This is a genomic window from Aquabacter cavernae (assembly GCF_003993795.1).
Lineage (GTDB): Bacteria > Pseudomonadota > Alphaproteobacteria > Rhizobiales > Xanthobacteraceae > Aquabacter > Aquabacter cavernae.
The window spans coordinates 1-461373 of the sequence record NZ_RWKV01000015.1 but is presented as its reverse complement, the minus strand read 5'-3'; the positions used below and the strand labels follow the sequence as shown (position 1 = coordinate 461373).

377 protein-coding genes, 8 tRNA genes, 3 pseudogenes and 1 riboswitch (1 of these 389 only partly in view) are annotated in these 461373 nt (G+C 67.5%); of the genes and pseudogenes, 192 read left to right on the top strand and 196 right to left on the bottom strand.

Annotated elements, in window-relative coordinates; all coding sequences use genetic code 11:
* The 5 genes from EJJ38_RS15370 to EJJ38_RS15350 form a co-directional block, all read left to right on the top strand.
* Nucleotides 1-326 carry the 3' portion of a tetratricopeptide repeat-containing sulfotransferase family protein gene (locus tag EJJ38_RS15370; RefSeq protein WP_127090992.1) on the top strand. The gene continues 1747 nt to the left of window position 1, outside the view, so the window shows 326 of its 2073 coding nt (coding positions 1748-2073); its start codon lies off the left edge, out of view; its stop codon occupies nucleotides 324-326.
* Nucleotides 323-1480, top strand: a complete 1158-nt coding sequence (locus tag EJJ38_RS15365; protein WP_127090991.1) for a glycosyl transferase family 8 — start codon at nucleotides 323-325, stop codon at nucleotides 1478-1480. Before EJJ38_RS15370 ends, EJJ38_RS15365 begins: the two co-directional genes overlap by 4 nt.
* Nucleotides 1481-2451: 971 nt before the next feature.
* Nucleotides 2452-3459, top strand: a complete 1008-nt coding sequence (locus EJJ38_RS15360; protein WP_127090990.1) for a helix-turn-helix domain-containing protein — start codon at nucleotides 2452-2454, stop codon at nucleotides 3457-3459.
* Nucleotides 3460-4005: 546 nt separating this feature from the next.
* Entirely contained in the window at nucleotides 4006-11676 is a 7671-nt protein-coding gene (locus EJJ38_RS15355; protein WP_164738526.1) for an autotransporter domain-containing protein, read from the top strand.
* 271 nt (nucleotides 11677-11947) lie between these two features.
* Nucleotides 11948-12271 (top strand): Dabb family protein, encoded by a 324-nt coding sequence (locus EJJ38_RS15350; RefSeq protein ID WP_127090988.1) that lies wholly within the window; start codon nucleotides 11948-11950, stop codon nucleotides 12269-12271.
* 151 nt (nucleotides 12272-12422) lie between these two features.
* Here the strand turns inward: EJJ38_RS15350 and EJJ38_RS15345 are convergent, their stop codons facing one another.
* From EJJ38_RS15345 to EJJ38_RS15300, 10 genes are all read right to left on the bottom strand, one after another.
* Complete coding sequence (locus tag EJJ38_RS15345; RefSeq protein ID WP_127090987.1) at nucleotides 12423-25388, bottom strand: DUF4114 domain-containing protein; 12966 nt, start codon at nucleotides 25386-25388, stop codon at nucleotides 12423-12425.
* Between the two features lie 218 nt (nucleotides 25389-25606).
* Nucleotides 25607-27004: an MFS transporter gene (locus EJJ38_RS15340; protein ID WP_127090986.1), complete on the bottom strand. Its 1398-nt coding sequence runs from the start codon at nucleotides 27002-27004 to the stop codon at nucleotides 25607-25609.
* Between the two features lie 118 nt (nucleotides 27005-27122).
* On the bottom strand, nucleotides 27123-27716 hold the full coding sequence (locus EJJ38_RS15335) for a TetR/AcrR family transcriptional regulator (protein WP_164738525.1): 594 nt from the start codon (nucleotides 27714-27716) through the stop codon (nucleotides 27123-27125).
* Nucleotides 27717-28150: 434 nt separating this feature from the next.
* Nucleotides 28151-28227: transfer RNA gene (locus EJJ38_RS15330), tRNA-Arg, on the bottom strand.
* A 268-nt stretch (nucleotides 28228-28495) separates the two neighbouring features.
* Complete coding sequence (locus EJJ38_RS15325; RefSeq protein ID WP_245454264.1) at nucleotides 28496-29920, bottom strand: sensor histidine kinase; 1425 nt, start codon at nucleotides 29918-29920, stop codon at nucleotides 28496-28498.
* Between the two features lie 173 nt (nucleotides 29921-30093).
* Nucleotides 30094-30435, bottom strand: coding sequence for an HPr family phosphocarrier protein (locus tag EJJ38_RS15320; RefSeq protein WP_127090984.1), 342 nt, complete (start codon nucleotides 30433-30435; stop codon nucleotides 30094-30096).
* Nucleotides 30404-30805 carry a PTS sugar transporter subunit IIA gene (locus EJJ38_RS15315; RefSeq protein ID WP_127090983.1) on the bottom strand — a complete coding sequence of 134 codons (402 nt, stop codon included), beginning with the start codon at nucleotides 30803-30805 and terminating at the stop codon, nucleotides 30404-30406. The genes EJJ38_RS15320 and EJJ38_RS15315 overlap by 32 nt, the downstream gene beginning before the upstream one ends.
* Before the next feature lie 114 nt (nucleotides 30806-30919).
* Nucleotides 30920-31372, bottom strand: a complete 453-nt coding sequence (locus EJJ38_RS15310; protein ID WP_127090982.1) for an HPr kinase/phosphorylase — start codon at nucleotides 31370-31372, stop codon at nucleotides 30920-30922.
* Nucleotides 31369-33129 (bottom strand): sensor histidine kinase, encoded by a 1761-nt coding sequence (locus EJJ38_RS15305; protein ID WP_127090981.1) that lies wholly within the window; start codon nucleotides 33127-33129, stop codon nucleotides 31369-31371. The genes EJJ38_RS15310 and EJJ38_RS15305 overlap by 4 nt, the downstream gene beginning before the upstream one ends.
* Before the next feature lie 43 nt (nucleotides 33130-33172).
* Nucleotides 33173-33874: a response regulator transcription factor gene (locus tag EJJ38_RS15300; RefSeq protein ID WP_127090980.1), complete on the bottom strand. Its 702-nt coding sequence runs from the start codon at nucleotides 33872-33874 to the stop codon at nucleotides 33173-33175.
* A gap of 210 nt (nucleotides 33875-34084) precedes the next feature.
* Between EJJ38_RS15300 and EJJ38_RS15295 the strand changes: the two genes are divergently transcribed.
* From EJJ38_RS15295 to leuC, 4 genes are all read left to right on the top strand, one after another.
* A complete protein-coding gene (locus EJJ38_RS15295) occupies nucleotides 34085-34789 on the top strand; it encodes a HugZ family pyridoxamine 5'-phosphate oxidase (RefSeq protein WP_127090979.1) in 705 nt (234 codons plus the stop codon).
* 145 nt (nucleotides 34790-34934) lie between these two features.
* On the top strand, nucleotides 34935-36548 hold the full coding sequence (locus EJJ38_RS15290) for a phosphoenolpyruvate carboxykinase (RefSeq protein ID WP_245454263.1): 1614 nt from the start codon (nucleotides 34935-34937) through the stop codon (nucleotides 36546-36548).
* Between the two features lie 117 nt (nucleotides 36549-36665).
* Nucleotides 36666-36833: a hypothetical protein gene (locus tag EJJ38_RS20340; RefSeq protein WP_164738506.1), complete on the top strand. Its 168-nt coding sequence runs from the start codon at nucleotides 36666-36668 to the stop codon at nucleotides 36831-36833.
* A gap of 79 nt (nucleotides 36834-36912) precedes the next feature.
* Nucleotides 36913-38340, top strand: coding sequence for a 3-isopropylmalate dehydratase large subunit (leuC, locus tag EJJ38_RS15285; RefSeq protein ID WP_127090977.1), 1428 nt, complete (start codon nucleotides 36913-36915; stop codon nucleotides 38338-38340).
* A gap of 52 nt (nucleotides 38341-38392) precedes the next feature.
* On the opposite strand, the gene EJJ38_RS20810 is transcribed toward leuC, so the two are convergent.
* Nucleotides 38393-38524: a hypothetical protein gene (locus EJJ38_RS20810; RefSeq protein ID WP_274704737.1), complete on the bottom strand. Its 132-nt coding sequence runs from the start codon at nucleotides 38522-38524 to the stop codon at nucleotides 38393-38395.
* 80 nt (nucleotides 38525-38604) lie between these two features.
* Between EJJ38_RS20810 and EJJ38_RS15280 the strand changes: the two genes are divergently transcribed.
* The 8 genes from EJJ38_RS15280 to EJJ38_RS15245 all read left to right on the top strand — a co-directional run bounded on the left by EJJ38_RS15280 (nucleotide 38605) and on the right by EJJ38_RS15245 (nucleotide 46475).
* Entirely contained in the window at nucleotides 38605-39024 is a 420-nt protein-coding gene (locus EJJ38_RS15280) for a metallopeptidase family protein (RefSeq protein ID WP_127090976.1), read from the top strand.
* 50 nt (nucleotides 39025-39074) lie between these two features.
* Nucleotides 39075-39680 (top strand): 3-isopropylmalate dehydratase small subunit, encoded by a 606-nt coding sequence (gene leuD / locus EJJ38_RS15275; protein ID WP_127090975.1) that lies wholly within the window; start codon nucleotides 39075-39077, stop codon nucleotides 39678-39680.
* A 232-nt stretch (nucleotides 39681-39912) separates the two neighbouring features.
* Complete coding sequence (ybaL, locus tag EJJ38_RS15270) at nucleotides 39913-41817, top strand: YbaL family putative K(+) efflux transporter (RefSeq protein WP_127090974.1); 1905 nt, start codon at nucleotides 39913-39915, stop codon at nucleotides 41815-41817.
* 345 nt (nucleotides 41818-42162) lie between these two features.
* On the top strand, nucleotides 42163-42297 hold the full coding sequence (rpmH, locus tag EJJ38_RS15265) for a 50S ribosomal protein L34 (RefSeq protein WP_127090973.1): 135 nt from the start codon (nucleotides 42163-42165) through the stop codon (nucleotides 42295-42297).
* 27 nt (nucleotides 42298-42324) lie between these two features.
* Nucleotides 42325-42705 carry a ribonuclease P protein component gene (gene rnpA / locus EJJ38_RS15260; protein WP_127090972.1) on the top strand — a complete coding sequence of 127 codons (381 nt, stop codon included), beginning with the start codon at nucleotides 42325-42327 and terminating at the stop codon, nucleotides 42703-42705.
* Nucleotides 42702-44537 (top strand): membrane protein insertase YidC, encoded by a 1836-nt coding sequence (gene yidC / locus EJJ38_RS15255; RefSeq protein WP_127090971.1) that lies wholly within the window; start codon nucleotides 42702-42704, stop codon nucleotides 44535-44537. Before rnpA ends, yidC begins: the two co-directional genes overlap by 4 nt.
* 157 nt (nucleotides 44538-44694) lie before the next feature.
* On the top strand, nucleotides 44695-45375 hold the full coding sequence (yihA, locus tag EJJ38_RS15250) for a ribosome biogenesis GTP-binding protein YihA/YsxC (protein WP_127090970.1): 681 nt from the start codon (nucleotides 44695-44697) through the stop codon (nucleotides 45373-45375).
* A 74-nt stretch (nucleotides 45376-45449) separates the two neighbouring features.
* Nucleotides 45450-46475 carry an acyltransferase family protein gene (locus EJJ38_RS15245; RefSeq protein ID WP_127090969.1) on the top strand — a complete coding sequence of 342 codons (1026 nt, stop codon included), beginning with the start codon at nucleotides 45450-45452 and terminating at the stop codon, nucleotides 46473-46475.
* Between the two features lie 684 nt (nucleotides 46476-47159).
* Here the strand turns inward: EJJ38_RS15245 and EJJ38_RS15240 are convergent.
* Both EJJ38_RS15240 and EJJ38_RS20805 read right to left on the bottom strand, forming a co-directional pair.
* The gene (locus EJJ38_RS15240; RefSeq protein WP_127090968.1) at nucleotides 47160-47351 is read right to left on the bottom strand and encodes a hypothetical protein; all 192 of its coding nucleotides are present in this window, start codon (nucleotides 47349-47351) and stop codon (nucleotides 47160-47162) included.
* A gap of 233 nt (nucleotides 47352-47584) precedes the next feature.
* The gene (locus EJJ38_RS20805; protein ID WP_164738524.1) at nucleotides 47585-48271 is read right to left on the bottom strand and encodes a cold-shock protein; all 687 of its coding nucleotides are present in this window, start codon (nucleotides 48269-48271) and stop codon (nucleotides 47585-47587) included.
* A gap of 355 nt (nucleotides 48272-48626) precedes the next feature.
* On the opposite strand from EJJ38_RS20805, the gene EJJ38_RS15230 reads away from it, so the two are divergent.
* Nucleotides 48627-50312, top strand: a complete 1686-nt coding sequence (locus EJJ38_RS15230; RefSeq protein WP_245454262.1) for a SulP family inorganic anion transporter — start codon at nucleotides 48627-48629, stop codon at nucleotides 50310-50312.
* Nucleotides 50312-50962, top strand: a complete 651-nt coding sequence (locus tag EJJ38_RS15225) for a nitroreductase family protein (RefSeq protein ID WP_127090967.1) — start codon at nucleotides 50312-50314, stop codon at nucleotides 50960-50962. The genes EJJ38_RS15230 and EJJ38_RS15225 overlap by 1 nt, the downstream gene beginning before the upstream one ends.
* Nucleotides 50963-51010: 48 nt before the next feature.
* On the opposite strand, the gene EJJ38_RS15220 is transcribed toward EJJ38_RS15225, so the two are convergent.
* Nucleotides 51011-51247, bottom strand: a complete 237-nt coding sequence (locus EJJ38_RS15220; RefSeq protein WP_127090966.1) for a hypothetical protein — start codon at nucleotides 51245-51247, stop codon at nucleotides 51011-51013.
* Between the two features lie 392 nt (nucleotides 51248-51639).
* Between EJJ38_RS15220 and EJJ38_RS15215 the strand changes: the two genes are divergently transcribed.
* Together EJJ38_RS15215 and EJJ38_RS15210 are read left to right on the top strand one after the other, a co-directional pair.
* The gene (locus tag EJJ38_RS15215; RefSeq protein WP_127090965.1) at nucleotides 51640-53232 is read left to right on the top strand and encodes a gamma-glutamyltransferase family protein; all 1593 of its coding nucleotides are present in this window, start codon (nucleotides 51640-51642) and stop codon (nucleotides 53230-53232) included.
* A gap of 564 nt (nucleotides 53233-53796) precedes the next feature.
* Nucleotides 53797-54774 (top strand): Bug family tripartite tricarboxylate transporter substrate binding protein, encoded by a 978-nt coding sequence (locus tag EJJ38_RS15210; protein ID WP_127090964.1) that lies wholly within the window; start codon nucleotides 53797-53799, stop codon nucleotides 54772-54774.
* 206 nt (nucleotides 54775-54980) lie between these two features.
* Here the strand turns inward: EJJ38_RS15210 and EJJ38_RS15205 are convergent, their stop codons facing one another.
* The gene (locus EJJ38_RS15205) at nucleotides 54981-55496 is read right to left on the bottom strand and encodes a GcrA family cell cycle regulator (protein ID WP_127090963.1); all 516 of its coding nucleotides are present in this window, start codon (nucleotides 55494-55496) and stop codon (nucleotides 54981-54983) included.
* A 475-nt stretch (nucleotides 55497-55971) separates the two neighbouring features.
* Here EJJ38_RS15205 and EJJ38_RS15200 point away from each other — a divergent pair, with 475 nt between their 5' ends.
* The 3 genes from EJJ38_RS15200 (at nucleotide 55972) to EJJ38_RS15190 (ending at nucleotide 59266) form a co-directional block, all read left to right on the top strand.
* Nucleotides 55972-57177, top strand: a complete 1206-nt coding sequence (locus tag EJJ38_RS15200) for an aspartate aminotransferase family protein (RefSeq protein WP_127090962.1) — start codon at nucleotides 55972-55974, stop codon at nucleotides 57175-57177.
* The gene (gene argF / locus EJJ38_RS15195) at nucleotides 57174-58103 is read left to right on the top strand and encodes an ornithine carbamoyltransferase (protein WP_127090961.1); all 930 of its coding nucleotides are present in this window, start codon (nucleotides 57174-57176) and stop codon (nucleotides 58101-58103) included. The genes EJJ38_RS15200 and argF overlap by 4 nt, the downstream gene beginning before the upstream one ends.
* Before the next feature lie 167 nt (nucleotides 58104-58270).
* Nucleotides 58271-59266, top strand: a complete 996-nt coding sequence (locus EJJ38_RS15190; protein ID WP_127090960.1) for an Hsp33 family molecular chaperone — start codon at nucleotides 58271-58273, stop codon at nucleotides 59264-59266.
* Between the two features lie 94 nt (nucleotides 59267-59360).
* Here the strand turns inward: EJJ38_RS15190 and EJJ38_RS15185 are convergent, their stop codons facing one another.
* The 3 genes from EJJ38_RS15185 to EJJ38_RS15175 form a co-directional block, all read right to left on the bottom strand.
* Nucleotides 59361-60860 (bottom strand): TrkH family potassium uptake protein, encoded by a 1500-nt coding sequence (locus EJJ38_RS15185; RefSeq protein ID WP_127090959.1) that lies wholly within the window; start codon nucleotides 60858-60860, stop codon nucleotides 59361-59363.
* Nucleotides 60861-60866: 6 nt separating this feature from the next.
* Nucleotides 60867-61259, bottom strand: coding sequence for a Co2+/Mg2+ efflux protein ApaG (gene apaG / locus EJJ38_RS15180; protein ID WP_127090958.1), 393 nt, complete (start codon nucleotides 61257-61259; stop codon nucleotides 60867-60869).
* Between the two features lie 141 nt (nucleotides 61260-61400).
* Nucleotides 61401-62603, bottom strand: coding sequence for an O-succinylhomoserine sulfhydrylase (locus EJJ38_RS15175; RefSeq protein ID WP_205666182.1), 1203 nt, complete (start codon nucleotides 62601-62603; stop codon nucleotides 61401-61403).
* A 54-nt stretch (nucleotides 62604-62657) separates the two neighbouring features.
* Nucleotides 62658-62736: riboswitch (SAM riboswitch) on the bottom strand.
* A gap of 101 nt (nucleotides 62737-62837) precedes the next feature.
* On the opposite strand from EJJ38_RS15175, the gene EJJ38_RS15170 reads away from it, so the two are divergent.
* The gene (locus EJJ38_RS15170; protein ID WP_127090957.1) at nucleotides 62838-63941 is read left to right on the top strand and encodes a 2'-deoxycytidine 5'-triphosphate deaminase; all 1104 of its coding nucleotides are present in this window, start codon (nucleotides 62838-62840) and stop codon (nucleotides 63939-63941) included.
* Between the two features lie 146 nt (nucleotides 63942-64087).
* On the opposite strand, the gene phoB is transcribed toward EJJ38_RS15170, so the two are convergent.
* The 7 genes from phoB to EJJ38_RS15135 form a co-directional block, all read right to left on the bottom strand.
* Nucleotides 64088-64789, bottom strand: coding sequence for a phosphate regulon transcriptional regulator PhoB (gene phoB, locus EJJ38_RS15165; RefSeq protein ID WP_127090956.1), 702 nt, complete (start codon nucleotides 64787-64789; stop codon nucleotides 64088-64090).
* Between the two features lie 19 nt (nucleotides 64790-64808).
* Nucleotides 64809-65534: a phosphate signaling complex protein PhoU gene (gene phoU / locus EJJ38_RS15160; protein WP_127090955.1), complete on the bottom strand. Its 726-nt coding sequence runs from the start codon at nucleotides 65532-65534 to the stop codon at nucleotides 64809-64811.
* A 19-nt stretch (nucleotides 65535-65553) separates the two neighbouring features.
* Nucleotides 65554-66378, bottom strand: coding sequence for a phosphate ABC transporter ATP-binding protein PstB (gene pstB / locus EJJ38_RS15155; protein ID WP_127090954.1), 825 nt, complete (start codon nucleotides 66376-66378; stop codon nucleotides 65554-65556).
* A gap of 94 nt (nucleotides 66379-66472) precedes the next feature.
* On the bottom strand, nucleotides 66473-67306 hold the full coding sequence (pstA, locus tag EJJ38_RS15150) for a phosphate ABC transporter permease PstA (protein WP_127090953.1): 834 nt from the start codon (nucleotides 67304-67306) through the stop codon (nucleotides 66473-66475).
* Between the two features lie 19 nt (nucleotides 67307-67325).
* Nucleotides 67326-68303, bottom strand: coding sequence for a phosphate ABC transporter permease subunit PstC (gene pstC / locus EJJ38_RS15145; protein WP_127090952.1), 978 nt, complete (start codon nucleotides 68301-68303; stop codon nucleotides 67326-67328).
* 365 nt (nucleotides 68304-68668) lie between these two features.
* Nucleotides 68669-69712 (bottom strand): phosphate ABC transporter substrate-binding protein PstS, encoded by a 1044-nt coding sequence (gene pstS, locus EJJ38_RS15140; protein WP_127090951.1) that lies wholly within the window; start codon nucleotides 69710-69712, stop codon nucleotides 68669-68671.
* A 135-nt stretch (nucleotides 69713-69847) separates the two neighbouring features.
* Nucleotides 69848-71158 carry an ATP-binding protein gene (locus tag EJJ38_RS15135; protein ID WP_127090950.1) on the bottom strand — a complete coding sequence of 437 codons (1311 nt, stop codon included), beginning with the start codon at nucleotides 71156-71158 and terminating at the stop codon, nucleotides 69848-69850.
* 449 nt (nucleotides 71159-71607) lie between these two features.
* On the opposite strand from EJJ38_RS15135, the gene EJJ38_RS15130 reads away from it, so the two are divergent.
* Nucleotides 71608-72210: a hypothetical protein gene (locus EJJ38_RS15130; protein ID WP_127090949.1), complete on the top strand. Its 603-nt coding sequence runs from the start codon at nucleotides 71608-71610 to the stop codon at nucleotides 72208-72210.
* Between the two features lie 65 nt (nucleotides 72211-72275).
* Here EJJ38_RS15130 and EJJ38_RS15125 read toward each other — a convergent pair whose 3' ends face one another.
* From EJJ38_RS15125 to ahcY, 3 genes are all read right to left on the bottom strand, one after another.
* Nucleotides 72276-73316 carry a putative bifunctional lysylphosphatidylglycerol flippase/synthetase gene (locus tag EJJ38_RS15125; RefSeq protein ID WP_127090948.1) on the bottom strand — a complete coding sequence of 347 codons (1041 nt, stop codon included), beginning with the start codon at nucleotides 73314-73316 and terminating at the stop codon, nucleotides 72276-72278.
* 240 nt (nucleotides 73317-73556) lie between these two features.
* Complete coding sequence (locus EJJ38_RS15120; protein ID WP_205666181.1) at nucleotides 73557-75443, bottom strand: potassium transporter Kup; 1887 nt, start codon at nucleotides 75441-75443, stop codon at nucleotides 73557-73559.
* 290 nt (nucleotides 75444-75733) lie between these two features.
* Complete coding sequence (gene ahcY, locus EJJ38_RS15115) at nucleotides 75734-77128, bottom strand: adenosylhomocysteinase (RefSeq protein WP_127090947.1); 1395 nt, start codon at nucleotides 77126-77128, stop codon at nucleotides 75734-75736.
* 496 nt (nucleotides 77129-77624) lie between these two features.
* Here ahcY and EJJ38_RS15110 point away from each other — a divergent pair, with 496 nt between their 5' ends.
* Nucleotides 77625-78215, top strand: a complete 591-nt coding sequence (locus tag EJJ38_RS15110) for a CarD family transcriptional regulator (RefSeq protein WP_127090946.1) — start codon at nucleotides 77625-77627, stop codon at nucleotides 78213-78215.
* A 167-nt stretch (nucleotides 78216-78382) separates the two neighbouring features.
* Nucleotides 78383-78577, top strand: coding sequence for a hypothetical protein (locus EJJ38_RS15105; protein ID WP_127090945.1), 195 nt, complete (start codon nucleotides 78383-78385; stop codon nucleotides 78575-78577).
* Nucleotides 78578-78589: 12 nt separating this feature from the next.
* Here EJJ38_RS15105 and EJJ38_RS15100 read toward each other — a convergent pair whose 3' ends face one another.
* Together EJJ38_RS15100 and EJJ38_RS15095 are read right to left on the bottom strand one after the other, a co-directional pair.
* A complete protein-coding gene (locus EJJ38_RS15100) occupies nucleotides 78590-80791 on the bottom strand; it encodes an FUSC family protein (RefSeq protein WP_127090944.1) in 2202 nt (733 codons plus the stop codon).
* 135 nt (nucleotides 80792-80926) lie between these two features.
* Nucleotides 80927-81229 (bottom strand): hypothetical protein, encoded by a 303-nt coding sequence (locus EJJ38_RS15095; RefSeq protein WP_127090943.1) that lies wholly within the window; start codon nucleotides 81227-81229, stop codon nucleotides 80927-80929.
* Nucleotides 81230-81483: 254 nt separating this feature from the next.
* Between EJJ38_RS15095 and zapE the strand changes: the two genes are divergently transcribed.
* The 8 genes from zapE (at nucleotide 81484) to lpdA (ending at nucleotide 93189) form a co-directional block, all read left to right on the top strand.
* A complete protein-coding gene (gene zapE, locus EJJ38_RS15090) occupies nucleotides 81484-82671 on the top strand; it encodes a cell division protein ZapE (protein ID WP_127090942.1) in 1188 nt (395 codons plus the stop codon).
* A 294-nt stretch (nucleotides 82672-82965) separates the two neighbouring features.
* Nucleotides 82966-83931: a malate dehydrogenase gene (gene mdh, locus EJJ38_RS15085; RefSeq protein ID WP_127090941.1), complete on the top strand. Its 966-nt coding sequence runs from the start codon at nucleotides 82966-82968 to the stop codon at nucleotides 83929-83931.
* A gap of 122 nt (nucleotides 83932-84053) precedes the next feature.
* Nucleotides 84054-85253 carry an ADP-forming succinate--CoA ligase subunit beta gene (gene sucC, locus EJJ38_RS15080; protein ID WP_127090940.1) on the top strand — a complete coding sequence of 400 codons (1200 nt, stop codon included), beginning with the start codon at nucleotides 84054-84056 and terminating at the stop codon, nucleotides 85251-85253.
* A gap of 3 nt (nucleotides 85254-85256) precedes the next feature.
* The gene (sucD, locus tag EJJ38_RS15075) at nucleotides 85257-86141 is read left to right on the top strand and encodes a succinate--CoA ligase subunit alpha (RefSeq protein ID WP_127090939.1); all 885 of its coding nucleotides are present in this window, start codon (nucleotides 85257-85259) and stop codon (nucleotides 86139-86141) included.
* 398 nt (nucleotides 86142-86539) lie between these two features.
* Nucleotides 86540-89488 carry a 2-oxoglutarate dehydrogenase E1 component gene (locus tag EJJ38_RS15070; protein WP_127090938.1) on the top strand — a complete coding sequence of 983 codons (2949 nt, stop codon included), beginning with the start codon at nucleotides 86540-86542 and terminating at the stop codon, nucleotides 89486-89488.
* Between the two features lie 285 nt (nucleotides 89489-89773).
* Nucleotides 89774-90994, top strand: coding sequence for a 2-oxoglutarate dehydrogenase complex dihydrolipoyllysine-residue succinyltransferase (gene odhB / locus EJJ38_RS15065; RefSeq protein WP_127090937.1), 1221 nt, complete (start codon nucleotides 89774-89776; stop codon nucleotides 90992-90994).
* Between the two features lie 89 nt (nucleotides 90995-91083).
* Nucleotides 91084-91731, top strand: coding sequence for a LysE family translocator (locus EJJ38_RS15060; RefSeq protein ID WP_127090936.1), 648 nt, complete (start codon nucleotides 91084-91086; stop codon nucleotides 91729-91731).
* Between the two features lie 57 nt (nucleotides 91732-91788).
* Complete coding sequence (gene lpdA / locus EJJ38_RS15055; RefSeq protein ID WP_127090935.1) at nucleotides 91789-93189, top strand: dihydrolipoyl dehydrogenase; 1401 nt, start codon at nucleotides 91789-91791, stop codon at nucleotides 93187-93189.
* Nucleotides 93190-93284: 95 nt separating this feature from the next.
* On the opposite strand, the gene EJJ38_RS15050 is transcribed toward lpdA, so the two are convergent.
* Together EJJ38_RS15050 and moaA are read right to left on the bottom strand one after the other, a co-directional pair.
* On the bottom strand, nucleotides 93285-93632 hold the full coding sequence (locus EJJ38_RS15050; protein WP_127090934.1) for a tRNA-binding protein: 348 nt from the start codon (nucleotides 93630-93632) through the stop codon (nucleotides 93285-93287).
* An 81-nt stretch (nucleotides 93633-93713) separates the two neighbouring features.
* Nucleotides 93714-94730, bottom strand: a complete 1017-nt coding sequence (gene moaA / locus EJJ38_RS15045) for a GTP 3',8-cyclase MoaA (protein ID WP_127090933.1) — start codon at nucleotides 94728-94730, stop codon at nucleotides 93714-93716.
* A gap of 180 nt (nucleotides 94731-94910) precedes the next feature.
* On the opposite strand from moaA, the gene EJJ38_RS15040 reads away from it, so the two are divergent.
* Entirely contained in the window at nucleotides 94911-95318 is a 408-nt protein-coding gene (locus EJJ38_RS15040) for a gamma-butyrobetaine hydroxylase family protein (protein WP_127090932.1), read from the top strand.
* Nucleotides 95319-95330: 12 nt separating this feature from the next.
* On the opposite strand, the gene EJJ38_RS15035 is transcribed toward EJJ38_RS15040, so the two are convergent.
* The 9 genes from EJJ38_RS15035 to EJJ38_RS14995 all read right to left on the bottom strand — a co-directional run bounded on the left by EJJ38_RS15035 (nucleotide 95331) and on the right by EJJ38_RS14995 (nucleotide 107519).
* Nucleotides 95331-96404 (bottom strand): NAD(P)H-dependent flavin oxidoreductase, encoded by a 1074-nt coding sequence (locus EJJ38_RS15035; protein WP_127090931.1) that lies wholly within the window; start codon nucleotides 96402-96404, stop codon nucleotides 95331-95333.
* Between the two features lie 160 nt (nucleotides 96405-96564).
* Complete coding sequence (locus EJJ38_RS15030; RefSeq protein ID WP_127090930.1) at nucleotides 96565-99246, bottom strand: nitrate reductase; 2682 nt, start codon at nucleotides 99244-99246, stop codon at nucleotides 96565-96567.
* Nucleotides 99247-99337: 91 nt separating this feature from the next.
* Nucleotides 99338-100927 carry a sulfite reductase subunit alpha gene (locus tag EJJ38_RS15025; RefSeq protein WP_127090929.1) on the bottom strand — a complete coding sequence of 530 codons (1590 nt, stop codon included), beginning with the start codon at nucleotides 100925-100927 and terminating at the stop codon, nucleotides 99338-99340.
* Nucleotides 100924-102729, bottom strand: coding sequence for a NirA family protein (locus tag EJJ38_RS15020; protein ID WP_127090928.1), 1806 nt, complete (start codon nucleotides 102727-102729; stop codon nucleotides 100924-100926). Before EJJ38_RS15020 ends, EJJ38_RS15025 begins: the two co-directional genes overlap by 4 nt.
* A gap of 10 nt (nucleotides 102730-102739) precedes the next feature.
* Nucleotides 102740-103942 (bottom strand): NAD(P)/FAD-dependent oxidoreductase, encoded by a 1203-nt coding sequence (locus EJJ38_RS15015; RefSeq protein WP_127090927.1) that lies wholly within the window; start codon nucleotides 103940-103942, stop codon nucleotides 102740-102742.
* A gap of 4 nt (nucleotides 103943-103946) precedes the next feature.
* Entirely contained in the window at nucleotides 103947-104381 is a 435-nt protein-coding gene (locus EJJ38_RS15010) for a globin family protein (protein WP_127090926.1), read from the bottom strand.
* 36 nt (nucleotides 104382-104417) lie between these two features.
* The gene (locus EJJ38_RS15005; RefSeq protein WP_127090925.1) at nucleotides 104418-105218 is read right to left on the bottom strand and encodes an ABC transporter ATP-binding protein; all 801 of its coding nucleotides are present in this window, start codon (nucleotides 105216-105218) and stop codon (nucleotides 104418-104420) included.
* A gap of 10 nt (nucleotides 105219-105228) precedes the next feature.
* On the bottom strand, nucleotides 105229-106119 hold the full coding sequence (gene ntrB, locus EJJ38_RS15000; protein ID WP_127090924.1) for a nitrate ABC transporter permease: 891 nt from the start codon (nucleotides 106117-106119) through the stop codon (nucleotides 105229-105231).
* Between the two features lie 26 nt (nucleotides 106120-106145).
* Nucleotides 106146-107519 (bottom strand): CmpA/NrtA family ABC transporter substrate-binding protein, encoded by a 1374-nt coding sequence (locus EJJ38_RS14995; RefSeq protein ID WP_127090923.1) that lies wholly within the window; start codon nucleotides 107517-107519, stop codon nucleotides 106146-106148.
* Nucleotides 107520-107989: 470 nt separating this feature from the next.
* Here EJJ38_RS14995 and EJJ38_RS20800 point away from each other — a divergent pair, with 470 nt between their 5' ends.
* Together EJJ38_RS20800 and EJJ38_RS14990 are read left to right on the top strand one after the other, a co-directional pair.
* Entirely contained in the window at nucleotides 107990-108514 is a 525-nt protein-coding gene (locus EJJ38_RS20800) for an amidohydrolase family protein (protein ID WP_274704736.1), read from the top strand.
* On the top strand, nucleotides 108403-109719 hold the full coding sequence (locus tag EJJ38_RS14990; protein WP_338021887.1) for an amidohydrolase: 1317 nt from the start codon (nucleotides 108403-108405) through the stop codon (nucleotides 109717-109719). The genes EJJ38_RS20800 and EJJ38_RS14990 overlap by 112 nt, the downstream gene beginning before the upstream one ends.
* 3 nt (nucleotides 109720-109722) lie before the next feature.
* Here the strand turns inward: EJJ38_RS14990 and EJJ38_RS14985 are convergent, their stop codons facing one another.
* From EJJ38_RS14985 to EJJ38_RS20485, 3 genes are all read right to left on the bottom strand, one after another.
* Entirely contained in the window at nucleotides 109723-110859 is a 1137-nt protein-coding gene (locus EJJ38_RS14985; protein ID WP_127090922.1) for a CmpA/NrtA family ABC transporter substrate-binding protein, read from the bottom strand.
* Entirely contained in the window at nucleotides 110856-111446 is a 591-nt protein-coding gene (locus tag EJJ38_RS14980; protein WP_127090921.1) for an ANTAR domain-containing response regulator, read from the bottom strand. The genes EJJ38_RS14985 and EJJ38_RS14980 overlap by 4 nt, the downstream gene beginning before the upstream one ends.
* Before the next feature lie 79 nt (nucleotides 111447-111525).
* On the bottom strand, nucleotides 111526-114540 hold the full coding sequence (locus EJJ38_RS20485) for a hypothetical protein (protein ID WP_205666180.1): 3015 nt from the start codon (nucleotides 114538-114540) through the stop codon (nucleotides 111526-111528).
* Between the two features lie 338 nt (nucleotides 114541-114878).
* Between EJJ38_RS20485 and EJJ38_RS14970 the strand changes: the two genes are divergently transcribed.
* A complete protein-coding gene (locus tag EJJ38_RS14970) occupies nucleotides 114879-115805 on the top strand; it encodes a hypothetical protein (protein ID WP_127090920.1) in 927 nt (308 codons plus the stop codon).
* Between the two features lie 4 nt (nucleotides 115806-115809).
* Nucleotides 115810-116268, top strand: a complete 459-nt coding sequence (locus EJJ38_RS14965; protein WP_127090919.1) for a hypothetical protein — start codon at nucleotides 115810-115812, stop codon at nucleotides 116266-116268.
* Between the two features lie 95 nt (nucleotides 116269-116363).
* Here EJJ38_RS14965 and rplS read toward each other — a convergent pair whose 3' ends face one another.
* The 9 genes from rplS to EJJ38_RS14920 form a co-directional block, all read right to left on the bottom strand.
* Complete coding sequence (gene rplS, locus EJJ38_RS14960; protein WP_127090918.1) at nucleotides 116364-116777, bottom strand: 50S ribosomal protein L19; 414 nt, start codon at nucleotides 116775-116777, stop codon at nucleotides 116364-116366.
* Nucleotides 116778-116897: 120 nt separating this feature from the next.
* Nucleotides 116898-117611, bottom strand: coding sequence for a tRNA (guanosine(37)-N1)-methyltransferase TrmD (gene trmD / locus EJJ38_RS14955; protein ID WP_127090917.1), 714 nt, complete (start codon nucleotides 117609-117611; stop codon nucleotides 116898-116900).
* Nucleotides 117612-117678: 67 nt separating this feature from the next.
* Entirely contained in the window at nucleotides 117679-117981 is a 303-nt protein-coding gene (locus EJJ38_RS14950) for an STAS domain-containing protein (RefSeq protein ID WP_127090916.1), read from the bottom strand.
* Complete coding sequence (locus EJJ38_RS14945) at nucleotides 117965-119602, bottom strand: Na/Pi symporter (protein WP_127090915.1); 1638 nt, start codon at nucleotides 119600-119602, stop codon at nucleotides 117965-117967. Before EJJ38_RS14945 ends, EJJ38_RS14950 begins: the two co-directional genes overlap by 17 nt.
* A gap of 29 nt (nucleotides 119603-119631) precedes the next feature.
* On the bottom strand, nucleotides 119632-120081 hold the full coding sequence (locus EJJ38_RS14940; RefSeq protein WP_127090914.1) for an ATP-binding protein: 450 nt from the start codon (nucleotides 120079-120081) through the stop codon (nucleotides 119632-119634).
* Nucleotides 120082-120246: 165 nt separating this feature from the next.
* Nucleotides 120247-120924, bottom strand: coding sequence for a hypothetical protein (locus EJJ38_RS14935; RefSeq protein ID WP_127090913.1), 678 nt, complete (start codon nucleotides 120922-120924; stop codon nucleotides 120247-120249).
* Nucleotides 120924-121946 (bottom strand): ABC transporter substrate-binding protein, encoded by a 1023-nt coding sequence (locus tag EJJ38_RS14930; RefSeq protein WP_127090912.1) that lies wholly within the window; start codon nucleotides 121944-121946, stop codon nucleotides 120924-120926. Before EJJ38_RS14930 ends, EJJ38_RS14935 begins: the two co-directional genes overlap by 1 nt.
* Nucleotides 121943-123931: an MFS transporter gene (locus tag EJJ38_RS14925; protein ID WP_127090911.1), complete on the bottom strand. Its 1989-nt coding sequence runs from the start codon at nucleotides 123929-123931 to the stop codon at nucleotides 121943-121945. The genes EJJ38_RS14930 and EJJ38_RS14925 overlap by 4 nt, the downstream gene beginning before the upstream one ends.
* Nucleotides 123928-124575: a hypothetical protein gene (locus tag EJJ38_RS14920; RefSeq protein WP_127090910.1), complete on the bottom strand. Its 648-nt coding sequence runs from the start codon at nucleotides 124573-124575 to the stop codon at nucleotides 123928-123930. The genes EJJ38_RS14925 and EJJ38_RS14920 overlap by 4 nt, the downstream gene beginning before the upstream one ends.
* Before the next feature lie 292 nt (nucleotides 124576-124867).
* Between EJJ38_RS14920 and EJJ38_RS14915 the strand changes: the two genes are divergently transcribed.
* From EJJ38_RS14915 to EJJ38_RS14900, 4 genes are all read left to right on the top strand, one after another.
* The gene (locus tag EJJ38_RS14915; protein ID WP_127090909.1) at nucleotides 124868-125620 is read left to right on the top strand and encodes a hypothetical protein; all 753 of its coding nucleotides are present in this window, start codon (nucleotides 124868-124870) and stop codon (nucleotides 125618-125620) included.
* Nucleotides 125610-126419 (top strand): LapA family protein, encoded by an 810-nt coding sequence (locus EJJ38_RS14910; protein ID WP_127090908.1) that lies wholly within the window; start codon nucleotides 125610-125612, stop codon nucleotides 126417-126419. The genes EJJ38_RS14915 and EJJ38_RS14910 overlap by 11 nt, the downstream gene beginning before the upstream one ends.
* On the top strand, nucleotides 126419-128461 hold the full coding sequence (locus tag EJJ38_RS14905; protein WP_127090907.1) for a SpoIIE family protein phosphatase: 2043 nt from the start codon (nucleotides 126419-126421) through the stop codon (nucleotides 128459-128461). The genes EJJ38_RS14910 and EJJ38_RS14905 overlap by 1 nt, the downstream gene beginning before the upstream one ends.
* 163 nt (nucleotides 128462-128624) lie before the next feature.
* The gene (locus EJJ38_RS14900) at nucleotides 128625-129845 is read left to right on the top strand and encodes an MFS transporter (RefSeq protein WP_127090906.1); all 1221 of its coding nucleotides are present in this window, start codon (nucleotides 128625-128627) and stop codon (nucleotides 129843-129845) included.
* On the opposite strand, the gene EJJ38_RS14895 is transcribed toward EJJ38_RS14900, so the two are convergent.
* Nucleotides 129811-131265: an FAD-binding oxidoreductase gene (locus tag EJJ38_RS14895; RefSeq protein ID WP_127090905.1), complete on the bottom strand. Its 1455-nt coding sequence runs from the start codon at nucleotides 131263-131265 to the stop codon at nucleotides 129811-129813. The two genes, EJJ38_RS14900 and EJJ38_RS14895, sit on opposite strands and share 35 nt — an antisense overlap.
* A 206-nt stretch (nucleotides 131266-131471) precedes the next feature.
* On the opposite strand from EJJ38_RS14895, the gene EJJ38_RS14890 reads away from it, so the two are divergent.
* A complete protein-coding gene (locus tag EJJ38_RS14890) occupies nucleotides 131472-132431 on the top strand; it encodes an amidohydrolase family protein (protein ID WP_164738523.1) in 960 nt (319 codons plus the stop codon).
* A 9-nt stretch (nucleotides 132432-132440) separates the two neighbouring features.
* Here the strand turns inward: EJJ38_RS14890 and EJJ38_RS14885 are convergent, their stop codons facing one another.
* The 3 genes from EJJ38_RS14885 to EJJ38_RS14875 all read right to left on the bottom strand — a co-directional run bounded on the left by EJJ38_RS14885 (nucleotide 132441) and on the right by EJJ38_RS14875 (nucleotide 133381).
* Nucleotides 132441-132749, bottom strand: coding sequence for a DUF167 family protein (locus EJJ38_RS14885; protein WP_127090903.1), 309 nt, complete (start codon nucleotides 132747-132749; stop codon nucleotides 132441-132443).
* 3 nt (nucleotides 132750-132752) lie between these two features.
* On the bottom strand, nucleotides 132753-133043 hold the full coding sequence (locus EJJ38_RS14880) for a YggT family protein (protein WP_127090902.1): 291 nt from the start codon (nucleotides 133041-133043) through the stop codon (nucleotides 132753-132755).
* A gap of 122 nt (nucleotides 133044-133165) precedes the next feature.
* On the bottom strand, nucleotides 133166-133381 hold the full coding sequence (locus tag EJJ38_RS14875; RefSeq protein WP_127090901.1) for a hypothetical protein: 216 nt from the start codon (nucleotides 133379-133381) through the stop codon (nucleotides 133166-133168).
* Nucleotides 133382-133559: 178 nt separating this feature from the next.
* On the opposite strand from EJJ38_RS14875, the gene EJJ38_RS14870 reads away from it, so the two are divergent.
* Together EJJ38_RS14870 and EJJ38_RS14865 are read left to right on the top strand one after the other, a co-directional pair.
* Nucleotides 133560-134510, top strand: coding sequence for an acetyl-CoA carboxylase carboxyltransferase subunit alpha (locus tag EJJ38_RS14870; protein ID WP_127090900.1), 951 nt, complete (start codon nucleotides 133560-133562; stop codon nucleotides 134508-134510).
* Nucleotides 134511-134750: 240 nt separating this feature from the next.
* Complete coding sequence (locus EJJ38_RS14865) at nucleotides 134751-136010, top strand: L,D-transpeptidase family protein (protein ID WP_127090899.1); 1260 nt, start codon at nucleotides 134751-134753, stop codon at nucleotides 136008-136010.
* Nucleotides 136011-136337: 327 nt separating this feature from the next.
* On the opposite strand, the gene secA is transcribed toward EJJ38_RS14865, so the two are convergent.
* Entirely contained in the window at nucleotides 136338-139118 is a 2781-nt protein-coding gene (secA, locus tag EJJ38_RS14860; protein WP_127090898.1) for a preprotein translocase subunit SecA, read from the bottom strand.
* Between the two features lie 403 nt (nucleotides 139119-139521).
* Between secA and EJJ38_RS14855 the strand changes: the two genes are divergently transcribed.
* The 5 genes from EJJ38_RS14855 (at nucleotide 139522) to EJJ38_RS14835 (ending at nucleotide 151416) form a co-directional block, all read left to right on the top strand.
* Entirely contained in the window at nucleotides 139522-140793 is a 1272-nt protein-coding gene (locus tag EJJ38_RS14855) for an efflux RND transporter periplasmic adaptor subunit (protein WP_127090897.1), read from the top strand.
* Nucleotides 140794-140825: 32 nt separating this feature from the next.
* On the top strand, nucleotides 140826-144029 hold the full coding sequence (locus EJJ38_RS14850) for an efflux RND transporter permease subunit (protein WP_127090896.1): 3204 nt from the start codon (nucleotides 140826-140828) through the stop codon (nucleotides 144027-144029).
* A gap of 155 nt (nucleotides 144030-144184) precedes the next feature.
* Complete coding sequence (locus tag EJJ38_RS14845; RefSeq protein ID WP_127090895.1) at nucleotides 144185-147520, top strand: transglutaminase family protein; 3336 nt, start codon at nucleotides 144185-144187, stop codon at nucleotides 147518-147520.
* A 381-nt stretch (nucleotides 147521-147901) separates the two neighbouring features.
* Nucleotides 147902-150403 carry a circularly permuted type 2 ATP-grasp protein gene (locus EJJ38_RS14840; RefSeq protein ID WP_245454261.1) on the top strand — a complete coding sequence of 834 codons (2502 nt, stop codon included), beginning with the start codon at nucleotides 147902-147904 and terminating at the stop codon, nucleotides 150401-150403.
* A gap of 104 nt (nucleotides 150404-150507) precedes the next feature.
* On the top strand, nucleotides 150508-151416 hold the full coding sequence (locus tag EJJ38_RS14835) for a transglutaminase family protein (RefSeq protein ID WP_127090894.1): 909 nt from the start codon (nucleotides 150508-150510) through the stop codon (nucleotides 151414-151416).
* A 6-nt stretch (nucleotides 151417-151422) separates the two neighbouring features.
* On the opposite strand, the gene EJJ38_RS14830 is transcribed toward EJJ38_RS14835, so the two are convergent.
* Nucleotides 151423-152940, bottom strand: a complete 1518-nt coding sequence (locus EJJ38_RS14830; RefSeq protein WP_127090893.1) for a malonate--CoA ligase — start codon at nucleotides 152938-152940, stop codon at nucleotides 151423-151425.
* A complete protein-coding gene (locus EJJ38_RS14825; protein WP_127090892.1) occupies nucleotides 152937-154304 on the bottom strand; it encodes a malonyl-CoA decarboxylase in 1368 nt (455 codons plus the stop codon). The genes EJJ38_RS14830 and EJJ38_RS14825 overlap by 4 nt, the downstream gene beginning before the upstream one ends.
* A gap of 225 nt (nucleotides 154305-154529) precedes the next feature.
* Between EJJ38_RS14825 and EJJ38_RS14820 the strand changes: the two genes are divergently transcribed.
* From EJJ38_RS14820 to EJJ38_RS14810, 3 genes and pseudogenes are all read left to right on the top strand, one after another.
* Nucleotides 154530-155243: a GntR family transcriptional regulator gene (locus EJJ38_RS14820; protein WP_127090891.1), complete on the top strand. Its 714-nt coding sequence runs from the start codon at nucleotides 154530-154532 to the stop codon at nucleotides 155241-155243.
* Nucleotides 155244-155439: 196 nt separating this feature from the next.
* Nucleotides 155440-155648: pseudogene (locus EJJ38_RS20675) on the top strand (GMC oxidoreductase); the annotation flags it as partial.
* Nucleotides 155649-155900: 252 nt separating this feature from the next.
* On the top strand, nucleotides 155901-157916 hold the full coding sequence (locus tag EJJ38_RS14810) for a GAF domain-containing protein (protein WP_127090890.1): 2016 nt from the start codon (nucleotides 155901-155903) through the stop codon (nucleotides 157914-157916).
* 48 nt (nucleotides 157917-157964) lie between these two features.
* On the opposite strand, the gene EJJ38_RS14805 is transcribed toward EJJ38_RS14810, so the two are convergent.
* The 22 genes from EJJ38_RS14805 to EJJ38_RS14700 form a co-directional block, all read right to left on the bottom strand.
* Nucleotides 157965-158798 carry a CheR family methyltransferase gene (locus EJJ38_RS14805; protein WP_127090889.1) on the bottom strand — a complete coding sequence of 278 codons (834 nt, stop codon included), beginning with the start codon at nucleotides 158796-158798 and terminating at the stop codon, nucleotides 157965-157967.
* Nucleotides 158795-160003 (bottom strand): chemotaxis-specific protein-glutamate methyltransferase CheB, encoded by a 1209-nt coding sequence (gene cheB, locus EJJ38_RS14800; RefSeq protein ID WP_245454260.1) that lies wholly within the window; start codon nucleotides 160001-160003, stop codon nucleotides 158795-158797. Before cheB ends, EJJ38_RS14805 begins: the two co-directional genes overlap by 4 nt.
* Nucleotides 160000-160380, bottom strand: coding sequence for a response regulator (locus EJJ38_RS14795; protein WP_127090888.1), 381 nt, complete (start codon nucleotides 160378-160380; stop codon nucleotides 160000-160002). Before EJJ38_RS14795 ends, cheB begins: the two co-directional genes overlap by 4 nt.
* A gap of 27 nt (nucleotides 160381-160407) precedes the next feature.
* Complete coding sequence (locus tag EJJ38_RS14790) at nucleotides 160408-160881, bottom strand: chemotaxis protein CheW (protein ID WP_127090887.1); 474 nt, start codon at nucleotides 160879-160881, stop codon at nucleotides 160408-160410.
* On the bottom strand, nucleotides 160878-163649 hold the full coding sequence (locus EJJ38_RS14785; protein ID WP_127090886.1) for a hybrid sensor histidine kinase/response regulator: 2772 nt from the start codon (nucleotides 163647-163649) through the stop codon (nucleotides 160878-160880). Before EJJ38_RS14785 ends, EJJ38_RS14790 begins: the two co-directional genes overlap by 4 nt.
* A gap of 232 nt (nucleotides 163650-163881) precedes the next feature.
* Nucleotides 163882-165555 carry a methyl-accepting chemotaxis protein gene (locus EJJ38_RS14780; RefSeq protein WP_127090885.1) on the bottom strand — a complete coding sequence of 558 codons (1674 nt, stop codon included), beginning with the start codon at nucleotides 165553-165555 and terminating at the stop codon, nucleotides 163882-163884.
* A gap of 16 nt (nucleotides 165556-165571) precedes the next feature.
* The gene (locus EJJ38_RS14775) at nucleotides 165572-166096 is read right to left on the bottom strand and encodes a hypothetical protein (RefSeq protein WP_205666178.1); all 525 of its coding nucleotides are present in this window, start codon (nucleotides 166094-166096) and stop codon (nucleotides 165572-165574) included.
* Complete coding sequence (locus EJJ38_RS14770; RefSeq protein WP_127090884.1) at nucleotides 166093-166470, bottom strand: hypothetical protein; 378 nt, start codon at nucleotides 166468-166470, stop codon at nucleotides 166093-166095. Before EJJ38_RS14770 ends, EJJ38_RS14775 begins: the two co-directional genes overlap by 4 nt.
* Nucleotides 166471-166565: 95 nt before the next feature.
* On the bottom strand, nucleotides 166566-167081 hold the full coding sequence (locus EJJ38_RS14765) for a rod-binding protein (RefSeq protein ID WP_127090883.1): 516 nt from the start codon (nucleotides 167079-167081) through the stop codon (nucleotides 166566-166568).
* A 315-nt stretch (nucleotides 167082-167396) separates the two neighbouring features.
* Nucleotides 167397-167801, bottom strand: coding sequence for a hypothetical protein (locus EJJ38_RS14760; protein WP_127090882.1), 405 nt, complete (start codon nucleotides 167799-167801; stop codon nucleotides 167397-167399).
* A 21-nt stretch (nucleotides 167802-167822) separates the two neighbouring features.
* Nucleotides 167823-168578, bottom strand: coding sequence for a flagellar biosynthetic protein FliR (locus EJJ38_RS14755; protein ID WP_127090881.1), 756 nt, complete (start codon nucleotides 168576-168578; stop codon nucleotides 167823-167825).
* Nucleotides 168575-170683: a flagellar biosynthesis protein FlhA gene (gene flhA / locus EJJ38_RS14750; protein ID WP_164738522.1), complete on the bottom strand. Its 2109-nt coding sequence runs from the start codon at nucleotides 170681-170683 to the stop codon at nucleotides 168575-168577. The genes EJJ38_RS14755 and flhA overlap by 4 nt, the downstream gene beginning before the upstream one ends.
* A 24-nt stretch (nucleotides 170684-170707) precedes the next feature.
* On the bottom strand, nucleotides 170708-170974 hold the full coding sequence (fliQ, locus tag EJJ38_RS14745; RefSeq protein WP_127090880.1) for a flagellar biosynthesis protein FliQ: 267 nt from the start codon (nucleotides 170972-170974) through the stop codon (nucleotides 170708-170710).
* Nucleotides 170971-171369 carry a flagellar hook assembly protein FlgD gene (flgD, locus tag EJJ38_RS14740; RefSeq protein WP_127090879.1) on the bottom strand — a complete coding sequence of 133 codons (399 nt, stop codon included), beginning with the start codon at nucleotides 171367-171369 and terminating at the stop codon, nucleotides 170971-170973. Before flgD ends, fliQ begins: the two co-directional genes overlap by 4 nt.
* On the bottom strand, nucleotides 171366-171827 hold the full coding sequence (gene flbT, locus EJJ38_RS14735) for a flagellar biosynthesis repressor FlbT (RefSeq protein WP_164738521.1): 462 nt from the start codon (nucleotides 171825-171827) through the stop codon (nucleotides 171366-171368). Before flbT ends, flgD begins: the two co-directional genes overlap by 4 nt.
* A complete protein-coding gene (gene flaF, locus EJJ38_RS14730; RefSeq protein WP_127090878.1) occupies nucleotides 171824-172171 on the bottom strand; it encodes a flagellar biosynthesis regulator FlaF in 348 nt (115 codons plus the stop codon). The genes flbT and flaF overlap by 4 nt, the downstream gene beginning before the upstream one ends.
* Nucleotides 172172-172189: 18 nt before the next feature.
* Nucleotides 172190-173230 carry a flagellar hook-associated family protein gene (locus EJJ38_RS14725; protein WP_127090877.1) on the bottom strand — a complete coding sequence of 347 codons (1041 nt, stop codon included), beginning with the start codon at nucleotides 173228-173230 and terminating at the stop codon, nucleotides 172190-172192.
* Nucleotides 173231-173234: 4 nt separating this feature from the next.
* Nucleotides 173235-174674 (bottom strand): flagellar hook-associated protein FlgK, encoded by a 1440-nt coding sequence (gene flgK / locus EJJ38_RS14720; RefSeq protein WP_127090876.1) that lies wholly within the window; start codon nucleotides 174672-174674, stop codon nucleotides 173235-173237.
* Between the two features lie 43 nt (nucleotides 174675-174717).
* Nucleotides 174718-175971 (bottom strand): flagellar hook protein FlgE, encoded by a 1254-nt coding sequence (locus EJJ38_RS14715; RefSeq protein WP_127090875.1) that lies wholly within the window; start codon nucleotides 175969-175971, stop codon nucleotides 174718-174720.
* 80 nt (nucleotides 175972-176051) lie between these two features.
* The gene (fliI, locus tag EJJ38_RS14710; RefSeq protein ID WP_245454259.1) at nucleotides 176052-177386 is read right to left on the bottom strand and encodes a flagellar protein export ATPase FliI; all 1335 of its coding nucleotides are present in this window, start codon (nucleotides 177384-177386) and stop codon (nucleotides 176052-176054) included.
* Entirely contained in the window at nucleotides 177383-178108 is a 726-nt protein-coding gene (gene flgF, locus EJJ38_RS14705; RefSeq protein ID WP_127090874.1) for a flagellar basal-body rod protein FlgF, read from the bottom strand. The genes fliI and flgF overlap by 4 nt, the downstream gene beginning before the upstream one ends.
* Before the next feature lies 1 nt (nucleotide 178109).
* The gene (locus EJJ38_RS14700; protein WP_127090873.1) at nucleotides 178110-178883 is read right to left on the bottom strand and encodes a DUF1217 domain-containing protein; all 774 of its coding nucleotides are present in this window, start codon (nucleotides 178881-178883) and stop codon (nucleotides 178110-178112) included.
* Between the two features lie 197 nt (nucleotides 178884-179080).
* Here EJJ38_RS14700 and motA point away from each other — a divergent pair, with 197 nt between their 5' ends.
* The 24 genes and pseudogenes from motA to EJJ38_RS14570 form a co-directional block, all read left to right on the top strand.
* Entirely contained in the window at nucleotides 179081-179965 is an 885-nt protein-coding gene (gene motA / locus EJJ38_RS14695; RefSeq protein WP_127090872.1) for a flagellar motor stator protein MotA, read from the top strand.
* A 3-nt stretch (nucleotides 179966-179968) separates the two neighbouring features.
* On the top strand, nucleotides 179969-180898 hold the full coding sequence (locus EJJ38_RS14690; protein ID WP_127090871.1) for a flagellar motor switch protein FliM: 930 nt from the start codon (nucleotides 179969-179971) through the stop codon (nucleotides 180896-180898).
* On the top strand, nucleotides 180879-181202 hold the full coding sequence (locus EJJ38_RS14685) for a hypothetical protein (RefSeq protein ID WP_127090870.1): 324 nt from the start codon (nucleotides 180879-180881) through the stop codon (nucleotides 181200-181202). The genes EJJ38_RS14690 and EJJ38_RS14685 overlap by 20 nt, the downstream gene beginning before the upstream one ends.
* 50 nt (nucleotides 181203-181252) lie before the next feature.
* Nucleotides 181253-181615, top strand: a complete 363-nt coding sequence (gene fliN / locus EJJ38_RS14680; RefSeq protein ID WP_127090869.1) for a flagellar motor switch protein FliN — start codon at nucleotides 181253-181255, stop codon at nucleotides 181613-181615.
* 9 nt (nucleotides 181616-181624) lie between these two features.
* A complete protein-coding gene (locus EJJ38_RS14675) occupies nucleotides 181625-182650 on the top strand; it encodes a flagellar motor switch protein FliG (RefSeq protein WP_127090868.1) in 1026 nt (341 codons plus the stop codon).
* 5 nt (nucleotides 182651-182655) lie between these two features.
* The gene (gene flhB / locus EJJ38_RS14670; protein ID WP_127090867.1) at nucleotides 182656-183738 is read left to right on the top strand and encodes a flagellar biosynthesis protein FlhB; all 1083 of its coding nucleotides are present in this window, start codon (nucleotides 182656-182658) and stop codon (nucleotides 183736-183738) included.
* Nucleotides 183719-184177, top strand: a complete 459-nt coding sequence (locus EJJ38_RS14665; protein WP_127090866.1) for a hypothetical protein — start codon at nucleotides 183719-183721, stop codon at nucleotides 184175-184177. The genes flhB and EJJ38_RS14665 overlap by 20 nt, the downstream gene beginning before the upstream one ends.
* 81 nt (nucleotides 184178-184258) lie before the next feature.
* Nucleotides 184259-184645, top strand: coding sequence for a flagellar basal body rod protein FlgB (gene flgB / locus EJJ38_RS14660; protein WP_127090865.1), 387 nt, complete (start codon nucleotides 184259-184261; stop codon nucleotides 184643-184645).
* Nucleotides 184645-185061 (top strand): flagellar basal body rod protein FlgC, encoded by a 417-nt coding sequence (gene flgC / locus EJJ38_RS14655; RefSeq protein WP_205666187.1) that lies wholly within the window; start codon nucleotides 184645-184647, stop codon nucleotides 185059-185061. The genes flgB and flgC overlap by 1 nt, the downstream gene beginning before the upstream one ends.
* Nucleotides 185061-185390 (top strand): flagellar hook-basal body complex protein FliE, encoded by a 330-nt coding sequence (fliE, locus tag EJJ38_RS14650; protein ID WP_127090863.1) that lies wholly within the window; start codon nucleotides 185061-185063, stop codon nucleotides 185388-185390. Before flgC ends, fliE begins: the two co-directional genes overlap by 1 nt.
* Nucleotides 185391-185399: 9 nt before the next feature.
* Nucleotides 185400-186188 carry a flagellar basal-body rod protein FlgG gene (gene flgG, locus EJJ38_RS14645; protein ID WP_127090862.1) on the top strand — a complete coding sequence of 263 codons (789 nt, stop codon included), beginning with the start codon at nucleotides 185400-185402 and terminating at the stop codon, nucleotides 186186-186188.
* The gene (gene flgA, locus EJJ38_RS14640; protein ID WP_245454258.1) at nucleotides 186188-186757 is read left to right on the top strand and encodes a flagellar basal body P-ring formation chaperone FlgA; all 570 of its coding nucleotides are present in this window, start codon (nucleotides 186188-186190) and stop codon (nucleotides 186755-186757) included. The genes flgG and flgA overlap by 1 nt, the downstream gene beginning before the upstream one ends.
* A complete protein-coding gene (gene flgI / locus EJJ38_RS14635; RefSeq protein WP_127090861.1) occupies nucleotides 186754-187869 on the top strand; it encodes a flagellar basal body P-ring protein FlgI in 1116 nt (371 codons plus the stop codon). The genes flgA and flgI overlap by 4 nt, the downstream gene beginning before the upstream one ends.
* On the top strand, nucleotides 187866-188390 hold the full coding sequence (locus EJJ38_RS14630; RefSeq protein ID WP_127090860.1) for a MotE family protein: 525 nt from the start codon (nucleotides 187866-187868) through the stop codon (nucleotides 188388-188390). Before flgI ends, EJJ38_RS14630 begins: the two co-directional genes overlap by 4 nt.
* Nucleotides 188387-189100 carry a flagellar basal body L-ring protein FlgH gene (locus EJJ38_RS14625; RefSeq protein WP_127090859.1) on the top strand — a complete coding sequence of 238 codons (714 nt, stop codon included), beginning with the start codon at nucleotides 188387-188389 and terminating at the stop codon, nucleotides 189098-189100. The genes EJJ38_RS14630 and EJJ38_RS14625 overlap by 4 nt, the downstream gene beginning before the upstream one ends.
* A gap of 22 nt (nucleotides 189101-189122) precedes the next feature.
* The gene (locus EJJ38_RS14620; RefSeq protein ID WP_127090858.1) at nucleotides 189123-189644 is read left to right on the top strand and encodes a flagellar basal body-associated FliL family protein; all 522 of its coding nucleotides are present in this window, start codon (nucleotides 189123-189125) and stop codon (nucleotides 189642-189644) included.
* Between the two features lie 92 nt (nucleotides 189645-189736).
* The gene (gene fliP / locus EJJ38_RS14615) at nucleotides 189737-190480 is read left to right on the top strand and encodes a flagellar type III secretion system pore protein FliP (RefSeq protein ID WP_245454281.1); all 744 of its coding nucleotides are present in this window, start codon (nucleotides 189737-189739) and stop codon (nucleotides 190478-190480) included.
* A gap of 551 nt (nucleotides 190481-191031) precedes the next feature.
* Complete coding sequence (locus EJJ38_RS14610; RefSeq protein WP_127090856.1) at nucleotides 191032-192324, top strand: flagellin N-terminal helical domain-containing protein; 1293 nt, start codon at nucleotides 191032-191034, stop codon at nucleotides 192322-192324.
* Between the two features lie 223 nt (nucleotides 192325-192547).
* Nucleotides 192548-194209 carry a flagellar basal-body MS-ring/collar protein FliF gene (gene fliF / locus EJJ38_RS14605; protein ID WP_127090855.1) on the top strand — a complete coding sequence of 554 codons (1662 nt, stop codon included), beginning with the start codon at nucleotides 192548-192550 and terminating at the stop codon, nucleotides 194207-194209.
* A gap of 3 nt (nucleotides 194210-194212) precedes the next feature.
* Nucleotides 194213-194851 carry a hypothetical protein gene (locus EJJ38_RS14600; protein WP_127090854.1) on the top strand — a complete coding sequence of 213 codons (639 nt, stop codon included), beginning with the start codon at nucleotides 194213-194215 and terminating at the stop codon, nucleotides 194849-194851.
* Between the two features lie 7 nt (nucleotides 194852-194858).
* Nucleotides 194859-196166 carry a MotB family protein gene (locus tag EJJ38_RS14595; protein ID WP_127090853.1) on the top strand — a complete coding sequence of 436 codons (1308 nt, stop codon included), beginning with the start codon at nucleotides 194859-194861 and terminating at the stop codon, nucleotides 196164-196166.
* Nucleotides 196163-198664, top strand: a complete 2502-nt coding sequence (locus EJJ38_RS20335; RefSeq protein WP_164738520.1) for a hypothetical protein — start codon at nucleotides 196163-196165, stop codon at nucleotides 198662-198664. The genes EJJ38_RS14595 and EJJ38_RS20335 overlap by 4 nt, the downstream gene beginning before the upstream one ends.
* Nucleotides 198661-200226 carry a flagellar hook-length control protein FliK gene (locus EJJ38_RS14575; protein ID WP_127090849.1) on the top strand — a complete coding sequence of 522 codons (1566 nt, stop codon included), beginning with the start codon at nucleotides 198661-198663 and terminating at the stop codon, nucleotides 200224-200226. The genes EJJ38_RS20335 and EJJ38_RS14575 overlap by 4 nt, the downstream gene beginning before the upstream one ends.
* Nucleotides 200174-200740: pseudogene (locus EJJ38_RS14570) on the top strand (transglycosylase SLT domain-containing protein); the annotation flags it as partial. The gene EJJ38_RS14575 and the pseudogene EJJ38_RS14570, both read left to right, overlap by 53 nt.
* 256 nt (nucleotides 200741-200996) lie before the next feature.
* On the opposite strand, the gene EJJ38_RS20935 reads toward EJJ38_RS14570, so the two are convergent.
* The gene (locus tag EJJ38_RS20935; RefSeq protein ID WP_245454257.1) at nucleotides 200997-201353 is read right to left on the bottom strand and encodes a hypothetical protein; all 357 of its coding nucleotides are present in this window, start codon (nucleotides 201351-201353) and stop codon (nucleotides 200997-200999) included.
* A gap of 43 nt (nucleotides 201354-201396) precedes the next feature.
* Entirely contained in the window at nucleotides 201397-201618 is a 222-nt protein-coding gene (locus EJJ38_RS14555) for a hypothetical protein (RefSeq protein WP_127090847.1), read from the bottom strand.
* A gap of 537 nt (nucleotides 201619-202155) precedes the next feature.
* On the opposite strand from EJJ38_RS14555, the gene EJJ38_RS14550 reads away from it, so the two are divergent.
* The 5 genes from EJJ38_RS14550 (at nucleotide 202156) to EJJ38_RS14530 (ending at nucleotide 210554) form a co-directional block, all read left to right on the top strand.
* Complete coding sequence (locus tag EJJ38_RS14550; RefSeq protein WP_127090846.1) at nucleotides 202156-202677, top strand: RNA polymerase sigma factor; 522 nt, start codon at nucleotides 202156-202158, stop codon at nucleotides 202675-202677.
* A gap of 19 nt (nucleotides 202678-202696) precedes the next feature.
* Nucleotides 202697-203647 (top strand): FecR family protein, encoded by a 951-nt coding sequence (locus EJJ38_RS14545; protein ID WP_127090845.1) that lies wholly within the window; start codon nucleotides 202697-202699, stop codon nucleotides 203645-203647.
* Between the two features lie 174 nt (nucleotides 203648-203821).
* Nucleotides 203822-206245, top strand: coding sequence for a TonB-dependent siderophore receptor (locus EJJ38_RS14540; protein WP_164738519.1), 2424 nt, complete (start codon nucleotides 203822-203824; stop codon nucleotides 206243-206245).
* Nucleotides 206246-206337: 92 nt separating this feature from the next.
* On the top strand, nucleotides 206338-207501 hold the full coding sequence (locus EJJ38_RS14535) for a PepSY-associated TM helix domain-containing protein (RefSeq protein WP_127090843.1): 1164 nt from the start codon (nucleotides 206338-206340) through the stop codon (nucleotides 207499-207501).
* 125 nt (nucleotides 207502-207626) lie between these two features.
* Nucleotides 207627-210554, top strand: a complete 2928-nt coding sequence (locus EJJ38_RS14530) for an autotransporter family protein (RefSeq protein WP_127090842.1) — start codon at nucleotides 207627-207629, stop codon at nucleotides 210552-210554.
* A gap of 70 nt (nucleotides 210555-210624) precedes the next feature.
* Here the strand turns inward: EJJ38_RS14530 and EJJ38_RS14525 are convergent, their stop codons facing one another.
* Entirely contained in the window at nucleotides 210625-211587 is a 963-nt protein-coding gene (locus EJJ38_RS14525) for a hypothetical protein (protein WP_127090841.1), read from the bottom strand.
* A 202-nt stretch (nucleotides 211588-211789) separates the two neighbouring features.
* Here EJJ38_RS14525 and EJJ38_RS14520 point away from each other — a divergent pair, with 202 nt between their 5' ends.
* Entirely contained in the window at nucleotides 211790-212353 is a 564-nt protein-coding gene (locus tag EJJ38_RS14520) for a nitroreductase family protein (protein ID WP_127091088.1), read from the top strand.
* A gap of 7 nt (nucleotides 212354-212360) precedes the next feature.
* Nucleotides 212361-213377: a rhamnan synthesis F family protein gene (locus EJJ38_RS14515; protein ID WP_164738517.1), complete on the top strand. Its 1017-nt coding sequence runs from the start codon at nucleotides 212361-212363 to the stop codon at nucleotides 213375-213377.
* A gap of 46 nt (nucleotides 213378-213423) precedes the next feature.
* On the opposite strand, the gene EJJ38_RS14510 is transcribed toward EJJ38_RS14515, so the two are convergent.
* The 3 genes from EJJ38_RS14510 to EJJ38_RS14500 are packed head-to-tail and all read right to left on the bottom strand — an operon-like array spanning nucleotide 213424 to nucleotide 216761.
* Nucleotides 213424-214521: an alginate O-acetyltransferase AlgX-related protein gene (locus EJJ38_RS14510; protein ID WP_127090839.1), complete on the bottom strand. Its 1098-nt coding sequence runs from the start codon at nucleotides 214519-214521 to the stop codon at nucleotides 213424-213426.
* A gap of 5 nt (nucleotides 214522-214526) precedes the next feature.
* Nucleotides 214527-215942, bottom strand: a complete 1416-nt coding sequence (locus EJJ38_RS14505; protein ID WP_127090838.1) for an MBOAT family O-acyltransferase — start codon at nucleotides 215940-215942, stop codon at nucleotides 214527-214529.
* Between the two features lie 36 nt (nucleotides 215943-215978).
* A complete protein-coding gene (locus EJJ38_RS14500) occupies nucleotides 215979-216761 on the bottom strand; it encodes an NAD kinase (protein ID WP_127090837.1) in 783 nt (260 codons plus the stop codon).
* A 134-nt stretch (nucleotides 216762-216895) separates the two neighbouring features.
* Here EJJ38_RS14500 and cutA point away from each other — a divergent pair, with 134 nt between their 5' ends.
* Together cutA and EJJ38_RS14490 are read left to right on the top strand one after the other, a co-directional pair.
* On the top strand, nucleotides 216896-217228 hold the full coding sequence (cutA, locus tag EJJ38_RS14495) for a divalent-cation tolerance protein CutA (RefSeq protein ID WP_127090836.1): 333 nt from the start codon (nucleotides 216896-216898) through the stop codon (nucleotides 217226-217228).
* Between the two features lie 190 nt (nucleotides 217229-217418).
* Entirely contained in the window at nucleotides 217419-219383 is a 1965-nt protein-coding gene (locus tag EJJ38_RS14490; protein WP_127090835.1) for an autotransporter family protein, read from the top strand.
* A 65-nt stretch (nucleotides 219384-219448) separates the two neighbouring features.
* Here EJJ38_RS14490 and pucL read toward each other — a convergent pair whose 3' ends face one another.
* A complete protein-coding gene (gene pucL / locus EJJ38_RS14485) occupies nucleotides 219449-220285 on the bottom strand; it encodes a factor-independent urate hydroxylase (RefSeq protein WP_127090834.1) in 837 nt (278 codons plus the stop codon).
* A gap of 132 nt (nucleotides 220286-220417) precedes the next feature.
* A complete protein-coding gene (locus EJJ38_RS14480) occupies nucleotides 220418-221647 on the bottom strand; it encodes an ArgE/DapE family deacylase (RefSeq protein ID WP_127090833.1) in 1230 nt (409 codons plus the stop codon).
* Between the two features lie 146 nt (nucleotides 221648-221793).
* Between EJJ38_RS14480 and EJJ38_RS14475 the strand changes: the two genes are divergently transcribed.
* Nucleotides 221794-222720: a LysR family transcriptional regulator gene (locus EJJ38_RS14475; RefSeq protein WP_245454256.1), complete on the top strand. Its 927-nt coding sequence runs from the start codon at nucleotides 221794-221796 to the stop codon at nucleotides 222718-222720.
* Nucleotides 222721-222752: 32 nt separating this feature from the next.
* Here EJJ38_RS14475 and EJJ38_RS14470 read toward each other — a convergent pair whose 3' ends face one another.
* Nucleotides 222753-224156, bottom strand: coding sequence for a nucleobase:cation symporter-2 family protein (locus EJJ38_RS14470; RefSeq protein WP_127090832.1), 1404 nt, complete (start codon nucleotides 224154-224156; stop codon nucleotides 222753-222755).
* A 209-nt stretch (nucleotides 224157-224365) separates the two neighbouring features.
* Between EJJ38_RS14470 and uraH the strand changes: the two genes are divergently transcribed.
* From uraH to EJJ38_RS14375, 19 genes are all read left to right on the top strand, one after another.
* Nucleotides 224366-224719 (top strand): hydroxyisourate hydrolase, encoded by a 354-nt coding sequence (gene uraH / locus EJJ38_RS14465; protein WP_127090831.1) that lies wholly within the window; start codon nucleotides 224366-224368, stop codon nucleotides 224717-224719.
* A 4-nt stretch (nucleotides 224720-224723) separates the two neighbouring features.
* Entirely contained in the window at nucleotides 224724-226145 is a 1422-nt protein-coding gene (puuE, locus tag EJJ38_RS14460; RefSeq protein WP_127090830.1) for an allantoinase PuuE, read from the top strand.
* A 34-nt stretch (nucleotides 226146-226179) separates the two neighbouring features.
* Complete coding sequence (locus EJJ38_RS14455; protein ID WP_127090829.1) at nucleotides 226180-227436, top strand: M20 family metallo-hydrolase; 1257 nt, start codon at nucleotides 226180-226182, stop codon at nucleotides 227434-227436.
* Nucleotides 227437-227596: 160 nt separating this feature from the next.
* Nucleotides 227597-231103, top strand: coding sequence for a PAS domain-containing hybrid sensor histidine kinase/response regulator (locus EJJ38_RS14450; RefSeq protein WP_127090828.1), 3507 nt, complete (start codon nucleotides 227597-227599; stop codon nucleotides 231101-231103).
* Nucleotides 231104-231412: 309 nt separating this feature from the next.
* Nucleotides 231413-231616, top strand: coding sequence for a hypothetical protein (locus EJJ38_RS14445; RefSeq protein ID WP_127090827.1), 204 nt, complete (start codon nucleotides 231413-231415; stop codon nucleotides 231614-231616).
* Between the two features lie 119 nt (nucleotides 231617-231735).
* Complete coding sequence (ubiE, locus tag EJJ38_RS14440) at nucleotides 231736-232506, top strand: bifunctional demethylmenaquinone methyltransferase/2-methoxy-6-polyprenyl-1,4-benzoquinol methylase UbiE (RefSeq protein ID WP_127090826.1); 771 nt, start codon at nucleotides 231736-231738, stop codon at nucleotides 232504-232506.
* A 33-nt stretch (nucleotides 232507-232539) separates the two neighbouring features.
* Nucleotides 232540-234105, top strand: a complete 1566-nt coding sequence (gene ubiB, locus EJJ38_RS14435) for a 2-polyprenylphenol 6-hydroxylase (protein WP_127090825.1) — start codon at nucleotides 232540-232542, stop codon at nucleotides 234103-234105.
* 24 nt (nucleotides 234106-234129) lie between these two features.
* The gene (locus EJJ38_RS14430; RefSeq protein ID WP_127090824.1) at nucleotides 234130-234570 is read left to right on the top strand and encodes a GNAT family N-acetyltransferase; all 441 of its coding nucleotides are present in this window, start codon (nucleotides 234130-234132) and stop codon (nucleotides 234568-234570) included.
* 216 nt (nucleotides 234571-234786) lie between these two features.
* Entirely contained in the window at nucleotides 234787-236010 is a 1224-nt protein-coding gene (gene coaBC, locus EJJ38_RS14425) for a bifunctional phosphopantothenoylcysteine decarboxylase/phosphopantothenate--cysteine ligase CoaBC (RefSeq protein ID WP_127090823.1), read from the top strand.
* Nucleotides 236011-236012: 2 nt separating this feature from the next.
* Nucleotides 236013-236492: a dUTP diphosphatase gene (gene dut, locus EJJ38_RS14420; protein ID WP_127090822.1), complete on the top strand. Its 480-nt coding sequence runs from the start codon at nucleotides 236013-236015 to the stop codon at nucleotides 236490-236492.
* Between the two features lie 10 nt (nucleotides 236493-236502).
* Nucleotides 236503-236943 carry an RrF2 family transcriptional regulator gene (locus EJJ38_RS14415; protein WP_127090821.1) on the top strand — a complete coding sequence of 147 codons (441 nt, stop codon included), beginning with the start codon at nucleotides 236503-236505 and terminating at the stop codon, nucleotides 236941-236943.
* 47 nt (nucleotides 236944-236990) lie between these two features.
* Nucleotides 236991-237953 carry a cysteine synthase A gene (gene cysK / locus EJJ38_RS14410; protein WP_127090820.1) on the top strand — a complete coding sequence of 321 codons (963 nt, stop codon included), beginning with the start codon at nucleotides 236991-236993 and terminating at the stop codon, nucleotides 237951-237953.
* Nucleotides 237954-238083: 130 nt separating this feature from the next.
* Complete coding sequence (locus EJJ38_RS14405; RefSeq protein ID WP_127090819.1) at nucleotides 238084-240516, top strand: sensor histidine kinase; 2433 nt, start codon at nucleotides 238084-238086, stop codon at nucleotides 240514-240516.
* Nucleotides 240513-242066, top strand: a complete 1554-nt coding sequence (tsaE, locus tag EJJ38_RS14400) for a tRNA (adenosine(37)-N6)-threonylcarbamoyltransferase complex ATPase subunit type 1 TsaE (RefSeq protein WP_127090818.1) — start codon at nucleotides 240513-240515, stop codon at nucleotides 242064-242066. The genes EJJ38_RS14405 and tsaE overlap by 4 nt, the downstream gene beginning before the upstream one ends.
* A gap of 14 nt (nucleotides 242067-242080) precedes the next feature.
* Nucleotides 242081-242782: a nucleotidyltransferase family protein gene (locus tag EJJ38_RS14395; RefSeq protein WP_127091086.1), complete on the top strand. Its 702-nt coding sequence runs from the start codon at nucleotides 242081-242083 to the stop codon at nucleotides 242780-242782.
* A gap of 89 nt (nucleotides 242783-242871) precedes the next feature.
* Nucleotides 242872-245904, top strand: a complete 3033-nt coding sequence (addB, locus tag EJJ38_RS14390) for a double-strand break repair protein AddB (protein WP_127090817.1) — start codon at nucleotides 242872-242874, stop codon at nucleotides 245902-245904.
* Nucleotides 245901-249404, top strand: a complete 3504-nt coding sequence (addA, locus tag EJJ38_RS14385; RefSeq protein WP_164738516.1) for a double-strand break repair helicase AddA — start codon at nucleotides 245901-245903, stop codon at nucleotides 249402-249404. The genes addB and addA overlap by 4 nt, the downstream gene beginning before the upstream one ends.
* A 202-nt stretch (nucleotides 249405-249606) precedes the next feature.
* Complete coding sequence (trxA, locus tag EJJ38_RS14380; protein ID WP_127090815.1) at nucleotides 249607-249927, top strand: thioredoxin; 321 nt, start codon at nucleotides 249607-249609, stop codon at nucleotides 249925-249927.
* A gap of 234 nt (nucleotides 249928-250161) precedes the next feature.
* The gene (locus EJJ38_RS14375; RefSeq protein WP_164738515.1) at nucleotides 250162-251802 is read left to right on the top strand and encodes a sensor domain-containing diguanylate cyclase; all 1641 of its coding nucleotides are present in this window, start codon (nucleotides 250162-250164) and stop codon (nucleotides 251800-251802) included.
* Nucleotides 251803-251838: 36 nt separating this feature from the next.
* Here EJJ38_RS14375 and EJJ38_RS14370 read toward each other — a convergent pair whose 3' ends face one another.
* The 4 genes from EJJ38_RS14370 to EJJ38_RS14355 form a co-directional block, all read right to left on the bottom strand.
* Complete coding sequence (locus tag EJJ38_RS14370; RefSeq protein WP_127090813.1) at nucleotides 251839-252687, bottom strand: ABC transporter permease; 849 nt, start codon at nucleotides 252685-252687, stop codon at nucleotides 251839-251841.
* A complete protein-coding gene (locus EJJ38_RS14365; RefSeq protein WP_127090812.1) occupies nucleotides 252677-253540 on the bottom strand; it encodes an ABC transporter ATP-binding protein in 864 nt (287 codons plus the stop codon). Before EJJ38_RS14365 ends, EJJ38_RS14370 begins: the two co-directional genes overlap by 11 nt.
* An 80-nt stretch (nucleotides 253541-253620) precedes the next feature.
* Nucleotides 253621-254514: a fumarylacetoacetate hydrolase family protein gene (locus tag EJJ38_RS14360; RefSeq protein ID WP_127090811.1), complete on the bottom strand. Its 894-nt coding sequence runs from the start codon at nucleotides 254512-254514 to the stop codon at nucleotides 253621-253623.
* A gap of 3 nt (nucleotides 254515-254517) precedes the next feature.
* Complete coding sequence (locus tag EJJ38_RS14355) at nucleotides 254518-255240, bottom strand: cupin domain-containing protein (protein WP_127090810.1); 723 nt, start codon at nucleotides 255238-255240, stop codon at nucleotides 254518-254520.
* 108 nt (nucleotides 255241-255348) lie between these two features.
* Here EJJ38_RS14355 and EJJ38_RS14350 point away from each other — a divergent pair, with 108 nt between their 5' ends.
* The 3 genes from EJJ38_RS14350 to EJJ38_RS14340 all read left to right on the top strand — a co-directional run bounded on the left by EJJ38_RS14350 (nucleotide 255349) and on the right by EJJ38_RS14340 (nucleotide 259196).
* Entirely contained in the window at nucleotides 255349-256287 is a 939-nt protein-coding gene (locus tag EJJ38_RS14350; RefSeq protein ID WP_164738514.1) for a TetR/AcrR family transcriptional regulator, read from the top strand.
* Complete coding sequence (gene ggt / locus EJJ38_RS14345; RefSeq protein WP_205666176.1) at nucleotides 256284-257879, top strand: gamma-glutamyltransferase; 1596 nt, start codon at nucleotides 256284-256286, stop codon at nucleotides 257877-257879. The genes EJJ38_RS14350 and ggt overlap by 4 nt, the downstream gene beginning before the upstream one ends.
* A gap of 186 nt (nucleotides 257880-258065) precedes the next feature.
* Nucleotides 258066-259196 (top strand): ABC transporter substrate-binding protein, encoded by a 1131-nt coding sequence (locus EJJ38_RS14340; protein WP_127090808.1) that lies wholly within the window; start codon nucleotides 258066-258068, stop codon nucleotides 259194-259196.
* Nucleotides 259197-259241: 45 nt separating this feature from the next.
* Here EJJ38_RS14340 and EJJ38_RS14335 read toward each other — a convergent pair whose 3' ends face one another.
* A complete protein-coding gene (locus EJJ38_RS14335) occupies nucleotides 259242-260063 on the bottom strand; it encodes an IclR family transcriptional regulator (RefSeq protein ID WP_245454255.1) in 822 nt (273 codons plus the stop codon).
* Between the two features lie 196 nt (nucleotides 260064-260259).
* Between EJJ38_RS14335 and EJJ38_RS14330 the strand changes: the two genes are divergently transcribed.
* The 5 genes from EJJ38_RS14330 (at nucleotide 260260) to EJJ38_RS14310 (ending at nucleotide 265272) form a co-directional block, all read left to right on the top strand.
* Nucleotides 260260-261099 (top strand): ABC transporter permease, encoded by an 840-nt coding sequence (locus tag EJJ38_RS14330; protein ID WP_127090807.1) that lies wholly within the window; start codon nucleotides 260260-260262, stop codon nucleotides 261097-261099.
* A gap of 11 nt (nucleotides 261100-261110) precedes the next feature.
* Entirely contained in the window at nucleotides 261111-261932 is an 822-nt protein-coding gene (locus tag EJJ38_RS14325) for an ABC transporter ATP-binding protein (RefSeq protein WP_127090806.1), read from the top strand.
* A 153-nt stretch (nucleotides 261933-262085) separates the two neighbouring features.
* Nucleotides 262086-263216, top strand: a complete 1131-nt coding sequence (locus EJJ38_RS14320; RefSeq protein WP_245454280.1) for a C45 family autoproteolytic acyltransferase/hydrolase — start codon at nucleotides 262086-262088, stop codon at nucleotides 263214-263216.
* The gene (locus EJJ38_RS14315) at nucleotides 263213-264115 is read left to right on the top strand and encodes a polysaccharide deacetylase family protein (RefSeq protein WP_245454254.1); all 903 of its coding nucleotides are present in this window, start codon (nucleotides 263213-263215) and stop codon (nucleotides 264113-264115) included. Before EJJ38_RS14320 ends, EJJ38_RS14315 begins: the two co-directional genes overlap by 4 nt.
* Before the next feature lie 5 nt (nucleotides 264116-264120).
* Nucleotides 264121-265272, top strand: a complete 1152-nt coding sequence (locus EJJ38_RS14310; RefSeq protein ID WP_127090804.1) for a Gfo/Idh/MocA family protein — start codon at nucleotides 264121-264123, stop codon at nucleotides 265270-265272.
* A 70-nt stretch (nucleotides 265273-265342) separates the two neighbouring features.
* On the opposite strand, the gene EJJ38_RS14305 is transcribed toward EJJ38_RS14310, so the two are convergent.
* Nucleotides 265343-265702: a hypothetical protein gene (locus tag EJJ38_RS14305; RefSeq protein WP_127090803.1), complete on the bottom strand. Its 360-nt coding sequence runs from the start codon at nucleotides 265700-265702 to the stop codon at nucleotides 265343-265345.
* 144 nt (nucleotides 265703-265846) lie between these two features.
* Here EJJ38_RS14305 and gabT point away from each other — a divergent pair, with 144 nt between their 5' ends.
* A complete protein-coding gene (gene gabT / locus EJJ38_RS14300) occupies nucleotides 265847-267151 on the top strand; it encodes a 4-aminobutyrate--2-oxoglutarate transaminase (protein WP_127090802.1) in 1305 nt (434 codons plus the stop codon).
* Nucleotides 267152-267265: 114 nt separating this feature from the next.
* On the opposite strand, the gene EJJ38_RS14295 is transcribed toward gabT, so the two are convergent.
* The 6 genes from EJJ38_RS14295 to EJJ38_RS14270 all read right to left on the bottom strand — a co-directional run bounded on the left by EJJ38_RS14295 (nucleotide 267266) and on the right by EJJ38_RS14270 (nucleotide 274098).
* Nucleotides 267266-269020 (bottom strand): CocE/NonD family hydrolase, encoded by a 1755-nt coding sequence (locus EJJ38_RS14295; RefSeq protein ID WP_245454253.1) that lies wholly within the window; start codon nucleotides 269018-269020, stop codon nucleotides 267266-267268.
* Between the two features lie 106 nt (nucleotides 269021-269126).
* Nucleotides 269127-270149: an ABC transporter substrate-binding protein gene (locus EJJ38_RS14290; protein ID WP_164738513.1), complete on the bottom strand. Its 1023-nt coding sequence runs from the start codon at nucleotides 270147-270149 to the stop codon at nucleotides 269127-269129.
* 487 nt (nucleotides 270150-270636) lie between these two features.
* A tRNA-Leu gene (locus EJJ38_RS14285) sits at nucleotides 270637-270723 on the bottom strand.
* A gap of 136 nt (nucleotides 270724-270859) precedes the next feature.
* Entirely contained in the window at nucleotides 270860-271633 is a 774-nt protein-coding gene (locus EJJ38_RS14280; RefSeq protein WP_127090800.1) for an enoyl-CoA hydratase, read from the bottom strand.
* 199 nt (nucleotides 271634-271832) lie between these two features.
* Nucleotides 271833-272714: a bifunctional DNA-formamidopyrimidine glycosylase/DNA-(apurinic or apyrimidinic site) lyase gene (gene mutM, locus EJJ38_RS14275; protein WP_127090799.1), complete on the bottom strand. Its 882-nt coding sequence runs from the start codon at nucleotides 272712-272714 to the stop codon at nucleotides 271833-271835.
* Between the two features lie 181 nt (nucleotides 272715-272895).
* Nucleotides 272896-274098: a DNA recombination protein RmuC gene (locus EJJ38_RS14270; protein ID WP_127090798.1), complete on the bottom strand. Its 1203-nt coding sequence runs from the start codon at nucleotides 274096-274098 to the stop codon at nucleotides 272896-272898.
* An 81-nt stretch (nucleotides 274099-274179) separates the two neighbouring features.
* Here EJJ38_RS14270 and def point away from each other — a divergent pair, with 81 nt between their 5' ends.
* From def to EJJ38_RS14250, 4 genes are all read left to right on the top strand, one after another.
* Complete coding sequence (gene def, locus EJJ38_RS14265) at nucleotides 274180-274698, top strand: peptide deformylase (RefSeq protein ID WP_127090797.1); 519 nt, start codon at nucleotides 274180-274182, stop codon at nucleotides 274696-274698.
* An 18-nt stretch (nucleotides 274699-274716) separates the two neighbouring features.
* Nucleotides 274717-275637 carry a methionyl-tRNA formyltransferase gene (fmt, locus tag EJJ38_RS14260; RefSeq protein WP_127090796.1) on the top strand — a complete coding sequence of 307 codons (921 nt, stop codon included), beginning with the start codon at nucleotides 274717-274719 and terminating at the stop codon, nucleotides 275635-275637.
* Between the two features lie 9 nt (nucleotides 275638-275646).
* A complete protein-coding gene (gene truA, locus EJJ38_RS14255; protein WP_127090795.1) occupies nucleotides 275647-276429 on the top strand; it encodes a tRNA pseudouridine(38-40) synthase TruA in 783 nt (260 codons plus the stop codon).
* Between the two features lie 117 nt (nucleotides 276430-276546).
* Nucleotides 276547-276900: a hypothetical protein gene (locus EJJ38_RS14250; RefSeq protein ID WP_127090794.1), complete on the top strand. Its 354-nt coding sequence runs from the start codon at nucleotides 276547-276549 to the stop codon at nucleotides 276898-276900.
* Between the two features lie 189 nt (nucleotides 276901-277089).
* On the opposite strand, the gene EJJ38_RS14245 is transcribed toward EJJ38_RS14250, so the two are convergent.
* The 3 genes from EJJ38_RS14245 to EJJ38_RS14235 form a co-directional block, all read right to left on the bottom strand.
* Nucleotides 277090-277857: a glutamine amidotransferase gene (locus tag EJJ38_RS14245; RefSeq protein ID WP_338021879.1), complete on the bottom strand. Its 768-nt coding sequence runs from the start codon at nucleotides 277855-277857 to the stop codon at nucleotides 277090-277092.
* On the bottom strand, nucleotides 277838-278320 hold the full coding sequence (locus EJJ38_RS14240) for a tellurite resistance TerB family protein (protein WP_127090793.1): 483 nt from the start codon (nucleotides 278318-278320) through the stop codon (nucleotides 277838-277840). The genes EJJ38_RS14245 and EJJ38_RS14240 overlap by 20 nt, the downstream gene beginning before the upstream one ends.
* A 166-nt stretch (nucleotides 278321-278486) precedes the next feature.
* The gene (locus EJJ38_RS14235) at nucleotides 278487-278753 is read right to left on the bottom strand and encodes a hypothetical protein (protein ID WP_127090792.1); all 267 of its coding nucleotides are present in this window, start codon (nucleotides 278751-278753) and stop codon (nucleotides 278487-278489) included.
* Between the two features lie 277 nt (nucleotides 278754-279030).
* Here EJJ38_RS14235 and EJJ38_RS14230 point away from each other — a divergent pair, with 277 nt between their 5' ends.
* Both EJJ38_RS14230 and EJJ38_RS14225 read left to right on the top strand, forming a co-directional pair.
* On the top strand, nucleotides 279031-279576 hold the full coding sequence (locus tag EJJ38_RS14230) for a PRC-barrel domain-containing protein (RefSeq protein ID WP_127090791.1): 546 nt from the start codon (nucleotides 279031-279033) through the stop codon (nucleotides 279574-279576).
* Nucleotides 279577-279892: 316 nt separating this feature from the next.
* Nucleotides 279893-280291, top strand: coding sequence for a response regulator (locus EJJ38_RS14225; protein ID WP_127090790.1), 399 nt, complete (start codon nucleotides 279893-279895; stop codon nucleotides 280289-280291).
* A gap of 168 nt (nucleotides 280292-280459) precedes the next feature.
* Here the strand turns inward: EJJ38_RS14225 and EJJ38_RS14220 are convergent, their stop codons facing one another.
* From EJJ38_RS14220 to EJJ38_RS14210, 3 genes are all read right to left on the bottom strand, one after another.
* Entirely contained in the window at nucleotides 280460-280795 is a 336-nt protein-coding gene (locus tag EJJ38_RS14220; protein WP_127090789.1) for a hypothetical protein, read from the bottom strand.
* Nucleotides 280796-280807: 12 nt separating this feature from the next.
* Nucleotides 280808-281107 (bottom strand): ElaB/YgaM/YqjD family protein, encoded by a 300-nt coding sequence (locus EJJ38_RS14215; RefSeq protein ID WP_127090788.1) that lies wholly within the window; start codon nucleotides 281105-281107, stop codon nucleotides 280808-280810.
* A 103-nt stretch (nucleotides 281108-281210) separates the two neighbouring features.
* Nucleotides 281211-282002 carry a response regulator gene (locus tag EJJ38_RS14210; protein WP_127090787.1) on the bottom strand — a complete coding sequence of 264 codons (792 nt, stop codon included), beginning with the start codon at nucleotides 282000-282002 and terminating at the stop codon, nucleotides 281211-281213.
* A 271-nt stretch (nucleotides 282003-282273) separates the two neighbouring features.
* On the opposite strand from EJJ38_RS14210, the gene EJJ38_RS14205 reads away from it, so the two are divergent.
* From EJJ38_RS14205 to EJJ38_RS14195, 3 genes are all read left to right on the top strand, one after another.
* Nucleotides 282274-284001 carry a sensor histidine kinase gene (locus EJJ38_RS14205; protein ID WP_127090786.1) on the top strand — a complete coding sequence of 576 codons (1728 nt, stop codon included), beginning with the start codon at nucleotides 282274-282276 and terminating at the stop codon, nucleotides 283999-284001.
* A gap of 137 nt (nucleotides 284002-284138) precedes the next feature.
* Nucleotides 284139-284402: a con-10 family general stress protein gene (locus tag EJJ38_RS14200; protein WP_127090785.1), complete on the top strand. Its 264-nt coding sequence runs from the start codon at nucleotides 284139-284141 to the stop codon at nucleotides 284400-284402.
* A 274-nt stretch (nucleotides 284403-284676) separates the two neighbouring features.
* Complete coding sequence (locus EJJ38_RS14195; protein ID WP_127091080.1) at nucleotides 284677-285210, top strand: sigma-70 family RNA polymerase sigma factor; 534 nt, start codon at nucleotides 284677-284679, stop codon at nucleotides 285208-285210.
* Between the two features lie 109 nt (nucleotides 285211-285319).
* Here EJJ38_RS14195 and EJJ38_RS14190 read toward each other — a convergent pair whose 3' ends face one another.
* The 3 genes from EJJ38_RS14190 to EJJ38_RS14180 form a co-directional block, all read right to left on the bottom strand.
* Nucleotides 285320-286873 carry a TerC family protein gene (locus EJJ38_RS14190; RefSeq protein ID WP_127090784.1) on the bottom strand — a complete coding sequence of 518 codons (1554 nt, stop codon included), beginning with the start codon at nucleotides 286871-286873 and terminating at the stop codon, nucleotides 285320-285322.
* 421 nt (nucleotides 286874-287294) lie between these two features.
* The gene (locus EJJ38_RS14185) at nucleotides 287295-287570 is read right to left on the bottom strand and encodes a hypothetical protein (RefSeq protein ID WP_127090783.1); all 276 of its coding nucleotides are present in this window, start codon (nucleotides 287568-287570) and stop codon (nucleotides 287295-287297) included.
* Between the two features lie 120 nt (nucleotides 287571-287690).
* Nucleotides 287691-287966 carry a hypothetical protein gene (locus EJJ38_RS14180; RefSeq protein ID WP_127090782.1) on the bottom strand — a complete coding sequence of 92 codons (276 nt, stop codon included), beginning with the start codon at nucleotides 287964-287966 and terminating at the stop codon, nucleotides 287691-287693.
* A gap of 244 nt (nucleotides 287967-288210) precedes the next feature.
* Between EJJ38_RS14180 and EJJ38_RS14175 the strand changes: the two genes are divergently transcribed.
* Both EJJ38_RS14175 and EJJ38_RS14170 read left to right on the top strand, forming a co-directional pair.
* The gene (locus EJJ38_RS14175; protein ID WP_127090781.1) at nucleotides 288211-288384 is read left to right on the top strand and encodes a DUF1328 domain-containing protein; all 174 of its coding nucleotides are present in this window, start codon (nucleotides 288211-288213) and stop codon (nucleotides 288382-288384) included.
* Between the two features lie 160 nt (nucleotides 288385-288544).
* Nucleotides 288545-289624: a transglutaminase family protein gene (locus tag EJJ38_RS14170; protein WP_127090780.1), complete on the top strand. Its 1080-nt coding sequence runs from the start codon at nucleotides 288545-288547 to the stop codon at nucleotides 289622-289624.
* 188 nt (nucleotides 289625-289812) lie between these two features.
* On the opposite strand, the gene EJJ38_RS14165 is transcribed toward EJJ38_RS14170, so the two are convergent.
* Entirely contained in the window at nucleotides 289813-290082 is a 270-nt protein-coding gene (locus EJJ38_RS14165) for a bacteriocin (RefSeq protein ID WP_127090779.1), read from the bottom strand.
* A gap of 772 nt (nucleotides 290083-290854) precedes the next feature.
* Between EJJ38_RS14165 and otsB the strand changes: the two genes are divergently transcribed.
* Nucleotides 290855-291610, top strand: coding sequence for a trehalose-phosphatase (otsB, locus tag EJJ38_RS14160; protein WP_164738512.1), 756 nt, complete (start codon nucleotides 290855-290857; stop codon nucleotides 291608-291610).
* A gap of 1 nt (nucleotide 291611) precedes the next feature.
* A complete protein-coding gene (otsA, locus tag EJJ38_RS14155; RefSeq protein WP_127090777.1) occupies nucleotides 291612-293087 on the top strand; it encodes an alpha,alpha-trehalose-phosphate synthase (UDP-forming) in 1476 nt (491 codons plus the stop codon).
* Nucleotides 293088-293141: 54 nt separating this feature from the next.
* Here otsA and EJJ38_RS14150 read toward each other — a convergent pair whose 3' ends face one another.
* The 3 genes from EJJ38_RS14150 to EJJ38_RS14140 all read right to left on the bottom strand — a co-directional run bounded on the left by EJJ38_RS14150 (nucleotide 293142) and on the right by EJJ38_RS14140 (nucleotide 295387).
* Nucleotides 293142-293588, bottom strand: a complete 447-nt coding sequence (locus EJJ38_RS14150; protein ID WP_127090776.1) for an RrF2 family transcriptional regulator — start codon at nucleotides 293586-293588, stop codon at nucleotides 293142-293144.
* A gap of 127 nt (nucleotides 293589-293715) precedes the next feature.
* Entirely contained in the window at nucleotides 293716-294147 is a 432-nt protein-coding gene (locus EJJ38_RS14145) for a GAF domain-containing protein (protein WP_164738511.1), read from the bottom strand.
* A gap of 55 nt (nucleotides 294148-294202) precedes the next feature.
* The gene (locus tag EJJ38_RS14140; RefSeq protein ID WP_127090774.1) at nucleotides 294203-295387 is read right to left on the bottom strand and encodes an amidase; all 1185 of its coding nucleotides are present in this window, start codon (nucleotides 295385-295387) and stop codon (nucleotides 294203-294205) included.
* A gap of 925 nt (nucleotides 295388-296312) precedes the next feature.
* Here EJJ38_RS14140 and EJJ38_RS14135 point away from each other — a divergent pair.
* On the top strand, nucleotides 296313-296738 hold the full coding sequence (locus tag EJJ38_RS14135; protein ID WP_127090773.1) for a PACE efflux transporter: 426 nt from the start codon (nucleotides 296313-296315) through the stop codon (nucleotides 296736-296738).
* 52 nt (nucleotides 296739-296790) lie between these two features.
* On the opposite strand, the gene EJJ38_RS14130 is transcribed toward EJJ38_RS14135, so the two are convergent.
* The 4 genes from EJJ38_RS14130 to EJJ38_RS14115 form a co-directional block, all read right to left on the bottom strand.
* Nucleotides 296791-298023: an amidohydrolase family protein gene (locus tag EJJ38_RS14130; RefSeq protein WP_127090772.1), complete on the bottom strand. Its 1233-nt coding sequence runs from the start codon at nucleotides 298021-298023 to the stop codon at nucleotides 296791-296793.
* A gap of 66 nt (nucleotides 298024-298089) precedes the next feature.
* Nucleotides 298090-300540: a branched-chain amino acid ABC transporter ATP-binding protein/permease gene (locus EJJ38_RS14125; protein WP_127090771.1), complete on the bottom strand. Its 2451-nt coding sequence runs from the start codon at nucleotides 300538-300540 to the stop codon at nucleotides 298090-298092.
* A gap of 1 nt (nucleotide 300541) precedes the next feature.
* The gene (locus tag EJJ38_RS14120) at nucleotides 300542-301414 is read right to left on the bottom strand and encodes a branched-chain amino acid ABC transporter permease (RefSeq protein WP_420836889.1); all 873 of its coding nucleotides are present in this window, start codon (nucleotides 301412-301414) and stop codon (nucleotides 300542-300544) included.
* Nucleotides 301415-301629: 215 nt separating this feature from the next.
* The gene (locus EJJ38_RS14115; protein ID WP_205666175.1) at nucleotides 301630-302823 is read right to left on the bottom strand and encodes an ABC transporter substrate-binding protein; all 1194 of its coding nucleotides are present in this window, start codon (nucleotides 302821-302823) and stop codon (nucleotides 301630-301632) included.
* 463 nt (nucleotides 302824-303286) lie between these two features.
* On the opposite strand from EJJ38_RS14115, the gene EJJ38_RS14110 reads away from it, so the two are divergent.
* On the top strand, nucleotides 303287-303985 hold the full coding sequence (locus EJJ38_RS14110) for a GntR family transcriptional regulator (RefSeq protein WP_127090769.1): 699 nt from the start codon (nucleotides 303287-303289) through the stop codon (nucleotides 303983-303985).
* A 471-nt stretch (nucleotides 303986-304456) separates the two neighbouring features.
* Here EJJ38_RS14110 and EJJ38_RS20795 read toward each other — a convergent pair whose 3' ends face one another.
* The 4 genes from EJJ38_RS20795 to EJJ38_RS14090 form a co-directional block, all read right to left on the bottom strand.
* On the bottom strand, nucleotides 304457-306214 hold the full coding sequence (locus tag EJJ38_RS20795; protein ID WP_127090768.1) for a methyl-accepting chemotaxis protein: 1758 nt from the start codon (nucleotides 306212-306214) through the stop codon (nucleotides 304457-304459).
* A gap of 109 nt (nucleotides 306215-306323) precedes the next feature.
* The gene (locus EJJ38_RS14100; RefSeq protein WP_245454252.1) at nucleotides 306324-307796 is read right to left on the bottom strand and encodes a mannitol dehydrogenase family protein; all 1473 of its coding nucleotides are present in this window, start codon (nucleotides 307794-307796) and stop codon (nucleotides 306324-306326) included.
* Nucleotides 307797-307807: 11 nt separating this feature from the next.
* Nucleotides 307808-309244: a glucuronate isomerase gene (gene uxaC / locus EJJ38_RS14095; protein WP_245454251.1), complete on the bottom strand. Its 1437-nt coding sequence runs from the start codon at nucleotides 309242-309244 to the stop codon at nucleotides 307808-307810.
* Nucleotides 309245-309249: 5 nt separating this feature from the next.
* A complete protein-coding gene (locus tag EJJ38_RS14090) occupies nucleotides 309250-309978 on the bottom strand; it encodes a GntR family transcriptional regulator (protein WP_245454250.1) in 729 nt (242 codons plus the stop codon).
* 197 nt (nucleotides 309979-310175) lie between these two features.
* Between EJJ38_RS14090 and EJJ38_RS14085 the strand changes: the two genes are divergently transcribed.
* Complete coding sequence (locus tag EJJ38_RS14085; RefSeq protein WP_127090767.1) at nucleotides 310176-311708, top strand: UxaA family hydrolase; 1533 nt, start codon at nucleotides 310176-310178, stop codon at nucleotides 311706-311708.
* A 224-nt stretch (nucleotides 311709-311932) separates the two neighbouring features.
* Here EJJ38_RS14085 and EJJ38_RS14080 read toward each other — a convergent pair whose 3' ends face one another.
* Entirely contained in the window at nucleotides 311933-312619 is a 687-nt protein-coding gene (locus tag EJJ38_RS14080; protein WP_127090766.1) for a GntR family transcriptional regulator, read from the bottom strand.
* Between the two features lie 154 nt (nucleotides 312620-312773).
* On the opposite strand from EJJ38_RS14080, the gene EJJ38_RS14075 reads away from it, so the two are divergent.
* The 6 genes from EJJ38_RS14075 (at nucleotide 312774) to EJJ38_RS14050 (ending at nucleotide 317666) form a co-directional block, all read left to right on the top strand.
* Nucleotides 312774-313754 carry a TRAP transporter substrate-binding protein gene (locus EJJ38_RS14075; RefSeq protein WP_127090765.1) on the top strand — a complete coding sequence of 327 codons (981 nt, stop codon included), beginning with the start codon at nucleotides 312774-312776 and terminating at the stop codon, nucleotides 313752-313754.
* Nucleotides 313755-313845: 91 nt separating this feature from the next.
* Nucleotides 313846-314391: a TRAP transporter small permease gene (locus EJJ38_RS14070; RefSeq protein WP_127090764.1), complete on the top strand. Its 546-nt coding sequence runs from the start codon at nucleotides 313846-313848 to the stop codon at nucleotides 314389-314391.
* 17 nt (nucleotides 314392-314408) lie between these two features.
* Entirely contained in the window at nucleotides 314409-315689 is a 1281-nt protein-coding gene (locus tag EJJ38_RS14065; protein ID WP_127090763.1) for a TRAP transporter large permease, read from the top strand.
* 29 nt (nucleotides 315690-315718) lie between these two features.
* Nucleotides 315719-316558: a 5-dehydro-4-deoxy-D-glucuronate isomerase gene (gene kduI / locus EJJ38_RS14060; RefSeq protein WP_127090762.1), complete on the top strand. Its 840-nt coding sequence runs from the start codon at nucleotides 315719-315721 to the stop codon at nucleotides 316556-316558.
* Nucleotides 316555-317307 carry a 2-dehydro-3-deoxy-D-gluconate 5-dehydrogenase KduD gene (kduD, locus tag EJJ38_RS14055; protein ID WP_127090761.1) on the top strand — a complete coding sequence of 251 codons (753 nt, stop codon included), beginning with the start codon at nucleotides 316555-316557 and terminating at the stop codon, nucleotides 317305-317307. The genes kduI and kduD overlap by 4 nt, the downstream gene beginning before the upstream one ends.
* Before the next feature lie 11 nt (nucleotides 317308-317318).
* Entirely contained in the window at nucleotides 317319-317666 is a 348-nt protein-coding gene (locus EJJ38_RS14050; protein WP_127090760.1) for a cupin domain-containing protein, read from the top strand.
* Nucleotides 317667-317771: 105 nt separating this feature from the next.
* Here EJJ38_RS14050 and paaK read toward each other — a convergent pair whose 3' ends face one another.
* From paaK to paaG, 3 genes are read right to left on the bottom strand one after another with little or no spacing between them, the layout of a single operon-like run.
* A complete protein-coding gene (gene paaK / locus EJJ38_RS14045; protein WP_127091075.1) occupies nucleotides 317772-319100 on the bottom strand; it encodes a phenylacetate--CoA ligase PaaK in 1329 nt (442 codons plus the stop codon).
* 18 nt (nucleotides 319101-319118) lie between these two features.
* A complete protein-coding gene (paaI, locus tag EJJ38_RS14040) occupies nucleotides 319119-319595 on the bottom strand; it encodes a hydroxyphenylacetyl-CoA thioesterase PaaI (protein ID WP_127090759.1) in 477 nt (158 codons plus the stop codon).
* Nucleotides 319592-320380 carry a 2-(1,2-epoxy-1,2-dihydrophenyl)acetyl-CoA isomerase PaaG gene (paaG, locus tag EJJ38_RS14035; protein ID WP_127090758.1) on the bottom strand — a complete coding sequence of 263 codons (789 nt, stop codon included), beginning with the start codon at nucleotides 320378-320380 and terminating at the stop codon, nucleotides 319592-319594. The genes paaI and paaG overlap by 4 nt, the downstream gene beginning before the upstream one ends.
* Nucleotides 320381-320635: 255 nt before the next feature.
* Here paaG and pcaF point away from each other — a divergent pair, with 255 nt between their 5' ends.
* From pcaF to paaZ, 3 genes are read left to right on the top strand one after another with little or no spacing between them, the layout of a single operon-like run.
* A complete protein-coding gene (gene pcaF, locus EJJ38_RS14030) occupies nucleotides 320636-321844 on the top strand; it encodes a 3-oxoadipyl-CoA thiolase (protein ID WP_127090757.1) in 1209 nt (402 codons plus the stop codon).
* Nucleotide 321845: 1 nt separating this feature from the next.
* Nucleotides 321846-323930 carry an FAD-dependent oxidoreductase gene (locus EJJ38_RS14025; RefSeq protein WP_127090756.1) on the top strand — a complete coding sequence of 695 codons (2085 nt, stop codon included), beginning with the start codon at nucleotides 321846-321848 and terminating at the stop codon, nucleotides 323928-323930.
* Nucleotides 323931-323977: 47 nt separating this feature from the next.
* On the top strand, nucleotides 323978-326020 hold the full coding sequence (paaZ, locus tag EJJ38_RS14020; protein WP_127090755.1) for a phenylacetic acid degradation bifunctional protein PaaZ: 2043 nt from the start codon (nucleotides 323978-323980) through the stop codon (nucleotides 326018-326020).
* Between the two features lie 289 nt (nucleotides 326021-326309).
* On the opposite strand, the gene EJJ38_RS20655 is transcribed toward paaZ, so the two are convergent.
* The 6 genes from EJJ38_RS20655 to treS all read right to left on the bottom strand — a co-directional run bounded on the left by EJJ38_RS20655 (nucleotide 326310) and on the right by treS (nucleotide 339581).
* Entirely contained in the window at nucleotides 326310-326705 is a 396-nt protein-coding gene (locus EJJ38_RS20655; RefSeq protein WP_245454249.1) for a hypothetical protein, read from the bottom strand.
* Nucleotides 326702-329536 (bottom strand): malto-oligosyltrehalose synthase, encoded by a 2835-nt coding sequence (treY, locus tag EJJ38_RS14010; protein ID WP_127090754.1) that lies wholly within the window; start codon nucleotides 329534-329536, stop codon nucleotides 326702-326704. Before treY ends, EJJ38_RS20655 begins: the two co-directional genes overlap by 4 nt.
* Nucleotides 329533-331602 carry a 4-alpha-glucanotransferase gene (malQ, locus tag EJJ38_RS14005; RefSeq protein ID WP_127090753.1) on the bottom strand — a complete coding sequence of 690 codons (2070 nt, stop codon included), beginning with the start codon at nucleotides 331600-331602 and terminating at the stop codon, nucleotides 329533-329535. The genes treY and malQ overlap by 4 nt, the downstream gene beginning before the upstream one ends.
* 17 nt (nucleotides 331603-331619) lie before the next feature.
* A complete protein-coding gene (gene glgX, locus EJJ38_RS14000; protein WP_127090752.1) occupies nucleotides 331620-333734 on the bottom strand; it encodes a glycogen debranching protein GlgX in 2115 nt (704 codons plus the stop codon).
* Nucleotides 333731-335944 (bottom strand): 1,4-alpha-glucan branching protein GlgB, encoded by a 2214-nt coding sequence (glgB, locus tag EJJ38_RS13995; protein ID WP_205666173.1) that lies wholly within the window; start codon nucleotides 335942-335944, stop codon nucleotides 333731-333733. Before glgB ends, glgX begins: the two co-directional genes overlap by 4 nt.
* Nucleotides 335945-336287: 343 nt before the next feature.
* Nucleotides 336288-339581 (bottom strand): maltose alpha-D-glucosyltransferase, encoded by a 3294-nt coding sequence (gene treS / locus EJJ38_RS13990; RefSeq protein WP_127090751.1) that lies wholly within the window; start codon nucleotides 339579-339581, stop codon nucleotides 336288-336290.
* Between the two features lie 270 nt (nucleotides 339582-339851).
* Here treS and EJJ38_RS13985 point away from each other — a divergent pair, with 270 nt between their 5' ends.
* Nucleotides 339852-341462 (top strand): alpha-amylase family glycosyl hydrolase, encoded by a 1611-nt coding sequence (locus EJJ38_RS13985; protein ID WP_127090750.1) that lies wholly within the window; start codon nucleotides 339852-339854, stop codon nucleotides 341460-341462.
* A 21-nt stretch (nucleotides 341463-341483) separates the two neighbouring features.
* Here the strand turns inward: EJJ38_RS13985 and EJJ38_RS13980 are convergent, their stop codons facing one another.
* Nucleotides 341484-343337 carry an ABC-F family ATP-binding cassette domain-containing protein gene (locus EJJ38_RS13980; protein WP_127090749.1) on the bottom strand — a complete coding sequence of 618 codons (1854 nt, stop codon included), beginning with the start codon at nucleotides 343335-343337 and terminating at the stop codon, nucleotides 341484-341486.
* Nucleotides 343338-343520: 183 nt separating this feature from the next.
* On the opposite strand from EJJ38_RS13980, the gene treZ reads away from it, so the two are divergent.
* Nucleotides 343521-345290, top strand: coding sequence for a malto-oligosyltrehalose trehalohydrolase (treZ, locus tag EJJ38_RS13975; RefSeq protein ID WP_127091072.1), 1770 nt, complete (start codon nucleotides 343521-343523; stop codon nucleotides 345288-345290).
* Between the two features lie 214 nt (nucleotides 345291-345504).
* Here treZ and EJJ38_RS13970 read toward each other — a convergent pair whose 3' ends face one another.
* Together EJJ38_RS13970 and EJJ38_RS13965 are read right to left on the bottom strand one after the other, a co-directional pair.
* Complete coding sequence (locus EJJ38_RS13970) at nucleotides 345505-346674, bottom strand: FAD-dependent monooxygenase (RefSeq protein ID WP_205666172.1); 1170 nt, start codon at nucleotides 346672-346674, stop codon at nucleotides 345505-345507.
* Between the two features lie 3 nt (nucleotides 346675-346677).
* Complete coding sequence (locus EJJ38_RS13965) at nucleotides 346678-346929, bottom strand: zinc-finger domain-containing protein (RefSeq protein WP_127090748.1); 252 nt, start codon at nucleotides 346927-346929, stop codon at nucleotides 346678-346680.
* Between the two features lie 324 nt (nucleotides 346930-347253).
* Here EJJ38_RS13965 and EJJ38_RS13960 point away from each other — a divergent pair, with 324 nt between their 5' ends.
* The 9 genes from EJJ38_RS13960 to EJJ38_RS13920 all read left to right on the top strand — a co-directional run bounded on the left by EJJ38_RS13960 (nucleotide 347254) and on the right by EJJ38_RS13920 (nucleotide 355865).
* Nucleotides 347254-348348, top strand: coding sequence for a Tim44 domain-containing protein (locus EJJ38_RS13960; protein WP_127090747.1), 1095 nt, complete (start codon nucleotides 347254-347256; stop codon nucleotides 348346-348348).
* Nucleotides 348349-348658: 310 nt separating this feature from the next.
* The gene (locus tag EJJ38_RS13955; protein ID WP_245454248.1) at nucleotides 348659-349630 is read left to right on the top strand and encodes a lipid kinase; all 972 of its coding nucleotides are present in this window, start codon (nucleotides 348659-348661) and stop codon (nucleotides 349628-349630) included.
* A gap of 15 nt (nucleotides 349631-349645) precedes the next feature.
* On the top strand, nucleotides 349646-350398 hold the full coding sequence (locus tag EJJ38_RS13950) for a TerC family protein (protein WP_127090746.1): 753 nt from the start codon (nucleotides 349646-349648) through the stop codon (nucleotides 350396-350398).
* Nucleotides 350399-350524: 126 nt separating this feature from the next.
* Complete coding sequence (locus EJJ38_RS13945; RefSeq protein ID WP_127090745.1) at nucleotides 350525-351577, top strand: hypothetical protein; 1053 nt, start codon at nucleotides 350525-350527, stop codon at nucleotides 351575-351577.
* A 60-nt stretch (nucleotides 351578-351637) separates the two neighbouring features.
* Nucleotides 351638-352390: an alpha/beta fold hydrolase gene (locus EJJ38_RS13940; RefSeq protein WP_127090744.1), complete on the top strand. Its 753-nt coding sequence runs from the start codon at nucleotides 351638-351640 to the stop codon at nucleotides 352388-352390.
* A 71-nt stretch (nucleotides 352391-352461) separates the two neighbouring features.
* Nucleotides 352462-353331, top strand: coding sequence for a serine O-acetyltransferase (gene cysE / locus EJJ38_RS13935; RefSeq protein ID WP_127090743.1), 870 nt, complete (start codon nucleotides 352462-352464; stop codon nucleotides 353329-353331).
* Nucleotides 353332-353363: 32 nt separating this feature from the next.
* Nucleotides 353364-353573, top strand: coding sequence for a DUF3126 family protein (locus tag EJJ38_RS13930; RefSeq protein ID WP_127090742.1), 210 nt, complete (start codon nucleotides 353364-353366; stop codon nucleotides 353571-353573).
* A 210-nt stretch (nucleotides 353574-353783) separates the two neighbouring features.
* Nucleotides 353784-354560 carry a 3-oxoadipate enol-lactonase gene (gene pcaD / locus EJJ38_RS13925; protein WP_127090741.1) on the top strand — a complete coding sequence of 259 codons (777 nt, stop codon included), beginning with the start codon at nucleotides 353784-353786 and terminating at the stop codon, nucleotides 354558-354560.
* A 432-nt stretch (nucleotides 354561-354992) separates the two neighbouring features.
* A complete protein-coding gene (locus EJJ38_RS13920) occupies nucleotides 354993-355865 on the top strand; it encodes a cation diffusion facilitator family transporter (RefSeq protein WP_245454247.1) in 873 nt (290 codons plus the stop codon).
* Between the two features lie 205 nt (nucleotides 355866-356070).
* Here EJJ38_RS13920 and EJJ38_RS13915 read toward each other — a convergent pair whose 3' ends face one another.
* From EJJ38_RS13915 to EJJ38_RS13890, 6 genes are all read right to left on the bottom strand, one after another.
* Nucleotides 356071-356304 carry a formate dehydrogenase subunit delta gene (locus tag EJJ38_RS13915; RefSeq protein ID WP_127090739.1) on the bottom strand — a complete coding sequence of 78 codons (234 nt, stop codon included), beginning with the start codon at nucleotides 356302-356304 and terminating at the stop codon, nucleotides 356071-356073.
* Nucleotides 356294-357148, bottom strand: a complete 855-nt coding sequence (gene fdhD / locus EJJ38_RS13910; RefSeq protein ID WP_245454246.1) for a formate dehydrogenase accessory sulfurtransferase FdhD — start codon at nucleotides 357146-357148, stop codon at nucleotides 356294-356296. Before fdhD ends, EJJ38_RS13915 begins: the two co-directional genes overlap by 11 nt.
* Nucleotides 357149-357409: 261 nt before the next feature.
* A complete protein-coding gene (fdhF, locus tag EJJ38_RS13905) occupies nucleotides 357410-360247 on the bottom strand; it encodes a formate dehydrogenase subunit alpha (RefSeq protein ID WP_127090738.1) in 2838 nt (945 codons plus the stop codon).
* Nucleotides 360248-360431: 184 nt separating this feature from the next.
* Entirely contained in the window at nucleotides 360432-361994 is a 1563-nt protein-coding gene (locus tag EJJ38_RS13900) for a formate dehydrogenase beta subunit (RefSeq protein ID WP_127090737.1), read from the bottom strand.
* The gene (locus EJJ38_RS13895) at nucleotides 361991-362470 is read right to left on the bottom strand and encodes a formate dehydrogenase subunit gamma (RefSeq protein WP_127090736.1); all 480 of its coding nucleotides are present in this window, start codon (nucleotides 362468-362470) and stop codon (nucleotides 361991-361993) included. The genes EJJ38_RS13900 and EJJ38_RS13895 overlap by 4 nt, the downstream gene beginning before the upstream one ends.
* A gap of 243 nt (nucleotides 362471-362713) precedes the next feature.
* Nucleotides 362714-363640 carry a LysR family transcriptional regulator gene (locus EJJ38_RS13890; RefSeq protein ID WP_127090735.1) on the bottom strand — a complete coding sequence of 309 codons (927 nt, stop codon included), beginning with the start codon at nucleotides 363638-363640 and terminating at the stop codon, nucleotides 362714-362716.
* Nucleotides 363641-363964: 324 nt separating this feature from the next.
* On the opposite strand from EJJ38_RS13890, the gene EJJ38_RS13885 reads away from it, so the two are divergent.
* A complete protein-coding gene (locus EJJ38_RS13885) occupies nucleotides 363965-364147 on the top strand; it encodes a hypothetical protein (RefSeq protein WP_127090734.1) in 183 nt (60 codons plus the stop codon).
* Nucleotides 364148-364155: 8 nt separating this feature from the next.
* Nucleotides 364156-364815 carry a DUF2865 domain-containing protein gene (locus EJJ38_RS13880; RefSeq protein ID WP_127090733.1) on the top strand — a complete coding sequence of 220 codons (660 nt, stop codon included), beginning with the start codon at nucleotides 364156-364158 and terminating at the stop codon, nucleotides 364813-364815.
* On the opposite strand, the gene EJJ38_RS13875 is transcribed toward EJJ38_RS13880, so the two are convergent.
* From EJJ38_RS13875 to EJJ38_RS13840, 8 genes are all read right to left on the bottom strand, one after another.
* Nucleotides 364791-365837, bottom strand: a complete 1047-nt coding sequence (locus tag EJJ38_RS13875; protein WP_127090732.1) for a sulfate/molybdate ABC transporter ATP-binding protein — start codon at nucleotides 365835-365837, stop codon at nucleotides 364791-364793. The genes EJJ38_RS13880 and EJJ38_RS13875 overlap by 25 nt on opposite strands.
* Nucleotides 365834-366763 (bottom strand): sulfate ABC transporter permease subunit CysW, encoded by a 930-nt coding sequence (gene cysW / locus EJJ38_RS13870; protein WP_127090731.1) that lies wholly within the window; start codon nucleotides 366761-366763, stop codon nucleotides 365834-365836. Before cysW ends, EJJ38_RS13875 begins: the two co-directional genes overlap by 4 nt.
* Nucleotides 366760-367614 carry a sulfate ABC transporter permease subunit CysT gene (gene cysT, locus EJJ38_RS13865; protein ID WP_127090730.1) on the bottom strand — a complete coding sequence of 285 codons (855 nt, stop codon included), beginning with the start codon at nucleotides 367612-367614 and terminating at the stop codon, nucleotides 366760-366762. Before cysT ends, cysW begins: the two co-directional genes overlap by 4 nt.
* Nucleotides 367615-367741: 127 nt before the next feature.
* On the bottom strand, nucleotides 367742-368761 hold the full coding sequence (locus tag EJJ38_RS13860) for a sulfate ABC transporter substrate-binding protein (protein WP_127090729.1): 1020 nt from the start codon (nucleotides 368759-368761) through the stop codon (nucleotides 367742-367744).
* A gap of 123 nt (nucleotides 368762-368884) precedes the next feature.
* Entirely contained in the window at nucleotides 368885-369637 is a 753-nt protein-coding gene (locus tag EJJ38_RS13855; protein ID WP_245454245.1) for a phosphoadenylyl-sulfate reductase, read from the bottom strand.
* An 11-nt stretch (nucleotides 369638-369648) separates the two neighbouring features.
* Complete coding sequence (locus EJJ38_RS13850; RefSeq protein ID WP_127090728.1) at nucleotides 369649-370140, bottom strand: DUF934 domain-containing protein; 492 nt, start codon at nucleotides 370138-370140, stop codon at nucleotides 369649-369651.
* Entirely contained in the window at nucleotides 370127-371779 is a 1653-nt protein-coding gene (locus EJJ38_RS13845; protein ID WP_127090727.1) for a nitrite/sulfite reductase, read from the bottom strand. Before EJJ38_RS13845 ends, EJJ38_RS13850 begins: the two co-directional genes overlap by 14 nt.
* Nucleotides 371780-371799: 20 nt before the next feature.
* A complete protein-coding gene (locus EJJ38_RS13840; RefSeq protein WP_127090726.1) occupies nucleotides 371800-372111 on the bottom strand; it encodes a DUF2849 domain-containing protein in 312 nt (103 codons plus the stop codon).
* Between the two features lie 205 nt (nucleotides 372112-372316).
* Here EJJ38_RS13840 and EJJ38_RS13835 point away from each other — a divergent pair, with 205 nt between their 5' ends.
* Nucleotides 372317-373111, top strand: coding sequence for an enoyl-CoA hydratase/isomerase family protein (locus EJJ38_RS13835; RefSeq protein WP_127090725.1), 795 nt, complete (start codon nucleotides 372317-372319; stop codon nucleotides 373109-373111).
* Between the two features lie 78 nt (nucleotides 373112-373189).
* Nucleotides 373190-373390 carry a hypothetical protein gene (locus tag EJJ38_RS13830; protein WP_127090724.1) on the top strand — a complete coding sequence of 67 codons (201 nt, stop codon included), beginning with the start codon at nucleotides 373190-373192 and terminating at the stop codon, nucleotides 373388-373390.
* Between the two features lie 40 nt (nucleotides 373391-373430).
* Here EJJ38_RS13830 and EJJ38_RS13825 read toward each other — a convergent pair whose 3' ends face one another.
* Complete coding sequence (locus tag EJJ38_RS13825) at nucleotides 373431-374012, bottom strand: TetR/AcrR family transcriptional regulator (protein WP_127090723.1); 582 nt, start codon at nucleotides 374010-374012, stop codon at nucleotides 373431-373433.
* 142 nt (nucleotides 374013-374154) lie between these two features.
* Between EJJ38_RS13825 and EJJ38_RS13820 the strand changes: the two genes are divergently transcribed.
* Nucleotides 374155-374577: an Ohr family peroxiredoxin gene (locus EJJ38_RS13820; RefSeq protein WP_127090722.1), complete on the top strand. Its 423-nt coding sequence runs from the start codon at nucleotides 374155-374157 to the stop codon at nucleotides 374575-374577.
* 119 nt (nucleotides 374578-374696) lie between these two features.
* Here EJJ38_RS13820 and EJJ38_RS13815 read toward each other — a convergent pair whose 3' ends face one another.
* Nucleotides 374697-375299, bottom strand: coding sequence for a protease inhibitor Inh/omp19 family protein (locus EJJ38_RS13815; protein WP_127090721.1), 603 nt, complete (start codon nucleotides 375297-375299; stop codon nucleotides 374697-374699).
* Between the two features lie 357 nt (nucleotides 375300-375656).
* On the opposite strand from EJJ38_RS13815, the gene EJJ38_RS13810 reads away from it, so the two are divergent.
* The 7 genes from EJJ38_RS13810 (at nucleotide 375657) to EJJ38_RS13780 (ending at nucleotide 383667) form a co-directional block, all read left to right on the top strand.
* Nucleotides 375657-376427, top strand: a complete 771-nt coding sequence (locus EJJ38_RS13810) for an SDR family NAD(P)-dependent oxidoreductase (RefSeq protein WP_127090720.1) — start codon at nucleotides 375657-375659, stop codon at nucleotides 376425-376427.
* Nucleotides 376428-376437: 10 nt separating this feature from the next.
* Nucleotides 376438-376968 carry a CDP-alcohol phosphatidyltransferase family protein gene (locus EJJ38_RS13805; protein ID WP_127090719.1) on the top strand — a complete coding sequence of 177 codons (531 nt, stop codon included), beginning with the start codon at nucleotides 376438-376440 and terminating at the stop codon, nucleotides 376966-376968.
* A 50-nt stretch (nucleotides 376969-377018) separates the two neighbouring features.
* Nucleotides 377019-378119 (top strand): AI-2E family transporter, encoded by a 1101-nt coding sequence (locus tag EJJ38_RS13800; RefSeq protein WP_127090718.1) that lies wholly within the window; start codon nucleotides 377019-377021, stop codon nucleotides 378117-378119.
* Nucleotides 378120-378122: 3 nt separating this feature from the next.
* Nucleotides 378123-378824 carry a P-loop NTPase family protein gene (locus EJJ38_RS13795; protein ID WP_127090717.1) on the top strand — a complete coding sequence of 234 codons (702 nt, stop codon included), beginning with the start codon at nucleotides 378123-378125 and terminating at the stop codon, nucleotides 378822-378824.
* 162 nt (nucleotides 378825-378986) lie between these two features.
* Nucleotides 378987-381137, top strand: a complete 2151-nt coding sequence (locus EJJ38_RS13790) for an RNA degradosome polyphosphate kinase (protein ID WP_245454278.1) — start codon at nucleotides 378987-378989, stop codon at nucleotides 381135-381137.
* Nucleotides 381138-381171: 34 nt separating this feature from the next.
* Nucleotides 381172-382662: a Ppx/GppA family phosphatase gene (locus EJJ38_RS13785; RefSeq protein ID WP_127090715.1), complete on the top strand. Its 1491-nt coding sequence runs from the start codon at nucleotides 381172-381174 to the stop codon at nucleotides 382660-382662.
* Nucleotides 382663-382719: 57 nt separating this feature from the next.
* The gene (locus EJJ38_RS13780) at nucleotides 382720-383667 is read left to right on the top strand and encodes an MBL fold metallo-hydrolase (RefSeq protein WP_127090714.1); all 948 of its coding nucleotides are present in this window, start codon (nucleotides 382720-382722) and stop codon (nucleotides 383665-383667) included.
* A 91-nt stretch (nucleotides 383668-383758) separates the two neighbouring features.
* On the opposite strand, the gene EJJ38_RS20650 is transcribed toward EJJ38_RS13780, so the two are convergent.
* From EJJ38_RS20650 to EJJ38_RS13760, 4 genes are all read right to left on the bottom strand, one after another.
* A complete protein-coding gene (locus tag EJJ38_RS20650) occupies nucleotides 383759-387190 on the bottom strand; it encodes an autotransporter outer membrane beta-barrel domain-containing protein (RefSeq protein ID WP_164738510.1) in 3432 nt (1143 codons plus the stop codon).
* Nucleotides 387191-388385: 1195 nt separating this feature from the next.
* Nucleotides 388386-390389: an RNA polymerase sigma factor RpoD gene (gene rpoD, locus EJJ38_RS13770; RefSeq protein ID WP_127090712.1), complete on the bottom strand. Its 2004-nt coding sequence runs from the start codon at nucleotides 390387-390389 to the stop codon at nucleotides 388386-388388.
* A gap of 181 nt (nucleotides 390390-390570) precedes the next feature.
* The gene (gene dnaG / locus EJJ38_RS13765; RefSeq protein WP_127090711.1) at nucleotides 390571-392475 is read right to left on the bottom strand and encodes a DNA primase; all 1905 of its coding nucleotides are present in this window, start codon (nucleotides 392473-392475) and stop codon (nucleotides 390571-390573) included.
* Between the two features lie 135 nt (nucleotides 392476-392610).
* Nucleotides 392611-393069 carry a GatB/YqeY domain-containing protein gene (locus EJJ38_RS13760; protein WP_127090710.1) on the bottom strand — a complete coding sequence of 153 codons (459 nt, stop codon included), beginning with the start codon at nucleotides 393067-393069 and terminating at the stop codon, nucleotides 392611-392613.
* A 171-nt stretch (nucleotides 393070-393240) separates the two neighbouring features.
* Between EJJ38_RS13760 and carA the strand changes: the two genes are divergently transcribed.
* Together carA and EJJ38_RS13750 are read left to right on the top strand one after the other, a co-directional pair.
* On the top strand, nucleotides 393241-394449 hold the full coding sequence (carA, locus tag EJJ38_RS13755) for a glutamine-hydrolyzing carbamoyl-phosphate synthase small subunit (RefSeq protein WP_127090709.1): 1209 nt from the start codon (nucleotides 393241-393243) through the stop codon (nucleotides 394447-394449).
* A 54-nt stretch (nucleotides 394450-394503) separates the two neighbouring features.
* Nucleotides 394504-394794: a YciI family protein gene (locus EJJ38_RS13750; protein ID WP_127090708.1), complete on the top strand. Its 291-nt coding sequence runs from the start codon at nucleotides 394504-394506 to the stop codon at nucleotides 394792-394794.
* Between the two features lie 85 nt (nucleotides 394795-394879).
* On the opposite strand, the gene EJJ38_RS13745 is transcribed toward EJJ38_RS13750, so the two are convergent.
* On the bottom strand, nucleotides 394880-395569 hold the full coding sequence (locus EJJ38_RS13745) for a GntR family transcriptional regulator (RefSeq protein ID WP_127090707.1): 690 nt from the start codon (nucleotides 395567-395569) through the stop codon (nucleotides 394880-394882).
* A 266-nt stretch (nucleotides 395570-395835) separates the two neighbouring features.
* Here EJJ38_RS13745 and EJJ38_RS13740 point away from each other — a divergent pair, with 266 nt between their 5' ends.
* The 4 genes from EJJ38_RS13740 (at nucleotide 395836) to oxlT (EJJ38_RS13725) (ending at nucleotide 400870) form a co-directional block, all read left to right on the top strand.
* Complete coding sequence (locus tag EJJ38_RS13740; protein ID WP_205666184.1) at nucleotides 395836-396297, top strand: CBS domain-containing protein; 462 nt, start codon at nucleotides 395836-395838, stop codon at nucleotides 396295-396297.
* Between the two features lie 191 nt (nucleotides 396298-396488).
* Complete coding sequence (gene frc, locus EJJ38_RS13735) at nucleotides 396489-397718, top strand: formyl-CoA transferase (protein WP_127090705.1); 1230 nt, start codon at nucleotides 396489-396491, stop codon at nucleotides 397716-397718.
* Nucleotides 397719-397810: 92 nt separating this feature from the next.
* The gene (oxlT, locus tag EJJ38_RS13730; RefSeq protein WP_127090704.1) at nucleotides 397811-399115 is read left to right on the top strand and encodes an oxalate/formate MFS antiporter; all 1305 of its coding nucleotides are present in this window, start codon (nucleotides 397811-397813) and stop codon (nucleotides 399113-399115) included.
* A 447-nt stretch (nucleotides 399116-399562) separates the two neighbouring features.
* Entirely contained in the window at nucleotides 399563-400870 is a 1308-nt protein-coding gene (gene oxlT / locus EJJ38_RS13725; protein ID WP_127090703.1) for an oxalate/formate MFS antiporter, read from the top strand.
* Between the two features lie 87 nt (nucleotides 400871-400957).
* Here the strand turns inward: oxlT (EJJ38_RS13725) and EJJ38_RS13720 are convergent, their stop codons facing one another.
* From EJJ38_RS13720 to aroA, 7 genes are all read right to left on the bottom strand, one after another.
* Nucleotides 400958-401197 (bottom strand): hypothetical protein, encoded by a 240-nt coding sequence (locus tag EJJ38_RS13720; protein ID WP_127090702.1) that lies wholly within the window; start codon nucleotides 401195-401197, stop codon nucleotides 400958-400960.
* A gap of 208 nt (nucleotides 401198-401405) precedes the next feature.
* Complete coding sequence (pgi, locus tag EJJ38_RS13715) at nucleotides 401406-403037, bottom strand: glucose-6-phosphate isomerase (RefSeq protein WP_127090701.1); 1632 nt, start codon at nucleotides 403035-403037, stop codon at nucleotides 401406-401408.
* A 120-nt stretch (nucleotides 403038-403157) separates the two neighbouring features.
* Nucleotides 403158-403862, bottom strand: coding sequence for a 6-phosphogluconolactonase (gene pgl / locus EJJ38_RS13710; RefSeq protein ID WP_127090700.1), 705 nt, complete (start codon nucleotides 403860-403862; stop codon nucleotides 403158-403160).
* Nucleotides 403859-405331 carry a glucose-6-phosphate dehydrogenase gene (gene zwf / locus EJJ38_RS13705; protein ID WP_127090699.1) on the bottom strand — a complete coding sequence of 491 codons (1473 nt, stop codon included), beginning with the start codon at nucleotides 405329-405331 and terminating at the stop codon, nucleotides 403859-403861. The genes pgl and zwf overlap by 4 nt, the downstream gene beginning before the upstream one ends.
* Nucleotides 405332-405631: 300 nt before the next feature.
* Complete coding sequence (rpsU, locus tag EJJ38_RS13700) at nucleotides 405632-405859, bottom strand: 30S ribosomal protein S21 (RefSeq protein WP_127090698.1); 228 nt, start codon at nucleotides 405857-405859, stop codon at nucleotides 405632-405634.
* Between the two features lie 160 nt (nucleotides 405860-406019).
* A complete protein-coding gene (gene cmk, locus EJJ38_RS13695) occupies nucleotides 406020-406652 on the bottom strand; it encodes a (d)CMP kinase (RefSeq protein WP_127090697.1) in 633 nt (210 codons plus the stop codon).
* 8 nt (nucleotides 406653-406660) lie between these two features.
* A complete protein-coding gene (gene aroA, locus EJJ38_RS13690; protein ID WP_127090696.1) occupies nucleotides 406661-408022 on the bottom strand; it encodes a 3-phosphoshikimate 1-carboxyvinyltransferase in 1362 nt (453 codons plus the stop codon).
* A 153-nt stretch (nucleotides 408023-408175) separates the two neighbouring features.
* On the opposite strand from aroA, the gene EJJ38_RS13685 reads away from it, so the two are divergent.
* The 3 genes from EJJ38_RS13685 to EJJ38_RS13675 all read left to right on the top strand — a co-directional run bounded on the left by EJJ38_RS13685 (nucleotide 408176) and on the right by EJJ38_RS13675 (nucleotide 409922).
* Entirely contained in the window at nucleotides 408176-408574 is a 399-nt protein-coding gene (locus EJJ38_RS13685) for a TIGR02300 family protein (RefSeq protein WP_127090695.1), read from the top strand.
* Nucleotides 408575-408690: 116 nt separating this feature from the next.
* A tRNA-Ala gene (locus EJJ38_RS13680) sits at nucleotides 408691-408766 on the top strand.
* A gap of 421 nt (nucleotides 408767-409187) precedes the next feature.
* A complete protein-coding gene (locus EJJ38_RS13675) occupies nucleotides 409188-409922 on the top strand; it encodes an outer membrane protein (RefSeq protein WP_127090694.1) in 735 nt (244 codons plus the stop codon).
* Nucleotides 409923-410018: 96 nt separating this feature from the next.
* Here the strand turns inward: EJJ38_RS13675 and EJJ38_RS13670 are convergent, their stop codons facing one another.
* Nucleotides 410019-410279 (bottom strand): con-10 family general stress protein, encoded by a 261-nt coding sequence (locus EJJ38_RS13670; RefSeq protein ID WP_127091067.1) that lies wholly within the window; start codon nucleotides 410277-410279, stop codon nucleotides 410019-410021.
* A gap of 162 nt (nucleotides 410280-410441) precedes the next feature.
* Here EJJ38_RS13670 and EJJ38_RS13665 point away from each other — a divergent pair, with 162 nt between their 5' ends.
* Both EJJ38_RS13665 and EJJ38_RS13660 read left to right on the top strand, forming a co-directional pair.
* Nucleotides 410442-412106: a cache domain-containing protein gene (locus EJJ38_RS13665; protein WP_164738509.1), complete on the top strand. Its 1665-nt coding sequence runs from the start codon at nucleotides 410442-410444 to the stop codon at nucleotides 412104-412106.
* 38 nt (nucleotides 412107-412144) lie between these two features.
* Nucleotides 412145-412723 (top strand): hypothetical protein, encoded by a 579-nt coding sequence (locus tag EJJ38_RS13660; RefSeq protein ID WP_164738508.1) that lies wholly within the window; start codon nucleotides 412145-412147, stop codon nucleotides 412721-412723.
* Between the two features lie 60 nt (nucleotides 412724-412783).
* Here EJJ38_RS13660 and EJJ38_RS13655 read toward each other — a convergent pair whose 3' ends face one another.
* From EJJ38_RS13655 to EJJ38_RS13560, 20 genes are all read right to left on the bottom strand, one after another.
* On the bottom strand, nucleotides 412784-413407 hold the full coding sequence (locus EJJ38_RS13655; RefSeq protein WP_245454244.1) for a hypothetical protein: 624 nt from the start codon (nucleotides 413405-413407) through the stop codon (nucleotides 412784-412786).
* A 107-nt stretch (nucleotides 413408-413514) separates the two neighbouring features.
* Entirely contained in the window at nucleotides 413515-413748 is a 234-nt protein-coding gene (locus EJJ38_RS13650) for a hypothetical protein (RefSeq protein ID WP_127090691.1), read from the bottom strand.
* 85 nt (nucleotides 413749-413833) lie between these two features.
* Nucleotides 413834-414313, bottom strand: coding sequence for a MarR family winged helix-turn-helix transcriptional regulator (locus EJJ38_RS13645; RefSeq protein ID WP_127090690.1), 480 nt, complete (start codon nucleotides 414311-414313; stop codon nucleotides 413834-413836).
* Between the two features lie 15 nt (nucleotides 414314-414328).
* Nucleotides 414329-415033, bottom strand: a complete 705-nt coding sequence (locus tag EJJ38_RS13640; RefSeq protein ID WP_127090689.1) for an ABC transporter ATP-binding protein — start codon at nucleotides 415031-415033, stop codon at nucleotides 414329-414331.
* On the bottom strand, nucleotides 415030-415812 hold the full coding sequence (locus tag EJJ38_RS13635) for an ABC transporter ATP-binding protein (protein WP_127090688.1): 783 nt from the start codon (nucleotides 415810-415812) through the stop codon (nucleotides 415030-415032). The genes EJJ38_RS13640 and EJJ38_RS13635 overlap by 4 nt, the downstream gene beginning before the upstream one ends.
* Nucleotides 415809-417713, bottom strand: coding sequence for an ABC transporter permease (locus EJJ38_RS13630; RefSeq protein ID WP_127090687.1), 1905 nt, complete (start codon nucleotides 417711-417713; stop codon nucleotides 415809-415811). Before EJJ38_RS13630 ends, EJJ38_RS13635 begins: the two co-directional genes overlap by 4 nt.
* A gap of 104 nt (nucleotides 417714-417817) precedes the next feature.
* Nucleotides 417818-419014 carry an ABC transporter substrate-binding protein gene (locus EJJ38_RS13625; RefSeq protein WP_127090686.1) on the bottom strand — a complete coding sequence of 399 codons (1197 nt, stop codon included), beginning with the start codon at nucleotides 419012-419014 and terminating at the stop codon, nucleotides 417818-417820.
* 56 nt (nucleotides 419015-419070) lie between these two features.
* On the bottom strand, nucleotides 419071-419655 hold the full coding sequence (locus tag EJJ38_RS13620) for an amino acid synthesis family protein (protein WP_127090685.1): 585 nt from the start codon (nucleotides 419653-419655) through the stop codon (nucleotides 419071-419073).
* A complete protein-coding gene (locus EJJ38_RS13615; protein ID WP_127090684.1) occupies nucleotides 419652-420236 on the bottom strand; it encodes an amino acid synthesis family protein in 585 nt (194 codons plus the stop codon). The genes EJJ38_RS13620 and EJJ38_RS13615 overlap by 4 nt, the downstream gene beginning before the upstream one ends.
* Entirely contained in the window at nucleotides 420229-421191 is a 963-nt protein-coding gene (locus EJJ38_RS13610) for a UPF0280 family protein (protein WP_127090683.1), read from the bottom strand. Before EJJ38_RS13610 ends, EJJ38_RS13615 begins: the two co-directional genes overlap by 8 nt.
* A 4-nt stretch (nucleotides 421192-421195) precedes the next feature.
* Entirely contained in the window at nucleotides 421196-422689 is a 1494-nt protein-coding gene (locus EJJ38_RS13605) for a 6-hydroxynicotinate reductase (RefSeq protein WP_127090682.1), read from the bottom strand.
* A 346-nt stretch (nucleotides 422690-423035) separates the two neighbouring features.
* Nucleotides 423036-424235 carry an amidohydrolase family protein gene (locus EJJ38_RS13600; protein WP_127090681.1) on the bottom strand — a complete coding sequence of 400 codons (1200 nt, stop codon included), beginning with the start codon at nucleotides 424233-424235 and terminating at the stop codon, nucleotides 423036-423038.
* Between the two features lie 115 nt (nucleotides 424236-424350).
* Nucleotides 424351-425124, bottom strand: coding sequence for a ferredoxin--NADP reductase (locus EJJ38_RS13595; protein ID WP_127090680.1), 774 nt, complete (start codon nucleotides 425122-425124; stop codon nucleotides 424351-424353).
* Between the two features lie 27 nt (nucleotides 425125-425151).
* A complete protein-coding gene (gene fdxA / locus EJJ38_RS13590; RefSeq protein ID WP_127090679.1) occupies nucleotides 425152-425481 on the bottom strand; it encodes a ferredoxin FdxA in 330 nt (109 codons plus the stop codon).
* A 320-nt stretch (nucleotides 425482-425801) separates the two neighbouring features.
* Nucleotides 425802-429368: a molybdopterin cofactor-binding domain-containing protein gene (locus EJJ38_RS13585; protein WP_127090678.1), complete on the bottom strand. Its 3567-nt coding sequence runs from the start codon at nucleotides 429366-429368 to the stop codon at nucleotides 425802-425804.
* Nucleotides 429365-429838, bottom strand: coding sequence for a (2Fe-2S)-binding protein (locus EJJ38_RS13580; protein WP_127091065.1), 474 nt, complete (start codon nucleotides 429836-429838; stop codon nucleotides 429365-429367). The genes EJJ38_RS13585 and EJJ38_RS13580 overlap by 4 nt, the downstream gene beginning before the upstream one ends.
* Before the next feature lie 249 nt (nucleotides 429839-430087).
* Nucleotides 430088-430162 (bottom strand) — tRNA-Thr (locus tag EJJ38_RS13575).
* 161 nt (nucleotides 430163-430323) lie between these two features.
* Nucleotides 430324-430995, bottom strand: coding sequence for a VIT1/CCC1 transporter family protein (locus tag EJJ38_RS13570; RefSeq protein ID WP_127090677.1), 672 nt, complete (start codon nucleotides 430993-430995; stop codon nucleotides 430324-430326).
* Between the two features lie 227 nt (nucleotides 430996-431222).
* Entirely contained in the window at nucleotides 431223-432893 is a 1671-nt protein-coding gene (locus EJJ38_RS13565; protein WP_127090676.1) for an MFS transporter, read from the bottom strand.
* Between the two features lie 284 nt (nucleotides 432894-433177).
* Complete coding sequence (locus EJJ38_RS13560) at nucleotides 433178-434026, bottom strand: TrmH family RNA methyltransferase (RefSeq protein WP_164738507.1); 849 nt, start codon at nucleotides 434024-434026, stop codon at nucleotides 433178-433180.
* A gap of 319 nt (nucleotides 434027-434345) precedes the next feature.
* Between EJJ38_RS13560 and EJJ38_RS13555 the strand changes: the two genes are divergently transcribed.
* Nucleotides 434346-434430, top strand: a tRNA-Tyr gene (locus EJJ38_RS13555).
* 55 nt (nucleotides 434431-434485) lie between these two features.
* Here the strand turns inward: EJJ38_RS13555 and EJJ38_RS13550 are convergent.
* On the bottom strand, nucleotides 434486-435859 hold the full coding sequence (locus EJJ38_RS13550; protein WP_127090675.1) for a globin-coupled sensor protein: 1374 nt from the start codon (nucleotides 435857-435859) through the stop codon (nucleotides 434486-434488).
* A gap of 240 nt (nucleotides 435860-436099) precedes the next feature.
* Between EJJ38_RS13550 and EJJ38_RS13545 the strand changes: the two genes are divergently transcribed.
* Nucleotides 436100-436184: transfer RNA gene (locus EJJ38_RS13545), tRNA-Tyr, on the top strand.
* Between the two features lie 43 nt (nucleotides 436185-436227).
* A tRNA-Gly gene (locus EJJ38_RS13540) sits at nucleotides 436228-436301 on the top strand.
* A 93-nt stretch (nucleotides 436302-436394) separates the two neighbouring features.
* On the opposite strand, the gene EJJ38_RS13535 is transcribed toward EJJ38_RS13540, so the two are convergent.
* Complete coding sequence (locus EJJ38_RS13535; RefSeq protein WP_127090674.1) at nucleotides 436395-437009, bottom strand: hypothetical protein; 615 nt, start codon at nucleotides 437007-437009, stop codon at nucleotides 436395-436397.
* Nucleotides 437010-437298: 289 nt separating this feature from the next.
* Between EJJ38_RS13535 and tuf the strand changes: the two genes are divergently transcribed.
* From tuf to EJJ38_RS13480, 11 genes are all read left to right on the top strand, one after another.
* Nucleotides 437299-438492, top strand: coding sequence for an elongation factor Tu (tuf, locus tag EJJ38_RS13530; RefSeq protein ID WP_127089568.1), 1194 nt, complete (start codon nucleotides 437299-437301; stop codon nucleotides 438490-438492).
* Nucleotides 438493-438698: 206 nt separating this feature from the next.
* Nucleotides 438699-438775, top strand: a tRNA-Trp gene (locus tag EJJ38_RS13525).
* A 202-nt stretch (nucleotides 438776-438977) separates the two neighbouring features.
* Nucleotides 438978-439175: a preprotein translocase subunit SecE gene (gene secE, locus EJJ38_RS13520; protein WP_127090673.1), complete on the top strand. Its 198-nt coding sequence runs from the start codon at nucleotides 438978-438980 to the stop codon at nucleotides 439173-439175.
* Nucleotides 439176-439183: 8 nt separating this feature from the next.
* Nucleotides 439184-439714, top strand: a complete 531-nt coding sequence (nusG, locus tag EJJ38_RS13515) for a transcription termination/antitermination protein NusG (protein WP_127090672.1) — start codon at nucleotides 439184-439186, stop codon at nucleotides 439712-439714.
* 243 nt (nucleotides 439715-439957) lie between these two features.
* The gene (rplK, locus tag EJJ38_RS13510) at nucleotides 439958-440407 is read left to right on the top strand and encodes a 50S ribosomal protein L11 (RefSeq protein WP_127090671.1); all 450 of its coding nucleotides are present in this window, start codon (nucleotides 439958-439960) and stop codon (nucleotides 440405-440407) included.
* A gap of 5 nt (nucleotides 440408-440412) precedes the next feature.
* Entirely contained in the window at nucleotides 440413-441117 is a 705-nt protein-coding gene (gene rplA / locus EJJ38_RS13505; protein WP_127090670.1) for a 50S ribosomal protein L1, read from the top strand.
* A 594-nt stretch (nucleotides 441118-441711) separates the two neighbouring features.
* The gene (gene rplJ, locus EJJ38_RS13500; RefSeq protein ID WP_127090669.1) at nucleotides 441712-442230 is read left to right on the top strand and encodes a 50S ribosomal protein L10; all 519 of its coding nucleotides are present in this window, start codon (nucleotides 441712-441714) and stop codon (nucleotides 442228-442230) included.
* Between the two features lie 51 nt (nucleotides 442231-442281).
* The gene (gene rplL, locus EJJ38_RS13495) at nucleotides 442282-442659 is read left to right on the top strand and encodes a 50S ribosomal protein L7/L12 (RefSeq protein WP_127090668.1); all 378 of its coding nucleotides are present in this window, start codon (nucleotides 442282-442284) and stop codon (nucleotides 442657-442659) included.
* Between the two features lie 232 nt (nucleotides 442660-442891).
* Nucleotides 442892-447022: a DNA-directed RNA polymerase subunit beta gene (rpoB, locus tag EJJ38_RS13490; protein WP_127090667.1), complete on the top strand. Its 4131-nt coding sequence runs from the start codon at nucleotides 442892-442894 to the stop codon at nucleotides 447020-447022.
* Between the two features lie 118 nt (nucleotides 447023-447140).
* A complete protein-coding gene (gene rpoC / locus EJJ38_RS13485) occupies nucleotides 447141-451319 on the top strand; it encodes a DNA-directed RNA polymerase subunit beta' (protein WP_127090666.1) in 4179 nt (1392 codons plus the stop codon).
* A 251-nt stretch (nucleotides 451320-451570) separates the two neighbouring features.
* Nucleotides 451571-452767: an ABC transporter substrate-binding protein gene (locus EJJ38_RS13480; protein ID WP_127090665.1), complete on the top strand. Its 1197-nt coding sequence runs from the start codon at nucleotides 451571-451573 to the stop codon at nucleotides 452765-452767.
* A 155-nt stretch (nucleotides 452768-452922) separates the two neighbouring features.
* Here the strand turns inward: EJJ38_RS13480 and EJJ38_RS13475 are convergent, their stop codons facing one another.
* From EJJ38_RS13475 to EJJ38_RS13460, 4 genes are all read right to left on the bottom strand, one after another.
* Nucleotides 452923-455031: a M10 family metallopeptidase gene (locus tag EJJ38_RS13475; RefSeq protein WP_127090664.1), complete on the bottom strand. Its 2109-nt coding sequence runs from the start codon at nucleotides 455029-455031 to the stop codon at nucleotides 452923-452925.
* Nucleotides 455032-455257: 226 nt separating this feature from the next.
* On the bottom strand, nucleotides 455258-456655 hold the full coding sequence (locus EJJ38_RS13470; RefSeq protein ID WP_420836888.1) for an ATP-binding protein: 1398 nt from the start codon (nucleotides 456653-456655) through the stop codon (nucleotides 455258-455260).
* Nucleotides 456652-457371, bottom strand: a complete 720-nt coding sequence (locus EJJ38_RS13465) for a response regulator (RefSeq protein WP_127090663.1) — start codon at nucleotides 457369-457371, stop codon at nucleotides 456652-456654. Before EJJ38_RS13465 ends, EJJ38_RS13470 begins: the two co-directional genes overlap by 4 nt.
* A 5-nt stretch (nucleotides 457372-457376) precedes the next feature.
* The gene (locus tag EJJ38_RS13460; protein ID WP_127090662.1) at nucleotides 457377-457928 is read right to left on the bottom strand and encodes a MarR family winged helix-turn-helix transcriptional regulator; all 552 of its coding nucleotides are present in this window, start codon (nucleotides 457926-457928) and stop codon (nucleotides 457377-457379) included.
* 210 nt (nucleotides 457929-458138) lie between these two features.
* On the opposite strand from EJJ38_RS13460, the gene EJJ38_RS13455 reads away from it, so the two are divergent.
* The gene (locus EJJ38_RS13455) at nucleotides 458139-459026 is read left to right on the top strand and encodes a branched-chain amino acid aminotransferase (RefSeq protein ID WP_127090661.1); all 888 of its coding nucleotides are present in this window, start codon (nucleotides 458139-458141) and stop codon (nucleotides 459024-459026) included.
* A gap of 76 nt (nucleotides 459027-459102) precedes the next feature.
* Here EJJ38_RS13455 and EJJ38_RS13450 read toward each other — a convergent pair whose 3' ends face one another.
* The 4 genes and pseudogenes from EJJ38_RS13450 to EJJ38_RS13435 form a co-directional block, all read right to left on the bottom strand.
* The gene (locus EJJ38_RS13450) at nucleotides 459103-459606 is read right to left on the bottom strand and encodes a hypothetical protein (RefSeq protein ID WP_127090660.1); all 504 of its coding nucleotides are present in this window, start codon (nucleotides 459604-459606) and stop codon (nucleotides 459103-459105) included.
* Nucleotides 459607-459620: 14 nt separating this feature from the next.
* Nucleotides 459621-460121, bottom strand: a complete 501-nt coding sequence (locus tag EJJ38_RS13445; RefSeq protein WP_127090659.1) for an STY0301 family protein — start codon at nucleotides 460119-460121, stop codon at nucleotides 459621-459623.
* Nucleotides 460118-461092, bottom strand: a complete 975-nt coding sequence (locus tag EJJ38_RS13440; RefSeq protein WP_127090658.1) for an antibiotic biosynthesis monooxygenase — start codon at nucleotides 461090-461092, stop codon at nucleotides 460118-460120. Before EJJ38_RS13440 ends, EJJ38_RS13445 begins: the two co-directional genes overlap by 4 nt.
* 6 nt (nucleotides 461093-461098) lie before the next feature.
* Nucleotides 461099-461373: pseudogene (locus tag EJJ38_RS13435) on the bottom strand (amidohydrolase family protein); the annotation flags it as partial.

Here is a 461373-nt window from a genome sequence, read left to right as displayed (position 1 = left end):
ACCTCGCGGAACTGGGCGCCTTCCACCGCCACTATGAGCGGCTGATGGCGCACTGGCGGGCGGTGATGCCGCCGGAGCGCTTCATCGAGGTGGATTACGAGGCGGTGATCGCGGACCAGGAGGGCGAGACCCGCCGCCTGCTCGAAGCGCTGGGCCTGCCCTGGGACGACCGCTGCCTGGCCTTCCATGAGACCCAGCGGCCGGTGCGCACGGCGAGCCTCCTCCAGGTGCGCCAGCCGCTCTACAAGACCTCGGCGGGACGGGCAGCCCGCTATGCCGCGCATCTCGGCCCGCTGCTCAAGGCCCTCGAAGAGCCCGCCGCATGAACGCGCCCATGCCCGCCGCCCGCCTGGACCAGGCCGTTGTGGATCTCATGGGGCAAGGGAGTTTCGCGCAGGCCGAGCAGATGATCCGGGCGCATATGTCCGCCCATGGCGCGACCATTCCCCTTGCCAAGCTGCTGGCCCGCGCGGTGCGCGGCCAGGGCCGCATCGCGGAGGCCGCCGAGCTTCAGGGCCGGGTGGTGGAACTCATGCCCGGAGACCTGCCGGGGCGCTTCGACTTGGCCGAGAGCCTGCTGCTCATGGGCGAGTTCAAGCGGGGCTGGCGGGAATATCACTGGCGCTACGACATGCCCCACACGGCCCGCATCGCCCGCAAGGTGCAGCGCCCGCGCTGGGATGGCGCGCCCATTCCCGGCAAGACCTTGCTCATCCATGACGAGCAGGGCTTCGGCGACACCCTGCAATTCATGCGGCTGGTGCGGGATGCGAAGGCGCGCAGCGGGGCGCGGGTGGTGCTGGAGATCCATTCCGCCTTGCTCCCGCTGGCGCGGCGCATGGAGGGGCCGGACGAGATCGTGGAGCGCGGGCAATTGCCGCCCGCCTTCGACGTGCATTGCGAGATGATGTCCCTGCCCATGGTGCTGGGGCTGAAGCTCACGGACCTGCCCGGCCCCGTGCCGTATCTGCGCGCCGACCCGGCGCGCGTCGCCCGCTGGCGCACCCGCCTCGCGCACCTGCCGCGCCCCATTGTGGCGCTGGTCTGGGCCGGAACGCCCACCCACACGAACGACGCCAACCGCTCCATCCCACTTGAGCGTTTCGTGCCCCTGGGCGCGGCCGGGGCGAGCTTCATCGCCGTCCAGAAGGGGCCGCGCGCCGCCGAAGCGCTGACACCTCCCGCGGGGCTTCGCATGGAGGCCCTGGACAGCGAGATCGCGGATTTCGAGGACACGGCCGCCATTCTCGAGGTGGCGGACCTGCTCATTTCGGTCGATTCGTCGCCCATCCATCTTGCGGGCGCGCTGGGGCGGCCCGGCTGGGTGCTCCTGCCCTTCGTGCCGGACTGGCGCTGGCTGCTGGAGCGTGACGACACGCCTTGGTATCCAAGCGTGCGCCTGTTTCGACAGCCGAAAGTCGGCGACTGGGAGAGCGTGTTCGCCGCGCTGGCACGCGAGCTTCACAATCTCCGCTATTAGAGAAATATCCGCTTATGGGTATGGTAAGTCGCTCCATTCTTGTTGTCTGAGGCTTGAGATTTCACGCAAAAATATTCTATCTGAAACTATATGTTGGTAGAAATCTCGTAAACTTATTCGTTTTTTAGTCATAATAGAGTGCACTATAGTTTATCTGGGATTAGAATTTATTTTATACACATAATTTTCTCTTGTATCGGCAGGGTTATGGTCTTCAAGTATCGATTTATAGTTGAATGCGCATTGATATATTTCCGCAGGAAGGGCGCAAAATTAAGGATTGAGTTGGGGGGCTGTCCGCTGTGGCGGCGGGCGGGGGGATTGAATGAGCATCATGCGCAATGGCCGTGCCGGCAGGGTGCACTTGAGCATTTCCGAGCGAAGTGTGAAGCGGTTCGCGTGAAGGAAATGCGCAAAAACAAAGAGATAGACTGTTTCAGCGTTTCCGTGAAAAGCTGAAACACTTTGGCTGGCCGCAGTGTCCCTGATTGCAACCGTCGCGAGCCTGGCATCGCCCACCATAGTGCACGCGGCGTGTACGGTTGAGGGCCGTTCGCGCGAACCGTCCTGAGCTTCGGACCGAACTGCCGTGAGAGGGACGAGGGAAGTCATCCCATGCCTTTGAAATATATGATTTATTTCAAAGGCCTGTGCCGCGTGTATTTTGTCTTCCACACGTCTTTCCCGATAGACCGGGTGGTTGTTCGTCGCCTATGATCCATAGGGGCCGTATGGTGCCGCCAAGGTTAAAGGCGGCGATGTTTCCGTAAGGCATAGTTCAAGACGTTTTTTGTGATCCGGGCCTTCGGAAAAGCGCCCTCAGCGCTTCGTTGCACGCCCAGTGGGTACTGTACTTCCATCCCTCGCAGGCGGTTTCATCACGGCTGAAGATAATAATTCTTTGATTGGGGAGCAGAGATAGTGTTGGCCGAGAATTGCAGCCGCGTAAGAGCGGCGCGGGCGCTTTGAGCATGCGGAAAGGGGATCCGGCATTGCACGCGCTGGCGTTTGGCAACCGGAGCAAGGTCTATTCCAAATCCCTTGTCCGCATGCAGGAGCAGGTCCAGCAGATGCTCGGCTGGAGCGCCGAGTATGATGCGTTGGGGGATCCGTCCGCTTTCGCCATCCAGCGCTCCGCCGCGACCATCAACGGGCTGCGCCTGGGCTGCATCGCCCACACGCCCATCCGCACGCGGGTGGATGCCAATGAGCTATCCTTTTTCATGCCCATTGACGGGGCGCCCATCAAATCGACCGTGAATACGGAGCCCGTCCGATGCGATGTCATGGAGACGGCCCTCCTGGCTCCGGAAGGGGAGAGGATCGGCACGGGTGGTCACCGCTCCGTCCTCGTGGCCGGCCTCGACAAGCGCCGCCTGCTGGAGACGGCCAAGGTCATGCTGGCGCAGGATGAGGCGAGGCTTGATTTCAATCGTCCCGTTTCCCTGCAACTGGTCGCGGGCGGCGTGAATTTCGACCTCCTCCTGCGAGGCGCCTGCAAGGCCTTGGACGCCTGCAATCTTTCCGGCGAGGCGGCGGAAAAGCTGGCCATCGATGATGTCTTCTACCGCGCCATCTGCGGCATGCTGCTTGGTGAAAAGCTATTCGGAGAGAAGGAGGGCAAGCGCTCTTCCGTCATCGGCGACAAGCGCCTGGAGCGCGCCTGCGAATATGTCATGGCCAATCTGAGCCGGCGGATCACCCTGACGGATCTCGAAGTCGTCAGTGGCCAGTCGGCCCGTAGCCTTCAATACAGCTTTCAGAAGCAGTTCGGCTGCCCGCCTCTGGTCTGGATCCGCAATGAGCGGCTGAACGCGGCGCGCGATCTGCTCATGACGCGGGGGGCGGAGAGCAGCGTGACCGCTGTCGCCTTGATGTTCGGCTTCTCCAATCTCGGTGACTTTTCCAGGCTCTACCGGGAGAAGTTCGGCGAATACCCTTCCGAGACTTTGGCCGCCACCCGCGCCCGGCAGGGGTAAGCAATCATACGGGCTTTACGCCTGCGTGGCAGAAGCGCAACGGCGCGGAAATTATCCGGGTGCGTTTCGTAAATCGGATAGCCTTTGCGCAATTACGGTAGACCTTCCAGGGGTCCCATCCCACGCTCCGCCGGTTCGCCCAGATCACGGGCGACGAATCCTGGGCTTTGACTGAGCGGGGCAGGATGCGGAGCGGGTTAGGCGATGGTGGCCGGCTGGGTGGCTTGTTCCCGGCGTTTCTGCGCGCTCCGGCGTCCGTTTTTCCATCAATGCTTCGTCTTCGGCGCGCAGCAGTCGCGGGCCGTCTTCCACCATGGCGTCGGACGCGCATGTCCCGTGCCGGGCCAGCCGGTTCCGGTCGGCCGAATGTCCGATCCTGACGGATTGGATTCGAGAGTTTTTGAACGGAATTTAGTGGCAGGGAGGGGGCTCCCGCCACATCAGTGATAGGGGCGGGGAATGGGTGTGATGAAGAATTCCGGCGCGGGTCGGGCTCGCCGTTGGCAGTTGCTGGCCGGGGTTTCGTTCATCGCGACCGCTGCGAGCTTGAGCAGCCCGACCAAGGTCGAGGCCGCGTGCCTCAATACGACCGGAGCGACCATCAGCGCGGCCGTCACCTGCTTCAACTGGATCGGCAATTCAAACCTGCTCATCCAGAGCACGGGCACTCTCACCGGCGGCGTGACGGGCGCAAATGTGGTGGGCGTTCTGTCCAGCGCCAATCCCGGCGTGCTCACCAATGCCGGTACCATCCAAGCGGCTGGAACCATCACGTCCGGTACCAACGCCGCCATCGCGGGTGTCCTGATTTCCAGCGGTGCGATCACGTTCGAAAATACCGGCTTGGTTTCCGTGAACGGCACGCTGGATGCGGGCGACGTGTTCAACCTTGTCGCCGGCCTTGCGAATTTTGGAGGCTCGGTCGCGACCTTCACCAATACCGGCATCATCGAAGCGGTCGGCGACAAGATCAATGACGACGTCACCCCCCAGATAAACGGCATCTACAATGCCGGAGTGATCGGGACGTTGGAAAATTCCGGGAGCGGATTGATCCTGTCCAACTCGACCATGATGGGGTCGAGCAATACCGCCATTCTCAATGCCGTCGGCGGCACCATCACGACGCTGAACAACAGCGCTACCATTCAGGGCCGGACGGCCATCGGCAACTGGGGCACCATCGGCGGCCTGACCAATTCGGGGACGATCTCCGGCGGCTATGCCGGCATTTTCCTTGGCGCTGCGACCCCGAGCACCGGCGGCAGGATCGCTACGCTGGCCAATGCGGCGAGCAGCACCATCGAAGGGTCTGATGTCGGCATTCTCGTTGGGGCTGATGCAGCCATCGGCACGATCACCAACGAAGGCACCATCCGCGGTGATGTCGGTATCCTGACCCCCGGCGCCATCAGCGTATTGACCAATGACGGCCTGATCGAGACCGACGAGTATATGGCGATCTCTGCCATAGGCTCCATCGGTGTTCTGACCAACAACAGGACCATACTGGCGGAGAGCCATGCCGCCGGCGTGGTGGTGGCCGGAACCGGCGTGATCACCAGCTTTTTCAATGCCGTGGACGCGACCATCAATTCCACGGAAGGCACGGCCATCAACGTGGCCTCGGGTGGGTCGATCGGCACGCTGACCAACAATGGCGCAGTGCTCGGTTATGAAGTGGCCGTACAGAATGCGGGGTCCATCGGTTCCATATCCAATGGGGCGACCGGTACCATCGGCGGCACCTCCTCCTACGGCGTTCATATCGGCATCGACAATTCCGGCACGATCACCTCGCTCTACAATGCCGGCACGATTTTCGGCGACACCGGCATTCGCACGTCGGGCCTCATCGGCGCGTTGACCAATGAGGGGACCATCCGCACCGACGACACGACCAACGCCATTCTCGTGACGATAGGTGGCAGCATCACCACCCTGGTGAACGCTGCGGGTGCCCGGATCTATTCCGGTGAAGGCACGGCGATGGAGGTCTCTTCGGAGGCCAGCATCGGAACGCTCACCAATCACGGCTCCATCACAGGCGATAAGATCGGCATCCTCGTTGCCCGGAACACCTCCGCCACGGAGTTAGGCACCATCGGATCGCTGACGAATTCCGGCACCATCCAGGGCGATACACTCGGAATTCAGAACGCCGGTACCATCACCTCGCTGAACAATTCCGGAACCATCTTCGGTACCGATGGCGGCGTGTTCAATCTCGGCACGCAATCCACCATCACGGAACTGATCAATAGCGGCCACATCATCGGCCAACAGGATGATGGCATTGCCACGCAAGGCACTATCGGCACGCTCACCAACCTTGCGGGCGGAACGATCTCGGGTGGCCAGGGCGCGGGCGTGGTGGTTGGTTTCAACACGATCGTCCCCAATCCGACACCGCTCGCCACAGTCGGTCTGTTCACGAACAATGGTCTCGTAAACAGCACCGGAGAAGTGGGCGTTCTTATCTATGGCGTTGTCGGGACCCTGAATAATAGCGGGCAGATTTACGGCCCCTCGACAGGTCTTAGCGTAAGGACGGGTGGCAGCATTGGTCAGTTGACCAATAGCGGGACCATCAATGGCGCCAGCAGTTCCGGCTTATATGTCCAGGGCTCCATCGGAACGCTCACGAACAGCGGGACGATCATGAGCGAGGATGGGGACGGCATCGGCGTGCGCGGTGTCATCACCCAGCTGTCCAACACGGGAACGATCATCGGTGATGCCGATGGCATCGATCAGCGAGGGACAATCGGCTCGCTGAGCAATGAGGGGCTGATCACAGGCGGCAACTACGGAATTCAAAACAGCGGAACTCTGAGTGCCCTGACCAATAGCGGGACCATCCAGAGCGCCGTCGCCATCAATAATAGCGGCTCGTTCGGGCCGATCACCAATAGCGGGCTGATCGCGGGTAGCATCGTCAACGCCTCGGCAAATACCCTCACCATTAGCGGCGGAACGGGCAGCACGTTCGGCACCCTGACCGGGGTGAGCGGCGGCATCGGGGTTGCCGACAGGGGCTCCATCCAGAGCACCCAGTCCGGCCTTGTGTTCGCCGCGGGCAACATCCTGCTGAACGACAATATCGACGCCACGGGACAGACCGTCACCAATTCCGGCGCCACCGTCCGCCTCGCCAACAATGTGGGTCTGACCGGCGCCTATAGTCAGACCGGGGGGCTCCTCGATCTCAACGGAAAGACGCTGACGGGCACCGGGAACGGCACGATCTCGGGCGGCACGATCTCCGCCGGCCTGCTCTCGCTGACCGGCTCCCTCCTTCAGATCGATGGTGCCCTCAACACGTCGGCGAGTGTTGGAGCGTTTTCGCAGTTCGGCGGCTCGATCGGCGGCAGCGGCACCACCATCACCTCCACCGCGTTCACTCTCAACGCAGGCGGGACCATCGGCGCTGTCTTGGCCGGGACGGGTGACCTGAGCAAGGGCGGCGCGTCAACGCTGACCCTCGCCGGCAGCAATACCTATAGCGGCCGAACCTTCCTGAATGGCGGCGTGCTCGCCATCACCAATGCGTCCGCGCTGGGCACGACGGCGGGCGACACCAATGTGAATCCCGGGACCACGCTGCAGATCGGCGGCGGCATCGCGGTGGGCGCGGAGACGCTCAATATCGGCGCGCAAGGCGCCGCCGGCAGCGACGGTGCGCTCGTTGTCACGGGCGGCGACAATAGCTGGGCCGGCACGGTCATCTTCGGCGGCGGTGTCACCAAGATCGCCGTGAATGGCGGCAGCCTGACCTTCTCGAATTTGCTTCAGCAGGTTGTGGCTGCCCCCGGAACCTATTCCAACCTTCAGTTGGTCGGTAGCGGCCGGCTGATCCTGACCGGCGACGACAGCAGCTCGGCTGCCCCGATTGCGGGGGCGGGTTCCGTGACGGGTGCGACGCTGGTGGTGAATGGCCATTTCGGCGCGTCCGGGAGTTCGCTGGCCATCGGCGGCGGCGGCACTCTTGCCGGAACGGGAACCTTCGGGGGCAGCGTGACCGTCAGCGACGGCACCATCGCGCCGGGCAACAGCCCGGGCATGCTGACCATTCGGGGCGATCTGACGCTGCAGTCGAACGCGGTCCTGAGCTTCGAGCTGGGACAGGCGGGTACGCCCGGAGGTGCGTTGAACGACCTTCTTGTGGTGGGCGGCGATCTGGTTCTGGGCGGCACGTTGAATGTCACCCAGTCCACCGGGGGGACCTACGGTGTCGGCGTCTACCGCCTTATCGATTACACCGGGGATCTCACCAATAACGGTCTGGCGCTCGGCTCCATGCCGGCCGGCTCGGTCAACATCGTGCAGACCGCGGTGGCCAATCAGGTGAACCTGATCAATACCGGCGGCCTCACGGTGAACTACTGGGACGGCAACGGCCCGAAGAATAACGGCGTGGTGAACGGCGGCAGCGGCACCTGGATCGCGGCCATCACCGGCCCGGATTTCGACAATTGGACCACCGCCAACGGCCAGATCAATGGCCCCTGGAGCGCTGCGTCCTTCGCCATTTTCCAGGCCGTGCCTGGCACGGTGACCGTGGATACCGAAGTCGGTGCGGTCACGGCGGCCGGCATGCAGTTCGCGGTGAACGGCTATGTGGTGACCGGCGGCACGCTCACCCTCGCGCCCCCGTCAGGCCCCGCGACAATCCGCGTTGGCGACGGGACCAATGCCGGCTCCAGCTATATCGCCACCATCGCTTCGGTGCTCGCAGGCGCGGGCGGGATCGCCAAGACGGATCTGGGAACCCTCATCCTGTCCGGGAACAACACCTATTCGGGCCCGACCAATGTTGAGGGCGGCACGCTGCGCCTCGTCGGCGGGCAGTCCATTCCCGATGCCAGCGCCGTGACCCTGTCCGCAAACGCGGCCCTCGAACTGATGAGCGCCGAGACCATCGGCTCACTCGCCGGTGCCGGCGGCACCGTCAGTCTCGGCGGAACCCTCACCACCGGCGGCAACGGCGCCAACACCACGTTCGCGGGAAGCCTCGTGGGCGCGGGTGGCCTGACCAAGACGGGCTCGGGCGCGCAGACGCTGACCGGCACCAGCAATTATACCGGCCTCACCACCGTGGCGGCCGGAACGCTGGTGGTGGACGGCGCGCTCACAGGCAGCGCGGTCACCGTGCAGAACGGCGCCACCCTGTCAGGCGCCGGCAGCATCTCCCAGGCGGTGAGCGTGCTCAGCGGCGGCACGCTCTCGGGCGGCCAGAGCGGCGGGCTCACCATGGGCAGTCTCACCATGGGCGAGGGGGCGAACATGAACGTGTCGCTCGGCGCGCCCGGCGGCTCCGGCGTGTTCAACGTCAATGGCGACCTTACCCTGGCGGGCAGCCTGAACGTCTCGGCCACCGCGGGCTTCGGCATCGGCATCTACCGCGTCGCCAATTATAGCGGCACCCTGACGGACAACGGCTTCGCCTTGGGCAGCATTCCGACGGGTTATGAGGGCGGCATCCAGACCTCCATCGCCAACCAGGTCAACCTGTTCGTCGATGACCCCAACACCCCCATCTCGTTCTGGAACGGCACCACCACCAGCCCCACCTTCACGGTAGAGGGCGGGTCCGGCACCTGGCTCGCGACCAGCGAGACCAACTGGACCAATGCCTACGGCTTCGTCTCCCGGCCCTGGAACAGCGGGTTCGCCATCTTCCAGGGGCAGGCGGGCACGGTCACCGTGAGCAGCGCCAACGGCCAGGTCTCGGCCATGGGCATGCAGTTCGTGGAAACCGGCTACACGGTGACCGGCGCGAGCATTCTGCTCACCTCGTCCGGCTCCGGCCCGGCCATCATCCGCGTTGGCGACGGCACGGCGGCGGGGGCGGCCACCACGGCCACCATCGCGGCCTCCCTCGGCGGCAGCGTCGGCCTGGAAAAGGCGGATTTGGGTACCCTCGTTCTGACCGGCGCGAACACCTATACGGGCGGCACAACCATTTCCGGCGGCACGCTCCAACTGGGCGATGGCGGGACGATGGGAACCGTCCTCGGCGATGTGGTGAACAACGGGGTCCTGGCGTTCAACCTGTTTGGCGAGACCAGCTTCGGCGGGACGGTTTCCGGCTCCGGCTCCATCGTGCAGGCCGGCAGCGGCACGCTCAGCCTCACGGGGAACAACAGCTTCTCCGGCGGCACCACCATCTCGCGCGGCACCCTGCGCCTCACCGGGGTGCAGCCGCTGGGCACGGGCGGGATCACGCTCAACACGGCGGGCACGCTGCGGGCGAGCGACACCTTCGCCTATGGCGGCGGGATCTCCCTGGTGCGGACCGGGGATGCGCCGAGCGCCGCCATTGAGGTGGACCCGCAGGAGGTGCTCACCCTCTCGGGCGTCATCTCCGGCGCGTACGGCTTCTCCAAGACCGGCACGGGTACGCTGATCCTCACAGGGTCGAACACCTATACCGGCCTGACGACGATCTCGGCCGGCACGCTTCAGCTGGGTGACGGCGGCACGACGGGCTCCATTTCCGGCGACGTGCTGAACAACGCCAACCTCATCTTCAACCGCTCCGACACCTACGCCTTCACCGGTGCCATCACCGGCACGGGCTTCGTCACCTTCACCGGCGGCGGCACGGTGCTTTTCTCCTCGCCCTATCAGGGGCCGGTTGCGGTGGACAATGCCACGGTGCGCCTCCAGGCGGGCTCCACCACGGCCTCGCCCTTCACGGTCTATGCGGACGGCATCCTGGGCGGCACGGCGACCATCGGCGCGCTGACCGTCAATTCCGGGGGCATGGTGGCGCCGGGCTATTCGCCGGGCACGCTCACGGTCTCCGGACCCGTCACCTTCAATAGCGGGGCGGTCTACCAGGTGGACGTGACGCCGGACCTCCAGCACGATCTGATCCTGGCGAGCGGGGCGGTGACGCTCTCCTCCGGCGCCAATGTTCAGGTGGCGGCGGTGCCGGGACGTTATCCGGTGCAGACCACCATTCCGATCATCACCACCACGGACACGGTGACCGGGACCTTCGGCGGCGTGACCTCGGATTACGCCTTCCTCGATCCCTTCCTCACCTATGACGCGCAGAACGTCTATCTGACGCTGGTCTACACCAACACCGACTTCACGGCTTACGCGCAGACGGTGAACCAGCTGAACACCGCCGTGGGCGCCCAGGCGCTCGGCTTCGGAAACCCCGTGTTCGATGCTGTGGTGCAGCTCTCCCAGGGCGCGGTGCCGACGGCGCTGAACCAGCTCTCCGGCGAGATCTACCCGTCCGTGAACACGGTGATCCTCCAGGAGGCGGTGTATCTGCGGGAAGCGGTGACGGGTCGCCTGCGCCAGTCCGAAGGCGCGCCGGGCGCGGCCGGTGGTCCGGCCACGGCAGCCCTTGCCCAGGGCCTCACGCCCACCTTGTGGGCGCAGGGCTATGGCGGCTGGGGCAATGCCTTCGGCAACGGCAACGCCGCCTCCATCTCCAGCTCCGTGGGCGGCTTCTTCGCCGGTCTCGACGTGGGCGTCACGGAGAATGTGCGGGCCGGTATCGTCGCCGGCTTCAGCCAGACCCAGTTCGACGTGGATGCCCGCAACTCCTCGGGCTCCATGGATAATTACGACATCGGCCTCTATGCGGGCGGCCAGTTCGGGGCCTTCGCCCTGCGCGGCGGCGTCTCCTATACGTGGCACGACGTGTCGGTGGGCCGCTCGGTCCTGTTCCCCGGCTTCTCGGGAGCGACGGACGGCGGCTACACGGTGGGCACCACGCAGGTGTTCGGCGAAGCGGCCTATGACTTCAACATCGGGTCCTACGCCTTCGAGCCGTTCCTGGGCCTCGCCTATCTGAACGTGTCCGGCGGCTCGCTGTCGGAAGGGGGCTTCGCGGCCAATGGTGCGGCGCTGTCGGTGAATCTGGAGGCGCAGAACACGGTCTACACGACGCTGGGCATCCGGGCGGCCACCACCTTCACGGTGAACGGGCGCGCACTGACGCCCAGCGTAACGCTGGGCTGGCAGCATGCCTTCGGCGACACGACGCCGTCGGCGACCATGCTGTTCCTGGGCGGCAGCACGCCGTTCAACGTGCAGGGTGTTCCCATCGCGGAGGATACGGCGGTGGTGGGCGCGGGGCTGTCCTACGCCCTCTCCGACCTCGCGACGCTGCAGGTGAACTACACCGGCCAGATCGCCTCCGAAGCCAGCCAGAACGCCTTCACAGCACAGTTCTCGCTCAAGTTCTGAGGGGGGACCCTCAGCAACCGAAAGGCCGCCGGATATCCATCCGGCGGCCTTTGTCGTTCTGGAGCGTCTCCGGCACGGTGCGCCGCCAGCCACCGGCCTGGACGTGCAGAGACGCAGGGCTTTGGCCGGGTACCCATGAAGGATGCTCCGGACGTGGTCCACCGCTGGCCATGACGCGGCCATGATAGGCACGGCGAGCCCGTCCTTCCGCGAGCCCTGTCGGTCATGTGACGGAGCGCGCATGATGCACGCCTGACCGATCCTCTCAGCCATGGCCCCCAAGATGATCACGCATGTGGTTCTGCTTCGCTTTCCTGCCATCACCCCGCAGGCGCGCATCCGTGAATTGACGGAGCCCTTCCTCCGGCTCCCCGAACGCATTCCCGGTCTTGTCGCCGTGAGCGTCGGACCCAATACCAGCCCCGAAGGACTGGACGCCGGCTATCGCCACGGGCTGATCATGCGCTTCGTCACCGCCGCGGATCGGGACGTCTACCTCACCCATCCCGCGCATGTGGCTGTCGCCGCACCACTGGTTGCCGCGCTGGAGCGCGGGACAGACGATGTGGTGGTGTTCGATATGGAGACTGACTAGCGTCGTGTGTCGGCGGAGAGGCTGCATGTCACAGTGCTCAGCCAATTGATGGGCGATGTCGATGCGAGGGCTCCCCGCTCAGGACGACACGGGGAGCGCATATCTTATTGAAATAACCGTGTGATTTCTCGGCGGGGCCAGCTCGCCTCCCTCACACCGCCGTCAATTGTCCGGAAACGGGCGTCAGCCGCATGACCATGTCGTTATAGTCGAAGTCGGATCCCTGATCGTAAGCGAGGTCCTCGAAGCCGAAAGTGTTCTCGCCGAACATCCGGATATAGTCCAATCCCCCGGCATTCGCGGTGCCGACCACGAACGTATGGCCGGACGGGGTCATCAGGACCGGGGCGTAATAGCCCGTGGTGCCGGAAACGGTCCATGTGGTGGTGTCGCTGAAGGAGCCGCCATGGGCCGCGGCGAAGCCGCCGTCCAACTCAGCGATGACCGCGCGGTGGAAGGCATCGGTGTCGGCATAAGCCTCCCCACCCACGCTCCAGGCTCCGGTGGCCGCGTCCACATCGATCTGCACGAAGCCCAGTGTGTTGGTGTTGGCGGAACTGCCTACCAGTTCCACGTTCAGGGTATCGCCCTGTTGCAGGAACAGCAGCGGCTGGCCGCTATCCCGCTGGAATTCGGCGAGTTCCGCGCTGTCGGACAGCAGGTTGTTGGTGATCGCGTGGACGCGCAGTCCCGCCACATCCAGCTGCAAGGAGCCATCGGTGTGCGCAAGGATCTCCACATCCGGCGACCGATCCACCACGCCGCTGCCATTGAGAACCGCGAAGCGCAGTTGCTCGCCCGCGCTCAGGTAGACGGACTGGCGGCCAAGGAGGATGTGGTTGCCGTGATCGTCCGAGACGACACCGATCGTGGCGAGGGTGGCCATATCCAGGATGACATCGGCGCCGGCGGCGTGGCTGGCGCGGTTCACGAGGTTGCCGGCCGCATCCACGGCGTAGACCAGCAGGGTCGCGCCCGCCGGAAGCAGCGAGTCCAGGGCTTCGAACCTCACCCAGTGGCCGGGGACGGAGTAAGAGGGATCGAACAGGAGTTCGATGCCATCCCCGTCCAGGGTCGCCTGCAAGGAGATGCCGGCGTCCACATGGCCCGTGGGGTAGAGCGACCCGACCCTGGAAAGATTGTCGGTGACCAATTGGTCCAGGGCTGCGCCGGTATGGGCGGCCATGGCCGCATCGAGTGCGCCCGCATCCTCTCCCGCCGCCCTGATCGCCGCCGCCGCTGTGCCCTGGGTGTCGATGTTGATGGCGAACACGGTCCTGAGGAATGTGGCCGCATCCATCTGGGCGGACACGGCCTGGGCCGCCAGCGCGTTGGACGCTGCGGCGAGGGCCACCACGGCGGCGCTTGCGGCGGCTCCGATGCCCGCTTCGGCGGCGAGGTTGCGCAGCGTATCGGCGTTGGTGAGATCGAGACCGGCGCCGGCGGCGATCCGCCCCGCCATGAGGCCGGCCGGGTCGGCGGCGCCGGCGGCCTGCAACAGGGTCATGGTGTTGAGGACCATGGAATTGGCCGCCAGCACCGTCCTGGCGTCGGCATCGCCCGCGAGCGTTTCCGCGACCGGATCGAAGCGCATCAGGTCGATGTCGGAGGCAAGGCCGAGCGCAGTGGAGAGGGTCGTCTCGGCGGCGATGGGATTGGAATCTCCCGGCGTCGCGATCTCGGAAATGAGCGTGGTGAGAGGGGTGAGAACCGTGGAGCCCGCCGGCGCCGTCAGGATGCCGGTGAAGGCGAGGCCCGTGGCCGTGTCGATGCCGCCCGTCAGGGTGATCCGGCCGACCGGGTTGACGAGCGTGTAGCCTCCGCTCGCATTGGCTGTGGCGCTGACTTCTCCGGCATCCTGGACGCCATTGAGGTTCCTGTCGGCGAAGACTGTCGCGCCTTGGATATAGCCGTCGATGCCGAAGATGTTGCGCACGAAATCGAGGATGTCATCGCCGGTATCGGCGAGATAAGCGACGCCGGACACGACATCATCGAGCACCATTTCCAGGCCGGATCCGAGCTGGTGTAGAGCGGAATTGATCGTGTCGGAGTATTCGATCAGGTTTTCCGCGATGATTCCCACATAGACGTTTGATCGGAACAATTCGACGAAATGGTTTCCCAGTCGCGTGATGTCGTAGTGGAGGGCGTCCACGTCCCCGGTCGCGAGGTCGCCGAGGAAGAATCCGAGGCTCTCCACCAGATCCGCCGCGATATAGAGGTCGAAACCGGTGGTAATCTTGTAATAGTCGCGCACCAGCTCGCCGGAGGCGGACAGGATGCCCGCCATGTCGCCGTTTTTCACCGCATTGCCGAAATCCAGCAGGTTGGGCAGCGCCGCGCTGGCATTGTCCACCGCTGCCTGACCGCTATCGAACATGGTCGCGCTGATGAGGCCCGCGCTCGCGCCGGCGATCTGGAAGGCGCCTCGCAATGTATCGGTCATGCCCTCGCCCAGGGCGCCGGAGACGGCATTCTGGGACAGGCCCCAGAGGGCGAGTTTCGAGCCGATGGATGCGGCCGTGAGCGTCAGGCCGCTGATCCCCAGGAGATTCTCGGCGAGCGAGCCGGACACCGAGCCGGAATCCAGCGCTGCCGCCAGCCGGATATAGCCTTGGACGCTCCGGGGATCAGTGGCGATGTCGTCGTGGATGACGCCGAGGACATTCTGCATCCCCTGCGTCTTTGAATAGCCCGTCGATAGCAGCTGATAGAGCTTGTCCTGGGTCGTTTGATGCCCGGATGACTGCGGGTTGGAGAGATGGGCAATGTCGCTCAGGAGGTCGCTGGCATGGGCGGACAAGTATCCATGTGTGATGTAGTCCTGCACGGATACAAGAAGCTGCTGGCGGCCAAAGGAACTGCTGGGAAGCGATAGCAGTGCGCCGAACCCGGCGACCATGTCGTCCGCATACGTGGACGACAGCAATTGGGCCCGCAGGTTGGACGCCACAAGGGCCCCGTTGACGGGGTTCGTCCGTCCGACGCCCGCACTGTCGCTGATGAACAACCGGGCGAGGGTGATCTGGCGTTCCAGCTCGGGGTCTGAATCGCTGCTGGCCGTCCGTGCGAGATCGGCCTGCTCCTCCAGGAGGGCGAGCGCGGCCGGGAGATCAACGGTCCAGAAATTCGGATTGGAGCGATCGGTCAGGTAATCGACCACGCCGATCGCCGTCTGTCCGTAGAACACGCGCTGGCCCAGTGCCGCCTGGGCTTCCGCCTTGACGGCGGCGCTGGTGTCCGGCGCCTCGATCAGATGGCCAAGCGCGCGTTCGAGACCGAGCGAGACCCGGTCGAGGGGGCCAGGCACCTGATATTGCTCGCCCGGAGCGACCGTGAGGGTGGCGAAAGGCTTGAAGGCCGACACGTTCAACGGCAGGCCGGCATTGATCTGGGCCAGCAGATAGGCCTCGGCCACGAACTGGTCCGTATAGGTGTCCCGGTCATGGGCGTAGTCGGAAAGCGCGGAGGGGAAGAACCGGCTGAGGGCCGCGCTCATGGACAGCGCATTGCCGGCCGCCTGCATGTGCGCCGCGAGGTCGTGCACGAGATCGCCGCTTTCGATGCGGTCGATCAGATAGCCCCGCACCGCGTCCGCGGATGCCGTATCGCCCGGCCCGAACATGCGGCTGAGATTGAGGAGCGCCTCGTCGATGGACACGCCGCTCGCGGTCGCAAAGGCGATCAGGTCCTCTGCCGCTTCGGCGATGGTCATCAGCCCATGCGTGACCTTGAAATAGTCGAGGGCCACCTGGGCGTCGGATCCGGACAGCCATGTATCCGCCAGCAGGGGATCGCCCGGCAACCGGAACTGCGCCACGTAATCCGCCGTGAAGATGGCCTTGGTCGCCTCGTCCGGCGTGCCGGAGAGAATGGCGGCCCGAAGGGTTTCGTAATGGCCGCCGGCGGCAGCGAACGCGGCCATCTCGGCCGGGGTCAGGGCGCCGTCGTGAAGGATCTCCAGCGCTTCGGCGAGCGCCGCAGCGCTCGTCGCCACGCCGAACCGGGGGTCCCCGGCGATACTGAGGAGCACATCGATGGCGGGCGCGGCAAGGGCCGGGTCGGCAATGAGCGCATGGTGGATGGCGTCGATGCCGTCCGGCAGCGCGAGCAGGATGTCCAGGATCTGCCCATGCCCGGTCGGTCCTGACGTCGCGAGCGCGCTCAGGAAGATCGCCGCGCCCTCAGGTCCGGTCAGATGCGCATCCGAGTGGAAGGCGGCGAGATGGGACATGGCCCATGTGCCGAAGGTGCCGGCCGGATCGGAGGTCGCCGCCGCGAGCAATTGCGCCGTGACCTCCAGCGCGCCCAGCGATGTCAGCCACCCCGCCTGGATCGCGCCGGTGATCCCGTCACCCACCTCCGGCGCTCCGCCCGCCATATCGGCGACCAGCTGGGCGAGAGCGGCGCCCTGGACCGGACCACTGCCCTGGAGGGTGAGGCGCAGCAGGAATTGCGCGGCAGCTTCCGGTGCCAAAGCGAGGCCGGGAGCGATGCCTGACGGGGTCGTGCCGGACATTTCATGGACGGCGCCCACCGCAGCCGCAGCCGTGATGTGCTCGGCATTCACGAGCGCCGATATGGCGGCAACAGCGCTCCCCAGGCCCAGCTCGGACATATTCACGAGCAGGTGGATGAGCTTTCCGATGGGATCCTCGGTCTCATGGGCGAAGCGGGTCATGGCGGAGACGAAGTCCGTCGTGCTCAGGCTTGCGTTGCCCAGCAGCGCGCTCAGCTGGTCGGCGGCCGCCAGCACCGCATAGGGCCCCACCCCGTCCAGGGCGGCGAAACTCGCCAGGAGGAATGCGAACTGCGCCTCGTCGATCTGTCCGCCCGCCAGGGCCGCGTCCGCGACGGCGGCGAATTCGGCAATGGCCACGGCCGCGGCCGCCGGGTCGGTGAGGGCCGCGAGGGGAGACGCCAGGAACCGCCCCAGGTCGCGATAGGAGAATGTCGTGTCCGGCTCGAAGGCCATGCGGGTCGGCAGATTGGGCGCACCGGCGATACCGAGAATGATGGCTGCGATCTGCGCCGCGTTCCCGCCCGCCTCGCGCGCCGCCTGCAGGTCGGGCAGGATCGCATCGAGGCTGATCCGGCCCTGGTCCACGAGCGATATGACCTGACCGGCCGCGCCGTCCGACACCGAGCCCGCGGCCAGTTCGAAGATTAGCCGCCCGACCGCCTGGTCGTTGGCCTCAATGAGGAATTGCCCCAGCGTGGCGATGGCCTGATCGAGCGTGAGGGTTCCGGGCGAGAGGAGGTTCCGGGCCGCCGCCAGCGCGGCGCCATCGTGGTCGGGGTCCGCGATGACGATGGCGGCGAAGAGCCGGAGGGCGACATCGGGCGTGCCCGCCGATGCGATGGCGGCGAGCGCGGTCCCGATGGCGAGCCCGGGTCCCACGAGGGAGGCGAGTTGCGCGCCGAGCGAGAGGGTGAGCGAGAGCGCGGGAAGCTGGGGATCGTGATTGACGAGGACGGTGGCTGCGAATTGCGCGGCCTGCACGCCATCGATGACGCCGGCCGCCACCGCATTCGCGAGCGCCGATCCGTCATTTGTATAGGCTGCTGCGGCCGCTGCCGAGAGGGAGGGGTCCGCGCTGACGCCCAGCTTGATCAGGATCTGTGTTGTCTCGCCCTCCGGCAAGGACGCCCCCGAAGCGAGGACTTGCGCGACGGCCTGCCCGGCATCCACTTCGCCGGTCGCGACCAGGGCGCGGACGAGCGCGGCAATGGCGGTGGCCGCATCCGGGACCGCCGCGTCCCCGAGGTCCTTGATGGCATCGATGGCCTGCATGACCGTCGTGCCGGGCGGTTCGCTCGGGGCGAGAAGCGCCACCATGGCGGCGGCGGCGTCCTCCGTGGTGGCGCCGTTGAGCGCGGCGACGATGGCGTAGAGCCGCATGCCCTCGGCGGGGCCGACATGCTCGCTTGTTACGGCGTCGTTGATGGCGGCGAAGAGGTCCGCGCCGGCCAGGAGCGCGGACAGCTTGGTGGCGATGGCGATATCGGTGGAGGGAAGGACCGGCAGCGCGTTCAGCAGCAGGATAGCTGCCTGAGGCACGGAGAGGGTGCCTTGCGCGATGCCGGCGTCGATGCCGGTGAAGATCTGGGTGGGCGCGATCAGCCCGCGCGCGACCATGCCGGCAATGGCCTCCACTCCGGCCCCTTGCAGCCCGCTCTCATTGACGGCGACGCGGGCGATGAGGAAGGCGAGGTCCGCATAATCCCCGCTGCCGGCGGGCGACGTGGTGGACCCCGGGAGCGTGGCGTTGGCGAAGTCCACCAGGAAAGCGAGCGCGGCCGATTGGGTCACCGCGCCCTGCTGGAGCGCGGTGATGAGCGTGGCCGCGAGCGCGTGCGCCGGTGCCTGGAAGTCCAGCCGGACCGCGACTTCGGCGGCCAGCGCCGGCGCGCCGGAGGAGAGGCCGAGGACAAAGTGGATCTGCCGGGCGGTTGCGAGGTCGTCGATGACATCGCCCAGCGCCTGGGGGAGGAACGTGCCGGAGACGGTGGCCGTCGCATGCCCGGCGGCAATCTGGGCCTCGACGGTCCCGAGAGCCGCCACGGCGATCAGGATGTCCAGGGTATCGGTGACACTGGCGAGCGGCACCGCCGTGAGCGCGGCCAGGGCCTGGGCGAGGGTGAGGGAGGGCAACCCGGGGGCAAGGTCGAGCAGCCCCTGCGCGATGGCGGCGTCGGACACCACCGGGGCGGCGGGATCCCGCAGGTCCGGGTCCTGCGTCGCCGTCAGCAGGGCCAGAATGCGAACCGCATCCTCCCGCGAAACGCCGGTTCCGGCCGTCGCCACCATGGCCGCGACGATCCCGTCCGCGTCATGGCCGCGCGCGCCAAGAAAGGCGGCGATCAGCGCCCCGCCTCCCAGTTGTGCCTCAGTGGTCGCCGCCGCAAGGAGCACCTGCGCGGCGCCTGTCAGCGCATCGCTTTGCGTGATCTCGTTGGCGGAGACGAGGCCGGCCATGGCGACGGCGCCCGCATGGGTGACATCGGCCGACCCGACCTGCCCGAACATCGCCAAAGCGAGCACCGCCTGGGCGGCGGTGAGGGCAGGTCCATTGCCGACCGCGTCGGCGATATCGCCGGCGGTGGCAGCTGCCGTCGCGCCGGAGGTCAAGGTGTCGGACAGCAGGCGTGCGAGCGCCGCAGTCAGTTCGGCTGCCGGTGCCGCCGGATCGATCATTCCGGCCAGGCGGACGATCCCATTCTCAGCGGAGGCAAAGGCGTCGGCGACCTGGAGGGTCGTCGCGATCTCGCGGTCGAGCAGGGAGACAAGCGTCGCGATGATCGCCGCATCGAGGCTCGCGTCCCCGCGCGCGACGAGTTCGATCAGCATGCTCAAGCCGTGCGCGAGCGTCATCAGGCCGCCGGTCATGGCCGCCTCGACGCCCGCCACGATGCTGGCATCCGGCAAGGAAAGGAGCGTGGTGTAGAGGCTGTCCCGCAGGGCCTCCAGCCCCGCGCTCGGCGCCGATGCGAGCCGGGCATCGACCAGATCAAGGATTTCGGCCAGCAGCTTCGCGTCCGAAGGAGAGGCGAAGAAACTTGGGGCGAGCGCTCCGCTCTCCATCAAGGTTTCGAGGCTCGCCACGCTGGCGGCGACAAGGGGCGGCAGCTCCCCGGAGACCGGCGGGGTATTGGCGAACTGAGCCAGCAAGGTCGCGACCGTGGAGACCGGAAGGGTCTGGGGCGCCGCAAGCGTGGCGGCCACCAATTGTGCGGTTGCATCGCTTGCGGAAATCGCGCCGCCATTGACCAGTTGGAAGACGAGGGAGCCCGGACTGCCGGATTCCGGCGGCCCCTGCAGCGCCAGTGCTCCGAGGAACACCGCACGGGCGCTGTCCAGGGTTTCGGCCTCCACCGCCGTCAGAAGGGCCGATTGGAGCAGGAAGAAGCCGTTCCCGGGATTGCTCCCCAGATGGCCCTCGGACACCAGAGACACCAAAGCGGTGGCGATGGCGATGCTCGCGAGATCGCCGCGCCCGTCCGCAAGGGTAATCAATTGCTCGGCGGCCGCGCTGCCGGAGAGGGTGCCGGCCGCGAGGGATGCGTCGATCAACGCGATCGTCTGCATCACGTCGCCTGTCTCGCTCAGCACGGCGAACAATCGGCTGCCGATCTCCGGCACGCCGGCTGCGATGGCTGCCGGGCTCGTGTCGGACGCAACGCCCAGCAGGATGTTGAGTGCTTCGGCAAGGGTGATGACCGGGGCGGTGCCGGGGGGATCCCCGATGAAGCCCCGCAACAGCCCGTCCGAGAGCTGGCTTTCCGTCAGCGTGCCCGCCGCCAGCCATTCGCCGAGTTGAAGCCCTATGGCCGTGATGTTCGCGAGCGTTTCCCCGGCCGAGAGCGCCAGGGCCACTTGCAGGGCGACGTCGGCGGGAAAGAAACCGGGGCCGACCCACGGCCCGAGAGCGGCGACCGCTTCGGCCGGCGTCATCTCGCCATTGGCGAACAGAGCCTCCGCGATGGCGACCGTGGTCGCGACCTCGCCGGAGGAGACCGCCACGGCGGCGGCCGCGTCCATGGCCTGGACGGCGGTGATTGTGTCGGCGGCGACCGCGTCGGCGATCTCGCTCGCCAGGACAGGGAGCGTCAGCAGGACACGCAGATGGCTGATGATGGCGCCCACCGCCGCCGCGCCGCCGGCCGAGATCACGCCCAGGGTCAAGGCCAGATCCTGCTGGGGCGACACGATCCCGGTATAAGCGGGCTGATCGATCGCCATGGCCAGTTCAGCGGCCGAGAGGGACCCGCCCATATAAAGCGCGCCAATGGCGCGGCCGGCTTCCAGTTGCAGCGCTTCCCCGCCCGCGATGGCGGTGAACACCAGGATGGTGGCGGCCTGGACCTCCGTGATCCCGGTCGAACCGTCCATGGCGGACGCGATATCGGCCGCGATGGCGGCGGGCGTCAGCGTAGCCGAGGCGATCGCGACGATCTGCGCGCCGATGGCGATGAGCTGCGGCTGCGTGGCGCCCGCCGAGGCCAGGGCCAGGGCCGTGACGATGCCGTCCACGGTAAGCCCGTGGGACGACAGATAGGCGAGTTCGTCATTGACGGCCGTCGCCAGCGTTTCCGTCGCCTGGACAAAGGCGGGACCCGTGAGACCGAAAGCCTCCACCTGCGCGAGGCGTAGCAGCAGGGCCTTCTCCACCAGCGCGAACGCCTGCATGGGCGTCAGCACCTGTTGGGCCAAAGCCGCGTTCAGGCCCTCCAGGATATCGGCGGCAGTCAGGGTGCCGACGCTCGACATGGTGCCACCGGTGATGGCATCCGCGATCCCCAGGGCCGTTGCCGCGAGGATGTCCGGGGATCCCGAGCCATGGGCGATGCCCACCAGCGTTTCGATGGCGTCTTCCACCGGCCATTGCGCGGAAACGGCCAGATGGATGAGAGCGTCAGCCACATCCGCCGCGCTGAGCTTGCCGGCCTGGATCAGGCTGTCGAGAGCGGCGATGGCGGATGATCGGGACCCATCGGCATATGTGCCGAGCACGATTTCCACGGCGCCCTGCCGGCTCAGCTGGCCGAGCCCGTTGCCCATCACATCGCCGAGCGCGGCCAGGGAATACATGCGGGCCGCGATCTCGTCGCCATAGGCCAGCGTCATGCCCGTAAGCCCGCCGATCTCCGCGAGGAGGGCGGCCTTCTCGGCCCCGGACAGCAGAAGGGCTTGAGCGACGGCGTCGGCGAGGGCGGCCGGCGAGAGGGCGTTCAGGCTGGCGACCTCGATGATCGCGCCGGCGGCCGGGATGCTGTCCGATAGACGGCCGCTGAGGCCGTCGGCCAGGGCGATGATGACGTCCGTGTCCGTGACGCCACCCAGGCCGATATTGGCGATGTTCTTCAGATAGGCATGGATGAAGGGGGCATCCACATGTGAGAGCGCCACCAGCGTGTCCAGCGCCTGCTGCTGGCTGATGACCGGGCTGCCGGCCATGAGCTGCGCGCCGAGGATGGCGGTGGCCTCGCTGGCGGTGAGCCTTCCCTCGGCGAAGAGCGAGAGAAGGCCCGCCTTCGCGTCGGCAACCACAAGGGTGTTGCTGGCATTGAGGAGGGGCAGAAGCGCCTCGAACGCCGCCGCGCCCAGGCCCGGCATCTGCGCGAGCGCGTCGATGCCGGCATATCCCGCTTCGCGCCTCGCCGGATCGGCGCTGCCCGCGAGCGTCACGAAGATGGCCAGCCCGGCTTCGCTGAACCCGGCATCATCGGCGATAAGCGCGGTGAGTTCCTCAATGGCCGCCGCCCGCACCGCTTCGCTCGCGCGCGGAATGATGTCGCTGAGGATCTCGAACGCATCGGAGGCCGTGATCCTGCCTTGCGCGATCTCGGCATGGAGCTGCGCCACGCTCAGGCGTCCATCGACGATCAGGTCCGCGAACTGCCCGAGGATGACCACCGGCTGAACGGGAAGAAGCGCTTCCAACAGGGTCACGGCGGCGGCGGGCGAGAGTTCTCCCAGATCGATGGTCGCACCCAGCTGGCGCGTGAATATGGAGAGGTAGAACGGGGCGGTGCTTGCCAGTTCGACCATGGACGGGAGCGTCCCGGTCGCGGCGCTCCCACCTTCGCCATAGAGAAACAGCAGGAATTGCGAGGCGCGCTCGGCATGGATGTCGTTGCCCCCCGCGAACTGGTCCGGGAGCGCATCGAGCACGGCCTGCGCGGCTGTCGGGTCCGTGTCGAACAATGCCGCGACAAGGCTGGTGACCTGGAGCACCTGGGCGGTGGTGCCGAGCCCGGCCGTCTCGGCGAAATTCGCCGGCGTGGTCAGGAGGGTTTCGATCTCGCTCGCCAATGCGGCCAGAAGGGCCGCCGAGGCGCCGGGCACCTGAAGGGCCAACAGCCCCAGGACCATCTGCCGGGCTGAAATGACCGCGTCATCGATCAGCGCTTGAAGTGCATCTGCGATGAGGGCGCCGTCGAGACCGGCCGCCTGGAGATTGGCGAGCGCGGCGACGGCCCGGAGGGGGCTGAGCGTTCCGTTCCCGATCGCGCTCGCCACAGCCGCCACGGCGCCTTCCGGCGTGAGCGGGGTCTGCGCGACAAGGGCGGCGATCTGGTCGGCAGCGACCGCTGCGACGCTGGCCTGAGCGGCTTCCTTCTCGGCGCCGGAGAGATTTTGGCCGGCCGTCTCGACCGCCGCGAGAATGATCGCGACGGCACGATCCACCTGGGCCGGGCTCTGGAGCGCGATTGCGAAAATCTCGTCCACGAGCGCAGCGGCGACCTCGGCGGTCGCCACTGTCTGAAGGTTGATCAGAAGCGTGAAGGCCTCGTCATATCCGAGCGGAGCGCCGGGCCCACCGATCGCGGCGGCAAGCACCGCGAGGTCCGCCAGATCGTCGGAGAGAAGGGACGCGAGCCCGTTCCAGGCGGCGACCTGTCCGGTGGTGTTGGAGGCCGTCGCCAGCCCCGCCAGCAGCAGGGTCGCCTGCCCGCCGCTCAAGGCATGGGAGGCGACGGCCGCCAGGACCTCCGCCACGCTGTCCACGGCGGGCGTGTTGACCCCGAGGACGCGCACCAACTCGCGCCCGGCCAGGATTTCGCTCTTCGCGTCTGTCGTGGCGCCGGCGAACCCGATCAGGAGCGTGACGGCCTCGTCGCTTCCCCCGCTGGCATTCGCCACCACGCGGTCGCCGATGGCCGCCAGCGCGGTGGCGGCGGTCAGGGGCATGTTCTCGATGTCACGGCTGCCGGCTTCCGCCGCCAATCCCAGCGCCGCGCCGAGCGTGGCATGAACCGGCGCATCGCCCGCCGCGAGGGCGGCCTGGGCGAAAATCTTCAGCACGAGGGCGCTGGAATCGGACAGGAAGGCCCGCGCCAGATCCTCCGCAATGCTGGCGGCCGACAGGCCCGGGCTCGCATCGAGCAGGGTGGTCAGCGCCCCGGCGGCGGCGGCCATCAGCGCGTCGTTGCCCACATATTGGAACATGTTGTTCCGGAGCAGGTATTCGCCGTTCGCCCCGATGCCGAGCAGCACGGTGACGCCTGCATCGGGCGTGAGCCCGAAGCCGGTGATCGCGGCCTCGATGGCCGCGACGGCATGCGCCGCCGTCAGCGTCCCGTTCGCGACGAACCCGCGCACGCTATTTCCGACGATGTGGAGCGGATCGGTGGAGAAATGCCAGGGTATGCCGGGCGCGCTCGCGATCCCGGCCAACAGGGAGACAGCCTCCGATGCCGTGATCTGCCCGGCCAGCCGCGCCGCGTTGACCGCGGTGACGGCATCCTGCGCGCGAACCTGCGTGCCGGGGGTGGACGAGTCGAGGGAGACCAGAGGCGCCAGTTGCGCCCCGGCGACGTCGAACAGGTCCGGCTCCGCGCCGGCGATGGCGATGAGATATTGCAGGGCGCCCGGCCCGCCGCCCTGGGAGGCGAGGCTCGCAAGGGTCTGGGCCGAGGCCACCAGCGCAGCGATGGCGGCGGTGGCGTCGATCTCATCCTCAGCGACCAGGTCGATCACCTCGGCGGCGACGGCGCCCGCAGCGGCAGCGAAAGCGGCATTGCCGAGCGGGCCGCCATACAGAATTCCGACACGGCCGAGAATGTCGATGGCGTCCACGGCCGAGAGGCTGTCGCCCTGGACCTGGCCTTCAAGCACTGCGGCCACATCGGCAATGCCGAGCGGCACCGAACTCATCAGGTTGGCGATCTCGCGGGCGGGTTCTTCTCGATAGTCCCGATCGGCTGCGTCGAAAGCGGCGGCGAGTGCCTGGATGGCGAGATTGGCCTGGGCCGCATCCTGCCCGACGAGGTTCCCGAGCTTTGTCTCGACATCCCACCAGACGCTGGGGATGGGCGCCGCGAGAATGCCGGCCAGAACTCCGTAGGCATAGGCGGGTGGCGTGGCGCCGGCGGGAAATGTGCCGTTGAGGATCCCGACCAGGGTCACGCCCGCCTCGTAGGACCCGCCCTGCGAACGCGGATTATTCTCGACGAGATAGGCGATCCCCAGTGCGGCCTGGACCTGAAAGTCGAGATCGCCCGAAGCTGCCAGCGCCAGCAGTTGGTGGGTCGCATCGGCAAAGGTCAGGGGCTCCGCGAGGAACGCCTGCTTGACGGCTTCGATGGACGCATAGGGGCCGCTGGGCATCGTCTACTCCCGTGGGCGGCCCGGCGGATCATCGGCTTTTGAGTGTTCGCAACACTGTCTGAAACGGCACGGCGAACGGCATGCCCTTGCGCGCAAGGGTTGAGCAATCAACGCCACGGAATACCTGGGCAGCTAATGCCAAGGTTTCTCACATTTGCTGAATGTGTGCAATATGAAATGCGCTTCCCGGCCAGCGCCGCAGCGTCTCGGGGGATCCCTCATGCGAGCGCGCGGCGGGCGCGGCCCGTCGGTCCGAGCACGATGATGAGCCCGAGACTGAGCACCAGCGCGCCCGTGATCACGGCGAACATGGCGGCCGGTCCCGAGGCCGTGAGCAGGGGCAGAAGCACGAGGGGGACGCAGATCGATACGAGCCGGCCGACGGCCCAGGCACCCGCGGTGGCGGAGGCCCGTCGCGAGGTGGGAAACATCTCGGCTGCGTAGAGGCCTAGGATTACGTTGTAGACCGCGCTTGCGAGATTGAAGATCAATCCCAGCAGAACCAGCGGGATGAGGGCCGTGGTGGCCGCGAATGCGATGCCGGCGCAGACCATCACGCTGGCGGTGACCACGAGCGCGGCGCGGCGGTCCAGGAGGTCGATGGCGGGGGCTGCGGCCAGGATGCCCACAGCCGGCCCCAGCATGGAGAGGCCGGAGAAAAGGATGGAATCGCTGATGGAAAATCCCTTGTGCACCATCACGGCGGCGCTCAGCAGCGGGAAGCCCAGCGTCGCCCAGGGACCCAATCCGTAAAGCGAGGCGAGGAACATGAACCTGCGCCGGTTGCGCCCCGGCTCGGGCGCGTGCGTCTCCCCCGTCTCTTCCGAGGCGGCGAGGGTGGGCGCTGAAGGCTTGGCGCGGCCTGAGGCCGCCGCCTCGAAGCGCTTCAGGGCCAGAAGGGCCTCTTCATCGCGCCCCCGCGCCGCCAGCCAGCGGGGCGATTCCGGCATGCGCCCCAGCAGCACCGCCGGGATGGTCGCGACGAGGCCTCCGCCCGCCAGCACCCAGCGCCATCCTTCCAGGCCGAAGGTCATGGGCGAAAGCGCCTTCATGGCGAGGATCGCCGCCGGTGCGCCAAGAAAGGCCAATCCGGCGCACGCCAGCATGAGCGCGCCGCGCCGGGCCGGGGGGAGGATGTCGGACATGTAGGTGGCGGTGAGGGGCGGATATCCCCCGATGGCAAGGCCCGACACGAACCGCGCGATGGTCATCGAGGTGACGTCCTGGCTCGCCGCCGCGGCGATGGAGCTGACGGCGATGATCACCAGCGCGATCTGCAGCGCGAGCCGGCGGCCATGGTGGTCGGCCAGCCACCCGAACAGGGGCGCGCCCAGCGCGCCGCCCGCGAAGACCGAGGCGAGGAGGAGGGACAGATCGGAGCGGGCCAGATTGTAAGGAGGGGCCAGGAAGACCGCCACCAGCACATTGCTCAAGGCGACTTCGGCGATATCCGCCGAAAGGCCGATGGTGCAAAGCGCGAAGATGGCTCCGTGCAGCGGCGTGACGGGCAGCGCATCCATGCGCGCGCCGATGAGAGCCGCCCCTTGCGGGGCTGCCGGCTCGGACGCGAGGGAGGGAATGCCGGCAGCAGCCGGTTGTCCTGATACGGCGTCCACGACTCCGGCATCCTTCGTCGATCAACCTTGCCGATGGGGAAGGTAGCTGAAGAATGGTCTCGGGATATAGGCCGAAACAGCGCGGGAGCAGGAAGAGCACGCGCCGGTGTTACGAAAGTTATGCTTTCGAGCGGGTATCGCGCCCGGGCGCCGTTGCGCTGCCGAAAAGAATGGTCTGGCACATCAGGCGATACCGCTCCGAGAGATCCGCGAGCGGCGGCGGCGGCAGGGCCTGATTGACCCCTCGGGCACCATCGGCAAGCGCCTGGGCGATCTGTTTCGGCGACAGGGCGCCGGTCAGCCGCAGCAGGCCATCCTCAGCGAGCGATATGATGAGGCGCTCCAGGTCGTCCTGAAACGAGATGGCGAATTCGATCATGATGTCGCGGGACGTCATGAAGGCCACGGCATTCAGCTCGACCGTATGGGGTGAGGACTGCACGATCCGCCGGGTGGTGCCGTATCGGATGTTCATGATCTCGCTGATGATCTCAACAGCACTGCCGCCGTCCCGCCGGATCCTTTCTCCGGCCTCGAACCCCAGCTGAATGCCCTGTGCATTGCCATGGCGGACGGTCGCCCGATAGGCTTCTTCTTTGCTGTTGAAATAGTAATACAGGGCCCGCCGCGTGAAGCCGCACTCCTTGGCGAGTTCGACCATGGTCAGCTTGCCGTAGCCGTGGCGTAAGAATGCCTGCGACACTTGAAGCATCAGATCGTTGCTCGGAATCATTGTCTTCGACCGCGAGGAAAGCAATGCCCAGTCGATAATCTGATAAAATATAATAAATTATAATGCCGGTCTCATTGTGTATCTGTCAATCGGCCATTTCAATTTGTGCTCTGTATGCATCTGGAAATCAGAGTGTATTTCCCTATGGGAAGCTGCATCTTCTCCCGCCGATTCGTCTTCTTCGGAGAATAGATTCGCAGTGCACGTCGCCTACAGCAGGCTCGAGCGGTCTGATCTGGCGCTCCACTGCGAAAGCCGCCGGCAAAGGGGCCCGCTTGATTGCGTCGTCCGCCCTCTCGAGAGGGGGGCGACCAATCTGGGGTACGCCGCCTGCGTGCGCAAACCGTGGGACGCGCCGATGGTTCAGCGAACCGAGGATCGTTGCCGGAAGCTCGCTAAGGTTTTTAAGGGAATGGCGCGCCGGGGAAGATTCGAACTCCCGACCCCCAGATTCGTAGTCTGGTGCTCTATCCAGCTGAGCTACCGGCGCCGATGTCTCCGTCCGGGAAGCCGGATCGAAGAAGGCTCGCCTGCCAAGCGGCGGCGAGGCGCGTGAGATAGCCTGTCTTCCGGCCCAAGGCAACCCCGCGCGGCAGAGAAAACAGCATGGCTGTGGACAGGGGCCAGAGTGCGAGCGCCCCATTTGGAAACACTCCGGTGCTTCGAGATGGGGCGTGAATCGCTCTCCATCAATGAGGCAGAGGCTGATTCACCCGTCAGGCTGATTCAACCTGACGGGATCAGGCTCTCAGCGTCCTTCAGGCCCGTGCGCGCAGGGCCCGCGCCTGGCGCAGCTCGGCGGGGCGATCGGGGATGGACATGAGGAAGGTGGCGCCGATGGTGCCTTCCACCAGGCGGATATCGCCGCCATGGGCCCGCACCAGTTCGTCGGCGATGGGCAGGCCGAGGCCCGTGCCGCCGCGCCGGGCGGAGCCGCGGAAGGCCGAGAACAATTGCTCGCGCTGGCCGGCGGGGATGCCCGGCCCGGTATCGCTCACCTGGATCTCCACCACCGTGCCGCGCCGGCGCGCGATGACACGGATCTGGTCCCGGTCGGGATTGTTGGGCGCGCGTGCCTCCAAAGCCTGCTTGGCGTTGCGGGTGAGGTTCAGCAGCACGCGGAACATCTGGTCGGGGTCCGCATCCATGGTCAGCGGACGTTCCAGGGAGGCGATCCAGCGGATCGGGCCGTCCGCCGTCAGGCCCAGCGTGTCGCGCACCTCGTCGATGAGGGCGTCCACGTCCGTTTCGCGCCGCTCCGGCAGGGGCTCCTGGGCGCGGCCGTAGGAGAGCGTCTGTTCGCAATAGGTGATGGCGCGGTCCAGCGCCGCCATCAGCTTGGGCACCACGCGCTGGACGGTCGGATCCTCCACCACCATGAGGCGGTCGGAGATGAGCTGCACGGAGGCCAGCAGATTGCGCAGGTCATGGTTGATCTTGGAGACGGCGAGCCCGAGCGCAGCCAGATGGGTCTTCTGCAGCAGCGTCTGGGAGAGGCCCCGCTGAAGCTCCGCCAGGGCCTCTTCCGCCGTGCCCACCTCGTCGGTGCGGCCCGAGGGCACGATGATGCGGGAGGCATCCTCAGGCGCTTCCCGGAAGGCGGACATCCAGTCGGTGAGCCGCCGCATGGGCCGCACGAACAAAGCGTTGAGGCTCACATAGATGAGCAGGCCCGCGCCCGCCGAGATCACCAGCGAGACCACGAAGATGGTGGTCGCGAACTTCACCATGGCCTTCTTCAGGGGGCGCTCGTCGAGGACGATTTCCAGGAAGTCGCCGTCGCGCGGCGCCTCGGCCACCACGCGCAGCACCCGGTTGTGCTGGGAGAACAGGGTCTCGAACGCATCGATGACGGCGCGCCAGAAGGGCACGTCGCGCATGTCCACATGCTGGTCGATGGAGGGCGGCATGTCCGACACGGCCAGGAGGCGGCGGGCATCCTCGCGCTTCACGACCACCACCTGGGCGCCGATGCTGTCGAGGATCTGGCGGCCCAGTTCCGGCGGCACGGCGTCTTCCGGCGCGGCTTCCAGCACCAAGGCGGCGGTGCGCGCGGCGGCCACCCGGTCGGACAGCCAGGACAGGCGGAAATTGGCGAGGGAGGGCACGAAGATCGCCACTTCGGCCAGGGTCACGAACAGGACGGTGAGCAGCAGCAGCTTGCTCGAAAGGCCGAGCAGCACCTTCCGGCGCGGTGCAGCCGGCGGGAAAGGGAGAGAAGGAGTATCCTGCCTCGGCATGCCCGTCACGATGGCGTGTGTCTCGACCTTGATACGGATCGTCACGTCTCAGCGGAAAAAGATCACGGGATTGTGTCTTCCGGGGGGCACATGGGCGAAGCGTGGCGGTTGGGGCGCTATTCTTCTTCGCCGAAGCGGTTGGCCACCAGTGCTTCCAGGGCGGAGAGCACCGCGTCCGCCTCGGGGCCGGTGGCGCTCACGGTCACCGTGGTGCCGGGGGCCGCCGCCAGCATCATGAGGCCCATGATGGAATTGCCGTCCACGGCCTCGCCGTTGCGGCAGACTTTCACCGCGCTGTTGAAGCTCTCCACGGTCTGGACGAACTTCGCGGAGGCCCGGGCATGCAGGCCGCGCTTATTGATGATGGGCAGGACGCGCACCTGGGCGCCGTCCTTGGCGGGCTCGCCGCACGCGGCGAGGATCGCGTCATTTTCCGGCGAGTACGCGGCTTGCGACATTGATGTATTTCCGCCCGGCTTCCTGGGCGACGTTCACCGCCTCCGCGAGAGGCAGTTCGTTGCGCACCTTGGCGAGCTTCACCAGCATGGGCAGGTTGATGCCCGCCACCACTTCCACGTCCGGCGCGTTCATGACGGAGATGGCGAGATTGGAGGGGGTGCCGCCGAACATGTCGGTGAGGATCACCACGCCCTGTCCGGACTGAACCCGGGCCACCGCGCCGAGGATGTCGTTGCGGCGCTGTTCCATGTCGTCGTCGGGACCGATGGTGACTGCGGCGACCTGCGCCTGCGGTCCCATGACATGCTCCAGAGCGGAGCAGAACTCGGTTGCCAGACGGCCGTGGGTGACAAGTACGAGACCGATCATGTTGCCTCCGCCTCCGCTGTTGAGTGCAGAGGCAATCCGCCGTCGCGGGGTCGTCATATTCAGAGCGGCTCAAAAATTACGCAAGGGGTGCATCGCACAAAAGCACATGCGAGATTAAAAAATCTCAGTTCCAAACCACGCCGCGACCAGAAGCGCACCATCCGCGCCGGGTGGCACCGCAATGCGAAAGAGTGGAATTCCCTCAAGAATGACCTGTGCGTGCACCGGCTCCGGCAGGCGCTGGGCATCGGCGGCGGCAAGGTCCATCACAAGCCGGATCGGGCAGCTTTGAACCGGGGACAGCCGCCGGATGCCGAGATTGCGCGCCTCAATGAGGCCGGCGAGCGGCTCCGGTGCGCTCGCGTGAAGATGGCCGTCGCGGGCTTCCAGCAGCACCCGGTCGTCCGCCACCAGCATGGCGGGGGGGAGGCTGCGGGGCGCATCGAGGATGAGCCGCAAGGCGAGGGTGGACTTGCCGCTGCCCGAGGGGCCGCGGATCAGAACGCCTGCGCCGTCCAGCGCCACGCAGGAGGCGTGGATTGAAGGGGCGTGGCCGGCGGGGCTCATGTGCTCGGCAGGCGCACAGTGAGGCGCGCCCCCAGAATCCTCTCGCCGCCTTCGCCGTCCGGCTCCGTGCGGTTCTCGGCCCAGATCCGCCCGCCATGGGCTTCCACGATCTGGCGGGAGATGGAGAGGCCGAGGCCGGAATTCTGCCCGAAGCCCTGGTGGGGGCGGTCCGTGTAGAAGCGCTCGAAGATGCGGTCGATGGCGTCGGGCCGGATGCCGGGACCCTGGTCCTCCACCCGGATCTCGATGGCCGTCTTGAGGCGGCGGCAAGTGACGCGCACCGTGCTGCCTTCCGGCGAGAAGGAGCGGGCGTTGGAGACGAGATTGTCCACCACCTGGCCGAGGCGCGAGGCATGGCCAGGAATGGTGAAGCCCTGCGGCGCGCCGGGCGCGCGCTCGAAGTCCAGGGCGACGCTGACGCCGTCGTCACGGCGCACGTCCTGCGCCATGCCCACCACCATCTCCAGCAACTGCTTCAGGTCCACGCTGTCCGCTTCCTGGCGCTGAAGCTCGGCATCGAGGCGGCTCGCATCGGAAATATCCGAGATGAGGCGGTCGAGCCGCTTCACGTCGTGCTGGATCACTTCCAGCAGCCGCGCGCGGGAGGTGTCGCTCTTGGCGAGCGGCAGGGTTTCCACCGCCGAGCGCAGGGAGGTGAGCGGGTTCTTCAATTCGTGCGCCACGTCCGCCGCGAAGCTCTCGATGGCCTCGATGCGGTTATAGAGGGCGCTGGTCATGTCGCGCAGCGCGCCGGAGAGATGGCCGATCTCGTCGGAGCGAGAGGTGAAGTCGGGGATCTCCACGCGCGACTTGGTGCGCCGGCGCACCCGTTCCGCCGCCGCCGCCAGCTTGCGCACGGGGTCCGCGATGGTGCCCGCCAGGAGGATGGAGAGCAGCACCATCACCGCCGCCGCCACGAGGAAGACGCGCACGATGACGAAGCGCTCCGCCTCCACCGCCTGGTCGATCTCCCCGCCCTGGGTGGAGAGGAGCAGCACGCCGAGGATGGCCCGGAAGCGCTGGATGGGAACCGCCACGGAGACGACGATGCGCCCGCGCTCGTCCACGCGCACGGCGCTCGCCTTCTGGCCCAGCGCGGCTGAGGCCACCTCGGGATATTCCTTGCCGCTCTGGGGGCCGAACTCCTTGTAGAGCGGCAGCTCGCCCCGGCCGATCCAGCTGTGGGCCGCGCGCCAGGCGCGCTCCATCAGGCCGGGCGGGGTCTCGGTGGGCGAGGGCAGGTCGAAGCGCAGGATCTCGCCGCGCGAATAGAGCGAGCGGGAATCCAGCAGCATCATCCCGTCACGGTCATAGATGCGCGCGCGGGTGCCGGTGGGGCCCACAAGGCGGCGCAGGACCGGGGCGACGCGCTCGGGATTGATGGGGAATTCCAGGGGCGAGAAGCCCTCGTCCGGCCCGTAGCTGTCGCCCGCCTGCAGCTCCAGCAGCCGCTCGGGATCGATGGTGATGGCATTGGTCTCCACCTGCGCCGAGGCGGCGATGGCGGCGGCGATGATCTCGCCCTGGACCAAAAGGCTCTGGACGCGCGCGTCGATGAGGCCGGCGCGGAATTCCGACAGATAGAGAATGCCCGACACCAGCGCGCACAGGCCCGCCAGATTCAGCAGGACGATGCGCCGGGTGAGGCTGGAGAAGCCCTTGAACGCCACGAAGCGGGGCACGCGGCGCAGGGCCGCGAAAAGGCCCAGGGGGGCCTTGCGCTGTGGGTCGGGGATCTGGTCTGCGTCGGTCGTCATGGGGATGGGCGCCCGGAGCGCGGGCTCCTTCGGGCGCCCGCTCTCACGCTTCCTTGAAGCGGTAGCCGACCCCGTACAGGGTCTCGATCATATCGAAATTGTCGTCCGTGGACTTGAACTTCTTGCGCAGCCGCTTGATGTGGCTGTCGATGGTGCGGTCGTCCACATAGACCTGATCGTCATAGGCCGCATCCATCAGCGCGTTGCGGCTCTTCACCACGCCCGGGCGCTGGGCGAGCGCCTGGAGGATCAGGAACTCGGTGACCGTGAGGGTCACGGGCTCGCCCTTCCAGGTGCAGGTGTGGCGCTCGGGATCCATGCGCAGCAGGCCGCGCTCCAGCACCTTGGCGCTGTCCGTCTCGCGCGGGGCGGTGCCGTCCTTGCCGGCGAAGCGGCGCAGCACCGCCTTCACCCGCTCCACCAGCAGGCGCTGGGAGAAGGGCTTCTTGATGAAGTCGTCGGCGCCCATCTTGAGGCCGAACAATTCGTCGATCTCCTCGTCCTTGGAGGTGAGGAAGATCACCGGCATGTCGGTCTTCTGCCGCACGCGCCGCAGCAACTCCATGCCGTCCATGCGGGGCATCTTGATGTCGAAGATGGCGAGGTCGGGCGGATTGGACTTGAAACCGTCGAGGGCGGAGGCGCCATCGGTATAGGTGTCGATCCTGTAGCCCTCGGCCTCCAGCGCGATGGAGACGGAGGTCAGGATGTTACGGTCGTCATCGACGAGGGCGATCGTGGGCATGACACCTCTTTTCAAGCGTCGGGCGGCAACGCTGATCTAACAGGGGTGAACCCCGTTCGCGTGGCCGAAATGTGACACTGCGCGTGTCCGTCGCCTAAAAATAGCGCCAAAACCCTTTATCAACAACGCGGGAGCTTCCACAGGTGGCCAAGGCGCGCGCGCCATGCCTGCCTTGCACCCCAGATTTCCCGCCTTTTCCGGATTGCCGCCATGCCCAACGACCTCTCCGCCACCGTGGTTCGCCTGCTGCGCGAGGCGCGCTATGCGAGCCTTGCCACCCTGGAGGAGGGCGGCGCGCCTTATGTTTCGCTGGTGACCGTGGCGCCCGACGCGGACGGCGCGCCGCTGCTGCTCCTGTCGGATCTCGCCCGCCATACGGGGAACCTGAAACGGGACGACAAGGTTTCGCTTCTCGTGACCGATGTGCGGGCCGCGGACCCTATGAACGCGCCCCGCGCCAGCCTCATTGGCCGGATCGCGCGGGTGGAGGCGGACGCGGTGAAGGGGCGGTTCCTCACATGGCATGCGGACGCGGCAACCTATGTGGACTTCGCCGACTTCGCCTTCTATCGCGTGTCGTGTGAGGAGGTTCATCTGGTGGAAGGGTTCGGCCGCATCTCCACCTTGCCCGGTGCCACGATCACCATCGACTGGTCGGAGGCGGACGAGGTGCGCGAACGGGCGAAGGGGGTCCTCGACCATATGAATTCGGATCATGCGGACGCCATCGGCCTCTATGCCACGGCGCTCCTCGGCGCACAGGCCGGTGACTGGCGCATGATCGCCATCGACCCGTCCGGCTGCGATCTGCAACTGGAGTCCCAGGTGCGGCGCCTGCCTTTCCCGCGTCGCGCAACAAGTCTTGCTGCGGTGCGAGAAGTTCTTGTGGCACTTGCGAAAGAAGCGCGTAATTGAAGAAAAGCTGAGATTAAATCGTTTTTAAATGGGGGCGAAGTGGTTCACAGAACCCGTGCCGCCCTCTAAGTTCCGCGCTTCCGCCAAAGCTCAGCGAAAGCGGGCAGGCGTGCAACGTCATGTTGAAGGCCAGAGGAGACGAGCCGTGCTCGAGACCGGACAACGCAACAGCGCCTGCGGCGCGGACAGCTTCGGGCTGCGGCAGCTTGCGGGCGTACATTGGAACCTGACCGAGCCGGCGCTGTATGAGCATGCGCTCGCCAATCGCGAGGCCCGCCTGACCAGTGGCGGCGCGCTCGCCGCCGAGACCGGCGTGCATACCGGCCGCAGCCCCAAGGACAAGTTCGTCGTCAAGGATGCCGCCACCGAGGGTGAGGTATGGTGGGACAATAACGGCGCCATCACTGAAGCGCAGTTCGATGTCCTCTACGAAGACTTCCTGAAGGCCGCCGAGGGCAAGACGCTCTACGCCCAGGACCTCTATGGCGGCGCCGACCGCGACTACCAGATCAAGGCGCGCGTCTATACCGAATACGCTTGGCACTCGCTGTTCATCCGCACCATGCTGCGCCGGCCCGAGCGGTCCGAGCTTGACGGCTTCGTGCCCGAGATGACCATCATCGACCTGCCGAGCTTCAAGGCGGATCCTGCCCGCCACGGCGTGCGCTCGGACACCGTCATCGCGGTGAACTTCAAGCGCGGCATCGTGCTCATCGGCTCCTCGTCCTATGCGGGCGAGATGAAGAAGTCGGTCTTCACCTTCCTGAACTACCTGCTCCCCGCCAAGGGCGTGCTGCCCATGCACGGCTCGGCCAATGTGGGCCAGGACGGCGACGTGGCGGTGTTCTTCGGCCTGTCGGGCACCGGCAAGACCACCCTGTCGGCCGATCCCAACCGCACCCTGCTGGGCGATGACGAGCATGGCTGGGGCAAGGGCGGCGTCTTCAATTTCGAAGGCGGCTGCTATGCCAAGACCATCAACCTCTCCAAGGAAGCGGAGCCCGAGATCTTCGCGGCCTCCAACCGCTTCGGCACCATCCTGGAGAACGTCATCCTCGATCCCGTGACCCAGGTGCCGGACTTCGACGATGGCCGCCTGACCCAGAATACCCGCTCCTGCTATCCGCTGGACTTCATCCCCAATGCCAGCCCCAGCGGCAAGGCGGGGCAGCCCAAGAACATCATCATGCTGGTGGCGGATGCGTTCGGCGTCATGCCGCCCATCGCGCGCCTGACCCCCGACCAGGCCATGTACCACTTCCTGTCCGGCTACACCGCCAAGGTCGCCGGCACGGAAAAGGGCGTGAAGGATCCCGAGGCCACCTTCTCCACCTGCTTCGGCGCCCCCTTCCTGCCGCGCCACCCCAGCGTCTACGGCAACATGCTGCGCAGCCTCATCGCGGAGCATGGCGTGGATTGCTGGCTGGTGAATACCGGCTGGACCGGCGGCAAGTTCGGCGTCGGCCGACGCATGCCCATCAAGGTCACGCGCACCCTGCTCACGGCGGCCCTCAACGGCTCGCTGAAGGACGTGGCGTTCCGCACCGACCCCTATTTCGGTTTCGCGGTGCCCACCTCGCTGCCGGGCGTCGAGCCGCACATCCTCTATCCGTCCAAGACCTGGGCGGACAAGGCGGACTTCGACGTGACGGCGCGCCGCCTCGTGTCCATGTTCCAGGAGAATTTCGCGCGCTTCGAGAAGCATGTGGACGCCTCCGTGCGGGACGCCCAGCCTCAGGTCCGCATCGCCGCCGAGTGAGGCAGGCCGCGGCCTGACGACATTGTGAGGGCCGCCCCCGGTAACCGGCGGCGGCCCTTGTTCGATGGCGGTGCGCAATCCATTGTCGCGCGAGCCTGGAACTGCTAAAAATATGTCATGAGCCCTCGCCGCATCCATGGTCCGTGCCCGTCTCTGGCCGCGTTCTGCGCCGCCGGGACCCATGCGCGCACCACCATGGAATTCGCCGCGGTGCCGGATCATGTGCGCCTGCCGGGGCGCTTCTTCGGCCGGTTCACGACCGCGGCCCTCGCCGCGCTTCGCTGACCCTCGACCTTTCTCCGTCAGTCACCGGCACAGCCCGACGCTGCCTTCGCGCGTCGGCGATCCTTAGGACATATCACCCATGAGCACCTCGGCGAGCGCCCCGCGCACCCTGTACGACAAGATCTTCGACGACCATGTGGTCTCGCGCCAGGAGGACGGCACCTGCCTCCTCTATATCGACCGCCATCTCGTCCACGAAGTGACGAGCCCGCAGGCCTTCGAGGGGCTGCGCATGACCGGTCGCCAGGTGCGCGCGCCGCACAAGACCCTGGCCGTGGTGGACCACAATGTCCCCACCACCGACCGCTCCCTGCCGAACCCCGATCCCGAGAGCGCCGCGCAGATCGCCGCTTTGGCGGAGAATGTGAAGGAGTTCGGCATCGAATATTATGACGGCTTCGACCGTCGCCAGGGCGTCGTGCACGTGGTGGGCCCCGAGCAGGGCTTCACGCTGCCCGGCACCACCATCGTATGCGGCGACAGCCACACCTCCACCCATGGCGCCTTCGGCGCGCTCGCCCACGGCATCGGCACGTCTGAGGTGGAGCATGTGCTCGCCACCCAGACGCTGATCCAGAAGAAGGCGAAGAACATGCGCGTGACGGTGGACGGGCAATTGCCCGAAGGCGTCGGCGCGAAGGACGTGGTCCTCGCCATCATCGGCACCATCGGCACGGCCGGCGGCACCGGCTATGTGATCGAATATGCGGGCGACACCATCCGCGACCTCTCCATGGAAGGCCGCATGACGGTCTGCAACATGTCCATCGAGGGCGGCGCGCGCGCGGGCCTCGTGGCGCCCGACGAGAAGGCTTTCGCCTATCTCAAGGATCGTCCCAAGAGCCCCCGTGGCGCGGACTGGGATGCGGCCATCCGCTATTGGGAGACGCTGCGCACCGATCCCGGCGCCTTCTTCGACACCGAAATCCGCCTGGACGGCGCGAGCCTGCCTCCCATCGTCTCCTGGGGCACGAGCCCGGAGGATGTGATCTCCGTGGAAGGTCTGGTGCCCGATCCCGATTTGATCGAGGACGAGGTGAAGCGCGGGGCGAAGAAGCGCGCCCTGGCCTATATGGGCCTCACCGCCGGCACCAAGATCACCGACATTGCGCTGGACCGGGTGTTCATCGGCTCCTGCACCAATGGACGCATCGAGGATCTGCGGCAGGCGGCCCATATGATCGGCGGCCAGAAGGTGAATGCGCGGGTGAGCGCCATGGTGGTCCCCGGCTCCGGCCTCGTGAAGGCGCAGGCCGAGGCCGAGGGCCTTGACCTGATCTTCAAGGAAGCCGGGTTCGAGTGGCGAGAGCCGGGCTGCTCCATGTGCCTTGCCATGAATCCCGACCGGCTCTCGCCGGAAGAGCGCTGCGCCTCCACCTCGAACCGCAATTTCGAGGGACGCCAGGGCTTCAAGGGCCGCACGCATCTCGTGTCCCCCGCCATGGCGGCGGCGGCGGCGATTGCGGGCCGTTTCGTGGACGTGCGGAACTGGCCCCACGCCGCGTGATGCGGAAGAGGGCGGCGGTGTACCCGCCGCCCGAACAGTCAGGCCGTCAGAATTACGCCGCCAGAATCACGATGGGCGCGTGGGCTCCGGCCTGAGCGATAGGCCCGGTTTCCTGAGGGGCGAAATAGGCGGCGACGCCAAGAATGGTCACGACACTCGCCGTGACCGCCAGCTTGCGCAGCATGTCAGCCTCCGTGTGCAGTCTGTGCTCTCAACGGCGGCACATGGTTAAAGGTTCCTTACCCGCCTTGGGAGGCACGAGGAATGCCCGCACACGAGGATTGGAGCGAGCGCGTCGCGCCGTCCCTGGAGGACATGGAGGCGCTGGCGGACCGTGCGTTCGCGGGGCTTCCGGAGAGTTTCCGCCGCCTGGTGGCGGGCGTGGTCATCCGTGTGGAGGATTTCCCCACGGACGAGGTTCTGGACGAGATGGAGGCGGAAACGCCCTTCGACCTGCTGGGCCTGTTCCACGGCATCGGCATGGCGCAGGACGCGGCCGTGGGGGAGACCGGGCGTCTGCCCAACATGATCTTCCTCTATCGCCGCCCCATCCTCGACTATTGGGCGGAACACGAGGAAAGCCTGGGCGGCGTTGTCACCCATGTGCTGGTGCACGAGATCGGCCACCATTTCGGCCTCTCGGACGAGGACATGGAGCGGATCGAGGACGCCGCCGACATCTGATTTCAAATCAATACGAGACTGGCGGCACGGCCGCCCGAAGGATGGCGATCATGGAAAAGTTCACGGTTCTGGAGGGCGTCGCGGCGCCCATGAAGCTGGTCAATGTCGATACCGACATGATCATCCCCAAGCAGTATCTGAAGACCATCCAGCGCACCGGCCTCGGCAAGGGCCTGTTCTCCGAGATGCGCTACAACGAGGACGGGTCTGAGAATCTGGACTTCGTCCTGAACCAGCCGGCCTATCGCAACGCCAAGGTCCTGGTGGCGGGCGACAATTTCGGCTGCGGCTCCTCGCGCGAGCACGCACCCTGGGCGCTGCTGGACTTCGGCATCCGCTGCGTGATCTCCACGGGCTTCGCCGACATCTTCTACAATAACTGCTTCAAGAACGGCATCCTGCCCATCGTGGTCTCCCCCGAGGAACTGGAGAAGCTGTTCGAGGACGCCGAGCGCGGCGCCAATGCCACGCTCACCGTGGATCTCGGCGCGCAGGAGATCCGCGGGCCGGACGGCGGCGCCATCTCCTTCGAGATCGACCCGTTCCGCAAGCGCTGCCTCATGGAGGGCCTGGACGATATCGGCCTGACCCTGGAGAAGGAGACGAGCATCACCGGCTTCGAGGCGGGGATGAAGACGGATCGGCCTTGGCTCTGAGGGCGGTTTTTTCATGGGTGCGACGGCAAGGCGCTGCTTCGGCAGCGCCTTTTTTGTTTAACCTTCATTCCTTGGTCCCATTTCCCCTCCATATGAAGATGGTGCCGCTCACGCTCGGTCATGGCAGGGTGCCCCGGGGGCATGCCTGGAGGCCCTTCCTGCTGCGCGCGTTTCCGCTACGCTGAAGGTTCCCGCCAGAAAACCGACCGGATTTCAATCAGGAGGATTGTTCGTGCCCCACGATACGCCGTTGATCTCAACCATCGTGGGGGCATTGGTTCTCGCATTCATCCTTGGGGCGCTGGCGCAACGCATGCGGATCTCGCCGCTTGTGGGGTACCTGCTGGCGGGTGTCCTTGTGGGGCCGTTCACCCCGGGCTTCGTGGCCGATCAACATCTCGCCCTCCAACTCGCCGAGATTGGCGTCATCCTGCTGATGTTCGGCGTGGGGCTTCATTTCTCCCTTTCGGACCTCTTGTCGGTGCGCGCCATCGCCATTCCGGGCGCGGTGGCGCAGATCGGCGTCGCGACCCTCATGGGCATGGGGCTGGCCTGGGGCATGGGCTGGCCCATCGGCGGGGGCATCGTATTCGGCCTTGCCTTGTCGGTCGCTTCCACGGTGGTGCTGTTGCGCGCCCTGCAGGAACGGCGGCTGGTGGAGAGCGAGCAGGGGCGCATCGCGGTGGGCTGGCTGATCGTCGAGGACCTGGCCATGGTCCTCGCCCTGGTGCTGTTGCCGGCCGTGTCGGAAGCGCTGGGCGGAAACGCGGCCGGCGGCGGCGCGGCGCATCATTTCTTCGGCGATGCGAGCATCTGGATGACGCTCGCCATCACGCTCGGCAAGGTGGCGGCCTTCGTGGTGCTCATGCTGGTGGTGGGGCGCAAGGTCATTCCCTGGGCCATGCACTGGGTGGCCCATACCGGCTCGCGCGAACTGTTCCGCCTCGCCGTGCTGGCCATCGCGCTGGGCGTCGCCTACGGGTCGGCGGTGCTGTTCGGCGTGTCGTTCGCGCTGGGCGCCTTCTTCGCCGGCATGGTGCTGAGCGAGAGCCCGCTGTCGCACCGCGCCGCCGAGGAGACGCTGCCGCTGCGCGATGCGTTCGCGGTGATCTTCTTCGTATCCGTGGGCATGCTCGTGGACCCGCGCATCGTCATCGAGCATCCGCTCCCGCTGCTGGCCACGGTCGCGGTGGTGCTGGTGGGCAAGTCAGTGGCGGCCTATGCCCTGGTGCGCATGTTCGGCTATGATCGCTCCACCGGCCTCACGATTTCGGCGAGCCTTGCCCAGATCGGTGAATTCTCCTTCATCCTGGCCGCCCTCGGCATGGATTTGGGATTGCTGCCCAAGGAAGGGCGGGACCTGATTCTCGCCGCCGCGATCGTCTCCATCCTGGTGAACCCCTTCTGCTTCATCCTGCTGGACCGCTTCACGGCCCGCACCGCGCAGCCGGCTCCCGTGCCGGGGGATGCACCGGACGCGCCAGCGAAGCCGCCCAAGCCCGTCCGCCTGCTTCCTGTGACCGACAAGAGCGACCATACGGTGATCGTCGGCTACGGCCGGGTGGGTCGCCTCGTCTGTGAGGGGCTGCACAGCGCGGGCATGCCGATCCTGGTGATCGAGGATGCCAAGGACGCGGTGGAGGCCCTGCGCGGGGCCGGAATCGAGGTGATCGATGCCAATGCGGCCGCCCAGGACGCTCTGCTCGCCGCCAAGGTGCAGTATGCGCGGCGCCTGATCCTGGCCATTCCCGACGGTTTCGAGGCGGGCAGCGTGCTGAAGAAGGCGCGTGCGCTCAATCCGGATCTGGAGATCATCGCCCGCGCCCATTCCGAGGCGGAGGTGGACCACCTGCGCAGCAACGGGGCGGGTTTCATCATCATGGGCGAGCGGGAGGTGGCGCGCGGCATGTTGGCCCATGTGCTCACCGACGCGCCGGAGCCCTCCAGCGATCCGACGCCGGAAGGGATGGATTCCAGCCTGTTCGATTCCACCCCCGACGCCATCGAGACCACGGTGGCCGCTGCGGGCGAAACCGAGGCGGCGCCGGAGCCTGTGCCGGCCGTCGAGGCCAATGCGGAGCCTGCCGCCGAGGCTCCTGCACCCCCCCGCGCGCCGGAGACGGTCGCGCGGGACTGAGGCGAGGGTCCGTGGTGTTCCCACGGACCACCGCCCCGTCCGCCCGGCATCGGCCCCACGTCGGGGCCGTGGACGGGAGGCAGCCTGCCGTTGCGGCGCCCCTTTTTGGGTGCGGCGCATCCTCCACAGGGGGCCGGGCAGCGTGGTTTGACATTGACTGCGCGGCCATCCGCCCCTATAAGCCCGTCCCGAACTTGGGCGGCTCCGGCTCCTGAGGCTGGCTCCGTTTTCGAGGTGATCTCCCGTTTCGAGGCGATCTCGAAGGGAGCCCTGTTCGCGGCAAAGGCTGCGGGCAACGGTCTCACGGATGCTGACGCGGCCGCATAACTATCCGGAGAATTCACCGTGAAGCGCACCTATCAACCGAGCAAGCTCGTGCGCAAGCGTCGGCACGGCTTCCGTGCGCGCATGGCGACCATGAACGGCCGCAAGATCATCGCAGCCCGCCGCTCCCACGGCCGTAAGCGCCTGTCCGCGTGAGGCATGACGGCTGCGGAGCCGCGCGCCATGGACCGCCTCCGCAAGCGTCGTGATTTTTTGGCGGCGGCCCGGGCTGAGAAGGCCGGGGTCGCTTCTTTGCTCTTGCAGGGCCGCAATCGCCGCGACACGCCGGACGTGCGCATCGGCTTCACCGTCACCAAGAAGGTGGGGAATGCCGTGGTGCGCAACAGGATCCGGCGGCGCCTCAGGGAAGTGGCGCGGGCGGTGATGCCCGCTGCGTCCCGGCCCGGATACGATTACGTGATGGTGGCGCGGCTGCATGCCTTGCACGCGCCCTTTTCAGATCTGGTGCGCGACCTTGAGCGCGCCGTGAGCCGGCTGCATGGAAGCTCCGGCAAGACATCCGCAGATAGATCCGCCCGCGCCGACGGAGCCCGCTCGGAATGACCCAAAACAAGAATATGTTCATCGCCATCGGCCTGTCGCTGGCGATCATGATCGGTTGGCAATACTTCTACGGTATGCCGCTGGCCGAGAAGCAGCGCCAGCAAGCCGAGCAGCAGCGCGTTCTGCAGCAGGCCGAGCAGGCCCAGCAGCAGCAGGGCGCCGCGGAAACGCAGGCGGGCGGCGCGGCTGTTCCCGGCGGCGCGCAGCCGGGTGCGGCACAGGCCCTGGGCCGGGCGCTCACTCGCGACCAGGCCCTCGCGGCCACCCCGCGCGTCGCCATCGACACGCCGCGCCTGAAGGGCTCCATCTCGCTCAAGGGCGGCCGGGTCGATGACCTGTCCCTGCTGGACTATCACGAGACCGTCGATCCCAAGAGCCCGAACATCGTGCTCCTGGCGCCGGCCGGTTCGCCCCATCCCTTCTATGCGGAATTCGGCTGGACCATCGCGCCCGGTGCCACCGTGAAGGTGCCCGGTCCCGATACGCTCTGGACCGTGGCCTCCGGCCCCCTGACCGCGTCCAGCCCGCTTGTCCTCACCTATGACAATGGCGAAGGCCTGCTGTTCAAGCGGACCTACGCGGTGGACGAGCAGTACATGTTCACCGTGAAGGACGACGTGGAGAATCGCGGCGGCGCGCCCGTCACGCTCTATCCCTACGCGCTCGTGACCCGCCACGGCCTGCCGCAGACGCAGGGCTTCTACATTCTCCATGAAGGCATGATCGGCGTGCTCGGCGATGCCGGCCTTCAGGAGATCACCTATTCCAAGATCGAGGACGGCCAGCCCCACCTCTACAAGGCGACCGGCGGCTGGCTGGGCATCACCGACAAATATTGGGCGGCGACGGTCATTCCCGACCAGTCCTCCCAGATCGATGCCCGCTTCTCCTCCACCACCACCAGCAACAATGTCCGTAATTTCCAGGCGGACTTCCTCGGCGCGGGCAAGACCGTGCAGCCGGGCGCCAGCGCCTCCTCGGAAGGCCGCCTGTTCGCGGGCGCCAAGGTGGTGGCCGTGGTGGACGGCTATCAGCGCCAGTACAATATCGACCGGTTCGACCTGCTGATCGACTGGGGTTGGTTCTACTTCATCACCAAGCCGCTCTTCCTGGTCATCGACTGGATCTATCACCTCGTCGGCAATTTCGGCGTCGCCATCCTCATCGTGACCGTGCTGCTCAAGCTGGTCTTCTTCCCGCTGGCCAACAAGTCCTACGCCTCCATGGCGAAGATGAAGGCGCTCCAGCCGGAAATGATGGCCATCCGCGAGCGCTACAAGGATGACCGGACCAAGCAGCAGCAAGCCACCATGGAACTGTACAAGAAGGAGAAGGTGAACCCGGTTGCGGGCTGCCTTCCCATCCTGGTGCAGATCCCGGTCTTCTTCGCGCTGTACAAGGTGCTGTTCGTGACCATCGAGATGCGGCATGCGCCCTTCTTCGGCTGGATTCACGACCTCTCCGCGCCGGACCCGACCACCATCTTCAACCTGTTCGGCCTCATCCCGTGGAACCCCGGCTCCGTGCCGGTGATCGGGGCCTATCTGATGCTCGGCGCCTGGCCGCTCATCATGGGCGTCACCATGTGGGTGCAGATGAAGCTCAACCCTGCTCCGCCGGACCCGACGCAGCAGATGATCTTCAACTGGATGCCTGTGATCTTCACCTTCATGCTCGCGCACTTCGCGGCCGGACTGGTGATCTACTGGGCCTGGAACAACACCCTCTCGGTGCTCCAGCAGGCGGTCATCATGCGCCGCCACGGGGTCAAGATCGAGCTGTGGGACAATATGCGGTCCGTCTTCAAGAAGAAGGCGTCAACCAAAAGCTGAGGGTGCGCGCCGGGGAGCGGCGCGCATGCCAAGACACACGGAGGAGGGCGGGTAGACCCGCCTTCCGCCCTGGAGCGCGGCGGGGACAAGGTCTGGCGTCGTCCCCGCCGTATCCGTCCCGCTTGCGGCGGAGCGCATCTCGACCCATAAGCGCTCCATGACTGACGCACTCCCCCCAGACGGGCCTACCGAAGATCCCTTCCGCGAACCCGGGCGCCTCCTGTTCGCGGCGGAATGGAACTTCATCACCGCGGCCCCCACCATCGAGACCCTGCCGCCCATGACGGGCGTGGAGATCGCCCTGGCGGGGCGGTCCAACGTGGGCAAGTCGAGCCTCGTCAATGCGCTGACCGGCCGTAAGGCGCTGGCGCGCACCTCGGTGACGCCGGGCCGCACGCAGGAACTCATCTTCTTCCGCATGGGCCCGCAGCTCACCCTGGTAGACATGCCCGGCTACGGCTTCGCCAAGGCGCCCAAGGAGAAGGTGGATGCCTGGACGCAGACCATCCGCGGCTATCTGCGGGGGCGGGTCAATCTGGCGCGGGTGTTTGTGCTGATCGACAGCCGGCACGGCATCAAGCCGGTGGACGAGGAGATCCTGGACCTGCTGGACAAGGCTGCGGTGTCCTATGCCATCGTCCTGACCAAGGCGGACCAGATCAAGCCCACCGCATTGGTGGAGCGGATCGCGGAGACGCAGCAGCGCATCCGCAAGCGCCCGGCCGCCTATCCCGAGATCTTCCCCACCTCCAGCGAGACCGGAGAGGGCCTGCCGGACCTGAGAGCCGCCGTTGCTCGCCTGCTGGCGGAGCGATATGGAAACGAAGAGCCGGCCTGAGAGGCAAGCCGTTTCGGATATGGCCAGCCTTCCAGGGGGAGGGCTGTTCCAGAGATGGGTGGAAGGGGGACTGAATGTTCGAGCGTCATCCATTTTATCAGAATCATATTGCGATTGATGTTCTTCGCGGTGTCGCCGCACTCCTTGTGCTTTTTTCGCATGCGGATGCATACAATCTCGTTCAGCCTGGCATTTTGTCGCCATATCGCGGCTATGCCGGAGAGATTGGTGTCTATCTGTTCTTTATCATGTCAGGATACCTTATTTGGGTATCTGCCAATCGTACGTTGGAGCGACCCGGCGGACTGTACGAATACGCAGTACATCGTGCCACGCGCATCATGCCGCTCTATTATGCCGCTCTTGCCTTTGGCATTTTGGTGTTCCCATTCCTGAGTCCTTTTCAGCAAAATTTGAATTTTTATACAATATTCAGAAATATTACATTTACCCAAACGCTGAATCCGAGTGCTGCGCGGTCTATAAATCCAGTTCTTTGGACTATAACGCTTGAAGTTTTATTCTATATATTGGTTCCATTCCTGCATAAGTTGCGCGGGTATTTTTTTGTTGTGGTGGGAATAGCGATTTTTACAAGCTGGTATGCATCTCAATATCCTGGGGCAATGTTCTCCCCGTTCCTGCGGCTATTTTTCTTGTTTGTCATCGGCATGGCGTTCGCCAATTTCACGCTCATACCGAAGCCGCTGTTCTTCTGGAGCGCCGTGGCGGTGGCGGTGATCATGTCGATGGACCGATGGTCGTCGATGAGCGTCTCCATTGCGTGGTCCGTCGTTATTTTTTCCGGGGTGGCTGCCTATCGGAGATATGAGACGACGCTGCTCTGGCGTGTTCTCGCGTTCTTCGGCTTGATTTCCTATTCGCTCTATATCTGGCATTACATGCTGATCGAGATGGTGGGCCCGATCACCTCCGAGGCGTCCATAAGGAACCCGGCCTTGTCTGCGGTTCTCTTCACCGCCTTCTGTGCCCTGTTCAGTTGGATCAGCTATCAGCTTATCGAAAAGCCCGGCCAGACCACGCTGCGGCAATGGTGCTTGGACTGGCGGAAGAGGCGACAGGTGCAGTTACGGACGTGATGGGGGTGCTCCTCCCGGAAAGGGGCATCCACGAGCGCTTCCAATGCTCAGTGGGAAGCGATTCGCGTGACCCTGGAACTAGGCGGCAGGTGCCATCGTCGATCGACAGGTTGCGGCTGCTTTGAGGGCGCCAAACAGCCTAACAACCTGACCGTTACGTCATGGGCAATGGGCTGGGTCATTCGGTGCGCGGTGTCGCGAGAAATGGCCGGCCTTCCTTAATGCAAGAAAGAGGTCACCCAGAAGCTGCGGTACGCGAAGAGAGATAGTCGCAGCCAATCGTTATGGCTAAGGGGAGTTGAGTTCCGTCACGCCTGCGATCTCATCGACGTAGCATTGCCGTGTCACAGGGCGATCCGACCTTCGCCGTCTTCTGCGTTAATCCCGAAGCGCCGCGCGCGTTTCTGGCGACAGCTGGTATCGCCGTCGTTTCTCCGGGAAGGTGCGCTCTTGGGCCCCCTGAAAAGGCCAGCCCGCAATTTATCGCTTTGACGGCGATAGTGGCGCGCCACTCTCCGCCATGGGGCGGAGCACTTGGTTGCCCCGCCTTCCGTGGCGCGCTGTGCCGCGGTGTGGAGCGCGGACGGCCCCCAAGGGGCAGAGATATATTTGAGCGGAGGGAAGTCGCCAGGTGGCCGCTGGTTTGCCAGGCCTTGGGGGCAAGCGGAGGAGGCGTGCTTGCACTCAGCGCTTGTGGTGGATTTCCTCCAGCAGGGCTTCTGTGGCGGCGATGACGCCTTCGAGTTCGGAAATCTTGCGGATGGTCCCGTCGGAGGGAAGGGTCTGCGTGCCTGCGGCAGTGAGGAGCAACTCGCGCTGGGCGGTCTTCAAACGGGCGAGCAGAGCGGAAAGCTCGACCTCGGTGCTATGCGCCATCCTGAAAAGTCCTCATGAAGAAGTCGGGAGATGCCGCTCAAGGGGCCGCCTGCCGCTCGGCCCGTTCGGCGGGTTGCACCATGGCCGGACATGATGCGCCGATCAACCATTCAGCAATTGCGCCCGGCGCAAATCTGACGAGGCTGCGGTTGGACGCCCGGTGGAGGCGCCGAAATGGAAACGGGCGCAGCGATGCTGCGCCCGTTCCGGTTGACGAAAGCCAACCTGATGGATCAGTCAGCGACCTCGATGCCGCGAGCTTCCGGACCCTTCGGGCCCTGACCCACCTGCACCACGACGCGCTGGCCTTCAGCGAGATCGTTGAGGCCCGAACGGGACACGACGGTGACGTGCACGAACACGTCCTTGCCGCCGCCTTCCACCGCGATGAAGCCGAAGCCCTTCTCGGGGTTGTACCACTTCACGGTGCCCACACGCTCTTCGGTGGGGCCGGACGGGGCACGCGGGCCGCCGCCGAAGCCGCCAGCACCAGGGCCGCCGGCACGCGGGCCGGCGCCGAAGCCGCCCGGAGCGCGCTCACGACGCGGGGGAGCCGCTTCAGCGGTAGAGGTGTCCACTTCGAGCACTTCGGTGACCTGACGGCCCTTCTGGCCCTGGCCGACGCGCACGGACAGCTTGGAGCCGGGAGGAACGCTTTCCTGGCCGGCGGCCTCAAGGGCGCGGGCATGCAGGAACACGTCGCCGGAGCCATCCGCGAGCTCGACGAAGCCGAAACCCTTCTCGGGATTGAACCACTTCACCGTCGCGTCGATGGGCGGGCCCGAGGGAGCGGGAGCGCTGAAGCTGCTGGGCGAGGAGAACGCGCGCTCTCCTCCAAAACCACGGTCACGGGGGGGCGGCGTGAAGTCGTCATCAAATCCGCGACGGCGCGGCTCTCGGAAGTCTCGGTTACGGCTCATGTCTAATTCCGTTGAGGTCAGGTCGCCAATACTGGCTAGGGCCATCCACCATTGCTGAACTTGTCGGCGCTTATTGCTCACGTCTTCGGACGAACCAGTGGAGTCCTGACGACACGTTCAAATCAGCAACCAGCTTCTCGCCTCGCAGCCTAATGGACACTCCCGGCATCCGCGCGTTACGAAAACAAAATACGCTGGAAGCCGGCACTTTCGAGACTAACACACATCAGTGACGATTTGGTACATGAATGTTTACTGCCGTTCGCGCGCATCGAGGGCGTATGATGCTCGCCTGCGCCGTTCCCCCACTCCGCGGGTGGGCGACGTGCTTCTTGGACCTATTCTAGGATCGTCCATGACGTCTATGGCTGGCTCCCCCCAGGGCCGGCACGTTTCCGCCCGCCGCGACGGACTGGTGCCGAAACTCGTAACCGTATTGCGCCAAGGCTACCGGCTCGCCGACCTGCGCAGCGACGCCGTGGCGGGGTTGACCGTCGCCATCGTGGCCCTGCCGCTGGCCATGGCGCTGGCCATCGCCTCCGGGGCCGCGCCCGAGACCGGGCTCGTGACGGTGGTGGTGGCCGGGCTCCTCATTTCCGCGCTGGGCGGCAGCCGCACCCAGATCGGCGGGCCCACCGGCGCGTTCGTGGTGGTGGTGGCCAATGTGATCCACGTCCACGGCTTCGACGGGCTGGTGCTGGCAACCCTCATGGCGGGCGTCATCCTGACGGTCGCGGCGGTCACCCGGCTCGGCAATTTCATGCGCTATATCCCCGAGCCGGTGGTGACCGGCTTCACGGCGGGCATCGCGGTCATCATCTTTTCCAGCCAGGTGAAGGATTTTCTCGGCCTCACCATCGAGAACCTGCCCGCTGCGGTGGTCCCGCAATGGCAATCCCTCCTCGCCCATCTCTCGGGCCTTTCCTGGCCCACCACGCTCCTGTCGGTTGCGGCCCTGCTGCTGATCCTGGTCCTGCGACGCTATGCGCCGAAGGTGCCGGGCTTCCTGCTGGCGGTGGTGCTGGGCGCGGTGGCGGTGTCGGTGCTCCAGCTTCCCGTCGCCACCATCGGCTCGCGCTTCGGTGCGCTGGAGGCGAGCCTGCCCATGCCGCATCTGCCGGTCATCACCCTGGCGCGCCTCGCCGAGTTGTTGCCCAGCGCCCTCACCATCGCCTTCCTCGCGGGCATTGAGAGCCTGCTCTCCGCCGTGGTGGCCGATGGCATGACCGGTGGCCGGCACCGGCCCAATGCGGAGCTTCTGGCCCAGGGCGTGGCCAATGCGGCCTCCGCTCTGGTGGGCGGCCTGCCGGCCACCGGCGCCATTGCCCGCACGGCCACCAATATCCGGGCCGGCGCGCGCTCGCCCGTGGCCGGGGTGCTGCATGCGGTGTTCGTGCTGGCGGTGATGCTCCTTTTGGCGCCGCTCGCCGTCTACATCCCGCTCGCCAGCCTTGCTGCCATCCTCATGGTGGTGGCGTGGAACATGAGCGAGGTGGACAAGATGCGCCACCTCATGAGCGCCCCCTTGGGCGACCGGATGCTGCTGCTCCTCACCTTCGTGCTGACCGTGGCGGTGGACCTCACCGTCGCCATCGCCGCCGGCGTGGTGCTGGCCGCCGTCCTGTTCATGCACCGCATGGCCGAGAGCGCCAGCGTCGCCCCGCCCGCCGACACGGAGGAGGAGGACGCGCGGGCGCACCTGCCCGCCGGTGTGGAGGTGTTCGAGGTGCGCGGGCCGCTCTTCTTCGGTGCCGCTGCCCGCCTGTCCGAGGTGCTTGACCAGATCGGCCAGCCACCTCGCGTCTTCATCCTGCGCATGGAGGAGGTGCCGCTGGTGGATGCCACGGGCGTCGCCGCCCTCAAGGATTTCCTGCGCCGCTGCCAGGGGTCCGGAGCCAAGGTCATCCTGTCGGGCCTCAAGCCGTCCGCCGCCGAGATCATGCGGCGCATGGGCCTTGTGGCCGAGCCGGGGCACCTTGCCTTGGTGCCGGATTATGACGCGGCCCTGAGCCTTGCCGCGCGCCGGGTGGCAACGGCCTGATGGCGCACAGCCCGTCTCATGCCCATGCCGCGGGCACCGTCCATGACGGAACGCCCCTGGAGCGGCAGGCCCGCTTGGAGGCCCTGGACCTTCTCGTGCACCGGCGCTCCCTGCCGCTGCGCTCGCTGGTGGCGCCCGGCCCCAGCGCCGAGGAACTGGACCTGCTGCTGACACTGGCGGCCCGCGTGCCCGATCATGGCCGCCTCGTTCCCTGGCGCTTCATCGTGCTGGAGGGGGAGGCGCGCGGCGAAGCGGGCGCGCAGCTCGATGCGCTGTATGCCCGCCAGAATCCGGACCTGGCGCCCGCCAAGGCCAGCATGTGGCGGGACTATCTCATGCGCGCGCCGGTGACTGTGGTGCTGGTGAGCCGGCCCGATCCGGCCGCCAAAGTGCCGGTCTTCAACCAGGTGCTCTCGGCTGGGGCGGCGGGCATGGCCCTGGTGTCGGCGGCGGCGGCAATGGGCTATGGGGCGCAATGGCTGCTGAAATGGCCGGGGCGCGATCCGGATGCGGCGGCGCTGCTGGGCGTCAAGCCGGGCGAGCAGGTGGCGGGCTTCATCCATCTGGGCAGCCCCGCCGAAATCCCGGCAGACCGCCCGCGCCCGCAGCTTGCGGACATCGTCACCCGCTGGGCGCCCGGCGCGGCGTGACGCGAGGCCGGAGCGCGCTCAAAAAGGGGCCTGCCCGGCCCCTGCCGTTCAGGCGGCGAGGGCGGCTTCGGTCTTGGCGGCGGAGCGGCCGTAGCGGTAGGTGGCATAGAGGGCGGGCACCGCGAACAGGGCCATCAGCACATACTCGCCCGCATCCCCCAGATTGAAGAGGCCCGCGATCGCCCAGCCGGCCGCGATGCCGGTGGCGATGGCCTGGATGCCCACGAAAACGGTGGCGCTCACCACGGTGAACATGGGGGTGCCGCCCTTCTTGGACGTTGCCATTCTTTATCTCCTGTCCGGCGCCGATGGACGGCGCCACGGATCGGCTTGCACTTTGTCCCGCCATCGGGAACAAACCGATCAAGAAAGCCGGTTGAATTCGCCGGGACACTGCGATGCGGCGGCGTCTCGGTCAAGTGTCCCCCGGAGACGGTTGCGCTTCCACGCAATGGCCTTCGAGCGTTTCCCCGCGAAGTGTGAAGCGGTTCGCGGGAAGGAAACGCGCAATAGCAAAGAGATAGAGTGCTTCAGCGGTTCCATGAAAGGCTGAACCACTCTAGCCATCCCGTGGAGGTGGTGAACCCGCCTCTCATCGTTGAAGTCGAGGGCCTTTCCCCGTCCGGAGGAAGGCCATGGCGTCTCCGTCTCGGCGGGTCGCCCTCTCAGGAGGTCCCATGCACGAGAGCGTCAGGTGCGCACGCGCGGTCGTTGCCGCGCCCCATAGCCTCGCGGTGGAAGCGGGGCGCCGGATTCTTGCCGAGGGCGGCAATGCGGTGGAGGCCGCCCTTGCGGCGGCGGCGGCCATCGCGGTGGTCTATCCCCACATGAACCATCTGGGCGGCGACGGCTTCTGGCTGATCCGCGAGCCCTCCGGCCGGGTCCATTATATCGAGGCGTGCGGCTTCGCCGGCGCCCATGCGACCACCGCCTTCTACCGGGACAAGGGCTATGACACGATCCCGTTCCGGGGGCCGCTCGCGGCGCTCACCGTCCCCGGCGCGGTCGGCGGATGGGAACTGGCCCGCGCTGCCGGCGCTGCCGTGGGCGGGCGCCTGCCTCTCGCGGACCTGCTGGCCCCGGCCATTGCCCATGCGCGCGCCGGTGTCGCCGTCTCCCGCTCCCAGGCGGAGCTGACCGCCGCCAAGCGCGCGGAGCTGGAGGATGCGCCGGGCTTCGCGGCCACCTTCATGCCCGGCGGCAAGGTGCCGGAAGTGGGGCAGGTGATCGCCAATCCCAAGCTCGCCGACACGCTGGAGCATCTCGCCCGCGCCGGGCTCGACGATTTCTATCGCGGCGATGTGGGCCGCGAGATTGCGGGCGACCTGGAGGCCATCGGCAGCCCGGTCACCCGTGCCGATCTGCAGCGCTACCGGGCCGTTACCCGCGCGCCCCTCTCGGTGCGCAGCGCCCACGGCACGCTTTATAATGCGCCTCCGCCCACGCAGGGGCTCGCCTCGCTGCTGATCCTGGCGCTGTTCGAACGCCTGAAGGTGCCGCATGCGGAGGATTTCGCCTATGTCCACGGCCTCGTGGAGGCCACCAAGCGGGCCTTCCTGGTGCGCGACAAAGTGGTTTGCGATTTCGAGCACCTGCGCCACGATCTTGCGGCCATCCTGAGCCCCGCCGCGCTCGATGCGGATGCGGCGCGCATCGACATGCGCCGGGCGCTACCCTGGCCGCAGCCGGCGGCGCCCGGCGATACCATCTGGCTCGGCGCCACCGATGCCTCGGGCCTGTCCGTCTCTTATATCCAGTCCATCTTCTTCGAGTTCGGCTCCGGCTGCGTGCTGCCCTCCACCGGCGTGCTGATGCAGAACCGGGGCGCCAGCTTCTCGCTGGACCCGAAGTCCGTGAACCCGCTGGTTCCCGGCCGTCGCCCGTTCCACACCCTCAATCCGGCGCTGGCCGAGCTGAAGGATGGGCGCGTGATGGCCTATGGCACCATGGGCGGGGAGGGGCAGCCCCAGACCCAGGCCATGGTGTTCACGCGCCATGTCTTCTACGGCGAGCCGCTGGGCGCCGCCATCGCCGCGCCCCGCTGGCTGCTGGGCCGCACGTGGGGATCGGTGCAGACCAATCTGCGCCTGGAGAACCGCTTCGACGACAGCGTCGTCTCCGCGCTTCTGAAGGCCGGGCATGATGTGGAAGTGCTGCCCGAGGCCTATTCGGACACGATGGGCCATGCGGGTGCGGTGGTTCTGCACCCCAAGGGCGGCGTGGAAGGCGCCCACGACCCGCGCGCGGACGGCGGCGCGGCGGGCGTTTAGGCCCCGGGCGGTTCTGGGGGGCCATGAAACACGGAAGCGTCAGGCGCGGTTGGCAATCGGAAGGTGAGCGAAATCAGCGGTTTTCCGGCCGTCATACCCGGGCTTGTCCTGGGCATCCACGCCTCTACGCCGAGCGAGCCCCTGGCGGAACCATCGTGGATGGCCGGGACAAGCCCGGCCATGACGCTGTTTTCATACAGGGGCCGTTCAAACCGCTGAAATGTCGATCCGACTCCGGCCTGTGGCCCAAGCCAAACGGCGGCGTTCCGCCCACCCGGACCAATACGTTTCAGGCCATCCGCGCATTCCCTTCGGTCAGATGATCTTTTGACCGGGCACGCGGAGGTCGTATCCTCCAGGAGCCTGATCCAATCAGGTTGAACCGGCCTGATTTGTGAATCAGCCTCTAAGTCATTGATAGAGAGCGATTCACGACCCACCTTGAAGCACACGGGTGCTTCAAGGTGGGTCGATCGCACTCTAAGTCTAATGGACTGAGGGTGGGGCTCGGCGTCTTCATCGTCGCCGTGTACCCTACCGATAACAAAAGGGAGGACGCCAAGTATGAAACGCTTTTTCTCAGCGGCCGCGATTGCGTTGACCATGATGACGGGCGCCGCCCACGCCCAGTCCGCCGATGATTTTCCGAACCGCGCCATTCGTCTCGTCGTGCCGTTCGCCGCGGGCGGCTCCACCGACATCGTGGCGCGCATCATCGCTGCCAAGATGACGGACATCCTCAAGCAGCCCGTTATTGTGGAGAACCGTGGGGGCGCGGGCGGCAATACCGGCGCCGCCACCGTCGCCAAGTCGCCGCCGGATGGCTACACCGTGCTCATGGGCACGGTCGCGACCCATGCCATCAACCCCGCGCTCTACACCAAGATGCCCTATGACCCGGTGAAGGATTTCGCCCCCGTCTCGCTGCTGGTGAACGTGCCCAACGTGGTGGTGGTCCACCCTTCGCTGAACGTGAAGACCACCGCCGAACTCATCGCGCTGCTGAAGGCCAATCCGGACAAGTATGAATATGCGTCCTCGGGCATCGGCACGCCGCTGCATCTGTCCGGCGCCCTGTTCGAGAGCATGGCGGGCGTGAAGATGGTCCATGTGCCCTATAAGGGCGCCGGCCCGGCCCTGGTGGATGTCATGTCCGGCCAGGTGAAGATCATGTTCGACAACCTGCCCTCGTCCATCGGTCATATCCGCAAGGGCACGGTGATCGGCCTCGCCGTGACCACCAAGGACCGCTCGCCCGCCGCGCCGGACATGCCCACCGTGAATGAATCCGGCCTGCCGGGCTACGAGACCTATTCCTGGAACGCCATTTTCGCGCCGGCCGGAACGCCCACCGCCATCGTGGACAAGCTGGCCAAGGCCTGCATGGAGGCCATGGCCGATCCCGAGGTGAAGGCCAAGCTGGCGGACCTCAGCGCCGTGGCCGTCGGCTCCACCCCGGCTCAGCTGAGCGAGCATGTGAAGGCGGAACTGGCCAAGTGGGGCCCGGTGGTGAAGGCCTCCGGCGCGTCCATCAACGAGTAAGCGTGGTGCGCTCCCGGCTCGGCAGTTCCATGCCGGGCCGGGGAGCGTTTGCCATGAAAGCTGGGGCGGCAGGGGAAGGGGCGTTTCGGTTTTCCGTGACGCCATCTCCCCCCATCCGCTCAGCCAACAAGAAAAAAGGCCGATCCGCGCGGGCGGATCGGCCTTTGTCTCTCCGGAATGGGAACCGCCCCGTGGGGCGGCGCCGGTCAGCGCAGATTGGCGAGACGCCGATCGCGCCGCCGGTCCTGGACCGGCTGGTAGGCCATGCGCGCATGCTGGGTGCAGTAGGGCATCCCGGTCACGCTGCGCGAGCCGCAGAAATAGAAGCTGGCCGTACCGGGCTCGCCCACCGGCCAGCGGCAGGTGCTCTCGGTCAGGTTCATGATGGTGCAGCGCTGGGCCAGCGGCACCACATTGTCCGTCGCGGGCGCTGGCGCGGGGGCCGGGGCGGCCTCCACGAGCGCCTCGAAGGCGGGCGCCAGGGCGGTGTTGCCCAGGGTGGCGGGGCGCGGATTGGGGCGCGGGGCGGAGGCCTCGGGCCGGGTCTTGCGCGGGCGGGCCGGCGTGGCGCTCTTCACGCGACCGGACAGGCCGAGGCGATGTACTTTACCGATCACCGCATTTCGGGTGATGCCACCCAATTCGCCGGCGATCTGGCTGGCGGAGAGACCTTCGCCCCACAGCCGCTTCAAGAGTTCGACGCGCTCATCATTCCAGCTCATCGTTCTCCTCCTTGACGGGCGTCCCTCGCCCAGCGGGGCGTCAGACGCCGTGTCATTCAATAAGAAGCCGGATTCCCGAAGGCGGCCGGCTCAGCCCCCTTCGATCCGCTCCTGGCCGCATCTTGCCGGACTCCCTCCGCGTTCCCCGGAACGCGCTTACCGCGCGCGGGACGGAAGGTGACCGACACCTGTAGGAAACGCACCGCACGACATATCGTGGTCGGCGAGGGTGAAACTACAATATGCGCCGACTCCCGCACAGAGTCAGAATGGCGCGGGGCGCCGTTTTCCCCAGTTCGTTATGGAATTTTTAACCCTGAGCTTCGTATTGACCGCGCGCGCGCGATCATTAGAATCCGCGCCCGTCGGGCCGCCCCCGCAGATGGGGCGGCCTTTGGCGTTTTTGTAACCACGCGGATGTCGAGCCGGCAAAAATAACCGGCGCGTCCGTCAGGCCCTTGGGAGGGCTCGTTCCGTGATCACCCCCGTCCTGCCGACTTATGCACGCATCGATCTCGAATTCGAGCGGGGAGAGGGCTGCTGGCTCGTCACCACGGACGGGCGACGTTTTCTCGATTTCACGGCCGGCATCGCGGTGAACGTGCTCGGCCATGCCAATCCCTATCTGGTGGAGGCGCTCACCGCGCAGGCCCAGAAGCTGTGGCACATCTCCAACCTGTTCCGCATTCCCGAGGGCGAGCGTCTCGCCCGGCGCCTCACCGAGGCGACCTTCGCGGACACGGTGTTCTTCACCAATTCCGGCGCGGAGGCGCTGGAATGCGCCATCAAGACCGCGCGGCGCTATCACCATGCCTGCGGCCGTGAGCGGCCGCGCATGATCACCTTCGAGGGCGCCTTCCACGGCCGCACCATCGCCACCATCGCCGCGGGCGGCAACGCCAAGTATCTGGAAGGCTTCGGGCCGGCGCTCGACGGCTTCGATCAGGTACCGTTCGGCGATCTCGCGGCCGTGGAAGCGGCGCTGACCCCGGAGACCGGCGCCATTCTGGTGGAGCCTATCCAGGGCGAAGGCGGCGTGCGCGTTCCCTCCCTCGACTTCCTGCGCGGCCTGCGCGAGCTGTGCGACGCGAAGGGCATGCTGCTGGTGCTGGACGAGGTACAGAGCGGCGTCGGGCGCACCGGCCACCTGTTCTTCCATGAGGCGGCGGGCATCCGGCCGGACATCATGTCGGTGGCCAAGGGCATTGGCGGTGGCTTCCCCATGGGGGCGTGCCTCGCCACCGAGGAAGCGGCCAAGGGCATGACGCTCGGCACCCACGGCTCCACCTATGGCGGCAATCCGCTGGCCATGGCGGTGGGCAATGCGGTGTTGGACAAGGTCCTGGAGGAGGGCTTCCTCGATCGCGTCCGCTATGCCAGCACGCTGTTCCGGCAGCGTCTCGCGGCGCTCAAGGATCGCCACCCGGCGGTGATCGCCGACGTGCGCGGCGAGGGCCTGCTGCTGGGCCTGCGGGCCCATGTGCCGGCCGCCGATTTGGTGGTGGCGCTGCGTGCGGAAGGCATGCTGGTGCCGGGCGCGGGCGACAATGTGGTGCGCCTCCTGCCTCCGCTGACGGTGAGCGACGAGGACATCGCCATCGCCTGCGACAAGATCGATGCGGCCTGTCGCCGCCTGGAAGAGGACTTCCAGCTCCCCACCGTGAAGGGGGCTGCGGAATGAAGGACAACGGCGTGCGTCATTTTCTGGATCTGACGGACATTCCCGCGCAGGAACTCCGGCGCGTCATCGACATCTCCAAGGACCTGAAGGCCCGCCGCAAGGCGGGGAGCGATGCGCATCCCCTGGCGGGCAAGTCGCTCGCCATGGTGTTCGATAAGCCCTCCACCCGGACGCGGGTCTCCTTCGATCTGGCCATGCGCCAGCTCGGCGGCGACACCATCATGCTCACCGGGCAGGAGATGCAACTGGGCCGGGGCGAAAGCATCGCGGACACGGCGCGGGTTCTCTCGCGGTTCGTGGACGCCATCATGATCCGCATCCTGGACCATGATCAGCTCATGGAGCTGGCCAAGAACGCCACGGTTCCGGTCATCAACGGGCTCACCCGCATCTCCCATCCCTGCCAGGTGATGGCCGACGTGCTCACCTTCGAGGAGCACAAAGGCCCCATCACCGGGCGCACGGTGGCCTGGACGGGCGACGCCAACAACGTGCTGGCCTCCTGGGTCCATGCGGCCGAGCGCTTCGACTTCGCGCTGAAGGTGGCCACCCCGAAGGAATTGTCGCCGCGTCAGGCGCTCAAGGACTTCGTGAAGCGCACCAAGGCCAATGTCAGCTTCATGCGCGACCCGGAAAAGGCCGTGGACGGCGCGGACTGCGTCGTGACCGACACCTGGGTGTCCATGGGCGACAAGGAGACCGAGAAGCGGCACAACATGCTCATGCCCTATCAGGTCAACCGCAACCTCATGTCCCGGGCCGCGCCCGAGGCCATCTTCATGCATTGCCTGCCCGCCCATCGTGGCGAGGAGGTCTCCGACGAGGTCATGGACGGCCCGCAATCGGTGGTGTTCGACGAGGCCGAGAACCGCCTGCATGCGCAGAAGGGCATCCTGGCCTGGTGCTTCGAGGGCACCGGCACCTGACATGTTCGGCCCCGCGCGCCCGTTTGCGGCGCGCGGGTGCCCCTCCCGCTTGCGCTTGGCCGTGCCTATATTCGCCTCACGTCTGGTAATTCATTTGTCCCGGCGGTGCGCGCGAATGGCCGGAACACCCGGGCGGCGCGTCCGTGGCCGGGTGTTCGAGGTTCGACATGGCGAAGGACACGTCTTGGAGCGCGAAGCTGGAGGGCCTCGATGATGCCATCCTGCCTTTCCAGGTGGATGCGCTCGACATCAGGGGCCGTACCGTGCGGCTCGGCCCGGCTTTGGACGCGGTCCTGGCCCACCACAATTATCCCGCCCCCGTGAAGCGCGTGCTGGGCGAGGCGGTGGCGCTGACCGCGCTGCTGGGCAGTTCCTTGAAATTCGAGGGCCGTTTCATCCTCCAGACCCAGACCGATGGGCCGGTGGGCATGGTGGTGGTGGATTTCGTGAGCCCGGACAAGATCCGCGCCTATGCCCGCTTCGATGTCGATGCGCTCGCCAAGGCCCAGGAGACCAATCAGGCGACCCCCGCCGCGCTGCTCGGGCGCGGTCACCTCGCCATGACCATCGACCAGGGCCTGTCCGCCAATCGCTACCAGGGCATCGTGGCCCTGGACGGGGAGGGGCTGGAAGCTGCCGCGCACCAGTATTTCCAGCAGTCCGAGCAGATCCCCACCCAGGTGCGCCTCGCGGTGGGCGAGGAGATGCGCGCGGGCGGGGAAGCCTCGTCCTGGCGGGCGGGCGGGCTGCTGGCGCAATTCCTGCCCCAGGAATCCGGTCGCGCGGCGCCGGCAGACTTGCATCCCGGCGATGCCCCGGAAGGCGCGGCGCTCCCTGGGGCCGATGATGACGATGCCTGGACGGAGGCCCAGTCGCTGGTGGGCACGCTGGAAGACGTGGAACTCATCGACCGCGATCTGCCCAGCGAGCGCCTGCTCTATCGGCTTTTCCACGAGCGCGGCGTGCGGGTGTTCGAGCCCGTGGCCATGACGGCCCATTGCACCTGCAACCGGGACCGCGTGAAGGGCGTGCTCGCGAGCTTCGAGGAGAGCGAGCGGCGCGAGATGCTCCAGGAGGACGGGACGGTGGGCGTGACCTGCGAATTCTGCGGGCGCACCTATGGCTTCTCGGCGGAGGAAGTGCTCGGCCACTCCGACGCCTGAAGGCGGTAGGCGTTCGACAGTCATAAAGCGCATGAGCGCGAGGGGCCCCAGCCGCCCTGCCGGGCTTTATGCCCGGCAGGGCGGCGGATCTTTCTCAGCGCGACCAGAAGCTGGGCAGGAACAGGACGAACACCGTCAGGATCTCCAGCCGCCCCAGCAGCATGAGCAGCGTGAGCACCCAGATGGCGGGGTCGGGAAGGGAGCCGTAATTGCTCGCCGGCCCCACCACGGGGCCGAGGCCCGGCCCGGAATTGGACAGGCAGGAGATGGAGGCGGAGAAGGCCGTGCGCAGGTCCAGCCCCATCATGTTCAACAGCACGCCCGCCACCAGGAAGATGGCGAAGTACAAGAAGATGTAGCCGAGCACCGAGGCCACCACATCATCAGCCACCGGCGCCCCGCCATAGCGGATGGGAAACACGCCGTTGCGATAGAAGATGCGCTTGAGATGCTGGCGGACTGCCTTGGCGGCAATGGAGAGGCGCATGGCCTTGAGCCCGCCCGCCGTGGAGCCCGTGCACCCGCCCAGGAATAGCAGCACGAAGATCAGCGTGTCCGAGAGCGGCCCCCAATGGGTGTAGTCCACCGACATGAAGCCGGTGGAGGACAGGAGCGAGGTGACCGTGAACAAAGCGTTGCGGAACGCCGTCTCGCCCTCCGCAATGCCCTGGAACACCTGCTGGGCGAACAAAGCGAAGGTGAAGGCCGCCACGATGCACAGGAACAGCCGGACCTCCGCATTGGTGAACAGCCGCGTCACGTCTCCGGACAAGGCGCGCAGATAGAGCGGGAAAGGCAGGCTGGCCAGCAGCATGAAGAACACGGCCACATAATCCACCGCCGGGTTCGCGAACACGCCGAGGGAGGAGTCCGAATTGGCGAAGCCGCCGGAGGAGAGCGTGGACATGGCCAGCGTGACCGCGTCGAAAGCCTCCATGCCCGCCAGGAGATAGGCTGCGGTGCAGGCGGCGGTCAGCACCACATAAGCGAGGAGCAGGCCCTTCGCGATGGCGCCGACCCGCGGCAGGAATTTCTCGGACTTGTCGGAGGATTCCGTGCGGAACAGCTGCATGCCGCCGATGGAGAGCAACGGCAGAACCGCAATGGCCAGCACCACGATGCCGATGCCGCCGAACCAGTGCAGCAGCGCCCGCCACAAAAGCGTGCCGGGGGACATGGCATCGAGCCCCGACATGGTGCTCGCGCCCGTGGTGGTGAGGCCCGAAACGCTCTCGAACATGGCGTCGGTGAGGGAGAGGTTGGCGGGCCCCCAGATGAAAGGCAGGGCCGCGAACACCGACAGCAGCAGCCACATGGAGACCGTGAACAGGAACGCCTGCCGCAGGTCGATCTTGCGGATCGGTTCCGCGGACCGGCCCGACAGCCACATGAGGACGCCGACGAATATGGTGATCGCAGCCGTGCCGACGAACACGTCCGCGCCCTTGGCCTTCACGGAGAAATCGGCAAGTGCGGGCACGAGCATGCTGACGCCGAGGCCGGCCAGGATCAGGCCGAGGGGGCCGGCGATGGGGCGCAGGTCGAGGCCGATACCGGACTGCACCGGAAGGCGGGGCGCTTTGGCGGTGTCCATGAAGCCTCAGTTGAGGATGCGGCGCAGATGCGGGGAATCCAGCGAGAAGGCCGGAATCTCCACCGGGAACGTCTCCCCGGTGTCGGTCACCATGTCATAGCTTCCGCTCATGATTCCCGTGGCCGTCCCCAGAGGCACTCCGCTCGTATACTCGAACCGCCCGCCGGGGGGGAGGATCGGCTCCTCGCCCACCACGCCTGCCCCGTGGACTTCCTCCACATGGCCGCGCGCATCGGTGATGATCCAGTGGCGCCGCTTGAGCTGCACGGTACCGCGGCCGAGATTCACCACCTCGATCGTATAGGCCCAGAAGAAGCGGTTCTGTTCGGGGTCGGAACGCTCAGCCACGAAACGCGGCGTCGCGGTCACCTGGATCTGGCGGGTGGTCGCCCGGTACATGCCGCCGCTCCTCGTCTCGCCGCGCCGGGAGCGCGGTGTCTCGCGCGTCTCCCTTGAAGCGGGGCCGGAGCGAACCGGCGCCGCCGCGTGGCTAGTGAAGCCGCGAAGGCGGCCGGGCGCAACAGGGACCTTTCCCTGCCGTCAGACTTTCGCCAGCGCCTGTTCGATATCGGCGAGAAGGTCGCCGGCATCCTCCAGCCCCACCGAGAGCCGCACGAGGCCATCCGAAATGCCCATTTCGGCCCGCGCCTCGGGGGTGAAGCGCTGGTGCGTTGTGGTGGCGGGATGGGTGAGCAGGCTCTTGGCATCCCCAAGATTGTTGGAGATGCGGATGAGGCGCAGCGCATTGGCGAAGCGGAACGCGCCCGCCTTGCCGCCTTCCACCACGAAGGTGACCAGCGTTCCGCCGCCCTTCATCTGGCGGCGGGCCAGCTCCACCTGGGGATGGTCCGGCCGGAACGGATAGACCACCTTCTCCACCTTCGCGAAGTCCGCCAGGGTGTCGGCGAGGCGTGCGGCGCTCTGCTGCTGGCGCTCCACCCGCAGCGACAGCGTCTCCAGGCCCTTCAGCATCACCCAGGCGTTGAACGGGGAGATGGAGGGGCCGGTCTGGCGCAGATAGGTCTGGAGATGGTCGGTGACGAACTTCTCCGAGGCGAGCACCACGCCGCCCAGGCACCGGCCCTGGCCGTCAATATGCTTGGTGGCGGAATAGACCACGATGTCCGCGCCCAGCTGCATGGGCTTCTGCAGCAGGGGCGTGGCGAACACATTGTCCACCACGAGGCGCGCGCCCGCCGCATGGGCGATCTCGGCCACGGCGGCGATGTCCACCAGATCCAACGTGGGATTGGTGGGGCTTTCCAGGAAGAAGAGCTTGGTGTTGGGCTGCACCGCCGCCCGCCAGGCATCCAGGTCCGCGCCGTCCACCAGCGTGGTGGTCACGTTGAAGCGGGGCAGGAAGTCTTCGAGGATCCAGCGGCACGAGCCGAACAGCGCGCGGCCCGCGACGATATGGTCGCCCGCCCGCAACTGGCACAGCAGCGCCGATTGCACTGCCGCCATGCCGGAGGCCGTCGCGCGGGCCGCCTCGGCGCCTTCCAGAAGCGCCATGCGGGTCTCGAACATGGCGGTGGTGGGATTGCCGTAGCGGGAATAGACGAAGCCGGGATCCTCGCCCTTGAAGCGGGCCTCGCAGGCTTCCGCGCTGTCATAGACGAAGCCCTGCGTGAGATAGAGCGCTTCCGCCGTCTCGCCATAGGGCGAGCGGGTGGTACCGCCGTGAACCAGCAGGGAATCGGGATGCAGCGTGGCCGGATCGGCGGGAATGAAGGAGTGGGCCAAGGTCTTCGCGCCTCCAACAGAGGCCGAGGATACGCGGATTGCGCGCGAGCGCGCCCTTCTCGTTCCCCGGCCTTTTAGCGAGTTGTTTAACGTGGCTGCAAGCCGGCCGGCTCAAATGACCACGAAGGACTTAAGCTTAAAGCCCTCCTGGCCCTTGGCGTCAAGGGATGCGTCCGTTAAACCGAACGGAACGGGTGCGGACCCCGATCCACGTCCGGCGGGGAGCAGTGGCGCGTGGCGGAACATCACAAGGCGGGCATCCTGCCGGCCCAATCCATTTCGGCCCTGCATGCGGCGGGCGGCATCGTCTGCGCGCATCCCTTCGATTCCGATCAGGTCCAGCCCGCGAGCCTCGATCTGCGGCTTGGGCGCACCGCATGGCGCATCCGCGCCAGCTTCCTGCCGGGGGCGGACAAGAGCGTGGCGGAACGTCGCTCGGACCTTGGCCTGCATAAGCTGGATCTGGCGGATGGGGCGGTTCTGGAAACCGGCTGCGTCTATCTGGTGGAACTGGCCGAGCGGCTGAAGCTACCCGCCGATATTGCCGCCTCCACCAACCCCAAAAGCTCCACCGGCCGCCTCGACGTGTTCACCCGCGTCATCGCCGACAGCGCCCGCGCCTTCGATGTGATCCCGGCGGGCTATGAGGGGCCGCTGTATCTGGAAATCTCCCCGCGTACCTTTCCCATCCTGGTGCGGGCGGGCTCGCGGCTGTCGCAGATCCGCTTCCGGCGCGGCGCCTGCCGCCTGTCGGACACGGACCTCCTCGCGCTCCAGGCTGCGCAGGGCCTTGTGGATAGCGCCGCGCCGGACGTGTCCGGCGGGGGCATCGCGGTGGGCGTGGACCTGTCCGCCGCCTCCTGGAACGGCCTTCTGGGCTTCCGCGCCAAGCGGCATACGGGGGTCATCGACGTGGACCAGCGCGCGGCGCTGGACGTGGAGGATTTCTGGGAGCCCATCCATGCGCGCGGCCGCTCGGGGCTGATCCTGGAGCCCGACGCCTTCTACATCCTCGCCTCCCGCGAGGCGGTGCATGTGCCGCCGGACTATGCGGCGGAGATGGTGCCGTTCGACCCGCTGGTGGGCGAGTTCCGCGTGCATTATGCGGGCTTCTTCGATCCCGGCTTCGGCGATGCGGCGGTTGGCGGAACGGGTGCCCGCGCGGTGCTGGAGGTGCGCTCGCGCGAGGTGCCCTTCATCCTGGAGCACGGGCAGATCGTCGGCCGGCTGATCTATGAGCACATGGAGCAGCGGCCCAACGTGCTCTATGGCGAACTGGGCTCCAATTATCAGGGCCAGGGCCTGAAGCTGTCCAAGCACTTCCGCCCGGTGGGCTGAGGCCGAGGGCGCGTGCGTTTGCGGACCTGCGTTTTGCCACGGGCCTTCATTCGAGCCCGCGCAGCGCTTGAGCGAACCCATCCGGTACAGGTCAAAGGCCGGTACCGATGGTCGCAGGGCGCGCGAAGCGTCCCGACCCGCGCCGCTCAATGGGCGCGGGCGAACATCTCGTTGAAGGAATAGCCCGCGCCGCGCACGGTGCGGATGGGGTCCATCTGGCGGCCGCGATTGATGGCCTTGCGCAGGCGGCCCACATGCACGTCCACGGTGCGCTCGTCGATATAGACGTCCTGTCCCCACACGCCGTCCAGCAATTGCTCGCGGGAGAAGACGCGGCCGGGGCTCTGCATGAGGAATTCCAGCAGCCGGAACTCGGTGGGTCCGAGATGCACCTCGCGCCCGCCCCGGTGCACCCGGTGGGTCTCCCGGTCCAGCTCGATGTCCCCGGCACGCAGCAGGGTCGCCACATGCTCGGGCTTGGCCCGGCGCAGCAGCGCCCGCACCCGCGCCAGAAGCTCGGGCACGGAGAAGGGCTTCACCACATAATCGTCGGCACCGGTGGCAAGCCCGCGCACCCGCTCCGTCTCGTCCCCGCGGGCGGTCAGCATGATGACCGGCAGGCGCTCGGTCTCGGGCCGGGTCCGCAGCCTGCGGCACAGCTCGATGCCGGAGAGGCCGGGCAGCATCCAGTCCAGGATGACGAGATCCGGCACGCTTTCGCGCAGCCGGGTCTCGGCTTCGTCGCCCCGGATCACCGTATCGACGGCGTAGCCTTCCGATTCCAGATTGTACCGCAGGAGGAGGCTGAGGGCCTCCTCGTCTTCGATGATGAGAATGCGTGCGGGCACTTGAGCTTACCTCTGGAAACTACCCCTGCACGTGCCCGGGGAAGGCCACGTTGGTCTCGCTGGAGATGTCGGCCTTGGGCCGCTCCTCGGCGATCGTCTCACCGGACACCATGTAGTAGACGGTCTCGGCGATGTTGGTCGCGTGGTCGCCGATGCGCTCGATGTTCTTCGCGCAGAACAGCAGGTGCGTGCAGACCGAGATATTCCGCGGATCTTCCATCATGTACGTGAGAAGTTCGCGGAACAGCGAGGTGTACATGGTGTCAATGCCGCTGTCCCGGCGCCACACGGCGAGGGCCTTGGCCGGATCCTTGCCGGCATAGGCGTCCAGGACTTCCTTCAGCTGCTCCAGCACCAGGTCGGACATGTGCTCGACGCCGCGCACCAGCTTCTGCGGGTGATACTCGCCTTCGATGGCCAGAACGCGCTTGCCCACATTCTTGGCGAGGTCGCCGATCCGCTCCAGGTCGCTGGCGATGCGAATGGCTGCCACCAGCTCGCGCAGGTCCACGGCCATGGGCTGGCGCTTGGCGATGACGAGGATGGACTTCTCCTCGATCTCGCGCTGGATGGCATCGACGCTCGCATCCAGCAGGATGACGCGATGGGCGAGGGCCGTGTCGCGACGGATGAGGGCGTTGACCGCGTCGATCACGAGACGCTCGGCCTGGCCGCCCATCTCCACAACCTTGCGGCCGATTTCCTTCAGCTCGGCGTCGAACGCCGTGACGGTATGCTCGGTCATGTCCGCGTTTCCTTGACTGTCAGCCGAAGCGGCCGGTGATGTAGTCGCGGGTCTTGATCTGCTTGGGATTGGTGAAGATCACGTCGGAGGGCGCGACCTCGACCAGTTCGCCGAGATAGAAGAAGGCGGTGATGTCCGCGCAGCGGGCCGCCTGCTGCATGTTGTGGGTCACGATGACGATGGTGAAGTCCTGCTTCAGTTCGTCGATCAGGTCCTCGATCTTCGAGGTGGAGATGGGATCGAGCGCCGAGGTGGGCTCGTCCAGCAGGATCACCTCGGGCTGCACCGCGATGGTGCGCGCGATGCACAGGCGCTGCTGCTGGCCGCCGGACATGCCGAGCGCGGAGGTGTGCAGGCGGTCCTTGGTCTCTTCCCAGATGGCGGCCTTGCGCAGGCAGCTTTCCACGCGCTCGTCCATCTTCGACTTCGAGATGCTCTCGTGCAGGCGCACGCCGAACGCGATGTTGTCATAGATGGACATGGGGAAGGGGGTCGGCTTCTGGAACACCATGCCGATGCGCGTGCGCACGATGGTGGGATCCAACTCCTTGCCCACCACGTTCACGCCGTCGAACAGCACCTGCCCCTCGGCGCGCTGGCCGGGATAGAGGTCGTACATGCGGTTGAACACGCGCAGCAGCGTGGACTTGCCGCAGCCCGACGGGCCGATCATCGCGGTGACGCGCTTCTCGGGGATATCGAAGTTGATGTTCTTCAGGGCATGGTTCTGCCCGTAATAGAAGTTCAGGCCCTCAACCTTGATCTTGGTGGGGGCGGGCGGGGCGTCGGGCTTGGCGGCCACGGACGAAGCGATGTTGAAGGTCGGGTCCACAGCGGAAGTCATGGTCTGCCTCTTCGATCTCGGGTCTGGGGCCGCCTGGAGCGGCCGCGCTTGATCTAGGGTTCGGCGTTTCGGTTTCGGCGGCGGTGCCGCCGGGTCACTTCATCCGGGCCAGGACCAGCCGGGACGCGATGTTGAGGAGCAGGACGCCCACGGTGATCAGAAGCGCACCCGCCCAGGCGAGGGCCACCCAATCGTCGAACGGGCTACCGGCATACTGATAGATGGCGATGGGCAGGCTGGCCATGGGCTTGGACAGGTCCACCGACCAGGAGTTGTTGCCGAGCGAGGTGAACAGCAGGGGCGCGGTCTCGCCGGCGGCACGCGCCACCGCAAGCAGGATGCCGGTGACGATGCCTGCGCGCGCCGCGCGCCAGGTCACCATCATCACCACCTTCCATTGCGGCGCGCCAAGCGCGAAAGCCGCTTCGCGAAGGCCCACGGGCACGAGGTTCAGCATGTCCTCGGTGGTGCGCACGATCACCGGGATCACCAGGATGGCGAGGGCGATGCCGCCCGCCCAGCCCGAGAAGCCGCCGAACGGGATCACCAGGAACTGGTAGATGAACAGGCCCACCAGGATGGAGGGCGCCGAGAGCAGGATGTCGTTCACGAAGCGGGCGGCGGAACCGATCTTCGTGCCCTTACCGTTCTCCGCGAGGAAGGTGCCGCAGAGCAGCCCGATGGGGCCGCCGATCACCAGCGCCAGGGCGATCTGGATGAGCGAGCCCACAATGGCGTTGAGCAGGCCGCCATTATGGCCTGGAGGCATGGTGACGTTGGTGAAGACAGTGAGCTTCAGCGCGGGAGCCCCGCGCGCAACCAATGTCCAGAGGATCCACGCCAGGAGGAAGATGGCGAAGATGGCGAAGCCGGTGGAGATCACCTTGATGGTGGTGTCCTTGGCGCGGCGTGCGGCGAGGGAAGCCATGGTTCTCTATCCTTCCCGGTCAGTCGAGGCGCGAGCGCACGAGCGCGCGGGAGAGTGCAAGGACGATGAAGGAGATGACGAACAGGATGAAGCCGAGCTGCAGCAGCGAGGTCAGCTTCAGCGAGCCCAGGGCCGCCTCGGGGAATTCGTTCGCGATGGTGGACGCGATGGTGGCGCCCGGCGCGAACAGGGAGGCGGAGAGGCGGGTCGCGTTGCCGATCACGAAGGTGACGGCCATGGTCTCGCCCAGCGCGCGACCGAGGCCGAGCATAATGGCGCCGACCATGGCGGTCTTGCCGTAGGGGATGGAGACGTTCTTGTAGACCTCGTATGTGGTGGCCCCGACGCCGTACGCGCTCTCCTTGAGCATGGCGGGCACCGATTCCAGGGTCTCAACGAACATCGCCGTGATGAAGGGGATGATCATGACCGCCAGGATGAGGCCGGCGGTGAGCATGCCGGAGCCGAGCGGCGGGCCCATGAAGAGCGCGCCGATGACCGGGATCGGGCTCAGCCAGTCGATCAGCGGGGGCTGCACATAGGCCGCGATCAGCGGAACGATGACGAAGAAGCCCCACATGCCGTAGATGATGGAGGGCACGGCGGCGAGAAGCTGCACGGCGACGCCGATGGGCCGGCGCAGCGCCTGGGGCGCGATCTCGGTGAGGAAGAAGGCGATGCCGAAGGACAGGGGCAGCGCGAAGATCACCGCGATGACCGCGCTGAACAGCGTGCCGTAGATCATCACCAGGGCGCCGTAATTCTCGGTCACCGGATTCCAGGTGGCGGTCCACAGAAAGTCGAGGCCGAAATGGCGCAGCGCCGGAAGGCCGCCCTCGAAAAGCTGGGCGATGATCAGGCCCAGCAAAATCAATACGAAGATGCCGCTCGCCCAGAGCGCACCGACGAAAATCGGATCGGAGACAGCCCCGGTGGGCTTCGCCTTGTCGATGGGGGGCAGGGCCCCGGCCTTTGCGGTTGTGATCGTCGCGTCCATCGTTCCGCTCTTCCCCAATCGCGCGCCACGCCCTTCGCGTAGCCGAACTGCCCAACCCTCGGCCCGCGGCACCGCGTCCGTGGCCGGTTTCGCCCTTGCCCGTGTGCCTTCGTCCGCTGCGGGCAGGCGATGGCCTACCGGGCATTCGACGAAGGGCCGGGCCAAGGGCCCGTCATTTGGTTGATATGCCGGCCGCACGATCCCGAAGCGCTCCCCCTGGACGCTCCGGCCGCCGGCCGCTGGTCTTCAGTCTTTCGGACTTCGGTCCGTCATGGGGCCGAACCCGGCGAGGGAGGAAAATCCTCTCTCGCCGGGCTTGGCGACCCAGCCTCCTGTTCCCCGCAGAAGGGGGCCGGGTGCTTCAATCAGAACACCGGCTTGCCGTCCGGAGCCTTCACTTCAGACTTCCAGGCCGCCTTGATGCGCTCCACAACCGCCTCGGGAAGCGGGATGTAGTGCAGCTTCTCGGCCATCTCGGAGCCTTCCTTGCCGTAGGCCCAGTCGAAGAACTTCATCACCTCGCGAGAGGACTCCACATTGGTGGGGTTCTTCGGGAGCAGGATGTAGGTGGGGCTCACGATCGGCCACGCGCCTTCGCCGGCGGTGTTGATCATGGAGGCGGCGAAGTCCTTGGAACCGGCCCAGTCGGCGGCAGCGGCGGCTTCCACGAAGTTCTTCACTTCGGGGTTGACGAACTTACCGGCCTTGTTCTGGAGCTGGGTCACGACCAGCTTGTTGGAGGCCGCGTAGATGAACTCCACGTAGCCGATGCCACCCTTGGTGTTCTTCACGTTGCCGGTGACGCCCTCATTGCCCTTGGCGCCAGCGCCCGTGGGCCACTGGACCGAGGTGGCGGCGCCGACCTTGGACTTCCACTCGGGGCTCACTTCCGCGAGATAGGTGGTGAAGATGAAGGTGGTGCCGGAGGCATCCGACCGGTAGACCGGCACGATGGCCTGCGAGGGCAGCTTCACGCCGGGGTTCAGGTCGGCGATGACCTTGTCGTCCCACTTGGTGATCTTGCCGAGATAGATGTCGGCGATCACCGGGCCGGTCAGCTTGAGCTGGTTGGTCGAGATCCCGTCCAGGTTGACGGTGGCGACCACCGAGCCGATCACGGTCGGGAACTGGAGCAGGTTGTTGGAGGCGAGCTTGTCGGCCGCCATGGGGGCGTCGGAAGCGCCGAAGTCCACGGTGCGGTTGATGATCTGGTTCTGACCGCCGCCGGAGCCGATGGACTGGTAGTTCAGGGCGTTGCCGGTCTTCTCCTTATACTTCGCGCCCCAGGACTGATAAACAGGCGCGGGGAAGGATGCGCCGGCGCCGTTGATGTCAACCGCGGACGCGCTGCCAGCGACCAAGGATCCGGCGAGCGCGATCGCTGCGCCAAGAACGGTGAAATGCTTCACGGGGGTGTCTCCTAGCCAATCAGGTGTCGCCCGTCGGCCTGCGGGGCCGAGACGCAACAAGGGCCCGGAATGAATACCGGGCAGGCGCCACCGTTCTATGACTCTTGGATGACAGTCGGATGACGTGTTAAGCCTTTATAAAGGCTTGTTCTTTTCTGATTTATCGAGGGTCTCCAGTCGCGCCGTGAACGTGGCGCCTTGTCCGGGCTGGCTTTCAACCGTGAGTTTGCCCCGATGGCGGGCGACGATGTGCTTCACAATTGCGAGGCCGAGGCCCGTGCCGCCCTGGTCGCGGCTCGCCACAACGTCCACCCGGTAGAAGCGCTCCGTCAGGCGCGGCAGGTGCTCGGGCGAGATGCCGGGGCCGAAGTCCCGCACCGCTACCAGCGCATCACCGGACACGGCGTCATCCAGGGCGATGGTCACCTCGACGCGCTTGCCCGGCGCGCCATATTTCAGGGCGTTCTCCACCAGATTCTCGAACAGGCGGATCAACTCGTCCCGGTCACCAAGCACCGGCACCGGCCCGTCGGGCCGCGTCACGTTGATCTCCACGCCCCGCTCGCGGGCGAGTGGGGAGAGGGTCTCGCAGACATGGGAGACGATCATGCCCAGTTCCACCTGGGTGTCGGGGCGCACATGGGCGTTCAGCTCGATGCGGGAGAGCGACAGCAGGTCGTCGATGAGCCGCGACATGCGGCGGGCCTGGGCGCCCATGATGCCGAGGAAACGCTCGCGCGCCGCCGCGTCGTTCCGCGCAGGTCCCATGAGGGTTTCGATGAAGCCGGACAGCGAGGCGAGCGGTGTGCGCAGCTCATGGCTGGCATTGGCCACGAAATCGGCGCGCATCTGCTCCACCCGGCGCTGCTGGGTGAGGTCGCGGAAGGTGAGCAGAACGGTGTCCGGCCCACGCGCTTCGCCTCCGGCCGTCTCCAGCAGGCGCAGGGGCACGATATGCGCCTCCAGCCAGCGGTCGAGGGGGATTCGCTCGCCAAATTCCACCCGGCGGGGAATGCCGTCATTGGCGCTGGAGCGAACCGCTTCCAACACTTCCGGCACACGCACGAGGTAGGACAGGGGATCGCCTACCCGGGCCGGGCCGACGGAGAGCGCCACGCGGGCATTGGCCACCAGGATGTCGCCCTCGGGCGTCAGCAGCAGCGCGGGTTCGGGCAACGCGGCGACCAGCGCACCCACTGCGGTCTCAACCCGTGCGCGGGGCGGAACGGGCGCGGCGGCGGGGATGATCTCGGCCGGGGCAGCGGGTTCGTTGCCCAGCAGGAGGGCGGTCGCGAGCGCCGCGACGACGAGGACCAGCACATAGGCGGGATGGACCAGGTCCAGCACGGAACCGGCGAGGGCGAGGATGCCGACGATCCCGGCCAGGACCAGGAGACGGCCGCGGCGCGTGCGAAGCCGCGGGGCGCCGTGCGGAGCCAGGGTCATGATCCGCGCTCCGCGTGCGCGCCGATCTGGCCGCCCGCGTCACGAACAGGCGTGGCGCGCGTTCGGCTGCACTTCCTCCGCAAGATATCCTCCCGCGCCGAACCGGCGGTTCTGAGGGATGGCCGGACCACCATGGCGATCTCCGGCTCCGCTCTGATTTGGCATATGCTGCAACGGCTTCACGAACGCAATACGACACAACTCCCAGCCGCGCTGCCGCGCGTGCCTCGGAAAAGCCGTGGGCATCGGTGAGCCTGGACGTGCGGTTGCGCCGGAACGCCGATGCCCGCGCCGTGGCCGGCCCCCGCCCGCATGCTTCCAACCGGCTCGCTTTCCCGTTAGAGCCTGATCCCGCCCGGTTGGTTCAACTTGGCGGGTGAATCAGTCTCTAACTCATTGAAAGAGTGCGATCACACTCGAGAGCACCAGCCTCGCCGAAGGTTTTGCCCATGCTTCGCTCCATTGCTTCCGTTGCCGCCCTCTGCCTGTCCGCCACCGCAGCGTTCGCCGAGCAGCTTCCTGTTCCGCAGACGGATTTCGCCTTGAAGGCCAAGGTTCAGCAGGGCGTCGCCATGGAGCTGGCGCAGAGCGGTGGTCGCCTGCGCATCCATCTGTCGGGCGGCAAGATGCCCGCGCCCGTTCTCGGCATCATCGACCTCAAGCGCTACAAGATGCTGATGATGCTGCCGGATATCCCCAAGGCTGCGGTCGAGGCCGAGGTGCCTCCGGCCTACCGCACCGCGTTCCCCCGCGGGGAGGGGGAGAAGATCGGTGTCGGTCAGGCGGCGGGTGAGGCCTGCGATGTCTGGCGCGTGGAGAAGAGCGCGGACCTGGAGACGCCCGCCTTTGTCTGCATTACCGCCGACGGCATTCCGCTGCGCACCGAGGTGGAGAGCAAAGGCAAGAAGCAACTCGTCTACGAGGCGACGTTCGTGAGCCGCGCGCCGCAGAGCGCCGATCTGTTCGCACCGCCGCCGGGCACCCAGATCATGAAGGTGCCGCCGGGTGCCGCGAACCTGCTTCCCGGCCTCGGCAAGCTTCTAAAGAACTGACCCCATACGAAGCCGGGGCGGCCCCGGTCAGGGGCCAATATGTGAGGTGAGGCGCGCGCCGCGCCTCACTCCGCGGGCTTTGACGCGGCTTCCTTGCCCGGAGCGAGTGCGCTGGCCGAGATGCCTGCGGCCTCGGCGGCACGTGCCCTGCGCTTGCGGATGCTGAGCATGAGTTCGCGGCTGCCCAGGATCAACAGGGCGAAGGCGAAGGGCACGATGTAATAGAAGAGCCGGAACAGGAGGAGGGCGCCGACCATCTCCTCCTTGTCGAATTGCGGCAGCGCCACGAGCAGAGCCGCATCGAACACGCCAAGGCCGCCGGGGGCATGGCTGGCGAAGCCCAGGAGCGTGGCCGTCACGAAGATGACCGCCAGCGAAATGGGATCGATATAGGGGCTGGCCGGCATGAGCATGTACATGGCGGCGGCGCACAGCGTGAGGTCCAGGATGCCGATGCCCACCTGGACCAGGGTCAGCTTGCCGGCAGGCAGCGTCACGTACCAGGTGGAGCGCCCGATCTTCCGCGGGGCCATGCTGACCCAGACGATATAGCCCACGAGGCCCGCCAGCGCGGCGATGCCGATAATGCGGTTGATGACGGGCGGCAGGTGGTCCACCGCCGTCGCCGCCTCGGGATGGATCGCGATGCCGAGCCCCAGCACGGCGATGTTGCCGAGCCAGAAGGTGAGGCCCGCCACGAAGCAGATCTTCGCCACGTCGATGGCCGTCAGGCCCCAGGCCGAATAGATGCGGTAGCGCACCGAGCCGCCGGTCAGGACCGTGAAGCCCACATTGTGCCCCACCGAATAGGAGCAGAAGCCGGCCATGGCGGCGACACGGTAGGGGACATGATCCCGCCCGATGGTCCGAAGCGCGAAGAAGTCATAGAGGGTCAGTGTGAGATAGGCGCAGCACACCAGGAGGAAGGCCGCCAGCACATGGGCCGGCGATTTGTCCTTCAGCGCGTCCACCACCTCGGAAAACTCAAGCCCCTGGAGCATGTTCCAGAGCACGACCACCGCGAATGCGATGATGGCCAGGCTGAGGACCAATCCGATTCCATGAAGCCCGACGCGGTCGCGCAGGAAGATCCACACTCGTGACATGAACCACCATTCCCCCCGGCCTGACGCATCGGCGCCTTGGAGCCTGACCCGTTCAGCTTGACCCAGGCTGAACGGTGAATCGCCCTCTAGACAAACATTTTTGGGGGAGACTGAGTATCCCCTTTACGTAACGTCGCCTTGCGAGCGCCCCGACCGGGGAGGGGCCGGGCGCCGCGCCGTGCGCGCATCTGCCCTAGCTCCACTTCGCGGCCATCCCAAGGCGCTGTCCCCGACGGCGCCTCAGAGCTTCACCGGATAGCCGATCTCCATGGTGCGGTTGCGCGGCAGGCCGAAACGGTCCACCGAGCGCTCGGCATTGCGCGCCAGGAAGGCGAACACATGGCCCAGAAGATCGCGCGGACGCAGGATCTCGTCCGGCGGGATGATGCGCTCGTGCCCGATCACATAGATGGCCTCATCCGGATCAATGCCGCGGGCGCTGAGCGCCGGGCCGAGGACGGACGGCACGTCGATCTGCTGCATGTAGCCGAAGCGCAGGTCCACGCGCACGAAGCTGGAATCCATCACCGTCACGCGCACCCGCTGGTCCACGGAGACGCGGGGGCGCGATGCGATCCAGACCGAGACGATGACGGACTTTTGAAAGCGGACCTTCATCACATCCGCCATGCGCGAGAGCGCCACCGGCGTCATGGCGCCCGCGCGCGACAGGAAGATGGCCGTGCGGGGGCTTTCCCCATCCCCCGCCCGTTCCTTGCGATCGACGAAGCTGTCCAGCGGCTCGGTGAAGCGGACCTGCTGCGCCACCACCCCTTCCAGCCCGCGCCGCCAGGAGACCATGACCAGGATCACGAGGCCCGCGATGCTGAGCGGCAGCCAGCCGCCGTCATGGATCTTCGTGAGGTTGGCGGTGGCGAAGGCGCTGTCGAGGCTGAACAGGCAGACCCCCAGCAGGATCACCGCAGCCTTCGGCCAGTTCCAGGCCCGGTTCACCTGCGCCACGAACAGGATGGAGGTGGTCACCATGGCGAAAGCCACCGCGATGCCGTAGGCCGAGGCGAGCGCGTCGGAGGCCTCGAAGCCGATCACCACGGCGATGCAGGCCAGCATGAGCAGCCAGTTCAGGCGCCCCACATAGATGTGCTGCTCGTTATGCTCGCTGGTGTAGCGGATGCGCATGGGTGGCAGATAGCCAAGCTCGATGGCCTGCTTCGCCAGCGAGAATACGCCGGTGATGATGGATTGCGAAGCAATGACCGTGGCCGCCGTGGCAAGCAGCAGCAGGGGAATGTCCAGCAGGTCGGGGCACAGGTCGTAGAAGGGATTGCGCACCGCATTGGGGTCGCGCAGCAGGATGGCGCCCTGGCCGTAATAGTTCAGCAGCAGCGCCGGCATGGCCACGTAGAGCCACGCGCGGGCGATGACCTTGCGGCCGAAATGGCCGAGGTCCGCATAAAGCGCCTCGCCGCCGGTGATGGCGAGAAAGCAGGCGCCGATGATGACGCCGGCCAGCCCCGGATGGTCCACGAGCACCCGGAAGCCATGGCGGGGATCAAAGCCCTGCAGGACTTCCGGCGCATGGGAGATGCCGTAGATGCCGAGGATGGCGAGGGAGCCGAACCACAGCAGCATGATGGGGCCGTAAAAGCTCGCGATCCGCTCGGTGCCCAGGCGCTGGGACAGGAACACGCCGAGCAGCACGACGACCGTGATGGGCACCACCCAATGGTCCAGGGGCGCGGCCATCACCTTCAGGCCCTCAATGGCGGAGAGAACCGACATGGCGGGCGTCAGCACGCCGTCGCCGATGAGCATGGCGGCTCCCAGAAGACCGGCAGCCAGCAGGTACCAGCGCAGCCCGATGGCGCTGCGGTGCAGGTCCAGCAGGGTCACCAAAGCGAGGATGCCGCCTTCCCCGTCATTGTCCGCCCGCAGGACGAGCATGACATATTTCACGGTCACCGAGAGGATAATGCTCCAGGTGATGAGCGAGAGCAGGCCGAGCACGTCGCCCGGAAGGAAATTGGTGCCGCCCACCGCAAGCACGCCCTGCTTCAGGGCGTAGAGGGGGCTAGTGCCGATATCGCCGAACACGACGCCGAGCGCGCCGATCTCGGCGGCGAAGGGCAGCGCGAACTGCCGGCCACGCAGGAGGCTCAGCGACATGAGATGGCGATGCCCGAACAGGTGATAGCCGATGCGTCCCGAACAGGCGGGACCGTGCCCGGCTTCCGCGTGATGTCCGTCCGCCGATGGTTTCCGGCGAAGGAACGGACCTTCGCTGTGTCTACACCGTCCAAGTCAGCCCCCCGGCATGCCACCGCCGTGCGTAGAGACCACACACCTAGCTCTGATCGCGGCTGATGACAATGCGCGCGCTGACCTTATGGAATGGTCCAGATGCGCGGGCATGGGAACCGGCGCGGCGGACCGCCGCGCCGGTCGACCCGCAAGTCTCAGTAGCGGTAGGCTTCGGGCTTGAACGGGCCGTCCTGCGACACGCCGATATAGGCCGACTGTTTGTCGTTCAGCTTGGTGAGCTTCACGCCGATCTTGTCGAGGTGGAGGGCCGCCACCTTCTCGTCCAGCGTCTTGGGCAGGGTGTAGACCTGCTTCTCATACGCACCCGGCTTGGTCCACAGCTCGATCTGGGCCAGCGTCTGGTTGGTGAAGGACGCGGACATCACGAAGCTCGGGTGGCCGGTGGCATTGCCCAGGTTCACGAGGCGGCCTTCGGACAGCAGGATGATGCGGGTTCCGCTCGGGAACTCGATCTCGTCCACCTGCGGCTTCACGTTCGACCACTTGAAGTTCTTCAGGCCGGCGACCTGAATCTCGCTGTCGAAGTGGCCGATATTGCAGACGATGGCGCGGTCCTTCATGGCGCGCATGTGATCGACGGTGATCACGTCCACGTTGCCGGTGGTGGTCACGAAGATGTCCGCGCGCGGCGCGGCGTCTTCCATGGTGGTGACCTCATAGCCTTCCATGGCCGCCTGCAGGGCGCAGATGGGGTCGATCTCGGACACCATCACGCGGCAGCCGGCATTGCGGAGCGAAGCGGCCGAGCCCTTGCCCACGTCGCCGAAGCCCGCGACCATGGCCACCTTGCCGGCCATCATCACGTCGGTGCCACGGCGGATGCCGTCCACCAGGCTCTCGCGGCAGCCGTACAAATTGTCGAACTTCGACTTGGTGACGCTGTCATTGACGTTGATGGCGGGCCACAGGAGCGTGCCCTTCTTCTGCATTTCGTAGAGACGATGCACGCCCGTGGTGGTCTCTTCCGTCACGCCGCGCACCGACTTGGCGATCTGCGTGTACCAGCCGGGCTTGGTGGCGAGGCGCTGCTTGATGGCGGCGAAGAGGACCGACTCTTCCTCGTTGGTGGCGCCGTCGAGGAAGGCGGTGTCGCCATTCTCCGCGCGCAGGCCGAGATGGATGAGCAGGGTGGCGTCGCCGCCGTCATCCAGGATCATGTTCGGCACGCCGCCATCGGCCCACTCGAAGATGCGGTGGGTGTAGTCCCAGTATTCCTCCAGGGTCTCGCCCTTGATGGCGAAGACCGGGGTGCCGGCGGCGGCGATGGCCGCGGCTGCATGGTCCTGGGTGGAGTAGATGTTGCACGAGGCCCAGCGGACGTCGGCGCCCAGCGCCTTCAGCGTCTCGATGAGCACGCCGGTCTGGATGGTCATGTGCAGGGAGCCGGCGATGCGGGCGCCCCTCAGCGGCTGCGACGGGCCGTATTCGGCGCGCGTGGCCATGAGGCCGGGCATTTCGGTCTCGGCGATGTCCAGTTCCTTGCGGCCCCAGTCGGCGAGATTGATATCCTTGACTACATAGTCGGTCATGCGCGTTCACTCCGTCCATCCTGGACGCGCACGGCGGCCGTCCATCGCGGGCAGCCTGTAGCACGATGCGTGTGGGGCGGCAAATTGGATATAAGGAAATATTTATATCCTTGATTCAGGTCGGGAATCGCGCGTGCTGCGTATGGTGCATACGTCTCCTGCGCGCCGGCGGGCGAGGATTGGATGCACGCGCTTTGATTCAGGCCGTTTTTGTGTTATACAAGCTTTTACAGTCGATTGCTTCCTGCACCTTCCGCAACGTGCCTGACCAGTGGCGCTTTCTCGGCAAACCTGCTGCGAGACATAGGCATCCAGCCGATATGACGGCGTGGGCGCGGCGGAATGGGTTTTGGCTTCGATTGATGAGCAGACCGACGGTCTCATTCACCACGGTCTAGTCGCCAGCGCAAGTGCGTCGCCGCTCGGGCTTTGCCCGAAAGAAGCGGACGAACGCTAACGGTCCGGCCTCAGGGCCGGATCAGGAGTGGTCAAAAGCATGTCGACAAAGAAGAGCGCGCAAGCCCGCCTTGGTTTCAAGACGGGTGAACACATCGTGTACCCTTCGCATGGTGTCGGCCGTATCGTGTCCATTGAGGAGCAAGAAGTCGCTGGCTTTAAACTTGAGCTCTTCGTCATCTCGTTTGAAAAGGACAAGATGACCCTGCGGGTGCCCGTTCCCAAGGTTGCGTCCGTCGGCATGCGCAAGCTGTCCGAGGCGCCTGTTGTCGCCAAATCCCTGGAGACCCTCAAGGGTCGTGCCCGCGTCAAGCGCACCATGTGGAGCCGCCGCGCGCAGGAATATGAAGCCAAGATCAATTCCGGCGACCTGATCGCCATCTCCGAAGTGGTGCGTGACCTCTACCGGTCCGACGCCCAGCCCGAGCAGTCCTATTCCGAGCGGCAGCTTTACGAAGCCGCCCTGGACCGGATGGCCCGCGAACTCTCGGCGGTGCAGAACATCACCGAGACCGAGTCGGTGAAGCTGATCGAGTCCAATCTCCAGAAGGGTCCGCGCCGCGCCGGCGCCAAGGCCGAGGAAGTGGAGGCCGAGGCCGACAGCGAGATGGAAGCGGAAGAAGCCGCCTGAGACCAGGGCCGCCGAGGTCAGGTCAGCATCTTTTGAAAAGGCCCGGCAAATTTGCCGGGCCTTTTTCTTTTGCCCTTCGCAAACCGGGAACCGGATGACCTCCGGGCGTGTTACATTCGGCTGCGGGAAAACCTGCGGGGGCATAAGAAGCAAGAACGGAGGATGGCATGAACCATCTGAGTCACGTCCGCACCCAATCCGCGCCGTCTTCCGGCGCATCCCGGACCCCGGATCACAAGCGACAGATCCATTCCGATATGACGCCGGCGGTATCGGCCGCCCTGCGCCAGCAGCATCAGGTGCGGCGGGTGGATCCCTGCCGCGACCAGCAGCAGCGCGATCACCAGAAGGGCGAATGCTGAGGCCGCCCGGCCTCAGCCCTGCTGCGCGACGGCGGATGCCGGCCCTTTCTTCGGGGCCGGCGGCTGCTTGTCCGGCACCAGTATGGTTCCCACGTCGTGCAGGGGCCGCAGCACGGCGTCCGAGAAGCTGAGATAATCCGCCACCAGCGGCAAAATCCGGCGCGTGTCGGGATCTGGCGCGTTGGTGAGCGCCGTGGAGAGGGCTGCGTTGAGCTCCGACGCCTCTGTGGTGCGCGAGGCGGGCGGTGCATCGCCCAATGCCGCGTCGAAGGCGCGCAACGTGCGCGCCCGTGCAGCTTCCAGCGCCGTGACGATCTCGGCCTTGGGCGCCGACCGGGCGAGGCGGTGCGCCACGTCCTCCAGCAGGCCCAGATAGGTTGTGAGCACTTCCAGTGTGGAGACGAGGGAAACCACGTCTCCCGCTGACCTGTGCCCGAGTGCGGTTTCCGCGCCGATCTGCGGCAGCCGGTCGGCCAGCCCGCGCAATTCCAGCGTCATGCCCACCGTGATGTTGCGTGACGTTGTGGCATTGCCACGCGGCCAGGCTTCCGCGAAAGCGGAGCGCGACCGGCGCACCAGGTCGATGACCTGGCCGCGGATCTGGTCGGCGGCGAAGACCGGCAGGATCAGCCAGGAGGCGGCGAGGGCGACCGCCGCCCCGATCACCGTCTCATAGATGCGCGCCACCATGCCGTCCGTGCCGAGCCCGGTCACCAGATGCAGCGCGATGAGGATGGAAAGGCCGGTGGCCGCCGATGCCACGTCGTAGCGGTCGCGATTGGTGACGAGGCCGATCATCTGGCCGACGAGGCAGATCCCCGCCAGCAGCCAGATGTGGGTTTCCAGCGCCGCGATGAGGCCGAACCCGACGATGACGCCGATGACCGTCCCGACGCTACGGTAGCGGGCCCGCACATAGGTCTCGCCCAGGCTGTTCCCGAGCACGAACATGACCGTCATGGTCGCCCAATAGGCGTGGTTCAGGTCGAGCACGAAGTCGAGGGTGGTGGTGATGGTGGTCGCCACCATGCCCTGGATGGCGACCTTCGCGGCCTGGCTAAGGCCGCCTGCCGTCTTGGGGCTCGGCGGTACGGGCATGTCCTTCTGCCGAAGCACCTCGGGGCCCTCGCTCTGTAGGTTGGACAATTCACCCACCACCAGGGCGATCCGGTCGATGGCGGTGACGGAACGCAGCAGGGAAAGCTGGAGCGCCGGGTCCATGTCCGGCGACATGGCTTCCTTGCGGAAGCGGGCGATGGCCTCTTCCATGCGCGCCTTTTCGGGGAAGGGCTCGCTCAGGCCGTTCTGGAGGTGGCGGGCGATGAAGTCCGCCGCCGTGGCGAAGGGCAGGCGCCAGGGCGCCTTCGCATCGTCGGTGCGGGGCACGCTGTCGCCCAGCAACTGGGAGGCGATGCGCAGGCGATAGGCGCGGGCGCGGACCGCCTCGATATAGGGCCGCGCGGACGGGGCTTGGGCGCTGGCATTGACCAGTGCCGCGCGCACGCGCACGCGGGTCAGGTCGAGCAGATATTCGGACGGGGTGGGCAGCGGCTTCGTCTCGCGCACGCAATAGGCCAGGTCCACCAGAAAGGCGCCCATGGCGTTGCCCGCCGCCTCCACCGTGTCGTGATAGACCTTCATGGCGTCCGGCCGGGGAAGGATCAGGCGCACCAGCACCGTCACCACGGCGCCCTGGAGGCTTGCCGCCAGCAGATAGGTCATTTCCAGCCGCGTCGGATGCAGGACCGCCGCGACCGTGAGAATGATCACTATGGTGAAGCCCAGCCGCTGGCCTGCCATGCCGAACCGCCGCACATACAAAGCAAGGCCGGTGAAGGGCACCAGGAGGAGCTTCAGCAGCATGCCGTTAGAGGGCGATTCTCCTGGGCCGATGATGAAGACGACGATGAGCAGGCTGAAGGTGATGCCGAATGCGCGCGCAAAGTCCCGCGCCTCGGCGCGCCGGTTCGCGGCAGGGGTGGAGAGCACCAGAACCAGCGCCGTCATGGCGCCCGCCATGGGGAAGATCACGTCGAGGCCCAGCGCGAAAATGCGCGATGTGGCGTAGCCCAGGGCGATGACGAGGCTGTAGGAGACCGCCAGGTGAAGGGCGCGCGTCGTATCGATCCTGCCGGGGTCGTGCTGATCCAGCCACGCCCCGATGGTTTCCAGCAGCGGTCGCGCCGCCCTCGGCTCGACCTCGGGTTCCGACACCAATCCGTCCCCCTCGCTTTTGGGCCTTCCCCGCCCGCACACGCATGCGGGCGAGCCCGGAGGCCCGCCCGCATCTAAACCGCAGTGTCTTTCAAATTGGTGAGGCTGGAAAGGCCGGACAGCCCCGCGGGCGCCTTAGCGCACCATATAGGCGCCGCTCGGTGCCACCACGTAGCTGGCGGACGGCATGACCGGCACATAGACCCGTGGCGCCGGGCTCACGATGGTGGAATTGCGCCCACCCACGCCCGCGGAATACTGATCCTGCTGGATCACATAGCCGCCGTGGCGGGACAGATAGTCCATCTGCTGGGTCTGGATCACGCTGTCATTCACCTTGGTCACGGAATCGTCCGCCATGGCGCCGGTGGGGGCGCCGATGCTGGCGGCGAGGGCGAGGGCGAGAAGGCCGGAACCGGTCGCAACGAGAGTCTTCATGTCAGTCTCCATTCCTGCTGCCGACGGGAGCGGATCGCATGCCCGCCTCGCCGCGCGGCGCTGTCTGGGAGCGGCGCGGCGTGTCTGAGGAATGAACGCCGGCAAGCGGTTCTGGTTTCCTCGCTTGTGACAACTCCATGGAAGAGGCCGGCCCCCCAGGGCGGCAAGGATCCGCTTTCCAACCGGCCTCTCGCGCTCTAGACCGGAAGGCGAGTGCAGGTGCGAAGGTCGATCGAAGGCCCTTTGGAGGCAGCATGGGGAGCGCACAGTCGTCGCGGGTCCGGGACCGGTATCTGTCCAAGGTCGCGGGCGGTGAGATTTCGAGCGATTCCGCGCAGGCGCAGATCGTGGAGGCCTTCGCCCGCCTCGAAGGCGAATTGCGCGACAGGGCATTGGCCACCAAGTCCTCGGCCCTCGGCTGGCTGTTCCAGCGCCGCGCCACGCCGCAGGCCCCGCGCGGCCTCTATATTTACGGCAAGGTCGGGCGCGGCAAGACCATGCTCATGGACCTGTTCTTCGAGACGGCACCGGTCCAGGCCAAGCGCCGCGCGCACTTCCATGAATTCATGGCCGACGTGCATGAGCGCATCTTCCAGGAGCGCGAGGGGCAGAAGCGCGGGACGCGCAAGCAGGCGGATCCGCTCCAGCCGGTGGCGGACGAACTGGCGCGCGAGGCCAAGCTGCTGTGCTTCGACGAGTTCCACGTCACCGACATCGCCGATGCCATGATCCTGGGCCGCCTCTTCCAGAAGCTGTTCGCCGACGGCGTGGTGGTGGTGGCCACCTCCAACGTTGCCCCGCGCGATCTCTATGCCGGGGGGCTCAACCGCGCATTGTTCCTGCCCTTCATCGACATGATCGAGGCGCGCATGGAGGTCATCAACCTCGACGCGCCCACGGACTATCGGATGGAGAAGCTGTCCGGCATTCCCGTCTGGTACGAGCCCCTGGGGCCGGAAGCGACTGCGGCCCTCGACCGGGCGTTCGCGACGCTGGTGGGGCCGGCCGGGGCGCGGCCGGGCGAACTCGCCATGAAGGGGCGCGTCATTCCCGTGCCCGCCCAGGGCAACGGTACGGCCCGCTTCGCCTTCGACGATCTGTGCATGCGCCCGCTGGGTGCGTCGGACTATCTGAAGATCGGCCGCACCTTCCATTCGGTGCTGCTGGACGACATTCCGATCCTGAGCGGCGAGCGGCGCAATGAGGCCAAGCGCTTCATCACGCTCATCGACACGCTCTATGACGGGTGCGTGAAGCTGATCGCTTCGGCAGCGGCCGAGCCGGAGCAGCTTTATCTCGGCACCAGCGGGGCGGAAGCGTTCGAGTGGGCGCGCACCGTCTCCCGCCTCCACGAGATGCGATCCTCAGAATATCTCGCGCGTGCCCACGGGCGCCCCGACTCCACCGCTTCCGGGGCGACGACAGGGCTCGCCGAGACCTGAGGCACGGATTTCAGGATGCGGAGTACCCGCACCCCCGCCGTGTGCCAATGAGCGCGGCCGAATTGAACTTTGGGATGAGCCGGCCCACGAGCCGCCCTGGGGCTGCGGTTGGAAAATGACGTTATTCCAACGTGGCGGCAAACAATATTCCGTATGCCAGCGTCCTGATTGTGCGACTGCTCACGATTCCGTGCATTTGCGAGCCCGGCCCGTCTTGAACCCCTTCCCGGATGGGAGTAGTCAAGCGCCGCTCGGCCTTTGCCGGGCCGCCCGCCTTTTCGAGGGTCCCGCCTGATGGCACGCAACAAGATAGCCCTGATCGGAGCCGGCCAGATCGGCGGCACGCTCGCGCTTCTTGCCGGCCTGAAGGAACTGGGTGACATCGTCCTGTTCGATGTCGCGGAAGGCACGCCCCAGGGCAAGGCGCTGGACCTCGCCGAGCTTTCGCCGGTGGAAGGTTTCGACGCGCGCCTGTCTGGCACCAATACCTATGAGGCCATCGAGGGCGCCGATGTGGTGATCGTCACCGCAGGCGTGCCGCGTAAGCCCGGCATGAGCCGCGACGACCTTCTCGCCATCAATCTGAAGGTGATGGAGCAGGTGGGCGCGGGCATTGCCAAATATGCCCCTGACGCCTTCGTCATCTGCATCACCAATCCGCTCGACGCCATGGTCTGGGCGCTGCAGAAGTCCTGCGGCCTGCCCAAGGAGAAGGTGGTCGGCATGGCGGGCGTGCTGGATTCGGCACGGCTGCGCTATTTCCTCGCCGACGAGTTCAACGTCTCGGTGGAGGACGTGACCGCCTTCGTCATGGGTGGCCACGGCGACACCATGGTGCCGCTGATCCGCTATTCGGCGGTGGCCGGCATCTCGGTGCCCGATCTCATCAAGATGGGCTGGACCACGAAGGACCGCATCGAAGCCATCGTCCAGCGCACGCGGGACGGGGGCGCGGAAATCGTGAACCTGCTCAAGACAGGCTCAGCCTTCTACGCGCCGGCGGCGTCCGCCATCGCCATGGCCGATGCCTATCTGAAGGACAAAAAGCGCGTTCTGCCGTGCGCCGCCTATCTGTCGGGCGAGTACGGCCTGAAGGACATCTATGTCGGTGTTCCCGTCGTGATCGGCGCCAAGGGCGTCGAGCGTGTCGTGGAGATCGATCTCGACCGCGAGGAGAAGGCGAACTTCGAGAAGTCCGTGAACTCGGTGCGGGACCTCATGGAGGCCTGCGTCAAGCTCGCTCCGGATCTCGCAAAATGAATGCGCGGCGGCCTTACGGGCCGCCGCTTTCGTGTCGGCGGGGTTAAGCTTCGCCGGTTTGGCCAGCCGCATGCCCGCCTCGGGAGGGGCGGGGGGTGCGCAACCCTTGGGGACCAAGCCCGATGAATATCCATGAATACCAGGCGAAAGCGCTCCTGAAGAAGTACGGCGCGCCTGTCTCGCGCGGCGTCGCCGTGTTCTCGGCCGAGGAGGCCGAGAAGGCCGCCAACGAGCTGGGCGGCCCGCTCTGGGTCGTGAAGTCCCAGATCCATGCCGGCGGACGCGGCAAGGGCAAGTTCAAGGAAGAAGCCGCCGGCGAGAAGGGCGGCGTGCGCCTTGCCAAGTCCGTGGAGGAGGTGAAGACCTTCGCCGGGCAGATGCTGGGCTCTACCCTCGTCACCATCCAGACCGGCCCCGCCGGCAAGCAGGTGAACCGCCTCTATATCGAGGACGGCTCCGACATCGAGAAGGAATTCTACCTCTCGCTGCTGGTGGATCGTGACACCTCGCGCGTCGCTTTCGTCGTGTCCACCGAAGGCGGCATGGACATTGAGGAAGTGGCCCATTCCACGCCCGAGAAGATCGTGACCTTCTCCGTGGACCCGGCTTCCGGCATCCAGGGCTTCCATGGTCGCAAGGTGGCCAAGGCGCTCGGCCTGTCGGGCGACCTCGCCAAGCAGGCGGGCAAGCTCACCGAAGTGCTGTTCTCGGCCTTCACGGGCACGGACATGGCCATGCTGGAGATCAACCCGCTGATCGTCACCAAGGATAATCAGCTGCGCGTCCTCGACGCGAAGGTCTCCTTCGATTCCAACTCGCTCTTCCGCCATCCCGACCTCGTCGAGCTGCGTGACGAGACCGAGGAGGATGCCAAGGAGATCGAGGCGTCCAAGTACGACCTCGCTTATATCGCGCTCGACGGCACCATCGGCTGCATGGTGAACGGCGCCGGCCTCGCCATGGCGACGCTGGACATCATCAAGCTGTATGGCGAAGAGCCCGCCAACTTCCTGGACGTGGGCGGCGGCGCCACCGAAGAGAAGGTGACGGCGGCGTTCAAGATCATCACCGCGGATCCCCAGGTGAAGGGCATCCTGGTCAACATCTTCGGCGGCATCATGAAGTGCGACGTGATCGCGCGCGGCGTGCTGGCGGCGGTGAAGGCGGTGGGGCTGCAGGTCCCGCTGGTGGTGCGCCTGGAAGGCACCAATGTGGAAGAAGGCAAGAAGATCATCCGCGAGAGCGGCCTGAACGTGATCCCTGCCGACGATCTGGATGATGCGGCGCAGAAGATCGTCGCGGCCGTGAAGAAGGGAGCCTGAGCGATGTCCGTGCTTATTGATCGCAATACCAAGGTCATCACCCAGGGCTTCACCGGCAAGAACGGCACGTTCCATGCCGAGCAGGCCATTGCCTATGGCACCAAGATGGTTGGTGGCACCTCGCCCGGTAAGGGCGGCTCCACCCATCTCGGCCTGCCCGTGTTCGACACCGTGATCGAGGCCCGCGAGGCCACCGGCGCGGACGCGAGCGTGATCTACGTGCCCCCGCCCGGCGCGGCGGACGCCATCCTGGAAGCCATCGACGCGGAAATCCCGCTGATCGTCTGCATCACGGAAGGCATCCCGGTGCTCGACATGGTGCGCGTGAAGCGTGCCCTCACCAGCTCCAAGTCGCGCCTCATCGGCCCGAACTGCCCGGGCGTCGTGACCGCCGGCGAGAGCAAGATCGGCATCATGCCGGCCAACATCTTCCGCGCGGGCTCGGTGGGCGTCGTCTCCCGGTCCGGCACCCTCACCTATGAGGCGGTGTTCCAGACCACCCAGGAAGGCCTCGGCCAGACCTCGGCGGTGGGCATCGGCGGCGACCCGGTGAAGGGGACCGAGTTCATCGACGTGCTGGAGATGTTCCTGGCCGACGAGAAGACCCAGTCCATCATCATGATCGGCGAAATCGGCGGCTCCGCCGAAGAGGACGCCGCCCAGTTCATCAAGGACGAGGCGAAGCGCGGCCGCAAGAAGCCCATGGTCGGCTTCATCGCTGGCCGCACGGCTCCTCCCGGTCGCCGCATGGGCCATGCGGGCGCCATCATCTCCGGCGGCAAGGGCGGCGCGGAAGACAAGATCTCGGCCATGGAAGCGGCCGGCATCCGGGTCTCCCCCTCTCCGGCGCGCCTCGGCAAGACGCTCGTTGACGTCCTGAAGGGCTGAGGCGGGCGCAAGCCACGAAACGACAGTGCGGGCCGCTCCCGAGAGCGGCCCGTTTTTTTGACCCCGCCCCTCCTGCGACACTCGCAGGTCAAAATTCCTGACTAGAGCCTGATGCCGCTAAGGTGAATCGACCTGGCGGGTGAATCCCTCTCTAGGAGGGGCGTGCATGCCGCAGGGCAGGCATGCTTGGAGGGCGTGTCCAAGGGGTTCGTAAAGGCACGTCACGAGAGATATGTATCGTAACGTCCTTCGCCTGCGGCCTCCGGTCGGTGCGAAGGATCCCGGGCCGAGGGCGACCTTGGTCCAGATTCATGAATGAAGCTGGCTTTTGGGCTTGGTTTTAGGCGCAGATTGCGCTTTGAAAGGCTTCGGCTCGGAACGCCATTGGGATGGAACCCATGTCGCGCGCGGAACAGAACGACCTCTTCCTCTCCACCTCCTTCCTTTACGGAGGTAACGCTCAGTGGATTGAAGATCTCTATGCCCGCTATGAGGCCGATCCCGGCTCGGTGGATCCCCAGTGGCAGAGCTTCTTCGCGGCGCTGAAGGAAGAGCCGGCGCAGGTGGTGCAGAATGCCCGCGGCGCCTCCTGGAAGAAGCCCAACTGGCCGATTCACGCCAATGGCGAGCTGGTCTCCGCCCTCGATGGCAATTGGGGCGAGGCCGAGAAGAAGGTCGCCGACAAGGTGAAGGCCTCTGCCCAGTCCAAGGGCATCGAGCTGTCCGCCACCGATGTGCAGCAGGCCACGCGCGATTCCGTCAAGGCGCTGATGATGATCCGCGCCTACCGCATGCGCGGCCACCTGCATGCCGACCTCGACCCGCTGCACCTGACCCCGCCGCGCGAGGCGCCGGAGCTTGAGCCAGCGTCCTACGGCTTCTACGAGGCGGACCTCGACCGCAAGATCTTCATCGATCATGTGCTCGGCATGGAATTCGCCACCGTGCGCGAGATGATCGACATCCTGCGCCGGACCTATTGCCGCTCCATCGGTGTCGAGTTCATGCACATCTCCTCGCCCGAGGAGAAGGCCTGGATCCAGGAGCGCATCGAGGGGCCGGACAAGGAAGTCACCTTCACCCGGGAGGGCAAGCGCGCCATCCTGAACAAGCTGGTGGAGGCCGAGGGCTTCGAGAAGTTCCTCGACGTCAAGTATACCGGCACCAAGCGCTTCGGCCTCGACGGCGGCGAATCGCTGATCCCGGCCCTTGAGCAGATCATCAAGCGCGGCGGCAATCTGGGCGTCCAGGACATCGTCTTCGGCATGGCCCACCGTGGCCGCCTCAATGCGCTGACCCAGGTGATGGGCAAGCCCCACCGCGCGCTGTTCCACGAGTTCAAGGGCGGCTCCTGGGCCCCCGACGACGTGGAAGGCTCGGGCGACGTGAAGTACCACCTCGGTGCCTCCTCGGACCGCGAGTTCGACGGCAACAAGGTGCATATCTCGCTCACCGCCAATCCCTCGCACCTTGAGATCGTGGATCCCGTGGTGCTCGGCAAGGCGCGCGCCAAGCAGGACCAGCTGAAGGACGAGGAGCGCGTGAAGGTGCTCCCGCTGCTCATCCATGGCGACGCGGCCTTCGCCGGCCAGGGCGTGGTGGCGGAATGCCTCGGCCTGTCGGGCCTGAAGGGTCACCGCACCGGCGGTTCCCTCCATTTCATCATCAACAACCAGATCGGCTTCACCACCAATCCGCGCTATTCGCGCTCCTCGCCCTATCCTTCCGATGTGGCGAAGATGATCGAGGCGCCGATCTTCCATGTGAATGGCGACGACCCGGAGGCCGTGACCTTCTGCGCGAAGGTGGCCATCGAGTTCCGGCAGCGCTTCCACAAGCCGGTCGTCATCGACATGTTCTGCTACCGCCGCTTCGGCCACAATGAAGGCGACGAGCCTGCCTTCACCCAGCCGAAGATGTACAAGGTGATCCGCAGCCACCCGAGCACCCTGGAGCTTTACTCCAAGAAGCTTGAGGCGGAAGGCGTCATCGCGCCCGGCGAGATCGACCAGATGCGCGCCGCCTGGCGCGACCGCCTGGAAGGCGAATACGAGGCCGGCCAGGCCTACAAGCCCAACAAGGCGGACTGGCTGGACGGCCGCTGGGCCGGCATGCGCGCCATCCACGAGGATGACGATCCGCGCCGTGGCGATACCGGTGTGCCGCTCGACCAGCTCAAGGCCATCGGCGAGAAGATCACCCGCGTGCCGGAGGGCTTCCAGCCGCACCGCACTATCCAGCGTTTCCTCGACAATCGCCGCAAGGCCATCGAGGAGGGCGCGGGCATCGACTGGGCGACCGGCGAGGCGCTGGCCTTCTGCTCGCTCCTGGAAGAGGGCCGCCCCGTGCGTCTCTCCGGCCAGGATTGCGAGCGCGGCACCTTCTCGCAGCGCCATTCGGTGCTGACCGACCAGGAAACCGAGGCGCGCTACAAGCCCTTCAACCACCTCTCCGACTCCCAGGCCAAGTACGAGGTCATCAACTCGATGCTCTCGGAAGAGGCGGTGCTGGGCTTCGAGTACGGCTACACGCTGTCCGAGCCCAACACGCTGGTTCTGTGGGAGGCGCAGTTCGGCGACTTCGCCAACGGCGCCCAGGTGGTGTTCGACCAGTTCATCTCCTCGGGCGAGCGCAAGTGGCTGCGCATGTCCGGCCTCGTCTGCCTGCTGCCGCACGGCTATGAGGGCCAGGGTCCGGAGCACTCCTCCGCCCGCCTCGAGCGCTACCTGCAGCTCTGCGCCGAGGACAACATGCAGGTGGCGAACTGCACCACGCCTGCCAACTACTTCCACATCCTGCGCCGGCAGATGAAGCGCGAGTTCCGCAAGCCGCTCATCCTCATGACGCCGAAGTCGCTGCTGCGCCACAAGCGGGCGGTGTCGAAGCTGGAGGAGATGGCGGCGGGGACGTCCTTCCACCGCCTGCTGCTGGACGACGCCGAGACCCTGACGGACGGCGTCAAGCTGGTGCCGGACGAGAAGATCCGCCGCGTGGTCCTGTGCTCCGGCAAGGTCTATTACGACCTCTACGAGGAGCGCGAGAAGCGCGGCGTGTCGGACGTGTACCTGCTGCGCGTGGAGCAGCTGTTCCCGTTCCCGCTCAAGAGCCTCATCCAGCTCCTCTCGCGCTTCAAGGGCGCCGAGGTGGTCTGGTGCCAGGAAGAGCCGAAGAACCAGGGCGCCTGGGCCTTCGTGCAGCCTTACCTGGAATGGGTGCTGGAGAATATCGGGGCCGCCTCCAAGCGTCCGCGCTATGCCGGCCGTGCCGCCTCGGCGGCCACCGCCACCGGCCTCATGTCGAAGCACCTCGCGCAACTGAAGGGCTTCCTCGAAGAAGCGCTGGGCTGAGGGCTCGGATATTCGTTCGGGCGGCGTCACCGTCGCCCGGACATGAGATCATGGCGGGGCTGCCGGGACGGCTGGCCCCGCGACCGATCCTTCCGGCGCCTCGGGCGTGGCGTGGACGGGGTCGGGAATGAAGACGAGGCAAGGGGCCTTTTCACGAGGGCTTCTGTGATCGAGGCGGATGTCGGCTTTCCCTGCAAGGGACGGTCGTTTCCGCCGCTTCTTTTGCGCCGGAGATGATCCGGTGGGTCCGAAGACGTAGGGAGGCCCCCGCCGGGGGCGAATGTGATGGCGACCGAAATCCGCGTGCCCACGCTGGGCGAATCCGTTACCGAGGCGACCATCGGCAAGTGGTTCAAGAAGCCCGGCGATGCGGTGAAGGCCGACGAGCCGCTGGTGGAACTGGAGACCGACAAGGTCACGGTTGAAGTGCCCGCGCCGACCTCCGGCGTGCTGGCCGAGATCGTGGCGAAGGACGGTGAAACGGTGGGCGTCGGCGCGCTGCTGGGCTCCATCGGTGCCGGTTCCGGCGCTGCTGCTGCCCCGGCCGCCGCGGCCCCCAAGCCCGCTGCTGCTCCGGCCCCTGCGCCTGCTGCCGCTGCTCCGGCTGCCGCCGCCTCCGGCGCGAACGGCCCGGCCGTGTCCCGCCTCGCCGCCGAGAGCGGCGTGTCCCCCGCCGCCGTGTCGGGCAGCGGCAAGGACGGCCGCGTGACCAAGGGCGACATGCTCGCCGCCATCTCCGCCGGTGCCTCGGCCGCCGCGCCCGCGCCGGTCTCCGTGCCCCGCGTCGCGTCCGCTCCGGTTGACGCGGTGCGCGAAGAGCGCGTGAAGATGACCAAGCTGCGGCAGACCATTGCCCGCCGCCTGAAGGACGCGCAGAACACTGCCGCCATGCTCACCACGTTCAACGACGTGGACATGACCGCTGTCATGAGCCTGCGCGGGCAGTTCAAGGATGCGTTCGAGAAGAAGCACGGCACGAAGCTCGGCTTCATGGGCTTCTTCACCAAGGCCGTGATCGCCGCGCTGAAGGACATCCCGGCGGTGAACGCCGAGATCGACGGCGCCGATCTCGTCTACAAGAACTACTACAATATCGGCATCGCGGTGGGCACCGAGAAGGGCCTCGTGGTCCCGGTGGTGCGCGACGCGGACGAACTGTCCGTGGCCGGCATCGAGAAGGCCATTGCCGGCTACGGCCGCAAGGCGCGTGACGGCAAGCTCGGCATCGAGGACATGCAGGGCGGCACCTTCACCATCACCAATGGCGGCATCTACGGCTCGCTGATGTCCACCCCCATCCTCAATGCGCCGCAGTCGGGCATCCTCGGCATGCATCGCATCGAGGAGCGTCCGGTGGCCATCAAGGGGCAGGTGGTGATCCGTCCCATGATGTATCTCGCCCTCTCCTATGACCACCGCATCGTGGACGGCCGCGAGGCCGTGACCTTCCTGGTGCGCGTGAAGGAGACCCTTGAGGATCCCGCGCGTCTCGTGCTGGACCTCTGACGGGCGCCTGAGCCCAGGACCGGCGGGGTGCCGCCGGTCTCCGCCGAAGCGGACGGCCGCGCGCCGTCCGCCCTCGCCGAGGACGCTTCATGTCGAGCCATCTCGCGGAATTCCTGACCCTCATGGCGGTGTTCGGCCTCGCGGCCGTCACGCCGGGTCCGGACTTCGCCATGGTGGTGCGCCAGAGCGTGGCGCAGGGCCGCCGGGCGGGCCTGTTCACCAGTCTCGGCGTCGGATCGGCCATCCTGTTTCACGCCGCCTACACCATCGCCGGCCTCGGCCTCGTGGTGGCCCACTCCCTGCTCGCCTTCAACATTCTGAAATGGGCCGGAGCGGCCTATCTCATCTATGTGGGCGTTCGCACCTGGCGCGCCCCGCCGCCGGATCTGGACGCCATGGTCGCAGACGGGCCGCGCCGGGGTGTCGCGGGTGATTTCGGCAGCTTCACCCTGGGCTTTCTCACCAATGTGCTGAACCCCAAGGCGGTGCTGTTCTTCCTCTCCATCTTCACCACGCTGGTCAGCCCTACGACGCCGCTCGCTCTGCAGGCGGGCTATGGCGTGGCCATGGGCGGCCTGCTGGCGCTGTGGTTCAGCCTCGTGGCGCTCGCCTTCACCGGCGGCGCCGCGCGGGCCATGCTCGCGCGGCTTGGCCGAACCTTCAATCGCCTCACGGGCGGTGCCCTCATCCTCCTGGGCCTGCGGCTCGCTTTCCAGCGGGGGCAGGCCGCCACCTGATCTCATTCGTCCGCCGCGCGGCCCCGCGCCGTGCCACTTTCCAAGGATCGCACGTCCATGTCTTACGACCTCATCGTCATCGGTACCGGCCCCGGCGGCTATGTCTGCGCCATCCGCGCCTCCCAGCTCGGCCTGAAGGTGGCCGTGGTGGAGAAGCGCGCCACCCACGGCGGCACCTGCCTCAATGTGGGCTGCATCCCCTCCAAGGCGCTGCTGCACGCCTCCGAGCTGTTCGAGGAGGCCGGCCACTCCTTCGCCTCCATGGGCATCCAGGTGTCCGCCCCCACGCTCGACCACGCGGCGCTGCTGGGCTTCAAGGACAAGGCGGTGGACGGCAACACCAAGGGTGTCGAGTTCCTGCTGAAGAAGAACAAGGTGGACGTGCATTTCGGCACCGGTCGCATCCTCGCCGCGGGCAAGGTGGAAGTGACCGCCGCCGACGGTTCCAAGAGCGAGCTGGAGACCAAGAATATCGTCATCGCCACCGGCTCCGACGTGGCGCAGCTTCCCGGCGTCACCATTGACGAGCAGAAGGTCGTCTCCTCCACTGGCGCGCTGGTCCTCCCCAAGGTGCCCGGCAAGCTCGTGGTTGTGGGCGCGGGCGTGATCGGCCTGGAGCTTGGCTCCGTGTGGCGCCGCCTGGGCGCGCAGGTGACGGTGGTGGAGTTCCTCGACCGCATCCTGCCCGGCATGGATGGCGAGGTGGCCAAGAGCTTCCAGCGCATCCTGGAAAAGCAGGGCGTGGCCTTCAAGCTCGGCACCAAGGTCACGGGCGTCGATACGTCCGGCACGGGTGCCAAGGTGACCGTTGAACCCGCCGCCGGCGGCGCGGCCGAGGTGATCGAGGCGGACGTGGTGCTGGTGGCCATCGGCCGCGTCGCCTACACGCAGGGCCTGGGCCTCGCGGAGATCGGCGTCGAGACCGACAAGCGCGGCCGCGTGGTCATCGATCCCCACTTCCAGACCAACGTGCCCGGCATCTTCGCCATCGGCGACGTGGTGGCCGGCCCCATGCTGGCCCATAAGGCCGAGGACGAGGGCGTCGCCTGCGCCGAGCTTCTGGCGGGCAAGGCGGGTCATGTGAATTACGGCGTCATCCCCGGCGTGGTCTACACCTCGCCGGAAGTGGCCTCCGTGGGCAAGACCGAGGAAGAGCTGAAGGCCGAGGGCATTGCCTATACGGTCGGCAAGTTCCCCTTCCTCGCCAATGGCCGCGCCAAGGCGAACAACCAGACGGACGGCTTCGTGAAGATCCTCGCGGACGCCGCCACCGACAAGGTGCTGGGCGCCCACATCATCGGCGTCGAGGCCGGCGAGATGATCCACGAATGCGCGGTGCTGATGGAGTTCGGCGGCTCGTCCGAGGATCTCGCCCGCACATGCCATGCCCACCCCACCCGCTCCGAGGCGGTGAAGGAGGCGGCCATGGCCGTGGAGAAGCGCGCCATCCACATGTGATGCCCGGCCCCGGCTTCTGCCGGGGCGAACTGGCCGGTGGCAGAATGACAACGGCGCGGCCTTCGGGCCGCGCCGTTTTGTTTAGGTGCGCACGCTCAGAACAGCTTGCCCCCATTGGGCACGGGGAGGCTGGGGCCGATGAGCACCACAGCGCCGTTCTCGTCGGGGAAGCCGAGGGTCAGCACTTCGGACATGAAGAGGCCGATCTGGCGCGGCGGGAAGTTCACCACCGCCGCCACCTGCCGCCCCACCAGCGTCTCGGCTGTGTAATGGACGGTGATCTGCGCGGACGACTTCTTCACGCCCATCTCGGGGCCGAAATCGATGCGCAGCTTGAAGGCGGGCTTGCGCGCCTCCGGAAACGGTTCGGCGGCGATGATGGTGCCGACGCGGATATCCACGTTCTCGAAGTCCGCGAAGCTGATGGTCTGTCCGTCTGCCATGGGTGAAGCATGCTCCGATCGTGTCGGACCCTTTTGCTTCGGGATGGTGGCGGAAACAATGCCTCCGCCCATCGGTACCGGTCAGCCGCCCGTGGTGCTCATGTGGCGGGAGACGGCGGGGGTGCGCGAGGTGCGGTCGATGACGAAATCGTGCCCCTTGGGCTTGCGGAAGATGGCCTCGTCGATGGCCGTCTGAAGCAGGGCGTCGTCCGCCGAGGCCCGCAGCGGCGCGCGCAGGTCCGCCGCATCCTCCTGGCCGAGGCACATGAAGAGCGTGCCCGTGCAGGTCACCCGCACGCGGTTGCAGCCCTCGCAGAAATTATGGGTGAGGGGGGTGATGAAGCCGAGCCGCCCGCCGGTCTCCTTCACTTCCACGTAGCGGGCGGGGCCGCCCGTGCGGAAGGGGATGTCGGTGAGCGCATAGCGCTCCTCCAGCTTCGCGCGCACTTCGGAGAGCGGCAGATACTGGTCCACCCGCTCCGCGCCCACTTCGCCCAGCGGCATCACCTCGATGAGGGACAGATCGTGTCCCTCCCCGTGGCACCATTCCATGAGGCCGGCGATCTCGTGCTCGTTCACGTCCCGCAGGGCCACGGCGTTGAGCTTCACCTTGATGCCCGCCGCCTTGGCGGCCGCGATGCCTTCCATCACCTTGCCGAGATCGCCCCAGCGCGTCACGGCGCGGAACTTGTCCGGGTCCAGCGTGTCCACGGAGACGTTGATGCGGCGCACCCCGCAGGCGGCGAGGTCAGCGGCGTAGCGGGCGAGCTGGGAGCCGTTGGTGGTGACGGTCAGCTCTTCCAGGCGCCCGGTCTCCAGATGGCGGGAGAGGGCGCGGAACAGGGTCATCACGTCGCGCCGCACCAGGGGCTCGCCGCCGGTCAGGCGCAGCTTGCGCACACCCCGTGCCACGAAGGCGGAACACAGCCGGTCCAGCTCCTCCAGCGTCAGCAGGTCCTGCTTGGGCAGGAAGGTCATGTGCTCGGACATGCAATAGACGCAGCGGAAGTCGCAGCGGTCCGTCACCGACACGCGCAGATAGGTCACGGCCCGGCCGAACGTGTCCACGAGCGGACCCTGCACAGCGGAGGCGACCATGCTGCGATCGCTGAGATCACGCGGAAACGGACGCACCTTGAGGCTCCCGACTCTTCGCGGCGGTCTGACGCCGCCCTTCATTCTGGAGCTATTATATCGTATGCCGGGCAAGAATGGGTAGGGGCCGCCCGCTCAAAGGCGCGGCATCGCGCCCGACCGCGCCCAAGCCGGAGCCGAGCCATGTCCTCCGCCACGCCACCCTCCGCCACGCCACCCTCCGCCATCCCTCCCGCCGTCGATCCCTGGCCCACCGAATTGCGGGTCATCGAGGAGCGTCACGCGCTGAAGGTCACGTTCGAGGACGGGGCAAGCCACACGCTGCCGGCCGAATATCTGCGGGTGGAGAGCCCATCCGCCGAGGTCCAGGGCCACGCCCCCCACGAGAAGCAGACCGTGCCCGGCAAGCGGATGGTGCGCATCGCGCAGGTGGAGCCGGTGGGCTCCTATGCCGTGCGCCTCATCTTCGACGACGGCCACCAGACCGGCATCTATAGCTGGACCTATCTGTGGACCCTGGGCGCCGAACAGGAGGAACGGTTCGGCGCCTATCTGGAGGCCCTGAAGGCCCAGGGCCTCTCGCGCGGCTGAGGCCCCGGTTTGTCAGCGCCCGAACCGCGCCATCACCGCCTGTGCCTCGGTGACGAAGGTTTCCAGAACCTCGCTCACGCGCGCCTCCCGCGCGAGGCGCCCGGCCTGGCCGGACCAGAGGGCCGTGAAATCCCCGAGCCCCTTCGCTTCGGCGGCGGCCTTGAGCGGGCCAAGCGGCGGGGCGGCGGTGGGGAAGGCAGGCGCGCGGGGCGAGAGCGGGCCTTCCTCGCGCATGATCCGGTTGACGATGCCGCGTGCCGGACGACCCGTGAATACATTGGTGAGGACGGTGGCATCGCTCGCCGCGCCCTTGAGCGCCGCGCGATAGATCGGCGAGAGCCCGGCTTCAGACGTGAGCAGGAAGGCGGTGCCGATCTGCACGGCGTCCGCCCCCAAAGCGAAGGCGGCGGCGATGCCGCGCCCATCCGCGATGCCGCCGGCCGCGATCACCGGCACCTTCACCGCATCCACCACCTGCGGCACCAGGGCGAAGATGCCCACCTGCCGGGCGGGATCGTCGGTGAGGAACATGCCCCGGTGCCCGCCCGCTTCCGCCCCCTGGGCGATGATGGCGTCGGCGCCATGGGCCTCCAGCCACGCGGCCTCTTCCGCCGTGGTGGCGGAGGACAGGACCACCGCGCCTGCCGCCTTCACTCGCGCCAGGAGCCCGGCATCCGGCAGGCCGAAATGGAAGCTCACCACGCGCGGGCGTACCTCCTCCACCACCGCGCACATGGTGGCGTCGAAGGGCGCGCGATTGGTGACGGCGATGGGCGCGGCGGCGTCGAGGCCCAGCTCCGCATAATAGGGGGCGAGGCGCGCCTTCCAGGCGGCCGCCTTTTCCGCATTCTCGGGCGCGGGGGTGTGGGCGAAGAAGTTCAGGTTGAACGGCTTGTCCGTCACCGCGCGGATCGCGGCGGCCTCGGCGCGCACCTGGTCGGGCGTCATGGAGGCACAGCCGAGCGAGCCGAGCGCGCCATTGGCGCTGGCGGCGCGGGCCAGTTCGGGCTTCGGGCCGATCATGGGCGCCTGGATGAGGGGGAGGTCGGTTTCGACGAGGTCGGTGAAGCGGGTGGACGGCCACATGACGAAGCGTTTCCCTTGCCTGTCCGGGCCGTCTTGCGCGGCGCTTGGATCAAGTCCTGACCCATACGCCGTGCCCGGCCCGGTTCGCCGACAAGCTAGGCCGCCTTCGCGGCCTTGTCCTCCTGTGTTTGCGCACATCCGGTTGCGCAAATGCGCCTCATCACGCCGAAATACGCATATCCGCGATGATCCCCCGGATCTCGGGAAGGCAGGAGCCGCAATTGGTGCCTGCCTTCAATTTGCCGCCCACCGCCTCCGCGCTGGCGCAGCCGCCGCGCACGGCGGCCTCGATGGCGCCGCGCGGCACGCCGTGGCAGGCGCAGACCAGCGGGCCTAGATCGGCATCGAGCCCGGCCCGGCGGCCGGACAGGATCAGCCGCCGGTCCGCTCCGGAAACGGCGCCTGCAGCGAACAGGCTTTTCAGCGCATCCCAGGCGGGCGTCGCCCCGCGCGGACCGACAATGAGCGCGAAACCCAGATGCCCCTCCGCATCGAAGGCGGCGGCCCGGTAATGGCCCTGCGCATGGTCCACGAGATCAGCCACATCGCTCTCGGCCATGTGGGATATGGCCCAGGACTGCCAGCGCTCCGGCGGCTCGGCACTGGCGAGGCGCCAGGCGAAGCCGCCCTCCACGGGCAGGCGCGTCCACCAGGCGCCGGGCGGCGGCTCCAGCGGCGTACGGGCCAGCAGGAAGCCGTGATAGGGCGCTTCCACGGGGGCAATGGCGGCGGGTGTCGCCTTGGAATCCGGCTGGCCCGAAATGGGGTCGGTCTGCGGCTGGACCAGGGAACCCACCCGGCCGGACGAGGAATTGGCGTCGCTCCAATGGATCGGGGCGAACAGAGTCCCGGGGGAAAGCCCCTCGTCGAGATGCACTTCCAGCAGGCTCGTCCCATGCTGCGTGCGAACCTGCGCGAGGTCGCCGGCGGCCAGGCCGCGCCGCGCCGCATCGGCCGGATGAACGGACACGAAAGGTGCGGGCAAGTGGGCGGACAGGCGCGGTGAGAGGCCCGTGCGCGTCATGGTGTGCCACTGGTCGCGGATGCGGCCGGTATTGAGGATGAAGGGTAGGTCGTCCGTGGTCTCGGGACGGGCCAGGGCCTCGGGCACCACGAAGCGGGCGCGCCGGTCGGGCGTGAAGAAGCCGCCCTCCGCGAACAGGCGAGCCGGGCCGGTCTTCGCACCGGCAGGCACCGGCCACTGCACCGGCTCCAGAGCCTCGTAGGCTCCGTCACTCAGATGCGCGAGGCCGGACATGTCGAAGTCCCGCGTGCCGCCATTCTCGAAACCGGACAGGGCCGCATGCTCGCGGAAGATGTCGGCGGGCGAGGCCCAGGCGAAGGCCAGGCCGTGGCCGAGGCGGTGGGCCACCTGCGCCAGTGCCCACCAGTCGGGCCGCGCTTCCCCCGCGCAGGAGAGGAAGGGGCGCTGGCGGGAGATGCGCCGTTCCGAATTGGTGACGGTGCCGTCCTTCTCGCCCCAGGCGGAGGCGGGCAGCACCACATGCGGGCCGCTTTCGAACGTGTCGTTACCAACCACATTCTCGGAGAGCACGAACAGGTCGAGCTTTCCCAGCGCCGCACGCACGGCATCCGCGCGCGGCAGGCTCACGGCGGGATTGGTGCCCATCACCCAGAGCGCCTTGATCTCGCCCCGCTCGACCGCGTCGAACAGGTCCACCGCCTTCAGCCCCTCGCGCTCTGCCATGTGGGGCGCGTCCCAGAAGCGGCGGACCCGGTCCACCTCCGCCGGCGTGAAACCCATATGGGCCGCGAGCTGGTTGGCGAGCCCGCCCACCTCGCGCCCGCCCATGGCATTGGGCTGGCCGGTGAGGGAGAAGGGCCCCATGCCTTCGCGCCCGATGCGTCCCGTGGCGAGGTGGCAATTGAGGATGGCGTTCACCTTGTCGGTGCCGCGGGCCGACTGGTTCACCCCTTGGGAATAGCAGGTGACGGTGCGTTGCGTGTCGCGGAACAGGGCGAAGAAGCGGGCGACATCGGCTTCCGCGAGGCCGGTGGCGCGGGCGGTGGCGGCAGCGTCCGGTGTGAGCGCGCGGGCACGGGCCAGGGCTTCGCCGAAGCCGCTGGTGTGATCGCGCACAAAGGCCGCGTCCACGGCGCCGGTCTCCGCGAGATGGACCAGCAGGCCGCCGAACAGGGCCGCGTCGCTGCCATGGGCGAGAGGCAGGAACAGGTCCACATCCTCCGCCGTCTGGGTGCGGCGGGGATCGATGACAACGATCTTCGTGCCCCGCGCCGCGCGCGCCGCCAGCATGCGGCGGTACAGGACCGGGTGGCACCAGGCGGTGTTGGAGCCCACGAGCACCATGAGGTCGGCGCTCTCCAGGTCCTCATAGCAGCCGGGCACCGTGTCCGAGCCGAAGGCCCGCTTGTGGCCTGCCACCGAGGAGGCCATGCAGAGGCGCGAATTGGTGTCCACGTTGGACGTGCCGAGGAAGCCCTTCGCCAGCTTGTTGGCGGCGTAATAGTCCTCGGTGAGTAATTGCCCCGACAGATAGAAGGCGATGGCCTGCGGCCCGTGCCGCTCCAGCGTCTCGCGCAGGCCCTGCGCCACATGGTCCAGCGCCTCGTCCCAGCCGGTGCGCGCCAGCCGCCCGTCGGCGCGGCGCGTCATGGGGTGCAAAAGCCGGGTTTCGAGCCCGATCGTGTCGCCCAGCGCCGTGCCCTTGGAGCAGAGCCGTCCGAGATTGGCGGGATGGGTCTCGTCCCCGGCGATGCGCGCGCCTCCGGCGGCATCGGGCGTCGCCTTCACGCCGCAGCCGACGCCGCAATAAGGGCAGGTGGTGCGCACGGCAGGGGTGGCGGTGAGAGGGGCGTTCATGGGGCGCCCCTCCCGCCGCGACCGGCTTGCGCGCCCGCGTGCGGGGAAGGATGGAGAAAGGTGGAAGCGATCGCCTGAAGCATCACATCCCTCAATATACGTCGGCCTGATAGCGTCCGGCTGTCTTCAGGTCCGCCAGGAAGGCGGCGGCTTTCTCCGCGCTGAGGCCGCCATGGGTGGCGGCGACATCCAGCACCGCTGCCTCCACATCCTTCGCCATGCGCTTGGCATCGCCGCAAATGTAGAAATGCGCGCCGTCCGAAAGCCACGCCCAGAGGTCCGCGCCCGCTTCCCGGATACGGTCCTGCACATAGACCTTGCGCTCCCCGTCCCGCGACCAGGCGGTGTCGAGCCGCGTCAGGCATCCGGCGGCTTGCATGCCGGAGAGTTCGTCCGCGTAGAAAAAATCCGTGTCGCGGCGCTGGTGGCCGAAGAACAGCCAGTTGCGCCCCGGTGCCTTGGCGGCCATGCGCTCGTGCAGGAAGGCGCGGAACGGGGCGATGCCGGTGCCCGGCCCCACCATGATGACCGGCGTCGCCGGGTTTTCCGGCAGGCCGAAGCCGTGCGCCTTCTGGATATAGGCCTTGAGCCGTGTGCCGGCCGGCACACGGCCGCCGAGGAAGGTGGAGCACACGCCGAGGCGGGTGCGCGCGCCCATCTCATAGCGCACCGCATCCACCGTGAGGCTGAGGCGGCCGGGCGTCGCCAGCGGGCTGGAGGAGATGGAATAAAGGCGCGGCTGGAGCGGCTCCAGGCATTCCACCACCGCCTCCGGGTCGGGCCGCGTGCCCGCGAATTTCTCCAGGGCGGCGAGCACGTCCAGGGTGGCGGCGTCGCCGTCCGGGTCTTCGCCCGCCGAGAGCGCGCGGGCCTTCGCCTTGCGGCTGCCGCCCGTGAGGTAGGAGAAGAGGGTGAAGAGGCTGTCGGGCGCCGATTTCAGGCAGACATCCCGTGCCAGAATCTCGCCCAGCACCGTGTCGCCCACCGGATAATCGGCGGGCGCGTCCAGCGCGCGCAGCACCGCCTCCACGAGGCCGGGATCGTTCTGCGGGAACAGGCCGAAACTGTCTCCCGCCTTGTAGTCGATCCCCGAGCCCTCCAGATCGAAGTCGATATGCCAGGTTTCCTTTTCCGAACCCGGCCCGTTGAGCCGCGCGCGGCCGAGGAAGGTCACCTCGCCCGGATTGTCGCGGGTGCCGCGCGGCGCGCCCACTGTGGGTGCGGGCGTGGCGGCCGGAGCAGCGGCAGGCGCGCTGTCCTGTTCCGCCGCCAGGGCCTTCAGCGTGCGCAGCGTCTCCTTGCCGCCGGGTGCGCAGAGGTTGAGGGCTTTTTCGGTCCCATCCGCCAGGGCCTTGGAATAGCTCTCGCAGACATAGCCGCACTGGCCGCAATCCTGCTGGGCCATGGCCGCCATCATGCGCCGGGCGAGCGGGCGGCCTTCCGCCAGCTTCATGCGCTCAGTGATGGGCATGGCGGCATCATGCCAGGGCGCGCCGTCATCCTCCGCGATGGCCTCGCCCGGCATCAGGGCGGCGGACGCTTCGGGGGAGAGGGCGGTGGCGCCCGGCGTGCCGGAGAAGATGCCCGCGAAGAAGCCGTTGAGCCACGCGCGCTGCTCGGGGGAGAAGGGCGCGTTTTCCGGCAGATAGGGGACGAGAGGGGGAGGGCTCTGGAGGGTCATGCGCCGGCCTCCGCTTCCACGGGCTGGGTGTCGATGAGGGATGTGAGCTGGTCCGTCGGCAGACGGCGGGTGAAGGCGGCGAACGGCTCCTGCGGGGCGCGGTGGGCGAGCCAGACTTTCAGCAGCTTTTCCACCAGGACGGGGGCGGCTTCCGCCGTCACGTCGCGATAGAGTTCCTGCGCGATGGCGGCATCGGTGCCGAAGCCGCCGCCCACCAGCAGGTGATAGCCGTCCACGGTGTCGCCCTCGTCATTGAGGGGCACACGGGCGCCGACGAGGCCGATATCGCCGATATAATGCTGGGCGCAGCTATTGTGGCAGCCGGTGACATGGATGTTCACCGGCCCATCCAGCGCCACGCGCGGCCCGCAATGGGCGCCGATGGCGCGGGCGGTGGCCTTGGTGTCCGCATTGCCGAAGCGGCACCCGGCGGCGCCCGTGCAGGCCACGAGGCCCGCCTGGAGCACGCTCGGTTCGGCGGTGAGGCCGAGGCCGGCAACCACTTCCTTCGCCGCCGCCACATGGGCGTCGGGAATGCCGGAGAGAAGAAGGTTCTGCCAGACGGTGAGGCGCAGATGGCCGTCGCCCATGCCGGCGGCGATGTCGGCGAGGCCGCGCATCTGGTCCGCCGTCATGCGGCCCACGGGAAGGCCGACGCCGATCCAGTTGAGGCCCGCCTGCTTCTGGGGGTGGACGCCCAGATGCGCCATGCGGTCCTGCTCCGGGCGCGGCGCCACGGCTTCGGCGGGGCAGCGCGTCAGGGGGGCGCCCAGCTTCTGCTCCACGGCGGCGAGGAATTTCTCGAAGCCCCAGGCATCGAGCACATATTTCAGCCGGGCCTTCTTGCGGTCCGTGCGGTCGCCGGTGTCGATGAAGACCCGCACGATGGCGGCGGCCACCTTGGTGGCCTCCTCGGGCTTGAGGATCACGCCGGTGTCGCGGGCGAAGTCCTTGTGGCCGGTGATGCCGCCCAGCGCGAGGCGGAACCAGACGCCCGGCGCGATGCCGAACCCGTCCTTCACCTCGATGGCCTGGAAGCCGATATCGTTGGTGTCCTCCAGCGCGCCGATCAGCCCCGCGCCGTCGAAGGCCACGTTGAACTTGCGCGGCAGGCCGTACATGTCGCGGCTGTTCAGGATGTAATGGTGCCAGTCCTTGGCATAGGGCCGGGTATCCAGCAGTTCCTGCGGGTCGATGCCCGCCGTGGGCGTGCCGGTGACGTTGCGGATATTGTCGGCGCCGGAGCCCTTCGCGGTGAGGCCGAGATCCACCAGCTTTTCCAGGAGGATCACGCCGTCCGTGGCGGGGATATCGCGGATCTGGAGATTGGCGCGGGTGGTCACGTCGCTGTAGCCGCCGCCATGGTCCTGCGCGATGTCGGCGAGGCCGCGCACCTGCCAATGGGTGAGGATGCCGTTGGGCATGCGCAGGCGGCACATGAAGCTGTCCTGCGCGGGGGCGACGTAGAACAGGCCGTGATACTTCCAGCGCAGCATGTCCGGCCCCTTGGGAAAGGTGCCTTCGGCCGCGTGGGCCTTCATGCGGTCATAGCTGTCGAGGCCCAGCTCCTCGCGCTTCGCCTTCTCCTCGGGCGTGAGCTTGCGGCCCTCCGCCTCGGTGCGGGCCATGGCCTTGTGGCTGGCGGCTTCGGGACCGGTGGGCTCGGGCGCGGGCTGCCCGGCGGGCGCGGGGCCATGCCCTGCGAGGCCATGCCCTGCGAGACCTTGGCCGCGCATGGCTTGGGCCCCGGAAATGAAGCCTTCCAGATAGCGTTTCTGTTCCGCCGAGAAGTCGCCGCTCATTGTCTGTCTCTCAGGCCGCCTGCGCCACGGCCCGGCCGAAGGCCAGGTCCGCGCGCAGGGCGGCGATGGGGGTGCGGTTCGTGATGAGGTCGAGATAGAAGGGGCCGTCGGACGTATCCCCGAACAGAACCGCCCCTGAGAGGCAGCCGTCCTTGATGACGAGGCGGCGATAGAGGCCGAGGCCCCGGTCGGCGAGCACGATCTCCTCGCCTCCGGGGCCGATATCCCCGGCCGAGAAGACGAAGACGCCGGAGACCTTCAGGTTGGTGGAGACCGTGCTGCCCTCATAGGCGGCCTGCCGTCCGGCGAGGCGCTCCGCGAGCACCTGCGCCTGCTCGTAGGCCGGAGCCACGAGGCCATAGCAACTGCCGCGATGCTCGGCGCATTCGCCGAGGGCGAAGATGTCCGGGTCGCTGGTGGCGAGGCCGTCATCCACCAGGACCCCGCGATTGCTGGCAAGGCCCGCGGCCCGCGCCAAATGGGCGTTGGGCCGCACGCCGCAGGCCATCACCACGATGTCGGCGGGCAGCAGGCGCCCGTCGGCAAGGCGCAGGCCCTCGGCGCGCCCCGTGCCGTCCACGGCGGCGCTCTGGGCATTCAGTTCCACCTGGATGCCCTGCGCCTCCACCGCCCCGCGCAGCAGGGCTGCGGCGCGGGTGTCGAGCTGGCGCTCCATGAGGCGGTCCATGAGATGGACCAATGTGGTCTGCGCACCCGCGCGGGCGAGCCCGCTGGCGGCTTCCAGTCCCAGCAGCCCGCCGCCCACCACCACGGCGCGCAGGCCCGGCCGCGCCGCCGCCATCAGGACCTGCACGTCCGCCAGATCCCGGAAGGTGACGACGCCCGGCAGATGGGCGCCGGGAATGGGCAGGCGGATGGGCTCGGAGCCGGTGGCGAGGACAAGGCGCGAGAAGGGCAGGCGGCGCCCGTCCTCCAGCGCCAGCGCACGGGCCTCCCGGTCGATGGCGGCGGCGGGGGTGCCATAGATGAGCGTCACGCCCGTCTGCCGCCACCAGTCCGCCGGGCGCAAGCGGGTGGCGGCCATGTCCACCTTGCCCGCCAGCACGTCCGACAGGAGAACGCGGTTATAGGCCAGGTGCGGCTCCGCCCCCACGACGGCGACGGAATAGCGCCCCAGCGCCCGGCGCGATAGTTCCTCGCAGAGCTTCGCCGCGGCCATGCCATTGCCGACGATGACGAGGGGCTCGGACATGGGCCTACTCCGCCGCTGCGGTGGTCGGCGCGGCCTCGGCGGCCGCGGCGATCATGACGGAGGAGAGGATCCCGTAGGCCTCTGCCCAGGCGGCCTTCACTTCGGGGGTGAAGTCCGGCCCGAGGCCCTGTTCCAGGGTCCAGAGCAAGGCGGCGCCCACGGGGGCGTAGTGCGCATCCTTCACCCCATAGGCCACATGGCGCTTCGCCAGTACCTGGGCGGCGGGCACCACGGCTTCGAGATTGGAAAGGCCCTTCACCACCACGGCGAGGGTCGCCATGAGCTTGCGGCCCTGCTCGCGCATGTCGCCCTTGAACATGGGCTTCACTTCGGGTGCGATCTCGAACAGCCGGCCATAGAACAGGCCGGCGGCCGTCTCGGAGATGGGCGCGACCTTCGCGAAGGAGGACTGGATCAATTCCACTTGGCTGGGAAGCATGGGAAGGCTCCTTGGCTGGGCGGATGGGGTTGCGGGTCAGGCGGCTTCCACGAAGCGATGGCGCTCGTGGAGGAATTTCAGCACCGCTTCGCGGGCCTTGAGGTAGGTGGCGTTGGAGACCAGATCGAGCCGCTTGCGGGGGCGCACCAGGTTCACGTCCAGCACTTCGCCGATACGGGCGGAGGGGCCGTTGGTCATCATCACGATGCGGTCCGAGAGCAGCACGGCCTCGTCCACGTCGTGGGTGATCATGAGGATGGTGTTGCCGAGGGTGGCATGGATCTGCATGACGCTGTCCTGCAGGTGGGCGCGGGTGAGCGCGTCCAGTGCCCCGAACGGCTCGTCCAGCAGCAGCACCTTCGGCTCCATGGCCAGAGCCCGGGCGATGCCCACGCGCTGCTTCATGCCGCCGGAGATTTCCGCCGGGCGCTTGTCCTTGGCGTGGGTCATCTGCACCAGTTCGAGATTGTGCAGCGTCCAGGCGTCCCGTTCGGCGCGGGAGCGCTTGCCGGAGAACACCTTGTCCACGGCGAGCCGCACATTGTCGTAGACCGTGAGCCAGGGCAGGAGGGAGTGGTTCTGGAACACCACGGCCCGATCGGGGCCGGGCGCGTTCACTTCCCGCCCGTCCAGGATGACGCCGCCGGTGGTGGCCCCGGTGAGGCCCGCCACGATGTTGAGCAAGGTGGACTTGCCGCAGCCGGAATGGCCGATGATCGAGATGTATTCGCCCTTGGCGATGTCGAGCGAGACCTCCTTAAGCACCTCCGTGGTGGCGGCGCCGCGGGTGAAGGTCTTGCCGATCTGGCTGAACTGGAGATACGGGGCGTGGGACATGGAAGCCTCCTCAAGCCGAAGCCGTGCCGCGGGTGACGATTGCGGAGATGCCGGCCACCAGGCGGTCGAGGACGAAGCCCACGACGCCGATATAGACCAGGGCGACGATGATGTCGGGCAGGCGGGAGGAGTTCCACGCATCCCAGATGAAGAAGCCGATGCCGACGCCGCCGGTGAGCATCTCCGCCGCCACGATGGCGAGCCAGGACAGGCCGACACCGATGCGCAGGCCGGTGAAGATGTAGGGCGCCGCCGAGGGCAGCATGATCTTCCAGAAAAATTCCAGCGGGTTCAGCCGCAGCACCTGGGCCACGTTCCGGTAGTCCTGCGGGATGTTCCGGATGCCCACCGCCGTGTTGATGATGACGGGCCAGATGGCGGTGATGAAGATCACGAAGATGGCGGAGGGATTACTGTCGCGGAACGCGGCCAGCGCCAGCGGCAGCCAGGCGAGCGGGGGCACCGTGCGCAGCATCTGGAAGATGGGGTCGAGGCCGCGCATGGCCCAGACCGACTGGCCGATGACGGCGCCCAGCAGCACCCCCACGATGGCGGCGAGCCCGAAGCCCACCGCCACTCGCTGGAGCGAGACCATCACCCTGAGGCCGAGGCCGATATCCTGGGGGCCGGCCACGAAGAAGGGATCAACGATCAGGTCCTTCGATTCAGCCCAGATGCGGCTCGGGGAGGGTAGCGTCGCCGTGGGGCTGGCGCAGAGCATTTCCCAGAGCACGAGCAGCAGGACCGTCACCACCAGGGGCGGAATGATGTTCACCGCGGCCCAGCGCCCCGCCGCCCGGAAGCGGGCGGAAAGCGATGAGCGTGCGGGCGCGAGCCGAACCACCTGCGCGCTGGCGCGGCGGGCGGTCTGCGGCGGTTCCTTCAAGGCGGTGACGGACATGCGTGGCTCTCCCCGGAAATGGGACGTCAGACTTCGACGCGCTTGATGGTGAGGGTCTTCAGGTAGGCCTGGGGATCCGCCGGATCGAACACCTTGCCGTCGAAGAAGGTCTCTTTCCCGCGGGAGGTGGAGGCGGGGATGTCGGCGGCGGAGACCGACATGGTCTTGGCTGCCTCGCGCCACAGGTCCTCGCGGTTCACCTTGGAGACCAGGGCCTTCATGTCGAGCGTGGGCTCGAACTTGCCCCAGCGGATATCCTCGGTGAGGAACCAGGTATCATGGCTCTGGAAAGGATAGGAGGCGTGGTCCTTCCAGAACTTCATGTACTGGTCGGAATTCTTCACCACCCGGCCGTTGCCGTAATTGATGTCGCCCTTCAGGCGGCCGATGATGTCGGAGACGGGAACGTTGAACCACTGGCGCTTGCCGACGATCTCGGCCAGCTCCTGCTTGTTCTCCATCTTGTCGCACCATTGCTGGGCTTCCATCACCGCCATGAGGATGGCCTTGGTGGTGTTGGGGTTCTTGTCCACGAAGTCGGCGCGCATGGAGAGCGCCTTCTCGGGATGCTCCTTCCAGATCTCGCCGGTGGTGCAGGCGGTGTAGCCGATGCCCTGGTTCACGAGTTGCTCGTTCCAGGGCTCGCCCACGCAGAAGGCGTCCATGTTGCCCACCTTCATGTTCGCCACCATCTGGGGCGGCGGGACGACGATGGTGGACACGTCCTTGTCCGGGTCGATGCCGGCGGCGGCGAGCCAATAGCGGATCCACAGATCGTGGGTGCCACCCGGGAAGGTCATGGCGACCTTCACTTCCTTGCCTTCCGCCTTCTTCTTCGCGAAGGCCGCCTTGAGGGCCGAGGCGTCGGTGGTGGCGTTGAGATCCTTGTACTCGTTGGAAACCGACACCGCCTGCGCGTCGAGATTGAGGCGGGCCAGGATGTAGAGGGGCACCGGGGTGTTGTTCTGCGTCACCTTGCCGGTGGAGATGAGGTAGGGCATGGGCGAGAGGATGTGGGCGCCGTCGATGCCGTTGGCCGCGCCACCGAGCACCAGATTGTCGCGCGTCGCGCCCCAGGAGGCCTGCTTCACCACCTCCACGTCCGGCACGCCGTATTTGGCGAACAGGCCCTTCTCCTTGGCGATCACCAGGGGAGAGGCGTCCATGAGCGCGATGTAGCCAAGGATCGCCTTGGTGGTTTCGGGCGCCGCCGCATGGGCCATGGGAACGCCGCCGGGGAAGATCAGCCGCGCGGCGTCGAACAGAGCCGCCGCACCGAGCGCCGCGGCGCTGCCCTTCAGGAGCGAGCGGCGGGACACCGAGGTGGGGGACGCCTTGGACGTGGGATCGGCAGTCTCACCGGACGAAGTCGCACCGGACTTGGAAGGCGCATCGGTCATTCTGTTCCCCTGTGGTCGCCGGATTGGGCAGGCCCGAAAACGAAAAAAGCCACGGACATCTCGACGGCCTCCCGGCCATCGGTGTCAGCGGCTTTGCTGCGGGTCCCTTCATTGGGACAATTGGGCGGCGCGATCTTCGTCGACTGCGCTCAGGGTTTAATTATTCAAATCTCGTGCCAACTCGCTCTAAAACTCTATTTTATTGAAAAACAACGAAAATCTGGAGCCTGCTCAGGAGTCCAAGGGTGCAGGCTAAATCGTTCGCATGCGCAAAATCTCATCATTTGCGATGATGCAGTGCCGCGAAAGCGAGCGAATGTGATGTTGCTGCCGTGTGCCTCCCGGTCCACCATGCCGCCCGTTATTGCGTCGCGGGCAGGAAAGTCGGCATGTGCATCAACTGCAGTCTGAATGAAGCATTGGGCGGTTTCGCAACCGGCACCCCCCCGGTTTCCGCAACTCCATTCAGAATGAGCCGGCGCGGCCTGATCGGCGGCACCATCGCCTGCACAGCCGTCGCGACCGTCGCGCCGTTCTCCGCCTTCGCCCAGACCGGCGCGGCGGACATCATCCTGCGAGGCGGCAAGGTCTATACGCAGAATTCCGCGCAGCCCTGGGCCGAGGCCGTCGCCGTGCGCGGCAAGACCATCGCGGCGGTGGGCACGAATGCGGACATCGACAAGCTGAAGGGTGCCGGCACGAAGGTGGTGGAGCTGAACGGCCGCCTCGTCATGCCCGGCTTCGTGGAAGGGCATATCCACCCCTTCCTCGGCTCCTTCCTCACCTCCGGCGTCGATCTCCAGGTGCCCACCCGCGAGGAGGCGCTCGCCGTGATCGAGCGCTACGCCAAGGAGCATCCCACCGGAAACATCCGCGGCTTCGGCTGGCGCGTGGACATGTTCCCCCCGAGGGCCCCTCCCGGCACGACCTCGACAAGATCATTCCCGACCGGCCGGCCTTCTTCTTCGCCATCGATGGCCACAGCATATGGGTGAATACCAAGGCGCTGGAAGTCGCGAAGGTCACCAAGGATACGCCCGACCCCATCCCGCGCTTCAGCTACTATGTGCGCGACGAGAAGGGCTATCCCACCGGCTATGTGCTGGAAGTGAACGCGGTGCTCTCCTTGGTGAACGAGGTGGAGCCCATCTCCCCCGCCGCCATGGGCAAGCTGATGGAGGAATGGCTGCCCAAGGCATCCTCCGCCGGCATCACCGCCATCTTCGATGCGGGCGTGCCGCCTATCGGTAACGATCAGGGCGCCATCCTCTCTTTGTACACGGAGCTGGAGACGCGCGGCCAACTGCCGTTCCGTGTGGTGGGCTCATATCTGGTGAAGTCGCCGCCCATCGATGATGTGGTCCAGCAGCTCCAGAACATCCGCAAGCGCGTCTCCTCGGAGCTGGTGCAGGTGGCGGTGGTGAAGATCATCGGCGACGGCACGCAGGAGGGCTACACCGCGTGGCTGGTGGAGCCCTATTCCGACAAGCCGGACTTCTCGGGCGCCTCCCCCTTCTCGGAGGAGCAATGGACGAAGCTGGTGGGCATGACGGACGCCGCCGGCTTCGATTTGCACATCCATGCCTGCGGCGACGGCACGGCGCGCGCGGGCCTCGACGCCCTTGAAAAGGCCATCGCCGCCAATCCGCCGCGCGATCGGCGGCATACCATCGCGCATCTCGTCTATGTCACCGATCAGGACTTGCCGCGTTTCGCCAAGCTGGGCGTGAATTCCCAGTTCTCCGCCAATTGGTTCTCGGCCGATCCGGACACCACCGAAATTCTGAAGGACCGCTACGGCGAGCGCCAGAAGAAGCTCTATCGCGCGCAGTCCATCCTGAAGAGCGGCGGGCGCATTTCGTTTGGCACCGACTGGCCGGCGGCCGGCTATTTCTCCACCTACAAGCCGCTGGATTCCATCCAGATCGCAGTCACCCGCCAGCTCATCGGCAAGGCGACCAATCCGGTTCTCGGCCCGGAGGAAGAGCGCCTGACCCTGACCCAGGCGGTGCACGCCAATACCATGGGCGCTGCGCACCAGATCCGCATGGAAGACAAGATCGGTTCGCTGGAGGTGGGCAAGATGGCCGACCTCGTGGTCCTGGAGCGCAACATTTTCGAAGGCTCCGTGCACGATATCGCCAGCACCCGCATCGACCTGACGCTGATGAACGGCAAACCGACCCACGGGACGGTGTAAGCCCTACTCTCCGGTCGCGAAGAAGCGCTCCGCGTCGAAAATCTCGCCGAACTGCGTGGCCACGCAGTCCGGCGCCGGCGCGGGGAGGGGGCTTGGCGCGCCCACCGCCAGATCGAACAGGTCGGGCCGGTAGACGCTGATGGCTTCGCGAGCGGCGTCCTGGCTCCATTCCCCCTGCCGCGCCTTCACGATCTGCCCGTACATCCACAAGGCATGGTCGGGGTTGGGGCGGCTCGCCCCGTCGCGGTTCAGAACGAGATAGTCGGGATGGGCGCGGGCCGCCCCGCCCGGCGCGCTGTGCAGGCGCCCGTCCAGGGTCCGGCGCAGGACGTCGGCGGGCAGGTTGAGGTGGCGCGGCTCGCTCAGCAGGCGGGCCAGGTCCTCGTGATTGTCCGGTGTCTCGCACCAGCGCGCCGCCGTGTTCAGCGCCCGCACCAGGCGGCGCAGGATGTCCGGCTCGGTATTGACGAAGCGGGCATGCACGCCCAGCACCTTCTCGGGCACCCAGCCGAAGATTTCCGCGCCCAGCACCGCGATGCGGCCCACATCCGCATCCACCGCCACGCTGTTCCAGGGGCTGCCCACCGAGAAGCCGTGGATCAGCCCGTTGCGCAGGCTCTCGGCCATGAAAGGCGGGGGAATGACCACGAGACGCACGTCCCGGTCGGGATCGATGCCGCCGGCCGTGAGAAAATGGCGGATGAGATAGGTGTGGGTCGAGAAGGCATAGACCGAGGCGAACACCAGCGGCTCCAGCCCCGCCGCGCGCCGCGCCGCCACCACGCGCCCCAGCGCCTTGGCCGCATCCGGGGCACGGGAGAGATCCTCCCCGGTCTCGCCCATCTGCGTGTAGATGTCCTTGGCGATGGTGATGGCGCTGCCGTTGAGGTTCAGGGCGAAGGGCACCACCAGGGGCACGCGCACATGGCCGAGCCCGAGCGAGGAGGCGATGGCCAGCGGGCCGAGCATATGGGCCCCGTCCAGCAGGCCCACATTCACCTTGTCGCGGATATTGGCCCAGGACACCTCCCGGTGCAGCTCGATCTCGATGCCCTCCGCCATGGCGAAGCCGCGCTCGGCGCAGGCGATCAGCACGGCGGCATCCGTGAGGGGGATGAAGCCCATGGCGAGGCGTCTCATCGCAGCAACTCCGCGGCGGTGATGATGGATTGGGCGATGTCCACGAGCCGCTTCTTCTCGTTCATGGCAGTCCGGCGGATCAGGCCGTAGGCGGTCTGCTCGTCGATATTCCTGGCCTTCATGAGAATGAGCTTGGCGCGGTCCAGCAGCTTGCGCTCCTCCAACTGGCTGCGCGCCTCCTCCAGTTCCGCGCGCAGGCGGGCGAAGGCGCGGTAGCGGGACATGGTGGTTTCGAGAATGGGACGGACACGGTCCTTGCGCAGCCCGTCCACCACATAGGAGGCGACGCCGGCATCGATTGCGGCCGCGATGGTCTGGCTGTCCGATTGGTCCACGAACATGGCCACGGGCCGCTTCACCTCCCGGCTCACCTGGAACATCTGCTCGATGGTGTCGCGGCTGGGATTCTCCAGGTCGATCAGGATCACGTCCGGATCGATGGCATAGATGCGCTCCAAAAGATTATGGACGCCCTCCAGCCGGAGGACGTTCACAAACCCCGCCTCCTGCAGCCCCTCCGAGAGGATGGCCGCACGGACAGGGCTGTCATCAACGATGACGATGCGCAGGGACAGGTCGTTCGCCATGGGCCTTGGATCATGTGTCCGCGAACGACAGGCAAGGAGTGGACCACCTTGTGCCTGTCGCTGTCGGAGGAAAGTCCCGTCACCCCGCTGAGGGGGCGAGTGCGAAGTCGATGATCTTGTTGCGCAGCGCCGGAAGATCCGGCGGCGCCTTCTTGAAGGCTTCCCAGTCCGCCGGAACGGCGTCCACCAGCGTGTCCCGCAGCGCGCGGGCCTTGGTGTCGGACGCGGCCCTCTGGTCAAGCCAGAGCAGCCACCGCAGGTCTTCGATCCCCTCGCCCGTGGTCAGGACGAGGGCATCGATCGTGGGCGCGGGACTGCAGCGGTCGCCGCTGAGCGGCAGCATGGCATAGTCGGGCTCGCGTCCGTCCGTGGGATCGCGCGGGTCTCCCGTCCAGGCCCGCCCGTGCCATTGCAGGTAGCCCCGGCCGCCTGTGCGCCACATCAGGAAACCCGCCGCCGCGCGAAAATCAGGCATGTTGTAGAGCCAGGGCATCACTTTCTGGGCGCGCATCTGGCGGAAGCCGCTCTCGCTGATGCCGAACCCGTCATTCACCAGCAGCGTGTCGAACAGGGGAACGAGGGTGCGCTGCTTGGGCGAGTTGAGCTGGCCGGAAATCTGCGCGTCGGGGGCCGATGCCTTGATGGCGTCCCGCACGCCCTTGAGGTCGGCAAGGGCCGCATCGCCTTCCAGCGGCTCGTCGGCGATGGACCAGAGCGGAGCGGGAACGCCGCCCGCCGCCAGCGCCCGCAAGGTGGAGGCGATGTTCGGCCCCACCTTCGAGAAGCCCGCCGTGTGCTGCATGGTCTTCACGGAGGCATAGTCGAAAAAGGGCGCGGTGAAGCCCGCCTGCTTCGCGAGCGCCATCTGCTGCACATAGCGGGTGATCTTGTCCGGGGTCGGCGCCACCGTGTCGGGAGCGACGCCGGTAATGCCGAACGCGCGCAGAGCCGCATAGTCGCAGGCCATGCCTCGGTCCGCCTGGTCGGGCGTGGGCGGGAACCAGACCTCCCAGTTGGGGGCGGCCATGTAATAGCCGATGGGCCGGTCCACCGGCGGACGGGACACGGGGACCACCTCCACCAGCGCGGTGGCTTCCACGCGGCTGCCGGCAATGTCCATCGAGAGGGTGACGGGCAGCGTTCCGCTCGCGTTCATCGGTACCGTGAAGGTCACGTTGAGCCGCCGGGGGACGCCGCTCACGATCCGCATGTGCGACAGGTCGCCGTCCAGCACATCGGAGGTGATGGTGAGGCCGTTCTCCATGACGCCGCGGCGCATAAAGGTCCACTTGCCCCACCGTATCTGGGGGGAGATGCCGTCCGGCGCCGAGGCGGACACGTTCGGCATCAGGTCGTCCTGGTTGGAAAAGGCGAGGAAATCCACCGACACCACGCCGCCGGGCGCCGCGCGGAAGTTCGCCTGCACAGGCAGGGTGGGATCCCAGAAGGGACGCTGGCTGCGCGGGGTGTTCGCCGGCAGGATGCGCAGGGTGATGTCCTTCGCGAGCGCGGGGTCCACAGGCTTGTTCTGGACCGGCCAGCGTTCCAGGAAGCGCTTGCGCCGCCAAGCCTCCACGGCATCCACCGCCGTGTCGCTGTTGCCGGGTTCGATCACCATGGCGGCGAGATAGCCGTTATTGGGTGGCTGGTCGGACTGAAGCTGCACGACGATCTTGTTGTCGATGACCGGCACGGTGGCGGTGATGAGGCCCGCGCGGTCGCGCGCGAACACCTCCCAGGGGCCGCCGTCGATCATGGCCTCCTTCCAGAGATTGCGCTTGTAGACCTGCTCCACCCATTCGTCGGGGCTGAGGCTCTGCTGGTACACCACCTGGCCGTTGATGGTGATGGTCTTGTTCAGGGAGTGGGGGAAATACTCCCATTCGCCCTGATCCTCGGTCCAGAGCGAGACGGTGGCGGTGGCGCTCTTGGTCCAGGGGATGGTGATCGTCTCGATGCCGTTGAGGCCGCTGGACAGGAGCGGATCATTCTGGGTGCGCACCAGCACTCCGGCCGGGCGGGAGAGGCGCGGATCGTTGGGCAGGATGGACTCAAAGCCCGGCACCTGGATATCGGCGTTCGGCGCGAAACGCAGCGCGAGCGCATCCGGCGGCACGGGCGAGCCCGCTTCCACATGAATATCGGTGAGGCGGATGGGGCCGTCCCCGTCGCCGTTGGAAACCACGATGCGCTTCACCTTGGTCCGGTCGAGCCGCGCCTTGGACGGCGTGACCCAGGACGAGACCGGGGAGCGCAGGATGAACGGCCCCGGCGGAAACACCGCCGAGGCATTGGCCCGCGAGTACCAGTTGGCGGAGTTCACGTCATCCACCCGCAGATAGATGGTGACCGGCTTGCCGGTATCGTTGTTCCCCGTCACCACCAGATCCTGGTTGGCATCGAAGCTCACCGGCGTGCTGAAATCCTGCGACGCGGTGAGCCGAGCCCCGGCAAGCCAGGTCTGGCCGTCCTTCACTGTGGCGGCGGCGGTGGAGGTGGTCGAGGGGATCGCTCCGGTCTTCTGGCGCGGCTCGATCTGGATGCTGTCGATCTGCGCGACCGGCGCCCCCTCCTCGGTGAAGACAATGAAGCGGGTCAGCGCGTTCACGTCGAGCGATGTGCCGCTGGGCGTGGGCAGGCTGTTGAGCGGCACCCGCATGACGAAGGGGCCGGGCGGGAAGTTCTGGTTGGTGTTGAAGTTGCTCATCCAGTTCTTGGACGAGGCATCATCGATCCGCACCGCGAGATTGAACGGATTGGGCGATGTGTTCACGCCGCGGATGACGAGGTCGTCATTGGGCGAGAAAGCACGCGGGGTGGGAAAGGTCTTGTCGAGCGCGGTCTTGGTGGTGGTGTTCGTGAAGAAGGGCGGCAGGGCCGCCGGGGCGGCGGCAGGCGTCGTCGCTGCCGCGGGCGCCGCCGCCGGGGCAGAGGCAGCCGGAGCGGGCGCGGAAACCGCGGAGAACGGCCGCTCGGCGCGCAAGCGCTCCACGAAGTCCGGCCTGAAGAACATGATCGCGCCGGCTCCGGCGCAGATCACGCCGAGGATCAGGCCCCAGGCAAATCCGCCGATCCAGGTTCGCAATTTCCCCATACGGTCCTCCTGCACCTGTTGCGTGTCCGGGGACGTTGCCACGGGAGACACGTACTCGGCTAGAGCCTGATCCCGGTAAGTTGGTTTCACTCACCATCGAAACCAGTGCCTAAGTCCTTGAGAGAGAGCGGTTCACCCTTCCCGCGGGTTGGCCGTTGGATCCCCGATTGAATGTCCGCCGCGCGCTTTGCCCGGCCTGCGCCAGCCTTCTCTAGACGTGGAATGTCACCACCATATGCCATGGGGCGCGGCGGTTCGACGCCGGGAGCATCCCGGATCCATGTCCCTCCGGCTCCGGTCCCGCTTGACGGATATCGCGCGCGCCGCGAAAAGCGCGCATGCGTGACCTGAAGGACTATACGCTTCGCGACTGGGCGGGCGCCCAGCCGTTGACGCAGGGCGCACGGCGCCTGCGCAATGTCCTTCTGGACAGCCTCTATGCCACACGTCGCTGCGAGGGACAGGACGCGCTCCTCTCCTCGCTCGCGCCGCTGCGGGGGCGTTTCCTGGCGGTGACGGTGGCGTTCAACCTGCCGGAGGCCGTTGCCTTCCTGTCCGATGCCATGGCGCGGACCATGCCGGACGTGCCGCTGCTGGTCTGTGACAATTCCTCCGATCCGGCCATGAGGGTCCGCATCGCTGCCATTTGTGCACGCAGTGGGCGGGCCTATTGCCCCTTGCCGGCGGTGCCGCGGATCTCGCCCAACGTCAATGGCTCGCGCTCCCACGGAGTGGCGCTGAACTGGATCTGGCGCAATATCCTGCGGCCCCTGCGCCCCTCGGGCTTCGCGCTGCTGGACCACGATCTCATTCCCCTGGCTCCGGACGACCTGGCCGCGCGGGTGGCCCGCCAGCCGGTCTACGGCATGGTGCGCGCGGGCGAGGATTTCGGCGGCTGGTATCTCTGGCCGGGCTACAGCGTGTTCGATTTCAAGGCGGTGGAGACGCTGCCGCTGGACTTCGGAACCGACACACCGCGCATGCTCGATACCGGCGGCCAGAACTGGCGGGTGCTTTACCGGCATCTGTCCCTGGACGATCTCGCCCAGGCCCGGACCCGTCAGGTTTGGCTGGCGGCCGAAGGAGAGGGGCCGGAGCCCTTCCTATTGGCCGATACATGGCTGCATGTGGGCGGCGCGGGCCATCGCGGCGGCGGCGCGGCGGCGCTCCGGCGGGTGCGGCGGCTCTATGATGCCGATCCGGACCGGCTTCTGTGCCGCCTGAGCACGGATCCAGTGGATGCAGTCTCGGTTTTGGGGGGATGAGCGGATGAACGGTGGGTGGCTTCGAGCGGGGGTGGCCCTGGCGTGCCTGGCGCTGATGGATGCGGGCGCGGTTCGTGCCGGGGCAGGGACATCGCCCGCCGCGCTGACGGCGGCCCGCTTCTCGGCCGTCGCCTATCCCGACCTTGCGAAGTGGGACGCATCCGGCTGCAGCTTCGCGGTGTTCCGGGGCAAGGACATGATTGGCCTGTTCGACACCCAGGATCCGAAGAAGACCGCACTCTTCAAGATCGACGGCACGCTCCTCTTCGTTCCGGCTGGGACGATGCAGAAGGGGGCCTATTGGAACGGGGTGGTCGCCGGAAGCGCGGTGCAGCTGATCAAGGGCAAGGCCAACCCTAAATTCAGGAATGACGGCGGGGGGCAAGGCGGGGATGGGCGGGTGGAATGGACCGGCCCGTCCGGAAGCGGCACCATTCCCGTGCGCTGGGAGGAAGGCTGCTGACGGCGGTCGTTCGGGCTCGCGCAAAGAAAAACGCCGCCGGCAAGCCGGCGGCGTGAGGAAAGGGCACGGGCCCGGCCGTGGCCGGAACCGTCACATCACTTGGTGGCGGGCGCCGCGGCGGCCTTGGCCTTCTTGCCTTCACCCGGACGGTGCTCAACGCGCTCGGCGATACGAGCCGCCTTGCCGCGACGGTCGCGCAGGTAATAGAGCTTGGCGCGACGCACCTTGCCCCGGCGCACCAGCTTGATGGAATCGATGAGCGGCGAGTGGACGGGGAACACGCGCTCCACGCCTTCGCCGTAGGAAATCTTGCGCACCGTGAAGCTCTCGTTGAGGCCGCCGCCATTGCGGGCGATCACAACGCCTTCATAGGCCTGCACGCGGGTACGCTCGCCTTCGACCACCTTCACGTTCACGATGACGGTGTCGCCGGGCTGGAACGCCGGAACGGGGCGCTTCTCGGCAAGGCGGGTGGCCTGTTCGGCCTCAAGGGTCTCGATGATGTTCATGTCGCCAACCTCTTAGCGGTCGCCAAAACGCGCGCCGTCGCCGGAACGCTGCCCCAGCGCCACATCGTGTCGTTGTAAGTTAAGGGACGGTCGGGCCTATAGCCCAGAAAGCCTGCCCTGTCATGTGCTTTTGTTCATGCGCCTGTCATCTGCGGGGCCGAGCAGGTCCGGCCGCCGCTCGCACGTCACCGCTTCCGCCTGCGTGCGGCGCCAGGCGCGGATACGGGCATGGTCGCCGGAGGTCAGCACCTCGGGAATGCCCGCGCCCTCGAACACTTGGGGGCGGGTATATTGGGGATATTCCAGCAGGCCGTCGGAGAAGCTCTCCTCGGTGCCGCTCTCGGTCTTGCCCATGACGCCGGGAATGAGCCGCACGCAGGCGTCCAGCAGCAGCAGGGCCGCGCTCTCCCCGCCGGACAGCACCACGTCGCCCACGCACACCTCTTCCAGGCCTCGGGCCGCGACGATGCGCTCGTCCACGCCCTCGAAGCGGCCGCACAGGATCACCGCGCCGGGCCCTTGCGCCAGCTCCCTCACGCGATGCTGGGTCAAGGGGCGGCCGCGCGGCGTCATGAGCAGGCGGGGGCGGGGATCGTCGGGAGGGGAGGCGGCATCGATGGCGCGGGCCAGAACGTCCGCGCGCATCACCATTCCGGGGCCGCCGCCCGCGGGCGTGTCGTCCACCGAGCGGTGGCGGTCCGTGGCGAAGTCCCGGATCTGCAGCGCGTCCAGAGACCAGAGTCCGGAGGCCAGCGCCTTGCCGGCCAGGGCCGCGCCGAGGGGCCCCGGAAACATTTCAGGATACAGGGTCAGGAGTGTCGCGCGAAAAGTCATGGATACACGGTTCGCCGCTGGACGCCCGATCCGATTCGCGAGGTGGGGCGGTCGTGCGCCCCCGGCCTCACTTGATCTCGAACAGGGTCGAGAAGCCGGAAATGTCGAACACTTCGCGGATCTGCGGCTGGAGCGAGCGCAGCGTCAGGTCGCGCTTGGCGGTGCGCATGGCCTTTCCGGCCACCAGCAGCGCGCGCAGGCCCGAGGACGACACATAGTCCACGCCCGCAAGGTCCACCGTGATGGCGCCCTCGCTCCCCGAGACGGCGTCGAGAAGGCTGGTCTCGAACGGCTTCGCATTGGGCGTGTCGAGCCGTCCCGTGACCTTCAGCACCACATCCGATCCGGCCTGTTCACGATCGATCTGCATCAGCCTTGTCCCGGTTGAGATGATGGGGAGGAGCCTCCCGATTAGCCTCATTCGCCCGCAGGCGCAATGTCATCGCGAGCCGATGGGCGAGCCACATGGAGCGCTCGAACAGGCTGACGGCCGTCAGCAGGTTGCGCGCTTCCTCCCCGCTCCCCAGATCGCCGGTGGCCAGTGTCCGGCGGATCCGGTCCAGGGCGGTGCTCTTGTCCGCCGTCAGCGCGATGACGAGGTCGAAGTCCGCCTCGGTCCCGGTTTGCGCCTCGGCAAGCTCCAGCATCATGGTCCGCAAGGATTCGCACAGGTTGAAGGCGAGGACCGGCGGCTCCCCATAGCCGTCGATCAGGTCGCCGAAATCCTTCAGCGTGTCCTGGAGCGAATGCAGGAGCCGTTGTTCCTCCTGCAGCAGCAGGGCCAGGTCGAGGTCGGCGCGTGTCAGGTGGCGGTCGATCAGTTCCACCAGGAACTGGCCCGTGGCCTCGCAAATGGCCCGGGCGCCCCGCCAGTGCACGGCCCGGACCTTGCCGTCGTCGCCCGCCCGCTGGTCCAGGTCCGGCAGGAGTTCGGGCAGGTGGCGGACGAGCCGGTTGGTCTCCTGGGCCACCAGTTCCAGGGCGGAGGCGGGGTCTTCCATGGCCTGGTCGGTGATGAAATGGGGTTGGGAGACATGGTCCTCCCGCGTCGGCGGGCTGAGGCGCCGGGCGAGGGTCTCGCTCTCGCGGCAGAAGAGGGTGACGGCGAGGCCGCCGGTCAGTTGCAGCGCCAGGAACAGGAGAGAGATGGCGAAAGGCGCCTGGTCCTGGCCGAAGTCCAACAGGGCTGCCGCCGGGTCGATCCCCGCGAGCGGCAGGGCCAGCCAGACCAGATAGACGGCGAGGCAGCCCGTCACCTTCACGAAAATGTGCACGAAGCAGAGCTGCCGTCCGGTGCCCTTGAGGCCGCCGGCGCTCACCAGCGTGGCGATCCCGGATCCAAGATTGGCGCCGAGCACGATGAAGAAGCTGTCGATAAGGTCGATGGTGCCCGTGCCGATGGAGGCGAGGCACAGGATGGTGGCGGTGGAAGCCGACTGCGTGATCACCGCTACGGCGAGGCCGATCATGAAGCCGACCGGCAGCGATATGTCCCCGAGCAGGGCGGCGATGGTCTGGGGCGAGACGTCCTGTGGGGCGAGCTTGATGAGGCTGAGCCCGAGGAACAGGAGGGCGAGGCCCAGAAGGACGCCCAGCCATTCGCGGCGCGCGGGCGTGCGGTCCAGCTTGAACTGGTAGCACAGGCCCACCAGGGCGATCAGGTAGAAGACCGCCACCTTCAGGTCCACGGAGGCGACGAAGACCAGGGCCGAGGTGCCCACATTGGCGCCCGCCACCACGGGAATGGCATCGCGCGTGGTGAGAGCGCCTCCGCGCACGAGATTGGCGCTGATGAGCGTCACGGCATTGCTGGACTGGACCACGGCGCCCGTGATCGCGCCGCTGACGAAGCCGACGATGCGCGAGCGCGTGGCGCCCTTCAGCAGGATGCGGACCCGCCGCCCCATGGCCTGCTGGAGATGGCCGCTCAGGAGCTTGAGGCCGATGAAGAGCAGTCCCAGCCCGGCGAGGAGTTCAGCAGACGCGAGCACGGAAAAGCCTCATGGGGCGGGCGGCGGTGTCAGTCCGCGGATTTCGGGCCGGCGACCAGGGTCAGCTCGTTCATCCCGTCGCGGCGGACATAGCCGATATGGCTGAGGAAATGGCGCATCAACCGCACGCCATGCCCCCCGATATGCGCGCTTTCCACACTCTCCGCGAGAGAGGCGCTCTCCACGGCCGTGGGATCGAAGGGCGGGCCGTTGTCCAGGATGCGCATGCCGACGCTGTCCGGCGCGGGGCGGAAATAGTCCACGCGAATCACAGGGTCGGACTCCACGTCCTCAAAGGCGTGGGTGATGACGTTGGCGAGCGCCTCTTCGACGGACAGTTCCAGCCCGAAGCGCAACGGCGTCGGCCAGTCGTCACGCTCTTCCAGCTCGGCCATCCAGATGGACACCTTGGCGATCTCGTCCACCACGGCGTCGATGGAGATGGAGGACAGGATCGGGGCGTCGGATGGTGAGGTCATGGACACGCAGGACCCGTCTTCTTCGTCGTTTGAGCGCTTTGTCGTTGAGCGGCGTCCGGGGCCGGTGACGCTCCTGGATCACCTGATCCGCGGCAAGGCTAGCCGTCTCCGGCGACGGCGGCAATCCATGCCGACGGCACCCCGTCACCGGAATTTCACTGAGGCTCAGGACGGGCGCGACAGGGGCGGGGCGAAGAGCAGGCCCGGCGCCCCCGTGGGCAGGCGGGCCTGGCCGAAGCCGTGCCAGCCCTGCGCGAACAGCGGCGTCTGTCGCTCGGTGTCCAGCGGGTCCACGAGGATCGCCCGGTTCCTGTCATAGAGCGCGTTGTCGCGCACCATGAGGTAGCGCGCGAAGCCGCCGTAGCGCAGCACGATATTGTGGATGTTGAAGCCCTCCGCCAGCAGGCTTGCCCAGCTCGCGGTATTGGCCGGGGCGGCGGTGGAAAAAAGCAGCATGCCGCGCGGCGCCATGGCAATGCGGGCCGTGATGGTGGCGCGCTGGAGGCGGCGGCCCCGCAGGTCGGGGTGGACCGAGGCGCCCGCGAGGCGCCCCACGGGTGTGCCTTCGCGCACGCCTAGTTCGTCCTCCCAGCGATCGCTGGGGGCATGGTCGTGCTGGAGGATGCCATAAGCAACCAGATTGGCCCCGAAGGCCCCGATCACCCGGCCGCGCCCGGACAGGATGCTCTGGAAATAGGCGCGTGATTCGGGCTTGACGATTTCCGGACGCACCACGGGGCCCATGGCCACCCGGTGCAGCGCATCCACCTCTTCCAGGTCCTGGGGGCCGAGTTCACGCCAGGCAAGAGGAGGATCCAGTGACACCGCCGCGGCAGCGGACATCACGCGATCACCTCGGCATAATTCAGCATGACGATGGGCGGATAGATGCCCAGCGCCTTGGCCACCTTCATGTTGATGATGAGGGCGAAGCGCTTGAGGGTCTCGATGGGAATGTCCTGGGGCGGGCGGTGCTGCACCAGGATCTCGATGGCCTTGGACGCCGCGAGCTGGCCCACGGAATAATAGCGCGAGACCAGTCCCACGAGCCCGTCCCCGTCGCGCAGGAAGAATTCGGTGGAGCCGAACGTGGGCAGGCCCACCGCGATGGCCACGGGCGAGATGCGGTTGAAGATGGTGGCCAGGAACGTGTCGGGCGGCAGGTAGAGCCATTCCGCGCCCTTGGCCCGGATGTCGCGCACGAACTGCTCGACGCCATCGCCCGTGGGCACGTTGCCGGCCATGTTCAGCGGCTGGGTGATGAGCGTGGCGCCGATGGAGTCACAGAAGGCCTGCATCTCCTTCACGACCACGATGGAGTTGGTCTCGTTGGGCGAATAGATGACGCCCACCTTCGAGAAGGGCTTGTAGGTCTGCATGGCGCGCATCTGCACGTCGGTGGGCACCACATGGACGGCGCCGGTGACGTTGCGGCCGGAGGATTCGGTGGAGGGGGCGATCTTGCTGCGCACCGGCGCGGCCACCAGCGCGAACACCACCGGAATGTCGCGCACGAAAGGCGCGGTGGGCGGCGCGTCATAGGGGCCGACCACGGCCAGCGTGTTGGGCGTGCCGTAGGTGTAGATCAGGTCCGGCTTGAAGGTGGGCAGCACCTCGTCGAGGATCGGCCGCACGCGCGAGGCGTCGCGATCCACGTCGCGGGTCATGAATTCGGCCTTCACGCCGGATGCATCGAAGAAATAGCGGAAGCCCCGCTCGACATCGGTCTCGCCACGGAAGGTGAGCATGAGGATGCGGTAGGGTCGCTCCTGCGCCATTTGCTGGGCCTGGGAGGGATCGATGCCCACCATGCCGGCGGCGCCGGCCCCAAGTCCCAGGGAGAGAAGTGAACGCCGGTCGATCACAACCTGCTGCCTTCCGTCGATGCGGCCTCGGAGCCTGGGGCGCTGTCCGTGCCGGATGCGCGGGTGCGGCCACTCAGGGCAAATCCGAGAGCTCCAAGGACCACCATTAAACCGATCAGTGCGCTCGCGGAAGCAAATCCGGCGGTGGCGAGCAGGAAACCGGCCGCCGCCGGACCGGTGGCGTTGCCGGTCCGTTCGATGAGCCGGAACAGGCCGAGCACGCCCGCCGAGCGTCCGCCCGGCACATGGCGCGCGGCGGCGGCCACCAGCGCCGATTGCGGGGCGATGGACATGGCCTGGCCGAGACCGAGCAGCGCCAGCACGCCCGCCACGATCCAGGGCGAGGTGCCGATGAGCAGAAGCAGCGCGCCGCCGCCGGCCACGAGGGCGCCCATGGTGACGAAGCCCGCATGGGCGCCGCTGCGCTCGGCCAGCCGGGCGAAGATGGGCACGGCGGCCACCATGAGGATGGGATAGATCATCTGCAGCCGGCCGATGGCCGCCGCGCTGTAGCCCTGCTTCTGCAGTTCCACCGGCACCAGATAGAAGCAGATGGCCACCAGCAGGAACTTCGCCGGGAGGGCACAGCCGAACAGCAGGGCCGCAAAGCGCGGCGCCTTCAGGGCCGAGCCGAGTTCGGAGAGCGAGACCCCGGCGGCGCCCTTCACCGGCTCGGAGCGCGGCATGGAGAGGGCGGCCACCAGAAGGCCCAGCACGGCAAGGGCCGTTGAGCCGAAGAAGGCCGTATGGTCGCCCAGCCGGTCGGCGAGCACGCCGCCGATGGGCGGGCCGCACAGACCCGCCACCATGATGGCCCGCACGAATACGGCGAGCGCCGCCGTGCGTTCATGGGGGCGCGAATGGTCGATCACATGCCCCTGGGCGGAGACGAACACCAGCGCATAGCCGATGGCGGCGGTAGCGCGGGTGGCGAGGAAGAGGAAATAGTCGGCGGCGAGGGCGGACCCCACATAGCTCAGCGCCGCGATGGCGGCGCCGATCACGAAACCGCGGCGGCGGCCGAGCCGCTCGGAGAGCACGGCGAACGGCAATTGGCTGAGCGCGACGCACGCCATGAAGACCACGATGGGCAGCGACATGGCGAGGTCGCGTCCCATTTCCATCCCGGACGGTGCCATGGCGCCCGCGAGGCGCGGAAGGAACGGGCGCGCCAGTTCCTCGGCCATCATGAACAGGAACAGAGCGGGCCGGATGATGGTGGCGGCGTGATTTTCGCCCGCATGCACCGTGCCGAGGCCCGTGCGTGCGCTCAAGGAATCCAGGTTCGCGATGGCGTCGGCGTCGCCGCGTCGCGTGGCCTCGGAGCGCGCCTTGGCATGGCGCTCATGCAGCAGCGCCATGTGCTGGTCGATGGGGGCGACGAAGGGCGATTTCTCGGCTGCGTCCGAATGCATCCACAGACGGCCCTGGGCCAGCGAGCGCACCCGGGCTTCCAGGGCGGCCAGTGCCTCCGTGCCGCGCGCGCCCACCACCAGCGCCACCAGTTCCAGCGCCACCAGCAGCGAGACGATGCCGATGAAGGCCACGTCCACCAGCAGGGCATTCACCTGATCGGAGACGACGCCGGGATCGATGGTGATGATGAGGCTCGCCAGCGGCGCGCCGGTGCGGGCGGTCACGGCGGTGACCACCTGCTGGGCGTGGTCGTCCTCGGGCGGGGCGCCCGCGAGGCCCAGCACCTTGCCGTCCGGACGCACCAGCTTCAGCTCGGCCAGTTCCAGATTGGCGGCGCGCAGGCCCTCCAGATAGCTGTCCACCCCCACCAGCTTGTCCAGGGGCACTCCGGACGTGACCGCGCTTTCCACCAAGGCGGCGGCGGAGCGGCCCACCGATTCCGCCTGGGCGGCGATGGCCGGGACGATGGTGCGCTCCACCGCCGCGCGGGCCGCGAAGGCGATGGCGGCGAGCGCCGCGCACAGGATGAGGGCGATGGCGAGCGAGATGCCCGCGCGCAGCCCGATCATGGCCGCTCACCTGTCTTGAGGGCCGCATGGGCGGCTTCCGCCTCGGCGAGGGCGGAGCGCGCGGCGCGCGGCCACTGGGCCGGATCTGCCGCCCGGCGCGCGGCCCGGCCGAGCCCGGCCGCCAGCAGCAGGCCGATCACGATGGTCGCGAGCGCCGAGCCCAGCAGCGTGGGGGTGGCGATGGTCTGCAATTCGCCCGACAGCGCATGCTCCCCGGCCGCCAGGGTCTGGGGATTGTAGCGCACCACCACCTGCCCGATGGTGGAGGCGAGATCGTTCTCCACGCGGCGGCTGACGGCATTGGCCGTGCGCCCGCTCTCGCGCGTGTCGATGCGGGCGGGGTCGCTGGAGAACAGCACCCGGTCATGGGCATCGGTGACATCGATGGACAGGACCGTCGGGTCGAGCCGCGCCTCGCGCTGGGTCAGGTCTGCCAGCGTGGTCTGGGCTGGCAGGGCGATGCCCAGGGAGGCGGCGGTCTGCGCGCTGCCTGCGATGCGCTCGGCCGTGACCCCGAATCGGGTCTCCACCGCCTTGCGGTGCGCGTTCTGGAGGGTGACGTAGGAGAAATAGGCGCCGAACGCCACGCACGCGGCGGCGATGACGGCGAAGAGCGCGATCAGCCCGAGAGACGTGCGGATCATGTCCTGTGCTCGAAAGCTGGCAACTTGAAAAGACGCACGTCCGCTCAATCCCCTCACGCGGCTTGGGTCCACAGGTCGGCCCAAGCCGACGCACTCCACCCGGCCCCAATGATGCGCACAGTAAGAGTGTCAGGATTCAAGATTTTGACGAATCCCCAATTTTCTCCGGCACGGGTAGGCGGCACCCGCGCTAGGCGAAAAGAGCGCATGGGGAAAGTCTGCGCAGTTTGCTCTGGTTTGCAACCGCCCATGCGGTTAACGTCCGCCGCGTTCTCGCGCTGCAAGCTCAGGCATGACATTCTACGGGCGGCTCATTTTCGTTATCGGCCTTTCCCTGGCGGTCACCCTCGTGGTGCTGCCCGGCGCGGCTTATTTTGCCGGTGAGCGGGTGAGCGAGGAGATCGAGCAGGCGCGCGTCTCCCATCTGCTGGGTGCCCTGCGCCAGACCACCGAGGCGAATCTCGGCATCGGCCTGACCCTGGACGAAATCGCGCTGCTGCAATCCACCATCGAGCGCGAAAAGGCGCAGGATCCGTCCATCGTCGTGATCGACATCTTCAATTCGGCCGGCCGGTCGGTCTACAGCACCGATCGCGGCTCGGTGGGCGAGGCGGTGGATCCCAGCTGGCTGACCTTCATCACCCGCGACGGCACCTGGCACGCGAGCTTCCGGGGCGAAACCATATTCGGGACACGGTTCGACAATGACCTCGGCGTCGCCGGCGGCATCGCCGTGACGCTGTCGGGCGCCACGCGGGTCGCCAGGACCGAAAGCTTGGCCTTCGACCTGTCCCTGCGGGCCCTGGCCATCGGCTTCTGCGCGCTCGGTGTCGGGCTCGTGCTGGCCTTCATCGCCGCCTCGCGCCTCGGCCGCCCCTTCATGCGGGTGGCCGCCATCCTGCGCGGGGGGGAGGGGGCATCGCTCCCGGTGCCGCGCGACGGGCTGGAGCGGGCCGCCTTCCAGGTCCGCGAGACATGGAGCCGGGAGGAGGCGCGGCTCGCCCGCGGCATGACGCGGCTGGAGGCGCTTGACGATGCAGACTGACGCGCATCCCGCCATCCGCTCCCGCGACCGCCTGGTCTGCGCGCTCATCACCTTCCTGATCGTCAGCCTGGTGGGCTCGGGCGCCGGCTTCATCATGATGCAGGGCTTCAAGACGCGGGTGGAGGACACGGCCCGCCGCGATGCCCGGCTGATCGGCGAGACCGTCGCACGGTCCCTGGCGGCCCAGTTCGAGAAGGCGGCTCGCTTCGGCATTCCCCTGAAGATGCTGCCGGGCGTCGAGCCCTATCTCACCGAGACGCTGCACCGCACGCCCGGCCTCACCCGGATCGTGCTGCAGGGGCCGGATGGGCGCGAGGTGCGCAGCGCCATCGGCCCCCTGACGGGCCTCGACACCGTGACCTTGCCCATCACCATCGATGGCGTCGTGTTCGGGCAGGTGGCCGTCTCCACCACGCCGGCCACCCTCAGCTCCGTGCTGGGCAAGCTGTCCTGGCGGGCGGGCGTGGTGGTGCTCACCTGCGCCAGCCTCGGCGCGGTGATCGCGGCCTTCTATGCGGGTGGGAGCCTTGTCCGGGGGCGCCGCCGCCTCGCGACCGCTTTGCTGGAGAGCGCCGCCGGCAAGCTGCGCGATGCCCCGCCCGGCGGTGGCCGCGGCCCGCTGGCCACGGCCTTCCGGGCGCTCAACAGCGGAGAGCGCCGCATGGCCGAGCGCCGCACGGCGTTCGAGGGCTATTCGGAAGAATTGCTCGCTGTCGATTTCGATGGCCGCCTGCGGGCGGAGATCGAGCAAATCCGGCGCGATGCGCAGTCGCGTCCGCCTTCCCAGCGAGAACCGTGATGCTGCTTCGCACCCGCATCACCCTCATGGTGGCCTTGGGCTTCCTGATGCTGATGGCGACCTTCTGGGCCGCCAGCCTCGTGCGCGACCGCCTTGAGGCGGACCGGACCGCGGAGGTGGCCATTTCCGGCCAGGCCGCCCTGTGGCGCGAGATCGTCGCCGTCCAGGTCTCGGACCTGGAGAAGCAGCTCGACGCCATTGAGGACGACACCAATGTGCGTATCGCCCTCACCTTCGCCAATCGCCAGGGCGTGGTCGCGGGGTTGAGCGACCTCGGCATCGAGGAGGACGAGACGCTCGCCTTCGAGGTGGTGGGGCCGGACCGGGACGTCACGTCCTTCTTCGGAGAGCAGTCCGCGCGCGGCATCCTGGACGCCGGAACCCTGGACCGCGCGTTCGCCGGCAACCGGACGGTCGGGCCGCGCCTCATCTCGGCGCAGCGCATGCTGATCGTCGCCACCCGCACCATCACCTTGCCGAGCCGGGGCACGCTGGTTCTGGTTCTCGGGCGCGACGTGAAGGTGGCCGTGGCGCGGCTCGCGGCCAGCGTCGGTTCGGAAGCGACCCTCATCTCGCTGCGCGACCGTGTCCTGTCCAGCACCGATGCGGACCTCTGGCAGTCCGCCCATCTCGCCATCACGCCGCGCCAGCCGCTCTATACCCGCGTCACCGTTGCGGATCGGATCTTCTCCGTCACCAGCGTGCCTGTGGACGGCATCAATGGCGGGACCCTGGGCGCACTTGTGAGCCTGAAGGACAACACCACCGCCTGGACGGCGCAGAGCACCCTGCGATGGGTGGCCATCGCGGTGGGCGTCGGGCTCACCGTGTTCGTGGTCATCGGCCTCAACGTCTTCCTGTGGTTCAGCTTCCGTCCCCTGGAGAATGCCATCGGCGTGCTCCAGGCGCTCTCGCGCGGCGACACGTCTGTGGTACTCGACCATACCGGGGACGATGAGATCGGCCGTATCGGGCAGGCCATTGCGGGCCTGCGCCGCAACGCCCAGGCGCTCGCGGAATCGCGCCGCCATCGGGATCGGGTGCGCCGCCGGCAGGAGACCGTGATCTCTACCGAGCTGAAGTTGCTGGCCGATTCCATCGACGCCACGGACCGCGAGGAACTGCTCGCTTTGCTGGCCCGGTCTTCCGGTGGGGAGGCCGAGGACGAATTGCGGCGCCTCGCCCGGGTGATGCACGATTTGTCGCGGCGCATCGTCGAGCAGCATACCCGCCTGTCCTCCATGGTGGTGGAACTGCGCGAGGCCCTGGTGACGAAGACCAAGCTGGCGGGCCTCCAGCAGGAGCTGGAGATTGCCCGTCAGGTCCAGCTCGCCATCCTGCCGAAAGCTTTTCCGGACGACCCGCGCCTCGTGCTGGATGCGCACATGACGCCTGCGCGCGAGGTGGGCGGCGATTTCTACGACTACTTCCTCATCGACAAGTCCACCCTCGGCTTCGTCGTGGCCGATGTGTCGGGCAAGGGTGTGCCCGCCGCGCTGTTCATGGCCATCTCGCGCACGCTGCTGCGCTCCACCGCCTTGTTCGAGCGCTCGCCCGCCGGCTGCGTGCGGCGATTGAACGACCTGCTCGCCATGGAAAACGAACAGATGCTGTTCGTGACCCTGTTCTACGGCGTGCTCGACCTGGACACCGGGCGCGTGAGCTATGTGAATGCCGGCCACAACCTACCCTACCGCATCTCCCCCGCCGGTGAGATCCGCACCATTGCCAGTACGGCAGGCATGGCCGTGGCCGTCATGGAGGGCTTCGTCTACCGGGAGGGGTCCTTCGACCTCGATCCCGGCGACACGCTGGTTCTCTTCACGGACGGCGTGACCGAGGCCATCGACGTGGACGGGGTGCTGTATGGCGAACGCCGCCTGGAGGCCCTGCTGGCGGAAGGCGCGCAGGACTGGAGCGTGCAGGAAGTGTCCCAGCACATTCTCGGCTCCATCCGTGAATTCGAGCGCGGTGCGCCCCAGGCCGACGACATCACCTGCCTGAACCTGCGCTTCTTCGGCAGCCACCAGCCGCATTTCTGACCGTCCCCGCCCTGGGCAAGGGGTGCCAACTTGCCCTTGCCTCCCGGGTCGGAGGGTGAAACGGTGTTGGCCCACAAATGATCGGCCCCGGCCCTTTGGCAAAGAGGCCGCCGGATCGCGCGGGTCTCAGGCCCGGCACTTGTCCGGGCGAGGAGGAAACAGCGTGTCCGTCCTGAACCCGCCTCACGGGGCGATGCGGCGCGAGATCGCCACGATCTCCATCGTCAGTTCCGGCCATTTCATCAGCCATCTCCTGCAATTGTCGCTGGCCCCGCTGTTCATCGCCATGCGGGCGGACCTCGGCGTCTCCTTCACGGAGCTGGGCGTGGTGCTGTCGGTCTTCTACCTGTGCTCGGGCGGCGGGCAGGTGGTGGCGGGCGTGCTGGTGGACCGCTTCGGCGCGGATCGTCTCCTCATCGGCGGCATGATGCTGCAATCCGGCTCCATCGCCGCCATGGGCTTTGCGCCGTCCTATTTCGCCCTGTTGCCGCTCGCCGCGCTGGCGGGCTTCGGCAACAGCGTCTACCACCCGGCCGACCTTTCCATCCTGAGCCACAAGGTGAGCCCGCCGCGCCTGGGCCGGGCCTTCGCCATGCATGTGGCGGCGGGAAGCCTGGGCTATGCCGCATCCCCGCTGGTGGTAGGCTCGCTGGGTCTCGGTTTTGGCTGGCGCGTGGCGCTGACGGCCACGGGCCTTGCGTGCCTCGTCGTGGCCCTGTGCTTCCTGCTGGCCCGGCCGCTGCTGCGCCTGGAGCGGGTGGCGCACGGCACGGCGGCGGGCGAGGCGCAGCTGAGCTTCGGCGACATTCTGCGCTTGCGCGTGGTGGTGCTGGCCTTCGCCTATTTCTTCCTCACGGCGACCTGTCTTGTCGGCCTGCAGAGCTTCGGCATCACGGCGCTGCAGGAAGGGTTCGGCATGAGCGCCGCTTTCGCGGGGCTCACGCTCACCTGCTATCTCGCCGCCAATATCCTGGGCGTGCTGGCGGGGGGGCATGTGGCGGATCGCGCCACCCACCATCACCGCATCGCCATCGGCGGCCTCGCCGTCGCCTGCCTCGCGCTGCTCACCATCGGCCTCGCCAGCCTGCCGCCGGCGGGAACCTTCGCCCTCATGCTGGTGGCGGGCTGCGCCCTGGGCATCACCACGCCCGCTCGTGACGTGCTGGTGCGGCATGCGACCCCCCAGACCGCCCGGGGCAAGGTGTTCGGCCTCGTCTATTCGGGCTTCGACGTGGGCGCGCTGGCCGGGCCGGTGCTCTATGGCGCCCTGCTGGACGACCACCTGACCCATGCGGTGTTCGTGGTCGCGGCCCTGCCGCTGCTTCTGGCCATGGTGACGGTAACCGGGGTCAAGGCGCGGGGGGAAGCACCTTCCCGGGGTTGAGCAGGCCGGCAGGGTCGAGCGCGCTTTTCAGGCGGGCCATGAGGTCCAGCGCCACCTTGTCCTTGTAGAGGCCCAGCTCCTCGCGCTTGAGGACACCGATGCCGTGCTCGGCGGAAATGGAGCCGCCGAGCGACGCCACATAATCGTGCACCAGCCGGTTGAAGGGCTCCCAGCTCTCCAGGAAGGCGGCCTTGGTCATGTCCACGGGCTGGCTGAGATTGAAGTGGATGTTGCCGTCGCCCACATGGCCGAAGGCGCAGACCCGCACGCCCGGCATCTGCGCCTCGCACAGGCGCGCCGCCTCCACCATGAAGTCCGCCACCCGCGAGACCGGGACGGAGACGTCATGCTTGATGGAGCCGCCTTCGCATTTCTGCGCGTCGGACAGGTCCTCGCGCAGCCGCCAGAGCGCATCGGCCTGGGCTTCGCTCGCGGCGATCACCGCATCCTCCACTTCGCCCGCCTCGAAGGCTTCGGCCAGCACGCCTTCCGCAAGGCCCGGCAGGTCCTCCACCGCGCGGGTGGAGGTGAGTTCGGCGAGTGCATAGAAGGGGTGGTTTCCCGCCAGCGGGCGGCGATGGCCGGGCATGTGCCGCAGCACCAGCTCCATGCCGAAGGCAGGCATCATCTCGAAGCCGGTCAAAGCGTCTCCCGCGACCGCACGCAGGCGGCGCATGAGCGCGAGGACGGTGTGGGGATCGCGAACGCCCGCCAGCACCGTGGTGCGATGGCGCGGCCGGGGAAACAGGCGCAGCACCGCCGCCGTGATGACGCCCAGCGTGCCTTCGGACCCGATGAACAGGTCCTTCAGGTCGTAGCCGGTATTGTCCTTGCGCAGGCGGGACAGGCCGTTCCAGACGCGCCCGTCCGCCAGCACCACTTCGAGGCCCAGCGTCAGTTCGCGCATGTTGCCGTAGCGCAGCACGGCCGTGCCGCCCGCATTGGTGGCGAGGTTCCCGCCGATGCGGCAACTGCCTTCCGAGGCGATGGAGAGCGGAAACAGACAGCCGGCCTCTTCCGCCGCCGCCCGCGCGCCATGGAGCGTCACGCCCGCCTCGATGGTCAGGGTGAGGTCCGTGGCGTCGATGGCGCGGACCTTGTCCATGCGCTCCAGCGACAGGAGGAAGGCGCCGAACGGCACCTGCCCGCCCACGAGGCCGGTATTGCCGCCCTGCGGCACAACCGGCAGTCCGGCGTTTGCGCAGGCCGACAGGCAGAGTGCCACCTCGGCGGTGCTCGCCGGGCGCAGCACGGCCGGAGCGGTCCCGGGAAACAGGCCGCGCGGTTCGGTGAGGTAGCCGGCCTTATCCGTCGCGGCGGTGAGCACACCGTGCGGGCCCAGCACGCTGGAGAGATGGGCGATGATGGCGGCGACCTGGTCGGGCGGCAGGCTCAGCGGAGAGGGGGCGATGCTGGACATGGCCGGGAGACTGGCGGACGCATCGCGCCCGATCAAGGGGGCGCCGGGTCGCCGGGCGCGGCTTTACCCAGGTGAGTGGGACATGCGCACGGGACTGGGTGACTTATGGCCGGGCTTGTGGTGCTGTCTTCATGGAGGTGTGGCTTGCTGGGCATGTTCGCGCGGGCTCCTCTCCCAAAGCCTGCCGTTCGGAGGGATCCCGCCCCATGAAGAAGATCGCCCTGGAAGAGCATTTCATCGTCCCGTGCCTGGAGGATCGGCTGATCGAAGGCATGCCGGCGGTGACGCCCGAAGCGCAGAAGACGCTCGTGGACCTCCTGTCGGATCTGGGCGAGCGGCGCCTTGCGGCCATGGATGCAGCGGGCATCGAGGTGTCCGTGCTCTCCATCTCCGGTCCCGGCGTGCAACTGGAGCCGGATGCGTCCCGCGCCGTGGATCTGGCGCGCGAGGCCAATGACCTTCTCGCCGCAGGCGTGGCGCGCCATCCCGATCGCTACCGGGGCTTTGCCCATCTCGCCATGCAGGATGTGCGCGCCGCCACCCGCGAGCTTGAGCGCTGTGTTCGCGATCTCGGCTTCGTGGGGGCCATGGTGAACGGCCACACCCACGGCATCTATCTGGACAATCCCTGCTACGACCCGTTCTGGGAGGTGGTGCAGGACCTGGATGTGCCCTTCTACATGCACCCGGAGGATTGCTACGTCCTGCCCCATGTGCTCACGGGCGCGCCGGAACTGCGCAAGGCCACCTGGGAATGGAACATGGAGATGTCCGCCCATTTCCTGCGCATGGTTTTCTCCGGCCTGTTCGACCGCTTCCCGCGCCTGAAGATCGTGCTGGGCCACATGGGCGAAACGCTGCCTTACGTGCTCTGGCGCCTGGACAGTCGGGCCGAGTTGATCACGGGCAAGCGGCCCTTGGCGCTCAAGCCCTCGGACTATCTCAAGCGCAATCTGTTCGTGACCACCTCGGGCCAGTTCGACGACGTGCCGCTCATCGCGGCCCTCTCGGCACTCGGCACCGACAATGTGCTGTTCTCGGTGGATTATCCCTATGAGGATTCCCTCACCGGCGGGCGCTTCCTGGACACGGCCGCCATCGATGACGCCACGCGGGAAAAGGTGGCGCGGCTCAATGCCGTGCGGCTGATGAATCTGAAGATCTGAGGCTGCCGCTCAGGAGGCGGCGTCTTCCAGCGCCTTGCGCAGGGCGGCCATGTCGCCCTTCAGCCGGAAGGTCTTGACCCGCGCGGTCGCCCCGGCGGCCAAAGTCACCTGGGAGGCGGCGATACCGGCGGCGGCGGCCAGCAGCTTCGTCACGGCGGCATTGGCCGCCCCGTCCTCCGGCGCGACCCGCACCCGCACCTTCAGCACCTCGCGTCCGTCCGAAAGGGCGGCGGTGCCGTCAATGGCGTCCCGCCCGCCCTTCGGCGTCACGCGGACGCGAATCTCCAGCCCGTCCGCGCTCTCGCTCCAGAAGGGCAAGGCTCAAAACACGTAGGGGTAGATGTAGAGGCCGATCACGCGCTCGATGAAGAAGATGATCAGGATCAGCACCATGGGCGACAGATCGAGGCCGCCGAGGCTGGGCAGGATCGAGCGCAGCGGCGCCAGCACCGGCTCCGTGATGCGGTAGAGGAACTCGCCCACCGAGCGCACAAACTGGTTGTGCATGTTCACGACATTGAACGCCACCAGCCAGGACAGGATGGCGGAGGCGATGAGCACCCACACATAGAGCTGCAGGATGATCAGGATCACGTCGAGAATGGCGCGCATCAGCGAAGAATTCCTCGGCAGGACGGAGACGGTCTCGCAACGAGCCGCTCATGTGCGCACCAATAGCCAAGGCGGCATCACTTGAACAGAGCCAAGGCGTCCTGCGTGGCTGCCTGACCGTCTCACCCGGTGGTGGAATCGCCCGCATTCGGCCGGTGGGGATCGGGCAGGCTGCCGGTGCCCGGAGTCTTTTCGGGGTCCGTGAGGTGCGGCGCCGCGTGGGGCCCGGCGGCGGGAAGCGCGGGGCCGGTATCGGTGCTTCGATCCGCCCGCCGCCCCTTGTGCGGCGGCTTGGGGGCGGTGGACGGCGCCGGGTGTGCATGGGACTTGGACGTCATTTGGGTTCTCACATTCACCACTTTCGAGCTTTAACGCCGATGGTGGGTGCAAGGTTGCGTTGCGCCTGCCGCAGAGCCCGGACGCCTGCGGTGCTTGACTCCCCCGCCTGCGGCAGGCAGCTTCCGCCCGCTTTCAGGCGCGGCCAGGCGTCGTTCACCTTCAACCCCGCGGGCATCCATGCGCAGCTATTTGGACTTCGAGAAGCCGGTGGCCGAGCTGGAGGCAAAGGTCGAGGAACTGCGCGCGCTCTCCACCGGAGACGGCGTGGCCATCGCCGAGGATGTCCAGCGCCTGGAGACCAAGGCCCGCGAGGCCCTGGTGCAGCTCTATTCGAACCTGACCCCTTGGCAGAAGACGCTGGTGGCGCGCCATCCCCTGCGCCCGCACTTCTCCGACTACGCCAAGTCGCTATTCACCGACTTCACGCCGCTCGCGGGCGACCGCAAGTTCGGCGAGGACGAGGCCATCATCGGCGGCTTCGCGCGTTTCCGGGGCGAGGCGGTGTGCGTGATTGGCCATGAGAAGGGCTCCAACACCGAGTCCCGCATCCGGCACAATTTCGGCATGGCGCGTCCCGAGGGCTATCGCAAGGCGGTCCGGATCATGGAGCTGGCCGACCGGTTCCAGCTTCCCGTGGTGGCCCTGGTGGACACGGCCGGTGCCTATCCCGGCATCGGCGCCGAAGAGCGCGGGCAGGCGGAAGCCATCGCCCGCTCCATCGATGCCTGCCTCGCGCTCACCGTTCCCAATGTGGCGATGATCATTGGCGAGGGCGGGTCGGGCGGCGCCATCGCCACCGCCACCGCCAACAAGGTGCTGATGCTGGAGCACGCGGTCTATAGCGTGATCTCGCCGGAAGGGGCTGCCTCCATCCTGTGGCGCGACACCGCCAAGGCGCAGGAAGCCGCCACCAACATGAAGATCACGGCGCAGGACCTGCTGCGCTTCGGGATCGTGGACACCATCATCAAGGAGCCCACGGGCGGCGCGCATCGCGACGCGAAGGCGGCCATCGCCGCTGCCGGCGATGCCATTGCCGACGCGATGGCGAGCCTTGCGGGCATGGACGGGATCACGGTGCGCAAGGCGCGGCGGGAGAAGTTCCTCGCCATCGGCCGTACGCTCTGAGCGCTGCGCCGCACCCATTTTAAACCTTTGTTAACCATGGGCTTGCGCGGAGCTTTCGCGATGCGGCAAACGCGGTCGCATGTGCGGGAACCATCTCAACTTGGCCTCAATTGCTCGCTTCTGTGCCATGAAGCGACGGATCCTGTTCTCTTTTCCGCCGTCTTGCGGTAACCGGCCAGCAAGGGTAGAGGGTCTAATCATGTCGCTCACCGCGCCCGGAACGGACCTTGGAGTTCTGCGTTGAGCCGTCCGCTGCCTCGCTTCGCCCGCCTTCGGATCGCCGCTCTGGCCACTGTCGCCGCCTTGGCGCTGGCTGGGTGCAATGCCGGATCCAACGACATTTCCGCCCGCGCCCGGCAGCCTCTGTCCTCCAAGACCGTGGCGCTGATCGAGGAAAAGGGCATGTCGACCCAGAGCCCGATCCTGGTGCGCATCTACAAGCAGGAAGCGGAGCTGGAGGTCTGGAAGGAAAAGCGCAACGGCGAGTATGCGCTGCTCAAGACCTATCCCATCTGCCGCTGGTCCGGTGATCTCGGCCCCAAGGTGAAGATCGGCGACCGCCAGGCGCCCGAGGGCTTCTATACGATCACGCCGGGCCAGATGAACCCGAACTCGAGCTATTATCTCTCCTTCAATCTCGGCTTCCCCAACGCCTATGACCGCTCCTATGGGCGCACCGGCGAATTCCTCATGGTGCACGGCGACTGTTCGTCCGCCGGCTGCTACGCCATGACGGACGAGCAGGTGGCCGAGCTGTACGCCCTGGGACGCGAGGCGTTCGAGGGGGGGCAGAAGGCATTCCAGGTGCAGGCCCTGCCGTTCCGCATGACGGCCACCAACCTCGCCAAGCACCGCAACAATCCCGCCATGCCCTTCTGGAAGAACCTGAAGGAAGGGACGGACGCCTTCGACGTGTCGCATCGCGAGCCGAAGGTGAATGTCTGCAATCGGCGCTACGTGTTCAACGCCACGCCGGACGGCGGCCGCGGCTTCGACGCCAACCTGCCGTGCCCTTCTTATACGGTGGCGCCCGACGTGGCGCAGGCGGTGTTCAACAAGCAGCACGGGGACGATGCCAGGGTCGCCGAGATCATCGGCTCGACCCCCATGGCGCCCAGCCGGGCGGGCATAGATGGTGGCATGCACCCCATTTTCCTGGCGAATTTCAAGGAACAGAACCCGGCCTACCAGGACGGCCCCATCGTCGCCGCGGCGCCTGCGCCGGGCACGATTCCCAAGACCACCCGGCCCCCGCGGGTCCAGGATGACGGCTTCACGCCTATCGGCGCCGTGGCCTCCTCTGGCACGCTGGCGTCCTCGGGCACCGCGACGCTGCTGTCGGTGGCGCAGACCAACCCCGCTGCGCCCCAGGCGGCCGCGCCTGCCGCTCCCCTGGGGCAGCAGACGGCCAGCCTGTCGGCCTCGGCGGCTGCTGCGGCTTCGACCCTCTCCGGCGCCAATGGCATCCTGCCCTCCGCCGGTTTCGGGGCGACGCGCTAAGTCGTTTCAGCCTGTGATCGATGGGTCCCCTTCCCCTCGCGGAAGGGCGAACAGGCCTGAGTGCGGGCCCGAATTCCGCGGTGTTACCCTAAAACCGTGAGATGCTCTCAAGCGTTCTACGGTCGTGCTCTCGGGCTCATGACCGTGAGGCATCTCCACGGGAGGGGGTGTCTTCGCGCGCCGTCTATCCCCATCGCGCCCCCTGTGCAGGAAAAACGGGGACCGGCCGGGCCGCGCGTTTGACGCCGTCTCCGCGCAACAAAAAACCGCATCCGGCGGACATCCGGATGCGGTTTCTTCGGTCGGAGGACGTGCCGGTCGGAAGCCTCAGGCGAAGCGGCCGTGGCAGTGCTTGAACTTCTTGCCGGAGCCGCACGGGCAATTCTCGTTGCGGCCCACCTTGCCCCAGGTGGAGGCATCGTTGGGGTCGCGCTCCGCGACCGCCACGTCGCCGGCAATGGCCGGCACCGGGCGCGAGCCGATGGCGGCGCCTGCGGAGGCCATCTCGTCCTCGCCCGTGGTGGCGTTGATATGGTGCGCTTCCATGGGCGGAAGCTCTTCCATGGGCGGCGGGGAGGTGACGATCTCAACCCGCATGAGCTGCGAGGTGACGATCTCCCGCAGACGCCCCAGCAGGGCGGCGAAGAGCTGGAAGGCCTCGGACTTGTACTCGTTCAGCGGGTCGCGCTGGGCATAGCCGCGCAGGCCCACCACCTGACGCAGATGGTCCAGCATGGCGATGTGCTCGCGCCAGAGATGATCCAGCGTCTGGAGCAGGACGGACTTCTCCACATAGCGCATCAGTTCCGGGCCGTACCGGGCGCTCTTGGAGGCCATCCACTCGTCGGCGCGCTGGATGATGCGCTGGGTGACTTCCTCGGAGCCGATGCCCTCTTCCTTCGCCCACTCCTCCACGGGAAGGGCAAGGGTGAGCACGTCGCGCACCGCGAAGTCGAGGCCCGGCAGGTCCCACTGTTCGGGATAGGAATTGACCGGGATGTATTTGGCCACGAGGTCGGTGATGACCGAGTGGCGCATGTCCTCCACGGTCTCCGCGACATCCTCGTCATTCATCAGCTCAAGGCGCTGCTCGAACACGACCTTGCGCTGGTCATTCAGCACGTCGTCATATTTCAGCAGGTTCTTGCGGATGTCGTAGTTGCGCGCCTCGACCTTCTGCTGCGCCTTTTCCAGCGCCTTGTTGATCCAGGGATGGATGATGGCCTCGCCGTCCTTCAGGCCGAGGCGCTGCAGCATGCCGTCGAGCCGGTCCGACCCGAAGATGCGCATCAAGTCGTCGTCGAGGGAGAGGAAGAACTTGGAATGGCCGGGGTCGCCCTGGCGGCCGGAGCGGCCGCGGAGCTGGTTGTCGATGCGCCGGCTTTCGTGGCGCTCGGTGCCGATGACCATGAGGCCGCCGGCTTCCAGCGCCTTCTTCTTCAGCGCGCCGATATCCTCACGGATCGCGGCCTCCCTCGCAGGACGCTCGGGGGCGTCCTCGGCCAGGTCGGGCAATTCCTGGGAAATGCGCATGTCGGCATTGCCGCCGAGCTGGATGTCGGTGCCGCGGCCCGCCATGTTGGTGGCGATGGTGACCGCGCCGGGCACGCCGGCCTGGGCGACGATATAGGCTTCCTGCTCGTGGTAGCGGGCGTTCAGCACCGCGAAATTCTTGCCCGCCATATGGCCGGTGAAGGCCTCGGGGTCCGAGAAGTCCTTCTGCTTGAAGCCCGCGACGCGCAGGCGCTCCGCCAGCATCTCCGACTTCTCGATGGAGGTGGTGCCCACCAGGACGGGCTGCGCGCGCGCGTGCGCCTCGTCGATGAGCTTGATGATGGCGTCGAACTTCTCCTGCGTCGTGCGATAGACCTCGTCATCGTCGTCGATGCGGGACACGGACAGGTTGGTGGGGATCTCCACCACTTCGAGCTTGTAGATGTCGGAGAATTCCGCCGCCTCGGTGGAAGCGGTGCCGGTCATGCCGGCGAGCTTCTGGTAGAGGCGGAAATAATTCTGGAAGGTGATGGAGGCGAGCGTCTGGTTCTCCGGCTGGACGGCGACGTGCTCCTTCGCCTCCAGGGCCTGGTGAAGGCCTTCCGAATACCGCCGGCCGGGCATCATGCGGCCGGTGAACTCGTCGATGATCACCACTTCGTTGTTGCGGACGATATAGTCCTTGTCGCGCTGGAACAGGGTGTGGGCCCGCAGCGCCTGGTTCACATGGTGAACCACCGAGACGTTCTCGATGTCGTAGAGCGAGTCGGACTTCAGCAGGCCCGCCGCGCTGAGCGTCTGCTCCATCTTCTCCATGCCCTCTTCGGTGAGGGCCACGGAGCGCTGCTTCTCGTCCACCTCGTAGTCGCTCTTGGCGAGGCCGGGAATGTAGGTGTCGATGGTGTTGTAGAATTCGGAACGGTCTTCCAGCGGGCCGGAAATGATGAGGGGCGTGCGCGCCTCGTCCACCAGGATGGAGTCCACCTCGTCCACGATGGCGAAGAAGTGCGGCCGCTGCACCATGTGGGCGCGGTCATACTTCATGTTGTCGCGCAGATAGTCGAAGCCCAGCTCGTTATTGGTGGCGTAGGTGACATCGCATTCGTAGGCCATGCGGCGCTGCTCGTCGTCCAGGCCATGCACGATGATGCCGGTGGACAGGCCGAGGAAGCGGTAGATGCGGGCCATCCATTCCGCGTCGCGCTTGGCGAGGTAGTCGTTCACCGTCACCACATGCACGCCCTTGCCGGCGAGCGCGTTGAGATAGACCGGGGCGGTGGCCACCAGGGTCTTGCCCTCGCCGGTGCGCATTTCGGCGATGCCGCCGTCATGCAGCACCATGCCGCCGATGAGCTGCACATCGAAATGGCGCAGGCCGAGCACGCGCTTGGAGGCCTCGCGCACCGTGGCGAAGGCGGGGACGAGCAGGTCGTCCAGGCTCTTGCCCGCGGCGAACTCGGCCCGGAATTGTTCGGTGCGCGCGCGCAGCGCGTCGTCGCTCAGGGCCGAAAGCTCCGGCTCCAGGGCATTGATGGCCTGGACCGTGGGGCGGTAGCCTTTGACCCTGCGGTCATTGGCCGAACCGAACAGCTTCCGAGCAAGTCCGCCAAGCATGGTTTAATGTCTCTATCCGTTCCGTCGCCATATCGGGATGCGCGTGGACGGCCACCGCGCTTCCGGGCCGAGGACGCCCCCCCCAACGACGCCTTCAATGCGGCGCTACCAAGTCCGAACCGGGTTCCGGACGCATTCCGCAGGCGTTTCAAACGAGCGAATGCGCGGGGTCGGCACCAGCACCAAGGGGCTTCTGCCGGCCTGGGCCCGCGGGCGGCTTGGTGGGGAGACACCGCTCTGCCGGAGGGAGACTTATGAACGGTACCCGGCCTTGTCAATGATCGCGCCCGTCCTCTCGCAAGGGGAGGCGGGCCGCAAAGGCGGGAAAGGGTCGGTCTGTGTCATGGACAGCCCGTTGTGCGCTGCGTAGTATCCGCCCGACTTCGACGGTCGGGGGATGGGCATGACCGGGGTGATTAGTGTTCGTGGCGTTGCCGGTTTCGCATCCTGGGGACGGCGCGGAGCCGTTGCCGCGTGCGCCACAGCTGCGCTTGCGCTGGCGGGATGCGAGGAAAAGAACACCTATGTCGCGCCGCCACCGCCCACGGTGACCGTCGCCCCGGCGCCCGAGCAGCCGGTGACGCGCTTCCTGGAACTGACCGGCAACACGGCCTCCATCAATACGGTGGACCTGAATGCCCGCGTGCAGGGCTTCCTGACCGACATTAAATATAAGGACGGCGCGCTGGTGAAGAAGGGCACGGTGCTCTTCGTCATCGAGCAGGACCAGTACAAGGCGGACGTGGCCCAGGCCCAGGCCGTGCTCGCGGCCAACCAGGCGCTGCAGGTCCAGGCCGAGGCCGAGTACAACCGGCAGAATCAGCTCGCCAAGCAGGACTTCGCCTCCCAGGCGACCCTCGACCAGGCCCGCGCCAAGCGCGACCAGGCGGTGGCCAATGTGCAGAACGCACAGGCGAGCCTGGACCTCGCCAAGATCAATCTCGGCTACACCGAGGTCACCGCGCCCTTCGACGGCGTCGTGACCGCCCATCTTCAGGATGTGGGCGCGCTGGTGGGCTATGGCAGCCCCACCAAGCTTGCCACCATCGTGGAGGTGAGCCCCATCTATGTGTGGTTCTCCCTCTCCGAGACCCAGGTCCTGAACATCAAGCAGGCGCTGGCCCAGCGGGGGCGCAGCCTCCAGGCGGTGTCTGAGAATGTCGGCGACATCCCGGTGGAGATCGGCCTCCAGACCGAGACCGGCTATCCCCACGTAGGCAAGCTCGACTACATCTCTCCCCAGGTGGACCCCAATCTCGGCACCCTCACGGTGCGGGCCATCTTCGAGAACAAGGACCTCGCGCTTCTGCCGGGCCTGTTCGTCCGCATCCGCCTGCCGCTCGGCCCGGCCCAGCCCACCGTGGTGGTGAACGACACCGCGATCGGCACCAACCAGACCGGCTCCTATGTGCTGGTTGTGGATACCGACAATTCGGTCAAGCAGGTCCAGGTGAAGATGGGCCAGCTCCAGGACAAGGGGCTGCGGGCCCTCAATAGCGGCCTCACCGCCGGCCAGAACGTGGTGGTGAACGGCCTGCAGCGCGCCATTCCGGGCTCGAAGGTCACGGTGGAGACCACCACCATGACCGGCACCGAGGCCCCCAAGGCGCCCATCGGTTCGCCGCCGCCCGAGCAGAAGTCCGGAACGCCCGCTGCTTCGGGCGCGAAGAACTAATTATCGGTCCCTCGAAACGTTAGGCGACGACCATGATCTCGCGCTTTTTCATCGAGCGGCCGGTACTGGCGAATGTGCTCGCCCTGCTGTTCGTTCTCATCGGCGCGGTCTGCCTGATCCGCCTTCCGGTGGCGCAGTATCCCAATATCGTGCCGCCCACGGTGACGGTGACCACCTCCTATCCGGGCGCCAGCGCAAAGACCATGGTGGATACCGTGGCGCTGCCCATCGAGGAGCAGGTCAACGGCGTCCAGGGCATGCTCTACATGCAGTCGTGGAGCGCGGCGGACGGCACCTATACGCTGGTCGTCACCTTCGACATCGGCACCGATCCGAACATGGCGCAGGTTCTGGTGCAGAACCGCGTCTCCATCGCCATGGCCTCGCTGCCCCAGGCGGTGCAGGTGCAGGGCGTGTCGGTGTTCCAGAAGGGCACGTCCATCCTGGAATTCGTGACCCTCACCTCGCCGGACGGGCGCTATGACGGCCTGTTCCTGTCCAACTATGCGGGCATCTATGTCCAGAACGAGCTGGCGCGCCTGCCGGGCGTCGGCAACGTGGTGGTGTTCGGCGCGGGCAGCTATGCCATGCGCATCTGGATGGATGCGGACAAGATGCAGGCTTTCGGCCTGACGCCGTCCGAGGTCATCAACGCCATCCAGGGCCAGAGCCAGGAAGTGACGGCGGGACAGGTGGGCGCGCCGCCCGCGCCCAGCGGCACGGGCTTCCAATACACCGTCAACATCCAGGGCCGCCTCAACGACGCGCCCGACTATGAGAACATCATCGTCAAGGTGGACAACCAGAATGGCGGCCGGATCGTGCGGATCCGCGACATCGGCCGCGTGGAACTGGGCGCCCAGAGCTATTCCAAGATCTTCACCCAGGACAACAAGGCCGCCACCGGCATCGGCATCTTCCAGCTTCCCGAGGCCAACGCCCTCGACGTGGCGGATGCGGTCGAGAAGAAGATGGAGCAGCTCTCCAAGTCGTTCCCGGAGGGCGTGAAGTACCAGATCCCCTTCAACACCACCTTGTTCGTCACCGCCTCCATCGACGAGGTCTACAAGACCCTGTTCGAGGCGGGCATCCTGGTGCTCGTGGTCATCATGCTGTTCCTGCAGGACTGGCGCGCCACGCTGGTTCCCGCGACCACGGTGCCGGTGACCATTATCGGCGCCTTCGCCGCCATGGCGGCCATGGGCTTCACGGTGAACCTGTCCACGCTGTTCGCCCTCATCCTCGCCATCGGCATCGTGGTGGACGACGCCATCGTGATCGTGGAAGGCGTGGCGCGGCATATCGAGGAGGGGATGGACGGCCAGTCCGCGGCCGAGAAGGCCATGGACGAACTGTTCGGCCCGGTCATCGGCATCACGCTGGTGCTGATGTCGGTCTTCCTGCCGGCCTCCTTCATACCCGGGCTAACCGGGGAGATGTTCAAGCAGTTCGCGCTGGTCATCGCGGCGACGGCCTTCATCTCGGCCATCAATGCGGCGACCCTGAAGCCGACCCAGTGCGCCCTGTGGCTGCGCAAGCCGGTGCCCAACGACAAGAAGAACGCCTTCTATCGCGGCTTCAACGCCGTCTATGACAAGTGCGAGCACTGGTATGCGGGCCTCATCAGCCGCATGGTGCACCATTCCAAGCTCATGGTTCTGGTGGCCATCGGCCTCATGACGCTCGCCGGCTGGGGTCTCGCGCGCCTGCCCACCTCGTTCCTGCCCATCGAGGACCAGGGATATGTGGTGCTGGCGGTCCAGCTTCCCGATGCCGCCTCCGCCGAGCGCACCTCCAAGGTGGTGGCGCAGGTGGCGGATATCGCCCTGAAGGTTCCCGGCGTCGCCACGACGCTCGGCATCACCGGCATCTCCGTGCTGGACAACAATGCCACGCTTGCCAATGCCGGCGTGATCTACGTGCCCTTCAAGAGCTGGGACGAGCGCGGCCAGCACAAGGGACAGGACCTGCTGTCCATCTACATGACCATGAACCGCGAGTTCGCCAAGATCCAGGAAGCGCAGGTCGCGGTGCTGGTGCCGCCGGCGATCCAGGGCATCGGCAACGCCTCCGGCTTCACCATGCAGCCGCAGATCCGCGACGGCAATTTCGACTACAGCCTGCTGCAGAACGTCACGGACGAGATCATCCGCAAGGGCAACGAGCAGAAGGCGCTCTCGCACCTGTCCACTTCGTTCCGCGCCTCGGCGCCCCAGCTCCAGGTGGACGTGAACCGCGTGAAGGCCGAGACGCTGGGCATCAGCGTCAATCAGGTCTTCACCACCATTTCCAGCTATGTGGGATCGAGCTACGTCACGCAGATCAACAAGTTCGGCAACGTCTTCCAGGTCTATGTCCAGGCCGAGGCCAAGTCGCGCCTGCTGCCCACGGACCTGCAGAACCTGAAGGTGAAGAGCGCCCAGGGCACCATGGTGCCCCTCGGCACGCTCATCGACGTGCGGATCGTGCCAGGCGCCCCGCTCATCTCGCTCTACAATCTCTACCCCTCGGCCACCATCGTGGGCGTGAACTCCCCGGGCTTCTCCTCCGGCCAGGCGCTGGACCTCATGGCACAGATCGCGGAGGCCACGCTGCCGCCGGGCATGGGCTTCGAGTGGACGGCCATGTCCTACCAGGAGAACCAGGTGGGCTCGCAGATGTACTACGTCTTCGGCCTCGCCATCCTGCTGGTCTACATGGTTCTGGCCGGACAGTATGAGAGCTGGATCCAGCCGCTGGCGGTGATCCTGGCGGTGCCGCTGGCGCTGCTGGGCACGGTGGCTGCGCTCATGGCGGTGGGGGCGGCGAACAACCTCTACACCCAGATCGGCCTCGTCCTGCTGATCGCGCTCGCCTCGAAGAACGCCATCCTCATCGTGGAATATGCCCGCGAGAAACGGGCGGAGGGCATGGAGATCACGGATGCGGCGGTGGAGGCGGCACGCCTTCGGTTCCGCCCCATTCTCATGACCTCCTTCGCCTTCATCCTCGGCGTGCTGCCGCTGGTGTTCGCTACGGGCGCCGGCGCCAACTCCCGCAAGTCCATCGGCATCGCCGTGGTCTCGGGCATGCTCGCGTCCACCTGTCTGGCGGTCCTGTTCGTGCCGTCCTTCTATGCGGTGCTCCAGCGCTTCGAGGAGAAGGTGCTGGGTCGCAAGCCGAAAACGCACGGTCCCGCCGGCTCCGCGCCCGGCGGACATGCGCCCTCGGGCCCGGCGGAGCCGGCGTCCGTCTGATGTTCCGCGGCCCGCCCTCCGGGGCGGGCCGTCGCGTCTCCGGCGGTGTTACCGTGCCTCCAATTATGGCACTGAGCCGCAAACTGATGCTTCCGTGGCCGCAACCCCTTGTCTAACCTTGGGCGAAGCCTGCCCACCCGCACCGGTGCCTGCCAATGCCCATTCTTGCCAGCCTACACCACGTTACCAGCTACACGTATGATCGGCCGATCGCCCTCGGCCCGCAGATCATCCGCCTGCGCCCGGCGCCGCACAGCCGCACCGAGATTCCCGCCTATTCGCTGCGGATCTCGCCGTCCGAGCATTTCATCAACTGGCAGCAGGACCCGTTCGGCAACTGGCAGGCGCGCGTCGTCTTCCCGGAGCGCACCACCGCGTTCAAGGTGGAAGTGGACCTGCTGGCGAGCCTCGCCGTCACCAACCCCTTCGACTTCTTCATCGAGGACGCCGCCGAGCATTTCCCCTTCGCCTATTCGGCCGAGGTGAAGAGCGAGCTGGCGCCCTATCTGGAGCTGGACGACAGCGGGCCGCTGCTGGATGCGTTCGTGGCGGGCGTCTCCCGCGAGAAGCGCCGCACCGTGGACTTCCTGGTGGAGCTGAACCTCGCCATCCAGAGCAAGGTCGGCTATGTCATCCGCATGGAGCCGGGCGTTCAGACCCCGGACAAGACGCTGGGCTCGGCGCTGGGCTCGTGCCGCGATTCCGGCTGGCTGCTGGTGCAGGTGCTGCGCCGCCTCGGCCTCGCCGCCCGCTTCGTCTCCGGCTACCTCATCCAGCTGAAGCCCGACGTGAAGTCCCTGGACGGCCCGTCCGGCACCGACGTGGACTTCACCGACCTGCACGCCTGGGCCGAAGTCTATCTGCCCGGCGCGGGCTGGATCGGCCTCGACGCCACGTCCGGCCTGCTGTGCGGCGAGGGACACATTCCTCTGGCGGCAACCCCGCACTACAGCTCCGCGGCCCCCATCACCGGGCTGGTCGAGCCCGCCGAGGTCGAGTTCGACTTTGAAATGACGGTGACCCGCGTCGCCGAGGCGCCCCGCGTGACGCTGCCCTTCTCCGATGAGAGCTGGGCCTCGCTTGATGCGCTGGGCGAGAAGGTGGACCGGGATCTCAGCGCCAATGACGTGCGCCTCACCATGGGCGGCGAGCCGACCTTCGTCTCCATCGACGATTACGAGGGCGCGGAGTGGAACACCGCCGCGCTCGGCCCCACCAAGCGTGGCCGCGCGGACGAACTGATCCGCCGCCTGCGCCGCCACTTCGCGCCGGGCGGCGTGCTGCATTTCGGCCAGGGCAAGTGGTATCCCGGCGAACCCCTGCCGCGCTGGAGCTTCGGCCTGTTCTGGCGCAAGGACGGAAAGACCATCTGGTCGGACGAGGCGCTGATCGCGGACGAAACGCGCGACTACGGCGTCGGCCCTGACGATGCGAAGCGCTTCGCCACTGCGCTGGCCGAGCGCCTGGGCCTCGGCCCGCAATATGTGCACCCGGCCTATGAGGACATTGCCCACTTCCTGCTGAAGGAAGCCAAGCTGCCGGAAAACCTGCAGCCTGGGGACAAGAGGCTGGAAGACCCCGAGGCGCGCCTCACCCTGGCCAAGGCCATCACCTCCGGCATGTTGGCGCCGCGCGGCTTTGTCATTCCCGTGCAGCGGCTGAACGCCAATGCCGGCAGCGGCTGGCTGAGCGAAGTGTGGAGCTTCCGCCGCGACCACCTGTTCCTGGTGCCCGGCGACAGCCCCATCGGCTTCCGCCTGCCGCTGGATTCGCTGCCCTACCTGCCCCCCATCCTCTATCCCCACTCCATCCCGGCGGACCCGATGGAGGAGCGCGGCCCGCTCCCGGATCCGGACGCGACGGCGCAGGGCTATGAGCGCAATCCCGAAACCGGCCATGTGCCGGCCGCCCAGCGGGCCCGCGAGATCCTGGCCGACTATATGGCCCGCGTGCCGGACCCGATCGCGCGCGCGGTGCGCACCGCCGTTTCCATCGAGGCGCGGGATGGACGCATCTGCGTGTTCATGCCGCCGTGCGAGGTGCTGGAAGACTATCTCGACTTCCTCGCGGCCGTCGAAGCGGTGGCCGCCGAGCTGAAGATGCCGGTGCACCTGGAAGGCTATCCGCCGCCGTTCGATCCGCGCATGCGGGTGATCGGCGTCGCCGCCGACCCCGGCGTGCTGGAAGTGAACGTGCATCCTGCCGCCACCTGGAGGGATTGCGTGGAGACCACACGCATCCTCTATGAGGAAGCGCGGCAGTCGCGCCTCGGCACTGAAAAGTTCATGACGGACGGGCGCCACACCGGCACCGGCGGCGGCAACCACGTGGTGGTGGGCGGGGCGACCCCTGCCGACAGCCCCTTCATCCGCCGCCCGGACCTGCTCAAGAGCCTGATCCTGTTCTGGCAGCGCCATCCCTCGCTGTCCTACCTGTTCTCGGGCCTGTTCATCGGCCCGACCTCCCAGCACCCCCGCATCGACGAGGCGCGCCACGACAGCCTGTATGAGCTGGAGATCGCGCTTTCCAAGATCCCGCAGCCGGGAACGGATCTGCCGCCGCAGCCGTGGCTGGTGGACCGTCTGCTGCGCAACATCCTCATCGACGTTACCGGCTCGACCCACCGCACCGAAATCTCCATCGACAAGTTCTATTCGCCGGACGGGCCCACGGGCCGGCTTGGGCTGGTGGAGTTCCGCTGCTTCGAGATGCCGCCGGATTGGCGCATGAGCCTTGCCCAGCAATTGCTGCTGCGGGCGCTCATCGCCATGCTGTGGCGCAAGCCTTTGCAGGGCAATTGCGTGCGCTGGGGCACCACCCTCAACGACCGCTTCATGCTGCCGCATTATGCGTGGGCGGACTTCGAGGATGTGCTCGCCGACCTCGCGGAGGCCGGCTACGAATTCGATCCGCTGTGGTTCAAGGCGCAGTTCGAGTTCCGCTTCCCGGCCTATGGCAAGATCCAGCGCGCGGGCGTGGATATCGAGTTGCGCGGCGCCCTGGAGCCCTGGCATGTGCTGGGCGAAGAGGGGGCCGTCGGGGGCACGGTGCGCTACGTGGATTCGTCCGTCGAGCGCGTCCAGGTGAAGGTGGAAGGGTTCAACCCGACCCGTTATGTGATGACCTGCAATGGTCGTCGCATCCCCATGGCGCCAACCGGGCGCAACGGCACCTTCGTCGGTGGCGTGCGCTATAAGGCCTGGCAGCCGCCGAACGGCCTCCACCCCACCATTCCCGTGCACACGCCGCTCACCTTCGATCTGATCGATACGTGGAGCGGGCGCTCGCGCGGCGGCTGCGTCTATCATGTGGCGCATCCCGGTGGACGCAACTACGACACCTATCCGGTCAATTCCTACGAGGCGGAGGCGCGCCGGCTTGCGCGCTTCCAGGCGCACGGCCACACGCCGGGCGTGCCCCATGTGCCGGACGAGCGCGCGCCGGACGAGTTCCCCACCACGCTCGACCTGCGTCGTCCCGTGGGAATCTGAGATCGCGCGTCCAGTTTGGAAAAAGTTGCTTTTCCTGTCGCAGGATCACGGGTCTAATGACCCGTGGTCCGTTGCGGCTGGGGTCGTATCGGGCGGGACGGTTCCGCGCCCGGTGATGCCCCCTTGCGTCGAAGACGCAGGGTCGCTGTCCGGGTTCTTTCGAGGGAGCGCCGCTGGAACGTGCGCCGATCAGCTTGTGCAGCAAGCTGATCGGGTCATGTCTGTTCCGGGACTGGCTTGGAGGGCGATTCACCCGCCAGATTGACCCAATCTGGCAGGATCGCACGCCAAGGGCGCTGTCCGGGCTCGGCTCCTCGGGGTCGGCCGCGGGAATCCTGACCGCCGCGACCAAGGGAGCAACGTCATCAGGGAGGCGCCGGCGTGTCGGGGGTTGAACAACGCAGCGACGCCTTCCAGGAGACCGCCGTGGCGAGCTTCGTCAGCGGTTATGCCACGTTGCCGGGCATCCGCGACGAGATGATGGACGCCGAGGGGCGCCCGCGCGCCCATTGGGTGCCGTTCCTTGCGGCACTGGGTGAGCTTGGCCCCGAAGAGGTCCGCCGCCGGTTCGATGCGGCCGATCGCTACCTGAAGGATTCCGGCGTCTTCTATCGCGTCTATGACGATGGCGGCGGGCGCGAGCGGCCCTGGGCCCTCAGCCATGTGCCCCTGCTCATCGCCAAGGCCGACTGGGAAAATCTCGCCAGCGGGCTCGCCGAGCGGGCGGAATTGCTGGACCGCCTGCTGGCCGACCTGTACGGCCCCGCCGATCTGGTGCGCGATGGCGCGCTGCCGGCGGCGGCCGTGGCGGGCAGCCCCGAATTCCTGCGGCCCCTGGTGCATGTGAAGCCGCGCGGTGGCCGTTTCCTGCGCTTCTACGCGGCCGATGTGGGGCGTGGCCCCGACGGGCGCTGGTGGGTGCTCTCCGACCGGACCCAGGCGCCCTCGGGCGCGGGCTATGCGCTGGAGAACCGCCTTGCCCTCAGCCGTGCCCTGCCGGATGTCTCGCGCACCATGCGCATGGAGCGCCTCGCGGGCTTCTTCCAGTCCTTCCGCACCTCGCTGCTCAAGCTCGATCGCACGGGCGAGGGGCGTATCGGGCTGCTCACGCCGGGGCCGCTCAACGAGACCTATTTCGAGCATGCGCTCCTGGCGCGCTATCTGGGCTTCCTCCTGGTGGAGGGCGAGGACCTGACCGTGCGCGGGGATTCCCTGTTCGTGCGCACGGTGGCGGGCTTGCGCCGCCTGGACGTGGTGGTGCGCCGCCTGGATTCCGACTTCACCGACCCGCTGGAGCTGAATGCCCGCTCGCGGCTCGGCGTGCCCGGTCTTGTCCATGCGGTGCGCTCGGGGCGCGCGGTGCTCGCCAATGCGCTGGGCTCGGGCCTTGTGGAGACGCCCGCCTTGATGGCCTTCCTGCCGCGTCTCGCCATGCAGGTCCTGGGGCATGGCCTCTCCTTGCCCCATGTGGGCACCTGGTGGTGCGGCCAGGAGGCCGAGCGCACCCAGGTGACCGACCATCTGGACAGCCTTGTCATCGCGCCCGCCTTCGGCACCTCGGTCTCCGGCCTGCCGTTCCAGTCTTCGGCGCTGGGCGCGGACCTCGGGGCGGCGGACCGGCGCAAGCTCTACGGCCTTCTGGCCCGGCGCGGGGCGGACCTTGTGGGCCAGGATGTGGCGCGCCTCTCCACCATGCCGGTCTGGACCGGCAGCCGCCTGGAGCCGCGCCCCTTCGTGCTGCGCGTGTTCCTGGCCGCCACCGAGGATGGCTGGAGCGTGATGCCCGGCGGCTTCTGCCGCATTTCCGAGAATGTGGACGCCCGGGCCTTCTCCATCCAGCGCGGCGACCGCTCGGCGGATGTCTGGGTGCTGGCGGACGGCGACGTGGCGGGCACCACCTTGCTGCCCACCGCGGAGAATGTGCGGGTGCGCCGCTCCTCCGGCACCCTGCCGAGCCGCGCGGCGGACAATCTCTTCTGGCTCGGCCGCTATCTGGAGCGGGCCGAGGCGACCTTGCGGCTCGTGCGCGTGCTGGTGGGGCGCCTCTCGGAGACCGAGCCCGCGTCCAGTCCGCTGGTGACGCGGCTTCTCACCCTCCTGTCCTCCTGGGGCGCCATGCCCCGCGACCTCGCCCGCGCGACGCCCGGGCGCTATGCGGTGGCCGCGCTCACCCGCCATGACCTGCCCGGCGCGCTGCCGCAACTGGTGAAGAATGCGCGCGCCGCCGCCTCGGTGATCCGCGACCGTTTCTCGCCCGATGCCTGGCGCGCGCTGGTGGACCTTGAAGCCTGCGTGGATGCGCCCGTGCCCGCCTCGCCCACGGAGGCGGATGCCCATGAGCGGGCGGATTCGGCGCTGCGCATCGTCGCGGCCTTTTCGGGCCTCGCCAGCGAGAACATGAACCGGCTGACCGGCTGGCGCTTCCTGGAGATGGGGCGGCGCATCGAGCGCTCCATCGCCCTCATGCGCTTCGTGCGCACCTTCGGCGAGCCGGGCGCCCCCCAGGGCGCGCTGAACGCGCTGCTGCAATTGTCGGACAGCCAGATCACCTATCGCAGCCGCTATGTGATGATGGAGGCGCGCGGGCCGGTGCTGGACCTCGTCCTGCTGGACCCGGACAATCCCCGCTCCTTCGCCTTCCAGGTGGCGCGCATGGCGGCGCACCTGAAGGTGCTGCCCGGCCGCGACCCGGACGAGCCGCCGCCTTTCTCCGAGCGGATCGTCGCGCGCATGCAGGCGGACCTCACCGCCTCCAATGCGGACAGCTTCGACCTCGCGGATTTCGACGCGCTGGAGAACGACCTGATGCTGCTGTCGGACGAGGTCTCCGCCCATTATTTCATCCAGGAATCGGCGTCCGATTTCTGGCCCGGGCAGGGCTAGGGCGTTTCAGTGTTTCACGGAAACGCTGAAACGCTCTATCTCTTTATTTATCGCGTTTCCGTCACGCGAACCGCTTCCCACTTCTCTCGGAAACGCTCTAGGGCATGCTCTACGACATCCGCCAGACCACCACCTACACCTATGGCGCCCCGGTGCGCGCCGCGCGCCAGGTGCTGCGCATGACGCCGGTGGACCAGGGGGTGCACCAGCATGTGATCGCCCACATGCTCGACACCAAGCCGCCACCCAGCGAGATCGAGCATGCCGAGGACTTCTTCGGCAACGCCATCTGCTACGTGACGTTCGACACGCCCCATGAGCGGCTGGAAATCTCCATGCGGGCGCGCATCGACGTGCACCCGCTGCCGCTGCCGGACCCCGAAACCACCCCCATCGTGGATGCCGTGCGCGAAGAGGCCCTGGGCTCCTTCGACCTGTCGCCCGCGTCCCCGGTGCATGGCCTGTTCCCGACGCGCTCCGTTCCCTTCGATCCGGTCATCACGGACTGGGTGGCGGAAAGCTGCCCGCCGGATCGCCCGGTGCTGGTCGCCGCGCTGGAGGTGATGCAGCGCATCAAGGACGGCTTCGTCTACCAGCCGGGCGCCACCGACGTGACGACTTTGCCCTCCGAGGCCTTCGCGGCGAAGCGCGGCGTGTGCCAGGACTTCGCCCATGTGATGATCGCCGGACTGCGGGGCATCGGCATCCCCGCCCGCTATGTGTCGGGCTATCTGCGCACCGTGCCCCCGCCCGGCCAGCAGCGGCTGGCGGGTGCGGATGCGACCCATGCCTGGGTGGATGTGTGGTGCGGGGCGCAGGCGGGCTGGATCGGCCTCGACCCCACCAATGCCATTCCGGTGGGCGAGGACCACATCATCCTCGCCGTGGGCCGCGATTATGCGGACGTATCGCCGGTGGACGGCGTCATCGTCGCCTCGGGCGACCACATGCTCGCCGTGGGCGTGGACGTGATCCCCGTGGAGCGCCCGCAGGCGGAAGCCCCGGCCTCCTGACGCGCGCTATCCCGCGTAGAGATCCTTATAGGTGTCGCGCAGCACGTTCTTCTGCACCTTGCCCATGGTGTTGCGCGGCAGTTCGTCCACGAAGATCACATGCTTGGGCAGCTTGAACTTGGCGAGGCGCTCCTCAAGCCTGGCGTGGATGTCGGCTTCCGTGAGCGTGGCGCCCTTCGCCATCACCACCACGGCGGTGACGCCCTCGCCGAAATCCTTGTGGGGCAGGCCGATCACCGCGCTCTCCACCACGCCGGGCAAGGCGTCGATCTCGGTTTCCACTTCCTTCGGATAGACGTTGAACCCGCCGGTGATGACGAGGTCCTTGCCGCGCCCGACGATCTGGACATAGCCCGTGCCGTCCACCTTGCCGAGGTCGCCGGTGATGAAGAAGCCGTCATGGAATTCGGAGGCGGTCTTCTCGGGCATGCGCCAATAGCCCTTGAACACGTTCGGCCCCTTCACCTCGATCATGCCGATCTCGTCGGTGCCGAGCACGGCGCCGGTCTCCGCATGGGTGATGCGCAGGTCGATGCCGGGCAGGGGGAAGCCCACCGTGCCCGCGCGGCGGTCGCCGTCATAGGGGTTGGAGGTGTTCATGCCGGTCTCGGTCATGCCGTAACGCTCCAGGATCGCCTGGCCCGTGCGCTCGCGGAAGGCGCGGTGGGTCTCGGCGAGGAGCGGGGCGGAGCCGGAGACGAACAGGCGCACATGGGCGGTGGCCTCCCGCGTGAGTCCCGGCTGGTCCAGGAGGCGCGTGTAGAAGGTGGGCACGCCCATGAGGCTGCTGGCCTGGGGCATCAGGGACAGGCATTCCCGCGCGTCGAACTTCGGGCAGAAGATCATCCGCGCGCCGGCCAGCAGGATGACATTGGTGGCCACGAACAGGCCGTGCGTATGGAAGATGGGCAGCGCGTGGATCAGCACGTCGTCCCGCGTGAAGCGCCAATAGTCCCGCAAAGTGAGGGCATTGGAGAGAAGATTGTCGTGGCTCAGCATGGCGCCCTTGGCGCGCCCGGTGGTGCCCGACGTGTAGAGGATCCCGGCCAGATCGTCCGCGCCGCGCGGCACGTCCTCGAACGCCTCCGGCAGGTCGGCGGCGGCCCGCGTCAGCGACCCCGTCCCGTCCGCGCCCAGCGTCTCCACGCAGGGAACGCCGAGGCGCGTGGCAAGGGCGCGGGCCTCCGGCTCGATCTCGGGCCGGCACAGGAACAAAGTGGGCTCGGCGTCGGAGAGGAAATATTCCACCTCCGCCAGCGTATAGGCGGTGTTGAGCGGCAGGTAGACCGCGCCCGCCCGCACCGCCGCCAGATAGACCACCAGCGCCGTCCAGGACTTGTCCACCTGCACGGCCACCCGGTCGCCGGGCTTCACGCCGCGCGCCACCAGAAGGTTGGCGAGGCGCCCGGAAGCGGCCAGCGCGTCGGCATAGGTCTCCATGCCGCCGTCCGGATGGGTCACCAGCGGCGCGTCGAGGGCGGGAATGGCCGCGCGGATGGCGGCGAAGAGATGATTGCTGCTCATTTCGTCGGTACCAGTGCGCGCGAGGCATCCCCGCGCAGGAGTTTCTTCACCGCCGCGCTCGCCACGATCTCCCCCTTGCCCGCGAAGGCTTCGTGGTTCTTCTCGATGTCGGCCAGCACATAGCGGTAATTGACCATCAGGCCGGCGGCCTGGTCGATGCCCTTCTTGGAGAGGTCGCCCATGGCATTCACCCGCTCCAGCCGCGCGCCGTTGCCGAGATGGAAACGGGCCACGGGATCGAGCGGGCGGCCCTTGGACGACTTCGCCACAAGGAAATAATGGCCCGCCAGGGCGTTGATGACGGGGGTCAGTTCCGCGATCGCCTCCGGGCGCTCTTCCCAGCCGGCCTCGTCCAGCAGGTCCAGGGCCTTGCGGTCGGCGGGCGTGAGGAGGGCGTTGGGCTCCGCTTTGCGCTGCGCATCCAGGAAGGCGCGGAAGGCGGGGACCGGGGAGAGGGTCACATAAGTGGAGAGGGCGGGGATCTCGCGGGAGATTTCCTCCACCACCTGCTTGATAAGGAAATGGCCGAACGACACGCCGGCCAGCCCCCGCTGGCAGTTGGAGATGGAATAGAAGACCGCGGTGGTGGCCGCGGCCGGGTCGATCACGTCGCGCTCCTGCTCCAGGATCGGCCGGATGGCGCCCGGCACCTCCTTCATAAGAGCCACTTCCACGAAGATGAGCGGCTCGTCCACCAGGGCGGGATGGAAGAAGGCGTAGCAGCGGCGATCGGGCGAATCCACGCGGGCGCGCAGGTCGTTCCAGCCGCTGATGGCGTGGACCGCCTCGTAGCGGATGACCTTCTCCAGCACGTTGGCGGGCGTGGACCAGTCAATGCTGCGCAGGACCAGGAAGCCGCGATTGAACCAGGATGAGAAGAGGTGGCCGAAATCGCGGTCCACCGGCGCGAGGTCGCGGCGGCGCACCATGGCGTCCATCAGGTCCTCGCGCATGCGCACCAGCTTCAGGGTGGCGCTGGGCGCGAGATTGAGGCGGCGGAACAGTTCCTGGCGGCGCGGCTCGCTGGCGGCGTGAAGCTCGGTGACGGTGGCGTCCGACGGCTTGGCGGCATGGGCGGCGATGGCCTTCTCCAGCCGGGGAAGGTCGGGGCCGAAGGTCTCCAGCAATTGCTCGAAGAAGGCGATCCGCTCGCCGCTCTTCATGCGCTCGTAGCGGGAGAGGATGTCGGTGGCCATGGCGACGCCGGAGGCTTCGCCCCGGCCCGACAGCAGGTGCTCGCAGCGCTCCACCAGGGTGGCCGCGCGGGTCGCGCCGCTGGTCCGGGCATTGCGGTCCAGCAGAGCGCGACCGCGCTCGGCAATGGTGGTGAGAAGGTCGCCGAAGAAGCTCGTATTGCTGCTCATGGCCTCCGCTCCGTGACGTTCGCGCGTCCCCCATGGGACAGGGCGCCGGCCCCCTTGGCAAGCCGTCCTTCGCAGGGGGCGCACGGCCTGTGAAAACGCAGGGGCATGGGCGTAAACTCCCGAGGACGAGGCGCATGAAAAGCGATGAAGTATGGAAAGTCAATAATCAAGTATGCAAGATAGCCTGAGTTGCATTATGTTGGTGGAGCCGGGAGGGATGAGGTCATGCGGGGTGAGGCGACGCCGCGCCTGCGCGAGGCGCTGGAGGAGGAGATCGTGGCGGGGCGCCTGCGTCCCGGCCAGCGGCTGGACGAGGCGAGCCTTGCGGAGCGCTTTGGCGTGTCGCGCACCCCCATCCGCGAGGCGCTGATCCTGCTCGCGGCGTCCGGCCTCGTGGAGATCCGCCCCCGCCGGGGGGCGTTCGTGGCGCTGCTGGGGCCGCGCGCGCTCATCGAATCCTTCGAGTTCATGGCCGAGCTGGAAGCGGCCTGCGCGCGCCTCGCCGCGCGGCGCATGACGCCGGACGACCGCGCCACCCTCCTGGCCGTCCATGCCGCCTGCGAAGCGGCCATGCAGGCGGGGGACGACGAGGCCTATTACCCCGCGAACGCCGCGTTTCATCAGGCCATCTATGCCGCCGCCGCCAATCGCGTGATGGCCGGGGAGGCGCGCCGCCACCAGCTCCGCCTCCAGCCCTATCGCCGCCTTCAGCTGCGCGTGCCCCGGCGCATGGAGACGTCCTTCGCTGAGCATGAGGCCATCCTGTCCGCTCTGCTGGCGGGAGACGGGGATGCGGCGGCCGACCTGCTGCGGAACCATGTGCTGGTGCAGGGGGAGCGCTTCATGTCGCTGTTGCGCGCGCTCCAGGAGGAAGCGGACGCCCCGCTGGTGGGCGGGGATGAGAGCATTTCCGGGCGAAGTGCGAAGCGGTTCACGTGAAGGAAATGCGTAAAAACAAGGAGAGTGAGTGTTTCAGCGTTTCCATGCAAAGCTGAAACATTCCAGATTCAACCAGTTTCCGGCCCGGCGCTCGGTGTCTACCGCCCCAGGGAGATGCTGCCCGGCCATGACGCCGCACTCTTAGAAAACCTGTCCCGACCGCTTGAATGTCGATCGGCCCTAGTGCCCGCCCCATGCCGCCGGCCAGGTGGGCACCACCACCTTCCATCCCGTGGGCAGGCCGAAGAGGGGCCTGCCCTCCGACCCGCTGGCGGTGGTGGATTCGCGCTTGCGGGTGGCGGACGCATCGGTGATGCCCGCCGGCACGTCCGGCAACACCAATTCTCCGCCATCATGGTCGGCGAGAAGGCCGCGCGGATGGTCCTGGACGATACTCCGACCTGATCGTGACCTGGGGAAGATGGTCGCAAATTCCTCACGCGGATCTCCGACGCTCCGGGAAACCCTTCAAGATCCTAGGTCCTTTCCGCTTTCCCCTTGCGGTAAGAGCAAAGTTGGATACGATCCGGCGCGCCGTTCGCTACCCCTTTGGAGATTGGAACGGCCACAAAAAACATCTCATTCCAAAAGCACATTTTCCTTCTCGCCGAATCTGGCGAGGGGAGTCTGGCCGAAGGCCGGGCGGGGGAACGCCAAGTGGAAAAGATCCTGATCGTGGATGATCACGCGGTGAACCGCGAGTTCCTCTCGACGGTGCTGAAGCATGGCGGCTTCACCATCGCCGAGGCGCTCGACGGCTGGTCCGCGCTGGAGGCGGCCCGTGCGGATCGCCCCGATCTGATCATCTCCGATATCCTGATGCCGTCCGGCGACGGCTATGAACTCGTCCAGGCGCTGCGGCGCGACCCCGCGCTCGCAGAGGTGCCGGTGGTGTTCTACACCGCCCATTTCAACGAGCGTGAGGCCCTGAGCCTCGCCCGCGCCTGCGGCGTCAAATATGTGCTGACCAAGCCTGCCGAGCCGGAAGAGGTGCTGCGGGTGGTGCGCATGCTGCTGGCTGGCGCGGCCGGTGCGGGCACCGCTGGCGAGGAGGCGGAACAGACCGCCGAGCGGCAATATATGCGCCTCGTGGCGGACAAGCTGGTGCAGACCGCCGACGAGCTGGAATGGACCACCAGCCGCCTCATGGCGCTCATCGAGATGTGCCTCCAGATCACCTCGGAGCGCGAGCCCGGCCAGTTGGTGAAGACCTTCTGCCGCTGGACGCGCGATCTGGTGGCGGCCCGCCATGCGGTGGTGGGCCTGTGGGAGCCGGGCGCGCCCGCCGCCGGGCATGTGGCCGTGAGCGGCCTGTCGGACGAAGCCGCCGCGGCGGTGGAGGCGGGCCTGACCAATGCCATGCCGCATCCCGTTCCCCTGTCCGCCACCGGCCCCCTGCGGCGCTCGGGGCCGGTGAGCGATGCGGATGATCTCGGCCTGCCCTGGGCCTATCCGCCCGTGGGGGCCATGCTGGTCATCCCGGTGCGCTCCCCCACGCGCCAGTATGGCTGGGTGTGCGCCACCAGCCGCATCAGCGGCGATGCCTTCACGTCGGACGATGAGCGGCTGCTCACCATCTTCGCCTCCTATCTCGGGCGGATCTTTGAAAATCACTGCCTGCTCAGCGAACTGTCCGATCACGCCCGGCAATTGGAGACGGAAGTGACGCGCCGCTCCGCGAGCCAGTGGAGCGCGGAGATGCAGCGGGCCGTGACATCCGCCCTCGCGCAGGCCGCATCCCCGCAGGACGGTGCCGGCCGCATGCTGGAAGCCATCTGCACCAAGGGCGGCTTCGCCCTGGGCGAATTGTGGGAGGTGCCGCCCGGCGAGGATCGCCTCGCCCATGTGGCGACCTGGCACGCGGCGCCGGGGCCGGTGGAGGATTTCCTCGCCCAGACCAAGGCCATGATGTTCGAGCCCGGCCATGGGCTTCCCGGCCGGGTGTGGCGGGCGGGAATTCCGGTCTGGGTGCCCGATGTGGAGACGGAGCCGAGCTATCTGCGGACGGCTGCGGCGGTGGCCGCGGGCCTCAGGTCCGCCGTGGCCTTTCCCGTGACCGCGCGGGGCCGGGTGAGGGGGGTCATCTGCCTGTTCGGGAATTTCGTGCGGCCGCCGGACACGGACCTGATCGGCCTGTTCGATGCCATTGGCGGGCAGGCCGGGCAATTGCTGGAGCGCTACCGGCTGGAGGTGCAGGTCGAGGCGCTGATTCGCGAGCGCGCCCTGCTCGCCCAGGTGGCCGCCTTGACCGGCAGGGAGGAAACCTTGGCCGATCTGTTCGAGCGCGCCTGCTGGATCGCGGTGGAGACCGGCGGCTTCGCCCTTGCCCAGGTCCGTGGCATGGATGAGCAGGGGCGGATCAAAACCCTTGCCATCGCAGGCTTCGAGACGAGGGAGCCGACGCTCGCGGATGGCGGCGGACTGGTCCCCGGCGTGTTCGCCACAGGTGCGCCTGCAGTGGACAATAGCTGCGGCTTCACGCGGCCCGGCGATGGCGCCTGCGCGGCATTGCCGGTGATGCTGAAGGGGCGGGTGCGCGCGGTGCTGGTGCTGCATGCCGACGCGAGCGGCTTCTTCTCTCCCCCGGCCCTGGAAACGGCGAAGCAGATGGCAGGCAGCCTTGCCCTCGCGCTGGACGCTCTTGAGGGGCGGGGCAGCGCCGCCCACGTCTGAAAAGGAAAGCCGGCGCACGCCCTGCGAGGCGGCGCGCCGGCTGACCTGTCAGGCCAGCGCTTCCATGGCGCGGGCCCGGGGCACATAGTAGCCCGGCTTGGTGCCCGGCACGAAGGCATTGGAAATGCCCATCACCGTCTCGGCGCCGCCCAGCAGCAGATAGCCGTCGGGGGCCATGCATTTGGCGACGCGGCCCAGGATGTTCTCCTTGGTGGGCACGTCGAAATAGATGAGCACGTTGCGGCAGAAGACGATGTCGAACACGCCGAGCATGGCGAAAGAATCAAGCAGATTCAGCTTCCTGTACTTCACCATTCCACGCAGATCCGCCGAAATCTGCCATTGCTCGCCGACCTTCGTGAAATATTTCAGCAGGAGCTGGATCGGCAGGCCACGCTGGACCTCGAACTGGTTGTAGATGCCGGCTTCGGCCCGGGCCAGCACTTCGGTGGACAGGTCGGTGCCGAGGATCTCCACCTTCCGCCCGCCAAGCAGGTGGGCGTTCTCCTTCAGCGCCATGGCGATGGAATAGGGCTCCTGGCCGGTGGAGGCGGCGGCGCACCAGATGCGGATGGTCTGGTGGCTGCGGCGCGCCTTGGCGAGGGCGGGCAGCATCTCGGTGGTGAACAGGTCGAACGGGCGCTTGTCGCGGAAGAACAGCGACTCGTTGGTGGTCATGGCCTCGATCACCGCCTCGGCGAGGCCGAGCGGCTGGTTCTCCCGCAGGCCCCGGGCGAGGCGCGCCATGTCCTGGAGCGCGAAGCGGCGGATGACGGGATCGAGGCGGCTCTCCAGCAGATAATGCTTGTCGTCGGTCAGGACGAGACCGGACTTCGCCTTCAGGTAGGAGCGCAGGAATTCGTAATCGCCGGCCGAGATCATGCGCGCCCTCCCGTCAGTATCCGTGTCACCTTCTTGCCGATCTCGCCGATGGGAAGGATGTCGGCGCAGGCACCCGCGGCGACCACGGCGCCCGGCATGCCCCACACCACGCTCGATTCTTCGTCCTGCGCGATCACGCTGCCCCCGGCGGCCGTGATCAGGCGCGCCCCGTTCGCCCCGTCAGAGCCCATGCCCGTGAGCACCATGGCGAGGGTCGTGCGGCCGTAGATCTCGGCGACGGCGCGGAACATGGGATCCACCGCCGGCTTGCAGAAATTGACCGGCTCGGTGTCCTGGATGCGGATCACCGTGTCCTTGCCCTGCTTCTCCAGCACCATGTGGAAGCCCCCCGGCGCCACATAGATATGCCCCGCTTCCAGCGGCTGCCCGTCCACGCCCTCGCGGGCGGGCCGTCCGGCGGCGCGGGAGATGTGCTCGGCCAGGATGGAGGTGAAGGTGGCCGGCATGTGCTGGACCACCACGGTGGGCACATGGCCGAGCGCCGGGCCGATATCACCGAACAGGCGCGTGAGCGCCTGGGGGCCGCCCGTGGAGCTGCCGATGGCGAGGATGGCCGGCGGGGACATGGAATAGGATTTCAGCTTCCCCGGAGCCCGGGCTTCCGTCAGCCGGGGACGGGCGGGGAACGGGGCGGGCGGCGGCGCCTTCTCCCGCTCCACCACAGGCGCGGCGACCGGCGCCACCGGAGCGGGCACGGGCGGGCCAACGGGCGGGCGCGGCAAGGAGCGCTTCAGGATGCGCAGGCCCAGGCTGCGCACCTTGGTGGTCAGTTCGCGGCGGAAATCGTCCGCCGCCGCCATGCCACGGGAGGCGTCGGGCTTGGGCAGGTAGTCGGCGGCGCCGAGCGTCAGCGCCTTCAGGCTGACTTCCGCGCCCCGCCGGGTGAGGGCCGACGCCACCAGGACGGCGACGCCCGGCCGGCGCTCCAGGATCAGCGGCAGGGCGGTGAGGCCGTCCATGCCGGGCATTTCCAGATCCAGCACCACCACGTCGGGCTGGGTCTTCTGCACGTCGTTCGCCGCCAATTGTCCATTGGGGTGGGTCGCGACGATTTCGACGCCCTTTTCCTCCGAGAGCCAGCGCGAGACGATGCCGCGAACCATCACGGAATCGTCCACCACCATGACCCGGATAGGACGGGGAGCATCTGCGGCTTCGAGGGGTTGGGGCGCCGGAGCGGTCATTCGGAAAGCTCTTGGATGAGGCCGACGACTTCGAGCTTCTCGTTCAGGATGTCCGCATCGAAGGGCTTCATGATGTATTCGTCAGCCCCGAGCGACAGCGCCTGCGTGATGTGGTCGATGTCGTTCATGGTGGTGCAGAAGATCACTTTCGGCGTGGTCCCGCCCGGGCTCGCGCGCAGGCTCTTCAGGAATTCCAGGCCGTTCATGACCGGCATGTTCCAGTCCAGAAGGATCATGTCGGGCATGGCGTCGTAGCAGGCCGTGAGGGCCTCCTGGCCGTTCTGCGCCTCCGAAACGACGAACGACTGCCGCTCCAGCAGGCGCCGCGCAACCATCCGCACGACGCGGGAATCATCCACCACCAGGGCTGTCTTCATGTTCTCCTCCTCACACCTGGCTCAGGCTTACGCGGCGGTGCGGCGGGCGCCGAGGCGGGACAAGGCCCGTTCGACATCCAGCACCAGCATCAGTTCGTTGGACAGGCGGTGAACGCCGATGACCAGTTCGGCCCAGCGCGGGTCGAGATTGGCGGGGTTCGCCTCCCGCTTCGCGCTCTCCAGCACCAGCACCTCGCCCACCTCGTCGATAACGAGGCCGAAGGCTTCGCCATGCCGCTCGATGCCCACGGCGGTCTTGGTCTCGCCGGTGGAGGTGAGGCCCAGCAGGCGGCGCATGTTCACCATGGTGACGATCCGGCCGCGCAGGTTCAGCACGCCCTGGATCTCGGCGGGCGCCAGCGGCACCCGGGTCACCCGGTCGGGCGTGAACACTTCATGGACGATCTCGATGGGCACGCCGAACAGCTGGCCCGCGATGCGCACCGTCACATACTGGATGACACCCGCGGCCTTTTCGGCGTCGGAATGGGTCTTGCTCATGCCGCTTCTCCCTGGGCGGAGCCGGTGAATTCCTGAAGGGCCGAGATCAGGCCCGGACGGTCGAACTTGGCGACGCAGTCGGTGAAGCCGGCGGCCCGGCCGCGCTGGATCGCCAGGGAGGGGTTGGAGCCCGCCATGGCGATGATCGGCACGTCGGTCATGCCCAGCTTGCCGCGCACCGCTTCCGCGAAGCTGAAGCCGTCCATCTCCGGCATTTCCACGTCGCTGACGATGGCGGCGAAGCGGTTGTCGGCGGCGAGCCGCTCCAGGGCCTCATGGGCGGAGGCGCAGGCGATGACCGCGTAGCCCTTGCCCTTCAGGACCGGCTGCAGGAGGTTGCGGAAGAACGGGCTGTCGTCCACCAGGAGCAGGCGCGGCTGCTCGGCCTTCGAGGAGAGATGGTTGGCGTCGTCCGAGAAGGCCTGGGAGAGGAAGTAGCCCACATCCAGCACTTCGGTGGCGCGGCCATTGATGATGGCGCCACCCACTGTCTGGGGCGAGGTGGAGGCGATCTCCAGGTCGAGCTGGCTCTCCACGATGTCCACGATCTCGTCCACCGCGAGACCCATGACCTGGGCATCGTGGGAGAAGATGAGCATGGGCCGCGTGCCCACGCCCTTTTCGGCGGGGGCGCCATTGGCCACCAGAATGGGGATGAGCTTGCCGCGATACTGGATGACCGAGCGGCCGTCCACCTTCTCGATGGTCTCCTGGGACAGCTCTTCCAGGCGCGTGACCAGGGAGAGCGGCACGGCGCGCACATCCTCGGACCCGGCGCGGAACAGCAGCAGGGACATGACCTGATCGGCGTCCGCATCGGCATGCACGGAGCTGGCCAGCACGTTGGCCGCCGTGGCCTCGGACGTGGTCGCCACCGACTGCGCGAGGCCGTTCGGGTCGATGATCATGATCACATGGCCGTCGCCCAGGATGGTGCTGCCGGACACCAGGGACACCTGGCGCAGCACCGACGACATGGGCTTCACCACGATCTCCTCGGTGTGGGAGACGCTGTCCACCACCACGCCGAAGCTCTCATTGCCCACATGCATGACCGCGATCAGGCGGTTCTCGAACTCCGCCTCGGTGGTCTCCACCGAGGAATCCACGAGGCCCAGCAGGCGGCCGAGATGCAGGATGGGGAGCAACTGGTTGCGCAGGCACAGGACGGGCGAGTCGTTCAGGCGGCGCACCGCATGCTCGGAATCCGCCTTCACCCGCACCAGTTCCAGCACCGCATTCTGCGGGATGGCGAAGCGGTCGCCGGACACTTCCACGATGAGCGCCGGCATGATGGCCAGCGTCAGCGGGATCTTGATGATGAAGGTGGAGCCGGAGCCCGCCTTGGACTGCACGTCCACCGTGCCGCCGATGGACTCGATATTGGAGCGCACCACGTCCATGCCGACGCCGCGGCCGGACACGCTGGTCACCTTCGCGGCGGTGGAGAAGCCGGCAGCGAAGATGAAGCGGAAGATCTGGCCGTCCGACATCTTGGCCAGCTCGGCCTCGTCGGCGAGGCCGTTCTCCAGCGCCTTCGCCTTGATGCGCGCGAGGTCCAGGCCCTTGCCGTCATCGGAGATCTTCACGATCACGAACCCGCCCTCGTGATAGGCGGAGAGGCGGATCAGCCCCTTCTCGGACTTGCCGAGGCGGCGGCGCTCCTCGGGCATTTCCAGCCCATGGTCCGCCGAGTTGCGCACCATGTGGGTAAGCGGGTCCTTGATCTGGTCGAGCACCTGCCGGTCCAGCTCGGTCTCGCTGCCGTGCATTTCCAGCTCGACATGCTTGCCCAGCTCCTGCGCCAGGTCGCGCACGATGCGCGGCAGCTTCTGCCAGGCATTGCCGATGGGCTGCATGCGGGTGCGCATGATGGCGTCCTGCAACTCGCCGGTCACGTTGGACAGGCGCTGCAGGGAGACCTTGTAATCGTGATCCTCGTTGCGCCGGGCGATTTCCAGCAGCTGGTTGCGGGTCAGCACCAGCTCGGAAACCATGGTCATGAGGTGTTCGAGCATGCCCACGCTGACGCGGATGGACTGGGCGGCCACCGGGGTGCCGTGGGCGCCGTCTTCGTCCTTCTTCGACGGGTGCTCGTCGTCCTTCACCAGGATCGGCTTGCCGGAGGACTTGGCCGGAACGGTCTTCGCGGCCTCTTCGACGGGCGCGGGCAGGGCCGCGGGCTTGGGAGCGGCGGGCAGCTTCTGCTTGGAGGCGCCCTTCATGGGCACTTCCACCTCGGTCTGGCGGAACAGGCGCTCCAGTTCGTCCAGCGGCACTTCGCCGGGCAGCAGTTCCCGCTCCAGGCTCTGGGTCACCAGCGCGCCCATGCCCACGGGCTTGGCCGGGACCGGAACCGTGGCGGGAACCGGCGGCGGGGGCGCGACGATCTCCAGCGCCGCCATGGCCAGCAATTGCTCGATGAGGTCGCTGTCGGAGCCTTCCGGCTCCACGCCCTCATTGATCTCCAGTTCGGCGAGCAGGAGCTTGATGCGGTCGATGGAGACGAGGACCAGGCTCACCGCGTCCGGGGTGACGGGCATGCCCTCGCGAAACTTGTCCATGAGGGTCTCGGCCGCGTGGGCGAGCGCCGCGAGGCGCGTCAGCCCGATGAAGCCGCAGGTTCCCTTGATGGTGTGAACGAGGCGGAAGATGTTGTTCAGGATCTCGCGATTGTTCGGATCCCGCTCGAATTTCACAAGCTCCGCGTCGGCCACGTCGAGGCTTTCGCTGGTCTCCGTCAGAAATTCCCGCAGCAACTCATCCATTGTTTTTCTCCAACGGTCCCGTCCCCGGACGGTGTGGTCCCAGCGTCCATGTTCCCCGTGATGGAGCCCCGCGCCCCCGGCAGGCCATCGCCCCGAACAGGGGCGTACGCAGGCCGTTGCCGGTGGCGCAGGAACCACCACGATCCCCTCCGGGCGATACCGCTGGCGCGGGTCCGCGGCCGGAAGGGCTCAACCCCCTGATGCCCGCCGCCGATGCGGCGGGCCCGTCTCGTCACGCGGCGCGAACGCGCTCGATGAAATTGTCCACCTGCGAGCGCAGGTTTCCGGCCTGCGAGGCAAGGTCGGATGCGGACCGCACGATCTCGCCGGACGCGCGGCCGGTATCGGCGGCGGCGCTGCTGACGGTGGTGATGCTGGAGGACACTTCCAGCGTCCCCTGCGCGGCCTGATGCACGTTCTGGGCGATCTCGCCGGTGGCCGCGCCCTGCTGCTCGATGGCGGCGGCGATGGCGGCGGACACCTCGTCGATGCGGCGGATGGTGCCGGAAATCCCCTCGATGGCCCGCACCACCTCATGGGTGGCGCCCTGCACGGCGGAGATCTGGGAGGAAATCTCGTCGGTGGCCTTGGAGGTCTGCTCCGCGAGGGTCTTCACCTCCATGGCCACCACGGCGAAGCCGCGTCCCGCCTCGCCCGCCCGCGCCGCCTCGATGGTGGCGTTGAGCGCCAGCAGATTGGTCTGCGCGGCGATGTCGGTGATGAGGTTCACCACCTTGCCGATGCGCTCGGCGCTGGCGGCAAGGCCCCGCACCACATCCACGGTGCCGGATGCCTGGTCGGTGGCCTCGCCCGCGATCCGGGCGGCGGTGGACACCTGGGCGCCGATCTCGCGCACCGAGGCGGCCAGTTCCTCGGCGGCGGAGGCGGCCACCTGGACGTTGCTGGTGGCCTGCTCGGCGGCGGCGGCGACGATGGTGGACTGGCGGGAGGTTTCGTCCGCCGAGAAGTTCATGGTGGAGGCGCTGCTTTCCAGCTGCGTCACGGCGGCGGCCACGGTGCGCACCACGCCCGAGACTTCCTGGTCGAAGCGATCGGCCAGTTCACGCATGGCCTGGCGCTTCTCGGCTTCCATGCGCACGGCGGTGGCGGCCTGCGCCTCGCGCATCTGCTCGGCCTCGCGCAGTTCCACCAGCAGGCGGTCGGTGCTGCGCCAGAGGTCGCCCACCTCGTCATTGCCGAGCTTCGTCTCCACCGCGATGTCGAGATTGCCGGCGGCCACCTTCTTCAGCGCGTCGGCGATGCGGGCGATGGGCCGGCTCAGCGTGATGATGCCCACATAGAGCGCGATGCCGATGCCCACCAGCAGCCCGACGAGGGTGGTGGCGATGATGACGGTCTGCGTGCTCGCCCGCAATTCCTCGGAGCGATGGGCCAGCGGCGCCATGGAGGCTTCCTGGATGGCGGTGTACTTGCCCAGCGAGTCCTGCAGCGCCTTGCGGTTGGCGCGGTTGGCGTCGTTATTGCCCTGGCGGCTCGCGGCCGCGGGGCCGTCCTCGACGGCGAGGCGGGCGGTCTCGGTGCGGAACTGGCGGAATTTCGCGAGGTCGTCGGACAATTGGGCGACCACCACGGCCTCATCGGGCGGGGCGGCGTCCTTGGCCTGGGCGGCTGCCTTGTCCAGCTTGTCGAGCGTGCGCAGGATGCCGGCGGCGAAGGGCTTGGCCTCTTCCTTGGTCTCAGCCATGTAGGTGCCGCGCGCTTCCATCACCACGGTGGTGATGAGGCCGTTCATATGCTCGGACAGGAACAGGCGGCGCGAGACCTGGTCCAGCTCCTGGATAAAGGAGGCTTGCTCCTTCAGCGCGTACAGGGACACGCCGGCCAGCGTGAGGGTGGACACCCCGAGAACTCCGACAATCCCGTAGATCTTGTTGATTATCTTCATGTTCCGCTCCTCGGGATCAGTGCGTGGCCTTTGCCGATTTATCTGTGTTGTCGGCTTTCGATGGGGGCTGGGCAGTCGGCGATTCCGCCATCTTCCGCATGTCGTTCTTGTCGATGTAGTTGATGCTGTCGATCAGGACATCATGGATGACCTCGCCGTTCATCTTGGCGTTCGCGTCCTTCTTGATCTTGTCCAGCATGTCTTTGAAGTTGTACTTTGACAGCTTCCCGGTATCGACCCGGCCGTTATTGTAAATCTCGGTGAAGGCCGCGCTGGTGGCGAAGACCTGGGGATCCACGCCCAGGCGCCGGAGCTGGGAGGAATCGGTGGTGATCACCAGCTTGGCGATCACATAGCCGCGCACGCTTCCGTCGATGATCATCGGCACGTTGATGGTGGGAAGGCGCACATATTCGGGACCGCCGCTGAACGGCATCTCCGCCTTCATGTCCGAGGCGCCGGCGGCCCAATAGGCGGTGCCGTAGATGGACAGAAGGGTGACCACGCAGACCCACAAGCCGATGAAGAGGAAGCGGATCACGTCATCCCCCGCCCATAGGTCCCGGAGGTGGAATAGGTGCCGTCGGATTCGGCTTCACGGATGGCCGAGTGGAGGATGGAGCCCACTTCCTGCGCGGCCGACAGATGCAGGCCGAGCAGCTCGAAATTCTGCTGCAGCGCCTCGCGCAGGGCGCGCACCCGGTTGAGCGTGCCGTTATCGAGGCGCGGGGGCACCGCGCGGGCGATGCGGGTCAGTTCCAGCAGGCTGCGGCTCTTGCGGCGGCTGATCTCGGCGAAGTCGATGTCGGCATGGGCCCGCAGCGCCTGGGTCTCCTCGCGAACCAGTTCCTCCAGCCGGTCCAGCGCGCTGACCAGGGTGGACGGCGAGGCGGCGTCGAGGGCGCGATCATCCATGGAGGGCTCCAGTGCGGGCGAAGACGATGCGGGCGACCGCCGCGGGCGTTCTTCTTCCGTCATCTGCGGGTAGGGGGACGCGCTGTTGAAGGTGCTCATGCCTTCGGCTCGCTGGGCTGGACCGGCGGCGGCAGGTTGTCCGCGGCGGCGGCGCTGCGTGCGACGCTGGCGGAGACGCGCTGGGCGATGCCGATGCCGCCGGCCTTGGAGGCTTCGTTGGCGATCTTCTCCGACAGCATGGAGCGCCAGACCTCGCCCGCAGTGCCCGAGCCGAACACGCTGGACGCCTTGGCGGGCATCATGTTCTGCACGAAGCTGGAGAGGATCATGGCCTCGAACTGGCGGTAGGTTTCCGAATTGCCCTGGACCGCGCCCTTCTGGGCGAGGGCGGTCGCGTTGCGCAGGTTCATGGACGAGGCCGGGCTGAGGACCGACAACTGGTCCACCGGCAGCCCCATTTGGCGCATCTCGGTATCGAACTGGCCGGAGAAAGCCGTGGCGGAGGAGGTGCTGGAAGCCTGCCGGAGTCGCGTCGCCATGGCCTGGGCCTTGGTGGGATCGGCGGCATTGATCACGTCGAGGATCAGGTCTGAAGGAGGTTGGATACCCATTGTCCTGCTGCTCTTCGTCCAGGTTCAGCAACTATTCTTGCCTCTTCAAGCTGTCGGCAGGCTTGCATGGGGAAGAGGCCGCTGGAGCCGGTTGTGGCAAAACGATCCGCTTTGGCAGGCAAAGTTGCAGGGTCTCGTGGTGATCCGGTGCGGTTCAGGCGCGACGTTGAGCCGGCGGCCTTCTCCGGCTCAGCGTCGAGCAGCCACAGGGCGAATATGGCGGATGCGATCTCGAATGAGGTCAAATACGCCGCCGCATCATCTGCGCGGGCCCGTCCCGGAATGGAGGCCCCGCGCGGAACCTGACCGGGAGCGTCAGGCGCCGTCGGCGTCGGACTTCGCGCTCCGGGCGGCCACCTGATCGAGAAGCGTGTCGAAATCCGCCTTCTCGCGGGCATGGGCTTCGGCGGTGCGCACCTTCTCCAGCATGCGCTCCGCCCGCTTCAGGCGCTGGGCTTCCTCAAGGACCTTGGCGGCCTGGGTGGTCTCGGCGCTGGAGAGCACGGCCCGTTCCCGGGCGACCGTCTTGAGGCGCCGGGCCGCCACGTCCACCAGCACCGGGCCGAGCAATTCGTCGGTGAGGGTGTCCAGCAGAGCGGTGCGGGTATGCTCGTTCTGGACGATGTCCGTGCGGATTCCGGCGAGCTTCCATTCGCTGGAGCGATGGAGCTGGTCCTGGAGGGCGACGAGGCGCCGGGCCTTGCGTGTGCGGTTGCTCATGGCCGCTTCACATATTCCTGTTCACATATTCCTGGCCCAGAGGGCGAAGGCGTCGAGGAATGCTTCCAGCATCTCCGTAACCATCGCGTAGAGCAAGATGAGTCCCCCCGCCAGGACGAACGGGGTGGAGATGAAATAGACCGGAATCTGCGGCACCAGCTTGTTGGTGAGGCCGATGGCGAAGTTGACGATCACGCCATAGATGAAAAACGGGCTGGTGATGCGCAGCGCCAGGATGAAGGTGGCGCTCATCTGGTCGGTGAGGGAGGTGAGCATCCGTCCCGAGCCGAGCCACAGGCCCGGTGGAACCTGGCTGTAGGATTCCACGAGGCCGCGCAGCAATTGCCAGTGCAGGCCGCTGACGAAGATCAGGATCACGCCCACCAGCGAGAGAAGGGTGGCGATTTCCGGCAATTGCTGCCCGTCATCCACCACGCTCCCCACCATGGAGGAGAAGCCGATGAGCTGCGCGGCCGCCGACAGAAGGGTCTGGAAGGCGATGAAGAAGATCCGCGCCAGCAGGCCGATGAAGGCGCCCGCCGCCAGTTCGGAAGAGATGGCCAGGAACAGGTCCGCCAGCGTGGAGGGCGGCCCCTGGCGGGCGAGCGCGGGTTCCACGACGGGCAGCAAGGCGAGGGACAGGCTGACCCCGAGAAACAGGCGCACCTGCATGGGCAGCCGGTTTCCCGAAATGCCCGGCAGCAGCATCAGGCAGGCACCGATGCGGGAGAAGACCAGGATCGCATTGATGATCCAGACCTGGAGTTCCGCATTCACGAAATGGTGCCCAGGGACTTGATCTGCGCGCCGCGCGCGATCTCCACATGGGAGAGCACGGGCAAGGAGGGGAACATGCGCTCGATGATCATGCGCACATAGGGGCGAGAATCCGGCGCGGTGACCAGCACGAAGCTGCCGCCCAGCTTCATGCGGTCGCGCACGGCGGTGGAGGCCTCGGTGCCGAACTGCTCCACAAGGCGCGGATCGATGTCGAATTCCACCACTTCGCCCTTGGCGTCGCGCTTGAGGCTTTCGTGGAAGGTCAGGTCCCACTTGGAGCCGAGGCGCAGCACGTTGAGCGTTCCGCCCTCGGACAGGTCGCCGCAGATCTGCTGCGCCATGCGCATGCGCACATGCTCCACCACCTGCTCGGACCGGCGGGCATGGGGCACGATCTCGGCGATGGCTTCGAGGATGAGGTGGAGGTTGCGGATGGAGACGCGCTCCGCCAGCAGCAGCTTCAGCACAGCCTGGAGGCCGGAGAAGGAGATCTGGGACGGGCAGATGTCGTCGATGAGGCGCTTATATTCGGGGTCCAGCCGGTCCAGCAGCGTGCGCATGTCCTTGTAGGAAAGGAGCTGCGCCAGATTGTTGCTGATGACCTCGCTGAGATGGGTGAGCATCACCGACAGCGTGTCCACGGGGTGGAAGCCCTCGCGGCGCACTTCGGTGGCATAGGCTTCGGAGACCCACACGGCCTTGAGGCCGAAAGCGGGCTCGCGCACCTCGTCGCAGGGCACGTCGGGCTTGGGGCCGTCGGACGTGACCACCAGCAATTCGCCCACCCGCATTTCCTGCGTGGCGACGGCGGTGCCGTGGATCTTGATCTGGTAGCTCTTGCCGGGGACGGAGAGGTCTTCGCCGAACTTGATCTCGGGCACCACGAAGCCGTAGCGCTGGGCGAATTTGCGCCGGATCTTGGAGATGCGGAGCTGGAAGTCCTGCGGATTGCGCAGCACGCTGGTGGCGAGCTGCTTGCCCACGGCCAGTTCCACCTCGTAGGTGCGCAGCGATTCCTTGACCGATTCCCGCGCTTCCTTGGCGGCCTGCTCCTGCTTGGCGGTCTCGACCGCATCCTCGGCGGCCTTCTTCTTCGCCAGTTGCCTCGGGATGGTGTAGCCAATGAACGCCATGATGCCGCCCAGCACCGCGAAGGGCAGGAAGGGCAAGCCTGGTACCACCGCGAGCGCCATCATGAGGCCGGCGGCCACGAACAGGGCACGCGGATAGGCGCCGAGCTGGCTCAGCACCGCCTTTTCCGCAGAGCCGCGCGTGCCGCCCTTGGAGACCAGCAGGCCGGCCGCCAGCGACACGATGAGGGCGGGGATCTGGGAGACCAGGCCGTCGCCCACGGAGAGGCGGGTGAAGATGTCGGCGGCGTCCGCCAGCGGCATGCCGTGGCGCGTCACCCCGATGATGATGCCGCCGAAAATGTTGACCGCGATGATGATGAGCGATGCGATGGCCTCGCCGCGCACGAACTTGGAGGCGCCGTCCATGGAGCCGAAGAAGGCGCTTTCCTCCTCCAGCTCGGAACGGCGCTTCTGCGCTTCCTTGTCGTTGATGAGCCCGGCATTCAGGTCCGCGTCGATGGCCATCTGCTTGCCGGGGATGGCGTCGAGGGTGAAGCGGGCGCCCACTTCCGCGATACGGGTGGCGCCCTTGGTGATGACGAGGAAGTTCACCGTCACCAGGATCAGGAACACCACGATGCCGATCACGAAGTCGCCGCTCATGACGAGCTGGGAGAAGCCGTGAATGATGTGGCCGGCGGCGGTCACGCCGTCCGAGCCGTGGGAGAGGATGAGGCGCGTGGTGCCGATGCCCAGCGCGAGGCGCAGCAGGGTGGCGATCAGCAGCACGGTGGGGAAGGCGGAGAATTCCAGCGGCTTGTTGATCCACAGCGCCACCATCAGGATCAGGACCGACAGCGCGATGGACAGAGCGAGGCCGAGATCGATGAGGACCGGCGGAATGGGCAGGAACAGGATGGCCAGGATGGCGACCACGCCCATGGCGAAGCCGATATCCCTGCGGGAGGCCCGTTCAGCGGGGGCGGGCTTTGCGCCGGATGTCGGACCCGTGATGGACATGTCGCTCATTGCTCAGCCGCCCTTCCGGGAGCTTCAGAAGCCCGTTGTAATGCGGCCATACACCAATTCTGTGAAGGCCATGATCTGACCGCCCATGAAAGGTCCGGTTAACGCGGCGACCGCCAGCACGGCGATGATCTTGGGAATGAATGTCAGCGTCATTTCCTGCACCTGGGTCAGGGCCTGGAGCAGGGCGATGAGAATGCCCACGAGCATGGCGACCGCGACCGCGGGGCCGGCTGCCACCAGGATGGTCCAGATGGCGGACTGGACGAGATCGAGGGCATCCGCCTCGGTCATGCGACGGAGATGCCGGTCTCGAGAACCACTTCCTTGCCGCTGGTAAGGGTCGCCACCGTGGCGTCACTATAGGTCTTCACCGAGGCGACTTCGCCGGTCACGGTGCCATCGGCGCTGGTGAGGGTCTTGCCGATGAAGCTGGCGGCATTCTCCACCGCGTTGGACGCGAGCAGGGTGTCCAGCTTCTTGTTGGTGGCCACGCCCTGCTCCACCTGGGAGAAGGAGGCGAGCTGGGACATGTATTCCGAGCTGTCCATGGGCGAGGTGGGATCCTGGTTCTTCATCTGGGCGATGAGGAGCTGCAGGAACGCATCATAGTCCACGGTTTTGCTGGTGGCGCTGCCGGCGGACGAGTTGCTGGCGGCATTGCTGTTCAGGGAGGAGACCGTAGTCATAGCGTGCTCTCCAGGACAGGGACGCGCGCCGCGCGGGGGGCGGCGGGCACGGTGCTCGCGGTAGACGGCTTGGCGAGGATGGCATCCTCCATCGCGAAAAGGCAACGGATCTGGCGCAGCGCCTCATAGAGGCGGTCGCGGGTCACCAGCATCTCCACCTGGGCCAGCGCCTCCAGGAGGGTGAGGGTCTCGACGGCCTGGTGCAGGGCCTCGATCTGCTGCTGGAACAGGCCCAGCGCGCTGTGCGCGTTGCGCGGATCGATGAGCATGGCCTGCACGGTGAAATAGAGCTGGCGCAGGGGGGTGGTGGTGTCCTCCACCTGCAGGACGTGGCTTTCCAGGAGGAAGCACACGTCGTTCATCAGTTCCAGCGTCACCTTGCGGTCCACCCGGACCACGGCTCCGTTGATGAAGATGCGCTCGCCGGGCTTGAGGTTGATCCGCATGGGCTTCGTCATTTCAGGCCATCCCGGATGGTGCGGGTCACGTCGATGATGCCCGTGAAGCTCTTGCCCTTCACCTGCATGATCTGGTCGGCTTCCTTGATGATCCAGAGGCCGATGGAGATGAGGTTGGCGCGCAGCGCCTCGCCCAGCTCGTTGCCCGGGTCGGCCAGATCCTTGATGAGGAAGCCCCAGAGCTTCTGGAGGTAGAGCACGGCCTGCATGGCCTCGGGGGAATTGGGGCCCTTGTCCTCGGCCGCGGTGAGCAGGTCGATGGCGTGATCGAGTGCGAGGCGCTCCTGCGCGCGGCGCTCGGCGCTGGAGTCGTTGACGATCTCTGCGTAAGAAATCCTGTACATCGTCATGTACCTCGCCGATTAAACGTAATTGAGGATCGAAAGCTTCATGATCTGCGAGGTCAGCGAGTAGGACATCTCGATCTGCGTCGTCAGAAGGTCTACTTTCGTCTTCGCCTCCGAAGGATCCACCGACTCGAACGAGCTGATCTGGCTTTTCAGGTTTTCGGTGGACTTGGTCATCTGGTCGTTCACCGTGGTGATCCGGGCCTGTACGGACCCCATTTGCGTGCTGGCATCGATGAGGCCGTTGACGGCCACGCCGAGAATTTCACGCGCCTTGGTCGCCACCACTTCGAGGGTCTTCGGGTCCAGATTGCTGGTCGAAAACTCCGCTACCATCGTGTATGCCATGGCGAGCTTGCGCATGGCTGTCTCATTGGCGCTGACCGAGGTGGTCATGGTCTCGGACGGAGAGATGGCGCTGCTGCGCGCCTCATCCGAGGCGGACGACCAGTTGGTGCCCCAGGCCGGCTCCTCGAACTCCGCCGCGAAGGCCCCGTTGAGGAAGGTTTCCATGTCGGCCGGAGTGATGTCGCTGATGGTGGTGTCGTCAGGCGTGCGGCCGCCGAACGCGGTCTGGAAAGCGGTGATGACCGACGCCTGCGCGCCGTCCGCATAATTGCTCATGGGCGCGCTGCCGCTCTGGACGCCGCCGAACAGGTAACGCCGCCCGTCGGAGACGTTCAGCGTGGAGATGAGGCTGTCCAACTTCGAGCGCGCATCGGAGGCGAGCGTGCCCGGAGACGCGCTGGCATCGTTCAGGGCGATGAGGGAATCGAGGAATTCCTGGGCGTTGTCGCGCAGGTCCGTCAGCCCGTTTTCCGTCGTCTTGAGCTGGATCGAGACGGCGGTGTTGTTCTGGATCATGGCCTCGTAGCGGGCCTTCTGGTTGCGCAGCTCGACGCTGGCGTCCGAGCGCACGCCGTAATCCAGGCCGATATCCGCGCGCGAACCCGTCACCAGTTCGGTGTTGGTCTTGGTCAGTTCCTGCTGCAGTCGAATGATCGACGTGCGGGGGGAATTCTGAATGGTCTGCGTGGAGATGAAGGTCGTACGCATGACGTCACCTGGTGATCTCGAGCAAGGTGTCGTAGAGCTGGTTGACGATGCTCAGCAGCTTCGATGAAGCCTGATAGGTCTTCTCCAGCTCCAGTTGGTAGACATACTCGTCGTCGAGGTTGATGCCCGTGGCGTTCGAGAGGGCGGTGGAGGCGTGGGCCAGCAGCGAGGACTGTGACGTGGCCTCGGTGGTCCAGCTCTGGCGCTGGCCGGAAAGCCAGCCCACCGAACTGGTGGAATAGTCCGCCAGCGTCGCCGACGTGGGGATGCCGCCCGCCGTGGAGAAGGTACGGCCGGCGGACAGGTTGGTGGAGAGGGAGGCCAGCCAGCCCGAATAGCTCTCGCCGCCTTCCGCATTCTGGACATAGGCGGTGCCGTTGATGCCGCCATCGCGGATCAGCGTGGCGGAGCCCCCCTGGGAGGGATCCACGGCGGCATTCACCGTGAGGCGCGCGGCGGCGCCGGGGTCCGAGAGGTTGGTGGCGGTGAACAGGCCCTGGGCGTCCGGCAGCGTCCCGGTGGGATCGCTTTCCATGAAGCTGCCCACAAGGGCCCGGGCGATCTCGTCGATCTGGTTCTGGTAGGTGAGGGAGGTCTGGTCACGCAACTCCGCAAGGCCCGCCAGATTGCCCGACTTCAAGGTCATGGTGGCGTCGGGGCCGGCCACGGCCACGCCGTCCACATAGACCGACTTGCCCGTCACGCCCGCCGAATAGTTGGAGGTGGGCTGGAAGGTGACGGTGCGCGCGGTGGTCTCGAACAGGGTCGCGCCGCTGTCCGTGTAGATCACCATGTCGTTGCCCGGCCGCGTCACCGTGGAGATGCCCATCTCCTCGGACAGCTGGGAGAGGATGGCGTCGCGCTTGTCGAGGGCGTCGGTAACGTCGGCCCCGCTATTGGTGCCGCGCACCACCGCCTCGTTCTGCTCCCCGAACTGCCGGAGCAGATCGTTCACCCGCGTCACCGATTCCGCCATGGCCTCGTCGGCATCCTGGCGCACCGTATTGACGCCGGCGGCGGCGGAGTTCAGCGCGGAGGTGAGGTTCTTGGCGGCCACCACGAGAGCGGTGCCGACCGAGCCTTCCTCGGGGCTGTTGCGATAGTTGGAGAGGGAACTGGTGAAGGTGCCCAGCAGGGCTGCGGCGCTCTGCGCGCTGGTGGGGTCGCCCACCAGGCTCTGCAACTGGTCGAGCCCGCCTTGCATGGCTTGTGCGCGGGCCGTGTCCGAGGTGGCGCTGACCATGCGGGTGTAGAGCGCGGTGTCGCTCGCCCGCGAGATCTGGACCACATAGGCCCCGCCACTGCCCATGGTGGTGGTGACGGCGATCTTGCGCGAGGAGTTCGGATCGCCGGCATTGCCCACATTGCGCGTGGAAGCCTCGATCTGGGTGGCCGTGGCCATCAGGGACGAGCGCGCGGTGCTGAACGCAAGTGATAGGCTCATGAGGATCCCTCAGTCTGAGACGCGGGACGGCGGGGGACCGCCGTCAGCGCTTGAGGTTCATGAGAACGTCCAGCAGCTCGGAGCCGGTCTGGACCACCTTGGAGTTCGCCGTGTAGTCGCGCTGGGCGACGATCATCTCGGTGAGCTCGGTCGCCATGTCCACGGTGGAGTTTTCCAGCGCGCCCGCCTGGACATATCCGGCGCCGCCCTCGTTGGCCGTGGCCATCTGGATGTTGCCGGATTCCGTCGTGGGCAGGAACACGTTGCCCGCGCGCGGCTGCAGATTGTCGGGGCTCGCCACGAGGGCGAGGGGGATCTGGTAGAGCGGGATCTTGTTGCCCTTCGAATCCAGGGCCGAGACGATGCCGTCGTCGCCGATGGAGACGTTCTTCACCAGGCTCGCCGCATTGCCGTTCACTTCGGCCACGGTGGGGGTGTAGCTGCCGTTCAGGTTGGTCATGTTGGAGATGTCGAGCACCATGGTCGAGCCGCCGGGAATGGCGATGTCGAGCGTGGGGTCGGCGATGTCCAGGTTGCCGGTTCCGTCGAAGGACAGGGCCTGGTTCGACAATTCCTCGCCCGTGGCGCGGTTGGTGATGCTCATGGTCCAGGTGCCGGGCACGGCGGCGGCGGTCTCATCCGGGCCTGTCGCCGGATCGTCCACCACGGCGTCGGTGCCGGGCGCGTAGCTGAAGGTGATGTCCAGCGTCACCGCATTGCCGAGATTGTCGTAGGTGGTGAGCGACGAGCTTTGATTGTTGATGGCGACGGAGGGGGTCGCGCCCAGGGGCAGGTTGGCGCCGAACACGCCTTCGGTGGTGGGGTTGGCGGAGAACTTCGCGGCGGCGAGGTTCACCGGCACCATCCCTTCCGTGCTGTTCAGGATCACGTTCGCCGTGCCGCCGGAAATGTCGTAGCCCATGAGGGTGAAGCCGGCGGTGTTCACCAGGTTGCCCGTGGAGGCATCCACCTGGAAGGAACCGGCGCGGGTCAGGTAGGTCTGGTTCGAGCTGTCCTGCACCACGAAGAAACCGCTGCCCTGGATCATCAGGTCGGTGCCGGAGGTGGTGTAGTTCGAGGCGCCCTGCGCAGAGACGGCGTAGCGCACATCCGTATTGACCGCGCCGGAATTGTACTGGCCGCCATTGCTTTGCAGCAGCAGGGAGGAAAACTCCGTGGAGGCGCGCTTGTAGCCGGTGGTGCCCGAATTGGCGATGTTGTCGGAAATGGTGGCGAGCTTGTTGGACTGCGCGTTCATGCCGGAGACGCCGGTGCGCAGCATACCGTAAAGACTCATGGAAATGCTCCTGAAACTCGGCGTCCCCCAGGGGGAGCGCGATGGAAGAAAATACCAATTAGCTTGCGCGAAACTTGTTCTCAGGATTGCAAGGTCTGGGCGAGTTCGGCGAAGGCGTCCCGGCTGGCCGGGGCGTCCGTGGATTGGCGAAGGGCGTCGTAGATGCGGGGCGTCATGGCCACGGCGCGGTCCAGCTCCGGGTCCGCGCCCGGGTGGTATCCGCCCATGAGGCGCAGGTCCCGCGTGTCCTCGAACCGGGCGATCATGGCCTTCAGCCGCCGCACCAGCTCGCGCTGCTCCGGGGTCCAGGCCAGTTCCGCGAGGCGAGAGATGGAGCCCAGCACGTTCACCGCCGGGAACCGCCCCTCATTGGCGATGGAACGGTCGAGCACGATGTGCCCGTCCAGCGTGCCGCGGATGGCGTCGGCGACCGGGTCGTTATGGTCGTCGCCATCCACCAGCACAGAGAAGACGGCGGTGATGTCGCCGGTCCCCTCGATGCCGGGGCCCGCGCGCTCCAGGAGCTTGGGCAGGGTGCTGAAGACGCTGGGCGCATAGCCGCGCGCCACCGCCGGCTCGCCCGCGGCCAGCGCCACGTCGCGCGCCGCATGGGCGTAGCGGGTGACGCTGTCCACGATCAGCAGGACACTTTCCCCCCGGTCGCGGAAATATTCCGCCACCGACAGCGCCGTCTGCGGGGCCAGGCGGCGCATCATGGGGCTTTCGTCGCTGGTGGCCACCACCACCACGGAGCGATGCCGATTCGAAGCGAGGGGGCCTTCCAGGAATTCGCGCACCTCGCGGCCGCGCTCGCCCACAAGGCTCACCACCACCGTGTCGAAACCCTCGCACCGCGCCAGCATGGCGAGCGTGGTGGACTTGCCCACGCCCGAGCCGGCGAAGATGCCCACGCGCTGGCCCTGGCAGATGGGCGTGAACAGGTCGATGACGCGCACGCCGGTCTTGAGCGGCTTTTCCACGCGCCCGCGCCGCATGGCGGGCGGGGGCTCCACGTCCAGCGGCATGCGGGCGCTGCCGCGCGGCAACGGCCCGAGATCGTCCAGGGGAGCGGCCATCGCATTGATGACGCGGCCCTTCCAGGCCGGGTCCGGGCTGACGGAAAGCGCGCCGAGCCGGCTCGCCTGCGCCCCGATGCCCACGGGCACGCGCTCGTCGAAGGGCTTGATGGTGGCGCCGGAGGCGTCGATGCGCACCACTTCGCCGATGGTGGTGCGCGCATCCTCGTGAATGCCGACGCGATCCCCCAGCCGGATATGGGACGACAGGCCCGCCACCCGGATATGGGTGGGCGACACCTCCGCCACGCGCCCGCAGACGCGCACCATGGGGATCTCCTCAAGGCCCGAGCTGACGGTCAGGCGCAGCCGGGAGAGGGGATCCGATGTGGTCATCATGAGGAGGGTCCGAGGGAGGTGATGGCCTCCTGAATCAGATCCTCACCCTGGTTCACCGCCATGGCCGCGCTCTCGAAGGCGCGCTGGACCATGATGAGCTTGGTCATTTCAAGGATGGGGTTGACGTTCGCCCCTTCCACATAGCCCTGGCGCACGCCGCGATGGGTGAAGTCCACGACCGTGTTCACCGGCGCCATGGGAATGATGCCGGAATTGGAATAGCGCAGCGGGGAGGGGCCCGGCGCCATCTCGAACAGGCCGATCGTGCCGACGATGGCGCCGTTCTGCGTCAGGGAGCCGTCGGCGCCGATATGGACCTGGCCGGCTTCGGGATCGAGCATGATGGGCGTGCCGCCGGGATCCAGCACGGGGAAGCCGTCGATGGACTGAAGATCGCCATTGGCGGTGATCTGGAGGCGGCCGTCACGGGTGAGGACGCGGCCTTCGGGAGTGGCGATGCCGAGCCACACATCGCCGCGCACCGCCACGTCCAGCGGATTGCCGGTATAGGTGAGGGGGCCGGCCTTCAGGGAGGTGAATACCTCGCCTTCCTGAGGGAAGGCGACGCCGTCCTTGCCGAGGCGCTCGACCATGGACTCGAACTTCACCTCCTCGGCGCGGTAGCCGGGCGTGCTCATGTTGGACAGGTTGGTGGCGATGGTGGCGAGGCGCCGCTCCATCGTCATCTGCGCGGACAGGGCCAAATAGACCGGAGCCGACATCTCAGCCCCCGTGCTTCAGGTTCATGATGGTCATGGAGAGATCGAGGCTCGTGGCGTAGCCGTTGTCCGCGAAGAGCTGCAGGATCGGGGATGTCGCCACGAAATTCTGGGCGTCATACATGACGGCGAACCGCTTGATGAGCTTGTCCAGCTTGGCCGGGTCCTGGAGGTCCGCCACGTCCAGGAGCTTCTCGATGGTCTTCGCCTGGCGGTCGATGTCGGCACTGGACATCTCGGTGGGCAGGTTGAAGACGGTCTTGACCACCTCGGTCAAAGCGGCATCCGCCAGAAGGCCGTAGACCGACTTCACGTCGGGCGCGGCGCGCTGGAAATAGAGCGCCAGCCGGACGGCTTCATTGTCCGCGCCCTCCGTCACTTCCAGGGTCTGGCGCACATATTTATCGACCACCGGCTTCTTCACGTCGCTGGAGGCGGTGACCGCCTCGCCCTTGGCGGCGAAGTTGAAGGTGGTGACGAACTGGACGAAGCGGTCGTCGTTCAGGCGGTTGGCGAACGACTTCTTGTCTTCGACGCCGCCTTCCAGGGCCTTGCGCATGAAGGCCTTGGCGTAGGCCATATCCTCAAGCCCGAAGGCCTTCATGGCATAATTGAAGATGCGCGTATCACCGACGAAATCGTCGATGCTTTTAATGTTGCCGATATTCTCTTCGTAATATTTCGTTTCGCGCGCAACCACCGGCTCCTTCTGGGTCATTTCCAGGGTGCGGGTGAGGTTCTTGGAGATCAGCGTGTAGGTGGAAAAGGTGGAATCCATCTCAGGTCGCTCGATCAGTGCCAGGGCCGCTCGGTCGCCAGAAGGCGCCCGCTCGCAGCCTGCCGAAGCAAGCTTGCGCCAGGCAGACTCCCCGAAGGCGATCGACTGGCCCGACCGGCGTTCCGGCCCCGCTCGCGACGCCAGCCTCGCGCAATCCTTGCGGTCTAGAAGTCCAGAACAGACTGGAGGGCCTGGCTTTGGGCGTCTTGATCGGACTCGTGATAGGTGTTGCGTCCCTTCTGGGCGGCTTCGTGGCCATGGGCGGCAATGTCGAGGTGATCTGGCAGCCGTTTGAATTCCTCATCATCGGCGGCATTGCGCTCGGCACCTTCATCATCGCCAACCCCATGTCCACCATCAAGGACACCGGGGTGAGCATCGTGGAGGCGGTGACCGGGCGGTCCCCCAAGCGCAAGGATTTCCTGGCGCTCCTCGGCCTGCTCTATGCGCTCATGCGCGAATTGCGCTCCAAGCCGCGCAACGAGGTGGAGCAGCACATCGACACCCCGTATGATTCAGCGATCTTTCAGAATTTTCCGAGCATCCTGAAGGACAAGGACCTCACGCAATATATCTGCGACTATGCGCGCCTCATCGTGATCGGCAATGCCCGCTCCCACGAGATCGAGGCCCTGATGGAGCAGGAGATCGCAACGGTGAAGAAGCACAAGACCAAGCCGGCCAGCGCGGTCTCCACGGTGGCGGAAGCGCTGCCGGCGCTCGGCATCTGCGCGGCCGTGCTCGGCATCGTGAAGGCCATGGGCGCCATCGACCAGTCGCCGGAAATCCTCGGCCACTATATCGGCGCGGCGCTGATCGGCACCTTCATCGGCATCTTCCTGTCCTATGCGGTGCTCTCGCCGCTTGCCGCCAAGATCAAGCTGACCCGCGAGAAGCAGTGCCAGCCCTACATCATCGTGAAGCAGTCCATGATCGCCTTCATGAACGGCGCCCTGCCGCAGATCGCCCTGGAGCACGGGCGCAAGACCATCGCATCCTCCGAGCGCCCGACCATCGACGAGGTGGAGAGCGAGGCCATCTCCAGCGCCCCGGTCGGCGGCGCCATGCAGCAGGCGGCATAATCCATGAACGCGGCGGTTTCCCACCACGACATCCGAGACATGTTGCTGGACGCTGCCGGCCTGTCCCTCGACAAGCTGCCGCTGCTCAACATCATCTTCGATCGCATGTCCACATTCTGCGCGGACGCGCTGCGCCAGTATGCGGCCTCCCAGGCTTATTTCTCGCTGAGCGAGCTGGAAAGCGGGCGCATCGGCGACATGCTGGACATGTACGAGGGCAATGCCGTCGTCGGCGTCTTCCATGTGGCCGAGTGGGACAGCCAGGTCATCATCGGCTTCGACCGGGACGTGGTCTTCACCATGGTGGAGGTGCTGTTCGGCGGTGATGGCTCCGAGCCGCCCATCGAGGACGAGCGCTCCTTCTCCAATATCGAGATGCGCATCGCCCAGGCGCTGTTCGAGCAGATGGGCAAGGCGCTCTCCGCCTCCTTCGCGCTGGTGAAGAAGACCAACATCACCTTCCAGCGCACCGAGACCCGCATGGACTTCGCGGTGATCGGCCGCCGCGCCAACCTCGCGGTGTGCGCGAAGTTCCTGCTCCAGGCCATCAATCGCGGCGGCGAGATGTTCGTCATCATCCCGCAGACCGCCCTCTCGCCCATGCGCCAGCAGCTGTCGCGCATCTCCGCCGGCGAGACCACGGTGCGCGATCCCATCTGGACCCGGCATATCCGCAGCGAGGTCAACCGCGCCGAGGTGCAGTTGCGCCTCGTCATGGAGGAGCGGCAGATCACGCTGGGCGAAGCGGCGGATCTGAAGGTCGGGCAGGTTCTCAAGCTTCAGGCAACGCCCAGGACTAAAATGAAGCTGGAGAGCAGCAAGCAGCCGCTGTTCTGGTGCCATCTCGGCCAGGCCGAGGGCTCCTATGTGGTGCGGATCGAAGACCCGGTGGACCTTGAGCAGGAGTTCCTCGATGACATCCTTCCCCGTTGATCTCGTGCTCCTCGTCGCCCTCGTCATCACGAGCACCGTGGTGGTGATGCTCTATCTGAAGCTGCGCTCCCTGCGGGTCAGCCAGGCCGAATATGAGCACGCGCTCGGGGAGACCGTCGCCGCGCTCGATACCGCCCGCGAGGCGGTGGCCCTGCTCAACAAGGACGGGCGCAACCTCATCCTCTCCTTGGGCAAGAAGATCGACGAGGCCCAGTCCGTCATCGTCGAGCTGGACCGCCGCCAGCATCAGGCGCAGCCCGGTCGTGGACCGGCCCGCCCCATTTCCTATGAACGCCGCAGCTGACCCCGTCGGCCACTGAAGGTTCACCCGTTATGACCAATTCGAGGGACACCATGGCTTCTTTCCTCGCCGAAGGTCTGGACGAGCATGAGGGCAACGCCGCTGCGGCCGCCGCCGACACCCCCGCCGGGGGCGGCGAGGTGTTCGGCACCGGCAAGGGGCTTGAAGCCCTCATGCGCGTGCCCGTGCAGCTCCAGGTGGTTCTCGGCTCCGCCTCCATGCCGGTGGCGCAGCTCATGAAGCTCGGCCGCGGCGCCGTTGTGCCGCTCGACCATCGGGTCGGCGAACCCGTGGACATCGTGGTGAACGGGCGCATCATCGCCCGCGGGGAAGTGGTGGTGGTGGAGGATGACAGCTCAAGGTTCGGCGTGTCGCTGACCGAGATCGTCGGCCCCGCCGGCGGCGACCTCGGCTGAGCCTAGGCCATGGCCGCCGCAGCCATCCGCCCCTCCAGTCGCCCGCTCCAGGGCGTGGACCGTGTCGCCGCCTTGCTCATGACCATGGGCAAGCCGATGGCCGGTCGCCTCATGAAGTATTTCAACCCCGACGAACTCAAGATCGTCACCCGGGCGATCGCCGACATGCGTTCTGTGACCAGCTCGCAGATCGAGGTGGCGGTTGAGGAGTTCGCGGCCCAGTTCGCGACAGGTGCCAACCTGTCGGGGACCCCCAGCGACGTGCATGGCCTGCTCAGCGAATTCATGTCCGCCGACCGGGTCGCGGAAGTGATGAACGACGTTCTCGGCGCGGCCAACCATTCCATCTGGGACCGCATCTCCGGCGTGTCGGAGAACGTCATCGCCTCCTATATCCTGAAGGAGCATCCCCAGGTGGCGGCGCTGGTGCTCACGAAGGTGAAGCCGGCCTGCGCCGCGAAGGTGATGGCGCATCTGCCCGATCACGTCCGCAACGGCGTCATGCGCCGCATGCTGACCGTGAAGCCCATCGTGGACGAGACGATGTACATCATCGAGCACACCGTCCACGACGACTTCATGATGAACCTGGCGCGCAACGCGGCCGCCGATACCCATGCCCGTATCGCCGACATCATCAACAAGATGGAGCGCAACGACATGGACAACGTGCTCCAGAACCTCACCCTCACCCGTCCCAAGTCCGCGGAGATCCTCAAGAGCCTGCTGTTCACCTTCGACGACCTCATCGGCCTGCCGCCCCGTTCGCGCACCACGCTGTTCGACAAGGTGCCGCCGGACAAGGTGGTCCTCGCCCTCAAGGGGACGGATCCGGATTTCCGCGACGTGATCCTGTCGTCGCTCGGCACGCGCGTGCGCCGCATGATCGAGCAGGAACTCACCGCCGGCGAGCCGTCCTCGCAGCGTGATGTCCAGGAAGCCCGCCGCCTCATCACCGATCTCGCCCTCGACCTCGCAGGCAAGGGTGAGATCGAGCTGAATTCGGGCGACGAAGAAGACGCCTATCTGCGGTAGCGCCGATGTCGGACGATGAGGACAAGGAGAGCAAAACAGAAGACGCCAGCGAGAAGAAAATCTCGGACGCGGTCGAGAAAGGCAATGTGCCGTTCTCACGGGAGGCGACGCTGTTCGCCTCGCTGCTCGGGATTCTCGCCTGCCTCTCTTTCTATGCCGGCCCCCAGACGAGCGCGCTCACGGAGGGGCTGGCCCGTTTCATCGATGATCCCGGTGGTTATTCGATTTCCAACGGGGAGGACGCGACATCTGTGATGTGGACCGCCTTGGTGTTCGCGTGGGAGTTCCTGCTTCCCATCGTGGCGATCCTCAGCCTTACGGGCCTGGTGGCCTCGTTGTTTCAGAATACGCCGCGGCTGGTCCTGGACCGCATCCAGCCGCAATGGTCGCGCCTGTCCATCCGCAAGGGCTGGACGCGCATCTTCGGAACGCAGGGCCACGTGGAATTCGGCAAGTCCTTGTTCAAGTTCGCGGTGATCGGCGCTGTGGTGGTCGCGCTGCTCATGTCGGAGCAGTCGAGCGTGGTGAACGCCATCTTCACCGACCCGCTGTCGCTGCCGTCGGTCATGCTGTCGCTGGCCACGCGGCTCATCTCGGCGGTGTGCGTGGCCACCATCGTGCTGGTGGCCGCCGATCTGGTCTGGTCGCGATTCCATTGGCGCAGCGAGCTGCGCATGTCGAAGCAGGAGGTGAAGGACGAGTTCAAGCAGGCCGAAGGCGATCCCATGGTGAAGGCGCGCTTGCGGGCCCTGGCCCAGGAGCGGTCGCGACGGCGCATGATGAGTGCGGTGCCCCAGGCGTCCCTCGTCATCGCCAACCCCACGCACTATGCGGTGGCCCTGCGTTACGACCGCGCCAAAGGGGGCGCGCCGCTGGTGGTGGCGAAGGGACTCGATCTCATCGCCCTGAAGATCCGCGAGATCGCCGAAGGGCACGGCGTTCCGGTGGTCGAGGACAAGCAACTGGCGCGTGCCCTGTACAACGCAGTGGAAGTGGATCGCTGGATCCCGCCCGACTTCTATCGCCCCGTAGCTAATATTTTGTATTATATATATTCGAGGGGAAAAAATGGAAACAGCCAGCAATAACCGCTTCCTCGATCCCCGTGCATTGAGCGGGCGGGCGGTTTTTCCCTATGAGAAGTTGCTCGCCGACAGCTTGAGGGGGTTCCTTTCGGAACTCTGCCTGATCAATGCGGGCATCTTCATGTCCTATATCGAGGCCGACCAGGGAGAGAACATCAACGACATCGTCGCGTCCTCCGCGGAGCTGTCGCTGAAGCCCGGACTGCTGCGCTATGGCCACCACGCCACCATCGACAGCAACTGGGGCTTTCCCCCGGAAGTCTCCATCGACCTCGAACTCCACCATGCGAGCCTTGCCGCCTTTTTCCGGGTGGTGTTCGAGGCCCAGTCCGTGGGCGTCCATCTCGACGGCATCCTGTTCCGCGAGGCCCTGGGGGATCCGGAGGAGAATTTTCAGCGCTTCGCCCACGCTTTGTCCGAGGCGCGGCTGAGCCGGCAATAAGCCGGGACGACGCACGAGGCTGCCAGCCTCGTGCAAGGTTGCGGTTCTAGGGTCTCCGTGAACGGTGCGGAGATCACTCCATTGCAGCCCATCTTCCTCATGGATCTCGTTTCAAGGCACGCCAACTGGGCGACCTTCCGTCAGGCGACGATCACCGGGAACATTGCCAACGCCAACACGCCCGGCTTCAAGGCAATGGATGTGGAATCCTTCACTTCGGTGCTGGATAAGACCCACCTGGAACTCGCCAAGACCTCTGACTCCCATTTGGACATCCGCGGGGCAGGCACCCGCGAATCCCGTCTCGACGGCAAGGAGACGTGGGGCGTCACCTATTCCGGCAACAGCGTCAGCCTGGACCAGGAGATGCTGAAGGCCGACGAGGTCAATCGCGCCTACACCCTCGACATGAACGTCATGCGGTCCTTCCACCGCCTGATGATGACCAGCGTGAGGTCTCAGGGATGATTGATCCACTGAAGACCGCCACCGCCATCGCCAGTTCCGGGCTGGAGGCCCAGGGCACGCGCATGCGGATCGTGGCGGAGAATCTCGCCAATGCGCGCTCCACCGGCGCGACCGCCGGGTCGGATCCCTATTCCCGCAAGACCATCCATTTCGCGCAGGAATTCGACCGCGTGATGGGATCCAACAAGGTCAAGGTGAAGTCCACGGGCGTGGACAGCGCGCCCTTCACCGTCGAGCATGATCCCGGAAACCCCGCCGCCGACACCGACGGCAAGGTGAAGTACCCGAATGTGAACATGGCGGTCGAGATGGCCGACATGCGCGAAGCCGGCCGGTCCTATTCCGCCAATCTCCAGATGATCAAGCAGGCCCGCTCGATGGTGGCCATGACCATCGATCTGCTGAGGAGCAGCTGATGATCGACGCGATTTCCTCTCTGACGAGCCAGTTCCGCGGCATCGGCGGAACCTCCCAGGTCTCGTCGTCGTCGGCCACGTCCGCGCTCGGCGCGACCCAGCCGACCGGCGCCGCGAGCTTCAGCGACATCCTGGCCGAAGTGGCCCAGGGCGCCGTCGGCAACCTGAAGGCCGGCGAGGCGGCGGCCATCTCCGGGGTCCAGGGCAAGACATCGGTCCAGAACGTGGTGGAAGCCATCATGTCGGCCGAGCAGTCGCTCCAGACCGCGGTCGCGGTTCGCGACAAGGTGGTCGCGGCCTACCAAGAAATTTCCCGTATGGCGATCTGAGGACGCATCATGAGAGCCCTGTCCATTGCCGCCACGGGCATGACCGCCCAGCAGACCAATGTGGAAGTGATCGCGAACAACATCGCGAACATCAACACCACCGGCTTCAAGCGTGCCCGCGCTGAGTTCACGGACCTGCTCTATCAGGCGGAGCGCGCCCATGGCGTGCCGAACGTGGACGGCGCGCTGCCCGTGCCGGAAGGCGCCCGGGTGGGCCTCGGCGTCCACACGGTGGGCGTGCGCAACCTGCATATCCAGGGGCCGCTGACCCAGACCGGCAACAGCCTCGACCTCGCCATCAACGGGCGCGGCTGGTTCCAGGTGACCAATCCCAATGGCGACACGGTTTATACCCGCGCGGGCTCCTTCAATAAGGGCCCCAACGGCGAGCTGGTGACCGCCGACGGCTATCTGGTGGAGCCGGCCATCACCTTCCCGGCGGACACCACCCAGATCGTCATCAACGAGGCCGGCCAGGTCTATGTGAACCGCGCCAGCCAGCAGCTTCCCCAGCTCCTCGGCCAACTCACGATGGCGAGCTTCGCCAATGACGCGGGCCTGGAGCCGCTCGGCAACAACCTTTATCGCGAGACCGCCGCCTCCGGGCAGCCGTTCGTGAACAATCCCGGTGAGAACGGCCTCGGCAAGATCCACCAGAACTATCTGGAAGGTTCCAACGTCGATCCGGTGAAGGAAATCACCGAGCTGATATCGGCCCAGCGCGCCTATGAGATGAACTCCAAGGTCATCCAGGCGGCGGACGACATGGCCGGCGTGGTCTCGAAGGGAATCCGCTGATGACCCGCATCGCCGCCACCCTCATGCTGGTGCTGGCCGCCGCGTTCGGGACGGTCGGCGTCGCCGGTGCCCAGAGCCTCTCTGCCCTGGCGGACGAGGCGCGCACCGTGCGCGAGCAGGCCAAGACCCCGGACACCGGGACACTCGCCCCGGCGCGGAGCCAGCAGGCCCTCGCCGCGCCCGAAGCCATCCTGACCGTGCCCAGCAACACCATCAGCGCCGGCGACGTGATCACCGACGACATGCTGGAGGACCGCGTGTTCTCCGTGGCCAATGCCCAGCGCTACCCGCTGGCGGCCAGCCGTTCCTCGCTGGTGGGCAAGGTGGCGAAGCGCATGCTGGTGGCCGGAAACCCCATTCCCGCCTTCGCGGTCGCCGAGCCCAGGCTCATCACCCGCGGCGTCGCCGCCACCATCGTCTTCGTGGAAGGCGGACTGGCCATTCGCGCGGTCGCCATGCCGCTGGAATCCGGCACGGTTGGCGCCTCCGTCCGGCTCAAGAACATCGATTCCGGTCATGTCATCACGGGTATCGTGCAGGCGGACGGCACTGTGAGGGTGGGGGGATGATGCGCCGCCTCGTCCGCGCCCTCTGCTTCGTCCTCGCGCTCCTGCCCCTCGCGGCGGTGCCCGCGGGCGCCATGACGCGCATCAAGGATATTTCCTCCATCCAGGGCGTGCGCGACAACCAGCTCATCGGCTATGGCCTTGTGATGGGTCTTCAGGGCACGGGTGACACGCTGCGCAACTCGCCGTTCACCGAGCAGGCCCTGCAATCCATGCTCGACCGCATGGGCATCAACATCAAGGGCCTGCCGCTGCGCGCCCGCAATATCGCGGCGGTGATCGTCACCGCCAACCTGCCCGCCTTCGCGGGCACCGGCTCGCGCATCGACGTGACGGTCTCCTCGGTGGGCGACGCTTCCTCCCTCATGGGCGGCACGCTGCTCATGACCCCGCTTTCCGGCAGCGACGGACAGGTCTATGCGGTGGCCCAGGGCCAGCTCGCCGTGTCCGGCTTTACCGTGCAGGGGCAGGCGGAGCGGCTCACCCAGGGCGTGCCCACCTCGGGGCGCATCCCCAATGGCGCGCTCGTGGAGCGCCAGATCCCCGGCCAGCTGCGCGACCTGCCGGAACTGGTGGTCGAGCTGGACAATCCCGACTTCAAGACCGCCCTGCGCATCGTGGATGCGGTCAATGCCTATACCCGCGCCCGCTTCGGCCGGCCGCTGGCCCGCGAGCGGGACCTGCGCACCGTGGTGGTGCAGCGCCCGCAGCAGGTTTCGGTCGCCCGCTTCCTCGCCGATATCGGCGACCTGCGGGTGGAGCCGGACACCGCCGCCAAGGTGGTGGTGGACCAGCGCACGGGCACCGTGGTCATCGGGTCCAACGTGCAGATTTCCACGGTCGCGGTCACCCAGGGCAATCTGACGGTGAGCGTCACCGAGACCCCCGTCGTCTCCCAGCCCGCGCCCTTCTCGGATGGCGAGACCGTGGTGGTGCCCCGCACCGAGGTCACGGCCCAGGAGACCGGCGGATATCTCTCCATCGTCCGCGGATCGGACCTGCAGACCCTTGTGCGCGGTCTCAACCGCATGGGCATGCGTCCCTCCGACATCATCTCGGTGCTTCAGGCGATCAAGTCCGCCGGCGCCCTCCAGGCGGAGCTCGTCGTCCAATGATCCGGCTTGCCACATCTTCGGCCCTCGGCCTTCTCCTCCTCGCCGCCTCGGGCGCGGCCGGCCTCGCGCAGACGGCGCCGGTCGCGGTGTCCCAGCGCCTTCCGGAAGGCGTGGATGCCAATGCCGCGCAATATTGCGCCGGCATCGCCAATGCGGCCAATGACGCGCGCTATACCCGCCAGATGGCCGCCCTCGTGGCCATGGAGAAAGAGATCGACGATCGTATCGCCAAGCTGGAGGCCAAGCGCGCCGAGTACCAGACGTGGCTGCAGCGCCGCGAGAACTTCCTGAAGAAGGCCGACGAGGCGCTGGTGGCCATGGTCTCCCAGATGCGCCCCGACGCCGCCGCCGCCCAGCTCACCGCCATGAGCGAGGATGCGGCCGCCGCCATCCTCACCCGCCTCTCGCCGCGCACGGCGAGCGCGATCCTGAACGAAATGGACCCGAGCCGCGCGGCGCTCCTGGCGACCACCATCGCCGGCATGTCCCGCCGCAATCCCAGCGAAGGCAAGCCCGGATGAAACACCTCTTCATTCTCATGGCGGCGTTCGCCGTCGCCGGTTGCCAGACCGGCTATGACAGCCTGGCCTACGGCCCGAGCCTGACCCCTGTGGGACACGGCCTCCAGCCCCAGCGCGAGGCTCTGCCCGTCACCTTCACGCCGCCGGTCCAGCGCACCTTCCGCTCCACCTGGAACCAGAACAGCCAGAGCATGTATGGCGACATCCGCGCCACGAAGGTGGGCGACACGCTCACCGTGGCCATCGCCATCGACGACAAGGCGGAGTTCGACAACCAGACCGACCGCTCGCGCAACGGCTCGTCCGACTTCGGGTTCGACACCGGCCTCAACCTCGCCGGCTTCGGCCGGGGCGTGAATGCGGGCGCCGCCTCCGGCAATTTCGGCGTCTCCAACGACACGTCCACCAAGGGCAAGGGCACCATCGACCGCTCCGAGAAGCTGCGCATCAACGTGGCGGCGGTGGTCACCGAGGTGCTGCCCAACGGGAACCTGCTCATCAGCGGCTCCCAGGAAACGCAGGTCAATTTCGAGCTGCGCGTCCTCAACATCCAGGGCATCGTCAATCCGCTCGACATTTCCAGCAACAACATCATCCCGTATGACCGCATCGCCGAGGCCCGCGTGACCTATGGCGGGCGCGGGCGCCTCACGGATGTGCAGCAGCCGGCCTGGGGGCAGCGCCTGTTCGACGCCGCCGCGCCCTGGTGACGAAAAGGGGTGAGGCAAGGGGATGCTGAAGGCCGCGCAACAACCACTCAAGAAGGTGACCATCAAGGTCACCGGCACTGGCGAGGAAAAGAAGAAGGGCGGCCTGCTGCTCGCCTTCGGCCTGCTCACGCTGGTGGCCATCGTCACCGGCGTGGGGCTCGGCTTCCAGCTGGCCTCCACGTTGCGGCAGGTGGTTCTTCAGCAGGGCGACGATCGCACTGGGCAGACGACCGTGTTGCGCTATAACGGCGACATGGTCATCGAGCCCCTGAAGCCCATCATCGCCAATCTCGCCGCGCCCACCAATGCCTGGGTGCGCATCGAGGGTGCCATCATCTTCAAGAATGGCGACCTGCCCAATCCGCAGGTGGCCGCCGCGCAGATCCGCGAAGACATCTCCACCTATTTCCGGACCCTCACCCTGAGCCAGCTCGGCGGGCCGAGCGCCATGCAGAATCTGCGTGAGGATCTCAACGAGCGGGCCAAATTGCGGGTGGAAGGCAGGCTGGCTGAACTCGTGATCGAGCAGATGGTCGTTCAATGAGGCGGATGGGGCGCGTGCGTGAGGCGACCCCGCAGGCGCGGACTGTCGCCTGGTGGTCTCTTTCCCGAAAGCTTCTGGTCTGCCTGTCCCTTGTGGTGCTCGGCGGTGGGGCAGGGCTGCTGCTGGCGGGGCCGGCGCTGGCGCAGGTGCCGCCGCTCGATGCCATCCTTCAGGATACCGGCGGCGGGGCGGCCAGCGGGCGCATCATCCAGATGGTGGCCCTCATCACCGTGCTGTCGGTGGCGCCGGGCCTGCTCATCATGATGACGAGCTTCACGCGCTTCATCGTGGCCTTCTCGTTCCTGCGCTCCGGCCTCGGCCTGCCGTCCACGCCCGCCAACCTCATCCTCCTGTCGCTCTCTCTCTTCATGACCTTCTACGTCATGGGGCCCACCTTCGACCGGGCCTGGGAGGAGGGCGTCAAGCCGCTTACCGAGCGGACCATCTCCGAGGAAGAGGCGCTGGAGCGCATCATCACGCCGTTCCGCGAATTCATGGTCACCCATGTGCGGCCCAAGGATCTCCAGCTCTTCGCCGACCTCGCCGCCGCCAACGGGCGGACGCCGCCGTCCACCCAAAACGGCGTGGAGAAGGTGGAGATGCGCATCCTCATCCCCGCCTTCATGATCTCGGAATTGCGGCGCGGCTTCGAGATCGGATTCCTGATCGTCCTGCCGTTCCTCATCATCGACATGGTGGTGGCGACGCTGGTCATGTCCATGGGCATGATGATGATGTCGCCGGCCATCATCTCGCTGCCCTTCAAGATCCTGTTCTTCGTGCTGATCGACGGCTGGAACCTCTTGGTGGGCAGCCTCGTGCGCTCCTATTTCTGAGCGGGCGCCTCATCGTCCGAAACCCGAGCTTTTCATCACCCGCCCCCGTGTTCGGCGCCGTTGGCGCTGAGCTATCTGCGAGAGGGGCGGCGGTCGTCTTGTGCGTGAATTCCACCCTTGCCGGCCGTCATGCCCGGGCTTGCTCCGGCATCCGCGATTGGCCCTTAAGTGCCAGCCCGGACAAGCCCCGGCCGTGACAGGCCGCGGCGCTTTCTCCAGCGTGTGACGAGCGCGGTTCTCTGGCGGTGTCGCGCCGTAAGACATTGACGAATAAACATATTTTATCGCATCGCCACAGTGGCGGTCGCCGACGCATTTCCGCGCCGGCAAAAAAAGAAACGGGTTGACGGCCGCGAAATGCAGATGCAAGCTTCACGCAAGCTTGGTCGTCCAGGCTGACTTTCATGGCAGGTTGAACTGCTCGCTTCTGAGAGCAGACGGGATGATCGCCCGAGTGGCAAATCCCATCAAAGGCATGATGCCGCCCTGCCATTCCGGTGCAAATCCGGCATGTCCCAACTCATCTTTTCTCAAGACTGAGGGACATCATCATGTCTAGCATCCTGTACAACATGTCGGCTCAGAACGCCCTGAGCACCCTGCAGGCCACCAACAAGGCGCTGGAGACCACCCAGGGCCGTATCTCTTCGGGCCTCAAGGTCGGCCAGGCGAGCGACAACGCCGCTTACTGGTCCATCTCCGCCACCATGAAGTCCGACTCCTCCTCGCTCGGCGCGGTGACGGACTCCCTGAGCCTCGGTGCCTCCATCGCCGACGCGGCCTATAACGGCCTCGACCAGACCAAGGACCTGCTCGGCAAGATCAAGGACAAGCTGACCACCGCCGCCGGTGAAGGCGTTGACCGCACCGCCATCCAGGAGGAAATTTCGGCCCTCCAGGAGCAGCTCAAGACGGTGGCCTCCACCTCGTCCTTCTCGGGCCAGAACTGGCTGTCCACTGGCGCGTCCACGGACTTCACCAAGTCCATCGTGTCGTCCATCTCCCGCGACTCGAGCAATAAGCTGGACGTCAGCACCATCGACGTGGACATCGAGGACATGCGTCTCTATGGCGACATCGCCGATGGCGGTACGGCGTCGGGCATCCTGGACAAGCAGATCCAGCTGAGCACGTTCACGGCCTCCACCGCTGCCACTTCCAACTTCACCACGACCCCGGTGACGTTTGCCGCCGACGATCTCGTCTCGTTCTCCGTGTCCCAGAATGGTGCGCCCGCCAAGACGGTCGAAATCAATCAGGATACGTTGGCCGCCGCCGGCATCACCGGCAACATCATCCAGAGCACGGCTGACTTTGCGTCGGTGGTCAATCAGGCCCTGTCCGACGCCGGCATTGAAGGGATCGAAGCCACGGTGAGCGCGACCGGCACGCTGTCCTTCGCGTCCACGGAAGACTTCGATATCGGCGCCACGACCGCTACCGGCACGAACAATGCTACGATCGTCGCAAATCTCGGCCTTGATGCCCCGGCGCTGACCACCAGCGCTGCGGCTGCGGACGCGACCTCTGTGGCGAACATCGATGTCGACGGTGCCACCAGCTCCGAGGTCACCAACTTCCTGAAGGTTGTGGATGAGGCTCTGTCCCAGGTGACGACCGCTGCGTCGTACCTCGGCGCGCAGCAGACCCGCATCGATACCCAGAAGACCCTGGTGTCCTCGCTGGTCGACACCATCGACGCCGGCGTGTCCTCGCTGATCGACGCCGACATGGAAGAAGAGTCCACCCGCCTGAAGGCCCTCCAGACCCAGCAGCAGCTCGGTGTGCAGGCGCTCTCCATCGCGAACTCTTCTTCGCAGAACGTCCTCAGCCTCTTCCGCTGATCGCGGAACGCCCCGGCGCCGGGTTCCCCCGGCGCATGGGGTCTCAATCCGGGCCGCGCTCCCTCGGGAGCGCGGCCTTTTTCGTTTGCAATGCCCATGCAAGGTTCCTCCCCCAGATTGCCTCCCGTGGGGTTCCCCGGACAACCGGATACCCCGCCGGGCGCCATGACAGCGCCCGCGTCAGCGCCGCTTAGCGGCGGCGCGTACAGCGTGACGGGCGGACATGATCGGGCGCGAGCAACTCAGCCTCCTCCTCGCCAACCTTCAGGCTCTCGGGGCCCGGCGCCTCCTGGCGCTCGGTGTCATCGGGGTCGTGGTCCTCTCCATGATCGGGCTCGGCGCCTATTATCTCAGCCAGCCCGAGCGCGAGACCCTCTATGCCAACCTGACCCGCGAGGACGTAGGGCGTATCGGCAGCGCCCTGAAGGATGCCAGCATTCCCTTCGACGTGTCCTCGGACGGCACCACGGTGCTCACCGCCCATTCCGACACCGCCAAGGCGCGCATGCTGCTGGCGGTGAAGGGCCTGCCCCAGAGCAACAGTTCCGGCTACGAGCTGTTCAACGACGTGCGCTCCTTCGGCCTCACCTCCTTCATGCAGGAAGTGACGCGGGTGCGCGCCCTCGAAGGCGAGCTGGCCCGCACCATCCAGACCATGAAGGGCATCAAGGCCGCGCGCGTGCACATCGTGCTGCCGGACCGCTCCTCCTTCCGCCGCGACGCCCAGCAGGCCACCGCCTCGGTGGTGGTGCGCACGGAGAATGCGGAGGATGCTTCCACCGCCCAGGCCATCCGCCACCTTGTGGCCGCCGCCATTCCGGGCATGAAGCTCGATGCCGTCACGGTGCTCAACACCGAGGGCGCGGTGCTCACCTCGGGTGAGGATTCCGAGAATGCCCCCGCCGGCAAGAAGTCCCTGCTCCAGCAGCAGGCGGCGCGCGAGACGGAGGAGAAGATCCGCCGCACGCTGACGCCCTATCTCGGCATCGGCAATTTCGAGATCAGCGTCACCGCGCTCCTGGACACCGACAAGACCACCTCCAGCGAGGTGGTGTTCGATCCGGCGTCCAAGACCGAGCGCTCGGTGCGCGTGGTGCGCGAGAAGGAGCTGTCGCAGAACAAGTCGCAGCAGCCGCCCACCACGGTGCAGCAGAACATTCCCCAGCAGCAGCCCAACGCCAATGCCCAGGGCACCGATTCCAACGAGCAGAACGAGCGGCGCGAGGAGCTGACCAATTTCGAGATTTCCAGCCGCACCACCCAGACGGTGAGCGACGCCTTCCGGCTGAAGAATCTCTCCATCGCCATCCTGGTGAACCGCGACCGCCTCGCCGCCAATGCGGGCAAGGGCTCGGACGTGGTGCCCATCGAGACGCAGATCTACGAGATCGAGCAGCTCGCCGCTTCCGCCGCCGGCTATGACAAGGAGCGCGGCGACAAGATGAAGGTGGTGGCCACCATGTTCGCGGACGGCGGCCATTCCATGGAGCCGATCCCGCCGCTGAGCTGGAGCGAGCTGCTGCTGCGCCAGGCCGGCACGCTGGTGAACGCGCTCACCATCCTGGTGGTGGCCGCGCTCCTCATCTGGTTCGGCCTGCGGCCCGCGGTGCGCGCCATCCTGGCCCGGCCCGAGACGGATGTGGAAGCCATCGAGGCCGCCATGCTGGCCTCTCCGCAGGGCGAGGCCGAACTGGCGGAGGCCGCCGCGCTGGCCGGCGGCATGTCGTTCACCGCCGCCAACCAGCCGGTGGTCAACCTCATCGAGGACCTCACCAGCCGCCTCAACCGCTCGCCCCAGAAGAAGCTGGAGCAGATCGTGGAATATGACGAAGAGCAGGCGGCGGCGATCCTGCGCCAGTGGCTGCGCCAGGAAGCGAGGGCCTGATCCATGCACGCCGTCGTCCGCCACCTGCCCGACTTTTCCGTCAAGGCCAAGAAGGTCACCGACACCATGTTCCGGGCGGTTCAGGCCGAGATGCCTGCGCCCATCGGCAAGCCCGCCGCGCCCGAGCCGCCGAAGGTGGACGTGGAGGCGATCACCCGGGACGCCGAGGCACGCGGACGCGAGGCGGGACTGGCCGCCGCGCGCGACGTGGCGGCCCGCGAGATGGCCGAGGCGGAGCGCGGCTTCGAGGAGCGTCTCGTTGCGGCGCGCGCCCAGTGGGCCGAGCAGGAAGCCGAGCAGCTTGCCGCGACCCTTTCGGGCGCCCTCACACAGATGGAAGAGCGGCTTTCGGCCGCCATCGTCCCCATTCTCCTGCCTTTCCTGCGCGGCGAAGTCGGCCGCCGGGCCCTTGAGGAGCTGGAGGGCCTGATGGGGCCGATCCTGGCGCGGGAAGACCGGCCCGTGCTGAAGATTTCCGGACCCGCCGACCTGCTGGAGCGCCTGAAGGCGCGCCTCGGCGATCCCGCGGCCTGCGTGTTCGAGGCCACAGGCGGCATGGACGTGCGGGTGGTGGCGGGGGAAACCGTGCTGGAAACCCAAATCCGCGCCTGGGCCGAACGGCTCGGCCAGAACGAGGCGTGAGGCCCCCATGTCCGATCGCGCCGGCCAAGAACTGATCATCATCAAGCGCGTGGAGGAAGAGGAGCACGAGGCCCATTCCAGCGCCTGGAAGGTGGCGCATGCGGACTTCATGACCGCCATGATGGCCTTCTTCCTCATCATGTGGCTGATCAACGTCACCGATCAGGATGTGCGCAAGGCGATCGCCCACTATTTCAACCCGGTCAATCTGGCGGACAACCTCTCGCCCCGGCGGGGCCTGGGGGAGCCGGACGAACTGAAAGACGAGGGCACCTCCGACATCGGCGAGCAGCAGTCGGCGCTGAAGAATACGGTCGGCCCCCGCTACGGCCAGGGCGAGGACATCCAGCAGGGCGCGCGCGAGCGCGCGCTGTTCCAGGACCCCTATGCGACGCTTGCCGTGATCGCCGCGGCGGCGGATCCGAAGTCCGGGGCGACCAGCGAGGCACGGGCCGCCACCGCCACCGGCGTGAATGCGGGCGAAGCCATGGTGGATGGCAGCGGCAAGGGCGAGGTGAACCGCGATCCCTTCGACCCCGCTTACTGGCAGACGGCGGTGGCCACCAAGCCGGTGAGCGAGCAGCACGGCACCCGCCAGAACGCGCTCTACCCGGCGAGCGGCAACCTGCCCGACGTGTCCAACGTGCGCACCGATCTTCCCGGCAAGGACCAGGCGGGCGTGCTTCCCGCGGGCCAGCCGGGGAAGGGCGGAAAGGCCGACAAGCCGGCGGACGCCAATTCCGGCGCCACGGCCGGAGCGGCAGCCCAGGCCAAGCCCGGCCAGTCCGCGCAGATGCAGGCGGCCCAGGTCCAGGCGCAGGCGACCCAGGCGCAAGCCCAGGCCCAGGCTGCTCAGGCGCAATCGGTCGAAGCGCAGATCAACGAGGCGGTGCGCGCCAATATGGGCACGCTGGGCGCTCCCAATGTGGAAGTGCGCGCCACCAAGGAAGGGCTCGTCGTCAACCTGACGGACGACACCAATTTCAGCATGTTCGCCGTGGGCTCGGCGGTGCCGGATGGCCGCCTCGTGCGGGTCATGGAGCGGGTCGGCCAGATCCTCGCCGGCCGGCCGGGCGAGGTGGTGGTGCGCGGCTTCACCGACGGGCGCCCGTTCCGGTCCGACACCTATGACAATTGGCGCCTCTCCATGGCGCGGGCGCACATCACCTATTACATGCTCGCGCGCGGCGGCCTGGATGAGAAGCGCTTCGTCAAGATCGAGGGCTTCGCGGATCGCGGCCTGAAGAATACCTCCGATCCCAACGCGCCGGAGAACCGGCGAATCGAGATCCTGTTAAGGGAGCCGTCTAAGTGAGCCGTCGTCTCGGGTGTCTGCTGGCCTCGGTGGCGCTGCTGCTGGCGCAGGCCCCGGCGTTCGCCCAGTCGGCGGCGGAAGACCCGTGGGGCGGCCTGCGGCAGGATGGCGGCGCAGCGCCCGCCACGCGCCCGCCGCCCGCTCCGGCCGCCACGCCCGCGCGGCCAAGGACAGCTGCGCCGACACCCGCTCCGGCGCCCGCCGCCACTTCCGCCGCGCCGCCCGCTGCAGCGGCTTCGGCCCCCGCAACCACCGCGCCGGTTCCCGCGCGCCCGGTGGTGACGGCCGTTCCGGTTCCCAAGCCTCGCCCTTCGGACGCCCCGGAGGCTCCGTCCATCGCCCGTCCCGGCGCCCTCCCGCCGCCCAGCAATCTGGCGACCGCTCCGGGGGACGTGCCCGTGGAGGCGCCCGCCATCGGCATGGCGCCTGCCGCCGAGCCCGAGACCGTCCAGGCCGAGGGCACGCAGGAGGCTGTGCCTCCGGACGCCGCAGCCTCGGCCCCGACGACACAAGCCGCCGCCGCGCAGGAGCAGGCTCCCGCATCTCAGAGCCCCGCGCCTCAGGCTGCCGAGGCGCCGGCCGCCAATCCCGCTCCGGCCGCAGAGGCTGCCCCTGTGACGGCAGCGGCGGAAGCGGTGGTACCGCCGAATGTGGGGGCCGCTCCCGAAGCACCCTCCGCCCTCTCGCTCCTGTCGCTGACGGATGGCGTTCTCACGCCCGCATCGCTCACTGCCCTGGCGGCCTTCTCGCCCATCGGCCCGGCTTCGGCCGCGCCGGTCAATATTCCGCTTCCCGCGCCGCCCGCCGCGCAGCCGGCGTCGCTTCCGCCCGCCTCCGCCCCCGGTGCGAGCGCCCCGCTTGCCGCTCCCCAGGCCGCGACCCCCAGGCTTCCCACGCCCAAGCTTCCCACGCCCAAGCCGGATGCGTTGAAGCAGGAGGCCGCAAAGCCGGCCGAGCCTCCGGCAGCGCCTCCGCCCCCCGCGCAGGCTCCCACCCCGGCGCCTGCCGTCGCGGCGCCGGCGCCTGCCGTGGCGCCCCAGACGCCGTCCTCGATCCCCGTTTCCCCCGCCGTGGCGGCTCAGCCCGCGCCACCCCCTCCCGGCCCTGCTCCGGCCGTCGTGGCCACGCCGGACCTTCCGGTGCTCCCGCCCGTGGCTCCGCGCCCGGCGGCGCCCGTGCCGGTGGCGGCGCCCCCGCCTTCGGTCGCGCCCGCCGCGCCGGTCGCTGAGGTTCCGCCTGCGCCGGCAGCGGTGCCCGCCGTCGTTGCCGTGCCGCCACCGCCCGCGACCCAGGCCCAGGCACCGGCAGGGCAGGTCGAGCAATCCCCCGGCAGCCGGCGCGCGCCCCTCTGGCCGCAGGATCTCGTGCGTGCGCTGCGCCGCGTCCAGGACAGCCTGGCCCAGGGCTCGGCCGATGCGATGAATGTGCAGCGCGATCTCATCGCGCGCATCGAGCGGGAGTTCGCGGCGGCGGAGCCCTCGGTGTGGGAGGACCCGCACAATGCCCGCGCCATCGTCACATATTTCCTCAGCGGCGGCAATCCCGCCGTGCTGCGGCGGATCATGGACCAGCAGCCCGGCCCGGCCATCGATCAGCGCCTTCTGAGGGGCACGCTCTCCTATCTGGAGGGACGGGAGGACGAGGCGCTGCGGCAACTGAAGGACATTGATGCCCGCAGCCTGCCCGCGAGCCTGGGCGGGCAGGTGGCGCTGGCCCAGGCGGCGCTGGTGCTGCGCAAGGAGCCCGCCAAGGCCGCCCATCTCCTGGGCGTCGCCCGCGTCCTCGCGCCGGGGACGCTGGTGGAGGAGGCGGCCCTGCGCCGCGCCATCCTGGTGGCGGCCCAGATGAACGATACGGCGCAGTTCGAATATCTCTCGCGCCAATATCTCTTCCGCTTCCGCAACTCGGTCTATGCCGGCAATTTCCGGCAGAGCTTCACGAACGCCTTGAACCGCATGGGCTATGGCAACCAGCCCGAGCAGTTCCAGCGCTTGGAGCAGATGATGGAAATGCTGGAGCCCGAGAGGCGCCGGGACATGGAGCTGACCTTGGCGCGCACCGCCGTGGTGCAGGGGCGCACCACCGCCGCCAACTTCGCGGCGGAGCGCGCTTTGTCCGCCATGCCCGACGGCAGCGTCGATGCGGAGCGCGCGCGGCTCTATCGCGGTGCTTCGCTTGCGCCCTCCGCGCAAACCTATGGCGAGGCGCTGACGGAATTGCGGGCCATCGACCGGGATCGTCTGGCGCCCGCCGACGCGGCCTTGCTGGATGCGGCGTCCGCAACCGCAGAGAATGTGAAGCGCGCCACCGAGAATGCCGCTCAGCCAATTCTTGCATCCGCGCCTGCGGGCGCTGCGCCCCAGCCCGCATCCGCGCTGCCGCAGCGCCCGCAGGAAAGCGCGGGACCGCTCACCAGGGAGGAGATGCTCCCCGTCATGGACCGGGCCCGCGCGGCCCTGGCCGAGGCGGATGCGTCGTTGAAGGGAAGTCCGCGATGAGCACGTTTGAGGTCGATCGCCAGACTTTGTCAGGCCCGGGTCGCGTCAATGGCCACTCCGGTGGGCAGGGCGGCCAGGAGCAGAAGGATGACGGCCTGTTCGGTGCCCTCATGGACGGCCTCGGCGGCGGGGATGTCCAGCGGGAGGGCGGCCGGGGGACTTCTGAGACCGCCGGCCTGTTCGGTTCGCGCGGTGGCCAGGAGCAAGGGGAGGGGAGCGCCGCCGCCGATGGCGGACGCTCCCTGTTCCGGCGCGAATATCTGGCCACGCTGTTCAAGGGCGATGGGGCGTCCGCCGAAGGCGACACGGTGCGCCTTTCGGCCGAGGCGGCGCAGGTCGAGACTGCGGCTTTGACGCAGGACGAGGCGGCGGCCGATGCCCGTTCCACCCGGCAGCGGCCGGGCGCGAAGGGTGCGCACGGTGCCCATCAGGCAGTGCTCGACGGTACAACATCCACACGGACCCATGCGTCCGTGTCGGCGGATCATCCCGCCGAGGTGGACGGCGAGGACGCGGCCGATGCCCGGGCGGCGCTCGGCGCCGATGCCGCGCGGATGGCGGCCGACTTTGCCGTGCCCGCTCTCATCCAGCCCCCCGCCGCCGAAGATGCGGGCGAGGCAGCGGAAGAGGCGCCCGGCGGCCAGCAGGCGGCAGCCGAGGATGCCCTCGCCGGGCTCCAGGGGGATGGTGTGGAGGGCGAGGATCCCGCCTCGGCCATCCGCATCACGGTCCTCAGCCGCGAAACCCATTTCGCCCCCGCCAAGTTGGGCGGGGCCGCCGGATCGCAGGCGCCCGCTTTCTCCCTGCCGGGCGAAGACCCTTCGGCGGCCGGCACCGATGCGGAGGAGGGGACCCGGAAGCGGGAGGCGCAGGACGGCCCGCGCGGCTCCAGCATCGATCGCGCCACGGCCCGGATGGCGCAGGAGCGCAGCGAGGCGCGCCTTGCGGCCCGCCAGGAGCAGGCCGCCGGCGTGGCCGAGACGGAACCGGCGGGTGCGGAGCCCGTTCAGGCCGATGCCGCGGGCGAGAGCAGCCTGACCGGGACCGGCGGGTTCCAGCAGGGCCTGACCCAGTCCAACCTGCGCCAGGTGTCCGGCGCCATCGGCGCGGAACTGGCGCGCATGGCCAATCCCGCCACCACGGGCCAGGATGCGCCCCGCACGGCGGGCGGGCCGCTCCGGCTGCTGGACATCCAGCTTCATCCGTCCGACCTCGGCACCGTGACGGTGCGCATGCGCATGGGCGATTCCGGGCTGGAGGTGCGGCTGAGCGCCGAGAATCCGGACACCGCCCGCATGCTCCGGAACGACCATGCCAAGCTGGCGGAGATGCTGGCGGCGGAAGGTGTGGAGGAGGCCCGCGTGTCGGTGGTGGATGCGGGCGACCAGAGTGCCTGGACGCGCTTCGAGACATTGCCGCGCACCGTCCTGTCGTTCGCCAACGAGCAGGGCGACGGGGGTGGCGGGTCTGAGGAGCAGGCGGAGGGCGAGAACGAAAGGAAGGGGCATGATGAACGCGAGACGCCTTCTGGCGGCGATCGTTCTGCTCGCGACGAGCGCTAGCGGCGCCATCGCCGCCCCCGAGAAGCTGAAGCTGGGCATCTGCGAGGCGGAGATCGCCCGCGCGTCCGTCAAATTCGGCGTGCCGCTTCCCATTCTCTATGCGGTCGGGCTCACCGAAAGCGGCGGCAACGGCACGTTGCAGCCCCTCCTGGTGGCCACCAAGACCGTGAGCTATGTGGGCAAGACCCGGGCGGATGCCATCCGCAAGTTCAACGAGATCCGGGCCACCGGCACCGAGCTTATCGACCTCGGCTGCCTCCAGGCGAACTATTACTGGCACAAGGCCGAGTTCAATTCGCTGGAGGAGATGTTCGATCCGCGCGCCAATGTGGAGCAGGCGGCGCGCTTCCTCAATGTGCTCTACAAGCGGCATGGAAGCTGGGTGATGGCCGCCGCCCGCTATAATGCCGGGCCGAAGAACACCCCCGCCCAACAGCGTTATGTGTGCAACGTGATGCGCAACCTCGTGCGGTCCGGCTTCGGCTCCTGGACCCCCCAGGCCAAAGCCTTCTGCGATGCCCCGCCGGAAGCGGTGGGCACGCCCATGCCGCCCAAGGTGCAACCTCAGGCCCAGGCGCAAGCACCCAATGGCCCGTCGCCGTCCGTCCTCCCGGCCTTGCCGCCTCCCGGCGGCCCCGGCAGGGCCTTGTCCATGCCCATGCTCATCGCCCCGGTGGCGATCGGCAAGGATGACGCGGAAGAGCCCGAGGACGCGCAGGCCAATTAGGTCTGGTCGACATTTGTGATTCCCAAGGTTGTTGCGGTCTGATTCATGAGGTTCCGTGTTTTGGCGCGGAGCGTGGGATGGCCGACCGCTCCGCTTCATCATCACCGCCGGCCAGGCGGGTGACATAACCGCCGCGCCAGCCCTGCTCGACGCGATGCCCGCCGAAGCCGTGCACGCCGATAAAGCCTATGGCAGCAATGCCTTGCGCGCGCTGATCGCCAGCATGGGCGCCGAGGCGGTAATCCCGTCGAACCGCTGCCGCAAGATCGCCATCCCGCATGACATCGCCAGCTAAAAGCACCGTAACCGCATCGAGCGATGCTTCAACAAGCTCAAGCACGTCCGCCGCTTCGCTATGCGCTACGACCGCCGGGCAATTCACTTCACCGGATTCGTGCACCTCGCCGCATCCATGATCTGGCTACGCTAAATGTCGATCAGACCTAGGATCTGAGATCGCGGATGTTGCCTCGGATGGTTTGAAGCGTTCGTTCGCGCCGGCCGACTTCGGCAAACTCGTAACGGCCGCTCCGCATTTGCCAACCTGCCTTGCCCTGGCCGTTGAGCTGCGTAGGGATAATGCCCTTCTCAAGCTCGATGGCGCACCAAAGCGTCCATTGTTGTCGATAGATAACGAGCGTATATTTTCTGGAAACACTGAACATGTCCAATGAAATCAAAAGTGAACTTTTCGAGGCGGTATAGGTGACAGTGGTTTTTGAGGGCAAAGAATTTTATATGAATAAATGTAGAGAGTTATCTGTGAATTGGTTAATAGGCTGGAAAAGCCTCGCTCCCATGCTCGCATAAGGAAAGGCGTGGCAGCGGAAGTTGTCGCGCTAAGGAGCCGGGGATTCCGCTGGCCGATGATGGGCGCGGATTGTCTTTCCCGCCCGTTCGTCGCGCTTGGCCGTGCCCGGCGGCATGACCCTGGCCTCATGGCCATGCCGTCTCCTTCACGGGGTTCCGCAGTCGCGGTGGAGCATCATCCGCGAAGCCGGCGCGCAGATCCTACTTCGTGTTCTGCGAAATGCCCGCACCTTCAAATGCCTATCCGCATAGATCATGATGTTGCTTTATTTTGATAAATAGAAAAACTCTAAACTGATCATTTATTCATTCGAGATATGTCTTATTAGTATTGCGGTATTGAGTTCGATTCTCTAATCACGGGAGAGATTGAATATCTGAGAGCATTTTTCATGGCTCTTGTCCCTTATGCGCCCTCGGATCTGATGCTGGTTTATCTGCACCAGCTGGGAACGCTGCGCGGGCATCTCAGCCGGCGCACAGGGTCGCGGGATCTGGCGGAAGAGGCGTTGCAGGAGACGTGGCTGCGGCTCGCCGCCATGGCCGAGCAGCCGGCCGCCGTGCAGGACAAATATGCTTTTCTCCTGCGCCTCGCCGGCAACATCGCCATCGACCTGCTGCGGCGGGAAAAGCGCCACACCTCCCGCTGCCTGAGTGATGACTGCGTCCTGCGCGAGATCGCCGACCAGGCGCCGTCCCCGGAAGCCTATGCTCTTCACCGGGACGAACTGCGTGCGCTGGTGCGCGCGCTCATGGACCTGCCCGCCAAGCCGCGCACGGCGCTGCTGCTGAACCGGTGCGACGGGCTCTCCCATGCGGAAATCGCCGTGTGCCTTCGCGTGTCCCAGAGTATGGTGGCGAAATATCTTGCCCAGGCGCTGCGCCATTGTCGCGACAGCCTGAGGGCGCTCTGAGCGGCTCAGAAACCGACCCATGAATGTGTCCCGGCAGCAAGCCTTCGCGGATGTCGCCCTCAGCGATCAGGCCATCGACTGGGTGGTCCGCCTGCATTCCGGCGTCGCGGGCAAGGCCGAGCGTGACGGCTTCCAGGCCTGGCGCGCGCTGAGCCCCGCGCACGAGACGGCCGCGCAGGAGGCCGAGGCCCTGTGGGATGGTCTCGGCCCGGCCGGCGGGCGCGTGCGGGCGGAGAGGAAGGCAGGGCGTGGCCGCATGACCCGCCGCGCCTTCATCGCCGGCGGGGTGATCGCCACCTTCGGTCTCGCGGCCACGGTGTCGAGCCCTCTGCGTCGGCGCATGCTGGCCGACCATTCCACGGGCGTGGGGGAGGTGCGCGAAGCCGTCCTGCCGGATGGCTCGCGGGCCCTGATGAATTCCAGCACCGCTTTGGCATTGGACTATTCCGGCGCCCGCCGGGGCGTGCGGCTCATTGAGGGGCAGGCGCTGTTCACGGTGCAGCCCGATCCGGCTCGCCCCTTCGTGGTTGCCGCCGCCAATGGCTGGACGCGCGCCGTGGGCACCGCCTTCGATGTGGACATGCGCGCGGAAAGCGTCGCCGTCACGGTGGTGGAAGGCATTGTGGCGGTGGGCATCGATGGTGGTCCCCCGGAGGGCACGACGGTGCGGGCGGACCAGGCGGTGCGCTACGGCGCCAGGGGTGTCGCCGCGCCCCAGAGCGTGGATGCCGGCATGGCGACGGCCTGGCGACGCGGCAAACTGATCTTCAACCGGCGCCCCCTGGAAGACGTGGTCAGCGAGTTGCAGCGCCATACGCATACCGGGATCGTCATCGCGGGGAGCAGCCTGAAGGCGCTGGAAGTGACCGGCGTGTTCGATCTCAACGACCCGCAATCGGTCCTGGAGACCATCGAGCAGACCTTGCCGGTGCGCGTGCTGCGCCTGCCGCTGCTCAACATCATCCTCTGACGGGAGAGGCTTTCAAAAAAATCGCACGCGGCGCTGCAAGTTCTCCGCGCTGGTTTCGTCCTTGTCTCAGGGACACGTGACGGCTGCTGCCGCGCGCTGCAGACAGGAGCTGGGACGATGGGTGGGGGACAGAAGCGGACGGCACGACGTGTGAACTGGCTGGGATCGGCGGCGATGGCCCTCGTCCTCGGCGCCGCGCTGCCGACAACCGCAGGCGCCCAGGGCACCCCGCCCGCCGCCATCGCGTTCAACATTCCGGCCCAGGATCTCGGCAGCGCGCTCACCGTGTTCGCCGACAGGGCCGGGCTGCGTCTCCTGTTTCCGTCAGACCTCGTGGCCGGCCGCAGGACGCCGGGCTTGAGCGGCGCCTATACGCCCGATGCGGCGATCGCCCGCCTGCTCCAGGGAACCGGCCTTGTCTACCGCTTCACGCGCAGCGACACGGTCACCATCAGCGGGCCCAATGCGGCGGGCGGCGATGCCGGAGGTGCCATCCCGCTCGGCGGCATCGAGGTCACAGGCATCGCCGACGACCAGCAGATCGTGGCGCTGGCCACCAGCGCCGGCACCAAGACCAACACGCCGATCATCGACATTCCCCAGTCCGTCAGCGTGATCACGCGCCAGGAAATGGACCAGCGCGGGGTCCAGGACTTCAATGCGGCGGTGGCCTATACGCCCGGCATCCGGGTGGTGGACTATCCCGGCGGCCAGGGCATGCCGGACATCTATCTGCGGGGCTTCCGCGCCAATGACCAGGCCGCCTTCTATCGCGACGGCCTGCGGGGCGGCTTCAACGCCTATGATGCCGACATCGAGACCTATGGCCTCGAACGCATCGACGTGGTGAAGGGGCCTGCCTCCGCGCTTTACGGCTCCGGCGTGCCCGGCGGCATCATCGACACCATCACCAAGCGCCCGACCGCCACTCCGCTGCGCGAGATCGAGATCCTGGCCGGCAGCTTCGACCGGCTGCAGGGCGCCTTCGATATCAGCGGCCCGGCGACCGCAGACGGCACCTGGCTCTATCGCCTGACCGGCCTGTTCCGCGACGCCGACACCCAGATCAACTTCTCGCCGGACAACCGCATCTATTTCGCCCCGGCCGTGACCTACCAGCCCAATGGGCAGACCAGCCTGACCATTCTCGCCGCCTACCAGAAAACGGAGAAGGGCGGCTCGGAACAGAGCTTGCCCATGGCCAATACCGTCTTCGACCTGGGGCCGAAAATCTCTCCCAGCCTCTATCTCGGTGCGCCGGGCCTCACCAATTGGAACGTGGAGAACAGCTCCATCGGCTATGAGTTCAAGCACGAGTTCGACACCGGCTGGAGGTTCCAGCAGAACGCGCGCTACGTCCATTCGGAGGTGGACTTCAATTCCGCCTGGGGCTCGGACCTGACGCTGGCGGTGGTGGACGGCCAATATATCAATATCGGCGTGCAGCTCCGGCCGAAGACCTCCGACAGTTTCCTCATGGACAACCGGCTCTCGGGCATGTTCAACACCGGCCCCATCGGCCATGAGGTGCTGTTCGGCCTGGATGGCGGCTATTACAACGCCACGGAGACGCGCACCAATTCCACCAATTACAACGCCATCAGCATTTTCAATCCGAACTACGATTTCGGCTATCAGTTCGGCCTCCCCTGGTCCGACACGCAGAGCAAGCTGCTGCAGATGGGCGTCTATGCGCAGGACCAGATGACCCTGGGAAACTGGCTGCTCACGGTGAGCGGGCGGCAGGACTGGGTGCGCAACGAGGAATATAATTACAACTCCCGTACCCTGTTGGCGGACTATGGCTTCACCGACGAGGAGGCCGTGGCGACCAATGCCGCCTTCACGGGCCGCGTGGCTCTCGGATACAAGTTCGACAACGGCCTCATGCCCTATGCGAGCTATTCCACCTCGTTCCTGCCCATTGCGGGCACGGACTTCGAGGGGAATGCCTTCAAGCCCACCACGGGCGAGCAATATGAGGCGGGCATCAAGTATGAGCCCACCAGCTTCCGCGGCCTGTTCACTGCCTCGGTCTTCCAGATCACCGAGCAGAATGTCCTCACCAACGACCCGGTGAATTTCGGCTATTCGGTGCAGGATGGGGCGGTGCGCGTGCGGGGCTTCGAACTGGAGGCCAAGGCGAACCTCACGGCGAACCTCGATGTCATTGCGTCCTATACCTATCTCAACGCCGAGGTGACGCAGGATAATCCCAACGAATACGGGACCAGCAAGGCCGGCACGGCGCCCTCGGGCGTGCCGGAGAATGCGGCCGCGCTGTGGGCCTATTACACCTTCCGTGACGGCGCCTTGAATGGCCTCGGCCTCGGCGGCGGCGTGCGCTATGTGGGCAGTTCCGATGCGGTGATGGAGACTGTCTCCGGTGCGCAGGTGAGCGTGCCCGGCTACACGCTGCTGGATGCCGCCTTGAAGTACGACCTCGGTGCGTTCGACCGGCGGCTGAAGGGCGCCACCCTCGCCATTTCCGGCACCAACCTGCTGGACACGGACTATTACACGCCCGGCTTCTACTGGAACTCGGTCATCTACGGCACGCGCCGCACGGTCTACGGCACGCTGGCCTATCGCTGGTGAGCGAGGCGAGCCGGCCGTCGGTCCAGCCGAGGGCGAATACCGGACCACGCCCGGCCGGCCGCACCTGGAAGGTCCGGCCGGTCCTGGTGTTGATGCATCGCTGCATCGGGCTGACCACGGCGCTTTTCCTCACCCTCGCCGGGCTCACGGGCAGCATCATCGCCTTCAACCGGGAACTGGATGCGCTGCTCAATCCCGCCTTCTATGAGACGACAGGGGAGGGGCCGTTTCTCTCCGCCGAGGCGTTGGCCGCCAAGGTCGAGGCGCACGATCCCCGCCTGTCGGTCTGGTCCGTCAGCCTGGAGCGCACCCGGGACGGCCCGGTGGAGCTGCGCGCCATGGCGCGCGGCGATGCGGAGATGGCGGCCGGGGATCCGCCGGCCGACTGGTTCAGCCTCGATCCGGTGAGCGGCGCGATTCTCGGCTCCCGCGTGTGGGGCGCCTGCTGCGTCTCGCGGGAACATCTCATCCCGTTTCTCTACACTTTCCATCACAGCCTCAGTTTGCCGGGGGCGCTCGGTGTCCTGGTCATGGGCGGGGTGGCCCTGTTCTGGCTGCTGGATGGCTTCATCGGCGTGGCGCTGACATTCCCGCTGGGGAAGCCGTTCTTCCGCAAGTGGCGCAGCGCCTTCGCCATCAAGGGCGGCAGCACGTTCCGCCTGAACCTGGACTGGCACCGGGCGACCGGCCTGTGGCTCTTCGTGCTGCTGATCGTCCTGGCGGTGTCATCCGTCGCCATGAATTTGCGCACGCAGGTGTTCGAGCCCGTGGTGCGGCTCTTCTCACCCCTCACGCCGCATCCCCTCGGGGGGCCGTTGCCTGCGGAGCCGCTGGCGCGAAGCCTCTCCTATGATCTGGTGCTGGAACGGGCGAAGGCGGAGGCCCGCGCACGGGGCTGGACCCTGGCGCCCACCTATATCTTCTACGCCCCGGCCTTCGGCCTGTTCGGCGTCCGCTTCGGCAGCGGCGAGAACATGATGACGAGCCCCTGGCTCTATTTCGACGGCCGCACCGCCGCGCCTGTGGGAGAGGTGGTCCCGGGCGCCGGCACGGCGGGCGATACCTTCCTCCAGCTTCAGTTTCCCATCCATAGCGGCCGGATCGCGGGCCTGCCGGGGCGCATCCTCATCGCTCTTGCGGGGCTGGTGGTGGCCGGCCTGTCGGTGACCGGCGTCGCCATCTGGTGGATCAAGCGCCGCGCGCGGCGTGGCCGCCCCGGCGGTCGCTCAGGATCGCGCGCGACCGCATCCCGGTGAGAGGGGCGGCTGGGCCGGTTCCAGCGTGTCTATTTTTGGATCGGTACCGCCAGACCGTTCCCGTTCGCCCCGCCTCGGATACAGTGGACCGCCGCGCGCGTTCGGCGTGGCCGAGGGGTTGGGTCATGAATTTCAAAGGGTCGCTCGCCGCAGGGCTGGGTCTGATTGTCTGCGCACAGCCGGCGCTCGCGGAGCCGGAGCCCGCATTCAGCTACGAAACGCTTCGCTTCGAGGGCCTCGACACCTTCTTCACCGGCATCCACGCCAATATCATCACCGGCAATTACATCATTCCGGGCACCACCTATACGGGTGGGCTGCTCTACGACATGGGCAGCGGCACATGGTCGGCCTTTCCGCAGGCCACCGCGAATGGCGCGAACTATCCGGGCGCCATCATCTCCTCGCCCTATGGGCCGAGCTTCGGCTCCCAGTCCGGCATCCTGCGCGCGGTCGGCAGCTACCAGACCACCGCGTCGGCGCCCTATGACATCGGCTATCTGTATGACGGCGCCGCCGCGCCCGGCCAGCAGCTCACCAACCTGCAATATCCCAGCTCGGGCGGGTCGCCGACGCTGTTTACCATCGCCCACAGCACGTTCGGCAATCAGGTGGTGGGCAATTACGACACCCAGCTCGATACCGGAAACGCCTTCATCTACGACATCCGCACCGGCGCCTACACCACCAACAACAAGCCGGGCGCCATCAGCACCACGGCTTATGGCATCTGGGGCGACAAGATTGCGGGCGGTTATTTCGAGGCGGCACCCGGCGGCGGCCTCGGCCCCGAGAAGGGCTATATCTACGACAAGGTGACCGGCACCTTCACCGAGTATAACCACCCCGGCGCCATCGCGACCCATTTCGAGGGCATCGTCGGCGCGGGCCGGACGGACGAATATAATCTGGTCGCCAACTGGATCACGGCCGATGGCGAGACCCATCCGGCGGTCATGCATGTGGCGGCGGACGGCTCGGTCACCTGGTACGAGATCAACATTCCCGGCGACACCGTCTCGTCCAACTCGGCCTATGGCGACAAGGTGGTGGGCATCGTCCAGAACGGCAGCAGCATCACCGCCTATATCGCCACCATTCCCGGCCTCTACAATCCCATCCGCAACACCGGCACGCTGACCTCAAGCGCGGACAATGCCGCCGCCTTGTCCGGCCGCAAGAGCGACGACATCGTCAATAGCGGCACCGTCCATGTGAGCGGCGTGGCGGGCGTGGGCATGCGCGGCGAGACCTACGGCGTGCTCACCAATAGCGGCACCGTGACGGCCACGGGCCTCGTGGGCGCGGCGGTGGAACTGCACGGCGTCTACGGCACGCTGCTGAATTCCGGCACCCTCCAGGCGGAGCCCGTCGCCGATGTGCTGCGCACCGGCCCCGACAGCTTCGGGACCGTGATCGTCAATACCGGCATCATCGACGGCCGGATCGCCGCCACCGCCGGGCCGGAGAAAAGGTTCGAGAATAGCGGCTGGATCGGCGTGAGCGGCACGGGCGTGTCCATCACCCATCTGCTCAGCGGCACCTATGTGCAGACGCAGGCCGGCACCCTCTCCCTGCGCGTGGGGGATACGGGCAGCGACTTCCTGGGCATCACCGGCGTCGCGCGGCTCGCGGGCACGCTGCAGGTACCCTTCCTCACCTCCGATCTGTCCAACAGCTACACCCTGATGGCTGTGACGGACGGGATGACGGGCACCTTCGATACCCTCGCCACGTCCGGCCTGCCCACCTTCGTGAGCGCGCAGATCGGCTATTCCGATACGCAGGTGATGGTGAACCTCACCTCGCAGATGGGGCAGCAGGCGGGCCTCACCGCCAACCAGTCCGCCGTGGGCGCCGGACTGGACCGGGCGTTCAACAGCGGCGCGTCGGCGAATGCGGGCGCCGCCGCGGACAGCATGCTCACCACCCTCTATGGGCTAAGCGCCGCCCAGCTTCCCCTCGCTCTCTCCGCTCTGTCGGGCGAGGCCTATGCCAGCCAGCAGACGGTTCTGGCGGGCGACAGCCTCTATAGCCGCAGCGCCGTGCTGGACCGCCTGCGCCAAGGAGCCTATGGCGGCACGTCCGGTCCGCTCGCCGCGCTCGCTTATGGCGGGCCGGCTTTGGCGAATCTCGGGCCGCAAATGACCGCAGCCGCGTCCGCTTCCCAGGCGCTTGCTTATGCCGCGCCGGCGCCCGTGGCACCGTCCGCGATCCCCATGGGCACCACGGCCTGGGTGCAGGGCTTCGGCGGCTGGACCAGCTATGACGGCAAGAACGGCACGTCCGGCGTGGATTCCACCGTGGGCGGCCTCATGGCCGGCGCGGACATCCAGGCGGGCGCGTGGCGCGTCGGCGCGGCGCTGGGCTATTCCCAGTCGGGCGCCAGCGTTTCCGATCTCAATGCCTCCAGCACCGTGAATTCCATGCTGGTGGCGCTCTATGGCGGCACCATGCTGGGCCCGGTGAACGTCCGGCTCGGGGCGACCTATGCCTTCAACCAGGTGGATGCCAGCCGCGCCATCGCCTTCCCCGGCTTCCTGGAGACGGCGACCGCGCAATATGACGGCGGCACGGGGCAGATCTTCGCGGAGCTGGGTTACGGCTTCGCCGTCCAGGGGCTCGCGCTGGAGCCCTTCGCGGGGCTTGCCTTGGTGCATGTGAACACCGATGGCTTCACCGAGAACGGGGCGCCCGCCGCCGGTCTCACGGCGGGGTCGGCCACGTCCAATATCGGCTACGGCACGCTGGGCCTGCGCGCGGCCACCAGCTTCGCTTTGTCCAATGGAATGGTGCTGGCGCCCCATGCGTCCGCCGCCTGGCAATATGCCTTCGGCGACACGACGCCGAGCGCGCAACTGGCCATCTCGGCCGTGCCCGGTGCCGCCTTCTCGGTGTCCGGTGTGCCGCTGGCGCAGAATGCGGCGCTGATGGAGGCGGGCATCGACCTCATCGTCACGCCCCAGGCGCGGGTCGGCGCCTCCTATGTGGGCCAGTTCGGCGACGGCGTCACGGTGAATGCCTTCTCGGCCAACCTGTCCTGGACCTTCTGAGCGGCGCCCGCGCCGCTTCACGCCCTTCGACCCTGCGGCGGGAGCACCTGAAAGGGCGGCTCCCGGCGCGCTATTTCAGCAGGACCTGGATTTCCTGGTCCTGCCCGGCCTCCACCTTGAACTCGCGGCTGAAGGTGCGTCCGTCATTGCGGGCGAAGGCCACATAGTCGCCCTCGGTGAGGACGAATTGCGGGAAGGCGCCGATGGATTCCTTGATGGTGTCGCCGCCCGGCGTGGTCACCGTCCATTGGGTATCCGCCAGGGCCTCGCCGCCGGTGATCTTCACCAGCTTCAGCGTCACCTGCGCGGCGCGGTGGTGCACCGTGGCGTCGGTGAGCTTACCCGGCTGGACGGACACGTCCGCGCGCACCACCGAATTGGCGTCTCCATAGGAGGAGACCACATGATAGGTGCCCTCCGGCAGGATCACCACCTCGCCTGCATTGGCGCCGCGATAATAAGGCTGGCTGGATGCGCGCCCCTGGAGGAAGGAGCCCTCGAAAATGTCGAAGGTGACCCTCTGCGCGGCGATGGGCTTGTTCTCCACATCCGCCCCGAGCCGCAGGCCGCCAGCGGGAAGCAGGAAGGCTTCGCGCTTGGAGATGGCGCCCATCTGCACCCGCTGCGCGGCCGTGGCGAAGCCGTAGCTCACATGCACCACATAGCCGCCGGGATTGAGGAAGAAGACCGGGAAGGGATCGCTGCTTTCCGCCACCAGCGGGAAGGCGCCGGAGGCTTCCGGCGTATCGGCGAACACCCGCCAGGACACGCCGCGCGGAATGGGCGCGCCCTCGGCGCCGAACCGGGCATAGGCGCCGAGCACCACCTTTCCGGCCGGGGGCTGGGGCAGCACGGCATGGGGCTCGCGCGCGGTGCCGGGCGGGGTGCGCCCGCCGGGCGGCGGGCCGAAACTGTCGGCGGGAACGGTGGGCGTGCCGAACGCGGGCGTCCCCTGCGCAGCGGCAGGCGCCACCGCGCCGAGAAGGGCGAGGCCGAGGCAGGAGAGGGCGGTGAGCGCGGCGCGGGCAGACATGCGCGTGACGTGCCTTCAAACCAAGGCAGATTCAAGTCCTTGTGAGGGAGCGGGCATAGGAGGCCGGGAGCCGGTGGGCCGGCGAAGTCCTTGGCGGCGTTCGGTTTGACGGCGCATGGGGCGGCCTCTCTAGGCCCCATCCCCCTGGCGTGCTAAGGGGGCGGGAGGTTCCCACGGCCCCTTCCTGACAGTCCGGTTGCCCATGCCAGATGCCATCGACCTGCTGCTGACCCGCCGCTCCACCCGAATCCTCGACTTCGCGGAGCCGGGCCCGAGCGCGGACCAGTTGAACACCCTCCTCACCATCGCCGCGCGCGTGCCGGACCACGGCAAGCTCGCCCCCTGGCGCTTCATCGTGCTTGAGGGCGAGGGGCGTGCCCGCGCCGGGGCGGCGCTGGCCGACATCGTTGCCCGCAAGGAGCCGGATGCGGGCGAGAAGCGCATGGCCTTCGAGCTGGAGCGCTTCACGCGGGCGCCGGTGGTGATCACCGTGGTCTCGCGCGCGGCGCCCCATGTGAAGATCCCGGAATGGGAGCAGACGCTGTCCGCGGCCGCCTGCGCGCAGAATTTGCTGGTGGCGGCCGCCGCCCTCGGCTTCGGCGCCACCTGGCTCACCGAATGGCCGGCCTATGATGCGGACGGCCGCGCGGCTTTGGGCCTCTCCGAGGCGGAGCGCATCGTCGGCTTCGTCTATGTGGGCACCGCGGTCCAGAAGCTGGAAGACCGCCCGCGTCCGCCGCTGGACGAGATCGTCACCTATTTCTGAGGACCCCATGGCGGGAGATCCCCAAGCAGACCCGGCGGGCAAGGCGGTTCCCGCTTCGCTTCCGGCCCGTCTCGCCATCGCCAAGCAATTGCTGGCGGCGGCGGGAAACGTGCTGGCGGGGCGCAATCCCGCCCGCCGGATCATGTCCGCCTTGCGCCGCCTCGCCGGGCCGTCCGGTTCTGCCGCATCGGTTCCGGCGAACGAGCCGGGCCTTCGCATCGTGCGGCGGGACGGGTTGGAAAGCGGGACCGGGCCGGTCTGCCTGTTCGTGGCCTATGCGCCGGACGGGCGCCCGTTCGGCCACACGCTCAGCTATTGTGCCAGCCTGCGGCGCGCGGGCGCGCGGCTGGTCCTGATCCTGGTGACCGACCGCTCCGACCGCGACGGGCTCGATCCGGGGCCGGACGTGGCGGACGCGGTGCTGGTGCGGGAGAATAGCGGCTACGATTTCGCCGCCTGGGCCGATGCCCTGCGCCATCTGCCGGACCTGTGGGGGGCGTCCGAGATCTGGTTCGCCAATGACAGCGTCTACCATTCCCCGAGCCTCCTGCCGGGCATGCTGGAGCGGGTGCGGGCGAGCGGGGCGGATGTGGTGGCGCTCACCGGGAGCGCGGAGGTGGCGCCCCATTTCCAGAGCTATTTCTTCGTCCTCAAGGCCGCGCCCGACCGCCGCGCGCCCGCGCGGGGCTTCTGGGACGGCGTGCGTCCGCTCGCGGACAAGCTCCAGGTGATCCGCGACTATGAGGTGCGCCAGAAGGCGGTTCTGGAGGCGGGCGGGCTCAGCGTGGAAATCCTCCATCCCGCGCCGCAGGGGCCGGGCAACCATCTCCAGCAGGACTGGCGGGGGCTGTTGGCGGCGGGCTTTCCCTTCGTGAAGGTGGAGCTGCTGCGCGACAATCCCTTCCGGGTGGACCTTGCCGGTTGGCGCCCCCTCATGGAGGGGCAGGGGTTCGACGTCAGCGAGATCGCCTTCCATCTCGGCACTCGCCCGAGCGGCGCCGCCGCGCTCATGGAGCTGCGCTGACGAGAGCCTGACCGGATCAGGCTCTCGCGCCTTGATACGAGTGGCCTCAGGGCATGCCGATGGGCAGGCCCTTGCAGGGCAGGGAGCGTTCGGTGGGCGCGTAGAGCACGATGTCCGGCTTGAACGTGTCGATCACGTTCCATTCGAACTTGCACGAATTGTTGTGCATCCAGCCGAAGCGGCTCGCCCGCGCTTCCAGGAAGCGCTTCCAATAATGCTGGGTGAAGGAATCCCCGATCACCAGGATGCTCGGCCCGTCATGGCCGGTGGAGAAGGCATAGGGCTGGAACGGGTCGCTCGGCGGCTTCTCCGGTACCACGCCCTTGAGCGGGGTGAGCTTGGCGTGGGGCTCGGGGCGGCGGATTTCATAGTCCCGGTCGCCCGTGGGGCTCGCCTCGCCCAGATAGCGCGCGAGGTCGCCCGTGGGCGCGGTGGTGAGAGGCCCGAGCGCGGCATCCGCCGGTATGGCGAGGTCCGGGCGGCCCGCCGCCGCCATGGCGGCATTGAAGGCGAGGAGCGCACCGCGCTGGTTCCAGTGGCTGTCGGTGCGCATATAGATGGGGCCGGTCGCCCCCGCGTCTTTCAGCAGCGGGCGCAGGTCCACGAAGGTGACGCCCCGGCGCGTCAGGTCGGTGGCGACCATGTCCAGCTCGGTGGGCTTGCGCATCTGCGCCTCGGCCCAGTCCGGCAGCTTGTCCGAAAGGGCGGTGGCGTTGTTGGGTGGCGAGGTCACCACCAGCTTCGCGCCCCGCGCCTTCAGCGCCGCGTCGAACGACTGGAGCACGGCCCCGAAGGTTTCGAGCCCGCTCTCGCGCACCACGAGGCCCAGCGACTGCTCCAGCGCCTTGTCGCCCGTATAGAAGAGCTGGCCGTCATCGCCGATCACCAGCGGCCGCGCGCGGGTGGAATGGAAGGCGCGGGCATAGGCGGCATTGGCGCCCATGATGGCGCCCCGGAAGCCGAAATGGGCGTTGATGAAGGGATCGAGCCGCTCGCCCGCCCGCTCCCACCAGCGCTCCGCCGGCGCCACCGCCGGGCGCACCGGGCCGGGCAGGTCCGGCAGCACATGGCCGAGGAAGGGCAGGAACAGGATGGCGGTGAACAGCAGGCACCACCAGCGGCGATAGGCGAGCAGCAGCGGCATGGCGGTTAAAACCTGAAATACAGGAAGGGACTATAATTCGCAGCCCCCACCGTCATGATGCACAAGGCGAACAGGATCAGCATCACGATGCTGTCCACGCTGCCATACAGGAAGCGACGCACGGCGGGCGCGACACCGCCGGCCTTCAGAACGGGCAGGCCCCACATGGCCAGCGGCCAGCCCAGCACCATGACGGCGATGGTGATGGGCTGGAGCGCCGTCATCAGCGAGGCGTCAACGGGGCCGAAGCCGTTGAGGCCCGCAAGGCCCTTGAAGAGGGTGAAGGCGTCATCCAGCGTCAAAGCGCGGAACCAGACCCAGCCCGAGAGGAACACGGCGAACACATAAGCGTGGCGCAGCACGCGCGGCGCGGCGGCCATCATCCGCCCGAACCGCGTGCGTTCCAGCACCAGGAACAGGCCGTGATGGGCGCCCCAGATGAGGAAGGTCCAGGCTGCGCCGTGCCAGAGGCCGCACAGCAGGAAGACGGCCCACAGATTGATGGCGGTGTGCAGGTGCCCGTTCCGGTTGCCGCCCAGCGGAATATAGACATAGTCCCGGAACCAGCTGGACAGGCTCATGTGCCAGCGCCGCCAGAAGTCCGTCACCGACAGGGCGCCATAGGGCAGGTTGAAGTTGCGGGGGAATTTCAGCCCCATGGCCAAGGCGAGGCCGATGGCCATGTTGGAATAGCCGCCGAAGTCGAAATAGATCTGCAGCGCGTAGGCGGACAGGCCGAGCCAGGCGGTGGCGAAGTTGGGCGTGTCGATCTGGTCGAACACCATGGCCGCCACGGGGGCCACTTCGTCGGCGATCAGCACCTTCCAGGACAGGCCGATGACGAAGATGCGCAGCCCCGCCGAGGCCCGGCCCAGGGTGGTGCGTCGCTCGCGGATGCGGTTCGCGATGGTGGAGTAGCGCACGATGGGGCCGGCCACCAGTTGCGGGAACATGGTGATGTAGACCGCGATCTCCTCCAGCCGCCCATTGGCCTTCGCCCGTCCGCGATACACGTCCACCAGATAGGAGATGGCGTGGAAGGTGAAGAAGGAGATGCCCAGCGGCCATTCCGGATGGACCACGGGAATATCGAGGCCGTCCGGCAGGATCAGGTTGATATTCTCCGCCAGGAAGCCGGCATATTTGAAGAAGATCAGCCCCGCGAGGTTCAGGCACACCGCCAGCCATAGCGCCCCGAGCCGCCGTCCCTCCGGGCGCGAGCCGATGAGCAAAGCGAGGGCGTAATTGCCCGCCATGGAAATGCAGAGCAGAGCGAGGTTCCACAGCCCGCCCCAGGCATAGAAGGCGAGCGAGAAGACCAGCAGGACCAGATTGCGCGCCCGCGTGCCCGGCGTCGCGAAATAAGCGACCAGGAACAAGGGCAGGAAATAATAGAGGAAGGTGACTGAGGAGAAGACCATGAGCCGGGTTTCGTACGGGGGCCGTGCGGCCCGCCCTCAATAGACGAATTGCTCGCGCAGGATGCGTTCTTCGAGCCCGTGATCCGGGTCGAACAGCATCGCGGACGAGCTGGAGGCGTCAAGCGCGGCGGAAACGGAGATGACGTTGCGCACCTCCGAATGGTCGGCCACCGCGCTCATGGGCCGCTTGGCGGGCTCCAGCACCTCGATCTCGATGGACGCCTTGTCCGGCACCAGCGCGCCGCGCCAGCGGCGCGGGCGGAAGGGCGAGATGGGGGTGAGCGCCAGGAGCGGCGTGCCGAGCGGCAGGATGGGGCCGTGGGCGGAGAGGTTATAGGCGGTGGAGCCGGCCGGGGTGGCGATGATGATGCCGTCGCAGATCAGCTCCTCCAGGCGCTCGCGCCCGTCGATGCGCACCTTCAGCTTGCCGGCCTGATAGGTCTGGCGGAACAGGGCCACCTCGTTGAAGGCGTGGGCGCGATGGCGGTTGCCCTGCTGGTCCACGGCCTCCATGGCGAGGGGATGGATCTTCACCTGGATCGCCGCGTTCAGCCGCTCGCGCAGCAGATCCTCGCGATAGGTGTTCATGAGGAAACCGACCGAGCCGCGATGCATGCCGTAAATGGGCACGCCGCGCCCGCGCACCGCATGGAGGGTCTGGAGCATCATGCCGTCGCCGCCCAGGGCGACGATCACCTCGGCCTCCTCCAGGGTGGTCTCGCCATACAGGTCCGCGAGGCGGATGCGGGCCGCCTCGGCTTCCGGCGTGGCGGCGGCCGTGAAGGCGATCTTCTCGAAAGACGTGTCGGCTCCGCTCATCGGCCAGCCGCGACGGCGGCTCCCCTCTGCGCGCCGGAAAGCGGCGCTGGGTTTAAGTATCGGTCCGTCCGTGGCTTGTCGAGGCGCCGGGCGCGGCCCATGCTGCCACGAAAGCGCGAGCGGGGAGGGCATCCATGACGCTGAGGCTCGTTTATTCGACCTTTCCCTCCGTCGCGACGGCCGAGGCGGCGGGGCGGCGGCTGGTGAGCGCGCGGCTTGCCGCCTGCGCCAATATCCTGCCGGCCATGATCTCCATCTATGAGTGGCAGGGCGCCGTCGAGCGGGCGGACGAGGTGGTGCTGCTCCTGAAGACCACGCAGGCGCGGGCGGCCGACCTCATGGCCGCTTTGGCCGAAACCCATCCCTATGAGGTGCCCGCCATCCTCCTCCTGCCGGTGGAGGCGAGCGGAACGGCCTTCGCCGCCTGGGTGGGCACGCAGACCGGGGAACCGGCGGACGGGGGCTGAGCACAGGTCCGAATCGACAGATTTCGCCATTGGCCGAAAGTGCCACCCCGCTTTCACTGAAGCGTTTCCGAGCGAAGTGTGCAGCGGTTCGCGTGAAGGAAACGCGAAAAACAATGAGATAGAGTGCTCCAGCGTTTCCATGAAAGGCTGAAGCACTCTGGCGGGATAAACCACGGAAGGGGGCCGGAGGATGGGACGCGGGCCGGGGCTGTATTGGGGCATGGTGCTGGCGGGGCTTGCTTCGCCGGTGGCCGCGCAGTCGGTCTGGGACCCCATCATCTCCAACAGCCATTGGTATGTGCCGGTGCCCAACATGCTGGCCTATGCGGCGCCCAGCACCTCCTTCGCCAATCCCATTCCCATCGGCGACCAGACGCTCTGGGCGCTGGGCACCTCCACCAACGGCCTCTTCACCGGCATCTCCTACGGCCAGCTCGCCATGGGGCCGACCCTGTCCACGTCAACGCAGTCCATCCAGGGCACGGTCACGCCTTCGGGCGAGATCTCCATGGTGTTCACCTCCACCGATGGCGGCCCCGCCACCATCGGGCTCGGCCGCATGACCGAGCGCGGGGGGATCACCCAGATGGAAATGCAGATGATCACCGGCACGGCGCTGCTGGTGACCCATTGGGCCTATATGGTGCCCTATGACCCCGCCACCTTCACGCCGCCCCAGGCGCAGGTGGTGCCGTCCCCCGCCGCGAGCAATTGGGCCTGGATGCAGGGCACGCCCTGGCGCATGACCAGCCCCGGCCTGTTCGGCGCGCCCGGCGCGGGCAATCTGGTCATCACCAATTTCCAGGGCGGCTATTTTTGGGGCCTCGCCGTGGGGCCGGGCGGATCGGGCGCGGGCACCTATACGGTGCTCGGCTCGGTGACGCCGGAAGGGCGGGTGCTGTTCAACACCATCGCCGACGGCCAGCTTGTCAGCCTCTATGGCGCCGCCGAGGGAGATCCGGCGGCGGCCGCCATGCTGCTGGGCACCTACAGTGCCGACGCGCTTTTCACCGGCGACATCACCGTCCTGTCGCTGGTGCAGCCTTACGCCCAGGCGGTGGCGGCGGCGGGAAACCCTTCGGCGCTGGGCGCGGCCACCACGCTCTATGGCGTCGCGGGCACGGTCCAGGGCCTTCTCGGCCCGCTGGCGCCCGCCATCGCCGCGCTGAACGGCCTGGAGGGGGCGGCCCTGTCCACGGCCATCAGCCAGACCCTGCCGGTGCTCAACGGCGCGGGGGCGCAGGCCACCTATGCCACGCAGCGCGCCTTCCAGCAGGTGGTCATGGGCCGCCTCGACACCGTCCATGGGCCGGATGCGCCGGGAGCGGAACGCAACATCTGGCTGCGCCCCTTCGGCAACTTCGCGGACCAGGGCACGCAAAGTGGCGTCGCGGGCTATTCCGCGTCCGGCGGCGGCCTCGCGGCGGGCATGGATGCGTCCGTGGGGCCGGATGCCGTGCTGGGTATGGTGGCGGCCTATTCCGCCACGTCCATCACGGGGGGCAACGATCTGGTGCCCAACGGATTGGATGTGAGCACCTACCAGTTCGGCCTCTACGGCGCCTATGGGCTGGCGCCCGATCTCGACCTCACCTTCCAATTGGACGGTGGCTACAATCGCAACAGCGCCCAGCGCACCATCGCCTTCATGGGCAGCGCGGCGGGCGCCGATTATGACGGCTGGACCGGCCATGGGGGCATCGGTCTCTCCCAGCGGTTCTTGCTCTCGCCGGACCTTTCCGTCTCCCCGCTGGTGCGGCTCGACTATGCCCAGGTGCAGGCGGACGGCTACACGGAAAGTGGGGCCGGGGCGCTGGACCTCACCGTTTCCTCACAGACCTATCGGGAATTGCTGCTCACTGCCGGTTTCAAGGCCAGCTATCGCCTCACCGACCATCTGGCCCTCACCGCCAATGGCGGGGTGGGCTACAACATGCTGGACGAACAATCGCAGGTGAGCGCCGCCTATGCGGGCGGCGGGGGCGTCTTCGTCACCGAGGGCGCGAACCTCTCGCCCTGGCTCTACACCGCCGGGATCGGCCTTACCGGCATGCGGACAGGCCAGATGGACCTGAGCGTCACATACGATCTGGCCGCCAGCCCCAGCGGCTTCCTGAACCAGATGGGCGCCGTGCTGCTGCGCATGCGGATCTGAAGGAGGGCCCGCCCGGAGCGGATCCGGGCAGGGCGGCTTGTCCTTGAGTGTTTCCGGCAGGCCGATCAGCGGCCGACCGTGCACTCGATCTGGCCGTGGGGCTCGTCGGTGGGCACGAAGACCACATTGTCATTGTCGAGATCGAAGGCCGACAGGTTGATCAGCAGGTAATGCTTGTTCGGGCAGGCGAGCGAGATGTCGATCACTTCCGGCACCTTGGCGAGCACCGCAGACCCCATGCGGTAGAGGCTGTCCTGCACGCTTTCCGAGAAGGTGGTGGCGAACACCTCGATGAGCGTGGAGAGGATGGTCGCATTGGCCGTCTTGTAGTCTTCCGGCGCGCCGCTCCAGCGCCAGCTCGCCTCCATGGCGGTGGCGCAGATGCGGTCCCGCGTCTCCTTCAGGGTGGTGTAGGGGTCGGTGTGGAAATTGTCCCAGGCCGAGCCCGTGGTCTTCATGAAGGTGAAGCCGGAAATGCCCGATGTGATCTCCACCTTGTCGCGGGTGGCGACCACCTTGGCGAAGGGCTTGCCGTTGGAATCCAGCGTGAAGGAATGAGGGTGGGGCGCGCCGTGGAAGGACAGGCGGTCCCACTTGGTCTCGTGGGCGGTGACGGTGGCGCTCTCCACCTGCGGATAGGAGGTGAGCAGCTTGTCGGCGACGGCGGCGCAGAAGGCTTCCGTGTCGAGGTCGAGCTGCTCGCGCGCCACCACGTTGACCACGTTCTTCACGGTGTCCGTGCAGATCATCTTGGAATTGTCCGCCGCCACATAGGAGGCGGCGAAATCCCCGGTGACCAAAGCGAGGACGCTCAGTTCGCGCACGTCGTGACGTGGCCCGTCCTTCTTCACGCGCAGAACGCGCACACGCGCCTTTCCGTAGGTATTGCTCACCAAAGTCATGCTGGAACCCTCTGCTGGTTTTGTGTGTCGTTAAGCGATGTCAGGCCTCCCCGCGCTGATCTTGATCATGCTGCGACCCCGGTCTTCGGCTGCGCCGGGTGGGTTCGCTCAGGCGCCGCGCGGGCTTCGGCCTCAGGTCAACAGGTCGGCCACCGAACGGGCGATCACGCGGGTGGCGAGGGAGAGGTCCGACAGGCGGATCTTCTCGTCGGCGCGGTGGCCGTTCGCCTCCTCGATGGAGCGCGGGCCGGCCCCGTAGAGCACCACGGGGAAACCGCCTTCCGCATAGAGGCGGGCGTCCGTGTAGAGCGGCACGCCCCGGGCCGGGATGTCCTCGCCGATCACCTCGCGGGCATTGGCGCGCAGGATGTCGGCCATGCGCAGGGCCGCGGGATCGGCCACCAGCGGACGGGCGAGGAGCAGGCGGCGGATGGAAATGCGCGCCTGCGGATAGGCGGAGGCGGCGAGCAGGATGGCATCGCGCACCTCTTCCTCCACCTGTTCCGGCATTTCCTCGGGCACGATGCGGCGGTCGAGGCGGAAGGTGACGCGGTCGGGCACCACATTGGTGTTGATGCCGCCGGAGATGAGCCCGACGGTGAGCTGCGGCGAGCCGATGCCCGTCGTCTTCGACACCGTGGCGGCGAGGCCGTCGCGATATTCATAGAGCGCGGAGAGAATGCTGGTGGTGGCTTCCAGGGCGTCGATGCCGGTGAAGGGCAGGGCGGCATGGGCGGAGCGGCCCGCCACCTCCACTTCCAGATGCAGGCAGCCATTGTGGGCCACCACCACCGCATAGGAGAAGCCCGCCGAGATCACGTAGTCCGGCTTGGTCAGCGCCTCGGAAATGAGGAAGCCCGGCCCGATCTCGCCGCCGATCTCCTCGTCATAGGTGAAGTGCAGTTCCACCGTGCCCTTCAGCGGCAGGCCCGATCGCTTCAGCGCATCCAAAGCGAAGGCATAGGTGGCGAAGTCGGACTTGGAGACGGCGGCACCCCGGCCATACATCTCCCCGTTCACGATGGCCGCGCCATAGGGATCCTGCGTCCAGCCCTCCCCGGGGGGCACCACGTCGCCATGGGCGTTGAGCGCCACGGTGGGGCCCTCGCCGAAGCTGTGGCGCACGACGAGGTTGGTTGCGCTCACCATGCCCGCCGCCTTCACGCGGTCCTGCGGCACAATGTGGCGCTCCACCGTGAAGCCGAGGCCCTCCAGCAGGTCCGCGGCCCGTGCGGCAGCGGGGGCGCAGTCGCCGGGGGGATTGTCGGAGGGCACCTTCACCAGTTCCGCGAGGAAGGCGACCTGCTCGGCTTCGCGCGCGGCGATGAGGGTGTCGAGATGGCTGGCCTCGGTGGGGGTCATGAACGGGTTCCTTCGACGTGACGGCAGACAGGGGAGGATATCGCACCCCACGGGCGATGCGGATGTGACGCCGCAAGCGGCGCCGCGCATATGGACGCGGGGGCGTGGCGCGCTACCCTTGCGCGGGAAGCGGGAGAGCGTGCGCCGTGCTTGAGAATATGCGGGCCTTCGTGAGCGCGGTGGAGAGCGAGAGCTTTTCCGAGGCGGGGCGACGGCTGCGCCTGTCCGCCAATGTGGTCAGCCACCGCATCCAGATGCTGGAAAAGCACCTGGGCTGCCGCCTGTTCAACCGCACCACGCGGCGCATGAGCCTGACCGAGCAGGGGCGCGTCTTCTATGAGAACGTCACGGAGGCGCTGCGGCTCATCGAGGCGGCCGAATCCAATGTGAGCGAGCTGGGCGCCATGCCGCGCGGGGCGCTGCGGGTCACGGCGTCGCTGCATCTCGGCCGACGCCTCGTGGCGCCGGTCGCGGCGCGCTACCAGGAGGTGCATCCGCAGATCGACGTGCGCCTGCGCCTCTCCGAGCACACCATCGACCTGATCTCGGAATCCGTGGACCTCGCTTTGCGCATGGGCGCGTTCGAGGATTCCTCCATGATCATGCGCAAGGTGGCGCGCGTGGAGCGCGTCACCTGTGCATCGCCCGCCTATCTGGAGCGGGCGGGGGTGCCGAGGAAGCCGTCCGACCTCTCGCGTCATCAATGCCTGCTCCTCAGGTTCGCGGGGGCGCGGGAATTCCGCTGGTCCCTCACCGATGCGGGCCGCGAGGTGGCCGTGCCGGTGACGGGGCATCTGGAGGCCGACGATGGCGACGTGCTCACCGTCTGGGCCATGGAGGGGCGGGGCCTCGTGGTGAAGCCCCGCTTCGAGGTGGCCGACGCGCTGGCGCAGGGACATCTGGTGCCCGTGATGGAGAACCATGCGCCGACGCCCTTGACCCTCGGCGTGCTCTATCCCGCCCGCCAGCTGGTGCCGCTGAAGGTGAAGGATTTCGCCGACATGCTGCTGGAGGAGGGGCGCCGCTTCCTGGCCGCCGAGCTTGCACGGCTCGGTGAGACGCTGCGTGCCTGACGGCACGACAGGATGCGGCGTCCCTCCCGGGGTCAATGGGCGTCCGCCTGCTTGGCGGCGGCCACGATGTCCTCCATGGATTCGGCCTTCATGCCGTTGAAGAACACGTTCAGCACCACCGCCACGATGGCCGAGAGCAGGATGCCGGATTCCAGGAGCGGGTGAAGCTCATGGGGCAGCTGCCGGAAGAAGTTGGGCGCCACCAGCGGGATCATGCCGAAGCCCACGGAGACGGCCACCACGAACAGATTGTGGCGGTTGGTCTTGAAGTCCACGCTGGTGAGGATGCGCGCACCGGTGGCGGCCACCATGCCGAACATGACGAGGCCCGCCCCTCCCAGCACCACCAGCGGCACCGCCTCCACCAAGGCGGCCATCTTGGGCAGCAGGCCCAGCACCAGCATGATGGCGCCGCCCGCGACCGTCACCCAGCGCGAGCGCACGCCGGTGACGCCCACGAGGCCCACATTCTGGGAGAAGGAGGTGTAGGGGAAGGTGTTGAAGATGCCTCCCACCAGCGTGCCCACGCCGTCTGCCCGCAGGCCCCGGCCGAGCGCGGCCTTGTCCACCGGCTTGCCGGTGATGTCGGAGAGCGCCAGGAACATGCCCAGGCTCTCGATCATCACCACCACCATGACGATGCACATGGTCAGGATGGGGATGAGATGGAATTGCGGCATGCCGAAATGGAACGGCATGATCACGTCGAACCAGGACGCCGCCGCCACCTTCTCGAAGTGCATGAGGCCGAGCACCGCCGCCAGCGCGCCGCCGGCGATGATGCCGAGCAGCACCGCCACGTTGGCGACGAAGCCCGAACCCCATTTGAGAAGGGCGAGGATGACCAGCAGCACGAAGGCCGAGATGCCCAAGCCCTGGAGCTGGCCGTAATTGGGATTGGCCACCTGCACCAGTTCGCCGTTCACGGTCTTGGTGAGCATGGGCAATCCGCCCCCGGCCCAGTTGATCCCGACCCGCATCAGCGAGATGCCGATGACGAGGATGATGGTTCCCGTCACCACCGGCGGGAACAGCGGCAGGAGGCGGCTGATGAAGGGCGCCACGACGATGCCGAAGATGCCCGCCGCGATGACTGCTCCATAGATGCCGAGCAGCCCGATTTCCGGGCTCGCCGCCATGGACAGCATGGGGCCGACCGAGGCGAAGGTGACGCCCATCATCACCGGCAGGCGGATGCCCACGCCCGGAAAGCCCAGGCATTGGACGAGGGTCGCGATCCCGCAGGCGAACAGGTCCGCGCTGATGAGGAAGGCGATATCCTCGGGCGGGAGCTTCAAGGCCCGCCCGATGATGAGAGGCACGGCAACCGCGCCCGCATACATGACAAGAACATGCTGAAGTCCGAGGACGAACAGCTTCGGCGCCGGCAACATTTCGTCAACCGGATGAACGGCCTGAGCCGTGGGAATAGACATGGGGACCCCCTGGAAAAAGGTCTGTGTCGAAGGATGATTTTTGTGAGGATGCGCGGTCTGGCGCCGCTGCTCCCGCCATATGACGGTATTTTTACCGATCTTGAAATATGTCGGAAGATCGAAGGATCTTCCGATTTAATCGGAAAATGAAAAGAGCCGGTTCAGGCTATGCTCCGCACGGGACGTTCGCATGCAGCGGGGAGATTTCGATGGGGCGGCTTTCGACGCATGTTCTGGACGTTGTGACGGGCGGGCCGGCCCTGGGCGTCGAGATCGAGCTGTACCGCCTGGAGGCGGACGGAACGCGCCTGCTGCTCTCGCGCCATGTGACCAATGCGGACGGGCGCACGGACGCACCGCTTCTGTCAGGCGAGAGCTATGTGTCCGGCACCTATGAACTGGTCTTCCATATCGGCCCCTATTTCCTGATCCAGGGTGCGGACCTGCCCGACCCGCCTTTCCTTGACGCGGTGCCGCTGCGCTTCTCCATGGCCGGGGAGGGGCATTATCATGTGCCGCTCCTGTGCTCCCCCTGGTCCTATTCCACCTATCGCGGCTCCTGAATCCATGACGAAGACCCCCTATCCGCGCGACCTTATCGGCTATGGCCGCACGCCGCCCCATCCCCGCTGGCCGGGGGATGCGCGCATCGCCGTGCAGTTCGTCATCAATTACGAGGAGGGGGGCGAGAACTCGGTCCTGCACGGGGACAATGCCTCGGAGGCGTTCCTGTCCGAGATCATCGGCGCGGTGCCCTGGCCGCGCCAGCGCCATATGAACATGGAGAGCATCTACGAATACGGCTCGCGGGTCGGATTCTGGCGGCTGCACCGCATGTTCACGGAGCGCGGCATGCCGGTGACGGTGTTCGCCGTCGCCACCGCCATGGCGCGCAATCCGGACGCCGTGGCCGCCATGACCGAGGCGGGCTGGGAGATTGCCAGCCACGGCCTGAAATGGATCGAGTACAAGGATTTCTCGAAGGAAGACGAGCGCGAGCACATCCGCGAGGCGGTGCGTCTTCATGCCGAGGTGGCGGGCGAACGTCCGCTCGGCTTCTACCAGGGGCGCTCGGCGGAGAACACGACCCCGCTGGTGATGGAGGAGGGCGGCTTCCTCTATTCCGCCGACACCTATGCGGATGAGCTGCCCTATTGGATCCAGGGGGCGCAGGGCCCGTTCCTCATGATGCCCTACACGCTGGACGCCAACGACATGCGGTTCTCCGTGGCGGCGGGCTTTGGCGGGGGGGACGAGTTCTTCACCTATCTGAAGGACAGCTTCGACCTGCTCTATGCCGAGGGCGCCACCGCGCCCCGCATGCTGTCCATCGGCCTGCACAATCGCATCGTGGGCCGGCCGGGGCGCGCGGCGGCGCTGGCGCGTTTCCTCGATTACGTGCAGTCCCACGAGAAGGTATGGGTGGCGCGGCGCGTGGACATTGCCCGCCACTGGATCGCCACGCATCCCCCGCGCGGGGGCTATGTGCCGAGCCGGCTGTCGCGGCCCCTGTTCGTGGAGCGGTTCGGCGGCGTGTTCGAGCATTCGCCCTGGATCGCGGAAGGCGCCCATGATGCGGGCCTGACCTCCGCGCAGGACAGCCCGGACGGGCTGGCCGCCGCCATGGCAGCCGTGCTGCGCGCGGCCCCCGAGGCGCGGCAGATGGCGGTGATCCACGCCCATCCCGACCTTGCCGGAAAGCTTGCCCAGGCGCGCCAGCTCACCCAGGAGAGCGCCGAGGAGCAGGCATCCGCCGGGCTCGATGCCCTCACCGACGCCGAGCGCGCGCGCTTCTCGGAACTGAATGCCGCCTATGTGGCGCGCTTCGGCTTCGTCTTCATCATGGCCATTCGCGGAAGCAGCAAGGCGGACATCCTCGCCGCCTTCGAGCGGCGCCTCGCCAACAGTCCGCAGGCCGAGCGCGCCGAGGCGCTGGCGCAGGTGGAGCGCATCGCGGCGCTCCGGATCGCGCAGATCCTCGCCGCCTGATGCACGGGTTGTCGCAAGAAAGGCAGGTCGCCCCATGAGCCAACCGGACGCTGCGGCCGACCCGCTGGACGGCGCCGTCATCGACGCGCGCCTGCACGCCCTTGCCGCCTTCACGGACGTGCCCGGCCAGATGACGCGGCTTTCTTTGTCCCCGTCCCACAAGGCGGCGGCGGGGCAGGTGGCGGACTGGTTCCGCGCGGCGGGCCTGGAGGGCGTCCATCTGGACGGGACCGGCTCCGTGGTGGGCCGCTACGCGGCCGATCGGGCGGATGCGCCCACGTTGATCCTCGGCTCGCACATCGACACGGTCCGCAATGCCGGCATCTATGACGGCAATCTGGGCGTGCTCGTCGCGCTTGCCGCCGTGGAGGCGCTGAACCGCTCGGGTCGCCGCCTGCCCGTCGCGGTGGAGGTGGTCGCCTTCGCCGACGAGGAGGGCGTGCGCTTTCTCTCCACGCTCAGTTCGTCCCGCGCGCTGGCCGGCACGTTCGATCCGGCGTGCCTCGACGAGCCGGACGCATCGGGCATCACGCGGCGCGCGGCGCTGGAGGCGTTCGGCGCGCCGGTGGAGGCCATTTCCGGCCTCGCCCGCGATCCGGCGCGCACGCTCGGCTATGTGGAAGTGCATATCGAGCAGGGGCCGGTCCTGGAGGAATGCGGCGCGCCGCTGGGTATCGTCACCGGCATTGCCGGGGCCTCCCGCGCCCGTGTGGTGGTGCGGGGGCAGGCGGGCCATTCGGGCACGCTGCCCATGGTCCTGCGGCAGGACGCGCTGACGGCGGCGGCCGAGATGGTGCTGGCCGTGGAGGCGCGGGGCGGGCGCGACGTGGCGCCGGAAAGCCTCGTGGCGACGGTGGGCCTGCTGGAAGTACCGGGGTCGGCGGTGAATGTGGTGCCCGGTGAGGTGCGCTTTTCGCTGGATGTCCGGGCCTCCGATGACGGCGTGCGCAAGGCGGCGGTGACGGATATCTCCGACGCCATCACCGCCATCGCCGCGCGCCGGGGCGTCGCGGCCGAGATCGTCTGGGGGCATGACGCCCCGGCGACGCCCTGTGATCCCGACTTGCGCGCGCGCCTGGAAGCGGCGGCGGCGACGCTCGGCCTGGACGCGCCGTCCCTGGCTTCGGGGGCGGGGCATGATGCCATGGTGTTCCGGGGCATCATGCCCATGGCCATGCTGTTCGTGCGCTCGCGCAACGGCAGCCACAATCCCCGCGAGGCGGCGGAGGCGGCCGATATCGGGCTCGCCGCGCGCACGCTTCATGCCTTCCTGCTGGGGCTCGGGGCGTGAAGCTGTAGCCTTCGGTGCGGGTTCTACGGGTTATGGGTCCGGCCCGCTCGGCATGGGGCCGGAACCGGGGACGCCGTATCCGCCTCGCTGGACTCCGCTCCCGGTTGTGTCACTTTGCCGGAAAGCGCGCCGACCCTCCCGGCGCGGGGCGTGAAGGGACATGCTGCAAGCCGGGTTCGTCATCTCCGTCGCGCTTGCCTATATCGGCTTCCTGTTCGCGGTGGCGAGCTTCGGAGGGCGGGCGCGCAAGAGCGCGCGCGCAGGCGCGCCGCGCCCGCTCATCTATTCCCTGTCGCTGGCCGTCTACTGCACCTCCTGGACCTTCTTCGGCTCGGTGGGCCTTGCCACCACCCAGGGCTTCGACTTCCTCACCATCTATCTCGGCCCGATCCTGGTGATCGGCGCGGCGACGCCGCTGCTCATGCGCATCGTGCAGCTCGCCAAGGCGCACAACATCACCTCCATCGCCGACTTCCTCGCCTCCCGCTACGGCAAGCACCAGGGCATCGCGGCGCTGGTGACGGTGGTCGCCATCGTCGGCTCCATTCCCTACATCTCGCTCCAGCTCAAAGCCGTCTCCTCCTCGCTGCTGGCTGTGATGGGGCATCTGGGCTCGGACCCGCTGCCCGGCTCCATCGGCGCGGACCTCGCCTTGTTCGTGGCCTTCGCCATGGCCGCCTTCGCGGTGCTGTTCGGCACCCGCCACACGGACGCCACCGAGCACCAGGAAGGGCTGATGCTGGCGGTGGCCACCGAATCCATCGTCAAGCTCGTCACCTTCCTGGCGGTGGGCTTCTTCGTCACCTTCCTGCTGTTCGACGGCTTCGGCCCGCTGCTGGAGGCGGCGCAGCAGACCGGCGTCATCGCCCCGTTCGAGCGCGGCGTGTCGTTGGAAAACTGGGTGACCATGACGGTGCTCTCGGCGGGCGCCTTCCTGCTGCTGCCGCGCCAGTTCCATGTGGCGGTCGTGGAGAACCGGGGCGAGGCGGAGATCCGCCGGGCCCGCTGGCTGTTCCCGCTCTATCTGGTGCTCATCAACCTGTTCGTGGTGCCGGTGGCGCTGGCGGGCATGGTGATGTTCCCGCTCCAGACCGTGGACCGCGACGTGTTCGTGCTGGCGGTGCCGCTGGTGGCGGGCGCGGAGCACCTGGCGTTGCTGGCCTTTGTGGGCGGCCTCTCCGCCGCCACCGCCATGGTGATCGTGGAAACGGTGGCGCTCGCCATCATGATCTCCAACGATCTGGTCATGCCCATCATCCTGCGGCGACGGGCGGCGCGGGGCGAGAATTACCAGCGCCCGCACGACATGGCGGGCGTGCTGCTGTTCGTGCGGCGCGCGGCCATCTTCTTCATCCTGTTCCTCACCTATCTCTATTACCGCACCACGGGCGACGTGCAGCTTGCCCAGATCGGCCTGCTCTCCTTCGCCGCCATCGCCCAGGTGGGCCCGGCCTTCGCCGCTGGCCTCATGTGGCGGCGTGCGACGGCGCGGGGCGCCATCACGGGCATATTGGTGGGCATATTGGTGTGGGCCTACACGCTGCTTCTGCCCACTTTGGCCGATGCCGGGCTGGTGCCCGTCCATATCGTGGAGCAGGGGCCGTTCGGCATCGCGCTGCTGCGGCCGGGCCATCTGTTCGGCCTCGCCGCCGGGCAGCTTGCCCATGGCGTCGCCTGGAGCCTGGGGCTCAACACGATTCTGCTGGTGGTGGTGTCGCTGCTGACCCGTCCCTCATCCATCGAGCAGGTGCAGGCGGGGCTGTTCATTCCCGCCACGGCGGTGGCGCCCCGTCCGCCGTTCGGCCGCTGGCGTTCGGCGGTGACGGTGGAGGAGCTGATCACCACCGTCGCCCGCTATCTGGGCGACCAGCGCGCCCGTTCCGCCTTCGCCGCCTTCGCCGCCGACCGGGGCCTGCGGCCGGACCCGCGCCACGAGGCGGATGCGCAGCTTGTGCGCTATGCGGAGCATCTGCTGGCCTCGGCCATCGGGGCAGCCTCCTCGCGCCTCGTCCTGTCCCTGCTGCTGCGCAAGCGCACGGTGTCCACCAAGGCGGCGCTGCGCCTGCTGGACGATGCCTCCGCCGCCATCCTGTACAATCGCGAACTGCTCCAGACCGCCATCGACCATGTGGGGCAGGGCATCGCGGTGTTCGACCGCGAGCTTCACCTCGTGTGCTGGAACCGCCGGTTCGGCGAGATGCTGGACCTGCCGCCGGAATGCTATGCGGTGGGCGTGCCGCTGGAGGAGATCCTGCGCGGAGCCCAGGCCGAGCCGGAGGACGGCCCCGCCGACTTCAACGCCCGCCTCGCCCGCTATGCCAGCGGCGATCCCGGCTGCCAGGAGCGGCTGCGCCACGAGGCCTCCACCATCGAGGCCCGCTCCGATCCCCTGCCGGATGGCGGCATCGTCGTGACCTTCACGGACATTTCGGCCTCTGTGGATGCCGAAATGGCGCTGGAGCGGGCCAACGAGACCCTGGAGCGCCGCGTGCGCGAGCGCACCGACGAACTGGAGCGGCTCAACCAGGCCCTGGAGCGCGCCCGCTCGGCGGCGGATGAGGCCAACATCTCCAAGACGCGCTTCCTGGCGGCGGCGAGCCACGACATTCTCCAGCCGCTCAACGCCGCCCGGCTCTATGTGACGAGCCTCGTGGAGCGGTCCCAGGCCTCCGAGCAGGCGCGGCTCGCCACCAACATCGATTCCTCCCTTGAGGCGGTGGAGGAAATCCTGTCCGCGCTGCTGGACATTTCCCGGCTGGACGGCGGGGTGTTGCGCCCCGAGTTCGCGCCGTTCCGCATCAATGATGTCCTCAAGCAGCTCGAAATGGAGTTTTCCCCCCTGGCGGCGGAAAAGAAGCTGGAGCTGACCTTCGTTCCGTGCGCGCTGGCGGTGCGGTCCGACCGCCGCCTGCTGCGCCGCCTGCTGCAGAACCTCATCTCCAACGCCATCAAATACACCCCGTCCGGCCGGGTCCTGGTGGGTTGCCGGCGGCGGCGGGGCAAGCTGCGGGTGGAGGTTCTGGACACCGGCATGGGCATTCCCCGCTCCAAGCACAAGCTGGTGTTCCAGGAGTTCCAGCGCCTGGACCAGGGCGCCCGGGAGGCGCGGGGGCTCGGCCTCGGCCTGTCCATCGTGGAGCGCATCGCGCGCGTGCTGGAGCACCCCGTCACCATCCGCTCCGCGCTGGGCAAGGGGTCGAGCTTCACCGTGGAGCTTCCCGTCGCCGTGGCCCTGCCCGAGGCCGCCGCCCTGCCGGCGGGCGGGGGCATTCCCTCGGCGCCGCTGGAGGGGCTTGTCATCCTCGCCATCGACAATGAGGCGGCGATCCTCGACGGCATGGAAATGCTGCTCACCGGCTGGGGCTGCCGGGTCATCAAGGCCCAGGATCCGGTCAGCGCCATGCGGGAGGTGCGGGCCTCCAAGCTCAAGCCGGACGTGATCCTCGCCGATTATCACCTGGATGCGGGCCACGGCATCGAGGCGGTGGCGGGCCTGCGCTGGAAACTGGGCGCGCTGCCTGCGGTGCTCATCACGGCGGATCGCACGCGAAAGGTGCGCGATGCCGCCCGTGCCGCGGACATGGAAATTCTCCACAAGCCGCTGAAGCCCGCCGCGCTGCGGGCCCTGCTTGCCCAGCGGCGGCTGTCCCGCCCCGCTGCCGAATAAAAATCCACAGGCGCAGGCGCGGGAGAAGCGTGTCCGCAACGCTTTGTAATTTTCAGAATATCGTTTTTTATCAGTGTCTTGCGATAGAATGTGACGATCTGGTGAGGCCGAATGTGTCCGGCCCCGCTTGAGTCGCGGGATAATCCCGGTTCGTCCCCATACGCGCCAAATAATCGCCCCGATCTGCCGCGAGCCTCCGCGTGTCCGATTTCGGAGCGTTTGCGCTTTCTTCTGTGATTGAGAAGTAAATCGCTCCGGGTGAGGCGTCTGAGTTACGTAAACACTTCATTAACCATATCGGAGACCGACATGACATTCACGATCAATGTTCCGGTGTTTCCGATGCGGAAGGAAATCCAAGCGCGCCGCGACAAGACCTTGGGGTCTGCGGGCGGTAGCCTTCCGCCGCGTCGCCGGTCCCGCGATGCGCAGGGCTATGTGGAACTGGAGCTTCTGCCCCTGGAGCAGTTGGACCGGGTGAAGAGCACCCGCGCCCGCAGCCGCAACGGCTGAGGGCGAGGCCAAGTCAGAGGCCAAGGCCAAGTCAGAGGGGGAGGGGCCTGGGGACAGGCCGCATGGCGCGGCCCCGCGCGATCCGGTAAGGTCCCGCCGGATTGCCGAACGGAGCCGCGATGCCTCAGGATCTCAACGATACGCCGGACACCCATTTCGGCTATCGCACCGTTCCCCTCACCGAGAAGCAGGGGTTGGTGGACGACGTGTTCCACAAGGTGGCCCGTCGCTACGACATCATGAACGACCTCATGTCGGCCGGCATGCACCGGGTGTGGAAGGACGCGCTGGTTTCCAAGGTTCGCCCGCCCCAGACCGATCGCGCCTTCCGGCACCTGGATCTGGCCGGCGGCACCGGCGACGTGGCGTTCCGCGTGGTGCGCGCCGGCGGGCCTGGAACCCGCTCCGTGGTGGCGGACATCAATTTGGAGATGCTGGCGGTGGGGCGCGAGCGGGCGCGCAAGGCGGGCCTGGACGAGCGCGTGGAGTTTGCCGAGGCCAATGCCGAGGACCTGCCCTTCGCCGATTGCAGCTTCGACGTGGCCACAATCGCCTTCGGCATCCGCAACGTGCCGCGCATCCCCCTCGCGCTCAAGGAGATGCGCCGGGTGCTGAAGCCCGGCGGCCGGGTGCTGGTGCTGGAATTCTCCCAGGTTGACCTGCCCTTCCTCGACAAGCTCTACGAGGCCTATTCCTTCAAGGTCATTCCGGAGCTGGGCCGCCGCGTGGCGGGGGATGGGGAGCCCTATCAGTATCTGGTGGAATCCATCCGCCGCTTTCCCGCCCCGGAGGCGTTCGCGCGCCTGATGCGCGAGGCCGGGTTCGGCCGCGTGTCCTTCACGTCCATGACCGGGAACGTGGTGGCGCTGCATTCCGGCTATCGCATCTGACGGCGCCTTGGGCGCGTTTTACGGACGTTTCGCGTGATCCTGCTTGTTGCCGACTTCGCCCGCCTTGTCCGCGCCGGCTATGTGCTGGCCCGCGAGGGGGTGCTCAGCCTCGTGTCTCCCACCGCCGCCCCGCCACCGGCGCGCCCTTTGCTGCGCATCGCCCGGCTGATTGCCCGGCCGGATGCCGGCACACGGGCCGCCCGCCTGTCTGCGGCGCTGGGGCGGCTCGGCCCCTCCTACATCAAGCTCGGCCAGTTCCTCGCCACCCGGCCGGACGTGGTGGGCGCTTCCGTCGCCCGTGACCTGGAGGTGTTGCAGGACCGCATGCCCCCCTTCGGGCAGGAGGTGGCGGAAAAGACCGTGGCGGACACGCTCGACCGGCCGCTCTCCGAGGCCTTCTCCTATTTCGGCCCGGCGGTTGCCGCCGCCTCCATCGCGGAGGTCCATCAGGCCCATGTGCGCGATCCCGAGGGCACGCGGCTCGTCGCCGTGAAGGTGCTGCGGCCCGATATCACCCAGCGTTTCACCTCCGACATGGCGAGCTTCCGCCGCGTCGCCGCCTTTGCCGAGAAGATGTTCCCCGAGGCGCGCCGCCTGCGCCTGGAGGCGGTGGTGGATACGCTGGCGCGCTCCGTCACCATGGAAATGGACCTGCGCCTGGAGGCCGCCGCCTATGCGGAGCTGAAGGAGAACACGCAGGCGGACGTGGAGACTTACGTCCCGAGCGTGGACTGGGACCGTTCCGGCCGCGAAGTGCTGACCACCGAATGGATCGACGGCATCAAGCTGTCTGACCGGGCGGCGCTGGAGGCGGCGGGCCATGACACGAAGGCGCTGGCGCGCATCGTCATGCAGTCCTTCCTGCGCCAAGCCATGCGCGACGGCTTCTTCCACGCGGACATGCACCCGGGCAATCTGTTCGTGGACGCCCAGGGCCGCCTCGTCGTGGTGGATTGCGGCATCATGGGTCGGCTCGGCTTGGCGGAGCGGCGCTTCCTGGCGGAAATCCTCTACGGCTTCATCACCCGCAACTGGCGGCGCACCGCGCAGGTGCATTTCGATGCGGGCTACGTGCCCATGCATCATTCGGTGGAGGACTTCTCCCTCGCCATCCGCGCCATCGGCGAGCCGATCCATTCGCGCAGCGCCGAGCAGATCTCCATGGCCAAGCTCCTCTCGCTTCTGCTGGAGGTGACCGCCCTGTTCGACATGAAGACGCGGCCCGAACTGCTGCTGCTCCAGAAAACCATGGTGGTGGTGGAGGGCGTCGCCCGCTCGCTGGACCCGCAGCTCAATATGTGGACCACGGCGGCGCCCGTGGTGGAGGACTGGATCGCCCGCAATCTCGGCCCGGTGGGCCGCCTGCAGGAGGCGGGGGCGGGCCTGGGCGAAGTCGGGCATTTCGTGTCCGACGTGCCGGGCCTGCTGACGCGCGCGGGCCGGGTGGTGACGCAACTGGACGAGGCGACCCGCGACGGGCTCAAGCTCTCGCCCTCCACCTTGGAGGGAATCGGCCAGGCCGAGGCGCGGCGCGCCTTCTGGGGCAATGCGGCGCTCTGGGTGATCGCCGTGGCCCTGCTGCTGCTGGCCTTGAAGTAGCGGCATCCGGGATCGGAGGCGGGGATGGGCGTTCAGGTGCGCGGTGTCGTCCCGGAGGACGAGGCGGCGTGGCGCGATCTCTGGGCGGGCTATTGCGCCTTCTATGAGACGCAGGTGTCTCCCACTGTCACCGCGCGCACCTTCGCGCGGATGCTGGACCCGGCCGCGCCCATGATCGGCCGGGTGGCGGAACGGGGCGGGCGGGCGGTCGGCTTCTCCATCTCCATCCTTCATGATGGCACCTGGGTGGAAGCGCCCATCTGCTATCTGGAAGACCTGTTCGTGGCCCCGGACTGCCGGGGGCTCGGCATCGGGCGGGCTCTGGTCGAGGATCTTCTCGCGCTCGGCCGCGCGGCGGGCTGGTCGCGTCTCTACTGGCACACGCGGACCGACAATCCGGCGCGCGTGCTCTATGACCTGTTCACTCCCGCGGACGATTTCGTGCGGTATCTCATTCGGTTGTAGGGAAAACGGCGCGCGCTTGGCCGCTGTCCGTTTCCCCCTCCCAACCCTCCCCCGCAAGCGGGAGAGGGCTTTATCCGTTGCGAGGGTTCCTCGCTCCCTCTCCCGCTTGCGGGGGAGGGGTGGGGAGGAGGAAGGGTCTTCCCAGGAACCGGACCCCCCATGCCTTCCCCGTGAAATCCTGCTATCCAACCGGCGACCCGCTGGGAGAGAAGGTCCATGCTTCACGAGAGGCGCATTCTGCTCGTCATCGGCGGTGGCATCGCCGCCTATAAGTGCCTGGACCTCATCCGTCGCCTCAAGGAGCGCGGCGCCACGGTGCGGGTCATCCTCACCGAGGCGGCCAAGCAGTTCGTGACGCCCCTCTCGGTGGGCGCGCTCTCCGGCGAGCGGGTGTTCGGCGACCTGTTCGACCTCACCGCCGAGCACGATATCGGCCATATCCAACTCTCGCGGGAAGCGGATCTCATCGTGGTGGCGCCCGCCACTGCCGATCTCATGGCCAAGGCCGCCAATGGCTTCGCAGACGATCTGGCCTCCACCGCGCTGCTGGCCACCGACAAGCCGGTGCTGATGGCGCCCGCCATGAACCCGCGCATGTGGTCCCACCCCGCCACCCGTCGCAATGCCGCGCGGCTCAAGGAGGATGGGGTCGGGTTCGTCGGTCCCAATTCCGGCGCCATGGCCGAGCGGGGCGAGTTTGGCGAAGGCCGTATGGCCGAGCCCATGGAGATCCTCGCCGCCATCGAGGCCCGCTTCGGCGAGGACATCGCGCTTCTGAAGGGGCGCCGCATCCTCATCACGTCCGGGCCGACCCATGAGCCCATCGATCCCGTCCGCTATATCGCCAACCGCTCGTCCGGCAAGCAGGGCCACGCCATCGCCGCCGCAGCAGCGGCTGCGGGAGCTGAAGTTGTGCTGGTGGCGGGCCCCGTGGACCTGCCCGACCCGCGCGGCGTGAAGGTCCTGCATGTGGAAAGCGCCCGCGAGATGCTGGCGGCCGTGGAGGAGAACCTTCCGGTGGACGCGGCCGTGTTCGCCGCCGCCGTGGCCGACTGGCGGGTGGCGAGCGAGGCGGACCAGAAAATCAAGAAACAGGCCGGGCAAAGCGTGCCGGCACTCGCCTTGGTGGAAAATCCGGACATCCTCGCCCTGGTCTCGCGCCATTCCACCTTGCGCCCGCGCCTCGTGGTGGGGTTCGCGGCGGAAACGCAGAATGTGGTGCCCAATGCCCGCGCCAAGCGCGCGCGCAAGGGCTGCGACTGGATCGTCGCCAACGATGTCTCCCCCGCCACGGGCGTGATGGGGGGCGATGTGAACACCGTGCATCTCGTGAGCGAGGACGGGGTGGAGGATTGGCCCTCCGCCACCAAGACCGAGGTGGCGCGTCGCCTCGTGGCGCGCATCGCCGGGGATCTGGCGGGCAAGGGTGGAGGAGCGTGACGATGGCGAGTGATCTGCCCGTGGCCGTGGAGCGTTTGCCCCACGGCGCCGATTTGCCCTTGCCCGCTTATGCCACCGCGGCGGCGGCGGGGCTGGACCTGATGGCCGCCGTGCCCGCCGATGCGCCGCTGGTGCTGGCGCCGGGCGCGTGGGCGGCGGTGCCCACCGGCCTCGCTCTGGCATTGCCCGAGGGCTATGAGGGCCAGGTGCGGCCTCGCTCGGGATTGGCGTTGAAGTCCGGCGTCACGGTTCTGAATGCGCCGGGAACGGTGGATGCGGACTATCGCGGCGAGGTGAAGGTGATCCTCGTCAACCATGGCGCGGCCCCCTTCGAGATCAGCCGGGGCATGCGCGTGGCCCAATTGGTGGTGGCCCCCGTCACGCGAATAAAGCTGGTGGAAAACGGAAAATTGGGAGAAACTGCACGCGGCGTCGGTGGATTTGGTTCCACGGGTCTGCACGGCGCGGCCAATCCAGAATAGTCACAGACATATGCCGCGTTTATCGGACAAAAGCCTTCTCGCCATTGCCGCCGTCGTCGATGTGGCCGTCCATGCCCGGGGTACACCGGTGGCGGCCAAGGCGCTGGCGGCCCGCCACAATCTTCCGCCCCGCCGGCTGGAGCCGGTGCTCCAGGCCCTGGTGCATGCGGGCGTGCTGAAGGGGGTGCGGGGACCGCGCGGCGGCTATGAGCTTGCGCGCGAGCGCCGCCGTGTGACGGTGGCGGAGATCGTCCGCGTGGTGGAAGGCGCCGACGAGGAAGCGGACATCATCCTGCCGCCGCTGGTGGCGGAAGTGGTCCGCCCGGCCGTGGCCGCCGCCGAGGAGACTTTCGACCGCGCTCTCGACACCGTGACCCTGGAAGACCTGTGCCGCGCGGCGGACACAAGGGGGCACGGTCTGGAACACGACCGGATCGACTTCACCATCTGACGGGCGCGACGACGCCCGATCCCCAGAACCATAAGGGAGCGCCCACCATGGCGGACACCGAGAACAAGCCCGGCCGGGGCCGGATCTATGAGTCCATCACCGAAACCATCGGCGATACCCCCCTGGTGCGCCTTCAGCGCCTGCCGCAGTTGCGCGATTCCAAGGCCACCATCCTGGCCAAGCTCGAATTCTTCAATCCCATCGCCAGCGTGAAGGACCGCATCGGCGTCGCCATGGTGGAAGCCATGGAAGAGGCGGGCGTGCTGCACCCGGACACGGTTCTGGTGGAGCCCACCTCCGGCAATACCGGCATCGCGCTGGCTTTCGTGGCGGCGGCGCGCGGCCTGCGCCTCATCCTCGTCATGCCGGAATCCATGTCGGTGGAGCGCCGCAAGATGCTGGCGCTGCTGGGCGCGGAGCTGATGCTCACCCCCGCCGCCCTCGGCATGAAGGGCGCCGTCGCCCGCGCCGAGGAATTGCTGCGTGAGCTGCCCCGGGCGGTCATGCCGCAGCAGTTCAAGAACAAGGCGAACCCCGCAATTCACCGCCGCACCACGGCGGAGGAGATCTGGAACGACACGAAGGGCGCGGTGGACGTGGTGGTCGCCGGCGTCGGCACGGGCGGCACCATCACCGGCATCGGCCAGGTGCTGAAGCCGCGCAAGCCCGGCCTGTGGATGGTGGCGGTGGAGCCGGAGGACAGCTCGGTCCTGTCCGGCGGCGCGCCCGGCCCGCACAAGATCCAGGGCATCGGCGCCGGCTTCGTGCCGGAGGTGCTCGACCGCTCGATCCTCGACGAGGTGATGCAGGTGGGCAACCAGACCGCCTTCGACACCGCCCGCGCCATGGCGCGCTATGAGGGCATTCCCGGCGGCATCTCCTCGGGCGCGGCGGTGGCTGCGGCGCTGGAGATCGGCGCGCGCAGCGAGATGGCGGGCAAGACCATCGTGGTCATCGTGCCCTCCTTCGCCGAGCGCTATCTCTCCACGGCCCTGTTCGAGGGGCTCTGAGCGGTCGCTTCCCGCTGGCGTGCCGGGTTCGCCCGGCACGCGCGTCGGATTTGATTCAATCCGGCATATTGAGGCACTAAAGTCACAATGATTCGGGCGGCGTCCGGGCAATCGCGGCGGGCGGCGCTTCATGGGGCAGGGATTCGACCATATGGGCGCGCGCAAGGCGGACCGGAACCGGAGCACCGCCCGGCTTCGCACCGCCGGTGCCGCCGTGGCCCTGCTGGCCGGCAGCTCGGCCGCCGAAGCCTTTCCGTTCGGCAATCTCCGCGTGGAAGAGGGCCTTCTGGGCGCGCTCGCGCTCGGCGCCTGCGCCGCCGCCCTCACCCTCGTGGGTCTGTATTCGGTCAAGGGCCGCGCCGCCCGCAAGACGGAAGCGGAGACACTGCGTGCCCTGGCCGGTGCCCGCGCCGAGCTTTACGGCTTGCGCACCCTCGCCGCGGGCGAGGCCGAGGGCGGCATTCTCTGGACATCGACGGACGCGCCCCATCCGTTCGGCTCGGCCCTTGCCGCTCCGCTGGGTGAGGACGGCGTGCCCGATCTGTCCACATGGCTCGGCCCGGACGCGACCGCCGCCCTCGCAGCGCCGTTGGCGCGCCTGAAGGAGACGGGCGAGGGCTTTCATATGGATTTGTCCGCCTCCGGCGGCGACCGGCTGACGCTGGACGGGCGTGCGGCGGGAGACTGTCGCCTCCTGAGCGTGCGGCGCGTCCGCTCCGCCGCGGGCGATGGCGCCCTTGCCGCCCCGGCGGCGGTGGGGCTCCTGGCGGCGCTGCCCCAGGCCGCCTGGGCGCGCGACGATGCCGGCATGCTGACGGGCGCCAATCCCGCCTTCGCGGCGGCGGTGGGCGCGACCTCTCCCGCCGAGGTAGTGGAGCGGCGCATCGAGCTTCTGGACGAGGCGACCCGCGAGGCCGCCGCCCGTGCGCGCGGGGAAGGGGGCGTCTTCCGCGCCCGGGCCCGCGTGGTGGCGGGCGGTCAGCGCCGGGTGCTGGACGTGTTCGAGGCCGGCGGGGCGGGCCTTGCCCTGGACGTGACCGAGGAAGAGGCGCTGCGCCGGGAGATCGAGCGCACCGTCTCCGCCCACCGGCGCACGCTGGACCAGTTGGCGACGGCGGTGGTGATGTTCGGCGCCGACGAGCGCCTCATGTTCCACAATGCCGCCTATGAGACCCTGTTCGGCCTCGACGTGGCCTTCCTGGACGCCCGGCCCACCGAAAGCGAGATCCTGGAATGGCTGCGCACCCAGCGCCGGGTGCCCGAGCAGGCGGATTTCCGGGCCTGGCGCGAGCATCTGCGCGAGGCCTACCGGGCGGTGGAGCCGGTGCATGACTGGTGGCACCTGCCCGGCGGGCAGATGCTGCGCACGGTGGCGACCCCCAATGCCGAGGGCGGCGTCACCTATCTGTTCGAGGATGTGTCCGAGCATGTGGCGCTGGAGAGCCGCTATAACAGCCTCATCCGCATCCAGGGCGAGACCCTGGACGGGCTGGCGGAAGCGGTGGCGGTGTTCGGCTCGGACGGGCGCCTGCGCCTCTATAACCAGGCCTTCCTCGCCTTGTGGTCGCTGACCGCGCAGGCGCTGGGCGACAAGCCGCATATCGACGCGGTTGCCGCCATGTGCCGCCCCCTGCATGGGGAGACCCGCGCCTGGGCCCGCATCCGCGCCGTTGTCACCGCCATCGAGCACCGGCGCGGCGAGACGCTGCGGCTGGAGCGGGCGGACGGGCGCGTTCTGGACGGGGCCGCCCAGCCCTTGCCCGACGGGGGCACCATGGTGACCTTCCGCGACGTGACCGACAGCGTGAAGGTGGAGCGCGCCCTCATCGAGCGCAACGAGGCGCTGGAGGCGGCGGACGCGCTGAAGAACGCCTTTGTCGGCCATGTCTCCTATCACCTGCGCACGCCGCTCAACTCGCTCATCGGCTATGCCCACATGCTGGGAGAACCGGCCTTCGGCGTCCTCACGCAGAAGCAGGACGAGTTCCTCTCCCATGTGCGCCAGTCCTCCGACACGCTGCGCGCGCTCATCGACGACATTCTGGACCTCGCCACCATCGATGCGGGCGCCATGGGGCTGGACCTGGGCGAACTGGACGTGCGCGAGACGCTGGAGGGCGTGGCGGACGCGGTGCGCGACCTGCTTCAGGAAGCGGGCGTCGCCCTGGTGATCGCCTCGCCCCCCGACATGGGCCGCTTCGTCGCCGATGCCAGGCGGGTGCGCCAGATCCTGTTCAACCTCATCTCCAACGCCGTGGCGGTTTCGCCCAAGGGCAGCACGGTCACCATCGGCGCCGAGCGGCGCGCGGAGATCGTGGTCCTCACGGTGCGCGACCAGGGGCCGGGCGTCGCCCCGGAGATCGCCGAGACGCTGTTCCAGCGCTTCGAGGCGCGCCCCGCCGGCCGGGCGCGCCCCGGGGTCGGGCTCGGCCTGTCCATCGTGCGCTCCTTCATGGAACTTCACGGCGGCTCGGTGACCCTGGCCTCCACGCCGGGCGGCGGCGCCATCGCGGTGTGCATCTTTCCCCCTGAGGCGCCCTTGCGCCGGGAGGCGGCGGAATGAGTCTCGGCCTTTCCCCCCATCCCGATCATCCCGGCGTGTACGAGCTGGCGCTGACGGACCTTGCCGCAACCCGTCTTCTGGCCGGCGCGCTGACGCCCTGGCTGGCATCGGGCGACGTGATCGCGCTCTCCGGTGACCTCGGCGCGGGGAAGACGGAGTTCGCCCGCGCCCTCATCCGCGCCTTGGCCTGCGACGAGGCGGCCGAGGTGCCGAGCCCCACCTTTTCGCTTCTCCTGCCCTATGACCTGCCGCGCGGGCGGGTGGTGCATGCGGACCTCTACCGGGTGGAAGACCCGGAGGAGCTGGAGGAGATCGGCTGGGACGAGGCCATCGAGGACGCCATTCTTGTGGTGGAATGGCCCGAGCGGGCGCCCGAGCAGCTTCCCGAGACGCGGCTCGACATCATCCTGGAACTGGCGCCCGAGATCGGCCCCGGCGCGCGCCGGGCCTATCTGGTGGGGCGCGGCGGCTTCACCGAGCGCCTGGAGCGGTTTTACGCGGCCGAGCAACTGATCGTGGCCAGCGGCTTCGGCGCCGCCGAGCGGCTGTACATGCAGGGGGATGCCTCCAGCCGCTCCTATGCCCGCCTTGTCCTGCCGGAGCGTTCGGCGGTGCTCATGAACGCGCCGCGCCGCCCGGACGGCCCGCCCGTGAAGCGCGGCCTGCCCTATAGCCGCCTCGCCCATCTGGCCGAGGATGTGCGCGCCTTCGTGGCGGTGGGGGAGGGGCTGCGCGCCCAGGGCTTCTCCGCGCCGGACATCTATGCCTCCGATCTCGACCGGGGTCTCCTGATCCTGGAGGATTTCGGCGGGGAGGGCGTCATCGAAGGGTCACCACCCGAGCCTATCAGGGCGCGCTACGAGGCGTCGGTCGAGGTGCTTGCGGCGCTTCATGCCCGCCGCCTGCCAAGCCTCCTTCCCGTCGCCCCCGGCATCGACCATGAACTGCCCGCCTATGACATGGACGCTCTCCTCATCGAGGTGGAGCTGATGCTCGACTGGTACCTGCCGTTCCGCCAGGTCGCCATCGACCAGGTGGTGCGGGAAGAGTTCCTGCTTTTGTGGCGCAACGCGCTGGGTCCGCTCCAGGGCGAGCCGCAGACCTGGGTGCTGCGCGACTATCACTCCCCCAACCTCATCTGGCTGGAGGGGCGCGAGGGCCTCTCGCGGGTGGGGCTCATCGATTATCAGGACGCGGTCATGGGCCCGGCGGCCTATGACGTCGCCTCGCTGGCGCAGGATGCCCGGCTCGACATCCCCGAGAGCCTCGAACTGCATCTGGTGGGCCAGTATGTGCGCCACCGGCGCGGCGCGGACCCCACCTTCGATGCGCGCGGCTTCGCCCATCTCTACGCGCTCATGGGCGCCCAGCGCGCCACCAAGATCCTCGGCATCTTCGCCCGCCTGAACCAGCGGGACGGAAAGCCCCATTATCTGCGCCACCTCCCGCGCATCCGCCGCTACCTCACCCGCTGCCTCGGGCATCCGGAGCTGGGATCGCTGCGCATGTGGTATGAGGCGGTCCTGCCAGCGAAGGACTTCCAGTCGTGAGCATCCAGAAGGCCATGGTGCTGTCCGCGGGCCTCGGAACCCGCATGCGCCCCCTGACCGACACACGGCCCAAGCCCCTGGTGGAGGTGGAGGGCCGCGCGCTCATCGACCATGTGCTGGACCGCCTCGGCGAGGCCGGCGTCACGGACGCGGTGGTCAATGTCCATCACCATGCCGACCTGCTGGAGGGGCATGCGCGCGCCCGCACGGGAGCGCCGCGCATCCATCTCTCCGACGAGCGCGCCCGCCTGCTGGAGACCGGCGGGGGCACCCGCAAGGCGCTGCCGCTGCTGGGCGATGGGCCGTTTGTCGCCATCAATTCGGACACCATCTGGATCGAGGGCTACCGGCACAATCTCACGCGGCTGATGGAGCGTTTCGACCCCGCCACCATGGATTGCCTGCTGCTGGTGGCCGCCACCGCCTTGTCGGTGGGCTATGACGGCACCGGGGATTTCCTCATGGACGGCGACGGGCGCCTCTCGCGGCGCCCGGAGCGGCTGGTCTCGCCCTTCGTCTATGCGGGCGCGGGCATCTTCTCGCCCGAACTGTTCAACGACACGCCGGAGGGACCCTTCTCCCTCAATCTCATCTTCGACCGCGCCGCCGAGGCGGGGCGGCTCTATGGCCTGCGCCTCGAAGGCGTGTGGATGCACGTGGGCACGCCGGACGCGATCCATGACGCGGAGACGGCCATCCGCCAGTCCAGCGACTGACGGTCCGGCCGGGAGGGTGGACGCATGAGCCAGGCCATCCTCCCTTATGATGCATTCGGAGCCTGCGCTCCGTGCCGGAGGAGGCCGTGATGCACCTGTTCACCATCGCCCCCTCCACGCCCTTCCTTCCGGCATTGGCGCAGGCGCTGCTGGACGGCACGCTGGTGCCCGGCTTCGCGCCGCGCGGCGATCCCTTCGCGCTCGCCTCCGCCACCCTCTATCTGCCCACCCGCCGCGCGGGCCGCCTGTTCGCCGAAACGCTGCTGGCGGCCACCGGGGAAAGCGCCGTGCTGCTGCCGCGCATCATCCCGCTGGGCGATGTGGACGAGGACGCCCTGGCCTTCTCCGACCTCGCCGCGCCCTTGTCCGCGCCCGTGGCGGTGTCGCCCGTGCACCGGCGCATCGCGCTCACCGCCCTCGTGGCCCACTGGCGCGAGACCATGGCGCGGGTGGAGGGTCAGGAGGCCGTTGCGGCGGGGCCTGCCTCCATCGTGGCGCTGGCGGACGAACTGGCCGCCTTGTTCGACCAGATGGCCATGGGCGGCATCCCGTGGGATCGCCTCGATACGCTCGATCTCGAAGAGCACGACGCCTATTTCGACCGGAGCTTGGCCTTCGTGCGCATCGCCCGCGCCGCCTGGAGCGACCATCTGGAGGCGCACGGCCTCGTGGAGGCGGCGATGCGGCGCGACGCCCTTGTGGCGGCGGAGGCAGCGCGCCTTGCCGCGCTCGGCCCGCGCGCGGGGCCGGTGATCGCGGCGGGCTCCACCGGCTCGCTCCCGGCGACCGCGCGCCTGCTCGGCGCGGTGGCGCGGTTGCCTTTGGGGGCGGTGGTGCTGCCGGGGCTGGACCTCTCCATGGAGGATGCGGCCTTCGCTGCCCTCACGGATGCGGAGGATGGGGCACCCGACCATCCCCAGTACAATCTCGCCCATCTGCTCGGCACCATGGGCGCGGAGCGACGCGATGTGGTGAGCCTCGGTGCGCCCGCCTCGCCCCGTGTCCGGCTCCTCGGCGAAGCCATGCGGCAGGCCCGCACGAGCCATCTCTGGGCGAACCTCTCCGAGCGCCTGCCCCCTGCCGCGCAGGACGCGGCACTTGCAGGCGTCACGCTGATCGAGGCGGCGGACGCCCGCGACGAAGCCTTGTGCATCGCGCTGGTGCTACGTGAGAGCCTGGACCATGCCGGGATGCGCGCCGCGCTCATCACGCCGGACCGGGATCTGGCGCGCCGCGTCACCGCCGAACTGGCGCGGTTCGGCGTCTCTATCGACGATTCCGCCGGCGAGCCCTTGTCCGAGACCGGGGCGGGGCGGCTCGCGCGGCTGGTGGTGCATGCGGCGGCGGACGGGTTCGCGCCCGTGCCGCTGTTCGCTCTGCTGAGCCACCCGCTCGCCGCGTTCGGCCTGGAGGCGGCGGACAAGCGCGCGGCGGTGGCGGCGCTGGAATTGATTGCCCTGCGCGGCCCGCGCCCCCGGCGCGGCATTGCCGGGCTTAAGGAGGCCATTGCCGCCTTCGATCCCGACGCCCTGCACCGCCTCGATCCGCGCCGGGTGCTGGATGCGGACGCCATCGGCCAGGCGCGGGATCTGGTGGACCGTCTGGAGGCGGCGCTGGCACCCCTGGAGAGCGGGACGGTGCCCCTCACCGCGCGCGTCGCGGGCCATCGGGCCGCCATGGAGGCGGTGGCGCGGCCCCTGGACGGCGAGGATGACGATCCGGCCTGGGCAGCCCTCTCGCTTGTGCTGGACGACATCGCCGGAGGCGCCGAGCACGGCCCGGCTTTGGACCTGAAGGATTATGCCGACATGGCGGCGCCGCTCCTCTCCGGCGAGATGGTGCGCCCGGCGACGGCGGATGCGCTGCCCATCCGCATCCTCGGCCCCCTGGAGGCGCGCCTCGTGGCGCTGGACCGGGTGGTGCTGGGGGGCCTCGTGGAGGGGAGCTGGCCGCCGCAGACGCGCTCCGACCCCTGGCTGTCGCGCCCCATGCGCGCGGCGCTCGGGCTCGATCTGCCGGAGCGCCGGGTGGGCCTGTCCGCCCACGACTTCGCCCAGGCGGCGGGCGTGCCGGACCTGTTCCTGACCTATGCGGGCAAGACCGAGGGGGCGCAGAGCGTGCCTTCCCGCTTCCTCCAGCGCTTCAAGACCGTGGCCGGAGCCGCGCGCTGGGAGGCGGCGCGCGCACGGGGCGAGACATGGCGTGCCGCCGCTGCGGCGCTCGACCGTGCGGAGCCGGTGCCGCGCGTGGTGCAGCCCGCGCCCGCGCCGCCCCTCGCGCTGCGCCCGCGCCGGCTCTCAGTCACCGAGATCGAGACCCTGTTGCGCGATCCCTATTCCATCTTCGCGCGCCATGTGCTGGGCCTGCAGCCGCTCGACCCGCTGGACGCGCTGCCCGGCGGCGCGGAGCGCGGGACGGCGCTGCACGACGCGCTGGGCCGGTTCGCCGCCCAATATCCCGAGGCGCTGCCCGCCGAGCCTCTGGAGAAGCTGTTGGCGCTCGGGCGCGAATCCTTCGCGCGCCTCGCGGTTTTTCCCGCCGAGCATGCCTTGTGGTGGGCCCGGTTCGAGCGGGTGGCGGGCTGGTTCATCGAATTTGAGCGCCGCCGCCGCCCCAGCCTGCGGCGCATCGCGGCGGAAGTGGGCGGGTCGCTGGAACTCCCCTTGCCCGGAGGCCCGTTCCGCCTCACCGGCAAGGCGGATCGCATCGACCTCCAGCGCGACGGACGCCTCGCCGTCCTCGACTACAAGACCGGCACTGCGCCTTCGGCCGCGCAGGTGCGGGCGCTGTCGCCCCAATTGCCGCTGGAGGCGGCCATGGCGGCGCGCGGCGCGTTCAAGGATGTTCCCGCCGCCGAGGTGGCCGACTTCTTCCATGTGGAACTGCGCGGCGGCGCGGAGCCGGGGCGCGAGAAACCCGCCATCGGCCGGGGCATGACCGCCGCCGCCGTTTCCGATGAGGTGCTGGGCAAGCTGGTGGAGCTTCTCGCCGCCTTCGATGATCCCGCGCAGGGCTATCGTGCGCTCGCCGCCCCCCAATGGCGCGGCCGCTTCGGTCCCTATGACCATCTCGCCCGCGTGAAGGAATGGAGCCTCGGGGCGGACGGGGAGGAGGGCGCATGAGCGGGGCCGTAACAAGCGGCGGCCTGCCCACGGGGCCGCTCGCCGAGGCGTCCCGTCGGCAGGGCGAGGCGTCCGCGCCGGGCAGCTCGGCCTGGGTGTCCGCCAATGCGGGCTCGGGCAAGACCCATGTCCTGGCGCAGCGTGTCATCCGCCTCATGCTGGCGGGCACGCCGCCGGGGCGCATCCTGTGCCTGACCTATACCAAGGCGGCGGCGGCCAACATGGCCAACCGCGTGCTCTCCATCCTCGGCCGCTGGGTGGCGCTGGACGATGCCGCGCTCGATGCCGAGCTGGCGCGCATGGAGGGCAATCCACCGGACCGCACGGCGCGGGAACGGGCGCGCCGCCTGTTCGCCGCCGCCCTGGAAACGCCGGGCGGCCTGAAAATCCAGACCATCCACGCCTTCTGCGGCGGGCTGCTGCACCGTTTCCCCTTCGAGGCGGGCGTGGCGGCGGGCTTCCGGGAACTGGACGAGGCCGGGCGTCTCGACCTCATGGCCCGGATCCGCGCCGATCTCGTGGTGGAGGCGGCGCAGGCGCCCCGCAGCCCGCTCGGCCGCGCTTTGTCCCGCCTCATGGAGGAGCGCAGCGATGCGGGGCTCGACGCCTTGCTGGAGGCGGCGGTGGCCATGCGCGCGGACATCCTGCCCTTGGCGGATGACGCGGCGGGAATGCGCGCCCGTCTCGCGCGGGTGCTGGGGCTGGACGCCGGGGAGGACCGCGCGTCCGTCGAGGCGCGTATCCTGGCGGGCGGCCCCCTGCCGCGCGCCCTCTGGGGGCAGGCGGCGACACTTCTGCTTTCCGGTTCGCAAAGCGATCAGGATCTCGGCACTGCCTTGGCCGAGGCGAACACGGTTGATGATCCGCGCGCGGCCCTCGCCGCCTATCTCTCCGTCTTCCTCACGGACAAGGGCCAGCCGCGCAGCGCCGCGCGCTTCGTGACCAAGCCGGTGCGGGCCCGCGCGCCGGACATGGCCGAACGGCTCGATGACGAGAAGGCCCATGTGGCTGATCTCGTGGAGCGGCTGCGGGCCTGCGTGATCCTGGAGCGGAGCGAGGCGGCATTGACCCTCGCGGGCTTGTGCGCCGCCCGCTACGAGGCGGCCAAGGCGGAACGCGGCCTGCTGGATTTTGACGACCTCATCGCCCGCACCGCCGGGCTGCTGGACCGGGTGCCCGCCTCCTTCGTGCATCTCAAGCTCGACCGGGGCATCGACCATGTGCTGGTGGACGAGGCGCAGGACACCAGCCCCGCCCAGTGGGAGGTGGTCCAGGGCCTGATCTCCGATTTCTTCGCCGGGGAGGGCGCGCGCGGCACGCTCTCGCGCACCCTGTTCGTGGTGGGCGATGAGAAGCAGTCCATCTTCTCCTTCCAGGGGGCGGACCCGCGCGCCTTCGGCGCCATGCACGGCAAGGTCGCCCGCGCGGCGGGGCGCGAGGCGTTCCGCGATGTGAGCCTGCCCCATTCCTTCCGCTCCGCCCCCGGCGTGCTGGAGGCGGTGGACAAGGTGTTCGCCAGCGCCGAGGCCCATGCGGGGCTCGTTGCCGAAGGTGCGCCGCCGCCCCATGCGGCCATCCGGGCGGATGCGCCCGCCCTCATCGAGATCTGGCCCACCGTCACGCCCGCGCCCCGGCCCAAGACGGATGACTGGCGCCGTCCGCTGGACGAGGTGCCGGTGGATGACCCGGTGAACATCCTCGCCCGGCGCATCGCCGCCTTCGTGCAATGGGGCATCCGCGAGCGCCTCGCCATTCCCTCGCGCGGCGGGCGGCCCATGCAGGCGCGGGACGTGATGGTGCTGGTGCGCCGTCGCGGCAAGCTGTTCGAGGCGGTCATCCGCGCGCTGAAGGGGGCGAGCGGTGTGGAAGTGGCGGGCGCCGATCGGCTGGTGGTGGCGGATCATATCGCCGCCCTCGACCTCATGGCCTTGGGCGACGCGCTGCTCTCGCCCGACGACGACCTCGCCCTCGCCGCCGTGCTCAAGAGCCCCCTGTTCGGGCTGACGGACGACGATCTCCTGGACCTCTGCCCCAATCGGGACAGGCGGCTGCGCGCCGTGCTGCGTGGCGAACCCAGGTTCAGTGAGATGGCGGACAGGCTGGAGCGTTGGGAGGCGGAGGCGCGCGCGTTGCGCCCGTTCGACTTCTACGCCCGCGTGCTCGGCCGCGATGGCGGGCGGCGGGCCATGCTGGCGCGGCTCGGCCCGGAGGCGGGCGACGTGCTGGACGAGTTCATGGCGCTCGCCCGTGCCTATGAGAGCAGCGAGCCGGCGAGCCTGCCGGGCTTTCTCGCCTTCCTGCGCCGGGGCGGCGCTGAGACCAAGCGCGACATGGAAAGCGGCCGCGACGAGGTGCGCGTCATGACGGTGCACGGCGCCAAGGGGCTGGAGGCGCCCATCGTGATCCTGGCGGACACTGTGGACGCGCCGCGCCCGCGTTTGCCCGGCGGCCTCATGGGCGTGGCCGATGCGGACGGGACGCTGGTGCCGGTGCTGGCAAGCCGCAAGGAAGAGGATCCCCCCGCCATGGCGGAGGCGCGCGCGGTCTCGGCCGCCCGCGAGGCGGAGGAATATCGGCGCCTGCTCTATGTGGCCCTCACCCGCGCGGAAGACGCCATCCTGGTGTGCGGCGCCGAGACGCGCCTGCCGGGCGCGGACAAGCCCCATGCCCGGGCCGAGGGCTGCTGGTACGATCTGGTGCGCGACGCCTTGGCCCGCGAGGCCGTGGAGGTGCAGGCGGGCTATGCGGAGGGGCCGGTGCTGCGCTGGCGCCGGGCGGAGGCGTTCGCTCCCAGCTCCACCCGGCTTGCGGCCCTCACGGTCGCGCCGCCGCAGGCTTTGCCGCTGGGCGCGCTGGACGTGCCCGCTCCCCGGCTGCGCCTTCGTCCCTCGCGCGCCTCCCATGCGGGTGGGACGGCCGGGGCCGGGGCGCGCACCAGCCTTCCGGCTGCCGATCTGCCTCCCTCTGTCCGGGGCGATCTGATTCACCGGCTCCTTGCCGGCTTGCCGGACCTCCCCGTGGCCGAGCGGGAGGCGGCGGGCCTTCGCCTTCTGCGCCAGGCGGCGCCCGGCTTGCCGGGTGATCTGGAGCAGGCCCTTCTCGGAGAGGCGATGGGCGTGATCGGCCATAGGGCGCTGGCCCATCTGTTCGGCGCCGGGAGCCGCGCGGAAGTGCCCGTGACGGGTGCCTGGCGGACGGAGGACGGGCGCGCGGTGGAAGTTGCCGGGCGCATGGACCGCATCGTCCGCCTGCCGGACCGCCTCGTGATCGCGGATTTCAAGACCGACCGCGTGCCCTCGGCGTCCGGCGATGCCGTGTCGCGGGTCTACGAACTCCAGCTCGGCCTTTACGCGGCGGCGCTGCGTCGCGCGTTTTCAGGACTCAGCATCGAGGCGATTTTGGTATATACGAGGGGCCCGGCAATTCATGAGATCCCGGCGTCGCGCCTTGCGGCTGCGTCGCGCGAGGCTGAGGCTGCCGATCGGGGCGGGTCCCTGTGATCGGTAATCCCAGGTTCAGGGGATCGGGCGAAGCCGCGGCCTGTTTTCTTGCGATGCAAGGGAGCGGTGGCGGGCTCGGGTGGAGCGAAGTCGGCCCACTGCCTTGATGCGGGTCACGAGGTCGCGACTGCGCCTTGACGCATAGGGGAGGGGGTTCCTAATTTGTGGGGAGCGTTTTTTGCGTTCGCCCAAGAGGTGTCCCATGTCTGTTGAAAAAGTGTCCGATCAGTCCTTCGACCAGGATGTCCTGAAGTCGGGCGCTCCGGTTGTGGTCGATTTCTGGGCCGAATGGTGCGGCCCGTGCCGCATGGTGGCGCCCATCCTCGACGAGGTTTCGGGCGAGCTGGGCGACAAGATCAAGATCGTGAAGCTGAACGTGGACGAGAATCCGGAGACGGCGTCCAAGTACGGCATCATGTCCATTCCCACGCTGCTCCTGTTCAAGGACGGAAAGATCGCCTCGCGCCAGGTCGGCGCGGCACCCAAGGCGAAGCTCGTCCAATGGATCAACGGGTCGATCTGAGGCGATAAGCCGATCTGACGGAGGCGGGCAGGGGCCCGCCTCTTTTCATTGCCGGGGGGCAAGTGTGAACCGTTTCCGCCAAGCGTGCCGAGGGGCCGCGCCGCGATGATCGATCCTGGCGAAACGGCGCCCGCAGGGGCGCCGCCGCTCGTTTCAACGTCGGCACCAGCCCGGCGCAAGCCTTTGCTGTCTCGTATTCTAAGCATCTGCGCTCGGGGGCGAGGGGCCGGGAATATGTCGGCGGCGAATGACGACGTGCGGGACGCCTGGGGGGACCTTTCGGTGCCCACCATGCGCATGCTCAGCGGGCAGAGCGCGGTGTCCCGGCGTCTGGTCAAGGGGGCCTATGTCCCGGTCTTCACCGGCCTGATCATCGCCGCGGTGCTGTGCATCCAGGGTTTCATGCTGTGGCAGGCGCGCCAGGAGGCGTGGAGCCGGGCCCTGCATACCGGCGAGAACGTCGCCCGCACCCTCTCCGATTCCATCGCCAAGAACCTGGAAGTGGTGGAGGTGAACGTCGCCGGCGCCCAGAGCGTGCTGGAAAGCAGCGACTTCGATTCCCTGCCCCAGCGCCAGCGCGACCTGCTCCTGTTCGACCGCTCGGTGCCGGCCGACCTGCTCAACGTCATGCTGGTGGTCTCGCGCAAGGGCGAGGTGGTGCTGGAGGTGGGCGGTCTCGCGCCGTCGCCGGTCAGCCTGGCCGACCGGGATTATTTCCTCGTCCACATGCGCCGCGATGTGGGCACCTATCTCAGCCAGCCCTTCCGCAGCCGGTATCGCAGCGGCGATCCCACCCTGGCCATGAGCCGGCGGGTGAACGGTGCGGACGGCTCCTTCAACGGCATGGTCATGGCGGGCGTCCGCCTCGCTTATTTCCGCTCGCTGCTGGACAATGTGCGTCTCGGCCCGGACAGCGCCGTCACCCTTCTCAGCACCACCGGCACCGTGCTGATGCGCTCACCCTCCTCGGATGGCGCGGGCAATGTGGGCGCGGAGGTGCAGCATGGCGGCGTTCTCGACCGCATGCTCGCTTATTCCGATCCGTTCGTGGACGAGGGCCTGCTGGACGGGTCCCAGCGCCTCTATGTCTATCAGCGCGTGGCGGATTTCCCGCTGATCCTGGCCGTGGGCCTCGCCACGTCCGACATCTATGCCGAGTGGAACCGTCAGGCGCTGACCTTCGGCGCGCTCACCCTCGCCTTCTGCGTGGCGCTCGCCTTCCTGGTGCGCGGGCTCCAGCGCGGCCTCGTGCGCAGCACGGAGATGGAAGAGCTTCTCAAGAAGATGTCCCTCACGGACGTGCTGACCGGCCTGCCCAATCGCCGCGCCTTTGATGATCGCCTGGACTCGGAAGTGCGCCGCATGGCGCGCGAAGGGCGGCCCATCGCGCTGCTCCTGGTGGACGTGGACCACTTCAAGGCGGTCAACGACACCTATGGCCATCTGAACGGCGACCGGCTGCTGCGCACGCTGGGCCGCCAGATCCAGCGGTCCGTCGGCCGTCCCGGCGACGTGGCGGCCCGGTTCGGCGGCGAGGAGTTCGCCGTGCTGCTGCCGGACACGGACCTGAAGGGCGCGCGCTACATCGCCGAGCGCATCCGCTCCGACGTGGAGCGCTGTTTCATGACCCTGGACAGCGGCCAGCGCCTCTCCGCGACGGTGAGCGTCGGCCTCGTGAGCGCCGAGCCGTCGGGCGGGGAGAACCCGCATATCCTGGTGAGGCAGGCGGACGAGGCTCTCTACGAGGCCAAGGCCCAGGGCCGCAACACGGTGGTGTGGCACGAAATTCCCGCCGCCGCCGCGACGCCCGCCGACCGCACGGTCCTGCCGCTGAGCCCGCCTGCGGTTTCCACCCAGAGCCCGTCCGCCGCCTGAGGCGACCGTCTCCGCCCTGTGGCGGGGAGCCTGCTGTCAGTCGCCGTCCAGTGTCTCGTGGACCGGGGCCCAGAACAGGATGCGGGCACGGGCGAAGGCGACGGTGCGCTGAAGCGCGATGCCCATAAAGGCGAGGAGCACCAGGGCAGCGAGCGAGCCGGCAATGTCCAGCGAGGCGTTGCGGCTGAGGATCAGCACGCCCAGTCCCGAATTGCCGCCCACGAACTCGCCCACCACCGCGCCCAGGATGGAATAGACCGCCGCCATTTCCAGCCCCGCGAACACGTAAGGCAGGGCGCCGGGGAATTTCACGAGGCGGAACGTGGTCCAGCGGCTCGCCTTCAGGCTCGCCATCAATTCCACCCGGTCCTTTTCCACGCTGGCGAAGCCCGCCGCCGTGTTGATGAGGAGAGGGAAGAAGGTGAGCAGCACGCCCAGCAGGATCTTGGATTCGATGCCGAAGCCGAACCAGACCACGAACAGCGGCGCCAGCGCCACCTTGGGCACGCTCTGCAGGCCGATGACATAAGGCAGGATCAGCCGCCGCACGCCCTTGAACTCCACCACCAGCGCCCCCGCCAAGATGCCCAGCAGACTGCCGAGCACGAAGGAGGAGAGCGCTTCCACCAGCGTGGTGAAGATGTTCACGTAATACTGGGACGGCGACAGGAAGGGCGGCGCGAAGCCGCGCACCAGCGCCATGAAGATCTGCGAGGGCTGGGGAAACACATAGTCCGGCACCTGGAACCAGCGCAGCCCATATTCCAGCGCCACCATCAGGATGGCGAAGGTGATCAGGCCCAGATGCCGGTTGACCAGGCGGGCGAGGGAGAAGCGCGGGCGCTCCGTGTCCACCTCTGTCCGGGAAGGGGCGTCAATCGACATGGGGACGGTCCTTTGCGCCGATGCCGAACAGGCCGCGAATGTGCCGCACCAGCTCCGCGAAGGCGGGCTCGGACATGGTGTCGAGGTCGCGCGGGCGGGGCAGGTCCACCTTGATCTCCTCCACGATGCGCCCCGGGCGCGGGCTCATCACCAGCACGCGGTCGGCCAGGAAGACGGCTTCCGGGATGGAATGGGTGATGAGGAAGATGGTCTTCCCGCTTTCCCGCCAGATGCGCTGGAGTTCCAGGTTCATGGTGTCGCGCGTCATGGCGTCGAGGGCGCCGAACGGCTCGTCCATGAGCAGGATGGAGGGGTCGTGCAGCAGCGCGCGCGTGATGGAGCAGCGCTGCTGCATGCCGCCGGACAATTCGCCGGGATAGGAGCCCGCGAATTGCTCCAGCCCGACCATTTTCAGGAGGTCGCGGGCCCGGGCCTCGGCCGCTTTCGCGTCGAGGCCCAGAACCTGCGCCGGCAGCATCGTATTCTGAAGGACCGTGCGCCAGGGCAGAAGCACGGGGGCCTGGAAGACGAGACCGAGCCGGTTGGCCGCATCACTGGGCGGCCGCCCCCTGACCGTCACCGTGCCCACGGAGTGTGGGACGATGCCGGCAAGGATCTTGAGGAGGGTGGACTTGCCGCATCCGGACGGACCCACGATGCAGACGAACTCGCCCTCCTGAACGGTGAAATCGATGTCGTCGAGCGCGAGCACATGGCCCTCGCGCTTCGAGCGATAGGTCTTGGTCAGCCCCTTCACCGCGATGGTGGGGACAGCCGGGGATGTCGCGGCCGGTGCGGTGGAACCGCTCTCGGGCCCGTCGGGGAGGCGTGCTGCGGCCTCTCGCGCATGCATGGTTCCGAGTTCCCCTTTTTCTTTTGGTGCCGTGGCACCGCGTTTGGCGGCGCCACGGAAGACATGTGCCCGCGATCCGTTCAGGCCAGGGCGCGCACCGTGTTGCGCAGGATGCCGATGCCTTCCACCTCGGCCTCCACCACGTCGCCGTCATTCAGCCAGCGCTGTGGGGTCATGCCGAGCGCCACGCCCGCCGGGGTGCCGGTGGCGACGATGTCGCCCGGCTCCAGGGTCAGGCCCTCGGAGAGCACCGAGACGATGGTGGCCACATTGAACAGGAGGTCGGCGGTGCTGGAATCCTGGCGGGTCTCGCCGTTCACCCGCAGCGTGACCCGCCGGCCGGAGGGGTCGCCGAACGTGTCGGCGGTGACGATCCAGGGGCCGATGGGGCAGAAGGTGTCGAGGCCCTTGCCCTTGAACCACTGGTGATGGCGCTTCTGGAGGTCGCGCGCCGTCACGTCGTTGAGCACCGTGTAGCCGAAGACGGCGGACATGGCCTCGTCCACGGAAATGTCCCGGCACGTCTTCCCGATCACCAGGGCCAACTCCACCTCATAGTCGAGCTGCGCGGTAAGGTTGGTGTCGAGGCGGATGGGGCTCTCATGGCCGGTCACGGAGGTGGGCGGCTTGGAGAAGAATTCCGGCACGGTGGGGAAGACCAGCGGCACGCCCCGCGCCCGTGCGCCTTCCTCGATATGGGCCTTGTAGTTGCGGCCCACGCAGAAGACGTTCTTGGACGGCCGGGGAATGGGCGCCAGCAGCGTCACCTCTGCGAGGGGAAGCCAGGCGGTGTCCGGCGCGCCCGCGGAGAGGCGGCGCAGCGCGTCGAGTGCGGCCGCGCCGCCCTCGATTGTCGCCTGCATGCTCTCGGGCACGGTTCCGGCAGGTGCGGCGGCGGCCAGGTCGAGCAGTCGCTCGCCCTTCACGATGCCGAGGGCCGGAACACCCGATCTGGAGAAGGTTGCGAGGCGCATGGCTTATTCCTTCACCGTCGTGAAGGCGGCCGGGATGTGGAATTCCAGGAAGCCGGCGGAGGTGATGCCCTCCGCGCAGCGCAGGGCATGGATGTCGCCGGCCCGGAACACGGTGGCGTCGCCCGGCTTCACCACCACTTCCTTGCCGTCCACCACGAAGGTGATGGCGCCTTCCAGCAGCACGAACATGCTTTCGGCATCGGGATGATGGTGCAGGGGCGTGACGGTGTCGCGCTCATATTCCACGATCATGGCGTGGCCGCGCTGCGACTTCGAGGCTTCCTTGCTGACGATGTAATAGCGCTTCTTCTTCTGCTCCGGCACCACCACCAAGGGCAGTTCGCCGCGCGGGCGGATGGCGACGCCGCCGGTGAAGCCGGCGAGGCCCGAGGTGGCACCCTTCGGCGGGGCCAGCACGCGCAGCATCTGGGTCTCGCCGTCGAAGACGTTGGCGACGGAGTAGGCCGTGTTTTCCTCGATCACGGCGGCGGCCTGGAACGGCAGGTCGCTGGAGGTGTCGTCCACGGTCAGGCGGGTCGCGCCGCCGACGATGAACAGATAGCAGTCGGACCCTTCCGGCGCCGTCTCCTCAAACACCGCCCCGGCGGCTAGAGTGAGGAGTTCCGCGTCCATCAACTGGGTCTGCCCCCCGGTTACCGAGGCGCGAACCACACCAGGACCCACGCTTTCACCCGGCAATTCGGTCAGCGTCACCACTCGTGCCATGCCTAATCTCCCTCGCCAGCCCGAGCCGTGCCTTTATCGAAGGCTGGCCTTCAAATTGTGCATGCCTTGCGGTAGATGTCAAAACGGACGTTTGAAATAGTTGCGCATATGAACTCAGATTCCTCAGCCAAGCGAACACCCCGGGCTTCCGCCAAAGCCGCGTCCAAGGCGGGGGAGGGCGCGCCGCATGACGCGCCGGACCCGACCGTCGCGGCACTGCCGGCGGATGTCTCCGAAACCGGAGGCGGAGCCAAGGGACGGAGCGCCTCCAAGCGCGGCTCTAAGGCGGCGGCACCGGGGGCGGACGCGGCCCCCACAGGCGCCTATGACCCCGCCGAGACGCGCAACCGCCTGCTGGATAAGGCCGAGGCCTTGTTCGCGGAGCACGGCTTCAACGGCGTCTCCATGCGCACCATCACCGGCGCTGCCGGGGTCAATCTCGCGGCCGCCCATTATCATTTCCAGAGCAAGGAAGGTCTCTACCGGGCTGTGTTCGCGCGCCGGGTGGGGCCCATGAATATGGAGCGGGAGGAGTTGCTCCGGGCCTGCCTCGCGGAGGAGGAGCGCACCGGCCGCATGGATCCGGCGGCGGTGCTCGACGCCTTCATCGGCCCCGCCATCCGGGTGAGCAACGAGCCCGGCGCCGACAATTTCCGCCGCCTCTCCGGCCGCTCGGCCGCCGATCCCTCGCCGGAGGTGCGGCGGGTGGTCTATGAGCTTTACGATCAGGTGGCCGTGCGCTTCGTGGATCTGCTGGCCAGGGCCTGCCCGCACCTCACCCGTGAAGACCTGTTCTGGCGGCTGGCCTGCGCCTATGGCGCCATGATGTATGTGCGCGCCGATAGCGGGCGCCTCCAGCGCCTGCTGGGCGACGAATTCACCATGTCCGACAGCGCCGCCGCCATGCGCCACCTCATTCCGGTTCTGACGGCGGGCTTCACGCTCCCGTCCCTGGCGGTGCCCGCCAAGGCCCCGCGCCGCGCCCCGGCCAAGGCGTCTCCCACATCTCCGAAGCCCGCAGCCCGCAAGAAGACGAGCACCACATGACCTTCCGCGATCTGTTCGGCCCCGGCCGCTCCACCGTCCACGCCACGGGCGCCATGGCGGCGACCTCCCATCCGCTGGCCACCGCCACCGCTTTGGACGTGCTGCGCGACGGCGGCAATGCCGTGGATGCGGGACTTGCCGCCTGCGCCGTGCTGGCGGTGGTGGAGCCGCAGATGACCGGCATTGGCGGCGACTGCTTCTGCCTGCTGGCCAAGAACGGCCAGGGGCCGGTGATCGCCTATAACGGCTCCGGCCGGGCGCCCGCCGGGGCGAGCCTCGCGCGCTATCAGGCGGAAGGCATCACCGCCATCGATCCCCTGGGGCCGCACGCGGTCACCATTCCCGGTGCCATCGAGGCGTGGCACCGCCTCGCCGCCGACCACGGCACCATCCCGCTCTCAACCCTCCTGGAACCCGCCGCGCGCTATGCGGAGGAGGGGCATCCGATCCATGAGCGGATCGTGTTCGACCTGCGGTCCTTCCTGGCCAAGGTGCGCCGGGCGGAAGGGTTCGCCGCGCTCATCCTGGATGACGGCGACCTGCCGCGCCCCGGTCGCCTCTACACCAATCGCGCTCTCGGCCAGAGCCTGCGGGACATCGCCAAGGGCGGGCCCGACGCCTTTTATCGCGGCCCCATCGCCGCCCATCTGGCAGACTTCCTCACGGAGCGGGGCGGCTTCCAGACCCGCGCCGATTTCGCCGCCACTGCCGGCAATTATGTGGAGCCGGTGAGCGCCGACTATCGGGGCCACACGGTCTATCAATGCCCGCCCAACGGGCAGGGCATCATCACCCTGCTGCTGCTGCGCATCCTCTCCCATCTGGACGTGGCGGCGGACGGGCCGCAGAGCCCCGAGCGCTTCCATAAGCTCATGGAGGCGGCGCGCATCGCCTTCTCCATCCGCGACGCCTGGCTGGCCGACCCCGAGCATTATCCCGTGCCCTGGGAGCGCTTCCTGTCGGACGCCTTCACCAAGGCGGCTGCGGCGCGCATCCGGCCCGACGCGGTGCTGGACGTGAGCACGCCCGACGACCTGCCCGAGCACAAGGACACGGTCTATCTCACGGTGGTGGACCGCGACCGCACCGCCTTCTCGCTCATCAATTCCATCTTCGAGCCGTTCGGCAGCGCGCTCTACGAGCCGCAGACCGGCATCCTGCTGCACAATCGCGGACGCTCCTTCTCCCTGAAGGAGGGGCACCCCAACGCCATCGCGCCGGGCAAGCGGCCCATGCACACCATCATTCCCGGCATGGTGATGAAGGAGGGGCGGGTGCTCTATTCCTATGGCGTCATGGGCGGGCATTTCCAGCCCGTGGGCCATGCCACTTTGCTCTCGAACCTCATCGATTACGGCATGGACATGCAGCAGGCGGCGGACGCGCCGCGCGCCTTCCCGCAGGACGGGAAGGTGATGGTGGAGCACACCTTGCCGGAAGCCACCCGCGCGCGCCTTGCCGCCATCGGCCATACCGTGGAATTGCGGGCCGATCCCATCGGCGGGGCGCAGGCCATTCGCATCGATCCGCAGTCGGGCGTCCTGTCCGGCTGCTCCGACCCTCGCAAGGACGGGTGCGCGCTGGGATTTTGAGGGCGGGCGGAGGTTTCTCCGCGGAATCTCAAACGGACGTTTGACATTCCGTGGGGCCTGCCTCAGCCTTCTCGTCACGGTCTCGAAACCGCCGGTGCCGGACCGGTCAGCAGGCGTTTTGAACGGAACCGGCTCCCCAGGAGGATCGCAATAAGGCTGATAACCGGAGCTGGGAGCAAGATACGTATGCCGCTGATTGGACAATCCCTGGCACGCCTCGCGGGTGCCCTGTCGTTTCCCCTGGCCCTCTGTACGGCCGTTCCCGCCTTCGCCCAGGTGCCGGAGCCGGTGATCGGCGTCTCCTCGCGCAGCTTCAATCCCGGCTTCTCCAACATGTGGATCGGCACCACGATGGGGCTGTTCGGCAGCGCCATCGCGCCGAAGTCGGTGGGCACGCAGGGCGCGGCGGAGAACCTCCAGCTCATGCTCTCCGGCCAGCTCACCATGAGCACGGGGACCCAGGACATCATCCTGAATTCCGCCGCCGAGGGGCGTAAGCTGCCGGCGGTCATCCCCTGCGTCTATCTGCGCGGCGTCCTGCACCGCATCTCGGTCATGCCGGACAGCGCCATCACCTCCTATGCCGCCCTCAAGGGCAAGAAGATCGGCGTGCCGACCTTGGCCTATGGCGGCGTGGGCTATCTGAAGTTCGCGCTGCGCCATGCGGGCATCAGCGCGGCCGATGTCACCATGCTGCCCGTGGGCGACGGCCAGCAGGCCGCGGCCGCCCTCACCTCGGGCCGCGTGGATGCGCTGCTGAATGCCGATGTGGACGTGGTGCGGCTGAAGACGCTGGGCATCGACGTGCGCGTCCTCGAACCGCCGGGCGACATGAAGAATGCCGCCACCGCCTATGTCTTCGCCTTCCAGCGTCCCTGGTTCGACGGCCACAAGACCGAGGCGCTGGAGATGCTCAAGGGCATGATCCGCTCCATCATCGTGATGACGGAGAATCCCGAGGCGGCCGTGCGGGTGAGCTATTACATGTACCCGGCCTCGGTCCCCACCGGCATCTCCCGCGAGCAGGCCATCAAGGACGCGGTGACCATCATCAACACCCGCGCCCCGCTGATCTCCCGCGATGCCGCCAACAACGACAAATGGTGCTCCTTCTCCAAGGAGAACTGGAGCGACTTCGTGGAAATCCTCGGCCTTGAAGGCAAGGTCAACCCGATGGACTTCTATACCGACGAGCTGATCGCGGGCGTGAACACCATCGACGAGGCGGGCCTGCGCAAATGGGCGCGCGACCTCAAGGTGCCCGAGGGCGATGCCGAGATCGCCAAGTGGCTGGCGGCCCTCAAGCCGCCGCTCTGAAACCTGTGTGTTCCGGTGCTTCCACGGAAGCACCGGACCTCCTGATCAGAAGGGGGCGATGGCCCCGCTGAGGGCGCTCGCCGCCTCCACCGCCAGCGGCGCGAACCGCTTGGCGAAGCTTTCCGGGCTCCATTCCGAGAGCGACCCGGCAATATGCACCGCCGCCACCGGCCGCGCCCGGTGGTCGAGCACGGCGCAGGCTACGGCCACCTCGCCGATCAGGCTCTCGTCCTGCACCAGCGAATAGCCCTCCGTGCGCGCCCGCTGCACCTGGGCGCGGATGTCGTCCGGCGCCGTGAGAGTCTTGGGGGTCAGGGGCACCAGCTCGGAGCGGGCGATGATGCTGTCCACCTCGCCGTCCGACAGCTTCGCCATGATGGCCCGCCCGCCGGAGGAGCAGAAGGTGGGAATCCGCCGGCCGATCAGGGTGGCGAAGAAGGTCTGCCGCTTGCTCTGGCGGCGAATGGCGTAACAAATGGTCAGATCGTCGAAAATAGACAGATCAACCCGCTCGTGCGCGGTTTGTTGAAGCTCGTTCAGCACCGGCACCGCCCGCTCGATGAGCGGCCAGCTCCGCAGGAAATCGAAGGAGCGGTCCAGCACCTTCGGCCCCAGGCAGAAGCCGCGCCCGTCCAGCCCCTTGCGCAGATAGCCCAGGTGCAGGAGCGTGTAGGCCATGCGCTGGACCGTGCTTTTGTCCAGCCGCGCGAGGTCGCCGATCTCCTGGAGGCTCATGGGGCCGGGATGGGCGGCGAACGCCTCCAGCACCGCGATACCCTTGCCCAGCGAGTTGACGAACTGGCGCGGATCGACGGTCGACGTTTCGTCCCGCCCTTCCGCGCGCAAGGTGTTGACAAACCCGCTCAAGGGAGGTTCCTTTCAATAGAAAATAAAAACGATCGTATTGTGTTTCAATACGAAAATATCAGACGGGGATTACCATGGCAAGCGACCTTGCAACCGGGCGTCCCGCCCCTCCCTTTCTCTCCCCGCATGCCTCCCGCATGACCCGTTCCGTGCCCGGTTCCGCCGGGCCGGCGGTTGGCCGGGCGAGGGCGCGCGCATGACGGATATCCAGGGTACGGAGGCCGCCCCCCTCGCGCTTCCCGCCCCCTCCCGCGCCGGGCGCGTGCGCGGGCTGGTGGAGCGGTTCGGCCCGTGGCTGCTGACCGCTTTCCTCATCGGCCTCTGGGAATTCGCGGTCCGCTTCTTCAAGATCCCGCCCTTCCTGCTGCCCGCGCCGTCCCAGATCGCCGTGCTCATGTACAATGAGTGGTCGCTGATCCGGATGCATGCGGCGGCCACCATCTCCAGCATGGTGTCCGGCTATGTCTGCGCCGTCATCTTCGCCCTGACGGTTTCCGCGCTCATGATCCGCTTCCCGCTCATGGAGCGGTGCGTCATGCCCATCTTCGTGGCGCTCCAGAGCGTGCCGAAGATCGCCATCGCTCCCCTCATCCTGGTGTGGGTCGGTGCGGGCTTCCATTCCAAGCTGCTGGTGGTCACGGCCATCGCCTTCTTCCCCATCGTCATCAATACGATGACCGGGTTCAAGGAGGTGGACCGGGGGCTGCGCGACGTGTTCACCTCGGTGGCGGCCAGCGAGCGGCAGATCTTCTTCCAACTGCGTCTGCCCTATGCCATGCCCTACATCTTCGCGGGGCTGCGCATCGCCACCACCCTCGCGGTTCTGGGGGCCATCGTGGCCGAGTATCTCGCGGCCTCCAACGGCCTCGGCTACCTCGTCCTGTCCGGCAGCTTCAACTTCAACACGGCCCGCTCGTTCGCCGCGATCATCGCGCTCGCGGTCATCGGCACCACCTTCTTCGGCCTCATGTCGCTCATCGAGCGCCGCCTCTCCTGGAAGCGGCACGCCATGGGCGACCAGACCACCCACGATTAGGGAGCGAACCCATGGCCGTCATCGAGGACAAGGGCGCGCTGCAGGCGAAGGCCGGTGCGGGCATCTCCATCTCCAACGTATCCGTGGTGTACGGCGCCGGGGGCGCGGAGCCGGTCACCGCGCTGAAATCCATCAATCTGGACATCCAGGACGGCGCGTTCGTCTCGCTCATCGGGCCGTCCGGCTGCGGCAAGAGCACGCTTCTGAAGGTGGTCTCCGACCTGATGCGGCCCACGGCCGGGCAGGTGGCCATCGGCGGCGCGTCGCCCGCGCAATTGCGCAAGGCGGGCCGTCTCGGCCTCGTCTTCCAGCAGGCCAACCTGATGCCCTGGCTGAATATCCGCCGGAACATCGGCCTGCTGAAGTCGCTGGTGGCGGGGCATGGCGGCACGGTTTCCGCCGCGGCGCCGTCCGTGGATGCCCTGCTGGATGTGGTGGGCCTCACCGGCTTCGGGGAGAAGTTCCCCCACCAGCTCTCCGGCGGCATGCAGCAGCGCGCCGCGCTCGCCCGCGCCCTGGCGCTGGACCCGGCCGTGCTGCTCATGGACGAGCCGTTCGCGGCTCTGGACGAGATCACCCGCGACCGCATGGCCTTCGAGCTGATGCGGGTGTGGCAGCAATACCGGAAGACCGTGCTGTTCGTGACCCACAGCCTCAGCGAGGCGGTGCTGCTCTCCGACCGCGTGGTGCTCATGAGCCCGCGGCCGGGCCGCATCCACCGGGTGATCGACATCGACCTGCCGCGCCCCCGCACCCCGGAGACGCGGCTGACCGAGGGCTTCTCCAAGCTGGTGCTGGAGCTCAATCGTGAGCTCTACGAAGTCATGCATTAGAGCATTTTCAAGCGAAGTGGAGTCCGGTTCGCGTGAAGAAAATGCGTAAAAACAAACCTTTAGACCGTTCAGAGGGCGATCCACCGACCGGGTTGGTTCAACCTGATCGGATCGCGCTCTGGCATCCCGCGAACTGGGAAAGGCATAGACGTGATGCGCGCCGTACCTTCTTTGACGGTCGGCGATGATCCGCGCGAGCGCGGGCGCCTGCATGGCGCGCGCTTCGCCGACGACATCGCTTCCAATCTGGAAACCTATCTGAGGCGCTTCGAGGCGTCGGGCCTCGACCGCGACACCGCCTTCCTGGAGGGCAATCGCTGGTATGCCTCCATCCGGCGGCAGAACGAGGACTATGCCGAGGAGATGCGCGGCATCGCCGAAGGCTCGCGCCACGGCGAACCGGCCATTGCCGTGCTCAATGCCCGCTACGAACTGGCTTTCACCCTGTTCGGCCAGGATGCGGCGCGCAACGAGGCGCTGCGCAAGGAATTGCTGACCGTGGGGCCGGACGGCTGCACCACGTTCGGCCTGCTGCCGGAAGCAACCGCCGACGGCCACACTTGGCTCGGCCAGAACTGGGACTGGCTGGCGGGGGTGCATGACCGCAACCTCGTGCTGCGGGTGCGCCGCCGCAACGGGCCGAGCTTCGTGTGCTTCACGGAAGCCGGCATCGTGGGTGGCAAGATGGGTGTGAACGAGGAGGGCATCGGCCTCGTGGAGAACGGCCTCGCCTCCTCCAATGACGGCGTGAACCCCTACGAGAAGCCGTTCCATGTCCGCTGCCGCGAGGTGCTGGATGCCGGGCGGTTCGACAATGCCTTGCGCCCCGTGGTGGACACCCGCCGCACCTGTTCGGCCAATTTCGTCATCGGCCATGCGGACGGCGAGATCATCGATATCGAGACCTCGCCGAACCACCTCACCTATCTCCATCCGGAGGACGGCATCGTCACCCATTCCAACCATTTCGCGGGAACGGGCCATGGCGAATCCCAGATGGAGAAGATCGCGCCCAACACGCTTTACCGGGCGTCGCGCATCCGCCGCCTGCTTCGGGGGACGAAGGGCGGGATCACGTTCGACGACATGCGGCGGGTCACGCAGGATCATTTCGGCCATCCCAACGCCATCTGCCGCCACGCCGACGAAACCCAGCCGGAAGCCAAGCGCACCATGACCACGGGCGCGGTGCTCATCGACCTCAATGCCCGGGTGATGCATGTGGCGAACGGTCCGCCCTGCACCTACCCCTATGTGCCGTTCACCATCGATGGGGAGGAATGACCATGCATCCGGCGATCCCTGTGCCCCCGTCTCCCATCACGGAGCGGCCCTTCTCCCGCATGGACGAGCCGTTCCCCTGGCCGAACGGCGCGCGCTGCGCGGTGATGCTCACCTTCGACTTCGATGCGGAGACCCTGTGGTTCTCCCGTGACCCCGACAATGCCCGCCGCCCCGGCGTGCTGAGCCAGGGTGTCTATGGGGGCCGGGTGGGCGTCCACAAGGTGCTGGACCTCATGAAGGAGGAAGGCACGCCCGCCACCTTCTTCACGCCCGGCTGGACCATCGAGCGCTATCCGCAGGCGGTGGAGCGCATCCTGGCTGATGGCCATGAGCTGGGCCATCACGGCTATCTGCACGAATGGATCGACCCCGAATTCCCGGACCTGGAAGAAGAGGCCATGGACAAGGGCCTCGACGCCATGAAGCGCATCGTCGGGGTGAAGCCGAAGGGCTTCCGCTCGCCTGCAGGGGAATCCAGCCCCAACATGATCCGCCTGCTGACGGAAAAGGGCTTCCTCTACGATTCCACCCTCATGGACGGCATCGTGCCCTATCGTCACGAACTGGCGGACGGGCGGCCCGGCGTGGTGGAAATTCCCTGGCACTGGTCGCTGGACGATGCGCCCCAGGCCCTGTTCTCCGTGCGCAGCCCGCGCCCCATCATGACCAACAGCCATATCCTCGAAGTCTGGCTTGAGGAGTTCCACGAAATCTATCGCTGGGGCGGCCTCGTGGATGTGGTGATGCATCCGCAGATTACCGGGCGCCCCTCGCGCATCGCGTTGCTGCGCAAGTTCATCCAGGAAGTCCGGCGCTTCCCCGGCGTGTGGTTCGCCACCGGCGCGGAGGTGGCTGAGGCTTATGTGGCGGCCGAAGCCACCCTCGGCGCGAAGGGCTGACGGACATGGCCGTACATCCCATCCGCATCGCCATGAACGGCGTCACCGGACGCCTCGGGCAGAACCAGCATCTCATCAATTCCATCCTCGCCATCCGCAGGGAAGGCGGGGTTGCGCTGGCGACCGGCGACCGGCTGATGCCGGAGCCCATCCTGCTCGGCCGCAATGCCGAGAAGGTGGAGGCGCTGGCGAAGGCGCACGGCGTCGCCGACTGGTCCACCGACACGGCGGCGATGCTGGCCGATCCGACGGTCGCCATCTATTTCGACGTCGCGGCCACCGCCGGGCGCGTGCCGCGCGCTTTGGAAGCGATCGCGGCGGGCAAGCATGTCTATCTGGAGAAGCCCGTCGCCGACACGCTGGAGGACGCCCTGGCGCTGGCACGGGCAGCTGAGGCGGCCGGGGTGAAGAACGGCGTGGTGCAGGACAAGGTGTTCCTGCCGGGTTTCGCCAAGCTGAAGAAGCTGAAGCAGGCGGGCTATTTCGGCCGGGTCCTGTCGGTGAAGCTGGATTTCGGCTGGTGGATCTTCGACGGCGAGATGCATCCCGCACAGCGCTCGTCCTGGAACTACAGGAAGGCCGAGGGCGGCGGCCTGATCCTCGATATGTTTCCCCACTGGCGCTACATGATCGACGGCCTCGTGGCCCCCATCACCGCCGTCACCTGCCGCCATTCCACCGTCACCCCGCACCGCCGTGACGAGGCCGGGCGGCCTTATGAGGTGGATGTGGAGGACGAGGTGGCCGCCACCTTCGAGCTGGAAGGCGGCGCGCTGGCGCAGGTCACCTCCTCCTGGGCGACGCGGGTGCGGGCGGACGACATGCTGACACTGAAGGTGGACGGCACCAAGGGCTCGGCGGTGGCGACCCTGCACCGCTGCTTCATCCAGCCGGACGTGGCGACGCCCAAGCCGCTCTGGAACGTCCAGCAGCGCATCGACCGGGATTTCGCCGCCGACTGGCAGGAAGTGCCGGACGTGGATCCCTTCAAGAACAGCTATCGCTGCGGCTGGGAACTGTTCCTGCGCCATGTGGCGGAGGGCACGCCCTTTCCCTCGCCCCTCATCGAGGGCGCCAAGGGGCTCCAACTGGTGGATGCCTGCTACCGCAGCAACCGGGAGCGAAGCTGGGTGGACCTGCCCCGGCTCGCGCTCTGAGCCGGTGGGCGCGGCCCCCATTCCCGTCCGGGCAGGCCCTTGGGGCGCTGCCCGGTTTGGGCGTGGGGGGCTAATCCTTGCTGAGCGAGGTCAGGTCTGCCTTGAAGAGCGGAGCATAGGGATTGCCCGCCTTGCTCAGGGCCTCGCGCGCGGCGGAGCGGACATTGCCCTCCTTCTCCTCCTGGGCCCTCAATTCCTCAAGCTGGGCCTTCAGGGACTCCATGGTCTTGCGGACCTCTTTCAGCGCCTCTTCCAGCTTGCGGATTTCCTGCTGCTGCGCCGCCTCGTCGGTTCCCCGCGCGCTCTTCACCTCCGCAAGCTGCGCCTCCAACTGGTTCTCCCGAAGGACCAGCTTGTTGAGCGCGGCGGTGGTCGCGGGCTTCCCCGTGGGGCCGACGATCCTGAGAATCTTGTCCGCAACGACGACCATGGGCAATCCTCACCGTCCGGATGCAATGTCCCAGGGTTAACCGCGCCGCTTGTGCGGGGCTGACCATAACCGGCTCATGACGCTTGAAACCGCCAGATTGGCGGCAGATCATCCCGCCGACCTTCTCGAAAAGGGTGTTTCCCAATGACGACCACGTCCGAACTCAAGACCCGCCAGGCCACGGCGGTGGCCCATGGCGTCGCCACCAAGGGCATCTATGCGGCGCGCGCGGAAAATTCCGAGCTGTGGGACGTGGACGGCAAGCGCTACATCGATTTCGCCGCCGGCATCGCCGTGCTGAATACCGGCCATCGCCATCCCAAGGTGATGGAGGCCGTGCGCGCGCAGGCCGACGCCTTCACCCACACCTGTTTCAACGTGTCGCCCTTCGAGGGCTATATCGCGCTCGCCGAGCGGCTGAACGCCATGGCGCCCACGGGCGGGGAGAACCAGTCCATCCTCGTCACCACCGGCGCCGAGGCGGTGGAGAATGCGGTGAAGATCGCGCGCGCCTATACCAAGCGGGCGGGCGTGGTGGCCTTCTCCGGCGCGTTCCACGGCCGCACCCTGCTGGGCATGTCGCTCACCGGCAAGGTGGCGCCCTACAAGCGCAATTTCGGCCCGTTCCCGGCCGAGATCTATCATGTGCCCTTCCCGAGCGCGCTCATGGGCGTCTCCACGGACGACGCCATCGCGGCCATCGAGCGCCTGTTCGCCTCGGATGTTGAGCCCGAGCGCATCGCCGCCTTCATCGTCGAGCCCATCCAGGGCGAGGGAGGCTTCAATGTGGCGCCCGTGGACTTCCTGGTGCGCCTGCGCGAGCTTGCCACCCGGCACGGCATCCTCTTCATCGCCGACGAGATCCAGGCCGGCATGGGCCGCACCGGCAAGATGTTCTGCATCGAGCATGCGGGCATCCAGGCGGACATCATCACGCTGGCCAAGGGGCTTGCGGGCGGCTTCCCGCTCTCCGCGGTGGTGGGGCGCAAGGAGATCATGTCGGCGGCCCATCCGGGCGGCCTCGGCGGCACCTATGCGGGCAACCCCATCGCGGTGGCCGCCGCCCATGCGGTGCTGGATGTGATCGCCGAGGAGGGCCTGTGCGAACGCGCCCTCGCCATCGGTTCGCGCATCACGGACCTGCTCAACGGCTTGGCGAACCGCCAGGGCATGGAATGCATCGGCGACGTGCGCGGGCTCGGCGCCATGGTGGCGTTCGAGCTGCTGGAGGACCGGGCGCGCAACACGGCCGCCCCGGCGCTCACCAACAAGATCGTGGAAGAGGCGGAGAAGCGCGGCCTGATCCTGCTGACCTGCGGGACGCGGGCCAACGTGATCCGCATCCTCACGCCGCTCACCATCTCCGACGAGACCTTGTCCGAGGGGCTCTCCATTCTGGAGCAGTCCATCGAGGCGGCCGTTTCCCTGGCCCCCGCCGCCGCGGCGTGACGCCGGCCCGGCGCGCCGGGTCCCGTCCTTCAACAGAAAGGGCCCCGCCGCTGTTTGCGGCGGGGCCCTTTTCGTATGCGCGGACAAGACGGGGGGACGCCCCGCCTTTCAGCTTCAGGCGCCGGGGATGACCGGCAGCATCAGATAGGTCTCACCGTCCGGCCCGAAATGGAGGGTGTTCTGGCCGCCGAAGATCTCCTTCGGGCGGTCCACCGGGTCGTTGTGGGTGAAGGGGCCGACGCCGTACATCTTGTAGGAATTGTACGGCATGTCGGCCGGGGTGCCGTCATACTCATAATCCTTGCCCCGGATGTTGAGGGCGAGGCGATAGTCGGCCGGCACCACGATGCAGGTGGGCCACACTTCCACATCCAGTTCCACGGGCGTGCCCGGCTCCAGGGGCTGGCTCTCGTCATGGGTGTGATAGGGGCGATAGGGCAGGGTCTTGGCCGGGTCCAGCTTGCGCTGGGAGGCGCGCAGCCAGCCGAGGCCGATGGGTGTGCGCGGATCGTTGGAGCCGATGAACACCACCTCCTTGCCCTCCGGGTCATAGACGCGGATGGCGAGGAACACGTCGGCGTCCTGTGTCTGGGAGGACAGGAACAGCTTCGCCGCGATGGGGCCGGTGATTTCCAGGGGCTCCGTGAGGGGAGGGGTGGTGAAGAACAGCCCGTCGCCCAGGGCCTCATAGGTCAGCGTGGTGGCGCCGGCCTCGGGCTTCGTGGTTGTGAGGGCCAGGGTCGCGGGGTCGAGATAGAACTTGGTCCATTGGGTGCGGGCGAGGGGCCATTCCTGCTCGTCGCGCAGCACGAACTTCTCGCCGGGATGGCGGATGTTCAATTGCACCGGCGGCTGCTTGTCCCAGCCCGTGTCCTCGCCCTTCAGGAAGTGGCCGAAGAACTTCTTCTGCAGCGCGAGGCCGTAATTGGAATAGAAGTGCGAGAAGTGCGTGTCGCCATGCACTTCCAGCCATTTCTGCTTGCTGCCGGCCTGAAGATAGCCCTCGAAATTGCCGCGCGTGTGCAGGCCCACGCCGCCCCAATTGGCGGAGGAGAGCAGCGGCACCTCGATCTTCGCGAAGTCCGACGGCGAGCGGTCCTTGTGGAACTGGTCCACCAGCTTCTTCTCGCGAATGATGGGCATCAGGTCGATGCGGTTCTGCGCGAGCTCTTCTTCCGAAAGGGTCAGCGGACCGCCCACCGGCTCGCCGGTGACGCGCGAGCGCTTGCCGCGCTCGCCGACGCCGTTCTGCATGGAGACCACCTGGCGGGTGTACCAGTTGCCCATGAATTCATTGAGGATTCCGCCCGAGCGGAGCTGCTCGCGGTAGAAGTCCGAATAGCCTTCCCAGATGCACAGGGCCGCCAGATGCGGCGGCTGGAGCGGGCCGACCTGCCATTGGTTCACGGCATAATAGGAGATGCCGGACACGCCCACCTTGCCGTTGGACCAGGGCTGCACGCCCGCCCATTCGATGCAGTCGTGGATGTCCTGCGTTTCCTGCGGCCCCCAGGGGTCCAGGAAGCCCGGCGAGCGGCCCGCGCCACGGGAATCGATGCGCAGGCACACATAGCCGTCCGGCACCCATTTCTCGGGGTCGCACAATTCCCAGCTCTGATAGGTGCTGGACGTGCCTTCCAGCACTTCCGGGAAGGAGGCGATCATGCGCGTCCAGGCGCTCTTGTAGCCGTCCTCGAAATGCAGGCCCTTCGCATAGGGGCCGTAATGGAGGATGACCGGATACTGGCCGTCGTCGAGCGGGCGGAAGATGTCGGCGCGCAGCACGATGCCGTCCGGCATCTGGATGGGCGCGTCCCATTCCACGCGCATGCCGTCGCGCACTTCGCTTTTGTGCTGGTCGTCACTCATGGGAGGGCTCCGGGGCGTGTGGCGGGCATGCGCCCGCAATCCCGCGCGTGACGGCGGGTTGGTTCAGGGAGAGGCGCGCGGTGCCTCTCGGCACCGCGCGGAAGGCTCAGTTGGTGGGCTTGCGGACCGCTGCCGCGAGCGTCTTGGCGGCTTCGGCGGCATCCACGAACTGGTTCGTGTAGAGGCTCGAAGGCGCGGGCTTGGTGGGCAGATCGTCGGAGAGCGAGTCGATGGTCGCCGTCCACTTGGCGTCGTTCATCTTGCCGAAGCGCTCGGCATAGTCCGGCGAATTGTAGAGGTCATAGATGATGGCGAGCTTGCGGGTCTCAAGCTTGAGGTCGCGGTCGGGGGCGACCTTGATGACCTCGGCCACCGCCGGCTCCATGTTCTTCTGGGTCCAGATATAGCCCTGGAGCGTGGCGTTCACGAAGCGCTGGACGAGGCCAGGATCGCTCTTCACCAGCGCCTCGCTGGTGTAGATGACCGTGCCGTAATTCACGAGGCCATTGTCCTTCAGGGACATGATGTTCACCGGGAAGCCACGGTCTTCCAGGGTCAGCGCCTGGCCGAAGGAATAGCCCCACAGCGCATCCACCTTGCCGGCGGCCAGCATCTGCACTTCGGCGCCGCGCGAGACGAGGACGAACTCGATATCGTCGCGGGTGATGCCGCCCTTCTTCAGCAGCGGGTCGATCTGGCCCTTCACGTTGGCCTGGAACCAGGTGATCTTCTTGCCCTTCATGTCCTTCGGCTCGGCGATGTTCGAGCTTTTCAGGGTGATCACGGCGATGGGCGTGTCGGGCTGGTCGGCCATGATGGCGACGATGGGCATGCCGCTCGCCTTGGCCTTCACGAAGCCGTCCGCATTGGCGACGCCGAACTGCTCACGGCCGCTGGCCACCAGGGCCTCGCCGCTCTGCCCGGCGGACGGCGGGCGGATTTCCAGCTCGATGCCTTCCTTGGCATAGAAGCCCTGGGCGATGGCGGCGAAATACTGGGCGTGCATGGCCCAGGGCGAGAAATTGATGCGCAGGACCACCTTGTCGAGGGCGCTCGCGGGCGCGGCGCTCAGCAGCGACGCGCAAGTGAGGGCGGCAAGACCCGCGACCAGTTTCGGCAACGCTTTCATGGATAGCTCCTCCGGAATTCGCGACATGGGGAGACGCGCAGCGGCAGCGCGCTCCGGACGGCACAAGAGACAGACGGGGCCGGCCCGCGGGCGAACGGGCGCCAAGGCACCCTGTAGCCACGGAAAGCGTTCATGATGAACACCCCTCTGATAGGTTCGTATTGAATTACAATACGATCGTTTTTATTTTATGAGAGAAGGGAACGCCACGCCCGGAGCTTTGTCAACCGGCTTTCACAGTGGTGCGTGGGTGTGCGAGCGCGTGCCACCTCCAGGCGGGCGCGCGTGCTCGTTCCGAGCGGGATCGCCCGGCGCGTTTCGAGGATCGTTGTGTACGGAAGGGCTGCGGCACCGGGAGCGCAAGGAGCTTCCGGGAAGCCCGTGATGGGCTGCGCAAAGCAGGCGCCCGGCAGACATGAAAAAGCCCGCACCGTGCAAGGGGCGGGCGACCTGTGATCTCTGATGTTTCAAGAGATTAGAAAATAAGTGGTGCCCAGGAGAGGACTCGAACCTCCACGGCCGTTAAGCCACTGGCACCTGAAGCCAGCGCGTCTACCAATTCCGCCACCTGGGCCTCGTCGCTTCGGGAAGCGAAGAGAGGCGTGACATAAGGGAGAGGGTTCCCCCTTGTCAACGCCCCCTCGCCGCCGTTTCGCGAAAAATCCCGCTTGGGCCGGAGCTCTCCACAGGCGGAGCGCTCCGGCACGGGATCACTCCTTGTTGAACTCGGCCGGGCGCTTGGCGATGAAGGCGGCCATGCCTTCCTTCTGGTCGGCCAGCGCGAATTGCGACTGGAACACGCGACGCTCGAAGCGGATGCCCTCGGCGAGGCTGGTCTCGTAGGCGCGGTTCACGCTCTCCTTGGTCATCATGGCCACCGGAAGGGACATGGCGGCGATGTTCGCGGCCACCTTCAGCGCCTCCTCCACCAGATCGGCGGCGGGGATGATGCGCGAGACGAGGCCGCAGCGCTCGGCTTCCACCGCGTCCATCATGCGGCCGGTCAGGCACATTTCCATGGCCTTGGACTTGCCCACGAAGCGCGTGAGGCGCTGGGTACCGCCGGAACCGGGCATCACGCCCAGGCGGATCTCCGGCTGGCCGAAGCGGGCCGTGTCCGCTGCCAGGATGAAGTCGCACATCATGGCGAGTTCGCAGCCGCCGCCCAGGGCCACGCCCGACACCGCCGCGATGATGGGCTTGCGGGTGCGCGACAGGCGCTCCCAGGAGGTGATGAAATCGTCGAGATAGGTGTCGGGATAGGTAAAGTTCTGCATCTCCTTGATGTCGGCGCCAGCGGCGAAGGCGCGCTCGGAACCGGTCAGGATGAGGCAGCCGATAGTGCGGTCCGCTTCCAGGGCGTCGAGGGCGGCAGACAGATCCTTGATCAGCTGCACGCTGATCGCGTTCAGGGCCTGCGGGCGATGGAGCCGGATAAGCCCGACCCGACCGTGCGTTTCCACCTGAACTGTCTCAAATTCCATCGTTTGCCTCCCGTCGGCTTTGCGCCATGTGCGAGCCGGTGACCGGCTCAACAGGGGATGCGCGGCCCTGCCGCGCTCCCGCCGATCCGTCTGTAGCATTGGGGGCGGGGCACGCCCAAGCCCCGCTGCGCGCCCGGAGGCTGTGCACGGATTCACCTCCTGCGACCGGCAGGCGCGCAGCTTCCCGCGCAGGCGCGGGTCAGCGCTGGCAGGTGGAGCAGAAGAAGGTGGAGCGGGCGCCCTGGACGATGCGCTGGACCGTGCCCTTGCAGCGGTAGGTGGGGCACCGTTTGCCTTCCCGGTCATAGACGCGGAAGGCGTGCTGAAAATAGCCCAGCTCGCCATTCACCCGCCGATGATCGCGCAGGCTGGAGCCGCCCGCCAGGATGGCGTCGCGCAGCACGTCGCGGATGGCCCCCACCAGGCGCTCCGCCCGGTCCGTGGGGCCGCCCGCTTTGGTGGCGAGCGTGGTGGCGAGGCGCCGGGGCGAGAGACGGGCGCGGTTGAGTGCCTCGCAGACATAGATGTTGCCGAGGCCGGCGACGATCTTCTGGTCCAGCAGCGCGCTTTTCAGGCTGATACGCCGGCCCGCGCAGGCGCCCGCCAGATAGGTGGCGTTGAAATGGTTGCCCAGGGGTTCGGGACCGAGGTCGCGCAGCAGCGGGTGGCTGTCCAGCCGGTCATAGGGCACCAGCAGGATGGCGCCGAAGCGGCGCGGATCGTTGAAAGTGACGCTGGCGCCGCCCGCGAGATTGAGCACCACATGGTCGTGCGGACCGGGCGCGCCGCGCGGATGGTGGAACGCGCCGGGGCGGCCGGCGGTGGCGGCGCCCTCGATGCGGATGGAGCCGGACATGCCCAGATGCAGGATGAGCACCTCGCCCCCATCCAGGTCGGCCAGCAGGTATTTCGCGCGTCGTCCTACCGCCTCGATGCGACGTCCGGCGAGCCGATCGGCGAAGTCGGTGGGCAAGGGCCAGCGCAAATCGGGCCGGCGCGCCTCGGCACTCTCGATCACGGCACCCTGGAGAACGGGCATCAGACCGCGGCGGACGGTTTCCACCTCGGGCAACTCGGGCATTTCATCCTTCAACGCTTCGCCGCGCGCAACCGAAGCGCGAGCGCATGATTCATGACAGACTTATGAAGCTAGCGGTGCGGCGCCTGGGCGCAAGACATAATGCAGCGAGCAAAACGGGCCGTGGATAACCCTGGGGGCGACCCTGCACCCGCTACCGTTGCATAGTCGGCAAACGAGGGTGCTACTCGGCAGCCCCGGGAAGGGTGAGGCCGAGCTGTCCAATCCGCTCGGGGGCATTTAAAGGTTCGGCTGAGGCCGGGGGCACCTCGAATTCCAGTTGCTCCAGCCGCATGCCCCTCTTGGCGATCTTGTCCGCAGAGATGAGCACCTTGGAAACATCGTCGCCTACCTGCCCGAAATGCTTGGAGAGATCGCCCACGCGATCCCTGAGCCGGGTCACATCCTTCACCAACTCCCCCACCTCGGCCCGGATCCGGTCCGCCTGCTCGCGCATGCGGGCATCCTTGGAGATGGCCTGCACCACCTGGATCGCCAGCATGAGCAGCGAGGGGGAGACGATGACCACGCGGGCGCGGAACGCCTTCTGGATCACGTCGTCGAAATTCTCGTGCAATTCGGCATAGACGGATTCGGAAGGGATGAAGATGAGCGCGATGTCCTGGGTCTCGCCGGGCAGCAGGTAGCGCTCGGCCACATCGCCCACATGCTTGTGCATGTCGGCGGAGAGGCGCGTGCTTGCGCTCTTGCGCGCCTCGGGCGTCTGGGCCTCGCGGAAGGCGGTGACTGCCTCCAGGGGGAACTTGGCGTCCACCAGCAGGGGACGATGATCGCCCGGCAGGAAGACGGCGCAGTCCGGCCGCCGGCCGTTGGAGAGGGTGTACTGGAAGGCGAAGCTGTCCTTGGGCAGGCCGTCCGTGACGATGGCCTCCATGCGGGCCTGCCCGAAGGCCCCGCGCGCCTGCTTGTTGGAGAGGGTTTCGCGCAGGGACACCACCTGGGTGGAGAGGTCCGCGAGGCTCTTTTCCGCCTTCTCCACCATCACCAGCCGCTCGGCCAGCTTGGTGAGGCTTTCATGGGTGGCGCGGGCGGCCGTGGAAAAGCTCTCGCCCAGGCGGTGCGAGGTGGAATCGAGACGCTCGGATACCGCGCGGGCCAACTCGCTCTGACGTTGCGCCAGCACCTCGCCCATATTCTGGACCCGGCCCGTGGTCTCCGCCTGGCTCCGGGCGAGATCCCGCAGCCGGGCCTCCATCTCGCGCGCATGAGCCGCCAGTTCCTCCGCCTCCAGGGCGCGGGCCTGCGCGGCGCGGCGGGCGGAGAGGGTAAGGGCGGCGAGCAGCACCAGCGCCATCACGCCGATGGCACCGAGAAACAGGCCCAGCGGGACGGGATACGCACCCAGATGAAAGACGATATCGCTCATGCCTTTTCCTTAGACGATTCCCCCGCTCGAACAAAGGGCGAACATGTTGACCCTGCACGGCGGATCGCCTATCTGCCAAGCATGGCCATACGTCCCATTCTCATCATCCCCGAGCCCAGGCTGCGCCAGATGTGCGCGCCGGTGGAGACCATCGACCGCGAGATCGAGGCGCTCGTGGCGGATATGTTCGAGACCATGTACGACGCGCCGGGCATCGGCCTTGCCGCGCCGCAGGTGGGCGTGCTGCGCCGCGTGGTCACCATCGACGTGTCGCGGGAAGAGGATGCCCGCCAGCCGCTGACCCTCATCAATCCCGAGATCGTCGCGGCCTCCGAGGAGATGTCGGTCTATAGCGAGGGCTGCCTCTCCATTCCCGAATATTACGAGGAGGTGGAGCGCCCGGCCGAGGTGACGGTGCGCTACCGCACCCTGAAGGGGGGCGTGGAGGAGCAGCGCGTGAGCGGGCTTCTCGCCACCTGCGTGCAGCACGAGATCGACCATCTGAATGGCGTGCTCTTCATCGACCATATCTCGAAGCTGAAGCGCGACCGCGTGACGAAGAAATTCGCGAAGGCGGCCCGGCGCGAGGTGGCGGGCTGAGCCCGCCGGGAAAACGACATGCGCATCGTCTTCATGGGCACGCCCGATTTCGCCGTGCCGACCCTCACCGAGCTGGTGGCCCGCGGCCACGATGTCGCGGCGGTCTATACCCGCGTGCCCGCGCCCGCCGGGCGGCGCGGGCTGGAACTGGTGCCGTCCCCCGTCCATGCGGTGGCGGAAAAATTCGCCATTCCGGTCTTCACCCCCACGACGCTGCGCACCGAGGACGCCGCCCGGCAGGTGCGCGACCTGGAGGCGGAGGTGGCGGTGGTGGTCGCCTACGGGATGATCCTGCCCCAGGCCATCCTGGATATCCCGACGCTGGGCTGCCTGAACCTGCACGCCTCCCTGCTGCCGCGCTGGCGCGGGGCGGCGCCCATCCAGCGCGCCGTCATGGCGGGCGACCGGGAGACCGGCATCGCCGTCATGCGCATGGAGGCGGGCCTCGATACCGGCCCCGTGGGCCTTCTGGAGCGGGTCTCCATCAGCCCGGACATGACATCGGGCGAACTGCACGACCGGCTGATGGTGCTGGGCGCGGACCTTATCGGCCGGGCGCTGGCGGCCCTGGAGCGGGGTGGACTGCACTTCACCCCCCAGCCGGAGGAGGGCGTCCTCTACGCCCGCAAGATCGAGAAGGCGGAGGCCAAGATCGACTGGTCGCTTCCCGCCGCCGAGGTGCACAACCGCATCCGGGGCCTCTCGCCCTTTCCCGGCGCCTGGTTCCCCCTGGAGGACGGCACGCGGGTGAAGGTGCTGCGCGCGGCCCTGGCGGACGGCGCGGGTGCGCCGGGCACGGTGGTGGGGGATGGCCTCGTGATCGCCTGCGGCGAGGGCGCGATACGGCTGGCTGACCTGCAGAAGGCGGGCAAGCAGCCCATGGGCGCGGAGATGTTCCTGCGTGGCAATCCGCTGCCCGCGGGAAGTCGCCTGGGCTGAGGGGCGAGCATGCCCCGCTACAAGCTCACCATCGAATATGACGGCACCCCGTTCGCGGGCTGGCAGGTCCAGGCGGGTCTGCCCACGGTGCAGGGCGTGCTGATGGACGCACTGGAGCGGCTGTGCGGCACGCGGGTGCATGTGGCCGGTGCCGGGCGCACCGATGCGGGCGTCCATGCCACGGGCCAAGTGGCGCATATCGACCTCGAACGCGATTTCCGGCCCGACACGGTCCGCGACGCCATGACAGCCCATTTGCGGCCCCATCCCGTGGCAGTGCTGGCGGCCGAGAAGGTGGCGGATGATTTCGACGCGCGCTTCTCCGCGCGGCGGCGGCACTATCTCTATCGCATGGTGAACCGCCGCCCGGACCTGTCACTGGAGCGGGACCGGGCGTGGCGTGTGCCCCAGCCGCTGGATGCGCAGGCCATGCACGCGGCCGCCCAGCGTCTCCTGGGCCAGCACGATTTCTCCGCCTTCCGCGCGGCCGAGTGCCAGGCGGCCTCTCCGGTGAAGACGCTGGATCAGCTGGACGTGGCCCGGCACGGCACGGAAATCCGCATCGTCACCAGCGCGCGGTCCTTCCTGCACCATCAGGTGCGGTCCATGGTGGGTTCCCTTCTGCGGGTGGGGGAGGGGCGCTGGAGCGGGGATGACCTGTTCGCGGTCCTGAAGTCCGCCGATCGCACCCGCTGCGGCCCCATGGCCCCGGCCTGCGGGCTCTATCTGGCCCACGTGGATTATGAGGATGCGGCCGGTGCGGAGACTGAAATCAATCCGGTCAATTTGTGACACTTTGGATCCGGAACAAATTTCGCGCTGCATCATTATGGTCGCGATACGCTGGGGTGATAGCGTCAGGTGAGCGTAATGATGCTGAAATTGCCTTTGTTTACCCGCGCTGGCCGCATGCGGGGCACAAGCGTCCACAGCTCCGACTTCGTGGTGGCGCGCGCCGTAAGCGCGGCGCCGTCGGCCTTCGTCTTCTTCGACGGAACCGAGGCCGTCGGCCATGGGCGCGGCAAGGCTGCCGAGCCGCTTCCCGGCGTTGCCTTCTTCGTCGATGAGGCGTGGTCGTGCGCCGACATGCGGGAGGCCCAGGCCCAGGCGGCTCGCCTCAATGCCCGCGCCGCTGCGCACGCCGTGCTGGGTGAAGAGGCGGAGCCGTGGATCGCCATCGCCGTGCGCAAGGTGATTTCCGCGATGACGCCGCAGTCGTCCGCCAATGCCGCTTCCCGCGGGCGCGGCTCGCTGTCCCGCTGATCCCGCTTCCGCTCTCTCTTTTTGTTTTTACGTGTTTCCTTTACGCGAACCGCTTCACGCTTGGCTCGGAAACACTCTAGAGCCTGATCCGATCAGGTTGAAACAACCTGATCGGTGAATCAGCCTCTACTCTCTTGATAGAGAACGTTTTACCGATCGGATTGCGATGCAATCCGATCGGAACGTGCTCTAGGGGACAGCCTTCGCCACCGTCAGGCCGATCCATCCGTCCAGGAAGCCGTCGAGCCACCGGCACACCGCCGGGTCATATCGCGACCATCCTTCATGATGCGCCTCGGCCGGCTGCGCGCCGGGATGGGTGAGGCGCGCGGCGCCCACCGTGGTCCAGCGGCACATCATGGCCTGCGTCACTTCCGGGTGGAATTGCAGCGCATAGGCTGAGCGGCCATAGCGGAACGCCTGATTGGGGAAGACATCCCCTTCCGCCAGCAGCTCCGCGCCCTTGGGCAGGTCGAAACCCTCCGCATGCCAGTGATAGACATGGGTCGGCCAGGGCAGGAGACGCTCGCCGAGCCGCGTGGGTCGAAGCGGATAATAGCCGCGCTCGCACAGCCCTTCCCGATGCTGGCCCACACGCGCCCCCAATTGCACCGCCATGAGCTGCGCTCCGAGGCAGATGCCCAGCAGCGGGACTTCGCGCGCCATGGCGCGGCCCACAAGGTCGATTTCGGCGCGGATATAATCGTGCGTGTCGTTGGCGCTCTGCGGGCCGCCGAACACAACTACGGCAGCGTAGTCGGACAGGTCCTGGGGAAGCGGATCGCCCACGGCGGGGCGGCGGGGCTCCAGCGTGAAGCCGCGGCGTTCGAGACGCTCGCCCAGGCGTCCGGGCACGGAATGGGCCTGGTGAAGAATGACGAGGATGCGGCGCTGCGCGCCCGCCTCCCAGGACGGCTCCAGTTCCGATGGGAGATCGTCAGTCGCTTCGCGGTCCAATGTCCCCTTCTGCCTCCTCTCGCACTTCCCGACGGATCCGCACGCGGTCGCGGGAGCCCACGTTCAAAAGCTCCGCCGCGCGCCAAACCAGATTGTCCTCGAATTCGGTGAGCCCGCCATCGGCATAGGCCACCTCGAACATCATCTCGACCACGCGCCTGCGGCCCTCGTCGTCGAGCGCGCGGTTCAACACGCTGGTGAAGGCATAAAGGTCCACCGCCTCCGCATCCTTGGCGATGGCCAGTTCCACGAGCTTTTCGGTGTCGGCGGCGCTCAGTTGGAAGCGCTCGGACAAGATGCGCTGGACGATTTCACGCTCCACCTGGGTCACGGACCCGTCGATGGACATGACATGGACGAGGAGCGCGGCGGCGGCGAGGCGATAGTCGTTCTCCTCGAACGCCTGCGTGTCGCGGCTTCCACCCGTGATGTCGGCGATGAAATCGGAGAGGACGCGGAACATTCAACCCCCAGGGCGATCCCTTAAGGGACGGTGCCATAACAGGCCCCGCCCTCCAAGCATGCGCATGGGCCGTCTCCGCTGCGTCAGGCACTTCTTGGCGAAGTGTGACTTTCATGCTGCGCCGCGCTTGTGGCCCCGGCTGGGGGAAGGCCGTGGCGTGCCCGTGTTACTGGGGCGCCTGGGGCGCGGGCATGCGCGAGCGGTAGTCGTTCTGGATCCGGCCGGTGGAATCCCCTTCGCCCGGCCGGGGCGTGCGCATGGGCGGGGGGGCGAGATTCTGGCGCGGCGCCGGGGGGGCCATGTTCTGGCCGGGGACGCCGGGGGAAGGCCCCATCTGGGGCACGACAATGGGGCGGGTCTGCGCCGCGGCGACGCCGACACCCGAAACGGCCAGAACCACGCTCAGCGCGGCGATCTTGAACAGGGGCGTCATGTGCGTCCTCCGAGGGTCCTTCAATGGCGTCGCAGGCCCGTGCCTGCCCCTATCACATAGGCGCGCTGCCGTCCCTCGCCAGGGGGTGTTGGGCAGTGTGGGCGATAAAAGACGGTTGTTCCATGTAAAAAGAGCGTTTTTCCCTTAAGGCCAAGGTTCTGTTTTCGTTGTTATTCATAGTTTCTCGGAACGAACCTGAGCATTGAGCGTTTTCCTCAACGTAATCCAATGCAACTGGCGCGCCGCGAGGGTGTGCCGGAAGAACAGGGAGATCCCTATGCGCACGCACCTGCTGACCGCTGTCGCTCTTTCCGCGCTGATCGCCGGGCCGGCTCTGGCCCAGTCCACCGCGCCCACCCCCTCCAGCGGTGCCACCACCGCGCCTGCCGCCGGTGCCGCTGACGGTGCCATCAAGATGCCGCACAATACCAGTGCGGCTGCCACGGGCACCTTCATCGATGCCCAGGATCGCGAGCAGTGGCTCGCCACCAACCTGATCGGCACCGCCGTGCGCGGCTCCTCCGACGAGAATCTCGGCGAGGTGAACGACGTGCTGATGGATCGCAACGGCAACGTGGTCGGCGCCGTGATCGGTGTCGGCGGCTTCCTGGGCGTGGGCGAGAAGGATGTCGCCGTGCCCTTCAACTCGCTGGAACTGGTGCGCAATTCGGACGGCGACAAGCTGGTCCTGCGCAAGAGCAAGGATGAGCTGAAGGCGGCGCCCGAGTTCAAGGAATTCACCCCGAACCCGCCCGCCGCCTCTGGCACCGCGGCCCCCGGCTCCACCAGCGCGCCCATGACGCCCCCCGCCACGGCGCGCTGACCGTCTCCCGGCCTGACCGGGAGCTGATGATCGGGCGGTGGTCCTCCGGGACCGCCGCCCTTTCCTTTTGGGCGGTCACGCTCGTGACGCATTTAGGGGGTGCCCTGCCGGTGGCGCCATGCGCCGGACCGGAACCTGTTCCGATGAGATCGACGCGACGTGATCTGACCCCCCTCTCCGGGGTATGAGAGGGCGGTGAAAGATCCAGGCTGAAGCTCCGGCGTGTTGCGCGGCGGGGCGTTCGCGCCCGGGAGTGGCACGCCGCCTTCTGGTGGCGGCGCGAAGGAGCGGGCGGAAGCGGGAAGGGGCGGAGGACGTGAGCGATAGGCCGCAAGCCTGCGGGGCCATCCTCCTTGTGGAGGATGAGCCGTTCGTCGCCATCATGGCGCAGCAGATCCTGGAGGAGGACGGCTTCCGGGTTCGGCACGCCGCCAATGGTGCCGACGCGATTTCCGTTGCGCGCGACCCCGGCGTGACCATCCGTGCCGCCATCGTGGATTTCGGACTGCCCGACATGAACGGAGACGAAGTGGTGCGGGCCCTGCGGCACCTGCATCCGGCGCTGCCCGTGCTGGTGGCGTCGGGCTACGGCCTCACGGAGCTTCAATCGGTGTTCGGGGAGGGGCGATCCATCTGCTTCGTCAGCAAGCCCTATGACGGCGCTTGCCTGAAGGATGGCCTCGCGGATCTCGGGATCATGGCCGTTCAGGACTGAGATGCCACGCGGTGCGCGTGCGCGTCCGGAAAAGTGACCGTTTGGGAGATGTGAGCGGCGGTCGCGTCGAAAGCCGGGGAGGGGGAAGGGGGGTGGGCACTCCCGCCGCGCCCGCCGCTCCCTGATGAAACGCCTTCCCCGAGGCGCAGTTCCGCGGCCGGAAAACTTTTAGCGGCGTTTTCCGAACATTACGGCCTGGACGATGCCGACCAGCGCCGCGGCGCCGATGGCCACCATGGGATTGGTCTCCACCACGCGGGAGAGGGAGGCCGCCGCCGCCCCCAGGCCGGCGCTGCCCAGCGCCGAGTTGGAGCTGCTTTTCCAATGCGCGCCGACGATGGCGAACAGGCCCGAAATGACCAGGGCGATGAACCCCGTCAGCAGGCCCGCCGCCCAGGGCGCCATGGCAAGGAGCAGCGCGGAGTAGAGGCCCACGCCCAGAAACGCCGTTCCGAGGCAGAAAAAGATGCCGGCGACGGAAAACAGAGCGACGCGAGCCACCACGGCCTAACCCTCCTATCGGCGCAGCAGGATCAGGCCGAGAACTGCCCCGACGCCGGCCGAGATGGCGCAGGCCGTGATCGGCTTCTCCTGGATATAATCCCGCAGCGTCGCATATTGCCCTTCGGCCCATTCCGACACTTCGCCCATGGCCGCCTCGGCTTCCTCGCCCGCGCCGTCCACGCCGTGGCGCGCGGTGCGGCTCAGCGTCTGCATGAGTTGCGCGAGGTCCGCCTTCACGGCGGCGAGGTCGGCCTTGAGCTCGTCGAGATGGGCATCGGCCGCCGCGGGTCCGGTCTTCGGCATGTCCGCCATGGTCAAGTCTCCGATTGAGGGCACAATCGCGTGAACGCAAAGGTCACGCAAGTGCGAAAACGCCAAGCGGCGGGCCGGGTTCCGGCCGCGCCGCCGGCATGCATCAGGCGATGCGGGCGGTGGGCTCGGCGCCCGTGCGGGCCTCGTGGAAGAACAGCGCCTGGGCGATGGTGGCCTTTACGTTTTCGCTGAGGAACGGCTTGGTGATGAGATAGGTCGGCTCCGGCCGCTCGCCGGTCAGCAGGCGATCCGGGAAGGCGGTGATGAAGATCACCGGCACGTTGAAGCTCTCCAGGATGTCGCTCACCGCATCGATTCCAGAGGAGCCGTCCGCCAGCTGGATGTCCGCCAGCACCAGCCCGAAATCGCCGCTCCTGGCCAGCTCCAGCGCGGCTGTATGGGTGGGGGCGACGCCCACCACCTCGTGCCCCAGCTCGGTCACCAGGGTCTTCAGGTCGAGTGCGATCACCCATTCATCCTCGATGATGAGGACGCGGGTGGCGAGCTGCGCATCGATCTCCGCCTGGGCGGCCACCACCATGGCCTCCACCTGGTCGAGGGTGGTGGAGAGGATGGAGGCGGCCTCCGCGAAGGAGAAGCCTTCCATGGCGGTGAGCAGGAGGGCCACGCGGGAGGTGGAGCCGAGCTGCTGGAGGCGCAGGTCGGCGCGGATCGCCGCGCCCCCGGCGGATGCGGGCCTGCGGGACCAGACCTCGTAGAAGGCCCGGTAGAGCGCGACGCGCGGCGACAGCTCCGGGCGAATCGCGGCGGTTCCGTCCAGGATGGCCTTCAGCGTGTCCTGGACCAGCCCATCACCGGCCTTTTGGCTGCCGAGCAGGGCGCGCGCGAAGCGCCGCAAAAGGGGAAGCTGCTTGATGAGCTGTTGGTGTGGCATGCGCCTCTCGCCTCTCAGAAAGTCGGCTTCAACTCAGCCGCGCGCGAAAAGTTCCCTGTGGCAGGAACCCGAGCGCGAATTTCGCATTATAGCCTCGCATGCCGGGGATTGCAGGCCGGGTGCGAGAAACCCGGCTGCGTGTGCGGACATTCAGGATTTCCTTATCGCCTGTTCTGGAATGGGGATCTAATGGAGGGAAGCGGTCACGCTTCCGGTTGCCGGGCTTTCGGACACCTGTGAGGGGCGTGCGCGTGGACAGGTGGATTTTTTCATGCGGTGGGTGAAAGGCGCGGCGACCCGTCTTCGCGATCGTGAACGGGCTGCGATCTTCGCCTCGGCCGCCGGCCATCCGCGCCATCTGCTGGACAGTGTCCGCCGGGGTCTGATCCTGGTGATCCTCATCGCCATCACCCCCATTGCCTCTGCCAGCATGGTGCAGGGCGTGCTGCAATTGCGGCGCGCCACCGAAGAGGCCCAGCATCGCCTGCTCCAGGGCGCCATCACCGGCGCCGGCAGCCAGCAGAACGTCTTCGCCTCCGCCGAAAACGTGCTCCAGGCGCTGAAGAACGTGCCGGGCGTGCACAGCGACGGCCAGGATTGCGCGGCGACACTCTATGGCGCCACCCTCAGCCTGCCATTCGCCTCCAACATCGCCTTCATCGATGCGGAGGGGCGTGTGACCTGTTCCGCCCTCACCCAGGCCGGCACCGACATGTCGCAGCGCGGCTGGTGGCAGAGGGCGAAGGCGTCCAAGGCCTTCACCCTGGGCGAGCGCCAGATCAGCCCGGTCACGCGCTCGGAAATCATGATCGGCACGCTGCCGCTCTATAATGCCCAGTCGGACTTCGTCGGTGCACTCTCCGTGGCCATCGATGCGGGCTGGCTGGACAATCTGCTGAAGCGCGAGACCCCGTCCAGCGAGGGGGTCGCGGCCTTGTTCGACGCCGAGGGGCAGCAACTGGTCTCCAACGCGCCGGCCATCAGCCGCCGCCTGTTCGACGGCAAGGACCTGTCGGATTATGTGGGCAAGCTGGGCGAGACGCGGGACATTTCCGGTCGCTCCTGGAGCTTCGCGGTGGCCACGCTGGAGCGGCACAACCTGCTGCTCGCCTACGCCCAGCCCTCCGACGAACTGTTCCAGTGGACCACCTTTCATGTGGCGGTCAGCTTCATCCTGCCCATCTTCATGGTGATCTTCACCATCGTCGCCATCTGGCTCGCCACGGACCGCATGGTCCTGCAATGGCTGCTCTATCTGCGGCGCGTGACGGCGGTCTACGGGCAGGGCCATTACGGCTTCCGCCCGTCGCGCATGGACCAGGCGCCGAGCGAGTTCCGCGTGCTCGGCCATGCCATCGAGGACATGGCGCTGGCGATCCGCGAGCGGGACGCGAAGCTGCGCGAGGGGCTGGCGGAGAAGACCGCGCTGGTGCGCGAGATCCACCACCGGGTGAAGAACAGCCTCCAGGTGGTGGTGAGCCTGCTCAGCCTCTACGGCTCCGGCGTGCGCGACGAGGCGGACCGCTCCCGGTTCGACCAGTTGCGCATCCGCATCAATACCCTCGCCGTGGTCCATCGCATTCTTTTCGAGGCGAGCGAGGGGTCGCAGGTGCAGATTTTGGAACTGCTGCGCGAATTGAGCGCCCTGCTGGAAGCCTCCCTCGACCGCACGGTGCTGGTCACCGTGGAGGCGGACGAGGTGGTGCTGCCCACCGACCTTGCGGGCCCGCTCGCCTTGCTGCTCACCGAGATCATCATGGCCATGGGCCGGGCCAGCGCCCGCCCGCCCTTGCGGCTGGCGCTCAAGGGCGTGGAGGAGGGCGGGCTCGTGGTCCTCAGCCTGATCGCCTCCGAGGATCTGCGGGACAGTCTCAGTGAGGCCAAGATCCCGCTCGCCTACGGCTTCACCCGCCAGATCGGCGGTTCCCTTGAGGTCGTCCCCGCCGGCACCGGCTGCCGCGCGCAGGTGCGCTTCTCCCCCCGCTTCAAGACCCGCTGACCCCGCGCGGATCACTCCGGGCCGTCCGTGGTGGAACCGGCGGGCCCCCGACGCCGTTGGTCTTGGAGAACGTCCACCGGACAAGGTCCGCGACGCCCACGGGCCACCCAAGCCCTGGGCCAGACAGGGAGTGTCCCATGGCCTCGAAGACCAAAGGAACGTCCAATCGCGGTTTCGCCGCCATGGATGCGGAGAAGCAGCGGGCCATTGCGCGCAAGGGCGGGGAGAGCGTCCCGGCCGAAAAGCGCAGCTTCTCCCAGGACCGTGCGCTGGCCTCCGCCGCCGGCCGAAAGGGCGGTCGCAGCGTCGCGGACGAGGATCGCAGCTTCTCGCGCAATCGGGGGCTGGCCTCCCGCGCCGGCCAGAAAGGCGGTCAGGCGTCCCATAGCCCACGGTCATGAAGAGGGCGGGGGGTGATTTTTTCGTGTGCGGAGGGAACCTGTGGTCCGGCCCTACGTTTCTTCCGTAACACAGCCGGTGCGTCCCGTGCGGCCTACGCCGTCGCAGCAGCCCAGAGAGGGGCCGGAACGCACGCGGCAGGAGATTTTGTGAGGGGTGGCTGGCGTGTTTCAATCTCACGAAACGGATAGCAGACGTCCTATGGAAGTTGCCAACAAGACCTCGACGGCCGAGACCTCGACGGCGGTGACCTCTGCGGCTGCGGCCTCCTCTGAGATGAAAGCGCTGCGCGACCAGGTGCTCGAATTGCTTCCGGCGTTGCGCGCCTTTGCGCGCTCGCTGACGCGCAACCGCACCCAGGCGGACGACCTGGTGCAGGAGACCTTGCTCAAGGCGCTGTCGAACATCGATAAGTTCGATCCGGGCACCAATCTGCGGGCCTGGATGTTCACCATCCTGCGCAATACCTACTACACCGAGATCCGCAAGCGCCGCCGCGAGAATGACGGCATGGCCACGCTGGCCCAGCAGGATTCCAATATGGGACCCGGCCAGGAATGGTCCATGACGTTGCGCTCCCTGAAGGAGGCGCTGGAATTGCTTCCCTCCGACCAGCGCGAGGCGCTGGTTCTGGTGGGCGCGGCCGGCCTCTCCTATGAGGAGGCGGCGGATGTGTGCGGCTGTGCGCTGGGCACCATCAAGAGCCGCGTAAACCGCGCCCGCGCCAAGCTGTTGACGCTCATGGGCGCGGAAGACACCGCCGATGTGGTGGAGGGCGATTCCGTCGCCCTTTCGGCCGCCCGCAGCTAGGCTCTTCCAAACGGACTGCACGGCGCGCGTGAAGGCGCGCCGTACCCTTTCCAACCTGACGGCCGCGCGTTCCCTCACACCGGGGTGAGGGCCGGCAGCGTGAGGGCCGCTACGGCACGCTCACGGCTTCGGAGATCCGCACCTTTCCGATGCTCCGCTTGTCGAGGGACAGCACCTCGAACCGCAGGCCGTCGGCGTCCACGCTCTCCCCTTCCCGCGGCAGATGCCCGATCTGCGTCAGGATATAGCCGGCGAGCGTCGCGTATCGGTTCGCATCATCAACCAGATCGTGTTGGATCGTGCTGCTGAGCTGGCGGATGTCGATGAAGCCGTCTGCGATCCAACTGCCCTCGCCCTGGGGCTCCAGCGCCGCCGCCTCCTCGCCGATGTCCGGGAATTCGCCGGCAATGGCCTCCAGGATGTCGGTGGGGGTTGCGATGCCTTCGAGCGCGCCATGCTCATCCACGACCATGGCCATCTGCACGGGCGAGCGGCGCAACTGCTCCATCACTTTCAGAACGTCGGTGGTTTCATGGACGATGGCCGGCTGCCGCGTCATGCGTGTCCAGTCGATCGCCTTGCCGTCGATGACCGCGTTCAGCAATTCCTTGGTTAAGGCGACGCCTACGAAATCATCCACGCTGTCGCGGGCCAGAATGACCCGGCTATGGGTGAGCGTGCGGATCGCCTCGCGCAGCTCCTCGGGGCTTTCGTCGAGGTCGAGCCATTCCAGTTCGTTGCCCGGAGTCATGATGGAACTGACCGGGCGCTCGCCGAGATCGAGCACGCCGCGGATCATCTCCTTTTCCTGAGGCTTGAAGAGATCGCCCTGGGAGGCTTGCTCGGCTATCGCATCCACTGTTTCACCGAGCGGCTGTTCGCCCACGCGCCCACCCAGCAGCCGCAGGACCGCTTCCGAGGTGCGCTCCCTGAGGTCGCCCGTGGTGATGCGCTTCTCGCGATTGTGCCGGCCGAGTTGGTTGGCGGCCTCGATCAGCACCGAGAAGCCGATGGCGGCATAGAGGTAGCCCTTGGGAATGTGGAAGCCGAAGCCTTCCACCACCAGGCTGAAGCCGATCATCAGCAGGAAGCCGAGGCAGAGGATCACCACGGTCGGATGCTTGGAGACGAAGGCCATGAGCGGCTTCGAGGCGGCCATCATGACGGCCATGGCCACGCAGACGGCGGTGATCATCACCCAGAGGTTGTTCACCATGCCGATGGCGGTGATCACGCTGTCGAGCGAGAAGACCGCATCGAGAACCACGATCTGGACGATCACCTGCCAGAAGACGGCGTGAACCACCTTGCCTTCCTTGGGCTTGTGGGCGCCTTCCAGCCGCTCGTGCAATTCCATCGTGCCCTTGGCCAGGAGGAAAACGCCGCCCAGGATCAGGATGATATCCCGTCCCGAGAAGTCGAACTCGGCCACGGAGAAGAGCGGCTGCGTCAGCCGCACGATCCAGGAGATGGAGAAGAGCAGAACCACGCGCATGCCAAGCGCGAGGGAGAGGCCGATCAGGCGCGCCTTGTTGCGCTGATGTGGAGGGAGCTTGTCCGCCAGGATGGCAATGAAGACCAGGTTATCGATGCCGAGAACGACTTCGAGAACGATGAGGGTAACGAGGCCGATCCAGATGTTCGGATCTGCAAGAAGCTCCATGACTAGACCTTATGAGCGGTGTGGTGCGAACGCAAAAAGCCCCGGATGAAACATCCGAGGCGGTCGTTCGTCATATGTGATAATTCGGACATGTGAGGCTGACATCCACTTCGGGAGATCAGCCTCATTCGGTGTCGACTATCGCCTGTACTGTCGCCTTCGTCCGGCATTAGGGCGCTTTAGCTTTCACGTAAGTTGAATGTCCTAGGGGCAACCTGCCATAGCAGGAGGCGCCTTGCAAGGTCGCCTCCCTATCGCATGGATCCACGGGCCTTTGAGGCCGGTGTTCGGCGCCTGCGCCTCATCCGCGAGAGCTTCTTCTCAGGAGACCCGCTCGGTCTTCCGCCCAAACGCCGTTCGGGCCCGCCTCCACAGAGACGAGCCCGAACGGGCATGCAGGGCTGCGCGGATGGCGCAGCTTCTATTTGGAATCCAGGGGCGCTGCCGGAGGTGGATCCTCCGACGTGGCGGCGGCGGGCTTCGCGATCTTCCCGCTTTCGAACGCCCCTTGCAGCTGTTCGGCGAGCTTCAGCAATTCGTCCGGCATCTCTTCGCTGGTATAGCCATCGAAGAGTTGGCGGAGTTCCTTGCCGAGGAGATCCTGGCGCGCCGAAATATCGCGCCGATGAGGGGCCCGCATTGCGCCTCTCTCTTTCTGCACTTGCGTCTCGGAGCTATCGGGGCGCGTCTGTCGCATGGAGCATCGTCGTCTGTCGGATGGGGCCGGATGAAGAGCGCCGCAGGAGGCTAGCCTCTCACGACCCCGGTTCCGTGGTGAAACGGTACAGGTGCAAAGAAGTTCCAACAAGACCCGGCATCAGTCGCGATAAAGTCGCGACGTGCCGGAAACCTCGTCGTTCTCCTCGTCGTCCGCCCCGGGCGGGACATCCTGCGCGGGGCCGGGGAGCTTGGTATCCAGCGCCGCCTGGGCGCGCCGGAGGCGCAGCCGCTCCTCGTCCGGTTCGTGAGTGCGCATCCTGCGCTCGTCACGCGCGCTCTGGCGCGGGTCGAATTCGCACAGATCATAGCCGTGGGGCGAGGACGGAGTCTTCCAGTCCTGGGTGCCGCCGCGGGCATTGGTGGGCGCGGGCATGTTGATCTCCCTGCCTCGTTGAATTCGCAAACAACCTCCGGCCCGCCGGTTTGGTTCCGTCTCCGGGCGGGCGGCGATGACTTTTTTTAACGGGCGGCGAAAACGGAGCCGCAGCGTGGAACCGGAGCCCCGTCCGCCAAGTTCCAGGCTCATTCCTCCCCCGACGGGCGCTACGGGCGACAGGCGCGGAGAAATCACCGATCCGGGCGCGCATCGCGCGCCGTCACTGACACAGGAGATCACCATGCTGGGTTGGGCGGTTACTTTCCTCATCGTCGCGCTGGTCGCGGCTGTTCTCGGCTTCGGCGGCATCGCCGGCACGGCCATCGAGATCGCGAAGATCATCTTCTTTGTCGCCATCGTCCTGTTCCTCATCTCGGCCGTTGTGGGCCTGATGAGGGGCCGTCGGATGGGCTAGGGCCTGCGGTTCGCACGCAGGTTTCGGGCGGGCCGCGAGGTCCGCCCACAGGAAAAGGACTTTCGCGGCGCATGCCTTCACCGGGGGCGTGCGCCGCATGCTAATGTGGACCTTCCGCTCGCGCCCCTGCGTGAACGCCATTTCCCTCAGGAGGGTCGCCATGCGCCGGCTTATCGTCGAGCATAAGACGCGCTACCGCTATTCCGAGCCGGTCCAGTTCGGCCAGCATCGCCTGATGCTCCGCCCGCGGGACAGCCACGGCCTGCGGCTGCATGAGGCGCGCCTCACGCTCTCGCCCACCGGGGATGTGAAATATATCTACGACGTGTTCGGCAATTCCATCGCGCTGGTGGATTTCCACGGCCCGGCGAGCGAATTGGTGATCGAGAGCGTGCTGGAATTGGACAGCTATGCCACGCCCGATCTCCAGGGCCTGCTCGATCCCGTCGCCTCCAATTATCCCTTCGTCTATTCCAGCGACGACCGGTTCGACGCCTCGCAGATGCTGACCACGCAGTACGAGGATTCGGGCGAGGTGAAGGAGTGGCTTGCCACCTTCGTGAAGCCCGGCGAGACCATCGGCACGCTGGACCTGCTCCACGCCATCAATGCCGCCGTCAAATCCGACTTCGTCTATCAGGCGCGCATCGAGGAGGGCACCCAGACCCCCGCGCAGACGCTGGCGCATCGCTCCGGCACCTGCCGCGACTTCGCGCTCCTGTTCATCGAGACCGTGCGCGAGCTGGGCTTCGCCGCGCGCTTCGTGACGGGCTATCTCTACACCCCCCATCTCGATCTCAATATCGACCATTCGGAAGAGATCCGGGGCGCCGGCGCCACCCATGCCTGGGCGGAAGTCTATCTGCCGGGCGCGGGCTGGGTGGATTTCGATCCCACCAACGCGCTCATCGGCACGGACCATCTGGTGCGGGTGGCGGTGGTGCGTGATCCGCGCCAGGCATCCCCCATCGTCGGCAGCTTCATCTCCGACACGCCGCAGGCGTTCCTGGGGATGGATGTGGAAGTGTTCGTCTCCACCCGGCTCTCCGGCGTGGAGGGAGAGGCGGTCCAGCTATCCCCGGCCGTGGTATCCAGCCTGCGCGGCTCGTTCGCCGATTGCACCCCCGCCGACATCTTGTCCTTCGAGGAGGCTCCGGCGGCTGAGGTCGAATCCGGTCAGCTCGAAGCCGTGCGGATCGAATCCGAGCAGGTCCAGCAGCAGGCCGCGCTCAGCGCCTGAGGGGTGGCGGACGGCGCCATAAAAATTGGGCGGGCTGCCGAGAGGCGCCCGCCCGTTTCAGTTTTGGAGGTGTCGATGATAAGCGACGCCGTATCAACGCCCCAGGACAGCACTGGTTCCGTGCGGCGCCCGAAACGAAAACGGGGCGCCCGAAGGCGCCCCGCGATCGATCCGGTCGGGGTAACTGCTCAGGGACAGGCCACGCGGAAGGAATTGCCGTAGGCGTCGCGCGCCCAGCAATTCTTCGGGGTGGTGGCCGCGCCGACGATGGCGCCGGTGGCGCCGCCGAGCACGCCGCCAACCACGGCGCCGCCCGCCGTGCCGGTGGCCAGGCCGCCGACCAGGGCGCCGGCACCGGCACCCATCAGGCCGCCGCCGACCGCACGGTCAGATTCGGAATACTGGCTGCACCCGCCCAGAGCCAGCGCCGCTGCCACAACGATGATTGCCGCCCTCATTTTGCTCTCCATCATACATCTTGCCGGCTAGGCCGGGCCGTCCGTCCGAACGCGCGTGACGCTTTCGCCGGCGGTCGGCGGACATTTCCACCAGGCGAAGCAAACGTTCGCTGGCGGGGTTTTCGCACCGCCAAGCTAAGCACAAAAGCCAGGGTCAAGCCTACCCCCACCACGGCGATTGCCGTGGCGGCAGGGTAGCGTGCGATCTGTTCCTGTGTGTGGCGCGCGGCGGCGTCAAGCCGGCCGGCGGCCGTGCGCCCGCCGCTCCAGGCTGCCGCGGCGCCGTCCGTCAGGGCCGTGCCGGCCGCGCGGCCACCATCGGACACCTTGTGCGACACGTCATGGGCAAAACGCCGCGCCGCCACGGCGGAGGCCTGCGCGCGGCCGGAAGGAAGCTCTCCCACGGCCCGCGCGAGGCGCACCATCTCGTTGCGGAGCGAATCCAGTCTCTGCTCGAGCGGGGAGGCGGGCGGTTGCCAGGGAACCCAGTTCATGCGGCGTGATCTCCGGTGTGCCCCTGGAAACGCATGGGGGCCATGCCGGTTCCAGCCAAGCCGAAGAACGCCAACGCTTTCCGGTAAATCCCGCCAGCGCCTTTGAAATGAGCATGGCGGTTTTTTGATCTGTTTCGGAACCCTTGCCCCACTCGCGGCGTTTCAATGGCAAGTCATTCCATATTTTCGCATTTTTTAGTGGAGAACGAATCGGCATGGTCCCTTCGGCACAGCCCATTTCCCCGCGGCGCGATCCGGCGCCCCCCATCGGAGCGGAGGTGCGGAGTGTGGATCTGCGGGACCTTCTTTCGGTCGATCAGAATGCATTCTTCTTCGACGTGGACGGCACCCTCATCGACATCGCGCCTCATCCCGACGCGGTCGAAGTGCCCCCCACCCTTATCGATCACCTGTCCGTCCTGATGCAGGCCACCGGCGGCGCCCTCGCCTTGGTGAGCGGACGCGAGGCCTCGGTGCTGGACCGCCTGTTCGCGCCCCTGAAGCTCCCGCTGTCCGGCATCCATGGCGCGCAGTTCCGGCCCACCGGCGAGGGCGAGTCGCGCCTCGTGGCCGCCCTCCTGCCGGATGACGTGCGCACCGCGCTGCGTGATCTCTCCGTGCGGTTCGAGGGTGTGCTCGTGGAGGACAAGGGCGCCAGCGTGGCGCTGCATTATCGCGCGGCCCCCGCCGTGGCGCCCGAGTTGGAAGAGGCCGTGGCGCGCATCGTGGCGCCCCGTGCGCGCACCCTCGCAGTGCTGCCCGGGCGCATGGTGTTTGAAGTGAAGACGCGCGGCCAGGACAAGGGCGCGGCGGTCCGCGCCTTCCTGGCCGAGCCGCCGTTCGCCGGTCGCGTGCCGGTCTTCTTCGGCGACGACGTCACCGACGAGGCCGGCTTTGCGGCCGTGCGCGAGCATGGCGGCCTCGCGGTGAGCGTCGGGCGGCGCCTTGCCGGAGCGGACCTTACCATCGAGACGGCGCAGGCCGTGCGCATGCTCATCCGGCGCCTCGCCGCCGCTGCCGAAGGGAGGTCCTGACATGTCGCGCCTTATCGTCGTGTCGAACCGGGTCGCCGTTCCCGAGGCCAATGGCAAGGTGACCGCCGGGGGCTTGGCCGTCGCGGTCAATGCGGCGCTGAAGGAGCGCTCCGGCGTCTGGTTCGGCTGGAGCGGGCGCATCACCGACGTGCCGTCCGACCGTCCGGCCGTGACCACGCGCAACCGCATCAAATATGCGGTCATCGACCTGAAGGACAGCGACTACCAGGAATATTACAACGGCTTCGCCAATCGCGTGCTCTGGCCGATCCTGCATTACCGCGTGGACCTCGCCGAGTTCCAGCGGGCCGACCTCTCCGGCTATATCCGGGTCAACCGGCTGTTCGCGGACCATGCCTCGCGCTTCATCCAGCCGGACGACGTGATCTGGGTGCACGACTATCACATGATGCCGCTCGCCAAATATCTGCGCGAGCGCGGCCATGCCAACCGCATCGGCTTCTTCCTGCACATTCCCATGCCGCCGCCGGAGCTGATCCAGACCCTGCCGCGCCACGGGGAGATCCTGGGCTCGCTCGCCCATTTCGATCTGGTGGGCTTCCAGACCGAGAATGACCGGGACAATTTCGGCCGCTATCTCATCACCCGGGGCGGACAGGTGACGTCCGATCCGTCGGTCTATGAGATTGCCGGGCGCCGCGTGAGGATCGCGGTCTTCCCCGTGGGCATCGAGACCGAGGCCTTCGCCCGCCGCGCCCGCCATGCCGGGCGCACCGATTATGTGAAGAGCTTCCGCAACAGCCTGGGCGGGCGCAAGCTCATCATCGGCGTGGACCGGCTGGACTATTCCAAGGGCATTCCCCACAGGCTGGAGGCGTATGAGACGCTGCTGCGGACCTCGCCCGAATGGCATGACAAGGTGACCTTCGCCCAGATCACCCCCAAGAGCCGCACCGAGGTGCCTGAATATATCGAGATGGACCGGTTCCTCTCCCACAAGGCCGGGCAGATCAATGGCGCCTTCGGGGACGTGGCCTGGACGCCGCTGCGCTATGTGAACCGCACCTATTCGCGCTCGGCGCTGGGCGGCTTCTATCGCGCGGCGAATGTGGCCATGGTCACGCCGCTGCGGGACGGGATGAATCTCGTGGCCAAGGAATTCGTCGCGGCCCAGGATCCGGCCGATCCCGGCGTGTTGCTCCTCTCGCAATTCGCGGGGGCGGCGGCGGAATTGTCGGGCGGGGCGCTCATGGTCAATCCCCATGAGACCGAGGGCATGGCGGCGGCGCTCAAGCGCGCCCTGGACATGCCGCTGGACGAGCGGCGCGAGCGCCATGAGCGCATGATGGCGGTGCTCCGCCGCAACGATATCGACCAGTGGGCCGAGACCTTCCTGGAGGCCCTGGTGCCGCCGGAGCGCACGGCGTCCCCCGCGACGGTGATGCAGCGCTCCACGCTGCTGGGCATGGGCCACGGCGCGGGCTGGCAGGGCGTCCACGGTCCGGATTTTCTGTGATCTTGCAGCCGGGGATGCGTCCCCGGCTTCGTCCCGAGCGATGCTGAGACAGCCTCAGATATAGTCCACGAAGGCCTTCATCTGGTCTTCGGAGAGGTCGCGCATCTGGGCGAGCGTGTAGGTGTCCAGCACGGTGCCGATGGCGTCGCGCACGCGCACCATGAGACGGCGCACCTCGCAGGTGGCCACATCGCAATCATCGCAGGGCACATAGGCGTTGCGGCTGGCGCAAGGCAGCGGCGCGAGCGGGCCGTCCAGCGTGCGGATCATCTCGCCGACGATGATCTCGTCCGGCGACTTGGCGAGGCGATAGCCGCCCAGCTTCCCCTTCTTGGAGGCGAGGAAGCCGGCATTGCGCAATTCGTTGAGAATGACATCGAGGAATTTCTTCGGGATGTTGTTCGTCTCGGCGATCTCCGCCACCTGGACGGAGCCTCCCGGCGGCAGGCGCGCCAGAAAGACGGCGGCCTTCAACCCGTATTTTCCCTTCTTCGTCAGCATCGCGCACCTCGCGGCGGCTTATGCGGGGTGTCGTTCATGGGGTCAATATGAATATTGCATAATGCCAATGTGAAAACGGGACTTTCCAGGCGGCACGTCCCTTTTCCAGCGCATGGGCATTCCCGCCTCACAGGACCAGGGCGCCGATGTCGGCGATGGCCGTCCTCATGGCCGCCTCGTCCGTTTCGGTCCAGGGGCGCGGGCCGGTCACGTCATGGGCGGAGACCCAGCCATAGACCCAATCACCCTTGAAGACCGGCCCCACCATCTGGGATCTCGCCTTGAACACCTGCATGAGCTGCCAGGGCGGGTTGGCCTCCACCTTGGTGAGATCCTCCTGCTTGAGGATCGCGCCGGTCTTGATGATCCACTGGATGGAGCCCGCCGCGCGGTGATTCACCGAGGCGTCGTTCATCATGGTGGGCGCGCCGTGGCGCAGCACCTCCATGGCGGGCGTGTCCGCCTGCCAGCCGCGCGCGGGATCGTCCGCGCGCAGCGTGCCGCGGCTGGCGCCGGTGGCGTCCAGCAGGCGGGTGAGGATGGCCTCGATCTTGGCCATCAGCTCCGGGTCCCGAGGGATTGGGGATGCGCTCTGCGACATGCGGGCCTCCCGTTCAGGACGCGGGCGCCAGCACGGCGCGGGCAAGCGACAGGAGCATCTCGTCCTTGCCGCGCGGGGCGATGATGGAGAGGCCCACGGGGCAGCCGTCCAGCGTGCCGAGCGGCAGGGAGATCTGCGGCACGCCTGCATGGCCGGCGGGGCAGAGCATTTCCAGCGAGCGGGCACGGAAGGCTTCCAGCGCCTCGCCGGACGAGTTGCGCAGGGGCGCGATGCCGGCGGCCGTGGGCAGCAGGATCAGCCGGTCCTCGCCCAGGAGCGCGTCCATGCGGGCGCGGATGTCGGCGCGCAGCACGCGGGCGTCCGCCACCTCCGCCGGGTCCAGGGTCGCGGCGGCGGCGAAGCGCTCGCGCACGCCGGGGCCGAAATTGGGCTTCACGGCCTTCACCCAGTCCGCATGGGCGGTCCAGGCCTCGTCCGACTGGATGAGGCGGAAGGCGTTGCGCCATGCGCCAAGCGCCCCCTGGCCCACATCCACCTCTTCGGGCGTGCCATAGAGCGCGACGATGCGCGCCACCCCATCGGCCAGCGCCTGCCCCACGGCGGGGCCGGCGGCCGCGAACAGGTCCGTGGCGAGAAGCAGCTTGCCCGGCGCGGGCACGCGCTTCAGCCCGCCGAACAGCACGGCGCCCACTTGCTCGAACAGGACGGGATCACGGGCGAACCAGCCCACGCTGTCATAGGAGGGCGCCAGCGGCACGGCGCCGTCGATGGCGATGCGATCATGGGTGGGGCGCAGGCCGATAATGCCGCAATAGCTGGCGGGCAGGCGCACCGAGCCGCCCGTATCCGAGCCGATGGCGAAATCCACCAGCCCGCCCGCCGTGGCCGCCGCCGAACCGGAGGAGGAGCCGCCGGGAATGCGGCCGGGGGCGGCAGGGTTGATGGGCGTGCCGTAATGGTGGTTCTCGCCGTTGAGGCTCCAGGCGATTTCGTCCGTATGGGTCTTGCCCACGAGGCGGGCGCCCGCCGCCAGCAGCGTGTCGAGCACGGACGCACTCTTTTGCGGCACCGGGTGGCTCGCCAGCCAGTCCGGGCTTCCGGCGGCGGTGGGCACGCCCGCCACGTCGAAGAAATCCTTCAGCGCGAAGGTGCGGCCCGAGAGGGGGCCCTCGCCGGTGGGCGTGCGCTCGATGAGGCCGTGGGGGACGAAGGCGTCGAGAGTGTCGGTGATCGGCATGGCGGGCCCTTCGGGTGGCGGGGGCAGGGGAGCATCTCTCCTAGCCCATCCTGTTGATCGGTCGAACAAAAGATGCGGCCCGGCTGTCGGCTGCGCTCCCTCGCTCTGTTTTTCCGCGTTTCCGTCTCGCGAACGCTCCAGCGCCTTCATCCCCGCCGTGTGGGCGGGGGGGAGGGATGCGGGAGCGGTCGGCACGCCGGCAGGCATGCCTTGGGAAAGGTGGGTGACGTCGGAACCAGCATTCCGTCCGCTCCCGCGCGGGGATTTATGGCGTGTCGGCCGCGCCGCGTGGGCTTTTGTGGATCTCCCATCACGTCCGGGCGAACCAGCCCCGGATCGGTGCGCAACCCCTTCGGCCTCCTTTCTCGCGCGGCGGGGGGCGTTATTCCCCGCCGCGTCGGACACCCGCGCCCCGCACCACCCGTCAGGCCGCTCCGGACGCGCCCCTCCTTGGTGCAAGGTGGGGTGATGATAGGGGAGATCGGGATGTAGGACAATAGTCCTTGTGTCTTTTTTCCTATCACCATTTCACCACCGTCATGGCCGGGGTTGTCCCGGCCATCCACGCGGTGCCGTCGGGTGCGTGCATGGGGAGGCGTGGATACCCGGGACAAGCCCGGCCATGACGGTGCGCGTGCAGGAGGCCGCGATGATTGGCCCCGGCCTCGCATTCCCCCTCCCAACCCTCCCCCGCAAGCGGGAGAGGGCTTCCGTCCCGCGCAACGCAAAGCTCCCTCTCCCGCTTGCGGGGGAGGGGTGGGGAGGGGGCAACCGGGAAGAGGCGGCCGGCGAAAGCACCCCTCCGTGTTTCACCTGACGCTCCATTGACCCGTCGCGAACGTGTCCTATATGCCCCCTGGAGAGGACGACCTCCGCCCGAAGGGGCCTGGAATGCACGGGACGGCCCGGCTGTGAGGAGGTCACAATGCGCTCCCCCGGAGATCGCATCCGCCACGCCGTCAGCTTTGAAATCATCGGACTTCTGCTCGTCACGCCGCTCGGGGCCTTGGCCTTCCAGATGCCGCTCCACGAGATGGGCGTCGTGACCCTGGTCAGCGCGACGCTCGCAACCCTTTGGAACTACATCTATAATTGGGGCTTCGACATCGCCCTCGATCGCATCATCGGCACCACGCTGAAGAGCGGCCCGGTGCGGGTGCTCCATGCCATCGTCTTCGAGGTCGGCCTTTTGATCGTCCTGATGCCGTTCATCGCCTGGTATCTCAGCGTATCGCTGTGGCAGGCCTTCGTGATGGATCTGTCGTTCGCCCTGTTCTACATGCTGTTCGCATTCGCGTTTAACTGGGCCTACGACCGCATCTTTCCGCTGCCCGAGTGGAAAACCTCGTAGATATCCAGCGAACGGGGCGCCGAAACCGGCGCCCCTGCTTGGCCCGCGATCATCAGCCCGGCACATGCAGCGTCGGCGCCGGGCGGGTCACGGTGCGCTTGCCGCCCTTCATGGCGAGGCGCACGGGGGCGAGTTCCGCCACCGCCGCCGCGCGGCTCTCGCAATCCAGCACCACCATGTTCGCGCCGTTGCCGACCGCGATCCCGTAATCGGCGATGTTCATGAGCTTGGCGGACGAGGCGCTCACCATGTCCAGGCAGTCCGCCATGCCCGCGGGCGTGCCCACCTGGGCCACGTTCGCATAGAGATTGGCGATCCGAACCGTGGAGCAGTCGCCGAACGGGGTGAAGGGGTTCAGCACATTGTTGGTGGAGAGCGAGCAGGTGACGCCCATCTCCTTCAGCTTGTGCGCCAGCGCCACACCGCGCGGCACATTGTGGTCGAACTCCCGGCCGATGAGGAACAGGTCCGTGGAGGGCAGGGCCGTGACCGCGACGCCCGCCTGCGCCATGCGCTTGCCCAGCTCCGCGAGGCGCGCCTCGGGCACGGCGGAGAGCTTGGTCACATGGCCGATGGCGACCCGTCCGCTCCAGCCTGTCTCCTCCGCGAGGCGGCACACTTCCAGCAGGTCGAGATGGGAGGGGTCGAGGCCGAAATCCAGGTGGAAGTCGATGTCCACATTGAAGCGCTTGGCCAGCGCGAAGATGCGGGCGATCTGGCCGTGGCTGTCCTTGTCCATATAGGGCGCGCCGCCCACCACGTCGGCGCCCAGCTCCAGGGCGGCCACCATCACGTCCTCGCAGCCGGGATCGTCCAGCAGCCCTTCCTGGGGGAAGACGCAGAGCTTCAGGTCGATGGCCCAGGCATAGGCCTGCCTGAGCTTCAAGAGCGCGTTCACGGAGGTGAGGCCGATGCGCGGGTCCACCTCCACATGGGTGCGCATGCGCTGGGTGCCCTGGAGAATGGCCTTTTCCAGGGTGCGGGTGGCCCGCTCCGTCACGTCTTCCTCGGTGAAGCCCTTCTTGGCGGCGGCCACCGCAGCGATGGCCTCCTCCAGCGTGCCCTTCTCGCACTGGCAGCGGCCCAGCAGGCAGGACTTGTCCAGGTGGATGTGGGTTTCGCAGAAGCCGGGCACCACCAGCTTGCCCCCGAGATCCTCGGAGGGGCCGTCCGCCGCGAGCCCCACCTCGATGGCGGCGAAGCGGCCGTCCTTGATGCCGATATCGACAAGGCTGCCCTCGCGCCCGGCGATCCGGGCATTGCGGAAGATGTGGTCGAGGCTCATGGGGATACTCCGTGAACAGGGAACCGGCGGCCCGGCCTTTGCCGGTGCGGCTGCAAGAGAGAAGGGCTATTGGGCGGCGGGGCGGGCGCCGAGATAGGCGGCCTCCAGCGCTGCATCGCCGGAAAGGTCGCGGGCCGTGCCCGCCTTCACCACCCGGCCGCTTTCCAGCACATAGGCGCGGTCCGCCACCGTGAGGGCGAGGGCCGCCATCTGGTCCACGAGGAGGATGGTGACGCCCTCCTCGCGCAGCTCGGCCAGCACGTCGAACACCTCGTTGATGATGGCGGGGGCGAGGCCCAGAGACGGCTCGTCCAGCAGCAGGATGTCGGGCTTGGCCATGAGGCCGCGTGCCAAGGCCAGCATCTGCTGCTCGCCACCGGACAGCAGGCCCGCGCGGCTCGCGGCCCGCTCCTTCAGGCGCGGGAAGCGGGCGAACTGGGCGGCCAATTCCCGTTCCAGCGTCGCGGTGTCCGGCGTGTCGGAGCGGGCGGAGGAGCCCAGGAGGATGTTGTCGCGCACCGACAGTTCGGGGAAGACCTGCCGCCCCTCCGGCACCAGGGCAAGGCCCATGCGGGCGATGCGGTGGGCGGGCAAGGCGGAGATGCGGGCATCCTTCAGCACGATGTCGCCGGAGACCGGCCGCAGCAGGCCGGACACCGCCTTCATGGCCGTGGACTTGCCCGCGCCATTGGCGCCCAGAAGCGCGACCAGCTCGCCGGGGCGCACTTCCAGCGCCACATCCTCCAGAACCGGCGCGGCGCCATAGCCGGCGGTGAGGCGCAAGGCAGAGAGCACGGCGTCGCGCGACCCGTCCCACGGGGTGGTGCGGCCGCGGGCGCGGGTCTGCGTGCCGCCCAGATAGGCGGCGATCACAAGCGGGTTCTCGCGGATGGCGGCGGGCGTGCCGGAGGCGATGGGCCGCCCGGCATCCAGCACCACCACATGGTCGGAAATGCCCATGACCATGGTCATGTCGTGCTCCACCAGGATCACGGCGATGCCCATTTCGGCGATGCGGCGCAGCAGGATGCCGAGCGCATCCTTGTCCGCCCGCATGAGCCCGGCGGCGGGCTCGTCCAGCAGCAGCACGCGCGGGCGGGTGGCGAGCGCGCGGGCGATCTCCACGAGGCGCCGGTCCACATGGGGCAAATCGTCGGCGCGGGCGGCGACGGGGCCGCCATAACCCACGAAGGCGAGCAGCGCCTCGGCGGTGGCGGCGTCCGCGCCGGCGATGCGGATATTCTCCAGCACCGAGAGCGTGCCGAAGAGCTGGGTGGTCTGGTAGGTGCGCGCGATGCCCGCGCGGGCCACCTTGTAGGCGGGCGCGCCCGCAAGGTTCGCCCCCGCGCCCAGGCGGATGGTGCCGGAATCGGGCCGGTAGAAGCCGCCGATCATGTTGAGCACGGTGGTCTTGCCCGCGCCGTTGGGGCCGATCACCGCCGTGATGGCGCCGGGGGACGCCGTGAAGCTGACGCCGGAGGCCGCCTTCACCCCGCCGAACGAGATGCCGATGCCGTCCACCGTCAGCGGCGGGGCGGCTGCGGGGCGCAGGAAGGCGGCAAGGTCGGTGGCGCGGTTGCGGGCGGGGCGCGGGTCCGTGCGCTTCAGCCGCGCGAGAAGGCCCACAATGCCTTCCGGCGCGATCCAGAGCACGGCGAGCAGCAGGGCGCCGAAGATGAGCAGGCGATATTCGGCGAGATCCGAGAGCAGTTCGGGCAGGCCCGCCACCACCAGCGCGCCGATCACCGGCCCCAGCACCGTGCCCGCCCCGCCCAGCACCACGGCGAACAGGAACAGGATGGACTGGGAGAAGGGGAAGGAGCCGGGGCTGATGAACATGAGGAGCGGGGCGAACACCGCGCCCGCCAGCCCCGCCAGCGCCGCCGAGAGGGCGAAGGCCAGCGTCTTCAGGCCCACGGGATTGAGCCCCACGGACTGGGCCGCCACCTCGCTGTCGCGCACCGCCCGCATGGCCCGCCCGAGGCGCGCGCCGGACAGCATCCAGAAGCCCAAGAGGCTCAGTGCCGCCAATACCACGGAGAGCAGGGCCATCTCCCGCTCCGCGAAGGCATGGCCGCCGATGGAGGGCGGCATGATGCCCATGAGCCCGTTGGCCCCGCCGGTCACCGCTTTCCATTCGATGAGGCCGTGCTCGACGATGAAGGCGAAGGCGATGGTGACCATGGCGAGATAGGGGCCGGAGACCCGCAGCGCCGGCAGCGCGAGGAGCGCGCCCACGAGCCCCGCCACCAGCATGGCCACGGGCAAGGCGGCGAAGAAGTTCCAGCCCTGGAGGATCAGGATGCCCGACACATAGGCGCCGATGGCATAGAAGCCCACATGGCCCAGCGACACCTGGCCCGCGAGGCCCAGCAGGATGTTGAGGCCCACCCCGACGATGACCGTGAGCGCGACGAGGGCGATGACGAACAGGGTGTAGCTTTCCGCCGACAGGCAGAAGGCGCAGAGCGCGGCGGCACCGAGGAGGATGGAGAGGGGCAGAACGAAGCGGGCCATCTCACACCTTCTTCACGGCGGCGCGGCCGAACAGGCCGTTGGGCATCAAGGCGAGGGCCGCGATGACGGCGGAGAACACCAGGATCTGGGTGTAGGAGGAGCCCAGCAGCGCGGTGATGAGCGCTTCCGCGAGGCCATAGAGGAAGCCCGCCAGCATGATGCCGGAGGCCGAGCCGATGCCCCCCAGGATCGCCACCGCAAACGCCTTGATGCCGAACATCAGCCCCATGTCGGACGAGACGGAGAGGAGGGGCGCGATGAGCATGCCGGCGAGCCCCGCCAGCACGGCGGAGGCGGCGAAGGAGAGGGCGATGGCGCGCTTCACGTCGATGCCCATGAGGCGGGCGGCGGAGGGGTTCTGCACCACGGCCAGCAGGCGCTTGCCGGCCCGTGTGCGGTTGAGCAGCACATGCAGCCCCAGCGCCACCGCGATGCCCACCACGGGAATGGCGAGCTGCAGCGGATAGACGCCCGCGCCGAACAGGCTCACCGGCTTCTGGGCGAGCACGGAGGGCAGGGAGCGCGGCTCCTTGCCGAAGGAGAACATGACCGCATTGTCGAGGATGATGCCGCCCGCGACGGTGGCCATGAGCCACGCATTGGAGCCGCGCGCCGCGAACGGGCGCACCAGGAAGCGCTCCACCACGAGGCCGAACAGCGCGCATAGAAACAGGGCGACCACCACGGCGAGGGTGACCGGCCAGCCGAAGGTGATCCAGAGCGTGTAGCAGAGCACGGCGCCCAGCATCACGGAGGAGCCCTGGGAGAAGTTCACCGTGTTCGAGACCGCGTAGGTGACGTGGTAGCCGAGCGCGATGAGGCCATACATGGCCCCCAGCGACAGGCCCGAGACGATGGCGGAAACGATCAGCATGGGGCCTCCTCGGCTCTTGTTGTTGTGGGGTGAGTGCGCGTGCATGCGCATCTTTGCGCGCCGCGCTCCCTCTCCCGCTTGCGGGGGAGGGCTGGGGAGGGGGCGTTTCCGCCGGGAGCGGGAGACGGGTGCGAAAGTGCGCTGGTCCCGCCTGGGGCTTCCCCCTCCCAACCCTCCCCCGCAAGCGGGAGAGGGCTTTGCCGAGAGCCGACCCCTCAGTTCACGGGCACGATTTCGGCGCCCTTGAAGTGGGTGAAGATGTAGTCGTCCTTGGAGAGGGCGTCCTGGTTGGTGGGGGAGAAGGGCTTGGCGTAGGACTTGATCAGCCCCTCATAGCTGCCGATCTCGTAGAAGGCCTGGCGCAGCGCGGGGCCTTCCGTGGTGCCGGCCTTGGCGATGGCCAGGGCCAGCAGGTGCATGGCGTCATAGGCGTTGGCGATGCCCACGGCCGGGGTCACGTCGGCCAGCGTCGTCACCTGCGGATACTTGGTCTTCAGCGCCGCCAGAACCGTCTGGCCCTTCTTGGAGAGGTTGCCCGAGAAGGTATAGGTCTGGACCATGTGGACCTTCTCCGCGCTGGGTCCGCCCAGCTCGGTGAAGCGGCCGCCCGCCGGGCCCCAATGGGACACCACCGGCACGTTCCAGCCCATGCGGTCCAGCGACTTCACCACCTGGGCGGCGGGTTGCACATTGGCGATGAGGAAGAGGGTGTCGGCGCCCGCCTCCTTCAGGCGGGTGAGCTGGGGCACCATGTCCACGTCGGCATTGTCGAACTTCTCGGCGCCCGCGAGCGTCAGGCCCTTGGCGGCGGAAGCGGCTTTGAGGCCCTTCTCATTGCTCTCGCCCCAGGGATTGTTGATGAGCATGAGGCCGGGCTTGGCGGTCTTGTAGGTCTTGACCGCGTAATCGATCATGGCCTCGTCCACCAGCTCGTCCACGGCGGAGACGCGGAACACATAGTTCTCCGCCGCGCCGTTGCGGGTGATGCCGGTGCCGGCCGCCCACACGCTGATGAAGGGCACCTTGGCCTGGTTGGCGAAGGGCACGATGGCCAGGGAGACGGGGGTGTCGATGCCGCCGAAGAAGGCCGCCACCTTCTCCTTCTGAACCAGCTCGCGGGCGGCGACCACGCCCTTGGCGGGGTTGCTCTCGTCGTCGCGGCGGATCAGCTCCACCTTCTTGCCGAGCACGCCGCCGGCGGCGTTGATCTCGTCGATGGCCACTTCCAGGCCGCGCGTGATGGCTTCGCCGGATTTGGCGGACTGGCCCGACAGGGCCGCCACGAGGCCGACCTTGATGGTCTCCTGCGCGAAAGCCGGAGCGCCGCCCAGAAGGACGGCCGCGCCGAGCCCGAGCACGGCGGCGCGGCGCGACAGGGCGAAACGGGGTTTCAGGAGGGACCGGACCATGTGCTTCATTCCTCATCCGGGAAGGCGGGACCCCATCTTCGCAAGCCCTGTGCCAAAGGCCTTGGGGACAGTGCGCGGATGGCTTGAGGCGGCCCAGGCCCATAGAATCACGGCATTGCGATGCGCCCGCCGGCGCCGGTCGTGACAGGATGGAGTCTGGTTGGCGCACAAAGCTTAGGCAGTTTGTGCGCATTTTCAAATCATAATCGTATACAATTATCTGGGCGACGGCTTCCGAGATCGGGGCGTTGGTAGTCTCATATTACCAATCTGCGGACCCGCACCGCCCACCGCTCCCGTGGAATAGGATCAAGTCACTTGCATTTCCCAGGATCTGGCCGAGGCAGGGCGCTTTGCGGCAGACGGGATTGCTCGTAACGGGTCTCTGAAATTGTATACGATTTTTGCCGCATCTTGAGTGGCGCCCGGTCTCGTGCCATGGAAGGCGAGAATGGAGCCGGGCATGAAGCAGCGGGGCGAACGAGTCGACGCAATCTATGCGGGCCTGCGCCTCGCGATCCTGGAGCAGGTGCTCCAGCCCGGCACGAAGCTTCCGGAAGACACGATCGGCGAGCAGTTCGGCGCGAGCCGCACGGTGGTGCGCCGCGCGCTGGAACTTCTGGCCAGCGAAGAGCTGGTGGACATCCGTCCCAATCGCGGCGCCACCGTCGCCAAGCCTTCGCTGGAAGAGGCGCGCGACCTGTTCAGCGTGCGCCAGGACGTGGAGCATCTGGTGATCCGCCGCCTGTGCGGGCGCCTCACCCCGGCCCAGGTGAAGCGGCTGGAAGCGCAGATCGAGGCGGAGGAGCGCGCCCACCGCGAGGGGCGCCCGGAATATATCCGCCACGCGGCCGAGTTCCATCTGGTGCTGGCGGAGATGACCGGCTCGCCGCTCCTCGCCCGCTATATGCGCCAGTTGGTGGGGCGCAGCGCGCTGATCCTCGGCCTCTATGGCCGCCCGCGCTGGACCGACTGTTCCGTGCAGGAGCATCGCGACCTTGTGGCGTGCCTGGTGACCGGCGACTGGGCGCGGCTGGAGCCGCTCATGCACGACCATCTGGAGGCGGTGCTCTCCCGCGCCATCGACACCGCCGCCCACGACAAGGACCGCGGCATCCGCGACCTGCTGGCTCCCTATGCGGAGGCGGCAAGGAGCGCGTGAGGGGGCGGGAAGCGGTTGCGTCTTGAGGTGGTGCGGGACGGAGCTTCCTTGGGGGCCGTGGCAGGAGTGTCCTAACTCTGCTCCCAGACAATTCCCCCTCCCAACCCTCCCCCGCAAGCGGGAGAGGGCTTTTATGGCCCGCGCAATGGTGGGCTCCATTTCGGTGGGAGGGCGCTTTTCCATCCGTGCAACGCAAAGCCCCCTCTCCCGCTTGCGGGGGAGGGCTGGGGAGGGGGCCGCCCGGGCAGAGAACAGCCCGGCGCCTATACCGGGACAAGCTCCGCGACCGATGCATTCAAGCGATGGAAGGCTTCCAGCCCTTCAGGCTCGTCATGCCCGGGCTTGTCCCGGGCATCCACGCCTCTGGGCTGAGCGCGCACCCAGCGGAACCGCGTGGATGGCCGGGACAAGCCCGGCCATGACGCCGCATTCTTGGAAAACCCGCCCGGAAAGCGTGAAGGTCCCCCGAACCTAAAGCGTATAAGCCGACCGAAAACCGCCCCAGTGGCGGCCGTTCACGAAGATGGGCGCGTCCACCTCGCGCATGAAGATCACCCTGTCGCCCAGATCCCGCGCATAGACCTGGATCAAATGCGGATCGAGGTTGCGCGCGGCCAGCAGCCCGGCGCGGTCGTCGAAGATGCGCTTGTTGCGGCAATGGGCGAGGTTCCAGGTGCGCTCGCCCGGCCGCTGGGGCTTGGAATAGGCGGCGTTGTGCACCGGCAGATAGCCGTTCACGTCCACCGCCGCCGCGAAGGCCAACTGGCGGTCCTCGCCGGCGATGGCCTCCTGGATGGTCGGCAGGCGCCGTTCCAGGAAGGCGAGGGCGCGGGTCTCGTATTGCTGGGGATCGGAGCCGGGCACGAGGCGATAATCGGTATCGAACAACGCGGCCTCGGTGATCTCGCCGCTGGCGAGCGCGGCCTCGAACAATTGGCCGATGGTGGTCGCACCCTTGGTGGCACGGCCGGTAATGGCCTCATAGCCGCGCGCCACCTCCGCGAGGCGCGTGCGCACGCTGGGCGCGCCCGGCGTGTGGAAGGCGAGGTGGCAGCCGAGCGGGCTGATGCCCGCTACCCGCGCCTCCTGCGGGTCGAGGCCCGAAAGCTCCAATGTGCAGCGATCGCCCGGCACCAGCGCGCCGTCCTTCAGCTTCACCAATGCGCCGCCCAAGGACAGGTCCGAGGTGAGCACCTCGAAGCTCTGCCCGCTTTTGCGCACGCGCCCGGCAATCTCCACCGGCCAGCGGGGATGACGGCGGCGGTTGCCCATGGGGGTCTGGCGCAGAACGGTCAGCAGATGGCGGGACATCTCGTCCGTGCCCGCACCCATCTCGCCCGCGCTGGCCTCGATGGCGGCCTGTGTGGCCTCGGCCGTCACGGTGGCCTCGCGCATGGTGCGGGCGCCCTGGTCCACGGTCTGGGCGAAGGTCATCACTTCGCCCGCGGCAAGGCCGATCTCGGAGATGGAGCGGGTCTGGCCCGCCACGGCAGCGGCCACCGCCTCGGCCACGGGGCGGATCTCGCCGATGGTGCCGATGATGCGGTTGAGGGCGCCTGTGCTGGTGTCGGCCGCGCGCATGAGGCGCTCGATCTTGCCGGAAATCTCGCCCGTGGCCGCGCGGGTCTGGGTGGCGAGGGTCTTCACCTCGCTCGCCACCACCGCGAAGCCCTTGCCCGCCTCGCCGGCGCGCGCCGCCTCGATGGTGGCGTTCAGCGCCAGCAGATTGGTCTGGCCGGCAATGTCGGAGATGAGCGAGACCACGGCGCGGATTTCGGTGATGGCGCCGCGCAGCTCCACGATGGCCGCGCTCGCCTCGGCGGCGGCGTCCCCGGCGGAGGCGGCGAGCCGGTCCGAGGTGCGGGCCTGCTGGTCGATCTCCTCATTGCTGTCGGCGAAGGCATGGAGCGTGTCGGCCAGCGTCTGCGTGCTGGTGCGGGCCTGCTCGGTCTGGTCGGCGAGATTGTCGCAGTCGCGGCGGATGGCGGAAATGTCCCGGACGCCCGCCGCGGCGGCGGCCCGCATGGAGGCGGCGGTGTCCCCGAGCCGCACGCGGGCGCGCCGGATGTCCGCCTCGATCAGGTCCATGATGTGGTCCTGGTTCGCGGCGCCCTCGGTGGGGGGCGCGTCGGCGGGCTTGGTGTCGGCGGGCACTGGGGCGGGCGGCGATGCCGGTGTCGGCACGGGCGCGAACGCGGGTGTGCTGCTCTGTCGGGTGCGTCCCCACATGGCGTGTTTCTCCCCGGATTTTTATGGTCGGCGTTATCTGCCCCAATTGCCTGGGATCACCGACCTTATGTCGAGAGTGCCATTCGCCCGGCGGGGTTGAAATAGGTCTTTATGCTACCGCCGCCGCAACGGTTGCCGCCGCTCCGCGCGACTGGAGGGCGGTGAGATGGCCGGTGACCGCAGCGACGAAGCGCGGGTCGCCCGGCAGGTCGGCGCCGAACACCTCGCGCACCTCCAGCAGGGCTGTCGCGCGCCGCGCGGCATCGTCGCCCGCGCCCTCCGCTGCCGCGCGCAGGCGGGCGGCGAGGGGGTCGCGCACATCAATGGGCGAACCCTGCTCGTCCCGGCCGGTCACGTAGCGCATCCAGCCCGCGACGCCGAGCGCGATGAAGCGGATGTCGGCCCCTGCGGCGAGGCGTTCGCGCGCGGCGGCCAGCAGGCGCTGGGGCAGCTTCTGGGAGCCGTCCATGGCGATCTGCCAGGTGCGGTGGCGGAGCGCCGGATTGCGGAAACGCGCCCGCAAAGCGCGCTTATAGGCGGCGATGTCGGTCCCCCCCGGCACATGGAGCGTGGGCGTCATCTCCTCGTCCTGCAGGCGCTCCACGAGGCGGGCGAAAGCGGGCAGCGCCATGGTGTCGGCGATGGTCTCGCAGCCCGCCAGATAGCCGAGATACGCAAGGCTGGAATGGGCGCCGTTGAGCAGGCGCAGCTTCATGTGCTCGAACGGGGCCACGTCCGCCACCATCTCGACGCCCACATCCTCGAAGGGCGGGCGGCCATTGGGGAAATGGTCCTCGATGACCCATTGGCTGAACGGCTCGGCCATGACCGGCCAGGCGTCGCTCACCCCCAGGCGCTCGGCCACGAAGGCGCGGTCGGCGTCCGTGGTGGCGGGGGCGATGCGGTCCACCATGGTGGAGGGGAAGGCCACCTCGCCCGCCACATAGGCGCCGAGATCCGCATCCCGCAGGGCCGCCAAGCGGCGGGTGACGCGCGCCACCGTCTCCCCATTGGCGGGGAGATTGTCGCAGCACAACACGGTGAAAGGCGCGAGGCCCGCCGCCCGGCGCAGCCGGAGTGCCTCCACCAACAGGCCCGGCGCGCTGCGCGGGCGCTGCGGGGTCGCGAGGTCCGCGAGGATGTCACTGTTCGCCTCGTCCAGCTCGCCGGAGGCGGGGTCGTGGCAATAGCCCTTCTCGGTGACGGTGAGGGAGACGATGCGCACCGCCGGGTCCGCCATGGCGGCCAGCAGAGCGGCGGGGTCGCGCGGGGCCACGAGGGTGCGCTTGAGGGAACCGATGACCCGCAGATCATCCCCCGCGCCGGAGCGCACGCACAGCGTATAGAGCCCGTCCTGCGGGTCGAGGGCCTCCGAGGTGTCGGGCGAGCGCAGGCTGGCCCCGCAAATGGCCCAGTCCATGTGCCCGGCGGCGAGAAGGTCGTCCGCATAGACCGCCTGATGCACCCGGTGGAAGGCGCCGACGCCCAGATGCACCATGCCCACCTTCGCCGCGCTCCGGTCATAGCGCGGACGGGCGATGGCGGCGGGCAGGCGGGGAAGGGTGGCGTCGGACAGGCGCACGGCGCGCTCCCTCACAGCTTGTAGGCGGATTTGGCGAGACGGTAGGCGAGGTCGTGCGCCACCTGATGGGCCTCGTCCTCGTCCAGCCGGTGCTGGGCGACGAGGGTGGCGAGGAAGGCGCAGTCCACGCGCCTGGACACGTCGTGGCGGGCGGGAATGGAGGGGAAGGCGCGGGTGTCGTCGTTGAAGCCCACCGTGTTGTAGAAACCGGCGGTCTCCGTGGTCTGCTCGCGGAACCGGCGCATGCCTTCCGGGCTGTCGAAGAACCACCAGGCGGGGCCCAGCCGCAGCGCGGGATAATGGCCCGCCAGCGGCGCCAGCTCGCGGGAATAGCTGGTCTCGTCCAGGGTGAAGAGGATGATGGTCAGATCCCTCTCATTGCCGAACCGGTCCAGCAGGGGCTTCAGCGCGCGCACATAATCGGTGCGGGCGGGAATGTCGGCGCCCATGTCGCGGCCGTGGCGGGCGAACAGGCCGTCATTGTGGTTGCGCACCGCGCCGGGATGGATCTGCATGACCATGCCGTCCTCCAGCGACATGCGGGCCATCTCGGTGAGCATCTGGGCGCGGAACAGCTCGGCATCCTCGGGCGAGGCGCTGCTGGCCTTCACCCGGTCGAACAGATCTTCCGCTTCCGACGGGGAGAGGTCGGCGGTGGCGGCGGAGGGGTGGCCGTGGTCGGTGGAGGTGGCGCCGAAGCTGCGGAAATAGGCGCGCCGCGTGCGGTGGGCGGCGAGATAGCCGGTCCAGGAGAGCGTGTCCTCCCCGGTGATCTCGCCCAGCTTCACCAGATTGGCGCGGAAGCCCTCGAAGTCCGGGTCCACCACCGGGTCGGGGCGATAGGCGGTGACCACGCGCCCGGTCCATCCGCTGTCGCGGATCATGCGGTGCCATTTCAGGTCGTCCAGCGGGCTCTCGGTGGTGGCGATCACCTCGATATTGAAGCGCTCGAACAGAGCGCGCGGGCGGAAGGCGTCAGTGTGGAGGGCCTGCGCGATCACGTCATAGGTGAAGTCCGCTGTCTCCGCGCACAGCCGCTCCTCCAGGCCGAACAAGGTGGAGAAGGCATGGTCCAGCCACAGCCGGGTCGGGGTGCCCCGGAACAGGTGGTAATTGGCCGCGAACAGCCGCCAGATGGCGCGCGGATCGCGCTCCACCGGCCCGCCGTCGCGGCGCGGCACGCCCAATGCTTCCAGCGGGATGCCCTGGCTGTAGAGCATGCGGAACACATAATGGTCGGGAACCACGAACAGGCTGGCGGGGTCGGGGAAGGGCTGGTTCTGCGCGTACCAGCGCGGGTCCGTGTGGCCGTGGGGCGAGACGATGGGCAGGTGGGCGATGCGCTCATAGAGCCGCCGGGCAATGGCACGCACGCCGGGCTCGGCGGGGAACAGCCGGTCGGGATGGAGGAGCGCAGTGGCGGACAGGGGCATGGCGTTCAGCGTCATGGACGTCACCTCGGGATGGCTGCGGCGAGGAGCGGTGCAGGCCCCTCCGTTTCCGGCACGTCGAAGAAGTCGGGATGGGCGTCGGCCAGCGCGTCCACGCTGGGCAGGACGCGGTCCAGATGCCGGGCCATGGCGGTCTCGGCGGCGGCGGGATCATGGCCGGCAATGGCCTTCACGATGCCCGCATGCTCGGCCATGACCGAGGCGCGCCGGTCGGCGGCGGGCAAGGTGAGGATGCGGCAGCGGTCCACCTGCGCCTTCTCCGCGCGCACCACCCGCCAGAGATTGGGATGGCCCGCAATCTCGGCCACCATCTGGTGGAAATCCTCGTCCGCCTTGTGGAAGTCGGCGAGGCGCCCGCTCTCATGGGCCGCCTGCTGCAAGGTGAGGCCCGCTTTGAGCCGGGCGATGTCGGCCTTGCCCGCATGGCGCGCGGCCTCGCGCACGGCGGTGCGCTCCAGCGCCTGTCGGATCACCATGGCGTCGCGCACGGCGGGGCGGGAGATGCGCGAGACGAAGGTGCCGTATTGGGGGAAGATGTCCACGAGGCGCTCGTCCGCCAGCTTCAGGATGGCCTCGCGCACCGGGGTGCGGCTGACCCCGCAGACCAGCGCGATCTGCTTTTCCTGCAGCGCCGTGCCGGGGGCGATCTCCATGCCGATGATCTGGCCGCGCAGCGCCTCATAGATGCGCTGGGACGCCGTGACGCCGCGCACTTTCTCGATGCGCGGCACGCCTGTCCCTCCGGCCGGAGCTGCCGCTCCCTTTGCGCCGCGCGCCACGCTTTCCTCCGAACCATTCTTGTTTTGCTTTCAGCACTGATATATTAGCATATCAGAAGCGTCAATGCGGCCTCCTCTTGGGTCATGTCCCCTGAGGGTGTCCGCGACGGAACGCAGCCTTGGGCCAACCAGGGCGCGGGAGGGTGGGAATGTCGGAGCTGGAAACGGATGCGCCGCGCATCCTGCGGCTGTCGCCGCAGGACAATGTGGCCGTTGCGCTGGAGACGCTGCCCGAGGGCACGCGCGCCGGCGGCGTGACCCTGTCCGCCCGCATTCCGCGCGGCCACAAATTCGCGCTCGCCCCCGTGGCTGACGGCGCCGCCATCCTGAAATTCGGCCAGGTGATCGGCTTCGCGGCGGGCGATATCGCGCCCGGCGCCCATGTGCATGTGCACAACGTGGTGCTGCACGATTTCGCCCGCGACTATGCCTTCTGCGCCGATGCGCGGGACGAGGTCCTGCTGCCGGAAGCGGAGCGCGGGCATTTCATGGGCTTCCGCCGCTCCAACGGACGCACCGGTACGCGCAATTATCTGGGCATCCTCACCTCGGTGAACTGCTCGGCCTCGGTGGCGCGCTTCGCCGCGCGGGAGCTGGAGCGGTCCGGCGTGCTCGACGCCTTTCCCGGCGTGGACGGGGTGGTGCCCATCGTGCACGGCACGGGCTGCGGCATGGCCTCCAAGGGGGAGGGGTTCGACGTCCTCTCCCGCACGCTCTGGGGCTATGCCACCCACCCCAATTTCGCGGCGGTGGTGATGGTGGGCCTCGGCTGCGAGATGTTCCAGATCGCCCGCTTCAAGTCCGAATACGGCGTGGACGAGACCGACGCTTTCCGCACCCTCACCATCCAGGAAGAGGGCGGCACGCGCCGCACCGTGGAGCATGTGGTGGGCGCGCTCACCGAGATGCTGCCCGCCGCCGCGGCCTGGAAGCGGCAGGCGCGGCCTTTGTCGGAACTGGTGCTGGCGCTCCAGTGCGGCGGATCGGACGGCTATTCCGCGCTCACCGCCAATCCCGCCTTGGGGGTCGCCTCCGACCTTCTGGTGCGCCACGGGGGCACGTCCATCCTTTCCGAGACGCCGGAAATCTACGGCGCCGAGCATCTGCTCACCCGCCGCGCCGCCAGCCGGGAGGTGGGCGAGAAGCTGGTGGCCCGCATCAAGTGGTGGGAGGACTATACGGAGCGCAATGGCGGGGAGATGAACAACAATCCCTCGCCGGGCAACAAGGCGGGCGGGCTCACCACCATTCTGGAGAAGTCCCTGGGCGCGGCGGCCAAGGGCGGCAGCGCGAACCTCGCCGCCGTCTATGAATATGCCGAGCCGGTGACGACGCCCGGCTTCGTCTTCATGGACACGCCCGGCTACGACCCGGTGGCCGCCACCGGGCAGGTGGCGGGCGGGGCGAACGTCATCTGCTTCACCACCGGGCGCGGCTCCGCCTTCGGCTGCAAGCCCACGCCGTCCCTCAAGCTCGCCACCAATTCCGACATCGCCGCCCGCATGTCCGAGGACATGGACATCGATTGCGGCGACGTGCTGGAGGGCGTGTCGCTGGAGGCGAAGGGGCGGGAGATTTTCGAGCGCGTGGTGGCGGTGGCCTCCGGCGCGCACACCAAGTCCGAGGAACTGGGCTACGGGGACGCGGAGTTCGTGCCCTGGCAGATCGGCGCGGTGATGTGATGGGGGTGCTCCGTCACATCAGCTTTTCGGGTCGCACAGAGCGCGCAGGCGCCCCCGGCAACTCCCTCTCCCGCTTGCGGGGGAGGGCTGGGGAGGGGGAAGGTTTCGGGGGGCAGCTGCGCCGCGGGCCTCTACCTGGCGCAGCCCCCTCCCAACCCTCCCCCGCAAGCGGGAGAGGGCTTTGGGCCGCGCATCAGCCTAAATCTTCCACGTGCCTGCCCCGCCTACTCGAACAGGTCCGGGTGCTCGGTCTCCACCTTGGGCAAAGCGCGCAGGATTTCCGAGAGGTGCTGCCGCATGGCCTCGGCGGCGGCGTCCCCGTCGCCCGCATCCACGGCGGCGATAATGGCGCGGTGCTGGTCCACCAGCGGGGCCATGGAGCCCTTCAGGGTGAGGTGGCAGGCGCGGTCCATATGGGCCTTGATGTCGGCGATGGCCTCCCAGGCAAGCGCGCAGCCCGCCCCCTCGGCGAGGGCCATGTGGAACATCTCGTCATAGTGCTGGAAGGTCTCGTGGGCGCCGCGCGCGGCCGCCTTGGCCTGGAGGTCCAGCAGATCGTCGATGCGCGTGCGGGCATTGGCGTCGAAGCCCCCGGCGGCGCGGCGCGCCACGGCGGTCTCGATGGCCTCGCGCACGAAGCGGGCCTCCATCATCTTCTTCACCGAAATGCGCACCACCACGGTGCCGCGCTGGGGCAGGATCTCCACGAGGCGGGTGCGGGCAAGGCCGATCAGCGCCTCGCGCACCGGCTGGCGCGACACGCCGTGACGCTCCGCGATCTCGGCCTCCGACAGGCGCGTCCCCGGCGGCAGGGCCAGGGTCACGATGGCGCGGCGCAGCTCCGCTTCAACCTTCTGCGCGGCCGACCCGCTCGTCGGAACCCGGATGGCGTCCAAAGGAATCCTCCCCATTGCGCGTGATTATATACTACCATACAAAGGCGCCTGTCCCGCGCAAACGACGGGGCTAACCCGGCATTCTGGATCGCGGAAGCGATCCCAACAAGAACATGGCCCCAAGGCCGGCTGGGAAAAAGACATAGAAGTTCATCTAGGGAGAACGCTCATGCTGACCCGTCGCCGCGCGCTCGCGCTGGCTGCTGCCCTTTCCATCGCGCCGCTCGCCTCGGCTCAGGCCCAAAGCGTGACGCTGCGCTCCGCCGACATCCATCCCGATGGATATCCCACCGTCGAGGCGGTGAAGTATTTCGGGCAGGAACTCGAAAAGAAGACCAACGGCAAGTTCAAGGTTCAGGTGTTCTTCGCCGGCCAGCTGGGCGGCGAGAAGGAGACCATCGAGCAGACCCGCTTCGGGGTCATCGACCTGAACCGCGTGAACACCGCGCCCTTCAACAATCTCATTCCCCAGACCGCCGTGCTGGGCCTGCCCTTCCTGTTCCGCGACGTGCAGCACATGTACAAGGTGGTGGACGGGCCGCTGGGCGAGGAGATCGCCAAGGCGTTCGAGCCGCACGGCCTCGTGGTGCTGGGCTTCTTCGATTCCGGCGCGCGCTCCATGTACAATTCCAAGCGCCCCATCAAGACGCTGGCCGACATGAAGGGCATGAAGATCCGCGTCCAGCAGTCGGACCTCTTCATCGCCATGATCAACGCGCTCGGCGCCAATGCGACGCCCATGCCGTTCGGCGAGCTGTATTCCGCGCTGCAGACCGGCCTCGTGGACGGGGCGGAGAACAACTTCCCCTCCTATGAGTCCGTGAAGCATTACGAGGTGGCGAAGTATTTCTCGCTCACCGAGCATTCCATGGCGCCGGAAGTGTTCGTCATGTCGAAGATGAGCTGGGACAAGCTCTCCGCTGCCGACAAGGCGCTGTTCAAGGAAGCGGGCAAGGCGGCCACCCTCAAGATGCGCGAGCTGTGGGCCAAGCGCGACGCGGACGCCAAGGCGATCGTGATCAAGGGCGGCGCGCAGATCAACGAGGTGGACAAGCAGCCCTTCATCGACGCGATGAAGCCGGTCTACGACAAGTTCGTCACCACCCCCGAGATGAAGAGCCTCGTGGAGCGCATCCGCGCCGTGCAGTGATCCAGCGCGCCGGCCCGGCGCCCTGCGCCGGGCCGCGAACGCCGGCACACCTCATCCCCTGACACTGACGACCCTCCAAAGGCAGAGCGCCATGGCGTCCCATACCGCTCCTCATCCCGCCTTGCTCACCCTCCGCTTCGTGGTGCGCTGGCTCAGCCGCGCCGCTTTGTGGATCTCCGGCATCGGCCTCCTGGTTATGACCGTTGCCGTCGCATGGCAGGTGACGGGCCGCTATCTCCTGAACGACTCCCCCAGCTGGACGGAGCCCTTCTCCCTGCTGCTCATGAGCTGGTTCATCCTGCTCGGCGCGGCGGTGGGCGTGAAGGAAGGCGACCATCTCGGCTTCGAGATCGGCCTGCACTTCGCCACCCCGCCGCTGCGGCGCGCCATGGAGATCACCACGCACCTGCTGATCATCGGCTTCGGCATCGCCATGGCCTGGTACGGCTGGCTGCTCGCCATGGGCACATGGAGCGCCAAGATGGCGGGCATCGATGTGCCCCAGGGCATGGACTACCTGCCGCTCGTGGGCGGCGGCGCGCTGATGGCGCTGTTCTCGCTGGAGCGGCTCGTCACCGATCTCACGACCCCGAAGGTGGCCGAGGTTCCGCTCGGCACCGAGCACCCCATCGACTGAAGGCCCGGAGCCCTCCCATGGCCATGACCGTCCTCTTCGGCGTCTTCACGACGCTGCTCCTCATCGGCACGCCCGTCGCCTTCTGCCTCGGCATCGCCTCGCTGGCCACCGTCCTCTATATGGGCCTGCCGCCCGTGGTGGTGTTCCAGCAGATCAATTCGAACATGAACGCCTTCTCCATGCTGGCGATTCCGTTCTTCATCTTCGCCGGCGACCTGATGATGCGCGGCGGCATCGCCGACCGGCTCATCGGCATGGCGGCCGCCTTGGTCGGCCATCTGCGCGGCGGCCTCGGCCAGGTGAACGTGGTGGCGTCCTTCCTGTTCGGCGGCGTGTCCGGCTCGGCGGTGGCGGATGCCTCCGCCATCGGCGGCATCATGATCCCGCAGATGGCCAAGCACGGCTATGCCAAGGACTTCGCGGTGAACGTGACGGTGAATGCCGCCATCATCGCGCTGCTGGTGCCCCCCTCCCACAACATGATCATCTACTCGCTGTCGGCGGGCGGGACGATCTCCATCGCCGACCTGTTCACGGCGGGCATCATCCCCGGCATGCTGCTGGCGGCGGCGCTGATGATCACGGCCTATGTGGTGGCGCGCAATCGCGGCTATCCCGCTGGCGTCTTCCCCGGCTGGTACGGCGTGCTGCGGGCGGTCATCGGCGCGCTGCCGGGCATCGTGCTCATCGCCATCATCTTCGGCGGCGTGCGCTCGGGCGTGTTCACGGCCACGGAAAGCTCCTGCATCGCGGTCATCTACGCGCTGCTGGTGACGCTCCTGGTGTATCGCGGGCTCGACTGGTCGTCCTTCGTCCATGCGACGCTGGGCGCGGTGCGCACCACCGCCATGGTGCTCCTCGTCATCGGCACCGCCGGGGCGTTCGGCTGGCTCATGGCCTTCCTGCAGGTGCCCAAGGCCACCATCGAGCTGATGCAGTCGGTGTCGGACAACAAGTACGTCATCCTGCTGCTCATCAACATCATCCTGCTGGTGCTCGGCACCTTCATGGACATGGCGCCGATGATCATCATCTGCACCCCCATCTTCCTGCCGCTCATCAAGGCGTTCGGGATCGATCCGGTGCAGTTCGGCATCATCCTGATCCTGAATGCCGGCATCGGCCTCAACACGCCGCCCGTGGGCTCGGTGCTGTTCGTGGGCTGCGCGGTGGGCAAGATCTCCATAGGCGAGGCCATGAAGACCATCTGGCCCTTCTTCGGCGCCTCCGTCGCGGTGCTCATGGTCGTCACCTACGTGCCCGCCGTTTCCCTCTGGCTGCCCTCCTTGTTCCGCTGAGCGGCGGCCATCATCCGCGAGGATTTCCCATGATCACCGACGTGCGCCATGTGCATCACCCGGAAGCCGTGCGCTTCTTCGACACGGACGATTTGCGCGCCAATTTCCTCATCGAGGGCCTGTTCCAGCCCGCCACCGTGCAGCTCGCTTATTCCCATATCGAGCGCTTCGTGGTGGGCGGCGCGATGCCCGTGGCCTCGCCGCTGAAGCTGGAGAGCGACAAGGCCACCATCGGCTCGCCCAACTTCCTCGATCGGCGGGAACTGGGCGTGTTCAATATCGGCGGGCCCGGCAAGGTGGAGGCGGACGGCGAGACCTATGCGCTCGGCCATCGCGACGCGCTCTATGTGGCCATGGGCACGAAGGACGTGTCCTTCCTCTCCGACGATCCGGACCATCCGGCGCGCTTCTACCTGCTCTCCACGCCCGCCCACGCCCGCTACGAGACCAAGGTGGTGAAGATCGGTGAGGCCAAGAGCATGGAGCTGGGCGACCAGGCCACCTGCAACAAGCGCACCATCTACCAGATGATCCACCCGGACGTGGTGAAGTCCTGCCAGCTGGTCATGGGCATGACCCAGCTCGCCGAGGGCAATACCTGGAACACCATGCCGTGCCACGTCCATGACCGGCGCTCGGAGGTCTATCTCTATTTCGACGTGGCCGCCGACGCCCGCGTCATCCACCTCATGGGCGAGCCCACCGAGACGCGCCATCTGGTGGTGGCGGACGGGCAGGCGGTGCTCTCCCCGCCCTGGTCCATCCATTCCGGCGTCGGCACCCGCGCCTACACCTTCATCTGGGGCATGGGCGGCGACAATATCGACTATACGGACATGGACATGGTGGCCATGGACACGCTGCGATGAGCCCCTTCGACCTTTCGGGGAAGCGGGCGCTGGTCACCGGGGCCAATACCGGCCTCGGCCAGGCCATCGCGTTCGCTCTGGCGGGAGCGGGGGCGGACATCGTCGCGGTGGGCCGTTCCTCCATGGAGGAGACGCGGCGGGGCGTCACGGATGTGGGCAGCAGCTTCGTGGAGGTTCAGGCGGACCTCGGCTCCCTGGAACCCGTTGAGCGCATCGTGGCGGAAGCCACCGCCGGGGGGCGGGTGGACATCCTCGTGAACAATGCGGGCATCATCCGCCGCGCCGACGCCATCGACTTCACGGAAGCCGACTGGGATGCGGTGATGGACGTGAACTTGAAGTCCGCCTTCTTCCTCACCCAGGCTTTCGCGCGCGGCTGGATCGCGGACGGGCAGGGCGGCAAGGTCATCAACATCGCCTCGCTGCTCTCCTTCCAGGGCGGCATCCGCATCCCCTCCTACACGGCCAGCAAGAGCGGCCTTGCGGGGCTGACGCGCCTGCTCGCCTGCGAGTGGGCGGGCCGGGGCATCAATGTGAACGCCATCGCGCCCGGCTATTTCGTCACCAACAATACGCAGGCCCTGCGCGAAGACCCCAAGCGCAATGCCGACATCCTCGCCCGCATCCCGGCGGGCCATTGGGGCCAGCCCTCGGAACTGGGCGGGGCGGCGGTGTTCCTGGCCTCGTCCGCCGCCAGCTATGTGCATGGCGTGGTGCTGCCGGTGGATGGCGGCTGGCTTGCCCGCTGAAGGAGAAGATCATGTCCCAGAAGGGCCAGTATTTCGGCTTCGCCGATACCACACCCGTGGAAACCATCACGGACAATGTGGAGCGGCAGATCCTCACCTATAATGACGAGATCATGCTGGTGCGCGTGGTGTGCACCGAGGCGGGGCCGTGCGGCGTGTTCCACGACCATCCCCATGTGCAGATCACGTCCGTGGAGAGCGGGGTGTTCGACATCACCGTGGACGGCAAGACCGCGCGGCTGAAGGCGGGCGACAGCTTCTACGTGCCCTCCGGCCTCTGGCACGGCTCCATCTGCATCGAGCCGGGGGTGCTGATCGACGTGTTCACGCCCATGCGCCAGGAATTCGTCACGGGCTGAGGCCGCCGGGCGCTGCCGGATCGCCCGGCCTGTCCCGCCCTCTCCCGCGTGCGGGGGAGGGTTGGGAGGGGAAATGGGGCCTGCCGCCTTGAAGACGGGACGCCCTCACTCCTTCGGGCGGTTGTCCACCACGCGCTTGGCCTTGCCGGCGGAGCGCTCGATGGAGCCGGGAGCCTGGATGTTCACGCGGGTGCTGATGCCCACGGTAGCCTTGATGCGGTGGATGAGCCGTTCGGCATGGGCGGTGAGGCCCTCGCCGTCCCAATGCTCCTCGCGGGCCTCCGCATGGATGGTCATCTCGTCCATGCGGCCGCGGCGGGTCAGCTCGATCTGGAAGTGGCCGGCGCACCATTCGGTGGCGAGCAGGGCTTCCTCGATCTGGGTGGGGAACACGTTCACCCCGCGCAGGATCATCATGTCGTCCGAGCGGCCGGTGACCTTCTCCATGCGCCGCATGCCGGGCCGCGCCGTGCCGGGCATCAGGCGGGTGAGGTCGCGGGTGCGATAGCGGATGACCGGGAACGCCTCCTTGGTGAGGGAGGTGAAGACCAACTCGCCCTTGGAGCCTTCCGGCAGCACTTCGCCGGTCACCGGGTCGATGATCTCCGGGTAGAAGTGGTCTTCCCAGATATGCAGGCCGTCCTTGGTCTCCACGCATTCCTGCGCGACGCCGGGGCCGATCACCTCGGAGAGGCCGTAAATGTCGGTGGCGTCCATGGCGAACGCCTTCTCGATCTCAACCCGCATGGAGTTGGTCCAGGGCTCGGCGCCGAAGATGCCGTATTTCAGCGAGCTTTCGCGCGGGTCGAGGCCGGCCTTGGCGAAGCCGTCCTGGATGGCCAGCATGTAGCTCGGCGTCACCATGATGACTTCGGGCTTGAAGTCATGGATGAGCTGCACCTGCCGCTCGGTCATGCCGCCCGACATGGGGATGACCGTGCAGCCCAGCCGCTCCACGCCGTAATGGGCGCCCAGGCCCCCGGTGAACAGGCCGTAGCCATAGGCCACATGCACCATCATGCCGGGGCGCGCGCCCGCCGCGCGGATGGAGCGGGCCATCACATTGGCCCACATGTCGATGTCGCCGGCGGTATAGCCCACCACGATGGGCTTGCCCGTGGTGCCCGACGAGCCATGGATGCGCGCCAGCTTCTCGCGCGGCACGGCGAACAGGCCGAAGGGATAATTGTCGCGCAGGTCCTTCTTCACGGTGAAGGGGAACTTGGCGAGGTCGGACAGATCCTTGAAATCGTCCGGGTGCACGCCCGCCGCGTCGAACTGCTGGCGGTAGTGCGGCACGTTCTCGTAGGCGTGCTTGAGCGACCAGGCGAGGCGCTGGCGCTGGAGCGCCATGATCTCGTCGCGGGAGGCGCGCTCGGCGGCGTCGAGGCCACCGCGCACATCGCCTTCAAAGCTTTTGGCTGCGGGCACCATGTTCATCGTCTCCTCCGCTTAATCCCTGATTTTCTCGTCCTGCGGGATGATCGCGCCGCCGATGGACCGCGAATGTCCGCGGAATTCGGCGATCAGCACCCCGTCCTGGGTCACGCTGATGTCGTAGATGCCCGAGCGCCCGGCGCGGGTCACTTCGCGGGCCGTGGCCACCAGTTCGTGGCCGCGCTTGCCGGGCCGCAGGAAGCTGATGGAGCAGTGCGCCGCCACGGTGCGCTCGTCATAGGTATTGCAGGCGAAGGCGAAAGCACTGTCCGCCAGCGCGAAGATGTAGCCGCCATGGGCGGAGCCGTGGCCGTTCACCATGTGGTCGGCGAGGCGCATGGCGAGCACGGCGCGGCCCGCCGCGATCTCGCGGATCTCGACGCCGAGGCCCTGGCTGGCGCCGTCGGTCTTCCACATGGTTTCCGCGCACAGGCGCGCGATCTCGTCGGGCGAGCGCAGGGTCTCTGTGCGGAGGGTTTCGGCGTCGCTCATGTCGCGCGGCCCGTGAAATTGGGGGTGCGCTTCTCCATGAAGGCCTTGGTGCCCTCGGCATAATCGGGCGAGCGGCCGGCCTGACGCTGCAGGTCGCGCTCCAGGTCCAGCTGGGTGTCCAGCGTGTTGCCCGCGCTCTCGTTCAGCGCCTGCTTGGTGAGGGCGAGGCCATAGGTGGGCTGGGTGGCGAGATGGGCGGCGAGCTTTTCCGCTTCCGCCATGAGGTCGGCATCCTCGATCGCCTTCCACACCATGCCCCATTCGGCGGCCTGGGTGGCGGAGACCGGCTCGGCCAGCAGCATGAGCGCGCGGGCGCGGGCATCGCCCACGAGGCGCGGTAGGAAGAAGGTGCCGCCCGAATCGGGCACGAGGCCGATCTTGGAGAAGGCCTGGATGAACTTGGCGGATTTCGCCGCCAGCACGATGTCGCAGGCGAAGGCGAGGTTCGCGCCCGCGCCCGCCGCCACGCCGTTGACGGCGCAGATGACGGGCTTCTTCAGCGCGCGGATGCGGCGCACGAGCGGATTGTAGAAGGTCTCGATGGTGGCGCCGAGGTCCGGCGCCTCGGTGAGGCCGGCGCGGGCGGAGAGATCCTGGCCCGCGCAGAAACCGCGCCCGGCGCCGGTCAGCAGCACGGCCCGGCAGCTCTCGTCAGCGGCGGCCTCGTCGAGGGCGGCGCGCAGCGCGAGGTGCAGCTCTTCATTGAAGGAATTGAGGCGATCCGGCCGGTTCAGGGTCAGCACGGTCCAGCCGTCGCGGCGGTCCACCAATAGGACGCTATCCACTCTTTCCTCCCATATGGCCCGTGGTATGGGCTCTTGAATTAACCGATCGATCGGTTAATCTTTAGCTCAAGGGGCACGCTTGTCAACACGAGCGAGAATGCTTCGCCGCAGGGAGGATGGCATGGGCAAGGCACGGCAGGCTCGGCGAGCCGCGTCGATGCGCGAGGGGTGCCGGACTGGCGCGCGCGCAGGCTCCGGCTGTACATCCGCCTCCCCGGCGCTTCCCCGCCTTCATCCCTCTTCCCGGAGATCGTCATGACGCACGCTTATATCTGCGATTTCGCGCGCACGCCCATCGGCCGCTATGCCGGCGCGCTCAAGGATGTGCGCGCCGACGATCTGGCCGCCCATCCCATCCGCGTGCTGAAGGCGCGCAATCCCGGCATCGACTGGGAGGCGGTGGACGACGTGATCCTGGGCTGCGCCAACCAGGCGGGCGAGGACAATCGCGACGTGGCCCGCATGGCGGCGCTGCTGGCCGGCCTGCCGGTGAGCGCGCCCGGCACCACCGTGAACCGCCTGTGCGGCTCGGGCCTCGACGCCGTGGGCATCGGCGCGCGCGCCATCATGACGGGGGATGCCGACCTCATCATCGCGGGCGGCGTGGAGAGCATGACCCGCGCGCCCTTCGTCCAAGGCAAGGCCACCGAAGCCTTCTCCCGCCAGGCGGAGATCTATGACACCACCATCGGCTGGCGCTTCGTGAACCCGCTGATGAAGGCCCAGTACGGCGTGGATTCCATGCCGGAGACCGGCGAGAACGTGGCCGCCGATTTCCAGATCTCGCGCGCCGACCAGGACCTGTTCGCCTACCGCTCCCAGCAGCGCGCCAAGGCGGCGCAGGAGGCGGGCTTCTTCGCCCGCGAGATCGCGCCCATCGAGATCAAGGGCAAGAAGGGCGCGGTCACCGTCGTGGATAAGGACGAGCATCCGCGCGGCGACACCACGCTGGAGCAGCTGGCGGCGCTGAAGACCCCCTTCCGCAAGGAGGGTGGCTCGGTGACGGCGGGCAATGCCTCGGGCGTCAATGACGGGGCGGGCGCGCTCATCATCGCTTCGGAAGAGGCGGTGAAGCGCTATGGCCTCACGCCCCGCGCCCGCGTCATCTCCGTGGTGCAGGCGGGCGTGCCGCCGCGCATCATGGGCATCGGCCCGGCCCCGGCGACGCTGAAGCTGCTGGAGAAGAACAAGCTGGCGCTGGACGATATCGACCTCATCGAGCTGAACGAGGCGTTCGCCTCCCAGGCGCTGGCCGTGCTGCGCCAGCTGGGCCTGCCGGACGATGCGGATCATGTGAACCCCCATGGCGGGGCCATCGCGCTCGGCCATCCGCTGGGCATGTCCGGCGCGCGCCTCGCCATGACGGCGGTGAGCGCCCTGGAGGCCCGCGGCGGCAAGCGCGCGGTGGCCACCATGTGCATCGGCGTCGGCCAGGGCATCGCCGCCCTCATCGAGCGGGTGTGAGATGAACGCCGCGCCCGCGCCCGTCACCCTGCGCCGCCACGGCTCCGTGGCGGTGGTGGAGATCGCCTATGCCCCCGTGAACCCCCTCTCCAAGGGCGTGCGCACGGGCCTCGTGGAGGCGATGGCGACCCTCAAGGCCGACCCCACCGTTACGGCTGTGGTGCTCAGCGGCGGGCCGGGGCGCTTCATCGCCGGGGCGGACATCCGCGAGATGAACGCGCCGCCGGACGAACCCTTCCTGCCGGACGTGGTGGCCGCCATCGAGGGCCTGGACAAGCCGGTGATCGCCGCCATTGACGGCGCGACCCTGGGCGGGGGCCTGGAAGTGGCGCTGGGCTGCGATGCGCGCATCGGCTCCCCCAAGGCGCTGCTGGGCCTCACCGAGACGCGGCTCGGCATCATTCCCGGCGCGGGCGGCACCCAGCGCCTGCCGCGCATCGTGGGCATCGCGGCGGCCATTCCGCTCGTCTGCGAGGCGCGCATCCTGAAGGCGAAGGAGGCACATGCCCTCGGTCTTCTGGATGCCGTGGCCGACGATCCCCTGGCGGCGGCGCTCGATTTTGCCGCGACCGCGCAAAAGCGCCCGCTCTCGGCGCTGCCCGTGCCTGAGGGCGATGCGGCGGCCGAGCAGGCGGCGGCGGATGCGGCGCTGAAGGGCGCCAAGGGCCAGCCCGCCATCGGCGAGGCGGTGCGGGTCATCCGCGCGGCCCGCGAAGGCACCTTCGCCGACGGGCTCGCCCGCGAGCGTGCCGCTTTCCTCGCTTTGCGCGAAAGCTCTGAGGCCAAGGCCCTGCGCCATCTCTTCTTCGCCGAGCGCGAGGCGGGCAAGGTGCCCGGCATCGAGGGCGCGGCGGCGCGGCCCTTCGCTTCTGTGGCGGTCATCGGCGCGGGCACCATGGGCGCGGGCATCGCCTCGGCCCTGCTGGATGCGGGCCTCAACGTGACCTTGGTGGAGCGCGACGAAGACGCCGCCCAGGCGGGCGCGACCCGCGTGCGCGGCCTGTATGACCGGCCGCTGAAGAGCGGACGGGTCAGCGCGGCGCAGGTGGACGAGCGCCTCGCGCGCCTCGTCCCCACCGCCGACTGGGACAGCCTGTCGGCCGTCGATCTCGTCATCGAGGCGGCGTTCGAGGACATGGACGTGAAGGCGGACATCTTCCGCCGCCTGGACACGGTCGTCCGCCCCGGCGCGGTGCTGGCCTCCAACACCTCCTATCTCGACCTCGACGCCATCGCGGACCTCACGTCGCGTCCCGAAGACGTGGTGGGGCTGCACTTCTTCGCGCCCGCCAATCTCATGAAGCTGCTGGAAGTGGTGCGCGGCGCCAAGACGGCGCCGGACGTGCTGGCGACCGCGCTGGGCCTTGCCAAGAAGATCGGCAAGCAGCCGGTGGTGGCGGGCAATTGCGACGGCTTCATCGGCAATCGCATCTATGCCGTCTATCGCCGCCACGCGGAATATCTGGTGGAAGACGGCGCCGCCCCGGAAGAGGTGGACGCGGCGCTGGAGTCTTACGGCTTCGCCATGGGCATCTTCGCGGTGTCCGACATGTCCGGCCTCGACATCGCCTTCGCCATGCGCAAGCGCCGGGCGGCCACGCGCGATCCCAACGAGCGCTATGTGACGATCCCCGATCTGCTGTGCGAGGCGGGGCGGCTCGGGCGCAAGACCGGTTCGGGCTGGTATGCCTATGACACGGCGGGCAAGAAGAGCCTCGATCCCCGCACCGCCGACCTCATCGCCGCCGTGCGGACGGAGCGGGGCATCGCGCCGCGCGCCTTCACGCCCGGGGAGATCCAGCGCCGCCTCGTCTGCGTGATGGCGAACGAGGGTGCGAAGGAGCTGGAGGAAGGCATCGCGCTGCGGGCCTCCGACATCGATCTCGCCTTCGTCAACGGCTACGGCTTCCCGCGCCTGAAGGGCGGCCCCATGTTCGCCGCCGACCAGATGGGCCTTCCCGCCGTGCTCGCGGAAGTGGAAGCCGCTCATGCCGCCGGTGGCGCCGGCTCGGCCCCCTCCCAGCTTCTCATCGACCTCGCCCGCTCGGGCGGCAGCTTTGCCGCCTGGCGCAAGACCAACGCCTGAGGCAACGCCCCCCAAGGACGCCCAAGGAACCCGCGAAGAGATACGTGATGACCAAGATCCTCGAAAGCTACGCCCTCGACCGCTGGTTCACGCCCACCGAGGGGCTCGTGGATATTCCCAGCGCCATTGACGGGCAACTGGCGGCGCGCACCTCCACCAAGGGGCTCGACTTCGCCGCCATGGTCCACCATGCCCGCACTGTGGGCGGCCCGACCCTGCGCGCGCTCACCTTCCACCAGCGCGCCGATATCCTGCGGGCGCTCGCCAAATATCTGGGCGAGCATCGGGAGGCGCTCTATGCGCTCTCGGCGGATACCGGCTCCACCAAGCGGGACAATTTCTTCGACATCGACGGCGGCTTCGGCACGCTCTACGCCTTCGCCTCGCGCGGGCGGAAGGAACTGCCCAGCGAGCGCTTCGTGGTGGAAGGGCCCACCGAGGGCCTGTCCAAGAACGGCACCTTCGTCGGCACCCACATCCTCACCCCGCTGAACGGCGTGGCGGTGCATATCAACGCCTTCAATTTCCCCTGCTGGGGCATGCTGGAGAAGTTCGCCCCGGCCTTCCTCGCGGGCGTCCCCGTCATCACCAAGCCCGCCACCGCCACCTCCTATGTGGCCGAGGCCGTGGTGAAGCTGATGATCGGCTCCGGCCTGCTGCCGGCGGGATCGCTGCAATTCGTCTGCGGCTCCACGGGCGACCTGCTGGACCACCTCACGGGGCAGGACGTGCTCTCCTTCACGGGTTCGGCCGCCACCTCGGAGGCGCTGCGCAACCATCCGGCGGTCTCGGTGAATGCGGTGCGCTTCATCGCCGAGCGCGACAGCCTGAACGCCGCGGTGCTGGGCACGGACGCGGTGGAGGGCACGCCGGAATTCGACCTCTTCGTGAAGGAAGTGGTGCGCGAGATGACCGTGAAGGCGGGCCAGAAGTGCACCGCCATCCGCCGCATCTTCGTGCCGCGCGACCTGAAGGACGCGGTGGCCGCCGCGCTCTCGACCCAGCTCGCCGCCGTGTCGGTGGGCGATCCGCGCCGCGACGACGTGCGCATGGGCCCGCTCGCCAGCCAGTCGCAGCGCGCCAGCGTGCGCGAGGCGGTGGAGGAGATCGCCGCCGAGGCTGAGATCGTGTTCGGTGATCCGGCGAGCGTCGCGCCCGTGGGCGGGGATGCGGAGGCGGGCGCCTTCATGGCTCCCATCCTGCTGGCCTGCCTGACCCCGCGCACCGCCCGCGCGCCCCACCAGACCGAGGCTTTCGGTCCCGTCGCCACCCTCATGCCCTATGACGGGCTGGAGGATGCGGTGGCGCTGGTGGCCAAGGGCGAGGGCAGCCTCGTCGCCTCCGTCTATACCTATGACGAAGCGGTGGCCGAGGCGCTGGTGTTTGGCATCGCCGCCTATAATGGGCGCGTGCTGGTGCTCGACCGCGATTGCGCGAAGGAATCCACCGGCCACGGCTCGCCGCTCCCCGGCCTCGTCCATGGCGGCCCCGGCCGCGCGGGCGGCGGCGAGGAGATGGGCGGCCTGCGCGGCGTGAGCCACTACATGCAGCGCACCGCCCTCCAGGGCTCGCCCGGCCGCCTCGCCGCGCTCACCAAGAGCTGGATCAAGGGCGCTCCGGCTCCCGCGCCGCAGAGCCACCCCTTCAAGCTCGACTACGACACCATCAAGGTGGGCGACACGGTGGAGACGCCCTCGCGCGTCATCTCGCTGAAGGATATCGAGCATTTCGCAGAGTTCACCGGCGACACCTTCTATGCCCACATGGACGAGGAGGCCGCCAAGGCGAACCCCTTCTTCCCGGGCCGGGTGGCGCACGGCTACCTGATCCTGTCCTTTGCGGCGGGCCTGTTCGTGGACCCGGCGCCGGGCCCGCTTCTGGCCAATTACGGCCTGGACACCCTGCGCTTCCTCAAGCCCGTCTCGCCGGGCGACGCCATCCGCGTGCGCCTCACGGTCAAGCAGAAGCAGGCCGCCCGCAAGCCGGAATATGGCGAGGTGCGCTGGGACGCGGAAGTGTTCAACCAGGATGGCGAGACGGTGGCCCGCTACGACCTGCTCACCATGAGCGCGCGGCCCGTGGCTGCGTGAGGTTTTTGGGGGGCCGCTCGTCTTCCCACACGACACCACCCCCTCTCCCGCTTGCGGGGGAGGGATGGGGAGGGGGCGGGCGAAGCCCGTGGCGCTGCCGCTGCTGGAGCCCTTCGCGATTTGATTGAAGCGTCAGGGGGTGGGCACCGCTTGGCGCACCCTTCCGGCCACGGTCGTGACGGTGGCCCCCTCACCCCAACCCTCTCCCGCACGGGGAGAGGGAGGAACGTTGCGCCCGTAACGACAGGCCCACACGTTTCCAGCAAACACGCAAAGGCTCTAAAGCCCCTCAGGCATCGTCCGAATGGTGCTTGCGCAGCAGGCTGGGCGGGTCGCTGGCCGGAAAGCTGTCGTCCAGTTCCGCATCCAGCTCCCGGTCCTGCGCAGCCTTCTCCGCCGCCGCCTTGTCGGACGGCGTTTCGGCGCCGGTGAAGCTGGAGGGATTGGTCAGAGCAGGCGGGTCGCTGGCGGGGAAGCTCTCTTCCAGTTCCTCGTCCAACTTCCGATCCTGCGCGGCCTTTTCCCGTTCCGCCAGCGTCTCGGGCGAGGGTTCACCGCCGGTGAAGCTGCTGGGATTGGTCAAGGCGGGCGGGTCGCTCGCCGGAAAGCTCTCTTCCAGCGCTTCGTCCAGCTCACGATCCTGCTGGTCCTTGGTGGGCGTGTTCCCGCCGGTTCCTGCGCTCATCCTGTCCTCGCTTCCGTCCGTGCCGAGAACGCGGCAACGCCGGGTTCCTGTTCTGCGTCCCGCCCGGCGAGAACCGCCACGGGAAGGGCGCGCAGGAGCGTCGGCACATCGCCGGACGAAGCCTCGCCCGGCAGGGGGGCGCCGGTCAACAGGTCCGTGAAAGGCGGGAGGTTTTCCGGCAGGCGCAGCGTGGTCCCGGCAAAGGCGGCGGGCGGCGCCAGCGGCAGTCCGGCATCCGGCCCGAGCGCAGCGGCCGAGAGGCGCGCGGCTACCACGAGGAGCGTCGTCCCACCATGCCGCCGCAGGAAGGCGACGACCCGTTCGGCGGCAGGTCCCTCCACCTCCAGGGGCTCGTAGCTTCCCTGCGCGAACAGGGCCGGTTCGGCGGCGCGCGCGGCCAGCAGGCGCGCCAGGATGGCCTGCTTCACCCGTCCGTCCCGCCAGTGGGGCAGGAGCGACACGGGGTCCGCGCCTTCGCCGAGGGCATGGGCGCGGGCGGCGAAATCCACCGGGCGGCGATTGTCCGGGTCCACCAAAGAGAGGTCCCAGAATTCCGTGCCCTGATAGAGGTCCGGCACGCCCGGCACGGTGAGCTTGAGCACGGTCTGGGCAAGGCTGTTCACGGCCCCCGCCGGGGCGAGCCGCCGGGCGAAGGCGCACAGCCGCGCCCGCAGCGCGGCGCCTTGCGGGCCGCCGACGGCGTCAAGGAAGGCGCGACAGGCGTCTTCGTAGGTCGCGTCGGGAAACACCCAATTGGTGCGCCTCTTGGCCTCCCGCAGCGCCTTTTCTTGCCAGCCGGCCACACGGCCGAAATAATCCGCGATCCCCGCTTCGTCCTCCGCCTCCAGAGCGTGCGGCCAGTGGCCGATCAGGGTCTGGTAGAGCATCACCTCGTCGGGCGGCTCCGGCGCTGGGCCTTCGGGCAGTTCCACCCGTAGCGGCGCGGCGAGGGCCATGAGGGCGTCCAGCTCCAGCGACCATTCGCGGGGGATCTCGCTCAGCACCGCGAGCCGCATGCGGGCATCCTCGCCGCGCTTGTGGTCATGGGTGGCGGTGGCCAGCATGGCGCCCGGCAGACGCGCGCGGCGGGCGGCGGCGGCCGCATGGAAGGCGGCGGGCGACATGGCGAGATGGCCGGGGTCCGAGCCCACCTCGTTGCGCGAGAGCAGCCGGCCATGGCGGTAGAAGAGCGTATCCTCCATGGACTTGGCGGCGATGGGCGAGGTGAGCTGCTGGAAGCGGGCGACGGCATAGGCGCGGGTCCCCGCCTCCATCATGTCTCCAAGCCCGGCCGATGCCTCCCCGCCCAGCCAGCCGTCGAGGAGGTCCAGCACCGGATGGTCCATGGGCGCGAGCCGCGTGCGCGCCTTGCTGAGCGCCTCGGACATGAAGGCCCAGTCCTGCGCGCTGCGCCCGGCGGCGTCCGCATAGGTGCGATAGACCGGGAAGGCCACCAGCAGTTCGTTGAGGGCGCGCCGGATGGCGGCGCGGGTGATGTCGCGGGTGTCGAGATCGGCCTGCGCCACCTTGTGGAGGGCGCGGGTGGCGGCCTGCATCTCGGCGCCGAACCCGTCCCGCAGCACCTGCCGGCGGGCGGCCTCGCGATGGGCGGCATAGGCTGTCCCGTCGCCCGCCGCGCGGCTCCACACATGCTCCAGCGCATCCGCCGCGCCGCCGTCATGGAGCACAGCGGCCACCTCGTCCATGAAGTCGTAGCCGGTGGTGCCGTCCACCGGCCACGCCTCCGGCAGGCGCTCGCCGGGATGGAGGATCTTCTCCACCACCAGATAGCCCCCCGGCGGCGCCTCGGCGGGGCGGTTGGGCTCCAACTGCTCCATGCGGCGGCGCATGCGCCGGCAATAGCCGGCGGGGTCCGCGAGCCCGTCCACATGGTCCACCCGGAAGCCGTCCGCGAGCCCTTCCCCATAGAGGCGGAACAGCAAGGCGTGGGACTGCTCGAACACGTCCTGGCGTTCCGCCTGGAGACCCGCGAGGCCGGTAATGTCGAAGAAGCGGCGCCAGTTGAGATCGTCATTGGCGGTGCGCCACCAGGCGAGGCGGAAATTCTGCCGCTCCAGCAAAGCATGCAGCCTGCGGCAGCCGTCCGGACGGGTTGCGTCGAAGGCGGCGAGGGGGGCGGCGAGAAGGTCCGGCCCCGCCGCCTCCACCGCGAGGGCGAGGCGCTCCTTCAGGGCCTCCGCCTGCGCCTTGCCCTCCGGGCCCGGCGGGACGGCGGCGAAGGCGTCCGCGAACGCGGCGAGGGCGGGATCGGCGGCGCCCGCGAGGATGTCCCCATACTGGCGGGGGCAGATGGGGAAGGCGTGTTCGTAATGGCGCGCCTCGAAGGCGCCGCGCGCGCCGTCATAGGCCAGCGTCAGCGTGCCCGTGCGCAGCGCCTCCCCATAGGGCGCGCCCAGGAAGGGCGCGAGCACCTTGCCTGCGAGGGCAGGATCGTCCGGGGTCCAGTTGATGTCGAACATGTCGGCCTGGGCGCTCTCCCGCCCCCATTCCAGCACGTTCAGCCACACCCGGTTGTCGGCGCCGCCGACCCCCATATGGTTGGGCACGATATCCAGGACGAGGCCCATGCCCTTGGCCCGCAGCGCGGCCACGAGGCGGCGGAGGGCGGCTTCCCCGCCCACGTCCGGGTCCAGCGTGCCGTGGTCCACCGTGTCATAGCCATGGTGCGAGCCCGCCCGCGAGGTGAGGAGCGGGGAGGCATAGAGATGGCTGATGCCCAGCGCCGACAGATAGTCCAGCAGGGGAACGGCGTCGTCCAGGGTGAAGCCCGCATGGAACTGGAGGCGCGCGGTGGCGCGGGGCGCGCTCACGCGCCTCTCCGCGCATCGTCCAGCAGCTTCAGGCGATGGCGCACCGCCGGGTCGTCCAGCAGGCGGTCGGCGTCCGGCGCGAGGCGGCGGCGCCAGTTGGGATGCTCGTCCACGGTGCCCGGCAGGTTGGGCTGCTCGTCCAGCGCCAGCGCATCCTCGAGCGGGATGACCGCGAGCGGCGCGGGGGTGCGGCCGATGAAGCTCAAAGCCGCTTCCACCACCGTTTCGCCCGCCTCCGGAGGGGCATGGCGGTCTGTGCCCTCGGGGGCGATGGTGCGCCACAGGGCTTGCCGGTCTTCGGCGCGGGCGGCGCGCTCGCTGGCCTCGTCCTGGCCTTCGCCCACGATACCCAGCGGCACCCGCCAGTCGATGTCCCGGCCCTTCCACCAGCCCGTCACGGTGGGCAGGTCATGGGTGCCGGTGACGGCGATGGCCTCCGCCGAATAATGCTGCGCGCCGGTATAGCCGCCGTCGGCGTGGCGTTCGAACCAGAGCACCTTCATGCCCGATATGCCGCGCGCCGCCAGCACCTCGCGGAACCCTTCCGGCACGGTGCCGAGATCTTCGCCGATGACGATGGCGCGGCGGCGGTGGGATTCCAGCGCCACGAGGCGCACCAGATCCTCGAACGGATAGGCGAGATAGGCGCCCGCCGTGGCCGGGAAGCCCTCCGGCACCAGCCAGAGGCGCCTCAGGCCCATGATGTGGTCGATGCGCACCCCGCCCGCATGGGCCATGACCGCGCCCAGCATGTCGCGGAAGGCGGAAAAGCCGCTGCGCGCCAAAGCGCGGGGGGAGAAGGCCGAGAGGCCCCAATTCTGGCCGAGGCCGTTGAGCAGGTCCGGCGGCGCGCCGACGCCGAGGCCGATGAGCATGTCCGCCTGACGGCTCCAGGCCTGGCTGCCGCCGCCATCGGTGCCGACGGCCAGATCGCTCACGAGGCCGATGGCCATTCCGGCCGCCCGCGCATCCGCCTGGGCCTGTGCGAGGCTCCGGTCCGCCACCCATTGCAGGAAGGCGTGGAACGCCACTTCGGGGGCATTCTGGCGGGCGAAGGCGTCCACCGCCGCGCTCGCCGGGTCGGTGAGGCCCGCGCCCCAGCTGCGCCAGTTCCAGCGGGTGGGATCGGCGCGGAACTGGCTGTCATGGATGGCCTCGAAGCGCGCATGGCCTTCCAGGCCCGCCCCGCCCGCGTCACGGAACGCCCGGAAGTCCGCCTTCAGCGCCTCCGATCGGGGAAGGGCTTCCTCGAACAGGTAGCGCAGCAAGGCGAGCTTGGCGGGGCCTGCCGAAGGCCAGTCCACGAAGCCGTTCTCCGGCGGGCGCGGGGCCTCGCCCACTGCCATGCGGGCGGCATCCAGCGCGGCGTCGCCGAACACCATGCCGGGATCGGCATAAAGCGGGTTCAGGAATTGCCGGCTGGAGGGCGCATAGGGGCTGAAATGATGCGGGTCGGCGGCAAAGCCCGCATGGATGGGGCTCAGCACCAGCGCGTCCGCCCCCGCCGCAGCGGCCTTGCCCGCCAATTGGGACAGGGCAGTGAAATCGCCGATGCCGCCATCCCCGTCACGGCGCAGGCCATAGAGCTGCACGGCGAGGCCCCAGAGCCGGGCCTGTTCCCGCCCGGCGGCATCCCCCACGCTGAAGCAGCGGGCCGGTGCGACGGCGAGAACCGTTTCCACCCCGTCCGCTTCCAGACGGTGATAACCGGGCGGCTCCAGGCCGGGCACGGTGAGCACGCCCGCGTCACGGGACGCCTCGCCCTCCACCACGCCGCCGTCCTCCAGGGTCAGGCGGTAGCGCACCGGCCCGTCCGGCCCCGCGAGGGGGACTGACACGGGCGTGCCCGCGTCGGCGGTCACCAGCGGCGGGGTCTCCGCGCGGGCCTCCAAGGCGAGGCGCGCGAGGCTTTCGTCCATCTGGGCCGGGGTGCCGGCGGGCAGGTCCAGGGCCGCGAGGATGGCGCGCAGGCTGTCGGGCGGCACGGTGCGCGGCTTCCCGAAGGCGTCGTGCCAGTCCGGCGAGAGGCCCGCGCGGCGGGCGAGGTGAATGAGCTGTTCGTCCATGATCGGGCCCTTCGGTCTCAGAGGGGCGGCGCGTCCAGGTGCGCGGCCAGCAGGCGCACGCTGGAGGCTCCCAGATGGGTCTCGCCCTGAATGGCGCGCTCCTCGGAGACGAGGCCGGCGGCACTGTCCACCAGCAGGCGCCATGTGAGCGCGGGTTCCGGCAGGCGGAACGTCACCGCTCCGTCGGAGGCGTTGAGCAGCAGGAGCAGAACCTCGATGCCGCCCTGGGGGGTGGGACCCGCGCGGCGCAGGCCCAGAGTGAGTGCGCCGTCCAGATGCCAGCCCTCGGGCGGGATCTCCACGCCATGCTCGTCGAACCAGCCGATATCCTTCAGGCCCGGCGCCAGTTCCTCCAGCGCATGGAGGAAGCGGGGCGCGCGCAGGATGGGATAGCGGCGGCGAAGCTCGGCGAGGCGCGCCACGAAGGCGGTGAGCGCGCGGCCCTCGGGGGAGCGGGCCTGCTCCCAGTCCACCCAGGAAATGTCGTTGTCCTGGCAATAGGCATTGTTGTTGCCGTGCTGGGTGCGGCCGAATTCGTCGCCCGCCAGCACCATGGGCGTGCCCTGGGCGAACATGACGGTGGCCAGCATGGCGCGGGTGACGCGGGCGCGTTGGGCGTTGATGCCCTCGTCCTCGGTCGGCCCTTCCGCGCCCCAGTTGAAGGAATGGTTTCCGTCATGGCCGTCGCGGCCGTCCTCGCCATTGGCCTCGTTGTGCTTCTCGTTGAAGGAGACGAGGTCGGCGAGGGTGAAGCCGTCATGGGAGGCTACATAGTTCACCGAAGCCCACGGCTTGCGCCAGCGCCGGTCGAACAGGTCGGCCGACCCGGCGAGCCGCCCCGCCATCTCGCCCCGCAGGCCGGGATCGCGCTTCCAGAAGCGCCGCACGCCGTCGCGGAACCGGTCGTTCCATTCGGCAAATCCCGGCGGCAGGCGGCCGAGTTGGTAGCCGTCCGGGCCGATGTCCCACGGCTCGGCCATGAGCTTGCAGCGGGCGAGCACCGGGTCCTGGCGGATGGCGTCGAAGAAGCCGGAGCCGGGATCGAAGCCGGTCCCCTCGCGCCCCAGCGTCACGCCGAGATCGAAGCGGAAGCCGTCCACATGGAAGGCTTCCACCCAATAGCGCAGGGAATCCATCACCATCTGCAGTACGCGGGGATGGGACAGGTTCACCGTGTTCCCGCAGCCGGTGTCGTTGATGTAGTAGCGCTCGTCTCCCGGCATGAGCCGGTAGTAGCTGGCATTGTCGAGGCCCTTGAAGGAGAAGGTCGGCCCCAGCTCATTGCCCTCGCAGGTGTGGTTGTAGACCACGTCGAGGATCACCTCGATGCCCGCCGCATGCAGGCGGCGGATGGCGGCGCGCATCTCCTGGAGCGAGCCGGTGGAGAGATAGGCGGGCTCGGGCGCGAAGAAGGCGAGGGTGGAATAGCCCCAGTAATTGCGCAGCCCCTTCTCCACCAGGAAATGATCCTGGAGGAAGGCATGCACCGGCATCAGCTCCACCGCCGTTACGCCGATGCGCTGGAGATGGTCGATGAAGCGGGGATGGGCGAGGGCCGCGAAGGTGCCGCGCTCGTGGGGGCGCACATCCTCGCGGCGCATGGAGATGCCGCGCAGATGGGTTTCATAGACGACGCTGTCCGCCCAGGGGGTGAGCGGGGGGCGGTCCTCGCCCCATTCGGCGGCATTGGCCACCACCACGCATTTGGGCATGGCCGGGGCGCTGTCGCGCCGGTCCATGGCGAGGTCGCCGCGCCCCGCGCCCATGCGATAGCCGAACAGCACGTCCGACCAGCGCGGCGGCCCGGTGATCTGGCGGGCATAGGGGTCCAGCAGCAGCTTGTTGGGGTTGAAGCGGTGGCCGCGCGCGGGATCGTAGGGGCCGTGGGCGCGATAGCCGTAAATGAGGCCCTCGAAGGCGCCGGGCAGGTAGCCGTGCCAGACCTCGTCGGTGCATTCGGGCAAGGCGAGGCGCGCCACCTCGCGCCGCCCGCGCGGGTCGAACAGGCACAGCTCCACCTTCTCCGCATTGGCCGAGAAGACCGCGAAATTGGTGCCGAGGCCGTCCGGCGTGGCGCCGAGCGGGTGGGGATGCCCGGCTTCCAGGCGCTCGGGGAGCGGCGGCAAGGTCATGAGGCGGCCCCCGGGCGCAGGAAGAGGGTGGAGAGAGGGGGAAGCGTGAGCCGGGCGGAATGTTCCATGCCGTGGCTCGGCTCCGCCTGCGCGCGCACCTGTCCGCCATTGCCCATGCCGGAGCCGCCATAGGTGTGGGCATCCGTGTTCAGCGCCTCCTCCCAGAGGCCGCCCTGGGGCAGGCCGATGCGGTAATCGTGCCGGGGCACGGGCGTCATGTTGCACACCGCCAGCACCGGCGGGCCCGCCCCGAGCCGCAGGAAGGCGAAGACCGAATTGCCCGCATCGTCGCCGATGATCCAGCGGAAGCCCTCCGGCGCGCTGTCCAGGGCATGCAAAGCGGGGGTGGCGCGGTAGAGCGTGTTGAGGTCGCGCACCAGCGCCCGGACCCCGGCATGGGCGGGGTCATCGAGGAGGCCCCAGGGCAGTTCGGAATCGTGGTTCCACTCGCCGGGCTGGGCCAGCTCCGCGCCCATGAAGAGCAGCTTCTTGCCGGGATGGCCGTACATGAAGCCGAGATAGGCGCGCAGGTTGGCCAGAGCCTGCCATCGGTCCCCCGGCATGCGGGCGAGCAGCGAGCCCTTTCCGTGCACCACCTCGTCATGGGAGAGGGGCAGCACATAATGCTCGGAGAAGGCATAGACGAGCCCGAAGGTCAGGTCGTCATGATGGTGGCGGCGATGCACCGGATCCTTGCCGATATAGCGCAAGGTGTCGTGCATCCAGCCCATGTTCCATTTGTAGGAAAAGCCGAGCCCGCCCTCGGAAACGGGCGCGGTCACGCCCGGCCAGGCGGTGGATTCCTCGGCGATGGTGACGGCGCCGGGCGCCTCGCGGGCCAGCGTCTCGTTGAGGCGCTTGAGGAAGGCCACCGCCTCCAGGTTTTCCCGCCCGCCATGGACGTTGGGCACCCATTCGCCGGATTTGCGGGAATAGTCGCGATAGAGCATGGAGGCGACCGCATCCACCCGCAGCCCGTCCACATGGAAGCGCCGGACCCAGTCCAGGGCGCTGGCGATGAGGAAGGCGGATACCTCGGTGCGTCCGAGATTGTAGATGAGCGTGTTCCAGTCCTGGTGAAAGCCCTCGCGCGGGTCCGCATGCTCATAGAGCGCGGTGCCGTCGAACTGGGCGAGGCCGTGGGCGTCGCCGGGGAAATGGGCGGGCACCCAGTCGAGGATTACCCCCAGTCCGGCGGCGTGGCAGCGGTCCACGAAGCGGGCGAAATCGGCGGGCGCGCCGTGGCGGGCGGTGGGGGCGAACAGGCCCAGCGGCTGGTAGCCCCAGGAGCCGCCGAACGGATGCTCGGTGATGGGCAGCAATTCCACATGGGTGAAGCCCATGTCGGTGGCATAGGGAATGAGCCGGTCGGCCAGTTCGTCCCAATTGGGCGCTCGCCCGTCCGCCATGCGCCGCCAGGAGGGGGCATGGACCTCATAGATGGAGAGCGGCGCGTCCGCTGACTGCCGGTCGGCGCGCTCGGCCATCCAGGCGTCGTCGGTCCAGGCGAAGGGGGCGGGATCGGGCACGCGGGAGGCGGTGGCGGGCGGCATCTCCGTGGCGCGGGCCACCGGGTCCGCCTTTTGGGGAAGCAGGCGCCCGTCGGCGGCGCGGATCTCGTATTTGTAGCGCGCCCCCACTGCCAGGCCGGGAATGAACAGCTCCCACACGCCGATGCCCGCATGGCACCGCATGGGATGGCGCCGACCGTCCCAGCCATTGAAATCGCCGACAACGCTGACCCGCGCGGCATTGGGCGCCCACACCGTGAAGCGCACGCCCTGTGTGCCGCCGCAGTCCATCACATGGGCGCCCAGCACGTCGGAGAAGCCGAGATGGGTGCCTTCCCCCAGAAGATGGAGGTCCAGCGGGCCGAGCAAAGAGGGGCAGGCATAGGGGTCCATGGTCTCCTGCACCGCCCCGCCGGGCCAGACGATGCGCAGCCGGTAGGGCGGCATGGCCTTGCCCTTCAGGCGGGCGGCGAACAGGCCCCCCGGATGAATGCGCGCCAGGGGGGCGATGACCGCGCCCGTCTTGTCTATGGCCGCGACGCTTTCCGCGCCCGGCTGGAAGGTGCGCACCTCCACGCCGCCGGGCACCGCATGGGGACCCAGCACCGCGAAGGGGTCGCCGTGGCGGCCCTCCACGATCTGGGCCATGTCCGCGTCCCGAAGGCCGGCATCGGCGACGCTGCTGTCCTGGCGGCTCATGACAGCCTCCCTTGTGTGTGGTGGTGCGGGAGCGTCGCGATAGTCGGACATTGCATGGTCCGGGGCGCGACCCGCTCCCTCTCCCGCCGAACGCGGCTGTTGCCGCGTTCGGATGGCTCACGTGCCGAAGTCGGAAACATCCGACTTCGGTGCGGGAGAGGGCTGGGGTGACGGGGCGCGTCCGGTTGCGCGCGCTTCAGACTGCTTGCGCCAGGCGGCGCCAGCCCCCTCACCCGCCTCGCTGTCGCTCGGCACCCTCTCCCGCGAGGGGAGAGGGGCGCGAACGGCGGCGGCATGACCAGCCGAAGATGGCGATGGTCCCGGGTCGGGTGAGGGGCGGGTGTCATGCGGTGACCTCGTCGCGGGTCTCCTCCGGTTCGGATTCGGCGGCGCCCGCATGGCGCATCGCGAGGGCGTGGAGGTGATGCACCGCATAGCGCGCGGGGATGCCCCCTTCGGCGGCGATCTGCTGCGCCACCGCCCGCATGAGGAAGAGGTCCAGCAAGGCGCGGTCGGCGCCGGACGGAGACTGGCTCGCCTCGCCATAGCCGCCAAGAACGGCCCGCTGGGCGCGGGCGGTGAAGGCGCCCATGAGCGCGCGGCGCCGGTCGGGGCCGGTCAAGCCGTGCAGTTCGATGCCGGAGGCATCCACATGGGCGGCCGCTCGGAACAGGCTGGCGATGAGCGTCGCTGTGTCCGTCCAGGGACTGTCCTTGCGGCGCCGCGCCTCCAGGGGAAGGTCGGCGGGGCCGTCGAAATCGGCCACGAAGGCATCCCCGCCCGCCACCAGCAGGCGTTCCAGCCGGAAGTCGCCATGCACGCGGGTGAGCGGCGCGCCCGCGCCGGACCCCGCCAGCGTGGCGCAGGCGTTCATGAGCCGATCGCGGACGGCCAGGATGGCGTCGGCTGTCGGCCGTTCCGGCGCATCGGGGGGGAGTGTCTCCAGGGCGGCAAACGCGCCGTCCAGGGCCGTGCGCGCGTCCTCGGCCCAGCGTTCCACCGCCTCCGGCCCTGCCATCTGGGGACGGAAGGCGGGATCCTGCGAGGGCCGGGCGAGGATGGCGTGCAATTCCCCGAGGCTGCGGCCCGCCGCCCGCGCGAACGGGATCAGGCCGGACGACTGTTCCTCGAACACCTGCTCGATGTCGCCACCGCCCTGGGAGGCGGCGGTGAGGGCGCGCCGCAACTGGTCGATGATCCAGTTCCAGGCATCGCCCTGGCTGCGCACATAGCCCAGCAGGACCGCGAGCACCGCCGTGTTGCCCTGCGGGTCCATGCGCTGCACCTCGCCCAGCAAGGGCGCGGTGCGGGCATAGCCCTGCGCTGTGACGTGGCGCGCCATTTCCGAGACCGGATGGGCACCCGCGCGGGCGCGGCGGATCACCTTGAAGCTGGCATAGTCCTCGATATCGAGCACCGACACCGCCTCGTCCACGCCGCTGCGCTGGACGGGCGCGTCGGGCGGGATGTCCAATGCGTCGAGCGCTTCGGAGGAGATGAAGCGCAGCGCGCCGCCGTCCGGCAGGTCCAGCGTCACCGCGCGGCGCAGCCCGCGGATCACCGCATGGGGCAACAGGTCGAGCGCCAGCGCATCGGTGAGATAGCCCACGCGCCGCCCCTGCCGCACCCGCGACAGAGCGAGCTGCACCGCGAGGTTCGAGGGGTTCTGGTCCTCCCAGGCGATGGCGAGCGGCATGGCGTAATGCTCGGTGCCCGAGGCCCGCTCCACGGCGATCTCGGCGAGGAACACGTCCTCGCCCGCCTTGGGTAGCGGCATGGCCCAGGCGAGCTTCACGCTTTGGACCGCCTCATGGCGTGCCGACAGCCAGCGGCGGCGGCCCACATAAGCGGGCAGCGCCTCGCCTTCGAGGCTCGGCCGGTGGCGCGCCGACAGAAGGTCCGAAAGCCCGCCGCGCAGCACCAGGGTCAGGAATTCCGGCAATTGCTCCGGCGCGGGCGCGTGCCAGGAGGGCTCCGCGCTGCCGAGCGAGAGGTTGAAGGCATAGAAGCCGTAGGGCGGGATGGTGAGCAGATAGGGCAGGCGGCCCACCGGCGGGAAGGGTGTCGAGCCGCCCATCTCCACCGGCACGCGCGCCTCGAACTCCGAGAGGTCCAGTTCCACCGCCTGCAGCGTCTGGGACAGGTTGGCGATGCACAGGATCGTCTCCTCCCCATGGGTGCGCAGATAGGCGAGGATCTTCCGGTTTCCGGGATAGAGCAGGCGGAAGGCGCCCCGGCCGAAGGCCATGTGGCGCTTGCGCGTGGCGAGCGAGCGCCGCATCCAGTTGAGCAGGGAGTGCGGGTCGCGCTGCTGGGCTTCCACATTCAGGGCGAAATAGCCGTAGAGCGGATCCTGGATGGGCGGCAGCACCAGTTGCTCGGGATCGGCCTTGGAGAAGCCGCCGTTTCGGTCCGGCGACCATTGCATGGGCGTGCGCACCCCGTCCCGGTCGCCCAGGTGGATGTTGTCGCCCATACCGATCTCGTCGCCATAATAGATGACCGGCGTGCCTGGCATGGTGAGCAGCAGCGCGTTCATCAATTCCACCCGGCGCCGGTCCCGCTCCAGCAGGGGCGCGAGGCGGCGGCGGATGCCCAGATTGATGCGGGCGCGCCGGTCCGAGGCATAGACGCTCCACAGATAGTCCCGCTCGCTGTCGGTCACCATTTCCAGCGTCAGCTCGTCATGGTTGCGCAGGAAGATGGCCCATTGGCAGGCGTCCGGTATGGCGGGCGTCTGGCGCAGGATGTCGGTGATGGGGAAGCGGTCTTCCTTGGCGATGGCCATGTACATGCGCGGCATGAGGGGGAAGTGGAACGCCATGTGGCATTCGTCGCCCGCCTCGCCGAAATATTGCTGGGTGTCCTCGGGCCACATATTGGCCTCGGCCAGCAGCATGCGGCCGGTATAGCGCTCCTCCAGATGGGCGCGGACCTGCTTCAGGATGGTGTGGGTCTCGGCGAGGTTCTCGTTGGAGGTGCCCTCGCGCTCGATGAGATAGGGCACCGCGTCAAGCCGCAGGCCGTCCACGCCGATATCCAGCCAGAAGCGCATCACGGACAAAATCCGCTCCAGCACCACCGGATTGTCGAAGTTCAGGTCCGGCTGGTGGGAATAGAAGCGGTGCCAGAAATATTGCCCGGCCACCGGGTCGAAGGTCCAGTTGGACTTCTCGGTGTCCAGGAAGATGATGCGCGTGCCCTGGTATCCCTGGTCGTCGTCCGCCCAGACATAAAAGTCGCGCTCCGGCGAGCCCCTGGGCGCGTTGCGGGCGGCCTGGAACCAGGGATGCTGGTCCGAGGTGTGGTTCACCACCAGTTCGGTGATGACGCGAAGCCCGCGCGCATGGGCGGCCTCGATGAAGCGTCGCGCATCCTCCATGGTGCCGTAGTCCGGCGACACGCCTTCATAGAGCGCGATGTCGTAGCCGTCGTCCCGGCGGGGAGAGGGATAGAAGGGCAGCAGCCACACGGCGGTGGCGCCGAGGTCGGCGATATAGTCCAGCTTGGAGATGAGCCCCGCGAAGTCGCCGATCCCGTCATTGTTGGAATCGAAGAAGGACTTCACATGGAGCTGGTAGATGATGGCGTCCTTGTACCAGAGCGGATCGTCGCCCGCGGTCACGGGATCGGTCATGACAGGGCTCCGGGCAAGCAGGCGCAAAAAGGGGCGGCGGAAGGGGAAAGGTGCGGTCGTGGAAGTGTCGGCATCGTCCTCGCCGGTCGGACTGGCGGAGCGGCGGACGGCAACCCGGCCGGTCGCCGGGTCGTCCCCTCCTCCCCTGGCCAACGCGCGGTCGAGCTTCCGGTTCCCCGGCGGGCGGCTTTTCTTGTCGCACCGCCGTCGCGCGGAACAGGGAGGCTCACGGCCGGTTGAAGCCGTGGTTCAGCAAGGCGGAGAGGTGACGTGGAACAGGCTCGCGATCCGCGCCGGGAGGGCGCGTCCTGGTGGAAGAGCGGCGTGATCTATCAGGTCTATCCGCGCTCGTTCCAGGATACGGACGGCGATGGGGTGGGCGACCTCAAGGGCGTCACGCGGCGGCTCGATTATCTCCAGGGGCTGGGCGTCGATGCCGTCTGGCTGTCGCCCTTCTATCCCTCGCCCATGGCGGACTTCGGCTATGACGTGGCCGATTATGTGGATGTGGACCCGCTGTTCGGCACGCTGGCGGATTTCGACGCGCTGGTGGCGGCGGCCCATGAGCGCGACATGCGCGTGATCATCGACCTCGTGCCGAACCACACGTCGGACGTTCATCCCTGGTTCGCGGAGGCCCGCGCCTCGCGCCATAATCCCAAGCGAGACTGGTACATCTGGCGCGATCCCGGCCCCGACGGTGGGCCGCCCAACAATTGGCTGTCCGAATTCGGCGGCAGCGCCTGGGCGCTGGATGAGGCGACCGGCCAATATTACTACCACGCTTTCCTCGACCGGCAGCCGGACCTCAACTGGCGCAATCCCGAGGTGGCCGCGGCCATCCATGACGTGATGCGCTTCTGGCTGGCGCGCGGGGTGGACGGCTTCCGCGTGGACGTGATCTGGCACCTCATGAAGGACCCGCACTTCCGCGATAACCCGCCCAATCCCGACTATCGGGCGGGCACCAATCCCTATTTCCGGCTCCTGCCGCTTCACACCACGGATCTCGACGAGGTGCAGGACGTGGTGGCGGGGCTCCGGCGCGTGGTGGACGAATTCCCGGACCGGCTGCTGATCGGGGAGATCTACCTGCCCATCGAGCGGCTGGTGGCCTATTACGGCGGCGCGCTGGACGGCGCGCACTTGCCGTTCAATTTCGCGCTGCTGGAGACCCCCTGGCAGGCGCGGGCCATCGAACATCTGATCACCCGCTACGAGGCGGCCCTGCCCAAGGGCGGATGGCCCAATTGGGTGCTGGGCAATCACGACCGGCCGCGCATCCACAAGCGCGTGGGCGGCGATCAGGCGCGGGTGGCGGCCATGTTGCTGCTGACTTTGCGCGGCACGCCCACCCTCTATTACGGCGACGAGATCGGCATGGCGCAGGTGGAGATCCCGCCCGAGCGCGTGCAGGACCCCTATGAGAAGAATGTGCCGGGCATCGGCATGGGCCGGGACGGGGTGCGCACGCCCATGCAATGGGACGGCAGCCGCTTCGCGGGCTTCTCCGATGCGGAACCCTGGCTGCCGCTCGCGCCCGATTTCACCGAGGTGAATGTGGCCGCCGAGATGGGCGACCCGGATTCCATGCTCACTTTGCACCGCCGCCTCATTTCCCTGCGGCGGCACCATCCGGCCTTGTCCGAGGGTGACTATGCGCCGGTGGCGGCGGACGGCGACCTGTTGATGTTCCGGCGGGACGGGGCGGGTGAGCGCATCCTGGTGGCGCTCAATCTGGGCGGCGACCCGCTGCTGGCGGCCATGCCGGGCGCGCGGGGCCGCGTGCTGCTCTCCACCTTCTGCGACCGGGAGGGTGAGACGGTGACGGGCGACGTGGGCCTGCGCGCCCATGAAGGGCTGGTGGTGCGCCTGGACTGAGGGGCCGCCCTTATCGTCCGGCTATTGCGCGGCTTCCGCTGCGCTGCTGGCCTCCAGCCATTCCTCTTCCGCGCCCGCCTGGGCGTCCACCGCTTCCGCGCGCTGGCGGGTGAGGCGGGCCTTGTCGGCGGGGAACTTGGCGAGCTTGGGGTCGGCGAGGCGCTTGTCGATGGCCGCGATGTCCTTCTCCAGCTTGGCCATCACCGCCTCGGCGTCCTTCACCCGCTTGCGCAGGGCGATGCCGGCAGCGTCTTCGGAGGTCGCCTCCGGCGCCTCCTTGTCCTTGCGGCCATCGCCGGTCATGCGGCCGGTGCGGCTCAGCACGTCCTTGCGATACTGGTCGAGGTCGCCCTCATAGGACTTCACCGTGCCGTTCCCCACCAGCCACAGCCGGTCCACGGTGGCTTCCAGCAAGTGCCGGTCATGGGAAACCAGGATGACGGCGCCGGGGAAGTCGTTGATGGCGGCGATGAGCGCTTCGCGGGACTGGATGTCCAGATGGTTGGTGGGCTCGTCCAGGATCAGCAAGTGCGGCCCATGGAAGGCGGCGAGGCCCAGCAGCAGGCGCGCCTTCTCGCCGCCCGAGAGGGACGAGACCTTGGTATCGCCCGAACCGCCGGAAAAGCCCATCTCGGCCGCCCGCGCGCGCACCCGTGCCTCCGGCGCGTCCACCATCAGGCGGCGCACATGCTCCACCGGGCTCTCGCCGGGGCGCAGTTCGTCCAATTGGTGCTGGGCGAGATAGGCCACTTCCAGCTTGTCGGCCCGCACCATGCTGCCCCGCTGGGGGGCAAGACGCTCGGCGATGAGCTTGGCGAAGGTGGACTTGCCGTTGCCGTTCGGCCCCAGAAGGGCGATGCGGTCGTCCTCGTCGATGCGCAGGTTGAGATTGCGCAGGATGGGCTGGCCCTCGGTATAGCCCACATCCACCCCGTCCAGCACCACGATGGGCGGCGAGAGCAGCTTCTCGGGATGGCGGATGGAGATGGAGGCTTCCTGCTCGCCCACTTCCGGGGCGATGGGCTCCATGCGCGCCAGCGCCTTCATGCGCGACTGGGCCTGCTTCGCCTTGGTGGCCTTGGCCCGGAAGCGGGCGATGAAGGCCTCCATGTGGGCGCGCTGGGTTTCCTGCTTCTTGCGGTGCTTCTGGTCCAGCATCAGCTTCTCGCGGCGCTGCCGATCGAAGGAGGTGAAGGTGCCGCGATAGAGGGTCAGCTTGCCGTTGAAGAAATGCAGGATGTGATCGACGGACTCGTCCAGCAGGTCGCGGTCATGGCTGATGAGGATGACCGTGCCGGGATAGGTGGACAGATAGTCCTGGAGCCAGAGCGTGCCTTCGAGGTCGAGATAGTTGGTGGGCTCGTCCAGCATCAGGAGGTCCGGCCCGGTGAAGAGCAGGGCCGCCAGCGCCACGCGCATGCGCCAGCCGCCGGAGAATTCCGAGCAGGCGCGGGCCTGCGCCGCCTCGTCGAAGCCGAGGCCCGCCAGGATGCGCGCGGCCCGCGCGGGGGCGGAATGGGCGTCGATGTCCACGAGACGCATCTCGATCTCGCCGATGCGCATGGGGTCCGGCCCCGCCTCGCGCTCCTTCAGCAGCGCGGCGCGCTCCACATCGGCGGCCAGCACGCGCTCGATCAGGCTGTCGGGACCGGCGGGGGCTTCCTGCGCCACGCGGCCGATGCGGGCGCGGTTGGGCAGGCGCACGCTGCCGCTTTCCAGCTCCAGCTCGCCCATGACGGCCTTGAACAGCGTGGTCTTGCCCGCGCCGTTGCGCCCCACAACGCCCACATGCGCCCCATCCGGGATGGAGACCGAGGCGTGGTCCAAGAGGAGGCGGCCCGCGATGCGCAGGGAGATGTCATCGAGAACGATCATGATGGGGCCTTCTGGCAGGCGCGGCGGCGCAGGGCAAGGGGTGCGGTGCAACAGCGGCGGGAACCGCTCCGCCGTCCGGCGGGTTCAAGCTGAAACCCCGCCGGGGATTGCCTGCCCGTGACCCGCTCCCATCCCAACCGCCCCGCCACCGGCCCAGACGCCGGAGCAGCGCGCCGCCATGTGATGCCCTATGGGGCTGAAATCACCCCCGAGGGCGTGCGCTTCACCCTTTATGCGCCCGCCCAGCGCCGGGTGCGCCTGCATGTGGACGGGCTGAGCCTGGACATGGAGGCCCGGCCGGGTGGCTGGCATCAGTGCCTCGCGCCCGTGTCCGCGGGCGTGCGCTACGGCTTCGAGCTGGAGGACGGCTTGCGGGTGCCCGATCCCGCCTCGCGCTACCAGCCGGAGGATTGCCACGGTCCTTCGGAAGTGGTGGACCCCGCCCGCTTCCGGTGGCGCGACGGCGACTGGCGCGGCCGGCCCTGGCACGAGGCGGTGCTCTATGAGCTGCATGTGGGCGCCTTCACGCCGGAGGGCACGTTCCGCTCCGCCATGGACCGGCTGGACGATCTGGTGGCGCTGGGTGTGACCGGCCTCTCCCTCATGCCGCTGGCGGATTTTCCCGGCGCCCGGAACTGGGGCTATGACGGCGTCCTGCCGTTCGCGCCCGATTCCACCTATGGGCGGCCGGAAGACCTGAAAGCGCTGGTGGACGCGGCGCACCGGCGCGGGCTTATGGTGATCCTCGACGCGGTCTATAATCATTTCGGGCCGGACGGGAATTATCTCGGCGCCTATGCCCCCTCCTTCTTCACCGACCGCCACCGCACGCCCTGGGGCGCGGCGCTGAATTTCGACGGGCCGGACAGCGGCCCGGTGCGCGACTTCTTCATCCATAACGCTCTGTATTGGATCGAGGAATTCCACATGGACGGGCTGCGGCTCGATGCCGTCCATGCCATCCGCGATTCCGGCCCGGACCATCTGCTGCGCGAGCTGGCGCGGCGCGTGCGGGCGGCGGCGGGCGACCGGCACGTCCATCTGATCCTGGAGAATGAGGACAACGCCGCCGCCCGGCTTGTGCGCGGCGATGCCGGCGCCTTCACCGCCCAGTGGAATGACGATGTCCATCACGGCCTGCATGTGGCGCTGACCGGGGAGGGGGACGGCTATTATGCCGACTATCGCGCCAACCCCGCGCTCCTGCCGCGCGCGCTGGCGGAGGGCTTCGCCTTCCAGGGGGAGGTGATGACCGGACGGGAGGAACCGCGGGGGGAGCCCAGCGGCCACCTGCCGCCGCAGGCTTTCATCGGCTTCCTCCAGAATCACGATCAGGTGGGCAACCGGGCGTTCGGCGAGCGCATCACGGCTTTGGCCGCGCCGGAGGCGGTGCGGGCGGCGGCGGCGCTCTATCTGCTGGCGCCGCAGATCCCCATGCTGTTCATGGGCGAGGAATGGGGCTGCGCGCAGCCCTTCCCCTTCTTCTGCGATTTCTCCGGCGACCTGGGCGATGCGGTGCGCGAGGGGCGCCGGGCGGAATTCGCGCGCTTTCCGGCCTTCGCCGATCCCGCCCGGCGGGAGCGCATCCCGGACCCGTGCGCGCCCGCCACCTTCCTCTCCGCCAAATTGGACTGGGCGGCGCGCGAGACGCCGGAGCCCGCCCGTTGGCTGGATTGGACCCGCCGCATCCTCCAGGCCCGCCGCCGCCACATCTGGCCATTGGCCGCGCGGCTCGCGCAGGGCGGCACCTGGCGGCGCGTGGGGGACACCGGGTTCGTGGTGGTGTGGCCGGGACCGGCGGGCGAAGCGCTGGCGGTCCAGGCCAATCTCGGCCCTGATCCTCTGGACGGTTTTGCGGATCGTACGGGCGAGGTCATCTGGACCGAGGGGCGCTTCACGGGCACCCGCGCCGATCCCTGGAGCGTGCGCTGGACCCGCGGCCCGGCGCTTTAGCGTGGCCTGAAGATGCGGAAGAAGCTGTCGCTGGCGCGCCCGTGCCCCCTCTCCCCTCGCGGGAGAGGGCTGGGGTGAGGGGGGCCTCACCGCCTGGAATAACCTTTCAGGATGCCACCACGCCCGGCCGTACCCCTCACCCGCTTCGCTCTCGCTCAGCACCCTCTCGCAAGGGAAGAGGGAGGGAGCGCTTTGGCACGGCGGGGTCCGGACCTCAGACCCCGTAGAGCCAGTCATAGCGCTCCAGCAGCCGGTTTCCCGTGAGGCCGATGAAGGCGTCGCGGGCAAGGCGCGGCGGGCCGGAGAGGTGATAGATGGCGCCCGATGTGCGCGCCTCACGCTGGATGCGGGCGGTGCGCGGGCGGCGGGTGGTCTCGTAGGCCCGGAGCGCCGCTTCGGCGCCCGCCTCGCGGGTGACGGCGCCCGCAAGCTCCGCCGCATCCTCGATGGCCTGGGCCGCGCCCTGGGCGAGGAAGGGCAGCATGGCATGGGCGGCATCGCCCAGCAGCGTGCCGCGCCCGGCGCCCCAGCGGGGCAGGGGATCGAGATCGTACAGGCCCCAGCAGCGGAATTCGCGCACCGCCGCGAGCAGCGCGCGCACCTCGTCCGCCCAGCCCGCGAAGGCGGCATGGACGGTGGAGGCGTCGCCCGGTTCGCTCCAGCGGGCCACCGGCTGGTCGGTCTTCACAACGGCCACGATGTTCACCGCCTCGCCGCCCCGCACCGGATAGGTGACGAGATGGGCGTCCGGCCCGAGATGGAGCTTCACGGCGGGGCGCGGGCCGGGCCGGGCGGGCACGGTGGCGCGATAGGCGATGCGGCCCGCGAAGACCGGGGCCGCCGAGCCGCCGAGCTGCGCGCGCACCACGGAGCGCACGCCATCGGCGCCCACCAGGATGTCGCCCTCCAGCACCACCGCCTGCCCGTCGCGATTCGCCACCGCCACGGCCGCGTCGTCGGACACCTCGACCCCTTCGAGCTTCGCGCCCATCTCGAACGCGCAGCCGAGCGCCCCCGCCGCATCGGCGAGCACGCGCAGCAGGTCCGCCCGATGGGCCACCAGGAAGGGGGCGCCATAGCGCTGGGTGGCGGGCGCATAGGGGCAGGTGGCGATCATGCGCCCGCTCTGCCCGTCGCGAATCTCAAGCGCCTCGGGCGCCACGGCGACCGCTTCCAGGGCCGGAAGCACGCCGAGGTCCCGCAGCACGCGCGTGGCGTTGGGGCTCAATTGGAGCCCGGCGCCCACTTCCTCGAAGGCCGGGGCCTGCTCCAGCAGGCTGACCCCCAGACCGGCACGGCGCAGCGCGATGGCGCAGGCCAGCCCGCCGATGCCGCCGCCCACGATGAGGGCGCGCGAGACCGGGCGATGATCGGGCCGGGCCACGGCTCAGGCCGCGACCGGCCGCTCCTGCCACACGCATCCCTCGGGCTTCGCCTCGGAGGATTTCAGGGCCGGATTGAGGCGGTAGAGGGTGGAGCAATAGGAGCAGACGATCTCGTGGTCGTCGCCCATGTCGAGGAAAATATGGGGATGGTCGAAGGGCGGAGTGGCGCCGATGCACATGAATTCATGCGCGCCCACTTCGACCACCGGAACACCCAGATCGTTGCAGAAGTGCGGGATACCGGTGGCTGCCATGTCTGCCTCGTCGCGCGTTGACGGCTGAAAATCGCGCGGACTTTACTCTCTCCCGCGGCGCGGCGGAAGGCATGTCGCGCGGGTCCTGACATGAGCCGGGAAAGTATCCGAACAGCCGCCCCGCACTGGAAATGTGTGCCGCAAAGGCAGCCTTCGCAGCTGCGAAACGCTGTGGCATCGACCCCCGAGGTCGCCCACGCCACTCCACGGGAATGTGCGCGCGACGTCGTTTCGGCCCCTTACATTGGCTGCGGGCGCATCCTATATGTGGATGGTTGCCGTTAGGGCAACTTGGGAGAAAGCGCTTCGCTTCGTCGAGGGGATATGAACATTTTCAAGCGTTTACCAGCCATCTTGGGCGTCTTCCTGCTGGGCGCCGCCATGACGATCGCAGCAGTGGATACCGCGGACGCCCGCAAGGGCGGCAGCGTGGGTAGCCGCGGTTCGCGCACCTATACGGCGCCCCCCACAACCAACACCGCGCCCAGCGCGGCGCAACCCATCCAGCGTTCGGCGACCCCGGCGCCCGGCCCGCAGAGCGCGGCCGCGGCAGCGGCTCCCGCACGCGGTGGCATGTTCGGCGGCATGGCCGGCGGCCTCCTGGGCGGTCTCGCCCTCGGCGGCCTCGTGGGCATGCTCATGGGCGGCGGCCTCGGCGGCATGGCCGGGTTCCTCGGCCTGATTCTCCAGGTCGCCCTGATCGGCGGCGTCATCTTCCTGGCGATGCGCTTCTTCGCGGGCCGTCGCCAGCAGGGTCCGGCCGCGGCCGGCGCGGGCGCGCCCTTCAACGCCAATGGCGGCATGTTCGGCGGCTCCGCGCCCCAGAACGGCCCCCAGAACGGCCCCCAGACGGCCAACCGCTCGGCTCTCGGCGGCTTCGGCGGCATGGGCACCGGCATGGGCGCCTCGAACATGGGTGGCACGAATAACGGGATGGGCGGCATGACCCCCGGCTCCGCCGTGCCCCCGCAGCAGCCGGTCTACCAGCCCGCCCCCAACCGCAAGGTGCGCGACGAGATCGGCGTGAAGGGCGAGGATTTCGACGCCTTCGAGAAGTGCCTCGTCGGCGTGCAGGATGCCTTCTCCCGCGAGGACCATGGGGAACTCGCCCGCCTCACCACGGTGGAAGTGTTCAACTTCTTCTCCGAGGAACTGGCGGAAAACGCCCAGAAGGGCGTGCGGAACGAAGTGAGCGACGTGAAGCTCGTTCAGGGCGACCTCGCGGAAGCCTGGCGCGAGGGCGGCGTGGAGTATGCCACGGTCGCCATGCGCTACGAGATGCGCGACGTGATGCGTGACCGGACCACCGGCGCGCTGGCGGCGGGCAGCTCCGAGGCGCCGGAGACGGTCACCGAGGTGTGGACGTTCACCCGTCCGCGCGGCGGCGAGTGGGTGCTCTCCGCCATCCAGGACACCTGAGACCGCAAGGGCTGACGCGGCCACCGCCGCACGCGCTTGATCAGGCCGGGGTGGTCCCTACCCCTCCCGGCCTGCACGAGGCCGGGCGAACGACCTTCCGACCGGCATACTGGGCCCGGCGCGCGAGCGCCGGGCTTTTTCATTTCCGGCACCCGAAACATGGGTGCGTCAATCTGCCTCATGCTTGGGGAGTGGGCGCGGCGCCTTGCTCAGCCTACCTAAGCGTCAGCTTTCCGGGCCCCTCTGGCGCGTCCATTCTATTGGCGCGTGATGTCGTGAAGCTCCGACAATTTTGCCGGTGAGGGGTTCCGTGAGCATTTCGTCCGTCGAGTCCTATTCCGATGTCGTTCGTCCGCGACGTGCGCTGTTCGTCGTGAACGGCAAGGCGCGCCAGGGCGATGCCTGCGTCGCCGACGTGCGCCGCACGCTGGAGGAGGGCGGGCTTCAGCTCACCGCTGCGTCCCTGCAGGACGGCGAGAGCCTGTCGGACCTGATCCGCCGCCATGCGGGCAATTGCGACCTCGCGGTGATCGGCGGCGGCGACGGCACGCTGAACGGCGCCGCCCAGGGCCTGTTCGACACCGGCCTGCCGCTGGGCGTCATCCCGCTGGGCACCGCCAATGATTTCGCCCGGACCCTGGGCATCCCCGCCGATCCCTTGGCCGCTGCCCGCCTGATCGTGGAGGGCGAGCCGCGCCCGGTGGATCTGGGCATGGTGAACGGCCATCTCTTTCTCAACGTCGCCTCCATCGGCTTCTCCGCCGATCTCGCCCGCGAACTGACGGGCGCGGCCAAGAAGAAATGGGGCAAGCTGGGCTATGCCATCACGGCCGCGCGGCTGCTCGCCCAGTCGCGGCTCTTCACGGCCTATATCGAGCATGACGGCACCATCGAGACCGTGCGCACCCTCCAGGCCTCCGTGGGCAATGGCCGCCATTACGGGGGCGGCATGACGGTGGCGCAGGACGCCACGGCCGATGACGGCACCCTCGATTTCTACAGCCTGGAGGTGGACCATTGGTGGAAGCTGCTCGTGCTGCTGCCGAGCCTGCGCGAAGGAACCCACGGCCAATGGGACGATGTGCGCGCCTTCCGCACCACCGACGTGATCATCCGCACCCGCAAGCCGCGCGCGGTGAACACGGATGGCGAACTGACCACCTGGACCCCCGCCCATTTCACCATTCACCCGGCCGCCCTGCGGGTCTACGCGCCCGCATCCGCGCCGGTTCGCATCCAATCCTCGCGCCGCTTCTCCCGCGTCGCTCCCTTTCATCCGTGAGCTAAAGAGCGAAAGATGGACTATCTGCTTCAACTCGCCGCCGACCCCGCCGCCTGGGTCGCCCTCGTCACGCTGGTCGCCATGGAAGTGGTGCTCGGCATCGACAACCTGATCTTCATCTCCATCCTCACCAACAAGCTGCCGGAGCAGTTCCGCTCCAAGGCACGGCGCATCGGCATCGGCCTCGCGCTCATCATGCGCCTCGTGCTGCTGGGCACCGTCGCCATCATCGTCACGCTGACCACGCCGGTCTTCTCGGTGTTCGGCCATCCCTTCTCCTGGCGCGACATGATCCTGATCGCGGGCGGCTTGTTCCTGGTGTGGAAGGCCACCAAGGAGATCCACCACAATGTGGAGCATCCGGCCGAGGGAGACCTGTTCGAGGCCGGCGCGTCGAAGGTGGGCATCGGCTTCGCCTCGGCCATCGCGCAGATCATCATGCTGGACCTGGTCTTCTCCATCGACAGCATCATCACCGCCGTGGGCATGACCGAGCACATCCCGATCATGGTCATCGCCGTGCTCGCCGCGGTCACCGTGATGCTGCTGGCGGCGGACCCGCTCGCCAAGTTCATCGAGGCGAATCCCACCGTGGTCATGCTGGCCCTGGGCTTCCTCATCATGATCGGCATGACGCTGATCGCGGAAGGCTTCGGCGCCCACGTCCCGAAGGGCTACATCTACGCCGCCATGGCCTTCTCCGCCGGGGTGGAGGCTCTCAACATGCTGTCGCGGCGCCGCCGCCCCAGCTCCGGCGGCCGCCACTAAAGCCTGATCCACTCAGGTCGATCCGACCTGAGTGGATCCCGCCGTCCTCTCCCGCTCCCGCGCCGGCCCGAAGGGCAGGGCGCGGGGTGGCGGGGCCGGGCGGCATTTCCCATATGCATGGGATCCATGAGACGGATCCTTGCCTTTCTCTTTCTCTGTTCGGCCCTCGGCGCGCTCGCGCCCTGGGCGCTTCCGGCCGCGCGGGAGGGTATGACCCTGGTGCGCGGGCGGGAGGATCCGTCCCTGCTCGCGGAACTGGCCTTGTCGGGCCTCACGCCGCAGGCCATGGCCGGGCGGATCGATGCGGCTCTTGCCGCCGATGATCCGGAACTGGCCGCATCGGCCCTCCAATGGGCGGATGCCCATGCCATTCCCGTCGCCCCGGACCTGCGGGCGCGGGTGGCGCAAGCCAACACCGACACCGCGCAGGCCCTGCGCGCCGCGCGCAAGTTCGGCGCGGGCTTCCTCACCGGCACGCCGGACGATCTGGCGGGCCTTGCGGGCGCGGCGGCGGGTGACCTCACGGTGTGGGGCGATCTTCGCGACGCGACGCGGGAGGGCTGGAACTATGCCCGAGGCGAGCCCACGGACACGCTGATTCTCGGCCTGTCGGCGGCGGGCCTCGCGCTCACCGCCGGCACCTATGCGACTTTGGGGGCCAGCGCCCCCGCCCGTGCGGGCCTCACGCTCGTGAAAGTGGCGCGTCGCACGGGGCGGCTCACGGCGTCGCTGGGCACGGACCTCACCCGCCTTGCCCGCGAGAGCGTGGATTTCGCCGCCTTGCGCAAGGGCGCGGGCGCGCTGGATGCGGGCGCGCTGAAGGCGGCCATCCGGCCGGCGGGCGCCGCGAAGCTGACCCGCGTGCTGGACGATCTGGGCACGGTACAGGCGAAGGCAGGAACCCGCGCGGCGCTGGACGGCCTCGCCGTGGCGGAGACCACCGGCGATGTGACGCGCCTCGCGCGCCTCGCGGAGAAAAGCGGCGGGCAGACGCTGTTCATCCTGAAGAGCGTGGGGCGCGGCGCGCTGGTGATCACCGGGGCGCTGCTGTCGTTCCTCTGGTGGGCCGTCGGGGCGCTGGTCTGGCTGGTCATGCTGGTGTCGGGCCTCAACGGCCTATGCGTCAGCGCAGCCCGGCTATGCTGGCGGCGCCTTCCCTCCCGCGCCCAGCGGCAGTAGAGACAGGACCGTCAGGTTTCGGCCGCGCGCACCCTTGCGCGCCGCTCCTTCGAGGTTCCCATGCCCACTTTCTCCTCCGACGGACTGGACCTTTCCTATGTGGAGGAGGGCACGGGCGATCCGGTCCTGCTCATCCATGGCTTCGGCTCCACCAAGGAGGTGAACTGGGTCAACACGTCCTGGTTCAAGACGCTCACCGGGGCGGGCTACCGGGCCATCGCCTTCGACCATCGCGGCCACGGCGCCTCGGCCAAGCTCTATGCGCCGCAGGACTACCACACCCGCCTCATGGCCAAGGACGCGCTGCGCCTGCTGGAGCATCTCGGCATCCCGCGCGCGGACGTCATCGGCTATTCCATGGGCGCGCGGGTGGGCGCCACCATGACCATGCTTTACCCTGAGCATGTGCGCTCGCTCATCATGGGTGGGCTCGGCTACCACCTCATCGACGGCGTGGGCCTGCCCCAATCCATCGCGGACGCGCTGGAAGCGCCCAGCCTGGACGACGTGACCGACCCCATGGGCCGCATGTTCCGCGCCTTCGGCGACGCCAACAAGGCGGACCTGAGGGCGCTGGCCGCCTGCATCCGCGGCTCGCGCCAGACGCTGGAGCGGGACGAGGTGGCGAGCATCCGCCAGCCGGTTCTGGTGGCGGTGGGCACGCGGGACGCCATTGCGGGCGACGCGCGCAAGTTGGCCGAACTTCTGCCCAACGGCGAGGCGCTGGACATTCCCAACCGCGACCACAATCCTGCCGTGGGCGACAAGGTGTTCAAGCAGGCGGCCTTGGAATTCCTCGCCCGGCGACCGTGATCGGGGGCGGGATGCGCCCATGCCGGGAGCTGTGCTAGAAGTTAAGCGAATTGATCAATCGGGAGGCTGCGATGGCACAGTCCCTGTTCCAGACGCAGGTCCCCGCGGCATCGAAATCCGCGGGGGAACGCTGGCAAGACGTGGTGGACCCGGTGTGGGCACGCCTGCGCAACGAGGCTGACGAGGCCGCCGAGCGCGAGCCGCTGCTGGCCGGCTTCATGGTGGCGAGCGTGCTCGGCCATGACAGCCTGGAAGCGGTGGTGGGCGCGCGCCTCGCCGCCCGCCTCGACCATACGGAACTGCCGGCTTCGCTCATTCGCGCCGCCTATCGCGAGGCGGTGGCGGGAGACCGCTCCATTCCCCAGGCGCTGCGCGCCGACATCATGGCGGTGGTGGACCGCGACCCGGCCACCACGCGCACGCTGGAGCCGGTGCTCTATTTCAAGGGCTTCCACGCGCTCCAGACCCATCGCCTCGCCCACTGGCTGTGGCTGCAGGGGCAGAAGGACTTCGCGCTCTATCTCCAGAGCCGCGTGTCCGCCGTGCTCGGCGTGGACATCCATCCCGGCGTTCCGGTGGGCCGGGGCATCTTCCTCGACCATGCGACGGGCATCGTGGTGGGCGCCACCGCCGTCATCGAGGATGACGTGTCCATTCTCCAGGGCGTGACGCTCGGCGGCACCGGCAAGGAGACGGGCGACCGCCATCCCAAGATCCGGCGCGGCGTGCTCATCGGCGCGGGCGCGAGCGTTCTGGGCAATATCGAGGTGGGCCGCTGCGCCCGCATCGCCGCGGGCTCCGTGGTTCTGAAGCCCGTGCCCAACAACACGACCGTGGCGGGCGTGCCCGCCAAGGTGGTGGGCGAGGCCGGCTGCGCCGAGCCTGCCCGCGCCATGGACCAGATGTTCGACGACAACATCTTCGCCGGCGCGGACATCTGAGACTTTTTTCGACCCCCTTGGAGGACTGACGTTTGGATAAGACCGAGCTGGAGCGCGTGCAGCGCTATCTTCGCACCTTGTTCGGGAACCCCCAGATCAAGGTGACGGCGCGGCCGAAGAAGAAGGATTCCGCCGAGGTCTATCTCGGGGACGAGTTCATCGGCGTCCTGTTCAAGGACGACGAGGACGGCGACCTCTCCTACAATTTCCAGATGGCCATTCTGGACACCGACCTCGACTGAGGCGCGGGGAAGCGGCGGCCCGTCCGCCGCTTCTTTCTTCCCCGGATGACGGGGAGGATCCGATGGTTTCGACCCTCCCGCCCCTGGCGGGAGGGTTTTTTCTTTCGGCGCGCGACGGCCTCAAGCGGCAGAGGCCGGCGAAGACCCTGCCTCTTTCCTCGGGAACCGCGAGGCGCTAGATCGGGTATACCGAATACCTGAGGGTTTCCCGTGTCCGTCCTCACCTTTTCCGGAGAGCGTTTCCGCGTCGCCATTGAGGGACCGGAGGCGGCCCCGCCCCTGGTTCTCGCCCATTCGCTCGGCACGCGGCTGGAACTGTGGGATCCCATCGTCCCGCGCCTCGCGCGCCGCTTCCGCGTCATCCGCTATGATGCGCGCGGCCATGGGCAGAGCACGGCGCCGGACGCGGTCTATTCCATGGGCGATCTCGGCCGCGATCTCCTGAACATCCTGGATGCGCTGAACCTGCCGTCCGCCCATCTGTGCGGCCTGTCTCTGGGTGGCATGGTGGGGCAATGGATGGCGCTGAACGCGCCCCACCGCCTGAAACGGGTGGTGATCGCCAATTCCACCGCCCATGCGGGCCCGCCGCGCCTGTGGGAAGGGCGCATCCGCCATATCCGCAAGGTGGGCCTCGACGCCGTGGCGGATGCGGTGATCGAGAGCTGGTTCACGCCGGAATTCCGCGCGGCCGACCCGGCCGCCGTCGCCAGGGTGCGCGGCATGATCACGGACACCCCGGCGAGCGGCTATATGGGCACGAGCTGCGCCATGCGCGACATGGATTTCCGCGAGGATCTGAAGCGCGTGAAGGTGCCGGCCATGGTGATCATCGGCGCGCGCGACCGCTCAACCCCGCCCGCCTGGGGCGACCTCGTCGCCGCGCACCTGCCCGGCGCCCGGCGCGAGGAGCTGGATTGCGCCCATATGTCGGTGGTGGAAATGCCCGATGCGTTCGCCGGTCTCGTTGAAGACTTTCTGAAGTGAAGCGGACGCATTGAAACCGACACGCGATTGACGCTGAATGCGATGTATTGCGCTGCAGCGGCGCAGGCGGCGAGACAGGCGGGGCGGGACATGGCGGGGCGGGACACGGCCGGAGACCCGGCGAAGAACACCGGGGCGCACGATCATGCGGGGCACGATCACGGCTCTGGCGATCATGCGGGCCATGATCACGCAGGCCATGACCATTCGGGGCACGATCATGCGGCCCCCAAGGCTCCCAAGGCCGCTGCGGCACATGCCCACGAAGAACACGAGCATGAAGAGCACGACCACGCAGGTCATGATCATGGAAAACATGCTCATGAGGCGCACGGGCATGACGATCACGATCATGCCGGGCACGACCATCACGGCCACGGCCACGGTCACGGCCATTCCCACGGCCATGGCGGGCATGACCATGCCCATGCCATGCCCAAGTCGCTGCGCGCCTTCGCCATCGGTGCTTCGGTCAATTTCGCCTTCGTGATCATCGAGGCCGGGTTCGGCTTCTTCTCCGGTTCGCTGGCCCTGATGGCCGATGCGGGCCATAACCTGTCTGACGTTCTGGGCCTTCTCCTGGCCTGGGCCGCCGCATGGCTCGCCCAGCGCCCGCCCACGGAAAAGCGCACCTTCGGTCTCGGCCGCTCCTCCATCCTGGCGGCGCTGGCCAATGCCATCATTCTGCTGGTGGGAACCGGCGGCATCATCGTGGAAGCCATTTCGCGCTTCGACGATCCCGAGCCCATCCAGACCGGCATCGTGATGATCGTCGCGCTCATCGGCATCGGGGTGAATTTCGGCACGGCCATGCTGTTCATGGCGGACCGGAAGGAAGACCTGAACGTGCGCGGCGCCTTCATCCACTTGGTGGCGGACGCCGCCATCTCCCTGGGCGTGGTCATTGCGGCGGGCGTCATCGCGTTCACCGGCTGGCTCTGGCTCGATCCGGTGGTGAGCCTTGCCATCGCCGTGGCCATCGTCCTGGGCACCTGGGGCCTGTTGCGCGACAGCGTGGACATGGCCATGGACGCGGTGCCCGCCGGCATCGACGTGGCGGCGGTGAAGGCCTATCTCGCCGCGCGCCCCGGCGTGTCCGAGGTGCATGACCTGCACATCTGGGCACTCTCCACCACGCAGAACGCCATGACCGTCCATCTGGTGCGCCCCGGCGCGGCGCTGGACGACGCCTTCCTCATGCAGACGGCGGACGAGCTGAAGGAGAAGTTCCGCATCGGCCACGCCGCCATCCAGGTGGAGGCGGGCGACATGCCCTGCCGGCTGGCCGCTGCCCACGTTGTGTGAGGCGGGCGGCGCGCCGTCCGAGAGTTGAAACGGCCTGGACGGCGTCTTTAGGAAAACAGCGTCATGGCCGGGCTTGTCCCGGCCATCCACGCGGACCCGCTGGGTGCGCGCTCGACGCAGAGGCGTGGATACCCGGGACAAGCCCGGGCATGACGGCCTTAAGGCTCGAATCCATCCGCCCGAAGGTCGATCACCTCAGCCGATGTCAGGCCGCCTTGACCGGCGTCAGTCCCTTCAGCGCTTCCAGGGCGATGGGGGAGAGGCCCTCGCCGCCATGGGCGATGTGCTCGGCGATGCCGGCGCGCATGCGCGGGTCCCAGAATTTCTGGATGTGATCCCGCGTGCCCGCCACGGCGGTGGACGGGGGCTGGCTCGCGAAGAAGGTGGCGATCTGGTTCGCCATATAGACGAGGCGGTCGGTGGTGGTCTTATGCGACATGGCTCTGCCGTGAGGGTTCGTCCGGCCCGATGCGGGCGGGATGGGTGAAGAGTTCAAAGCCGTCCGGCCGCACGATGGCGGCCAGGGTGATACCGGCGGCGTCCGCCGTGCGGATGGCGAGCGAGGTGGGGGCGGAAACGGCGGCGATGACGCCGACCCCCAGCACCGCCGCCTTCTGCACCATCTCGATGGAGACCCGGCTGGTGAGCAGCAGCAGGCCGCGCGCGGGCTCGGCCTCAAGCCGCGTCACCTTGCCCACCAGTTTGTCCAGGGCGTTGTGGCGGCCCACATCCTCGCACACGGCGAGAAGCCCGCGCCCCGGCTCGAAATAACCGGCGGCGTGCACCGCCCGCGTCTCGTGGTTCAGCGCCTGGGCGGGGCCGAGCAGGGCCATGGCGGCGAGCAGCGCATCGGGGGTGAAATGCGCGTGCGAGGCCACCAGGGCGGCGGGCTTCACCGCCTCGGACAGGCTCTCCACCCCGCACAGGCCGCAGCCCGTGGGCCCCGCCAGATGGCGGCGGCGGGCGGAGAGATGGCCCATCTTTTCCTCCGCGATCCACATGCGGGCCTCGATGCCCTCTTCCACCGCGATCACGTCCAAGGAGAGGATGTCGGCGGCATCCGCGATGATGCCTTCGGTGAGGGAGAAGCCCAGGGCGAAGTCGGCGATGTCCAGGGGGCTCGCCATCATCACCGCATGGGTGGTGCCGTTATAGGTGAGGGCGACGGGGGTCTCTTCGGGCACCGCCCGCTCCCCGCGCGTGGTCGCGCCGTCCTTCCACGCATCGCGGGCGATGCGGCGGACGGGCTGGGGAAAGTCCGGCATGGCGGGGTCGTCAGTCATGGCGCGTACCGGTGAGGGATGATCCCTTCAAGGTCGTGCGGGCGAGGGCGGAGTTCAAGCGGGTCCGCGTGAGGGATGCGCCGTCCCATTCCCTCTCCCGCTTGCGGGGGAGGGTTAGGGAGGGGGCAAGGGCCGGGAGCAGGCCGTCGGCCGTTGTTGGCGGAGAAGCGTGCTTTCCCCCTCCCCAGCCCTCCCCCGCAAGCGGGAGAGGGAGTGCGGCGCGCGGGTGGGAGAGGGGCGTCATGGAAGCGGGTCCCCCGCTCACTCCGCCGCTTCGGCGATGCGGCGGCTCTCGCGGGAGAGCTTTTCATACTCTTCCTGCCAGCCCGTGGGCCCGTTGGAGGGCGCCACCTGCACGGCGGTGACCTTGTATTCCGGGCAATTGGTGGCCCAGTCCGAGAAGTCGGTGGTCACCACGTTCGCCTGGGTCACCGGATGGTGGAAGGTGGTGTAGACCACGCCCGGCTGCATGCGCTCGCTGATGACCGCGCGCAGCGAGGTGGAGCCGGCGCGGCTGTCGAGGCGCACGAAGTCGCCGTCGCGAATGCCCCGGTTCTCCGCGTCGTGGGGGTGGATCTCCAGCACGTCCTCCGGATGCCAGGCCACATTGTCGGTGCGCCGGGTCTGGGCGCCCACATTGTACTGGGACAGGATGCGCCCGGTGGTGAGCAGCAGCGGGAAGCGCGGGCCGGTGCGCTCGTCGGTGGGCACGTATTCGGTGAGGACGAACTTGCCCTTGCCGCGCACGAAGCCGCCGATATGCATGATGGGGGTGCCTTCCGGCGCCTTGTCGTTGCAGGGCCACTGCACCGACCCCATCTCGTCCAGCTTCTTGTAGGACACGCCCGTGAAGGAGGGGGTGAGGCGGGCGATCTCGTCCATGATCTCGCCGGGATGGGCATAGTCCATCTCATAGCCCAGCGCCTTGGCGAGCATGAGGGTGACTTCCCAGTCCGCATAGCCGTTCTTGGGTGCCATCACCTTGCGCACGCGCTGGATGCGGCGCTCGGCATTGGTGAAGGTGCCGTCCTTCTCCAGGAAGGAGCAGCCGGGCAGGAAGACGTGGGCGTAGTTGGCGGTCTCGTTCAGGAACAGGTCCTGCACCACCAGGCATTCCAGCGCGCCGAGGCCGGCCGAGACATGGCGGGTGTCGGGGTCGGACTGGAGGATGTCCTCGCCCTGCACATACATGCCCTTGAAGGTGCCATCCACGGCGGCATCGAACATGTTGGGGATGCGCAGGCCCGGCTCGTCGTCCAGCTTCACGCCCCACAGGGCCTCGAACGAGGCGCGGGTGGCGTCGTCCGAGATGTGGCGGTAGCCCGGCAGCTCGTGCGGGAAGGAGCCCATGTCGCACGAGCCCTGGACGTTGTTCTGGCCGCGCAGCGGGTTCACGCCCACGCCCTTGCGGCCGATATTGCCGGTGGCCATGGCGAGGTTGGCGATGGCCATCACCGTGGTGGAGCCCTGGGAATGCTCGGTGACGCCCAGGCCGTAATAGATGGCCCCGTTGCCGCCCTTGGCATAGAGGCGGGCCGCGCCGCGCACCAGCTTGGGATCGACGCCGGTGAACTTCTGGATGGTCTCGGGGCTGTGGCGCTCGTCGGCGACGAAGGCGGCCCAGTCCTGGAACTCGTCCCAGTCGCAGCGCTCGCGCACGAAGCTCTCGTTCACGAGGCCCTCGGTGACGATCACATGGGCGAGCGCCGTGACGATGGCCACGTTCGTGCCCGGGCGCAGCGGCAGGTGATAGTCCGCCTGCACATGGGGCGTGCGCACGATGTCGATCTGGCGCGGATCCACCACGATCAGCTTGGCGCCCTGGCGCAGGCGCTTCTTCATGCGCGAGCCGAACACCGGGTGGCCGTCCGTGGGATTGGCGCCGATGACCAGGATGACGTCGCTGTCCTCGACCGAGTCGAAGTCCTGCGTGCCCGCCGAGGTGCCGTAGGTCTGGGACAGGCCGTAGCCGGTGGGCGAGTGGCAGACGCGGGCACAGGTGTCCACGTTGTTGTTGCCGAACGCGCCGCGGATCAGCTTCTGGACCAGATAGGTCTCCTCGTTGGTGCAACGCGAGGAGGTGATGCCGCCCACCGAGCGGCGGCCATACTTGGCCTGGATGCGCTTGAACTCGGAGGCGGCGTAGTTGATCGCCTCCTCATAGCTCACTTCCTGCCACGGCTCGTGGATGGAGGCGCGGATCATGGGCTTCAGGATGCGGTCCTTGTGGGTCGCATAGCCATAGGCGAAGCGGCCCTTCACGCAGCTATGGCCGCGGTTCGCCTTGCCGTCCTTGTAGGGCACCATGCGCACCAGCTCGTCGCCGCGCATCTCCGCCTTGAAGGTGCAGCCCACGCCGCAATAGGCGCAGGTGGTCACCAGCGAATGCTCGGGCGTGCCGATGTCGAACATGGCCTTTTCGTTGAGCGTCGCCGTGGGGCATGCCTGCACGCAGGCGCCGCAGGAGACGCACTCGGAAGAGAGGAACTCCTCGTCCATGCCCGGCGACACGCGGGAGCCGAAGCCGCGGCCGGAAATGGTCAGCGCGAACGTGCCCTGCACTTCCTCGCAGGCGCGCACGCAGCGATTGCAGACGATGCACTTGGACTTTTCATAGGTGAAATAGGGGTTGGACTCGTCCTTCCCCATCTTGATGTGGTTCTCGCCCTCATAGCCGTAGCGCACTTCGCGCAGGCCGACGACGCCGGCCATGTCCTGAAGCTCGCAATCGCCGTTGGCGGAGCAGGTCAGGCAGTCGAGCGGGTGGTCGGAGATGTACAGCTCCATGACGCCCTTGCGGATCTGCTTCAGCCGCTCGGTCTGCGTCTTCACCACCATGCCGTCCATGACGGGCGTGGTGCAGGAGGCGGGCGTTCCGGCCCGGCCCTCGATCTCCACGAGGCACAGGCGGCAGGAGCCGAATGCGTCCAGCATGTCGGTGGCGCACAGCTTGGGGATCTGGTTCCCCACCTCCATGGCGGCGCGCATGATGGACGTGCCTTCCGGCACCTCCACCTTCATGCCGTCGATGACGAGGGTGATGACCTTCTCCGACTTGGAGGCCGGGGTGCCGTAGTCAATTTCATGGACGAGGGACATGGCGGCGGTCCTCAGAATTCGGTTGTGTTCGCGCGGGCGTGGGGCGAGAGCCCCCTCCCCAAACTCCCTCCCCCGCAAGCGGGAGAGGGAGTTTGGGGTGCGCCGGAAATCAAAGCCCTCTCCCGCTTGCGGGGGAGGGTTGGGAGGGGGAAATGGCCGGTGATGCCGATGGCTTCCATCATGCTTACTCCGCGGCCATCGGCAGCTTCGGGCTGGCGCCGAAGTCTTCCGGGAAATGGGTGAGGGCGCTCATGACCGGGTAGGGCGTGAAGCCGCCGAGTGCGCACAGCGAGCCGAGCTTCATGGTGTGGCAAAGGTCGGTGAGGATGGCGAGGTTCGCCTCCCGCCGCTCGCCCGCCATGATCTTGTCGAGGGTTTCCTTGCCGCGCGTGGAGCCGATGCGGCAGGGGGTGCACTTGCCGCAGCTCTCGTGCGCGCAGAATTCCATGGCGAAGCGCGCCATGTGGGCCATGTCCACCGTGTCGTCGAACACCACGATGCCGCCATGGCCGATGAGCGCATCCTTGGCCGCGAACGCCTCATAGTCGAAGGGCGTGTCGAACTGGTGCACCGGCAGATAGGCGCCGAGCGGCCCGCCCGCCTGCACCGCCTTCACCGGGCGGCCGGAGGCGGTGCCCCCGCCGATGTCGTTCACCAATTCGCCCAGCGAGATGCCGAACGCGGTCTCGAACAGGCCGCCATGCTTGATGTTGCCGGCCAGCTGGATGGGCATGGTGCCCCGCGAGCGGCCCATGCCGAAGTCGCGATAGAAGGCGCCGCCCTTTTCCAGGATCACCGGGACGGTGGCCAGCGAGATCAGGTTGTTGATGACGGTGGGCTTCTGGAACAGGCCCTTGATGGCGGGCAGCGGGGGCTTGGCGCGCACCACGCCGCGCTTGCCTTCCAGGCTTTCCAGCAGCGCGGTTTCCTCGCCGCACACATAGGCGCCCGCGCCCATGCGCATTTCCATGTCGAAGGAGAGCCCGGAGCCCAGCACATTGTCGCCCAGCAGTCCCGCCTTGCGGGCGATGGCGATGGCCTTGTCCATCACGGCGAGGGAGAGGGGATATTCCGAGCGGCAATAGACATAGCCCTTGGTGGCTCCCACCGCGAGGCCGGCAATGGTCATGCCCTCGATGAGGCAGAAGGGGTCCGCCTCCATGATGAGGCGGTCGGCGAAGGTGCCGCTGTCGCCCTCGTCCGCGTTGCAGACGATGTATTTCTGGTCCGCCGACGTGGCCGCCACGGTGCGCCACTTGATGCCGGTGGGAAAGCCCGCGCCGCCGCGCCCGCGCAGCCCGCTCTGGAACACCTCTTCCACGGTGGCGGACGGGCCGATCTCCACGGCCTTGGCGAGGCCCTTATAGCCGCCATGGGCCTTGTAATCGTCCAGCGACAGCGGATCGATGATGCCGCAGCGGGCGAAGGTCAGGCGGGTCTGCTTCTTGAGATAGGGGATCTCTTCCACGAGGCCGAGGCACAGCGGATGGTCCTTGCCCTCCAGCATCCCGGCGTCCAGCAGCGCGGGAATGTCGGACGGCTTCACGGGGCCGTAGCTCACGCGCCCGGCGGGGGTCTCCACCTCCACCAGGGGCTCCAGCCAGAACAGACCGCGCGAGCCGTTGCGCACGATGCGCGCCTCGGTGCCGCGCGCGGCGAGCGCCTCGGCGAGGGTCCGGGCGACGCGGTCCGCGCCGCAGGCCAGCGCGGTGGCGTCGTTGGGAACGAAGATACGGGCGGTGCTCATCGGTTGGCCTCCGCCACCAGTTCGTCAATGGTTTCGCGATCGAGGCGGCCCACAAGGCGCCCGTCGATCATGGCCGCGGGCGCGCAGGCGCACAGGCCGAGGCAGAAGATGGGCTCCAGCGTCACCCGGCCGTCTGCGGAGGTCTCGCCCATCTCCAGGCCGAGGCGCTCCTGGGCATAGTCGGACAGCGCGTCCGAGCCCATGGACTGGCACGCTTCGGCGGCGCACAGCTTGATGACGTGGCGGCCCGGGGGCTCGCGGCGGAAGTCGTGGTAGAAGGTGACCACGCCGTGCACTTCGGCGCGGGAGAGGTTCAGGCTCTCGGCGATCATGGGAACCACGGGCTCGGGCACGAAGCCGAAAGCCTCCTGGATCGCGTGCAGGATCGGCATGGCCGCGCCGGCCATGTCCCGGTGCGTCTCAATGATCTGGGACGCGCGTTCCGCGCTCCAGGGTTCGTAGCCTGCCTGATGCATCCTTGTTTCCCGTCTGGCGAGCCTCAGGCCCGCTTCTTTGAGATCGTTACAAGGAGTGTGGCATACCAAGTGCACGGATCAAGCCAGCTGTCGGATGCTGCAATAGAACATTTCTATCGTAGAGGTGTCCAGAAACCTCCTTTCGGCGCGCGACATGGTGCTCCGTTGCGGTCGCCTTGGAGAAAAGGCGCCGCTTACACGGTGGCGTGATTGGGAATGTCTATGCCCGGGGCGAAGGCGGGATCAGAGGACGGCGAGCGCCGGATCCTTCACCGCCAGGCTCTCCAGGCGCGGCGCGATACGGCGGGCCTCGGACACCAGAGCGGCGGTGATGGGGGTCGTGGGCTCGCGGTGGGGCACCACGAGGCCGATGAGATGGGTGATCTCCGGCTCCACGATGGGGATGGAGCGCACATTGGAGGTAAGCCCCAGCGAATCCGCCAGCATGGCCGGCATCACGCTCGCCCACAGGCCCGTGCGCACATGGGTGAACAGCACGATCATGGAATTGGATTCGAGCGTGGGCTTGGGCGGGCCGCCCGCCGCCGAGAGCAGGCCGTCCACGATGCGCCGGTTCTGCATGTCGGGCGTGAGGAGACACAAGGGAAGCTGGGCGATCTCCGCCCAGGTGACGGTGTCCCGGTCGCCATATTTGGCGGTGGGGGAGGTTACGAGGCGATATTGCTCGCGATAGAGCGGCACGGTGTTCACCCGGCCCAGCGGCTCGTTGTCCAGATAGGTCAGGCCCGCGTCGATCTCCAGGTTTTCCAGATGGTTGAGGATCTCGATGGAGGTCCGGGAGATGACGGTGAAGCGCACGTCGGGATGGCGCGCGCGGAATGGCGTGGTGAGCGCGGCCACCATGGGCAAGGCGGTGGGAATGGCGGCGATGCGCAGGGGGCCGGAGAGGCCGCGCTTCAGCGCGTCGATGTCCTGCCGCATGGCGCGCGAATCAGCCACGATCCGCCGCGCCCATTCCAGGGTGCGCTCGCCCTCGGGCGTGAAGCCCATGAAGCGGGAACCGCGCTGCACCAGGAGCACGCCGAGCGTCTCTTCCAATTGTTTGACGCCGGCCGACAAGGTGGGCTGGGTGACGCCGCAGGCTTCCGCCGCCCGGCCGAAATGACGCTCGCGGGCGAGGGCGATGAGATAGTCCAGCTTTTCGATCATCCGGGGCGGTCACTTTGCCTGATACGAAGAGGCTTGCCGGCTTTCGCCGCCTCTTGAAACGCTCGATCGCCGCACGGGTTTGACCCGGGTCCCGTTGGGCCTCGCGCGATGGAGGTCCGGCATGAGGCGCGTCAGTGCCGTAACGGCGGCAACCACCTTGCCCAATTCGCAGCCTGTTTCAAGCGACGGCTTCGCTGCACTGCAAGGCGCAGACACGGTTTCGTGTGTGGTGAACGCCGTGGGAACCGATGGCCCACGGCAGAGTTAGCAAAGTGTCACCAATTCGAACCAACGGCGCACGGCGCCGCATCGAGGGAGGGATCCATGGTGCTCGCGCGCGGATTCTTCGTCATCTCTATCCTGGCGGTGCTCTCGTCGGCATCCGCCGGTTTCATCTCGCCGCCGCCTCATAGCGCGCCGGGATATGCGCCTCAGCAGGAGCATGGGCAGGAGCAGGGACAGCCTTTGGCGCCCGAGCGCTATTTCGGCCCGAGCCAGTTCGCCTGATGGGCGCCGTGCGGCCCGGAACGCACCCCGCAGCCTTCGCCCTGGCGATGCTGGCGGGCCTGCTTCTCGCCGCTCCGCCGGCCGCCGCGCAGGGGCCGGGCGATTTCTTCGCGGCGCTGTTCGGCGGCCTCGTGCGGCCGCGCCCGCTGCCGCAATTGTTCGGCATGCCCGCGCCGGAGGTGGAGCGGGCCGCGCCGCGCGTCGCCTATTGCGTGCGGCTGTGCGACGGCCGCTATTTCCCGCTCACCCGCATGGAGGATGCGGAACAGACCTGCCGGTCCTTCTGCCCGAAGGCGGAAACGCGGGTCTATCGCGGCGCCGGCGCCATTGACGCGGCCGAACATGACGGGCGGCCTTATACCGCACTGCCCAATGCCTTCCTCTACCGCGCGCGCCTGGACGATGCCTGCACCTGCACCGGCAACGGGCCGCTGGGGCTCGCCTCCGTCCCCGTCACGTCAGACGAGACGCTGCGGCCCGGCGATGTGGTGATGACCACGGACGGCGCGCGGGTGTTCCAGAAGAAATCCGGCGCCGGCCCCCATCCCGAATCGGCCTTTGTGCCGCCGGAGGAGGCGCGGCGCCTTCCCGCCGATCTCAAGCGCCGTATGGAGGAACTGAACCTCGCTGCGGATGGCACCGTTCAGGCGGCCGGAAACACCCGGTAGCGGCGCGGCACGAGGCCCACCTCGCTGCCCACCGCAAGGCGTGCGCCCACGGGCACGGCGGCTTCTACCACCACATCGCCATTGGTGCCGGGCAGCACGATGTCCGCCCGCGTCGTGGGGCCGAAGGTGCGCACCGCCAGCACGCGCCCGGCCACCGGCGCCGTGCCGGGCTCGGCGAAGTCCACGTCATGGGGGCGGGCGAGGAGGCGGGCCGGGCCTTCGCCGAGGCCCTGTGTGTCGAGCGCGGTGCGGCGCGCGCCCACATAGAGCGCCCCGTCCGCGACGCGCGCGGGCAGCGACAGGCTCTCACCGATGAAATCGTGCACGAAGGCGGTGGCGGGGGTGTCGTAGACCTCCTGCGGGGAGCCCACCTGCTCGATGCGCCCCTTGCCCATCACCACCACCGTGTCCGCCAGTTCCAGCGCCTCTTCCTGGTCGTGGGTGACGAGCACGGAGGTGACGGGCAGTTCCTCATGCAGGTTGCGCAGCCAGCGGCGCAATTCCTTGCGCACCTTGGCGTCCAGCGCGCCGAACGGCTCGTCCAGCAGCAGGATGCGCGGCGAGATGGCGAGCGCGCGGGCGAGCGCCACGCGCTGGCGCTGGCCGCCGGACAATTGGGCGGGATAGCGGTCCGCCAGCCAGTCGATCTGCACGAGAGAGAGAAGCTGGTTCACCTTCTCGCGGATGGCGGCGTCCGGCAGCTTGTCCGCGCCCTTGCGCACCCGGAGGCCGAAGGCGACGTTCTCGAACACGCTCATGTGCCGGAACAGGGCGTAATGCTGGAAGACGAAGCCCACATTGCGCTCGCGCACGGAGCGGGCGAGCGCGTCCTGCCCGTCGAAGCGCACTTCGCCCCCGTCCGGCCAGTCGAGGCCGGCAATGATGCGCAGCAGCGTGGTCTTGCCCGAGCCCGACGGGCCCAGCAGCGCCACCAACTGGCCGCCGGGAATGCGGAGGCTGACATTGTCCAGCGCGGTGAAGGTCTTGAAGCGCTTGGTGACGTTGACGATATCGATGCTCATTGCGCGTCCTCCACGAGGCGGGCCTCAAGAAGCGTCTTCGCGATGAGCGTGACCAGGGCCAGCAAGGCCAGCAGGGAGGCCACGGCGAAGGACGCGACGAACTGATACTCGTTATAGAGAATCTCGATATGCAGCGGCATGGTGTTGGTGAGCCCGCGAATGTGGCCCGACACCACCGACACCGCGCCGAACTCGCCCATGGCGCGGGCGTTGCAGAGCAGCACGCCATAGAGCAGCGCCCATTTCACATTGGGCAGCGTCACCCGGAAGAAGATGGAGAGACCGGAGGCGCCGAGCGAGGCGGCCGCCTCTTCCTCCGCCGTGCCCTGTTCCTGCATGAGCGGGATCAGCTCGCGCGCCACGAAGGGGAAGGTGACGAACAAGGTGGCGAGCACGATGCCGGGCAAGGCGAAGATGATCTTGATGTCCCACGCCTGGAGATAGGCGGCGAACAGGCCCTGCGAGCCGAACAGCAGCACATAGACGAGGCCCGCCACCACCGGGGAGACGGAGAAGGGCAGGTCGATGAGCGTGATGAGCAGGCTCTTGCCTGGAAATTCGAACTTGGCGATGGCCCAGGCGGCCACGAGGCCGAACGTGACATTGGCCACCACCGAGATGCCCGCCACCAGCAAGGTGAGGCGGATGGCGGCGAGCGCGTCCGGCTCCACCAAAGCGGCGACATAGGCCAGCCAGCCGCGCTTGAACGCCTCGTAGAAGACCGAGATCAAGGGCAGCGCGATGAACAGGCCGAGGAACAGCAGCGCCACCGTGATGATGGCGATGCGTACCGCCTTCGGCTCGCTGTTGGTCGGGCCGGGCCGGCGCGCGGGCAGGGCCCCGGCATGGGTGTTCAGGCCCTCCGAGGCGAGGGCGTGGGCGGCGGGATGGGTCGTGGTGCGAAGGGCGTCTGCGGCGAGGGTCATGTGCGCGCGCTCCGCGTTTCGCTCCAGCGCTGGAGGCGGTTGATGACCAGAAGCAGCACGAAGGACGCCAGCAGCATCACGGTGGCGATGGCGGTGGCGTCCGCATAGCGGAACTCCTCCAGCCGGATGACGATGAGCAGCGGCGCGATCTCGGTCTGGCCCGGCAGGTTGCCGGCGATGAAGATGACCGAGCCGTATTCGCCCACGGCGCGGGCGAAGGCGAGGGCGAAGCCCGTGAGCAAAGCGGGGATGACGGAGGGCAGCACCACGCGCCACACGGTCTGGCCGCGCGAGGCGCCCAGGCTGGCGGACGCCTCCTCCAGCTCCGCGTCCAGGTCCGCCAGCACCGGCTGGACCGTACGCACCACGAAGGGCAGGCCGATGAAGATGAGCGCCACCAGGATGCCCAGTTCCGTGAAGGCCACCTTGATGCCGAGCGGTGCCAGGAGCGAGCCCACCCAGCCGTTTTCCGCATAAAGCGAGGTGAGCGCGATGCCCGCCACGGCGGTGGGCAGGGCGAAGGGAATGTCGATGATGGCGTCCACCACCCGGCGGAACGGGAAGTCGTAGCGCACCAGCGCCCAGACCACGATGACGCCGAACACGAGGTTCACGCACGCGGCGGCCAGCGAGAGGCCGAACGAGACCTGTAGCGCATGCAGCGTGCGCGTGCTGGTGACGATGGCGATGAACCGCTCCAGGGTGATCTCGCTGGTCTTGATGAACAGAGCCGAGAGCGGCAACAGGACGATCACGGAGAGCCAGGTGAGGGTGAGGCCGAGCGTGATCCCGAAGCCGGGAATGACGCTGCGCGGCCGCCGCAGGGGGCGGGGGATGGCGGCGGTGACCATAAGGGCGCTGCGGCTCCGGTGTCGTGGAACGGGACCGCCGCCCCCGCCTCGGGATTTGCACCCCCCGAGGCGGACGCGGCGGTAGTTGGCGGGACGGGAGGAAGGTGCCCCGCCGGTCAAGGCTGGATCAGTTGGCGTAGATCTGGTCGAACACGCCGCCGTCGGAGAAGAAGGTCTTCTGCGCCTTGCGCCAGCCGCCGAACACCTGGTCGATGGTGAAGAGCTGCACGTCGGCGAACTTGTCCTTGTACTTGGCCGCGATGGCCTCGTTGCGCGGACGGTAATAGTGCTTGGCCGAAAGCTCCTGCCCGGCGGGCGTGTAGAGATACTTCAGATAGGCTTCGGCGAGGGCGCGGGTGCCGCGCTTGTCCACCACCTTGTCCACCACGGCCACGGGCGGCTCGGCGAGGATGGAGATGGAGGGGGTGACGATGTCGAACTTGTCCGGCCCCAGCTCGTTCACCGCCAGATAGGCCTCATTCTCCCAGGCGATCAGCACGTCGCCGATGCCGCGCTCCACGAAGGTGACGGTGGAGCCGCGCGCGCCGGTGTCCAGCACGGGGGCGTTCTTGTAGATGGCCTTCACGAACTCCTTCGCCTTGGCCTCGTCCCCGCCATTCTTCTTGAGGGCATAGCCCCAGGCGGCGAGGAAGTTCCAGCGGGCGCCGCCCGAGGTCTTCGGGTTCGGGGTCACCACCTTGGTGCCGGCCTTGGCGAGGTCGTCCCAGTCCTTGATGCCCTTCGGGTTGCCCTTGCGCACCAGGAACACGATGGTCGAGGTGTAGGGCGCGGCATTGTCCGGCAGGCGCTTCTGCCAGTCCTGGGCGATGAAGCCCCGGTCCGCGATTTCGTCGATGTCATAGGCGAGGGCGAGGGTGACCACGTCCGCTTCCAGACCGTCGATCACCGAGCGGGCCTGCTTGCCCGAGCCACCATGGGACTGGCGGATGGTGAGCGTGTCGCCGGGATGGGTCTTCGCCCACTCGGCCGAGAACGCCTTGTTGAAATCCGTATAAAGCTCGCGGGTCGGGTCATAGGACACGTTGAGCAGCGTGACGTCGGCGGCGACCGCCGGCAGCGCGAGCGCGGCGGACAGCGAGACCGCAACGGCGCCGGCGAAGCGCTTCAGGGAAAAGGGAGCGGACATGGGGTGCCTCCGATGGCAGGGCTTCAGCTTGTCGTGAAAATCACGATGGCACCGCCTCGGGGGACCGTCAATAATTTAATCTATAAAATTAGTGGAAAATATTAACTTACAGAATTCAGCTGTTCAACTGCCCGGTTTGTGGACGTGGATGCCGCATTCCGTCTTGGCGCGTCCACGCCAGCGACCCGCGCGCGGATCCTCTCCCGGCCGCACCCGGCTGGTGCAGGGCATGCAGCCGATGGAGGCGAAGCCGAACGCCTTCAAGGGGTGCTCGGGCAGATCATGGGCGCGCATCCAGCCCGCGATCTCGGCGGGACCGAGGGCGGCGAGCGGATTGAACTTCACGCGCCCGTCCTCGAATTCCACGGCCGGGATATGGGCACGGGTCTCCGCCTGATAGCGCTTGCGTCCGTTGATCCAGGCGGAGAAGGGCGCGATGGCGCGGGCCAGCGGCTCCACCTTGCGCAGGGCGCAGCAGGCGTCGGGATCCTCCGACCAGAGGGCATCGTCCGGGTCGCGCGCTGCCCGCGCCTGCGGGTCGGGAGAGAGGGTGCGCACATCGGTGAGGCCGAGGCGTTCCACCAGCGTGTCGCGATAGGCCAGGGTCTCCGCGAACATATGGCCGGTGTCGAGGAACAGGACGGGCAGGGACCGGTCCACCTGCGCGATCATGTGCAGCAGCACCGCCGATTCCGTCCCGAAGGACGAGACCGCCGCGATGCGCGCGCCATAGGCCTCGCGTGCGGTGGAGAGGATTTCCAGGGGCGAGGCATCGCGCAACCGGGCGGCGAGCCGGGCCGCCTGCAAGGCGGCTTCCGGTGGTGCGGTGTCCGCCGTGGCGGGTACTTCGGGCATGGCGGCGGGTATGGTGCGCATGGCCGGCCTCCTCAGGCGTGGCCCGCCCGCAGGCTCGCGACCGTGGGGCGTCCGTCGCCGGTGGGCTGGTAGAAGATGGAATAGGTGGCGAGCGCCTTGGCGAAGGCCGGGATGTCGTCCGCCTTCTCGATCTCGAAGGCATCGAAGCCGCAGCGGACCATGAACAGCACCTGGTCGCGCAGCACATTGCCCCGCGCGCGCAACTCGCCGGTGAAGCCGAGGCGTTCCCGCAGCAGCCGCGCCTGGCTATAGGCGCGCCCGTCGCGGAACTTCGGGAAGTCCAGCACCACCAAAGAGAGATGGGGCAGATGCGGCGCCAGTTCGCGCACGTCGGCGGTGTTGGGCACGGCGACGCCCAGCGGGCTGTTGCGCCCGGCAAGGTCCGCGCCCTCAGCCAGAAGGCGGGCGAGGGGAACGGTCACGGCGCCTTCGGGCAGCGGCCCTTCGGCCTCCACCACGGTGAAGGGATCGGGCACCACGGCCCCGTTCTTAACGAGCGGCATAGGCGCGTTCCTTGAAGGGGTCGAGGCCGAGCCGCTGGACGGCGGCGATGAAGGTTTCCTTCGGGCTCTCGCGCAGGTCCAGATAGGTGTCCACGATGCGCTCGATCACATCCACCACTTCCTCTTCGGAAACGGCAGGGCCGATCAATTCGCCAAGGCGGGTCTTGAGGTTGCCCTTTCCGCCCAGGGTCACCTGGTAGAATTCCTGCTCCTTCTTCTCCACCCCCAGAATGCCGATATGGCCCACATGGTGGTGGCCGCAGGCATTGATGCAGCCGGAGATGTTGATGTGCATCCGGCCGATATCCGCGATCCGCTCCGGGTCCGCGAAACGCTCGGTGAGGCGCTGGGCGAGGGGGATGGAGCGGGTATTGGCCAGGGAGCAATAATCAAGGCCCGGGCAGGCGATGATGTCGGAGATGAGCCCCACATTGGGGGTGGCGAGGCCGAGCGCGTCCAGGCGCCGCCACAGCTCGGGCAGATCCTTCTGGCGTACATGCGGCAAAGTGAGGTTCTGCTCGTGGGCGACCCGGATCTCGCCATAGGCGAAGGTGTCCGCAAGGTCCGCGACGCCGTCCATCTGGTCGGCGGTGGCGTCTCCCGGCGGCTTGCCCACGGGCTTCAGCGAGATGGTGACGATGGCGTGGCCCGGCACCTTGTGGGGGCCGACGGAATTGGCGTGCCAGCGGGCGAAGTCCGGGTTCTTCAGCGCCTCGGCGAGTGCGGCAGGCGCGTCGTCCAGCGCCTCGAAGGCGGGGTTCACGAAGCGGTCGCGGATGGCGTCGAAGGCGGCCTCGTCCAGGCGCAGGGCGCCTTCGCGGATTTGCGCCCATTCCTCGTCCACGCGACGGGAGAATTCCTCCGTGCCCACTTCGTGGACCTGGATCTTGATGCGCGCCTTGTAGATGTTGTCGCGCCGGCCGCCGGAATTATAGACCCGCAGGATCGCCTCCAGATAGGAGAGCAGGTCTTCCTTGGGCAGGAAGTCGCGGATGGTCTTGCCCACGAACGGCGTGCGGCCGAGCCCGCCGCCCACGATCACCTCGAATCCGGTCTCATCGCCGCGCCGGTGCAGGCGCAGGCCGATGTCATGGACGCGGATTGCGGCCCGGTCGTGCTTGGCCGCCGTGATGGCGATCTTGAACTTGCGGGGCAGGAAGGTGAATTCCGGATGGTTCGTGGACCACTGGCGGATCACCTCCGCATAGAGGCGCGGGTCCTCGATCTCTTCCGGCGTCGCGCCCGCCCACGGGTCCGTGGTGGTGTTGCGGATGCAGTTGCCGGAGGTCTGGATGCCGTGAATGCCCACCGCCGCCAGTTCCGCCATGGCGTCCGGCAACTCGGACAGCTTGATCCAGTTGAACTGGATGTTCTGGCGGGTGGTGAAGTGGCCGTAGCCCTTGTCATAGCGCCGCGCCACGGAGGCGAGCGCGCGCAGCTGGTTGGACGCCAGCGTGCCGTAGGGAATGCACACCCGCAGCATATAAGCGTGAAGCTGGAGATAGACGCCGTTCATGAGGCGCAGCGGCTTGAACTCTTCCTCGTTCAGCTCGCCCGACAGACGCCGGGTCACCTGATCGCGGAAATCATCCACGCGCTCGCCAAGGAAGGCGCGATCGAATTCGTCATAGACATACATGATGCCGTCAGCCTCCGGGCTCAGGCCGCCGCGTCGAACGCGATGGTCGGGCCATCGACGCGGATCCGCTCGCGCAGGTTCGCCGGGCTCGCCCGGCCGTCCTCCACCGCCACGCGCGCCGCATAGGCGCCCACGGCATGGTTCTCGTCGGCGTGCGCGGCATTGAGAAGGGCCAGCGCCGCTTCAGACGTGGTGGCGACCGCCGCCTCGCCGATATGGGTGGACCAGCCATGCGCCGCCGTCAGCCACACCACCACGCCATCTGCCAGACGGTTGGCGGTGACGGCCGTGGGGCCGGTGATTTTCAGCTTCTGCTGAAGCGGAGACGTCATGTCGGGTCCCGATCCACAAAATACGTTCAGCGGATGTGCAATCCGCTTTTAGGAAAGTCTCTAAGCGTAAAATAATTTCACAAATTGTGCAAATGTGTTTTTCACATTCATGAATCGGTAAATGCGTTGGCTGGATCGCCCGCACCCCTGTGTCTAGGATCACCGCGGCGCAGGTCGCGCCTGAAAAGAACAAGCTGGAGGACTCATGACTGCCGAAGCCGATCCCGTTCTTCTCGACATCGAAGGCGGCATCGCCCGCATCCGTTTCAACCGTCCCCAGGTGCTGAACGCCATCAACGAGGCTGCGATCCTCGCCTTCAAGCGGGCGGTGGATCAGGTGGCCGCCGATGGGGCGGTGCGGGTCGTGGTGCTCTCGGGCGAGGGCAAGGGCTTCCTGGCCGGCGGCGACGTGGCGCGCTTCCATTCGGCGGGCGACGAGGCGGAGGCGGTGGTGTCCTCCATCATCGGGCCGTTCCACGCCGCGCTTACCACCCTCACGCGGCTGAACCAGCCGGTGATCGCGGCGCTGCATGGCGCCGTGGCGGGCGCGGGACTGAGCGTCGCCCTGGCGGCGGACCTCGCCATCGCCTCGGAAGATGCCAAATTCACCCTGGCCTATACCAAGATCGGCACCTCGCCCGATGGCGGCGCCTCCTGGTCTCTGCCCCGCGTGGTGGGCCTGCGCAAGGCCATGGAGCTGGCGCTGCTGAGCGATGTCATCGGCGCGGAGGAAGCGCTGCGGCTCGGCCTCGTGAATGCGGTGGTGCCGCCCCAGGATCTGGCCGCCAAGGTGGATGGTCTGGCCCGGCGGCTGGCGGATGGGCCGACCCTGGCGTTCGGCCGGGTGAAGGCCCTGCTGCGCGGCTCGTTCGAACGCAGCCTGCCGGACCAGTTCGCGGCGGAGCAGGCCTCCTTCCTCGCCTCGGTGGGCACGCGGGACTTCAAGGAAGGCGTCGCGGCCTTCGTGGAGAAGCGTCCGGCGCACTTCCAGGGTAGTTAATACATAATTTTTACGTGATATTGACAATTCACACGACGTGAGTAATTTAAATCCACAAATCCAGTAGGAAATGTGGAAATGCCCACGTCGCTGCCGATCTCCGCCTCCCGATCCCGGTCCGCCCGCAGCGGCCGTCGGCTTCTGCTGGGCTGGTCCCTGTCGGATTGGGGGATGTTTCTCGCGGCCTACGGCATCATCATTGGCGCGGTCCTGTTCGCAGGGCCGCAGAGCCGCCCGGCTCCGGACCAGCCCGCTCCGGTCGCCATCGAGGCGCGCTGAGCCTTCGCGCTTTTCAGCCTGACACGTCGCTGGAAACGCTTCAGCCGACGCCCAGTGCCGCCAGCAGCGCCTGCTCCTGGCCGTCATAGGCCCCGCCGGGGTCCGTCTGCAGCACGCTGAACGCCATCATGCCGCGCAGGGCGCCGAACAGGATCGGCCCCATGACCATCCCCGCCTGATCGGAACGGATGGAGCCGTCCGCCCGGCCCGCATCCCAGGCTCGCGCCAGCCAATCGGTCTGCTCCGTCACGAAGCCCGCAATCTCCCGCACGGCCGCGTCCGATAGCTCGTGATTGCAGGTGGTGAGCATGAGGAACAGGCAGAAGCGCCCTTCCACGCGCAGGCATTCCCCGCATTTGTCGCTATAGGTCCGGATGCGCGCGGCGCCGGAGGGCAGGGCGTCCAGCGCCTCCAGCCCGGCCCGGTGGCGCTCCGCATACAGCGCCAGGGCCGCGCGGCCCATGTCGTCCTTCGAGGCGAAATAATTGTACAGGCTCGGCGGGCGCATCTGCGCGGCCTCCGCCAGATCGCGCAGCCCCAGGGCCGAGAACCCTCTCTCTTGCATCATCTCGATGGCGAGGCTGGTCAGGGTCTCCCTGCGGGACGACGTCTGCGCGGACACGGGCTCGGCTCCAGTTCCAATAATCGCGAACGATCGATCGTTAGCATCTGTTGACAGGGATCGCAAGTTTAGGCTAACGATCGTTCGTTAGTTGATGGGTGCGCGGGTGATCCGCCACCGGCTTTCCCAACAGGAGATTCCCATGACTGTCGTTTATACCGCTGAAGCGACCACCACGGGCGGCGGCCGCCAGGGCCACGCCGAGACCTCGGACGGCAAGGTCACGCTCGACCTGTCCTATCCTAAGGAAATGGGCGGCTCCGGCGTGGGCACCAATCCCGAGCAATTGGTGGCGCTCGGCTATTCCGCCTGCTTCGGCGGCGCGCTGGCGCTGGCCGGCAAATCCCACAAGGTGGACACGTCCAACGCGCTCATCACCTGTCGCGCCTCGCTGGTGCGCAAGGAGGTTGGTTTCGGCCTGAGCTTCGAGATTGAAGTGGAGCTGCCGGGCGTCGCGCCCGAACTGGCGCAGACCCTCGTTGCGGAAGCACACGGCATCTGCCCCTACTCCCAGGCCTTCACCCACGGTGCTCCGGCGGTGGCGCGGCTCAAGTCGGCCCAGTGAGGCGCATGGCCGGTCCGTTCAGGGCCGGCCATTTCCTTAGACGGGGCTGAATCAGGCTCTATCAATGAGTGAGAGGCTGATTCACCACTCCGGTTGATTCAACCTGAGTGGATCAGGCTCTAGCGGGTGAGGACCACCGACTGATTGTTGTCGGCGATCACGCCCACATAGCGGTTGGGGCCCGACGGGGAGAGGCGGGCGGTGACCTTGCCCACATGGTTCTGGAGCACCAGATCCGGCCCCAGCATGTCCCAGCCCTTGGTCATGAAGATCTCGCTGGGGCAGGAAATGTCCGCCTGGGCGGAAAGGCCGCTGACGCCGCGCGCGGTGGAAAGCGTGAGCGGGCAGGTCCGGCTGCCATCGTCCCAGCTGAAGGTCCAGGCGCCGGACAATTGTTCCTGGGTGCCGGTGGTGGCGTAGGCGACGGCGCCGGGATTGACCGGCGGCGGAGCCAGCGGAACGCTGGCGGCCGAGGCGGTGGTGGACGGCGTGACGGCGGCGCTCGCGGACGCGGCGTTGGCGCCGGTGATGGACGGTGCCGGGATGGAGCCCGTTGCGCCGGGCGCGGCAATGGGCGCGCTCTCAACGGCTCCCGTCGGCGCGTTCAGGATGCGTGCCTGATCCACGGCACTGGTCTTGGTCCCGAAACCGTCGAGGTCGGTGCTGCATCCGCACAGCAGGAGGCCGACACATACGACAGCCGGAACGACATGGACCTTCATCCGCAACCTCTCCTGACGCCGCTGCGCCTGCCTGTCTGCGCCCCACGCGAATCGAATCGCGCGAGACTCACCCCCCAGGCCTTAACGAACGCTTCAAGATCCGCCCCCGCGGACAACACTGAGCCGGATTAACTTCCGCCAGAAGATGGCAGGAGGATGGCCCCGACCCTCCCCGGGGGAGGTAACGTTAACAGGGTACGGACGATCCCTCGCTCCCGCGGCGGCGTCAACCTCGTGTCGTCCCGCCATTCAGCGGGCAGGGCGTCACCATCGCCGTCTTCTCTGGCCGGCCGGTGGGCTTCCCCTTGAGCGGCTTCATGCTTTATGCCTTTGCGGGCCTATTCGGAGACCGTCGCGATGTATCAGATGCTGGACCCCAAGACCTTGACCGTGCTCATCACCGGAGCCACGTCGGGCATCGGGGCCGCGACGGTTCGCCGTTTTGCCGGGGCAGGTGCCCGCATCGTCGCGGTCGGCCGCCGCGTCGAGCGCCTGGAGGCGCTTGCGGCGGAATTTCCGGGCCTCATCCATCCCGTGGTGCTGGACGTGCGCGACTGGGCCGCGACCCAGGCCGCCATCGCCGCGCTGCCGGAGCCTTTCGCCGCCTATAATGTGGTGTTCGCCAATGCGGGCCTCGCCCTCGGCCTGGAGCCGGCCCACCAGGTGGCCATGGATGACTGGCGGGACATGGTGGACACCAACATCACCGGCCTGCTCAACACCGTGCGCGCCGCGCTTCCGGGCATGGTGGAGCGCAAGGAGGGGCATGTGGTCTTCACCGGCTCGGTGGCCGGCGACTATCCCTATCCGGGCGGCAACACCTATGGCGCCACCAAGGCGTTCGTGAAGCAGTTCTCCCTCGGCTTGTGGGCGGATGTGTCGGGCACCGGGGTGCGCGTCACCAATATCGAGCCGGGCCTGACGGAGACCGAATTCTCCCTCGTCCGCTTCAAGGGCGACGAGACGCGGGCCGAGAAGATCTATAATGGCACCGCCCCCATGACCGGCGAGGACATTGCCGAGCAGGTGTTCTTCGCCTGCTCCGTGCCGCGCCATGTGAACATCAACCGCATCCAGGCCATGGCGAGCGTGCAGGGCTTCTCCCCGCTCACCATCAAGCGCGGATGAGGCGCGCGCGGTGAGCCTGCCCAACATCATCACCCTCGGCCGGTTCCTGCTGGTGCCGGTGGTGGTGTGGGCCATTGCCTCAGGCGAGCCGCAGATCGCCTTCTTCCTGTTCGTGCTGGCCGGGGTCTCGGATGCCGTTGACGGCTTCCTCGCCCGGCATTTCGGCATGCAGACCGAGCTTGGCGCCTATCTCGATCCCCTGGCGGACAAGGCGCTGCTCATCTCCATCTATGTGGCGCTCTCGGTGGAGGGGCTGATCCCGCGCTGGGTCGCCATCGCGGTGGTGGCGCGCGACGTGATGATCATCGGCGCGGTCATGCTCTCGGTGATCATGGGGCGCCCGGTCCATATCAGCCCGCTGGCGATTTCCAAGGTGAACACGCTCGCCCAGATCGCCTTCGCGGCCCTGGTTCTGGCCTCCAACGGTTTCGCCTTCTCCCTCGGCCCGCTGATGCAGGTCGGGCTCCTGGCGGTGGGCCTCTTGACGGCTCTTTCCGCAGCGGCCTATCTCGCCTCTTGGATGCGTCACATGGCCAGTTGAGCGCATGCCGGCCGGCGGGACGCCGCAGGCGGCCCATCGGGGAAGGCGGGATGCCACTTCACCTTCAGGTGCGGTTCTGGATCGGGGCCCTGGGCGTCACCGTCCTGGTGCTGTGGCTGCTGAGCGGCATTCTCCTGCCGTTCGTCGCCGGACTTGCGCTCGCCTATTTCCTGAACCCGGTGGTGGAGCGCCTCGCGCGCATCGGCATCGCCCGCACGCCGTCCTCCCTGCTCATCGTCGGCCTGTTCCTGCTGGCCATCATGATGTTCCTGCTGGTGGTGCTGCCGCTTCTGGGCAGCCAGCTCGCGGACTTCATCCGGAACATGCCGAGCTACGTCACCCGCCTCCAGGGGCTGGTGACGGAGGAGAACCGGGAATGGCTCGGCCATTTCCTCGGCGATCGCCTGCCGGACATCCAGCGCTCCCTGGCCGAGCTGATGTCCCAGGGCGTGACCTATCTGCTGGGCCTCATCTCCTCCATCTGGTCCGGCGGGCAGGCGCTGCTCTCGGTCTTCTCGCTGGTGGTGGTGACGCCGGTGGTGGTGTTCTACGTGCTGTGCGACTGGCCGGACATGGTGCGGGCGGTGGACAGCTGGATCCCGCTCCACCAGCGCCCCGTGGTGCGCAAGCTCGGCCGCGAGATGGATCTCGCCGTGGCCGGCTTCATCCGAGGCCAGGCCCTGGTCTGCCTCATCCTCGGCAGTTTCTACGCCATTGCCCTCTCCATGGCGGGGCTGAATTTCGGCCTGCTCATCGGCATCGTCTCCGGCCTCATCACCTTCATTCCCTATGTGGGCTCGCTGACCGGCCTCGTGCTCGCCATGGGCGTGGCCATCGTCCAGTTCTTCCCGGACTGGACCATGATCGGCATCGTGCTCGGCATCTTCATCACCGGCCAGACGGTGGAGGGCTATATCCTCTCGCCCAAGCTGGTGGGCGACAGCATCGGCGTGCATCCGGTCTGGCTCATGTTCGCCTTGTTCGCCTTTGGCTACCTGTTCGGCTTCGTGGGCCTGCTGCTGGCGGTGCCGCTCACGGCGGCAGCGGGGGTTCTCGTGCGCTTCGGCTTCCATCGCTACTTCCACAGCCCCCTCTATACGGGCGACGAGCAGCCGGACGAGGGCCCCGGCAGCGCGGCGGAGCGACGCTGAGCCATGGCGAGCCGTGATCGCGCGCCCTCCCAGCTTCCCCTGGAGCTGCCGTCGGCGCCGGGTTTCAAGCGGGAGGATTTCCTGGAGGCGCCGGGCAATGCGGCGGCGCTTGCCTTGCTGGATGCCTATCCCGATTGGCCCGCGCCGATGGTGTGCCTCGTGGGGCCGGCGGGGGCGGGCAAGTCGCATCTCGCCGCCATGTTCGCCGAGACGGCGGGCGCCCTGCAGGTGCGCGCGGGCGACCTGACGCGGGCCGGCGTGCCCGAGGCGCTGGTGGCGGGCGCGCTCGTTGTGGAGGATCTGGCGGCCGGTGCGTTCGACGAGGCGGCCCTGTTCCATCTCCTGAACCTCGCCAAGGAGACCGGCGCCCATGTGCTGTTCACGGCCCGGCAGGCGCCCTCCGGCTTTGCCCTCGCCACGGCCGACCTCGCCTCGCGCCTGCGCGCCATGCCGACGGTGGAGATCGCCCCCGCCGACGATGCGCTGCTGGCCGCGGTCCTGGTGAAGCTGTTCGCGGACCGCCAGATCCCGGTGGACGAGCCCACCGTCCACTATCTGCTCGCCCGCATGGAGCGGTCCGTGAGCGGGGCGGAGGCGCTGGTGGGCGCCATCGACCGCGCCGCGCTGGCCGCCCGGCGCCCCGTGACGCGCGCCTTCGCCGCCGACGTGCTGCGCGCCACCAGCGAGGCGGCGGACGAGGAGTGATGCGGTGTGCTTTAAGGTTCCGCGCCGGAACTGTTTTTCCCATCGGCCCTGCACCGTGCGTGTGGGGAGGGATCGTCATAGAGTGGTCATGCAAGGCGGCCATGGTCCGGCGGAAAATCGGGGGTTTATGCGATGAATGCGAATGAGAGCGCAGCCGTGGCCATGGAAGACGTGGCGGAAAATCTCGGGGCCGAGGAGATTCTCGCCACCTCTCCGAACCGCTTCATCAACCGTGAAATCTCCTGGCTGCATTTCAACCGCCGGGTGCTGGAAGAGGCGTCCAACGCCAACCACCCGCTGCTGGAGCAGCTGCGCTTCCTTTCCATCTCCGCGAACAATCTCGACGAATTCTTCATGGTGCGCGTCGCCGGCCTGAAGGAGCAGATTCGCGAGGGCGTCACCGCCTTGAGCCCGGAGGGTCTCACCCCCACCGAGCAGCTCAACTCCATCATGGCGGAAGCCTCCACGCTCATCTTCGACCAGCAGGCCCGCTGGCTGGAGCTGCGCGGTGAACTGGCTCGCGTCGGCATCACCCTGGTAGACGGGCAGGACACCTCGTCCGAGGACCTGAAGGTGCTGGAGCGGCACTTCCTGCACCATGTCTTCCCGGTGCTGACCCCGCTCGCCATCGACCCGGCCCATCCCTTCCCCTTCATCCCCAATCTCGGCTTCTCCCTGGCGCTGCAGCTGGTGCGCCAGAGCGACGGCCGGGGCATGAACGCGCTCATCCGCATTCCGGCCAAGGTGGATCGCTTCATCCGCCTGCCCGACGCGGACGGCACGCGCTTCATCACGCTGGAGCAGATGATCGGCCTGTTCATCTCGCGCCTGTTCCCCGGCTATGCCGTGAAGGGGCAGGGCGTGTTCCGGGTGATCCGCGACAGCGACCTGGAAATCGAGGAGGAGGCCGAGGATCTCGTCCGCCTGTTCGAGACCGCGCTGAAGCAGCGCCGCTACGGCTCGGTGATCCGCATGGAAGCGGACGCCGCCATGCCGGACGAACTGCGCAACTTCGTGGCGCGCGAACTCAGCATGAAGGACGAGGAAATCTTCGTCGTGGACGGCGTCCTGGCGCTGAACGAGTTTTCGCAGCTCGTGTCGGTGGACCGGCCGGACCTGAAGTTTCCCGCCTACAACGCCCGATTTCCCGAGCGCATCCGGGACCATGGCGGAGACTGCTTTCTCGCCATCCGCGAGAAGGACATCCTCGTCCATCATCCTTATGAATCCTTTGATGTGGTGGTTCAGTTTCTCCGTCAGGCTGCTCGCGACCCCAATGTGGTGGCCATCAAGCAGACCCTCTACCGAACCTCCTCCGACAGCCCCATCGTGAAGGCCCTGGCCGAGGCGGCCGAGGCGGGCAAGTCGGTCACCGCCCTGGTGGAACTGAAGGCCCGCTTCGACGAAGAGGCCAACATCCGCTGGGCGCGCGACCTGGAACGGGCCGGCGTGCAGGTGGTGTTCGGCTTCATCGACCTGAAGACCCACGGCAAGCTCAGCATGGTGGTGCGCCGCGAGGGCGGCTCTCTCGCCACCTACTGCCATGTGGGCACGGGCAATTATCACCCCATCACGGCGCGCATCTATACCGACCTGTCCTTCTTCACCGCCGACCCGGTGATCGCGCAGGACGTGGCGCGGATCTTCAACTTCATCACCGGCTACGCGACACCCGGCGAGCTGGACGTGATGGCGGTCTCCCCCACCACGCTCAAGCCCCGCATCCTCGAAAATATCGACGAGGAGATCGCCCACGCCCGCGCCGGGCGGCCGGCGGCCATCTGGCTGAAGTGCAACTCTCTGGTGGATCCCGTCATCATCGACGCGCTCTACAAGGCGAGCAATGCGGGTGTGGCGGTGGAATGCGTCGTGCGCGGCATCTGCTGCCTGCGGCCCGGCATTCCCGGCCTGTCCGAGAACATCCGGGTGAAGTCCATCGTCGGCCGCTTCCTGGAGCACAGCCGAATCTACTGCTTCGGCAACGGCTACGGCCTGCCGCACCCCAAGGCCATCGTCTACATCTCGTCCGCCGACCTGATGACCCGCAATCTGGACCGCCGCGTCGAGACACTTTGCCCCATCACGACCCCCACCGTGCATGAGCAGGTGCTGGATCAGATCATGGTGGCGAACATTATCGACAACGAACAGAGCTGGGAGGTGTTGCCCGATGGCTCCTCCCAACGCATATTCCCGGCCCCAGGCGAGGAGCCGTTCAACGCTCACCGCTATTTCATGACCAATCCGAGCTTGTCGGGACGTGGAAAGTCTCTCAAAGATTCTTCGCCGCGCAGCCTCCTCCTCCGTAAATGAGGGGCGCAGCCGGGAGCCGCATCTGACCGATCCAATGACGGTCACCGCGCCTATCGCGGTGATCGACATCGGGTCGAACTCAGTGCGTCTCGTGGTGTACGAGGCGCTCTCGCGCGCGCCGACCCCCATCTTCAACGAGAAGGCCCTGTGCGGGCTCGGCCGGGAGGTTCTCTCCACGGGCCGGCTCGCGCAGGACGCGATCGATAAAGCGCTGTCGGCGCTGCGGCGATTCCGTGCCTTGTGCGATGCCATGAAGGTCGAGACGCTCTATGCGCTCGCCACCGCAGCCTCGCGCGATGCGGCCAACGGCCCCGCCTTCATCGCCGAATGCGAAGCCATCTGCCGCACCCAGATCGAGATCCTGACCGGCCGCCGCGAGGCGGAGCTGGCGGCGCTGGGCGTCATTTCCGGCATCCATGAGCCCGACGGCATCGCCGGGGACCTGGGCGGCGGCTCGCTGGAACTGGTGGATGTGCGCTCCGAGCGCATCGCGGACGAGGGAATCACCTTGCCGCTCGGCAGCCTCGCGCTCCAGGACCGCTCGGCCCGCTCCATGCGCAAGGCCGAGAAGATCGTCCGGGACGCCATGGAGGGCACGCCGGTCCTCAAGAAGATGGCCGGACGCACCTTCTTCGCCGTGGGCGGAAACTGGCGCGCGCTGGCCCGCCTGCACATGTTCCAGCAGGGCTATCCGCTGCATGTGATGCACGGCTACACCCTTCCCGCCAAGGAGGCGCTGGCCTTCGCGCGCATGGTGCACCGGGGCGATGTGGAGCAACTCGGCAGCATCGAGGCGGTTTCGGTCGCCCGGCGTCCGCTTTTGTCCTACGGCGCGCTGGTGCTGGAGAATCTGGTGCGCCACGGGCGCCCGGCCCAGGTGGTGATCTCGGCCCTCGGCGTGCGCGAGGGGCTGCTCTATTCGCTGCTGGACGAGACGCAGCGCAAGGAGGACCCCCTCCTTCTCTCCGCCCAGGAATTCAACCTGCTGCGCTCGCGCTCGCCGCTGCACCAGGAAGAATTGGTGGCCTGGACCGACCGCCTGTTCGCCTCCTCTCCCACCCTTGAGGAGAGCGCGGACGAGCGGCGCATCCGCCACGCGGCCTGCCTGCTGGCCGATGTGAGCTGGCGCGCCCATCCCGACTACCGGGCCGAGCAGAGCATCAACATGATCGCCCATGCCGCCTTCGCGGGCGTGGACCATGCGAGCCGCATCTCCGTGGCTCTGCCGGTTTATTTCCGCCATGTGGGCCTCACCCCCGAGGAGCCGGTGCCGTCCATCCTCGCTCTGGTGACGCCGGGCATGATGGACCGCGCGCGCATCCTGGGTGCCGCCATGCGGGTGGCTTATTCGCTGTCCGCCGCCATGACCGGCATCCTTCCGTCCATCACGCTTGAAGTGAAGGGCGAGACCCTGGTGCTGACGGTGCCGGAGCGCCTGTCGGACCTCGTGAATGAACGGGTCCAGGGCCGGGTGCGCCAATTGGCGCGCCTGATCGGCCGGGAGAACGTGATCGGGACCGCCTGATCGCCGCTCCCTCCCGGGTGGGCGCGGCCGGCGAGACCTGTGGAAGGAGCAAGGGCCATGCCTGCTGGAACGTCGCTGTCCCGTCCCTCGCGCCGCCATTTCCTGGCCGGGGCCGCCGCTTGTGCGGCGGCGCCCTGGCTGCGGCTCGACCCCGCCTTCGCCCAGCCGCTCTCGGCGGGGCCGGTCCAGGTGGGGGCGTTCAAGGTGACGCCGCTGCTGGATGGCCTGTTTCCCTTGCCCCTCGCCATGGTGCCCGACGCCGCCTCGCCCGACGGGGCGAAGCTGATCCGCGCCATGGGCGCGCCGGCGGCGGGGCCGCTGCCCATTCCGGTCAATGCCTTCGCGGTGGAGCGCAACGGGCGGCTGATCCTCATCGATGCGGGCACCGGCGCTGCGGGCGGCGCGGATCTGGGCAAGGTGGCGCGGGCGCTCGCGGCCGCCGGGCTGGACCGGACCAAGGTGGAGGCTGTCATCCTCACCCACCTGCATGTGGACCATGCGGGCGGCACCATCGACGCGGCGGGCAAGCCGGTCTTCCCCAATGCGGAACTCGTGGTCCAGCACAGCGAAATCGAGTTCTGGATGGATGACGGCATCCGCTCCCGCGCGCCCCAGGGCATGGACGGCTATTTCGGCGCAGCGCGGGCTGTGCTCTCGGCCTATCCGAAGAAAGTGCGGGCGGTGAACGGGGAGGTGGAGCTGTTTTCCGGCCTCAAGGCGATCCCCGAGCCCGGCCACACGCCGGGCCATATGGGCGTGATGATCGAGGACGGGCACAATTCCCTGCTCATGTGGGCGGACATCATGCATGTGGGCCCGCTGCAATTCCCGCATCCGGCCTGGTCGGTCCTGTTCGACGTGAACCGCACCCAGGCCGCCGAAACCCGCGCCCGCATGCTGGACCGCATGGCCGTGGAGCGCATTCCGGTCATGGGCTCGCATCTCGCGGACCGCGGCATTATCGAGCGGGAAGGGGCGGGCTATCACATGGTGGCGATGCCCTGAGGGGCGCCGGTACGCGGCGCAACTCGGCAACAGCCGAGTTGCGCGTGAGCGAAAGCCATGCGGCCCCGGTCGAAGGCCGGGGCCGATGGTCTTAGAACTTCAGCGAGAATTGCGCGGTGAAGGCGTTCTGCGAGGCGGCGGACGCCAATTGCCCATTATAGTTCACCGACAGGGCGGAAACGTCCGACAGGGCATAGGACAGCCCTGCTCCCAGCAGCACCGCATCCTGCGCGATGGGTGTGCCGGTCAACTGGAAGGGTGTCGTGCCGCCCTGGAACAGCAGGGCGGCGCTTGGCGTGGTGTCGCCGAAGGCGTGCTGCCAGCCCAATGACAGGCTCGGTGTCAGCGTGTGCTCCATCACACGAAGCGATGTGGCCATCCGCAGGCCCAGGGTCGTGTAGAGGGTCTCGAAACCCCCGATCTCCACTCCGAGGCTCGCATAGCCGCCGGTCTCGGTGGCGGAGGCCCCATTGGTTGCCACGTAGGCAAGGCCGACAAAGGGTTCAAAGGCGTACTGGCCCAGGACGGACGCATAGCTCACCTCCCCGAACAACTGGGTGGTGCCCAGGGTATAGCCCGCATCCAGCGTCTGGGAGACGCCCGGGAAGGCCACCGTTCGGCCGACCGAGACATCGTGCCACGCATAGGAAAGCCCGCCCCTGAGGCCCCAGGCGCCGAACTGGACGGCGCCGTAAAGGCCGAGGTCGTAATTGTCCATGGAGCCGGAGGAAGATCGGGCATCCATGTCGAACTGCGACTGGCTGAACCCGCCGAAGATGCCCACGCGCGCATTGGGCAGCACCGCCACGTCGGCACCCATGAGGAAGCCGCCGATGGAGTTGGAGATGGAGGCGGCATTGCCGTTGCTGAACGTATCGCCCCATCCGCCATAGCCCTGGGCCCATAGGGTGGGGGTCAGGCCGGGGCCGAGCTGTGCGGTGGCGGGGGCCGCGGCATTGGTTGCGGAGGAGAGCGGTGCGGCGCCGGTCGTGGTCACGGACTGACGCAGGCGGGCGGTGACCGCATCACGCACATAGATGGACTGCTGCTGGATCACGCTCGACGTGGAGGCATAGACCTCGCCGGAGAGGGCATTGAGCGCCGGAGACACGTCCGAGACCGGCAACTGGATGATGGCGTCAAACACCGGGTTGCCCAAGCCGAGCGCTTCGGCGGCATTGGCCACCGCGATCTGGTTGGACGTCGTCGCGAAGGGGGCGAAGCCCACGCCCTTATAGGCCAGAACGAGGAAGACCTCATTGCTGTCATAGCTGAGCGTCGGCGTGAGGAAGGCATAGTCGGACGTGACCGAGCCGAAAGTCCCCGTGACTGAGGCACCGCTCAGGATGGTGTAAGTGCTGTTCGGAACGTATACGCCCGGCACCGCCGCCACCTGGACGCTGGCACCCGGATCGATGGTGACCGCACCCGTGGCGGTGATCAGGTCGTGCTGGCCCGTGGGGGTCACATCCACCCGATAGAGGCTGCCGGCGTTGAAGGCGACGGTGCCGTTCACCGTGATGGTGCCGGGAGAGTTGCCCGGCGCCGCCGTGCCGCCGCTATTCACCTCCAGGCCGCCGATGGTGGCGTTGCCCCCGATGACGCCGCCGTCATTGATGGCGTAGCTGGCGCCGCTGGAGGAGCCATTCTGGAGGGTCAGGGTGCTGCCATCCACGACAATGGTGCCGCCATAGGCATTGGGGTTGGAGAACTGCACCGTGCCGCCGATGAAGCTCACCGTTCCCGTGCCGGTGATGTCGCCTGCGAAGATGTAGCTGCCGGAATAGTTGAAGGCGAGCGTGCCGTTCTGGTTGACGGCGACGTCGCCGGTGATGGTGCCCGAGGTGCCGCCATTGCCGAGCTGGAGGGTGCCGGCATTAATGGTGGTGCCGCCGCCATAATCATTGGCGCCGAGGAGGATCAGCGTTCCGAGCCCGTCCTTCACGAGGCCGCCCGCGCCGGTGATGGTGCCGGACAGTGTGAGCGTCGTGCCGGTGTCCGGCGCGAACGTCCCGCCGCCGGTGCCGAGCGTAATGGCGCGCGCCGAGGTGATGTTCGCGGTGGTGGCGAGGGTGGCGGCGCCCATGAGCCCGAGGGCACCGGAGCTGTCGCCCAGATTCTCGTCCGAAGACACCCGGAGAGCACCGCGCGCGATGACCGTCCCGCCCAAATACTCGTTGGCTCCTGTGAGCGCCAGCGTGCCGTCACCATCCTTCAAGAGGCCGCCGGCACCGGAAATGGTGCCTGCGAAGGTGCCGGCGCTGGAGGAGTTGAAGATGAGCGCGGCGTTCTGGTTGACGGCGATGTCGCCGGTGATGGTGCCCGAGGTGCCGCCATTGCCGATCTGGAGGGCGCCGTCATTAATGGTGGTGCCGCCGCCAAAATTGTTGGTCCCGGTCAGCGTCAGCGTGCCGTCACCGTCCTTCACGAGGCCGCCCGCGCCGGTGATATTTCCAGACAAGACGCCGTTGCCGGACGCATTGAAGATGAGCGTGCCGGTCTGATTGACGGCGATGTCACCAATGATGGAGCCCGAGGTGCCGCCATTGCCGATCTGGAGGATGCCGGCATTAATGGTGGTGCCGCCGCCGAAATCGTTGGCGCCGAGGAGGATCAGCGTTCCGAGCCCGTCCTTCACGAGGTCGCCCGCGCCGGTGATGGTGCCGGACAGTGTGAGCGTCGTGCCGGTGTCCGGCGCGAATGTCCCGCCGCCGGTGCCGAGCGTCACGGCCCGCGCCGAGGTGATGTTCGCGGTGGTGACGAGTGTGGCAGCACCCATGAGCCCGAGGGCACCGGAGCTGTCGCCCAGATTCTCGTCCGAAGACACCCGGAGAGCGCCGCGCGCGATGATCGTGCCGCCCAGATATGAGTTGGCGCCGGTCAGCGTCAGCGTGCCGTCACCGGACTTAACGAAGCTCCCGCTACCGCTGACGATGCCGTTCAGCGTGACCGCGTAGCCGCCGGTATCGATGGAATTCAGGCCGCTCATCAGGGTGACCTGCGTTCCGATATCCATCGCGGCCCCAGCCAGCAGGCGCCCCCCGCTGAGAGCCAGGCTACCGGTGCCCAAGGAATCGCTGCGTGCAATCTGGAGCGTCGAGGAATCGGTTACCAGCGTGCCGCCTTGATAGGTGTTGGCGCCGGTCAGCACGAGCGTGCCCTGTCCGAGGACGACGAGACCGCCGTCGCCGCTGATGACACCCGTGAAAGTCCCCGTGGTGCCGACCGTATTGATGAAGGCGCCGGTTTCCTCGATCATCACCGGCTGGGTGACGACAATATTGTTGGGGTCAACAGCATTGGTCAGGTCGAGTGTGCCGCCTGCGAAGGTAATGTTTGCGGCCACCGCGGCAGGATCGCTGAGGTTGAAGCTCGGCTTGCTGGTGTCGATGATCTGATCGCCGCCGATGGGAATTATGACATCGCCCTGGACGAAGCCAATCATCCGCATGACCAGTGCGCGCAATGCGAGGTTGCTACTATAGAAGGATGCCTGAAATGTATTGATATCAAGATAGGTCATGAGGCGGCCGGTCTGGGCATTGGTGAGTGCGCCCGTACCGAAGGCAATGCCGGTGCCGCTGCCCGCACCGTCAGGTTGGGACGTGGTGATGTAAACGCCATTGCCTGGGTCGGAGAATGTGCCGGCTGCGGGGACCGCGATCGGGGTCGCCGAATTTGCCACAACAGTGCCGTTACCATTGAAGACGTCAGTCACATACTGCGTAAAAACTGTAGTGCCGCCGTAAGCGATGGTGCCTCCACCCGCATTCACGATGAAATCAACGACTGATGTATTTCGTGTTACAAAACCAGAATTTTCGCCCAAAAGAAATAAGCCGCCAGCAGAGTTCAGGTAATTCATATAGCTCTGGCTTTCGGCTGCACCAATCGCAGTCAAATGGCGAACATCCCATACTTGTGAGAATGAGTTTAAATTTCCAGTCACATCTGTGGGATTATACGTTACAGTAGGTGTATATCCCGATGCGGTCAGCAGGGCCGCCAACCCCGTCGCAGCCGCCTGGCCGTCGCTATTGGATTGGCCAAGCACCAGAACCGATTGCGACCACGCTATGCTCGACGTGGACGCAAGCAATAATGCGGCAAGGGACATTTGGGGGCGCGTTATAATTTTCGCCAGCGAAGACTTGTTTTTCGAACTCCTAAGCGACTGAAGGATTTTGCTTCCGATCGAAAAGCCTGCCCTCTTTTGGCCCGCAGCGTCGAGGCCATTGGTCCGATTGAGGGGGCGAGCGAAGAGCGCGGTCGCTGAAGCCGTACGATTTGGCATAAAAATCCTCGCAAGGGCCCTATGTGGGGCACGGAAAAGCGATCGATCGGAAAAGTCCGAATGACTCTACCATTCTACCTTCTGAAAGGGGAGGTATTCACGGGCGCAATCGAGGGTGGAGTGTTGAAAGGATCGCATTTGAAGCGCGTGTTGCGTCGATGCAACAATTACTGATTTGGGGTATCAGTTTAATGACGACGCGATTTCGCTTTATATTTCAGTATTGAAATGTATGTGCCGATATATATGCGAAATATAATGATACGATATAGAATAGTATTCGAGATTGTCTGAAAGTTGTTGTCGTCATTGTGGATAATATTCGGTGTTAAGGGATAATTAAGAAATATTTAATGAGACCAACAAAAAACCCCTCGCCTATTCAGGCGAGGGGTTTCCGGCTGCCTGCGGGAGAAGCGTGGCTTCAATTATCCAGGAAGCTGCGCAGCTTGCGGCTCCGGGAGGGGTGCTTGAGCTTGCGGAGCGCCTTCGCTTCGATCTGGCGGATACGCTCGCGGGTCACCGAGAATTGCTGGCCCACTTCCTCCAGCGTGTGATCGGTGTTCATGCCGATGCCGAAGCGCATGCGCAGCACGCGCTCCTCGCGGGGGGTGAGGGAGGCGAGCACGCGGGTCGTGGTCTCGCGCAGATTGCTCTGGATCGCCGCGTCGATGGGCAGGATCGCGTTCTTGTCCTCGATGAAGTCACCCAGGTGCGAATCCTCCTCGTCGCCGATGGGCGTTTCGAGGGAGATGGGCTCCTTGGCGATCTTCAGAACCTTGCGGACCTTCTCCAGCGGCATGCCCAGCTTCTCGGCCAGCTCTTCCGGGGTCGGCTCGCGGCCGATCTCGTGGAGCATCTGGCGGGAGGTGCGCACGATCTTGTTGATGGTCTCGATCATGTGCACGGGGATGCGGATGGTGCGGGCCTGATCCGCGATGGACCGGGTGATGGCCTGCCGGATCCACCAGGTGGCATAGGTGGAGAACTTGTAGCCGCGCCGGTACTCGAACTTATCGACCGCCTTCATGAGGCCGATATTGCCCTCCTGGATCAGGTCCAGGAACTGAAGGCCGCGGTTCGTGTATTTCTTGGCGATGGAGATGACGAGGCGCAGGTTGGCCTCCACCATTTCCTTCTTCGCCTGCCGGGCTTCCTTCTCGCCCTTCTGCACCATCTGGACGATCTTGCGGAATTCCAGGATCTCGAGGCCGGTCTCGGTCGCGAGATTATGGATGTCGCCGCGCAGGTCCTTGATGCCGTCCTTCTCGGAGGCGACAAAGCCCTTCCAGCCCTTGGAGCCGAGCTTGGAGACGCGCAGGACCCATTTCGGGTCCAACTCGTAGCCCTGATACTGCTTGAGGAAGTCGTCGCGGGCGACGCCATAGCTCTCCGCGAGGCGCAGCAGGCGGCCTTCCAGGCCCACGAGACGCTTGTTGATCTCGTAGAGCTGCTCCACCAGGGCGTCGATGCGCGCCTGATTGAGCGAGAGCGACTTCATGTCGAGAACGAGATCTTCCTTGAGCTTCTTCGCCTTGCGCTCCTGCGCGGGCGACAGCGTCTCGTTCTTCAGCTTGGATTCGACATTCTGGTCCTGCAGGCGGCGCAGCTTCTTGTAGCTGTCGGCCACCCGGTCGAAGGTCTCCAGAACCTTCGGCTTGATCTCGGTCTCCATGGCGGCGAGCGACAGGGAATTCTCCATGTCGTCTTCGTCGCCGTCCGGCGAGGCGCCGTCGCCCAGAAGGCCGTCCTCACCCGCCTCGGGGGCGAGCGCGGTTTCTTCCTCGCCCGGGGCGGGCGGCGGGTTCTTGCCCTCGGGGCCCGCATAGGTGGCTTCGAGGTCGATGATGTCGCGCAGGAGGACCTTGCCCTCCACCAGCTCGTCGCGCCAGATGATGATGGCCTGGAAGGTGAGGGGGCTCTCGCACAGGCCCGCGATCATGGCCTCGCGGCCCGCCTCGATGCGCTTGGCGATGGCGATTTCGCCCTCGCGGGAGAGCAGTTCCACGCTGCCCATCTCGCGCAGATACATGCGCACGGGATCATCGGTGCGCTCGGCGGGCTCGGACTTGGTCTCCGAGCGCGCGACGGCGCGCGGGGCGGCCTCGGCGATCTCGCCGCCTTCCGCCTCTTCCGGCTCGTCGGGAGTTTCGCCTTCCTCGCTGGCTTCTTCCTCGGCGGCTTCTTCCGCCTCGATCACGTTGATACCCATGTCGTTGAGCATGGCGAGGGTGTCCTCGATCTGCTCGGAGGTGACCTCCTCTGAGGGCATCACCTCGTTCAACTGCTCATAGGTCACGTAGCCGCGGCGCTTGGCATTCTTGATCATCTTCCGGACGGCAGCGTCCGAGAGATCGAGAAGCGGCCCGTCAGGGGCCTCATTCTCCTTCTCCGGCGCCTCGCTCGTCTCGGTGGCCTGCTTCGCCATGGACTTCTCCTGAACCTGAGCCGCGTGCCGACGGCCAAATGGCGGCGTGACCGCTAAGGTCCGCCGCCCTGTACATCCTGCTAGGATCGTCTTTTAAGGCGATCCCGTTAAATCAGCCTGAACCGCCCCGCACTTTAAGGCGTGGCAGCCCGTGTATTTCGATCCGCGTTAAGGAGTGCGCTCATATGGAGCGCGCAGATGAGCGACCCGATGCCGCTCCGAACCCCTCGACCAGGGCCTCCGTTCCTTCAGCAGCGGACAAGCGCTCGCGCACATCCCGCAACCACGCGAAATTTGCCTCGCTCGGGTCGTCACCCAATTGCTGCTCGGCATCCCTCAGCTCTCTAGATAGCGCGTAAGCCTTCAGATGCAAGGCCGTGCGCTGGCGCCACCAGAGGCGAACATCCTCTCTGCCGGTATCTGGATATGCTGGCCAGTCCATACGGGGGTTGGCGAGCGCCCGCACGCGGGTCGCGACGCCCTCCACATCCGCCGGGAGCGGGGGCAGATCCACTTCGCCGTCGGCCAGCATATGGGCTTCCAGCGTGGCCTGGCACAGGCGCCCCGCATCCGCATTGGCGAAGGGCAAAGCGGCGATCTCCTCGCCGGTCTCATCCATCAGCCAGGGGTGGTTGAGCAGGCAGAACAGCAGCAACGCCTCATTGCGCGGCATCACGGAAGCACCGCCCGCAATGGCGGAGGTGCGGGCAAGATCGCCGCCCTTGGGGGCGAGGGGCGGTGCCGCGAAAGGCTTGCCGCGGCCCTGGCCCTGGCCCTGGCGCGGCCGCCCGCCGGACCACACGCCCGCCGCCGGGGCGGGGGAGAGCAGGCGGCGCATGCGCTCGTTGAGATCCTGCCGGTAATGACGGCGCACGCTTTCGTCGGCGATGGCGGACACCAGCTCGGCAAGGCGCGCCTCCAGGGCCGCGCGCCGCTCGGGCGTATCCAGGTTGATGCTTTCCGTCTCCCGCGCCCAGAGCATGGCGGCCAGCGGCTCGGAGCGCCCCAGCACATCCTCCATGGCGTCCCGGCCGGAGCGGCGGATCAAATCATCGGGATCCTGCCCCTCGGGCAGGGCGCCGAAGACCAGGCTCTTGCCGGGCTTGAGGTGCGGCAAGGCGATGTCGATGGCGCGGAAGGCGGCGCGGCGCCCCGCCTTGTCGCCGTCGAACAGCAGGGTCGGCTCGTCCGCCATGCGCCAGAGCAATTGGAGCTGGTCCTCGGTGAGGGCGGTGCCGAGCGGCGCCACCGCGCCCTCGAAGCCCGCCTCAACCATGGCGATCACGTCCACATAGCCTTCGACGGTGATGAGCCGCGCACCCTTGTGCACGGCGGCGCGCGCCTCGAAGCCGTTATAAAGCAGGGAGCCTTTGTGGAAGAGGGGGGTCTCCGGCGAGTTGAGATACTTCGCCTGGACATCCTTCTCCAGCGCCCGCCCGCCGAAGCCCACTACCCGGCCCTTCAGGTCCGTGATGGGAAACATCACCCGGTCGCGGAACCGGTCATAGGGAACGGCGATGCCTTCGCCCGAGACCAGCAGGCCCGTTTCCACCATGTCGGGAACGCCGACCCCGGCCTTGCCCAGGGCTTCCTTCAGGTGGAACCGCTCGCCCGCGCCATAGCCGAGGCGGAAGCGCTTCTGGGTGGCGGGGCCGAGGCCGCGGTCGGAGAGATAGCCGCGCGCCTTGGCGCCGGAGCGGCCCTGGAGGGTCTCGGCGAAATGGGTTGCGGCGAGCGCCAGCACCTCATGCAGGGTGCGCCGCCGCTCCTCGCGGGCGCTCGCCTCCGGCGTCACTTCGGGCAGGGACAGGCCCGCCATGGAGGCAAGGCGCTCCACCGCCTCGCCGAAGGGCAGGCCTTCGGTCTCCATCAGGAAGTCGAACACGTCGCCGTGCTTGCCCGAGGAGAAGCAGTGATAGAAGCCCTTCTGGTCGTTGACGAAGAAGGACGGTGTCTTTTCGGGATTGAACGGCGAGAGCCCGGCGAACTCGCGGCCCTGCTTTTTCAGCTTCACCCGCCGTCCCACCACATCCGACACCGGCAGGCGCGTGCGGATCTCATCGAGGAAGGAGGGCGGAAAGCGCATTCAGGGCGGACTCGCGAGCCTCAGGCATAAACTTTACCACCAGCCGCCCATATGAGCGACCGTCCAGCGGCAAGGCCAACGGGAAGACGAGGTGTCCCCGTTCTTCCCGCTGTCCACAGGGTCAGGCGCAGCGGATCAGGCGGCGGTGAGCGCGTCCTTCACCCAGGCGGAGGCCTTGCCGAAGTCGATGGCGCCCGCATGGCGCTCCTTCAGCACGGCCATGGTGCGGCCCATGTCCTTGATGCCCTTCGCCTCGATCTCCGCCACCACATTGGCGATGATGGCGCGGGTCTCCTCTTCGGTGAGCTGCTTGGGCAGGAAATGCTGGATCACGAGGATCTCGGCCTTTTCCTGCTCGGCCAGCTCGGGGCGGCCGCCTTCCAGATAAATGCGGGCGCTGTCCTCGCGCTGCTTCACCATCTTGGCCAGAAGCGAGCGCACCTCGTCATCGCCGAGCGGGTCCTTGCCCAGGCCTCTGGCTTCGATGTCGCGGTCCTTGATGGCCGCATTAACGAGGCGCAGCGTGGACAGGCGAAGCTTGTCGCCGGCCTTCATGGAATCCTTGAGCGCAGTATTGATATCGTCGCGGAGCACGGTGTCCTCTTGGGTGTCGAAAGCGTCGCGTGAGGGGAGGTGTCGGCGGAAGGCCGATCCGGTGCAAACCGCACTCCGGCGTGCGGACCGCAGCCTCACCCGCGAGGAATTCGGTGGCACAGCCACCGGCCCTCTGGCGTCGCGGCGCGTGACGCCTTATCTAGGCGATCCATGACCCAGGAACAAGATCACGCCCCGATCCCGGCCGAAGGCTGGACCGAACCCAAACCGACCGCGCTGCTCGTGCTGGCCGATGGAACCGTCCTTGAGGGCGTGGGCCTCGGCGCCGTGGGCGAGGGTGTGGGAGAGGTCTGCTTCAACACCGCCATCACCGGCTATGAGGAGATTCTCACCGATCCCTCCTATAGCGGCCAGATCATCACCTTCACTTTCCCGCATATCGGCAATGTGGGAACGAATGAAGAGGACATCGAGACGGTGTCCATGGCCGGGGCGTCCGGCGTGCGCGGCGTGGTGCTGCGCACCGCGGTGACCGAGCCGTCCAATTATCGCGCCACCCGCCATCTGGACCAGTGGCTCAAGGCGCGCGGCATTGCCGGCATCTCCGGCCTCGACACCCGCGCCCTCACCGCCCTGATCCGCGAAACCGGCATGCCCAATGCGGTGATCGCCCACCATCCGGACGGCGTGTTCGACGTGGAGGCGCTGAAGGCCAAAGCCCGCGAGTGGCCGGGCCTGGAGGGCATGGACCTCGTTCCCGGCGTCACCTCCGCCCAGCGGTTCAACTGGGACGAGACCCCCTGGCAGTGGCCCGAGGGCTATGGCCAGGAGGGCAGCGGCAAGCTCCATGTGGTGGCCATCGACTATGGCGTGAAGCGCAACATCCTGCGCCTGCTGGCCCGCGCGGGCTGCAAGGTGACCGTGGTGCCCGCCACCACCGCTGCCGCCGACATCCTCGCTCTCCAGCCGGACGGCGTGTTCCTGTCCAACGGTCCCGGCGATCCGGCGGCCACGGGTGAATATGCGGTTCCGGTGATCCGCGAGCTGATCGCCAGCGATATTCCCACCTTCGGCATCTGCCTCGGCCATCAGATGATCGGCCTCGCGGTGGGCGGTCGTACGGTGAAGATGCACCAGGGCCATCACGGCGCGAACCATCCCGTGAAGGACCTGACCACCGGCAAGGTGGAGATCACCTCCATGAATCACGGCTTCGCCGTGGATCGCGAGAGCCTGCCGGCCAATGCGCGCGAGACCCATGTGTCCCTGTTCGACGGCTCGAACGCGGGCATCGCGCTGGCCGACCGGCCGGTCTTCTCGGTGCAGTACCACCCGGAAGCCTCGCCCGGCCCGCAGGACAGCCACTATCTGTTCGACCGCTTCGTGGACCTGATGGCGAAGAAGAAGGCCGCGGCCTGAGGCGCCCTCCGGCGCCTCCCGGACCAGCGGCCATATATCAAGGGAGGGTCATTCATGCTGTTCGTCGTTCTTAAGAAGGACAAGCCGAATCACGAGCATGTGCGCGCCGAGGCGCGTCCGGCGCATCTGGAATTCCTGAACGCCAATGCGGACAAGGTGGCGATCGGCGGCCCGCTCGTGACCGAGGATGGGTCGCGCATGATCGGCTCCATGCTCGTGGTGGAGGCGCAGAGCGCCGCGGAAGCGAAGGCGCTGCTGGAGAACGATCCGTTCGCCAAGGCCGGCCTGTTCGAGAGCGTCGAGGTTCTGCCCTGGAAATGGGTGTTCAAGAACCCCAACGCCTGAGGCGCCGGCATCCCATTTGTCGAAAATGAAAAAGGCCGCGCCTTCGGGCGCGGCCTTTTTCATTTGGGATCAAAGTGCGCAGGGCTCAGTTCAGGAACTCGCCATGCTCCTCCACATGCCGGGCGAGGCCCAGCGTGTGTTCGCGCACCAGGCGCTCGGCAAGGTCCGCGTCCCGCTTCTCGATGGCTTCCACGATGCGGGTATGGTCGAGGATGGAGCGCTGGGCGCGGTGATCCTGGCCGATGGTCAGCTTGCGCACGCCGCGCATGTGCGGGAACAGGCTCTCCGTGGTCTCGGCGATGAGGCTGCAGCCGGACATGCGGATGATCTGCTTGTGGAAGGCGAGGTTGGCTTCGGAATATTCGGAGACGAACTCTTCGGGGTCACGATTGGCGAAGGCCTGGACATTCTCACGCAGCTTGCGGATGTCGCCTTCGCTCGCCACCTCGCAGGCGAGGCGGGCCGCCATGGCCTCCAGCGCCGCCCACACGGTGATCATTTCGAGGATTTCCTGCCTGGTCTTGCGCACCACGAAGATGCCGCGCCGCGGCACGGAGCGCACGAAGCCTTCCTGCTCCAGCAGCGTCATGGCCTCGCGGATGGGGGTGCGGGAGACGCCCAGCTTCTCGGAGAGCTGACGCTCTTCCAGACGGATTTCTTCGGAGTGGCTGTAGATGTCCATCTCCATGATGGCCGCCTTCAGGGCCTTGTACGCCTTCATCCGGAAGCTCGATTCCGTCTCGATCGGCTTCACGTTGATATCTTGGTACGTCATCTGAACCCTTGCCCGATGCCGCTCAGCGCCATCCTACCGTCCGCTTCCTGAAGAAGCGAAATACATCATACGTAGATCGCATCTTCTCCAGGGTTCGGCAAGTAACCCCATGTTGAGAGAAGCGCTTCGGCACTTATTCCGCAATGCAACATTGGGCCTGGAGCAATTCCATCCCTTGACACGGCGTATTACGTATACCAGCATGGTTGGAATGTAAGCCGACCCGGGTTCAACCGCGGGCGTTAAACGAGAGGGAACGCCACATGATCACGGTCGATGACATCCTGCGCGAGAAGCGCCATGCCCGCATCATCACGGTGCGGATGAACGAAACGGTGGGAACCGCCGCGCTCATCATGAAGCGCGAGAACATCTCCTCCGTGGTGGTGAAGGACGTGTGCCGCACCGAGGGTAATACGGTGGTGGGCGTGTTCTCCGAGCGCGACGTGACCCGCGCTCTGGTGGACAACGGCTCCACCACAGCGAGCCTGTCGGTGGCCAGCTTCATCAAGCGCGCCGTCATTTCCTGCCGCCTGTCGGACAGCATCGGCACGGTGCTCCGCCTCATGAACGAGCATGAAGTGCGCCACCTGCCGGTGATCGAGGAGCACGGCCTGGTGGGCGTGATCAGCGCCACCGACCTGATCCGCCACTACCTGCATGAGGAAGAGGCGGACGTGCAGCCGGGCGTCAGCACCATGGGCGCTGCTTTGTCCGCGCTGCGCTGATCTTCGACTTTCGGCGTAAATCCGTTTGCCGGAGGGAGAGGGCCGTGTTATCTCTTTTCGTCTGGTATACGTAATCCAATAGACGTAATTCCAGAGGGGAAACCCTCTGGGTCCAGGGCCGCTTCGGCGGTGCGCACCTTGAAAAAGCCGGCACAGACTGGCGCTACAGGGCAGGTTCCAGGGGTAGAGGCATGGGCAAGGCACTTGACGGTGTCCGCGTGCTCGACATGACGCACGTGCAGTCCGGACCATCCGCGACGCAATTGCTCGCCTGGATGGGGGCGGACGTGATCAAGGTGGAGATGCCGCGCCGGGGCGATATCACGCGCTCCCAACTGCGCGACAAGTCCAATGTGGACAGTCTCTATTTCACGATGCTCAACGCCAACAAGCGGAGCGTCACGCTCAACATCAAGTCGACCCAGGGCCAGGAAGCGCTGCTGCGCCTCGTGGAACAGAGCGACGTGATGGTGGAGAATTTCGGCGCCGGGGTGCTGGACCGCCAGGGCCTCACCTGGGAGCGCATGTCCGCGCTCAATCCCCGCCTTATCTATGCGTCCATCAAGGGCTTCGCCGACGAGAGCGGGGTGGAGGCGAAGGCCTATGAGACCATCGCCCAGGCCATGGGCGGGGCCATGAGCACCACCGGCTGGCGCTCCGGCCCGCCCACCGCCACCAGCGCCCAGATCGGCGATACCGGCACGGGCATCCATTGCGTGGCGGGCATCCTGGCGGCGCTCTACCAGCGCACGGTCACGGGGCGTGGCCAGCGGGTGGAAGTGGCCATGCAGGATTGCGTGATGAACCTGCTGCGCGTGAAGCTGCGCGACCAGCAGCGGCTCGGCGCCGGCACCCTGCCGGAATATCCCAGCACCGTGGCGGGGGATTGCGTGCCGCGGACCGGCAATGCCTCCGGCGGCGGCCAGCCGGGCGCGGCCCTGCGCTGCGCGCCCGGCGGGGAGAATGATTACTGCTACGTGATCATCCAGCCCCAGGGCTGGGCCCCGCTCATGCGGCTCATCGGGCGGCGCGACCTCATCGAGGACCAGCGCTTCTCCACCCATGAAGCCCGCGCCCAGCGGCTGGAGACCTGCTTCGGCCTCATCGAAGGCTGGACGCGCAACCGCACCAAGTTTGAAGTTATGAAGGCGCTGAACGCCATCGACGTTCCCTGCGGCCCCATCCTCTCCACCAAGGACATCATCGAGGACCGCTCTCTCTATGAGCGCGGCTTCCTGGTGGAGATCCCCCATCCCGAGCGCGGCACCTATGTGACCGTCGCCTCTCCCATCCGCCTCTCCGACAGCGATGTTCCCGTGGAACGGGCGCCGCTGCTGGGCGAGCACACGGAGGATGTCCTCGCCCGCCTTGGTTATGGCGTGGAGGATATTGCGAGCATGCGCGCCAACGGCGCGGTTTGAGTTCCAATCGGCCGGCGCTCGGAGGGAAAACAACAAACGGGCGCGCCGGCTTCACGCTTCAAAAAAATAAAAGTGCTCAAAGGGTAGGAAACATGGCTTCATCTCAAAGTGGTGGCGTGGCGCAGGTGTCCGCCAATCGCTGGCTTCAATTGATCGCCGGCGTTGTCTGTATGGTTGCGGCAGCGAACATCCAATATTCCTGGACGCTGTTCGTCCCGGAGATTCAGAACGCCAATGGCTGGAGCCGCGCCTCCATCCAGGTGGCCTTCACCGTCTTCGTGGTGGTGCAGACCTGGCTCTCGCCGGTCCAGGGCTATTTCATCGACAAGTACGGCCCGCGCGCCGTGGTTCTGGTGGGCGGTCTCTTCACCGGCCTGTCGTGGATCGTGAACTCCTATGCCACCTCGCTCACCGGCTTCTATGTGGGCGCGGCGATCGGCGGCATCGGCGTCGGCTGCGTGTATTCCACCTGCGTCAACAGCGCGCTGCGGTGGTTCCCGGACAAGCGCGGCCTCGCGGTGGGCCTCACTGCCGCCGGCTACGGCTCGGGCACCGTGCTCACCATCATGCCCATCGCCAACATGCTGAAGACGACCTCGTATAGTGACGTGTTCTTCCTGTTCGGCTGCATCCAGGGCCTGGTCATTCTGCTCGCCGCCGGCTTCCTGCGCGCGCCGCAGAAGGGCGAGGTGGTGTTCTCCAGCACGGTGGCCCAGAGCCGCCGCGACTACACGCTCACCGAGGCGCTCAAGACTCCGGTCTTCTGGGTCATGCTGTTCATGTTCATCTGCACGGTGACAGGCGGCCTCATGGCGGTGGCCCAGCTGGGCGTCATCGCGGAAGATCTCGGTGTGAAGCATGTTCAGGTGAACCTCTACTTCTTCGCCATGGCCGCGCTGCCCTTCGCGCTGATGCTGGACCGCATCCTGAACGGCATCTCCCGTCCGCTGTTCGGCTGGATCTCCGACCATATCGGCCGTGAGAAGACCATGTTCTTCGCCTTCGCCATGGAAGGCATCGGCATCGTCGCCCTCGGCACGTTCGGTCACAATCCGTGGGCGTTCATCATCCTGTCGGGCATCGTCTTCCTGGCCTGGGGCGAGGTCTACTCGCTGTTCTCGGCCACGGCGGCGGACACGTTCGGCAGCGCCCATGTGGGCAAGATCTACGGCGTGCTCTACACGGCCAAGGGTTTCGCGGCCCTGCTGGTGCCGGTGGCGAACCTCATCATGGAGGCGACCGGCTCCTGGGCTGTGGTGCTCTATATCGTCGCCGCCATGGACCTGACGGCTGCCTTCTCGGCTCTCTTCATTCTCAAGCCACTTCTCGCCCGGCATCACCGGCTCAATGCGGAAGCGGCGGCGCGCACGACGGGCCAAGTTCCCGCCGGCGTCTGACACCAGTCCCTCCAGCCGCCTCCGGGCGGCTCCTAGAGCCCCGGCGCAAGCCGGGGCTTTTTTTGTTTCCGGAGCAGGAGTGGCGCGCCATCGGCCTGGATGAGCGTTTTCCGGAGTATGTATTCATTCCGATGATGGTTTGGAATTTCGTGTGTTTCGATAGAAAATTCATCGAATAAATCACGTAATTGTATGTATTAATCAATAATTGTATTGATTATTTAATTTTTATTTCTGACTTAAATCGTAATTTTATTGACGAATACATAAAAATCTAACGGTTACATAGCCGAAACACGCATTCAAAATACCGTATACATCATTCACTTTCCTCTCCTCGAAGCGCGGTGAGGCAACGGTGCCCTCCCGCGCCACCAAAAAGGAATGGCGCCGTCACGGGCCGTTCATCGTCGCAGAAACGATGACCCGTCAGAGGAAGGGTAGGAAATGTCTCAGCTTCAATCGACCAAGGCCGGACCCATGGGCGGCCGCTGGTTCCAGCTTGTCATCGGCATCGTGTGCATGTCGATGATCGCCAACATGCAATATGGCTGGACGCTGTTCGTGGAGCCCATGAACGAGAAGCACCAGTGGGGCCGCGCCGCCATCCAGGTGGCCTTCACCATCTTCGTGCTCACGGAAACCTGGCTGGTGCCCATCGAGGGCTGGTTCGTGGACAAGTTCGGTCCGCGGATCGTGGTCTTCATCGGCGGCCTGCTGTGCGCGGCGTCATGGGCGCTGAATTCCGTCGCCGACTCGCTGGCCATGCTCTATGTGGCCGCCGCCATCGGCGGCACCGGCGCGGGCGCGGTCTACGGCACCTGCGTGGGCGCGGCGCTGAAATGGTTCCCGGACCGGCGCGGCCTTGCCGCCGGGCTCACCGCCGCCGGCTTCGGCGCGGGATCGGCCTTCACCATCGTGCCCGTGGCGGCCATGATCGAGCGGTCGGGCTATCAGGCCACCTTCCTGTTCTTCGGCCTGCTCCAGGGCGGCGTGGTGCTGCTGCTGGCCTTCTTCCTCCAGGCGCCGAAGCCCGGCCAACTGCCCGGTTCCGCCAGCCGGGCGGTGAAGCAGTCGCGCCGCGACTACGCGCCCATGGCCATGCTGAAGTCCCCGGTCTTCTGGGTCATGTATGTGATGTTCGTGCTGGTGGCCGGCGGCGGGCTCATGGCCACCGCCCAGCTCGGCTCCATCGCCAAGGATTTCAAGATCGCGGGCGTGCCGGTCTCCATGCTGGGCCTCACCATGCCGGCCCTCACCTTCGCGCTCTCCATCGATCGGGTGCTGAACGGCGTGTGCCGGCCCTTCTTCGGCTGGGTCTCGGACAATATCGGCCGCGAGAACACCATGTTCATCGCCTTCGCCCTGGAGGCGGTGGGCGTGCTGGCGCTCAGTCATTTCGGCACCAACCCGGTCCTGTTCGTGATGCTGACGGGTCTCGTCTTCTTCGCCTGGGGCGAGATCTACTCGCTGTTCCCGGCGACGTGCGGCGACACGTTCGGCTCCACCTACGCCACCACCAATGCGGGCCTTCTCTATACGGCGAAGGGCACCGCCTCCCTGGTTGTGCCGGTGGCGAGCATCGTCGTGGCGCAATACGGAAACTGGGATCTGGTCTTCCTGGTGACCGCCGCCGTCAACGCCATCGCGGCGCTCATGGCGCTGTTCGTCCTGAAGCCCATGCGCGCCCGCTTCGTCGCGGAAGCGCGGGTGGAGGAGGAGGCCGCGTCCACCGCCGCGCAGGTCGCCCGCTGAGCGAGCACTTTCCGCAGTCTTGAAACGCGCGAGCCCTCCCGGGTGACCGGGAGGGCTCGATGCGTTCCGGGAACTGGATGGCGCCGCTCAGAAGGCGCGGGGGAAGGAGGCCCAGGCCGGGTCGGCCTTTTCCTTGCCCTTCTCGCTGCCGAATCGGGTGGAGGCGGTGCGCATGGCCGCCTCGGCTTCCAGCGCCATGGCGATGCCCATGCCGGGCTCGCCGGCGGGCGCCATATGGGCGCGCGGAAGGGAGAAGCTCAGGATGGCGCCGGTGAGCGCGATGCCGGCGACAGCGAGGGCGGACAGGTCGAGAAGGGGAGAGGTCATGATGGGCTCCGTGGCGGGCGGGGGCACCCGCGTCCAACTTCGGAACGCATACTGACCTAATTCATTCGGTGTGTGGTATACATAATAATCAACCGCCCCATGCATTGCTGCATAGCAGCAATGCTGCCGGCCCGCTCCGGGCGCTCAGACATAACGCCTTGAAATCGCAAGATCGTTCTCTTGCAACCGCTGAGGTCGAGCGTGGTTTTCAGCTTCGCAGGTGCGAGATAAGTCCCAAAGTGGAGCCGGACGTGCCCTCCGGCGCGGGGCCGCCCTGGACCGCGGGAAGCAGGTCCGTGGCCATTTCCTTGCCCAGCTCCACGCCCCATTGGTCGAAGGCATTGATGCCCCAGATGGCCGCCTCCACGAACACGCGATGCTCATAAAGGGCGATGACCTGCCCCAGCATGAAGGGGGTGAGCCGGGGATAGGCGAGGGTGACGGACGGGCGGTTGCCGGGAAACACCTTGTGGGGCGCGAGCGTCGCCACCTGGTCCGGCGGCAGGCCCTTGGCGGCGAGCTGGGCGCTCGCCTGCGCCAGCGAGCGCCCGCGCATGAGCGCTTCCGACTGGGCCAGGCAATTGGCCTTCAGCAGGGCATGGTGGTGGGCAAGCTCCGGCTCATGGCCTTCCGCCGCGATGAGGAATTCCACCGGGATGATGTCCGTGCCCTGGTGGAGGAGTTGGAAGAAGGCGTGCTGGGCATTGGTGCCGGGCTCGCCCCACACCAGCGGGCCGGTGGCGGTCAGGGGCGGCGTGCCCTCCAGGGTCACGCTCTTGCCGTTGCTCTCCATGTCCAACTGCTGGAGATAGGCGGGCAGGCGCGCGAGGCGCTGGTCATAGGGAATGACCGCGCGGCTCGGATAGTCGCACACATTGCGGTGCCACACCCCCACCAGCGCCAGCAGAACCGGCAGGTTTCCGTCCAGCGGAGCCACGCGAAAATGGGCGTCCATGGCGGCGGCGCCCGCCAGCATCTCGCCGAACCGCTCCGGCCCCACCGCGATCTGGATGGGAAGGCCGATGGCGGACCAGAGCGAATAGCGCCCGCCCACCCAATCCCAGAAGCCGAAAGTGCGCGCGGCGGCGATGCCGAAGGCGCGCACATGGTCCAGCGCAGTGGAGACGGCACAGAAATGCGCGCCAACCGCCTCCTCCCCCAGCGCCTGCGCGATCCAGGCGCGGGCAGTGCGGGCATTGGTCATGGTCTCCACGGTGGTGAAGGTCTTGGAGGCCACGATGAAGAGGGTGGCGGCGGGATCGAGGCTCTTCAGCGTGTCGGCGATATGGGCGCCGTCCACGTTGGAGACGAAATGGCAGCGCGGCCCGTCATGATAGGGCGCGAGCGCCAGCGTCGCCATGACCGGGCCGAGGTCCGAGCCGCCGATGCCGATATTCACCACGTCCGTGAAGCGGGCGCCGTCCTGGCCGGCAATGGCGCCCGAGCGCACGCCTTCCGCGAAGGCGGCGAGCCGTTCCAGCGTCTCGCGCACGCCGCCCTTCACATCCGCGCCGTCCACGACGAGCGGGGTTTCGGCGCCGTCGCGCAGTGCCACATGGAGCACGGCCCGGTTCTCCGTGCCGTTGATGCGCTCACCCGTGAACATGGCATCGCGGCGCGCGTCCACGCCCGCCGCGCGCGCAAGATCCAGCAGCAGCGCCAGCGTCTCCTGCGTGAGGGCGGTCTTGGAGAAATCCATGAGCAGGTCGCCACAGGCGGCCGAGAAGCGGGTGAACCGGCCATCTTCAGCGAACAGCGCCGCGATGCGCGTGTCCGCCTGCGCGGCGCGGGCGGTGGACAGAGCGCGCCAGAGGTCGGGCAGGCGGGAGCGGTCGGTCATGGCGTGCGTCTCCTTGAGAGCGCGGTCAGTCCGGGAGGCACGCGCCGGGCGGCGCTGGCTCCATCACGGGTTGCAAGACTCTGTTATCGGCGGGGGTGAATCAATCGGGTCGGATCGAAACTAAGGACACCAGAAGACGTCCAGGGGCCGGTCGAGGTTCCGCAGCACCGCGCGAATGGGCATGTCCGCGAGGGGGCCGTCTTCCAGGGCAGCCTCCAGCACGCGCCGCTTGCCCTCGCCTTCGATGTGCAGGAACAGGCGGTCCGCCGCCAGAAGCGGAGGGAGGGTGAAGGTGATGCGCGGTTCGCCCGCCGCTTCCGCCCGCACCACGGCAAGGCGGGCAAGGGTGGCGGGGTCCACAGCGCCGGACAGGCCCTCGCCATGGGGAAAGAAGGAGGCCGTATGGCCGTCATCGCCCATGCCCAGCACCAGTGCGGCGAAGGGCAAGGGCAGGCGGGCCGCCGCCGCCTCGACCGCCGCCAGTCCCGCCTCCGGCGTCTCGGTGCCGGTATAGAGCGGCACGAAGGCGGCGCTCGCCGCCGGGCCGGTGAGGAGATGGCGCCGCACCAAGGCGGCATTGGAGCGCTCGGAGGTTTCCGGCACCCAGCGCTCGTCCACCAGGGTCACGCTGATGCGTGGCCAGTCCAAGGGCGCGCCGGAGAGCAGCTCGAAGAATCGGGCCGGGGTGCGCCCGCCGGACACGGCAAGGCTTGCCGCCCCGTCCCACGCATAGCGCGCGCGCAGCGCCTCGCCCACATGGGCGGCCAGCGAACGGGCCAGCGCCTCGCGGTCGGGGAAGGCGGTGAGGGCGATAGCGGCGCTCATGCGTCATCCATCCAGGTGCGCCCGTCCCGCTCGATGAGGGCGATGGAGGCGGAGGGGCCCCAGGTGCCCGCCGTATAGGGCTTGGGCGCCTCGCGCGAATTGCGCCATGCGTCCAGGATCGGATCGACCCAGCGCCAGGCGGCTTCCACCTCGTCGCGGCGCATGAACAGGGTCTGGTTGCCGCGCACCACATCCATGATCAGCCGCTCATAGGCGTCCACATTGCGCACCCCGAACGCCTCCGCGAAGCTCATGTCCAGGGGCACATGCTGGAGGCGCATGCCGCCGGGGCCGGGATCCTTGATCATGAGCCAGAGCTTCACGCCCTCGTCCGGCTGCAGGCGGATGACGAGGCGGTTGGCGCGGATCTGCCCGGCGCTGTCGTCGAACACGGAATGGGGGATGGGCTTGAACGCCACCACGATTTCCGACACGCGGCTGGCGAGGCGCTTGCCGGTGCGCAGATAGAAGGGCACGCCCGCCCAGCGCCAATTGCCGATCTCCGCCTTGATGGCGACGAAGGTCTCGGTCTCGCTGGGGTCCGCCGCGCCCAATTCTTCCTGATAACCCGGCACCGCGCCGCCGGCGGAGGCGCCCGCGCGATACTGGCCGCGCACGGTGAGATACTCGGCATTGGCCTCGTTGATGGGCTCCAGGGCTTTGAGCACCTTCAGTTTCTCGTCGCGCACCGCGTCCGCGTCCATGGTGACGGGCGGCTCCATGGCGACGAGGCACAGGAGCTGGAGCATGTGATTCTGCACCATGTCGCGCAGCGCACCGGCCGTGTCATAATAGCCCGCGCGGCCGGCGACGCCGAGGCTCTCGGCGACCGTGATCTGCACATGGTCCACATGGGCCTGGTTCCACACCGGCTCCAGCAAAGCGTTGGCGAAGCGCAGCGCCATGAGGTTCTGCACGGTCTCCTTGCCGAGATAATGATCGATGCGGAACACCGATTCCTCGGGGAAGACCTTGCCCACCGCCGCATTCACCGCGCGGGCGGAGGCGAGATTCTTGCCCACCGGCTTTTCCACCACCACGCGGGTCTTGCCCGTGACGAGACCGTGGGCGCCGATGCGGGCGCAGATGTCGTCGAACAGGTCCGGCCCCACCGCCAGATAGAAGACCCGCACGCGCTCGGGCGCCTGGGCGAGGCGCTGGCACAGATCGTCCCAGCCCTCGTCGGAGGCGGCGTCCACCATCACGTAGGAGATCTGGGAGAGGAAACGGGCGAGCACGTCCGGGTCCGGATGGCTGGTGCTTTCCATCACCGCCTCGCGGGCGAAGGCGCGGAACTCCTCCAGGGTCATGGCGCGACGCGAGGCGCCGATGACGCGGGACTCGGCGGGCATCTGCCCGGCCAGGGCGCGCTCATACAAAGCGGGAATGAGCTTGCGCTTGGCGAGGTCGCCGGTGGCCCCGAACACGACGATATCGAAGGGCTCGACCGAAATGACCCGTGCGACCATGCCTTGCCTCCGTTGCGAACCGGGCGCCACCTGCAAGGCGAACCTGCAAGCCGATTTCCGGCTGCGAGTCTCACACGGGGCGCGGCGCGGTGCGAGAGATCCGTCTACAGGAAACCGCTTACGATTTCATGTAATCGGTTGAAGGCAGGGGCGTGGCACAGCCATGGCGGAAGGGCGATTCCGGGCCCGGCACTGGCAGGCGCGACTCGCGGCGCACGCATGCGCCCATACGTCGAAACCCGCGCGACCGAGGTCACGCGGGCTGATCACTCAAGCGAAGTATTCGACGAAAATGGAGGCTCAGCGGCTGCGCGGCTTGGAGGGCAGCAGACCCTCGCGCTGGGCGCGCTTGCGAGCAAGCTTGCGCGCGCGACGGACGGCCTCGGCCTCCTCGCGTGCGCGCTTCTCGGACGGCTTCTCGTAGTGGCCACGCAGCTTCATCTCGCGGAAGATCCCCTCACGCTGCATCTTCTTCTTGAGCGCCTTGAGAGCCTGATCAACATTGTTGTCGCGGACGAGAACTTGCACGTGTTGCCTCTTCGAGCTGTTGCGCCGATCGCACTTCGCACTTGAATAGAAACGCTCACGATCAGGCGGTGTGCATACGCACCATAAGCCACCTTCCGTGAAAGGAGCGCCCTCTTACCAGACCCGGTGGGGCGTGTCCACATATCCGTGGCGGGGTAGGTCAGCCTCCACCGGTTTTGACACGGACAACCCACATGGCCGCCGCGAACGCCTCCTCGATGTCGAGCTTGGAGGTGTCCAGCAGCACGGCGTCCTCCGCCTTCACCAGCGGCGCGGAGGCGCGGCCGGAATCGCGGGCATCCCGCTCGCGGATATCCGCGAGCACGGTTTCGAGCGTCTGGTCGGAGCCACGAGCGGCCAATTCCTTGAACCGGCGCTGCGCGCGCACTTCGGGGGCCGCCGTCACGAACAGCTTCACCGGTGCGTCCGGGCAGATGACCGTGCCGATGTCCCGCCCGTCCAGCACGGCGCCGCCATCGCGCGCCGCGAAGGCGCGCTGGAGATCGAACAGGGCCGCGCGCACCCCGGGCCGCGCCGCCACCACGGAGGCGGCAGCGCCCGCTTCGGCGCCGCGCAGGGCCTCCGGGTCGAGGGTGGCGAGGTCCAGCATGCGGGCGGCGGCGATGCTCGCCGCCTCGTCGTCCAGCAGGCCGTCCTCAAGGCAGCGGACCCCGACGGCGCGATAGAGCAGGCCGGTGTCCAGATGGGGTAGGGCCAGCGTCTGCGCGATGCGCCGCGCGAGCGTGCCCTTACCCGAGGCGGCGGGGCCGTCGATGGCGATCACGAGAGGCATGGCCGTCCTCAGTCGATCCGCGCGCCGAGGCCGCGCATCATGGGCATGAAGGTGGGGAAGGAGGTGGCGATGAAGGTGGTGTCATCGATGGACACGCCCTCCCGCGAGGCCAGCCCCAGGATCAGGAAGGCCATGGCGATGCGGTGGTCCATATGGGTGGCCACGGGGCCGCCGCCCTGCACCACGCCGCCGCCGGCCACGATCAGGTCGTCGCCCTCCACGGTGTGGGCGATGCCGCAGGCGGCAAGCCCGTCCGCCACCGCCGTGAGGCGGTCGCTCTCCTTCACGCGCAGCTCGGCCAGCCCGCGCATGACGGTAGGCCCTTCGGCGAACGCGGCCGCGACGGCGAGGATGGGATATTCATCGATCATGGCCGGGGCCCGCTCGGCGGGAACCTCCACGCCCTTGAGCGCGGAATGGCGCACGCGGATGTCGGCCACCGCCTCGCCACCCTCGGTGCGCTCGGCGAGAATCGCGATGTCGGCGCCCATCTCCCGCAGAGTGGTCACGAGGCCGATGCGCAGCGGGTTCATCATCATGTCGGTGATGACGATGTCGGAGCCCGGCACCAGGATGGCCGCCACCAGGGGGAAGGCCGCCGAGGAGGGATCGGACGGCACCACCACGGGCGCGCCGGTGAGGTTGGGGCGCCCCTTCAGCGTGATGGTCCGGCCATGGGGGCCGAACGGCTCCACGCGCACATCGGCGCCGAAATGGGTGAGCATGCGCTCGGTATGGTCGCGGGTCGCCTCGCGCTCGCGCACCACGGTCTCGCCCGCCGCGGCAAGGCCCGCCAGCAGCACGGCGGATTTCACCTGGGCGGAGGGAACCGGCGTCTCATAGGTGAAGGCCGAGAGGTCCGCGAGGCCCTGGAGGCGCAGCGGCAGGCGCCCGCCCTCGGCCGAGGACAACTGCGCGACGCCCATGGCGGCCAGCGGGTCCAGCACCCGGCGCATGGGGCGCTTGCGCAGGCTGGCATCGCCGTCGAACGTGGCGGCGATGGGATTGCCCGCCACCGCGCCCATCATGAGGCGCACGCCGGTGCCGGAATTGCCAAAATCCAGCGCCGCTTCCGGCTCGCGGAAGCCGCCGACGCCGACCCCTTCCACGCGCCATTCGCCCTCACCCAGCCGCTCCACGGTGGCGCCGAGCGCCGCGCAGGCCTTGGCGGTGTTCAGGACATCCTCGCCTTCCAGCAGGCCGCTGATGCGGGTTTCCCCGTGGGACAGCGCCCCCAGGATCAGCGCCCGGTGGGACACCGACTTGTCGCCGGGCACGCGGACCCGTCCGGAGAGGCCGGAGGAGGGCAGGGCCTTGGCAGGGTGAGGCGTGCCGGTGCCGTGGGCGCCGGGAAGGGAGGGGCTGGACATGAGCGGCCTTTATTGGGCGATCGTTCGTGGTTGGCGGTGCCTCTACCATGCCGGCAAGGGGCTCACCAAGGCTCAACCGCTGATTCTGCCTTGACAGCGCCATGGGCATTCGTCAATGAGCACCCCTCTTTGAACCCACCGAAGGGTCTTGCAGTGGCGAAGCCTGAACTCGGCACCAAGCGGGTCTGTCCGGTGACGGGCCGCAAATTCTACGACCTGAACAAGGATCCGGTCGTGTCGCCCTATACGGGCGAATCGTATCCCCGGTCCTTCTTCGAACCGGCCGTCCGTGGCGGCAGGGCGGAGACCCGGGCTGCCCCCGTCGCCGAAGAGGCGGAGGAGGAGGTTGCCGACGTCGAGGTCATCTCCCTGGAGGAGGCCGACGAGGAAGCCGCTGGCACCAAGCCGGCGGCCGGCGACGAGGATATCGATGTGGACGAGGATCTCGGCGACACCGCCGACGACGATACGTTCCTCGAAGAAGACGAAGACGATGGGGATGACGTCTCCGATTTGATCGGAGAGGGCCTCGAGGACGACGAAGAGGCTTGATCATCTCCGCGGCCTGTGCTTTAAGGCCGCCCTCGCCTGAAGGAACTTCCTTCGGGCAACCCGCCGCGGGACACTTCCCGAGGAGCTTCGCAAGAAGTTCCCACCCGCGGCCCGGTGGGGCCATAGCTCAGTTGGGAGAGCGCTTGAATGGCATTCAAGAGGTCGGCGGTTCGATTCCGCCTGGCTCCACCAAATTTCTAATTCCCAATCTCGTCCGATACTGATGCGGACAGAGCCCTCCGGGCTCCCGCCCCGGAAATAGCCCGGGCAAACCTTTCCCTGCATCTGCCGGCACCAGTGCCGCCACGTCAGGGAACGATTCGCATCCGGCATAGCGCTCCGATGCGCCCTCCTGATTCTTTTCAGCCGATACGCCGTGGTCCGCGAACCCGCGGGTACGATTCGTGCCGCGTATGGGGAAGCGACGACGGCTCCATCGCGCGCCCGGGCGAATCATCCTGGCTTGCCGGGAGGGGCGGTGGCGGCCGGGGACTGCGTATTTGTGACATTTTTGTCGATCCTGCGAGATATCGCGCGAATCACCCCTGAGGGCTGAGGCGATTTTCTGCGGTCCGCAGTTGTGGAGCCGATGGTGCATAAAGGAGACGCCCCCATGAACCGCTCCACGAAGAGAGTCCTTCTGTCCGGCGCCGCGCTGTGCGCGGTCGTCCTGCCCGCCGCGATCCTTCCCGCCTCTGCCGCCGACCTCGCGCGGACCTATCCCACCAAGGCGCCCCTCGTGGTGGCCGTTCCCGTGTTTTCCTGGACCGGCTTCTATATCGGCGGCAACGTCGGCTGGGCCTGGCTCAATAATGACCTCAACGTCTCGCCCGCCTTCGGCATTCCGGCCACCAGCCTCAGCGTGGGCGATGCCAACGGCTTCGCCGGCGGTCTGCAGGTGGGCTACAACTGGCAGTTCGTGAACAATGTGGTGCTGGGCATCGAGGCGGATGTGCAATGGGCCGATCTCGGCACGTCCAGCGTCTCCGTCGTGCCCTATGGACCGTTCGCCGCCGGCCTCACCGACGGTAGCCTGAACGCCTTCGGCACCATCCGTGCCCGCCTCGGCTACGCCATGGACCGCTTCCTGCCCTACATTACGGGCGGTGTGGCCTGGGGCACCACGGATTACGGCAACATCTATGGCGTGGACACCTCGTCCACCAATTGGGGCTGGACCATCGGCGCGGGCGTCGAATACGCCATCACCAACAATTGGACCGCCAAGATCGAGTACCAGTACATCGATCTGGAAGGCAGCAGCTACACCATTGCGCCGACGCTCGGGTCCATCAGCGCCGATACCCAGCTCTCCGTGGTGAAGCTGGGCATCAACTACAAGTTCTGACGAAAAGGCCGCCCGTCTCCGGTGGGAGGCGGGCGGCCACGGGCATCGGCGCCGGTCCGTGACCGGCGCCGCACTGTCCTTGGGGGTATTCGGGGCTTATTCCGCCGCTTCGGTCATCCGTTTGCGTCCGCCCTTGCGTCCGGCCCGGGAGGCGAGGGTGCGGTCCACCGAGAAGCTGCGCTTCTCATCGGCGACGCTCTTGCCCCCGCGTGCGCCTGCTTCGGCGGCCAGTTCCCGGCTCTGCGAGAAACTGCGTTTCTCCGGGGGAATGCTCTGGCCTCCCAATCGCGCGATGGCCTTGCGCTTTTCCGGGGACATGGCGGCGAAGCCGCGCGGCGCCGTCTTGTGCTGCGTCATGTCGTCAGCCTTTGCCTCGTTCGGTTCAAACCGGGGCAACGCACCCATCGGCCGCCGGTTCCGATGGGGTCGCGAAAACTGTTCGCCGCCATCCGGTGGGACACATCTGGCCGCGACGCCGGGAGTGGCTTATCGTCAAGCCCTCGTGGGGGTGGAAGCGGTATGAGCGTCGTCGCCAGCCGATGGCGGAATGCGTTCCGGGCGTGGGGGCTGCGGTCCCGCGCCGCGGTGGTCGGCTGTCTCGCGGCCCTTCCCCTGCTCGTCTTCGGCGTCGTCGCCTATCTGGACTATCTGGACGAGGTGCACGACGCCCGCCAGACCGCGCTCCGCTCCGCCTATTCGCTGGCGGAACACGCGGACGCGGTGTTCAGCGCCATCGAGGTGGCCCTGCTCCAGGTGGACCAGGCGCTGGACGCGCGCGCCGTGGGCGAGGCGCGGGGCGACGGGAATTTCCACCAATTGCTCCAGAACACCCTGCGCCGCCTGCCGCCGGTGGAATCGGTGTTCCTGGTGGATGAGGTCGGCACCATCGCGGCCTCCAGCCGCGCCTTCCCCATGCCGCCCTATGACGTGCAGCACCGCGAATATTTCCAGGCCGCCAAGGCCGGGCATGAGGGCTTGTTCCTCTCGGTGCCGTTTCGGGGCGAGTTCGCGCGCTCCGTCGCCTTCACGGCGAGCCGCCCTGTGGTGCGCGACGGGGTGTTCCGGGGGCTGGTGGCCGTCACGGTCTTCCCGGAATATTTCCACTCCCTTTATCGCAGCACCTTCCTGGCGGAGGAGGGCGGCTCAACCGCCGTGCTGCTGCGCCGGGACGGAACGGTGATCTTCCGCTCGCCCGACACGCGCGGGGCCGAGCCCATCTCCGCGTCCCCGGACCTGCTCAGCCAGACCGGCAGCCAGAATACCGGCCTGCTGGTGGGGCGCGGCGTCATCGATGCCCGCTCCGACATCACCGCCTTCCGCACCTTGCCCCAGGTGCCGCTGACCTTCGTCTATGCGGTGCGCGAATCGGACATGACCGCCGACTGGTATCGGCGCCTGGCCGGCTACGGCTTCGTCATGGCCTGCATGAGCGGCCTTCTGGCGGGCGGGGGGGCCTTGGTCCTGTTCGGGCCCGCCGCGCCGCTCCTGCCGCAGGCGGCCGGCGAGCGTGCGCCGGGGGCGGGCGAGGAGGCCGGCTCCGGGCTGTCGCATGGCATGAATGCGCTGCTGGATGCCGTGCGGTCCAGCCTCGGCCTTGCCCGCCGCACCCTGGCCGAGCCGCCGCCGGCCGGGGTGGATGCACGGGAGGTCATCGAGGGGGCGGCATTCGGTGTCTCCGCCGCCCAGCGCCTTCTGGCGGGGGGGTGGGGCGAGCGGCCGGACGGGCGCATCGTGAATGCCGCCGCCTCGTTGCGCGCGCTGCGCCAGCTCCTGATGGGATCGTCCTGGCCGCCCATGGAGCTGGACGTTGACCGGCCGCTGGAAGCGCTGGAGGCATTCGCGGATCCGGCGCCGTTCGATCTGGCGCTGTTCGATCTTGCCATGGGTCTGCTGGAGCAGGCGCCGGAAGGCGCGCGCCTCGCGGTGCGCGGGGAGCAACGGTCGGTTCAACCGCCCGGCCCAGGCCTTGTGGAGCCGGGCGACTATGTGGTGCTGGTTTTCCGCGTGCTCAGCGCCGCCGAGGACCTACCGCGCCGGGGGGCGGAAGCCTGCCTGCGCCGCGTGGAGCGGTTCGCCGCCGCCAGCAACGGCGTGCTGGTGCTGGAGGCCCATGAGGACGGTTCTGCGGGAGCCACGCTTTGGCTGCCCGCCGCTCTGGCCAAAAGCGATCCCGGCAGGGCATGATCCGCCCGCACTCTCACTTTTTGAAAAGAGACGGCGGAATGCGGATGCGCGGCGGTGTGGAATGGCGGGTGGGAGTGGCGATCCTCGGGGGAGTGATGAGCCTGGGCGCCCAGGCGGCCCTGGCGGCACCTCCGCCGCCCAAATGCGTGGCGAGCGCGCAATATCAGGTGGTCTATCGCGATCGCGCCGACGCCGTTGGCATGGACATCCTGGTGCAGAAGCTCGACGGCAAGCCGCGCAAATGCGCGTTCGACCGCAAGACCGGCGATTATCGCATCGGCGATCCCGACGATCCCAATTACGTGCTGAGCCTCGGCGGCAACGTGCTGGTCCTGGACCAGGGCACGGGGCCGGACCGCACCCTCGGCCTCTATGACGTGCAGGCGAAGAAATTCCTGCTGACGCAGGACTATGACGATGGCCAGCCGGTGGATGTTAAGCCCACCCTGGTGCGCTTCCAGGCGGTGACCGGCCCCGCCACCGCCGCCAATTGCCCGGACTTCAAGTCCATGAAGGAAAACGGGCTGGAGCCGTCTTTGACCCAGGCGGCCGAGGTGGCGCTTCCGGCCGGGAAGATGACCCTGTCCGGCAAGGTGGGCTGCATCGCTCGCCAGTGAGGACGGACCGCATGACCGGCGCGGGCCCTCTGCCCGCGCCCGCCTTTCACCCGGAACGCTTTAGCGCTCCGTGAAGAAGGTCATGAGCACCTTGCCGTCCTCACCGGCGAGGCACAGGAAGCGGTGCACCTTGTCCGAGCGGTCGCGCTGGATATAGGCCTCGCCCATGATCACGGCTTCCACCTTGGTGTCCTCCACGGCCAGATTGGCCTTGGCCACCGTCAGCCCGTCCATGTCGATGAAGATGTCCTCCACCGAGGGCGAGCGCTCCTTCAGGAGGGTGAGCGCGCGCGCCTTGCAGGCCTTCACCAGCTTCATCTCCTCCTCGCCGTCCGCTTCGGCCTGCTGCGACGCCTTGGCCTGAGGCTCCGCCTTCGCGCGCTCGGGCGGCGCCGCGGCGGGGGGAACGGGCACGCCTTGAGGTGCCGGTGGGGCCTTGGGAGCCGGGGCGGTTTGAGGCGCGGGGGCGGTCTGGGGGGCTGGCGTCGCCTGGGCCAGGCTTGGCCGTGCGGTGATGCCCGGGTCTGCGGCAGCGCCAGGAACGGCGGCAAGGCCGGGCGCTGCGAACGACAGGGCGAGCCCGGCGGCGAGGAGACTGAGGCCGATCCCCTTACCGGACGGGCGCGCGAACCGCGCGGCGTGGGCGTGCGGGGGACGGGTGTCGGGCATGGCGCGGTAGGTCATGGTCCTCTCACGGCTGTGGTCACGTCAGGAACGCGCGAGCGCGGCTTTTGTGCCGCCTTGCGCGTTGCTGAGCCGGAGAGGACCGATGCGCCCTGCGCCCTTGCCCCTCAGTCGCTCGCTTCGGAGGCGTCGGAGGGGGCGATGAGTTTGTCGATAGCGGCCATCAGTTCGTCGCCGATGCTCTCCACATCCGTGCTGGACAGGGTGGGATCGCAGGGCAGGACGAAGCGCTGTTCGCCCTCATCCGTGGAGAGGTCGATGATCAGGGCGCTGGGCAGGCCCTCGGGATGCACGAAATTGATGCGCAGGCCGGTGAGGATGGAAGCGAGAATCTCGGACATGGCGGACCTCCGTTTCGAGCCGCCATTTGACCGCGCGCGGTCCCGATGTCGAGATGATTTGGACGAGGCGCCCGCGCCGCCGGTCCTACCGGAGGCGCTCCAGCAGGGAGACGAACAGCGCCTGTTCGTCCGCATCCAGGGGGGCGAGCGTCTCCTGGGAAATGGCGAGCGCGGCGGGGCCGAGCCGCTCGGCAAGGGCGCTGCCCTGCGCCGTCAGGGCCGCCACGAGGCGCCGCCCGTCCTCGGGGTCGGGGCGCGTCTCCACGAGCCCGCGCTTCACCATGCGGTCCACCACGCCCTTGATGGTGGCGGCATCCATGGCGGTGTGCCGTCCCAGCAGGTTCTGCGAGCAGGGGCCTTTCTCATGGAGCTTCGCCAGGGCCGCCCATTGGGTGGGGGTCAGTTCCTCGCCGATGCCGGCGCTGAACAATGCGGTGTGCCGCTGGTTCACCTGGCGCAGCAGGAAGCCCACCTGGGTGTCGAGGACATAGCCCGGGCCGGTCTTGCGCGGGCGCTTCGCGGCGGTCTTCGGCTTCGTGCTCACCCGGTCTTCTCCCCCTGCCATGGCCTGCCGTCCGCCTTACACCGCCAGATAGGCGTCGCGCACCTCCGGATTGGCCTCAAGCTCGGCCATGGTACCGGAAAACCGCATGCGTCCCTTTTCGATAATATAGGCGCGGTCGGAAATCAGCTTGGCAAAATGCAGGTTCTGCTCGGAGATCACCACGCTGAGACCTTCCCGCTTCATGGTGAGGATGGCGTCGGCCATCTGCTCCACGATCTTGGGGGCGAGGCCCTCGGAGGGCTCGTCCAGCAGGACCAAAGACGGGTTGCCCATGAGGGTGCGGCCGATGGTGAGCATCTGCTGCTCGCCGCCGCTCATCTGCCCGCCGGGCCGGCGGCGCATCTCGCCCAGATTGGGGAACAGGTCGTAGATGCGCTCCGGCGTCCAGGTGGCGACGCCCTCGCGGGGGGGCTGGCGGCCCACGGTGAAATTCTCCTCCACCGTCAGCTCGGTGAAGATGCGCCGGTCCTCGGGCACATAGCCCAGGCCCCGGCGCACGATGTCATAGGTGGGCAGGCGGGAGATGTCGGTGCCGTCGAAGCGGATCTGGCCGCTGCGCTGGGAGACGAGGCCCACCACCGAGCGGAACGTGGTGCTCTTGCCCGCGCCGTTGCGCCCAAGCAGGGCGACCACTTCGCCCGCGCCGATCTCGAAGCCCACGTCGAACAGGATATGGGCCGGCCCGTAATGGCTGTTGAGGCTGCTGACTTCGAGCTTCATGCCGCATCCCCTTCGCGGTGCTTGGCGTCATAGAGCAGGCCGTCGCCCAGATAGATGGCGCGCACCTGCGGGTCGCGGCGCACCGCCTCGGGGCTGCCGGTGGCGATCAGCTCGCCCCGGTTCAGCACCATCACGCTGTCCGCATGCTCGAACACCACGTCCATGTCGTGCTCGGTGAAGAGCACGCCGATGCCCTTCTCCCGCGCGATACCGGCAGTGAGGCGCATGAGGTCCACGCGCTCCTTGGGCGCCATGCCCGCCGTGGGCTCGTCCATGAGCAGCAGCTTGGGGTCGTTGGCGAGCGCGATGGCGAGTTCCAGGCGCTTCAGGTCGCCATAGGCCAGTTCCCCGCAGGGCCGCGCCGCCTGGGCCTCCATGCCCACCAGAGCGAGCAGGGCCTCCGCCTCCTTCAGATAGGCCGCGCCCGCATAGCGGAAGGCCGCCCAGAGCTTGCCGTGATGGGAGAGCAGCGCCACCTGCACATTCTCGCGCACCGTCATGGAGGCGAAGGTGGCGGTGATCTGGAAGGTGCGGCCCACGCCCTTGCGCCAGACGACGCGCGGGGCCAGGCCGGTAATGTCCTGCCCGGCGAGCGTGATGGAGCCGGCATTGGGCCGGATCTGCCCGTTCAGCATGTTGAAGCAGGTGCTCTTGCCGGCGCCGTTGGGGCCGATCAGCGCGAGGATCTGCCCGGCCTCCAGGGAGAAGGACACGCCGCGCACCGCATGCACGCCGCCATAGGACTTGGCGAGGTTCCGGACGTCGAGCAGGGCAGTCATTCCGCGGCCTCCACCTTGGCGATGCCGTATCCGGCAGTTTTCGGCCCGGCGCCATTGGCGCGTGGCGGGCGCAGGCGGTAGCGCAGGTCTTCGAGGAAGCCGACAATGCCCTTCGGGAAGGCGACCACCAGCAGCACGATGATGGCGCCCAGCACCAGTTTGGAAAGGTCCGTCTGGCTCATGAGCCAGATGGCGAGCGCCTTGTAGACCACCGCGCCCACCACCGCGCCGGACACCGTCTCGATGCCGCCCAGCAGCACCATGACGAGGCCGTCCACCGAGGTGGGAATGCCAAGGAAATCGGGGAAGACCGAGCCTTTCAGGAAGGCGAAGGTGGCGCCGGAAATGCCGGCGAAAGTGCCGGCCACGATGAAGGCCACCCATTGCATGGAGCGTCGGTCGATGCCGATGGCCTCCGAGCGCAGCGCGCTGTCCCGCGATGCCCGCAGGCCGTAGCCGAAGGGCGAGAAGACCAGCACGCGCAGGATGCCCACGCCCACCACCGCGATGCCCAGCGCCAGCCAGAAGAAGCCGCGCGGCGAGGAGGCCCAGGTGGAGGGCCAGATGCCCAGCATGCCGTTGTCGCCGCCGGTCACATCCACCCATTGGAAGGCGATGGACCAGGCGATCTGCGCGAAGGCGAGCGTCAGCATGGCGAAATAGACGCCCGAGAGCCGCACGCAGAACCAGCCGAACACCACGGCGCCTGCGAGCCCCATGAGCGGCCCCACCAGCAGGGCGGCCTCCATGGGCGCCCCGGTGAACTTCACCAGGAAGGCCGCGCCATAGGCGCCGAGGCCGAAATAGGCGGCATGGCCGAAGGAGGCGAGCCCGCCCACGGTCATGAGGAAATGCAGGCTCGCGGCGAACAGCACGAAGACCAGGATTTCCGCGCCCACGGTGAGGGCGTAATTGCCCAGGAAGAAGGGCAGCACCGCGGCCCCGAACACGCCCACCGCCACCGCGATGCGCTCCGCCGGGGTGAAGGGGCGCCAGGGCCGGATGGAGAGGCCCGCCGCCGGGCGCGGTGCGCTTTCCGGCTTGCCGAACAGGCCCCAGGGCCGGATCACCAGAACCACCGCCATGACGAGGAAGACGAGGATCAGCGAGATCTTGGGGAAGATGAGGATGCCGAAGGCGTTCAGCTCCGACACGATGATGGCCGCCACGAATGCCCCGAGCACGCTGCCGAGGCCCCCGATCACCACCACCACGAACACCTCGACGATGATGGCGAGGTCCATGGAATGGCTCACCGTGGTGCGCGGGATCTGCAGTGCACCGCCCAGTGCCGCGAGGAACACGCCGAGCGCGAAGACGCTGGTGAACAGCCATTTCTGGTTCACGCCCAGCGCCGCCACCATGTCGCGGTCCTGCGTCGCCGCCCGCACCAGCACGCCCCAGCGCGTGTAGTGGAACAGCAGCCACAGGAGGCCCAGCACCACGGGGCCGAGGGCGATGAGCAGGAAGTCGTAGGAGGGCACCATGCGCCCGAACACGGTGACGGCGCCGGTGAAGCCGGGCGCGCGCGGACCCATGAGGTCTTCCGGCCCCCAGATCAGCACCACGATGTCCTGCACCATGAGCGTCACGCCGAAGGTGGCGAGCAGCTGGAAGAGTTCAGGGGCCTGATAGATGCGCCGCAGCAGCACCATTTCCATCAGCGCACCCAGCACCGCCACAACGAGGGAGGCGGCGATAATCGCGCCCCAGAAGCCGAAGGCGCCGGTCCAGCGGTCGGTGAGCGTGAAGGCCATATAGGCCCCCAGCATGTAGAAGGCGCCGTGCGCGAAATTCACGATCCGCGTCACGCCGAAAATGATGGAGAGACCCGACGCGACCAGGAACAACGACGCGGCGCTGGCAAGTCCGCTCAGGGTCTGGACCAGGATGAATTCCACAGCTCGACCTCTCGTTGGATGGTCCGGGAAGATTTTTTCTGGAAGGATTTTTTTGGGTCTTAGGTGTCTCCGGCGCGGTCGGGCCGCGCCGGAGACGGGAAGCGTCAGTTGGCGGGGCGCAGCTTCGCGGCGTCCGCCTCGGAGGGCAGGTAGGCGGCGCCTTCGCGGAACACCGGGTCCACCATGATGCCCTTGCCGTCGCGGATGCCCGTGGTGCCGATATAGGCGCCGAGCGTGCTCTGGTGGTCGGCCGCGCGATAGACGATGGAGCCGAAGGGGGTATCCACCTTCAGGCCCTTCATGGCCTTGGCGAGACCGTCCGTGCTGTGGTCGTCGGTGGCGGTCAGCACCGCCGCGATGCTCTTCACCGTGGAATAGCCGACGATGGAGCCGAGGCGCGGATAGTCCTTGTGGAGCTGCTGGTAGGCATCAAGGAACGCCTGATGGGCAGCGGTCTTGATGGAGTACCAGGGATAGCCCGTGACGATCCAGCCGGCGGGGGTCTCTTCCTTCAGCGGGTCGAGATATTCAGGCTCGCCGGTGAGGTAGCTCACCACGGCGCGGTCCTTGAACACGCCGCGCGTATTGCCCTCGCGCACCAGCTTCACGAGGTCGCCCGCGAAGGTGGCGTTGAGGATGGCGTCCGGCTTGGCAGCGTCGATGGCCTGGAGCACCGGGCCGGCGTCGATCTTGCCCAGCGGGGGCCACTGCTCGGCGACGAACTCCACGTCGGGACGGCGCTTGGTGAGCAGTTCCTTGAACGCGGCCACGAAGGACTGGCCGAACTCGTAATTGGGGGCGATGGTGGCCCAGCGCTTGGCGGGAAGCTTCGCGGCCTCCTCGGCCAGCATGGCGGCCTGCATGTAGTTCGAGGTGCGCAGGCGGAAGGTGTAGTCGTTGCCCTTCGACCAGACGATGGCGTCGGTCAGCGGCTCGGCGGCGATGTAGAGCACCTTCTTCTGCTTGGCGAAGTCGGCCAGCGCGAGGCCCACATTCGACAGGAAGCCGCCCGCCAGCAGAACCACGCCATCGCGCGAGACCAGCTCGTTGGCGGCGGTCAGCGCATCGCCGGGCTTGCCGCCGTCATCCTTGGAGATGATGACGAGCTTCTTGCCCTTGATGCCGCCGGCATCGTTGATTTCCTTCAGCGCCAGCTCCATGCCCTTGCGATAGGGCTCGGTGAAGGCGGGCAGGGCGGAATAGCTGTTGATCTCGCCGACCTTGATCTCGCCCTGCTGGGCGCTGGCGGCGCCGGTGGCCAGCACCAGTGCGGCCAGCGCGGACCCAATGATCTTTTTCATACGGTCATCCCCTCTGTTATCGACGTACCGCAAAATCACCTGCCGGAATGGCAGCCTCAACGCAAACCGTCTTCTCCCTTGATCTCGTCCACCTTCAGCCCGCCGATGCGCGGCAGGGGGCGGCCGGAATCCGTGACCGCCACGGCGACCACGATCTCGTTGGCGCGGGGAGCATCAGAAATGCTCACCTGCATGCCGTCGAAATGACTGCGCACATAGGCCGCATCCTTGTGGCCCAGCGGAATGTCCAGCTCGGCTCCGAGCCCGCCCCGCCGCTTGGAGGAGGGGATGAGGGCCGCGCCCTTGCCCAGCACCTTGCGCACCGGCGTGCCCATCTTGGGGTGGAGGAGGGCGGCGGCGTGCTCCAGCTCGCCATTCTCGCCCACCAGCGCCGCCTTCCCGTAGGACTGCGCGGCGGGGCCCTCGATGCCGAGCGCGGCCACCGCACGCGCGGCCAGAAGCCCGCCCAGTTCCTCGCCCATGGCGATGAGGACGGACAGGTCCTCCTCATAACGCCCGGCGAAGGGGTTCTCGATGACCGCCACCGCCGCCGCACGGCGGGCGGGCGGGGAGACGGGGCGCCCCATCTCCGTGAAGGTCTCTTCGAGGACCGTGACGATCTTGCGGATCTTCGCGCTCATCGCAGGCCGTCCTCACCCTTGATCTTGTCGGCCGCCAGACCGCCCACGCGGGCATGGACGCGCGCGCCGCACGTCATGGCCAGCACGAGCACGATCTCGTCCGCCTTGGGACCATCGGGTACGCCCACTTCCATGGCGTCGAAATGACTGCGCACATAGGAGGCGTTCACATGGGTGATGGGCACGTCCAGCTTGGTGCCTGGGCCGCCCACCTTCTTGGTGGAGGGTACGATGGCCTTCGCATCTCCCAGGATCTCGCGCATGGCGTAGCCGCCGGGCACATGCCAGAGCGCACCATGCTCCTGCTCGCCCGCCGCGCCCACGATGGCGCCCTTGCCGTAGCCGTCAATGGCGGCGGCATCGCCGCCCAGCGCCTTGAGCAGGTCGCCCGCCATGGCGACGCCCAGCGGGGTCAGGTCATCCATGAAGCCGGCAATGTCTTCCACATAGCGCCCGGCAAAGGGGTTCTCGATGACGGTGAGGATGGCGCCCCGCTTGCGCGGAACAGCGGCCACCGGACCGCCTTCGTGGAGGATCTCCTCCAGGATGATGACGCGCTTTCTGATCTTGACCTCAGGCATGGGTCCGCCCTTGCTGATGTTGCGGCAGTCGATGTTGCGGCGCTTCGGGACTGGCGGCGCGCCGGGTCGCCGGGAAGGACTGGAGGAGACCGGGGCCGATGGCCACGGTTTCTCCCTGGAGATGGAGCGCCGCCGCGCAAATGAGCCCCCGGCGCACCAGATGGTGGGCGCAGGCGAGCCCCGTGTCGAGGGCCTGCGCCCGCTCTTCCGGCGCCAGAAGCGGCACGGCGCGGGTGACGCGCCGGGCTCCGAGATCATTGTCCGGCTGAAGGCTTTCGGCGGGAACGCGGACGATGTCGCGGCGGCCGGGCAGATCCACGGCATTGGCGACGATGGTCGCCGCCGCATCCGCCATGGCGGCGTCGGGCGCGAGGATGGTGACCGCGTCCGCGATGCCCAGCGAGAAGCTGCGCCCGCGCCAGCCGCTGGTGGCGATGCCCCGCGCGGGGCTGTCATGGTCCACCACGGCTGTGCCGGTCAGGCTCGGCTGGTCCGGACGGTCCACGAGGCCGATGCGGAAGCTTTCGCCCTGCGACAGATGGAGCGCGATATCGCCGCCATTGTTCACATAGGCGCGGGCAAGGCCGGGACGCACCATGGCGGCGAGGATCTCCTGCGCCACCGCGCCCGCCACCGCCGCCATGGGCGTGATGAAATGCTCCGCCGCGAAGGGCCGCACCGCCGCCCACATGCGCCGGGCCACCGGGCCGCGAAGCGGGGAGGCATCGGGCGCGGCGGGTGCGCGTAAAGCGGGAAGCTCGTCGCACAATTCGTCCAAGAGACCGGCGAAGCGCTCTGCGGCCGCCGCATAGGCCGCGTGCACCGCCTCCGCCGTCCCGTTCGCCTCGATGATGAGGTCGATGGGACCGTCCTGCAGATGCAGGCGCCCGTCCGCCAGCAGCGCGGCCTGCGGCGCGTGGCGGGGGAGGGGGGAGGTCGGGAGGGCGCCGGGCATGGGCTCAGCCGTGGGAGCGCTTGGCGGTCTCGGGCGTCAGCGGCCAGGGATTTTCCTGGTGCGGCGCCACGGGACGCACGCTGTCGTCCCGACCGATGGTGTCGAGGGTGCGCACTTCCGCCATGTGACCGCCCAGCGCCTCATAGTCGGAGAGGCGGAGGGTGAATTCGATGGGCGCCACCAAAGCCGGGGTCGGCACATAGCCGAAGGCGTTTTCCGGCAGGCGCGTCACATCCACCATGAAGGTGATGCCGCCGCCCGGATAGACATAGACCGGCGCGCCGCCGCTGGTGACATAGGTGAGCGCGTCCTTCACGGACTTGGTAAGGCGCACGGGGTTCTCGGTGACGCCCGCCCGCAGCGAGCCGCCGGCACCGGCCACGAACAGGACCGTGCAGAGCGCGGGCTCGCAATTCTCCATGACGCGCTCGGCGGACGCCTGAAGGTCGGCCGGAAGTGGCTTCTCCACCGGCGCCAGGGTCTCGTCCAGCTCGTAATAGGCGCTGTGCTCGCCGGTGGTGGAGATGAAGAACAGGCGCAGGCCGGGCTTCGCCACCTTCGGGTCGAACGGGCCGATAATGGCCAGCGGATCGGTGATATTGGTGCCGCCCCAGCCGGTGCCGGGGGCCGCCACCTGGAAATAGCGGCCGGGCGTGGAGCGGCGGCCCTTCATCTTGATGCCGCTGTCGGGGATATCCAGCAGCTTGCCCGCCTGGTGCTCGGAGAGGACCCCGGTAATGTGGTCGTCCACCACCACCACTTCGTCGGCCTTGCCGAGCCACTGCTTGGCGAACATGCCGATGGTGGCCGAGCCGCAGCCCACCCGCATGCGCTCCTCGGTGACGCCGTTGACCACCGGCGCCTTGCCCGCCTGCACCAGAACGGTGGCGCCGCCGTCGATGGTGAGTTCCACCGCCTTCCCGTTGCACAGGTCCAGAAGCGCGTCGCAGGTGACGCGGCCTTCCTTCTTGCCGCCGCCGGTCAGGTGGTGCACGCCGCCCAGCGAAAGCATCTGGGAGCCGTATTCGCTGGTGGTCACATGGCCCACCGCCTCGCCCTGGGCGCGCACGGTGGCCTGCTCGGGGCCGAGATAGCGGTCGGTGTCGATTTTCACCTTCACGCCGCAATAGCTGAAGATGCCCTCGGTCACGACCGTGACCATGTCCACCCCGTCCACCTGGGACGAGACGATGAAGGGGGCGGGCTTGTAGTCGGGATAGGTGGTGCCCGCGCCGATGGCGGTCACGAAGGTCTCGGGCGCGCTCAGGATCTTGCCGTCCCAGTCGCTGCCCCGGCTGAAGGGGACCACATTGCCGCCCTGGGCGAGGGTGCGGTCCAGCACCACATGGGGGTCCACCCGCACAAGCTCGCCGTCATCATTCGCGTAGCGGTCGCAGGCGCCGGTCATGCCGGGCTTGATGTAGCACATGACCGGACACGCATCGCACCGGATCTTCTGATCCGCTGCCTTGGGCGCTGGGGCAGTGTCGTCAAGCATGAGCAGGGCTCCTGGAATGAACCGGCGGGGCGGGTGGGCCTGCACGTCAGTTCATATGTGTACTAATGAAAATGAATGCAGCCCATCGTGTCAAGCACAAGGAAGCGGCATGCTGATTTAAAGGGCAGCAATGCTGACGGGCCTTGCGGCCGGCTCCGCCAGCGTCGTGGGGGACCGGACGTCGCGTGGGTCGTTCGGGACGCTCTTCTCCCTTTGCCGGCCTGCCCCCTCCCAACCCTCCCCCGCAAGCGGGAGAGGGCTTTTCCGTTGCGCCGCCCGCAAGCTCCCTCTCCCGCTTGCGGGGGAGGGGTGGGGAGGGGGCGAGAGAGGGAGAGGCTTCTTCTCGTCAACTCTTCACGAGGACGGGAACGCGCGTCGCAGGCGGCGTGTTGCGCGAGCGCTCGGTGCGCACGATCCCGTCGATGATGGTCATGCCGATGCCGGGCAGGTCACCCAGCTGGATGCTCTCCAGCAGGTTCTTGCCCGCCGAGTGCTGGGCGGTGTCCATGATGACGAAATCCGCAGAGCGGCCCACCTCGATGATCCCGCAATCCAGCGCCCGCATGCGCGCCGTATTGCCGGTAGCGAGGCAGAATGCCTGCTCGGCGGGCAGGTCGCCCAGGGAGGAGAGCAGCGACACCATGCGCAGGATGCCCAGCGGCTGAACGCCGGACCCGGCGGGCGCGTCGGTGCCCAGGATCACGCGATGCAGGTCTCCCATCTCGCGGGCGATGCGCAGGGTATAGAGGGCGGAGCGCTCATTGCCGTTATGCACCAGCTCCAGGCCGCGCTTGCAGCCCTCGCAGATGCAGCGGATCTGGCTGTCGGGAAGGGCCGTGTGGCCGCCATTGATATGGCCCACCACGTCCGTGTCCGCCTCCAGCACCACGTCCTTGTCGATGAGGCCGGAACCGGGAATGGAGGGGCCGCCCGTATGGATCGTGGATTGGATGCCGTATTTGCGCGCCCAGCCCACCATCTTGCGCGCGGTGGGGCCGTCCTTCACGCCGCCCAGGCCCACTTCGCCCAGCAGCTTCACGCCGGCAGCGGCCAGTTCCTTGAAGTCTTCCTCCACCATCTCGTGCTCGATGACGGGGGCGCCCGCATGGATCTTCACCCCGCCGGGACGGAAGGCGGAGAAGGTGCGCTGGGCGGTGATGGCCAGGGCCTTCACGCCCACCACATCGCGCGGGCGGCCGGGATAATGCACCTCGCCCGCCGAGATCATGGTGGTGACGCCGCCATGGAGGAAGCTGTCGATCCAGTTGAGCTGGCTCTGGCGCGGCGTCCAGTCTCCGGCCACGGGATGCACATGGCTGTCGATGAGGCCGGGGGTCACGGCCGCGCCATTGGCGTCCACCGTGGTGGTTGCCCCCTCCGTGTCCAGGTCCTTCAGGCGGCCGATGGCGGTGATGCGCCCGTTCTCCGCGACGATGGCGTCGCCGTCGAGGATGGGCTTCTCCAGGTCGCCGCTCAGGATGAGGCCGATATTGAGGATGACGAGCTTGGTGGGGCCGGAAGGTCCGCTCGGGGCGTCATGGGCCATGGTCTGTTCTCCGGAAGCACCTGTCGGCACCCTGCGAGTGCCGATCTTTTATTTGTAAGCATATGAAGGTTAGGCTCGCCCGTCGGGCTTGAGAACCGGCGGCGCGAAAAATTCCTCAGCGCTCGGCGAACGCCTTTTCCAGCACGAAGTCGCCCGCCTCGCCGTGATTGCCTTCCTCGAAGCCGCGCGCTTCCAGCATGGCGCGTAGCTGCACCATCATCTCGGGCGAGCCGCACAGCATCACCCGGTCGTGGACGACGTCCAATGGCGGCAGGCCGATATCCTCGAACAGCTTGCCGCTCTCGATCAGGCCCGTGATGCGACCCCGGTTGCGGAACGGCTCGCGGGTGACGGTGGGGTAATAGACGAGCTTGGAGGAGATCTCGTCGCCCAGGAATTCATGCACCGGCAGGTCCTGGCTGATCATCTCCCCATAGGCCAGCTCCGCCACCTCGCGGCAGCCATGGACCAGCACCACCTTCTCGAACCGCTCATAGGTTTCCGGATCGCGGATGATGGACAGGAAGGGCGCGAGGCCCGTGCCGGTGCCCAGCAGATAGAGGTTCTTGCCGGGCTTCAGATTGTCGATCACCAGCGTGCCGGTGGACTTGCGGCCGATGATGATGGGGTCGCCCACCTGGATGTTCTGGAGGCGGGAGGTGAGCGGGCCGTCCGGCACCTTGATGGAGAAGAATTCCAGCGTCTCGTCATAGTTCGGGCTGGCGACGGAATAGGCGCGCAGCAGCGGGCGCCCGTCCACCTGCAGGCCAATCATGGTGAATTCGCCATTGCGGAAGCGGAAGGTGGGGTCGCGCGTGGTGGTGAAGCTGAACAGCCGGTCGGTCCAGTGGTGCACGCTCAGCACGCGCTCTTCCATCATCTTGCTCATGGGTCGGCTCGCAATGCGGGGGAGGGATCAATTGGCGGGAACGGGGGAGAGGAGGGAGAGCTTGTCGGGCTTGCCGCGCCAGGCATCCGCATCCTCCGGCGGCTCGCCCTTCTCGGTGATGTTGGGCCATTGGGCGGCATAGTCGGCGTTCAGCGCCATCCATTGGGCCGCGCGCGGGTCCGTGTCGGGCAGGATGGCCTCGGCGGGGCATTCGGGCTCGCAGACGCCGCAATCGATGCACTCGTCCGGGTGGATCACCAGCATGTTCTCCCCCGCATAGAAGCAGTCCACGGGGCAGACGGAGACGCAGTCCATATATTTGCAGCGGATGCAGCCATCGGTGACGACATAGGCCATTGGGGCACTGCTCCTGGACGTGGCGGGCGCATCGCAGTTTGTTTGTGTACAAATGAAAATTACGAGTGCGCGGGGTGGCTGTCAACGGTCATGCGGGGATCTGGCTGAGGAGTTTTTAGGCGTGCCCGCCATATGGGCTGAATGGTGACGTGGCTGGGCTGCAGGCTTCCCCCTCCCCAGCCCTCCCCCGCAAGCGGGAGAGGGGGCTTTGCGTTGTGCGGGAGGGAAAGCCCTCTCCCGCTTGCGGGGGAGGGTTGGGAGGGGGAAATGTGCCGGGGAGAGGTTGGGAGGGGGAAATGTGCGCGCCCTCCCGATACCCCTCAGTGCGTGCCCTTCATCCCCCGCAGCCGCGCCACGGTTCCGTCCAGCCCCTCCCAGGCGGGGGCGTCGGGCGCGAAGGTGGAGCGGATATAGCGCGCCAGAGCCGCCACCTGCCCGTCATCCAGGCTGTCGCGGAAGGCGGGCATGTCGCCGAGGTCGCGGGCGGCGGGGGAGGGGATGCCGTCCAGGATCACCCGGATGAGATTGTCCGACCGCGCCGCATGCACATTGGTGTTGAGGGCGAGGGAGGGGCGCACGCCGAACAAGGTGGGGCCGTTCTGCGAATGGCAGGCCGCGCAGGCGCCCTCATAGAGCTTGCCGCCCAGCGTATCGAGCGGGCGCAGCGTGCTCTCCGCTCGCGCATTCAGCTCCGCCGCCTTGATGGCCGGATCCGCCATGGCCGGGCCGGAGAAAGAGGCGAGATAGGTGGCCATGGCGCGGATGTCGGCGTCGGGCAGATGAGCCAGTTCCTGCACCACCGGCGCCATGGGACCGGCGGCGGTGCCGTGGAAGCGCGAGAAGCCAGTGCGCAGGTAGGAATAAAGCTCCGCCTCGCTCCAGGGGATGGGGGCGGAGGACAGGCTCGTGAGGGCGGGCGCCTCCCACCCGTCCACCCACCCGCCCGCCAGATGCGCCGCCCCGGCCTTCTCGGCGCCCAGCGCATTGCGCGGCGTGTGGCAGGCGCCGCAATGGCCGAGCCCTTCCACCAGATATTGCCCGCGATTCCATTGGGGTGAGCGGGCGGGGTCCGCCTCCATCTGGCCGGGCTTCAGGAACAGCGCGTTCCAGCCCGCCATGAGCGGACGGATGTTGAAGGGAAAGGCCATGTGGGCGTCCGGCGTCGGCGCGGAGACCGGGGGCTGCGACATGAGATAGGCGTAGAGCGCCTGGAGGTCCGTGTCGGTGGCCTTGGTGAAGGCGGTGTAGGGGAAGGCGGGATAGAGGTGGCGCCCGTCCCGCGAGATGCCTTCCCGCATGGCCCGCTCGAAGGCGGCATAGGACCAGCGGCCGATGCCCGTCTCCGGGTCCGGCGTGAGATTGGTGGAATAGACTGTGCCGAACGGGGTCTCCATGGCCCGCCCGCCGGCATTCTCCGCGCCGCCCGGCACGGTGTGGCAGACCGCGCAGTCGCCCAGCGCTGCCAATTGGCGCCCGCGCGCGATCATGTCCGCCGAGAAGCTTGTGGGGTCGGGCGGGGTGATGGGGGCGATGGTGCCGCGCATCGGCAAGGCCACCGCCGCCATGCCCAGCGCCCCCGCCAGCGCCGCGCCCGCGAGAGTGAACCAGTTGCGCTTCGCCTTCTCCGGCTTGGGCGGGCGGGGCGGGGCCTCGCCCGCCAGCGCCGCGCGCACCTTGTCCGGCGTGAAGGGCGGCTCGCGCATGCGTACGCCCGTGGCGTCGAAAATGGCGTTGGCGATGGCCGCCGCGCTGGGCACCGAGGCGGATTCCCCGCTGCCCAGCGGCGGATCGTCCGGGCGCGGCATCAGCACCACATTGATGACCGGCACTTCCGGGAAGGTGAGGATGGGATAGGCACCCCATTCCCGGCTCGCCACGGCGGTGTCGGTGAAGCTCACCTCTTCCTTCAGCGCCCGGCTGGTGGACTGGATGACATTGCCGTGGATCTGGTGCTCGATCCCGGCCGGGTTGATCATGAGCCCGGAATCCTGCCCCACCACCACGCGCTTCACCGCCACGTCGCCGGTGGTCGTGTTCACTTCCACCTCGGCCACCCAGGCGGACCAGGCCGCGCCGTAGCCGGGGAATTTGGAGTGCACATAGAGCGCGTAGGCGAAGCCCTGGCCGCGCACCACGTCGCCATCCACCACTTCGCGGCGCGGCTCCGTGCGGTGCGCCCATCCCGCGCGCGCCGCCACTTCCTTCACGAGGTCCACGGCGCGCGGGTCGTGCAGATGGCGCAGGCGATAGTCCACGGGGTCGACGCCCGCCTCCGCCGCCAGTTCGTCCACATAGCTCTCATGGGCGAAGGAATTGGGCAGCGCCGAGACGCCCCGCAGCCATGCTGCCCGCACGATGGGCGCCATGTCGTGGGCCACCACGCGCATATGGTCGTAGGCATAGGGCGGGATGGCCGTGCGGTCGCCCATCTCGAACACGGGATTGACCGCCGGAACCCGGCCCGTCAGCAGCAAGGCGAGGGTGGTTGCGGCGTTGGAGGGATAGCGGGTGGAGAAGTCATAGGCGGCCGGGGTGCCGTCCGCGTTGATCCCGCCCTTGATCTCCATGAGCTGGGCAGCGCCCTTCGGCTCCCAGGCATGTTCCTGCTCGCGGGTGAGCTGCACCCGCACCGGGCGCCCCACGGCGCGGGACAGGAGCGCAGCGTCCGCCGCCACGTCATCCGCGCAATTGCGCCCGTAGCAGCCCGCCGCCTCGTGGCGGATGATCTCGATGGTCTCTTCCCGCAGGCCCAGCAGCAGCGCGATGTCCGCCCGCAGCGGATAGGGGTTCTGTGTGCCCGACCAGATGACCGCGCCGTCCGGTCCCACATCCGCCACCGCGCAGGAGGGGCCGATGGAGGCGTGCATCTGGTAGGGCCACACATAAACGCGGTCCATCTTCACCGCCGCGCCCGCCCGCGCCGCCTCCACGTCGCCTTTGTCCAAGAGGGTGCGGGCGTCGCTGGGATTGGCGCGCAGCGCGCCCGCCACGTCGGTGAGGTCCGGCAAGGGCGGGGTGGGCTTCCAATGGACCACGAGGCGCCGTGCCGCCTCCGCCGCCTGCTCCTCCCGCTCGGCGACGATGCCGATGAAATCCCCGTGCGTGACCACTGCCACCACGCCCGGAATATGGGCGATGGAAGCTTCCTCCACCCGGATCAGGCTCTTGCCGATGAAGTCGCCCGCATCCACCCCCGCATAAGGGGGCCGCACCACGCGCCCGTGCAGCATGCCCGGCACCCGCACGTCATGCACATAGACGAAGCTGCCGGTGGCCTTGGCCGGAATGTCCACGCGCGGCATGCGGCGGCCGATGACCCGGTGCTCGGCAACGGGCTTCAGCGCTACCTCGTCCGCCAGCAGCAGCCGTTCCCGCCGTCCCGCCAGCAGCGCGCCATAGGTGATGCCCGCATTGCCGCCCGCGCGGGGATGGACCACGCCCTCGGTGACGGTGAGGTCTTCGGCGGGCAGGCCGAGCGCTTCGGCGGCGAGCCCCACCAGATGGCGCCGCGCCTGCGCCGCAGCCCGCCGCAGCGGCGTCGCCGACACCTGGATGCTGTCGCTGGCGATGGTGGCGCCCTGGTTGGGCGTCGCCTGCGTATGGCCCAGCACCATGGTGACGGCTGCGAAGGGCACGTCCAGTTCCTCGGCCACGATCTGGGCAAGGGCGGTGCGGATGCCGGTTCCCAGGTCCACATGGCCGTTGAAGGCGAGGACCGCGCCTTCGTCATCGAGAAACAGGAACAGGTCCAGCGCGCCCTCGCGCGGGGGCGGGGTGGGCACCAGTCCGCGCACATGCTGGGACGGGCGCAGCACTGCCAGCGTGCCTGTGCGCGTGAGGAGGGCGTCGCGGTCCGGCTTTGGCTCGCTGACGTGCGGCGCGCTCATGCGGACGGGCCTTCGGCGGCTTTGAGGAGATCGGCTGCGCGCATCACGGCCCGCAGGATCTCCAGATGTGTGCCGCACCGGCACAGATGGTGGCGCAGCGCAGCGCGGGCCTCCGCCTCCGTAGGGGTAGGGTTGCGGGCGAGGAAGGCGGCGGTGCCCATGATCATGCCGTTCAGGCAATAGCCGCACTGGGCCGCCTGCTCGGCGATGAAGGCGGCCTGCACCGGATGGGGCGCATCCAGCGTGCCCAGCCCTTCCAGGGTGACGATATCGCGGCCCGCGGCGGTGGCGAGCCGGGTGACGCAGGCGCGGGTGGCCATGCCATCCATGAGCACGGTGCAGGCGCCGCACTCGCCGAGCCCGCAGCCGAATTTGGGACCGTTGAGGCCGAGATCGTTGCGCAGCACATAAAGAAGGGGCGTGTCGCCCGGCAGCGCGAGGCTGTGCGCCGTGCCGTTGACAGTCAGCATCACCGTCGGGGCGCTGGGAGCCGTCCCGGTCACGGATGCACGCCTCCGGCGCCGCACGCACAGGCATGCGGGCAGGTCCTGCCAACGCTCATGTCCGCCCCTCTGGTTGTTCTGGCGGCGCGATTTATGTCGCGGTCTGATTTTGCAACAGTTCCAAGATTGTTTCTGTACGAATGAATCGTGTCAAGGCCGACGGCAGGCGGATGGGGATCCCGGAAGGGAGGCGATCTTCGATGCCGGAAGGGAAAATGGTGCCGGCTGAGGGGATCGAACCCCCGACCTTCGGTTTACAAAACCGCTGCACTACCGCTGTGCTAAGCCGGCATCACCAGGAAACGGGTCTTAATTCCAATAGCTTACCGCATGGCGACACAACGTAACCGATTGTCGTGTGCCGCGTTTTGTGCGGGAGCGTTCCGCCTCTATCTCCCGCCCGCCGCGCAGCGTCAACCTCGCGGCGTTGAAGGCGGGAAGATCGTGCCGGCTCAGGAGAGCAGGTGGCCCATGGCGATGCCGGCCAGCGCGGCGGAGACCGCGATCACGAAGGTCTCCAGCGTGGCGCGCACGATGGAGCGTTTCGCCACCAGGCCGCGCCCCACGCCCAGCGCGAGCAGGAGCACGGCGGTGAGCGCCACGCATACGATGCGCGCGCTTTCCATGGGCAGGAAGGCGAAGGGGAGGACCGGCGTGAAGCCCGCGAACAGGTCCGAGACGAACATCCAGAAGGCATGGGACGACGGCGTCGCGCCGTCATCGGCATCGGCCAGTTCGGAGCGCAGGCCCATGGCGGCGCGCGGCGCGCGCTCCAGGGCGGCGGAGACGGTGGCCACGTCCGCGGGCGCCATGCCGCCGCGCGTGAGGGCGGCGGTGACGGCGGCGGCGTCGGCCTTGGCGAGCGCCGGGTCCACGGTGCCGCTGCGCCGGGCGCGGCGCGCATCGCGCACCGATTCCGCGTCCAGATAGCTTCCCGCCATCATGGAGACAGCGGCGGCCGCCGCGCCCGTGGCGCCCGCGATCAGCACGGTCTGGGGATTATTGGTGCTCATGGCCACGCCGAAGACGAGGCCGAAAATGGAGACGGTGCCATCTTCCATTCCGAAAACGATGTCGCCGACGGATGCCTTCAGCGATGCGTAAATGCGGCTCGTCACCGACATCGGTCCTCTCCCCAGGGCATGGCGTCACGGAAAGTCTTAGAGCCTTTCCAGGCGGCGTGTGAAGCGAGGCGCATGAAGGAGGCGTGCTGACACAAAGGGGATGGAGCGCGATCGGCTCCGCTGGTCGCGGAAAGGGGCGAGCCCGAAACGCAGACGGCCCCGCCAAGGCGGGGCCGTCCGGTATTGCGGCGGGCCGTCCGGCCGGGGCGGGCCCGGCCGGGGATGGCTCAGTGCCAGTCTTCCAGGTTGCGGTCCTTGGTCTCCGGCAGCAGGAAGAAGCCGATGATCAGGGTCATGACCGCGACCACGACCGGATACCAGAGGCCGGCGAAGATGTTGCCGGAGGCCGCCACGATGGCGAAGGCGGTGGGCGGCAGGAAGCCACCGAACCAGCCGTTGCCGATGTGGTAGGGCAGCGACATGCCGGTGTAGCGGATGCGGGTGGGGAAGAGTTCCACCAGCAGTGCGGCGATCGGGCCGTACACCATGGTCACGTAGAGGACCAGGATGAACAGGAGGCCGATCAGGGTGAGCGAGCGGCTGTCCGTGAGCACGCCGCCGACCGAGGGCTGCTTCAGGATGCTGGCATCACCCGCCTTGGGATAGCCGGCGCCCTGGGCGGCCGCCACGAGGATCGCGCCCGTCTTGTCGGTGTCCGGAATGGCCACCGGGGTGCCGTTGACCGTGGCGGCCAGCGGGGAGCCGGCGGGACCGGGCACCAGGCTATAGTGCATGGAGTTGGTAGCCAGCGTCCGGCGGAACACGTCGCAGGGGCGGGTGAACACGCGCACGCCGACGGGATCGAACAGCGTGCCGCACTGGGCCGGGTCGGCGGTGAGAACGATCTTCACGTTCTCGGTCGCTGCCACCAGCTTGGGGTTGGCCGTCTGGGCGATCATATGGAACAGCGGGAAGTAGGTCGCCGCCGCGATGAGGCAGCCCAGCAGCAGGATGGGCTTGCGGCCGACCTTGTCCGAGAGCCAGCCGAAGAAGATGAAGAAGGGCGTGCCGATGAGCAGCGAGAAGGCGATCACGAGGTTCGCTGTTGTTCCGTCCACCTTCATTGTCTGTGTCAAGAAGAACAGCGCGTAGAACTGGCCAGTATACCAGACCACGGCCTGGCCGGCGGTGCCGCCGAACAGCGCGATAAGCGCGATCTTGGCATTGTCCCAGCGGCCGAAGGCTTCCTTCAGGGGGGCCTTGGAGCGGGTGCCTTCCGCCTTCATCTTCTGGAAGGCCGGGGATTCCTGCAGCTGCAGGCGGATCCAGATGGAGAAGCCCAGCAGGATGATGGAGAGCAGGAACGGCACGCGCCAGCCCCACGCCGCGAAGGCTTCGGGCGACATGCTGAGGCGCAGCGTCAGGATGACCAGCAGCGAGAGGAACAGGCCCACCGTGGCGGTGGTCTGGATCCACGAGGTGTAGAAGCCGCGCCGGCCATGGGGGGCGTGCTCGGCCACATAGGTCGCCGCGCCGCCATATTCGCCACCGAGCGCGAGGCCCTGGAGCAGGCGGCAGATGATGAAGGCGACGGGGGCGAGATAGCCGATCGTGTCGTATCCGGGCAGGACGCCGACCACGAAGGTCGCGATGCCCATGATCACCATGGTGATGAGGAAGGTGTATTTGCGGCCGATGAGGTCGCCGAGGCGGCCGAAGAAGATGGCGCCGAAGGGGCGCACCGCGAAGCCCGCGGCGAAGCCGAACAGCACGAAGATGAACTTCGCGGTGTCGTTGGTGCCGGGCACGAAGGTGGCCGCGATGTTCGCGGCGAGCGAGCCGGCCAGATAGAAGTCATACCACTCGAAGACGGTACCGGCGGAGGAGGCAACGATGACCTTCCGCTCCTCCTTCGTCATCGGCGCCGACTTGGCGGCCGGTGCGGTCGTTACAGCCATAGGTTTCTCCTCCCAGATCGATTGCCGGCTCCCTTCGCGGGAAACGGCAGGCGCTGACCCAGGCCCGGAACGATGGCAGGAGAAAAATTGGCGTACCCATCCCGCGCTCAGGCGGGTTGGGGATTGGCGTTTCCTCCGGCGATTCGTCTATCCGCGTCGTTATTCGCGCGAACTGTCCGAGTCGGGCGCATCGCGCCACGACAAGAAGATGACCGAACTGCGGCGGATGCACGATTGGTCAATGGTCTAATAACGCACAACCGGAGCGGGCTCCGGCCGGGGGCTCAGGCCGTGCGCTTGAGCGCCCGCCGGGCGATGCCCAGCGACAAAGCGGCGGCGTTGGAGACATTGAGGCTCTTGATGACGCCCGGCAGGTCGATGCGGGCGAGCACGTCGCAGGTCTCGCGGGTGAGCTGGCGCAGGCCCTTGCCCTCGGCCCCCAGCACCAGAGCGAGCGGGGCGCGCAGCGCGGTGTCCTCAATGTCGGCCGGCCCCTCGCTGTCGAGGCCCACCACCAGCATGCCCTCGGACTTCAGTTCCGTGAGCGCGCGGGAGAGATTCTGGACGAGGCAGAACGGCACATGCTCCAGGCCGCCCGAGGCGCTCTTGGCGAGAACGCCGGTGGCGACGGGGCTGTGGCGGGAGGTGGTGATGATGGCGCCCACACCGAAGGCGGCCGCCGAACGCACGATGGCGCCCACATTGTGCGGGTCGGTGATCTGGTCCAGCACCAGGACGAGGTCGTGGCGCGCCACCTTGGACAGAGGCGGGGAGGGCAGGTGGTCGCATTCCGCCAGCAGGCCCTGGTGGACCGCGTCCGCCCCCAGCAGCTTGTCGATCTCGGAAGGGCGAACCACTTCGGGGTCGCGGGGCAGCGTGATGCCCTCGTCGGCGAGCCGCTTCACCGCATTCTCGGTGGCGAGGATGCGACGGAACTTCCGCTTAGGGTTCTTCAGCGCCTCTCCCACCGTGTGCCAGCCATAGAGAAGCGCGATATCGTTTTCGCCTTCCCAGGCCGGGGGGCGCCCGCTTTTGCGGGGCTGCGGCCGTCCGCCGCCGGCAAACGGGCGGCCACCCGCCTTGAAGGGGCGATGCGGGCCGGAGCGGGCGGGGCGGTGCGGAGGTTCGGACATGCCATGGCTTTGTCAGACGGTGCGGTTGCGTGCAAGAGGCTGCCCGTCAAAAGCCCGCCTTGCAACAGTCCCTCATGGCCGGGTGGGTTCGCGATCCGGCCGGTAGGGTGGTTACATGCCGGCGTTGTTTCGGGGCAGTCGCAGGGGGCCCCTTCGGGCAGGACCCCCGGCCTCTGCATGATTTCGCGCCCGTGCGCCGCATATTTCGTGCGCCGCATATTTGCGGTTGACTTCGCGGGGGCGCTTTTACATAACGGCGCCTCCTTGGGGCACCCCGTTGACGGGTGCGTGCGCGATGCGTCCCGAGGGGCGGGAACCTGGAGGGGTGCCCGAGTGGTTAAAGGGGACGGACTGTAAATCCGTTGGCTCTGCCTACGTTGGTTCAAATCCAACCCCCTCCACCATCCCGCCGCGCAGCCGGTCCGCCGTGACCGGCCGCTCATCCCAGAAGAACCCGCATCAGTGCGCCTTCGCGACCTTCTGCGTCTCGATGGAGGCGAGGAAGGCGTGGGCGTGCCCGTCGAGGCTCTGCGCCTCGGTGACGATCTGGCGGGAGATGGAGCGTACATTCTCGCCGCTCTCCGCCGCCCCCTCGGCGGCCAGAATGACGGCGGTCATGTTGCCGGCGATGCTGGCCGTCTCCGCCGCCGCGCGCTGAACCGATCCGCTGATCTCGCCCGCCGTGGCAAGCTGCTCCTCGATGGCGGTGGCGATGGAGCCGAAGATGGTCTCGATCTCCCGGATCGTGCCGCCGATGCCGGTGATCACCTGCGTGGTCTGGGCGGAGGCGGCCTGGATGCGGGCGATCTGGGAGGCGATCTCGTTGGTGGCCTGCTCGGTCTGGGTGGCGAGGGCCTTCACCTCGCTGGCGACCACGGCGAAGCCTCTGCCCGATTCCCCCGCCCGCGCGGCCTCGATGGTGGCATTGAGGGCGAGAAGGCGGGTCTGCGCGGCCACCGACTGGATCAACTCCACGATCTTGCCGATGCCGCGCGCGGCCTCCGCGAGGCCCTCCACCACCGTCTGCGCCCGGCCCGCCTCGTCGGCGGCGCCCGTGGCGATGGCATTGGCGTGCTGCACCTGCCGGGAGATTTCGCCGCTGGATGAGGCCAGTTCCTCCGTGGCGGCGGCCACCGACTGGGTGTTCAGCGATGCCTGCTCGGCGGCCTGGGCCGATTCGGTGGCAAGGCTCCGGGTGCGGTCCACGGCGCCGGTCACCGCCCCGGCGCCGTCGCCGAGCGTGACGGCGGAGGCGAGGATAGCGCCCACCAGGCTGGAAACGGAGGTCTCGAAGGACTGGGCCAGCCGTCCGTCATGGGCGCGCCGGATCTCCGCCAGATAGGTGGAGATGGCGATGTCCATGTCCAACATGACCACCTTGCTGATGGCCTCCATCACAAGCGGCGCCTGATCGGGCGGCACCACGGGGCGGCGCAGGCGTCCCACCTTCCGGCTCACGGAGGCATTGAGGTAATTGAGGAGGATCAGGTAGCCGCCGATATACCAGGACGGCTCCAGGCCGACCCGGCTGTGCACCTGCCCGATGGCGCGGGCGGAGGTCACATAGGCCTCGTCGAACGTGCCGGAGAAGAGCTGCTGCCAGTGGCGCACCTGCCCCGCCTTGGCCCGGCGGATGCCCGCTTCCTGCTGCTGCCTGGTCTCGCCGAAGAGGCGCACGAGATCCGGATAGTTCAGGACATGGCCGTAGAAGGCGTCCAGGATTGTGTCGAGGTTTTCGGCGAGAAATCCCCTGACGGATACCAGATTGTCCCTGGTCGCCTGGTCTATGCCGAGAAACTGGATCCTCTGTTCCAGATAGCCGTCCGCGCTCACACTCCGTCCCCCCGTTCGCGAAGTTCAAACAGCGAAAAAATCCAGGGAGTTGGTATGCAGTTGCGCGCGGGCTCCGTTGATCCAGATCAAAAGCCCCGGGAAGTTCGGATCCTCGTCAACGGGCGCGGGCATTCCGGCGCGGGGACGTTGACAGGGGCATGGCGGGTGCGCATAACGTCGCCCGCCTTTCCGGCAGAGACGCGGCTCCGTGTGAGCCTGCGTCGCAGGCGGATAGGCTGTGGAGGGGTGCCCGAGTGGTTAAAGGGGACGGACTGTAAATCCGTTGGCTCTGCCTACGTTGGTTCAAATCCAACCCCCTCCACCATCGGCAGTCCCCATGCTAAGGGAATGCAGTGCCGCTTCGGCATGCGGGTGTAGCTCAATGGTAGAGCAGCAGCCTTCCAAGCTGAATACGAGGGTTCGATTCCCTTCACCCGCTCCAGCCGGCCCCTTCCGTTTCACGGGTTCGTCGTTGGACGACTGAGGGCGCCTGCCGCATGGGCGCCCCCGTCCTTTCCGGGCTGAAGCCCGCGCCTCAATTCGCTCCCATCAGGCTCTTCATCTGATCCGCCACATGGTTCGTCGCGCCGGTGACGGCATCGCGGGTTGCGGTGAACGTGCGTTCCATGAAGCCGGGCTCGGACTTGGCCGGGACGCCTTCCCCCACGCCGAGGGGCGGCAGGGGGACGCCGGGCCGGGCGGGGGCCACCGTCATGCTCCGGGTGCCGGCGCGCGCGGGGTCTCGGCTGTCGCATGCCGGCATGCACGCATCGAACCGCTCGACTCCCGCGGGAAGGGCGGGGGCGCTGGCGGGTGCCGGCGCCCTGGGGAGGGGGATTGCGGCAGGAGGGACCGAAACAATCTTCTCCACCGGCGCCGTATCGACCGACGGCGGGACCTGCTGGCGCACCTGCTGGAAGTCGAACAGGCCGGGTTCCGCGGGCGCCGCAGGGCGGGAGGGGAGGTGCACGGCATCCGTTTCGAGCCGCCCGAGAAGCGCGGCGCCGATAGACGCGACCGCCGTCGCGGCAAGCACGAAGGCGAGGAGGCGGGATCGCGTCGGGCGCGCAACGTGCGACGAGCGGATGAAGCGAAGGGATCCTTCCGGTCGGCGTGCGGTTTGGAACGGCGTCACTCTGTCGGCGTACATCGGCTGCCTCGTCGGGTTCCGCCTGCCGCGGCAATTCGGGCTGTTGCGAGCAGGCGGAGTTTGCCCGTGCGAGCACGGCGGAATTTCGGCCGGGGCATGGCTGAGTTTGGCCAAAGCGTAACCATTCATGACAGGGCGCCGGGGTGCCGTGATTCGGCCCGAATCGAAGCGCTGTTGCGCGCCACGCCCCGCCGCCCCTTGCGGACGGCACGGAAACCCCCTATCCCACGGCGTCTTTTCGCCCGCTCGGGCGCGCCATGGACTGATCAGAGCACACCGAGAGAGAACGATGGCCAAAGCAAAATTTGAGCGCAACAAGCCGCACTGCAACATCGGCACGATTGGTCACGTTGACCATGGCAAGACGTCGCTGACGGCGGCGATCACGAAGGTTCTTGCCGAGACCTCGGGCGGCGCGACGTTCACGGCGTATGACCAGATCGACAAGGCGCCTGAAGAGAAGGCGCGCGGCATCACGATTTCCACGGCGCACGTGGAATACGAGACCGCGAACCGCCACTATGCGCACGTGGACTGCCCTGGCCACGCCGACTATGTGAAGAACATGATCACCGGCGCGGCGCAGATGGACGGCGCGATCCTGGTTGTGTCGGCCGCCGACGGCCCGATGCCGCAGACCCGCGAGCACATCCTGCTGGCCCGCCAGGTGGGCGTGCCCGCGCTGGTGGTGTTCCTGAACAAGTGCGACATGGTCGATGATCCGGAGCTGCTGGAGCTCGTGGAGATGGAAGTGCGCGAGCTGCTTTCGTCCTACGATTTCCCGGGCGACGACATCCCGATCGTGAAGGGCTCTGCGCTGATGGCGCTGGAGAACAAGTCCCCTGAGCTGGGCACCGAGGCGATCCTCGAGCTGATGGCGCAGGTGGACAAGTACATCCCGCAGCCCGAGCGTCCCGTTGACCTGCCGTTCCTGATGCCCATCGAAGACGTGTTCTCGATCTCGGGCCGCGGCACGGTGGTGACCGGTCGCGTTGAGCGCGGCATCGTGAAGGTGGGCGAGGAAGTCGAGATCGTCGGCATCCGTCCGACGCAGAAGACCACGGTCACCGGCGTCGAGATGTTCCGCAAGCTGCTCGACCAGGGCCAGGCCGGCGATAACGTCGGCATCCTGGTTCGCGGCACGAAGCGCGAGGACGTGGAGCGCGGCCAGGTGGTGTGCAAGCCGGGTACGGTGAAGCCGCACACGAAGTTCAAGGCCGAAGCCTACATCCTGACGAAGGAAGAAGGCGGCCGTCATACGCCGTTCTTCACGAACTACCGCCCGCAGTTCTACTTCCGCACGACGGACGTGACGGGCGTGTGCACGCTGCCGGAAGGCACCGAAATGGTGATGCCCGGCGACAACGTGTCCATGGACGTGACGCTGATCGTCCCGATCGCCATGGAGGAGAAGCTGCGCTTCGCCATCCGTGAAGGTGGTCGTACGGTTGGAGCAGGTGTGGTCGCGGCGATCATCGAGTGATCGCCCCTTAACGGGTTGACGGACGGGCCGGCCTTGCGCCGGCCCGTTTCTTTTTGGGGCGCACCGCACGGGGCAGGGGGCAATCCAAAGGGAAAGCGCGCACGCCCCCTTTACAGCGCTTCATTCGCTGACTAGACACACACACCCCGATGCGCTGGATCGAATTTCCGGCGCGAGGGCGCATACCCTTGAGTGCTCAGGGCAGTAGGAGTGTAGCTCAACTGGTTAGAGCACCGGTCTCCAAAACCGGGGGTTGGGGGTTCGAGTCCCTCCACTCCTGCCACGCACCAAGGGAATAGGCGCACCGGGCGCGTCACAGGCGCGCCGAGGGATCGGCACGGGCGCGCAAGCGTTCGTCCGGAACTGTCGAAGGCCGCAGGCATACGGCCCGGATTTCACGGCGGCGACCACGCAGCACGGCTTCGAGGTCGCCGGAACCTGAGGAGAAGGCGCAGGCGGGCGAAAGCTGGCCGTGCCGAGACGATATGGCGAAGATCAGTCCCGTCGAATTCTTCCGGCAGGTGCGCACGGAGACCAACAAGGTTACGTGGCCGACCCGGCGCGAGACCCTCATCACCACCGCCATGGTGTTCGTGATGGTGCTGGTCGCCTCCCTGTTTTTCCTGGCGGCCGATCAGGTGATGCAGTTCGCCATCCGTCAGATTCTCTCCCTCGGGCATTGAGACACGCCATGGCGAAGCGCTGGTACATCGTCCACGCCTATTCCAACTTCGAGAAGAAGGTGGCGGACTCCATTCGCGAGCAGGCCGACCAGCGCGGCCTTGCCGATCTGTTCGAGCACATCCTCGTGCCCACCGAGAAGGTGGTTGAGGTGCGCCGCGGCCGGAAGGTGGACACCGAGCGCAAGTTCTTTCCGGGCTACGTGCTCGTGAAGATGGACCTCACCGACGAGGCATTCCATCTCATCAAGAACACGCCGAAGGTGACGGGCTTCCTGGGCGCCGACAACAAGCCCATGCCCATCTCCGAGAATGAGGCCATGCGCATCCTGCAGCAGGTGCAGGAAGGCATCGAGCGGCCGAAGCCCTCCATCAGCTACGAGGTCGGCGAGACCGTGAAGGTCTCCGACGGCCCCTTCGCGTCCTTCAACGGCATCGTGGAAGAAGTGGACGAGGCCCGCTCCCGCCTCAAGGTGGCGGTCTCCATCTTCGGCCGCGCCACCCCGGTGGAGCTGGAATTCGGGCAGGTCGAGAAGGTCTGAGGCAGGGCGCCTCTCCTGTGGGAAGGGGCGCCCCTTGTCAGCCTGTCCGGCATCGATTATGTGAACGCCCTTCCCGGCGGCGCTTGGCGTCGGTGGGAAGGCGGAGCCGGGTGATCCCGGTTCGCAAGACGTGGGAGGTGACGGGGCGTCTCGCCAATGCCCCGATGATCCGCACCACGGACCCTGGCCGATCCCACCCTGCCATTCGAGGCGGGGGTGTCGGCGTTTATTCGGGAGTTTGACATGGCGAAGAAAATTACCGGCTACATCAAGCTGCAGGTCGCCGCCGGCAGCGCCAACCCGGCGCCGCCCATCGGCCCGGCGCTCGGCCAGCGCGGCCTGAACATCATGGAGTTCTGCAAGGCGTTCAATGCCGCCACGCAGAAGGAAGAGAAGGGGATGCCCATCCCCGTCGTCATCACGGTCTACCAGGACCGCTCCTTCACCTTCGAGATGAAGAGCCCCCCGGTTTCCTACTTCCTCAAGAAGGCCGCCGGCCTCGAGACGAAGAAGAAGCCCGGCTCCGGTTCCAAGACCCCCGGCAAGGGCACGACCGTCGGCAAGGTCTCTCGTGCGCAGCTCAATGAGATCGCGGCGACGAAGATGAAGGATCTGAACTGCGACACGGTTGAATCCGCTGTGCGCATGCTCGAAGGCTCGGCCCGGTCCATGGGCCTCCAGGTTCAGGGGTGACGACGATGGCAAAGCTCGGCAAGCGCATTAGCGCGACTCGCGACGGCATCGACCGCCTGAAGCTGTATGGCCTCGACGAGGCGCTGGCGCTCCTGAAGGAGCGGACCACCGCCAAGTTCGATGAGACCATCGAAGTGGCGCTCAATCTGGGCGTCGATCCCCGCCATGCGGACCAGATGGTGCGCGGCGTGTGCAACCTGCCCAACGGCTCCGGCCGCACGGTGCGCGTGGCGGTGTTCGCCCGTGGCGCCAAGGCGGATGAGGCGAAGGCCGCGGGCGCGGACATCGTCGGCGCCGAAGACCTGCTGGAGAGCATCCAGGGCGGCACCATCGATTTCGATCGCTGCATCGCCACCCCGGACCTGATGCCGCTGGTCGGCCGTCTCGGCAAGGTGCTCGGCCCGCGCGGCCTGATGCCGAACCCGAAGGTCGGCACCGTCACCATGGACGTGAAGGGCGCCGTCGCCGCCGCCAAGGGCGGCGCGGTGGAGTTCCGCGTCGAGAAGGCGGGTATCATCCATGCCGGTATCGGCAAGGCCTCGTTCCCGGCCGACAAGCTCGCCGAGAACATCCGCGCCTTCGCTGACGCGGTGGTGAAGGCGAAGCCGACGGGCGCCAAGGGCACCTATCTGCAGCGCGTCGCCGTCAGCTCCACCATGGGCCCCGGCATCAAGGTCGAGCCCGCGACGGTCGTCGCCTCCGGCGCGTGATCGCTTCCAGGATGCGGGTGCCTCGGGCGCCCGCATCTTGGCACATGCGCCCTTCTCTCCGTGAAAGGAGAGGCTTGGGCGTCATGATGGGATATGTGGAAAGGGCGTGACAACGCGTCCTTTACCCTTTATAGAATCCGTTCCCCGGCGATGGATACATTGACGAGGGACGTTAAGGCTTCCACGTCGGAAACGGCGTCGGAGGGGCTGGGAGGGTTCGCCCGCCCGGCCTTTATGTTCATCCTGATATCGGCATGCCGGTGCCGGGATGGGCAAGTCCTGTCCGAGACTGCAGGCGCCGCGCTTCGTGCGTGGCTTAATCCTCGAAGCCGCCTGAGGGCGGCATATGTGAGGGCCAGCATAGACGGGTGAAGACCGGAATTTTTTCAGGTGGCGCTCCCGCGCTGCCGGTGAAGGTCGGTTCGAACCAGCACCTTGTGGCCGGTGACCCGGATCCCGAGGGGACAGGGCATGTGAGCGTCGCGCGAAGCGCGGCGGGCATGTCCATCAGGACGGTCCGCCCCGGACGGGCGACAAGGTGCAACCGGCGGCGCCAGTTTTCTGGTTCCGCCACAGGCTTAAAGAGAGCCAGACGTGGATCGAGCGGAAAAACAACAGCTCGTCACGACGCTTTCCGAGGTGTTCAAGAGCACTTCGGTCGTCGTGGTGGCCCACTATTCCGGCCTCACCGTGGCCCAGATGTCGAAACTGCGTCGGCAGATGAAGGCCAATGGTGCGACCGTGAAGGTGGCTAAAAACCGCCTCGCCAAAATCGCTCTGGAAGGCTCCGATGTCGCCCATGTGGCGCCCCTGCTGAAGGGGCCCACCATCATCGCTTATTCGAGCGATCCGGTGGCGGCGCCGAAGGTGGCTGTCGAGTTTGCCAAGACGAACGACAAGTTCGTCATTCTTGGCGGAGCGATGGGCACGACGGCCCTGAATCCCGACGGTGTGAAGGCGCTTGCCACACTGCCGTCGCTGGACGAACTGCGTGCGAAGTTGGTCGGCCTCATCCAGGCCCCGGCCACGAAGATCGCCCAGCTCACGACTGCGCCGGCGGCCAAGCTTGCCCGCGTGTTCGGGGCCTATGCCAAACAGGACGAAGCCGCGTGAGGCGGTTGGATCTCGCAAACCTGACATTCGAACCTATCTTAGGAACATACCATGGCTGATCTGACCAAGCTCGTTGACGAGCTGTCCTCCCTCACCGTTCTCGAGGCCGCCGAGCTGGCGAAGCTCCTCGAAGAGAAGTGGGGCGTTTCCGCCGCTGCCGCCGTTGCGGTTGCGGCTGCCCCGGCCGGCGGCGCTGCCGCTGCGGCCGTTGAGGAGCAGACCGAGTTCACCGTTGTCCTGGCTGCCGCCGGCGACAAGAAGATCGAGGTCATCAAGGAAGTGCGCGCCATCACCGGCCTGGGCCTGAAAGAGGCCAAGGATCTGGTGGAAGGCGCTCCCAAGCCCGTCAAGGAAAGCGTTTCCAAGGACGAGGCCGAGAAGCTCAAGGCTCAGCTCGAGAAGGCTGGCGCCAAGGTCGAGCTCAAGTGAGCTTGTGACATTCGCGGCCCCGGGAGCAATCCCGGGGCCGTTTGCCCCGCTGGGGGATGGACGGTTCTCCGGGCAGCCGCTTGCGACTGCACGGTGAGCCGTTTCGGCGCGGAATGGGATGGTGTTTCACCACCCCGCGTTTCCGCCGGAATGGTGGTGGGTCGGTGGGCCGCCGCGGAAGCCTTTCTCCGGAAAGGCCGGGCCCTGAGGACCAGGACGGACGAGGATCGAGATGGCGCAAACGTTCACCGGTCGCAAGCGAATCCGCAAATTCTTCGGCAAGATCAAAGAAGTGGCTGAGATGCCGAACCTCATTGAGGTTCAGAAGGCATCCTATGACCAGTTCCTGCAGGTCGAAGAGCCGAAGGGCGGACGCGCGGACGACGGTCTCCAGGCGGTGTTCAAGTCGGTATTCCCCATCTCCGACTTCTCCGGCGCCGCCATGCTGGAGTTCGTGCGCTATGAGTTCGAAGCTCCCAAGTATGACGTGGACGAATGCCGCCAGCGCGGCATCACCTTCGCGGCTCCGCTGAAGGTCACGCTCCGCCTCATCGTGTTCGATGTGGACCCGGACACCGGCGCCAAGTCCGTGAAGGACATCAAGGAGCAGGACGTCTATACGGGCGACATCCCGCTGATGACCATGAACGGCACGTTCATCGTCAACGGCACGGAGCGCGTCATCGTCTCCCAGATGCACCGTTCGCCGGGCGTGTTCTTCGACCACGACAAGGGCAAGACCCATTCTTCGGGCAAGCTGCTCTTCGCGGCGCGCATCATCCCCTATCGCGGATCCTGGCTCGACATCGAGTTCGACGCCAAGGACATCGTGTTCGCGCGCATCGACCGTCGCCGCAAGATTCCGGTGACGAGCCTGCTCTATGCGCTGGGCCTCGATTCCGAAGAGATCCTCGACACCTTCTACGAGAAGATCCTCTATTCGCGCGCCAAGGATGGCTGGCGGATGCCGTTCGATCCCAAGCGGATGAAGGGCTACAAGGCCGTCTCCGACATGGTGGACGCGGACACCGGCGAAGTGGTGGTCGAGGCCGGCAAGAAGCTGACCGTGCGCGCCGCCCGCCAGCTTGCCGAGAAGGGCCTGAAGGCCCTCAAGATCTCCGACGAGGAGATGGTCGGCCAGTATATCGCCGAGGATCTGGTTGATGGCGCCACCGGCGAGATCAACGCGGAAGCCGGCGACGAGGTGACCGAGAAGCTGCTGAAGGTGCTTGAGGAGGCGGGTTACAACGAGATTCCGATCCTCGACATCGACCACGTCAATACCGGCGCCTACATCCGCAACACGCTCTCGGCCGACAAGAACGTGACGCGCGAGGATGCGCTGTTCGACATCTACCGCGTGATGCGTCCGGGCGAGCCGCCGACGATCGACAGCGCCCAGGCCATGTTCCACTCGCTGTTCTTCGACAGCGAGCGCTATGACCTGTCCGCGGTCGGCCGCGTGAAGATGAACATGCGCCTCGACCTGGACTGCCCCGACACGGTGCGCACCCTGCGCCGCGAGGACATCCTGGCCGTCATCAAGACGCTCGTTGAGCTGCGCGACGGCAAGGGCGAGATCGACGACATCGACCATCTCGGCAATCGCCGCGTGCGCTCGGTCGGCGAGCTCATGGAGAACCAGTACCGCATCGGCCTGCTGCGTATGGAGCGCGCCATCAAGGAACGCATGTCCTCCGTGGACATCGACACCGTGATGCCGCAGGACCTGATCAATGCGAAGCCGGTTGCGGCGGCGGTGCGCGAGTTCTTCGGCTCGTCCCAGCTCTCGCAGTTCATGGACCAAACCAACCCGCTCTCCGAGATCACCCATAAGCGCCGCCTCTCGGCGCTTGGCCCGGGCGGCCTCACCCGCGAGCGGGCGGGCTTCGAGGTGCGCGACGTGCACCCGACCCACTATGGCCGCATCTGCCCCATCGAGACGCCGGAAGGGCCGAATATCGGCCTGATCAACTCGCTGGCCACCTTCGCCCGCGTGAACAAGTACGGCTTCATCGAGACCCCCTACCGCAAGGTGGTGGACGGGCATGTGACCGACGAGGTGGTCTACCTCTCCGCCATGGAGGAGGGGAAATACTACGTCGCGCAGGCCAACATTCCCCTTGATGCGAACGGCCGGTTCGAGGAAGACTTGATCGTCTGCCGCCATGCGGGCGACGTTCTTCTCGTCACCCCCGACCGCGTCGACTTCATGGACGTGTCGCCCAAGCAACTCGTGTCGGTGGCGGCCGCGCTCATCCCGTTCCTTGAGAACGACGACGCGAACCGCGCGCTCATGGGCTCGAACATGCAGCGCCAGGCCGTGCCGCTCGTGCGCTCGCAGGCCCCGCTGGTGGGCACTGGAATGGAGGCCGTTGTGGCCCGCGATTCCGGCGCCGCCATCGCCGCCCGCCGCACCGGCATCATCGACCAGGTGGATGCGACCCGTATCGTTATCCGCGCCACCGAGGAGGCGGATCCGTCCAAGTCGGGCGTGGATATCTACCGCCTGATGAAGTTCCAGCGCTCCAACCAGTCCACCTGCATCAACCAGCGTCCGCTGGTGCGCGTGGGTGACGTGGTGCGCAAGGGCGACATCATCGCCGACGGTCCCTCGACCGAACTCGGCGAGCTGGCGCTCGGCCGGAACGTGCTCGTCGCGTTCATGCCGTGGAACGGCTACAACTTCGAAGATTCGATCCTGCTCTCGGAGAACATCGTCAAGGAAGACGTGTTCACCTCGATCCATATCGAGGAATTCGAGGCCATGGCCCGCGACACGAAGCTGGGCCCGGAGGAAATCACCCGCGACATTCCCAACGTCTCGGAAGAGGCGCTGAAGAATCTCGACGAGGCCGGCATCGTCTATATCGGCGCGGAAGTGCGCGCCGGCGACATCCTGGTGGGCAAGATCACCCCCAAGGGCGAGAGCCCGATGACGCCGGAAGAGAAGCTGCTGCGCGCCATCTTCGGCGAGAAGGCGGCGGACGTGCGCGACACCTCGCTCCGCCTGCCCCCGGGCACCACGGGCACCATCGTTGAAGTGCGCGTGTTCAACCGCCACGGCGTGGACAAGGACGAGCGTGCCCTGGCCATCGAGCGCGAGGAGATCGAGCGTCTCGCCAAGGACCGTGACGACGAGCAGGCGATCCTGGACCGCAACGTCTATGGCCGTCTCACCGAGCTGCTGGACGGCAAGGTGGGCATCGCCGGTCCCAAGGGCTTCAAGAAGGACACGGAGATCACCAGGGCCGCGCTGGGCGACTTCCCGCGCTCGCAGTGGTGGCTGTTCGCCGTGGCCGACGACGCCCTCATGTCCGAGATCGAGGCGATCCGCGCGCAGTATGACGAGTCCAAGAAGCGCCTTGAGCAGCGCTTCCTGGACAAGGTCGAGAAGCTGCAGCGGGGCGACGAGCTGCCCCCCGGCGTGATGAAGATGGTCAAGGTCTTCGTCGCGGTGAAGCGCAAGATCCAGCCCGGCGACAAGATGGCGGGCCGCCACGGCAACAAGGGCGTGGTCTCGCGCATCGTTCCCGTGGAGGACATGCCGTTCCTCGAGGACGGCACCAATGTGGACATCGTGCTGAACCCGCTGGGCGTGCCGAGCCGCATGAATGTGGGCCAGATCCTGGAGACCCATCTGGGCTGGGCCTGCGCGGGCCTCGGCCGGCAGGTGGCCGCCGCGGTGGACGCCTATTATGCCAAGCAGGACGAGAGCGGCCTGCGCGGGACGCTGGAGAGCATCTACGGCAAGGACGACATCGCCCCGCTGAAGTCGGGCGAGTTGGTCGAGCTGTCGGAAAATCTCCGCAAGGGCGTGCCCATGGCAACCCCGGTGTTCGACGGCGCCCATGAGGCGGATATCGAGACCCAGCTGGAGAAGGCGGGCCTCGACCAGTCCGGCCAGTCCACGCTGTTCGACGGCCGCACGGGTGAGCCCTTCGACCGTAAGGTCACGGTGGGCTACATCTACATGCTGAAGCTCCACCATCTCGTGGACGACAAGATCCACGCGCGCTCCATCGGCCCCTACTCGCTCGTCACCCAGCAGCCGCTGGGCGGAAAGGCGCAGTTCGGCGGTCAGCGCTTCGGCGAAATGGAAGTGTGGGCGCTGGAAGCCTATGGCGCGGCCTACACGCTCCAGGAGATGCTCACCGTGAAGTCGGACGACGTGGCCGGCCGCACCAAGGTCTACGAGGCCATCGTGCGCGGCGAAGATACGTTCGAGAGCGGCATTCCCGAGAGCTTCAACGTGCTCGTGAAGGAAATGCGCTCGCTCGGCCTCAATGTTGAGCTGCTCAACTCCAAGACCGGGCGCAGCGTGAATTCCGGCACCCGAGAGAACCTGCCGGCAGCCGAGTGAGGCTGCCCCCATACGGGCGGAGGCGACGCGCCTCCGCCTTGGTGCCGAATAGCGAATTTCCCGGCGCGACCCCTCAAGGACGGCATGAGGGCGAGGCGCCGAGCCGAAGGAGACGGCGATGAATCAAGAGGTGATGAATCTCTTTAATCCGGCGACCCCGGCTCCGACCTTTGATCAGATCAAGATCTCGATCGCGAGCCCCGATAAGATCGCCTCCTGGTCCTATGGCGAGATCAAGAAGCCTGAGACCATCAACTACCGCACCTTCAAGCCGGAGCGGGACGGGCTGTTCTGCGCCCGTATCTTCGGGCCCATCAAGGATTACGAGTGCTTGTGCGGCAAGTACAAGCGCATGAAGTACAAGGGCATCATCTGCGAGAAGTGCGGCGTCGAAGTCACGCTGTCGCGGGTGCGCCGCGAGCGCATGGGCCATATCGAACTGGCCGCGCCCGTCGCCCATATCTGGTTCCTGAAGTCGCTCCCGAGCCGCATCGGCCTGCTGCTCGACATGACGCTCAAGGACCTCGAGCGCATCCTGTACTTCGAGTATTTCGTGGTGATCGAGCCGGGCCTGACCCCGCTCAAGTACCGCCAGCTGCTCTCCGAGGACGACTATCTGCGCGCCCAGGAAGAGTTCGGCGATGATAGCTTCACCGCCATGATCGGCGCCGAGGCGATCCGCGAGCTGCTGCGCGCCATGGATCTGGACAAGATCGCGGCCGACCTGCGCGTGGAGATTTCGGAGGCGACCACCGAGCTGAAGCCCAAGAAGCTCGCCAAGCGCCTGAAGATCGTCGAGGCCTTCCAGCTCTCCGGCAACAAGCCGGAATGGATGATCCTGACCCATGTCCCGGTCATCCCGCCGGACCTGCGCCCGCTGGTCCCGCTGGACGGCGGCCGCTTCGCGACCTCCGACCTAAACGATCTCTATCGTCGCGTCATCAACCGCAACAACCGCCTGAAGCGCCTCATCGAGCTGCGCGCGCCGGACATCATCATCCGCAACGAGAAGCGCATGCTTCAGGAAGCGGTTGATGCGCTGTTCGACAACGGGCGCCGCGGCCGCGTCATCACGGGCGCCAACAAGCGTCCGCTGAAGTCGCTCGCCGACATGCTGAAGGGCAAGCAGGGCCGGTTCCGTCAGAACCTGCTCGGCAAGCGCGTGGACTATTCCGGCCGCTCGGTGATCGTGGTGGGCCCGGAGATGAAGCTCCACCAGTGCGGCCTTCCCAAGAAGATGGCGCTGGAGCTGTTCAAGCCCTTCATCTATGCGCGCCTCGACGCCAAGGGCCATTCGGCCACGGTGAAGCAGGCGAAGAAGCTGGTGGAGAAGGAGCGTCCCGAGGTTTGGGATATCCTCGACGAAGTCATCCGCGAGCATCCCGTGATGCTGAACCGCGCACCGACGCTCCACCGCCTGGGCATCCAGGCGTTCGAGCCGGTGCTCATCGAAGGCAAGGCGATCCAGCTTCACCCGCTGGTCTGCTCGGCCTTCAACGCGGACTTCGACGGCGACCAGATGGCCGTGCACGTTCCCCTCTCGCTGGAAGCCCAGCTCGAGGCGCGCGTGCTCATGATGTCCACCAACAACATCCTGCACCCGGCGAACGGCGCGCCCATCATCGTGCCCTCGCAGGACATCGTGCTGGGTCTCTATTATCTCTCCATCATGCGCGAGAAAGAGCCCGGCGAGGGCATGATGTTCGCGGATATGGGCGAGATCGATCACGCGCTGGCGGCCAAGTCCATCACCCTGCACACCAAGGTCAGGGGCCGCTACATCGGCGTGGACGCCGACGGCAAGCGCATGTCCAAGATCTATGAGACCACGCCCGGTCGCATGAAGATCGGCGAACTGCTGCCGAAGCACCCGAAGGTTCCCTACGACGTCGTCAACAAGCTGATGACGAAGAAGGAAATCTCCAACATGATCGACGCGGTGTACCGTCACTGCGGGCAGAAGGAGAGCGTGATTTTCTGCGATCGCATCATGGCGCTCGGCTTCCACAACGCCTTCAAGGCGGGCATCTCCTTCGGCAAGGACGACATGGTCGTGCCGAAGAAGAAGTGGGACCTCGTGGAGGAGACCCGGGCCCTCACGAAGGAATACGAGCAGCAGTATAATGACGGCCTGATCACGCAGGGCGAGAAGTACAACAAGGTCGTGGATGCGTGGGGCAAGTGCACCGACCGCATCGCGGACGAGATGATGAAGGAAATCTCGGCGGTCCGTAAGGATCCCGAGACCGGCCGGGACAGGCAGATCAACTCGATCTACATGATGTCCCACTCCGGAGCGCGTGGGTCGCCCGCTCAGATGAAGCAGCTTGCCGGCATGCGTGGCCTCATGGCCAAGCCGTCGGGCGAGATCATCGAGAGCCCGATCATCTCGAACTTCAAGGAAGGCCTGACCGTGATGGAGTACTTCAACTCCACCCACGGCGCCCGTAAGGGGCTGGCCGACACCGCCTTGAAGACCGCGAACTCGGGTTACCTCACCCGCCGTCTCGTGGACGTGGCGCAGGATTCCATCATCACCGAGCGCGATTGCGGCTCGCAGAATGGCATCCACATGCGCGCCATCATCGACAGCGGCCAGATCGTCGCTTCGCTGTCCTCGCGTGTTCTGGGCCGCACGGCCGTGGAAGACGTGGTGGAGCCGGCGACCGGCACCGTCATCGTCCCCAAGGGCATGATGATTGAGGAGCCGCATGCTGAGCGGATCAACAAGTCCGGCATCCAGGAGATCAAGATCCGGTCGGTGCTGACCTGCGAGACCCGTAACGGCGTGTGCGGCACCTGCTACGGGCGCGATCTCGCCCGCGGCACGCCCGTCAATATGGGCGAGGCGGTCGGCGTCATCGCGGCGCAGTCCATCGGTGAGCCGGGCACCCAGCTCACCATGCGCACCTTCCACATCGGCGGCGCCGCGCAGCTCGCGGATTCGTCCTTCGTGGAAACCAATTTCGAGGGCATCGTCCGCATCCGGAACCGGAATGTGGCGCGCAACTCGGAAGGCGATCTGATCGTCATGGCCCGCAACCTTGCGGTCGTGGTGGTGGATGTGGACGGCACCGAGCGCGCCGTGCACCGCGTGCAGTACGGCTCGCGCCTGAAGGTGGACGAGGGCGATACGGTGAAGCGCGGCCAGCGCATCGCCGAGTGGGACCCCTACACCCGCCCGATCCTGACCGAAGTGGACGGTGTCGTGGGCTTCGAGGACCTGGTCGAAGGCCAGTCCATGAACGAAGCCATCGACGAGGCGACCGGCATCGCCAAGCGCGTGGTCACCGACACCCGCGCGGTGCGCGGCGCGGACCTGCGCCCGGCCATCCTCATCCGGGGAGCGGACGGCAAGGTGCTGAAGCTGGCCCGCGGCGGTGACGCGCGCTACTCGCTGCCCGTGGAAGCCATCATCTCGGTGGATCCCGGCTCCTCCATCAAGGCCGGTGACGCGGTTGCCCGCGTGCCCATGGAGAGCGCCAAGACCCGCGACATCACGGGCGGCCTGCCGCGCGTGGCGGAGCTGTTCGAGGCCCGTCGTCCGAAGGATGCCGCCATCATCGCGGAAATCTCCGGCACGGTGCGTTTTGGCCGCGACTACAAGAACAAGCGCCGGCTCACCATCGAGCCGACGGACGGCGGCGATCCCGTCGAGTATCTGATCCCGAAGGGCAAGCACATCCATCTCCAGGACGGCGACGTGGTGGAGAAGGGCGACTTCCTGGTGGACGGCAACCCGGCGCCGCACGACATCCTGGCGATCAAGGGCGTGGAAGAGCTTGCGGCCTTCCTCGTGAACGAGATCCAGGAGGTCTACCGGCTCCAGGGCGTGAACATCAACGACAAGCACATCGAAGTCATCGTCCGGAACATGCTCCAGAAGGTGGAGATCGACGACGCTGGCGAGACCGAGTTCCTGGACAACGAGCAGGTGGATCGCATCGAGTTCGTCGAGGCTAACGAAAAGGCTGTGGAAGAGGGCAGGAAGCCCGCCACCGGCCATCCCGTGCTCCTCGGCATCACGAAGGCGAGCCTCCAGACCCGCTCCTTCTTCTCGGCGGCCTCGTTCCAGGAGACCACCCGCGTCCTCACCGAGGCGGCGGTTAACGGCAAGGTCGATCCGCTGGACGGCCTGAAGGAGAACGTCATCGTCGGCCGCCTCATCCCGGCTGGGACGGGTGCGCAGATGAGCAAGCTGCGCGCTGTGGCGAACTCCCGCGATGATCTCATCATCGCGACCCGCGACGGCGACAGCCAGTCGCTGGTGGAGGGCTCGGCCGACGCGGCCGAGTGATCCTTCAAGGCGCTGACGCTGAACTGAAAGAGCCGCCCCTCGGGGCGGCTCTTTTGTTTTGGGCGGGTGATGCCAACCCATCATTCAACGGATATTTGATGTGGAAAAATAAAAAACCACTAATTCAAGTGAAAATATTTGAAAGGGCGCTTCATCTCCGCTAAATGCCGGGTCCGTTCACTCCGCCGGATCCCAACGGGCGAAAGTCCCCGATTGGCGAGATGGCCTCCCAAGCATTGGTAGAGAGCATTATGCGCCTTGCCCCCCTTTGGCTGTCCGCCCTGATCCTGGGCGCCACGGCCGCGTCCGCCGCCGACCAGAAGCCCCTCAAGATCGGCGTCCTCAATGACCAGTCCGGCATCTATGCGGACATGGCCGGGCCGGGTTCGGTGATCGCGGCGCAGATGGCGGTGGAGGATTTCGGCGGCACCGTGCTGGGTCGGCCCATCGAGATCGTGGCAGGCGACCACCAGAACAAGCCGGACGTGGGCTCGGCCATCGTGTCCCGCTGGATCGACGAAGACAATGTGGATGTCATCGCCGACATCCCCACCTCTTCGGTGCTGCTGGCGGTGCAGGAGATCGGCCGCAAGAAGAACAAGCTGGTGCTCGCCTCCACGGGCGGGTCGTCCGACTTCACCGGCAAGGCCTGCGCGCCCACCGGCATCCACTGGACCTATGACACCTATGCGCTCGCCTCCGGCACCGGCGCCTCGCTGGCGAAGGACGGTCCCTGGTTCTTCATCACGGCCGACTATGCCTTCGGCACCGCCCTGGAGCGCGACACGGCGGCAGCCGTGGAGAAGAATGGGGGCAAGATCGTCGGCGGCGTGCGCCATCCCCAGGGCACGTCGGACTTCTCCTCCTACCTGCTCCAGGCGCAGGCCAAGGGCGCCAAGCTGATCGCCTTCGCCAATTCCGGCGCCGATCAGGTGAATGCCATCAAGCAGGCCAACGAGTTCGGCATCCCCCAGTCCGGCATCAAGCTGGCGGGCCTCTATCTCCACATCACCGACATCCACGCCATCGGCTTGAAGACGGCGCAGGGGCTCATCCTCACCCAGGGCTTCTACTGGGACCTGAATGACGAGACCCGCGCCTGGTCCAAGCGCTTCTACGAGCGCCACAAGGCCATGCCCACCATGGGCCAAGCGGGCACCTATTCGGCCATCCTGCACTATCTGAAGGCGGTGAAGGCCGCGGGCACCACGGACACCGAAAAGGTGGTGGCGCAGATGAAGGCGACGCCCGTGGACGACTTCTTCTCCCATGGCGGCAAGATCCGCGAGGACGGGCGCATGGTGCACGACCTCTATCTGCTGCAGGTGAAGAGCCCTGAAGAGCAGAAGTATCCCTGGGACTATCTGAAGCTGATCCGCGTCATTCCCGGCGACGAGGCCTTCCGCCCGCTCAATGAAGGCGACTGCCCGCTGGTGAAGAAGAGCTGACACGGGCTGTCCCCGGCCATCGGCCGGGGACCTGCCGGCTTCGCCCAGGCCCGTGAGGGCTTGGCCCGGGACCCAGAAACGAAAACGGCCGGCGGTGCATGATGCGCCGCCGGCCGTTCGCGTTTGAGGGATGCTCCGGGCGAACCCGGCGTCGGTCAGATGATGTAGAAAGCCGAGCTGTCGCGCACGGTGAGGACAACGTCCTGGAAGTCGTTGTCGCCGAGATCCTGGCTGATGTCCTCGAAGCCGTAACGCATGCCGTAGCCGTCCGCCGTGGTGCCGGACAGCACCTGAGCGTAGCCACCCGCATTGAGGCCGGCGGTGCTGTGGAAGATCTCCGCACCCGACAGGTAGCCGCGGCTGGCGCTATAGAGGAGCAGCGTTCCGTCGTCTACATCGGCGCTCCCGCCGCCGGAGGTGACGAAGGACAGGTCGTCCGGCAGCGCGCCAAACAGGTCGAAGCCGTCCTGAACCAGGAAGAAGCCGAGCTGCGCGCCGGCGTCGAGCGCGCCGATGTCCAGCGTCTGGCCGATGCTCGCCAGGCTGTCGGCGAACAGCACGTGGACGTCGGAGATGGTGCCATCCACGGAGATGGAATAGGCGCCGATCATGTTGCTATAGGCAGAGATCGCGCTTTCCATGGTCACGCTGTAGGTGACCGTGCCGTCGCCGGTGAGGAAGGGCGTGTTGACGATGCCGTTGATGAGATCCACATCGACGGCGACGCCTTCCTGCAGGGTCGGCAGGTAGTCCACGAAGGTGAGGCTGGTGGACGGGTCCACATCGCCGCCACGGGCCGTGGCCATGAAGGCCCCGCCCGAGAAGCCGCCGCGCAGTTCGAAGGACGCGCCATCGATGCTGACCGTGGTGGCGTCCGTGGTCACCACGAAGTCGAAGTCCGTACGCCCGGCCAGCACACCCAGCAGGTCCACCGAGTTGTTGGCGTTCAGGTCCATGACGATGTCGCCGTTCAGGTCGGCGACCTGATCGCGCAGCACGTTGATGCCGGTGCCGAAGGTGACGATATCCGCACCCGCGCCGCCGCTGATGGTGTCGTTGCCGGCACCACCGAAGATGGTGTCGTTGCCGCCACCGGCAGTGAGGGTGTTGTCCAGCTCGTTGCCGGTGATGGTGTCGTTGCCGTCGCCGGTGATGACGTTGCTGATCAGCGAGCGGGTATCGCCCTGATACACCAGGGAGTTGTAGATATTGCCCTGGGCCTGATATTCCTCGGTGCCCTGCGGCGCCATGTTGTTCAGGTCCGCGAGCTGGGCCTTCGAGAAGGTGAACCAGTGGCCGGCGCGCAGGTCGGCATACTGGTCTTCGTTGAAGTTGCTCAGGTCGTAGGTGGTGAGGGCACCTTCGGTCCACACGGTGGAGAAGATCTTGCCGGTGGAGGACACGCCGGTATTGGCCGCCCGCACGCCGTTGATGAACTGCTCGCCGGTGACGTTGTCCCAGGTATAGACGGCCTCGGTGCCGACCTTGCTGAAATTGGCGCCGTAATAAGCCTGCAGAGCCGCGATGTCGTACATCATGTAGCTCTGCGGCGCAGAGCCCACCCAGGCTTCCGTGGCGCCGTTGGTATCGGCCCCGAAGTAGCTGGCATAGGTCATGACCGAGAATTCGTTGTCGTTCTTGTCCGGCGCCAGGGCACCGTTGAAGCTCGCATCGTGTCCGTGCTTCAGACCGAACGCATGACCCATCTCATGCATGATGGTGTTGAAATGGTCGGTGCCGAAATAGTCGGTCGGCGGATTGCCGTTGCCGCCCAGATAGGTGTCGCCCGCAGCCCGGCTGTCGCTGGGAGAATAGGGGCCGCTATTGGCCGGGAAGTTCGATTCCGAACCGCCCTGGCTATATTGCGCGAAGCGGAACGTGGCGTCCTGCGCGGAAGCGGAAGTGGCCTCGACGAAGGTCAGGTTGGTGTAGGACGAGACCAGGTCGAAGGCGGTCTTCACCGCAGCCTTCTGGGCATCCGTGACTTCCTGGAAGCCGGTCAGCAGGTTGGGCGCGGGATATCCGCCCGCCACATTCGTATAGTCGGTGGTGCTGGTGGGGAAGGCATAGGTTGCGACCGTCGCAGCCTCGTCACCGCCATAGGACGTGGTCCAGCGGTAATCCATCATCACCGCGCGGGTGTTGGGATCCAGCGTGGACGTATCGATGGAGCCGCTATAGAGGCCGCCCTTGGGCAGCGAAAAGATAGCCGGGATCCAGCCGTCGGCGTCGGTGTCGTCGTTATCGGAAGCCACAGTGCTCATGGTATCCCCGCTAAGAAGAAAGAAAATGTAAGAATTGCGTAAAGCTGTTACCTTAGGTCGGCGGATCCTATTCAGCTTGGCTGTGCAGTCAAGAAGCAGAGTAGAAACTTAACCGTGGGCAGAGCGGGGGAAAGTACGAAGAAGGGGTGCGGAGGTACCCAATAGCTTGGCCTTAGCGAGCCGTTATTGCGATTCGTAGCCGGGAAAGGGCATAGCGGCTGGCGCGCTATACGGGCAGGCGCAGCGTCGCGCGCAGGCCACCCATGGGGCTGTCGGCGAGGATGATGTCGCCGCCATGGGCGCGGGCGATGTCGCGGGCGATGGAGAGGCCGAGCCCTGTGCCCCCCGCATCCTGGTTGCGCGCGGCGTCGAGGCGCAGGAAGGGGCGGAACACCTCTTCGCGCATGGCGGCGGGTATGCCCGGGCCGTCATCGTCCACGGACACCAGCAGCCAGCGCGCATCCCGCGTGCCGGTGATTTCCAGCGTGCGGGCATAGCGCACGGAATTGCTCACGAGGTTGCCCAGGCAGCGGCGCAGGGAATCCGCCTTCACATGTACCAGCGGCGGGCCCATGAAGCTCGCCCGCGCCTTGGCGCCGGAGCGTTCCGCATTGGCCCGCAGATCCTCGATCACCTGCGCCATGTCGGTGAGGGCCGTTTGTTCGCCGGGATCGCCGCGCGCGAAGGCGAGATAGGCTTCCAGCATGCCCTGCAGCTCGTCCACGTCCTTGCGCAGCGCCTCCACTTCCGGCCCCTCGGGCAGGAAGGCCAGCTCCAGGCGGAAGCGGGTGAGGATGGTGCGCATGTCGTGGGAGACGCCCGCCAGCATGGTGGTGCGCTGTTCGATCTGCCGCTCGATGCGCCGCTTCATCTCCAGGAAGGCCACAGCCGCGCGGCGCACTTCGCGCGCGCCACGCGGGCGGAAATTCTCCACATCGCGCCCTTTGCCGAAGGCTTCCGCCGCGTCCGCCAGATTCTCGATGGGACGGATCTGATTGCGCAGGAACAGGATGGCGACGGTGAGCAGCACCAGGGATGTGCCCACCATCCAGAGCAGGAAGATGTGGGTGTTGGAGGCATAGGCCGAACTGCGGGGCGCGAAGATGCGCAGCACCGAATCGGGCATCTGCACGCGCACCTCGATAAGGTCGGAGCGGCCGACCGTATCCACCCAATAGGGACGCGAGATGCGCTCGCCGATCTCGGAGGACAGGAAGCTGTCCAGCACCGAGAAGAAGGGCCGGGTGCCGGAGGCGGGCAGGGGGCCGGCGGGCAGCACGTCCACCGCCAGCTGAAGATCGGTCCAGGCGATGCGCCGGACCACGGCCCCGTCGCGGTCCTGGGGCAGGGAGGCATAGAGCGAGACCACCGCCGCGATATCGCGGCTGACGGCCGCCGAGAGGCGGCGCGTCACCATGTTGTAGTGGCGCTCCATGAACACGAAGGCCACCACCGACTGGAGCAGCACCATGGGCACGACGATGATGAGCAGCGAGCGGGGATAGAGGCCCTTGGGCGTGACGCGGTTGAACCACGCGCCGATTCCTCCGGTCAGCACCTTGAAGCGCCGCCACAGGGAAGGCGCGCGGGGGTCTCCCGCCTTCTCCCCGCTCGTGAGGCTCACGGCGTCACCACGAGCCGGTAGCCGATGCCCCGCACGGTCTGCACATGGATGGGATTGGTGGGGTCCCGCTCGATCTTGCGGCGCAGGCGGTTCACCTGAACATCCACCGCGCGTTCGCTGGCCGTGCCGTTTCCGGCAAGTGCGAGGCGCGGCACGGTCTCGCCGGGCTCCTCGGCCAGCACGCGCAGCATGTCGCGCTCGCGCTCGGTGATGCGCACCGTCTCGCCCGCGCGGCTCAACTCGCCACGGCCGAGATGGAAGAGGAAATCACCGAACCGCACTTCCTCGATGGCCTTCTGCGGCGCGGGCAAGGCGCGCTTGAGGATGGAGCCGACGCGCAGCAGCAGCTCGCGGGGCTCGAAGGGCTTGCCCAGATAATCGTCCGCGCCCACTTCCAGGCCCGCAATGCGGTCCTGCGGCTCGGAGCGGGCGGTGAGCATGAGAATGGGGACGGCGGACTGGGTGCGCAGCGACCGGGCGAGGTCGAGGCCGCTTTCCCCCGGCATCATCACGTCCAGCACCAGCAGGTCGAAGGTCAGCCCTTCCAGCCGCCCGCGCGCCTCTGCCGCTGAGGCGGCGGTGGTCACCCGGTAGCCGTGCTCGGACAGGAAGCGGGACAGGAGGCTGCGGATGCGGCTGTCGTCGTCCACCACCAGCAGGTGGGGAGCATCGTCCGCCGGGGGCGGCGGGGCGGGGCGCGGCTGGGTCTCGGGCATGGTCGTCAGGTCCGCCGGTTGCGTTCGGCACGCTGTATCAGGCGCTCGACGCTCGCGCGATCCTCGGGATCGATCATGGCCATAAGAAAGCGACGCGCATCCGCGCGCGCGCCCGGCCCGCAGGCTTCAAGAGCGCCGGCGATGCGTCGGCTCTGGATGGCGATGAATTCGTGGGCCAGCGCCTCGCCTTTCTGGGTGGGGTAGAGCAGCCGCTGGCGCCGGTCCGAGGCGCCCGCCCGGCTGTCCACGAAGCCCTCGTCCACCAGTTCGCGCAGCACGCGCCCCAGGCTCTGCTTGGTGATGCGCAGGATGTCCAGGAGGTCGGTGACACGCATGCCGGGATTGCGATTGACGAAATGCAGCACCCGGTGATGGGCGCGCCCGAAGCCGATGGGCGCCAGGATCTGGTCGGGGTCGCCCACGAAATCGCGATAGGCGAAGAAGAAAAGCTCGATCAGATCGACGAGGCCGTCGCCGCCCTGGGCGGGAGACGGGGCCGTCGATCCCGGATCGGCAGCAGCGGCCGTCTGGATGAGGGGAGGATTTATGTCAGTCATGTTGACTTTTTTCGATCCGATCGTTACTCACAGTGCCGCGCTCGCGAAATGATCGGTCTCCGGTTAGGCTTTTGGAGTTCGATCGTTGCGCTCTCGTGGGTCGAGCGTCATATCTCGGCCGCAAAATATTCCGATGTGGGCACGACTGCAAAGGTGTGGTCGTCTGGGGGTTAAAGGCCGCCTTGAAGACGGCCTAATGGAGTGAAGATCATGAGTGGAGAGCCCTTCGACAAACGTGACGGCTGGATCTGGTATGACGGCGCCCTGGTGCCGTGGCAGGACGCGAAGCTGCACGTACTCTCCCATGGCCTCCATTATGGCAGCTGCGTCTTCGAGGGCGAGCGGGCCTATGGCGGCGAGATCTTCAAGTCCAGCGCCCATTCCGAGCGCCTGCGCTTCTCCGCCGAGCAGCTGGACTTCACGATTCCCTATTCCATCCAGGAGATCGACGCGGCCAAGCGCCTGACCCTGGAGAAGAACGGGCTCGTCAACGCCTATATCCGTCCGGTCGCCTGGCGCGGCAGCGAGATGATGGGTGTCTCGGCGCAGCAGAACAAGATCCACCTCGCCATCGGCGTGTGGGAATGGCCGAGCTATTTCGATCCCGAGCAGCGCCAGAAGGGCCTGCGCCTGGACATGGCGGAGTTCCGGCGGCCCGACCCGGCCACCATTCCCTGCAAGGCCAAGGCGGCGGGTCTCTACATGATCTGCACCATCTCCAAGCATAAGGCGGAGCGGCGCGGGTTCGCCGATGCCCTGATGCTGGACTATCGCGGCTACGTGGCGGAGTGCACGGGCGCCAACATCTTCTTCGTGAAGGACGGCGTCATCCACACCCCCACCCCGGACTGCTTCCTGGACGGCATCACGCGCCGCACGGTCATCGAGCTGGCCCGCCGGCACGGCCTGGACGTGGTGGAGCGTCATATCCTGCCGGAGGAGCTGTCGAGCTTCACCGAATGCTTCATCACCGGCACGGCGGCCGAGGTGACCCCGGTGGGCGAGATCGCCGACTGGCGCTTCAAGCCCACGGGCATCACCCATCAGCTGATGGACGCCTATAGCCAGGAAGTGCAGCCGAAGAAGGTGGCGGCCTGAGCCGTCCTCGTTCCGGACTGAGACACAGAAAGCCGGGCCGCCCACGCGGCCCGGCTTTTTCATTTCCGGCGGGGGATCAGCGGCAGGCGAAGTCGGCCTTCGTATAGATGCGGCGCGTGCTGGGATCGCCGGCGTCGGTCTTGCGCACCGCATAGGTGAGGATGCAGCCGCGTACCGTGGCGGGCAGGGGGCGCTGGAGCGCGATGCCGCCCTCATAGCCGCAGGAGACCACGGCCGGAAAATCCGGTGCCTTTGCTCCTTTCGACCAGATCACATAATTCAGCGGCTGGCCCGGCTTTGCCGTCATCTCATTCTCGGCCATTCCGCTCAGCCGCTCGTTCTGCTCGTCGGCGGGCTGGGTCACTTCCGCCTCGATCAGGCGGACGGTAGCGGCGGCGAAGGCGGGCTTGAAGCCGGCCAGATTGTATTCGCGTCCCTCGAACGGAAGCTGCGCAATGGCCCCATAGGTGAGGGCCAAGGTGGGCGGGCAGGAAATGGCGAGGTCCGGTCCCGTGCCCTGCGCGTGGGCGGCGGCGGGAAGCGCGGACAGGAGGAGCGCGACGGCTGCGCTGCGTTTCATCCGGCAAAGCTCCTTCAGCGGCATGTGAACGTGGCCTTGTCCATGCCCCAGCTTCCGCCACCGGGATCCTTGCTGCGCTGGATGGCGGCGCTGCAGCCCTTGGGCCGCTCGATGGTGCGCACCAGAGAGACGCCGCCTTCATAGATGCAGGCGATGGTCACCGGCGACTGGCCGTCAAAGGCCCAGGTGATCTGCTTCTTGCCGTTGGCGACGCCGGCGATGCGGGTGCCGCTCGCCGTGAGCACCGCCACATCCTGAAGCCAGGTCTGGGACGAGGTGTCGCCGCCGACCACGATCTTGAAATCCTTGGCCTGGGCGGGATCGGCGAGGGCGACCGTGGTGGTCTTCGCGCGCTCCGGGCAGGAGATGGCGGTCTGCGCGTGCGCGGGACCCGCAGCCGCAAGGCCGAGGCCGAGCAGAAGGGCGGCGGCCCTGAAGAGGCGTGCGCCGCTTGCCGGTGCGCGAACTGTGCGGGTGGCCGGCAATGGGGTGCCGGAGCAGTCATGGCTGGTCAAACGGGCACCTTTGCCAACAGGAGTGCATAGACTGCCATGGATAGCCCATAGAGCACTATGAGCGATCCATAGCCGAGAATGTCCCGGCGCACGCCCGGATTGGGGGCGAGCCACCAGGAGAAGGTCTTGAAGATGGCGGGCACGGCCCACCAGCCGAGAATTTGGGTGCTGACCAGGTTGCCGATGAACAGCGCCGCCCAGAAGGGCACGCTCCATTCTCGTCCCAGCAGCGGGGCGCCGAGGAAATGGCCCCACAGGAACACGATGGGATAGAGGACCAGCAAGACCAGCAGGTTATTCTTGAGGATCGCCCAGCCCGAGGGCTTCGCTTCGTCCGTCCCGCGAAACCAGAAGTCGAAGCCGTAGGAGGTGCGGCTGAGGTTGAAGTCGGCCTTGACCTTGGCGCCTTCCTTCAAGAAGGCCGCGCGCTCCGGCGACTCCAGCCAGCGGGAGAGATTGGCGGCCGTATCGAAGGTGAGGATGATGATCCAATCCTCGCGCACCCCGGCGACGGGACGCTCCAGCTTGTGCCGCAGGAAGCCCGGCGCGCGGGCCTCCGCCTCATAGATGGTGCGTTGCCAGGCGAGGAAGTCCGCCTCCGCGTCGGGTCCCACCGTATAGGAGATGAAGGCGGTTGCGCCGTTCTGGGGGCGGGGGCCGCTATCGGCCAGCAGGTGTACTTCCTCCGTCGCGAGCAGATGGGGCTGGATCTCCCCCACCATCTGCGCCCGTTCGGGGGAGTTGAGCCACGCCCGCGCCGCGTCGCCATCCGAGAAACGCTGGATGATGGTCCAGTCCATATTCTCGGGCGGAGACGGGGGGATGAGCTCGTGGGCGACGAAGCCCGGCCAGGCGCGCAGGCGTTCCACCGTGCGCGCCTGCCAGCGGGCATAGGCGGCATAGCTCTCATCGGCGACCCGACGCTGGACCACCAGCGCAACGGGTCCGCCCGGCTCGGGCTTGTTCGCCACGTCCGTTCAGGCCTTCTTGTACAGTCGCTTGCCCATGACCCATGTTTCATCGACGGCGCGCTCGTCGCTGACCATCATGATGCCGAACAGGAGGTTGGCGGCTTCCTCCATGGTTTCGGGGCCGTCGCCGGAATAGGCGAGGGACTGGTGCCACTCGGTTGCCGCGGGGCCGGCATTCCAGTCCAGCGCCACGAAGTCGGCTTCCTTGCCCGGCTCGAAATTGCCCAGCACGTCGTCGATATAGAGCCCCTCGGCCCCGCCCAGCGTGATCGACCAGAAGG

Excerpts from the sequence above, each read along its gene's own strand:
- EJJ38_RS15295 (WP_127090979.1), top strand. The coding sequence starts at position 34,085 with ATGCCCAACGACCTCTCCGCCACCGTGGTTCGCCTGCTGCGCGAGGCG.
- EJJ38_RS14315 (WP_245454254.1), top strand. The coding sequence starts at position 263,213 with ATGACCATGCATCCGGCGATCCCTGTGCCCCCGTCTCCCATCACGGAG.
- EJJ38_RS13920 (WP_245454247.1), top strand. The coding sequence starts at position 354,993 with ATGCCCAAGTCGCTGCGCGCCTTCGCCATCGGTGCTTCGGTCAATTTC.
- EJJ38_RS14065 (WP_127090763.1), top strand. The coding sequence starts at position 314,409 with ATGGCCATGACCGTCCTCTTCGGCGTCTTCACGACGCTGCTCCTCATC.
- addB (WP_127090817.1), top strand. The coding sequence starts at position 242,872 with ATGCACCTGTTCACCATCGCCCCCTCCACGCCCTTCCTTCCGGCATTG.
- EJJ38_RS14540 (WP_164738519.1), top strand. The coding sequence starts at position 203,822 with ATGGCCCTCGTCCTCGGCGCCGCGCTGCCGACAACCGCAGGCGCCCAG.
- fdhD (WP_245454246.1), bottom strand. The coding sequence starts at position 357,148 with ATGACTGACGACCCCGCCATGCCGGACTTTCCCCAGCCCGTCCGCCGC.
- EJJ38_RS14905 (WP_127090907.1), top strand. The coding sequence starts at position 126,419 with ATGCTGCTTCGCACCCGCATCACCCTCATGGTGGCCTTGGGCTTCCTG.
- EJJ38_RS14445 (WP_127090827.1), top strand. The coding sequence starts at position 231,413 with ATGACATTCACGATCAATGTTCCGGTGTTTCCGATGCGGAAGGAAATC.
- paaK (WP_127091075.1), bottom strand. The coding sequence starts at position 319,100 with ATGGTGCCCGCAGCCAAAAGCTTTGAAGGCGATGTGCGCGGTGGCCTC.
- EJJ38_RS14185 (WP_127090783.1), bottom strand. The coding sequence starts at position 287,570 with ATGCGACAGACGCGCCCCGATAGCTCCGAGACGCAAGTGCAGAAAGAG.
- EJJ38_RS14025 (WP_127090756.1), top strand. The coding sequence starts at position 321,846 with ATGAACGCCGCGCCCGCGCCCGTCACCCTGCGCCGCCACGGCTCCGTG.
- EJJ38_RS14350 (WP_164738514.1), top strand. The coding sequence starts at position 255,349 with ATGAACTCAGATTCCTCAGCCAAGCGAACACCCCGGGCTTCCGCCAAA.
- EJJ38_RS14765 (WP_127090883.1), bottom strand. The coding sequence starts at position 167,081 with ATGGGTATCCAACCTCCTTCAGACCTGATCCTCGACGTGATCAATGCC.
- EJJ38_RS15070 (WP_127090938.1), top strand. The coding sequence starts at position 86,540 with ATGTCGCGCGCGGAACAGAACGACCTCTTCCTCTCCACCTCCTTCCTT.
- EJJ38_RS14550 (WP_127090846.1), top strand. The coding sequence starts at position 202,156 with ATGGCTCTTGTCCCTTATGCGCCCTCGGATCTGATGCTGGTTTATCTG.
- EJJ38_RS15030 (WP_127090930.1), bottom strand. The coding sequence starts at position 99,246 with ATGAACGCCCCTCTCACCGCCACCCCTGCCGTGCGCACCACCTGCCCT.
- ubiE (WP_127090826.1), top strand. The coding sequence starts at position 231,736 with ATGCCTCAGGATCTCAACGATACGCCGGACACCCATTTCGGCTATCGC.
- EJJ38_RS14490 (WP_127090835.1), top strand. The coding sequence starts at position 217,419 with ATGGGACGCGGGCCGGGGCTGTATTGGGGCATGGTGCTGGCGGGGCTT.
- EJJ38_RS14515 (WP_164738517.1), top strand. The coding sequence starts at position 212,361 with ATGGCGGGAGATCCCCAAGCAGACCCGGCGGGCAAGGCGGTTCCCGCT.
- EJJ38_RS14530 (WP_127090842.1), top strand. The coding sequence starts at position 207,627 with ATGAATTTCAAAGGGTCGCTCGCCGCAGGGCTGGGTCTGATTGTCTGC.
- EJJ38_RS13960 (WP_127090747.1), top strand. The coding sequence starts at position 347,254 with ATGAACATTTTCAAGCGTTTACCAGCCATCTTGGGCGTCTTCCTGCTG.
- odhB (WP_127090937.1), top strand. The coding sequence starts at position 89,774 with ATGGCGACCGAAATCCGCGTGCCCACGCTGGGCGAATCCGTTACCGAG.
- EJJ38_RS14995 (WP_127090923.1), bottom strand. The coding sequence starts at position 107,519 with ATGACCGATGCGCCTTCCAAGTCCGGTGCGACTTCGTCCGGTGAGACT.
- EJJ38_RS15010 (WP_127090926.1), bottom strand. The coding sequence starts at position 104,381 with ATGCTTCCCAGCCAAGTGGAATTGATCCAGTCCTCCTTCGCGAAGGTC.
- EJJ38_RS14175 (WP_127090781.1), top strand. The coding sequence starts at position 288,211 with ATGCTGGGTTGGGCGGTTACTTTCCTCATCGTCGCGCTGGTCGCGGCT.
- EJJ38_RS13860 (WP_127090729.1), bottom strand. The coding sequence starts at position 368,761 with ATGTCCGCTCCCTTTTCCCTGAAGCGCTTCGCCGGCGCCGTTGCGGTC.
- cysK (WP_127090820.1), top strand. The coding sequence starts at position 236,991 with ATGGCGGACACCGAGAACAAGCCCGGCCGGGGCCGGATCTATGAGTCC.
- EJJ38_RS13980 (WP_127090749.1), bottom strand. The coding sequence starts at position 343,337 with ATGATCGTTCTCGATGACATCTCCCTGCGCATCGCGGGCCGCCTCCTC.
- EJJ38_RS13600 (WP_127090681.1), bottom strand. The coding sequence starts at position 424,235 with ATGGCCCATGACGCCCCGAGCGGACCTTCCGGCCCCACCAAGCTCGTC.
- phoU (WP_127090955.1), bottom strand. The coding sequence starts at position 65,534 with ATGACCGAGCATACCGTCACGGCGTTCGACGCCGAGCTGAAGGAAATC.
- EJJ38_RS13610 (WP_127090683.1), bottom strand. The coding sequence starts at position 421,191 with ATGCCCGGCGCCCTCCCGACCTCCCCCCTCCCCCGCCACGCGCCGCAG.
- EJJ38_RS13615 (WP_127090684.1), bottom strand. The coding sequence starts at position 420,236 with ATGCCTGAGGTCAAGATCAGAAAGCGCGTCATCATCCTGGAGGAGATC.
- EJJ38_RS13620 (WP_127090685.1), bottom strand. The coding sequence starts at position 419,655 with ATGAGCGCGAAGATCCGCAAGATCGTCACGGTCCTCGAAGAGACCTTC.
- EJJ38_RS15315 (WP_127090983.1), bottom strand. The coding sequence starts at position 30,805 with ATGATCGGTCTCGTACTTGTCACCCACGGCCGTCTGGCAACCGAGTTC.
- EJJ38_RS13665 (WP_164738509.1), top strand. The coding sequence starts at position 410,442 with ATGAGCGTCGTCGCCAGCCGATGGCGGAATGCGTTCCGGGCGTGGGGG.
- EJJ38_RS15240 (WP_127090968.1), bottom strand. The coding sequence starts at position 47,351 with ATGGCGCATAGCACCGAGGTCGAGCTTTCCGCTCTGCTCGCCCGTTTG.
- EJJ38_RS15350 (WP_127090988.1), top strand. The coding sequence starts at position 11,948 with ATGGCCCCCAAGATGATCACGCATGTGGTTCTGCTTCGCTTTCCTGCC.
- EJJ38_RS13835 (WP_127090725.1), top strand. The coding sequence starts at position 372,317 with ATGACTGCCGAAGCCGATCCCGTTCTTCTCGACATCGAAGGCGGCATC.
- cmk (WP_127090697.1), bottom strand. The coding sequence starts at position 406,652 with ATGCCTCTCGTGATCGCCATCGACGGCCCCGCCGCCTCGGGTAAGGGC.
- EJJ38_RS14665 (WP_127090866.1), top strand. The coding sequence starts at position 183,719 with ATGGAAACAGCCAGCAATAACCGCTTCCTCGATCCCCGTGCATTGAGC.
- argF (WP_127090961.1), top strand. The coding sequence starts at position 57,174 with ATGAAGGACAACGGCGTGCGTCATTTTCTGGATCTGACGGACATTCCC.
- EJJ38_RS13595 (WP_127090680.1), bottom strand. The coding sequence starts at position 425,124 with ATGAGCAAGATGATGGAAGAGCGCGTGCTGAGCGTGCACCACTGGACC.
- EJJ38_RS13560 (WP_164738507.1), bottom strand. The coding sequence starts at position 434,026 with ATGTCCGAACCTCCGCACCGCCCCGCCCGCTCCGGCCCGCATCGCCCC.
- EJJ38_RS14785 (WP_127090886.1), bottom strand. The coding sequence starts at position 163,649 with ATGGATGAGTTGCTGCGGGAATTTCTGACGGAGACCAGCGAAAGCCTC.
- pcaF (WP_127090757.1), top strand. The coding sequence starts at position 320,636 with ATGACGCACGCTTATATCTGCGATTTCGCGCGCACGCCCATCGGCCGC.
- EJJ38_RS20805 (WP_164738524.1), bottom strand. The coding sequence starts at position 48,271 with ATGAGCCGTAACCGAGACTTCCGAGAGCCGCGCCGTCGCGGATTTGAT.
- EJJ38_RS14985 (WP_127090922.1), bottom strand. The coding sequence starts at position 110,859 with ATGAGACGCCTCGCCATGGGCTTCATCCCCCTCACGGATGCCGCCGTG.
- EJJ38_RS14125 (WP_127090771.1), bottom strand. The coding sequence starts at position 300,540 with ATGGCCCGCTTCGTTCTGCCCCTCTCCATCCTCCTCGGTGCCGCCGCG.
- EJJ38_RS13815 (WP_127090721.1), bottom strand. The coding sequence starts at position 375,299 with ATGAAGGTCCATGTCGTTCCGGCTGTCGTATGTGTCGGCCTCCTGCTG.
- EJJ38_RS14430 (WP_127090824.1), top strand. The coding sequence starts at position 234,130 with ATGGGCGTTCAGGTGCGCGGTGTCGTCCCGGAGGACGAGGCGGCGTGG.
- EJJ38_RS14140 (WP_127090774.1), bottom strand. The coding sequence starts at position 295,387 with ATGCCGATCACCGACACTCTCGACGCCTTCGTCCCCCACGGCCTCATC.
- EJJ38_RS14295 (WP_245454253.1), bottom strand. The coding sequence starts at position 269,020 with ATGAGTGACGACCAGCACAAAAGCGAAGTGCGCGACGGCATGCGCGTG.
- EJJ38_RS15130 (WP_127090949.1), top strand. The coding sequence starts at position 71,608 with ATGCTTCGCTCCATTGCTTCCGTTGCCGCCCTCTGCCTGTCCGCCACC.
- glgB (WP_205666173.1), bottom strand. The coding sequence starts at position 335,944 with ATGAGCCGCCAGGACAGCAGCGTCGCCGATGCCGGCCTTCGGGACGCG.
- cysT (WP_127090730.1), bottom strand. The coding sequence starts at position 367,614 with ATGGTCACCGCCGCCATCCCCCGCCCCCTGCGGCGGCCGCGCAGCGTC.
- EJJ38_RS14725 (WP_127090877.1), bottom strand. The coding sequence starts at position 173,230 with ATGCGTACGACCTTCATCTCCACGCAGACCATTCAGAATTCCCCCCGC.
- EJJ38_RS20810 (WP_274704737.1), bottom strand. The coding sequence starts at position 38,524 with ATGCTGCGCAAGCTGGCGGTCACGGCGAGTGTCGTGACCATTCTTGGC.
- EJJ38_RS14795 (WP_127090888.1), bottom strand. The coding sequence starts at position 160,380 with ATGAAGACAGCCCTGGTGGTGGATGATTCCCGCGTCGTGCGGATGGTT.
- tsaE (WP_127090818.1), top strand. The coding sequence starts at position 240,513 with ATGAGTCTCGGCCTTTCCCCCCATCCCGATCATCCCGGCGTGTACGAG.
- EJJ38_RS15040 (WP_127090932.1), top strand. The coding sequence starts at position 94,911 with ATGTCCTCCGCCACGCCACCCTCCGCCACGCCACCCTCCGCCATCCCT.
- EJJ38_RS14890 (WP_164738523.1), top strand. The coding sequence starts at position 131,472 with ATGAAGAAGATCGCCCTGGAAGAGCATTTCATCGTCCCGTGCCTGGAG.
- EJJ38_RS14230 (WP_127090791.1), top strand. The coding sequence starts at position 279,031 with ATGCGCACGCACCTGCTGACCGCTGTCGCTCTTTCCGCGCTGATCGCC.
- puuE (WP_127090830.1), top strand. The coding sequence starts at position 224,724 with ATGACGAAGACCCCCTATCCGCGCGACCTTATCGGCTATGGCCGCACG.
- EJJ38_RS14855 (WP_127090897.1), top strand. The coding sequence starts at position 139,522 with ATGACCGGGGTGATTAGTGTTCGTGGCGTTGCCGGTTTCGCATCCTGG.
- EJJ38_RS15005 (WP_127090925.1), bottom strand. The coding sequence starts at position 105,218 with ATGTCCCACGCCCCGTATCTCCAGTTCAGCCAGATCGGCAAGACCTTC.
- gabT (WP_127090802.1), top strand. The coding sequence starts at position 265,847 with ATGACGACCACGTCCGAACTCAAGACCCGCCAGGCCACGGCGGTGGCC.
- paaZ (WP_127090755.1), top strand. The coding sequence starts at position 323,978 with ATGACCAAGATCCTCGAAAGCTACGCCCTCGACCGCTGGTTCACGCCC.
- EJJ38_RS14165 (WP_127090779.1), bottom strand. The coding sequence starts at position 290,082 with ATGAGGGCGGCAATCATCGTTGTGGCAGCGGCGCTGGCTCTGGGCGGG.
- EJJ38_RS13780 (WP_127090714.1), top strand. The coding sequence starts at position 382,720 with ATGCCTGCTGGAACGTCGCTGTCCCGTCCCTCGCGCCGCCATTTCCTG.
- EJJ38_RS14835 (WP_127090894.1), top strand. The coding sequence starts at position 150,508 with ATGCTCTACGACATCCGCCAGACCACCACCTACACCTATGGCGCCCCG.
- EJJ38_RS14145 (WP_164738511.1), bottom strand. The coding sequence starts at position 294,147 with ATGGCCAAGATCGAGGCCATCCTCACCCGCCTGCTGGACGCCACCGGC.
- pucL (WP_127090834.1), bottom strand. The coding sequence starts at position 220,285 with ATGACTTTGGTGAGCAATACCTACGGAAAGGCGCGTGTGCGCGTTCTG.
- fliF (WP_127090855.1), top strand. The coding sequence starts at position 192,548 with ATGATCGGGCGCGAGCAACTCAGCCTCCTCCTCGCCAACCTTCAGGCT.
- EJJ38_RS13660 (WP_164738508.1), top strand. The coding sequence starts at position 412,145 with ATGCGGATGCGCGGCGGTGTGGAATGGCGGGTGGGAGTGGCGATCCTC.
- EJJ38_RS14395 (WP_127091086.1), top strand. The coding sequence starts at position 242,081 with ATGGTGCTGTCCGCGGGCCTCGGAACCCGCATGCGCCCCCTGACCGAC.
- flhA (WP_164738522.1), bottom strand. The coding sequence starts at position 170,683 with ATGAGCGACATGTCCATCACGGGTCCGACATCCGGCGCAAAGCCCGCC.
- EJJ38_RS14355 (WP_127090810.1), bottom strand. The coding sequence starts at position 255,240 with ATGGCACGAGTGGTGACGCTGACCGAATTGCCGGGTGAAAGCGTGGGT.
- EJJ38_RS14360 (WP_127090811.1), bottom strand. The coding sequence starts at position 254,514 with ATGCGCCTCGCAACCTTCTCCAGATCGGGTGTTCCGGCCCTCGGCATC.
- cysE (WP_127090743.1), top strand. The coding sequence starts at position 352,462 with ATGGCACAGTCCCTGTTCCAGACGCAGGTCCCCGCGGCATCGAAATCC.
- EJJ38_RS15300 (WP_127090980.1), bottom strand. The coding sequence starts at position 33,874 with ATGCCCACGATCGCCCTCGTCGATGACGACCGTAACATCCTGACCTCC.
- EJJ38_RS13645 (WP_127090690.1), bottom strand. The coding sequence starts at position 414,313 with ATGGCAGGGGGAGAAGACCGGGTGAGCACGAAGCCGAAGACCGCCGCG.
- EJJ38_RS14600 (WP_127090854.1), top strand. The coding sequence starts at position 194,213 with ATGCACGCCGTCGTCCGCCACCTGCCCGACTTTTCCGTCAAGGCCAAG.
- EJJ38_RS13820 (WP_127090722.1), top strand. The coding sequence starts at position 374,155 with ATGACTGTCGTTTATACCGCTGAAGCGACCACCACGGGCGGCGGCCGC.
- EJJ38_RS14715 (WP_127090875.1), bottom strand. The coding sequence starts at position 175,971 with ATGAGTCTTTACGGTATGCTGCGCACCGGCGTCTCCGGCATGAACGCG.
- EJJ38_RS13895 (WP_127090736.1), bottom strand. The coding sequence starts at position 362,470 with ATGCATCAGGCAGGCTACGAACCCTGGAGCGCGGAACGCGCGTCCCAG.
- EJJ38_RS13950 (WP_127090746.1), top strand. The coding sequence starts at position 349,646 with ATGGACTATCTGCTTCAACTCGCCGCCGACCCCGCCGCCTGGGTCGCC.
- EJJ38_RS15020 (WP_127090928.1), bottom strand. The coding sequence starts at position 102,729 with ATGAGCGGCGACTTCTCGGCGGAACAGAAACGCTATCTGGAAGGCTTC.
- EJJ38_RS14375 (WP_164738515.1), top strand. The coding sequence starts at position 250,162 with ATGTCGGCGGCGAATGACGACGTGCGGGACGCCTGGGGGGACCTTTCG.
- EJJ38_RS15345 (WP_127090987.1), bottom strand. The coding sequence starts at position 25,388 with ATGCCCAGCGGCCCCTATGCGTCCATCGAAGCCGTCAAGCAGGCGTTC.
- EJJ38_RS15215 (WP_127090965.1), top strand. The coding sequence starts at position 51,640 with ATGCACGAGAGCGTCAGGTGCGCACGCGCGGTCGTTGCCGCGCCCCAT.
- EJJ38_RS13890 (WP_127090735.1), bottom strand. The coding sequence starts at position 363,640 with ATGATCGAAAAGCTGGACTATCTCATCGCCCTCGCCCGCGAGCGTCAT.
- cheB (WP_245454260.1), bottom strand. The coding sequence starts at position 160,003 with ATGACCGCTCCGGCGCCCCAACCCCTCGAAGCCGCAGATGCTCCCCGT.
- pstA (WP_127090953.1), bottom strand. The coding sequence starts at position 67,306 with ATGGCTTCCCTCGCCGCACGCCGCGCCAAGGACACCACCATCAAGGTG.
- EJJ38_RS13945 (WP_127090745.1), top strand. The coding sequence starts at position 350,525 with ATGAGACGGATCCTTGCCTTTCTCTTTCTCTGTTCGGCCCTCGGCGCG.
- EJJ38_RS15110 (WP_127090946.1), top strand. The coding sequence starts at position 77,625 with ATGTCGACAAAGAAGAGCGCGCAAGCCCGCCTTGGTTTCAAGACGGGT.
- EJJ38_RS14305 (WP_127090803.1), bottom strand. The coding sequence starts at position 265,702 with ATGGTCGTCGTTGCGGACAAGATTCTCAGGATCGTCGGCCCCACGGGG.
- EJJ38_RS13720 (WP_127090702.1), bottom strand. The coding sequence starts at position 401,197 with ATGACCTCTCCCCTTCTCGACCTGTCCGCCCTCGCTGTCGCCGGCATC.
- EJJ38_RS14700 (WP_127090873.1), bottom strand. The coding sequence starts at position 178,883 with ATGGATTCCACCTTTTCCACCTACACGCTGATCTCCAAGAACCTCACC.
- rpoB (WP_127090667.1), top strand. The coding sequence starts at position 442,892 with ATGGCGCAAACGTTCACCGGTCGCAAGCGAATCCGCAAATTCTTCGGC.
- EJJ38_RS13475 (WP_127090664.1), bottom strand. The coding sequence starts at position 455,031 with ATGAGCACTGTGGCTTCCGATAACGACGACACCGACGCCGACGGCTGG.
- EJJ38_RS14830 (WP_127090893.1), bottom strand. The coding sequence starts at position 152,940 with ATGAGCAGCAATCATCTCTTCGCCGCCATCCGCGCGGCCATTCCCGCC.
- EJJ38_RS14980 (WP_127090921.1), bottom strand. The coding sequence starts at position 111,446 with ATGGCGAACGACCTGTCCCTGCGCATCGTCATCGTTGATGACAGCCCT.
- EJJ38_RS13570 (WP_127090677.1), bottom strand. The coding sequence starts at position 430,995 with ATGTCGGTGACGAGCCGCATTTACGCATCGCTGAAGGCATCCGTCGGC.
- EJJ38_RS14690 (WP_127090871.1), top strand. The coding sequence starts at position 179,969 with ATGAACGCGGCGGTTTCCCACCACGACATCCGAGACATGTTGCTGGAC.
- rpoC (WP_127090666.1), top strand. The coding sequence starts at position 447,141 with ATGAATCAAGAGGTGATGAATCTCTTTAATCCGGCGACCCCGGCTCCG.
- EJJ38_RS15310 (WP_127090982.1), bottom strand. The coding sequence starts at position 31,372 with ATGAGCCCCGCCGGCCACGCCCCTTCAATCCACGCCTCCTGCGTGGCG.
- EJJ38_RS14365 (WP_127090812.1), bottom strand. The coding sequence starts at position 253,540 with ATGCATGCGCGAGAGGCCGCAGCACGCCTCCCCGACGGGCCCGAGAGC.
- rplS (WP_127090918.1), bottom strand. The coding sequence starts at position 116,777 with ATGAACATCATCGAGACCCTTGAGGCCGAACAGGCCACCCGCCTTGCC.
- EJJ38_RS14235 (WP_127090792.1), bottom strand. The coding sequence starts at position 278,753 with ATGACGCCCCTGTTCAAGATCGCCGCGCTGAGCGTGGTTCTGGCCGTT.
- fmt (WP_127090796.1), top strand. The coding sequence starts at position 274,717 with ATGCGCATCGTCTTCATGGGCACGCCCGATTTCGCCGTGCCGACCCTC.
- flgA (WP_245454258.1), top strand. The coding sequence starts at position 186,188 with ATGACCCGCATCGCCGCCACCCTCATGCTGGTGCTGGCCGCCGCGTTC.
- EJJ38_RS14625 (WP_127090859.1), top strand. The coding sequence starts at position 188,387 with ATGAAACACCTCTTCATTCTCATGGCGGCGTTCGCCGTCGCCGGTTGC.
- EJJ38_RS15220 (WP_127090966.1), bottom strand. The coding sequence starts at position 51,247 with ATGGCAACGTCCAAGAAGGGCGGCACCCCCATGTTCACCGTGGTGAGC.
- EJJ38_RS14555 (WP_127090847.1), bottom strand. The coding sequence starts at position 201,618 with ATGTTCAGTGTTTCCAGAAAATATACGCTCGTTATCTATCGACAACAA.
- EJJ38_RS14520 (WP_127091088.1), top strand. The coding sequence starts at position 211,790 with ATGCCAGATGCCATCGACCTGCTGCTGACCCGCCGCTCCACCCGAATC.
- EJJ38_RS14070 (WP_127090764.1), top strand. The coding sequence starts at position 313,846 with ATGGCGTCCCATACCGCTCCTCATCCCGCCTTGCTCACCCTCCGCTTC.
- EJJ38_RS14250 (WP_127090794.1), top strand. The coding sequence starts at position 276,547 with ATGCGGGGCACAAGCGTCCACAGCTCCGACTTCGTGGTGGCGCGCGCC.
- EJJ38_RS20655 (WP_245454249.1), bottom strand. The coding sequence starts at position 326,705 with ATGAGCGCAGGAACCGGCGGGAACACGCCCACCAAGGACCAGCAGGAT.
- oxlT (WP_127090703.1), top strand. The coding sequence starts at position 399,563 with ATGTCTCAGCTTCAATCGACCAAGGCCGGACCCATGGGCGGCCGCTGG.
- EJJ38_RS13750 (WP_127090708.1), top strand. The coding sequence starts at position 394,504 with ATGCTGTTCGTCGTTCTTAAGAAGGACAAGCCGAATCACGAGCATGTG.
- EJJ38_RS15035 (WP_127090931.1), bottom strand. The coding sequence starts at position 96,404 with ATGTGGCCGTCCACCCGCTTCACCGACCTCGTCGAAACCGACCTCCCC.
- EJJ38_RS14620 (WP_127090858.1), top strand. The coding sequence starts at position 189,123 with ATGCTGAAGGCCGCGCAACAACCACTCAAGAAGGTGACCATCAAGGTC.
- EJJ38_RS14940 (WP_127090914.1), bottom strand. The coding sequence starts at position 120,081 with ATGACCTCACCATCCGACGCCCCGATCCTGTCCTCCATCTCCATCGAC.
- EJJ38_RS13900 (WP_127090737.1), bottom strand. The coding sequence starts at position 361,994 with ATGAGCACCGCCCGTATCTTCGTTCCCAACGACGCCACCGCGCTGGCC.
- EJJ38_RS14480 (WP_127090833.1), bottom strand. The coding sequence starts at position 221,647 with ATGACCCCCACCGAGGCCAGCCATCTCGACACCCTCATCGCCGCGCGC.
- EJJ38_RS14820 (WP_127090891.1), top strand. The coding sequence starts at position 154,530 with ATGCGGGGTGAGGCGACGCCGCGCCTGCGCGAGGCGCTGGAGGAGGAG.
- EJJ38_RS15125 (WP_127090948.1), bottom strand. The coding sequence starts at position 73,316 with ATGTCACGAGTGTGGATCTTCCTGCGCGACCGCGTCGGGCTTCATGGA.
- EJJ38_RS14110 (WP_127090769.1), top strand. The coding sequence starts at position 303,287 with ATGAAGCAGCGGGGCGAACGAGTCGACGCAATCTATGCGGGCCTGCGC.
- tuf (WP_127089568.1), top strand. The coding sequence starts at position 437,299 with ATGGCCAAAGCAAAATTTGAGCGCAACAAGCCGCACTGCAACATCGGC.
- EJJ38_RS14415 (WP_127090821.1), top strand. The coding sequence starts at position 236,503 with ATGCCGCGTTTATCGGACAAAAGCCTTCTCGCCATTGCCGCCGTCGTC.
- nusG (WP_127090672.1), top strand. The coding sequence starts at position 439,184 with ATGGCGAAGCGCTGGTACATCGTCCACGCCTATTCCAACTTCGAGAAG.
- EJJ38_RS14085 (WP_127090767.1), top strand. The coding sequence starts at position 310,176 with ATGTCGGAGCTGGAAACGGATGCGCCGCGCATCCTGCGGCTGTCGCCG.
- EJJ38_RS14150 (WP_127090776.1), bottom strand. The coding sequence starts at position 293,588 with ATGCTGACGAAGAAGGGAAAATACGGGTTGAAGGCCGCCGTCTTTCTG.
- EJJ38_RS20340 (WP_164738506.1), top strand. The coding sequence starts at position 36,666 with ATGAGCCCTCGCCGCATCCATGGTCCGTGCCCGTCTCTGGCCGCGTTC.
- EJJ38_RS13455 (WP_127090661.1), top strand. The coding sequence starts at position 458,139 with ATGAGTGGAGAGCCCTTCGACAAACGTGACGGCTGGATCTGGTATGAC.
- def (WP_127090797.1), top strand. The coding sequence starts at position 274,180 with ATGGCCATACGTCCCATTCTCATCATCCCCGAGCCCAGGCTGCGCCAG.
- EJJ38_RS15225 (WP_127090967.1), top strand. The coding sequence starts at position 50,312 with ATGGCGCACAGCCCGTCTCATGCCCATGCCGCGGGCACCGTCCATGAC.
- EJJ38_RS14895 (WP_127090905.1), bottom strand. The coding sequence starts at position 131,265 with ATGTCCAGCATCGCCCCCTCTCCGCTGAGCCTGCCGCCCGACCAGGTC.
- dut (WP_127090822.1), top strand. The coding sequence starts at position 236,013 with ATGGCGAGTGATCTGCCCGTGGCCGTGGAGCGTTTGCCCCACGGCGCC.
- EJJ38_RS14630 (WP_127090860.1), top strand. The coding sequence starts at position 187,866 with ATGATCCGGCTTGCCACATCTTCGGCCCTCGGCCTTCTCCTCCTCGCC.
- EJJ38_RS14270 (WP_127090798.1), bottom strand. The coding sequence starts at position 274,098 with ATGAGCGATATCGTCTTTCATCTGGGTGCGTATCCCGTCCCGCTGGGC.
- EJJ38_RS14925 (WP_127090911.1), bottom strand. The coding sequence starts at position 123,931 with ATGATCGGGCTGCGCGCGGGCATCTCGCTCGCCATCGCCCTCATCCTG.
- cutA (WP_127090836.1), top strand. The coding sequence starts at position 216,896 with ATGACGCTGAGGCTCGTTTATTCGACCTTTCCCTCCGTCGCGACGGCC.
- EJJ38_RS14330 (WP_127090807.1), top strand. The coding sequence starts at position 260,260 with ATGACGGATATCCAGGGTACGGAGGCCGCCCCCCTCGCGCTTCCCGCC.
- coaBC (WP_127090823.1), top strand. The coding sequence starts at position 234,787 with ATGCTTCACGAGAGGCGCATTCTGCTCGTCATCGGCGGTGGCATCGCC.
- EJJ38_RS14510 (WP_127090839.1), bottom strand. The coding sequence starts at position 214,521 with ATGCCGCTGCTGCTCGCCTATCGCCGCTGGTGGTGCCTGCTGTTCACC.
- EJJ38_RS15060 (WP_127090936.1), top strand. The coding sequence starts at position 91,084 with ATGTCGAGCCATCTCGCGGAATTCCTGACCCTCATGGCGGTGTTCGGC.
- EJJ38_RS13640 (WP_127090689.1), bottom strand. The coding sequence starts at position 415,033 with ATGAAGCTCGAAGTCAGCAGCCTCAACAGCCATTACGGGCCGGCCCAT.
- EJJ38_RS13625 (WP_127090686.1), bottom strand. The coding sequence starts at position 419,014 with ATGAAAAAGATCATTGGGTCCGCGCTGGCCGCACTGGTGCTGGCCACC.
- EJJ38_RS14320 (WP_245454280.1), top strand. The coding sequence starts at position 262,086 with ATGCGCGCCGTACCTTCTTTGACGGTCGGCGATGATCCGCGCGAGCGC.
- fliN (WP_127090869.1), top strand. The coding sequence starts at position 181,253 with ATGGCTTCTTTCCTCGCCGAAGGTCTGGACGAGCATGAGGGCAACGCC.
- leuC (WP_127090977.1), top strand. The coding sequence starts at position 36,913 with ATGAGCACCTCGGCGAGCGCCCCGCGCACCCTGTACGACAAGATCTTC.
- EJJ38_RS14370 (WP_127090813.1), bottom strand. The coding sequence starts at position 252,687 with ATGTCGATTGACGCCCCTTCCCGGACAGAGGTGGACACGGAGCGCCCG.
- EJJ38_RS20800 (WP_274704736.1), top strand. The coding sequence starts at position 107,990 with ATGAGCCGGCGCGGCCTGATCGGCGGCACCATCGCCTGCACAGCCGTC.
- EJJ38_RS14805 (WP_127090889.1), bottom strand. The coding sequence starts at position 158,798 with ATGATCTCGGCCGGCGATTACGAATTCCTGCGCTCCTACCTGAAGGCG.
- mdh (WP_127090941.1), top strand. The coding sequence starts at position 82,966 with ATGGCACGCAACAAGATAGCCCTGATCGGAGCCGGCCAGATCGGCGGC.
- EJJ38_RS14190 (WP_127090784.1), bottom strand. The coding sequence starts at position 286,873 with ATGGAGCTTCTTGCAGATCCGAACATCTGGATCGGCCTCGTTACCCTC.
- trmD (WP_127090917.1), bottom strand. The coding sequence starts at position 117,611 with ATGACTTTTCGCGCGACACTCCTGACCCTGTATCCTGAAATGTTTCCG.
- sucD (WP_127090939.1), top strand. The coding sequence starts at position 85,257 with ATGTCCGTGCTTATTGATCGCAATACCAAGGTCATCACCCAGGGCTTC.
- flhB (WP_127090867.1), top strand. The coding sequence starts at position 182,656 with ATGTCGGACGATGAGGACAAGGAGAGCAAAACAGAAGACGCCAGCGAG.
- EJJ38_RS14240 (WP_127090793.1), bottom strand. The coding sequence starts at position 278,320 with ATGTTCCGCGTCCTCTCCGATTTCATCGCCGACATCACGGGTGGAAGC.
- EJJ38_RS14050 (WP_127090760.1), top strand. The coding sequence starts at position 317,319 with ATGTCCCAGAAGGGCCAGTATTTCGGCTTCGCCGATACCACACCCGTG.
- EJJ38_RS14950 (WP_127090916.1), bottom strand. The coding sequence starts at position 117,981 with ATGCAGATCGATCGTGAACAGGCCGGATCGGATGTGGTGCTGAAGGTC.
- EJJ38_RS14770 (WP_127090884.1), bottom strand. The coding sequence starts at position 166,470 with ATGGATGATCGCGCCCTCGACGCCGCCTCGCCGTCCACCCTGGTCAGC.
- EJJ38_RS14850 (WP_127090896.1), top strand. The coding sequence starts at position 140,826 with ATGATCTCGCGCTTTTTCATCGAGCGGCCGGTACTGGCGAATGTGCTC.
- EJJ38_RS14970 (WP_127090920.1), top strand. The coding sequence starts at position 114,879 with ATGCGTGACCTGAAGGACTATACGCTTCGCGACTGGGCGGGCGCCCAG.
- secE (WP_127090673.1), top strand. The coding sequence starts at position 438,978 with ATGGCGAAGATCAGTCCCGTCGAATTCTTCCGGCAGGTGCGCACGGAG.
- EJJ38_RS13785 (WP_127090715.1), top strand. The coding sequence starts at position 381,172 with ATGACGGTCACCGCGCCTATCGCGGTGATCGACATCGGGTCGAACTCA.
- EJJ38_RS14825 (WP_127090892.1), bottom strand. The coding sequence starts at position 154,304 with ATGAGCAGCAATACGAGCTTCTTCGGCGACCTTCTCACCACCATTGCC.
- EJJ38_RS15095 (WP_127090943.1), bottom strand. The coding sequence starts at position 81,229 with ATGAAGACTCTCGTTGCGACCGGTTCCGGCCTTCTCGCCCTCGCCCTC.
- EJJ38_RS14075 (WP_127090765.1), top strand. The coding sequence starts at position 312,774 with ATGCTGACCCGTCGCCGCGCGCTCGCGCTGGCTGCTGCCCTTTCCATC.
- EJJ38_RS15365 (WP_127090991.1), top strand. The coding sequence starts at position 323 with ATGAACGCGCCCATGCCCGCCGCCCGCCTGGACCAGGCCGTTGTGGAT.
- paaI (WP_127090759.1), bottom strand. The coding sequence starts at position 319,595 with ATGAGCGACGCCGAAACCCTCCGCACAGAGACCCTGCGCTCGCCCGAC.
- EJJ38_RS14595 (WP_127090853.1), top strand. The coding sequence starts at position 194,859 with ATGTCCGATCGCGCCGGCCAAGAACTGATCATCATCAAGCGCGTGGAG.
- flgD (WP_127090879.1), bottom strand. The coding sequence starts at position 171,369 with ATGACTACGGTCTCCTCCCTGAACAGCAATGCCGCCAGCAACTCGTCC.
- treZ (WP_127091072.1), top strand. The coding sequence starts at position 343,521 with ATGCCCTATGGGGCTGAAATCACCCCCGAGGGCGTGCGCTTCACCCTT.
- lpdA (WP_127090935.1), top strand. The coding sequence starts at position 91,789 with ATGTCTTACGACCTCATCGTCATCGGTACCGGCCCCGGCGGCTATGTC.
- EJJ38_RS15105 (WP_127090945.1), top strand. The coding sequence starts at position 78,383 with ATGAACCATCTGAGTCACGTCCGCACCCAATCCGCGCCGTCTTCCGGC.
- yihA (WP_127090970.1), top strand. The coding sequence starts at position 44,695 with ATGACTGACGCACTCCCCCCAGACGGGCCTACCGAAGATCCCTTCCGC.
- EJJ38_RS14080 (WP_127090766.1), bottom strand. The coding sequence starts at position 312,619 with ATGGGGAGGATTCCTTTGGACGCCATCCGGGTTCCGACGAGCGGGTCG.
- EJJ38_RS14880 (WP_127090902.1), bottom strand. The coding sequence starts at position 133,043 with ATGCGCGCCATTCTCGACGTGATCCTGATCATCCTGCAGCTCTATGTG.
- EJJ38_RS14450 (WP_127090828.1), top strand. The coding sequence starts at position 227,597 with ATGCTGCAAGCCGGGTTCGTCATCTCCGTCGCGCTTGCCTATATCGGC.
- cysW (WP_127090731.1), bottom strand. The coding sequence starts at position 366,763 with ATGACCCTCGCCGCAGACGCCCTTCGCACCACGACCCATCCCGCCGCC.
- EJJ38_RS14130 (WP_127090772.1), bottom strand. The coding sequence starts at position 298,023 with ATGAGCCTCGACCACATCTTCCGCAATGCCCGGATCGCCGGGCGCGAG.
- addA (WP_164738516.1), top strand. The coding sequence starts at position 245,901 with ATGAGCGGGGCCGTAACAAGCGGCGGCCTGCCCACGGGGCCGCTCGCC.
- kduD (WP_127090761.1), top strand. The coding sequence starts at position 316,555 with ATGAGCCCCTTCGACCTTTCGGGGAAGCGGGCGCTGGTCACCGGGGCC.
- fliE (WP_127090863.1), top strand. The coding sequence starts at position 185,061 with ATGATCGACGCGATTTCCTCTCTGACGAGCCAGTTCCGCGGCATCGGC.
- EJJ38_RS15245 (WP_127090969.1), top strand. The coding sequence starts at position 45,450 with ATGTTCGAGCGTCATCCATTTTATCAGAATCATATTGCGATTGATGTT.
- EJJ38_RS20795 (WP_127090768.1), bottom strand. The coding sequence starts at position 306,214 with ATGTGGGGACGCACCCGACAGAGCAGCACACCCGCGTTCGCGCCCGTG.
- EJJ38_RS14505 (WP_127090838.1), bottom strand. The coding sequence starts at position 215,942 with ATGGTCTTCTCCTCAGTCACCTTCCTCTATTATTTCCTGCCCTTGTTC.
- EJJ38_RS14455 (WP_127090829.1), top strand. The coding sequence starts at position 226,180 with ATGAGCCAACCGGACGCTGCGGCCGACCCGCTGGACGGCGCCGTCATC.
- EJJ38_RS13940 (WP_127090744.1), top strand. The coding sequence starts at position 351,638 with ATGCCCACTTTCTCCTCCGACGGACTGGACCTTTCCTATGTGGAGGAG.
- rplA (WP_127090670.1), top strand. The coding sequence starts at position 440,413 with ATGGCAAAGCTCGGCAAGCGCATTAGCGCGACTCGCGACGGCATCGAC.
- EJJ38_RS14935 (WP_127090913.1), bottom strand. The coding sequence starts at position 120,924 with ATGTCCGCTGCCGCGGCGGTGTCACTGGATCCTCCTCTTGCCTGGCGT.
- rplK (WP_127090671.1), top strand. The coding sequence starts at position 439,958 with ATGGCGAAGAAAATTACCGGCTACATCAAGCTGCAGGTCGCCGCCGGC.
- rpoD (WP_127090712.1), bottom strand. The coding sequence starts at position 390,389 with ATGGCGAAGCAGGCCACCGAGACGAGCGAGGCGCCGGAGAAGGAGAAT.
- EJJ38_RS15205 (WP_127090963.1), bottom strand. The coding sequence starts at position 55,496 with ATGAGCTGGAATGATGAGCGCGTCGAACTCTTGAAGCGGCTGTGGGGC.
- EJJ38_RS15025 (WP_127090929.1), bottom strand. The coding sequence starts at position 100,927 with ATGACCCTCCAGAGCCCTCCCCCTCTCGTCCCCTATCTGCCGGAAAAC.
- EJJ38_RS14120 (WP_420836889.1), bottom strand. The coding sequence starts at position 301,414 with ATGCTGATCGTTTCCGCCATCGTCTCGGGCCTGTCGCTGGGGGCCATG.
- zwf (WP_127090699.1), bottom strand. The coding sequence starts at position 405,331 with ATGGTCGCACGGGTCATTTCGGTCGAGCCCTTCGATATCGTCGTGTTC.
- EJJ38_RS14845 (WP_127090895.1), top strand. The coding sequence starts at position 144,185 with ATGCCCATTCTTGCCAGCCTACACCACGTTACCAGCTACACGTATGAT.
- EJJ38_RS14500 (WP_127090837.1), bottom strand. The coding sequence starts at position 216,761 with ATGAGCGGAGCCGACACGTCTTTCGAGAAGATCGCCTTCACGGCCGCC.
- flgF (WP_127090874.1), bottom strand. The coding sequence starts at position 178,108 with ATGTCGGCTCCGGTCTATTTGGCCCTGTCCGCGCAGATGACGATGGAG.
- EJJ38_RS15185 (WP_127090959.1), bottom strand. The coding sequence starts at position 60,860 with ATGGACACCGCCAAAGCGCCCCGCCTTCCGGTGCAGTCCGGTATCGGC.
- EJJ38_RS13565 (WP_127090676.1), bottom strand. The coding sequence starts at position 432,893 with ATGGCTGTAACGACCGCACCGGCCGCCAAGTCGGCGCCGATGACGAAG.
- EJJ38_RS15050 (WP_127090934.1), bottom strand. The coding sequence starts at position 93,632 with ATGGCAGACGGACAGACCATCAGCTTCGCGGACTTCGAGAACGTGGAT.
- glgX (WP_127090752.1), bottom strand. The coding sequence starts at position 333,734 with ATGACCTTGCCGCCGCTCCCCGAGCGCCTGGAAGCCGGGCATCCCCAC.
- secA (WP_127090898.1), bottom strand. The coding sequence starts at position 139,118 with ATGCTTGGCGGACTTGCTCGGAAGCTGTTCGGTTCGGCCAATGACCGC.
- EJJ38_RS14910 (WP_127090908.1), top strand. The coding sequence starts at position 125,610 with ATGCAGACTGACGCGCATCCCGCCATCCGCTCCCGCGACCGCCTGGTC.
- EJJ38_RS14965 (WP_127090919.1), top strand. The coding sequence starts at position 115,810 with ATGAACGGTGGGTGGCTTCGAGCGGGGGTGGCCCTGGCGTGCCTGGCG.
- EJJ38_RS15360 (WP_127090990.1), top strand. The coding sequence starts at position 2,452 with ATGCGGAAAGGGGATCCGGCATTGCACGCGCTGGCGTTTGGCAACCGG.
- ahcY (WP_127090947.1), bottom strand. The coding sequence starts at position 77,128 with ATGACCGACTATGTAGTCAAGGATATCAATCTCGCCGACTGGGGCCGC.
- EJJ38_RS14575 (WP_127090849.1), top strand. The coding sequence starts at position 198,661 with ATGAGCACGTTTGAGGTCGATCGCCAGACTTTGTCAGGCCCGGGTCGC.
- carA (WP_127090709.1), top strand. The coding sequence starts at position 393,241 with ATGACCCAGGAACAAGATCACGCCCCGATCCCGGCCGAAGGCTGGACC.
- EJJ38_RS13535 (WP_127090674.1), bottom strand. The coding sequence starts at position 437,009 with ATGTACGCCGACAGAGTGACGCCGTTCCAAACCGCACGCCGACCGGAA.
- EJJ38_RS13875 (WP_127090732.1), bottom strand. The coding sequence starts at position 365,837 with ATGAGCATCGATATCGTCAACGTCACCAAGCGCTTCAAGACCTTCACC.
- EJJ38_RS20485 (WP_205666180.1), bottom strand. The coding sequence starts at position 114,540 with ATGGGGAAATTGCGAACCTGGATCGGCGGATTTGCCTGGGGCCTGATC.
- EJJ38_RS13850 (WP_127090728.1), bottom strand. The coding sequence starts at position 370,140 with ATGCCGCTCGTTAAGAACGGGGCCGTGGTGCCCGATCCCTTCACCGTG.
- ntrB (WP_127090924.1), bottom strand. The coding sequence starts at position 106,119 with ATGTCCGTCACCGCCTTGAAGGAACCGCCGCAGACCGCCCGCCGCGCC.
- pstB (WP_127090954.1), bottom strand. The coding sequence starts at position 66,378 with ATGACTTCCGCTGTGGACCCGACCTTCAACATCGCTTCGTCCGTGGCC.
- moaA (WP_127090933.1), bottom strand. The coding sequence starts at position 94,730 with ATGGTCGCCTCCGCTGTGCAGGGTCCGCTCGTGGACACGTTCGGCCGG.
- EJJ38_RS14610 (WP_127090856.1), top strand. The coding sequence starts at position 191,032 with ATGTCTAGCATCCTGTACAACATGTCGGCTCAGAACGCCCTGAGCACC.
- EJJ38_RS14115 (WP_205666175.1), bottom strand. The coding sequence starts at position 302,823 with ATGGTCCGGTCCCTCCTGAAACCCCGTTTCGCCCTGTCGCGCCGCGCC.
- EJJ38_RS13635 (WP_127090688.1), bottom strand. The coding sequence starts at position 415,812 with ATGACTGCCCTGCTCGACGTCCGGAACCTCGCCAAGTCCTATGGCGGC.
- EJJ38_RS14340 (WP_127090808.1), top strand. The coding sequence starts at position 258,066 with ATGCCGCTGATTGGACAATCCCTGGCACGCCTCGCGGGTGCCCTGTCG.
- EJJ38_RS15230 (WP_245454262.1), top strand. The coding sequence starts at position 48,627 with ATGACGTCTATGGCTGGCTCCCCCCAGGGCCGGCACGTTTCCGCCCGC.
- EJJ38_RS14215 (WP_127090788.1), bottom strand. The coding sequence starts at position 281,107 with ATGGCGGACATGCCGAAGACCGGACCCGCGGCGGCCGATGCCCATCTC.
- EJJ38_RS15120 (WP_205666181.1), bottom strand. The coding sequence starts at position 75,443 with ATGTCGCTGAGCCTCCTGCGTGGCCGGCAGTTCGCGCTGCCCTTCGCC.
- flgG (WP_127090862.1), top strand. The coding sequence starts at position 185,400 with ATGAGAGCCCTGTCCATTGCCGCCACGGGCATGACCGCCCAGCAGACC.
- oxlT (WP_127090704.1), top strand. The coding sequence starts at position 397,811 with ATGGCTTCATCTCAAAGTGGTGGCGTGGCGCAGGTGTCCGCCAATCGC.
- EJJ38_RS14290 (WP_164738513.1), bottom strand. The coding sequence starts at position 270,149 with ATGAAAGCGTTGCCGAAACTGGTCGCGGGTCTTGCCGCCCTCACTTGC.
- treS (WP_127090751.1), bottom strand. The coding sequence starts at position 339,581 with ATGACCGATCCCGTGACCGCGGGCGACGATCCGCTCTGGTACAAGGAC.
- EJJ38_RS14685 (WP_127090870.1), top strand. The coding sequence starts at position 180,879 with ATGACATCCTTCCCCGTTGATCTCGTGCTCCTCGTCGCCCTCGTCATC.
- EJJ38_RS15305 (WP_127090981.1), bottom strand. The coding sequence starts at position 33,129 with ATGACGACCGACGCAGACCAGATCCCCGACCCACAGCGCAAGGCCCCC.
- rplL (WP_127090668.1), top strand. The coding sequence starts at position 442,282 with ATGGCTGATCTGACCAAGCTCGTTGACGAGCTGTCCTCCCTCACCGTT.
- aroA (WP_127090696.1), bottom strand. The coding sequence starts at position 408,022 with ATGTCCAGCCCCTCCCTTCCCGGCGCCCACGGCACCGGCACGCCTCAC.
- EJJ38_RS13460 (WP_127090662.1), bottom strand. The coding sequence starts at position 457,928 with ATGACTGACATAAATCCTCCCCTCATCCAGACGGCCGCTGCTGCCGAT.
- EJJ38_RS15335 (WP_164738525.1), bottom strand. The coding sequence starts at position 27,716 with ATGCTTCAAGTGTCGCAGGCATTCTTACGCCACGGCTACGGCAAGCTG.
- fdxA (WP_127090679.1), bottom strand. The coding sequence starts at position 425,481 with ATGGCCTATGTCGTCACCGATGGCTGCATCCGCTGCAAATATATGGAC.
- malQ (WP_127090753.1), bottom strand. The coding sequence starts at position 331,602 with ATGGACGAACAGCTCATTCACCTCGCCCGCCGCGCGGGCCTCTCGCCG.
- EJJ38_RS14405 (WP_127090819.1), top strand. The coding sequence starts at position 238,084 with ATGGGGCAGGGATTCGACCATATGGGCGCGCGCAAGGCGGACCGGAAC.
- pstC (WP_127090952.1), bottom strand. The coding sequence starts at position 68,303 with ATGGACGCGACGATCACAACCGCAAAGGCCGGGGCCCTGCCCCCCATC.
- EJJ38_RS15280 (WP_127090976.1), top strand. The coding sequence starts at position 38,605 with ATGCCCGCACACGAGGATTGGAGCGAGCGCGTCGCGCCGTCCCTGGAG.
- EJJ38_RS15190 (WP_127090960.1), top strand. The coding sequence starts at position 58,271 with ATGGCGAAGGACACGTCTTGGAGCGCGAAGCTGGAGGGCCTCGATGAT.
- EJJ38_RS14915 (WP_127090909.1), top strand. The coding sequence starts at position 124,868 with ATGACATTCTACGGGCGGCTCATTTTCGTTATCGGCCTTTCCCTGGCG.
- EJJ38_RS14200 (WP_127090785.1), top strand. The coding sequence starts at position 284,139 with ATGGCCTCGAAGACCAAAGGAACGTCCAATCGCGGTTTCGCCGCCATG.
- EJJ38_RS15015 (WP_127090927.1), bottom strand. The coding sequence starts at position 103,942 with ATGTCCGAGCCCCTCGTCATCGTCGGCAATGGCATGGCCGCGGCGAAG.
- EJJ38_RS13790 (WP_245454278.1), top strand. The coding sequence starts at position 378,987 with ATGGAAGACGTGGCGGAAAATCTCGGGGCCGAGGAGATTCTCGCCACC.
- yidC (WP_127090971.1), top strand. The coding sequence starts at position 42,702 with ATGACCCAAAACAAGAATATGTTCATCGCCATCGGCCTGTCGCTGGCG.
- leuD (WP_127090975.1), top strand. The coding sequence starts at position 39,075 with ATGGAAAAGTTCACGGTTCTGGAGGGCGTCGCGGCGCCCATGAAGCTG.
- flaF (WP_127090878.1), bottom strand. The coding sequence starts at position 172,171 with ATGTACAGGATTTCTTACGCAGAGATCGTCAACGACTCCAGCGCCGAG.
- uraH (WP_127090831.1), top strand. The coding sequence starts at position 224,366 with ATGGGGCGGCTTTCGACGCATGTTCTGGACGTTGTGACGGGCGGGCCG.
- pgl (WP_127090700.1), bottom strand. The coding sequence starts at position 403,862 with ATGAGCGCCGCTATCGCCCTCACCGCCTTCCCCGACCGCGAGGCGCTG.
- EJJ38_RS13585 (WP_127090678.1), bottom strand. The coding sequence starts at position 429,368 with ATGAGCGCGCCGCACGTCAGCGAGCCAAAGCCGGACCGCGACGCCCTC.
- fliI (WP_245454259.1), bottom strand. The coding sequence starts at position 177,386 with ATGATGACCACATCGGATCCCCTCTCCCGGCTGCGCCTGACCGTCAGC.
- rnpA (WP_127090972.1), top strand. The coding sequence starts at position 42,325 with ATGGACCGCCTCCGCAAGCGTCGTGATTTTTTGGCGGCGGCCCGGGCT.
- EJJ38_RS15320 (WP_127090984.1), bottom strand. The coding sequence starts at position 30,435 with ATGTCGCAAGCCGCGTACTCGCCGGAAAATGACGCGATCCTCGCCGCG.
- otsA (WP_127090777.1), top strand. The coding sequence starts at position 291,612 with ATGTCGCGCCTTATCGTCGTGTCGAACCGGGTCGCCGTTCCCGAGGCC.
- EJJ38_RS13650 (WP_127090691.1), bottom strand. The coding sequence starts at position 413,748 with ATGTCCGAGATTCTCGCTTCCATCCTCACCGGCCTGCGCATCAATTTC.
- EJJ38_RS13830 (WP_127090724.1), top strand. The coding sequence starts at position 373,190 with ATGCCCACGTCGCTGCCGATCTCCGCCTCCCGATCCCGGTCCGCCCGC.
- EJJ38_RS14875 (WP_127090901.1), bottom strand. The coding sequence starts at position 133,381 with ATGACGTCCAAGTCCCATGCACACCCGGCGCCGTCCACCGCCCCCAAG.
- EJJ38_RS13465 (WP_127090663.1), bottom strand. The coding sequence starts at position 457,371 with ATGCCCGAGACCCAGCCGCGCCCCGCCCCGCCGCCCCCGGCGGACGAT.
- zapE (WP_127090942.1), top strand. The coding sequence starts at position 81,484 with ATGGGGAGCGCACAGTCGTCGCGGGTCCGGGACCGGTATCTGTCCAAG.
- kduI (WP_127090762.1), top strand. The coding sequence starts at position 315,719 with ATGATCACCGACGTGCGCCATGTGCATCACCCGGAAGCCGTGCGCTTC.
- EJJ38_RS13840 (WP_127090726.1), bottom strand. The coding sequence starts at position 372,111 with ATGACGTCTCCGCTTCAGCAGAAGCTGAAAATCACCGGCCCCACGGCC.
- ggt (WP_205666176.1), top strand. The coding sequence starts at position 256,284 with ATGACCTTCCGCGATCTGTTCGGCCCCGGCCGCTCCACCGTCCACGCC.
- EJJ38_RS14760 (WP_127090882.1), bottom strand. The coding sequence starts at position 167,801 with ATGAGCAACCGCACACGCAAGGCCCGGCGCCTCGTCGCCCTCCAGGAC.
- EJJ38_RS14780 (WP_127090885.1), bottom strand. The coding sequence starts at position 165,555 with ATGAAGATAATCAACAAGATCTACGGGATTGTCGGAGTTCTCGGGGTG.
- EJJ38_RS14535 (WP_127090843.1), top strand. The coding sequence starts at position 206,338 with ATGCATCGCTGCATCGGGCTGACCACGGCGCTTTTCCTCACCCTCGCC.
- EJJ38_RS13745 (WP_127090707.1), bottom strand. The coding sequence starts at position 395,569 with ATGACGTACCAAGATATCAACGTGAAGCCGATCGAGACGGAATCGAGC.
- EJJ38_RS14180 (WP_127090782.1), bottom strand. The coding sequence starts at position 287,966 with ATGCCCGCGCCCACCAATGCCCGCGGCGGCACCCAGGACTGGAAGACT.
- EJJ38_RS14920 (WP_127090910.1), bottom strand. The coding sequence starts at position 124,575 with ATGATCCGCACGTCTCTCGGGCTGATCGCGCTCTTCGCCGTCATCGCC.
- fliQ (WP_127090880.1), bottom strand. The coding sequence starts at position 170,974 with ATGACCGAGGCGGATGCCCTCGATCTCGTCCAGTCCGCCATCTGGACC.
- EJJ38_RS14210 (WP_127090787.1), bottom strand. The coding sequence starts at position 282,002 with ATGCCACACCAACAGCTCATCAAGCAGCTTCCCCTTTTGCGGCGCTTC.
- mutM (WP_127090799.1), bottom strand. The coding sequence starts at position 272,714 with ATGCCCGAGTTGCCCGAGGTGGAAACCGTCCGCCGCGGTCTGATGCCC.
- EJJ38_RS14870 (WP_127090900.1), top strand. The coding sequence starts at position 133,560 with ATGCGCAGCTATTTGGACTTCGAGAAGCCGGTGGCCGAGCTGGAGGCA.
- flbT (WP_164738521.1), bottom strand. The coding sequence starts at position 171,827 with ATGACGAAGCCCATGCGGATCAACCTCAAGCCCGGCGAGCGCATCTTC.
- EJJ38_RS14280 (WP_127090800.1), bottom strand. The coding sequence starts at position 271,633 with ATGGAATTTGAGACAGTTCAGGTGGAAACGCACGGTCGGGTCGGGCTT.
- EJJ38_RS14135 (WP_127090773.1), top strand. The coding sequence starts at position 296,313 with ATGCGCTCCCCCGGAGATCGCATCCGCCACGCCGTCAGCTTTGAAATC.
- trxA (WP_127090815.1), top strand. The coding sequence starts at position 249,607 with ATGTCTGTTGAAAAAGTGTCCGATCAGTCCTTCGACCAGGATGTCCTG.
- fdhF (WP_127090738.1), bottom strand. The coding sequence starts at position 360,247 with ATGTCCCTCGTCCATGAAATTGACTACGGCACCCCGGCCTCCAAGTCG.
- EJJ38_RS14170 (WP_127090780.1), top strand. The coding sequence starts at position 288,545 with ATGCGCCGGCTTATCGTCGAGCATAAGACGCGCTACCGCTATTCCGAG.
- EJJ38_RS14310 (WP_127090804.1), top strand. The coding sequence starts at position 264,121 with ATGGCCGTACATCCCATCCGCATCGCCATGAACGGCGTCACCGGACGC.
- EJJ38_RS13795 (WP_127090717.1), top strand. The coding sequence starts at position 378,123 with ATGGCGAGCCGTGATCGCGCGCCCTCCCAGCTTCCCCTGGAGCTGCCG.
- EJJ38_RS13580 (WP_127091065.1), bottom strand. The coding sequence starts at position 429,838 with ATGCTGACTGTCAACGGCACGGCGCACAGCCTCGCGCTGCCGGGCGAC.
- EJJ38_RS13450 (WP_127090660.1), bottom strand. The coding sequence starts at position 459,606 with ATGAAACGCAGCGCAGCCGTCGCGCTCCTCCTGTCCGCGCTTCCCGCC.
- truA (WP_127090795.1), top strand. The coding sequence starts at position 275,647 with ATGCCCCGCTACAAGCTCACCATCGAATATGACGGCACCCCGTTCGCG.
- EJJ38_RS13675 (WP_127090694.1), top strand. The coding sequence starts at position 409,188 with ATGAACCGCTCCACGAAGAGAGTCCTTCTGTCCGGCGCCGCGCTGTGC.
- dnaG (WP_127090711.1), bottom strand. The coding sequence starts at position 392,475 with ATGCGCTTTCCGCCCTCCTTCCTCGATGAGATCCGCACGCGCCTGCCG.
- sucC (WP_127090940.1), top strand. The coding sequence starts at position 84,054 with ATGAATATCCATGAATACCAGGCGAAAGCGCTCCTGAAGAAGTACGGC.
- EJJ38_RS13810 (WP_127090720.1), top strand. The coding sequence starts at position 375,657 with ATGTATCAGATGCTGGACCCCAAGACCTTGACCGTGCTCATCACCGGA.
- EJJ38_RS15135 (WP_127090950.1), bottom strand. The coding sequence starts at position 71,158 with ATGACCCTGGCTCCGCACGGCGCCCCGCGGCTTCGCACGCGCCGCGGC.
- EJJ38_RS15210 (WP_127090964.1), top strand. The coding sequence starts at position 53,797 with ATGAAACGCTTTTTCTCAGCGGCCGCGATTGCGTTGACCATGATGACG.
- EJJ38_RS14525 (WP_127090841.1), bottom strand. The coding sequence starts at position 211,587 with ATGTCTGCCCGCGCCGCGCTCACCGCCCTCTCCTGCCTCGGCCTCGCC.
- EJJ38_RS14325 (WP_127090806.1), top strand. The coding sequence starts at position 261,111 with ATGGCCGTCATCGAGGACAAGGGCGCGCTGCAGGCGAAGGCCGGTGCG.
- EJJ38_RS14195 (WP_127091080.1), top strand. The coding sequence starts at position 284,677 with ATGAAAGCGCTGCGCGACCAGGTGCTCGAATTGCTTCCGGCGTTGCGC.
- EJJ38_RS13915 (WP_127090739.1), bottom strand. The coding sequence starts at position 356,304 with ATGTCGCATAAGACCACCACCGACCGCCTCGTCTATATGGCGAACCAG.
- flgI (WP_127090861.1), top strand. The coding sequence starts at position 186,754 with ATGATGCGCCGCCTCGTCCGCGCCCTCTGCTTCGTCCTCGCGCTCCTG.
- EJJ38_RS13670 (WP_127091067.1), bottom strand. The coding sequence starts at position 410,279 with ATGACGCAGCACAAGACGGCGCCGCGCGGCTTCGCCGCCATGTCCCCG.
- EJJ38_RS13800 (WP_127090718.1), top strand. The coding sequence starts at position 377,019 with ATGCCACTTCACCTTCAGGTGCGGTTCTGGATCGGGGCCCTGGGCGTC.
- EJJ38_RS13845 (WP_127090727.1), bottom strand. The coding sequence starts at position 371,779 with ATGTATGTCTATGACGAATTCGATCGCGCCTTCCTTGGCGAGCGCGTG.
- EJJ38_RS14545 (WP_127090845.1), top strand. The coding sequence starts at position 202,697 with ATGAATGTGTCCCGGCAGCAAGCCTTCGCGGATGTCGCCCTCAGCGAT.
- EJJ38_RS13965 (WP_127090748.1), bottom strand. The coding sequence starts at position 346,929 with ATGGCAGCCACCGGTATCCCGCACTTCTGCAACGATCTGGGTGTTCCG.
- EJJ38_RS20650 (WP_164738510.1), bottom strand. The coding sequence starts at position 387,190 with ATGACCTATCTTGATATCAATACATTTCAGGCATCCTTCTATAGTAGC.
- frc (WP_127090705.1), top strand. The coding sequence starts at position 396,489 with ATGGGCAAGGCACTTGACGGTGTCCGCGTGCTCGACATGACGCACGTG.
- EJJ38_RS13855 (WP_245454245.1), bottom strand. The coding sequence starts at position 369,637 with ATGCGCACCATACCCGCCGCCATGCCCGAAGTACCCGCCACGGCGGAC.
- apaG (WP_127090958.1), bottom strand. The coding sequence starts at position 61,259 with ATGTACCGGGCGACCACCCGCCAGATCCAGGTGACCGCGACGCCGCGT.
- EJJ38_RS13605 (WP_127090682.1), bottom strand. The coding sequence starts at position 422,689 with ATGCTTGACGACACTGCCCCAGCGCCCAAGGCAGCGGATCAGAAGATC.
- EJJ38_RS14790 (WP_127090887.1), bottom strand. The coding sequence starts at position 160,881 with ATGAGCAAGACCCATTCCGACGCCGAAAAGGCCGCGGGTGTCATCCAG.
- EJJ38_RS13480 (WP_127090665.1), top strand. The coding sequence starts at position 451,571 with ATGCGCCTTGCCCCCCTTTGGCTGTCCGCCCTGATCCTGGGCGCCACG.
- pgi (WP_127090701.1), bottom strand. The coding sequence starts at position 403,037 with ATGACCGACCGCTCCCGCCTGCCCGACCTCTGGCGCGCTCTGTCCACC.
- EJJ38_RS14675 (WP_127090868.1), top strand. The coding sequence starts at position 181,625 with ATGGCCGCCGCAGCCATCCGCCCCTCCAGTCGCCCGCTCCAGGGCGTG.
- flgK (WP_127090876.1), bottom strand. The coding sequence starts at position 174,674 with ATGAGCCTATCACTTGCGTTCAGCACCGCGCGCTCGTCCCTGATGGCC.
- EJJ38_RS14470 (WP_127090832.1), bottom strand. The coding sequence starts at position 224,156 with ATGTCTATTCCCACGGCTCAGGCCGTTCATCCGGTTGACGAAATGTTG.
- uxaC (WP_245454251.1), bottom strand. The coding sequence starts at position 309,244 with ATGACGCTGAACGCCATGCCCCTGTCCGCCACTGCGCTCCTCCATCCC.
- EJJ38_RS14205 (WP_127090786.1), top strand. The coding sequence starts at position 282,274 with ATGCGGTGGGTGAAAGGCGCGGCGACCCGTCTTCGCGATCGTGAACGG.
- EJJ38_RS13655 (WP_245454244.1), bottom strand. The coding sequence starts at position 413,407 with ATGACCTACCGCGCCATGCCCGACACCCGTCCCCCGCACGCCCACGCC.
- EJJ38_RS13885 (WP_127090734.1), top strand. The coding sequence starts at position 363,965 with ATGGTGCTCGCGCGCGGATTCTTCGTCATCTCTATCCTGGCGGTGCTC.